The 457013-nt window shown below is 69.5% G+C and carries 419 protein-coding genes, 5 tRNA genes, 1 other RNA gene, 9 pseudogenes and 4 riboswitches (2 of these 438 only partly in view); of the genes and pseudogenes, 152 read left to right on the top strand and 282 right to left on the bottom strand.

Going from position 1 to position 457013, the window contains the following annotated elements:
• The 16 genes from F8O04_RS06650 to prmC form a co-directional block, all read right to left on the bottom strand.
• Positions 1-1492: the beginning of an FtsK/SpoIIIE domain-containing protein gene (locus F8O04_RS06650; protein WP_192497425.1), read on the bottom strand. 1541 nt of this gene lie to the left of the window's left edge; the window shows 1492 of its 3033 coding nt (coding positions 1-1492); its start codon is at positions 1490-1492; its stop codon lies off the left edge, out of view.
• On the bottom strand, positions 1492-2712 hold the full coding sequence (locus F8O04_RS06645) for a DUF4192 family protein (RefSeq protein ID WP_158028481.1): 1221 nt from the start codon (positions 2710-2712) through the stop codon (positions 1492-1494). The genes F8O04_RS06650 and F8O04_RS06645 overlap by 1 nt, the downstream gene beginning before the upstream one ends.
• A 138-nt stretch (positions 2713-2850) precedes the next feature.
• Positions 2851-3561 (bottom strand): DUF5684 domain-containing protein, encoded by a 711-nt coding sequence (locus tag F8O04_RS14790; RefSeq protein ID WP_188726229.1) that lies wholly within the window; start codon positions 3559-3561, stop codon positions 2851-2853.
• A gap of 48 nt (positions 3562-3609) precedes the next feature.
• Positions 3610-4440: a YaaA family protein gene (locus F8O04_RS06635; protein ID WP_158028480.1), complete on the bottom strand. Its 831-nt coding sequence runs from the start codon at positions 4438-4440 to the stop codon at positions 3610-3612.
• A complete protein-coding gene (locus tag F8O04_RS06630) occupies positions 4437-4715 on the bottom strand; it encodes a F0F1 ATP synthase subunit epsilon (RefSeq protein ID WP_158028479.1) in 279 nt (92 codons plus the stop codon). The genes F8O04_RS06635 and F8O04_RS06630 overlap by 4 nt, the downstream gene beginning before the upstream one ends.
• Before the next feature lie 2 nt (positions 4716-4717).
• Positions 4718-6181, bottom strand: a complete 1464-nt coding sequence (gene atpD / locus F8O04_RS06625) for a F0F1 ATP synthase subunit beta (protein ID WP_158028478.1) — start codon at positions 6179-6181, stop codon at positions 4718-4720.
• A gap of 31 nt (positions 6182-6212) precedes the next feature.
• On the bottom strand, positions 6213-7109 hold the full coding sequence (locus F8O04_RS06620; RefSeq protein ID WP_158028477.1) for a F0F1 ATP synthase subunit gamma: 897 nt from the start codon (positions 7107-7109) through the stop codon (positions 6213-6215).
• 30 nt (positions 7110-7139) lie between these two features.
• The gene (atpA, locus tag F8O04_RS06615) at positions 7140-8777 is read right to left on the bottom strand and encodes a F0F1 ATP synthase subunit alpha (RefSeq protein ID WP_158028476.1); all 1638 of its coding nucleotides are present in this window, start codon (positions 8775-8777) and stop codon (positions 7140-7142) included.
• 51 nt (positions 8778-8828) lie between these two features.
• On the bottom strand, positions 8829-9620 hold the full coding sequence (locus F8O04_RS06610) for a F0F1 ATP synthase subunit delta (protein ID WP_158028475.1): 792 nt from the start codon (positions 9618-9620) through the stop codon (positions 8829-8831).
• Complete coding sequence (locus tag F8O04_RS06605) at positions 9620-10174, bottom strand: F0F1 ATP synthase subunit B (RefSeq protein WP_158028474.1); 555 nt, start codon at positions 10172-10174, stop codon at positions 9620-9622. The genes F8O04_RS06610 and F8O04_RS06605 overlap by 1 nt, the downstream gene beginning before the upstream one ends.
• Positions 10175-10186: 12 nt before the next feature.
• Positions 10187-10417, bottom strand: a complete 231-nt coding sequence (gene atpE, locus F8O04_RS06600; protein ID WP_158028473.1) for an ATP synthase F0 subunit C — start codon at positions 10415-10417, stop codon at positions 10187-10189.
• 58 nt (positions 10418-10475) lie between these two features.
• A complete protein-coding gene (atpB, locus tag F8O04_RS06595) occupies positions 10476-11351 on the bottom strand; it encodes a F0F1 ATP synthase subunit A (protein ID WP_158028472.1) in 876 nt (291 codons plus the stop codon).
• Positions 11352-11491: 140 nt separating this feature from the next.
• Positions 11492-11971 carry a hypothetical protein gene (locus F8O04_RS14785; protein WP_188726230.1) on the bottom strand — a complete coding sequence of 160 codons (480 nt, stop codon included), beginning with the start codon at positions 11969-11971 and terminating at the stop codon, positions 11492-11494.
• Positions 11968-13242 (bottom strand): MraY family glycosyltransferase, encoded by a 1275-nt coding sequence (locus tag F8O04_RS06585; protein WP_225734904.1) that lies wholly within the window; start codon positions 13240-13242, stop codon positions 11968-11970. The genes F8O04_RS14785 and F8O04_RS06585 overlap by 4 nt, the downstream gene beginning before the upstream one ends.
• Before the next feature lies 1 nt (position 13243).
• Positions 13244-13933, bottom strand: coding sequence for an L-threonylcarbamoyladenylate synthase (locus F8O04_RS06580; RefSeq protein WP_158028470.1), 690 nt, complete (start codon positions 13931-13933; stop codon positions 13244-13246).
• A gap of 91 nt (positions 13934-14024) precedes the next feature.
• Positions 14025-14915 carry a peptide chain release factor N(5)-glutamine methyltransferase gene (gene prmC, locus F8O04_RS06575; RefSeq protein ID WP_158028469.1) on the bottom strand — a complete coding sequence of 297 codons (891 nt, stop codon included), beginning with the start codon at positions 14913-14915 and terminating at the stop codon, positions 14025-14027.
• A gap of 168 nt (positions 14916-15083) precedes the next feature.
• On the opposite strand from prmC, the gene cysK reads away from it, so the two are divergent.
• Positions 15084-16019, top strand: a complete 936-nt coding sequence (gene cysK / locus F8O04_RS06570) for a cysteine synthase A (protein WP_225734903.1) — start codon at positions 15084-15086, stop codon at positions 16017-16019.
• Positions 16020-16021: 2 nt separating this feature from the next.
• Positions 16022-16618, top strand: coding sequence for a serine O-acetyltransferase EpsC (gene epsC, locus F8O04_RS06565; protein WP_225734902.1), 597 nt, complete (start codon positions 16022-16024; stop codon positions 16616-16618).
• Between the two features lie 10 nt (positions 16619-16628).
• Here the strand turns inward: epsC and prfA are convergent, their stop codons facing one another.
• From prfA to F8O04_RS06510, 11 genes are all read right to left on the bottom strand, one after another.
• Positions 16629-17726 (bottom strand): peptide chain release factor 1, encoded by a 1098-nt coding sequence (gene prfA / locus F8O04_RS06560; protein WP_373285862.1) that lies wholly within the window; start codon positions 17724-17726, stop codon positions 16629-16631.
• On the bottom strand, positions 17723-19897 hold the full coding sequence (gene rho / locus F8O04_RS06555; RefSeq protein ID WP_158028467.1) for a transcription termination factor Rho: 2175 nt from the start codon (positions 19895-19897) through the stop codon (positions 17723-17725). Before rho ends, prfA begins: the two co-directional genes overlap by 4 nt.
• 154 nt (positions 19898-20051) lie before the next feature.
• Positions 20052-21005, bottom strand: coding sequence for a homoserine kinase (thrB, locus tag F8O04_RS06550; RefSeq protein WP_158028466.1), 954 nt, complete (start codon positions 21003-21005; stop codon positions 20052-20054).
• On the bottom strand, positions 21002-22075 hold the full coding sequence (thrC, locus tag F8O04_RS06545; protein ID WP_158028465.1) for a threonine synthase: 1074 nt from the start codon (positions 22073-22075) through the stop codon (positions 21002-21004). Before thrC ends, thrB begins: the two co-directional genes overlap by 4 nt.
• A 55-nt stretch (positions 22076-22130) precedes the next feature.
• Positions 22131-23492: a homoserine dehydrogenase gene (locus F8O04_RS06540; protein ID WP_158028464.1), complete on the bottom strand. Its 1362-nt coding sequence runs from the start codon at positions 23490-23492 to the stop codon at positions 22131-22133.
• 75 nt (positions 23493-23567) lie between these two features.
• On the bottom strand, positions 23568-25007 hold the full coding sequence (lysA, locus tag F8O04_RS06535; RefSeq protein ID WP_158028463.1) for a diaminopimelate decarboxylase: 1440 nt from the start codon (positions 25005-25007) through the stop codon (positions 23568-23570).
• 57 nt (positions 25008-25064) lie between these two features.
• The gene (locus F8O04_RS06530; RefSeq protein ID WP_158028462.1) at positions 25065-26279 is read right to left on the bottom strand and encodes an LmeA family phospholipid-binding protein; all 1215 of its coding nucleotides are present in this window, start codon (positions 26277-26279) and stop codon (positions 25065-25067) included.
• Positions 26280-26496: 217 nt separating this feature from the next.
• Positions 26497-27726 carry a hypothetical protein gene (locus F8O04_RS14780; RefSeq protein WP_188726231.1) on the bottom strand — a complete coding sequence of 410 codons (1230 nt, stop codon included), beginning with the start codon at positions 27724-27726 and terminating at the stop codon, positions 26497-26499.
• 200 nt (positions 27727-27926) lie between these two features.
• Positions 27927-28715, bottom strand: coding sequence for an LmeA family phospholipid-binding protein (locus tag F8O04_RS06520; protein ID WP_158028461.1), 789 nt, complete (start codon positions 28713-28715; stop codon positions 27927-27929).
• 39 nt (positions 28716-28754) lie between these two features.
• Positions 28755-30419 (bottom strand): arginine--tRNA ligase, encoded by a 1665-nt coding sequence (gene argS, locus F8O04_RS06515; RefSeq protein WP_158028460.1) that lies wholly within the window; start codon positions 30417-30419, stop codon positions 28755-28757.
• A 79-nt stretch (positions 30420-30498) separates the two neighbouring features.
• Positions 30499-31293, bottom strand: coding sequence for a transglutaminase-like domain-containing protein (locus tag F8O04_RS06510; protein ID WP_158028459.1), 795 nt, complete (start codon positions 31291-31293; stop codon positions 30499-30501).
• 103 nt (positions 31294-31396) lie between these two features.
• Here F8O04_RS06510 and F8O04_RS06505 point away from each other — a divergent pair, with 103 nt between their 5' ends.
• Entirely contained in the window at positions 31397-33061 is a 1665-nt protein-coding gene (locus tag F8O04_RS06505; RefSeq protein WP_158028458.1) for a catalase, read from the top strand.
• Between the two features lie 237 nt (positions 33062-33298).
• On the opposite strand, the gene F8O04_RS06500 is transcribed toward F8O04_RS06505, so the two are convergent.
• Both F8O04_RS06500 and F8O04_RS15275 read right to left on the bottom strand, forming a co-directional pair.
• A tRNA-Arg gene (locus F8O04_RS06500) sits at positions 33299-33374 on the bottom strand.
• Positions 33375-33480: 106 nt separating this feature from the next.
• A complete protein-coding gene (locus F8O04_RS15275) occupies positions 33481-33789 on the bottom strand; it encodes a DivIVA domain-containing protein (protein WP_188726453.1) in 309 nt (102 codons plus the stop codon).
• 216 nt (positions 33790-34005) lie between these two features.
• On the opposite strand from F8O04_RS15275, the gene F8O04_RS06490 reads away from it, so the two are divergent.
• The 3 genes and pseudogenes from F8O04_RS06490 to F8O04_RS06480 form a co-directional block, all read left to right on the top strand.
• Positions 34006-36108 carry a TPM domain-containing protein gene (locus F8O04_RS06490; protein ID WP_188726232.1) on the top strand — a complete coding sequence of 701 codons (2103 nt, stop codon included), beginning with the start codon at positions 34006-34008 and terminating at the stop codon, positions 36106-36108.
• Positions 36109-36198: 90 nt separating this feature from the next.
• Entirely contained in the window at positions 36199-36960 is a 762-nt protein-coding gene (locus tag F8O04_RS06485; protein WP_158028455.1) for a PspA/IM30 family protein, read from the top strand.
• Between the two features lie 56 nt (positions 36961-37016).
• A pseudogene (locus tag F8O04_RS06480) lies at positions 37017-37379 on the top strand (Fe-S oxidoreductase); the annotation flags it as partial.
• Positions 37380-37387: 8 nt separating this feature from the next.
• Here F8O04_RS06480 and F8O04_RS06475 read toward each other — a convergent pair.
• The 4 genes from F8O04_RS06475 to F8O04_RS06460 are packed head-to-tail and all read right to left on the bottom strand — an operon-like array spanning position 37388 to position 41466.
• On the bottom strand, positions 37388-39052 hold the full coding sequence (locus F8O04_RS06475; RefSeq protein WP_158028454.1) for an amidase: 1665 nt from the start codon (positions 39050-39052) through the stop codon (positions 37388-37390).
• Positions 39053-39074: 22 nt separating this feature from the next.
• Positions 39075-39797: a uracil-DNA glycosylase gene (locus tag F8O04_RS06470; protein WP_158028453.1), complete on the bottom strand. Its 723-nt coding sequence runs from the start codon at positions 39795-39797 to the stop codon at positions 39075-39077.
• The gene (locus tag F8O04_RS06465) at positions 39797-40654 is read right to left on the bottom strand and encodes a type 1 glutamine amidotransferase family protein (RefSeq protein WP_158028452.1); all 858 of its coding nucleotides are present in this window, start codon (positions 40652-40654) and stop codon (positions 39797-39799) included. The genes F8O04_RS06470 and F8O04_RS06465 overlap by 1 nt, the downstream gene beginning before the upstream one ends.
• Positions 40651-41466: an SDR family NAD(P)-dependent oxidoreductase gene (locus tag F8O04_RS06460; protein ID WP_158028451.1), complete on the bottom strand. Its 816-nt coding sequence runs from the start codon at positions 41464-41466 to the stop codon at positions 40651-40653. The genes F8O04_RS06465 and F8O04_RS06460 overlap by 4 nt, the downstream gene beginning before the upstream one ends.
• 262 nt (positions 41467-41728) lie before the next feature.
• On the opposite strand from F8O04_RS06460, the gene F8O04_RS06455 reads away from it, so the two are divergent.
• A complete protein-coding gene (locus F8O04_RS06455) occupies positions 41729-43036 on the top strand; it encodes a bifunctional o-acetylhomoserine/o-acetylserine sulfhydrylase (protein WP_229741668.1) in 1308 nt (435 codons plus the stop codon).
• A gap of 170 nt (positions 43037-43206) precedes the next feature.
• Entirely contained in the window at positions 43207-44418 is a 1212-nt protein-coding gene (gene metX, locus F8O04_RS06450) for a homoserine O-acetyltransferase MetX (RefSeq protein WP_158028450.1), read from the top strand.
• On the opposite strand, the gene F8O04_RS06445 is transcribed toward metX, so the two are convergent.
• The 5 genes from F8O04_RS06445 to guaB1 form a co-directional block, all read right to left on the bottom strand.
• Positions 44365-45690 (bottom strand): glycosyltransferase 87 family protein, encoded by a 1326-nt coding sequence (locus F8O04_RS06445; protein WP_158028449.1) that lies wholly within the window; start codon positions 45688-45690, stop codon positions 44365-44367. The genes metX and F8O04_RS06445 overlap by 54 nt on opposite strands.
• Positions 45687-46700 carry an ADP-dependent NAD(P)H-hydrate dehydratase gene (locus F8O04_RS06440; RefSeq protein WP_158028448.1) on the bottom strand — a complete coding sequence of 338 codons (1014 nt, stop codon included), beginning with the start codon at positions 46698-46700 and terminating at the stop codon, positions 45687-45689. Before F8O04_RS06440 ends, F8O04_RS06445 begins: the two co-directional genes overlap by 4 nt.
• Before the next feature lie 4 nt (positions 46701-46704).
• Positions 46705-47772: a hemolysin family protein gene (locus F8O04_RS06435; RefSeq protein ID WP_158028447.1), complete on the bottom strand. Its 1068-nt coding sequence runs from the start codon at positions 47770-47772 to the stop codon at positions 46705-46707.
• Complete coding sequence (locus F8O04_RS06430) at positions 47765-49162, bottom strand: hemolysin family protein (protein ID WP_158028446.1); 1398 nt, start codon at positions 49160-49162, stop codon at positions 47765-47767. The genes F8O04_RS06435 and F8O04_RS06430 overlap by 8 nt, the downstream gene beginning before the upstream one ends.
• 204 nt (positions 49163-49366) lie before the next feature.
• Positions 49367-50863: a GMP reductase gene (gene guaB1, locus F8O04_RS06425; protein ID WP_158028445.1), complete on the bottom strand. Its 1497-nt coding sequence runs from the start codon at positions 50861-50863 to the stop codon at positions 49367-49369.
• A gap of 203 nt (positions 50864-51066) precedes the next feature.
• Between guaB1 and F8O04_RS06420 the strand changes: the two genes are divergently transcribed.
• Entirely contained in the window at positions 51067-54843 is a 3777-nt protein-coding gene (locus F8O04_RS06420; protein WP_158028444.1) for a multifunctional oxoglutarate decarboxylase/oxoglutarate dehydrogenase thiamine pyrophosphate-binding subunit/dihydrolipoyllysine-residue succinyltransferase subunit, read from the top strand.
• A gap of 126 nt (positions 54844-54969) precedes the next feature.
• On the opposite strand, the gene F8O04_RS06415 is transcribed toward F8O04_RS06420, so the two are convergent.
• On the bottom strand, positions 54970-55233 hold the full coding sequence (locus F8O04_RS06415) for an anti-sigma factor family protein (protein WP_158028443.1): 264 nt from the start codon (positions 55231-55233) through the stop codon (positions 54970-54972).
• Positions 55230-55919, bottom strand: a complete 690-nt coding sequence (locus F8O04_RS06410) for a sigma-70 family RNA polymerase sigma factor (protein WP_158028442.1) — start codon at positions 55917-55919, stop codon at positions 55230-55232. Before F8O04_RS06410 ends, F8O04_RS06415 begins: the two co-directional genes overlap by 4 nt.
• A 227-nt stretch (positions 55920-56146) precedes the next feature.
• Here F8O04_RS06410 and aroA point away from each other — a divergent pair, with 227 nt between their 5' ends.
• The 3 genes from aroA to F8O04_RS06395 are packed head-to-tail and all read left to right on the top strand — an operon-like array spanning position 56147 to position 59617.
• On the top strand, positions 56147-57574 hold the full coding sequence (gene aroA / locus F8O04_RS06405; RefSeq protein WP_158028441.1) for a 3-phosphoshikimate 1-carboxyvinyltransferase: 1428 nt from the start codon (positions 56147-56149) through the stop codon (positions 57572-57574).
• A 27-nt stretch (positions 57575-57601) separates the two neighbouring features.
• Positions 57602-58744, top strand: coding sequence for a ribosome small subunit-dependent GTPase A (gene rsgA, locus F8O04_RS06400; RefSeq protein WP_158028440.1), 1143 nt, complete (start codon positions 57602-57604; stop codon positions 58742-58744).
• Between the two features lie 54 nt (positions 58745-58798).
• On the top strand, positions 58799-59617 hold the full coding sequence (locus F8O04_RS06395) for an inositol monophosphatase family protein (RefSeq protein WP_158028439.1): 819 nt from the start codon (positions 58799-58801) through the stop codon (positions 59615-59617).
• Here F8O04_RS06395 and F8O04_RS06390 read toward each other — a convergent pair.
• Positions 59614-61143, bottom strand: coding sequence for an MFS transporter (locus F8O04_RS06390; RefSeq protein ID WP_188726233.1), 1530 nt, complete (start codon positions 61141-61143; stop codon positions 59614-59616). The two genes, F8O04_RS06395 and F8O04_RS06390, sit on opposite strands and share 4 nt — an antisense overlap.
• 116 nt (positions 61144-61259) lie before the next feature.
• Here F8O04_RS06390 and F8O04_RS06385 point away from each other — a divergent pair, with 116 nt between their 5' ends.
• The 3 genes from F8O04_RS06385 (at position 61260) to F8O04_RS06375 (ending at position 62970) form a co-directional block, all read left to right on the top strand.
• Positions 61260-61772: a septum formation family protein gene (locus F8O04_RS06385; RefSeq protein WP_188726234.1), complete on the top strand. Its 513-nt coding sequence runs from the start codon at positions 61260-61262 to the stop codon at positions 61770-61772.
• A 19-nt stretch (positions 61773-61791) separates the two neighbouring features.
• Positions 61792-62232: a septum formation family protein gene (locus F8O04_RS06380; RefSeq protein WP_188726235.1), complete on the top strand. Its 441-nt coding sequence runs from the start codon at positions 61792-61794 to the stop codon at positions 62230-62232.
• Between the two features lie 147 nt (positions 62233-62379).
• Complete coding sequence (locus F8O04_RS06375; RefSeq protein ID WP_188726236.1) at positions 62380-62970, top strand: septum formation family protein; 591 nt, start codon at positions 62380-62382, stop codon at positions 62968-62970.
• Here F8O04_RS06375 and F8O04_RS06370 read toward each other — a convergent pair.
• From F8O04_RS06370 to F8O04_RS06360, 3 genes are read right to left on the bottom strand one after another with little or no spacing between them, the layout of a single operon-like run.
• Positions 62967-63779 (bottom strand): IclR family transcriptional regulator domain-containing protein, encoded by an 813-nt coding sequence (locus F8O04_RS06370; protein WP_158028434.1) that lies wholly within the window; start codon positions 63777-63779, stop codon positions 62967-62969. The two genes, F8O04_RS06375 and F8O04_RS06370, sit on opposite strands and share 4 nt — an antisense overlap.
• Positions 63776-64468: a 3-oxoacid CoA-transferase subunit B gene (locus F8O04_RS06365; RefSeq protein ID WP_158028433.1), complete on the bottom strand. Its 693-nt coding sequence runs from the start codon at positions 64466-64468 to the stop codon at positions 63776-63778. The genes F8O04_RS06370 and F8O04_RS06365 overlap by 4 nt, the downstream gene beginning before the upstream one ends.
• Positions 64469-64488: 20 nt before the next feature.
• Positions 64489-65223 (bottom strand): 3-oxoacid CoA-transferase subunit A, encoded by a 735-nt coding sequence (locus tag F8O04_RS06360; protein WP_158028432.1) that lies wholly within the window; start codon positions 65221-65223, stop codon positions 64489-64491.
• Between the two features lie 224 nt (positions 65224-65447).
• Between F8O04_RS06360 and F8O04_RS06355 the strand changes: the two genes are divergently transcribed.
• On the top strand, positions 65448-66665 hold the full coding sequence (locus F8O04_RS06355) for a cobalamin-independent methionine synthase II family protein (RefSeq protein WP_158028431.1): 1218 nt from the start codon (positions 65448-65450) through the stop codon (positions 66663-66665).
• A 54-nt stretch (positions 66666-66719) separates the two neighbouring features.
• Here F8O04_RS06355 and F8O04_RS06350 read toward each other — a convergent pair whose 3' ends face one another.
• Both F8O04_RS06350 and F8O04_RS06345 read right to left on the bottom strand, forming a co-directional pair.
• Positions 66720-67136 (bottom strand): YchJ family protein, encoded by a 417-nt coding sequence (locus F8O04_RS06350; protein WP_225734901.1) that lies wholly within the window; start codon positions 67134-67136, stop codon positions 66720-66722.
• 49 nt (positions 67137-67185) lie between these two features.
• Complete coding sequence (locus tag F8O04_RS06345; protein ID WP_158028429.1) at positions 67186-67782, bottom strand: mycothiol transferase; 597 nt, start codon at positions 67780-67782, stop codon at positions 67186-67188.
• Between the two features lie 614 nt (positions 67783-68396).
• On the opposite strand from F8O04_RS06345, the gene F8O04_RS06340 reads away from it, so the two are divergent.
• Together F8O04_RS06340 and F8O04_RS06335 are read left to right on the top strand one after the other, a co-directional pair.
• Positions 68397-69653 (top strand): MFS transporter, encoded by a 1257-nt coding sequence (locus F8O04_RS06340; protein ID WP_158028428.1) that lies wholly within the window; start codon positions 68397-68399, stop codon positions 69651-69653.
• Positions 69646-70401 carry a MerR family transcriptional regulator gene (locus F8O04_RS06335; protein WP_158028427.1) on the top strand — a complete coding sequence of 252 codons (756 nt, stop codon included), beginning with the start codon at positions 69646-69648 and terminating at the stop codon, positions 70399-70401. The genes F8O04_RS06340 and F8O04_RS06335 overlap by 8 nt, the downstream gene beginning before the upstream one ends.
• A 356-nt stretch (positions 70402-70757) precedes the next feature.
• Here the strand turns inward: F8O04_RS06335 and F8O04_RS06330 are convergent, their stop codons facing one another.
• Positions 70758-71030, bottom strand: a complete 273-nt coding sequence (locus F8O04_RS06330) for a hypothetical protein (RefSeq protein ID WP_158028426.1) — start codon at positions 71028-71030, stop codon at positions 70758-70760.
• Between the two features lie 164 nt (positions 71031-71194).
• A complete protein-coding gene (locus F8O04_RS06325) occupies positions 71195-71524 on the bottom strand; it encodes a hypothetical protein (protein WP_158028425.1) in 330 nt (109 codons plus the stop codon).
• 237 nt (positions 71525-71761) lie between these two features.
• Between F8O04_RS06325 and F8O04_RS06320 the strand changes: the two genes are divergently transcribed.
• On the top strand, positions 71762-72118 hold the full coding sequence (locus F8O04_RS06320) for a hypothetical protein (protein WP_158028424.1): 357 nt from the start codon (positions 71762-71764) through the stop codon (positions 72116-72118).
• Between the two features lie 70 nt (positions 72119-72188).
• Here F8O04_RS06320 and F8O04_RS06315 read toward each other — a convergent pair whose 3' ends face one another.
• From F8O04_RS06315 to F8O04_RS06255, 13 genes are all read right to left on the bottom strand, one after another.
• A complete protein-coding gene (locus F8O04_RS06315; protein ID WP_158028423.1) occupies positions 72189-72374 on the bottom strand; it encodes a hypothetical protein in 186 nt (61 codons plus the stop codon).
• A 223-nt stretch (positions 72375-72597) separates the two neighbouring features.
• Positions 72598-72810 (bottom strand): hypothetical protein, encoded by a 213-nt coding sequence (locus F8O04_RS14775; RefSeq protein ID WP_188726238.1) that lies wholly within the window; start codon positions 72808-72810, stop codon positions 72598-72600.
• Positions 72811-73072: 262 nt separating this feature from the next.
• Positions 73073-73282: a hypothetical protein gene (locus F8O04_RS06305; protein WP_158028422.1), complete on the bottom strand. Its 210-nt coding sequence runs from the start codon at positions 73280-73282 to the stop codon at positions 73073-73075.
• Entirely contained in the window at positions 73279-74280 is a 1002-nt protein-coding gene (locus F8O04_RS06300) for a hypothetical protein (protein ID WP_158028421.1), read from the bottom strand. Before F8O04_RS06300 ends, F8O04_RS06305 begins: the two co-directional genes overlap by 4 nt.
• A gap of 313 nt (positions 74281-74593) precedes the next feature.
• Entirely contained in the window at positions 74594-74803 is a 210-nt protein-coding gene (locus F8O04_RS06295) for a hypothetical protein (protein WP_158028420.1), read from the bottom strand.
• Positions 74800-74994, bottom strand: a complete 195-nt coding sequence (locus F8O04_RS06290; RefSeq protein WP_158028419.1) for a hypothetical protein — start codon at positions 74992-74994, stop codon at positions 74800-74802. Before F8O04_RS06290 ends, F8O04_RS06295 begins: the two co-directional genes overlap by 4 nt.
• Before the next feature lie 2 nt (positions 74995-74996).
• On the bottom strand, positions 74997-76283 hold the full coding sequence (locus F8O04_RS06285; RefSeq protein ID WP_158028418.1) for an AAA family ATPase: 1287 nt from the start codon (positions 76281-76283) through the stop codon (positions 74997-74999).
• Between the two features lie 42 nt (positions 76284-76325).
• On the bottom strand, positions 76326-76676 hold the full coding sequence (locus F8O04_RS06280; protein ID WP_158028417.1) for a hypothetical protein: 351 nt from the start codon (positions 76674-76676) through the stop codon (positions 76326-76328).
• Entirely contained in the window at positions 76673-76927 is a 255-nt protein-coding gene (locus F8O04_RS06275; RefSeq protein ID WP_158028416.1) for a hypothetical protein, read from the bottom strand. The genes F8O04_RS06280 and F8O04_RS06275 overlap by 4 nt, the downstream gene beginning before the upstream one ends.
• On the bottom strand, positions 76924-77331 hold the full coding sequence (locus tag F8O04_RS06270) for a hypothetical protein (RefSeq protein WP_158028415.1): 408 nt from the start codon (positions 77329-77331) through the stop codon (positions 76924-76926). Before F8O04_RS06270 ends, F8O04_RS06275 begins: the two co-directional genes overlap by 4 nt.
• Entirely contained in the window at positions 77328-78140 is an 813-nt protein-coding gene (locus tag F8O04_RS06265) for a hypothetical protein (RefSeq protein WP_158028414.1), read from the bottom strand. The genes F8O04_RS06270 and F8O04_RS06265 overlap by 4 nt, the downstream gene beginning before the upstream one ends.
• Complete coding sequence (locus F8O04_RS06260; RefSeq protein WP_158028413.1) at positions 78137-78316, bottom strand: hypothetical protein; 180 nt, start codon at positions 78314-78316, stop codon at positions 78137-78139. Before F8O04_RS06260 ends, F8O04_RS06265 begins: the two co-directional genes overlap by 4 nt.
• A 3-nt stretch (positions 78317-78319) precedes the next feature.
• Positions 78320-78520 carry a helix-turn-helix domain-containing protein gene (locus tag F8O04_RS06255; protein ID WP_158028412.1) on the bottom strand — a complete coding sequence of 67 codons (201 nt, stop codon included), beginning with the start codon at positions 78518-78520 and terminating at the stop codon, positions 78320-78322.
• Positions 78521-78819: 299 nt separating this feature from the next.
• Between F8O04_RS06255 and F8O04_RS06250 the strand changes: the two genes are divergently transcribed.
• Positions 78820-79440, top strand: coding sequence for a hypothetical protein (locus F8O04_RS06250; protein ID WP_158028411.1), 621 nt, complete (start codon positions 78820-78822; stop codon positions 79438-79440).
• On the opposite strand, the gene F8O04_RS06245 is transcribed toward F8O04_RS06250, so the two are convergent.
• On the bottom strand, positions 79437-80594 hold the full coding sequence (locus F8O04_RS06245) for a tyrosine-type recombinase/integrase (RefSeq protein WP_158028410.1): 1158 nt from the start codon (positions 80592-80594) through the stop codon (positions 79437-79439). The two genes, F8O04_RS06250 and F8O04_RS06245, sit on opposite strands and share 4 nt — an antisense overlap.
• Positions 80595-80733: 139 nt before the next feature.
• Positions 80734-81101, bottom strand: a transfer-messenger RNA (tmRNA) gene (gene ssrA / locus F8O04_RS06240).
• A 254-nt stretch (positions 81102-81355) separates the two neighbouring features.
• Between ssrA and F8O04_RS06235 the strand changes: the two genes are divergently transcribed.
• Positions 81356-82957 carry a hypothetical protein gene (locus F8O04_RS06235; RefSeq protein WP_158028409.1) on the top strand — a complete coding sequence of 534 codons (1602 nt, stop codon included), beginning with the start codon at positions 81356-81358 and terminating at the stop codon, positions 82955-82957.
• Positions 82958-83498: 541 nt separating this feature from the next.
• On the top strand, positions 83499-84800 hold the full coding sequence (locus F8O04_RS06230) for a thioredoxin domain-containing protein (RefSeq protein WP_158028408.1): 1302 nt from the start codon (positions 83499-83501) through the stop codon (positions 84798-84800).
• Positions 84801-84938: 138 nt separating this feature from the next.
• Here F8O04_RS06230 and smpB read toward each other — a convergent pair whose 3' ends face one another.
• The 4 genes from smpB to prfB form a co-directional block, all read right to left on the bottom strand.
• Positions 84939-85415, bottom strand: a complete 477-nt coding sequence (smpB, locus tag F8O04_RS06225; protein ID WP_158028407.1) for an SsrA-binding protein SmpB — start codon at positions 85413-85415, stop codon at positions 84939-84941.
• Positions 85416-85494: 79 nt separating this feature from the next.
• The gene (ftsX, locus tag F8O04_RS06220) at positions 85495-86406 is read right to left on the bottom strand and encodes a permease-like cell division protein FtsX (RefSeq protein WP_158028406.1); all 912 of its coding nucleotides are present in this window, start codon (positions 86404-86406) and stop codon (positions 85495-85497) included.
• Positions 86403-87287 (bottom strand): cell division ATP-binding protein FtsE, encoded by an 885-nt coding sequence (gene ftsE / locus F8O04_RS06215; protein WP_158028405.1) that lies wholly within the window; start codon positions 87285-87287, stop codon positions 86403-86405. Before ftsE ends, ftsX begins: the two co-directional genes overlap by 4 nt.
• 77 nt (positions 87288-87364) lie before the next feature.
• Positions 87365-88477 (bottom strand): peptide chain release factor 2, encoded by a 1113-nt coding sequence (gene prfB, locus F8O04_RS06210; protein ID WP_158028404.1) that lies wholly within the window; start codon positions 88475-88477, stop codon positions 87365-87367.
• A 73-nt stretch (positions 88478-88550) separates the two neighbouring features.
• Between prfB and F8O04_RS06205 the strand changes: the two genes are divergently transcribed.
• A tRNA-Leu gene (locus F8O04_RS06205) sits at positions 88551-88632 on the top strand.
• A gap of 3 nt (positions 88633-88635) precedes the next feature.
• On the opposite strand, the gene F8O04_RS06200 is transcribed toward F8O04_RS06205, so the two are convergent.
• Genes F8O04_RS06200 through murI form a run of 3 tightly spaced genes read right to left on the bottom strand, consistent with a single transcriptional unit; the run spans position 88636 to position 90910 of the window.
• Positions 88636-89301: a non-canonical purine NTP pyrophosphatase gene (locus tag F8O04_RS06200; RefSeq protein WP_225734900.1), complete on the bottom strand. Its 666-nt coding sequence runs from the start codon at positions 89299-89301 to the stop codon at positions 88636-88638.
• Complete coding sequence (rph, locus tag F8O04_RS06195) at positions 89298-90038, bottom strand: ribonuclease PH (protein WP_158028403.1); 741 nt, start codon at positions 90036-90038, stop codon at positions 89298-89300. Before rph ends, F8O04_RS06200 begins: the two co-directional genes overlap by 4 nt.
• Positions 90035-90910, bottom strand: a complete 876-nt coding sequence (gene murI, locus F8O04_RS06190) for a glutamate racemase (protein WP_158028402.1) — start codon at positions 90908-90910, stop codon at positions 90035-90037. The genes rph and murI overlap by 4 nt, the downstream gene beginning before the upstream one ends.
• A gap of 68 nt (positions 90911-90978) precedes the next feature.
• Between murI and F8O04_RS06185 the strand changes: the two genes are divergently transcribed.
• Positions 90979-92301: a nicotinate phosphoribosyltransferase gene (locus F8O04_RS06185; protein ID WP_158028401.1), complete on the top strand. Its 1323-nt coding sequence runs from the start codon at positions 90979-90981 to the stop codon at positions 92299-92301.
• A 36-nt stretch (positions 92302-92337) separates the two neighbouring features.
• Here F8O04_RS06185 and F8O04_RS06180 read toward each other — a convergent pair whose 3' ends face one another.
• From F8O04_RS06180 to F8O04_RS06150, 7 genes are all read right to left on the bottom strand, one after another.
• Entirely contained in the window at positions 92338-92625 is a 288-nt protein-coding gene (locus F8O04_RS06180) for a DUF3039 domain-containing protein (protein WP_158028400.1), read from the bottom strand.
• A gap of 113 nt (positions 92626-92738) precedes the next feature.
• Positions 92739-94232 (bottom strand): dihydrolipoamide acetyltransferase family protein, encoded by a 1494-nt coding sequence (locus F8O04_RS06175; protein ID WP_158028399.1) that lies wholly within the window; start codon positions 94230-94232, stop codon positions 92739-92741.
• Between the two features lie 5 nt (positions 94233-94237).
• Positions 94238-95251, bottom strand: coding sequence for an alpha-ketoacid dehydrogenase subunit beta (locus F8O04_RS06170; RefSeq protein ID WP_158028398.1), 1014 nt, complete (start codon positions 95249-95251; stop codon positions 94238-94240).
• Positions 95248-96387: a thiamine pyrophosphate-dependent enzyme gene (locus tag F8O04_RS06165; RefSeq protein WP_158028397.1), complete on the bottom strand. Its 1140-nt coding sequence runs from the start codon at positions 96385-96387 to the stop codon at positions 95248-95250. The genes F8O04_RS06170 and F8O04_RS06165 overlap by 4 nt, the downstream gene beginning before the upstream one ends.
• A 100-nt stretch (positions 96388-96487) precedes the next feature.
• Positions 96488-97009 carry an Lrp/AsnC family transcriptional regulator gene (locus F8O04_RS06160; RefSeq protein WP_158028396.1) on the bottom strand — a complete coding sequence of 174 codons (522 nt, stop codon included), beginning with the start codon at positions 97007-97009 and terminating at the stop codon, positions 96488-96490.
• Between the two features lie 16 nt (positions 97010-97025).
• Positions 97026-98597, bottom strand: a complete 1572-nt coding sequence (locus tag F8O04_RS06155) for a hypothetical protein (protein WP_158028395.1) — start codon at positions 98595-98597, stop codon at positions 97026-97028.
• Positions 98573-99973, bottom strand: coding sequence for an ATP-binding cassette domain-containing protein (locus F8O04_RS06150; RefSeq protein WP_225734899.1), 1401 nt, complete (start codon positions 99971-99973; stop codon positions 98573-98575). Before F8O04_RS06150 ends, F8O04_RS06155 begins: the two co-directional genes overlap by 25 nt.
• Before the next feature lie 129 nt (positions 99974-100102).
• Here F8O04_RS06150 and F8O04_RS06145 point away from each other — a divergent pair, with 129 nt between their 5' ends.
• Positions 100103-101008 carry a hypothetical protein gene (locus F8O04_RS06145; RefSeq protein WP_158028394.1) on the top strand — a complete coding sequence of 302 codons (906 nt, stop codon included), beginning with the start codon at positions 100103-100105 and terminating at the stop codon, positions 101006-101008.
• A 50-nt stretch (positions 101009-101058) separates the two neighbouring features.
• Here F8O04_RS06145 and F8O04_RS06140 read toward each other — a convergent pair whose 3' ends face one another.
• On the bottom strand, positions 101059-102222 hold the full coding sequence (locus F8O04_RS06140) for a S1C family serine protease (RefSeq protein WP_188726240.1): 1164 nt from the start codon (positions 102220-102222) through the stop codon (positions 101059-101061).
• Between the two features lie 537 nt (positions 102223-102759).
• Here F8O04_RS06140 and F8O04_RS06135 point away from each other — a divergent pair.
• From F8O04_RS06135 to F8O04_RS06130, 4 genes are all read left to right on the top strand, one after another.
• The gene (locus F8O04_RS06135) at positions 102760-103128 is read left to right on the top strand and encodes a hypothetical protein (RefSeq protein ID WP_158028392.1); all 369 of its coding nucleotides are present in this window, start codon (positions 102760-102762) and stop codon (positions 103126-103128) included.
• A 122-nt stretch (positions 103129-103250) separates the two neighbouring features.
• On the top strand, positions 103251-103403 hold the full coding sequence (locus F8O04_RS14770; protein ID WP_188726241.1) for a hypothetical protein: 153 nt from the start codon (positions 103251-103253) through the stop codon (positions 103401-103403).
• A 5-nt stretch (positions 103404-103408) separates the two neighbouring features.
• Positions 103409-103543: a hypothetical protein gene (locus tag F8O04_RS15160; RefSeq protein ID WP_263971332.1), complete on the top strand. Its 135-nt coding sequence runs from the start codon at positions 103409-103411 to the stop codon at positions 103541-103543.
• A gap of 289 nt (positions 103544-103832) precedes the next feature.
• Positions 103833-105053 (top strand): toxic anion resistance protein, encoded by a 1221-nt coding sequence (locus F8O04_RS06130; RefSeq protein ID WP_158028391.1) that lies wholly within the window; start codon positions 103833-103835, stop codon positions 105051-105053.
• 48 nt (positions 105054-105101) lie between these two features.
• Here the strand turns inward: F8O04_RS06130 and F8O04_RS06125 are convergent, their stop codons facing one another.
• On the bottom strand, positions 105102-105671 hold the full coding sequence (locus F8O04_RS06125; protein WP_188726242.1) for a hypothetical protein: 570 nt from the start codon (positions 105669-105671) through the stop codon (positions 105102-105104).
• Between the two features lie 119 nt (positions 105672-105790).
• Between F8O04_RS06125 and F8O04_RS06120 the strand changes: the two genes are divergently transcribed.
• The 3 genes from F8O04_RS06120 (at position 105791) to F8O04_RS06110 (ending at position 110073) form a co-directional block, all read left to right on the top strand.
• Entirely contained in the window at positions 105791-106225 is a 435-nt protein-coding gene (locus F8O04_RS06120; RefSeq protein ID WP_158028389.1) for a hypothetical protein, read from the top strand.
• Positions 106226-106268: 43 nt separating this feature from the next.
• Positions 106269-107102: a nitrilase-related carbon-nitrogen hydrolase gene (locus F8O04_RS06115; RefSeq protein ID WP_158028388.1), complete on the top strand. Its 834-nt coding sequence runs from the start codon at positions 106269-106271 to the stop codon at positions 107100-107102.
• A gap of 70 nt (positions 107103-107172) precedes the next feature.
• Entirely contained in the window at positions 107173-110073 is a 2901-nt protein-coding gene (locus F8O04_RS06110) for an FAD-binding and (Fe-S)-binding domain-containing protein (protein ID WP_158028387.1), read from the top strand.
• Positions 110074-110260: 187 nt separating this feature from the next.
• Here F8O04_RS06110 and F8O04_RS06105 read toward each other — a convergent pair whose 3' ends face one another.
• Genes F8O04_RS06105 through nirB form a run of 3 tightly spaced genes read right to left on the bottom strand, consistent with a single transcriptional unit; the run spans position 110261 to position 114802 of the window.
• Positions 110261-111406, bottom strand: coding sequence for a uroporphyrinogen-III synthase (locus F8O04_RS06105; protein WP_158028386.1), 1146 nt, complete (start codon positions 111404-111406; stop codon positions 110261-110263).
• A gap of 46 nt (positions 111407-111452) precedes the next feature.
• The gene (cobA, locus tag F8O04_RS06100; RefSeq protein WP_225734898.1) at positions 111453-112220 is read right to left on the bottom strand and encodes a uroporphyrinogen-III C-methyltransferase; all 768 of its coding nucleotides are present in this window, start codon (positions 112218-112220) and stop codon (positions 111453-111455) included.
• A gap of 8 nt (positions 112221-112228) precedes the next feature.
• Positions 112229-114802 (bottom strand): nitrite reductase large subunit NirB, encoded by a 2574-nt coding sequence (gene nirB, locus F8O04_RS06095; RefSeq protein ID WP_188726244.1) that lies wholly within the window; start codon positions 114800-114802, stop codon positions 112229-112231.
• 159 nt (positions 114803-114961) lie between these two features.
• Here nirB and nirD point away from each other — a divergent pair, with 159 nt between their 5' ends.
• Together nirD and F8O04_RS06085 are read left to right on the top strand one after the other, a co-directional pair.
• Positions 114962-116086: a nitrite reductase small subunit NirD gene (gene nirD, locus F8O04_RS06090; RefSeq protein ID WP_158028383.1), complete on the top strand. Its 1125-nt coding sequence runs from the start codon at positions 114962-114964 to the stop codon at positions 116084-116086.
• Positions 116087-116192: 106 nt separating this feature from the next.
• Positions 116193-117143 carry a formate/nitrite transporter family protein gene (locus F8O04_RS06085; protein ID WP_158028382.1) on the top strand — a complete coding sequence of 317 codons (951 nt, stop codon included), beginning with the start codon at positions 116193-116195 and terminating at the stop codon, positions 117141-117143.
• Between the two features lie 79 nt (positions 117144-117222).
• Here F8O04_RS06085 and F8O04_RS06080 read toward each other — a convergent pair whose 3' ends face one another.
• The 8 genes from F8O04_RS06080 to F8O04_RS06045 form a co-directional block, all read right to left on the bottom strand.
• Positions 117223-118014 (bottom strand): ABC transporter ATP-binding protein, encoded by a 792-nt coding sequence (locus tag F8O04_RS06080; protein ID WP_158028381.1) that lies wholly within the window; start codon positions 118012-118014, stop codon positions 117223-117225.
• The gene (locus F8O04_RS06075; RefSeq protein WP_158028380.1) at positions 118007-118996 is read right to left on the bottom strand and encodes an ABC transporter permease; all 990 of its coding nucleotides are present in this window, start codon (positions 118994-118996) and stop codon (positions 118007-118009) included. The genes F8O04_RS06080 and F8O04_RS06075 overlap by 8 nt, the downstream gene beginning before the upstream one ends.
• A gap of 60 nt (positions 118997-119056) precedes the next feature.
• A complete protein-coding gene (locus tag F8O04_RS06070; RefSeq protein ID WP_158028379.1) occupies positions 119057-120064 on the bottom strand; it encodes an ABC transporter substrate-binding protein in 1008 nt (335 codons plus the stop codon).
• Positions 120065-120295: 231 nt separating this feature from the next.
• The gene (locus F8O04_RS06065; RefSeq protein ID WP_158028378.1) at positions 120296-121849 is read right to left on the bottom strand and encodes a hypothetical protein; all 1554 of its coding nucleotides are present in this window, start codon (positions 121847-121849) and stop codon (positions 120296-120298) included.
• On the bottom strand, positions 121846-122472 hold the full coding sequence (locus tag F8O04_RS06060) for an ABC transporter ATP-binding protein (protein WP_158028377.1): 627 nt from the start codon (positions 122470-122472) through the stop codon (positions 121846-121848). Before F8O04_RS06060 ends, F8O04_RS06065 begins: the two co-directional genes overlap by 4 nt.
• Before the next feature lie 390 nt (positions 122473-122862).
• Positions 122863-122939, bottom strand: a tRNA-Met gene (locus F8O04_RS06055).
• Between the two features lie 176 nt (positions 122940-123115).
• Positions 123116-126127 (bottom strand): UPF0182 family membrane protein, encoded by a 3012-nt coding sequence (locus F8O04_RS06050; RefSeq protein ID WP_188726245.1) that lies wholly within the window; start codon positions 126125-126127, stop codon positions 123116-123118.
• 87 nt (positions 126128-126214) lie between these two features.
• Positions 126215-127468: a YlbL family protein gene (locus tag F8O04_RS06045; protein ID WP_158028376.1), complete on the bottom strand. Its 1254-nt coding sequence runs from the start codon at positions 127466-127468 to the stop codon at positions 126215-126217.
• A gap of 140 nt (positions 127469-127608) precedes the next feature.
• Between F8O04_RS06045 and F8O04_RS06040 the strand changes: the two genes are divergently transcribed.
• Positions 127609-129165 carry a zinc-dependent metalloprotease gene (locus tag F8O04_RS06040; RefSeq protein ID WP_158028375.1) on the top strand — a complete coding sequence of 519 codons (1557 nt, stop codon included), beginning with the start codon at positions 127609-127611 and terminating at the stop codon, positions 129163-129165.
• Positions 129166-129962: 797 nt separating this feature from the next.
• Here F8O04_RS06040 and F8O04_RS06035 read toward each other — a convergent pair.
• Positions 129963-131729, bottom strand: coding sequence for an ATP-dependent helicase (locus F8O04_RS06035; RefSeq protein ID WP_158028374.1), 1767 nt, complete (start codon positions 131727-131729; stop codon positions 129963-129965).
• The gene (gene nudC / locus F8O04_RS06030) at positions 131713-132663 is read right to left on the bottom strand and encodes an NAD(+) diphosphatase (protein WP_158028373.1); all 951 of its coding nucleotides are present in this window, start codon (positions 132661-132663) and stop codon (positions 131713-131715) included. Before nudC ends, F8O04_RS06035 begins: the two co-directional genes overlap by 17 nt.
• Before the next feature lie 83 nt (positions 132664-132746).
• On the opposite strand from nudC, the gene F8O04_RS06025 reads away from it, so the two are divergent.
• Entirely contained in the window at positions 132747-134030 is a 1284-nt protein-coding gene (locus F8O04_RS06025; RefSeq protein WP_158028372.1) for a protein kinase family protein, read from the top strand.
• Positions 134031-134118: 88 nt separating this feature from the next.
• Here F8O04_RS06025 and F8O04_RS06020 read toward each other — a convergent pair whose 3' ends face one another.
• Both F8O04_RS06020 and F8O04_RS06015 read right to left on the bottom strand, forming a co-directional pair.
• A complete protein-coding gene (locus tag F8O04_RS06020; protein WP_158028371.1) occupies positions 134119-137433 on the bottom strand; it encodes an ATP-dependent DNA helicase in 3315 nt (1104 codons plus the stop codon).
• On the bottom strand, positions 137430-140858 hold the full coding sequence (locus tag F8O04_RS06015) for a PD-(D/E)XK nuclease family protein (RefSeq protein ID WP_188726246.1): 3429 nt from the start codon (positions 140856-140858) through the stop codon (positions 137430-137432). Before F8O04_RS06015 ends, F8O04_RS06020 begins: the two co-directional genes overlap by 4 nt.
• Before the next feature lie 142 nt (positions 140859-141000).
• Between F8O04_RS06015 and F8O04_RS06010 the strand changes: the two genes are divergently transcribed.
• From F8O04_RS06010 to secA2, 3 genes are read left to right on the top strand one after another with little or no spacing between them, the layout of a single operon-like run.
• A complete protein-coding gene (locus F8O04_RS06010) occupies positions 141001-141225 on the top strand; it encodes a DUF3107 domain-containing protein (RefSeq protein WP_158028369.1) in 225 nt (74 codons plus the stop codon).
• A gap of 14 nt (positions 141226-141239) precedes the next feature.
• Entirely contained in the window at positions 141240-141557 is a 318-nt protein-coding gene (locus F8O04_RS06005) for a hypothetical protein (protein ID WP_225734897.1), read from the top strand.
• A gap of 28 nt (positions 141558-141585) precedes the next feature.
• Positions 141586-143910: an accessory Sec system translocase SecA2 gene (gene secA2 / locus F8O04_RS06000; protein ID WP_158028367.1), complete on the top strand. Its 2325-nt coding sequence runs from the start codon at positions 141586-141588 to the stop codon at positions 143908-143910.
• Between the two features lie 50 nt (positions 143911-143960).
• Here secA2 and F8O04_RS05995 read toward each other — a convergent pair whose 3' ends face one another.
• Complete coding sequence (locus tag F8O04_RS05995) at positions 143961-144620, bottom strand: ferritin-like fold-containing protein (protein WP_188726247.1); 660 nt, start codon at positions 144618-144620, stop codon at positions 143961-143963.
• A 208-nt stretch (positions 144621-144828) separates the two neighbouring features.
• Between F8O04_RS05995 and F8O04_RS05990 the strand changes: the two genes are divergently transcribed.
• Both F8O04_RS05990 and F8O04_RS05985 read left to right on the top strand, forming a co-directional pair.
• Positions 144829-146382: a DEAD/DEAH box helicase gene (locus tag F8O04_RS05990; RefSeq protein WP_158028365.1), complete on the top strand. Its 1554-nt coding sequence runs from the start codon at positions 144829-144831 to the stop codon at positions 146380-146382.
• Between the two features lie 51 nt (positions 146383-146433).
• Positions 146434-147183, top strand: a complete 750-nt coding sequence (locus F8O04_RS05985; protein WP_225734896.1) for a formylglycine-generating enzyme family protein — start codon at positions 146434-146436, stop codon at positions 147181-147183.
• Between the two features lie 18 nt (positions 147184-147201).
• Here the strand turns inward: F8O04_RS05985 and F8O04_RS05980 are convergent, their stop codons facing one another.
• Positions 147202-147588, bottom strand: coding sequence for a nuclear transport factor 2 family protein (locus F8O04_RS05980; RefSeq protein WP_158028364.1), 387 nt, complete (start codon positions 147586-147588; stop codon positions 147202-147204).
• 127 nt (positions 147589-147715) lie between these two features.
• On the opposite strand from F8O04_RS05980, the gene F8O04_RS05975 reads away from it, so the two are divergent.
• Positions 147716-148861 (top strand): HNH endonuclease signature motif containing protein, encoded by a 1146-nt coding sequence (locus F8O04_RS05975; RefSeq protein WP_158028363.1) that lies wholly within the window; start codon positions 147716-147718, stop codon positions 148859-148861.
• A 100-nt stretch (positions 148862-148961) separates the two neighbouring features.
• On the opposite strand, the gene F8O04_RS05970 is transcribed toward F8O04_RS05975, so the two are convergent.
• Entirely contained in the window at positions 148962-149834 is an 873-nt protein-coding gene (locus F8O04_RS05970; protein WP_158028362.1) for a PHP domain-containing protein, read from the bottom strand.
• A 97-nt stretch (positions 149835-149931) separates the two neighbouring features.
• Here F8O04_RS05970 and F8O04_RS05965 point away from each other — a divergent pair, with 97 nt between their 5' ends.
• Both F8O04_RS05965 and F8O04_RS05960 read left to right on the top strand, forming a co-directional pair.
• A complete protein-coding gene (locus tag F8O04_RS05965; protein ID WP_158028361.1) occupies positions 149932-151020 on the top strand; it encodes an endonuclease/exonuclease/phosphatase family protein in 1089 nt (362 codons plus the stop codon).
• Positions 151021-151123: 103 nt separating this feature from the next.
• Positions 151124-152788 carry an aminopeptidase P family protein gene (locus F8O04_RS05960; protein ID WP_158028360.1) on the top strand — a complete coding sequence of 555 codons (1665 nt, stop codon included), beginning with the start codon at positions 151124-151126 and terminating at the stop codon, positions 152786-152788.
• A gap of 30 nt (positions 152789-152818) precedes the next feature.
• On the opposite strand, the gene F8O04_RS05955 is transcribed toward F8O04_RS05960, so the two are convergent.
• Positions 152819-153649 (bottom strand): general stress protein, encoded by an 831-nt coding sequence (locus F8O04_RS05955; protein WP_158028359.1) that lies wholly within the window; start codon positions 153647-153649, stop codon positions 152819-152821.
• Between the two features lie 124 nt (positions 153650-153773).
• On the opposite strand from F8O04_RS05955, the gene F8O04_RS05950 reads away from it, so the two are divergent.
• The 4 genes and pseudogenes from F8O04_RS05950 to F8O04_RS05935 all read left to right on the top strand — a co-directional run bounded on the left by F8O04_RS05950 (position 153774) and on the right by F8O04_RS05935 (position 158073).
• Entirely contained in the window at positions 153774-155114 is a 1341-nt protein-coding gene (locus F8O04_RS05950; RefSeq protein ID WP_158028358.1) for a magnesium transporter MgtE N-terminal domain-containing protein, read from the top strand.
• 112 nt (positions 155115-155226) lie between these two features.
• Positions 155227-155754: pseudogene (locus F8O04_RS15220) on the top strand (DUF1003 domain-containing protein); the annotation flags it as partial.
• A 295-nt stretch (positions 155755-156049) separates the two neighbouring features.
• Entirely contained in the window at positions 156050-157276 is a 1227-nt protein-coding gene (locus F8O04_RS05940; protein ID WP_158028357.1) for an Mrp/NBP35 family ATP-binding protein, read from the top strand.
• A gap of 2 nt (positions 157277-157278) precedes the next feature.
• Positions 157279-158073: a sulfite exporter TauE/SafE family protein gene (locus F8O04_RS05935; RefSeq protein ID WP_158028356.1), complete on the top strand. Its 795-nt coding sequence runs from the start codon at positions 157279-157281 to the stop codon at positions 158071-158073.
• Positions 158074-158214: 141 nt separating this feature from the next.
• On the opposite strand, the gene F8O04_RS05930 is transcribed toward F8O04_RS05935, so the two are convergent.
• Complete coding sequence (locus tag F8O04_RS05930) at positions 158215-158811, bottom strand: superoxide dismutase (protein WP_158028355.1); 597 nt, start codon at positions 158809-158811, stop codon at positions 158215-158217.
• Positions 158812-159124: 313 nt separating this feature from the next.
• Between F8O04_RS05930 and F8O04_RS05925 the strand changes: the two genes are divergently transcribed.
• Positions 159125-159295: a DUF3117 domain-containing protein gene (locus tag F8O04_RS05925; protein ID WP_158028354.1), complete on the top strand. Its 171-nt coding sequence runs from the start codon at positions 159125-159127 to the stop codon at positions 159293-159295.
• A 113-nt stretch (positions 159296-159408) separates the two neighbouring features.
• Here F8O04_RS05925 and F8O04_RS05920 read toward each other — a convergent pair whose 3' ends face one another.
• Both F8O04_RS05920 and F8O04_RS05915 read right to left on the bottom strand, forming a co-directional pair.
• On the bottom strand, positions 159409-159924 hold the full coding sequence (locus tag F8O04_RS05920) for a hypothetical protein (protein ID WP_158028353.1): 516 nt from the start codon (positions 159922-159924) through the stop codon (positions 159409-159411).
• Positions 159925-160120: 196 nt separating this feature from the next.
• Positions 160121-160753, bottom strand: coding sequence for an O-methyltransferase (locus tag F8O04_RS05915; RefSeq protein WP_158028352.1), 633 nt, complete (start codon positions 160751-160753; stop codon positions 160121-160123).
• Positions 160754-160879: 126 nt separating this feature from the next.
• Between F8O04_RS05915 and F8O04_RS05910 the strand changes: the two are divergent.
• Positions 160880-161146 (top strand): annotated as a pseudogene (locus F8O04_RS05910) (Sec-independent protein translocase TatB); the annotation flags it as partial.
• Positions 161147-161424: 278 nt separating this feature from the next.
• Positions 161425-162237, top strand: a complete 813-nt coding sequence (locus F8O04_RS05905; RefSeq protein ID WP_158028351.1) for a thymidylate synthase — start codon at positions 161425-161427, stop codon at positions 162235-162237.
• 78 nt (positions 162238-162315) lie between these two features.
• Here the strand turns inward: F8O04_RS05905 and F8O04_RS05900 are convergent, their stop codons facing one another.
• Both F8O04_RS05900 and dapE read right to left on the bottom strand, forming a co-directional pair.
• The gene (locus F8O04_RS05900; protein ID WP_225734894.1) at positions 162316-163731 is read right to left on the bottom strand and encodes a hypothetical protein; all 1416 of its coding nucleotides are present in this window, start codon (positions 163729-163731) and stop codon (positions 162316-162318) included.
• A complete protein-coding gene (gene dapE, locus F8O04_RS05895; RefSeq protein ID WP_158028350.1) occupies positions 163728-164882 on the bottom strand; it encodes a succinyl-diaminopimelate desuccinylase in 1155 nt (384 codons plus the stop codon). The genes F8O04_RS05900 and dapE overlap by 4 nt, the downstream gene beginning before the upstream one ends.
• Before the next feature lie 119 nt (positions 164883-165001).
• Between dapE and dapD the strand changes: the two genes are divergently transcribed.
• Both dapD and F8O04_RS05885 read left to right on the top strand, forming a co-directional pair.
• Entirely contained in the window at positions 165002-165982 is a 981-nt protein-coding gene (dapD, locus tag F8O04_RS05890) for a 2,3,4,5-tetrahydropyridine-2,6-dicarboxylate N-succinyltransferase (RefSeq protein WP_158028349.1), read from the top strand.
• Between the two features lie 128 nt (positions 165983-166110).
• Positions 166111-167088, top strand: a complete 978-nt coding sequence (locus F8O04_RS05885) for an aldo/keto reductase (RefSeq protein ID WP_158028348.1) — start codon at positions 166111-166113, stop codon at positions 167086-167088.
• 221 nt (positions 167089-167309) lie between these two features.
• On the opposite strand, the gene F8O04_RS05880 is transcribed toward F8O04_RS05885, so the two are convergent.
• The 5 genes from F8O04_RS05880 to typA form a co-directional block, all read right to left on the bottom strand.
• Positions 167310-168629, bottom strand: a complete 1320-nt coding sequence (locus F8O04_RS05880) for a citrate synthase (protein ID WP_158028347.1) — start codon at positions 168627-168629, stop codon at positions 167310-167312.
• 209 nt (positions 168630-168838) lie between these two features.
• Positions 168839-169972, bottom strand: a complete 1134-nt coding sequence (dapC, locus tag F8O04_RS05875; protein WP_158028346.1) for a succinyldiaminopimelate transaminase — start codon at positions 169970-169972, stop codon at positions 168839-168841.
• Positions 169969-170316 carry a ferredoxin gene (gene fdxA, locus F8O04_RS05870; RefSeq protein ID WP_158028345.1) on the bottom strand — a complete coding sequence of 116 codons (348 nt, stop codon included), beginning with the start codon at positions 170314-170316 and terminating at the stop codon, positions 169969-169971. Before fdxA ends, dapC begins: the two co-directional genes overlap by 4 nt.
• Complete coding sequence (locus F8O04_RS05865; protein WP_158028344.1) at positions 170313-170885, bottom strand: LptF/LptG permease family protein; 573 nt, start codon at positions 170883-170885, stop codon at positions 170313-170315. The genes fdxA and F8O04_RS05865 overlap by 4 nt, the downstream gene beginning before the upstream one ends.
• A gap of 11 nt (positions 170886-170896) precedes the next feature.
• Complete coding sequence (gene typA / locus F8O04_RS05860) at positions 170897-172825, bottom strand: translational GTPase TypA (RefSeq protein ID WP_225734893.1); 1929 nt, start codon at positions 172823-172825, stop codon at positions 170897-170899.
• 271 nt (positions 172826-173096) lie between these two features.
• Between typA and F8O04_RS05855 the strand changes: the two genes are divergently transcribed.
• Positions 173097-173912, top strand: coding sequence for a CPBP family intramembrane glutamic endopeptidase (locus tag F8O04_RS05855; protein ID WP_225734892.1), 816 nt, complete (start codon positions 173097-173099; stop codon positions 173910-173912).
• Between the two features lie 87 nt (positions 173913-173999).
• Here F8O04_RS05855 and F8O04_RS05850 read toward each other — a convergent pair whose 3' ends face one another.
• The 6 genes from F8O04_RS05850 to F8O04_RS05825 all read right to left on the bottom strand — a co-directional run bounded on the left by F8O04_RS05850 (position 174000) and on the right by F8O04_RS05825 (position 180839).
• Positions 174000-174653: a hypothetical protein gene (locus tag F8O04_RS05850; RefSeq protein ID WP_158028343.1), complete on the bottom strand. Its 654-nt coding sequence runs from the start codon at positions 174651-174653 to the stop codon at positions 174000-174002.
• Between the two features lie 2 nt (positions 174654-174655).
• Positions 174656-175318 (bottom strand): hypothetical protein, encoded by a 663-nt coding sequence (locus tag F8O04_RS05845; RefSeq protein WP_158028342.1) that lies wholly within the window; start codon positions 175316-175318, stop codon positions 174656-174658.
• 5 nt (positions 175319-175323) lie between these two features.
• Positions 175324-177486 (bottom strand): 4-alpha-glucanotransferase, encoded by a 2163-nt coding sequence (gene malQ, locus F8O04_RS05840; protein WP_158028341.1) that lies wholly within the window; start codon positions 177484-177486, stop codon positions 175324-175326.
• Positions 177487-177579: 93 nt separating this feature from the next.
• Complete coding sequence (locus F8O04_RS05835; protein ID WP_158028340.1) at positions 177580-178092, bottom strand: Rieske (2Fe-2S) protein; 513 nt, start codon at positions 178090-178092, stop codon at positions 177580-177582.
• A 42-nt stretch (positions 178093-178134) separates the two neighbouring features.
• A complete protein-coding gene (locus F8O04_RS05830; RefSeq protein WP_158028339.1) occupies positions 178135-179388 on the bottom strand; it encodes an MFS transporter in 1254 nt (417 codons plus the stop codon).
• Positions 179385-180839 carry an MFS transporter gene (locus F8O04_RS05825; RefSeq protein ID WP_158028338.1) on the bottom strand — a complete coding sequence of 485 codons (1455 nt, stop codon included), beginning with the start codon at positions 180837-180839 and terminating at the stop codon, positions 179385-179387. The genes F8O04_RS05830 and F8O04_RS05825 overlap by 4 nt, the downstream gene beginning before the upstream one ends.
• A 123-nt stretch (positions 180840-180962) precedes the next feature.
• Here F8O04_RS05825 and F8O04_RS05820 point away from each other — a divergent pair, with 123 nt between their 5' ends.
• Complete coding sequence (locus tag F8O04_RS05820; protein ID WP_158028337.1) at positions 180963-181283, top strand: MGMT family protein; 321 nt, start codon at positions 180963-180965, stop codon at positions 181281-181283.
• Positions 181284-181390: 107 nt separating this feature from the next.
• Here F8O04_RS05820 and F8O04_RS05815 read toward each other — a convergent pair whose 3' ends face one another.
• The 3 genes from F8O04_RS05815 to tpx all read right to left on the bottom strand — a co-directional run bounded on the left by F8O04_RS05815 (position 181391) and on the right by tpx (position 185683).
• Complete coding sequence (locus F8O04_RS05815; RefSeq protein ID WP_158028336.1) at positions 181391-184219, bottom strand: lamin tail domain-containing protein; 2829 nt, start codon at positions 184217-184219, stop codon at positions 181391-181393.
• Between the two features lie 224 nt (positions 184220-184443).
• Complete coding sequence (locus F8O04_RS05810) at positions 184444-185031, bottom strand: hypothetical protein (RefSeq protein WP_158028335.1); 588 nt, start codon at positions 185029-185031, stop codon at positions 184444-184446.
• A 151-nt stretch (positions 185032-185182) separates the two neighbouring features.
• On the bottom strand, positions 185183-185683 hold the full coding sequence (tpx, locus tag F8O04_RS05805; RefSeq protein WP_158028334.1) for a thiol peroxidase: 501 nt from the start codon (positions 185681-185683) through the stop codon (positions 185183-185185).
• A gap of 122 nt (positions 185684-185805) precedes the next feature.
• Between tpx and F8O04_RS05800 the strand changes: the two genes are divergently transcribed.
• Together F8O04_RS05800 and F8O04_RS05795 are read left to right on the top strand one after the other, a co-directional pair.
• Complete coding sequence (locus F8O04_RS05800) at positions 185806-187023, top strand: DNA glycosylase AlkZ-like family protein (protein ID WP_188726248.1); 1218 nt, start codon at positions 185806-185808, stop codon at positions 187021-187023.
• 84 nt (positions 187024-187107) lie between these two features.
• The gene (locus F8O04_RS05795; protein WP_158028332.1) at positions 187108-187608 is read left to right on the top strand and encodes a glutathione peroxidase; all 501 of its coding nucleotides are present in this window, start codon (positions 187108-187110) and stop codon (positions 187606-187608) included.
• A gap of 25 nt (positions 187609-187633) precedes the next feature.
• Here F8O04_RS05795 and F8O04_RS05790 read toward each other — a convergent pair whose 3' ends face one another.
• Entirely contained in the window at positions 187634-188173 is a 540-nt protein-coding gene (locus F8O04_RS05790) for an SRPBCC family protein (RefSeq protein WP_158028331.1), read from the bottom strand.
• Positions 188174-188240: 67 nt separating this feature from the next.
• Here F8O04_RS05790 and F8O04_RS05785 point away from each other — a divergent pair, with 67 nt between their 5' ends.
• A complete protein-coding gene (locus F8O04_RS05785; protein ID WP_225734891.1) occupies positions 188241-189047 on the top strand; it encodes a YwaF family protein in 807 nt (268 codons plus the stop codon).
• Here the strand turns inward: F8O04_RS05785 and F8O04_RS05780 are convergent.
• A complete protein-coding gene (locus F8O04_RS05780) occupies positions 188974-189687 on the bottom strand; it encodes an NAD(P)H-binding protein (protein ID WP_158028329.1) in 714 nt (237 codons plus the stop codon). The two genes, F8O04_RS05785 and F8O04_RS05780, sit on opposite strands and share 74 nt — an antisense overlap.
• A gap of 33 nt (positions 189688-189720) precedes the next feature.
• Positions 189721-190794 (bottom strand): LLM class flavin-dependent oxidoreductase, encoded by a 1074-nt coding sequence (locus F8O04_RS05775; protein WP_158029126.1) that lies wholly within the window; start codon positions 190792-190794, stop codon positions 189721-189723.
• 178 nt (positions 190795-190972) lie between these two features.
• Between F8O04_RS05775 and F8O04_RS05770 the strand changes: the two genes are divergently transcribed.
• From F8O04_RS05770 to F8O04_RS05745, 6 genes are all read left to right on the top strand, one after another.
• Positions 190973-192325 (top strand): MFS transporter, encoded by a 1353-nt coding sequence (locus F8O04_RS05770; protein WP_158028328.1) that lies wholly within the window; start codon positions 190973-190975, stop codon positions 192323-192325.
• Between the two features lie 100 nt (positions 192326-192425).
• Positions 192426-193100, top strand: a complete 675-nt coding sequence (locus tag F8O04_RS05765) for a GntR family transcriptional regulator (protein ID WP_188726249.1) — start codon at positions 192426-192428, stop codon at positions 193098-193100.
• Positions 193101-193155: 55 nt separating this feature from the next.
• Positions 193156-193995: a nitrilase-related carbon-nitrogen hydrolase gene (locus F8O04_RS05760; RefSeq protein ID WP_158028326.1), complete on the top strand. Its 840-nt coding sequence runs from the start codon at positions 193156-193158 to the stop codon at positions 193993-193995.
• The gene (locus F8O04_RS05755; RefSeq protein ID WP_188726250.1) at positions 193992-194648 is read left to right on the top strand and encodes a DUF2848 family protein; all 657 of its coding nucleotides are present in this window, start codon (positions 193992-193994) and stop codon (positions 194646-194648) included. Before F8O04_RS05760 ends, F8O04_RS05755 begins: the two co-directional genes overlap by 4 nt.
• Before the next feature lie 2 nt (positions 194649-194650).
• Complete coding sequence (locus tag F8O04_RS05750; RefSeq protein WP_158028324.1) at positions 194651-196162, top strand: 4-hydroxyphenylacetate 3-hydroxylase family protein; 1512 nt, start codon at positions 194651-194653, stop codon at positions 196160-196162.
• A complete protein-coding gene (locus F8O04_RS05745; RefSeq protein WP_158028323.1) occupies positions 196159-196533 on the top strand; it encodes a cupin domain-containing protein in 375 nt (124 codons plus the stop codon). Before F8O04_RS05750 ends, F8O04_RS05745 begins: the two co-directional genes overlap by 4 nt.
• A gap of 76 nt (positions 196534-196609) precedes the next feature.
• On the opposite strand, the gene F8O04_RS05740 is transcribed toward F8O04_RS05745, so the two are convergent.
• Genes F8O04_RS05740 through F8O04_RS05730 form a run of 3 tightly spaced genes read right to left on the bottom strand, consistent with a single transcriptional unit; the run spans position 196610 to position 198352 of the window.
• The gene (locus F8O04_RS05740; protein ID WP_158028322.1) at positions 196610-197668 is read right to left on the bottom strand and encodes an NAD(P)-dependent alcohol dehydrogenase; all 1059 of its coding nucleotides are present in this window, start codon (positions 197666-197668) and stop codon (positions 196610-196612) included.
• A gap of 1 nt (position 197669) precedes the next feature.
• Positions 197670-197885, bottom strand: a complete 216-nt coding sequence (locus F8O04_RS05735; RefSeq protein WP_158028321.1) for a helix-turn-helix transcriptional regulator — start codon at positions 197883-197885, stop codon at positions 197670-197672.
• Positions 197885-198352 carry a hypothetical protein gene (locus tag F8O04_RS05730; RefSeq protein WP_225734890.1) on the bottom strand — a complete coding sequence of 156 codons (468 nt, stop codon included), beginning with the start codon at positions 198350-198352 and terminating at the stop codon, positions 197885-197887. The genes F8O04_RS05735 and F8O04_RS05730 overlap by 1 nt, the downstream gene beginning before the upstream one ends.
• A 203-nt stretch (positions 198353-198555) precedes the next feature.
• On the opposite strand from F8O04_RS05730, the gene F8O04_RS05725 reads away from it, so the two are divergent.
• The 3 genes from F8O04_RS05725 (at position 198556) to F8O04_RS05715 (ending at position 200679) form a co-directional block, all read left to right on the top strand.
• On the top strand, positions 198556-199425 hold the full coding sequence (locus F8O04_RS05725) for an SDR family oxidoreductase (protein WP_158028320.1): 870 nt from the start codon (positions 198556-198558) through the stop codon (positions 199423-199425).
• Between the two features lie 105 nt (positions 199426-199530).
• Complete coding sequence (locus F8O04_RS05720) at positions 199531-200079, top strand: type 1 glutamine amidotransferase domain-containing protein (protein WP_158028319.1); 549 nt, start codon at positions 199531-199533, stop codon at positions 200077-200079.
• Between the two features lie 114 nt (positions 200080-200193).
• Entirely contained in the window at positions 200194-200679 is a 486-nt protein-coding gene (locus tag F8O04_RS05715) for a DinB family protein (protein WP_225734889.1), read from the top strand.
• A 120-nt stretch (positions 200680-200799) separates the two neighbouring features.
• Here F8O04_RS05715 and F8O04_RS05710 read toward each other — a convergent pair whose 3' ends face one another.
• Genes F8O04_RS05710 through F8O04_RS05700 form a run of 3 tightly spaced genes read right to left on the bottom strand, consistent with a single transcriptional unit; the run spans position 200800 to position 202275 of the window.
• A complete protein-coding gene (locus tag F8O04_RS05710) occupies positions 200800-201462 on the bottom strand; it encodes a mismatch-specific DNA-glycosylase (protein ID WP_158028318.1) in 663 nt (220 codons plus the stop codon).
• A gap of 13 nt (positions 201463-201475) precedes the next feature.
• The gene (locus tag F8O04_RS05705; RefSeq protein ID WP_158028317.1) at positions 201476-201940 is read right to left on the bottom strand and encodes an SRPBCC domain-containing protein; all 465 of its coding nucleotides are present in this window, start codon (positions 201938-201940) and stop codon (positions 201476-201478) included.
• Positions 201937-202275 (bottom strand): ArsR/SmtB family transcription factor, encoded by a 339-nt coding sequence (locus tag F8O04_RS05700; RefSeq protein ID WP_158028316.1) that lies wholly within the window; start codon positions 202273-202275, stop codon positions 201937-201939. Before F8O04_RS05700 ends, F8O04_RS05705 begins: the two co-directional genes overlap by 4 nt.
• A gap of 325 nt (positions 202276-202600) precedes the next feature.
• Between F8O04_RS05700 and F8O04_RS05695 the strand changes: the two genes are divergently transcribed.
• Positions 202601-203182 carry a LysE family translocator gene (locus F8O04_RS05695; RefSeq protein ID WP_229741735.1) on the top strand — a complete coding sequence of 194 codons (582 nt, stop codon included), beginning with the start codon at positions 202601-202603 and terminating at the stop codon, positions 203180-203182.
• 38 nt (positions 203183-203220) lie between these two features.
• Here the strand turns inward: F8O04_RS05695 and F8O04_RS05690 are convergent, their stop codons facing one another.
• Both F8O04_RS05690 and F8O04_RS05685 read right to left on the bottom strand, forming a co-directional pair.
• Positions 203221-204087 carry an AraC family transcriptional regulator gene (locus F8O04_RS05690; RefSeq protein ID WP_158028314.1) on the bottom strand — a complete coding sequence of 289 codons (867 nt, stop codon included), beginning with the start codon at positions 204085-204087 and terminating at the stop codon, positions 203221-203223.
• A 99-nt stretch (positions 204088-204186) separates the two neighbouring features.
• On the bottom strand, positions 204187-205278 hold the full coding sequence (locus F8O04_RS05685) for a YbfB/YjiJ family MFS transporter (protein WP_225734888.1): 1092 nt from the start codon (positions 205276-205278) through the stop codon (positions 204187-204189).
• A 155-nt stretch (positions 205279-205433) separates the two neighbouring features.
• Between F8O04_RS05685 and F8O04_RS05680 the strand changes: the two genes are divergently transcribed.
• On the top strand, positions 205434-206045 hold the full coding sequence (locus F8O04_RS05680) for a TetR/AcrR family transcriptional regulator (RefSeq protein ID WP_158028312.1): 612 nt from the start codon (positions 205434-205436) through the stop codon (positions 206043-206045).
• Positions 206046-206182: 137 nt separating this feature from the next.
• On the opposite strand, the gene F8O04_RS05675 is transcribed toward F8O04_RS05680, so the two are convergent.
• Positions 206183-206578 carry an aminoglycoside adenylyltransferase domain-containing protein gene (locus F8O04_RS05675; protein ID WP_158028311.1) on the bottom strand — a complete coding sequence of 132 codons (396 nt, stop codon included), beginning with the start codon at positions 206576-206578 and terminating at the stop codon, positions 206183-206185.
• Between the two features lie 63 nt (positions 206579-206641).
• Positions 206642-207553: an alpha/beta hydrolase family protein gene (locus F8O04_RS05670; protein WP_158028310.1), complete on the bottom strand. Its 912-nt coding sequence runs from the start codon at positions 207551-207553 to the stop codon at positions 206642-206644.
• A gap of 99 nt (positions 207554-207652) precedes the next feature.
• Between F8O04_RS05670 and F8O04_RS05665 the strand changes: the two genes are divergently transcribed.
• Positions 207653-208228 (top strand): TetR/AcrR family transcriptional regulator, encoded by a 576-nt coding sequence (locus tag F8O04_RS05665; RefSeq protein ID WP_158028309.1) that lies wholly within the window; start codon positions 207653-207655, stop codon positions 208226-208228.
• Here the strand turns inward: F8O04_RS05665 and F8O04_RS05660 are convergent.
• On the bottom strand, positions 208197-208775 hold the full coding sequence (locus F8O04_RS05660) for an SRPBCC family protein (RefSeq protein ID WP_188726251.1): 579 nt from the start codon (positions 208773-208775) through the stop codon (positions 208197-208199). The genes F8O04_RS05665 and F8O04_RS05660 overlap by 32 nt on opposite strands.
• Positions 208776-208864: 89 nt before the next feature.
• A complete protein-coding gene (locus F8O04_RS05655) occupies positions 208865-209368 on the bottom strand; it encodes a hypothetical protein (protein ID WP_158028308.1) in 504 nt (167 codons plus the stop codon).
• Between the two features lie 96 nt (positions 209369-209464).
• Here F8O04_RS05655 and F8O04_RS05650 point away from each other — a divergent pair, with 96 nt between their 5' ends.
• The gene (locus F8O04_RS05650) at positions 209465-209830 is read left to right on the top strand and encodes a hypothetical protein (RefSeq protein WP_158028307.1); all 366 of its coding nucleotides are present in this window, start codon (positions 209465-209467) and stop codon (positions 209828-209830) included.
• Positions 209831-209980: 150 nt separating this feature from the next.
• Here F8O04_RS05650 and F8O04_RS05645 read toward each other — a convergent pair whose 3' ends face one another.
• The 3 genes from F8O04_RS05645 to F8O04_RS05635 form a co-directional block, all read right to left on the bottom strand.
• The gene (locus tag F8O04_RS05645) at positions 209981-210475 is read right to left on the bottom strand and encodes a hypothetical protein (protein WP_158028306.1); all 495 of its coding nucleotides are present in this window, start codon (positions 210473-210475) and stop codon (positions 209981-209983) included.
• A 139-nt stretch (positions 210476-210614) separates the two neighbouring features.
• Positions 210615-211187: a GNAT family N-acetyltransferase gene (locus F8O04_RS05640; protein WP_158028305.1), complete on the bottom strand. Its 573-nt coding sequence runs from the start codon at positions 211185-211187 to the stop codon at positions 210615-210617.
• Positions 211188-211242: 55 nt separating this feature from the next.
• Positions 211243-211704 (bottom strand): winged helix-turn-helix transcriptional regulator, encoded by a 462-nt coding sequence (locus F8O04_RS05635; protein WP_225734985.1) that lies wholly within the window; start codon positions 211702-211704, stop codon positions 211243-211245.
• A gap of 180 nt (positions 211705-211884) precedes the next feature.
• Between F8O04_RS05635 and F8O04_RS05630 the strand changes: the two genes are divergently transcribed.
• Positions 211885-212448 (top strand): dihydrofolate reductase family protein, encoded by a 564-nt coding sequence (locus F8O04_RS05630; RefSeq protein WP_158028303.1) that lies wholly within the window; start codon positions 211885-211887, stop codon positions 212446-212448.
• 196 nt (positions 212449-212644) lie between these two features.
• Here the strand turns inward: F8O04_RS05630 and F8O04_RS05625 are convergent, their stop codons facing one another.
• Positions 212645-213184 carry a M15 family metallopeptidase gene (locus F8O04_RS05625; protein ID WP_158028302.1) on the bottom strand — a complete coding sequence of 180 codons (540 nt, stop codon included), beginning with the start codon at positions 213182-213184 and terminating at the stop codon, positions 212645-212647.
• 87 nt (positions 213185-213271) lie between these two features.
• Here F8O04_RS05625 and F8O04_RS05620 point away from each other — a divergent pair, with 87 nt between their 5' ends.
• The 4 genes from F8O04_RS05620 to F8O04_RS05605 all read left to right on the top strand — a co-directional run bounded on the left by F8O04_RS05620 (position 213272) and on the right by F8O04_RS05605 (position 215960).
• Complete coding sequence (locus F8O04_RS05620; RefSeq protein WP_158028301.1) at positions 213272-213937, top strand: response regulator transcription factor; 666 nt, start codon at positions 213272-213274, stop codon at positions 213935-213937.
• 14 nt (positions 213938-213951) lie between these two features.
• Positions 213952-215025 carry a sensor histidine kinase gene (locus tag F8O04_RS05615; RefSeq protein ID WP_158028300.1) on the top strand — a complete coding sequence of 358 codons (1074 nt, stop codon included), beginning with the start codon at positions 213952-213954 and terminating at the stop codon, positions 215023-215025.
• Positions 215026-215198: 173 nt separating this feature from the next.
• A complete protein-coding gene (locus F8O04_RS05610; protein WP_158028299.1) occupies positions 215199-215528 on the top strand; it encodes a hypothetical protein in 330 nt (109 codons plus the stop codon).
• Between the two features lie 75 nt (positions 215529-215603).
• Positions 215604-215960, top strand: a complete 357-nt coding sequence (locus F8O04_RS05605; RefSeq protein ID WP_158028298.1) for an iron chaperone — start codon at positions 215604-215606, stop codon at positions 215958-215960.
• 286 nt (positions 215961-216246) lie between these two features.
• On the opposite strand, the gene F8O04_RS05600 is transcribed toward F8O04_RS05605, so the two are convergent.
• Both F8O04_RS05600 and F8O04_RS05595 read right to left on the bottom strand, forming a co-directional pair.
• A complete protein-coding gene (locus F8O04_RS05600) occupies positions 216247-216606 on the bottom strand; it encodes a VOC family protein (protein ID WP_158028297.1) in 360 nt (119 codons plus the stop codon).
• A 96-nt stretch (positions 216607-216702) separates the two neighbouring features.
• On the bottom strand, positions 216703-217494 hold the full coding sequence (locus tag F8O04_RS05595; RefSeq protein ID WP_158028296.1) for an SDR family NAD(P)-dependent oxidoreductase: 792 nt from the start codon (positions 217492-217494) through the stop codon (positions 216703-216705).
• Positions 217495-217602: 108 nt separating this feature from the next.
• On the opposite strand from F8O04_RS05595, the gene F8O04_RS05590 reads away from it, so the two are divergent.
• Entirely contained in the window at positions 217603-218109 is a 507-nt protein-coding gene (locus tag F8O04_RS05590; RefSeq protein ID WP_158028295.1) for a MarR family winged helix-turn-helix transcriptional regulator, read from the top strand.
• Positions 218110-218285: 176 nt separating this feature from the next.
• On the opposite strand, the gene F8O04_RS05585 is transcribed toward F8O04_RS05590, so the two are convergent.
• The 8 genes from F8O04_RS05585 to F8O04_RS05545 all read right to left on the bottom strand — a co-directional run bounded on the left by F8O04_RS05585 (position 218286) and on the right by F8O04_RS05545 (position 225738).
• Positions 218286-218612, bottom strand: coding sequence for a YciI family protein (locus F8O04_RS05585; protein ID WP_158028294.1), 327 nt, complete (start codon positions 218610-218612; stop codon positions 218286-218288).
• Between the two features lie 119 nt (positions 218613-218731).
• Complete coding sequence (locus tag F8O04_RS05580) at positions 218732-219718, bottom strand: sigma-70 family RNA polymerase sigma factor (protein ID WP_158028293.1); 987 nt, start codon at positions 219716-219718, stop codon at positions 218732-218734.
• Positions 219715-221172: an MFS transporter gene (locus tag F8O04_RS05575; RefSeq protein WP_158028292.1), complete on the bottom strand. Its 1458-nt coding sequence runs from the start codon at positions 221170-221172 to the stop codon at positions 219715-219717. Before F8O04_RS05575 ends, F8O04_RS05580 begins: the two co-directional genes overlap by 4 nt.
• A 253-nt stretch (positions 221173-221425) precedes the next feature.
• The gene (locus F8O04_RS05570) at positions 221426-222229 is read right to left on the bottom strand and encodes an SDR family oxidoreductase (RefSeq protein WP_158029123.1); all 804 of its coding nucleotides are present in this window, start codon (positions 222227-222229) and stop codon (positions 221426-221428) included.
• Between the two features lie 414 nt (positions 222230-222643).
• On the bottom strand, positions 222644-223342 hold the full coding sequence (locus F8O04_RS05560) for a catalase family protein (RefSeq protein WP_158028291.1): 699 nt from the start codon (positions 223340-223342) through the stop codon (positions 222644-222646).
• A gap of 53 nt (positions 223343-223395) precedes the next feature.
• Entirely contained in the window at positions 223396-224469 is a 1074-nt protein-coding gene (gene ychF, locus F8O04_RS05555) for a redox-regulated ATPase YchF (protein ID WP_158028290.1), read from the bottom strand.
• 52 nt (positions 224470-224521) lie between these two features.
• Positions 224522-225211, bottom strand: a complete 690-nt coding sequence (locus F8O04_RS05550; protein ID WP_158028289.1) for a hypothetical protein — start codon at positions 225209-225211, stop codon at positions 224522-224524.
• 62 nt (positions 225212-225273) lie between these two features.
• The gene (locus F8O04_RS05545) at positions 225274-225738 is read right to left on the bottom strand and encodes an aromatic ring-opening dioxygenase LigA (protein ID WP_158028288.1); all 465 of its coding nucleotides are present in this window, start codon (positions 225736-225738) and stop codon (positions 225274-225276) included.
• Positions 225739-225838: 100 nt separating this feature from the next.
• Here F8O04_RS05545 and F8O04_RS05540 point away from each other — a divergent pair, with 100 nt between their 5' ends.
• From F8O04_RS05540 to F8O04_RS05530, 3 genes are all read left to right on the top strand, one after another.
• Positions 225839-227362, top strand: coding sequence for a hypothetical protein (locus tag F8O04_RS05540; RefSeq protein WP_158028287.1), 1524 nt, complete (start codon positions 225839-225841; stop codon positions 227360-227362).
• Positions 227363-227435: 73 nt separating this feature from the next.
• The gene (locus tag F8O04_RS05535; protein WP_158028286.1) at positions 227436-228053 is read left to right on the top strand and encodes an exonuclease domain-containing protein; all 618 of its coding nucleotides are present in this window, start codon (positions 227436-227438) and stop codon (positions 228051-228053) included.
• A gap of 66 nt (positions 228054-228119) precedes the next feature.
• Complete coding sequence (locus F8O04_RS05530; protein ID WP_158028285.1) at positions 228120-229379, top strand: DNA recombination protein RmuC; 1260 nt, start codon at positions 228120-228122, stop codon at positions 229377-229379.
• 82 nt (positions 229380-229461) lie between these two features.
• Here F8O04_RS05530 and F8O04_RS05525 read toward each other — a convergent pair whose 3' ends face one another.
• A complete protein-coding gene (locus tag F8O04_RS05525; RefSeq protein ID WP_158028284.1) occupies positions 229462-231225 on the bottom strand; it encodes a bifunctional metallophosphatase/5'-nucleotidase in 1764 nt (587 codons plus the stop codon).
• 152 nt (positions 231226-231377) lie between these two features.
• Positions 231378-232382 carry a class II fructose-bisphosphatase gene (gene glpX, locus F8O04_RS05520; protein WP_158028283.1) on the bottom strand — a complete coding sequence of 335 codons (1005 nt, stop codon included), beginning with the start codon at positions 232380-232382 and terminating at the stop codon, positions 231378-231380.
• Positions 232383-232579: 197 nt separating this feature from the next.
• On the opposite strand from glpX, the gene fbaA reads away from it, so the two are divergent.
• Positions 232580-233605, top strand: coding sequence for a class II fructose-bisphosphate aldolase (gene fbaA / locus F8O04_RS05515; protein WP_158028282.1), 1026 nt, complete (start codon positions 232580-232582; stop codon positions 233603-233605).
• Entirely contained in the window at positions 233602-234078 is a 477-nt protein-coding gene (locus tag F8O04_RS05510; protein ID WP_158028281.1) for a DUF6264 family protein, read from the top strand. The genes fbaA and F8O04_RS05510 overlap by 4 nt, the downstream gene beginning before the upstream one ends.
• A 39-nt stretch (positions 234079-234117) precedes the next feature.
• On the opposite strand, the gene F8O04_RS05505 is transcribed toward F8O04_RS05510, so the two are convergent.
• From F8O04_RS05505 to F8O04_RS05485, 5 genes are all read right to left on the bottom strand, one after another.
• Complete coding sequence (locus F8O04_RS05505; protein ID WP_158028280.1) at positions 234118-235485, bottom strand: GNAT family N-acetyltransferase; 1368 nt, start codon at positions 235483-235485, stop codon at positions 234118-234120.
• A gap of 19 nt (positions 235486-235504) precedes the next feature.
• Entirely contained in the window at positions 235505-235918 is a 414-nt protein-coding gene (locus tag F8O04_RS05500) for a VOC family protein (RefSeq protein WP_158028279.1), read from the bottom strand.
• A 10-nt stretch (positions 235919-235928) separates the two neighbouring features.
• Positions 235929-236378: a helix-turn-helix transcriptional regulator gene (locus F8O04_RS05495; RefSeq protein WP_225734887.1), complete on the bottom strand. Its 450-nt coding sequence runs from the start codon at positions 236376-236378 to the stop codon at positions 235929-235931.
• Positions 236379-236457: 79 nt separating this feature from the next.
• Positions 236458-236868: a hypothetical protein gene (locus tag F8O04_RS05490; protein ID WP_158028277.1), complete on the bottom strand. Its 411-nt coding sequence runs from the start codon at positions 236866-236868 to the stop codon at positions 236458-236460.
• Positions 236865-237938: a 4-hydroxy-3-methylbut-2-enyl diphosphate reductase gene (locus tag F8O04_RS05485; RefSeq protein ID WP_158028276.1), complete on the bottom strand. Its 1074-nt coding sequence runs from the start codon at positions 237936-237938 to the stop codon at positions 236865-236867. Before F8O04_RS05485 ends, F8O04_RS05490 begins: the two co-directional genes overlap by 4 nt.
• Positions 237939-238109: 171 nt before the next feature.
• Between F8O04_RS05485 and xseA the strand changes: the two genes are divergently transcribed.
• Both xseA and F8O04_RS05475 read left to right on the top strand, forming a co-directional pair.
• Positions 238110-239417, top strand: coding sequence for an exodeoxyribonuclease VII large subunit (gene xseA / locus F8O04_RS05480; RefSeq protein WP_225734886.1), 1308 nt, complete (start codon positions 238110-238112; stop codon positions 239415-239417).
• A 10-nt stretch (positions 239418-239427) separates the two neighbouring features.
• Positions 239428-239706, top strand: coding sequence for an exodeoxyribonuclease VII small subunit (locus F8O04_RS05475; protein ID WP_158028275.1), 279 nt, complete (start codon positions 239428-239430; stop codon positions 239704-239706).
• Positions 239707-239727: 21 nt separating this feature from the next.
• Here F8O04_RS05475 and F8O04_RS05470 read toward each other — a convergent pair whose 3' ends face one another.
• Both F8O04_RS05470 and F8O04_RS05465 read right to left on the bottom strand, forming a co-directional pair.
• Positions 239728-239976: a helix-turn-helix domain-containing protein gene (locus F8O04_RS05470; RefSeq protein ID WP_158028274.1), complete on the bottom strand. Its 249-nt coding sequence runs from the start codon at positions 239974-239976 to the stop codon at positions 239728-239730.
• On the bottom strand, positions 239976-240587 hold the full coding sequence (locus tag F8O04_RS05465; protein WP_158028273.1) for a hypothetical protein: 612 nt from the start codon (positions 240585-240587) through the stop codon (positions 239976-239978). The genes F8O04_RS05470 and F8O04_RS05465 overlap by 1 nt, the downstream gene beginning before the upstream one ends.
• Positions 240588-240818: 231 nt before the next feature.
• On the opposite strand from F8O04_RS05465, the gene F8O04_RS05460 reads away from it, so the two are divergent.
• From F8O04_RS05460 to F8O04_RS05450, 3 genes are all read left to right on the top strand, one after another.
• Complete coding sequence (locus F8O04_RS05460) at positions 240819-241466, top strand: DUF4245 family protein (RefSeq protein ID WP_188726253.1); 648 nt, start codon at positions 240819-240821, stop codon at positions 241464-241466.
• An 86-nt stretch (positions 241467-241552) separates the two neighbouring features.
• The gene (locus F8O04_RS05455) at positions 241553-242953 is read left to right on the top strand and encodes a class II fumarate hydratase (RefSeq protein ID WP_158028271.1); all 1401 of its coding nucleotides are present in this window, start codon (positions 241553-241555) and stop codon (positions 242951-242953) included.
• Positions 242954-243057: 104 nt separating this feature from the next.
• Positions 243058-243921: a metallophosphoesterase family protein gene (locus tag F8O04_RS05450; protein ID WP_158028270.1), complete on the top strand. Its 864-nt coding sequence runs from the start codon at positions 243058-243060 to the stop codon at positions 243919-243921.
• Positions 243922-243999: 78 nt separating this feature from the next.
• On the opposite strand, the gene F8O04_RS05445 is transcribed toward F8O04_RS05450, so the two are convergent.
• Both F8O04_RS05445 and F8O04_RS05440 read right to left on the bottom strand, forming a co-directional pair.
• Entirely contained in the window at positions 244000-245337 is a 1338-nt protein-coding gene (locus tag F8O04_RS05445; protein WP_225734983.1) for a PhoH family protein, read from the bottom strand.
• A gap of 363 nt (positions 245338-245700) precedes the next feature.
• Positions 245701-246486 carry an isoprenyl transferase gene (locus F8O04_RS05440; protein ID WP_158028269.1) on the bottom strand — a complete coding sequence of 262 codons (786 nt, stop codon included), beginning with the start codon at positions 246484-246486 and terminating at the stop codon, positions 245701-245703.
• 381 nt (positions 246487-246867) lie between these two features.
• On the opposite strand from F8O04_RS05440, the gene trhA reads away from it, so the two are divergent.
• Positions 246868-247542, top strand: a complete 675-nt coding sequence (gene trhA / locus F8O04_RS05435) for a PAQR family membrane homeostasis protein TrhA (protein ID WP_225734982.1) — start codon at positions 246868-246870, stop codon at positions 247540-247542.
• A gap of 3 nt (positions 247543-247545) precedes the next feature.
• Here trhA and F8O04_RS14765 read toward each other — a convergent pair whose 3' ends face one another.
• Both F8O04_RS14765 and mca read right to left on the bottom strand, forming a co-directional pair.
• Positions 247546-247899, bottom strand: coding sequence for a hypothetical protein (locus F8O04_RS14765; RefSeq protein ID WP_188726254.1), 354 nt, complete (start codon positions 247897-247899; stop codon positions 247546-247548).
• Positions 247896-248753: a mycothiol conjugate amidase Mca gene (gene mca, locus F8O04_RS05425; RefSeq protein WP_158029119.1), complete on the bottom strand. Its 858-nt coding sequence runs from the start codon at positions 248751-248753 to the stop codon at positions 247896-247898. Before mca ends, F8O04_RS14765 begins: the two co-directional genes overlap by 4 nt.
• Positions 248754-248852: 99 nt before the next feature.
• Here mca and F8O04_RS05420 point away from each other — a divergent pair, with 99 nt between their 5' ends.
• Together F8O04_RS05420 and greA are read left to right on the top strand one after the other, a co-directional pair.
• The gene (locus F8O04_RS05420; RefSeq protein WP_188726255.1) at positions 248853-249347 is read left to right on the top strand and encodes a DUF4307 domain-containing protein; all 495 of its coding nucleotides are present in this window, start codon (positions 248853-248855) and stop codon (positions 249345-249347) included.
• Positions 249348-249490: 143 nt separating this feature from the next.
• Complete coding sequence (greA, locus tag F8O04_RS05415) at positions 249491-249979, top strand: transcription elongation factor GreA (RefSeq protein WP_158028267.1); 489 nt, start codon at positions 249491-249493, stop codon at positions 249977-249979.
• A gap of 27 nt (positions 249980-250006) precedes the next feature.
• Here greA and ilvA read toward each other — a convergent pair whose 3' ends face one another.
• The 3 genes from ilvA to F8O04_RS05400 form a co-directional block, all read right to left on the bottom strand.
• Positions 250007-251269: a threonine ammonia-lyase gene (gene ilvA / locus F8O04_RS05410; RefSeq protein ID WP_158028266.1), complete on the bottom strand. Its 1263-nt coding sequence runs from the start codon at positions 251267-251269 to the stop codon at positions 250007-250009.
• Between the two features lie 2 nt (positions 251270-251271).
• Positions 251272-252543 carry an AI-2E family transporter gene (locus F8O04_RS05405; protein WP_225734885.1) on the bottom strand — a complete coding sequence of 424 codons (1272 nt, stop codon included), beginning with the start codon at positions 252541-252543 and terminating at the stop codon, positions 251272-251274.
• Positions 252544-252612: 69 nt separating this feature from the next.
• A complete protein-coding gene (locus tag F8O04_RS05400; protein WP_158028265.1) occupies positions 252613-253188 on the bottom strand; it encodes a LemA family protein in 576 nt (191 codons plus the stop codon).
• A gap of 165 nt (positions 253189-253353) precedes the next feature.
• Between F8O04_RS05400 and F8O04_RS05395 the strand changes: the two genes are divergently transcribed.
• Positions 253354-255576: an NADP-dependent isocitrate dehydrogenase gene (locus F8O04_RS05395; RefSeq protein ID WP_158028264.1), complete on the top strand. Its 2223-nt coding sequence runs from the start codon at positions 253354-253356 to the stop codon at positions 255574-255576.
• 85 nt (positions 255577-255661) lie between these two features.
• Here the strand turns inward: F8O04_RS05395 and F8O04_RS05390 are convergent, their stop codons facing one another.
• The 10 genes from F8O04_RS05390 to F8O04_RS05345 all read right to left on the bottom strand — a co-directional run bounded on the left by F8O04_RS05390 (position 255662) and on the right by F8O04_RS05345 (position 268002).
• Positions 255662-256762 carry an ABC transporter ATP-binding protein gene (locus F8O04_RS05390; protein ID WP_158028263.1) on the bottom strand — a complete coding sequence of 367 codons (1101 nt, stop codon included), beginning with the start codon at positions 256760-256762 and terminating at the stop codon, positions 255662-255664.
• Positions 256759-257811: an ABC transporter ATP-binding protein gene (locus F8O04_RS05385; RefSeq protein ID WP_158028262.1), complete on the bottom strand. Its 1053-nt coding sequence runs from the start codon at positions 257809-257811 to the stop codon at positions 256759-256761. The genes F8O04_RS05390 and F8O04_RS05385 overlap by 4 nt, the downstream gene beginning before the upstream one ends.
• On the bottom strand, positions 257808-258707 hold the full coding sequence (locus F8O04_RS05380; RefSeq protein ID WP_158028261.1) for an ABC transporter permease: 900 nt from the start codon (positions 258705-258707) through the stop codon (positions 257808-257810). Before F8O04_RS05380 ends, F8O04_RS05385 begins: the two co-directional genes overlap by 4 nt.
• Positions 258694-259731 carry an ABC transporter permease gene (locus F8O04_RS05375; RefSeq protein WP_225734884.1) on the bottom strand — a complete coding sequence of 346 codons (1038 nt, stop codon included), beginning with the start codon at positions 259729-259731 and terminating at the stop codon, positions 258694-258696. Before F8O04_RS05375 ends, F8O04_RS05380 begins: the two co-directional genes overlap by 14 nt.
• Entirely contained in the window at positions 259728-261500 is a 1773-nt protein-coding gene (locus F8O04_RS05370) for an ABC transporter substrate-binding protein (RefSeq protein WP_225734883.1), read from the bottom strand. The genes F8O04_RS05375 and F8O04_RS05370 overlap by 4 nt, the downstream gene beginning before the upstream one ends.
• A gap of 360 nt (positions 261501-261860) precedes the next feature.
• Entirely contained in the window at positions 261861-262877 is a 1017-nt protein-coding gene (locus F8O04_RS05365) for an amidohydrolase family protein (protein ID WP_158028260.1), read from the bottom strand.
• Positions 262878-262920: 43 nt separating this feature from the next.
• Positions 262921-264030 (bottom strand): zinc-dependent alcohol dehydrogenase, encoded by a 1110-nt coding sequence (locus tag F8O04_RS05360; protein WP_158028259.1) that lies wholly within the window; start codon positions 264028-264030, stop codon positions 262921-262923.
• 167 nt (positions 264031-264197) lie between these two features.
• On the bottom strand, positions 264198-265322 hold the full coding sequence (locus tag F8O04_RS05355) for an NDMA-dependent alcohol dehydrogenase (RefSeq protein WP_158028258.1): 1125 nt from the start codon (positions 265320-265322) through the stop codon (positions 264198-264200).
• Between the two features lie 14 nt (positions 265323-265336).
• A complete protein-coding gene (locus F8O04_RS05350) occupies positions 265337-266824 on the bottom strand; it encodes an aldehyde dehydrogenase family protein (protein ID WP_158028257.1) in 1488 nt (495 codons plus the stop codon).
• Positions 266821-268002, bottom strand: a complete 1182-nt coding sequence (locus F8O04_RS05345; RefSeq protein WP_158028256.1) for an NDMA-dependent alcohol dehydrogenase — start codon at positions 268000-268002, stop codon at positions 266821-266823. Before F8O04_RS05345 ends, F8O04_RS05350 begins: the two co-directional genes overlap by 4 nt.
• Before the next feature lie 253 nt (positions 268003-268255).
• Here F8O04_RS05345 and F8O04_RS05340 point away from each other — a divergent pair, with 253 nt between their 5' ends.
• On the top strand, positions 268256-269173 hold the full coding sequence (locus F8O04_RS05340) for an SDR family oxidoreductase (protein ID WP_188726256.1): 918 nt from the start codon (positions 268256-268258) through the stop codon (positions 269171-269173).
• A 37-nt stretch (positions 269174-269210) separates the two neighbouring features.
• Here F8O04_RS05340 and mftF read toward each other — a convergent pair whose 3' ends face one another.
• From mftF to mftR, 6 genes are all read right to left on the bottom strand, one after another.
• Positions 269211-270596, bottom strand: a complete 1386-nt coding sequence (gene mftF / locus F8O04_RS05335) for a mycofactocin biosynthesis glycosyltransferase MftF (RefSeq protein WP_225734882.1) — start codon at positions 270594-270596, stop codon at positions 269211-269213.
• Positions 270597-270694: 98 nt separating this feature from the next.
• Positions 270695-271486 carry a mycofactocin biosynthesis peptidyl-dipeptidase MftE gene (mftE, locus tag F8O04_RS05330; protein WP_225734881.1) on the bottom strand — a complete coding sequence of 264 codons (792 nt, stop codon included), beginning with the start codon at positions 271484-271486 and terminating at the stop codon, positions 270695-270697.
• Between the two features lie 8 nt (positions 271487-271494).
• Entirely contained in the window at positions 271495-272760 is a 1266-nt protein-coding gene (gene mftD, locus F8O04_RS05325; protein WP_158028254.1) for a pre-mycofactocin synthase MftD, read from the bottom strand.
• Positions 272761-272864: 104 nt separating this feature from the next.
• Positions 272865-273776 carry an IclR family transcriptional regulator gene (locus tag F8O04_RS05320; RefSeq protein ID WP_225734880.1) on the bottom strand — a complete coding sequence of 304 codons (912 nt, stop codon included), beginning with the start codon at positions 273774-273776 and terminating at the stop codon, positions 272865-272867.
• Positions 273777-273953: 177 nt separating this feature from the next.
• Positions 273954-275453, bottom strand: a complete 1500-nt coding sequence (locus tag F8O04_RS05315; RefSeq protein WP_158028253.1) for a GMC family oxidoreductase — start codon at positions 275451-275453, stop codon at positions 273954-273956.
• Positions 275440-276102: a mycofactocin system transcriptional regulator gene (gene mftR, locus F8O04_RS05310; RefSeq protein WP_158029112.1), complete on the bottom strand. Its 663-nt coding sequence runs from the start codon at positions 276100-276102 to the stop codon at positions 275440-275442. Before mftR ends, F8O04_RS05315 begins: the two co-directional genes overlap by 14 nt.
• Before the next feature lie 126 nt (positions 276103-276228).
• Between mftR and mftA the strand changes: the two genes are divergently transcribed.
• The 5 genes from mftA to F8O04_RS05285 all read left to right on the top strand — a co-directional run bounded on the left by mftA (position 276229) and on the right by F8O04_RS05285 (position 281237).
• Positions 276229-276363 (top strand): mycofactocin precursor MftA, encoded by a 135-nt coding sequence (gene mftA / locus F8O04_RS05305; RefSeq protein WP_158028252.1) that lies wholly within the window; start codon positions 276229-276231, stop codon positions 276361-276363.
• An 18-nt stretch (positions 276364-276381) separates the two neighbouring features.
• Complete coding sequence (gene mftB / locus F8O04_RS05300) at positions 276382-276657, top strand: mycofactocin biosynthesis chaperone MftB (RefSeq protein ID WP_158028251.1); 276 nt, start codon at positions 276382-276384, stop codon at positions 276655-276657.
• Entirely contained in the window at positions 276654-277934 is a 1281-nt protein-coding gene (gene mftC, locus F8O04_RS05295) for a mycofactocin radical SAM maturase (protein WP_158028250.1), read from the top strand. Before mftB ends, mftC begins: the two co-directional genes overlap by 4 nt.
• A gap of 226 nt (positions 277935-278160) precedes the next feature.
• Positions 278161-279864 (top strand): dihydroxy-acid dehydratase domain-containing protein, encoded by a 1704-nt coding sequence (locus F8O04_RS05290; RefSeq protein WP_158028249.1) that lies wholly within the window; start codon positions 278161-278163, stop codon positions 279862-279864.
• Positions 279861-281237, top strand: a complete 1377-nt coding sequence (locus F8O04_RS05285; RefSeq protein WP_158028248.1) for an FAD-dependent oxidoreductase — start codon at positions 279861-279863, stop codon at positions 281235-281237. Before F8O04_RS05290 ends, F8O04_RS05285 begins: the two co-directional genes overlap by 4 nt.
• Here F8O04_RS05285 and F8O04_RS05280 read toward each other — a convergent pair.
• A complete protein-coding gene (locus F8O04_RS05280; protein ID WP_158028247.1) occupies positions 281227-282018 on the bottom strand; it encodes an IclR family transcriptional regulator domain-containing protein in 792 nt (263 codons plus the stop codon). The genes F8O04_RS05285 and F8O04_RS05280 overlap by 11 nt on opposite strands.
• 223 nt (positions 282019-282241) lie before the next feature.
• On the opposite strand from F8O04_RS05280, the gene F8O04_RS05275 reads away from it, so the two are divergent.
• Positions 282242-283051: an IclR family transcriptional regulator gene (locus F8O04_RS05275; protein ID WP_188726257.1), complete on the top strand. Its 810-nt coding sequence runs from the start codon at positions 282242-282244 to the stop codon at positions 283049-283051.
• A gap of 118 nt (positions 283052-283169) precedes the next feature.
• Here the strand turns inward: F8O04_RS05275 and F8O04_RS05270 are convergent, their stop codons facing one another.
• From F8O04_RS05270 to F8O04_RS05200, 15 genes are all read right to left on the bottom strand, one after another.
• The gene (locus tag F8O04_RS05270) at positions 283170-284756 is read right to left on the bottom strand and encodes an ABC transporter substrate-binding protein (protein ID WP_158028245.1); all 1587 of its coding nucleotides are present in this window, start codon (positions 284754-284756) and stop codon (positions 283170-283172) included.
• A gap of 73 nt (positions 284757-284829) precedes the next feature.
• Positions 284830-286425, bottom strand: a complete 1596-nt coding sequence (locus F8O04_RS05265; protein ID WP_158028244.1) for an ABC transporter substrate-binding protein — start codon at positions 286423-286425, stop codon at positions 284830-284832.
• 41 nt (positions 286426-286466) lie between these two features.
• Positions 286467-287252 (bottom strand): ABC transporter ATP-binding protein, encoded by a 786-nt coding sequence (locus F8O04_RS05260; protein ID WP_158028243.1) that lies wholly within the window; start codon positions 287250-287252, stop codon positions 286467-286469.
• Entirely contained in the window at positions 287242-288189 is a 948-nt protein-coding gene (locus tag F8O04_RS05255; RefSeq protein WP_158028242.1) for an ABC transporter ATP-binding protein, read from the bottom strand. Before F8O04_RS05255 ends, F8O04_RS05260 begins: the two co-directional genes overlap by 11 nt.
• Complete coding sequence (locus tag F8O04_RS05250; RefSeq protein WP_158028241.1) at positions 288186-289121, bottom strand: ABC transporter permease; 936 nt, start codon at positions 289119-289121, stop codon at positions 288186-288188. Before F8O04_RS05250 ends, F8O04_RS05255 begins: the two co-directional genes overlap by 4 nt.
• On the bottom strand, positions 289118-290185 hold the full coding sequence (locus F8O04_RS05245; RefSeq protein WP_188726258.1) for an ABC transporter permease: 1068 nt from the start codon (positions 290183-290185) through the stop codon (positions 289118-289120). Before F8O04_RS05245 ends, F8O04_RS05250 begins: the two co-directional genes overlap by 4 nt.
• A 270-nt stretch (positions 290186-290455) precedes the next feature.
• Entirely contained in the window at positions 290456-291835 is a 1380-nt protein-coding gene (locus F8O04_RS05240) for an acetyl-CoA carboxylase biotin carboxylase subunit (protein ID WP_158028239.1), read from the bottom strand.
• 5 nt (positions 291836-291840) lie between these two features.
• Positions 291841-292386 carry an acetyl-CoA carboxylase biotin carboxyl carrier protein gene (locus F8O04_RS05235; RefSeq protein WP_158028238.1) on the bottom strand — a complete coding sequence of 182 codons (546 nt, stop codon included), beginning with the start codon at positions 292384-292386 and terminating at the stop codon, positions 291841-291843.
• Positions 292387-292422: 36 nt separating this feature from the next.
• Positions 292423-293940, bottom strand: coding sequence for a hypothetical protein (locus F8O04_RS05230; protein ID WP_188726259.1), 1518 nt, complete (start codon positions 293938-293940; stop codon positions 292423-292425).
• 12 nt (positions 293941-293952) lie between these two features.
• A complete protein-coding gene (locus F8O04_RS05225) occupies positions 293953-294750 on the bottom strand; it encodes an ABC transporter permease (RefSeq protein ID WP_158028236.1) in 798 nt (265 codons plus the stop codon).
• Entirely contained in the window at positions 294751-295584 is an 834-nt protein-coding gene (locus F8O04_RS05220) for an ABC transporter ATP-binding protein (RefSeq protein WP_158028235.1), read from the bottom strand.
• 81 nt (positions 295585-295665) lie between these two features.
• Positions 295666-296733 (bottom strand): ABC transporter substrate-binding protein, encoded by a 1068-nt coding sequence (locus tag F8O04_RS05215; protein WP_158028234.1) that lies wholly within the window; start codon positions 296731-296733, stop codon positions 295666-295668.
• Positions 296734-296747: 14 nt separating this feature from the next.
• Positions 296748-297818 (bottom strand): ABC transporter substrate-binding protein, encoded by a 1071-nt coding sequence (locus tag F8O04_RS05210; RefSeq protein WP_158028233.1) that lies wholly within the window; start codon positions 297816-297818, stop codon positions 296748-296750.
• A 152-nt stretch (positions 297819-297970) separates the two neighbouring features.
• Positions 297971-299092, bottom strand: coding sequence for a hypothetical protein (locus F8O04_RS05205; protein WP_158028232.1), 1122 nt, complete (start codon positions 299090-299092; stop codon positions 297971-297973).
• Positions 299089-299628, bottom strand: a complete 540-nt coding sequence (locus tag F8O04_RS05200) for a UGSC family (seleno)protein (RefSeq protein WP_158028231.1) — start codon at positions 299626-299628, stop codon at positions 299089-299091. The genes F8O04_RS05205 and F8O04_RS05200 overlap by 4 nt, the downstream gene beginning before the upstream one ends.
• A 162-nt stretch (positions 299629-299790) precedes the next feature.
• Here F8O04_RS05200 and F8O04_RS05195 point away from each other — a divergent pair, with 162 nt between their 5' ends.
• From F8O04_RS05195 to F8O04_RS05185, 3 genes are read left to right on the top strand one after another with little or no spacing between them, the layout of a single operon-like run.
• Positions 299791-300261, top strand: coding sequence for a MaoC family dehydratase (locus tag F8O04_RS05195; RefSeq protein WP_158028230.1), 471 nt, complete (start codon positions 299791-299793; stop codon positions 300259-300261).
• A gap of 5 nt (positions 300262-300266) precedes the next feature.
• On the top strand, positions 300267-302003 hold the full coding sequence (locus F8O04_RS05190) for an AMP-binding protein (protein WP_188726260.1): 1737 nt from the start codon (positions 300267-300269) through the stop codon (positions 302001-302003).
• Positions 302000-303226 carry an acyl-CoA dehydrogenase family protein gene (locus F8O04_RS05185; protein ID WP_158028228.1) on the top strand — a complete coding sequence of 409 codons (1227 nt, stop codon included), beginning with the start codon at positions 302000-302002 and terminating at the stop codon, positions 303224-303226. Before F8O04_RS05190 ends, F8O04_RS05185 begins: the two co-directional genes overlap by 4 nt.
• Before the next feature lie 111 nt (positions 303227-303337).
• Here the strand turns inward: F8O04_RS05185 and F8O04_RS05180 are convergent, their stop codons facing one another.
• From F8O04_RS05180 to F8O04_RS05170, 3 genes are read right to left on the bottom strand one after another with little or no spacing between them, the layout of a single operon-like run.
• Positions 303338-304204, bottom strand: a complete 867-nt coding sequence (locus F8O04_RS05180) for an SDR family NAD(P)-dependent oxidoreductase (protein WP_188726261.1) — start codon at positions 304202-304204, stop codon at positions 303338-303340.
• A gap of 49 nt (positions 304205-304253) precedes the next feature.
• On the bottom strand, positions 304254-305339 hold the full coding sequence (locus tag F8O04_RS05175; protein ID WP_188726262.1) for a hypothetical protein: 1086 nt from the start codon (positions 305337-305339) through the stop codon (positions 304254-304256).
• Positions 305336-305908, bottom strand: coding sequence for a UGSC family (seleno)protein (locus F8O04_RS05170; RefSeq protein WP_158028226.1), 573 nt, complete (start codon positions 305906-305908; stop codon positions 305336-305338). The genes F8O04_RS05175 and F8O04_RS05170 overlap by 4 nt, the downstream gene beginning before the upstream one ends.
• A gap of 238 nt (positions 305909-306146) precedes the next feature.
• Here F8O04_RS05170 and F8O04_RS05165 point away from each other — a divergent pair, with 238 nt between their 5' ends.
• The 3 genes from F8O04_RS05165 to F8O04_RS05155 all read left to right on the top strand — a co-directional run bounded on the left by F8O04_RS05165 (position 306147) and on the right by F8O04_RS05155 (position 308794).
• Entirely contained in the window at positions 306147-307496 is a 1350-nt protein-coding gene (locus F8O04_RS05165; protein ID WP_188726263.1) for a phenylacetate--CoA ligase family protein, read from the top strand.
• A gap of 57 nt (positions 307497-307553) precedes the next feature.
• Positions 307554-307823, top strand: a complete 270-nt coding sequence (locus F8O04_RS05160; RefSeq protein WP_158028224.1) for a hypothetical protein — start codon at positions 307554-307556, stop codon at positions 307821-307823.
• A 122-nt stretch (positions 307824-307945) separates the two neighbouring features.
• A complete protein-coding gene (locus F8O04_RS05155; RefSeq protein ID WP_188726264.1) occupies positions 307946-308794 on the top strand; it encodes an IclR family transcriptional regulator in 849 nt (282 codons plus the stop codon).
• Positions 308795-308815: 21 nt separating this feature from the next.
• On the opposite strand, the gene F8O04_RS14760 is transcribed toward F8O04_RS05155, so the two are convergent.
• From F8O04_RS14760 to eno, 9 genes are all read right to left on the bottom strand, one after another.
• Complete coding sequence (locus F8O04_RS14760) at positions 308816-308989, bottom strand: hypothetical protein (protein WP_188726265.1); 174 nt, start codon at positions 308987-308989, stop codon at positions 308816-308818.
• A gap of 109 nt (positions 308990-309098) precedes the next feature.
• Entirely contained in the window at positions 309099-310787 is a 1689-nt protein-coding gene (locus F8O04_RS05150) for an ABC transporter permease (protein WP_158028222.1), read from the bottom strand.
• Positions 310784-311812: an ABC transporter ATP-binding protein gene (locus F8O04_RS05145; protein ID WP_158028221.1), complete on the bottom strand. Its 1029-nt coding sequence runs from the start codon at positions 311810-311812 to the stop codon at positions 310784-310786. Before F8O04_RS05145 ends, F8O04_RS05150 begins: the two co-directional genes overlap by 4 nt.
• Before the next feature lie 22 nt (positions 311813-311834).
• On the bottom strand, positions 311835-312515 hold the full coding sequence (locus F8O04_RS05140) for a TetR/AcrR family transcriptional regulator (RefSeq protein ID WP_158028220.1): 681 nt from the start codon (positions 312513-312515) through the stop codon (positions 311835-311837).
• 161 nt (positions 312516-312676) lie between these two features.
• Positions 312677-312753: transfer RNA gene (locus F8O04_RS05135), tRNA-Leu, on the bottom strand.
• A 74-nt stretch (positions 312754-312827) separates the two neighbouring features.
• Positions 312828-314534 carry an NAD(P)/FAD-dependent oxidoreductase gene (locus F8O04_RS05130; RefSeq protein WP_188726266.1) on the bottom strand — a complete coding sequence of 569 codons (1707 nt, stop codon included), beginning with the start codon at positions 314532-314534 and terminating at the stop codon, positions 312828-312830.
• A gap of 138 nt (positions 314535-314672) precedes the next feature.
• Positions 314673-315176 (bottom strand): DUF501 domain-containing protein, encoded by a 504-nt coding sequence (locus F8O04_RS05125; RefSeq protein ID WP_225734981.1) that lies wholly within the window; start codon positions 315174-315176, stop codon positions 314673-314675.
• Positions 315177-315277: 101 nt separating this feature from the next.
• Entirely contained in the window at positions 315278-315733 is a 456-nt protein-coding gene (locus tag F8O04_RS05120) for an FtsB family cell division protein (protein WP_158028218.1), read from the bottom strand.
• A 140-nt stretch (positions 315734-315873) separates the two neighbouring features.
• Complete coding sequence (eno, locus tag F8O04_RS05115; protein ID WP_158028217.1) at positions 315874-317157, bottom strand: phosphopyruvate hydratase; 1284 nt, start codon at positions 317155-317157, stop codon at positions 315874-315876.
• Positions 317158-317361: 204 nt separating this feature from the next.
• Between eno and F8O04_RS05110 the strand changes: the two genes are divergently transcribed.
• Together F8O04_RS05110 and F8O04_RS05105 are read left to right on the top strand one after the other, a co-directional pair.
• Entirely contained in the window at positions 317362-318423 is a 1062-nt protein-coding gene (locus tag F8O04_RS05110) for a helix-turn-helix domain-containing protein (RefSeq protein WP_158028216.1), read from the top strand.
• A gap of 109 nt (positions 318424-318532) precedes the next feature.
• Positions 318533-319732, top strand: a complete 1200-nt coding sequence (locus tag F8O04_RS05105; RefSeq protein WP_158028215.1) for an LLM class flavin-dependent oxidoreductase — start codon at positions 318533-318535, stop codon at positions 319730-319732.
• A 197-nt stretch (positions 319733-319929) separates the two neighbouring features.
• On the opposite strand, the gene F8O04_RS05100 is transcribed toward F8O04_RS05105, so the two are convergent.
• Together F8O04_RS05100 and F8O04_RS05095 are read right to left on the bottom strand one after the other, a co-directional pair.
• Entirely contained in the window at positions 319930-321042 is a 1113-nt protein-coding gene (locus F8O04_RS05100) for an aminotransferase class V-fold PLP-dependent enzyme (protein ID WP_158028214.1), read from the bottom strand.
• A complete protein-coding gene (locus F8O04_RS05095) occupies positions 321039-321446 on the bottom strand; it encodes a RidA family protein (RefSeq protein ID WP_158028213.1) in 408 nt (135 codons plus the stop codon). Before F8O04_RS05095 ends, F8O04_RS05100 begins: the two co-directional genes overlap by 4 nt.
• A 124-nt stretch (positions 321447-321570) precedes the next feature.
• Here F8O04_RS05095 and F8O04_RS05090 point away from each other — a divergent pair, with 124 nt between their 5' ends.
• A complete protein-coding gene (locus tag F8O04_RS05090) occupies positions 321571-322695 on the top strand; it encodes an aminotransferase class V-fold PLP-dependent enzyme (RefSeq protein WP_158028212.1) in 1125 nt (374 codons plus the stop codon).
• Positions 322696-322713: 18 nt separating this feature from the next.
• Here the strand turns inward: F8O04_RS05090 and F8O04_RS05085 are convergent, their stop codons facing one another.
• The 3 genes and pseudogenes from F8O04_RS05085 to F8O04_RS05075 form a co-directional block, all read right to left on the bottom strand.
• Positions 322714-323676 carry an oxidoreductase gene (locus tag F8O04_RS05085; protein WP_158028211.1) on the bottom strand — a complete coding sequence of 321 codons (963 nt, stop codon included), beginning with the start codon at positions 323674-323676 and terminating at the stop codon, positions 322714-322716.
• Positions 323649-323849 (bottom strand): annotated as a pseudogene (locus F8O04_RS15270) (hypothetical protein); the annotation flags it as partial. The pseudogene F8O04_RS15270 and the gene F8O04_RS05085, both read right to left, overlap by 28 nt.
• 251 nt (positions 323850-324100) lie before the next feature.
• Positions 324101-324376, bottom strand: coding sequence for a hypothetical protein (locus F8O04_RS05075; protein WP_158028209.1), 276 nt, complete (start codon positions 324374-324376; stop codon positions 324101-324103).
• Positions 324377-324402: 26 nt separating this feature from the next.
• Between F8O04_RS05075 and F8O04_RS05070 the strand changes: the two genes are divergently transcribed.
• The gene (locus tag F8O04_RS05070) at positions 324403-324936 is read left to right on the top strand and encodes a CGNR zinc finger domain-containing protein (protein ID WP_158028208.1); all 534 of its coding nucleotides are present in this window, start codon (positions 324403-324405) and stop codon (positions 324934-324936) included.
• Positions 324937-324948: 12 nt separating this feature from the next.
• On the opposite strand, the gene F8O04_RS05065 is transcribed toward F8O04_RS05070, so the two are convergent.
• Together F8O04_RS05065 and hisS are read right to left on the bottom strand one after the other, a co-directional pair.
• Positions 324949-325659, bottom strand: coding sequence for a sugar O-acetyltransferase (locus F8O04_RS05065; protein WP_158028207.1), 711 nt, complete (start codon positions 325657-325659; stop codon positions 324949-324951).
• Positions 325656-326978, bottom strand: coding sequence for a histidine--tRNA ligase (gene hisS, locus F8O04_RS05060; protein WP_158028206.1), 1323 nt, complete (start codon positions 326976-326978; stop codon positions 325656-325658). Before hisS ends, F8O04_RS05065 begins: the two co-directional genes overlap by 4 nt.
• A gap of 73 nt (positions 326979-327051) precedes the next feature.
• Here hisS and F8O04_RS05055 point away from each other — a divergent pair, with 73 nt between their 5' ends.
• The gene (locus tag F8O04_RS05055) at positions 327052-328362 is read left to right on the top strand and encodes a winged helix-turn-helix domain-containing protein (RefSeq protein ID WP_225734879.1); all 1311 of its coding nucleotides are present in this window, start codon (positions 327052-327054) and stop codon (positions 328360-328362) included.
• A 479-nt stretch (positions 328363-328841) separates the two neighbouring features.
• On the opposite strand, the gene F8O04_RS05050 is transcribed toward F8O04_RS05055, so the two are convergent.
• A complete protein-coding gene (locus F8O04_RS05050) occupies positions 328842-331595 on the bottom strand; it encodes a cation-translocating P-type ATPase (RefSeq protein ID WP_158028205.1) in 2754 nt (917 codons plus the stop codon).
• A 248-nt stretch (positions 331596-331843) separates the two neighbouring features.
• Here F8O04_RS05050 and F8O04_RS05045 point away from each other — a divergent pair, with 248 nt between their 5' ends.
• Positions 331844-332194 carry an ArsR/SmtB family transcription factor gene (locus tag F8O04_RS05045; RefSeq protein ID WP_225734878.1) on the top strand — a complete coding sequence of 117 codons (351 nt, stop codon included), beginning with the start codon at positions 331844-331846 and terminating at the stop codon, positions 332192-332194.
• Positions 332187-332678 carry an SRPBCC domain-containing protein gene (locus F8O04_RS05040; protein WP_158028204.1) on the top strand — a complete coding sequence of 164 codons (492 nt, stop codon included), beginning with the start codon at positions 332187-332189 and terminating at the stop codon, positions 332676-332678. The genes F8O04_RS05045 and F8O04_RS05040 overlap by 8 nt, the downstream gene beginning before the upstream one ends.
• Positions 332679-332818: 140 nt before the next feature.
• On the opposite strand, the gene F8O04_RS05035 is transcribed toward F8O04_RS05040, so the two are convergent.
• The 6 genes from F8O04_RS05035 to F8O04_RS05010 all read right to left on the bottom strand — a co-directional run bounded on the left by F8O04_RS05035 (position 332819) and on the right by F8O04_RS05010 (position 339326).
• Positions 332819-333538, bottom strand: coding sequence for a MazG family protein (locus F8O04_RS05035; protein WP_225734877.1), 720 nt, complete (start codon positions 333536-333538; stop codon positions 332819-332821).
• Between the two features lie 84 nt (positions 333539-333622).
• Entirely contained in the window at positions 333623-334921 is a 1299-nt protein-coding gene (gene pcaDC, locus F8O04_RS15215; RefSeq protein WP_158028202.1) for a bifunctional 3-oxoadipate enol-lactonase/4-carboxymuconolactone decarboxylase PcaDC, read from the bottom strand.
• A gap of 81 nt (positions 334922-335002) precedes the next feature.
• Entirely contained in the window at positions 335003-336394 is a 1392-nt protein-coding gene (locus F8O04_RS05025) for a lyase family protein (RefSeq protein ID WP_188726267.1), read from the bottom strand.
• Between the two features lie 220 nt (positions 336395-336614).
• Entirely contained in the window at positions 336615-337196 is a 582-nt protein-coding gene (gene pcaG / locus F8O04_RS05020) for a protocatechuate 3,4-dioxygenase subunit alpha (protein WP_158028200.1), read from the bottom strand.
• A complete protein-coding gene (pcaH, locus tag F8O04_RS05015) occupies positions 337196-338026 on the bottom strand; it encodes a protocatechuate 3,4-dioxygenase subunit beta (RefSeq protein WP_158028199.1) in 831 nt (276 codons plus the stop codon). Before pcaH ends, pcaG begins: the two co-directional genes overlap by 1 nt.
• A gap of 55 nt (positions 338027-338081) precedes the next feature.
• Positions 338082-339326, bottom strand: coding sequence for a 4-hydroxybenzoate 3-monooxygenase (locus F8O04_RS05010; protein ID WP_225734876.1), 1245 nt, complete (start codon positions 339324-339326; stop codon positions 338082-338084).
• Between the two features lie 201 nt (positions 339327-339527).
• On the opposite strand from F8O04_RS05010, the gene F8O04_RS05005 reads away from it, so the two are divergent.
• Positions 339528-340115: a hypothetical protein gene (locus F8O04_RS05005; RefSeq protein ID WP_158028197.1), complete on the top strand. Its 588-nt coding sequence runs from the start codon at positions 339528-339530 to the stop codon at positions 340113-340115.
• A gap of 56 nt (positions 340116-340171) precedes the next feature.
• On the opposite strand, the gene F8O04_RS05000 is transcribed toward F8O04_RS05005, so the two are convergent.
• Positions 340172-340777 (bottom strand): TIGR03086 family metal-binding protein, encoded by a 606-nt coding sequence (locus tag F8O04_RS05000; RefSeq protein WP_158028196.1) that lies wholly within the window; start codon positions 340775-340777, stop codon positions 340172-340174.
• A 70-nt stretch (positions 340778-340847) separates the two neighbouring features.
• On the opposite strand from F8O04_RS05000, the gene F8O04_RS15005 reads away from it, so the two are divergent.
• The 3 genes from F8O04_RS15005 (at position 340848) to F8O04_RS04985 (ending at position 343538) form a co-directional block, all read left to right on the top strand.
• Positions 340848-341786, top strand: coding sequence for a helix-turn-helix domain-containing protein (locus F8O04_RS15005; RefSeq protein ID WP_225734875.1), 939 nt, complete (start codon positions 340848-340850; stop codon positions 341784-341786).
• A gap of 303 nt (positions 341787-342089) precedes the next feature.
• On the top strand, positions 342090-342488 hold the full coding sequence (locus tag F8O04_RS04990) for an ArsR/SmtB family transcription factor (RefSeq protein WP_158028195.1): 399 nt from the start codon (positions 342090-342092) through the stop codon (positions 342486-342488).
• A gap of 51 nt (positions 342489-342539) precedes the next feature.
• On the top strand, positions 342540-343538 hold the full coding sequence (locus F8O04_RS04985) for an SRPBCC family protein (RefSeq protein ID WP_158028194.1): 999 nt from the start codon (positions 342540-342542) through the stop codon (positions 343536-343538).
• 16 nt (positions 343539-343554) lie between these two features.
• On the opposite strand, the gene mfd is transcribed toward F8O04_RS04985, so the two are convergent.
• Positions 343555-347298: a transcription-repair coupling factor gene (mfd, locus tag F8O04_RS04980; RefSeq protein ID WP_188726268.1), complete on the bottom strand. Its 3744-nt coding sequence runs from the start codon at positions 347296-347298 to the stop codon at positions 343555-343557.
• A gap of 229 nt (positions 347299-347527) precedes the next feature.
• Between mfd and F8O04_RS04975 the strand changes: the two genes are divergently transcribed.
• Complete coding sequence (locus tag F8O04_RS04975; RefSeq protein ID WP_308420191.1) at positions 347528-348700, top strand: phosphotransferase; 1173 nt, start codon at positions 347528-347530, stop codon at positions 348698-348700.
• Positions 348701-348726: 26 nt separating this feature from the next.
• Here F8O04_RS04975 and F8O04_RS04970 read toward each other — a convergent pair whose 3' ends face one another.
• From F8O04_RS04970 to F8O04_RS14750, 6 genes are all read right to left on the bottom strand, one after another.
• Positions 348727-349383, bottom strand: a complete 657-nt coding sequence (locus tag F8O04_RS04970) for a maleylpyruvate isomerase N-terminal domain-containing protein (protein ID WP_158028193.1) — start codon at positions 349381-349383, stop codon at positions 348727-348729.
• Positions 349384-349456: 73 nt separating this feature from the next.
• Positions 349457-349894: a D-aminoacyl-tRNA deacylase gene (gene dtd / locus F8O04_RS04965; protein WP_158028192.1), complete on the bottom strand. Its 438-nt coding sequence runs from the start codon at positions 349892-349894 to the stop codon at positions 349457-349459.
• Positions 349894-350541 carry an aminoacyl-tRNA hydrolase gene (gene pth / locus F8O04_RS04960; protein WP_158028191.1) on the bottom strand — a complete coding sequence of 216 codons (648 nt, stop codon included), beginning with the start codon at positions 350539-350541 and terminating at the stop codon, positions 349894-349896. The genes dtd and pth overlap by 1 nt, the downstream gene beginning before the upstream one ends.
• A gap of 306 nt (positions 350542-350847) precedes the next feature.
• Entirely contained in the window at positions 350848-351450 is a 603-nt protein-coding gene (locus F8O04_RS04955; protein ID WP_158028190.1) for a 50S ribosomal protein L25/general stress protein Ctc, read from the bottom strand.
• 245 nt (positions 351451-351695) lie between these two features.
• The gene (locus F8O04_RS04950; protein ID WP_158028189.1) at positions 351696-352928 is read right to left on the bottom strand and encodes a DUF418 domain-containing protein; all 1233 of its coding nucleotides are present in this window, start codon (positions 352926-352928) and stop codon (positions 351696-351698) included.
• A gap of 159 nt (positions 352929-353087) precedes the next feature.
• Positions 353088-354140 (bottom strand): hypothetical protein, encoded by a 1053-nt coding sequence (locus tag F8O04_RS14750; RefSeq protein ID WP_188726269.1) that lies wholly within the window; start codon positions 354138-354140, stop codon positions 353088-353090.
• A gap of 412 nt (positions 354141-354552) precedes the next feature.
• On the opposite strand from F8O04_RS14750, the gene gndA reads away from it, so the two are divergent.
• Positions 354553-355950 carry an NADP-dependent phosphogluconate dehydrogenase gene (gndA, locus tag F8O04_RS04940; RefSeq protein ID WP_229741741.1) on the top strand — a complete coding sequence of 466 codons (1398 nt, stop codon included), beginning with the start codon at positions 354553-354555 and terminating at the stop codon, positions 355948-355950.
• 119 nt (positions 355951-356069) lie between these two features.
• Here gndA and F8O04_RS04935 read toward each other — a convergent pair whose 3' ends face one another.
• Positions 356070-357470 carry a flavin-containing monooxygenase gene (locus F8O04_RS04935; RefSeq protein ID WP_188726270.1) on the bottom strand — a complete coding sequence of 467 codons (1401 nt, stop codon included), beginning with the start codon at positions 357468-357470 and terminating at the stop codon, positions 356070-356072.
• Here F8O04_RS04935 and F8O04_RS04930 point away from each other — a divergent pair.
• The gene (locus F8O04_RS04930; RefSeq protein ID WP_188726271.1) at positions 357469-358515 is read left to right on the top strand and encodes a helix-turn-helix transcriptional regulator; all 1047 of its coding nucleotides are present in this window, start codon (positions 357469-357471) and stop codon (positions 358513-358515) included. The genes F8O04_RS04935 and F8O04_RS04930 overlap by 2 nt on opposite strands.
• 14 nt (positions 358516-358529) lie before the next feature.
• Here F8O04_RS04930 and F8O04_RS04925 read toward each other — a convergent pair whose 3' ends face one another.
• The 5 genes from F8O04_RS04925 to F8O04_RS04905 all read right to left on the bottom strand — a co-directional run bounded on the left by F8O04_RS04925 (position 358530) and on the right by F8O04_RS04905 (position 364275).
• On the bottom strand, positions 358530-360779 hold the full coding sequence (locus F8O04_RS04925) for a thiamine pyrophosphate-binding protein (protein WP_158028186.1): 2250 nt from the start codon (positions 360777-360779) through the stop codon (positions 358530-358532).
• 9 nt (positions 360780-360788) lie between these two features.
• Positions 360789-361574, bottom strand: a complete 786-nt coding sequence (locus tag F8O04_RS04920; protein ID WP_158028185.1) for a cyclase family protein — start codon at positions 361572-361574, stop codon at positions 360789-360791.
• Between the two features lie 76 nt (positions 361575-361650).
• Positions 361651-362628, bottom strand: a complete 978-nt coding sequence (locus F8O04_RS04915; protein WP_158028184.1) for a ribose-phosphate diphosphokinase — start codon at positions 362626-362628, stop codon at positions 361651-361653.
• Complete coding sequence (gene glmU / locus F8O04_RS04910) at positions 362625-364118, bottom strand: bifunctional UDP-N-acetylglucosamine diphosphorylase/glucosamine-1-phosphate N-acetyltransferase GlmU (RefSeq protein WP_158028183.1); 1494 nt, start codon at positions 364116-364118, stop codon at positions 362625-362627. Before glmU ends, F8O04_RS04915 begins: the two co-directional genes overlap by 4 nt.
• Before the next feature lie 85 nt (positions 364119-364203).
• Positions 364204-364275: transfer RNA gene (locus F8O04_RS04905), tRNA-Gln, on the bottom strand.
• A gap of 135 nt (positions 364276-364410) precedes the next feature.
• Here F8O04_RS04905 and F8O04_RS04900 point away from each other — a divergent pair.
• From F8O04_RS04900 to ribH, 6 genes and pseudogenes are all read left to right on the top strand, one after another.
• A complete protein-coding gene (locus F8O04_RS04900; RefSeq protein WP_158028182.1) occupies positions 364411-365709 on the top strand; it encodes a glutaminase in 1299 nt (432 codons plus the stop codon).
• Between the two features lie 29 nt (positions 365710-365738).
• Entirely contained in the window at positions 365739-366281 is a 543-nt protein-coding gene (locus tag F8O04_RS04895) for a MarR family winged helix-turn-helix transcriptional regulator (RefSeq protein WP_158028181.1), read from the top strand.
• Positions 366278-366637: an RNA-binding S4 domain-containing protein gene (locus F8O04_RS04890; protein WP_158028180.1), complete on the top strand. Its 360-nt coding sequence runs from the start codon at positions 366278-366280 to the stop codon at positions 366635-366637. Before F8O04_RS04895 ends, F8O04_RS04890 begins: the two co-directional genes overlap by 4 nt.
• Before the next feature lie 112 nt (positions 366638-366749).
• Positions 366750-366878, top strand: a riboswitch (FMN riboswitch).
• An 80-nt stretch (positions 366879-366958) separates the two neighbouring features.
• Positions 366959-368236 (top strand): bifunctional diaminohydroxyphosphoribosylaminopyrimidine deaminase/5-amino-6-(5-phosphoribosylamino)uracil reductase RibD, encoded by a 1278-nt coding sequence (gene ribD, locus F8O04_RS04885; protein ID WP_225734874.1) that lies wholly within the window; start codon positions 366959-366961, stop codon positions 368234-368236.
• 101 nt (positions 368237-368337) lie between these two features.
• A pseudogene (gene ribB / locus F8O04_RS04880) lies at positions 368338-368946 on the top strand (3,4-dihydroxy-2-butanone-4-phosphate synthase); the annotation flags it as partial.
• Between the two features lie 124 nt (positions 368947-369070).
• Entirely contained in the window at positions 369071-369547 is a 477-nt protein-coding gene (ribH, locus tag F8O04_RS04875) for a 6,7-dimethyl-8-ribityllumazine synthase (protein ID WP_158028178.1), read from the top strand.
• Between the two features lie 86 nt (positions 369548-369633).
• Here ribH and F8O04_RS04870 read toward each other — a convergent pair whose 3' ends face one another.
• Positions 369634-369933: an antibiotic biosynthesis monooxygenase family protein gene (locus F8O04_RS04870; RefSeq protein WP_158028177.1), complete on the bottom strand. Its 300-nt coding sequence runs from the start codon at positions 369931-369933 to the stop codon at positions 369634-369636.
• A gap of 36 nt (positions 369934-369969) precedes the next feature.
• Here F8O04_RS04870 and F8O04_RS04865 point away from each other — a divergent pair, with 36 nt between their 5' ends.
• The gene (locus tag F8O04_RS04865) at positions 369970-371853 is read left to right on the top strand and encodes an ABC-F family ATP-binding cassette domain-containing protein (RefSeq protein WP_158028176.1); all 1884 of its coding nucleotides are present in this window, start codon (positions 369970-369972) and stop codon (positions 371851-371853) included.
• A 78-nt stretch (positions 371854-371931) separates the two neighbouring features.
• Positions 371932-373104: an acetyl-CoA C-acyltransferase gene (locus tag F8O04_RS04860; protein ID WP_158028175.1), complete on the top strand. Its 1173-nt coding sequence runs from the start codon at positions 371932-371934 to the stop codon at positions 373102-373104.
• Between the two features lie 60 nt (positions 373105-373164).
• Here the strand turns inward: F8O04_RS04860 and F8O04_RS04855 are convergent, their stop codons facing one another.
• From F8O04_RS04855 to rsmI, 8 genes are all read right to left on the bottom strand, one after another.
• Positions 373165-373923, bottom strand: a complete 759-nt coding sequence (locus F8O04_RS04855) for an SDR family NAD(P)-dependent oxidoreductase (protein WP_158028174.1) — start codon at positions 373921-373923, stop codon at positions 373165-373167.
• 122 nt (positions 373924-374045) lie between these two features.
• Positions 374046-375605, bottom strand: coding sequence for a deoxyguanosinetriphosphate triphosphohydrolase family protein (locus tag F8O04_RS04850; RefSeq protein ID WP_158028173.1), 1560 nt, complete (start codon positions 375603-375605; stop codon positions 374046-374048).
• A complete protein-coding gene (locus F8O04_RS04845) occupies positions 375602-376090 on the bottom strand; it encodes an SRPBCC family protein (protein WP_158028172.1) in 489 nt (162 codons plus the stop codon). Before F8O04_RS04845 ends, F8O04_RS04850 begins: the two co-directional genes overlap by 4 nt.
• 165 nt (positions 376091-376255) lie before the next feature.
• Positions 376256-377194 (bottom strand): 4-(cytidine 5'-diphospho)-2-C-methyl-D-erythritol kinase, encoded by a 939-nt coding sequence (locus F8O04_RS04840; protein ID WP_158028171.1) that lies wholly within the window; start codon positions 377192-377194, stop codon positions 376256-376258.
• Positions 377191-378108 carry a 16S rRNA (adenine(1518)-N(6)/adenine(1519)-N(6))-dimethyltransferase RsmA gene (gene rsmA, locus F8O04_RS04835; protein ID WP_158028170.1) on the bottom strand — a complete coding sequence of 306 codons (918 nt, stop codon included), beginning with the start codon at positions 378106-378108 and terminating at the stop codon, positions 377191-377193. The genes F8O04_RS04840 and rsmA overlap by 4 nt, the downstream gene beginning before the upstream one ends.
• A complete protein-coding gene (locus F8O04_RS04830; protein WP_158028169.1) occupies positions 378105-379049 on the bottom strand; it encodes a TatD family hydrolase in 945 nt (314 codons plus the stop codon). The genes rsmA and F8O04_RS04830 overlap by 4 nt, the downstream gene beginning before the upstream one ends.
• Positions 379046-380644, bottom strand: coding sequence for a methionine--tRNA ligase (gene metG, locus F8O04_RS04825; protein WP_158028168.1), 1599 nt, complete (start codon positions 380642-380644; stop codon positions 379046-379048). The genes F8O04_RS04830 and metG overlap by 4 nt, the downstream gene beginning before the upstream one ends.
• A 43-nt stretch (positions 380645-380687) precedes the next feature.
• On the bottom strand, positions 380688-381497 hold the full coding sequence (gene rsmI / locus F8O04_RS04820; protein ID WP_158028167.1) for a 16S rRNA (cytidine(1402)-2'-O)-methyltransferase: 810 nt from the start codon (positions 381495-381497) through the stop codon (positions 380688-380690).
• A gap of 216 nt (positions 381498-381713) precedes the next feature.
• Here rsmI and F8O04_RS04815 point away from each other — a divergent pair, with 216 nt between their 5' ends.
• Positions 381714-383528 carry a dolichyl-phosphate-mannose--protein mannosyltransferase gene (locus F8O04_RS04815; RefSeq protein ID WP_188726273.1) on the top strand — a complete coding sequence of 605 codons (1815 nt, stop codon included), beginning with the start codon at positions 381714-381716 and terminating at the stop codon, positions 383526-383528.
• Between the two features lie 84 nt (positions 383529-383612).
• Here F8O04_RS04815 and F8O04_RS04810 read toward each other — a convergent pair.
• From F8O04_RS04810 to F8O04_RS04780, 7 genes and pseudogenes are all read right to left on the bottom strand, one after another.
• A pseudogene (locus F8O04_RS04810) lies at positions 383613-383921 on the bottom strand (DMT family transporter); the annotation flags it as partial.
• Between the two features lie 15 nt (positions 383922-383936).
• Positions 383937-384004: riboswitch (guanidine-III (ykkC-III) riboswitch) on the bottom strand.
• A 104-nt stretch (positions 384005-384108) separates the two neighbouring features.
• Positions 384109-385158 (bottom strand): AraC family transcriptional regulator, encoded by a 1050-nt coding sequence (locus F8O04_RS04805; protein WP_158028164.1) that lies wholly within the window; start codon positions 385156-385158, stop codon positions 384109-384111.
• Positions 385159-385310: 152 nt separating this feature from the next.
• Positions 385311-385631 (bottom strand): EthD family reductase, encoded by a 321-nt coding sequence (locus F8O04_RS04800; protein ID WP_158028163.1) that lies wholly within the window; start codon positions 385629-385631, stop codon positions 385311-385313.
• 55 nt (positions 385632-385686) lie between these two features.
• The gene (locus tag F8O04_RS04795; protein ID WP_158028162.1) at positions 385687-386913 is read right to left on the bottom strand and encodes a styrene monooxygenase/indole monooxygenase family protein; all 1227 of its coding nucleotides are present in this window, start codon (positions 386911-386913) and stop codon (positions 385687-385689) included.
• A gap of 239 nt (positions 386914-387152) precedes the next feature.
• Positions 387153-388007 (bottom strand): aldo/keto reductase, encoded by an 855-nt coding sequence (locus tag F8O04_RS04790; protein ID WP_158028161.1) that lies wholly within the window; start codon positions 388005-388007, stop codon positions 387153-387155.
• Between the two features lie 35 nt (positions 388008-388042).
• Positions 388043-388558: a MarR family winged helix-turn-helix transcriptional regulator gene (locus tag F8O04_RS04785; protein WP_158028160.1), complete on the bottom strand. Its 516-nt coding sequence runs from the start codon at positions 388556-388558 to the stop codon at positions 388043-388045.
• Positions 388555-390312, bottom strand: a complete 1758-nt coding sequence (locus F8O04_RS04780; RefSeq protein WP_158028159.1) for an MDR family MFS transporter — start codon at positions 390310-390312, stop codon at positions 388555-388557. The genes F8O04_RS04785 and F8O04_RS04780 overlap by 4 nt, the downstream gene beginning before the upstream one ends.
• A 289-nt stretch (positions 390313-390601) precedes the next feature.
• Between F8O04_RS04780 and hrpA the strand changes: the two genes are divergently transcribed.
• The gene (hrpA, locus tag F8O04_RS04775) at positions 390602-394828 is read left to right on the top strand and encodes an ATP-dependent RNA helicase HrpA (RefSeq protein WP_158028158.1); all 4227 of its coding nucleotides are present in this window, start codon (positions 390602-390604) and stop codon (positions 394826-394828) included.
• Positions 394829-394838: 10 nt separating this feature from the next.
• Here hrpA and F8O04_RS04770 read toward each other — a convergent pair whose 3' ends face one another.
• From F8O04_RS04770 to F8O04_RS04755, 4 genes are all read right to left on the bottom strand, one after another.
• Positions 394839-396113 (bottom strand): amidase family protein, encoded by a 1275-nt coding sequence (locus F8O04_RS04770; RefSeq protein ID WP_158028157.1) that lies wholly within the window; start codon positions 396111-396113, stop codon positions 394839-394841.
• Between the two features lie 88 nt (positions 396114-396201).
• Positions 396202-397206, bottom strand: coding sequence for a 3-methyladenine DNA glycosylase (locus F8O04_RS04765; RefSeq protein ID WP_225734873.1), 1005 nt, complete (start codon positions 397204-397206; stop codon positions 396202-396204).
• Positions 397203-397772 (bottom strand): GNAT family N-acetyltransferase, encoded by a 570-nt coding sequence (locus tag F8O04_RS04760; RefSeq protein ID WP_158028156.1) that lies wholly within the window; start codon positions 397770-397772, stop codon positions 397203-397205. The genes F8O04_RS04765 and F8O04_RS04760 overlap by 4 nt, the downstream gene beginning before the upstream one ends.
• Before the next feature lie 38 nt (positions 397773-397810).
• Positions 397811-398815 carry an NAD(P)H-quinone oxidoreductase gene (locus F8O04_RS04755; RefSeq protein WP_158028155.1) on the bottom strand — a complete coding sequence of 335 codons (1005 nt, stop codon included), beginning with the start codon at positions 398813-398815 and terminating at the stop codon, positions 397811-397813.
• A 69-nt stretch (positions 398816-398884) separates the two neighbouring features.
• On the opposite strand from F8O04_RS04755, the gene F8O04_RS04750 reads away from it, so the two are divergent.
• Positions 398885-399721, top strand: a complete 837-nt coding sequence (locus F8O04_RS04750; protein WP_158028154.1) for an MOSC domain-containing protein — start codon at positions 398885-398887, stop codon at positions 399719-399721.
• 85 nt (positions 399722-399806) lie between these two features.
• On the opposite strand, the gene F8O04_RS04745 is transcribed toward F8O04_RS04750, so the two are convergent.
• Positions 399807-401561, bottom strand: a complete 1755-nt coding sequence (locus tag F8O04_RS04745) for a BCCT family transporter (RefSeq protein ID WP_158028153.1) — start codon at positions 401559-401561, stop codon at positions 399807-399809.
• A 224-nt stretch (positions 401562-401785) separates the two neighbouring features.
• Here F8O04_RS04745 and F8O04_RS04740 point away from each other — a divergent pair, with 224 nt between their 5' ends.
• The 8 genes from F8O04_RS04740 (at position 401786) to F8O04_RS15155 (ending at position 407730) form a co-directional block, all read left to right on the top strand.
• On the top strand, positions 401786-402556 hold the full coding sequence (locus F8O04_RS04740; protein ID WP_158028152.1) for a GntR family transcriptional regulator: 771 nt from the start codon (positions 401786-401788) through the stop codon (positions 402554-402556).
• Complete coding sequence (locus tag F8O04_RS04735; protein WP_158028151.1) at positions 402553-403245, top strand: amino acid synthesis family protein; 693 nt, start codon at positions 402553-402555, stop codon at positions 403243-403245. The genes F8O04_RS04740 and F8O04_RS04735 overlap by 4 nt, the downstream gene beginning before the upstream one ends.
• The gene (locus F8O04_RS04730; RefSeq protein WP_158028150.1) at positions 403242-403793 is read left to right on the top strand and encodes an amino acid synthesis family protein; all 552 of its coding nucleotides are present in this window, start codon (positions 403242-403244) and stop codon (positions 403791-403793) included. The genes F8O04_RS04735 and F8O04_RS04730 overlap by 4 nt, the downstream gene beginning before the upstream one ends.
• 3 nt (positions 403794-403796) lie before the next feature.
• Positions 403797-404597, top strand: a complete 801-nt coding sequence (locus F8O04_RS04725) for an alpha/beta fold hydrolase (RefSeq protein ID WP_225734872.1) — start codon at positions 403797-403799, stop codon at positions 404595-404597.
• Positions 404594-406075, top strand: coding sequence for an aldehyde dehydrogenase (locus F8O04_RS04720; protein ID WP_158028149.1), 1482 nt, complete (start codon positions 404594-404596; stop codon positions 406073-406075). The genes F8O04_RS04725 and F8O04_RS04720 overlap by 4 nt, the downstream gene beginning before the upstream one ends.
• Before the next feature lie 131 nt (positions 406076-406206).
• The gene (locus tag F8O04_RS04715) at positions 406207-406404 is read left to right on the top strand and encodes a tautomerase family protein (protein WP_158028148.1); all 198 of its coding nucleotides are present in this window, start codon (positions 406207-406209) and stop codon (positions 406402-406404) included.
• Between the two features lie 80 nt (positions 406405-406484).
• Complete coding sequence (locus F8O04_RS04710; RefSeq protein WP_158028147.1) at positions 406485-407555, top strand: LLM class flavin-dependent oxidoreductase; 1071 nt, start codon at positions 406485-406487, stop codon at positions 407553-407555.
• Between the two features lie 40 nt (positions 407556-407595).
• Positions 407596-407730: a hypothetical protein gene (locus F8O04_RS15155; protein WP_263971331.1), complete on the top strand. Its 135-nt coding sequence runs from the start codon at positions 407596-407598 to the stop codon at positions 407728-407730.
• A 179-nt stretch (positions 407731-407909) separates the two neighbouring features.
• Here F8O04_RS15155 and dhaM read toward each other — a convergent pair whose 3' ends face one another.
• From dhaM to dhaK, 3 genes are read right to left on the bottom strand one after another with little or no spacing between them, the layout of a single operon-like run.
• Positions 407910-408644 carry a dihydroxyacetone kinase phosphoryl donor subunit DhaM gene (gene dhaM / locus F8O04_RS04705; protein WP_158028146.1) on the bottom strand — a complete coding sequence of 245 codons (735 nt, stop codon included), beginning with the start codon at positions 408642-408644 and terminating at the stop codon, positions 407910-407912.
• A gap of 13 nt (positions 408645-408657) precedes the next feature.
• Positions 408658-409296, bottom strand: coding sequence for a dihydroxyacetone kinase subunit DhaL (gene dhaL, locus F8O04_RS04700; RefSeq protein ID WP_158028145.1), 639 nt, complete (start codon positions 409294-409296; stop codon positions 408658-408660).
• A 3-nt stretch (positions 409297-409299) separates the two neighbouring features.
• Complete coding sequence (gene dhaK, locus F8O04_RS04695; protein WP_158029103.1) at positions 409300-410295, bottom strand: dihydroxyacetone kinase subunit DhaK; 996 nt, start codon at positions 410293-410295, stop codon at positions 409300-409302.
• 306 nt (positions 410296-410601) lie between these two features.
• Here dhaK and F8O04_RS04690 point away from each other — a divergent pair, with 306 nt between their 5' ends.
• Together F8O04_RS04690 and glpK are read left to right on the top strand one after the other, a co-directional pair.
• Positions 410602-411336, top strand: a complete 735-nt coding sequence (locus F8O04_RS04690; RefSeq protein ID WP_158029102.1) for an MIP/aquaporin family protein — start codon at positions 410602-410604, stop codon at positions 411334-411336.
• Positions 411337-411417: 81 nt separating this feature from the next.
• A complete protein-coding gene (gene glpK, locus F8O04_RS04685; RefSeq protein WP_158028144.1) occupies positions 411418-412929 on the top strand; it encodes a glycerol kinase GlpK in 1512 nt (503 codons plus the stop codon).
• 118 nt (positions 412930-413047) lie between these two features.
• On the opposite strand, the pseudogene F8O04_RS15000 reads toward glpK, so the two are convergent.
• The 4 genes and pseudogenes from F8O04_RS15000 to F8O04_RS04670 form a co-directional block, all read right to left on the bottom strand.
• A pseudogene (locus F8O04_RS15000) lies at positions 413048-413470 on the bottom strand (sarcosine oxidase subunit gamma); the annotation flags it as partial.
• 246 nt (positions 413471-413716) lie between these two features.
• Positions 413717-416815 (bottom strand): annotated as a pseudogene (locus F8O04_RS04680) (2Fe-2S iron-sulfur cluster-binding protein); the annotation flags it as partial.
• The gene (locus F8O04_RS04675) at positions 416812-417108 is read right to left on the bottom strand and encodes a sarcosine oxidase subunit delta (protein ID WP_158028142.1); all 297 of its coding nucleotides are present in this window, start codon (positions 417106-417108) and stop codon (positions 416812-416814) included. The gene F8O04_RS04675 and the pseudogene F8O04_RS04680, both read right to left, overlap by 4 nt.
• Positions 417109-417223: 115 nt before the next feature.
• Complete coding sequence (locus F8O04_RS04670; RefSeq protein ID WP_158028141.1) at positions 417224-418441, bottom strand: sarcosine oxidase subunit beta family protein; 1218 nt, start codon at positions 418439-418441, stop codon at positions 417224-417226.
• Positions 418442-418604: 163 nt separating this feature from the next.
• On the opposite strand from F8O04_RS04670, the gene F8O04_RS04665 reads away from it, so the two are divergent.
• A complete protein-coding gene (locus F8O04_RS04665; protein ID WP_158028140.1) occupies positions 418605-419267 on the top strand; it encodes a GntR family transcriptional regulator in 663 nt (220 codons plus the stop codon).
• Positions 419268-419292: 25 nt separating this feature from the next.
• Here the strand turns inward: F8O04_RS04665 and F8O04_RS04660 are convergent, their stop codons facing one another.
• From F8O04_RS04660 to glyA, 4 genes are all read right to left on the bottom strand, one after another.
• A complete protein-coding gene (locus tag F8O04_RS04660; protein ID WP_158028139.1) occupies positions 419293-420123 on the bottom strand; it encodes an IclR family transcriptional regulator in 831 nt (276 codons plus the stop codon).
• Between the two features lie 95 nt (positions 420124-420218).
• Positions 420219-421514, bottom strand: a complete 1296-nt coding sequence (locus F8O04_RS04655; protein ID WP_225734871.1) for an MFS transporter — start codon at positions 421512-421514, stop codon at positions 420219-420221.
• A 316-nt stretch (positions 421515-421830) separates the two neighbouring features.
• Positions 421831-423225 carry an L-serine ammonia-lyase gene (locus F8O04_RS04650; protein WP_158028137.1) on the bottom strand — a complete coding sequence of 465 codons (1395 nt, stop codon included), beginning with the start codon at positions 423223-423225 and terminating at the stop codon, positions 421831-421833.
• Positions 423216-424637, bottom strand: a complete 1422-nt coding sequence (glyA, locus tag F8O04_RS04645; protein ID WP_158028136.1) for a serine hydroxymethyltransferase — start codon at positions 424635-424637, stop codon at positions 423216-423218. Before glyA ends, F8O04_RS04650 begins: the two co-directional genes overlap by 10 nt.
• Positions 424638-424687: 50 nt before the next feature.
• Positions 424688-424790, bottom strand: a riboswitch (glycine riboswitch).
• A 2-nt stretch (positions 424791-424792) separates the two neighbouring features.
• Positions 424793-424890: riboswitch (glycine riboswitch) on the bottom strand.
• 423 nt (positions 424891-425313) lie between these two features.
• Between glyA and F8O04_RS04640 the strand changes: the two genes are divergently transcribed.
• Complete coding sequence (locus tag F8O04_RS04640; protein ID WP_188726274.1) at positions 425314-427119, top strand: BCCT family transporter; 1806 nt, start codon at positions 425314-425316, stop codon at positions 427117-427119.
• A 192-nt stretch (positions 427120-427311) separates the two neighbouring features.
• On the top strand, positions 427312-429804 hold the full coding sequence (locus tag F8O04_RS04635; protein WP_158028134.1) for an FAD-dependent oxidoreductase: 2493 nt from the start codon (positions 427312-427314) through the stop codon (positions 429802-429804).
• 205 nt (positions 429805-430009) lie between these two features.
• On the opposite strand, the gene F8O04_RS04630 is transcribed toward F8O04_RS04635, so the two are convergent.
• From F8O04_RS04630 to F8O04_RS04620, 3 genes are all read right to left on the bottom strand, one after another.
• Entirely contained in the window at positions 430010-431314 is a 1305-nt protein-coding gene (locus tag F8O04_RS04630) for a glycine cleavage T C-terminal barrel domain-containing protein (RefSeq protein ID WP_225734870.1), read from the bottom strand.
• A gap of 291 nt (positions 431315-431605) precedes the next feature.
• The gene (locus F8O04_RS04625) at positions 431606-432370 is read right to left on the bottom strand and encodes an IclR family transcriptional regulator (protein ID WP_158028133.1); all 765 of its coding nucleotides are present in this window, start codon (positions 432368-432370) and stop codon (positions 431606-431608) included.
• 95 nt (positions 432371-432465) lie between these two features.
• A complete protein-coding gene (locus F8O04_RS04620) occupies positions 432466-433047 on the bottom strand; it encodes a TetR/AcrR family transcriptional regulator (protein ID WP_158028132.1) in 582 nt (193 codons plus the stop codon).
• A gap of 79 nt (positions 433048-433126) precedes the next feature.
• On the opposite strand from F8O04_RS04620, the gene F8O04_RS04615 reads away from it, so the two are divergent.
• Positions 433127-434995, top strand: a complete 1869-nt coding sequence (locus F8O04_RS04615; protein WP_225734869.1) for an ABC transporter ATP-binding protein — start codon at positions 433127-433129, stop codon at positions 434993-434995.
• A 113-nt stretch (positions 434996-435108) separates the two neighbouring features.
• Positions 435109-436590: a hypothetical protein gene (locus tag F8O04_RS04610; RefSeq protein ID WP_158028131.1), complete on the top strand. Its 1482-nt coding sequence runs from the start codon at positions 435109-435111 to the stop codon at positions 436588-436590.
• A 17-nt stretch (positions 436591-436607) separates the two neighbouring features.
• On the opposite strand, the gene F8O04_RS04605 is transcribed toward F8O04_RS04610, so the two are convergent.
• Together F8O04_RS04605 and F8O04_RS04600 are read right to left on the bottom strand one after the other, a co-directional pair.
• Complete coding sequence (locus tag F8O04_RS04605) at positions 436608-436886, bottom strand: hypothetical protein (protein WP_158028130.1); 279 nt, start codon at positions 436884-436886, stop codon at positions 436608-436610.
• Between the two features lie 101 nt (positions 436887-436987).
• A complete protein-coding gene (locus tag F8O04_RS04600; protein WP_158028129.1) occupies positions 436988-437599 on the bottom strand; it encodes a DUF2249 domain-containing protein in 612 nt (203 codons plus the stop codon).
• 308 nt (positions 437600-437907) lie between these two features.
• Between F8O04_RS04600 and F8O04_RS04595 the strand changes: the two genes are divergently transcribed.
• Complete coding sequence (locus F8O04_RS04595; RefSeq protein WP_158028128.1) at positions 437908-438288, top strand: cupin domain-containing protein; 381 nt, start codon at positions 437908-437910, stop codon at positions 438286-438288.
• A 111-nt stretch (positions 438289-438399) separates the two neighbouring features.
• Here F8O04_RS04595 and F8O04_RS04590 read toward each other — a convergent pair whose 3' ends face one another.
• The 4 genes and pseudogenes from F8O04_RS04590 to F8O04_RS04575 form a co-directional block, all read right to left on the bottom strand.
• A complete protein-coding gene (locus tag F8O04_RS04590) occupies positions 438400-439479 on the bottom strand; it encodes an alpha/beta hydrolase (protein ID WP_225734868.1) in 1080 nt (359 codons plus the stop codon).
• A 293-nt stretch (positions 439480-439772) separates the two neighbouring features.
• Positions 439773-441158, bottom strand: a complete 1386-nt coding sequence (locus F8O04_RS04585) for a purine-cytosine permease family protein (RefSeq protein ID WP_158028127.1) — start codon at positions 441156-441158, stop codon at positions 439773-439775.
• Between the two features lie 43 nt (positions 441159-441201).
• Positions 441202-441591 carry a YybH family protein gene (locus F8O04_RS04580; RefSeq protein ID WP_158028126.1) on the bottom strand — a complete coding sequence of 130 codons (390 nt, stop codon included), beginning with the start codon at positions 441589-441591 and terminating at the stop codon, positions 441202-441204.
• A 28-nt stretch (positions 441592-441619) separates the two neighbouring features.
• Positions 441620-442487 (bottom strand): annotated as a pseudogene (locus F8O04_RS04575) (agmatinase).
• 98 nt (positions 442488-442585) lie between these two features.
• Between F8O04_RS04575 and F8O04_RS04570 the strand changes: the two are divergent.
• Complete coding sequence (locus F8O04_RS04570) at positions 442586-443170, top strand: helix-turn-helix domain-containing protein (protein WP_158028125.1); 585 nt, start codon at positions 442586-442588, stop codon at positions 443168-443170.
• A gap of 114 nt (positions 443171-443284) precedes the next feature.
• Here the strand turns inward: F8O04_RS04570 and nrdF are convergent, their stop codons facing one another.
• The 4 genes from nrdF to nrdH form a co-directional block, all read right to left on the bottom strand.
• Positions 443285-444268 (bottom strand): class 1b ribonucleoside-diphosphate reductase subunit beta, encoded by a 984-nt coding sequence (gene nrdF / locus F8O04_RS04565; RefSeq protein WP_158028124.1) that lies wholly within the window; start codon positions 444266-444268, stop codon positions 443285-443287.
• Positions 444269-444344: 76 nt separating this feature from the next.
• Complete coding sequence (nrdE, locus tag F8O04_RS04560) at positions 444345-446444, bottom strand: class 1b ribonucleoside-diphosphate reductase subunit alpha (RefSeq protein ID WP_158028123.1); 2100 nt, start codon at positions 446442-446444, stop codon at positions 444345-444347.
• Between the two features lie 26 nt (positions 446445-446470).
• Positions 446471-446896: a class Ib ribonucleoside-diphosphate reductase assembly flavoprotein NrdI gene (nrdI, locus tag F8O04_RS04555; RefSeq protein WP_158028122.1), complete on the bottom strand. Its 426-nt coding sequence runs from the start codon at positions 446894-446896 to the stop codon at positions 446471-446473.
• Positions 446897-446972: 76 nt separating this feature from the next.
• Positions 446973-447209, bottom strand: a complete 237-nt coding sequence (gene nrdH, locus F8O04_RS04550; protein WP_158028121.1) for a glutaredoxin-like protein NrdH — start codon at positions 447207-447209, stop codon at positions 446973-446975.
• Positions 447210-447743: 534 nt separating this feature from the next.
• Here nrdH and F8O04_RS04545 point away from each other — a divergent pair.
• From F8O04_RS04545 to F8O04_RS04530, 4 genes are all read left to right on the top strand, one after another.
• Positions 447744-448856, top strand: a complete 1113-nt coding sequence (locus tag F8O04_RS04545) for a DUF4349 domain-containing protein (RefSeq protein WP_158028120.1) — start codon at positions 447744-447746, stop codon at positions 448854-448856.
• Between the two features lie 87 nt (positions 448857-448943).
• On the top strand, positions 448944-450536 hold the full coding sequence (locus tag F8O04_RS04540) for a PRC-barrel domain-containing protein (RefSeq protein WP_158028119.1): 1593 nt from the start codon (positions 448944-448946) through the stop codon (positions 450534-450536).
• An 8-nt stretch (positions 450537-450544) separates the two neighbouring features.
• Entirely contained in the window at positions 450545-452050 is a 1506-nt protein-coding gene (locus tag F8O04_RS04535) for a sensor histidine kinase (RefSeq protein ID WP_158028118.1), read from the top strand.
• On the top strand, positions 452047-452718 hold the full coding sequence (locus F8O04_RS04530; RefSeq protein ID WP_158028117.1) for a response regulator transcription factor: 672 nt from the start codon (positions 452047-452049) through the stop codon (positions 452716-452718). Before F8O04_RS04535 ends, F8O04_RS04530 begins: the two co-directional genes overlap by 4 nt.
• 28 nt (positions 452719-452746) lie before the next feature.
• Here F8O04_RS04530 and F8O04_RS04525 read toward each other — a convergent pair whose 3' ends face one another.
• Both F8O04_RS04525 and F8O04_RS04520 read right to left on the bottom strand, forming a co-directional pair.
• A complete protein-coding gene (locus F8O04_RS04525) occupies positions 452747-453166 on the bottom strand; it encodes a hypothetical protein (RefSeq protein WP_158028116.1) in 420 nt (139 codons plus the stop codon).
• Positions 453163-454590 carry an aminoglycoside phosphotransferase/kinase family protein gene (locus F8O04_RS04520; protein WP_158028115.1) on the bottom strand — a complete coding sequence of 476 codons (1428 nt, stop codon included), beginning with the start codon at positions 454588-454590 and terminating at the stop codon, positions 453163-453165. Before F8O04_RS04520 ends, F8O04_RS04525 begins: the two co-directional genes overlap by 4 nt.
• Positions 454591-454761: 171 nt before the next feature.
• Between F8O04_RS04520 and F8O04_RS04515 the strand changes: the two genes are divergently transcribed.
• Positions 454762-455154 carry a thioredoxin family protein gene (locus F8O04_RS04515; RefSeq protein WP_158028114.1) on the top strand — a complete coding sequence of 131 codons (393 nt, stop codon included), beginning with the start codon at positions 454762-454764 and terminating at the stop codon, positions 455152-455154.
• A 17-nt stretch (positions 455155-455171) separates the two neighbouring features.
• Positions 455172-456191 carry a DUF4031 domain-containing protein gene (locus tag F8O04_RS04510; protein ID WP_158028113.1) on the top strand — a complete coding sequence of 340 codons (1020 nt, stop codon included), beginning with the start codon at positions 455172-455174 and terminating at the stop codon, positions 456189-456191.
• Between the two features lie 47 nt (positions 456192-456238).
• Here the strand turns inward: F8O04_RS04510 and F8O04_RS04505 are convergent, their stop codons facing one another.
• On the bottom strand, positions 456239-457013 hold the 3' portion of the coding sequence (locus F8O04_RS04505) for a VOC family protein (protein ID WP_188726276.1). Its footprint extends 140 nt past the window's final position; the window shows 775 of its 915 coding nt (coding positions 141-915); the start codon falls outside the window, past its right edge; the stop codon is at positions 456239-456241.

The raw sequence follows: 457013 nt of genomic DNA, 5'->3' as shown, positions 1-457013 counted from the left end.
AGACGTCGCGCACGCCGAGGCGCCGCAGTTCGCGCTCCCGTCGTCGCAGTTCGGCTCGAAGCCCGGCGAGCACCCGGACAGCTTCGCCGCCATCGAGGTCGGTCACGACGCCGACGCAGTGCGGCAGCGCCGCGATCGCGTCGAACGTCGCACCTCCCTTGAAGTCGAGACAGAGGAACGCCACGTGCGTGGCCGGGTACCGCGCTGCCAGCCCGGCAATCCAACTGCGCAGCAACTCACTCTTCCCGGTGCCGGTCGTTCCGCCGATCACGGCGTGCGGGCCGTCGGCGACGAGGTCGACCCAGACCGGACCGGCCTCGTCGACGCCGATCGTCGCGGCCAAGTGGGCGCCCGGGCTGCGCGCCGCGGCCGGGGGCCGAGACCGCAGGATCCCGTCGAGCTCGATCCTGTCTGGGAGCGTCCGGGCGGGAGGGGCCGAGAACCCGCGCCGGCGCCGTGATTCGAGGTGGTGCCGCGCCCACCGCTGGAAATCTGCGGACTCGACGAGCTGCGGGGTGACGCGTGTGTCGCCCCCCGCCGAGCGAACCGTTGCCGAGGCGGGATCTGACAGGTCGAGCACGACATCGGTGCCCGCGGGCGCCGAAGTCGCGTGGTCGACCAGCGTGAGCTGGAAGCGAACCCGGCCGGCGTCGCCTGGTCGCGAAATCGGGCCCGTGGAAGGTCGAGTCTTCGGCCCAGCTGGGCGACCCTCGCGAGCAGCGGAAGCTGCCACGACGATCGCTCGCTCGCCGTGCAAGCCGGTCCGTAGGATCTCGGCCGCGACGACACGGTGCGCGATCGAACCACCGAGACGGAGTTCCACCCCGGCGGGCCGTCGCGCCGCGAGGTCGATGAGCAGTGCGAAGGCGGCGCCCACGGCACGCTCGTGGGGCCCTGCGATCGCGCACGCGCGAACGGTCTCCACGTACGGCACGCCGTCGATGACGCGCGCGGATTCAACGAGGTCGGCGAGACGCCGATCTTCGGCGACGTCGGTGGCATCGAGGCGGATACCGCTCGGCACCGACGTCGTGCCGAGCGCGACGGTGGCGCCGACATCGTCGTCGGGCGCCGTGGCTACGGGCGCGACCTCGCCGTTCACGATCGCCGCGACCGGAGGGTGGCGTGCGAGCCGCCGCGCCCGCTCCCGTGCCGCCCGTTTCGCGATGTCGGCGGTTGCCTCGCGGATCGCCCGGTCGAACTGCTCGTCCTCCCGGCGGTACGTGGCCCTTCGCTGCACCGCATGGTCGACGACGCTGCCGAGGGCGAGGAGCGGTCCGATGGCCGCGAACATGAGCGCGAACGACGACCCGGTCATCACGACGAGGCCGACGCCGAGTGCCGCCGGGGTGAGCATCATGAGCCACGGAAACGGGCTCGACGGCAGTTCCCTCGGCGCCCGCGGCAGAGAGATGGGACGTTCCTCCCGTTCGGCGGGTGTCTCGGCGAGCAGAATCGGCGCGCTATCGCCACGTGTCGAGTGATCCTCCATCACGCCGCGTCGAAGCCGTGAAGATCGTTCGAGTCGCGTTCGGCGCTCCTCCCGATCCGCCCGCGCTTGTGCGAGGAGGCCGGCCGTTCCCCACCGCTCCCGACGTCGTCGAGCGCGACGGGCTCGGGCGTGCATCGCTGAGGCGGCTTCCCGAACCATGGGGCCACGGTCCCGCCGTCGACGAGCATCCGCACCTCGTGGGCGAGTTCCAACGAGGGCGCTGCCGCGAGTGCCTGATCTGCGTAGCCCCCCGCGAGGCTGCCGTGACCGAGCGCCCAGTGCGTCCACGCGATGACCGCGAGGAGTCCGGCGCGAAGGGGAGGATCGGATCGGCGAACAATCGCGCGGAGCAGCGGTAACGCGCGTTCACATCGATCGGGATCGAATGCATCGTAGAGCAGCCCGTGCTCGTATGACTCGACGGCCGTCTCGGAGCCAGCACCGGGTCCTCCGCCGTGCGCCTGGTGTGCTTCCCAGCCACCGCCACGGAGCCCCGATGCCGCCGATCGGCGGACAGCGGCGCCCGAGGGCCGGCCGAACGCGATGCGCGCAAGCAGGTGATCCTGGGCGTGCGGCACCGCGGCCGCTTCGGCAACCGTGGAGCACAACATCTCGACATCGTCGGGGTGTATCTCGGAGGACTCGCGCGCCAGCATCCGGTCGAGCAGAGCGTCGGCGCTTTCGCCCCGTTCTACCCTGCGAGCGGATTTGGTCAAGCGCATCGTCTCGGCGTCGCCTCGATCGACGACTTCACGTGGCGGCTGCGTGAGCTGCATCCGTCCCGCGTCACCGAGCTCGTCGAGCGACCGAAGGAGTGGCTCGTCGACCGACGCGGTCGCGTTATAGCGACCCCAGGCGTTCTGCGCTCGAAAGAGTGGCACGACCAGGCGCAGCCCGGTCCGGTCGGCACCCCGCGCGAGCGCGCCGACGAGCTCCGTCCGCGGCGGGGCGGCGATCTGCTCGTCGGCGAACACGATCGCCGCGATCGCCGTGATGTCGTCGACGTGGAGCGCGAGGCCGAGGGCCAGGTTCACCCAGCTGTCGAGGTCGTCGCGCGGCAGCATGATGTCGCGGGCGGGAAGGTCGAATCGCAGTATGGCGCCGCCGACGCGGCCCGTCAGTGGAAGCAGCACCAGGCTCTCGCTCGGGCAATAGCCGAGCATGCCGGTCACGGTCGACACGAGTGACGCTTCGGTCGTGCAGCAATGCGAAGAGGTCATGGCGTCACGCTAGGCGCGCACGCCCGCCCTCGGCTCTCGACCACGGGTCGGCTGTGGAGCGGTAATCATCCGCGACATCTCCACAGGCATCTGGCGAACATTCACCGCGCAATTTCTCGCCGGCCCCGCGCCGGCGGACTACTGACCGTACGGCCGCTGCCCGTAGCCCTGCTGCCCCTGCCCGTAGTGCTGAGGCGCCTGCCCGTACTGCTGCCCCTGCCCGTACAGCTGGCCCTGCCCGTACTGCTGAGGCGGCTGCCCCTGCCCGTACTGCTGAGGCGCCTGCCCCTGCCCGTACTGCTGAGGCGCCTGCCCCTGCCCATACGCCTGCGGCTGCCCGTAAGGCTGCCCCGGCCCGTACTGCTGTCCCGGCCCGTACTGCTGAGGCGCATGCCCCTGTCCGTACGGCTGGGGAGCGCCATAGCCCGAGGGAGCGAACGGGCCTGCGCCACCCGCGACATCGATGCGCCGCGGATCATAGACGTCAGACCCCCAGCCGAGAACGCCGCACCAGACCGGGCTGAGCACGATGAACAGGACGATCCACCAGGCGTCCTTCCCGAAACCCTTCTGGATCCGAAGGGCCCCGATGATCATGAAGATCAAGGGAATGATGCTGAGGCCGATCAACGAGAAGAGTGCCCAATACCCCTTCTGCCCGCCCGCCTCGAGGAAGGTCCACGAGTTGTAAATGGGCACCCACGCCTTCCAGCCCTCAATGCCCATCTTCTTGAAGAGCGCCGCCATCGTGATCGCGTAGAGCACATAGATGCCGGCGATGAGCAGCAGATACACGAACGCGCCGATGAGGACAGAAGCCCACCCGGGCACCGGCATATCGGATTCCATTGGACTCCCTCCGAGCGATGCCGTTCAGGACGGCGCAACCCAGCGAGTCTACGCATGCACCGAGTCGTTCGCCCAGCAGCGAAGCCGCGAGGCAGACACCGGTTCCGCGTGGAAACCGACTTCACCGAGCGTCGCGCAGAGTCGATCGACGTCGACGTCGGGGGGCAGGGCCCGTCCGCGCTCGCTGACGGCCAGGGCTCGTACGAGTTCGCCCTTGGCCTGTTTGTTGAAGTGGTTGAGTGCGCGAACGCCCCCGGCCCCGTCATCCGTCACGATGTCGGCAACGATGCTCCGTGCTCCTGCCGCACCGAGCGCCCGGTACCCGTTCGACCGCAGGTCGAGCACCGTGCCGTCGTGCGCCGTCAGCGCATCGGCGACGCGCGATGCCCAGCGCTGTTTGAGCGATCGACCCGGAAGCCGCGAGTTCGCGGAGCACCGATAGGCCGCGATCGGCTCACCGGCCCCGACGAGTCCGTACAGGGCGGAGTGGATGGCCACGTGACCCGCCAGCCAACGGCATGCCTCGGCGTCGAGCGATCCCGCGTCAAGGGCGTCGTAGAGCACTCCCGTGTACCGCAGCACCGCCGGCAGCCTCGGAGCCGTCCGCAGCGCACGATTCCGCTCCGCCTCCACCGCCGCGAGCTTGTCGCTCAGCTTGAAGGCTGCGGCCATGCGCTCCGCATCGCCGGCCAGGGCGACCAGATCACCGACGAGCTCGTCACGAACGCTGCCCATCGACGGCCACGAGAGCGAGGCGCTCGGATCGCGCGCGGCCTCGGCGAGCGACGCCGCGGCAGGAGCATCCGGCCCGAACGCACTGATGCCGCCATCCCGTTTGGTCTCGGATGGCGGCAGCAGTACGAGAAAACCGGAGGTCATTCTCCCTTGTTCAGCGACGCGCGCCGAGCCACGATGGTGACGACGTCGTTGTTGACCGAGAGGAAGCCGTCGGCCGCAGTTGCCGTCACGACGCTGCCGTCGACTGACGTCACGCGAACCTGTCCGTCGCCCAGGATCGCGAGCACCGGCTCGTGACCGGGCAGCACGCCGATCTCACCCTCGGTGGTGCGGGCTACGACCTGCCTGGCATCGCCCTCCCACACCTGGGAGGTGGCCGACACGACGTTGACCGACAGTTGACTGGCTCCGGCCATGGCTAGCCCTGTTCCTTCTGCATCTGCGCGAACTTCTCTTCGACGTCCGAGATGGGCCCGACGTTGAAGAACGCCTGCTCGGGCACGTGGTCGAAGTCTCCGCGGCTGATCGCGTCGAACGACTCGACCGTCTCTTTCAGCGGAACCGTCGATCCCTCGACACCCGTGAACTTCTTCGCCATGTAGGTGTTCTGTGAGAGGAACTGCTGGATGCGGCGCGCGCGCGACACCGTGATCTTGTCTTCTTCCGGGAGCTCGTCGACACCGAGAATGGCGATGATCTCCTGCAGCTCCTTGTTCTTCTGCAGGATCTGCTTCACCGTCGTCGCGACCCGATAGTGGTCGGCGCCGAGATACCGCGGGTCGAGGATGCGGCTGGTCGAGGTCAGGGGATCGACGGCCGGGTAGAGACCGCGCGAGGCGATCTCACGTGAGAGCTCGGTCGTGGCGTCGAGGTGCGCGAACGTCGTCGCAGGGGCCGGGTCGGTGTAGTCGTCAGCGGGCACGTAAATGGCCTGCAGCGACGTGATCGAGTGGCCTCGCGTCGAGGTGATGCGCTCCTGCAGGAGACCCATCTCGTCAGCCAGGTTGGGCTGGTAGCCGACCGCCGACGGCATGCGGCCCAGCAGGGTCGACACCTCGGAGCCCGCCTGCGTGAAACGGAAGATGTTGTCGATGAACAACAGCACGTCCTGCTGCTGCACGTCGCGGAAGTACTCGGCCATCGTGAGGGCGGAGAGCGCGACGCGAAGTCGCGTCCCCGGCGGTTCGTCCATCTGGCCGAACACGAGTGCGGTCTTGTCGAAGACGCCGGCCTCCTCCATCTCGAAGATGAGGTCGTTTCCTTCACGCGTGCGCTCACCGACGCCCGCGAAGACCGAGACACCACCGTGGTCGGAGGCGACGCGCTGGATCATCTCCTGGATGAGGACCGTCTTGCCGACGCCGGCACCACCGAAGAGACCGATCTTGCCCCCGAGGACGTACGGCGTGAGCAGGTCGATGACCTTGATGCCGGTCTCGAACAGCTGCGTCTTCGACTCGAGTTGGTCGAACGCCGGCGGTTCGCGGTGGATCGGCCACCGCTCGGTGATCTCGTACGGTTCCGTGATCATCGCATCGTTGAGCACGTCGCCGGTCACGTTGAAGACCTTGCCCTTGGTGACGTCACCGACGGGCACGGAGATCGGTGCCCCCGTGTCGCGAACCTCCTGGCCGCGGACGAGGCCGTCGGTCGGCTTCAGGGCGATCGCGCGCACGAGGTCGTCGCCGAGGTGCTGCGCGACTTCGAGCGTCAGGCGCTGGGTTTCCTCCCCGAGGCGCACCTCGGTCTCGAGCGCGTTGTAGATGCCGGGGATCGCGTTGTGCGGGAACTCGATGTCGACCACTGGGCCCGTGACTCGGGCGATGCGACCGACGCCGGCCTGCGTGGCGGCCTCCCCCTGAGCGAGCAGGGTGTTCGTCATGTGCTGTCCTTTTCTTGCGTATGCGCGCGGGTTATGAGGCGGCGAGCGCGTCGGCGCCGCCGACGATCTCTGAGATCTGCTGCGTGATTTCGGCCTGACGCGCGTTGTTGGCGAGGCGGGTGTAGTCGTTCACCAGCTTGTCGGCATTGTCGGTCGCCGACTTCATGGCCCGCTGGCGGGCGGCATGCTCGCTGGCGGCTGAGTGCAGCATGGCGTTGAAGAGTCGAGCCTCGATATACACGGGCAGGAGCGCGTGCAATACCGAGTCGGCATCCGGTTCGAAGTCGTAGAGGGGAAACAGCTCGTGATCGCCGGGCTCATCGACCCCCTCGACGACCTCCAGCGGCAGCAGGCGAACCACGGTCGGCTCCTGCGTGACCATGCTGACGAATCGGTTGTAGATGATGTGGATTTCCTCCACACCGCCGTCCTCGTAGGGCGTCGAGAAGCGACCGACGAGCTCTTCGCCGATTTCCTGCGCCGTCTCGAACGTGGGCCGATCTGTCGAGCCGCTCCACTGCCGCACCGACGGCCGCTGGCGGAAGGCGAAGTAACCCTGGGCCTTCCGGCCGACGAGGTAGTACTCGACCTGCTTGCCCTGCGAACGCAGCAGCTCCGTGAGCTGCTCCGCCTCCTTCAGCGCGCTGGCCGAGAAGGCGCCGTTGAGGCCGCGGTCGCTCGTGAAGACGACGACGGCGGCACGACGGACCTGCTCGCGCTCGGTCGTGAGGATGTGATCGATGTCGCTGTGCGTCGCGACGGCCGAAACCGCCTGCGTGACCGCCCGTGCATACGGGTTCGACTCGGCCATGCGCGCACGAGCCTTGGCGATCCGCGACGTGGAGACGAGCTCCATGGCGCGGGTCACCTTCTTCATCGTCTGGGCAGAGCGGATCTTCTGCCGATAGACCCGAAGTTGTGCTCCCATGCTTCTCCCGAATTCCGGTTCCGGCGCCGGTTAGCGCTTGCCCCGGACGATCTGCTCCTGGTTGACGTCTTCCTCGGCGGTCGCCTCGAACTCCTCGTGTCCTACGGAGGTCAGCGGCTTGCCCTCCCCCGTCTGGAACGTCTTGCGGAAGGCATCGACACCGGCCTCGATCTCGGCGAGCGTCTCATCCTCGAGCTTGCCTGACTCCCGCAGGGTATCGAGCACGGTCGTGTTGCGACGGAAGTAGTCAAGCATCTCGGACTCGAAGCGCAGCACATCTTCGACGGCGACGTCGTCGAGCTTGCCGTTCGTGCCGGCCCAGACCGAGACGACCTGGTCCTCGCTGGGGTACGGCGAGTACTGGGGCTGCTTCAGCAGTTCGGTGAGGCGGGCACCGCGCTCGAGCTGCCGGCGCGTCGTCGCGTCGAGGTCAGATGCGAACATCGCGAAGGCCTGCATTGAGCGGTACTGGGCAAGCTCGAGCTTGAGCGTCCCCGAGACCTTCTTGATGTGCTTGCGCTGAGCATCGCCACCCACGCGAGAGACCGAGATGCCCACGTCGACGGCCGGGCGCTGGTTGGCGTTGAAGAGGTCGGACTGCAGGAAGATCTGGCCGTCCGTGATCGAGATGACGTTGGTCGGGATATACGCCGCGACGTCATTCGCCTTCGTCTCGATGATCGGAAGTCCCGTCATCGATCCCCCGCCGAGTTCATCGCTCAGCTTGGCGCACCGCTCGAGCAGACGCGAGTGGAGGTAGAACACGTCACCGGGGTAAGCCTCACGGCCAGGCGGGCGGCGCAGCAGCAGCGAGACCGCACGGTAGGCCTCTGCCTGCTTCGAGAGGTCGTCGAAGATGATGAGGACGTGCTTGCCGCCGTACATCCAGTGCTGGCCGATGGCCGAACCCGTGTAGGGCGCGATGTACTTGAAGCCGGCGGCGTTCGACGCGGGCGCCGCGACGATCGTCGTGTACTCCATCGCACCGGCGTCCTCGAGCGCGCCCTTGACGGACGCGATCGTCGACCCCTTCTGGCCGATGGCGACATAGATGCAGCGAACCTGCTTGGTGGGGTCGCCCGACTCCCAGTTGGCCTTCTGGTTGATGATCGCGTCGATCGCGATGGCCGTCTTGCCGGTCTGGCGGTCGCCGATGATGAGCTGGCGCTGTCCACGGCCGACGGGGATCATGGCGTCGATCGCCTTGATGCCCGTCTCGAGCGGCTCGTGAACGCTCTTGCGCTGCATGACGCCGGGGGCCTGAAGCTCGAGCGCGCGGCGGCCCTCCGCCTCGATCTCGCCGAGACCGTCAATGGGATTGCCGAGCGGGTCGACCACGCGACCGAGGTAGCCGTCGCCAACGGCGACCGAGAGAACCTCGCCGGTGCGGTGCACCTCGAGTCCCTCGACGATGCCAGCGAACTCGCCGAGGATGACGACACCGATCTCGTTCTCGTCGAGGTTGAGCGCGAGGCCGAGCGTTCCATCACCGAAGCGGAGCAGCTCGTTCGCCATCGCGCTCGGCAGGCCTTCGACGTGCGCGATGCCGTCGGCGGCATCGATGACGCGTCCGACCTCGGTGGCCGTCGTCTCCTGGGGCCGGTAGGTGGCGGCGAAGTCCTGGAGCGCGCTGCGGATCTCATCCGGGTTGATGGTGAGTTCTGACATGTTTTTCCCTAGGTCTGCGGGGCGACGCCCCTGGAGGTTCTGGAGTCGCGTCTACGCGAATTGGCGTCGGAGGTGGCCGAGTTTCGACTGCACCGTGCTGTCGATCACGTCATCGCCGAACTGCACCCGCAGCCCGCCGATGACAGCCGGGTCGACGACCTGCGCGATGGTCACCGGCCGCCCGAAGTGACGCGCGAGGGCGCCCTGCAGGCGGGCGAACTGCGCTTCGTCGATCGGCCTGGCGACGGTCACCGTCGCGACCTGCCGGCTGGCCTGGTCGGCGACGATGTCCTGCGCCCACCCGACGAGCCGGCGAGTACGGCGACCCGCGGGAAGCGACACGAGGTGTCGAAGGATCGTGAGCGTGGCCTCACCGAGGTGACTGGCGAACACCCGGTCGATGATGCGGCGTTTGCCCTCGGGGTCGCTGAGCTTCGAGCCGAGTGTGAGCTCGAGGTCGGGGTTCGAGGTCACGACATCGAGGAAGCCCTGCAGTTCCTGACTGATGCGGTCGTGCTCGCCAGAGAACTGGCTGACGGCACGGACACCGAGCTCCTGCAGACCGAGCGCGAACTCCGACTCGTTCGACCACCGCTGCGTCGAGGCAGACGCAATGAGGCTCACGGCACGAGGGTCGAACCGGGCGCCGAAAACGCGCTCGACAACGGCGCGTTTCGCGGCCGCGTCGGCACTCGCGTCGGCGAGCGCCTGTCGCAGCTGCGACTGCTGCACGATCACATCGATCGCATCGAACAGCTCAGCGCCCGTGGCGAGCGTGGCGCCCGCCGCGCGGTCGACCTCGCCCTTCAGGGTACGGAGTGCGTGCTTGGTGGCGCTGCCCATCAGTACTGCGTTCCTGCCTTCTGGTCGTTGTCGAGGTCGGCGAGGAACCGGTCGACGAGCGCATTCGCGCGCTGGTCGTCCTTCAGGCTCTCACCGACGACGCCGGACGCGAGCCCGACCGCGAGCGAACCGACCTCGGAGCGCAGCGAAACGACCGCTGCCTGTCGCTCGGCCTCGATCTGCGCCTTGGCCGTTGCCGTCTGACGGTCGAGCTCTGCCTGAAGCTCGGCCTTCTTCTCGGCACGAATCGCCTCGGCCTCCGCACGAGCCTGCTCGCGGATTCCCGCTGCCTCGGCCCGCGCCTCCTTCAGGAGCTCCTCGTGCTCGGCCTGCTTGTTCGCGGCCTCCGCCTGGGCCTGCTCGGCCTTCTTGAGACCGCCCTCGATCTTCTCTTCGCGCTCGTTGATCACCTTGGTGAACATCGGAATCACGAACTTCCAGAAGAAGAGGGCGATGACGATGAAGACAACGAGCGACCAGACGATGTCGTAGAGGGGCGGAACGAGGACGTTGAAGTCGCTCTCCTCCGCCGCTGCGACTGCGTTGCTGATCATGCGTCCGATGCCTTACTGGAAGATGAAGTACGTTGCGACGCCGATGAAGGCGAGCAGCTCGGTGAACGCGATGCCGAGGAACATCGTCACCTGGAGGCGGCCGGCCATCTCAGGCTGACGGGCCATGGCCTCGACGGTCTTGCCGGCGACGATACCGATGCCGATGCCGGGGCCGATGGCGGCGAGGCCGTAACCGACGGTCGCGATGTTGCCGGAGATCTCGGCGAGCGTGGTGGTGTCCACAGGGGTTCCTCTCGTGGGGTTGGTGAAGCGGGGTGCTTCGTCGGGAGTCAGTGCGGGTCTAGTGGGTCTTGGCTGCGGCCTGCTGGATGTACACGGCGGTCAGCAGCGTGAAGACGAACGCCTGCAGCACCGAGACGAGCAGTTCGACGAGCGTCATGATGAAGCCGCCGAGGAGCGTCGGGATCGCGAAGAACGAATCGACGCCGCCAAGCGTGAACACGAAGAAGTGCGTTGCGCCGAAGCAGAGGACGAGCAGCAGGTGGCCGACCATGAGGTTCAGGAACAGACGCAGTGCGAGTGAGACGGGCCGCACGATGAAGATGTTCACGAGCTCGATGGGCGTGAGCAGGATGTACATCGGCCACGGCACTCCGGGGGGGAACAGCGCGTTGCGGAAAAACGTGCCGACTCCCGCCTCGCGGAAGCCCGCGTAGATGAAGGCGATGTAGCTCACCACGGCGAGCACGAGCGGCATGGCGATCGTCGAGGTGCCGCCGATGTTGAGGCCCGGGATGATGCCCGTGATGTTCATGAAGAAGATACCGAAGAACATCGCGGCGAGCAGCGGCAGGTACTTCTTTCCGAGCCGCTCGCCCAGCACGTCGTCGACGATGTTCGACTTGACGAACCCGATGCCGAGTTCCCCGAGCGACTGCAGCTTGCCCGGGACGATCTTCGGACGACGGAATGCGAGCCAGAACAACACGACCATCGCGAGGATCGCGATGAGACGCACCAAAATGATGCGATTCAGGTCGTACGGCTGATCGTCCGGGATGCCAAAGAACGTGTGGAGGAACAGCGGGAGATCGAACTCGTAGTCGAGACTCGGCGGGTGAAACTCACCGTCGCCTCCGCGGGCCGCAGCAGTGAAAACTGGGAGGTTCAGGGCTGAGGCGAACAGAGTGATCTCCTGTCTCGAACACGGCAACATGTCGCGGTGCCGCGGGTGACTCGGGGCGGCGGGGCACCCGCCGGGCATAGCTCGACCCTGCGCACAGCCCCGGGAAAAATCCTATCAAGAAATTTCCAGGTTCACGCCCTTCGCCGGGCGCTCGCCCGGCCGCAGCGAGGTCAACTGGCGTCGACGTTACCGGATTTCGACGTACTGTCGAAATCGTCTCGCGTCGCAAGGCTCACGTCGCTGACGTTGCCGAGCCGCGCGGTCACGACGCAGGCGACGTCCACCGCGAGGGTCCCGACGACGGCGACGACGAGCGAGCCCCAGAGCATCCAGTCGTGGATGAAGGGCTGGTCCCTGATCGCGAACAGGGTGCCGAGAAAGAGGACGAACTTGAGGAGCCATGCCGCGAGGATGACGCCGAGGAAGTACATCGTGTCGAGGCGTGCCGCGAGGATGAGCGTCAGCACCGTGATGCCGGTGAACAGCAGCGTCATGCCCGCGCCGATGAGCGCCGAGAACACGCCGGGAGCCCCCGCCACGATGAAACCGATCACGCCGCCGACGACGGCCACGGCGGCGACGACGATCGCCGACCACTTCAGCACTCGACGGAAGACCGGTATCGAGCTCGGCTCGTTCGTCGTACTCATTCGGTGTCCTCCGGATGCGGCGGTCGTGTTCGTGCGAGGGGCGAGTGCGGACGTCGGACCGCCGGGGAACTCGCGACGCGCACGTCGTCGGCCCGTTCCTGCCCGTGGCGGTCGAGGGGGTCGTCGACGTCGGCGGTCTCGCCGGCCTCCGCGCGCCGCTGCGCGGCACGCTCGGCACGCTTGCGGGTCGAGATGGGTGCGATCGTGACGAGAGAGCAGATCACGCCGCCGATCACCACGAACGCGAGGGCGATCCACGGCGGCTGCACGCTGAAGCCCAACAGCGCACCGACGGCGATGACGGCCGTCCAAGCGTAGACCACGAGAGCGGCCCTGCGCTGCGTATGCCCCATGTCGAGCAGTCGGTGATGCAGGTGTTTGCGGTCGGCGGAGAACGGCGACTTGCCGGCGAGGAGTCGGCGGAAGACCGCGAGCGAGAAATCGAGGAGCGGAACGACGAGCACCGCGAAGGGGATGATGATCGGCAGGAACGCCGGCAGGAACTCCTCGCTGCTGATCGTGCGCGGGTCGACCTCGCCGGTGACCGACACGGCGCTCGTCGCCATGAGCATCCCGACCAGCAGCGCACCGCCGTCGCCCATGAACATGCGAGAGGGGTTCCAGTTGTGCGGCAGGAAACCGAGGCACACGCCGACCACGATCGCGCTGAGCAGGGCTCCGAGCGTGAACCTTCCGGTTTGACCGGCGACCTCGCTGAGCACGTAGCTGTACAGGAGGAACACGCCGTTTGCGATGATCGCGACCCCGGCAACGAGGCCGTCGAGGCCGTCGATGAAGTTGACGGCGTTCATGACGAGCACGACCGCGAGCACCGTCATCGCGATCGACATGGCAGGTGAGCCGACCGTGAGACTGCCGCCGATCGGCAGCGACGCGATCGCGACGCCCTGCCACGCGAGCAGGAGTGCGGCCACGAGCTGGCCCGCGAGCTTCGTCATCCAGTCGAGATCGACGAGGTCGTCGACGACGCCCACCACGATGATGATCGTCGCGGCGCCCACGATGGCCCACATGCGGCCGACGTCGAAGTACACGAGGTCGAAGAACGGGATGAACGAGGCGACGAACAACGCAGCCAGGACCACGATGTACATCGCCGCCCCTCCGAGGCGCGGCTTCGGCGTCGTGTGCACGTCTCGGTCGCGTACGGCGGGGTACCACTCGAAGCGCATCGCGAGCTTGTAGACGACCCAGCACAGCAGGTAGGTCGCGACGGCGGAGCCGATCGTGAGGGCGAGGAGAACGAGCACGCTACTCCGCGCCCGCGCTCTCGCCCGTTTCCGGAGGAGCGAGGTCGCCGCCGAGCACCTCGGCGATGGCGGCCCTGCCAAGCGCTCCGGGACGAACGATGCTCGCGGGGCGGGGCGGCTGCTCGACGAGCCCGGTCGCGTCGAGGATCGTCGAGGGCGCCCCTCCCCCTGGTCCCGCGTCGAGCACGAGCTCGACATCGTCGCCCAGGGCGTCGTTCGCCGCCTGTGCGGTCTCGGGGGCGGGTTGCCCGTGCTTGTTCGCGCTCGACACGGCGAGCGGGCCGGTCTCGCGCAGGAGCTCGCGGGCGATCGCGTTGTCGGGCACGCGGAGCGCGACCGTGCCGCCCGTCATTCCCAGATCCCACTGGATCGACTCGCGCGCGGGAAGGATGATCGTGAGGGGGCCAGGAGCGTACCGCTCGAGGAGGCGCTCGACCTGCTGCGGCACGGCGGAGGCGAGCGCCTGAAACGTCACGCTGTCGGCGACGAGCACGGGCGAAGGCGTCGAGCGGTCGCGGCCCTTCGCGGCCAGGAGCCTCGCGACGGCTTCAGGCGAGAACGCGTCGGCCGCGACGCCGTACACGGTGTCGGTCGGCATGATGATGAGCGCGCCGCGGCCGATCGCGGTACGCGCCCGCCGCATCCCGTCGAGCAACTCGTCGCGGGCGTCGCAGTCGAAGATTCTGGCCATATCGCAACCAGGATAGCCGCGCGCCGGTCGCGGCGAGGCCGACCCCGTGCCGGCACGGCTTCCCAACCGGGCCGGCTCGCTCGGGCATTCCTCAGCACGGACGGTACGCCACCGTCACCCGATCCCGTCCGGCGAGATCGCGATGGGTCTCGGCGCGCTCGTACCCGGCTGCTGCGAGCAGGCTCCGCACGACGTCGCCGTGGTGGTCGTCGTGCTCGAGCAGCACGAAACCTCCGGGGACGAGCCATCGGTGTCCGAGACCGGCGATCTCGCGGATCACGTCGAGACCATCGTCGCCCCCATACAGCGCGATGCCGGGATCGTACCGGCGCACCTCCGGGTCGGTCGGCTCGTTGGCGCGCGGCACGTACGGGGGGTTGCTCACGATCGCGTCGAACGGCCGGCCCGCGTGCCCGAGCGCGCGATCCCCCAGCCGGTCATAGATCGCCCGCACAGCGCCGCGGCCATGGGAACGCACATTCCGGACCAGCCACGGCCAGGTGTGCGGCGACGCCTCGACCGCCACGATCGTGGGCTCCACCGGAGGGTTCCGTCGAGCGAGGAGCCCGCCTGCGATGCCGAGCGCGACCGCGCCAGAGCCGCTGCCGAGGTCCGCGACGAGCGGCCTCGGCCGGCCGGCCGCGTGCAGCCGGCGAATCGCGACGTCGACGAGCACCTCGGTCTCCGGGCGGGGCACGAACACGCCTGGACCGACCGCGAGTTCCAGATCGCCGAACGCCGCGGAGCCGAGGATGTGCTGCAAGGGTTCGCGCCTGGCGCGGCGGCCGACCGCTGCCCGCACGTCCGCCGCTTCGTCGGCCGACAGGGCTCGGCCCAGCAGGGCCTCCAAGACGATGTCGCCGGGACGCCGGCCGAGCACCCCCGCCAGGAGCGCGTCGGCATCGGCCGCGGGGTTCGGCACGCGGGCCCTCCCGAGGGCCGCGCGCGCCTCCCGGCGCAGGTTGCTGAGGGGCTCGTTCACCGCTCAAGTCTGGCACCACGGAGGGGCGCGCCGTCTCGCACGCACGCTGCCGCTCCATATGACGAAATAATCACGTCGCCGACCGAAGGGATCGATAGCCTTCGTACGGCGCCGCGGCCCCCAATGCGGCCGGAGCGCGCCGAGACCGATCTCCAGGAAGGCATCAACGTGGCGGCACGCATCTTCAACGACATCACCGAGGCGATCGGCAACACGCCGCTCGTGCGTTTGAATCGCATCGACGAGAGCGGGGCGAACATCACTGCCAAGCTCGAGTTCTACGGCCCTGGATCGTCGGTCAAGGACCGGCTCGGGCTCGGGATCATCCGAGCCGCCGAGCGTTCCGGTGAGCTCGCGGAGGGCGGCACGATCGTCGAGGGGACCTCGGGCAACACGGGGATCGCCCTCGCGCTCATCGGCGCGGCCCGCGGCTACCGCGTGATCCTCGCCATGCCGGAGACAATGTCGACGGAGCGCCGCGCCCTGCTGAAGGCCTTCGGCGCCGAGCTCGTGCTCACTCCCGGACCCGACGGTATGCGGGGCGCGGTCCAGAAGGCCCAGGAGATCGCCGCGTCGACGCCGGGGGCCGTACTCGCCCGCCAGTTCGAGAACGAGGCGAACGTCGAGATTCACCGCGAGACGACCGCCGAGGAGGTCTGGAACGACACCGACGGCGCCGTCGACATCTTCGTCGCCGGCATCGGCACGGGTGGCACGATCACCGGCGTCGGCCAGGTGCTCAAGGAGCGCAAGCCCGACGTCAAGATCATCGCCGTCGAACCGGCCGACTCGCCCTTGCTCACCGAGGGCAAGGCCGGGCCGCACAAGATCCAGGGCCTCGGCGCAAACTTCCTGCCGGAGATCCTCCAGCGAGAGCTGCTCGACGAGGTCATCGACGTGTCGCTGGACGACGCGGTTCGCGTCTCCCGCGAGCTCACCGCCACCGAGGGCATCTTCGGCGGCATTTCGGCGGGCGCGAACGTGTGGGCGGCGCTCGAGGTCGCGAAACGTCCCGAGAACGCCGGCAAGAACATCGTCGTGGTCATTCCCGACACCGGCGAGCGCTACCTCTCGACGGTGCTGTTCGAGGGTCTCCTCGACTGATCGTGGCCGCGACCACGCACGAGGGGAGCGCACGAATCGAGGCCTGCTTCCGGCGCATCCGCGAAGACATCGTCGCCGTGCGCCGCGGTGACCCGGCGGCCCGGAGCAAGGTGTCGATCGTGCTCATCTACTCCGGGCTACACGCGATCTGGGCGCACCGGGTCGCGAGCGTCCTGTGGCGCGCGCCCGGCGGGAAACTCGCCGGGCGTGCCGTCTCGCAGTTCGCGCGCTGGCTGACCGGCATCGAGATCCATCCAGGAGCAAAGCTGGGCAGACGTCTCTTCATCGACCACGGCATGGGCGTCGTCATCGGCGAGACCGCGGAAGTGGGCGACGACGTCGTGATCTATCACGGCGTCACGCTGGGCGGCGTGTCGATCAAGAAGGTGAAGCGCCACCCGACGATCGGCGACGGCGTGCTGATCGGCGCGGGCGCCAAGGTGCTGGGGCCGATCACGATCGGCGATCGCACCCGCATCGGCGCCAACGCCGTGGTCACGAAGGACGCGCCGGCGGACTCGGTCTTGACGGGCGTCCCGGCCAAGCTGCGCCAGCAGACGAAGGCAGAGGCCGCTCTCGTGGGCTTCTACGAGATCTAGGACCCGCGGCCTACTCCCCCGCGTCGCCGAGCGCCCGGAGCCGCGCCTCCTCGTCGGCCGTGATCGCCGACTCGATGACCGGCCCGAGCGCGCCGTTCATCACGTGGTCGAGGTTGTAGGCCTTGTATCCGGTGCGGTGGTCGGCGATGCGGTTCTCGGGAAAGTTGTAGGTGCGGATGCGCTCGGAGCGATCCATCGTGCGGATCTGCGATTTCCGCGCGTCGGCCGCCGCCGCGTCGAGTTGCTCCTGCTGGTGCGCCAGGAGCCGCGCCAGGAGCACGCGCATCGCCGCCGCACGGTTCTGGATCTGCGACTTCTCGTTCTGCATCGACACGACGATGCCCGTGGGCAAGTGCGTGATGCGAACGGCCGAGTCGGTCGTGTTGACCGACTGACCGCCGGGTCCCGACGATCGGTAGACGTCGATCTTGAGGTCGTTCTGGCTGATCTCGAGCTCTTCCGGTTCGTCGACCTCGGGGAACACCAGCACGCCCGTGGTGGACGTGTGAATGCGGCCCTGCGACTCGGTCGCGGGAACACGCTGCACCCGGTGCACGCCGCCCTCGTATTTGAGCGACGCCCACACGCCGTCCGCGGGATCATTGGACGAACCCTTGATCGCCACCTGCACGTCCTTATAGCCGCCCAGATCGGATTCGGTGGCCCCGAGGAGCTCGACCTTCCAGCCGCGCTGCTCGGCGTAGTGGGAGTACATGCGCAGCAGATCGGCCGCGAAGAGCGCGGACTCCTCGCCGCCCTCGCCGCCCTTGATCTCCATGATGACGTCGCGCCCGTCGTCCGGGTCGCGGGGAATCAGCAGGCGGCGCAGCTTCTCGTGCGCAGTCTTCACCTGTTCCTCGAGGGCGGGTATCTCTTCGGCGAACGCTGCGTCCTCGCTCGCGAGTTCCCTGGCTGCCTCGAGGTCGCCCGCGAGCCCGTCGTAAGCGTCGGCCGCCGCGATGATCTGCGAGAGCTCGGCGTAGCGTCGGTTCACCTTGCGCGCCCGCGCAGCGTTCGAATGCAGCTCCGGATCGGCGAGCTGCGTCTGCAGGTCGTTGTGCTCGGCGCGCAGCTGATCGACCGAATCGAGCAGGTCGCCCCGACTCATTTCGATCGGCCGGATGCTGCGATCGGCTGCTTGCGCACGCTGCGGATGAACTCCTCGTTCGTCGCGGTGGCCGAGAGGCGATCGAGCACGGCCTCGAGCGCGCCCTGCGTATCTCCGTGCGAGAGCTCACGGCGGATCGCCCACGTCGCGTCGACCTCGTCCTGCGTGAGCAGCTGCTCCTCGTGCATGGTCAGCGAGTGCGGAATGTCGATCGCGGGGAAGATGCGCTTGTCGGCGATCTCTCGCGAAAGGCGGAGTTCCATGTTGCCCTTGCCGGCGAACTCCTCCAGGATCACCTCGTCGGTGCGGCTGCCCGTCTCGACCATCGCCGTCGCGAGCACCGTAAGCGATCCGCCGTTCTCCACGTTGCGCGCGGCACCGAAGAACCGCTTCGGCGGATACAGCGCCGAAGCGTCGACGCCCCCGGCGAGGATGCGTCCGGACGCCGGCGCGTTGAGGTTGTAGGCGCGAGAGAGCGCGGTGATCGAGTCGAGCAGCACAACGACATCGGTGCCGAGCTCGACCAGGCGCTTGGCCCGCTCGATCGCGAGCTCGGCGATGGTGGTGTGGTCCTCTGCGGGCAAGTCGAAGGTCGATGAGACCACCTCCCCGCGGATGGTTCGGCGCATGCTCGTGACCTCTTCGGGCCGTTCGTCGACGAGCACCAGCATGAGGTGCGTCTGCGGGCTGTTCTCGGCAATCGCATTGGCGATCTGCTGGAGCACGATCGACTTGCCCGACTTGGGGGGCGCCACGATGAGGCCGCGGGTCCCCTTGCCGACCGGAGCGAACAGGTCGATCATCCGCTGCGTGAGGCGACCGTCACCGGTCTCCAGGCGCAGGCGCTCCTGGGGGTACAGGGCGGTCAGTTCGTCGAAGACCGGCCGGGTCTGGACCTCGTCGGGCGCCTGCCCGTTGATCGTCTCGAACTTGACGATCGCGTTGAACTTCTGCCGGCCCTGCTGCTGCTCGCCCTCGCGGGGCTGGCGCACCGCGCCGACGATGGCGTCGCCCTTCCGCAGCCCGTACTTCTTGACCTGCGCGAGCGACACGTACACGTCGTTGGGGCCGGGCAGGTACCCGCTCGTGCGCACGAACGCGTAGTTGTCGAGCACGTCGAGGATGCCCGCGATGGGCAGCAGTACGTCGTCCGGCGACACTTCGGGGTCCACGTCATCGCCGCGGCCGCGCTTGCGGTCGCGGTAGCGGCCACGCCCGCGGCGGTCGTCGCCCTCGTCATCGTGCTGCTCGGCGTGCTGGCGGCCGCGACCGCGTCCGCGGCGGCCGCTCTGCTGGTCGTCGGGCGTCGACTCGTCATCGCCGTCGTCGCTCGACGGCTGCTGACGATCGCCGTCGTTGTTGCGCCCGCGGCGACCGCGACCGCGACGGCGCGAGCCCTGCCGCTCTCCCGTTTCGTCGTCGTTGTCGTCGGACTGGTCGCCATCGTCGGAGGCCGTTGCGTCGCCCTCGACGAGCGATACGCGCCGGCGGCGTCGCCCGCCTCGCTCCTCATCCTCGGACTCGTCATCGCCGCGCGCGGGCGGCAGCACGAGGTCGTCGAGGGACAGCGGGGTCTCGGCGTTCTTGGCACCCGCGCGTTTGGCCTCTGCGTTCGTGGCGTCCGTGGCGTCGTCGCGGAAGATGGCGGCCGCGATGGGGTCTTCGCCGCCCGCTTCCGGGGCGGTTTCGGCGGGGCCGGAAGCGGCGCGCGCCCGGCGCGATCCGCGGCCTCCACGCTTCGGTGCCTCCTCGGTCGCGGGTGTCTTGTCCGCCCGCTGGCCGCGCTTGGAGCCGGTTGCAGTCTCACCGGCGTTCACCGAATCAGTGGCGGTCGGCGCCTCCTCCGTCGTCGTCTCTGGCTCTGAGTTCGCAGAATCGGGCGCGGCGGTCGGCTCCCCCGCGGCCGTCCCGGCTGTCTGCTCCGTGCCGGCCTGCTCGGCGGCAACGCCCTGTGCGTCGCCCTCCTGTCCGGCAGCGGTCTGCTCGGCGGCGGCCTGCTCGTCAGCTTCGGGAGCCGCCGCGTCGCGGGCTTCCTCGATGGCGCGCACAAGCTCGCCCTTGCGCAGGCGTGCGGCGCCGCGGATGCCCATCTGTGAGGCGAGTGCTTGCAGATCGGCGACGCGCATCGCCGTCAGGTCGACCTGCGTGGATGCGCCGTTGGCGTCAGTCATGAGATTCGAAATCCTTGTCTCGCCCGCCGTGCGGGCGTGAGGCGTAGGGCGCCGCCGAAGAACACCACTCGGACCGCCGCGATCGCGCGAGAATGCGCGAAGCGAAAAGGCCCACTGGAGGGCGAGCACCTGGAATGCTGAGCGCGACTGGCGGCTACGCCGACAGGGAACCCATCTCGGCCGCGCTCACGTCAACTGTAGCACCGAGCACGTCAACGGCCGGCATGACGACCTCCCAGCTCGCCCCCGTGTCGGCGGCGGCCAGGTCGGCGGCCCGCAGTCGCTGGACGGGCGAGTCGCACAGCACGAGGATGCTGGGGCCGGCTCCGGAGACGACCGCCGCGAGCCCCTCGTCCCGCAGCCGACCGATCAGATTCGCCGTCTGCGGCATCGCGGCCGCCCGGTAGTGCTGGTGCAGGCGATCCTCGGTCGCCTCGAGCAGGAGCTCAGGGCTCTGCGCGAGCGCGGCGATGAGGAGCGCCGATCGAGAGACGTTGAAGATGGCATCGGCGTGCGGTACCGACTCCGGTTGCAGGCTGCGCGCCAGTTTGGTCGACATCGTCTCTTCGGGAATCAGGACGACCGGCGAGACCCCCCTGTCGACGAGCAGCTGCTTCGACCGGGGTACGCCGGCGAGCGTCACCCACGCGATCGTCAATCCGCCGAAAAGGCAGGGAGCCACGTTGTCCGGGTGTCCCTCGAGCTCGCTTGCCGCCGTCAACAGCTCCTCCGGCGTCAGTTCGCGCTGATCGGCCATGAGCCCGGCCGCGGCGACGACGCCCGCAACGATCGCTGCACCTGACGATCCGAGACCTCGCCCGTGCGGGATGCTGTTGCGGGCACGAAGACGAAGGCCGGGGGCACGCGCGCCGAACCGTTCGAGCGTCGCGATGATCGATGACACCACGAGGTGCCCCTCATCGAGCGGGACGACGCCCTCTCCCACCCCCTCGACCGACACGTCGAGCACGCCGTCAGGCGCCGCCTCGATGTCGATCTCGTCGTAGACGGCGAGCGCGAGGCCGAGGGTGTCGAAGCCCGGCCCGAGGTTGGCGCTCGTCGCGGGTACACGCACACCGACGCGGCGCCCCCTCGCGATCTCGATCATGCGTTGAAGCCGAGGGCGCCTGCTACCTCGTCGGCGTCGACGGGGACGATCGTCGGCTGAACGTCGCCACCGTCCGCCGTCTTCAGCGCCCACTGCGGGTCCTTCAGGCCATGGCCGGTCACCGTCAGCACGACCTTGGCGCCCTGCGGCACCTGCCCGGCCTCGGCGCGTTCGAGCAGACCGGCGAGGGAGATGGCCGACGCCGGCTCGACGAATACGCCGACATCGCGCGAGAGGATGCGATGCGCCTCAAGGATCTTCTCATCGCTGATCGCGCCGAAGGATCCGTTCGTCTCATCCCGAGCCTCGAGCGCCTGCCGCCATGATGCCGGGTTCCCGATGCGGATCGCCGAGGCGATCGTCTCTGGCTGCGCGACGACCTCCCCGCGCACGATCGGCGCCGAGCCCGAGGCCTGGAAACCGAGCATTCGCGGCAGTCTCGTCGACCGGCCGGCGGCAGCGTACTCGCGGTAGCCGCGCGTGTACGCCGTGTAATTCCCCGCGTTCCCGACGGGGATGAAGTGGAAGTCCGGCGCGTCTCCGAGAACATCGACGACCTCGAACGCCCCAGTCTTCTGGCCCTCGATGCGGTCGTTATTGACCGAGTTCACGAGGTGCACCGGGTAGCGGTCGGAGAGGTCGCGCGCAATGCGGAGGCAGTCGTCGAAATTGCCCTGCACCTGGAGGAGCTGCGCGCCCGACGCAACGGCCTGGGACAGTTTGCCCATGGCGATCTTGCCTTCCGGCACGAGCACCGCGGCGCCGATACCGGCGTGCGTCGCGTACGCGGCCGCGGAGGCCGACGTGTTGCCGGTCGAGGCGCAGACGACGACTTTCGCGCCGTGTTCGACGGCCTTCGACACGGCCATCGTCATGCCGCGGTCCTTGAACGAACCCGTCGGGTTCATCCCCTCGAACTTCACCCACACCTCGGCGCCCGTTCTCGCATTGAGCGACGGGGCGGGGATGAGCGGCGTGCCGCCCTCTCCGAGCGTCACGACCGGGGTCGCGTCGCTGACGTCGAGAAAATCCGCGTACTCGCGGATGACACCGCGCCATTGATGAGCCATAGCAAGCCTTTCGAGAATGCCGTTGAAGAATGGGTGGATCGGCGCCGGCCGCGCGCTAGGCCGCGCTTTCGACGCGCAGCACGCCCTTGACGCGCTGGACCGCGTCGAGCGACTCGAGAGCGGCAACGACGGCCTGGAGTGAACGCTCTGTCGCCTGGTGCGTTCCGATGACCAGGGTAGCGCTCGCCTGCTCGCCGGCGGGTGTGTCCTCGGTGCTCTGCTCGAGCGCCTCGACGACGGGGACGGCGCCATCGCCCTGCTGGATCTGCAGCACGCTCACCTCGTGATCGCTGAAGACCCGGGCGATGCCCGCCAGCACCCCGAGCTCGTCACTCACATCGAGCGAGATGTGGTACCGCGTGACGACGTCGCCGATGTCGGCGACGCGCATGTCGGCGTGCATCGACTCGCGCAGGCCCGGCCCGCCGGAGATGCGTCGGCGCGCAGCCGAGACGACATCGCCGAGCACGGCCGACGACGTCTCGACACCGCCGGCGCCGGCGCCGTAGAACATGAGGCTCCCCGCCGAGGCGGCCTCGACGAAGATCGCGTTGTTGCCGCCGTGTACCGAGGCGAGCGGGTGCTGTGCGTGCACGAGCGCGGGATAGACGCGGGCCGAGACCGACTCGGTCGCGCCGTCGGCCGCCGTGATGCGCTCGCAGATCGCGAGCAGTTTGACCACGTAGCCGGCGGTGCGGGCCTCATCGATGAGCTCGGCCGTCACGCCCGTGATGCCCTCCCGATACACGCGCTCGACCGGAACGTGCGTGTGGAACGCGATCGAGGCGAGGATCGCCGCCTTCTGCTGCGCGTCGTATCCCTCGACGTCGGCCGTGGGGTCCGCCTCCGCGTACCCGAGGTCGGTCGCGACGGCGAGGGCCTCGTCGAGCGTTCCGCCGAGCGTGTGCATGCGGTCGAGGATAAAGTTGGTGGTGCCGTTGACGATGCCGAGAATGCGGTCGACACGGTCGCCCGCGAGGCTGTCGCGCAACGGCCGGATGATGGGAATCGCGCCCGCGACGGCGGCCTCGTAGTTGAGCTGGGCGCCGACGCGCTCGGCGATGTCGAAGAGCTCGAGCCCGTGGGTCGCGATGAGGGCTTTGTTCGCGGTGACCACGTCGGCGCCGCTACCGAGGGCGAGCGCGATGAGCTCGCGCGCGGGATCGATGCCGCCCATCAGCTCGACGACGAGATCTGCACCGAGGATCAGCGTCTTCGCATCGGTCGTGAACAGTTCCGCCGGGAGTTCGACATCGCGTTTGGCCTCGACATTGCGCACGGCGATGCCGACCAGCTCCAGCCGGGCACCGACGCGCAGCGCGAGTTCGTCGGCGTGGTCGAGCAGCGTGCGTGCCACCTGCGAGCCGACGGAGCCGGCCCCGAGGAGCGCGACGCGCACGGTTCGGTGTTGGTTCATGGTCAGTCCTCCATTGGTGGCAGATGCCTCTGGCCGCAGCGCTTCCCGCTCGTCGGCGCTCCTGGCGACAGGATGTCAGGCTCGGATGTCGCGGGCGGCGCCGGCACCGGGATCTCGGGCGAGCAAGTCGTCGATAGTCTCGGGGCGGATCAGCCACTCGACCTCGCCCTCGCGGAGGGCGAGCACCCCGGGGCGTTCCAGCCAGTTGTAGTTGCTCGCAAGCGAGAAGCAGTAGGCACCCGTCGCCGGCACGACCGCGAGGTCGCCCGGCCGCACATCGCCGGGCAGATAGTCGGCCAACACCACGAGGTCTCCGGACTCGCAGTGCTTGCCCGCGACCCGCACGAGGGCGGGCTTGGCATCCGTCGCCCTGTTCCCGAGTCGCACCGTGTAGTCGGCGTCGTAGAGTGCAGGTCTCACGTTGTCGCTCATGCCCCCGTCGACCGACACGTAGAGGCGTTCGGCCCACTCGCCCGTGCCGGTCTGCACCGTGACCGGCTTCGTCGTGCCGACCCTGTAGATGGTGAGCCCGGCGGGTCCGATGATGGCCCGGCCGGGTTCGAACGCGATCGTGGGCTGCTCGACGCCGAGACGAGCGCACTCGTCGGCGACGAATCGCGCGAGATCGTCGGCGATGCCTTCGATCGGGCGTGGGCGGTCGGCCGCGGTGTACGCGATGCCGAACCCCCCGCCGAGGTTGAGCTCGGGCACGTCCCCACCGGCGAGCAGCCGGGCGTGGGCCTCGAGCAGGCGTCGGGCCGATTCGCGGAAGCCCGCGCCGTCGAAGATCTGCGAGCCGATGTGCGTGTGCAGGCCGAGGAAACGAAGCGAGGCGTGCCCCCGTACGTCGGCGGCGACCGCGTCGACCTCGGCGAGCGGGATCCCGAACTTTTGATCTTCGTGCGCGGTCGCGAGGTAGGCGTGCGTCGATGCGTGCACGCCGGAGTTGACGCGGATGCGCACCGCCTGCACGCGGCCGGCGTCGGCGCTGATGCGTGCGAGCCGCGCGACCTCCTGCAGACTGTCGAGCACGATCGCGCCGACACCGGCCTCGACGGCGGCGCGCAGTTCTGCGTCTGACTTGTTGTTGCCATGGACGCCGATGCGGGCGGCCGGCATGCCGCCGCGCAGGGCGACAGCCAACTCGCCGCCAGAGGCGACATCGAGGTTCAGGCCGTCCTCGCGCATCCACCGGGCAATGCCCGTCGAGAGAAACGCCTTGCCGGCGTAGTACACGCGCGCAGTGCCACCCACTGCCGCGAACGCGCCCTCGAGCGCGGTCCGGATGCGCCTCGCGCGGCCACGGGCGTCGGCCTCGTCGACGACGTAGAGCGGCGTGCCGTAGCGTTCCGCGAGCTCGGTCGCTCGGTGCCCAGCGATGGTGAGGACACCGTCGTCGGCGCGCCCCGCCCCTGACGGCCACACATGCCGTGCAAGTTCATTCGCGTCGCCCGGCACCTCGAGCCACGGCGGGGCGAGCGGATTGGCGCGAGCGGACGATTCGGGGGCGAGCACCGGATCATCGTACCGGCCACTCGCCTCACGTCGTCGCGCCCGGCCTCAGCTCCGGAACTACGCGGCCGGTTCGAGGCAGTTCGCGATGCCGTTCAGGTTGTCGAGCGAGGCATCGCTCCCCGTCGCCGTCCATGCAAGGGCGACGCCGTCGGGTGTCACGGATGCTTCCGTCGCGGCCACGTCGATGGCACCGGCATTCGCGCACAGATCGATGCGCTCAGGGTCGCTTCCGCCCCAGTCGAGAGGCTCCTCGTCGCCCTCGAACAGCCACTTGTCACTCACGAGCTCGACGACCAGATCGCTCCCGTCGAGACGGAGCTCGTACTCGTACACGACGAGGATGCCGATGCTCTCGAGACTGCGGTCGCTGAGCGTCATCTGGCCGTCCCCGAGCTCGAGCTCGAAGTCGTCCCAGTACGTCTCATCGTCTGTGTAGTCACGCTCCAGCAGCCAGGCGCGCACTGGCTCGGCCGGCAGGTGCATCGCGTACTCGATCCGTTCCGTTTGCCCCGACAGGTCCGCAGGCACGCCGTATGCATGGAATGACGATGAGAAGGCCTCGCTCCCGAGCGACTGATCCATCCCGTCGATCGCGATGTGCTCGTAGGCGCCGCCGAGGTGCTGCACCAGATGGCTCGCCCCGTCGACGGTGACCCCATAGTCACCCTCGACCGTCTCGTCACCGAACGTGATCTCGACGGCCTCGGCTTTGGCCGCCAGCTGATCGGCCACGTTGCCGCGAGTGACGAACTCGCCGAGAACCACCCCCGCGACGAGCAGCACGATGAGCGCCACGGCGCCGAGGGCGATCCAAAGCGCGCGGCTCGGGCGCTTCTTCACACGTCGCGCCGCGCCGTCTCCCGGTGCGTCAGGCGCGTATGCGCTGGCGGTGCCGCCGGGAGCCGGTTGCGCGTACGGGCTCGACTGCTCGGTCGGGCCCCGCTGCACGTACGGACTCGACTGCGGATAGGGACGCGACTCGGGGTAGGGGTTCGACACCGGGTACGGGTTCGACTCCGGGTACGGGTTCGACTGCGCCCTCGGGTTCGACTCCGAGTACGGGTTCGACTGCGCGTACGCGTTCGACTGCGCGTACGGGGTCGACTGCGCGTACGAGTCCGACTGCGCGTGCGGACTCGACTGCGGGTACGGGCTCGACTGCGGGTATGGACGCGATTGCGGATACGGACTCGACTCCCGATACGGGCTCGACCGCGGGTATGGGCTGGACTCCGGGTACGGGCTCGACTGCGGGTACGGGCTCGGATGCACGTACGGACTCGTCGGGGAGCCCTGTACCGCGGGCGGTGAGTCAGGAGCCCGCGAGTCTTCAGGCGACGACCGCGCTGGCGGAACGCCGTAGGCCGCCGCCCGAGGAGGCGGAGCGCCGTCGGGCGACCGTCCGGAGTCCTCCGGCGGCTGCTGTCCGGGACTCCCCTGGTTTCCGGGGACTGGGGGCGTCGTCACACGAGGTCCGTTCTTTGCAGGGCTACACGCAGCCGGCGATGTCGCCGAGATTGTCGAGGGTCGCGCGCTCGCCGGTCACCGACCACACAAGCGTGACGCCGTCAGGCGAGATCGTCGCCTCCTTGGCTTCGCCCTCGAGGCCGTCCTGATCTTCGCACACGGGCATGGTCTGTGGCTCTTCTTCACCACTCTCGGAGACCGAACCGAAAATGTTGATCTTCGACGACATGACCTGCGAGACGAACTCGCCGTCCTCGACACGGATCTCGTAGACGAGCTCGTAGCTGATCTCGTAGCCGCCCGAGGAGTAGCTGTAGGAGGAGATGATCTGACCGTCGCCGAGCTCGACCGTGGACTCGCCCGCGCCCGCTTCGGCATCCGCGTCATCGTCCTCGGCCAGCAGTCCCTGAATGGCATCGACGGGCCGGTGCGAGTTGAACTCGATGCGTTCGGCGGGGCCCGAGAGGTCCGACGGCACGCCGTAAGCGTCGAAGCTCGAGGAATAGGGCTGTCCGTTGAGCGTTTGGTCAACGCCCGAGAAGGCGATGTGGTCGTACGATCCGCCCACCTGTTGCGACAGGAAGCTGAACCCGTCGACGCTCACGTCATAGGTCCCCTCGACCGTCGAGTCGCCATGCGAGATCGAGATGGCCTCCGCCTTGGCCTCGAGGTCTCCCGTGACGTTGCCGCGGGTGACGAACTCCGCGATGACCACACCGGCGACGAGGAGCACCACGAGCGCGGCGGCACCGAGGCTGATCCACAGCGCCATGCGCGGCTTCTTCGTCCCCGAGGCCGGCGCGCCCCCGGTCATTGCGCCGTATCCGGGCTGACCGAGGTTGCCCGGTTGCCCCGGCGCGCCGCTCGGCGCCTGCTGCCCGAACGGCTGCGGCGGGGCGCCCGGAGCGCTTCCCTGCGCGTATCCCGGCGTCGGCGAGCCGTACGAGCCCGGCTGCCCGTAGCCCGGCTGGCCGTACTGGCCCTGGCCCGGCTGCCCGAAGCTCGGCTGCCCGTACTGGCCCTGGCCCGGCTGCCCGTACCCGGGCTGAGTGTGGCCCGGCTGCCCGTACGCGGGCTGTCCGTGACCGCTCGTTTGCGCGTACCCGCTCGACTGGCCGTACCCACCGGTCGGTTGCCCGAACGAGGATTGTCCGGCACCCGGCTGGCCAGGGGCAGGCTGGCCGGCGGTCGCGCCGAAGCCCGCTCCGGGCTGTCCGTTCGGCTGCTGGGCCCATGGTGGTGGAGTGGTCATGGCCGTCCGATCGATGTGGGGGTCAGTCGTCTCGACTCGAGGGTGCGGATCGATACCGGATCCTCGGGCGCGCGGTGCGTCATCGCCGGGCGCATGTCGACCTCGACTCTCTCATCACGTCCACGCATCCGGCGACCACACACAGGTGTATTCGGCCCACCCGGCGTCACCCCCTCGTCGTAACCCGCGCGCCTGATCGCCTACCGGCAGGTGCCCCGATCAGCAATCGTGTCCTCGTCGAGCTCGATGCGGTTGGCGGTGATCGCGACCGTCACGCCGTCCTTCGCCACATCGATCCCCGTGAGGTGCACCTGCCCCGGCAAGTACTCGGCGGTGCACACAGGAACGGTGATCGCAGCGCCGCCGAGCACCGCCGCGGCATCCACATCGACGTCACCGCCGATGATGTCGACCTTGGTCGCCTGGATGACGAGGCGGTCGCCCTGCATGCCGACGGTCGCCTCGATGTCGACATCGACCTCCAGGCCGAGGATCGACATGGTGGTGGAGTAGGCCACGACGCCGTCGCCGAGCGTGACCCCGCCGGATGCCCCCGGAACGGGAACGAGCGCGTTGAGGGCGGCCTCCGAGATGTGCAGGTGGCCCTGAAGCTGCTCGGCCTGCAGCACGGGCACCGCCCCGTCGGTGAACGAGACGCCGTATGCGTCGACCCCGACCTCGACCGTCACGCCGAGCACCGTGAGGTCGTCGGTCATCAGCTCGAGGTGTTCGAGCGACCCCGTCGCAAGCTGCCACAGAGCGGAGAACCCGTGCACGCGAGCATCCACGTCGGCCGTGACACCGGGCGGCAGCGCCTCCTCCGCGGCCACCGCGACGCGCCACTGCATCACGAGGCGCACGCCAGTGTCGATGGCGACCAGCGCGGTCACGGCGAGCAGGAGTCCGATTGCCCATCGGATTCCCGGGTGCACGCGTCGCCGCGACTCGTTCGCGGCTCCAGGACCGCGCTCGCGTTGGTTCGGCGTCATGCCCTGACTCTCCCTCTGCGGTATGGGCCGTGCGCGTCGCTACATGCGTTCGGGGGCGCTCACGCCGAGCAGACCGAGCCCGTTGCGCAAGACGTTGCTCGTGGCGTCGTTGAGCCACCGGCGGGTGTGGTGCAGCGGCGTCACCGGCTCGCCGGCCCGCGGGATCACGCGACAGTTGTCGTACCAGCGGTTGTACAGGCCCGCGAGCTCTTCGAGGTACCGGGCGACTCGGTGCGGCTCGCGGAGCTCGGCGGCCTGCTCGACGATGCGCGGAAACTCCTGCAGCCCACCGAGCAGCGCCGACTCGGTGCCGTGGACGAGCAGCGCCGGATCGAAGTCGGCGTGACTGACTCCAGCCTGGTCGGCGTTCCGCTGCACCGCCGACGTGCGGGCGTGCGCGTACTGCACCGAGTAAACGGGGTTGTCGTTGGTGCGCGAAACGAGCAGGTCGAGGTCGATCTCGAGCGTCGTGTTGACCGACGAGCGCACGAGTGCGTAGCGCGCGGCGTCGACCCCGACCGCATCGACGAGGTCGTCAAGGGTGACGATGTTGCCCGCGCGTTTCGACATGCGCACCGGCTCACCGTCTTTTACGAGATTCACCATCTGGCCGATCAGTAACTGCAGGTTCACGTTGGGCGTGTCCCCGAACGCCTCGACCATCGCCATCATGCGGCCGACGTACCCGTGGTGGTCAGCCCCCAGCATGATGATGCACTCGTCGAAACCGCGCTCGCGCTTGTCGAGGTAGTAGCCGATGTCGCCGGACATATAGGTCGGTTCGCCGTTGGAGCGCACGAGGACGCGATCCTTGTCGTCGCCGAAGGTCGTCGTGCGCAGCCACGTGGCGCCGTCAGCCTCGAAAATGTGGCCGAGGTCGCGCAGCCGCTCGATCGCGCGGTCGACCGCCCCCGAGGCGTGCACGGTGTCCTCATGGAAGAAGACGTCGAAGTCGACGCCGAACTCGTGCAGCTTCTGCTGGATCTCGCCGAACATGAGCTCGACCCCGTCGCGACGGAATCGCTCCTGCAGGGCGGGCCGGTCGAGGCCGTCGAGTTCGGCACCGGCGGCTCGCGCGACGCGCTGAGCGATCTCGCCGATGTAGGCGCCGCCATAGCCGTCCTCCGGCGTGGGCTCGCCGAGGTGAGCGGCGACGAGCGACGACGCGAAGCGGTCGATCTGCGCGCCATGGTCGTTGAAGTAGTACTCCCGCGTCACCTCGCCGCCCGCCGCCTGCAGCACGCGCGCGAGGCTGTCGCCGACCGCCGCCCAGCGCACGCCGCCGAGATGGATCGGACCGGTGGGGTTCGCCGAGACGAACTCGAGGTTGATCGCGCGCCCGGCGAGCGAGGTCCCCCGCCCGTACGCGTCACCCTCGTCGACGATGCGTTTCGCGAGCACACCGGCCGCGGCAGGCTCGAGGGTGATGTTGATGAAGCCGGGACCCGCGACATCCGCGGCACGCACGAGGGGTGAGCTCGCGAGGTCCCCCGCGATGTCGCTCGCGAGGTCGCGGGGCGCGACGCCGACGCGCTTCGCGAAGCGCATCGCGACGTTCGACGACCAGTCGCCGTGCGCGCGGTTCTTCGGCCGCTCGAGCACGAGGTCGCTCTCGGTCACCTCGACGGTGTCGGTGGCGCCGCGCGCATCGAGCGCGGCGCGTACGGATGAGGCGAGCTGGTGCGTCAAGTCGGCTGAGGTCACGACGGCCCATCTTAGAGCGTCGGTGCCACCGCGGCTGACGGCGCGAGCGTCATCGTCCCCGGCGCGGGCGGACGAGGGACTACCGGAGCCGGACCCGCGCCTCGGGATCGTCAAGGGCGAAGTCGTCCGTCCAGGCGTTCACTTGCATCCCGTTCAACCGCACGCCCGAGAGCGTGCTGGTCATGAAGGCGGTATCGGCGGCGTCGCGCCCCGTCGCGATGCGCTGCATCAGGTGGCGGGGCGCCATGCGGGTCGCGTCGACGACGTACCACTCGCCGTCGACGCAGGCCTCGACCACCGCGTGGAAATCCATGGGAGTGAGACCCGCCGCGTAGACCGACACGAGACGAGCCGGCATGTCGCGTGCCCGGAGCATGGCGATCACGAGGTGGGCGTAGTCGCGGCACACGCCCTGCCGCTTCAGGTACGTCTCGCGAGCTCCGTCGGTTGGCAGGCTCGACCCCACGCGGTAGGTGAGCCACCCGGCAACCCAGTCGACGACGGCGTCGACCAACTCGAAGCCGCGCTTGGAACCGAAGAGTGAGGATGCGCTCGGCCCGAGCGCGTCGGACTCGCAATAGCGGGACGGCCGCGTGTAGAGGATGCGGTCGAGGTCGTCAGGCCTGTTCGGCTCGGCAAAACCGTCGACCTCGGCCGCGTAACGCACGTCGAGGCGCTTTACGGCAGTCTCGACCCGGTGCAGCCGGCACTCGGCGCGGTCGACGACCTCAGTGAAGGGCACGGGCTCGCCATCGCTCGTGATCGAGATCTCCTCGCTGGCGAGACTCGCGTGCGCGTGCGCCGCCACGGAGAACACGATGGTCGCCGGCTGGGCCAGCGTGAGGGTCAATGACGACTCGAGTCTGCGAAGCACGATGCAAAGTGTGCCAGCGTCCGATGAACTTTCGAGACGACGTGGAGATGAGCCACCTAGTCTGCGAAGACCGCACCCCGACACACCCACGAAAGGGGCCTTTATGACTGATGTCGCTTCTCAGGGGCCGACTCCGAACGAGGAAGACCGCCCCGTCCTGACCAACCGTCAGGGCCATCCCGTCTACGACAACCAGAACCAGCGAACCGTGGGCGCCCGCGGCCCGGCAACGCTGGAGAACTATCAGTTCCTCGAGAAGATCAGCCATTTCGATCGCGAACGGATTCCGGAACGCGTCGTCCACGCCCGTGGAGCCGTGGCCTACGGCCACTTCGAGGCGACCGGCACCTGGGGGGACGAGCCGATCTCGAAGTACACGCGCGCCAAGCTGTTCGCCGAGCCCGGCATGAAGACGGACCTCGCGATCCGCTTCTCAACCGTCATCGGCGGGCGCGACTCGTCGGAGGCCGCGCGCGATCCGCGCGGCTTCGCGGTGAAGTTCTACACCGAGGACGGAAACTGGGATCTGGTGGGCAACAATCTCGCGGTGTTCTTCATCCGCGACGCGATCAAATTTCCCGACGTGATTCACGCACTGAAGCCGGATCCCGTGACATTCCGTCAGGAACCCGCGCGCATCTTCGACTTCATGTCGCAGACGCCTGAGTCAATGCACATGATCGTCAACCTCTTCAGTCCCCGCGGCATCCCGGCCAACTACCGCACGATGCAGGGCTTCGGTGTCAACACCTATAAGTGGGTGAACGCACAGGGCGAGACGCACCTCGTGAAGTACCACTGGATTCCACGCGCAGGCGTGAAGAGCCTGACCGAGTCGGACGCCGCGAACATCCAGGCCGCTGAGCTGGGGCATGCGTCGAAGGACCTGTACGAGTCCATCGAGCGCGGGGACTACCCGCAGTGGGACCTGTACGTTCAGCTCATGAGCGATGACGAGCATCCCGAACTCGACTTCGATCCGCTCGACGACACCAAGGTGTGGCCCGAGAACGAGTTCGAGCCCAAGCTCGTCGGCACGATGACGCTGACGAGCAACGTATCGGATCACCACAACGAGAGCGAGCAGATCGCCTTCGGTACTGGCGTCCTGGTCGACGGCCTCGACTTCTCTGACGACAAGATGCTCGTGGGCCGCACGTTCTCGTACTCGGACACGCAGCGTTACCGCGTTGGACCGAATTACCTCCAGCTCCCCGTAAACAGCCCGAAGAACGCCCGCGTTGCCACCAATCAACGCGGCGGCGAGATGTCGTACGGAGTCGACCTCGGGGACGGGCAGAACCCGCACGTCAACTACGAGCCATCCATCACCGGCGGGTTGCGCGAGGCGCAGTACCCGACGCATGACGAGGAGGGGCCCGAGATCCGCGGGCGTCTCACGCGCAAGCGAATCCCCCGAACGAACGACTACACGCAGGCGGGCCAGCGTTACCAGCTCATGGAGCAATGGGAGAAGGACGACCTCGTGGCGAACTTCGTCGGGCTCATCAGCGAGGCCGCCCGTCCGGTGCAGGAGCGGATGGTGTGGCATTTCCTGATGGTGGATGACGAGCTGGGCCTTCGGGTCGGCGAGGGCCTCGGCATCTCGGTCGATGACGTCAAGCACCTCGAGCCGTTGCAGAGCCAAACGCTCAGCGAGGAGGAGCTGCAGCGCCTCGCGAACCTCGGCAACAACGGACCGCGCGATGTGACGGGGCTCAAGATGACCCACGTCGTCCCGAACGAGCGCGTCGTCGTCGAACGCTGATGCGTCGACGGATGTCCTGACCGCGGACGCCACGCGGAACGCCCGGGAGCACCGCTTCCGGGCGTTCCTTCGTGGTCGGCGCGCAATGGCACGACCGGGCCAGGGCATGGCCGATCACGCACCCGTCGGATCCCACTGACGCCCCGACGTGTCCGGACGCCATGTCTTGGCTGCGAATGCGTACAAGACCCGAGCCTCGGCCTTTGATACTTCGGGCCAAGCCTTCGGGCCTTGGTGTGGTGCCCCCGACAGGAGTCGAACCTGCGACCTACGGTACCGGAAACCGGCGCTCTATCCACTGAGCTACGGAGGCTAACGACCGGCAAGCCTAGCAGGTGCCCGACGGTTCCCGGCGGCGCTCGTCGGCCGTGTGCCCGCGCCGTCGCTGCGGACGCCCACTGATCAGCGCGCCGGAAGGCTCAACCGCGCGCCGACGCTGCTTCGAGCGGATCGGTGACGCCCTCGCGCCGACGCAGCTCGATCACGATCCGGTCGAGGAACTCGTCGACCTCGGGCGCGTCGTACCCAACGCGGAACCGCGACGGCGTGAAGCGCACGTTGATGACCTCTTCCGAGTTCACTCCACCGGCTTCGAGATGATCACCCGTCTCAAGGCGGCGCAGGGCGGCCGTCAGCTTTTCGAGGAACGTGTCGACCTCGCGCTGGTCGTAGCCCGCGCCGAATCGTGTCGTGCTGAATCGCTGGTTGACGATGTCGTCGCTGCGCATCTGCCGTTCCTCCTCACACTCCGAATCGCCCTGTAGCACCTCCATTGTACGAACTGACAGGGACGCTGTGAACGTCGCCGCGCGCGGTTCGCCGATAGCTCACCGATCGTTCACACAAGCCGCTCACGGGCTTTCCCCGACGAGTCCTCCCTGCTCCCAGTCTTTGTTCAGTAGCGTTGACTGGCGCCCGGAATGGCGCGTGAATGGGGGCCGACGGTGCGACGACTCTTGGTGGCGGTCATCGCCGCGTTTGCGATGGTGTTCGGATCCGCCGTCCCGGCGGCGTTCGCGACCAGCCCGCTCACCGCGACCGGCATCGTCACCGACGCCACCGGCACGCTGTCGTCCGGCGACGTCGACCGCATCGAAGAGGCGGTGGACGCCCTCCGGGCCGAGGACGGCGTGACCATGCATCTGGTGGTCGTCAACGAGTTCGCGAACCCCTCCGACGGATTCGAATGGGCGACGAAGTTCGCCGAGCGGAATCAGTTCGTCTCGACCGACATCGTCATGTATGTCGGGCTCGCGTCGCTCGAGGCCGGTCTCAATGTCGCCCGCGACCTCGAGCTCACGAACGCCGACATCGACGAGATACAAAATCGCGACATGATTCCGCGCCTCAACGACGGCGACCTCGCGGGAGCGGCCGTCGCGACCGCCGACGGACTGCGCACGACGCTCGGCGACGTCGGCACCGACGCCGACGAGGCGGAAGCGCCCGCGGGGTCAACAGGCGGCGGGAGCATCTCCGGCTTCCTCGTGATCCTCGGCCTCATCGGCCTCATCGTCGTCGGCCTCATCGTCTACTTCATCGTGAAGCGCGCCCGAGACAACGCCCGCAGGAAGGCCGAGGAAGCCGAGAAGCGGCAGTCGATCGAGGCGCTCATCACGCAGGCGTCAGCCCAGCTGGTACAAACGGACGACCTGGTGAAGACCGCCGAGCAGGACGCCGCGTTCGCCGAGGCGGAGTTCGGTGCCGAGGCCGCGGCGCCGTTCCGCAACGCCATCGAGGTGGCGAAGCAGCGCACGAGGCACGCGTTCGAGCTGCAGGCGAAACTGCTCGACCACATCCCCGACTCCGACAATGATCGGAGTGCATGGAGCAGCGAGATCTTGACCCTCACTGAGCAGGCTCGCGACGAGCTCGCCGCGCAGGCGCAGCGGTTCGAGGAACTCAGGGCGATGGAGCGCGACGCGCCGAAGTTGCTCGAGCGGGTGACGGACGACGCGGAGGCCCTCAAAGCGAGGCTCGACTCGTCGGGCGCGGCCCTCGACGCGCTCCGCGACCGCTACGCACCCCAAGCACTCGCCGCCGTCGACGACTCGATCGAGCAGGCCGACGCGCTGGTGCAGCTCGCCATCGGCGAAGCACAAGAGGCCGGCGAGCTGCTTCGCGCGGGAAAGTCCGGCCTCGCGGCCGTCGACATCGGCGACGCGCAGGAGGCGCTCGCGCAGGGGGCGCAACTGCTCGATGCGATCGAGCGCACGCGACACGATCTCGAGAACGCGACCGCGAGCATCCGGGCCGAGATCGACGACCTGAAGGCGGCCGCCAACCAGTTGCAGATGATCGATGTCGGCGACGCGATGGATACGCGCAACCGCACCGAGATCGCAGCGGCCATGCAGGTCGCGGCGACGGCGCAGCGCGAGGGAGACAACCCCCGCGACCCGCTCGCCACCCTCGAGGTGCTGCGCGAGGCCGGGGCCAAGCTCGACGACGCCCTCCGAGAAACCAGCGACGAGCACGCACGTCTCGAAGGCGTGCGACGCCGTCTGGAACGCGCCATCCCGCAGGCCACCGCTCAGGTCCGTTCCCTCAGCGACTACATCCAGACCCACCGCGGCGCGCTCAGCGCCACGCCGCGCACGCGACTCTCGCAGGCGGAGAGCGAGCTCAGCCGCGCGAACCGGCTGACGGTCGACGACCCCGACGCGGCCCTCGCGGCCGTCAACCAGTCGATCAAGCTCAGCTCGAACGGCACGCAGATCGCGTCGGGCGAGGTCGGCCGCGCGCGAGAAAACGCGTTCGCCGGCTACGGCGGCGCGGGCTACGGCGATAACGGCTACGGCGGGGGCGCGTACCACGGACGCCGCTCGTATGGAAGCGGCTCGTCGATGGGAGATGCCGTCATCGGCGGCATCATCGGCGGGCTCATCTCCGGCGGGGGTCGTTCCGGCGGGTCGAGCGGCTTCGGCGGCAGCAGCTTCCGCGGCGGCGGGGGCGGCTTCCGCTCCTCCGGCGGATTCCGGGGCGGCGGCGGGGGCGGCTTCCGCTCCTCCGGCGGATTCCGGGGCGGCGGCGGGGGCCGCCGCTGACGCCGGCCGAGCCGCGCCCCGCCCATCAGCACCCACGACCAACACCGAAACCGATCGCCCCGCGGGGCGCACACCAGAAGGAACGGGAACATGTCGAACAAGCAGTCGATCTTCGGTCGCATCAGCCAGCTCGTGCGTGCCAACCTCAACGCGCTCATCGATCAGGCCGAAGACCCCGAGAAGATGATCGACCAACTCATCCGCGACTTCACCGTCAACATCCAGGAGGCCGAAGCCGCGACGGCGCAGACGATCGGCAACCTGCGGATGCTCGAGGACGACCACAGGGAAGACCTCAACGCGGCCCAGGAGTGGGGGCGCAAGGCGATCGTCGCCAGTCAGCGCGCCGACGAGTTCCGTCAGCAGGGCAACGAGTCCGAGGCGAAGCGCTTCGACGACCTCGCCAAGGTCGCGCTGTCCCGCCAGATCACGTCGGAGCAGGAGGCCGCGTCCGCCGAGCCGCAGATCCAGGCGCAGACCGAGGTCGTCGCCAAACTCAAGGACGGTGTCGGCACCATGCGGGAGCGGCTGCACCAGCTCACGCAGAAGCGCAACGAGCTCGCCGCCCGGGCGAAGACCGCCAACGCGCAGGTCAAGGTGCACGAGGCGCTCGGCTCGATCAACGTCATGGATCCGACGAGCGAGCTCGGTCGCTTCGAGGATCAGGTGCGCCGACAGGAGGCCCTCGCACGAGGCCAGCAGGAGCTCTCCGCCTCGAGTCTCGACTCGCAGTTCGCCGAGCTCGAGGACCTCGGGCAGCTGTCGGAGGTGGAGCTCCGACTTGCGGCACTCAAGTCGGGCGGCCAGTCGAATCCGTACCAACAGCTCACCGACGGTGACGCGACGGCGTAACGGCGAGGGAGCGCCCGGGGTTGCCGCCGAGTACCGCAGAGCATCGGAGCCAGCGCATGCGTGACGCCCTCGAGCGCGTCTTCCTCGACTCGCCCGTCTCACGCTTTGGCGCGTACGTCGCGACCTGCGTCGGTCTCGCGATCGGCGTGCCACTCTCGGTCGGGCGCATCGAGGTGCACGACGGCCTGATCGTGTGCCGCGGCCTTCCGACGTTCGCGTTCCGGCGCGGCGGCACGTGCGTCGGGTACGTCTACCTCACGCGCGACGTCGTGAACGCGCGCGTGCTCCGCCACGAACGGGTGCACGTGCGACAGTGGCGACGTTACGGGCTGCTGTTTCCCGTGCTGTATTGGGCATCGGGCATCAACCCGCTCACGAACCGTTTCGAGATCGAGGCCGGTCTGGAGGACGGTGGCTACGTGCGTCCTCAATCGATGGGTGGCCGTCGCGCTCCCCAGGCACGGCGAGCCTCGAGCCAGGCCGAGAGCCGCAGCAGCACGTCCTCCCGTCCGGGGCGACCGATCGCCTGAACGCCGACGGGCAACCGCGTGCCATCGGGTGCGGCCTCGCTCATTACCGGCATGGTGATCGCCGGAAGTCCCGTCGCGTTCACGTAGGACGTGAACGGGGTGTATTGCACCTGCTGGGCGAAGTTGTGCTCGCCGTCGTCCGGGTCGAACCAGCCGATCTTCCTCGGGGACATCGCGAGGGCGGGCGTGAGCACCGCATCGAAGCCGCGGTAGGCGGCGATCACGCGACGCTCGAAGTCGGCGAGGTAGGCGATCCCTCGGGAGAGCTCCGCGACGGGCAGGTCCCGGCCCGTGCGAACGAGCCACGACGTGAGCGGCTCGACCAGCTCGAGACGGGGCCCGTCGAGTGGCAGGGCGGCCGCGCCGCCGCGCCACACTGCCCGGAAGGCCGAGGCGAACCCGGTCCCGTCGACGACCCCCTCGCGCGTCGCGTCGAACGCCCGGACTCCATGAGCTGACGAGTCGGCGATGCCGCCCGGGAGACGGACCACCTCGTGCCCCGCCGCCTCGAGCTCGCCCGCCGTCGCTTCGAGCGCCCGCAACTGGGCATCCTCGACCGCGAGGTCGTAGCGTTCGGCCCACGGCGACCACGTCGAGACGCCGACGCGAAGGCGCTCGAGTCCCCCCGCGGCATCCGGCGGCCACTCGAAGGCGCGCATCGCGAGGTCCTCGGCATACGATCGCGCCGGCGCCGTTCCGCCCGTTCGCGAGACCGAGAGCGTGTGGGGCCAGTCGTCGGCCGTCACCAGCATCGCGTCGAGCAGGAGGGCCGCGTCGGCCGTCGTGCGGGCGAGCGGCCCCGCGACCGGAAGGCCCGCGAGCGCGTCGACGCCCGAGCCTCCCGGCACTCGGCCGCGCGACGGCTTGAGTCCGACGAGCCCGCACGCGGCGGCAGGAATACGCACCGACCCACCACCGTCGGAGCCCGGTGCGAGCGGCAACAGGCGTGCCGCGACCGCAACCGCGGCGCCCCCCGACGATCCACCCGGCCCCCTCTCGGGGTCCCAGGGGTTTCGCGCGGGTGCTCCGAGGCCGTTTTCGGTGTAGCAGGGGAATCCGAACTCCGGCGTATTGGTCTTGCCGAGCGATACCCCGCCCGCCGCGTCGAGGTCGAGCGCGAGTCGGGCCGAGACCTCGGGGACGAAACCCGCCATGGCTCGAGAACCATACGAGGAGGCCACACCCGCGCGATCGGTGAGGTCTTTGTCGCCGAACGGCAGGCCGAGCAGTGGCCGTCGGCGCCGCAGCGCGGCCCCGACGTCGACGCCCCGCCCGCGAGCGATCCCCGAGTCCGCACGAGCGGCCTCCGCGTCGCGCGCCAGCTCCGCATCCGCCCAGGTCGCCCGCTCGAGCGCGCGTTCCGGTGTGAGCGTCAGGAACGCGCGCGCGGCCTCGTTGCGGGCAGCGATGCGCTCCAGCAGGTGTGCGGTCAGCGCGACGCTGCTCAGCTCCCCGGCGCGCAGTTGCTGCGCGAGCTCGGTGGCAGTGCGCTCGTGCAGCGGCGTTGTCGCCTCCGCCGAGTCCGCCGCGTCGGCGTGATCGTGATCCCGGTCCTGATGCATCCCTGCAGTCCTCTCTCGGCCGTCACGGGCTCGCGGTGGCGTGCCCCGTGGGCGGGTCGACTCGCCAATCGATCGACTCGGCACCCTGCGCCTCGAGCGACCTATTGGCGTGGCTGAACGGGCGAGACCCGAAGAAGCCGCGAGCGGCGGAGAGCGGGCTCGGATGCGGCGAGCGGATCGAGGCGACCTGCCCGAGCATGGGCACGAGGCCTGCGGCGTCCCTGCCCCACAGCAGCGCGACGAGCGGCCCGCCCCTTGCCACGAGGGCACGGATCGCCGCCTCGGTGACGCGCTCCCACCCGCGCCCGCGGTGCGAGCCGGGGGCGCCGGGACGAACCGTGAGCACGCGGTTGAGCAGCAGCACGCCCTGATCGCTCCACCGCGAGAGGTCGCCGTGGGCGGCGGGCTCGATGCCAAGGTCGTCGTGGAGCTCGCGGTAGATGTTGGCGAGGCTTCGCGGGATCGGCCGCACGTCTCGGGAGGTGGCGAACGACAGACCGATGGGATGCCCGATCGTCGGGTACGGGTCCTGACCGACGATGAGCACCCGCACGTCGGCGAGGGGTCGCTGGAATGCCCGCAGCACGTGCTCGCCGGCGGGCAGATACCCGTGACCGGCCGCGACCTCAGCGCGCAGGAACTCCCCCAGCGCGGAAATGTCGTCCTGGACGGGCGAGAGCGCCTGCGCCCAGCCCGCGTCGATCACGCCCGCGTCCACGAGTTCGGAAAGGGGCCGTGCGCCCATCAGACGCGCACCGTGCCAACGTTGACGCCGCGCTCACCAGGCATGATCTGCCAGAGGCTTCCCGTGCCGATCATGCCGAGATCGCCGGGCTTGATGACCACGGCAGTGTCCTCGTCGATCGCGATCGCCGCATCGACGAGGCCCGACTCGACCGCGGCGATCGCGCGGCCGAGCGTGCCCTGCCCCGACGCCCGCACCTCGATCGTGAGGTCGACCAGCCCGAGCCCCGCCTCGATCTCGATCTCCCGAGGGCCGGTGTCGTCGGCGTCGAGCGGGCAGACGGGGACACCGCCGATCTCGGTACCGCCGACGATGGCCTTCGTGGCGGCGATGGCGGCACCGGCGCCGTGCCCGTAATACGCGACGCCCTCGGTGACGAGTCGTCGCACGTCGACTGCCCTGCCGCCGAGCGCGCAGAGGTAGTCGAACGCCACGCCGTCGCCGACGACCAGGCCGTCGATCGCGAGCAGCGGCTTCACGTCGAGCGCCTCGGTCGCCGGTTCGCGGTGCCGGCGAGGGTAGACGATCGTTCGAATCTCGAGCGCGAGCTCACCCGCGGCGCTCCCGTCGACGGGGTCGCCTTCCGGCTCGGCCGCCGCGGCACGCACGTCGCCCTCGACGGCCTCAAGCCGGACGCGCCACTCGGCGGCCTGCTGTGCGGCGCGGCGCTCGGGCCCCGCGACCACGACGGCGATGCGTGCGGCGGACTTCTCGGCGGCGACGGCGTGCGCGCGCGCGAAGCTCACGAACCTGGCGATCGATGCGGCAATGCCGTCGCCCGTGAGACCGAGCGTGTCCTCGGCATCCACGTCCGGGTCGATCCGCGCAAGTCCGCCGCCCGAAAGCACGATCGTCACGACCGCTCCCCCTCCACGCGCACCGCGAGGGGCCCCCGGTGCAGCACGTGTTGTGCCGCCTGAGCCACAGGGCGCAGCTCGACGCGGTTGAGCACAACGTGCCCGGGCAGCTCGAGCGCAACCGCGATGGTCACTGCCACGTCGCCCGCGGTCAGCGGATGGTCAACGCCCCGATACACCTCCTCCGCGGCGGCATCATCGCCGCGGTACCGCACCCGCGCGAACTCGTCGGTGTGCACGAGCCCGGGCGCGATGTCGATGACGCGGATCGGCTCGCCCACGAGCTCGAGGCGCATGACCTCGAGCAGCGCCGCCTCGCCAGCCTTGGCGGCGTTGTACCCGCCGCCACCCTGGTAGCGCACCGTTGCGGCGGTGGACGTGACCGCCGCGACGTCGGCGTGGACGAACCCCGCGGCGTCGGCGGTCGCTCCCGCCCGCAGCACCGGCAGCACCTGCTCGAGGAGCCGCTTTGTCGCCAGCACGTTGGTCTCGTACATCACCCGCCAGTCGTCGAGCAATCCCTGCTCGACGCTCTCCGCGCCGATCGCTCCGCCCGCGACGTGCACGAGGGCCTGCAGCCCGCCGTCGAGTGCAGCGACCCGCTCAACGAGCCGAGTGACGTCGTCGTCGCTCGTGAGGTCGGCCGCGACCGCCGTCATGCCGGTCTCGGCCGCCAACCGCTCGAGCCTGTCGGCCCGGCGAGCCGTGCCGACGACGTTCCACCCCCGCTTCGCGAGTTCGCGCGCCGTCGCGGCGCCGATGCCACTGGATGCGCCCGTCACGAGCGCGCGTCGGGGTGCTGAATGCGTCATGACTCCCATGCTGGCACGACGGCGCCGCACACGCCGAGGCCCCGACCGGTGGCGCGCCGTGCCGACTCGCGACCCGATGCGGGTCTCGTGCGTGACGCCGTGTTCCGCCCGCGGTTGCCACCGGATGTCGCGACCGACAGACTTGGCGGTGCGCTCGCGTCCCCGCACCCGTGCATCCGGCGCGGAGCACTCGCACGTCACCGATCACCACCGCATGAACTCGGGCACGCGCTCGAGATCCAGCGACGACGCAGGAGCCTACATGACCCAGCACTTCGAGACTCGCCAGGTGCACGCCGGCGCCCAGGACGATCCCACGACCAACGCCGTCGTGACGCCGATCTATCAGACGACGTCATACGTCTTCAACAGCTCGGAGCATGCGGCGAACCTCTTCGCCCTCCGCGAGCTCGGGAACATCTACACGCGCATCACCAACCCGACCACGGCGGTGCTCGAGCAGCGCGTCGCCTCGCTTGAGGGCGGCACGGGCGCCCTCGCCCTCGCCTCCGGGCAGGCCTCCGAGACCTTCGCCGTGTTGAACATCGCTGGGGCGGGCGACCACATCGTCTCGTCGACCTCGATCTACGGCGGCACCTACAATCTCTTCAAGTACACGCTCGCGCGCCTCGGCATCGAGACGACGTTCATCGAAGACCAGAACAACCCGGACGCGTGGCGGGCCGCCGTCCGCCCCAACACGAAACTGTTCTTCGCCGAGACGATCGGCAACCCGGCCGTCAACATCCTCGACATCTCGGCGGTCGCGGACGTGGCGCACGAGGCGGGACTGCCGCTCATCGTCGACAACACGATCGCGACGCCCTACCTGATCCGTCCCCTCGAGCACGGCGCCGACATCGTGGTGCACTCGGCGACGAAGTACCTCGGTGGGCACGGCGCCGTCATCGGCGGCGTCATCGTCGACGGCGGCTCCTTCCCGTGGTCCGAGCACGTCGACCGCTTCCCCGGCCTCACCGAGCCCGACCCCAGCTACGACGGGCTCAGCTACACGGGCGCGCTCGGCAACGAGAACGCGTTCCACCTCAAGGCGCGCGTGCAACTTCTGCGCGACATCGGTGCGTCGATCGCGCCGGCCAGCGCGTGGCAGATCCTCCAGGGCATCGAGACCCTCAGCCTCCGCGTCGAGCGGCACGTCGACAACGCGCAGCGGGTCGCGGAGTGGCTCGAGGCTCACGAGAGCGTCTCAAGCGTCAACTACGCTGGCCTGCCGTCGAGCCCGTGGTATGACCTCGGCCAGAAGTATGCGCCGAAGGGTGCTGGCGCCATCCTCTCGTTCGAGCTCAAGGGCGGCATCGACGCCGGCCGGCGACTCGTGGAGTCGGTCGAGCTGTTCAAGCACCTGGTCAACATCGGTGACGTGCGCTCCCTCATCGTGCACCCGGCCTCGACGACCCACTCGCAGCTCACCCCGGAGCAGCTGCTGCAGTCAGGCATCACGCCCGGCCTGGTGCGCCTGTCGGTCGGCATCGAGCACGTCGACGACCTCATCGCCGACCTCGAGCAGGGCCTCGAGCGGGCGATCGCCCCCTCGGGCGACGACGAATAGCCGAGCGCCCGCTCGCGCTGCCGGCGCGCATCCGGATGCCCTGGTCGCCACCGCGCGACCGACGCACCGGATGCGCGCCGCTGCGTTTGCTCGCACGGTTCGACCCGCACGACGCGGTGCCGACACGCGATTCCCGCGCACGGGCGCGCGCCGCGTAGGCTCGTGGGGTTATGCGCTGGTCAGGACACGACGATTCGCCCGGGCACCAGAGCCCGATCGGGCCCGATGAGGTACGGGCGGCATCGCTGCGCCCTCCCGCCAGCGGCGCCTGGCGCGACGGCAACCCTCCCGGGCATCGGCGCTTCGCCTGGCTCGGCGAGTTCGAGGTCGAGCTCGGCGGGAGGGTGCCGCTGCTGCGGCTCGCGTACGAGCAGTGGGGCGAACCCAACGAGGATCGCTCGAATGTGATCCTGGTGTGCCATGCCCTCACGGGCGACTCGCACGTCGAGGGATCCGCCGGTCCGGGGCATCCGACGGCGGGCTGGTGGCCCGGTCTGATCGGGCCCGGTCTGCCCCTCGACACCGACCGCTATTGCGTCGTCGCGCCGAACATGTTCGGCGGATGCCAGGGCTCAACCGGCCCGTCCAGTCTCGACGCGAGCGGAACCGAGTACGGCTCGAAGTTCCCCGCCCTCACGATCCGGGATCAGGTGCGCGCGCAGGCCGCGCTCGCCGACGAGCTCGGGGTCGAACGGTTCGCAGCGATCATCGGCGGCTCGATGGGCGGCATGCACGTGCTCGAGTGGGGAATCATGTTGCCCGAGCGCGTCGCGAGGCTGATCGTCCTGAGCGCGCCCGCGCTCCTGGACGCGCAGACCATTGCCCAAAACACGTTGCAGAGTGACGCGATCCGGCTCGACCAGTTTTTCCACGGCGGCGACTACTACGACGAGCCGGCGGGTTTCGGGCCGCACCGCGGACTCGCCCTCGCTCGGCGGCTCGCGATGCTCGCCTACCGATCGACGCACGAGCTCAACGACCGATTCGGCCGGTCGTGGCAGTCCAATCTTGCCCCGGGCAGCGAGGGCGGCCGCTACTCCGTCGAGTCCTACCTCGACTTCCACGGCAACCGATTCACGCGTCGCTTTGACGCGAACAGCTACATCGTGCTCACGAACGCCATGAACTCCCACAACGTCGGCCGCGACCGCGGCGGCGTCGAGCGGGCGCTGGGCGAGATCGCGGCGCCGACACTCGTGATCGGCATCGACAGCGACCAGCTCTTCCCCCTCGAGGGGCAGCACCGCATCGCGGCGGGAGTGCGCAACAGCTTCACGGGAGACCGTGCGCTCGAGATCCACTCGCCCTACGGGCACGATGGGTTCCTGCTAGAACTCCACCACGTCGGTGACGCGATCCGGGCCATGCTCGGCCGCACGTAGGCGGCTTCGCGCGGAACGCCACACCCGCACGAGCTCCCAGACGGTGAGCGCGAACAGCGAGACGTACAGCAGGTTGCGGCACAGGAGCAGCCCGACGCCGAACGCGCTCGGCGACATCACGAGCGGGTAGTTCCACGGATAGATGAGCTGCGTGGCGGCGGCGATCGCGAGGGTGACGACCGCGCTCACGCGCGCCCGGCGGGGATCCCACGCGAGCCACGCGACGACGACCGCGATGACCCAGACGACGAACTGCGGCGAGCCGACCTTGTTGGTCAGGATGAGCACGAGCACGAGCGCGAGCGCGAGGGGCGGCACGATCCGTGTCATGGAGGCTCCGGCGCGACGCGCGAGCAGCCCGAGGGCACCGGTGACCGCGATCGCGAGCAGCATCACCGGCGTGGTCGCGGTCGCGAGCAGGTCCATGCCCGGTCCCGTGATCTGCACCGTGAGGATCTCGGTGTCGTATCCCGCGGCGAACCGCTGGTCACCCGCGGCGGCGAACACCATCGGGATCGTCGCGGCGATCGATTCGATCTGCAGCCCCCGCCCCGTCTGCTCCGTCACGAACGAGGTCACGGCCGGCCATCCGCCGGCGAGCGACGCCGCGGTCAGGATCGCGCCCGTCACGATCGCCCCGCCGCCGATCAGGAACAGCCGGTTGCCGCGGCCCGCGAGCGCGGCGAGAAAGATCGCGCCCGGCCAGATCTTCACCCACGCGCCGATGGCGAGGACCATGCCGGCAACCGCGGGTCGGTGGCGCAACAGCGCCATACCCGCGACGGCGATAGGCAGCGTGATCGCGTCGATCCGGCCCGTCGAGATCGGTCCGAGCGCAGCCGTGAGCGCCAGGAGCCACCACGCGGCTTCGCGACGGCGCGGAGTCCACGCCAGCCACGCGAGGAGCGGTGCCGTCACGGTCGCGACAACCACGAGCCAGCCGACGCCGAACACGACGCCGTCCGCGATGGAGGGATCGAACACCGGCGCGATCGCCGATGCGATACCGGCTGCGGCGAGCATCGGCGCGATCGCGAGGACCGGATAGACCCACTCGACGTCGATCGCGGGGATACGGCCGGCGAAGACGCCAGCGACCCACTCGTGGTACACGACAGTCACATCGCCGAACGGATTCGTCGGGGAGGTGATGTTGATGACGCCGAGCACGGCGTGCACGGCGAGGAAGCACGCCCACAGCGCGGGCACCTCGAGTCGGGCGAGCGGGTGCCGCGAACGGGGGGCGCGGCGCCCCGGAGGCCGTGGCCTCACTCTGCACCGATGTCGAGCATCGCCCCGATCACGGCGGGGACCGCGGCGGCCACCGACATCGCCGTGACGGGCGCACTGGAGCGTGGATCCGCTTCCGCGCCGATCACGAGCTCGGCGGCGGCCCCGGGCCGCACCGTGCGCAGCGACGCGAGCATGGCGGCGCGGCCATGCACCCACACGGCGGCTGCGGCGAGGTGCGCGAGGGGCGGGCGCTCATGCGGCGCCCGCTTCGCCGCAACCGCGAACAGCGCACCCATCGCGCCCGCGAGCACGTCGCCCGTGCCGGCGGTCGCGAGCACGCTCGTGGGCGCGCCAACACGCAAGCAGGTCGAACCGTCGGCCGCTGCGATCACCGTCGTGGCGCCCTTGAGCACGACCGTCGCTCCGGACTCGCGGGCCACGGCGACCGCCCACCTGACCGGGTCGGCGGCGACCCGCTCGCTCAGATCGGCCTCGTCGAGGTCGCCGAGGCCGCCGCCGAGCTCGAGCACGCGCGGTGCGAGCCTGGCGAGCTCCCGAGCGTGCGGCGTGATGACCGCGCTTTCGAGCGGAGGGCGATGGCTGCCCTGGCCGCCCCGACGCCCGACGATCCCGAGCGCTCCCGCGTCGAGCACGGCCGGTGTGCCGCCCGTGAGCGCATCGAGCACGAATCGCGCGCGCCCCTTCGCCGACGCTTCGAACAGGTCGCTCGTGCCGCTGCCCGCAACGACCGCGTCGACACGGCCCTCACCGAGCACGATCTCGGGCCGGTCGCGCAGAACCATCGCGCCCACGTCCTCCGGCCCCAGGTACCGGACCATGCCGGCACCCGATCGCGCCGCGGCCTCGGCACCCAGCCGGGCGGCGCCGGGGTACTCCGACGAGCCAGTGCACAGGCCGACGACCCCGCGGCGGTACTTGTCGTCGTCTCGACGTGGGGCGAACAGGCACCGCCGCACGTCGGCCGGCGTGATGGCGACCTGCTCGGGCGTCCCGCGCTCCTCGCGTCCGGCCGATGCGCTCGAGGTCATGGCGTCAATTCCATGTCTCGCGCACTGACGCGTCGCGGATCTCGCCGACCAGCTCCTCGATGATGTCCTCCAGGAAGAGCACGCCCGCCACCCTGCCACGGGCGTCGAAGACGGGGGCGACGTGCGCGTGCAGTGACCGCATGCCGCCAAGCGCGTCTTCCAGAGCGGTGCCGACGTAGAACGAGATCTGCGGGCGGATGCGCTCTGGCGGGATCGGTTGCTCGTAGGCATCGCCCTCGAGGTCGAGCACGTCCTTCAGGTGCACGTAGCCCTGCAGCGCTCCGTCGTCGCCCTCGATGAGGTACCGCGAGAACCCGTAGGCGGCGACGGCGCGCTGCAGGTCGGCCGGTGTCGCACCGGGCGGCAGCGTCCGGAGCTCCTCGACCGGCACCGCCACCTCGCCGACCCGTTTCGCCGTGAACTCGAATGCGTTCGTCAGTGTTCCGGTCACGTCTTTCAGCAGGCCCTCGCGCTTGGACTGCTCGACGATACCGGCAACTTGGTCGAAGGTGTACGCGCTCGTCGCCTCGGCCTTCGGCTCGACGCCGAACACGCGCAGCACGCTGTTCGCGATCGCGTTCATCAGCCAGATCACGGGCGCGAACACCCGTGACACGAACACGAGCGGCGGAGCGAGGATGAGGGCGGCCCGGTCGGGCACCGAGAACGAGATGTTCTTCGGCACCATCTCGCCGAGCACGACGTGCAGGTAGGTCACCACGATGAGGGCGATCACGAACGCGATGCCCGAAATCATCTCAGCCGAGAGTCCAGTGAGACCGAGCGGGATCTCGAGCAGGTGGTGGATCGCCGGCTCCGAGACGTTCAGGATGAGCAGCGAGCAGACCGTGATGCCGAGCTGGCTCGTCGCGAGCATGAGCGTCGCGTGTTCCATGGCGAACAGCGTGGTTTTGGCCGCGCGTTCGCCGCGCTCGGCACGCGGCTCGATCTGCGATCGGCGCGCCGAGATCACGGCGAACTCGGCGCCCACGAAGAAGGCGTTGCCGAGCAGCAGCACGACGAGCCAGACGATCCCGACCCAGTACTCTTCGAATCCGCCCGTCTCAGCCACGACCGTTCACCGCCTTCCCACCGCGCCGTGCAGCAGGCTCGCGGTCGCCGCCCGACCCGCCGGCAGCGCCTGCGGGCACCGCGGCGGCACGTTCGAAGCGCACGCGATCGATACGGCGCCCGTCCATCGCCTCCACCACCAGCACACCCTGCGGCACCTCGACGCGGTCGCCGACCACCGCGATACGGCCGAGCTCGGTGACGATGAACCCGGCAACGGTCTCGTACGGCCCGTCCTCGGGAACCGTGACGCCGAGCTGGTCGCGCAGCTCGTCGGGGCGCAGGATCGCGTCGAACCGCGCGATCCCGTTGCGACGGAACTCAGATGCCGTCGTCACGCGGGCGGGACGCGCCGCGTCGTGCTCGTCGTCGAGCTCGCCGACGATCTCTTCGACCAGGTCTTCGAGGGTCGCCACGCCGGCGGTGCCGCCGTACTCGTCGAGTACGACCGCCATCTGGAAGCCACCCCGCAACTCCCCGAGCAGGGCGTCGAGCGCGATCGTCTCGGGCACGAAGAGCGCGTCCTGCTTGATCGCCCCGACCGGAACACGGGCGCGGCGTTCCGGTGGGACCGCGACCGCGGCCTTGACGTGGGCGATGCCGACGACGTCATCAATGTCGCCGTCCTCGATTACGACGAAGCGCGAATGGCCGCTCGATGCGGCAAGCTCGATGAGCGCCTGCACGGTGTCGCCGACGTCGATCGCGCGCACCTGGGGACGCGGCGTCATGACGTCGGTCGCGAAGTGCTCCGAGAACCGGAGCGTGCGGCTGAGCAGCACCGCCTTGTCGCTCTCGAGGAGGCCAACGACCGCGCTCCGCCGCACGAGCGACGAGAGCTCCTCCGCCGTGCGTGCGCCCGAGAGCTCCTCCTTCGGCTCGATGCCGAACCGGCGGATCAGCCAGTTGGCGCTCCCGTTGAGGACGAGCACGGCGGGCTTGAACACGAGCGTGAAGACGTTCTGCAGTGGAACGACCACTTTTGCGCACGCCTTGGGAATGGCGAGGGCCCAGTTCTTGGGGATCAGCTCGCCGACGATCATCGAGAGGAACGTCGCGAGCACGATCGCGATGACGGCGCCGACGGCGCGCATCATCGATTCGGGAATGCCGACGGCGATGAGCGCATCGCTGAGGAGGGACGTGATGGCCGGCTCGAGGGTGTACCCCGTGAGGAGGGTCGTGAGAGTGATGCCGAGCTGGGCGCTCGACAGGTGCGTCGAGGTCTGCTTGAGGGCGTTGATGACGGGGGTGAGGCGCTTCTCCCCGCGATCGCGGTTGCGTTCCAGCTCGTTGCGGTCGAGATTGACGAGCGAGAACTCGGCACCGACAAAGACGCCGGTGCCGAACGTCAGCAGGATGCCGACGGCGAGGCCGAGCCATTCGTTCACGCGGCGGCGCCGGGCAGTTTCACTCGTGCGGCGGTTGCGGTGAGCGCAGCGACCAGGTTCGGATCAGGAGGAATCGAGCGGCGATGATGATGTTCGTCCATGATTGGGCGGAAGTATACGAGACCGACACGACACCACGCCGAGTGCGGCATGTCGCGGCGGACGCGTGGTCGCGTCGTACGGGCGACGCCGACGCGGGCCGGCTCACCACGAGACCGGCAGCGCCTTGCCCTCCTCGTAGCCGGCGGCCGACTGCACGCCGACACGCGCCCGCGCACGGAACTCGGCCAGGTCGCTCGCGCCCGCGTAGGTGCACGACGAACGCACGCCGGTCGTGATCATGTCGAGCAGGTCTTCCACGCTCGGGCGCAGCGGATCGATGAGGATGCGCGACGATGAGATCCCCTCCGCGAACAGCTCCTTCCTCGCGAGCTGATAGGGGTCGAGGTCGGCGAAACGATCGCGCACGGCCTTCGTCGAGGCCATGCCGAATGACGATTTGAACAGGCGCCCGTCGTCGTCGACCTCGACATCGCCAGGAGCCTCCGCGGTGCCCGCGAACCACGATCCGATCATGACGGCGGATGCCCCGGCCGCGAGCGCAAGCGCAACGTCGCGCGGGTACCGCACGCCGCCGTCGGCCCACACGGCCGCGCCCAGCTCGCGCGCCGCCTCGACCGTCTCGAGCACCGCCGAGAACTGGGGGCGCCCGACCGCGGTCATCATGCGTGTCGTGCACATGGCGCCGGGCCCCACCCCGACCTTGACGATGTCCGCGCCGGCCGACACGAGGTCGCGTGCACCATCGGCCATCACGACGTTCCCGGCGACGATCGGCACGCCGAGGTCGGCCTCGCGCACCCGCTCGATGGCCCGCAGCATCGCACCCTGGTGGCCGTGCGCGGTGTCGAGCACGAGCACGTCGGCGCCCGCCTCGACGAGCCCGCGCGCTCGTTCCTCAATGGCACCGGACACGCCGACGGCGCACGCGACGCGCAAGCGCCCGGCGGCGTCGAGCGCGGGCGGGTCGATGGTGGCGCGCATGGCCCCGTTGCGGCTGATCGTGCCGACGATGGAACCGCCCTCGGTGACCTGCGCGAACTCCGCGTCGAGCTCGACGAGACGATCGAACGCCGCTCGCGCGAGCGGCACGACGCGCGAGGCCGCGGTCTCGCCGGCGGCCGCCGCGCCGATCGCCTCGAGAAGGTCGTCGCCATCCACCGTGACCGGTGGGCGGATCCCGACGACGTCGCCGATCCGAGCGTCGGCCGGTACGCGAGCGAGTCTCGCCGCCTCCACGACGCCGACCGCCGCGCCTGCGTCGTCGCGGACCACGACCCCGGCGCCGCGTACGGGGACCACGCGCCGCAGCACCTGCGACGCCTCCTCGTCGACGCGCGCCTCGAACGGCGTGTCCCACACGACGTGCTGAGACTTCACCCAGGCGACACCCGCGAACGCCGCGTCTTCGTCGAGATCCTGCGGCAGCACCGCGAGCCCGCCACGACGCGACATCGCCGCAGCGAGGCGGGGACCGGAGACCGCGTTCATGTTGGCGGCCACGATCGGCATCGTCATTCCCGTACCGTCGTCGGTCGAGAGATCGACGCCGAGGCGGGAGCCGACGTCGGAGCGGCTCGGCACGAGGAAGACGTCAGAGTAGGTGAGGTCGTGCGCCGGGCGCGGGCCGATGAACTTCATGCGTCCAGCGTAGAAGGCGCGACGGGCACTGTTCACCGTCCGCGCCGCGCCGGTGCGCTTCAAACTGGGTCGGGTGAGTTTGCGAAGCGCAAGCGGACATCGATCGGGGCTAGGCTGTTCGACTGGATCAACGTGGGCAGCCGAAGACCAGACGGCCCCCGCTTTCCACGCGCACACGGAAGAGTTAAGGCGGCGATTCGACAGTGTCGAGCAACAACGGCGACCACACCACCGACTTCGGAGCGAACGACTGGCTCGTCGCCGAGATGTACGAGAAGTTCACGCAAGATCGTCACTCCGTCGACGAGGCGTGGTGGCCGACGCTCGAGAGGGTCGCCGACGAGCGCGGCGAGGCAGGCCCGAGCTCCCAGCCGGAGGCAACGTCAGCCCCCTCCGCCCCGACCGAGTCAGCGCCGACGCCGTCAGCGGAGCACGCGGCGCCCACGGACGAGGAGCCGTCGTCGAAGCCGGCTCCAGAAACGCCGGCGGCCACCAACGACGCCGCTGCGGAGCGTCCCTCGAAGCCGGCTTCGGCGAAGCAGTCGAAGACCACGGCGGCACCCGCGCAGCCAAAGCCGATTCCCGCGGACGCGCCGGCGGCATCCACCGCACCGAAGCCGAAGCGGGAAAACGAGGTCTCTCCGCTCAAGGGGCTCGCGAAGGCGCTGGCCAAGAACATGGATCTCTCGCTGCAGATCCCCACCGCGACGAGCTACCGCGAGATTCCCGCGAAGCTCATGATCGACAACCGCATCGTGATCAACAACCACCTCCGCCGCACTCGCGGCGGCAAGGTGTCGTACACCCACCTCATCGGCTGGGCCATCGTCAAGGCCCTCATCAAGTTCCCGAGCCAGAACGTGTACTACGACGAAATCGACGGCAAGCCCTCGATCGTCGTGCCCCAGCACATCAACCTCGGTATCGCGATCGACGTGCCGAAGCCCGACGGCACGCGCGCACTCGTGGTCCCCAGTATCAAGCAGGCCGAAACCCTCAACTTCCGCGAGTACCTGGTCGCTTACGAAGATCTCATCAAGCGCGGCCGTAACAATGAGCTGACCGGTGGCGACTACGCGGGCACGACCATCTCGCTCACCAACCCGGGCGGCATCGGAACGCTCATGTCGGTGCCCCGTCTCATGAAGGGCCAGGGCGCGATCATCGGCGCCGGGGCCCTCGAATACCCGGCGGCCTACCAGGGAATGTCGCAAGAGGCGCTCAACGACCTGGCCGTCTCGAAGAAGATCACGCTCTCGTCGACCTACGACCACCGAGTCATCCAGGGTGCCGGCTCGGGCGAGTTCCTGAAGATCGTGCACGAGCACCTCACGGGCGGGCACAACTTCTATCAGGAGATCTTCGCGGCCCTCCGCATTCCGTACAAGCCGGTCATCTGGACGCAAGACGAGCACGTCGACCTCGCCGCGGCGCTCAACAAGACGGCGCGCGTGCACCAGCTCATCAACATGTATCGCGTACGCGGGCACATGATGGCCGACATCGATCCGCTCGAGTATGTGCAGCGCACACATCCCGACCTCGAGATCGAGACCCATGGGCTCACGTTCTGGGATCTCGAGCGCACGTTCGTGACGGCGGGCTTCGGCGGCAAGGATCAGCGCCAGATGAAGCTGCGCGAGATCCTGGGCATCCTCCGCGACACGTACTGCCGCACCATCGGCATCGAGTACATGCACATCCAGGACCCGGAACAGCGCGAGTGGTTCCAGGACCAGCTGGAGCACCCGTACCAGAAGCCGACGCACGAAGAGCAGGTGCGCATCCTCAACAAGCTCAACGAGGCCGAGGCGTTCGAGACCTTCCTGCAGACCAAGTACGTCGGCCAGAAGCGCTTCTCGCTCGAGGGCTCCGAGTCGGTCATCGCCCTCCTCGACACCATCATCCAGGGTGCGGCGGAAGAGGGCCTCGACGAGGTCGCGATCGGCATGGCCCACCGCGGCCGCCTCAACGTGCTCACGAACATCGCCGGCAAGACGTACGGCCAGATCTTCCGCGAGTTCGAGGGCGTCGCCCCGCGCTCCGGCCGCACCGGCTCCGGCGACGTCAAGTACCACCTCGGCATCACGGGCGAGTTCACGGCCGGCTCCGGCGCCACGATCCCCGTCTACCTGGCGGCGAACCCCTCGCACCTCGAGGCCGTCGACGGCGTGCTCGAGGGCATCGTGCGCGCCAAGCTCGACCGCACCGACGATGGTCGGGATGCCGTGCTGCCGATCCTGGTACACGGTGACGCGGCCATGGCAGGGCAGGGCGTCGTCTTCGAGACCTTCCAGATGTCCCAGCTCCGCGCCTACCGCACGGGCGGCACGATTCACGTCAACATCAACAATCAGGTCGGATTCACGACCACCCCGCGCGACGCCCGGACCTCGATGTACGCGACCGACGCCGCCAAGGCGATCCAGGCGCCGATCTTCCACGTGAACGGTGACGACCCCGAGGCGGTCGCGCACATCGCGGAACTCGCCTTCGCCTACCGACAGCGCTTCAAGCGCGACGTGGTCGTCGACCTCATCTCCTACCGCCGCCGCGGTCACAACGAGGGCGACGACCCGTCGATGACGCAGCCGCTCATGTACAACCTCATTGAGGCCAAGCGCTCGGTCCGCAAGCTCTACGCCGAGGCGCTTGTCGGCCGCGGCGACATCACGCAGGAGGAGTACGAGCGCGCGCAGCAGGACTTCCAGGAGCGCCTCGAGCGCGCGTTCGCCGAGACGCACCAGGCGCAAACCGAGTCGACGCCGATTTCGGCAAGCGAGCTGAAGGCAGTCGGATCCGGCGAGGACGAGTCGAAGCTGCAGCCGGAGACCGCCGTCTCGGCCGACGTGCTGCGGACGATCGGCGAGGCGCATGCGTCGCCGCCGGACGGATTCACCGTCCACACCAAGCTCAAGTCGGTGCTGTCGAAGCGCGCGAAGATGAGCGCCGAGGGCGACGTCGACTGGGCGTACGCCGAATTGCTCGCGATCGGTTCGCTGCTCCTCGACGGCACGCCCGTGCGCATGACGGGCCAGGACTCGCGCCGAGGCACGTTCACGCAGCGCCACGCGGTCTTCCACGATCGCGTCAACGGGCAGAACTGGATCCCGCTCCAGAACCTCGCCGACGACCAGGCCCGTCTCTCCATCTACGACTCGTTGCTCAGCGAGTTCGCGGTGCTGGGCTTCGAATACGGTTACTCGGTCGAGCGACCCGATTCGCTCGTGCTGTGGGAGGCGCAGTTCGGCGACTTCGCCAACGGCGCGCAGACGATCATCGACGAGTTCATCTCGTCGTCGGAGCAGAAGTGGAACCAGCGTTCGAGCGTCGTGCTGCTGCTTCCGCACGGCTACGAAGGGCAGGGCCCCGACCACTCGTCGGCCCGCATCGAGCGCTTCCTCACTCTCGCGGCGGAAGACAACATGATCATCTCCCAGCCATCGACACCGGCCTCGTACTTCCACCTGCTGCGCAATCAGGCCTACGCTCGCCCGCGCAAACCGCTCGTGGTGTTCACGCCCAAGTCGATGCTCCGGCTGCGGAGCGCCGTCTCGCCGCTCGACGATTTCACCTCGATCGGATTCCGCCCCGTGATCGACGACGCTCGCTCGCTCGACCATGACGCGGTGCGAAAGGTCATCATTCATTCGGGCAAGCTGCACTACGAGCTCCGTGCCGAGCTGGAGAAGCGTCAGGACACCTCGACGGCGCTCGTCCGCCTCGAGCGGTACTACCCTCTGCCGCACGAAGAACTCAACGAGGTGATCGCGACCTACCCGAACGCCGATATCGTGTGGGCGCAGGACGAGCCCGAGAACCAGGGCGCTTGGCCGTTCATCCGCATGAACTTCGCCCCTCGTCTCGAGGGCCGCACGATCTCGTGCGTCGCCCGCCCCGAGTCGTCGGCGCCTTCTGTTGGCAACATGAAGGCGCACACGCGCCAGCAGCAGGAACTCCTCGAGAAGATCCTCGGCTAGGTGCCGACCGCTGCGTGGTGACGGTCCGCGCCTTCCGGCCGGTCCGGGCCCGCGCGGGCGACCGGATGCGGGCGGGATGCGGCGGGCGCGCGGAACGCCGCGGCCGCGCGGAACGCCGCGGCCGCGTCAGGGCGCCGGCGTCGTGGGCGCGTGGCGGTCGGGCGACGCCGCGAGCGCCGCAAGCACCTGCAGGCGGAGCGTTTCTGGAGCGCGCTCCCGGCACGCTCGCTGGACTGACTCGATGAGCGCCGAGTTCACGCGCAGCTCCTCGCGGCAGCTCGGGCAATTCGCCAGGTGCTCGCGCACGGTCGCCTCGTCTTCGGCGCAGAGCTCGTGGTGAAGGTATTCGCCGAGCTCTTCGATAGCTTTCTCACAGCCACAGTCGCTCATCGCTTCCCTCCGTGTTCGTGGTCGGTCGTGGTGCCTGCGCGGGCGTCGGCGGGCGCCGAGGATGCCGAACCGGCCGCATCCGACTCATCACGCAGCATGCCCTGGCTGCGCGCGTAGTCGGTCAGCCGCTCGCGCAGCATCCGCCGCCCTCGGTGGAGCCGGCTCATGACCGTGCCGACCGGGGTGGCCATGATGTCGGCGATCTCCTTGTAGGGAAATCCCTCGACGTCTGCGAGAAACACCGCGAGACGGAAGTGCTCCGGAAGCTCCTGGAGGGCCGTCTTGACGCTCGAGTCGGGCATTCGGTCGATCGCCTCGGCCTCGGCCGATCGGTTCACGCGCGAATGCGAGGTGGTCGACTCGGCGCCCCCCAACTGCCAGTCCTCGAGCTCCTCGAGCGGGTTCTGGTAGGGCTGTCGCTGTCGCTTGCGATAGTCGTTGATGTAGAGGTTGGTGAGGATGCGGTACAACCACGCCTTGAGGTTGGTGCCTTGCTCGAAGCGCTCAAACGCCGCATAGGCACGCACGAACGTCTCTTGCACGAGATCTTCGGCGTCGGAGGGGTTGCGCGTCATGCGCATCGCGGCGGCGTAGAGCTGGTCGAGGAAGGGCAGCGCCTCGGCCTGGAACCGCTCGTGGAGGTCCGTGGCGGTGGGCGGCGTGTCGGACGCTGGATGCTCGGTCATCGCGACCGAGTCTAGGCGGACGGCGCCTGCGGAGAAGGCGGGGAACCCGCGCCGAGCGGCCGAATCCGCGAACGGATCGGTCGCGGCGGGTACCGACGCGACCGCCTTATCGGCCCTCGTCAACGTGGCAACACACATGCTCGCTCCTCTCGCGCCCCGTTCCCGTGGCGCCGCGCGCCGGATCGGCGCCGTCGGCGGCGCGGGGGCGCCCGCTACTCTGTCAACCGATGGAGATCTTTCGGTATTCCGGCCCCGACGTCGACCCGACGAGCTCCGACGACGAGTCGGAGCCCCTGCAGCATGACGACGGTCCGTGGCCCGCCCCCGTGGCCGACGGTCCCATTGACGCGCGCGTGCAGATTCCGGGCTCGAAGAGCCTCACCAATCGCGAGCTCGTGCTGTCGGCCCTCGCCTCCGCCCCATCGACCCTGCGCGGGCCGCTCGCGGCACGCGACACCGAGCTCATGACCACGGCGCTCGGGCAGCTCGGGACGGGAGTCGAGCGCCTCGAGGGGACGGGGCGTTTCGGCGACGACCTTCGCATCACGCCGAGGCGCAGGCTCGAAGGGGGCGTGTCGATCGACTGCGGGCTCGCCGGCACCGTCATGCGCTTCATGCCTCCCGTCGCGGCGCTGGCGCTGGGCCCCGTCGCGTTCGACGGCGACGACGCGGCGCGTCGTCGTCCCATGCGCACGACGATCGAGGCGCTCGTCGCGCTCGGGGTCGAGGTTCGCGATGACCACCGAGGGCGGCTGCCGTTCTCGCTGTACGGCACGGGCTCGGTGCGTGGTGGCAAGCTCACGATCGACGCGTCGGCGTCGAGCCAGTTCGTGAGCGGCCTCTTGCTCGCCGCCCCGCGGTTCCGGAGCGGGCTCACGCTCAGGCACACGGGCGAACAACTGCCGAGCGTGCCGCACATCGACATGACCATTGAGACGCTTCGCGGCCGCGGCGTCGACGTCGAGCGCGTCGACGAGCGCACCTGGCGCGTGCCCAGCTCGCCGATCGCCGGGGCCGAGGTGACGATCGAACCCGACCTGTCGAACGCCGAGCCGTTCCTCATCGGTGCAATCGTCGCCGGCGGCACGGTCCGCATCGATGACTGGCCCGACCGCACGACGCAGGTCGGCGCGCAGCTCGCCGAGATCCTGCCGCAGTTCGGGGCCCGCGTTTCGGTCGGCGACGGTGCCCTCGTGCTGCACAAGGAACGCGGCATCGCGCAGGGGAGCCGCGTCGACGGCGTCGACCTCGACCTCGGCGAGGCCGGTGAGCTGGCGCCCAACCTCGCGGCGCTCTGCGCCCTGTGCTCGACCCCGAGCCGTCTGCGCGGCATCGGCCATCTGCGAGGCCACGAGACCGATCGGCTCGCCGCGCTCGCGACCGAGCTGACGAAGATCGGTGCCGACGTCACGGAGCACGACGACGGCCTCGACATCGCGCCCGGACCGCTCCGTGGCGCCGAGTGGAGCGCCTACGGCGACCACCGCATGGCCACGAGCGGCACGATCATCGGACTCGCCATCGAGGGCGTCTCGATCGACGACATCGGCTCGACGGCCAAGACCCTGCCCGAGTTCCCGCAGCTCTGGCGAGACCTCATCGCGTCGGCCGGCGGCGACGGCGACGACGTCCGCCTGGCGGCCTTCGATGTGTAGCGGTCGCCCGACTCCCCCGGCCGCGACATGACCGCCGGCCGTGCCGACGCCTTCGAGCAATACGGCGACTGGGACGAGGACGACGTCCGTGTTCGACCCAACCCCAAGTCGAACCGCCCCAGATCGAAGCAGCGGCCGGAGCACGCCGACGCGATCCCGGGACTCGTCGTCACCGTCGACCGCGGGCGCGCGACCGTGCTCGTCGCCGACGACGGGCGTCCCGTGTCGGTCGACACCGTGCCCGGCCTCGCCGCCGATCGCGCGGGCACGCGCGACGGCGCCGGGGCGGCGTCCGAGCGCGTTCGAGCGGTCACGGCTGCCCGCGCCCGCGAGCTCGGTCGCCAGCGGATCGTGACGGGCGACGTCGTCGATCTCGTGGGCGACGTCACGGGCGCGCCCGGCACGCTCGCACGCATCGTGCGCATCCACAACCGGAAGACCCTGCTTCGTCGCAGCGCCGACGACACCGATCAGATCGAGCGCGTCATCGTCGCGAACGCCGACCGGCTCTGCATCGTCGCCGCGACCGTGGACCCGGAGCCCCGGCCTCGGCTCATCGACCGCTGCATCGTCGCCGCCCTCGACGCCGGAATCGAACCGATGCTGCTGCTGACGAAGACCGACCTGAAGGCGGCCAATGAGCTGCGGGCCCTCGTCGAGCCGCTCGGCGTGCCGATCTTCGAATCGCAGCGAGCCGCGGCCCCCGTCGACGAACTCAGAAGCGCCATCGCGGGAACCACGACGGTGCTCGTAGGCCACTCGGGCGTGGGAAAGTCGACCATCGTCAATCTGCTCGTGCCGAACGCCGAGCGCGAGGTCGGCCGCGTGAACGATGTCACTGGCCGGGGGCGGCACACCTCGTCGTCGTCGGTGGCCCTGCCCGTCGTTGACGCCCGAGGCCGCGGCGGGTGGATTATCGACACCCCCGGGGTGCGCTCGTTCGGACTCGGACACGTCTCGCACGACAGCGTGCTTCGGGGATTCTCCGACCTTGCGGCGATCGCCGACGACTGCCCCCGCGGATGCACCCACCGCGTCGACGCGCCCGACTGCGAGCTCGACGAGGCGGTGCGCGACGGAAGACTGGATGCTCGCGGGGCCGATCGCCTCGAATCGCTGCGCCGCTTGTTCGTGTCGCTCGAGACCGCCGAGGACGAGTGGCGGAGCTGACCGGCAGCCGGCGAGGCTCACCGTCCCGGAACCCGCGGCGGCTAGGCTCGCAGCGTGGCCCGCGAACTCCTGCACTCCATTTCGTCTGACCTGCGGCTGGCACGGGAGCTGGCCGACATCGCCGACGCTGTCTCGATGCGCGCGTTCCACGCTCGCGACTTCGGCGTGTATGAGAAAGAAGACCGGACGCACGTCACCGACGCCGACCGCGAGGTCGAACGCGTCCTCCGCGAACGCCTCGACGTGGCACGCGCGGGTGACGGCATCCTCGGCGAGGAGTACGGAGCGCAGGGATCGACGCGGCGCCAGTGGATCATCGACCCGATTGACGGAACCGCCAACTTCATGCGCGGCATCCCGATCTGGGCGACCCTCATCGCACTCGCCGTCGACGGTGTGCCCGAGGTCGGGGTGGTGAGCGCTCCCGCACTCAACCGTCGCTGGTGGGGAGCATCCGGCCATGGCGCATACACCGACGACGATCTCGCAGATCAGAACACCGCGACCGATCGGCGCATCCACGTCTCGAGGATCGACGACCTCGCGCAGGCGTCGATCAGTTACAACAGCTTGAAGGGTTGGGACGAGGCCGGCCGACTTGACCAGCTCGTCGACCTCAGCCGCCGCGTCACCCGCACCCGTGCCGTGGGCGAGATGTGGTCGTACATGCTCGTCGCCGAGGGCGCGCTCGAGGTCGCCGGAGAATTCGACCTCAAGCCTTATGACATGGCGGCGCTCGAGCCGATCGTGGTCGAGGCCGGTGGCCGCTTCACGAGCGTCGACGGTGAGGACGGCCCCTGGCACGGCTCGGCGATCGCGACCAACGGCCACCTGCACGACGAGGTCGTCGCGCTCCTTCGTCCATCGCGCTAGTCCTTCGGCTCGGGCTGCACCTCGATGCCGCCCGTCGGAGTCGAGTGCCCCGCGTCGCCGAGCAGGGCACGGTCGGTGATCTGCACGGCCGCCGTGTCGGTGCCGGCACGCCGCACGGCCCCGATGTTGTCGATGATGACGAACACGAGGGCGATGACCACGACCCCGAGCGCGTAGATCAGACCGGCTCCCACCGCCTCGCGCGCGGCGCCCGTGTGGTTGCCGGTCGACGCGGAGACCGAGTAGTAGATGCTGGTGGCGATCGCGACGCCGATCGCGTTGCCGATGCGCTGCCCGACCTGAGAGAACGAGCCCGCGATGCCGGCCTGCGTCACCGGAATGTGCTTCAGCATCCGCGCCTGGTTCGATCCCATGAAGGCTCCGGCGCCTGCGCCGCTCACGGCGAACACCGTGGCGAGGGCGACGGGCATGAGGTCGCGGCTCACGAACTGCGTGCAGACGAGCAGGCCGATGAGCCCGGCGAAGTAGACCGTCGTGCCGATGGTCACGAGCGTCGCGCCGAAGCGGTGCGAGTACCGTCCGAGCGCGGCCGCCGCGATCGCCGACACGATCGCGTACGGAACCGAGGTGAGGCCGGCGACGACGGCCTCGTGACCGAGGCCGTTCATGAGAAACAGGGTCTGCAGCAGGAACACGGGCGGCATGGCCGCGAAGAACAGCGTGACGATGATGACGCCGTACCGGTACGACGGCAGGCGGAACGTGTTCAGATCGACGACCGGCGTCTTGCCGGCCGCCAGGTAGCGGCGCTCCCACCACAGGAACGCCGCGACGAGCGCGGCGCCGAGCGCGAGGAACCCCCACCGCGCCGGGTGGTCGTCGTCACCGCCCGTCGTGAGGACGAACGGCAGCATGAATGACGTGACGGCGAGCGCGAGGAGTGAGGTGCCCACGAGATCGAGCTGCTGCCCCGGCCTCCGCACCTGGTCGCGCGGCGTGAGCCAGTAGGCGAAGCCGAGCAGCACGATCGCGAGGGGAACGTTCATGCCGAACGTCCACCGCCACCCAAGCTCGTCGCCGAACGCGCCGATCAGCAGACCACCGATCGTGGGGCCGAAAGCGGTGCCGACGCCGATCGCCGCGCCGAACACGCCGAACGCCCGGCCACGTTCGGGGCCGCGGAACAGTTGTTGCACGAGGCCGAGGACCTGCGGCATGAGAATGCCCGCCGCAACGCCCTGCAGGAGCCGGCCGACGATGAGCATGTGGGTCGAGACCGCGAGCGCGCACACGAGGCTCGCGGCGAGGAACGCGACGAGGCCGATGAGGAACAGGGCGCGGCGGTTCCAGACGTCACCGAGCCGGCCGGCGGGGACGAGCGCGATGCCGTAGGCGAGCACGTAGCCCGCGACGATGAGTTGAATATCCGAACTCGTTGCGCCGAGGGTGTGCTGGATCGGCCCGAGCGTGACGTTGACCTTGGCGATGTCGAGGATCGTCAGGACCGCCACGGCGGCGCAGACGCCGAAGGCGGTCCACCGGGTGTCTCTTCTCCGACCGGTCACGCCCACGACTCCTCTCCGCGCTCCACCACCGACCCAGTCTGCCCCGCCGTACGCGAATCGGCGAACCGAGCGAACTCGTCACCGATACGATGTCGGCGAACCAACGAGGAGGCCACGTGCCACGACCGCTGTCTGGGCCGCTGTTCGCGGTGCTCGGAGCCGCTGTCCTGCTGACGGGATGCTCGGGAGCGGTGGGTGACGGTGGCCCCTCCCCCGATGGGACGCCCATCACGGCAGGGCCGGATGACGGCGTGCCCACGAACTTCCTCGACCTCCGCGTCGGTGATTGCTTCGACATCCCGACGAATCTGGCGGACGGCGAGGCGCTCAGGTACTCGTCGTGCCAGGTCCTGCACATGTTCGAGGCCTACGCCGAGACTGAGCTGCCCGCCGGTGACTTCCCCGGGCAGGACCAGCTCGATGCCGATGCCGCGGCGTTCTGCGAGCCCGCCTTCGTCGAGTACGTCGGCGAATCGTGGACGACCTCCGACTTCGATTTCCAGTTCATCGTGCCGTCGGAGCGAACGTGGAACGAGCTCGATGACCGCAAGATCATGTGTATGGCGACGAGCCTCAGCGGACTTCCGTGGAGCGGTTCGTCCGCGAACGGAGGCGAGTCGGGTGCGTGACGGGGGCCGGACTCGCGCCGTGCGCACCCTCGCGACCGCCGTCTCCGTCGCCGCAGCCGGCGCGGCGCTCGCCGGCTGCGCGCAGGCCGCCGACACCAGCCCCGTGGAGAAGCCGATCACCCAACTCGAGGCGGGGGACTGCTTCGACACCGACGCGGAGTTCACGACGGCGCTCGTGTACCCGGACTGCTCCGCGGAGCACCTCTTCGAGGCGCACCACGTCGAGGAGCTCGACGGCGACACGTTCCCCGGTGACGACGTCGTCCAGCGCAGGGCGAACGAGGTCTGCGACGAACAGTTTCAGGTCTTCACCGGACAGCCGGTGTCTCAGAACGCCGACTACGCCTCGATGTTCCTGGGCCCGACCGAGGACAGCTGGATGACGGAAGACGACCGCGCAGTCGTCTGCGTCGTCATGCCGGCCGACGGAGCGGCGAGGGGCGGCTCAGCCGCCGCGTGACCCGGGCTCCTCTCCCCCGCGTGTCCCCCGAGAGGTGGAGGCGGGCACGACGCTGGTGCGATGAGCGGCGGCATACCGGCGGCTAGCATGAGCGGTACGTTTCCACCCGCGGCTCGACCGTGCCGCCGCCGTCACCGGGAGAACGCCATGCCGTTCAAGAACGCTTCCACTCGCGCCGTAGCTTCCCTCGCCGTCGCCGCGATCGGTCTCACCGGTCTGGCCGGGTGCACGCTCGTGACGACGCTCACCGACGGTGGCGCCCCCGCGCCGACCCCGACGCCGACCGAGACGGCAGAGCCCGACCCGACGACGGGTGGCGAGTTCACCGACACCCCGTCTACCGACGGACCCACCGATACGCCCGCCGAGGATGGCCAGCAGACGAACTACTTCGATCTCAAGGTGGGCGACTGCTTCGACGACGGCGAAACCGAGGGCTTCGCGACGCTCTTCTCGTCGTGCGAGGTGCCACACCTCTACGAGGCCTACTACGTGACGATCATGGAGGGCGACGAGTTCCCCGGCGACGACGCCGTGCTCGAGTTCGCCGAAGACGTCTGCAACAACGCATTTCAGAATTACGTCGGCTCCAACCCGAGCAACTCGTCATACTCCTACCAGTACATCACCCCGAGCGAGAGCACGTGGGAGAACATGAACGACCGCGAGATCATGTGCGTCGTCACGCCGCGCGACGGGGAACCGACGACGGGCTCGGCGCAGGATTCACGGCGCTAGCCAGCCTCCCCGCGCTGGGCCGAGCGCGCCGGCGGCCCGGCGATCGAATCGAGGTCGGTTTCGACCTGCGTCGCTGTGCGGCGGAGCGCGGCGAGTATGGGCCCCTCCAGGAGCCGGCGATCGGTCGTCGCGGCCGACGTCGCGACGTTCACGGCGCACGCGAGCGTGCCATCGGGGGCGAGCACGGGAACCGCGATCGAGCGCAGCCCCGGCTCGAGCTCCTGGTCGACGAGTGCGTAGCCATCGCGCCGCACCCGCTCGAGGGCCCGCTCCACGCGGGCGGCGGCAGCCACGGGGGTCGGTTGCCCGTCGGGGCCCACGGCGATGAGGCGTGAGGCCTCGTCCGGCGGCAGCGCGGCGAGCAACGTGCGGCCCATGGAGGTCCACGCGGCGGGCAGCCTCGTGCCGACCGACACGTGGATGCGCATGAGTCGGCGCGTCGAGACCCTGGCGACATAGACGACGCGGTCGGCGTCGAGGATGCCGGCGTTCACTGACTCTCCCACCTCGGCGGAGAGCGCCCTGAGGTGCGGCTCGACGACCTCGGAGAGACCGAGCGACGACAGATAGCTGAAGCCGAGCTCGAGCACGCGCGGCGTCAGCGCGTACTGGTCGTCGTACTGTGTCGCGTACCCCATGCCGACAAGGGTCTTCAACGATCGCCGAACGGTTGCCCGGCTCAGCCCAGTACGCCGCGCAACATCACTGAGCGTGCCACGGGGATGCGAGGCGTCGAACGCGCGAATCACGTCGAGCCCGCGCGCGAGGGCCTGGACGAACTCATCGCCGGGCTCGCGCGGTTCGGTCATGGGCGATCGTGACCGGCGGGCACGTCATCGACCGCGGTGTCGCCGGGCGCCCCGTCCCCAAGGCGAAGGCCCGTGAGCTCTTCGAGCTCATCGACGGTCGTGTCGCCGAACACCTCGCGCACGCGGAAGCCGTCGGGCGTCACGTCGAAGACGGCGTGGTCGGTGTACACGCGACGCACACAGCGCACACCCGTGAGCGGGTAGGTGCAGGCCTCGACGAGCTTCGACTCGCCCTTCTTCGTCAGCAGGTCCGTCATGACGTAGACCGACTTCGCGCCGATCGCGAGGTCCATGGCACCCCCGACGGCGGGAATGGCGTCGGGCGCGCCGGTTGCCCAGTTCGCGAGGTCGCCGTTCTCGGCGACCTGGAAGGCACCGAGCACGCACACATCGAGGTGTCCCCCGCGCATCATGCCGAACGAGTCGGCGTGGTGGAAGTACGCGCTGCCGGCGAGCTCGGTCACGGGCTGCTTGCCGGCGTTCATGAGGTCGGGGTCTTCGTGGCCGGCCTCGGGGGCCCTGCCCATGCCGAGCATCCCGTTCTCGGTGTGCAGGATGATCTCTTCGCCCGGTGGCAGGTGATTGGCGACGAGCGTTGGCGCGCCGATGCCGAGGTTGACGATCGAGCCTTCTGGGATGTCGCGGGCGATGCGAGCGGCCAGCTCGTCGCGGGTGATTCGCGTTGCCATGTCGTTGCTGCTCCTCGGCCTTATTCGGCGGCTGCGTTGTCAGCCGGCGCGTTGAAGTTCGGGACGAATTCGCCATCGCGCAGCCACGCGCGCTCGCCGACGGGCACGACGCGGTCGACGAAGATACCTGGCGTCACGATGGCCTCGGGGTCAAGGGCTCCGAGCTCGACGACCTCGTCGACCTGCACGATCGAGGTCGTCGCGGCCGCGACCATGATGGGGCCGAAGTTCCGGGCCGTCTTGCGGTAGACGAGGTTGCCCCACCGGTCGGCCTTGTAGGCGGAGACGATGGCGACGTCACCCCGGATCGGGTACTCGAGCACGTACTCCCGGCCGTCGATGACGCGCGATTCCTTGCCCTCGGCGAGCGGCGTGCCTACACCTGTCGGCGTGAAGAATGCGCCGACGCCCGCGCCCGCGGCGCGGATGCGCTCGGCAAGGTTGCCCTGCGGCACGAGCTCGAGCTCGATCTTGCCCGCGCGGTAGAGCTCATCGAACACCCACGAATCGCTCTGCCGCGGGAACGAGCAGATGATCTTGCGGACACGGCCCGCCTTGAGCAGGGCCGCGAGGCCCGTGTCACCATTGCCCGCATTGTTGTTCACGATCGTCAGCTCGCCGGCGCCGTGCTCGATGAGCCCATCGATCAGCTCGACGGGCTGGCCCGCGAGGCCGAACCCGCCGATGAGAATCGTCGAGCCGTCGGCGATGTCGGCCAGCGCTTCCTCGACCGTCGGTGTCGTCTTGTCGATCACAGGGCCTCCAGGTTCGTACGGCCGCGTCGGCGCGGTCAGGCGTTCGCTTCATGAACGGTTGTTCTTTACGCGAACAGGGTATCGGATGCCGTGGACCTCTCACCAGCGTTGAGGGGCGACGACCATCGGCCGAGGACGTCCATCGTCACAGGAGGCCGCACAATTCGCGCGACGGTGGGCATCCGGAATACTTGGTCCGATCGCGCACGCTCGAAGGGACCGGAATGACCTCCGCCAACACTGACCACATTCAGACGACGCACGTCGGCTCGCTGCCCCGCACGCCCGAGCTCATCGAGGCGAATCGCCGGTACGCCGACGGCGAGTCGACGTGGGAGGAGCTCACGGCGCAGCTCCCCGCCTTCGTGAGCGACATCGTCGCGCGCCAGCGGCGCATCGGCATCGACATCGTCAACGACGGCGAGTTCGGGCACATCATGCCCTCGGCCCTCGACTACGGGGCATGGTGGAACTACTCGTTCTCGCGCATCGGCGGGCTCACGCCGAGCGACGAGGACCGCTGGGCGACGAACGAGCAAATCCGCTCCGAGCCTGGGAAGATCCGGCTGACGTCCTTCTCGGACCGCCGCGACCGCACGAGGTTCCGCGACGCCTACGAGGACCCGACGAGCGGCGTGCTCGCTCACCGGCGCTCGACGGTGCAGCCCAAGATCACGGGTCCGATCAGCTATACCGGACACGAGGCGGTGCAGGAGGACGTGCGCAACCTGACGGCGGCGCTGGCGCAGTCGGACGCCCCTGAAGGATTCGTGGCCGCCATCAGCCCAGGGTCGGCGGCGCGGATCACGAACGAGTACTACGGCACCGATGAGGAGCTGCTGTTCGCCATGGCCGACGTGCTGCGCGAGGAGTACCTCGCCATCACTGACGCAGGGCTGACGGTGCAGATCGACGACCCCTCGATCGCCGAGAGCTGGGATCAGGTGAACCCCGAACCCACGGTCGAGGACTACCTGGCGTTCACGCAGCTTCGCGTCGATGCGCTCAACCACGCGCTACGCGGGATTCCGCAGGAGCAGGTGCGGTTCCACCTGTGCTGGGGGTCGTGGCACGGGCCGCACACGACCGACATCGAGTTCAAGCACATCGTCGATCAGGTGCTCACGATCAACGCCGGCGCCTACACGTTCGAGGCCGCCAACGGCCGGCACGCGCACGAGTGGAAGGTGTGGCGCGACCACCCGCTCCCCGAGGGCAAGCGCATCATGCCGGGCGTCGTCTCGCACTCCACGAACACGGTGGAGCATCCCGAGCTCGTCGCCGACCGGATCGAGCAGTTCGCGAGCGTCGTCGGCCGCGAAAACGTGATCGCCTCGACCGACTGCGGCCTTGGCGGCCGCCTGCACCCGTCGATCGCGGTCGCGAAGCTCGAGTCACTCACCGCGGGCGCGCGCCTCGCCACGGAGCGGCTTTTCGGGTAGGCGCCACCTGCGCATCGATCGCCTGCCCCCACAGAGGAGCCGACGAAGGTGGCGTCACGAGGGCTGCCCGGGCTCCCCCGGCATCTGGACGCCGTCGACATAGAACCACTCGCCACCCTCTCGCGTGAACGTGCTCACCTCGTGCAACACGTATCGACCGTCGGCATCACGCGCAATCGCGCGGAACTCGACCTCGCCCGCGTCGTCGAACGGGCCACCGGCCCACGTTCGCACGATGTCGAGCCGAAGACACCGCGTGTCCGGGTCGAGGCTGAGCGAGCCCGGGCGCGTGGATGGATGCCACGATCGCTTCAGGTAGTCGCCGTCGAGGGCAACGAACGCCGAATACCGCGATCGCATGAGCGCCTCGGCGGTTGGGGCGACCCGCTCGCCCCGGTGCACGAGCCCGCAGCACCGCCCATACGGGTCACCGCTCAGGCACGGGCACCGGTCGGTATCGTCGATCTTCACGCGACCAGTCTGCCCGAGCCGCGCGGCGGGCACCGCGAGCCCGGTTCGCTCACTCGTCCGCCGTGTACTCGGCCCAGTCGAAGCTCTCGCCCTCGGCGCGCGCATTCAGCGAGTACGCGATTTCGCCGTCGATCGCTTCACGAATGACGTCGGCATGGCCCACGTGGCGAGCGACCTCGGCGATGAGGTGGTTGCACACCCACCGGGCGTTCCACGACTCGAGATCGTCGGGGAACCACGGGGCGTCGGGCACGGGAACGCGCGCGTCAAGGTCGGCCGCCTCGATGATGGGACGGATTCGCGAGGCCGCCCGATCGTAGATCTCGAGGATCTGGTCGAGCGCGAGGTCGGGCACCTCTTGACCCGAGTACATTCCGTCGCCGAGCCCGAGCTCGTCACCCAGCACCGCGAGTTCGTTCCAGCCGACATCGGCGGGCGCCACGCGCACGCGCTCGAGCCACCCCGCGAGCACCTGCGCAACGTGCGTGAGGAGCCCGGAGATCGACAGCGAGCTCGGGAGCGGCGCCTGACGCGCCTGCCCGTCGGTCAGGTCGAGCGCCGCAAGGCGCAACTGCGCCGCTTGCTGCTCGAGGAACGACGCGAGGGCGTCGTGCTCGGTCGTGACTTCAGGTGCGAGGAACCCCATGGTGACTCCGTTCGACGTGCGACCGGTTGCCCGGGGAGCCGGATGCTCCCCGCCGTTCGCGTGTGCCTCCAGTGTCGGACCGCATGCGGACACATTCCGTCCGCATCGGCCAGCTTCGCCCAGTCAAGGAGTTGTGCTCCACGGCGAACACGACCAACGGGGTGAGGCGGCGCTACTCCCCAGTATGCGCCGCCTCAAGTTTCCTGCGAGAAGGAAACAGGACGATGGTAGGTCCTCGCGGGTGGGCATCGGCCGTAGGGACCGTCAGGGTGCACGAACGAGCCGCTCAACATTCCCGCACGACGACGCTCGCGTTCAAATCACCAGATCACTGCACGTTTCCGCGATCAGTCGTACCGGGTTTCGGCTCGGATGTTGGGGTGAAGCGGCGACATCGAAGGTTCACCCCCGGTGACGCGGATGGGGTACGTGGCATGAGATTTGGCCAGCTCTTGGCCAGACCCTGGCCACATCACGCCGCCCAGCGACGTGTCCGCCCGGCCTCGATCCGGCGCCGGATGCGCCTAGCGAGGACGCGTCGAGTTCGATGCTCTCTGAAGTTGGCACGACGGCCTGCTTGACCCCGCCCCTACGTCATCGTTCTCACTGGATGCATGAAGCTCGTTCCAGTTGCGTACCTCGCGTCCTATCTGCTGTCCCTGCTGGGGAACTCGATCGCGGGGATCGCGCTGCCGCTGATCGTGTTGCAGGTCACGGGCAGCGCGCTCGGCGCGGGGACGGTCGCGGCGGCGACCGCGATCCCGGCGGTGCTCGCCGGCCTGCTGATGGGCGTGGTGATCGACCGGATCAACCGGCGCACGTCATCGGTCGTGACCGATCTTGTGTCGGCCGCGTCGGTCGCAGCTCTGCCGCTGGTCGACCTGCTCTCCGGACTGAGCCTGGGCTGGTTCGTCCTGTTCGGCATCATCGGCTCCCTCGGCGACGTGCCTGGCATGACCGCGAGGGACGCGCTGCTGCCGGCGATCGTTCGGCACGGCGGGATCGCGTCGGAGCGGCTCATGGGCATCCGGGAGGCACTGGGCGCAGTCGCCCTCCTGCTCGGACCTGCGGCGGCGGGGACGCTCATGGTGCTGTTCGACGGGTCCACGGTGTTGTGGATCACCGCGGCCACCTCACTGGCCGCCGCCCTGCTGACACTGCTCATCCCGCACCACGTCGGTGCGATCGTCGCAGCGGACGGCGCGGCAGTGGGCAGGACCGGAAGCGGGTGGGGGCAGCTCCGCGACGGGTGGCGGGTGCTGTTCCGCAGTCGGTTCCTGGTCATGACGACCACGCTCAGCCTCGCCTCGGTCATCGTGCTCGCCTCGCTACAAGGGCTCATCCTGCCGGTCTATTTCACGCTCGTCGAGCAACCTGGAATGCTCGGCTTCGTCCTCACCGCCCTCGCCGCGGGAATGCTCATCGGCGGCACGCTCTACGCCGTCGCAGGCACGCGCGGCCGCCGGCGGGCTTGGTTCCTTGCCGGGTTGATCGGTAGCACGCTCGGCTTCGGGATCATCGCCGCCCTGCCGTCGGTGTGGCTTGTGTTCGCGGGTGCGTTCGTCGTGGGGCTCTCCAGCGGGCTGTTCGGAAGCCTTATGGGCGTGCTCATGATCGAGCGCATTCCCGAGCACATGCGCGGGCGGATCATGGGGACGCAGAACGCGATCATGACCGCCGCCCCACCGATCGGGATCGTCGCGGCCGCGGTCCTCACCGAATATGCAGGGGTGAACGCCGCCGCGGTTGCACTCGCCGCAGTGTGGCTCGTCGCCCTGGTCCTCGGTCTCGCCTCGCCCTCGCTGCGTAATCTGGAGCCGAACGCGGTGCAGGCGGAGAGCGACGTGACGGTGGTGGTCGAGGGTGCATAGCGGCCAGCTGGCTCGACTCGCCGGAGTGACGGTCCGCGCGCTCCGGCACTACCACCAGGTCGGTGTCCTTGCCGAGCCCGACCGTCGCAGCAACGGCTACCGAGAGTACGACGTGCACGACCTGATCCGCGTCCTGCGGATCAAGCGCCTGGCCTCACTCGGCATACCGCTGCATCGGATGCCGGACCTCCTCGATGACACCAAGAATGACGCCGGGGAACTGCTGGACGAGCTGGACGCGGAACTGGCGACGCGGATCGAACACCTTGCGAGGCAACGCGACATCATCGCCCGCATCCGCGATAGCGACGCGGCGCCCGACCTCCCGCCCGAGCTGGCTCCGTTTCTCGCGGGGTTCGCAGCCGGCCTCTCCCCGGAGCTGGCGAAGTTCGACCGTGACCAAGCCGTGCTTCTGGCACACCTCGCCGGCGAGGACCAGCTGCCGCACATCACCCGCTTCTACAAACGACTCAGCAATCCCGACCTCGCGTCAGCGGTGGCAGACATCTCCGAGAGGTTCGGGCGGCTCGGCCCCGACAGCACAGAGCAGGACATCGCCGAGCTGATCGACAGCGTCGCGATCAACTTCACCTCCGTCATCGAGGAGCTTGCAGCATCCGATCCACCTCTTGATATCAGCGCGACGGCAGACATCTTCGCGGAGTACGCGACCGACCTGCTCAACGAGCAACAACGACGAACGCTCGAAAAACTTGAGCGCCGGCTCAACGAGTCTCGAGCAACGTAAGGACAACGTCCATTCAGGTGCGAGACTGCGAACCATCAGAGCCCGCAGTGCCGTGGCATTCTCACACCGAGGGGCCGCGCAGCGCTCCGGAGAAACGAAAAGGCCCCGCCTCCCCTACTCGCAGTAGGGAAGGCGGGGCCTTGACCGTCACGTTGCCGCTGGTGGAGATGGGGGGAGTCTCCATCACGGGCGGACAACCCTTCAATTACGGGGCTCAGCGGCCATTGCGTGCCTTGCATGTGCCATAAGCGGAATATAGGCGACTGTGCTAGCGGTGACATTATGGGTGTCGCTTCGGTCGGGCTTGTGCCATAGCCGCACCGGCCCTCGGGGTGGCGTGCGCCGGGCGCACCGCGTCATCGCGGCATCCGGTATGTCTTGCCGTCCAGGCCGGTGACCTCGCGCATGTCCGGCACGTCAGAGTCGGGACGGTAGGCCACGAGGCGCGGGCGTCCGTCGACGCGCTGAGCGACGAGGTTGATCTTGCCCGCGGCCTCGAGCTTGTATGCGGCGCGCCGGATAGCGTTCTGCTCGGCATGGGTGTGCGAGGGGTGCGTGACCGCGACAGCCTCGTGCTCGGCGAGCGTGTCGAGAATCGCGCGTTGCCATCGTCCTGGGCCTCGTGACATGCCACTCCTAAGTGTTGTGCTGCCCCAGCGTATCCCAGCACAACACTTAGACGGCTGGAAGGCGGCAATGGGGGTCGCTAACCGCTATCCCCTACTGGCAGGCGTCCAGTGCCCACCCCAGCGGGCCAGGTGACACATATGGCTCGACGTGCGGGCAACGCGCCCTAGGTGGTGCTGCCTCGATGCGCTGCGACGCGGCAGGCAGTAGAGCAGAATCGTGCACCGCGGCGAGCATGGAAGCGCTTCCCGCAACGCTCGCACTCGGTGCCCGGCTCGCCGTTCTGTAACGCTTCTACTCGTTTCCGAAACTGGCGCAATGCTGTCTCATGCGCTCGGAGTGCGGGCACGATATCGGGCTCAGCTACGAGCGCTTCGACATACTCGGGCGGCATGATCTCGAACACATCGCCCATGCCCGCAGCCTGACCTAGATGCCCGTCCACCTGCAGCGTGCTCCACTCCGTGGGCTTCATCTTGATCTTCCGCTTGACCATGTAACGAGTATACCCGTTACATCCCCAGCGACGCCGTGCACGCGCGCGACCCCCTCCACCCACTGGCGACGGCCCGGGGAGAGAGGCGGAAGGCCAGCGGGGACCCTGCCGCTATCGCCGCGTCGATGTTGAGGGCTCCCCACCTCACGCGCGTCGGGACCGGCCGACGACCTCGCAGCAACTGGCGAAATTCGCCAGTCCCGCTCCACGCGCGTACGGACCGGCTATCGTCCCGACATGACCCCTGAACCCCAACCGCTGCCCGAAGAGATTTCAGCGGTGTTGCAGTTCCTCGGCCGAACGCGCGCCGGGTACGGATACCTACCGCGCCGCGAGATTGCCAAGATCAAGGCCAGCATGATGAATCAATGGAGCCGCTGGCACCCACTCACCCCCGAGGCGCTCGAACGCGGATGCCTCGACGCAGGCTTCCGCCCCGATGAGGCGAGCAAGATCGCCGGCTACCTCACCCGGCGCCACAACGGGCACAGATTAGTGCCGAGCGAGAGCCGCGACTTCCGGTTTTCCAAGCTCGAGCCCGCCACTCGCACTGTGCACGTGCAGAGGACACCCAAACACTCGCAAGAGTGGTGACCGTCAAACCTTCTCGTTCATTGCGAGAAGGTGCGGCGGTCGATCTCGTGCGCGACGCGGCCCACCGCGGTCACACGTCTGTTCCGTCGAAAGGCATGTCCGGAATCCGGTAACCCGCCTCCACGGGATCAATCCCGGACGCCTCCAGGACCGCCACGCCCTGCTCATACAGGACCATCCACTCATCCCAACGCGCCCGCCGAGCCTCGATCGGCAGGGACAAGTCGTCCACGAAATCGGGCAGCGCGGGCGTCACGCCCGCAGGATCACGGCGACGGCGCCTCACGACCGACCACCCCACTGGACCCCGCGAATCACATTCCCCACGGGCCCAACCCGCGACCCACCACGAGCCGCATCTGACTTCCCAGCCGACTCAATGCCGCGCCGCGCCCGCTCGGCCCAATACCCGCGCCGTTCCAACTCATCCCACAGTCGGGTCAACGGCGAAGGGCGCTCCACCCCGCTGTTCCGCCGCCTCACGATCGTCGCCCCGTGTAGACACCACGCACGCCACGCGAGGCCGGGAGATCGTCCTCAGCGAGCGCCGGCACGCCCAACGTCGCCAGCAGCCTCGCCAGCGCGAGCTGCTGCTGTCGAATCTCGGCGATGCCCGGATGCAGCCGCACCCCCTGCGACGAATCGATCATCGTCCCATCGCTGTCGACCTGCTTGCGAAGCCGAGCAATCATGTCCCGAACTCGAGCGGCTTCTTCAAGCTGCGCAAGCTCATGTTCTGCGAGCTCGAACTCGCTCGTTATCGAGTCCCACAACTTTCGACCGGGCGCCCCAAGTTTCACGGGTGCCTTCGTTCTATTCGTCACAGTCATTTCCTTTCAATTCGAAGCCCCTAAAGGGCCGTTCGTTTCGAGCTCGGAGAGAGAGCGGCCCTTGCCGCCGGGGATGGCCCCGAGGGGGCGGGGGGCGGGGGTGGTGCCCCTCCCCCCGCTGGACTCATCGGCGGCGTCGGTAGAGGTCTCGGCCGCGTTGCTGGGCATCGGTTGGTGCAGGTTCGTCGGCCTGCTGGTCCGGTGCGGTGCCGTGTCGTTTCTTGTAGAGGTCACGGCCTGCTCGGAGCGCTTCGCTCTCCTGAGCGCGTTCGCGTGGTTGCCGGTAGCGGTCTCGTCCTGCCTGCTGGTTGCCGCGCACGATGTCGTTGCTCATCGGAGTGCTGCCTTTCGAGCGACCGGCGGAAGCTCGGCGCGGATGCTGTCGGTGTCGACAGGCTGCGGGAGTCCACGGCCCGCGAAGTACTCGTCGTGTGCGTCGAGTGCGTCGTGCACGTTGTTGCTCGTCATGCGGTTGATGAGGTCAGCGAGCTGCTCGGTCTGTTCGATGGTGGGTACCCAAGCCTGGTTCTCGCGGGCGAGCCAGCGCAGGTAGGCGTGGCGGTCGCCGGTCGGCCAGGTGTCGCGTGGTGCGCGCTTCCATGCCGACGCGATCGGGCCAACCTCGAGCCAGTCGAAGTACGGTTCGACGCTGCGGTGCCGAGCGATGTTGCGAGTGGGGAGACGGCGGTACCGGGCCGTGACCTCCCCCTCATGGGCGAGGGGGTCCCGCATGTGGCCGTACAGAAAGTAGGCCCCCTCCCGTCCGGCGAAGCTGTCGGGGAGTCCGGTGGTCATGCCGATGATGTCGTGCTGTGCCTGGCGGATCTCGTCGTAGACGGCGAGGGCCTCGTCAAGGTCGAGCCATGCGGTGGCTTGCTGTCCGCCAGCGCGCAGAGCGGCGTCAGCCGATGTGACCGTGCCGAGGGTCGCGTCGAGGTCGTGCACGTGGGCGGTGAGCGCCTGCAACTGCTGGTCGAGGTAGGTCAGGCCGGGCGTGGTGTCTTCGGGTTCAAAGCTGCTGCGGCGGTCGCGAGCGCTCACCCGCTCGTTGGTGACGCGGCTACGTAGCTCCGACCAGATCGCTGCATCGGCTTGGGCCGCTTGCAGGTCTCGGGCGGCGTTGAATACCTCGTCGATGCTGGCGGCCCCGTAGAAGGCGCTGTCGAGCTTGGTGCGTGCGTCGGCGAGTGTCTGCTCGAGCTGCTGCCCGTATGGGGTGAGGTCGGCCGCGAGGCCCTTGAGGCGGTCGCGCTGCGGGCCGGGGTCGACGTAGCTTTCGATGTGCTCGAGGGCTTCCTGCCGGATCGCGCCGCGGGTGATGGTCATGGTCATGGGGTTTTCACCTTTCGTGAATGCTGATTGTTTGATGGGCCTGGAATTGGTTAGCGGTTATCTGGTTATGCGGCCTCGCCTTCTTCCCGGTACGGTTTCGCCCAGTCGCGCCCGGCCCAGTAGCCGGCGCCGGGTTTCGCCCGCCTGGCGTAGGCACCGCAGGGTGCGCGGGCGGGGCATCGGCGGCAGATTCCCGCGAGCACCGCGGGCGGGTCGTCCGCGACGAAGCGGTCGTCACCGGCACACGCTGGCCGGGTGACTGCGAGCGCTTCCTGTAGCGCCGCCCACTCTCGCTCGGCTTTCCGGGGGGCACTCATTCGGTGTCCTCGTAATTGAGATGGTCGTAGGCGTCGTGCCATTCCTCGGGGCAGTCGGGCCACTTCTCCGAATGTTTAAACGTCTCCAGGCAGGGAACGCAGACATTTGCGCCCGTGTCGAGTGTGAGGAATGCGCCCTCGGGGGCGAGTACGCGAGGGCAATTCGCGCATTGAATTGTCGGCCAGGGATAGATCGTCTCATTCATGCGGGCGGTTTCCTTTCTGCTATCTCGTGGTCGTCGGCGACGTCGTGCAGCAGATCGGCGAGGAACCGAAGATGCTCAGCACTGACGACGAGGTAGCGCTTGGCGCACCGGATCATCACGGCGGGCTCGGGTTCGTGGCCCCGTGGCGCCCACGAGCGGGGCTGCACGGTGGGCGGCTTCATATTGGTCATCGTCATGCTCCGATCGCGCGCAGTTCGGGGGTACCGGGCAGGGGTGGCGGCGTGGAGCGCAGGGCCTTGAAGCAGGCTTCGCAAAAACCGCGCTCGACGCTGATGGGCGCCATGAGTGGCCGGCTGCACGCCTGGCACCCCCGGCCGTCGTCCCCGCCCACGGGTGGTTCCCGGTTCCCGACATGGGGGTTGGGAACAACGGAACCACCAGTTCCGGGTGTACCTGCAACGTGACCGTTGGGGGTGGTTCCCGGTTCCGGACATGGGGGTTGGGAACCGGGAACCACAAGTTCCGGCGGTTCCGCGTGGTTCCGGGAACCACCACTAGCGCGGAGCCTCCACGCTTCGAGTACGTCGACCCGACGGGCAGAAATTCGCTGCGCTGCATCGTTCGCGCTTCGCGCTGGCGGGTCGAGCGCGTCAATCAGCGCGATGATGTCGTCAAGGCTCTTGCCGGTCGTTCCCTGCGGCGCTTGGGGCCGCTCGCCAGGTTCCGGCGCATAGAAATCCCACCTGAGCATGTCCGAGTTGTCTTTCCTCGGTGTGAGCACGAACTTCGCCGCTAGCGGTTCCGCGTCTTTCCCGTCCCGATGCCTACGAAGGCCACCCTCACGATCCTTCGCAATCAGCAATTCAGCACGCCCACCTTTACCGGGCGCGAACCGGTCAATAATCCGGCAACGCAAGTACGCGCCACCGATAACCCGCTTTTTCGCAGCGGTGCCTCCCGCGCCGTAGTCGCGGCTTGCCGAGTTCTTTGCCTCGTGGTCGACGGCGACAACACTCGCACCGAGTTTCACGAACGGTTTCAATGCCGCGGAATGTACTCGAGTGAAGTCGTCAGCCGAATTACTCGACGCGCCGTAGATCGGGAGTAGTTCGCCTATTGAATCGAGACCGACGAATGTCGGGTTCCAGCTATGGGCATCTTTCACGACCTGTTGCATTTCGTCGGCGTCACCCGGTGACGTCAGGCGAAAACGCGATTGGTCCGTGATGACATCGCGTTCCGCTCCGAGAGCGAGCAAGCGGGCGGCGATCGAGGCAGCGCCGTTGTGGTCGATGTCGACGAAAATGGCTCGCCCGCCACCGTGTAGATGCTCGGTGAGCGCCGCGAGGACAACCCAAGTCTTACCGGACTCTGGGTCACCGAAAACGGTGTTCAATGTCCCGGGGTAGAAGAGGCCGATGCCGTCGGAGCACAGTCCGATCGTTGGGGTGGGCGGTTCCGGTACGCCGTCGCGGAGCAGTGCCGCGAGGTCGGCGTACAGATCGTCTGGTGGGGTCATCGGGTCGAATCTCCAATCCTGCGGCGGGTGCCGCGTTACGGGTTATGCCGCGCGCTGGCGCGGCGTGGTCGCGGCCTCAAGTGCCGCCGTGAAGTCGTCGGTCTCGTTCGCGTGCTCCGGCCACCGGGCGGCGGCAGCATCGAGGCGGCGACGGACCATGTCCGGGTAGTCGCGCGCGCCGGGGCAGTACGCGAGCTCGTACCACCGGGCCGCCTCGTCCTCTGCCCGCTGTAGCCGCCCCGCGAGCGAGTAGCGGCCCGCGTTCCACCCGGCCCACCACCACGCGGCGAGTGCTGGGTGCAGGTCGGCGATCTCGAGGCTGCCGTCGAGCAGCCCCGTGAGGGCGCGGTCGAGTTCACTTCCGACCGACGCCCCCACGAGACGCCGGGTCATGCGATCCGCCTCCGTTCGCGGCCAGTCGCCTTCCGGTGCGGTGACGCCGTGGGCGACGCGGGCCGTGGCACCGGTTCCCCCGCGGCGGTGAATGCCAGCGACTCGGCAAGCTGCCGCGCGTCGTCGCGGTCAAGCTCGAGGGCGAGCCCGACCGACTCGAGGTCGAGGCGCACGCCCGTCGAGGTCGACACGATCGTCCACCCCACGGGCTTCAGCAGCTTGATGCGCTCGGGCGACTCGAAGATGCTCACGACCACACCTCGCTTTCGCGCGGCGGTGCAGGGGCATCGCTCGAGGTCGTGACCGTCGCCATGATCTGCGCGAACACGGCGTCGACATCGACGTAGTTGCCGAGCCACGGGGAAGCGAAGGAGTACCCCGGCCCGGCCTTGCGGCGGCGCCACAGGTCCGGAGACACCTGCGGTGTAGGGCCGAGACGTCGGTAACGCTCAGTGACACGCAAAGCGTCGACGCGCTCGAGGTCAGTCGATCCCTGCAAGTGCCAGACGATGATCTTCTTCGTCTGCGGCACTCGCGCGAGGGCGAAGTAGTAGCGGGCGAGCCGCCCCGCCTCGTTATCCGCGTCGACGATCACCGAGCGCGTGGCCTCGCGTTCTTCGATTTCGTACCCGCTGTAGAACGGCCTGATGATCACAGTCCACCTCCCGCGCCGTGGGTGTCGGGCTCGCATGCCGTCGTGGCCGGGCGGCGGAGCGTCACCGATTCGGGTGGGGTGAGGCGCCGCATGACTTCGGCCGGCCCGAAGTCGAACAGGTCTCCGATAACGAGCAGGTCGGTCGCGGTGAGCTTCTGCACGAGGCGCGCAAGGGCCGCGTCGTTGGCTTCGCGCGGCGGGGTCCCGTTCAGGTCGTCGGCAATGGCCGCGGCCTCGGAGAGCGCGTGCGCAACGCCGCGCGCCTCGACCGGGTTCAACGAGTCGTGCGCGATCGCCTCGACTTCCCACCGGGTCGTGCCCTCGTTGAACGCGACGGTGATGCCCCAGTAGGCCATGCCGCGCGTCGGTCGGGCCTCGTGCGGATCATGAATCGTCGCGATCGCCGGGCCGTCAAGACTCGAGGCGTGCGGGAACCACTCGCCGAATCCGGGACACCCGGTCACGTCGCATCGGCGAGCTTCGCCCGTCCACGCGTCGACGTAGAACCGGGTGCCGTCGTCGTCGAGGGTCCACTCGTCGGGCGTGATGTTGCCCGCCCGCAGGTCAGCGACGATGGCGTACGCGGCTGCGCGCGCCTCGCTGGCGGCCGCGTACGGGGCGGTCGTCACGAAGAACGTCGTGAAGGTGATGACGCCCGTGGTGGGGTCGAAGTGCGCCGTGAACTTCGGCATGCGCCACGTGCCCGATTCCTTGTCGATGCTGATGTCGATCGGCATGGGCTCGTGAAACTCGACGATGTAGTTCGGTGTGCGGTTGTCGGTCGGGGCTGGGATAATGGACTCGGTCATCTGGGTAACTCCTTTGATCTGGGGTTGGATGCGACGCCCTCGGGGGCATATGGCGCTGGCACGCCGCTCCCGGGGGCCTCGTCTGTTTCATCGGGTGGGCAGAGCAGCAGCGCGACGAGCGCGCCACCGAGCAGCAGCAACGCCAGCAGCGCGTGCGCGGCGAGGATGTCGAGCACGCGCTACGCCGTCGGCTCGGGGATCGGCCAGCCGAGCCGCTCGAGCTCTGCACGCGGGATGCGCACCGACCGGCCGACGCGGATAGTCGCCAACGTGCCGTCGTAGGTCATCGCGTAGATGCTGTTCTGGTGGACGCCGAGCGCCTGGGCGATCGCCTTGATTGGGAACGCTGCCTGGCGTACGCCCGTCGTGAGAGTGGTCATGTTGCTCTCCTTTCGTTGTGGTGATCCCTCCGCGGTTGCGGAGGGTGTTTCGTTGCCGCCGACACGGCTCAGCTCGGCAACGCCCCTAGGGCGCTTCCGGGCGGTGCTGGCCGCACTGGCGGGTCGTGTGGAGTTCTCAAGTTGCGTACGGCCCCGCGGGCTCGGTCTCCCTCACTCACGGGCCGTCCTGCCGTGTGTCGCGGTTTCAACTGCGACACCGGCGATTATACGCATCCATGTCGGAGTTACAACCGCGCCACTCTGCTCCGGCGTGTCGTGGTTGCAACTATGCTGGCCAAATGCCCGTCACTCTCCCTGCGCCCTGGCAATTCGTCGGCAGCGTGCTCGCACCCGACGAGCTGCACCGTCTCGAGTCGATCCCCGGTAGTAGTCACATTGACGATCCCCGTCAATGGGCCGTCGTCCGCAACGACGAGACCGGACGCACGTTCTTGCTTCGCGTGCAGCTGGGCACCGAGATCGCCGAAGTTGCTGGTCAGACGGTGCCCGTCCGGATCGTGACGAGCATCGTCGTGCCCGACGCTGACGGCCGCGAGGTCACTGGCAGCGACCTGCGGAGCCTCCCGGTAAAAGCAATATCAGCGGAACTGACACGCGAGAGCGTCGAGTACGGGATGCGCAAGATGTCGCGGTGGCTGCGCCGCAGGCATCACGAACGCAACGAACTGCCAGCGCTGGATAATCGCGCTGGAATGACTGACGACGAGTTTTTCGCGGCCGTCGCGGAGCATTGGCTGAACGCGCACGACGCGGGCGATCCGTCGCCCGTTGATCGGGTCGTGGAGGCTTCCGGCGCGAGCAAGCGCACGGCGCAACGATGGGCGGCAGAGGCACGGCGCCGCGGGTACATCCCAATTAGTGCGACGGGGAAGTCTGGGCGGCGTCCGAAGCGGGGTTAGCTCTCCGACCGGCGCATGATATCGGCGAGCCGCGCCGCATCCGAGTGCTGATACACACCGGCCGTCTTGTCGTCGGAGTGGCCACCGAAGCGGCGCATGTCCTCGGCCGTTGCACCTGCACGCGCGAACCGCGTCAATGCCGAGTGCCGGAAGTCGTGCAGGCGGACGCCCGCGGGCACCGGCACGCCCTTCGCACGGGCAGCCTCGACCGCGGCAGCGAAACGCCGGTCCCACACCGACCGCGAGATCGGCCGCGACGAGTCCCGCGGTGAAGGGAACAGCAGACCGCCCTCGACGGCCTCGTGCAGCTGCGGCGCGAGCCAGCCGGGCACCGGCACCACCCGCTCGCCCGCTCGCGACTTCGTTGGCGCGAGCCCGCTCGGGCCCTTCGCGGTCGCCTGCTGCGTGATGTGCAGGAACGTCGTGCCGTCGTGCTCGGAGAGAGCATCGGCGGTCAGCCCGAGCGCTTCACCTTCGCGCAGGCCGGCCCAGCCCGCGAGCAGCGGCACGAGATGCAGGGGCGCGGGCAGCTCGGCCGCGATCGCCTGCATGATGTCGTCGGGCACGACTATGCCGCGCTCCCCCGTCGAGCGCTTCGACGCGCGCTGTTTCGACGGCACGGTGCACGGTGACTCGGTGATGACGCCACGCCCGACGGCGTACCGCATGACCGCGGCCAGCGTGTCGTAGGCAAGCGCCGCGACATGACGGCTCTCGGCGTCACGGACCTTGAACCAGTCGGCAACCGCTTCGGGCGTCACATCGACCACGCGCACGGTGCCGAACGCGGGCAGCACCGACGCGGCCAGGCGTGACCTGTAGGTGACGAGCGACCCGTGCGCCAGCCCCTCAGCGCGCTTCACCTCGAGCCACTGCTCCGAGAGCTCGGCGACGGTGACGGCCTCCACGGCAGCGCGCTCGGCGGTAGCCTCGGCCTCGGCCTTGAGGTCGTCGGGGTGCCGCCACGTACCCGCGTCGATCGCGGCGTTGTGGCGGCGGAGAGCAGCCTGAGCGGGCGCCTTCGTCGCGAACGTGTGCGGTGCCGGGTAGTAGACGGGCGGCAGCGAGCCCGGCACCTTGAACCGTAGTTGGTACCGGCCGCTCGGTAGCTTCCGGATCGTGCCGTTGTGCTCGCGCCGCACCTTCCCCGCCATGCCATTAGCGTGCCATAACAACGGGCGACACGCCGTGAAACGAGGGTAAAACCTGGGAACCTGGGAGACTGCCGCCAGACAGAAAACTGCCCTACTTCCCAGTCGGGAGTAGGGCAGTCGGGGTACGTCACGTTGCCGCTGGTGGAGATGGGGGGAATCGAACCCCCGTCCACTGCCGGAAGACTGCGCATTCTCCGGGTGCAGCCTCACTGATGTTCTACTCGGCTCCGACGTGAGGGTGAGGCACCTTCGTCGACAAGCCCAGTCTCAGAAAAAGTCCCGCGCGGCCCTGAGACACAGCCGCGCAGCAAGCGCTCAAATTGACGCCGGTGATCGGAGCGAGCGCAACTCCGGACCGACGGACTTCAGGCTCGCTTAAGCAGCGAGGGCGAAGTCGGTGCGCTTAGCGTTGGCACCTATTAGTTGCGAGGGGCGTTAACGAGATAACCCCGCATCCTCGACCCGCTTCACGCAGAGTAACGAACAGTGTCGAAACCGATCATCCCCGTCTACCGCCACACGCACGGGGCGCGGGCAGTTGCGTGCAGCAACGTGACGCTGTTGAGTTGTCAATGCCGCGCTTGCGGCAGCACATCAGGATATCGTCCCGCCGCCGCCGAAGCAAGGGGTGGCAGGTTCGAGATCACCGGAACCGCGTCACCTTCGTGATGCGCGGGTGTGGCAGACTTCGCCCGCGCTGCGACTCCTCGAGCGACGCTTGCGAGTGGGGACGACGTTCGATCAACACTGGAGGGGCACCTGTGAGCGACGGCTTCGCGCCGGGCAACCGCATCCGCGACATCAACCCGGATGGTTCGAGCGCCGAGGATGCGTGGGCGGCCGAACACGGCGGTCCGGCCGAGTCCGCCCGTGGCGACGCCCAGTCGGGGTCGCCCGCCCGCCTGACCGCGGGGCGGGGAAGGCGATTCGTCAGCAGCACGACGGGCGCCCCCACGCTCGACGCCGCGACGGCCGCACAGACCGCGCCGCCTGCCCCGATTCCATTCGACTGGGACTCCGCCGAGGCGCGGGCCGAGCAATACGACGCGAAGAAGGCGCCTCGGAAGGGGAAGAGGGCCGAGCGGGCATATCGACAGCTCCTGGAAGAGCGGCGCCGCGCCGAGGCCGAGCGCTCGGCGGTCGAGGCCAACCGCGAGGCCAAAGGGGTCGCCGGCTTCCGCGATGCCAGTCGGCACGGCTCCCACGTGGCCATGTCGAACCCGGAGTACACCCCCTCGAAGATGTACGAGGCGTCGGACCCGACCCCTCCGGAGCGCGGCAAGCGCTGGTACACGCGACTCGTCATCATCATTCCCGTCGTCGTCGTGCTCGTGGCCGGCCTCGTCGCGGGCATCGGCTTGCCCGCCCTCGCGCAGGCGCGGGCGACTGCCGAGGCCAACGAGGCCGCGCGCCAGTTCACCACGGAGCTCGCCGCCTTCGAAGCGGCGTGGACCAGCGAGAACCTCCAGGCGCTTCTCGGCCCGCTCCCCCACGCCGGCATCGAGGAATCTGCCGATGCCCTGCAGCAGCCCCCTGAGGCGCAGGAGGCATTCGGTACCGAATGCGGAGCGGTGCTCGCGGATGCCACCCGGGCGGCGACGGCCATGACGGACAACCCGCCGCCAACGCTCGCCGTGCTTCCCTCGGCCAGTTTCAGCGCGGCCTACCGCGACGCGCAGCAGCGGGATGGCGAGTTCGCCGCCCTGCGGCAGACGGCACAGACACTCCTCGGCGCGCTCAGCAACACGATCGCGCCGATCGCGGCGTTCTGCACCAACTTTCAAGCCGGAGTCACGATCGAGAATCATGCATCGGCGCGCGACCTCGCCGAACTCGAGCCGTTGCGAACCGTCGCGCCGGGCGGCGTCATCACGATCGACAATGTGCAGGCCACCTGCGATGACCCGCTCGGCTGCGTCGACTACGCCAACGAGGAACAACGGCGGAAGTACGCCGCCACGTGGCGTTCGATTCAGGAGGAGCGGATGGAGTCGCTCATCGCCCACTATCGGGACGCGTGCTGGCTCGACGTTCTGAAGCCGTATTGCACGCTCATGTCCGACGCCTGGAACGAGGCGAAGAGCGGTGTGACGGCCGCGGCGAACGCGATGGAGCAGCTCCAGGTGTCGGACGAGCCTGGTCAGCCGCCGTTCCCTCGCCTCGCCGAGGCGACCGCCGAAATGAACCACGTCTTCCAGGAGGTCGCCGACAAGGCGAAGCTCGAGGCCGGCAGCGTCGATCCCGAGTCACTCCTCGACGTGGAGCCGGGCTGGGAGACGCGGATGCTGATCCGTCTCGTCACCCAATACGAGACGCACCTGGCGACCGCGGTCACTGATTACGCCGCGTCGGCTTCAGCCTGACCGGGCGGCCACCCGTCAGCATCCGTGCAGCCACGCGCAGGACCGTCCCGAACTCGGCGAAGCGCCCGGCGGGTTTCCGTTCGCGTCGCGACTAGTATTGCGCCTCATGAGCGGAAACTTCAGCGGCCCGGGTTCGCCGTGGGGTCGCCCGGGCGAGGGCGAAGCGGACGGACAGCAACACGACCCCCAGGCGTGGGGTCCGCCCGGTCGACACGCGGACGGGCAGGCTCCCGAGCACGGGGGCGTCCCTGCTCAACCGTCGGACGCTCCGAACGGCGGCTCAGCGCCGTCGTGGGGCCAGGGCTCCGCAGGCGGCGGTCAACAGCCGCCTGACGCCAACTGGAACCAAGGATCGGCAGGGGCCGGCCAACAGCCCCCCGCACCGAACTGGGGCCAGGGATCGGCAGGGACCGGCCAACAGCCACCTGACGCCAACTGGAACCAAGGGTCCGCAGGCGCCGGCCAACAGCCCCCCTCACCCACCTGGGGCCAGGGGCCGGCCGCGGGCCCGAACGGCGATTGGAACAACGCGCAGGCTCCAGTGTCGGGTGCCGAGCAGACCTCGGCCGTGCCGGGCTACGAGCAGACCACGGCGATGCCCCAGCAGACTTCCGCGTACGGCCAGGACTCGTCGACCGGCTTCCATCACGACCCGGGCGCCGCGCAAGGCGCCTCCGCCGCCGGTGCCGCAGGGTACGGCGGCGCAGGCTGGCCTCCCCACCAGGGCGACCCGGCCGGCTCGCCCGCTGAGGGGCCGCGAGACGGCCAGAAGAAGCCCTGGTACAAGCGAGCGGCCATCATGATCCCCGCGATCGGCGGCGTCGTGCTGCTCATCCTGGCGGCCATCGGCATTCCGCTCGGCATCCATCTGACCAACGTGGCCAAGGGCGATCAGCTGGCCGACGACTTCACTGCGGCCCTCGAAGCGCATAACTCCACGTGGACCCAGGACGAGATCGACAAGGTCGCCAATGTGGTCGTTTCCGAGGCACTGGCCGAGAACGCCGACTTCAACTCGCAGAACTCGTCGGTGATGAGCGACTTCGAGGCGCGCTGCGAGGGCGTCGCCACCGCAGCGACCACGCTCGAAACGCTCGCGGCCTCACCCGTCCCGTCGCTCGCCGAAGAAGACGGCGCCGACGCGTCGGCGAAGTACCAGGAGGCGCTCGAGACGAGCAATGGCCTCGCTGAGCGACGCGCCGCCGTCGAGACCCTCACCGGCACCGGCGTCGAGGCCATGACCGCGCTCAGCGAGTTCTGCACCGTGTACCCGCAGTACAACTCGCTGCTCAACACGTACGTCGTCAACCTCACCACGACGCTCCAGGACTCCCTGACGATCGCGAACGGCAGCGACATCGAGTTCGGCAACGGCCTCTTCATCACGTGCACCTCGTCGGGCGGATGCCCCAACTACGGCACGCAGGAAGGTCGCGACGCCTACGCGAACGCGATCGATGCGACCAACACCGCCTACTACAGCGACACGGCCGAGCTGGCGGGCGCGCAGTGCTTCCTGCCAGAGCTCGAGGACGTCTGCGCGACGATGGCGAGCGAGTACCAGGCGACCGCCGACGCCTACGCCGAGGCCGCACAGTCGATGCGCACGGAGCAGCCGAACCTGACCGCCGGCGAGCGGCCGTTCCCGAACACGTTCGATCTCCTCGACGCCGCCGATCAGGCGCGCGCGGCGGCCGACAGCGCGATCGATTCGGCCTGGCAGGCGGCCGACCCGAACGCGGCGGGCGATTCAGGAACGGGATGGCAGGCACGCAGCATCAAGGGCATCCTCGCGGGGCACGAGACGGTCGTGACCGACGCGGTGGCACAGCTCGGCAGCTAACTCCCGCCACCGGCTCGCGATGGCGGCTCTCCCCCACCGGGGTGGGCCGCCATCCTCGTGATGGCGGAACGCTCACCACGAACGGGTTTGGACACCACGAACGGGTTTGGACACGGCAGCAACGACCGAAGCGAGTCGCTACTCGCCCAGGTAGCGGCGCTGCGACACGGCGCGCTCGGCTTCGCGGCGATCCTGCCGTTCGCGCAGCGCGTGGCGCTTGTCGTACTCCCGCTTTCCCTTCGCGAGCGCGAGCTCGACCTTGGCGCGCCCGTCGACGAAGTACAGCTGCAGCGGGATCAATGTGTAGCCGCCCTGCTTGACCACCTGGTCCAGCTTGCGAATCTCGTCCTTGTGCAGGAGGAGCTTGCGCTTGCGGCGGGGCGCGTGGTTGTTCCAGGTGCCCTCGAGGTACTCGGGAATGTGCACGGCGTCGAGCCAGGCCTCGCCGCGATCGATGTAGCCGTACCCGTCGACGAGCGACGCGCGGCCCTCTCGGAGCGACTTCACCTCGGTGCCTGAAAGCACGAGGCCCGCCTCGTAGGTGTCTTCGATGAGGTAGTCGTGCCGAGCCTTACGGTTCGTCGCGACGACCTTGTGGCCTCGTTCCTTCGCCATGCGCGTCCCCCTTCCCGTGCGGCGCGACCTCTCAGCCTACACGCGCGGTGCGCTCGCGCGACGACGCGGCCCCGGCCTCTCAGACGCGCAGGTAGCGGCGAATGGAGATCGAGGCCGAGGTCGCAGCCAGCAAGACGCCGATGACGAGCAGGATCGGTATGACGAGGAGCACGTCGGTCATGCCGATGAATGACGTGAACGGCATGCTCTGGGCGAGGAAACCACGCACGTAGACCTGCACGATGACCGCGAGGGCTGCCGACGCGAGCACCGCGCCAATGACCGCCGCTACGACGCCCTCGAGCACAAAGGGTGCCTGGATGAACCGGTTGGAGGCGCCGACGAGGCGCATGATGCCGAGCTCGCGACGGCGGCTGAACGCGCTGAGGCGGATGGTGGTCGACACGAGCAGGGCAGCTGCCACGAGCATGACGACCGCGATCGCGATGGCCGCGATGCTTGCACCGTTGAGCGCGTCGAACACGGGCTCGAGATACTGGCGTTGATCCGTGACCGACTCCACGCCCGGCATGCTCGACAGCGTTTGCACGAGCACCTCGGCGTCATCCGGGTCGGTGAGCGTCACCCAGAAGGCCTCGTTGAGGTAGTCGGGTTCGACGAAGTCGACGATGGGGTCGCCCGCGAACTGCTGCTGGAAGTTCGCATACGCCTCCTCCTGTGTCTCGAAGGCGATCGTCTCGACGTAGGGGGCGAGCACCTCCCCGCGCAAGGCCACGTCGATCGCTTCACGCTGCTCGTCCGTGACGGCGCCGCCGGCGCAGTTGGCGGCGGACGATAGGTCGTTGCAGAGATCGACAGCCACCTGCGCGCGTTCGAACCACTCCGATTTCATCGCCGACACCTGCAGCTGCAGGAGCACCGAGGCGCCGATGAACGTGAGCGACACGAACGTCACGAGGATCAGCGAGATCACCATTGTCGAGTTGCGGCGGATGCCCTGCCACATCTCCGCCAGTACGAGCCTCGTCATCGGGTCGTCCCCGTTTCGCCCTTGGCGCCGCGCGCCGTGCTGTCGGGAGCATCCGCATCGGTACCGGCGTCACCGTCCGGCGTGCGGAGGCCGAGGTCCCTCGCGGTGATCCGATCGGCCATCGAGTCGGCGATCGTGCGCCGCCTCGACGATTCCCGGACAGCACCCTGAACCGGTGCCTGTGCCGGCTCGACCAGCTCGGGCTGGTATACGCCGCTTCGCTCGTCGCGCACGATCGCGCCCTCGGCGAGCTCGATCACGCGAAGGCGGTGCTCGTCGACGATCGACTGGTCGTGCGTGGCCATGACGACGGTCGTGCCGTTCGCGTTGATTCGGCTGAGCAGCTTCATGATGCCCCGGCTCGTGTCTGGATCGAGGTTGCCGGTCGGCTCGTCGGCCAGCAGGATCGCCGGCCTGTTGACGACCGCGCGTGCGATGGCGACTCGCTGCTGCTCACCGCCGGATAACTCGTGCGGGAATCGGTCCTGCATGCCCGCGAGGCCGACCGTCTTGAGCACGTCGGGCACCGCCTCGGCGATGAGCCCGCGGGAGCGGCCGAGCACCTGCAGTGCGTAGGCGACGTTCTCGCGGACCGTCTTCTGCGGAAGCAGCCGGAAATCTTGGAACACCATGCCGAGGTTGCGACGGTAGTGCGGCACCTTGCTGCCGGGAATGGCCCGCAGGTCTTGCCCGAGCACGTGCACGTCGCCGCTCGAAGGCACGTCTTCACGCAGCACGAGGCGCAGCACGGTTGATTTGCCCGAGCCGCTCGGGCCGACGAGGAAGACGAACTCGCCCCGCTCGACCTCGAAGGTGAGGTCGGTGACGGCAGCGCGCTGCCCGCCGGGGAACGCCTTGGATACGCTGTCGAATCTGATCATGGCGCGACAAGCGTAGGCGCGGTGCTCCCAGTTCCCGCGCGCGACGCGCGGGGCGGATTTGGATGCTCGAGGCGCGCCTACGCGGCCTCGGCCTGCAGCTTCTTGCGCCAGCGGATACCGGCCGCGATGAACCCGTCGAGATCGCCGTCGAAGACCTTGTCGGGATTCGACGACTCGTGCTCGCTGCGCAGGTCCTTCACCATCTTGTACGGCGCGAGCACGTACGAGCGCATCTGGTCGCCCCAGCTGGCCGTGATGTTGCCGGCGAGCTCCTTCTTCTTCGCCGCCTCCTCTTCGCGGCGGATGAGGAGCAGCCTCGACTGCAGCACGCGCATGGCGGCGGCGCGGTTCTGGATCTGCGACTTCTCGTTCTGGCAGCTCACGACGATGCCGGTCGGGACGTGCGTGATTCGCACGGCCGAGTCGGTCGTGTTGACCGACTGGCCGCCGGGGCCGGACGAGCGGAAGACGTCGACCCGGATGTCGTTCTCCGGAACGTCGATCTGGTCCGTCTGCTCGATCAGCGGGACGACCTCGACGGCGGCGAAGCTCGTCTCGCGGCTCCCGGCCGAGTTGAAGGGACTCATGCGCACGAGCCGGTGCGTGCCTGCCTCGATCGAGAGCGTCCCGAAGGCGTAGGGCGCGTCGACCTCGAGCGTCGCCGACTTGATGCCGTGGTCGGCGTAGCTGGTGTCGAGCAGGCTCGTCTTGTGGCCGTGCTGCTCAGCCCACCGCACGTACATGCGCAGCAGCATCTCTGCGAAGTCGCTCGCGTCGTCGCCACCTGCTCCGGCGCGGATCGTGATGACGGCGGGCCGCTCGTCGAACTCGCCGTCGAGCAGCGTCTGCACCTCGAGCACGCCGACGGCTTTCGAAATCGAGGCGAGCTCGCGGCGCACCTCTTCCGCGGTCTCCTCGTCATCACCCTCGACCGCCATCTCGGCGAGCACCTCGATGTCGTCCAGACGCCTGTCGAGCGCTTCAAGCCGCTTGAGGTCGGCCTGCGCGTGGCTGAGCCTGCTGGTGACACCCTGCGCACGCTCGGGGTCATCCCACAGGTCGGGCGCCGATGCCTCGACTTCAAGTTCGGCGACCTGGGCGCGCAGCGCCTCCGGGTCCATGACGTCGCTGATGTCGCCGAACGTCTGGCGCAGCGCCTGGAGTTCGGCCTGGATGTCCAAGTTGATCATGATCCTCCCAGGCTACCGGGCGGGATGCGGGCGCCCGTTCCATGCTCGGCGCCACCGGTAGAATCGGGACCGCGCGGGCGTGGTGGAATTGGTAGACACGCAGGATTTAGGTTCCTGTGCTCCCGAGCGTGGGGGTTCGAGTCCCCCCGCCCGCACGGTCACCCCTCGCGGAGCCCGAGCGACGCTCGGAGGCGAGGCAGGAGCGCTTCGAACGCCCGGCGTCGATGACTGCGCGCGTCCTTCTCATCGGCCGACAGCTCGGCCGCGCTGCGGTCGTCGCCGTCGTCCGGCGCGAAGATCGGGTCGTACCCGAAGCCGCCCTCTCCCCTGACCGCGCGCAGGAGGCGACCGCGCCATTCGCCGCGCACGGCATCCGCAACGTCCGCGTCGCCCGGTGCGAACGCACTGGGCACCACCATGGCCGCTGCAGCAGTGAAGGCCGCCGTGCGGTGGGCATCCGGTACGTCGGTCAACTGCCACAGCAGCAGGTCGACGTTCGCGCGGGCGTCCTTCGCTGGGCCCGACCAGCGGGCCGAGAAGATGCCGGGGGCGCCCCCGAGCACGTCCACGCAGATGCCCGAGTCGTCGGCGATGGCCGGCAGCCCCGTGTGCTCGGCGGCCGCGCGAGCCTTGATGAGCGCGTTGGCCTCGAAGGTCACGCCGACCTCTGCCGGCTCGGGCCCGTCGTAGGCGCGCAGCTCGATTCCCTCGAGGCGCGGGCCGAGGATGCGACGAAGCTCTTCAAGCTTGTGCGCATTGTGCGAGGCCAGCACGACCGGGATCGACGCGCCTGCGGCGCGGGCATCCCCAGCGCCCGTGCTCACTCCGCCCCCGTCAGGGCCTCGCGCTGCAGTTCGGTGAGCCGCGTCGTGCCGATGAGGGCGAGGTCAAGCAGGCGATCGAGCTCGGCGCGGTCGAACGGCCGCCCCTCCGCCGTGCCCTGCACCTCGATGAAGTCGCCGGAGCCGGTCACGACGACGTTCATGTCGGTGCCCGCCTTCACATCCTCGACGTACGGCAGGTCGAGGACGGCCCTGCCGTCGACGATGCCGACCGAGATCGCCGCGACCGAATCGGAGAGCACCTCGGACTTCGGCCGCACGTGGCCCGCGCCGCGAGCCCAGGCGATCGAGTCGACGAGCGCGACGTACGCGCCCGTAATGGCGGCCGTGCGCGTGCCACCGTCGGCCTGCAGCACGTCGCAGTCGAGAACGATCGTATTCTCGCCGAGCGCCTTCATATCTACGACGGCGCGCAGCGATCGCCCGATGAGGCGCGAGATCTCGTGCGTGCGGCCCCCGATCTTGCCCTTGACCGACTCGCGCGAGCCGCGCTCATTGGTGGCCCGCGGGAGCATGGCGTACTCGGCGGTCACCCAGCCCTTGCCCTGCCCGGTGAGCCATCGCGGCACCCCGGGTGTGAAGCTCGCCGTGCACAGCACGCGGGTTCGGCCGAAGGAGATGAGGGCCGAGCCCTCGGCCTGCTCGCTCCAGCCGCGCTCGATCGTGACTGGGCGGAGCTCATCGAGCTCGCGGCCGTCTGGTCGTTGGGTCGTTGTCATGGGTCCTCCGTCGTGCGGGCGGTCGGCGGTGCGGTTGCGGGCACGGATGCCGCGCCCGGCGGCAGCGTGATAGCGGCGGTCTCGAGGTGGCCGACGTGGTCGACGTCGGGCCCGAGGAAGCGGTGTGCGAGCCGCACGAACGCGTCCGTGTCGGGCCCCGTCTGGCGGTACGAATAGGTCGGCGCGGCGCCCGAACGATCGAGCAGCCCGTTCGACGCCAGTTGGCGATAGACGTCCTGGGCGGTCTCGACGTCGCTCGAGACGAGCGTGACGCCGGGCCCCATGACGTAGCCGATGACACCCTTGAGGAAGGGGTAGTGCGTGCATCCGAGCACCACCGTGTCGACGTCGGTGCCCTTGAGGGGCGCGAGGTAGCCCTCGGCGAGTCGCACGAGCTCGGGGCTCGTCGTGTCGCCCCGCTCGACGTACTCGACGAACGCGGGGCACGCGCTCGCCGTGATCTCGACGTGCGGGGCCGCCTCGAACATGTCCTGGTAGGCGTGCGAGTCGATCGTCGTGGCGGTGCCGATGACCCCGACTCTGCCGTTGCGCGTCGACGACACGGCGGCGCGGACGGCGGGGGCGATGACCTCGATGACGGGCACGTCGTAGCGCTCGCGGGCATCGCGGAGCACGGCCGCCGAGGCCGTGTTGCAGGCGATGACGAGCAGCTTGACGCCCTCGGCGACGAGCTCGTCGAGCACCTCGAGCGAATAGCGGCGCACGTCGGCGATCGGTTTCGGGCCGTAGGGGGCGTGGCGCGTGTCGCCGATGTACCGGAGCGACTCGCCGGGCAGCTGCGCCCGGATCTCCCGCGCGACCGTGAGCCCGCCGACGCCCGAGTCGAAAATGCCGATGGGTGCGTTGCTCACGAGCGACGATCCTACCGCCGGGCCCCTGTCCACCCGGCCGAGGTCGTCCCCTCACGTAGGCTTCCGGCGTGACCACCGACTTCGCCTCGACGGCACTGCTCACGGACCAGTACGAGCTCACGATGATCGACGCCGCGCTCAATGCCGGCACGGCCGATCGGGATTGCGTCTTCGAGCTCTTCGCCCGCAAGCTGCCGGCAGGCCGCCGGTACGGAGTGGTCGCCGGCGTCGGGCGGGCCCTCGAGGCGCTGCAGCGATTCCGGTTCCGCGACTCAGAGCTGGAGTTCCTGCGCGAGCGCGGCATCGTTCGCGACGAGACGCTGAGCTGGCTCGCCGACTACCGGTTCACGGGCAACATCCGCGGGTATCGCGAGGGCGAGCTCTTCTTCCCCAACTCCCCGCTGCTCGAGGTACACGCCGGATTCGCCGAGGGGGTCATCCTCGAGACCCTGCTGCTGAGCATCTACAACTACGACTCCGCGGTCGCGAGCGCGGCCTCGCGAATGGTGAGCGTGGCGCAGGGCCGCCCGCTCGCCGAGATGGGGTCGCGGCGGACGGGCGAGCACTCCGCCGTCGCCGCGTCGCGAGCCGCCTACATCGCCGGCTTCGACGCTACGAGCAATCTCGAGGCGGGCCGCACCTGGGGCGTGCCGACGATGGGAACGGCCGCGCACTCGTTCACGCTGCTGCACGACACCGAGCGCGACGCGTTCGTCGCGCAGCTCGAGACCCTCGGGGTCGGCACGACGCTCCTTGTCGACACCTACGACGTGGGCCGCGCCATCGAGCTCGCCATCGAGGTCGCTGGGCCGGGGCTCGGGGGCGTTCGGCTCGACTCGGGCGACCTGCCGACCCTCGTGGCAGAAGTGCGGGCCCACTTGGATGCCCTGGGCGCGACGTCGACGAAGATCACGGTGACGAACGACCTCGACGAGTTCGCCATCGCGGGCCTGTCGTCCGCGCCGGTCGACTCGTACGGCGTCGGCACCTCGGTCGTCACGGGCTCTGGCGCCGTGGCGTCCGGGATGGTCTACAAGCTGGTCGCCCGCCGTGACGAGGCGTCGGGCGAGTGGGTATCGGTTGCGAAGGCCTCGACGGGGAAGGTCTCGATCGGCGGCGTCAAGCATCCCGTGCGGCGTCGCGACGAGCGCGGCGTCGCGACGGCCGAACTCGTCGGCATCGGCGACGCGTCCGTCGGCGACGGCGACGACCGCGAGCTCGCCGTCGACCTCGTGACCGACGGCGTGGTCGACGAGCGCTGGCTCGGGGCCGCCGGGGTCGCCGCCGCTCGGGAGCATTGTGCAGCCGTGATCGCTGAACTCCCGCTCACGGCCCTGCGGCTGCGGGCGGGCGATCCGGCCCTCTCCACGGTCTTCGTCGACGGGGATTAAGGGTCAACGGGCAGTAAGGGCGGCGTCCCGAGACGCCTATGCGTTCATCTTCTCGAAGATGGCCTTGCACGCGGGGCACACGGGGAACCGGTCGGGGTTGGAGTTCGGCAGCCACTTCTTGCCGCAGAGCGCGCGCACCGGCTTGCCGGTCACGGCCGATTCAAGAATCTTGTCCTTCGGCACGTAGTGCGCGAACTTGTCGTGATCGCCGGGATCGCTGGTCTGTTCTTCTTCGAGCAGTTCCTCAAGCTCACGATCGAGCACCGACGTCGAGCCGCCGGTGCCAGGGCTCTCGGGGCCTGCAGGGGGAAGCGTGCTTGACATGCCGGACAGTTTACGCCCCCGCCGGGCGACCCTTTCGCTGCGCACCGTTCTCTCGGGCGACAGCCACGTCCCGGGGAGCCTCGACGGGCGCGGGCGCAACCGCTCGCTCCCTGTCACAGATCGGCGAGCGCAAGCGTGGGTCGTTCGATCGCCTTCGCAACGGTCGTGATGAACCCGCTCGCGACATCGCCGTCGCAGACGCGGTGATCAAACACGAGCGTGAGCGTCACGATCGTGCGCACCACGATCTCGCCGTCGACCACCCACGGCCGCTCGAGCATCCGCCCGATGCCGAGCATCGCCACCTCGGGATGATTGAGGATCGGCGCCGAGCCGTCGACCCCGAACCCGCCGTAGTTGTTGAGCGTGAACGTGCCGCCGCGCAACCGTTCGGAAGGGAAGATGCCATCGGCGTGGTTGCGGGCGATGTCGTCGATCGCGTCACGCAGCCCGCGCAGCGAGAGCGCCGAGGCGTCGTGGATGACGGGAACCACGAGACCGCGCGCGGTCTGCGCCGCGATACCGAGGTTCACGGCGTCATACTGCGCGACCTCACGACCGTCCGCCGAGATATTCGCGTTGAGCACGGGGTACTTCCGGAGCGCCGCGACCGCGAAGCGTCCGATGATCGCCGCCATCGAGAATCGCTCGCCCGTCTCCTCGCGCAATTGCTCTCGCAGCGCGAGCGCGCCCGTGGCATCGACCTCCAGCCAGATCGTCGCCTCGGGTACCTCGCGGCGCGATCGCGAGAGATGCTCGGAAACTGCCGCCCGCATGCCCGTGATGGGGATGCGCGTGACGCCGGCGGCGTCGTCGCGCCCGCCCAGGCCGTCGGACCACCCGCGCGCCGTCGCGGCGTCGGGGGCGGCGCCTGCCGCTTCGGCCTCCGGCGTCGCCCCGTGCGCGCCCGTGCCGCGCCCGCTCGCGCCGACGGCCGTGATCGCGGCCTGCACGTCCTCTCGGCGAACCACGCCGTCGGGAGCGGTGGGGGCGAGATGTGATGCGTCGAACCCGTTGTCGAGCGCCAGTCGGCGAACGAGCGGCGAGACGACGCGCGAACGGCGCGAGGGGTCGACGGGCGCGGGGTGTACGCCGGAACCTTCGTTCAGCGATGACACGGGCGGCGGCGCACCGGCCGCAGTGCCGCGACGCCGGAACCGCCCGCCGGCGGGGCGCGCGAGCCGCGTCGTCGCTGTCGTCGTGCCGTATCCGACGAGCACGGCACCCGAGCGACCGTGTTCGGCCGAGTCGTCGGGAGCGGGAGCGGCCGCGGGGACGAACGACGGGGCCGACGGCGATGCCTCGCCCGGCAGCGCCGAGGACGCTGCGGCGGGCTCGGCGGCCGGACCCTGCTCAGGGGCGGGGCGGTCGTCGTCGGCGACGACCGAGATCACGGGATCGCCGAGTTGGATGGTCTCGCCCACCCCGGCGTGCAGCCTCGAGACCACACCGGCGAATGGTGACGGCAGCTCGACGACCGCCTTGGCCGACTCGACCTCCACCACGGGCTGATCGATCGTGATCGTGTCGCCCTCGGCGACGAGCCAATTGACGACGCTCGCCTCGGTGAGCCCCTCACCGAGATCAGGCAGCAGAAACGACTTCATCCAGCTCACCACTCCCAGGTGTCAAGTGCCGCGAGCACGCGCTCGGCGGTCGGCAGGTAGTAGCGCTCGAGCTTCGGCGACGGGTACGGCACGTCGAAGCCGGTGATGCGCAGGATGGGCGCGGCGAGCGAGAAGAACTCGCGCTCCGTGACGCGGGCGGCCACCTCGGCCCCGTAGCCGCAGAACTGATGCGCCTCGTGAATGACGGCGGCGCGATTCGTCTTGCGCACCGACGCGCCGATCGTCTCGTCGTCGAAGGGTGACAGCGAGCGGAGATCGACGACTTCGACCGACAGACCTTCATCGGCGCCGAGATCGGCCGCCTCGATGGCGGTCGCGACCGTCGGGCCGTAGGCGAGCAGCGTCACGTCGGTCCCCTCTCGCACGACGGCGGCACGATTCGAGGGCGCCGCTTGCACGGGCAGGTCGAGATCGGCCTTCGTCCAGTACCGGCTCTTCGGCTCCAGGAACATGACCGGATCGTCGAGCGCGATCGCCTCCCGGAGCATCGAGTACGCGTCGGCGGGGTTCGAGGGGGTCATAACGGTCAGGCCGGGCGTGTGGGCCCAGTACACCTCGGAGGAGTCAGAGTGGTGCTCGACGCCGCCGATCCCACCCGCGTACGGGACCCGCACGACGATCGGCAGTCGCACCGCGCCGCGCGTACGGTTGCGCTGCTTCGCGAGGTGCGAGGTGATCTGCTCGAATGCGGGGTACGAGAACGCGTCGAACTGCATCTCGATCACGGGGCGCATCCCGTTCATCGCCATCCCGATCGCCGTGCCGACGATGCCCGCCTCGGCGAGCGGCGAATCCCACACCCGCTGATCGCCGAAGTCCCGGGCGAGACCGTCGGTGACGCGGAACACGCCGCCGAGGGGCCCGACGTCCTCGCCGAAGATCACCACGTTCGGGTCGTCTTCCAGCGAATGGCGAAGCGCCTGCCCCAGGGCCGCAGCCATCGTGACCTGGCCCGATGCCGTGCGCCCCTCGGCTGCCCGCGTTGACGGTGTGCTCATCGGGCGCCTCCGCTCCCGATCGCGGGTTCGGCACTCGCGAGCTCGGCTTCGAGGAAGGCCCGCTGCTCGAGCAACGAGGTGCGCTCGGCCGAATAGACGTGATCGAAGATCTCCAGCGGATCTAACTCCGGGGTCGCATTCATCGCATCGCGCGTGGAGGCGGCGAGATGCTCGGACTCCTCCTGCACGCGGAGGCGGTCTTCATCGCCAAAAGCCTCGCGGGCCTCCAGGAACTTTTCGAGCCGCGCGATCGGATCGCGCTCCTGCCACGACCTGCGCTCGTCGTCCTCGCGGTAGCGCGTGGGGTCGTCGGAGTTGGTGTGCGACTCGATCCGGTACGTGTAGGCCTCGACGAGCGTCGGGCCCCCGCCCGCCCGGGCATGCGCCACGGCGTCTCGCAGCACCGCGAGCATCGCCGCCGCGTCATTGCCGTCAACATAGTGCCCGGGCATGCCGTAGCCGACCGCGCGGTCGGCGAGGGTACGGGCGGCGAACTGCCGCCGCGTCGGCGTCGAGATCGCGTACTGGTTGTTCTGGATGAGGAACACGACCGGCGCATTCCACACCGAGGCGAAGTTGAACGCCTCGTGGGCGTCGCCCTCGCTCGAGGCGCCGTCGCCGAGCATCGCGAGGCACACGGTGTCTTCGCCCCGTCGCGTCGCCGCGGTCGCGAAGCCCACAGCGTGCAGCGCCTGGGTGGCGAGGGGCGTCGACTGCGGCGCCACGGCGTGCTCGTAGGGATCGAACGCCATGTGCCAGTCACCGCGGAAGAAGCTCAGGATGGACTCGGCGTTCACCCCCCGATCGAGAAGCGCGATCGTGTCGCGATAAGTCGGGAACAGCCAATCGCCCGGCAGAAGGGCGCGCGATGCGGCAATCTCGGCCGCCTCCTGGCCGAGGGCGGACGGGTAGGTGGCGAGCCGCCCCTGGCGGGTGAGTGCCGTGACCTGCGTGTCGAAGCGCCGCGCGACCGACATGCGCCGGTGCATGTCAACGAGATCGGCGATCGGGGGCAGCGCGAACCCGCCGTGAGCGTCGCCGGGCGCGAGTTCGCCGTTCGGCTCGATGAACCGGATCGGTTGCTCGGTCGGCAGCGTTGCAGTACCTGGGCGCGGGGGCACGACATCGTGGCTCATTCCCCCATTGTTCCGGGCGCCCGGGCAGCCGGAACATGCCTGCGGAACAAGTCAGTACAGGGTGATCACGTGTGCGCCCGTACGGATGACGATCGAACGTCTACCGCGTACTTTCCGTGCCGTTCGTCCGATTCCCCGACCAGTACTCGGGCCACTTCGCGCCCGGCCGCTCCCCCTCGCGCTGATCGAGCACGATGTAGGACTGCGTCGAGACGACGCCCGGGATCGTGTGGATGCCCTGCAGGATCGTGTTCCGCAGGGTCTGCTGGTCGGGCACGGCGACGTTGACGACGAAATCGACCTCGCCGGAGACCGAGAGCACGCGTTCGACGAACGGCATCTCGGCGATGCGGTCGTGAATGCGCTGCCAGTTGCTCTCTTCGATCTTGACGAACACCAGTGCCGAGAGGACGAGACCGATGGACTCGCGATCGACCGTTGCCGCGAATCCCGTGATGACGCCGTCCGCGATCAGCCGCTGCACCCGCGAGTGCGCCGCGGTGCGCGACAGATGGAGCCGCTCGGCGAGCGCCCGCACCGAGAGGCGCGCGTCGTTCGAAAGGGCGGCGATGATCGCGCGGTCGGTACGGTCGAGGGGGCGCCGGGTGCTGTTGTCGCTCATGCTCGTCGCCTCGGGATCACGCGCTCGTGGCGAATGTCATGAGGTCGCTCGACGCCGTTTCATAGCGTCGACCGCCCGCGACGATGCCCCAGGCCAGCACGCAGGCGCCGACCACGACTCCGGCTCCCAGCGCGACGAGGTGGAGCCACCACGTTTCCGTGACCAGACCGAAGATACCGGCCGTGATCGCCGGAGCGGCCGCGACGAACGCGAGGAGCCCGGTCACCGGATGCGTCCACGCCGCGGCGCCCCACGAGCTCACCGGCTGCGAGAAGGGCGAATCACCGGGGCGGGCGACCGCGTACGGGAAGATGACGCTCGTGATCGACGAGATTCCCGTGGCCGAGAGCAGCAGGCACAGGGAGACGCCGAGCACGGAAATCGCCACGAACCACTCGCCGGTGATGAGGCCCGTAACCGCAGAACCGAGTGCGACGAAGACGCTCCCGGCCCAGAGCGTTGGCAACGCCCGGCCCAATCGATCGCTGCGACCATCCATCGGTGCCGTGATGTGCAGCCAAAGGGCGGTGCTGTCGAACGCGAGGTCATTGTGCAACGCCCATCCGAAGAAGAAGCCGAGGAGCGGCACCGGCAGCAGCACGAGCACCGTTTCCGGCACGCCCGCGAGCGCGAGGGGCACAAGGGCGAGCAGCGGGACCAGCACGACGACGGTGAGCACCACGCGATACCGGGGGTCGCGCAGCCAGTACGTCACCGTCCGAGCTGCGACGGCACCAGCCGGCGTGCGGCCGAGCGCACCGATGAGGCCGAGATCGAGCTTGGCCGAGGCGGGGCGCCGACCAAGCGCGCCCTGAGCCAGCCTCGTGCCGAGCCAGAGCCACACGGCGACCGCGATCGCGAGCGTCGCGACGCCGATGCCCAGTTGCACGATCGCCGGGACCGTGCCCGCTGTCACCAACGTCGCGGGGGCCGCGAGGGCGGCGCCGAACGGCGACCAGGCGAGGCCGGCGGCGACGAGGCGAATCACGGTGCCGGCGCCCGATTCCCACGGCGCGGTCACGAGCACGAACAGGACGGGCGACGCGGCAAGCACCGCGACGAGCATGGTCGCCGACAGCACATCGCTCGCGATCCCCCGGTCGCTCGTGAGCCGACCCGTCAACGAACCGAGCCTCGCGAGCGTGACCATCAGCATCCACGTCACGACCGCCCCCGCAAGCCCGAGGCCGAGGGATGCTGGTTCGTCGCGCCACAGCGCGACGTAGCCGGCCAGCACGATCGCGAGGCAGAGCGGAGCGACGCCGATGAACGACGAGAGCAGCGACTCCCACGCCGCGACAACAGGCTTCCGGCCCGACATGATGAGCGCCCGCGGGTCGATCGCCGGCTCGGCAGCCGACGCGGAGACGAGGAACGAGCCGATGGCGACCATCGTGCCGGCCACGACGGCGACTGCTCCTCGCATGTCGGCATCGCGCTCCCACATGGCCCCGATGACCAGGAGCGCGAGCACGGCAAGCAGGCAGGTGACGGCGATCGCGATGATGGCGGTCGCCCGCTCGGGGGCGTCGTGCCGGACCGAGCCCTTGATGCTCTGCGTCTTCAGCTGAAGGAGATGCCCAGCCAATCCAGCCCCTCCGTCTGTCGCGGGCCGCGCACGATGTCGCGGAACCTCTCTTCGAGCGTGACATCGCCGCGCACCTCGGCGACCGTGCCGTCGGCGAGGATCTCACCATCGACGATGACCGCGACGTGGTCGCAGACTCGCTGCACGAGATCCATGCTGTGACTTGAGAGCATGACGGTGCCGCCCCGGTCGACGTACTCGAAGAGGATGTCGGTGAGCTGACCCGCCGACACGGGATCGATCGATTCGAACGGCTCGTCGAGCACGAGGAGATCCGGCGAGTGGATGAGCGCGGATGCCAGTGCGACCTTCTTCGTCATGCCCGCCGAGTAATCGACCACGAGCCGGCTGGCCGACCGGCTCAGCTCGAAGGTGTCGATGAGCGACGCCGCGCGCGCCCGCGCCTCGTCGGCGGGAAGTCCCCTCAGCACGCCCGTGTAGTAGAGCAGCTGCGCCCCCGTCAGCTGATCGAAGAGCCGAAGCCGGTCGGGGAGGATGCCGATGTGCGACCGCGCCTTCGCCGACGCTCGCCAGACGTCGACCCCGAGCACGGTGGCGCTGCCCGAGGTCGGCCGCAGCAGCCCCGTCACCATCGACAGGGTCGTGGTCTTCCCCGCGCCGTTCGGTCCGACGATGCCGAAGAACGAGCCCTTGCGCACCTCGAGCGACACGTCTCGAACGGCAACCGTGGTGCCGAACGCCTTTGTGAGCCCCTCGACGCGCAGCACGGCCTCGCCGAGCTCGCGGTGCGGGGCTTCCGTGACGCGGGCCACTGGGGTCATGGTCGACAGCCCGGCGGCGGTCGCGACGCCGAAGCGAAGGTCGCGCTCGGGGCGGGGCGGCGCGGGCGACGACTCGATGACGTCGACCGGCTCATCGTCGAGCCCCGACGCGTCCGACTCGCCATCGTCCTGCGCGCCACCGGGCGTCTCGGTCTCGGAGCCGGCCTCCGGCTCGGCCGCCTCGGTCACCTCAGCATCTGGCTCGGCCGGCTCGGCATCCACCTGGACTGCCTCGGCATTGGCCTCAGCCACCTCGGCATCCGACTCCGTCACCTCAGCATCCGACTCCGCCGCCACGGCATCCGCTTCAGGCGCTTCGCCCTCGGCACCTTCGTCGCCCAGCTCGGCGGCAGTCACCACGCTGTCATCGACATCGAGATCGCGCTCGTCGTCAGCTGCAGCGTCGCCGTCTTCCGGCTCGTGCCCGCTGTCGGCCTCACCGGCCTCCGCGGGGCCCTCAACCAGAATGGGGTCGACCATGGTCGGCGTCGGCCGCTGGGCAGTGCGCTGCGCCATCGATGCATGATCGACGTCGTGCTCGTGCTCCCCCGGGTCCCGATCGCCGAACGACTCTTCTGACGGTGCGAACGACATCGCACAACGGTACCAAGCTCCACCGGACGTTCATGCTCCCCGCGCGCACAGAAACCTCCTTCCAGGCTCGCCCGCCTAAGCTGACGCCGCCAGGCGTGCCGGTGAACGCCGTGAACGGAGGTGCTCGACATGCACGATCGCGAGTTCAGAGCCGCGGGCGGTCCCGCCGAAGCGCGAAGGGACGATCTGCGTGACGACCCCGCGCTTGCCCCGATGCCCCCGCGCGTCGAACGTGAGCACCCCTCCCCCGCGATCTCCACCGGGACCATGGACCGCTATCTCGCCATCCAGCGCCCAGTCGTCCTTGCACAGATCCGGCGTCTACGCCGCAAGCATCCCGACGCCACTCCGGCAGAGCTCCTGCGCCGCATTGAGTTGCAGTTCCTCAACACGGTCACGGCGACGGGCGGCGGCACGGGCGCGGCAGCCGTCGTACCCGGAATCGGAACCGCTGCCTCCCTCGCCATCTCGGGCGCCGAGACGATCGCGTTCCTCGAGATGACCGCGCTGTACGGCCAGGCCGTCGCAGAGCTGCACGGCTTGGCACTCGCCGACCCCGTACGGGCGCGCACGCTCGTGCAATCGCTCATCGTGGGCGAGGTCGCCAAGGACATCATCACGCAGCTCGCAGGCCAGGTCACGGGCAAGGGCCCCAGCAAGCAGGACTACTGGGGCGAGCTCGTCGCGCGCGGCCTTCCTCGTGTGCTGGTGAGCGATGCCGCCGTGCGCATCCGTGACGCGTTCCTGCGACGATTCGTTGCCAGCGCCACGGGGCGCACGCTCGGCCGCATCATTCCCTTCGGTGTCGGCGCGGTCGTCGGCGGTGCGGGAAACCGGATGCTCGCGAAACGCATCGTGCGCAACGCCGCGGAGGCGTTCGGTCCTGTGCCGGCGAGCTTCCCCCTCGATCTGCACCCCGACGCGCTCGTCCGCGAGGACGACTCCCAACGATCCGCGCTCGAGATGTCAAAGCGGGGGCCCTTCGCATTCTTCCGGCTGCCACGGCACGCAACGATGGCGGAGCTGGAGCCGTAGCGCTCCGGCGCCCCGTCGCGGGGGCGTCGGCGACGAGCCTGGCCGGGCGGCTACGCCGCGCTGTCGAGCACGACCTCGATGGTCGAGGTCTCGCCCTGGCGGTAGACGTCGACGTCGACCGCGGTGCCTGCCTCGAAGAGTCGTGCGTACGCGAGCAGGTCGCCGGGGCCCGTGACGGGCAGACCCGCGACCGACGTGACGATGTCGCCCCGCCGCAGGTCAGCGCGCGCGGCCGCTCCACCACTCGTGACCGCGTCGATGTATGCGCCCACGACCGTGGGGCCGCTCGGCGTGACACTGGTGGAGCTCATGACGCTCGCGCCAAAGGCCCCATGGCTCGGCGTGCGTCCGGCGATGAGGTCCTCGGCGACTCGCAGGGCGACGTTGCCCGGAATGGCGAAGCCGAGGCCGATGCTTCCCGATGCGTGAGACGTCTGCGCACTCGACGTGGTCGCGATCGCGACGGCGATGCCAATGACCTGGCCCGAGAGGTTCACGACGGGGCCACCGGAGTTTCCCGGGTTGATCGCGGCGTCGGTCTGGAACACGGCGAGGTGGATCGTGGACGACCCCGGTGGACCCGGCGTCGCCGTCGGACCGGTTTCGTTCGTCGCATCCAGGTTCGTGTCGGTCTCGGGCGGCACCGCTGACGAGACGATCTCGATGGACCGGTACTCTCGCGACACGACGCCGCTCGTCACGGTGCCGGCGAGCCCAAGCGGCGAGCCGAGCACGACGGTCGGGTCGCCGACCGTGACCTCGGTCGAGTCGCCGAAGCTCGCCGGCGTGAGGCCCTCTGCGCCGTCGAGCCGGATCACCGCCAGGTCGGCCAGGGGATCGAGTCCGACGAGCGTGGCCTCGAACACGCGGCCGTCGGCCACCGTGGCCCGCACGTCCGCATTGTCGACCGTGCCGTCGAGCGTGATGACGTGCGCGTTGGTGAGGACATAGCCGTCGTCTCGGAGCACAATCCCCGAGCCGGTCTCGCTGCGCGACTCGGTCGAGACTCGCAGAGATACCACGCTCGGCGCCGCGTACTCCGCGGCCGCATGCACACCGGTCGTCGAAGCCCCGCCATCGCCGATGACAGGAACGCTGCCGGACAGGCCGCCGATGCCCCGCGGCGCGATGAACGCCCAGACGACGAGGCCGCCGATGAGGCCGCCGACGACGGCTATGGCAAGCGCCGACAGCAGGAGAGCTCGGGGTCGCATGGCGACCTTCGACGGTTCACGACGTCCGTTCCGATTCGAGTGGATGCTGTGGAGGTGCGCTCCGGATGCGTCGGTTGCATTGCTTCGCGGACCCGGCGTCGTCGGGGCGGTCGTCGACTCGGCGCGCCGTGTCTCAATGCGATTGCGTGCCTCGGCGCGGAGCCGCCTGGTGCGCGCTTCGGCTGCGCGTCGCACCGTCTCGGCTCTCGCCACCGCGGCGGCTTCGGCGACTTTGGCGTCTCCCTCGTCGAGAGTCACCGCTTCGAACGTCGTGGCGCCGGCCCCCGGATCACGAGGTGTCGGCGTCGCGGCAGTCGAGTCGGCAGGCATTCGAGGTTCCTCGTTGCGGGGAGTAACGGCGCGTCTCGGCGCCCGTGTCTGCATGCTAGGTCACGCGGGCGCCGCGTGTCCGATGCCGCGCCGCACCTCTGACGCCACGACACGCCGACTTCCGTACAGGTTCATGCCTTGTTCCGTTCGACTGGGCGCACTAGCGTCAAGAGGCACACTCGCGGCGCGATCACGGAGGAACCCCCTATGCCCACCTTTGCCGTTCTCCTGCAGTACGAAGTCGTGTCGGGTCTCATCATCGAGGCGGACGACGAAGACCAGGCGGCCCAGCTTGCCAGCGAGTTCGAGGCGACTGCCCACGAGGCGATCTCCGACAGCGACGCCGTGCGCGTCTCGAGCCGCCTCTGGGGCGACGGCACGATCGAGGTGGAGCCGGCCGACACGGAGGAAGACGCCGAGGACCTGCTCGACGAGTGGATCGACGAGCTCGACGACGAGAGCAGCGACGCCGACGATGAGGACGACGAGGTCGACGTCGACCTGGTCGACGACACGGCGGACGACACCGCCGTCGACGACACCGTCGACCAGGACGACGAGAACGAGGGCAAGTAGGGAGCGCCGAGCGCCACTCCTGACAAGGCCGTGGGCTGAACGCGGCTATCGGCCGAACGTACAGTGCCGTCTCATCAGGGAATTGTCCGACGTCAGGACGACCGAGATTGAAGGTTGCCGCTATGCCCATGGCAGCGTTCAACGTCGTCATGACCGCTGGATCGGGGCTTTTCTTCGCGCGCGTTGCCGCGGTCGTGATCTTGCTCACCGTCACCGCCATTGTGGCGATCATCCTCGATCGCAGGACCTCGGCACTCGCAAAGGCCGCAGACTGAGTCCCGTGTGCGTCATTCTGTTCGACGAATCCGATGTCGACGAGATGACCGCCCTCGCCGAGCTCACGGGTGGACGAATTTCTGATGCGTCGAGCGATAATCTCGCCTCACTGTTCAAGGAGATCCGGGGGTACCTGTGAGTCGCTGGGCGAAGGCCCTCGTCGCGGGCGCCACGACGCTGGTCGCGGCGCCCGTTGCGCATCGGCGAGCTGCTCGGTGGCATCCGCGCGCTCGCGGGCATGCCCTCCCTCCGTGGCCGGGGACTCAGCACGAGTCCTTCCTGCATTCCCGCTTCGCGGACGCCCGCACACCAGCGATCCTTGACCTGGGTACGCCTCACGCAGTCGAGGCGCCCGCGCCCGCGGCGGTGGCGGACGTCGCCCATGAACCCCACGCAACACGCCCCCCGGGCCAGAACGGAGCCTTCGCATGAACGACAAACTCGAGCCGCCCGCCGAAGTCGAACTCATCGACGCCAAGCCGCCCGTCGAGCCGGTACAGCCGGAGTCCTCGACCGACATGCTGCCCGACGTGCCGCCGGAGCAGCTGCTCGATCTCAAGCAGCGCGCCGGCACGTGGGCGAGTCACGTCGCCTCGCTGCGCCCCAAGACCCCCGAGTTCATGGAGCAGGTGCGCGCGATCCAGAACGTGGCTCGCCAGGAGATCACCGCATCGTCGAACGCCACCAACCGCTTCCTGCAGACGAGCCTGCAGCAGGCGAAGGGCGGCGGCGGCTCCGGGCACCAGGCCGATGTCGCCGGGACCCTCGTCAACCTCCGCAACACGGTCGAGGAGCTCGCGCCCGACCGGCAGGACTTCTTCTCACGACTAACCCGGGCCCTTCCCTTCGGCAACCGGATGCAGCGGTACTTCCGCCAGTACGAGTCGAACCAGGAGCAGCTCAACACGATCCTCCTCGCGCTGGACCGCGGCCAGGACATGCTTCGGCGCGACAACGCGGCCCTCGCGATCGAACGGAAGACGCTGTGGGAGACGATGGGCGAGCTGAAAAAGCTCGATGCACTGCTCGCCGAGCTCGACGTCGCCGTGAACGACAAGATCGGCGCGCTGCGGGCCTCGGGTGACGAGCAGGCCGCGAGCACGATGGAGACCGAGGTGCTGTTCGCCGTGCGCCAGCGGCGCATGGACGTTCAGACGCAGATCGCCGTCTCAGTGCAGTCGTACCTGTCGATGGACCTGATCCAGGACAACAACCTCAAGCTCATCGACGGCGTCGAACGCGCCAAGACCACGACCATGACCGCCCTCCGCACGGCCGTCATCGTCGCCCAGGCCCTCGAGAACCAGCGGCTCGTGCTCGACCAGATCGACGCCGTGAACCGCACGACGAACACGATGATCGACCGCACGAGCCAGCTGCTGCGCGAGAACGCGGGCCGTGTGCAAGAGCAGGCCGTCACCTCGGGCGTCTCGATCGAGACGCTCCAGCGCGCCTACGACAATCTGTTCGCCACGCTTGACGAGGTCGAGACGTTCCGAAAAACGGCGAACGAGAACTTCGCAACTACGATCACGAGCCTGCAGGGGCAGGTGGCGACCGCCGAGCCCTACCTGGAACGGGCGCGGCGCGCGGAGCTCGAGAACGAGAGCGGGGACGAAGCCGGCGATACGCCCGCACTTCGGCCGTAGCCCCGCGCCGGCTCCCTGACCCGCTCGCGGGGAGGCGCGCCGGAACCGTCACGAGGGGATCGTGCCCGGCTCCGTGTCGGTCGTGGCCTCGTACTTTGCCGCGCGTTCCTGGTCGCGCGCGAGTTCGGTCGGCAGGTATCGGTTCAGGTGCGCGGTCCACCACGTCGCGAGCGGACCGAGCAGGAGCCCGGGAGCGGCGACGGCTCCCCACGAAACGCCGAACACGAGCGCAGGCGCCGGATCCAGCCCGGGGCCGGCGGCGATCGCGAGCTGCAGGATGACATTGGCGATGATCGTCTGGGCGAGCAGGGCGAGTGGGAGGCCGACGAGCACGACCGCCTGCATGGCCGAACGGGTACCCCGGTGGTGCGGCCGCAGAATGCGGACGCCGAGGAACGAAGCGATGACGATCGACACGACACCGATGACCGCGAAGGCCCACGACGAGCCCGAGCCGCCCGTGAACAGCTGCGGAATGCCGACGAAGGCGAACCCGAAGCCAGCGGCTGCGAACGGCCCCGCCACGAGGCCCGCGACGAGGGCTCGTCGGCGGGCGGCGGGGCGAAGGCGCACGCGCGCCTGACGCAGGTGATCTCGGACAGAGCGGTTCGTCGTCATGCCCACTATTCTCCCGCAGGTAGCCCCGTCGACCGCGGCGCCCGCCCGTCGACGGCGTCGACATGGCATCCCGGCGGCGAGGTCACGGTCCCCGAAGTGGAGCGACTAACCTGAAGATCATGTCGATCGAGGTGGATGCGGGAGCGGGCGCGGTCGCCACGGGTGCGCCGAGCGGGCGGCAGCGCGCGGTCGCCATCGCCGCCGAGATCTTCGGCCCCAAGCCTCGTGAGGCGGCCATCTGGGGCGCCGGAATCGGCGTCATCTTCGGCCTGCCGCTCATCTTCGGCTACTTCATGATCCACTTCTGGGCCGTGCAACTCGTCACGGCCGTGCAGTTCGGCGACGAGACCCTCGACACGTCCGACGACGTGTACGGCGTGCTGTTCATCGTCGCGGTCGTCGTGCTGGTGTTCTCGTTCGTCGGCACGGTCGGCCTCACCACACTGGTCGCCTACGTTCGACGGACGAGTCTCAGCACAATCCTGTTCGTTGCGTTCCTGGTGAGCTTCATGCCCTATGTGCTGTTCTTCCAGCTCGTCATCGTGACCGGCTGAACAGGCGGCCACGAGTCGCCGACACGCAAGAATCGAGGAGCAGATGCGCGTCGCCATCATTCAGATCGCGAGCCCCGACGACGAAACCATCGACGAGCGCCGTGTGCGCGTCGAACGCCAGCTCGTCGACGTCGCGCCCGTCGACCTCATCGCCCTGACCGAGCTCTGGGGCGTCGGATTCAACGACTTCGATCGCTACCCGGGCGCCGCCGAACCGCTCGACGGTCCGACCGTGGCGCTCGCGCGCCGGGTCGCCACCGAGCGCGGTTGCTGGGTGCACACGGGCACGTTCATCGAACGCGATGACCAGGGCTCGCTGCACAACACCGGCGTGCTCGTCGATCCGGAGGGGCTCATCCGTCACGTCGCCCGCAAGCTGCACGTCTTCGGGTACAAGTCGCGCGAGCCTGAGTTCCTCACGCCAGGAGACCATCTGCAGGTCGCCGAGACGCCCTTCGGCCGGCTCGCCGTCGTCGTCTGCTACGACCTGCGGTTCCCCGGCCTCTGGCAGGAGCTCAGCGATCGCGGTGCCGAGCTCGTGATCGTGCCGGCCGCCTGGCCGATGGCCCGCGCCGAGCCGTGGCGCGTGCTGGCGCAGGCCCGCGCGATGGAGCATCAGCTGTGGATCATCGCCGCGAACGCCGCGGGCGTGCACAACGGCGTCGAGCTCGCCGGCTCGAGCCTCGTTGCCGCGCCCAACGGCAAGCTCGTCGAAAGCGCCGGCCACGCGCCGGGCGTGACGATCGCCGAGTTCGAGCCCGAGCGAATCCACGCTATGCGGGAGCACTTCCCCGTGCTCGGGGGACGCCGCGACGACTACGCCGCGCTCGCCCCCGGGGCAACCCACGTGAGCGCCGGCACCCGCGCGCGCGAGTAGGCTCGAGGAGGGGCCTCCCCCTGGCTCCATCGACGCGGTGCGCGTCGATCGACCGCGTGAAGGGCGAGGTATGACGGTAGCGAGCGGGATGAGCGGGGCGACCGATTTCGTGCCGACCACGGTCGATGCAGATGCCGCGAACGACCTCGTCGCCGCGCTGCGGTCGCGGATCGACGGTGACGTCGACACGGCGAGCCGACGCCTGGCCGAGTACTCGACCGACGCCTCGAACTACCGCATCGTGCCGAGCGCGGTCGCCTTCCCGCGCACCGTCGACGAGCTCGCCACCATCACCGACGAAGCCCGGGAGCGCGGCGTGCCGCTGCACCTGCGGGGCGCCGGCACTTCGATCGCGGGCAACGCGATCGGGCGCGGGCTCGTCGTCGACACGTCTCGGCACCTGAATCGCATCCATTCCATCGACGCCGAGGCACGCACGGCACGCGTCGACCCGGGCGTCGTCGTCGCCCGGCTCCAAGACGCCGCCAAGCCCTACGGCTTGCGCTTCGGCCCCGACCCGTCGACGTGGACCCGCTGCACGATCGGCGGCATGGCCGGCAACAACGCCTGCGGCTCGCACTCCCTGTCGTTCGGTCGCACGGCCGAGAACATCGTCGACCTCGACATCATCGACGGACTCGGGCGCCGCTTCACGGCCGCCGACGACCTGTCGGTCGTGCCCGGTCTCAACGAGTTCGTGCGCCGCCACCTCGCCACGATCCGTCTCGAGTTCGGCAGGTTCGGCCGACAGGTCTCCGGCTACGCCCTCGAGGCGCTGCTGCCCGAGCGGCAGCATTCGCTGAAAGACCTGCTCGTCGGCTCCGAGGGCACCCTCGGCGTCATCACGGGCGCGACGGTGCGGCTCGTGCCGATGCCAAACGCCCCCGTGACGGTCGTGCTCGGCTACCCGTCGATGGTCGCCGCGGCGAACGACGTGCCCGCGCTGCTCGCCTGCAAGCCGGGCGCGGTCGAGGGGCTGGATGCCCGTCTCGTGACGGCCGTGCGCGAGGCGAAGGGCGCGGCCGCCGTCGAGTCGCTGCCGGAGGGCGCCGGCTGGCTCCTCATCGAGATGCCGGGCGAGTCGCTCGAGGACGCGCTCGAACGGTCCCACGCGCTCGTGGCGGCCTCGTCGGCGATCAGCCACATGATCCAACCTGATGCCGCGCTCGCCCGGCCGATCTGGCGCATCCGTGAAGACGGCGTCGGGCTTGCGGGGCGACCCGGTGGCACCCAGGCGTGGCCGGGGTTCGAGGACGCCGCGGTGCCGCCGGATCGGCTCGGCGAATACCTCGAGCGGTTCGAGCAGCTCACGGCGAAGCACGGCATCGACGGCATGAGCTATGGGCACTTCGGCGACGGCTGCATCCACGTGCGGCTCACGTTCCCGCTGCACGAGTCGGGCAAGGGCATGCGCGCCTTCATGCTCGATGCGGGGGACCTCGTCGCCGAGTTCGGCGGGTCGATCTCGGGCGAGCACGGTGACGGGCGTGCGCGCGGCGAGTTACTGCCGAAAATGTACTCGCCCGCCGCGATCGAGGCATTCCGCGAGCTGAAGGCGCTGTTCGACCCCAAGAATGTGCTCAACCCCGACGTGCTCGTCGACCCGGCCCCGCTCGACCTCGACCTGCGCCGTCCCCACGCGCTTCCCATCCCCCGCGTTCGCGGCGGGTTCGCGTTCGAGCACGACGGGGGCGACTTCACGAACGCCGTGCACCGCTGCGTCGGCATGGGCAAGTGCCGCGCCGACAATGGCGGGGCGGGCGGCTTCATGTGTCCGAGCTATCAGGCCACGCGCGACGAGAAGGACTCGACGCGCGCCCGCGCCCGCGTGCTGCAGGAGGTCGCGAACGGGTCGCTCGGACCCGGCGCCTGGTCGTCGCGCGAGGTCGACGAGTCCCTCGACCTCTGCCTCAGCTGCAAGGCGTGCTCGACCGACTGCCCGGCTGGGGTCGACATGGCGCAGTACAAGTCGGAGGCCCTCTACCGCGCCTACAAGGGCAGGGTGCGGCCCATGCGGCACTACGTGCTCGGGCAGCTGCCGCGCTGGACGCCGCTGATGTCGGCGCTCGCGCCGATCGTGAACGCCACGATGAGCGTCGACTGGCTGCGCCGACTCGTGTTACCAATCGCGGGGGTCGACAAGCGGCGCCGCATTCCGCGGGTCGCGCCGCGCACGTTCCGCGAGCATCGCCGGCGCGCGGTCCGTCGCGGCAGGGCCGTCGCCCCCGATTCGCCCGTCCGCGCGGAGACGAGCCGCGTCATGGTGTGGACCGATTCGTTCTCGAACGGCTTCGCGCCCGGCGTTGGCGCCGACGTGGTGCGGGTACTCGAGGCAGCCGGCCTTGAGGTCGTGACGCCGGAGCAGTCGGTGTGCTGCGGGCTCACGTGGATTTCCACCGGCCAGCTCGACGGCGCACGCGCCCGCCTGACACGCCTCATGGACGCGTTCGCCCCGGTCGTCGACGCGGGCGTTCCGATCGTCGGCGTCGAGCCGAGCTGCACGGCGGTGCTGCGCAGCGACCTGCTCGACCTGTTCCCGGACGACCCGCGCGCGAAACGCATTGCGGCGTCGACCTTCACGCTTGCCGAGGTGCTCTCGAGCGCCGCCCCCGTGAAGCCGGCCGACGATTGGTCGATGCCGAGCCTCGACGGTGTCGAGCTGATCGTGCAGCCGCACTGCCACCAGTACTCCGTGCTCGGCTTCCATGCCGACCGGGCGTTGCTGGATGCCGCGGGCGCGTCGGTGACGCAGCTTGCGGGATGCTGTGGTCTCGCGGGCAACTTCGGCCTCGAAAAGGGGCACTACGAGACGAGCGTCGCGGTTGCCGAGAACGCGCTGCTGCCGGCCCTGCGTCAAGCGCCGGATGGCGCCCGGTTCCTCGCCGACGGATTCTCGTGCCGCACGCAGGCCGAGCAGCTCGGCGACACGACGGGCGTGCACCTTGCGACCCTGATCGCGGAGCGACTGTAGCCCTCAGCCACCTTGTCGACGTCTGCCCGCACCTGCCCCAGTGGCGGTTTCACGTGCCCGGTTCACCGCCGCAGAGGGTATGTCGACGACCTCGGATCGATGATTCGACGCTCAGCGATCGAGACCACGAGCGAACTCACCTGCAAGTCCACGCGGTGATGCAGCACGCGTTGTCCCCTCGCCCGGCTCAGCGGGCCGCGACCGCCTCGGCCAAGCGCAGGCGGTAACCGCGTTTCACGATCGTCTGCACCACGTCGCTCGGCAGCGCTGCCCGCAGCCGGCTCATGGCCATGTCGATGCTGACGCCCTCGCCCGATACGCTCGCGGCTCGACCGAGATCGACGCGCGTGACGAGCGCACCCCGCGCCGCGATCAGGGCCCGGATCAGCGCGAGCGAAGTGGGGCTGAGGCTCGTCGCCTCGCCGCCGTGCACCATCGTGCGGCCGCGAAGCGTGAGCTGTCCCGCGACCGTGTCGATGCCCACGACATGCTCGTCGATGAGCTCGTCGCAAAGCGACTTGATCATGGCACCCATCCGGAACCGCTGCGGCACGATCGGGACGACCCCGCGCTCGATGATCGGCTCGGCCGTCACCGGCCCGACCGCGACCGCGGCGACACCGCCGAGGCCCGGAACCCCGCGAAACGCGCTGCGCAGGTCCGTCTCGGCCCCGACCTGCGCGGCCGCGCGGAACAGCGCCTCGGCGGCAGGCGCACTCGTGAACGTCACCGCGTCGACCCCGCCCGCAATGATCAGCTCGATCAGCCGATCGACCCGCGGGCGGTCCTCGTGCTCGTGCCACACGTACGGGCTCACGGTGAGCACCGTCGCGCCCGCCGCGCGAAGGCGCGCGAGCTGCCGCTCGTCGGTCGCGCCGTGCAGCTGCACCGCGACCGTGCGGCCGTCGACGCCGCGCTCGATCGCGTAGTCGACGAGCGCCTCCGTCGTTTCAACCTCGCCCATGCCCTCGTCGTCGAGCCCGGCCGCACGGATCGCGCCGCGCGCCTTCGGCCCGCGCACGAGGATCTCGGCGCGCCCCAGTCGCTCGACGAGCGGGCCGCCGAGCCCGGCCTCGTCGGCGACGTCGAACCAGCGACGGATGCCGTACGAGGTCGTCGCCAGCAGCACATGCGGTGCCGCGTCGACGATCGCCCCGGTCTCGGCCTCGATCTGCGCGAGGTCGTCCTCGTTCGCCATGCGAATCGTCGGCGCGTGCACGCACTCCGCGCCGCGCCGCGCGAGGGCCGCGATGAGCTCGTCCGACCGGCGGTCGCTCGTCACCCCGACGCGAAACCCGTCGAGGCGCGCGCTCACTGCCGCGGCACCGTTCATGCACTCCCCCGTCCGGCGGTGCGCCCTCGGCGCACGCGCTCCATCATCACGGCGTCGCCGCCCCGACGAGCGATTCGACCCGCGCCTGCAGCGCGGCCTCGTCGAGGGGGTCGACCTCGGCACGCCGCACGACCTCGCCGATCACGATGACGGCGGGCGATCGCGGCGAATCGCCAGCGAAGACCGCGCCGGCAGTCCCGACGGTCGCGACCCGCGTGCGCCGCGCCTCGCTGAACCCGCGCTCGACGACCGCAAGCGGCACATCCGCCCGCATCCCTCCGCGCGCGAGGCCGGTGACGACCTGCCGCATCGTGTTCACGCCCATGAGGACCACGATGGTACCGCCAATGCCGGCCAGCGCCCGGTACTGCGCGTCATCGAAGGGCACGTGCCCGCTCACGACCGTGAAGCTGCGGCTGATGCCGCGGTGCGTGACGGGGATCCCGGCCTGCCCCGGCACCGCGATGGCGCTCGTGATGCCCGGGATGATTCGCACGGGCACGCCGGCCGCGCGGCAGGCGTCGAGCTCCTCGCCGCCGCGGCCGAACACGTACGGGTCGCCGCCCTTCAGCCGCACGACGACGCTGCCGCGGCGCGCGTGCTCGACGATCAGCTCATTGATGCGTTCCTGCGGCACGGCGTGGTGCCCTGGGGTCTTGCCGACGTCGATCAGCACGGCGTCCGCGCGGCTCTCGTCGAGGAGCTCTGCGGGCGCGAGCCGGTCGTACAGCACGACATCGGCGCGCCGTAGGGCGCGCAGACCGGCGACGGTGATCAGGTCGGGATCGCCCGGGCCGGCCCCGACGATCAGCACCTCTCCTCTCACGGCCGGCCCACAGGGATGCGCGGCCCGCTCAGCAGGACGCCCTCGCGTTCGCCGCCTGTCGCGGGGCGACGCTGGCCACGGCCATCGGGCACGTGCATGACCGAGGGATCGGGAGCATCCGGCGCATTCACGAACGACTGGAACCGGCGCAGGCGCTCCGGACTGCGCAGCGTGGCCGCCCATTCGTCCTCGTAGGCGTCGACGTGCTTGGCCATGGCTGCCTCGAGCTCGTCGGCGATGCCGAGCGAGTCGTCGCACACGACGTCGCGCACGTGGTCGAGGCCACCCTCGAGCGCCTCCTGCCACCGGGCGGTGCGCTGGAGACGGTCGGCCGTACGGATGTAGTACATGAGGTAGCGGTCGATGTACCTCACGAGCGTGGCGTCGTCGAGGTCCTTCGCCAGGAGCTCGGCGTGCTTCGGCGTCATGCCGCCGTTGCCGCCCACGTAGAGGTTCCAGCCCTCCGCCGTCGCGATGACGCCGATGTCCTTACCCTGCGCCTCCGCGCACTCGCGCGCACAGCCGCTCACGCCGAACTTGATCTTGTGCGGCGAACGCAGGCCGCGGTATCGCTCCTCGAGGAACACCGCCATGCCGACCGAGTCCTGCACGCCGTAGCGACACCAGGTCGACCCGACGCAGCTCTTCACCGTGCGCAGGCTCTTGCCGTAGGCCTGGCCCGATTCCATGCCCGCGTCGACGAGGCGCTTCCAGATATGCGGCAGCTGCTCGAGCCTGGCGCCGAACAGGTCGATGCGCTGCCCGCCCGTGATCTTCGCGTACAGGCCGTACTCCTGTGCGACCTCGGCGATGACAGCGAGCTTGTCGGGCGTGATCTCGCCACCGGGAATGCGCGGCACGACCGAGTAGGTGCCGTCCTTCTGCATGTTGGCGAGCGCGCGGTCGTTCGTGTCTTGCAGCGCGGCCGCCCCGTCATCGAGGATGTAGCCGCCCGTCTGCGTCGCAATGATCGAGGCGACGACGGGTTTGCAGATGTCGCAGCCGACGCCCCCATCGATGAAGCGGCCCTGGACCTCGCCGACCGTCTGCAGCCCGAGTACGCGCACCGCTTCGAAGAGCTCGGTTCGGCTCAGCTCGGTGTGCTCGCAGAGGGCCGCAGATACGGCGACGCCGGCGGCCGTGAGTTCGCGATCGAGCATGTTCTTGACGAGCGAGACGCACGAGCCGCACTGCGTGCCGGCGCCGGAGCACGCCTTGAGCTCGCCGAGGTCGGTGCGGCCGCCGCGGATGTGGTCGCGGAGCACACCTGCCGTGACGCCCTTGCAGCTGCACACGATCGTCCCATCGACGACCTCGAGCTCGACGCCGTCCGCACCGCTGCCCGCGTCGAGGTACACGCCTGGACTGTCTGGCAGCTGGCGCCCGAGCATGGGGCGCAGCCGCACGTACGGCTCAGCGTTGCCGACGAACACGCCCCCGAGCAGGGTGCGGGCGTCGTCGCCCACGACGAGTTTCTGGTAGACGCCGGCGATCGGGTCGGCGAAAACGACCTCGATCGCGCCCTCCGGCACGGACGTGACGGCTCCGAAGTTCGCGACGTCGACGCCCGCGAGCTTGAGCGATGTTGCCTCGTCGAACGGCGTGAACGTCGCTTGCCCGCCGAGGAGGCGATCGGCGACGACCTCGGCCATCGCGTTCGCGGGGGCCACGAGGCCCACCGTCTTCCCGTCGAGGGCGGCGACCTCGCCGATGGCCCAGACCCCCGGGGCGCTGGATGCGCAGGTCTCGTCGATCGCGATGCCCCCGCGGGGTGCGAGGGCGATGTCGGCGTCGCGCGCAAGCTCGTCGCGGGGGGTGATACCGATCGCGAAGACCACGAGGTCGGCGGGGATCGAGCGCCCGTCGGTGAGCTCGAGGCCGATGGTCGCCCCGGACGGCGCACGCACGATGCCGGTGGGGCGGACGCCGAGTTCCAAATCGATGCCCCGGTCGGCGATGAGCCTCGCAAGGGTGCGACCGGCGCCCTCGTCGACCTGGGAGCTCATGAGCCATGCCCGCGAATGCACGAGGGTGGGTTTCGCGCCGAGCTCGGCGACGCCGCCCGCGGCCTCGAGGCCGAGCAGGCCACCCCCGACGACGGTGATGATCGGTGCGCGCCGCAGCCGCGAGCGCAGCACGGCGACGGTCGACACGAGGGCGTCGACGTCGTCGAGGGTGCGCATGACGTGGGCGACGTCGGCGTGGTCGATCGTCGGGCGGGTCGCCGATGAGCCGGTCGCCATCACGAGCTCGTCGTACGCCAGCACGTCGCCCGTCTCGAAGCGCAGTTCCCGCGTGTCGGGATAGATGGCGGCGACGCGCGTGCCGGTGCGGAGCGACACCCCCGGTTGCGACCAGAACCCGTCGTCGGCGAGCGCCAGCTCGGTCGGGCCTTCGAAGCGCTTCGAGAGCTGCACGCGGTCATAGGGCGCGTGCGGCTCCTCGGCCAGCACCGTCACGTTCACACTCGTGCCCAGCGCGCCCCGATCCGCCAGCGCCTCGACGAGGCGGTGAGCCGCCGGCCCGCCGCCGACGACCGCGATGGATCGCGGGTTCGTGGTGATGTTCATGCCTGAACGGTAGGCAGCCGCGGTTTCTCTGCCATCACGCAGCCGTGTCGCTGGTGTAACGCTGCCTTCACGCGACCCACAGCGAGGTGTTGGGGCGATGTCACACGCGTGAAACGCGTCGCGCGAGACCACGAAACACCCCATTCGTACCGTCGAGCCATGAACTCAACCGCCGTGCTCACCGGCCCAGCCGTCGCCCATGCGTCCGTCGCGTCCCCCGACGGCCCGTGGACGCGCGTGTGCCGCTACGACGACCTCGACCCGGTGTGGGGCGTCGCCGCGCTCGTCGCGAGCGGCACCCAGGTCGCGCTGTTCCGCCTGCAGAACGGCAACGTCTACGCCACGAGCAACGTCGACCCGAAGACGGGCGCGATGGTGCTCTCACGCGGGCTCGTCGGCGAGAAGCGCGTCGAGGGTGAGACCGTGCCGACCATCGCCTCGCCCCTCCACAAGGACGTTTTCGACCTGCGCACGGGGCGGTGCTTCACGTCGCCCGAGCTGCGCCTGCCGATCTGGCGCGCCCGCGTCGACGGCGGCGACGTCTCGGTCGCACCGCCCGCCGCGATGCTGGCGGTGTCGCACGGTACCTCCGACGAACACGGCCGGACGGCCGTGCTCGGCCTGGTTGAGGCCGTCCGCGCGGCCGTCCCCGGGGCGCCCGTGCACGGCGGGTTCGTCGACGTGCAGCAACCCGACGTGCCGGCGGCGCTCGCGACCGCCGACGCCGACGCCATCGTCGTGCCGCTCCTGCTCGCGACCGGTTACCACGTCAAGCACGACATCGCGCGAGACGTGGATGCCCACACCGCCTCTCACGCGGCGGTCACGAGGGCCCTCGGTCCCGATCCGCGGCTCGCGAGCGTGCTCGCGCTTCGGCTCGCCGAGGTCGACTGGTCGCCGGCGCGCGACGCGCTCGTGCTCATCGTCGCGGGGTCGTCTGACACCGAGGCGACTCGGGATGGCATCATCGCGGGCGAGCTGCTGGCCGAATTGCTCCGCGTGCCCGTCGCCGTCGGTGCGCTGGCCGGCGCGGGCGCCCCGATGAGCGAGGTCGTCGCCCGCATCCGGGCGGAGCATCCCGATCGCCGCCTCGTCGGCGTGAGCTACCTGCTCGCGCCGGGCTATTTCCAGTCGGTGGCCGAGTCGGCCGGGACCGACGTCACGACCCGGCCACTGCTGACGCCGGACGAGCCGGCGGCGCCCGAGCTCGTGGCGATCGTGAAGGAGCGCTATCTCGGCGCGCTCCCGCCCCGGCGACCTCACGGCTCGCCCTCCGCGGCGTGAGGACAACGTAGCGAGGCGGCAACAGCCAGGCGCCGCGGCGCGAAACATGTGACGCCAACGATGGTGGTGATCGCCTCGCGCGACGACATCGACCCAGGAGGAACCCGTGTCTTACATCAAGCCCGCCGACCTCGCGACCGCGATGGTCGACTCCGGCGCAGCCAAGATCCACATGGCGACCCGCGACATGCTGATCCGCGGGTTCATGGGCGGCAGCATGCTCGCCATCGGTGCGGTCTTCGCGGTCACGATCACGACGCAGACGGGTGAACCGCTGCTCGGCGCTCTGCTCTTTCCCGTCGGCTTCGTGCTGCTCTACCTGCTCGGCTACGACCTGCTCACCGGGGTGTTCACCCTCGCTCCCCTCGCCCGCCTCGCGAAGCGGCCCGGGGTCACCTGGGGCGGGGTGCTCCGCTGCTGGGGGCTCATCTTCGCGGGCAACCTCGCCGGGGCCGTGCTCATCGCGTTCTTCGTGTCGGTGTACGTGACGTACGGCTTCACGACCGAGCCGAGCGCGATCGGCCAGGCCATCGCCGAGATCGGCCACGGGCGCACGGTGGGCTACGCCGAGCACGGCACCGGCGGCATGGCCACGCTGTTCATCCGCGCCGTCCTGTGCAACTGGATGGTGTCGACCGGGGTGGTCGCCGCGATGATGTCAACGACCGTGCAGGGCAAAGTCGTCGGCATGTGGCTGCCGATCATGCTGTTCTTCTATCTCGGTTTCGAGCACTCGATCGTCAACCTGTTCCTCTTCCCCGCCGGGCTCATGCTCGGCGCCGATTTCACGCTCGTCGACTACCTGCTGTGGAACGAACTGCCGACCGTGCTCGGAAACCTGGTCGGCGGCATCCTGTTCGTCGGCCTCGCGATCTTCTGGACACACGGCCGCACCGCCCCGGCCCGCTTCCCGAACGCGCGAGCGATCGCGGCGGCCCGCCGGCGGGTGCACGCGCGGCGGGCGGCGGCTCCTGCCCCGACGCGCCGGCCCGTGCCCGTGCACGAGCCCGCGGTGGCGCGAGGGCCGGCTGCCGAGCCCGCGATCGCCGAGGGTTGACGACGCGAGGCGGGGCACGGGATACGGATCCGGGCCCCGCCTCGCTGGTCGCTCGCTGCGTCGAGCCGACGCGACGCCGCTACTGCAGCATCGTACGATCGTCGAGCTCGGCCCCCTTGATCTTGCCGAACTCCCCGAGCAGGTCGTCGACGGTCGCCTGCGCCTTCTCGTCGGCGCTCAGCTCGAGGATGATGCGCCCATCGTGCATCATGATGAGCCGGTTGCCGAGGTCGAGCGCCTGCTGCATGTTGTGCGTGACCATGAGCGTCGTGAGACCGGCCGACGACACGATGTCCCTCGTCAGCTGGGTCACCTGTGCCGCCCGCTGCGGATCGAGCGCGGCCGTGTGCTCGTCGAGCAGCAGCACCCGCGGGTTGGTGAAGCTCGCCATGAGGAGCGACAGCGCCTGCCGCTGGCCACCCGAGAGCAGGCCCACCTTCGCTCGCAGGCGATGCTCGAGCCCGAGCTCGAGGCGGGCGAGCTGCTCGGCGAAATGCTCGCGCCGTCCGCGTGTGAGGCCGAGTGACAGTCCCCGCGTCGCACCGCGCCGGTATGCGAGGGCGAGGTTCTGCTCGATCGTGAGGTCGGGGGCCGTGCCCGCCATCGGGTCTTGGAAGACTCTGCCCACGAAACGCGCGCGGGCGTGCTCGGCCAGTCCCCCGATGTGCGTGCCGTCGAGCAAGATTTTGCCGGAGTCGACGCGCAGCTTGCCCGAAAGCGCGTTCAACAGCGTCGACTTGCCAGCGCCGTTCGACCCGATGACCGTCACGAAGTCGCCCTCGTTCATGGTGAGGTCGACGCCGGCGAGCGCGACGCGCTCGTTGACGGTGCCGGGGAAGAACGTCTTCGAGATGCCCTGGAGCTCAAGCATTTGCGTCGCCTCCCGTCGTCGTGCCGCTGCGCGCACTCGGCGCCGCGGCCCCGGCGCCCGCAGGGACGGGCAGCTTCTCGGTGACCACCGACTTCTCTGGCGGCGGTTTTCGCCAGCTGCCGATCACCTGCAGCCTGCTGAAGCCCGGGATCATGGGCAGCAGCAGTGCGATCACCACGAGCACGGCCGAGATGAGCTTCATGTCGTTCGGGTCGAGGCCGACCGACAGCGCCGCGAAGATCACGAGGCGGTAGAGCACCGCGCCGACGATCACGCCGACCGTGGCGAGGAACACCGACGAGTTGCCGAACAGTGCCTGGCCCAGGATCACGGACGCGAGGCCGACGAGAATGAGGCCGATGCCCATCGAGATGTCGGCGAACCCCTGGTACTGCGCGATCAGGGCCCCGCACCCGGCGACGAAGCCGTTCGAGATCGCGAGGGTGAGGATGGTCGTGGCATTGGTGTTGACGCCGAGGGCGCGGATCATCTGCTGGTTGTTGCCGGTCGCCTGGATCGAGAGTCCGAGATCGGTCGACAGGAACCAATCGACGACCAGCTTCAGGACGAGGACGCCGGCGAGCATGAGCCCGACGCTCCCCCAGGTGCCCATGATGCCGGCCTCGCGAAGCGGCGTGAACGTCGTCTCCTCGCGCAGGAGCGAGAGGTTGGACGTACCCATGATGCGCAGGTTGATGCTCCAGAGCGCGATCATGGTCAGGATGCCCGCGAGCAGCCCGTCAATGCGTCCGAACGTATGCAGGAGACCCGTGATGCAGCCCGCGGCTGCCCCCGCCGCAACGGCCACGAGGGTCGCGACGGCGGGGTTCCAGCCGAGGATGGTGAGGCCGGCGCCGACGGCAGCCCCGGTCGTGAAGCTTCCATCAACCGTGAGGTCTGGGAAGTTCAGGATGCGGAAGGTGAGGTAGACCCCCAGCGCCATCACGCCGTAGATGAGGCCAAGCTCGAGGGTGCCGATCATTGCTGCACTCCGTCGTGTCGGTGTCGTGGGTCTTCCCGGATCGATCCGGACCGCGAGGCGCTACTCAATGGTCTCGTCGGCGCGGCCGAGCACGTCCTCCGGGACCGTGATGCCCATGCGCTCCGCAGCGCCCGGGTTGACGTTCAGCAGGAACTCGCTGAGGGTCTCGACGGGCATCGAGGCCGGGTCGGCGTCTTCGGTGAGGATGCGGATCGCCATCTCGCCAGTCTGGTAGCCGAGCTCGTAGTAGTCGAGACCGAGGGTGGCGATCGCGCCGCGGGCGACCTGGTCGACCTCGGAGCCGAACAGCGGCACCTGGTTGTCTTCCGCGTACTGCACGACCGTCTCGAACGCCTCCGTCACGCGGTTGTCGGTCGGAACGTAGATGGCGTCGACGTCGCCGAGGGTCTGCGCCGCCGTGGCCACCTCGCTCGCGTTCGTCACGGTCGCCTCCGAAATCGTGATGCCGAGCTCGTCGGCGGCCTCCTTCGCGAGGTCGACCTGCACCTGCGAGTTGACCTCGCCCGACGAGTAGATGATGCCCACCGACTGCGCGTCGGGCATGATCTCCTTGAGCAACGCCAGCTGGTCGGCGACCGGGTTGAGGTCGGTCGTCCCAGTCACGTTGCCGCCCGGAGCGTCGTTGCTCTCGACGAGACCGGCCTCTTGCGGATCGGTCACGGCCGTGAAGAGGACGGGGGCATCGGCGATCGCCTGGGCGGCGGCCTGCGCTGCGGGCGTCGCGATGGCGAGGATGAGGTCTTTCCCGGACGTCTGGAACGTCTGCGCGATCGTCGTCGCCGTCGCCTGCTCGCCGTTGGCGTTCTGGAGATCGAAGTCGGCGTCGATGCCGGCCTCGTCGAACGCGGCCTGGAATCCCTCGGCGGCGGCGTCGAGGGCGGGGTGCTGTGCCAACTGGGAGATGCCGATGCTGAAGCTCTCGCCTCCGGCCGAGCCGTCGCCACCGGTTTCGGCCGGGGCGTCGCCGCCGCCCGCGCACGCGGTGAGTGTGAGGGCCGTTGCGGCGGCGAGGCCGACCGTTGCGAGGACTGACCGGGAACGTCGCATGTGTGACTCCTTCGTCGAATGACTGCTGCGGCGGTGCCGCGCGCGAGGCAGGGAGACCTCGTGGTGGGTGCAGGATGCACCAGTGTCATAGAGCGTAATGATCGAGCTGTCCATACGGGTAATCGACGGACGATTGCCGTCGCATCGTGACCGATTTCGAGCCGTTCGGTCTCGGTGTCCCGCACGAGAGAGCCATCCGCCCGTGCGCCCGGCAGGTCCCGGCCATGCCGATCACTCCCTCGCGACGCGGGGCCCCCGCCGTGCAGCGACGGCCACGATAGCGATGACCGCGACGACGCTGATCGCGGGGGCCACCGGTAGCACGGCGGCGCCCACGCCCGCGAGGATAGCGAGGAGCAGGGCATCGACCGCCCACACGACGCGCCGGAGGGCGCCCAGGTCACCGGCCTCCGTGGGGATCGGCGTCAACATCGCGACCGGCATCGGCCCCTTCCTGGCGTCGGCGACGCGGACGGCGAGTGTCAGGACCCCGAGGGCGGCGGGCGCGGCGTAGGCGGCGGCCGAGCCCGCGGCCACCGCCACCCCGTGGCCGATCATGCCGGCGATGCCCGCGCCGGGGACGGCGCCGGAAAGAACGAGGGCCGCGACGATCGCGACGAGCACGAGGATCCCGACGCCGGCCACGAGGGGGAAGATCGCGTGCAGCATCATGAGAGTTCCGTCGCCGACGCCGTAGAGCGCGGTCGTCTCGGCGGCATCGGCCGCGTGACGCACGCCGTCGGTGAAGGAACCGAACGCGGCGTAGGCGAGCACCCCGGCGAGCGCACCGAGCGGCCATGCCGCGCCACCGCCGACGCCCGCGGCGACTCCCCCGGCGGCATCGGCCGCTGCGACGGCGAACCCCGCGGCCGCCAACACCGAGACGCCGGCCGCGGCGAGCCCCGCGACGCCGGCGGCGAGACGCCACGGCGAGCGCAACGTTCCGACCGCGTCACGCCGGGCGAACGCGACCGCGAGCATCCGATGACGGCCGACCGCGCGCACGCGGCGCCCGGCGCTCGGAACCGCGCGGTAGAGCGAGAGCGCGCCACCGAGCTCGAACACTTCCGCATACCCGGAGGCAGCGTCCGCCCGCACCGCCTGTCTGACGAGCAGAGCGGGCTCGAGGCGGTTCAGCAGCCATGGCACGCACCCGGTGAGCGCGACGGCGAGCACGGCGAGCCCCGCCAGCAGCGTCGGCAGCGGAAGTGCGGCCCACGCCGCGACCGTCGCGGCAGGAGCAGCGGACTGCGGGATCGAGCCGGAGGCGAGCGCAGCGACGACACCCGCCGCCGCGATCATGGCGCCTGTCCCCGCTGCGCGGCTCGATGCCCCCAGCGATTGCCCGGCGAGCCAGGCGACGGATGCGAGGACGCCGATCAGCGCCCCGGCGCCCGCGATCGGCACGGCGGCGAGGGGCGCCGCGAGGCCGTTCGAGATGAACGCCGTCGCGATGGCCGCCGCAGTGACCGTCGTCGCAGCGGTTACGACGGCGCCGCCTCGCAGGGTGGCAGGCCCGAAGTCGCGCACCCGCGAGCGGTCGCTCGAGGCGCGCACCCAGGTCGGGAACGGTCGCAACAGCGCGGGCCCCCGCATGCCCCCGGCGATGAGTGCGCCGGACCACAGGCAGGCGATCGCAATCACGACGGTCGCCGGCGTCGCCGCCGCGGCGAGGTGGAGCCCGCCGGCCCCAGCAAGCGACAGCCAGACCGCGCGGGCGAGGGGCACGACAGCGACCGCGCAGACCATTGCGACGGCGTAGACGCGGAACGCGCGTTCCCTCACGCGGCGGCTCGCCCCAGGTGAAGCACGTCGCCGCCGACGCCCGCCTCGACGGCGTCGTCGTGCGTCGCCACCACGACGGTGGCACCCGCGGCGCGGCGCGCGGCGATGGCCGCCGCAACCGACTGCACTCGGTCGTCGTCGAGCCGGTGCTCGGGCTCGTCGAACACGAGCACCTCGCTCGGTCGTGCCAGGACGAGCGCGACCGTGAAGAGCTGCTGCTGCCCCGAGGACAGTTCGTGCGGGAAGCGCGTCGCCAGGCGACCAAGATCGAGCTCGTCGAGGACCCGCCCGCCGGCCACGTGGCGACCTGGCCCCGACCAGGTTGCCGCGACCAGATCGATGTGCTCGGCGAGTGTCAGGTCGCGCGCGAGGGGCGGGGTGGCGACGAGTGCGGCGACTCGGCGGCGGAACTCCGGACTGCGCGGTCGCGGCGCATCGCCCGCCACGATGAGCGATCCGGTGGTCGGCACGCGCAGGCCGGCCACGAGCTGGAGCAGGGTCGATTTGCCCGACCCGTTCGGCCCCCGTACGACCAGGGCGCCGCCCTGCGCCACGCGGCTCGATGTCGGGGCGAGCAAGGTCACATCGCCCTCGACGACGCCGGCCCCGCGGATCTCGATCACCCACTCATTATCGCAAAGCCGCGCCCCGCGGGGAGACCGACCCCGCCCACCACCGACACGTCCAGCATCCGGCGTCCGCGGGCCTGATCCAGTCCTTCGAGACCGCGACTTCGGCGTTCACCAGTCGATCGCGGATGGCAATGGTCACTGCAGCCGCGTATCCCCCACATTGGTCATGGCACCGCGACGCGGCACGAAGGAGGGGCGATCAGCTACCGAGTCGGACATATGCGACCGAACGTTCGGTAGCAGGTGTCCGATTCGGTCGTGGATGCGCGCGGCCTTTCGACAAGCTCAAATAACCACACCCGAGGGGCCAAGGAACCACATCTGCCGGGGCCAATGACAATGGCCCCTGGCCTGGGAGATTCCCAGGCCAGGGGCCACATTTGGTTGCGGGGGCAGGATTTGAACCTACGACCTCCGGGTTATGAGCCCGGCGAGCTACCGAACTGCTCCACCCCGCGGCACAAGAGATAAACGTACACGAGTCGTTCAGTCATGTCCAGTTGAAGTTTGACGGGCGTGTACCGGGCGTGTCCCTACCCCGAATCCGAGCCATGCGGAGCATCCCAGGGGCCACAGGGCGCGCCGGGCGGGCGAGATCGCTCTCGCCCGCCCGGCGCGCCCACCTCGGTCGTCGCTACGGAGTCGCCTCCGGATCGGCGCCCGTGTCGCCCGCCTCGTCGTCGGTCGCGTCGGCGGTGTCGCCCGCGCCGGGATCCTCCACCGGGTTGCCCAGTTCTGCCTGGAGCTCGGCGTTCGCTGCGTCGGCCTCGGCGAGCGCCGCCTGAAGCCGCGAGTCGGCCTCCGCCGCCGCGACGAGATCGTTCGACGCATAGGCGTTGGTGCGGTCCTCGAGCGCCTGCGCAGCCTCGTCGAGCGCCTCGTTCAGGCGATCAGCCGCGCTGAGCGCCGGATCGGGTTCGGTGCCGCCGCCCTCACCGTCGTCCGGGGCGACCTCCTCATCGCCCGCGTCGGCACCCGAATCGCCGCCGAACAGCGTGTCGAGCGCCTGGTCGAGGGTGTCCTCGAAAGCGACGCGTTCACCGAATGCCACGAGCACGCGCCGCAGCAGCGGGTAGCTCGTCTGCCCCGTCGACTGCACGTAGACGGGTTGCACGAACAGGAACCCACCGCCGACCGGCAACGTCAGCAGGTTGCCGCGCAAGACCTCTGTCTGCCCGCCGCGCTCAAGCAGGTTCAACTGGTTCGCCACGACCGGATCGGAGTTGAAGCTGTTCTGCACCTGACCCGGGCCGGGGATGTTGTCGTTCGTGACCTGCAGCAGCGTCAGTCGTCCGTAGTCCTCGGCGACGGTGCCATCGGTCGATCCCGCGTTGGCATTCGCCGACAGGTAACCCGTGAGCACGTTTCTCGTTTGACCACCCTGGTTGACGCGCGGAATGTACGTCGAGTACAGGGCGTACGCCGAATCCTGGTCAGGCATCTGCGTCGTCAGGTAGTACGGGCTCTGGATGCGGCCATCGGTCGCACCCGCAGTCGGATCCTGGGGCAGCTCCCACGCGTTCTGCCGGTTGTAGAACGCGACCGGGTCGGTCACGTGGTACGTAGCGAGGGTCGCCCGCTGCACCTTGAACATGTCGGTCGGATACCGCACGTGACTGAGCAGGTCTCCCGACATCTCAGTCATCGGCTGGATCGTGGTGGGAAAGACCTTCGACCAGGTCTGCAGGATCGGGTCTTCCTCATCCCATGCGTAGAGCGTGACCTCGCCGCTGTAGGCGTCGACCGTCGCCTTGACCGAGTTGCGGATGTAGTTGATGGCACTCGCCTGGCCCGGGAGCGGAGCCGCTGGCGTGTCGGCGATCAGCTGCTGCATCGACTGCTGCGTCGAATACGGGTACGCGTCTGTGGTCGTGTACCCATCGATGATCCACATGAGCCGGCCGTCGACGACCGACGCATAGGGGTCGGTGTCGATGTTGAGGTACGGCGCAACCTTGGCGACGCGGAGCGCCGGATCGCGGTCGTAGAGGATCTGCGACTCCTCGGTGACGTACTCGGAAAGGAGGATCTGCTCAGACTGGAACTTGATCGAGTAGATGAGGCGGTTGAAGAAGTTGCCGATGCTCGGCCCGCCCTCCTCGTCGAACGTCGTGTAAGTCTGGCTCTGCCCGTCTTCGCCGGAGACGTGGTCGAACTCGATCGGCGAGGAGCCTTCCGGCTGACCGACGATCGAGTATTCGGGCGAGTTCTCACCGAAGTACACCTGCGGCCGGTAGTCGGGCAGCTCGCCCATGGTGGGCATGTTGCCCTCCATGAGCAGCGGCGTGCCGTCCGGCATCCGCTGGTTGCCGTAGGCGGCGACGAGGCCGTACCCGTGCGTGTACACGAGCGTCGTGTTGACCCACGACTGCGCGCCGCCATCGAGACCGGCAACGTTGATGTCGCGGATGCCGCTGACGGTGTCGTGCACCTGCCCGTCGATGTCGTAGCGGTCGACGTCGAGCGGCGAGTTGAACTGGTAGTACGTGCGTTCCTGGTGAAGCTGCGCGAACGTCGGCTGCACGAGTGCCGGGTCGACGATGCGAATGTTCGAGGTCGTCTCGGCGTCTTCGCGCAGCTGGCCCGGCGAGACCGAGGTCTGCGCGTCATATGGCACGACCTCGACGTCGTCGATGCCATACGCGCTGCGGGTCGCCTCGATGTTGTCTTCGATGTAGGGCTGCTCGAGCGCCTGCTCCGACGGCCCGACTTGGAACTGCTGCACCGCCCACGGATAGCCGACGCCGACGACAAGGCCGACGACCAGCACGAGCGCCAGCCCGGCCAGCGGCAGACGCCACCGGCCGATGACCGCGGCGATGAAGAACAGCACGGCCACGATCGCGCAGGCACCGGCGAGAACAGCGAGGCCCGGAATGCGCGCCATCGTGTCGGTGTACATGGCACCGGTCCAGCGCTCGTTGTAGCTCGTGAGCAACGCGTAGCGGTCGAACCAGATCGACACGGCCTGCAGCAGCAGGTAGAGGCCCGCGAGGATCGCCACGTGCATCCGCGCGCTCTTCGAGATGACGACGTCGCGACCAGTGACGCGAATACCGCCGTACAGGTATGTGGTCGCGGCCGTCAGCAGGAGGGACACCATCGTCACCGCGCTCGCGAACGCGATCACCCCGCGCCAGAACGGCAGGTGGAACACATAGAATGAGATGTCAAAACCGAAGCGGGGGTCGGCGACCCCGAACGGCGTGGCGTGCATCCACTGGATCACCGTCGGCCACGCTCCCGAGGCGACGAGACCGGCGACCAGGCCGATGAGGATCGGCACGCCGAACATGGCGACCCGCCGCAGCGGCTCGATGACCTGCTGGTAGCGGTCGAGCTGATCGTTGAGCTTCGCGTAGACGGGACGCGCTCGGTACGCGATCTGCAGGTTGATGATGACGGGGACCGCCATGGCGACGAGGCCGATGAGGAACATCACCGCGCCAGCGCCCCACTGCGTCAGGAGTACGGAAAGCGCGCCGAGCTGGTCATACCAGAGGATGTCGGCGTAGAAGCCCGAGAACCAGAAGAACACGGCGATGAGCGCGATCACGACCACGAGGGTCGTGACAAGGGGTCGCCGCTTTCTCGGCGTTCCTCGGTCGGTCGGTTGGCCAGGGGATGCCGAGGCAGATGCGGTCACGTCGTTCCCGTCGGTCGTCGATGAGCGTGCGAAAACAACATTCTACCTGCGGGCAGAAGGGCCCGCGGGTACGTCTGCTCCCGTCGGTCAGCCGCCGATCGCGGACTGACAGGTGGGCAGCGCGCTCGTATCGTCGCCGGATGCCAGCGTTTCGATGACGAGGAGGGCGTCGTCGAGTGTCGCGATGGCGTAGACGGGCAGGTTGCCCGGCACGCCGCCCGTGAGCGCCTCTTCGCAGTTGTCTATCGGCGCCAGAAAGGCCTCGGCGCCTTCATCGGCGGCCGCGAACAGCTTCTGCCTGATCCCTCCGATCGGCCCGACCTCGCCGTCCGCGGTGATCGTGCCCGTCCCCGCGAAGTGGTGACCGGCCGTGAGACTGCCAGGGGTCAGCAGGTCGATGATCGACAGGGCGAAGATGAGGCCGGCGCTCGGGCCGCCCACGTCGCCGAGCTGGATCGACACGTCGACGGGGAAGTCGTAGGCGCCGACGACGGTGATGCCGAGCAGGGGCCGCGGCGCCGCCTCGCCCTCCGGCGTCGAGATGCTCGGCGCGATCTGCACCTCGATCGGCTCGCCGCCGCGATCGGCCGTCACGGGCACCGGCGTGCCGGTGTTGCCGTCGAGCGCTTGCCGCACCGCGTCGAACCCGTCGATCTCGACCCCGTCGACGGAGATGATGCGGTCGCCGGGCTGGAGCGCGCCGTCGGCGGGGCCGTCCGGGTTGACCTCCGAGACCACGACGGCGATGTCGATTTCGTGCCCGAGGTGCCGGAGTGCCGCGGCGATCGCCTCACCCTGCGACTGCTGCATCATCGACTCGTTCTCGTTCGCACGGTCCTCCGCCGTCTGTCCGGGCGGGTAGTACACCTCGACCGGCATCACGACGCGATCGCCGCTGGCATAGGCCACGAACGCCTCGACCCAGCCGGGCATGCCCCTCGGGCTGCCGAGGATGTTCACGGTCATGACGTCGAGGCGGCCGTCGCCGGGATCGTACGTTTCGGCGCCCTCGATCGTGAGCACCGGGACGGGGTCGGCGCCTTCCTCGAGCACAACGTCACCGAGCGCGTTGAACACCGGGCCCGGCTGTCGCAGCACGTATGCCGTCGGCGTGAGCGCCATGACGAGCAGCAGGAGCACGGCGACGACGAGCGCGGCGACGCCCGTTCGCCCGCTGGACAGCATCGCCCGGCCGAATCGACGCGGGTCCCGCGCGCGGACGGTCATGCCGGCGGGCGCGCCCGTCGTCGCTGTCGCGGCCGGCGGACCGCTCCAGGCTTGCGTCCGGGGGTTCGCGTCGTCGGGCCCTGCCGGATCGGCCGGGTTAGGGGGGTTCGTCACTCGTCGTCTTCCAGACTCGGCGGAGGGGAACGGCTCGCTGTTCGCGGTCGGCGCACCCCGGATGGGCGGATTCGCGGCCCCCTCGCGTATTCGCGTCGAGGCCACCCGTTAGCGTAGAACGACCCGCTGGAAGGACCGACATGGCAGACCGCGACGGCGCAAACGCCGACCACGAGGACGACCGAGACCCCCAGGACGAGCTGCGCGAGATGCTCCGCGACATGCTGGAGGGTGGCAGCGGCTTCGACCCGTCGAAACTCGCGGGGATCGGCGGCCTGCCCAACGACCCCGCGGCCGTGCAGGCCCTCATGAACAACATGCAGGCGGCCCTCGCGAAACAGACGGACGGCATCGACTGGGAGACCGCGACGGAACACGCGAAGCGCGTCGCGCGGCCCGAGAACCGGGAGGTCTCGCCCGAGGAGGCCGAGCGCTTTCAGCAGGCCTTCCGTCTCGCCGGTCTCTGGCTCGGCGAGGCGACCGAGCTCGGCGAGGTCGCCGAGCTGCCGCAGACCCTCACACGCCTCGAGTGGATCGGCGGGTCGATGGGGCTGTGGTCGCAGCTCGCAGAGCCCGTTGCCACGAGCATCGCTGACGCCCTCATGGAGGTGCTGAAAGACCAGACACCACCCGATATGCAGGGCATGGTGCAGCAGTCGGGCGCCATGATGCGCAATCTCGGCGGCGCCATGTTCAGCGTGCAGCTCGGGCAGGTGATCGGTCAGCTGTCAGCCGAGGTCATGGCTGGGGGCGACATCGGCATGCCGGTGTTCGACCGACCGCGAGCCGCCCTGCTACCGCAGAACGTCGCGACCTTCGCGGAGGGTCTCGACGTCACCGCGAGCGAGGTCGAACTTTACCTCGCCGTTCGGGAGCTCGCTCACGCGCGTCTCTTCTCCCACGCCAAGTGGCTGCAGACGCATCTCGTCTCTTCCGTGACGGCGTTCGCCCGCGGCATCACGATCGACGTCGAACGCATCGAGGGGCTCGTTCGCGATCTCGACCCAACCGACTCCGACGCCATTCGCGAGGCGCTGTCCTCGGGGGCCTTCATCCCGCCGCGAACCACAGAGCAAGAGGCGACGCTGGCCCGACTCGAGACGATGCTCGCGCTCATCGAGGGCTGGGTCGACGTCGTGACGCAGGATGCCACGGCGCGGCTCCCCAAGGCCGAGGCGATCGCCGAGATGGTACGGCGCCGTCGCGCCACGGGCGGTCCGGCGGAACGCGCGTTCTCGACCCTCGTCGGCCTTGAGCTCCGCCCGCGACGGCTTCGTGACGCGTCGGCCATGTGGCGGGCGGTCGCCGACGCCCACGGCAGCGCCGCCCGCGACGCGCTCTGGGATCACTTCGACGCTCTGCCCACGAGCGCCGACCTCGACGAGCCGACGCTACTCGTGACGCGCCTCGACGTGGGCGAGACGGCCGGCGACGACTTCGACCGCGAGCTCGAATCGCTCCTCAACGACCCGAGCGCCTTCGGCGGCGCTCCGGCCGGAGGCATGGGTACGACTCACGACGAGAACGAGGATGCCGTTGGCCGCCCCGGCGGGGCAGGCGACACGGACGGCACCGACGACGGCACCGATGGCGACGGCAATACCCCCGGAGACGGCCGCACCGACGGCGAGAGCGGCACCGACGGCGACAGACCCGAGACGGGTGACGCGCCGGATGCCCCGACCGGCGACCGCTGACGCGCGGGAGTTCTCCACAGGCTGATCCTCCCCCTGGTGCCCATCCGACTGGGAGGGCCACAATCTCGGCGTGATGTTCCGCATTCGGCCCGGCCTCGAGCTCGTCTGGCGCACTACCACCACGCTGCAGGTCGGCGTGCCCGAACCCCTCGCGATCGTCGAAGGCGTCACGGGCGGTATCGACTGGCTCATCGCGCGGCTGCGGGGCGGCACGACCGAGTCCGCGGCTATCGCTGCCGCGGTCCGCTACGGCGCCACGCGCGCCGAGGCGCGTGCGGCGCTCACGGCTCTCCGTCCCGTGCTCGACGAGGTCGATCCCTCCGGCCTCCCTCTCGCCACCGCGGGCGATCGAGCGGTGGCGCTCCGAACCGCGGCGGTTCGTGGCGAGCCCTACCGGCACATCGCCCACACGCTGGCCGATCGCGGCGTCGACGTCCACGAGCTCGACAACGATGAGCTGCCTCCTTCAGGGCGCGTGCTGATCGAGATCGCGGACTTCGTCGTACCACCCCGCCGTGCGCAGCCGCTCATGGCCGCCGATATTCCGCACGCGGCCGTGCTGCTCGGCGATCACTCCATCGAGGTCACGCCGCTCATCCTCCCCGGATGCACGCCGTGCCTGCGCTGCGCGGATCTCGCGCGACGCGACGCCGACGACGCATGGCCAACGATCGCCTCGCAGTTGATCGGCCGAGTCTCGGCCATGCGCACCACCATCGAGGTCGGGATCGCCGCCGCCGTGGCCGCAGGGCTCACCGACCTGCGGTCGACGCAGCCGGCCTACCGCATCGACCTCGTCACGGGCGCGGCGTCGACGATGCCGTGGCGCTTCCACCCCGAATGCGGGTGCCGAGCGGTGCCAGGAAGCGTGAGGGCGCTCGTCGCCCCTCTCGCCCACCCCCGACCGCGTAGCTCAGGCGGAGCGATCGTCGTGCCCGGGTGACCGCAACGTAAGCGAGGCGACGCTCTTCGTCGATCGCCTCCTTCGACCGCGCGGCGACAAACGGCAGCAGGTCGTCGCTCGCCCCGATCACGTGCACGCTGTCCCACTCGAGCCCCTTCGCGGCGTGGACCGTCGAGAGCATCACGGCCCCGAGCGTCGGCTCCAGTTGCAGCCTGGCCCGCTCGGCGAGGTTGCTCGCAAACGTGACGATCGTCGTCCTGTCACCGGCGGCATCCGCAAGACGCACGATCGCGTCGAGGGCAGCCCAGGTGTCGCGCTGCGCGCCGGGGCGTGCCGGGGCCGTTGGCGCCCAGCCGAGGTCGCCGAGCACGCGCCGCACCGTCTGAAACAGTGGCTCTTCGCGGGGATTCGCGGCCTCGGCTCGAAGCGCCGTGATGGCGGTGCGCACGATGGGCTGCTCGAAGTAGCGGCGCTGCCCGTGCAGCACGTAGGGAATGCCGGCGTGCTGCAGCGCGCGCTCGATCGGCTCGGCCTGACCGCGGAGGCGGAACAGCACGGCGATCTCATCGGCGGCGACGCCCTCAAGCAGATCGGCGCTGATGGCGCGGGCCACGCCCTCGGCCTCCGCATCATCGTCGTCGTACGCAGTCAGGGAGGGCGACGGGCCACTCGCGAGGGGATCCGCCGGCGCAAGCTGCAGGGCGGCGGCGATCTCGCGAGCGATGCCGTTGGCGACATCGATGACCGCGCCAGTCGAGCGGTAGTTCATGCCCAGCTCGACCGTGCGCGCGCCGGGAAACTCGTGCGGGAAGCCAACGAGGTGGTCGCTCGTCGCGCCCGTGAACGAGAAGATGGTCTGCGCCGGGTCACCCACGACGCACAGCTCCCGTCGGCTGCCGAGCCACAGCCGGAGGAGTCGGTGCTGGAGCGGAGAGACGTCCTGATACTCGTCGACGACGAAGAACCGGTACTGCTCCCGCACGCGCTGCGTCACCCATGGCTCGAGTTCGAGCATGCCGGCCGTCGCGAGCAGCACATCCTCGAAGTCCATCGAACGCCGCTCGTCCTTGACCGCCTCGTACGCCTGCAGCAGGGCTGCCGCACGATCGGTGTCGAGGCCGGCCGGCAATGCACGTGCCTGCGCCGCAACGGCATACTCCTCGATCGTGAGGTCGCGCACTTTCCGCCACTCGATCTCGGTCGCGAGGTCGCGTACGGCGGGCTGGTCGACGCGCAGGCCGATGCGCTGCGCCGCCTCGGCCACGACCGGCCCTTTCCCTGAGAGCACCCGGGGCGGCTCGCCGCCCACCGTATGCGGCCAGAAGTAGCTGAGCTGGCTCAGGGCCGCCGCGTGAAACGTTCGCGCCTGCACGCCGGGCGCCCCGAGTGCGCGCAGGCGCTCGCGGAGTTCGCCCGCCGCTTTGGCGGTAAAGGTGAGCGTGAGCACGCGGCCCGGGTCGTAGACGCCTTCTCGGATGCCGTGGGCGATTCGGTGCGTGATCGTGCGGGTCTTGCCCGTGCCTGCACCGGCGAGGATGCGCACGGGGCCGACGAGGGTGAGCGCGGCTTCCCGCTGCGCCTCGTTCAGACCGGCGAGGAGCGAGCCCGCGCGATCGTCGCCGGCATGGTGGCCGCCGGTCGCCTCAGTCGTCGAGGGCACCGCCGTACCACTCCTCGATGATTGCGCGCGCGATGGAAATGTGCGGCGGCAACAGGTGCCGGTTGTCGCGCACCTCGTCGCGCGTGAACCATCGCACGTCGGCGATCTCGGTCTTGTCGGGACGGATCGATTCCGGGTCCTGCTCGGGGTCGAGCTCCCCCATGAATCCGACCATGATCGAGGCCGGGAAGGGCCACGGCTGTGAGCCGAGGTAACGCGGGCGCACGACACGAGCGCCGGATTCCTCCCGCACCTCGCGCACGACGGCAGCCTCGAACGATTCACCCGGCTCGACGAATCCTGCGAGCAGCGAGTACCGACGCGGCGTCCACCTCGCGTTCGCACCGAGCAGTAGCCGCTCGTTCTGGTCGATGACGGCCGCGATGACGGCGGCGTCGGTGCGCGGAAAGTGCTCTCGCCCCCCTTCGTGCTCGTCGAGCCGCACCCAGCCGGCTCGGGTGGGGCGGGTGGGCCGGCCCGAGTCGGGCGCGTGCAGCATCGACTCGTGCCAGTTCTGCATGGCTGCGGCCGCGGTGAAGAGGCCGGCATCGACGTCGTCGAGGTCGACCCCCACGACGCGCAGGTCAACCCAGGTCTCATCGACGTCGTCCAGTGCATTCCGTTCCGCGTCGGTGATCGAGTACGACACCACTCGGGTTCCCGGCGGCATTCCGCTGCGGCTCTCGATCTCGGTTCGCCCGAGATAGACGGCGCGGTGTTCCTCGAGGCGCCATGGCGCCTCGGTCATTCGGCGGAGCGCGAGAATCGGGCCCCGTTCGGTGCGCCGGGAGGGCGACTGGCCGCGGTGCAGCAGCAGGACGCGCGCCGCCGGATCAGTAAAAATTCCACGCCAGAGTGCGGCGTCGCCTCGCGATACGTCGTCGCGATCGATGGCCTGCGTGGCGAGCGGGAGCCGAGACGGGAAGTCGAGCATGTCGACGACAGCCTATGCCGCGCAAACGGCGTCCCGGGGCGTGGCGCGGCAACGGGTACCGTGCCGGCACGTACGGTAACGGCATGGCGCAGCTCTACCTCGAACTCGCGGCTCTTGCCACGGCCGCGGTACCCGGCCTCGACGTGGTCGAGGGCACCGAGTACTCGACGGGCAGCTATGGCGACTTCGACGCGGCGATCCTCAAGGCGGGCGATGGGCAGCTGCTGATCGCGCGACGGCCGCGTTCCCGGGCCGCGGCCAGGCAGCAAATCGCCGACGCGCGGGCGCTTGCGGCGATGTCGCCTGGGGTGCGCAGCCGCCTGCCGTTCGCCGTGCCGAGCGTCGTCGGCGGTCTCACCGACGGCGACACGAACCTGTCGGTGTACGAGTTCGTGCTGGGCGAGAAAGCCGATCGGGTGCCCCTCGAGCCCAGCACCATGCTCGTGGCCGAGATCGGCCGTTCCATCGCCGCGATCCACGACCTGCCGCGCGTCTTCGTCGAAGAGTCGGGACTGCCGGTGTTGACCAGCGACGAGGTTCGAGCCTCCGCCCGGTCCCTCGTGGCTCGCGCGACCAAGACTGGTCGCCTTCCTGTCGCCGTGCAGCGCCGGTGGGAGGACGCGGTGGCGGACAGCACGCTGTGGCAGTTCCAGCCGCGCGTCATTCACGGCTCGCTGAGCCTCGGCGCCCTGCTGACGAACGGACTGTCGATCGTCGGCGTGCTCGAGTGGAGCGACTTGCGCGTCGGCGACCCCGCGCGCGATCTGCACTGGCTGCAAGATCTCGATCCGCACGTCGCGCGTGGCATCCTCGACCACTACGCCGAAGCGATCGGCGGGCCCGACCGTCAGTTGCGGCGCAGGGCGGCGCTGCACGCGGAGCTCGAGATCGCCCGGTGGCTCCTGCACGGCGTCGACGCGAACGATGACGCGATCATCGCGGACGCCGAGGCGACGCTCGCCGCCCTGGTGGACCGGGTCCATCACGAGGAGGCTGAGCCGCTCGTACATGAGACGCTGCCGATTCTCGACCTCGCCGAGGTCCAGGCGCTGCTGCGCGATGCGGGTCGCGACGATCTCGTGACGGGCCAGTCGCCGGGGGCATCACATGCGGGCGGCACTGACGACCGTGACGACCGCCGCCCGCCAGCGGGGGCGACGGCGCGCGTGCAGACCGGACTCGTCCACGGTGAAACGGGCACGTCCGTGCATCCCGATGACAACGCGGCGGACGACCTCGACCACGCGCACGACGACGACCTCAGCGACGACACCCCGCCGGGTGACTTCCTGCGGGATGGCGCTCGATCGGAGACCGGTGAGATCCTGGGTCTCGACGTACGCGAGCGCGGTGCGGGCGAGGGCTGACGCCCGCCGACACAGAGATCCCGGCGCCGCATCGCCGGTGCGTGAACGCTGCGTTGTCGTGGCCGCGCGCCTGCTGTGCCGCCGCCAGCTACTCCCCCGTTGCGAGGGCGGCGATGCGCGTTTCGGCCTCCGTGAGAAGGCGTTCGAGTTCTGCCCGGTTTGACACGCTGTCGAAGCGATACTCGGTGCCGGCTGCGCCCTCGGCGACGTAGAACAGCACGGCGCGGATGCGCTCAGCCGGCACACCCCGGTGCGCGCTGTACGCGAGGGTATACAGGGCGAGTTGCAGCTGACGTTCCCACTCCGCGGCCGCGCCGCGTGGCGCAGCGCCGGTCTTCCAGTCGACGACGTCGATGGTGCCGTCGTCGTTCTCGTACACGGCATCGAGCTTGCACACGACCGTGCGCCCGCCGAGCGGCACCTCGATGGTCTGCTCCACCGCCGCGGGGCGTCGGTCCGCCCAGGGGCTGCGCTCGAACTTGGCCTGCAGATCGGCGAGCCGCTCGGCGTCGGCGGTCGTTGGCGCGTGCACGCCGAGCAGCTCGAGCTCGTCGGGTTCGAGGCCGAACGTGTCGGCGTCGATCAAGTCGCCCCCGCCCGCCGGCGCGGCGAAGCGCTCCTCGACCCAGGCGTGGAACATCGTGCCCAGACGCGTCTGCCGGAACGGTCGCTGCGGCAGTGGCCTTCGCCACTGCTCGGCCGCCTGCTCAGGTTCGAGGACGAGATCTTTGAAGTGGCTCGCGGCGATCCGCTGCGGCATCGTCACCGGGCGCGCGCGCATTCGTTCGTCGCGCTCGCGGAGCAGGAGCTCGATGTCGTGATCCCACGGCGTGGGAGGCGTGTCGTCCGCTGCGCCGAACTCGCGGACGCGGCCGGCCGTGGCCAGCAACGCGTCGGCGTCGTCGCCCCGGAACGGGCGCTGAGGCCACGTGAGCGTGTCCGCCGTCTCCAGCGATGCCGGTCGCTCGTCGTTGCGACGTTCTTCGACGGGCGGTACGAGGCCGGCCTCGATCGGCTCTGACACGTACGGGGAGAGCTCGCGAGGCTGCTTCGCGCGCCCCCAGTAACCAGCGGTGAGCAGCAAGCGCGACCGCGCTCGGGTGTACGCGACGTACGCCAGCCGGCGTTCCTCGTCGAGGAACCGAGCCTTCACCTCCTCTGCTAGACGCGTGATGGCGTCTTTGACCTCCGACTGGCGCTCGTACCCGTCGAGTGCGAAGCGCGGCAGATCGTCGCGATCGAGGCGCAGGGGGTACGGAAGCACGCCGGCCCTGAACCACCCCGATCCCTCACGCGATTGCTGCGGGAAGCCCCCGTCGACGAGATCCGGCACCGCCACGATGTCCCATTCCAGACCTTTCGCCCCATGAATCGTGAGCAGTTGGACGGCTCCAGGTTCGGGCTCGGCCGGCGCGGCCGCGAGGTCGTCGCGCGTGGCCGCGATGTTGATCCAGTCGAGGAGCGCTCCGATGTCGCCTGAGGGGTGCGCAGCCGCGTAGGCGACGACGTGGTCCATGAACGCGTCGAGGTTCCCGGTCGCCTCCGGACGATGGGGGTTCGCCGCTGCCTCGAGATCGATGTCGGCGCGGACAATCACGTACTCGACGACCTCAACGAGTGGAAGCCCGAGGTGCGAGCGCACGTCATCGAGCAGGGCCGCGACCTCGATGATCCGCACGTGCGCCTCGTGGCTCACGCCGGCGATCCCGTTGCCATCGGGCTGCTTCGAGGCCACGTAGATGAGGGCGTCCGCCAACGACATCTCGGCGTCGGGCCCGAGCTCCGCGCCGCCCGCAGCGCTCTCGGCGGAACGCGTCATGGCGCGCGCGAGCCCGTGCAGCGCCGCCACGTCGGCCGGCCCGAGCCGGCCCCTCGCTCCGACCAGGATACGGATCAGCTCGCTTCCGGCGGCGGGATCGCGCGCGGCGCGGAGGATCGAGGCGAGGTCGGTGATCTCGGGAGTCGTGAGCAGGCCGCCGAGCCCGACGACACGAACCGGTATGCCTCGGCGCGAGAGCTCTCGCGAGACTCTGGACATGTTGCGCCTGGTGCGGAACAGCACCGCGGCGCTCGGAGCGTCTTCGCGGATCGCGACGACGCGGCCCTCGGGGGTGCGGCCCTGCGGACCCGTGAAGGCGTCGGCGATCCAGTCGGCCACCGCGGCGAACTCGTCCTCGACGGTCTCATGCGCGCTCGCCTCGACGGCTCCTTCCCCCGCGCCGGGGCGTGGGCCGAGCTCGGGCAGGGGATGCGACTCGCCGCGCGAAAGCGGGGCGGCGATGAGATTGGCCACCTCGAGGATGCGCACGTCGTTCCGCCAGCTCGTGGACAGCGTGTAGGTGGCATCGGGCGCCGCACCGAAATCACTGTGGAAGCGCCGCATGTTCGCGGCGCTCGCGCCGCGCCAGCCGTAGATCGACTGCTTCGGGTCTCCGACCGCCATCAGGCTGTGGCCGTCGAACATCGTCGCGAGCAGCGCTGTCTGGCCGACCGACGTGTCCTGGTATTCGTCGAGGATGACGTGCTCGTGACGGGCTCGCAGCAGCTGCACGACTTCGGGGGCGCGCCGGCAGATCTCGAGGGCACCGGCGACCTGGTCGGTGAACTCGATGAGTCCTCGTTCGCGCTTGCGCGCCTCGTACTCGATCGCGAGACATGCGTAGGGCCGCAGTCTGTCGAGCTTCGCGGCTTGTTCCAGCAGCCCCGCAAGCGGCACGAACTCACCTTTGGACTTCTTGCCCGGCAGCAGCTTGAACGCGTCGACGGCATCGCAGACGCGCTCGACATCGTCCAGGGTCGCGCCGTTCTCGCGCATGGCGCGGGCGAGGGCAAGCGCCCGCTCCGTGACGGTGCCGATCGAATCGTCGAGCTCGCCGAGCGCCGCGTCGTCGCTGCGGAGCACGATGCTGCGCATGAGCGCAAATGCTGCGGGCTCGTCGAGGAGCACCGAATCGGGCTCGCGGCCGATGAGCAGCGCGTGCTCTTGGAAAACGCGGTGCGCGAAGGCGTTGTAGGTCGACACCTCCGGAAGATCGGCCTCGTCGCCACCGATCAGCCCGGTCGCGCGGAGCCGGCGCAGGCCGTCATCGAGGCGCTCACGCAGCTCACCCGCCGCCTTCCTCGTGAAGGTGAGGCCGAGCAGAGATGAGGGTGCCGCACCGTGCTTCGCGATGAGCCACAGCATGCGCCGCACCATGGTGTGCGTCTTGCCGCTCCCGGCACCGGCGACCACGAGGCTCGGCGCGAGCGGCGCCTCGATGACGCGACGTTGCTCATCGGTCGGCGGGAACACGGGCGCGTCGGCGTGCGGGCGCAGCCCCAGCGCGATCGCCTCGTGCGTGATGTCCGTCCGGCCTCCGGGCTGCTCTCGAGGCTGCTCTCGGGGGATCTGCGTCACGGTCATTCGGTCACCTCCGGAACGATGTGGATGCGACAGACGCTGACACCGCCGAAGCTGCTTTCGCAGTGGGATTCCGGAGCGGCGGTGAATGCCGCTGGTGCCCCGGGGTCGACGGGCACGAGCGCGCTGGCTTCCGCTGCGGGCGAGCCGACCGCGCCGCGCATGCCGTTATCGCGGTCGTTGTCGTTGTCGTTGTCGTGGTCGCTGTCGGGGACGAGCACGAGCCCCGCCATGCCGAGCGCCGCGCGAACGAGCCGTCGCTCGAAGCCGAGCTCTTGGCTGCTGGTCATGGCCGGTTGCACGCGGACATCGGTGTGCTTTCCACGACCGAGGAAGACCAGTGCCGCTCCCCCGAGCTGTTCGGGTGCGACGTCGATCGGCTCGCCGCCATCGATCCGGGGCGCCGGGTCGTCACCATCGGCGGATGCGCGTGGCTGTCCGATCGCGCGGCGTCGAGCGGCGAGCTGGTAGGCGGCCAGCTGCGCGTGCGCTTCCGCCGCGGCCTTCGTGACGACCGTCTTCGACGTCTTGAGGTCGACGATGCGCACACCCTCTTCGGGATGGCCCTCGATACGGTCGATCGTGCCCCGCATTCGCACGATCACGTCGATACCGGCGCGGCGCACGGGAACATCCACGACGAATGGACGCTCGGTCGCGAGCGTCACGACGCCCCGCGCGCGCCGTTCCTCGACGTAGCCTTCCAGCGCGTCGAGCATGAGGGCAAGCCGCCCGTGCATCGCCGCCTCGCGCCACGGCGCTTCCGCGCGCAGCTCATCGAAGCGCGAGGACACGTAGTCGAGCCGAGCTGCCCGGCTTCGGAAGTCGAACTCGGCGGCCGCGTGCACGAGCGTGCCGAGGGTCATCTCCGGGCTCGTGTCGCCGCCGCCGTGACTCGTCACGAACCACTCGACGCCGCATTCCTCGAAGCGTTCGATGGCTGACGGCGAAACGCTGATCGCGTCGGGCTCGCCCCCGGATGCGACGAGGTCGACGAGGGGTCGCGTCGTAGACGGCTCTCGCAGTCCGAGCCACGAATCGGGATGTGCACCGTGCACGCCCGCGCGCGCGAGTCGCGCAAGCGCCGCGGCCTCGAGGTCGGCGTCGTCGCCGCGCACGGCGCGATCCCGGGCGCGCCGCCGGAGATCTGCCGTCAATTCGCGCAGCGTCGACGGGAGGATGTCCTGACGAACGCCGCCGTACCGTGACCCCGGCAGGTGCGGCGCATCGAGGCGGCGAAACAGGATTGACGGGCCGCCGTCATCGCTCTCGACGGCCGTGACGAGCAACCACTCCCTCGCCCTCGACAGTGCCTGGGCGAACATTCGCGATTCGTCATCGAGCACCTCGCGACGCCGATCGACGACGGAGGCGTCGTCCGCGCGGGAGGTCACGAGGTCGATCAGGTGACCCGCGCCGAGCAGCGTGTCGCGCAGCCTGAGGTTGGGCCACGTCCCCTCGTTGACCCCCGAGACGACCACGGCCCGGAACTCCCGGCCGACGACCGAGGCCGGCGTCGCAAGCGTCACCGCCTCGCGCTCTGCGCGGCTCGCGAGCGAGTCGCTCTCGACGTCACGCTGCTCCCACGACATCACGAAGTTCTCGATCGTGGTGTCGGGTGTGCGCTCGACCACGCGCTTCGCCACATCGAACAGGGTGACAACCGCGTCGAGGCGCGCGTCGGCCCCTTCACCGTCTCCACCACCGCGCAGGGCAAGGCGCCGCCATCGGTCTGCCACGCCAGCGCCCTCCCACACGGCCCACAGCACTTCGTCGGCGGCGCCGTCACGGGCCACCTGACCGGCACGGCGCAGCAGTGCGGCAAGCCGCCGGAGCGCGACGATCGCCGGATGTCGTGCCGGCAACGACAGCCCGGTGGTGTCCGGTCCGGCATCGGTGGGCGCCTCGATGCCGACCGTTCCAGCGGGCGCCACGATCGCCTCGACGAGCAGTTCGTCCGCGCTCCGGCCGCCACCGGACTCCACTTCGCGCTTTCGCAGAGCTCGCCGCAACTGTCGAACGCGCATGGCGTCGACGCCGAACAGCGGCGATGAGAGGAACCCTTCGATCACCTCGCCGGTCAGCGACGCGGGGTCGGCTGCGGCGCCGGCCAAGCTGACGATGGCAGCGACGGCCGGATCGGCCCCGGCATCCGGCGCCCGCACCGCACTCGTGGGAACCTCAGCCCGCGCGAGCAGGCGGGCGAGGGTCGGCAGCGCGGCGCCGGAGCGAGCCAGGACGGCCATGTCGCTCCACGCGACCCCATGCTCGAGATGAAGCCGGCGCAGGGTCGCGGCGATCAGTCGCGCCTCGGCAACCGCGCTGTCGGCGATCGCCACTCGCACCTGCCAATCACCTGCGCCGGACGCCGCCAGCGCCCCGGCCCCCTTTTCGTGATCGGGCGGCGGTGACACGGTCGTCGACGCGAGCGCCGCGCGGTGCCGTCCCTCCCCGCGCGCGCCGATCCGCGCGGTCACGGCCGCAATGGCCGACCGGATCGGCTCTCGGTGCCGGTGCACGGTGGTCAACAGCAGGCGCCGGGGGGCGGGCTCTTCGCGCGGCCGCCAACCGACGGCATGCTCCGGCCCTCCGCCGCGGAAGGTGCCGGTCGCGATATCGGGGTCGCCGAAGGTGATGACCGTGACTCCGCGCGCCTCGAGGGCGACCAACAACCGGCGGGCGGCCTCGGTCAGCTCCTGCGCGTCGTCGACCACGACGAGCCGCAGGCGATCGACGGCGAGTCGCCCGATCCCCTGCTCCGCGTGCAGGATGCTCGCGGCCTCGAGCAGAAGCCCGGGCACGTCGTACGCGCCGTCGCGCTGCAGGCTCAGCACGGTTTCGAGCTCTTCGATGAGGTTCGCGGCCCCCCGCCACACTGGCCGGTGCACGCCGTACGACGCCAGCTCGTCCGGCGAGACGTCGTACTCGCTCATCGCCGATTTGAGATCACGCAACTCGGTGCGGAACCCGGCCAGGCGGAGCACGTCGCTGGTCACGGGCGACGCGAACCCATAGCGATTGACGGGGTCGACGGAGCCCTCGACGAGCTCGCGGATCAGCGCGTCGTCGTCGGCACCCGTCAACAGCACGGGCGGCTGCTTGCCCGCTGCGGCACGCTGCTCCCGGACGATCTCGAACGCGAGCGATTGCGGCGTGCGCGCACGGGTGCCGGATACGGTGCCGCCGAGGCGGGCGGCGATCCGGTCTCGGAGCCGCGCCGCCTGGGCGCGGGCCGGCGCCAAGGCAAGTATCTCGTCGGCCGAGTACGCGCCGCCGGCCACGCGGTGCGCGAGAACTTCGACGAGCGCGGTGGTTTTCCCCGTGCCGGGCGCGCCAACGACGACAAGCGGCTCGGCGGCCGGTGCTTCGAGCACGGCGCGCTGCGAAGGATCGAGTGCCGCGCGCTGCGGTCCGTCGAGTTCCGTCATGGGCATCACGGTATCGGCGCCCTCCGACATGCGCGCTCCGCTCGATTCGCCCCGTTCGCCACGGGCGTGTCATACCCGGCACGAAAGGGCTTCGGCCGCGGGTAGCCTGGTCCAGCAACCGAACGTCGACGAAAGAGGCGCAGTGGAACTTCGCATCGGCATCCAGCACGCTCCCCGTGAACTCACCTTCGAGACCGAGCAGTCGGCCGAAGCGATCGAGAAGCAGGTGCAGGAGGCGTTCGAGAACGACACGCCGCTGCTGCGCTTCGTCGATGACAAGCGGCACGTCTATCTCGTGCAGCGGGAGAGCGTGCTCTACGTCGAGGTGACGCGCGAGCAGCAGCGCCGCGTCGGCTTCATCGCCTGACGACCATGGAGCTCATGTTCGCTGGCCTCGCCGGCCTCATCATCGGCCTCGCCGGTTACTTCCTCACCCGCGAGCGCAGCCTCGTCGGGGCCGCCCTCGTACCGGCCTCCGGTGCGATAACGGCCCTCGTCGTCTGGGAGGTGCTGACATGGCTCGGCGCGGTCCTCGGACTCGGCTGGCTCGCCTACGACCAGGGCTGGATCTGGTGGATCACGCTCGGAGCCACCGTGCTCGTCGTCGGCGTCCTCGCCGTGACCGTCGGCCGCCGTCGCAAGCGCGACGACGACGAGTTCTTCGACCGCCTGCGGCACGTCGGCCGGGCGAGGGTCTAGCCATGCCGCGCGGCGCTCGGCCTCTTCGGTGACGAGGCGAGTCCCCCGGTGGCTCGCGCGCATCGCCGGCCTGCCGGGCACGACGCCGTTCCGGCGCGTAGAAGTGCTGGCCGGGCGCGCGAACGACCTCGCCGCCGAGGCGAAGAGCCTCGGCGATGGTGAGCTGCGCACCCGCGCGCGGGCCGCGGCGGTCGGGGCGACCGCCGGCGACGACGACGCGACCGTCCGGTATCTGACCATCGCACGCGAGGCCGCCAACCGGGCACTCGGACTTCGGCCTTTCGACGTGCAGCTCCAGGCGTGCGCCGCGCTGCTCGGGGGCACGGCGGTCGAAATGGACACGGGTGAGGGCAAAACCCTTGTCGGCGCCATGGCTGCGGCCGCGTACGCCCTCGCCGGCCACCCCACGCACCTCCTGTCCGTCAACGATTACCTCGCCGAGCGCGACGCCGAGTGGATGCGTCCCCTCTTCGAGCTGGTGGGGCTCGACGTCGCGTGGATCGGGCAGCGGTCTCCCCGCGACGAGCGACGCGCCGCCTACCGCGCCGATGTCCTGTACGCGCCCGTCAGTGAAGTCGGCTTCGACCTGCTGCGCGACCGGTTCGCATCCACCGCGGACGAGCTCGTCTCGGTCGAGCTCGACACCGCCATCGTCGATGAGGCCGACGCAGTCATGATCGACGAGGCGATGGTGCCGCTCGTGCTTGCTGGCACGTCGGCTCACGCCCCGGACCGTGCCGACGACGCGGCCGAACTCGTTGCGGACCTCGACGAAGGCGGTGATTTCGAGACGGATGCCGAACGCTCGAACGCCTGGCTGACGGACGACGGCATCGAGCGACTCGAGTCGCAGCTCGGCGGCATCAATCTGTTCGAGCCGGAGCACGCGCCGCTCCTCACCCGGCTCAACCTCGCACTGCACGCACGCGTGCTCGTTCAGCGCGACGTCGACTACCTCGTCACTCACGGCCGAATCGAGCTCGTGAACGCGGCTCGCGGCCGCGTCGCGCACCACCAGCGCTGGCCCGACGGCCTGCACGCCGCCGTGGAGGCGAAGGAAGGCCTCGAGCCGAGCCCCCGATCGGTCGTGCTCGACTCGATCACCGTGCAGGACCTCGTGCGGGGCTACCAGCGCCTGGGCGGCATGAGCGGCACCGTCGTCGCCGTCGCCGACGAGTTCACCGAGTTCTACGACCTCCCGTCAGGCCGCGTCGAGCGCAACGAGCCCTGCCGGCGCGTCGACGAACTCGATCGCGTCTTCCTCACGGCTGCCGAGGCGCTCGACGACCTCGTCGCCGAGGTCGTGGCGAGACACGAGACGGGTCAGCCGGTGCTCGTCGGCACCCAGACCGTCGCCGAGTCGGAACGGCTCGCGAAACGCCTGCGCCGCCGCAACATCCGGCCTCGCGTGCTCAACGCCAAGAACGATGCCGACGAGGCCGGCATCGTGGCACGCGCCGGGGAGTTCGGCTCCGTGACGGTCTCGACCCAAATGTCCGGGCGCGGCACCGACATCGTGCTCGGCGGCGCCGACGCCGGCGACCGCGACCGCGTGGTCGAGGCCGGCGGGCTCGCCGTGCTCGCGACGAGCCGTGCGCCCTCGACGCGGCTCGACGCGCAGCTTCGCGGTCGCGCCGGTCGTCAGGGCGACCCCGGCATGAGCCTCGTCATCACCAGTCTCGAGGCGAACCTCGTCACCGAGAACGCCCCCACGCACACGTTGGCCGAGATCGCGCGACGCGGCGAACGCATCCCCGAAGCGCAACGCCGAGCGATCGTACGGTCCGCGCAATCCATCGCCGAGGGCATCCGCACCGACCGGCACCGCAGCACGTGGCAATACTCACGCGCGATCGCCAGCCAGCGGCGCGCCGTGCTCGCCCACCGCGCGACGGTGAAGCGGCCCTCTGCGATCGACAAACTCGGGGCATCCCTGCCGGCACCGCTGCGGTCGCTCGGCGACGCCCGGCGCGACACGCTGTTCGACCTGTCCTACCGAGCCCGGCTGTTCTTCCTCGACGACGAATGGACCGAGCACCTCGCTCTGCTCGGAGAGGTTCGCGACGGCATCCACCTGCGGTCGCTCGCGTCGCAGAACCCGGTCGAGGAGTTCAGCATGATCGCGCACCGCGAGTTCGCGGGGTTCTTCGATCGCGTCGACGAGCGCTTTCGCGAGTTCCTCGACGCGCTCGACCCCGACGACCTCGACCGCGACGCGACCGAACTCGGCCTGCGGCGGCCGTCATCGACGTGGACGTACATGGTCACCGATGATCCGTTCGGGAGCGTCGGCGGCCGCTTCGCGCGTCGCGCCGGAGGGTTCCTGCGGTCGAAGGTGCTGAAGCTCGAGTAATCGCCCTCGGATGGGCGAACCCGTGCGATGGACCGGGCGGGGAGTCCGGTCTACGCCGCGAGCCCCAACGCGTTCATGCGGCGGGAGTGCTCGGCCATGAGCCGCGCGTTGATCTCATCGAGCACGGCGTCGGCGCCTTCGCGAACCGACTCGGCAGGCGTTCCGACGGGAATACCGAGGGCGCGGCGGCCGGCGAGCAGCGAATCACCCGTGATCCGACGGCCCCACATTGCGAGCCGATCGGCGAGCACGAAGTTGCCGCGGAGGCGGCCGGCGATGATCCCGTGCAGCTCGGCCTGTACGTCCTCGTGCACGATTGTGGGTCGCAGGGGCGCTGCCGCCTCACCATGTGCCTCGAGCACCTCGGCGTAGAAATCCCGAAGAATGCTCGCGGCCAGATGACAGGTCAGGATCCGCTCGTCCCAGTCGCGCCCCGCGACGCGCTCGGCGAACTCATTGAGCTCGTCGGCCGTGCGACGCATGTGCGTCGTCCCGGCGACGCCCGCCTCGTCGAGGGCCGCGATCGCCGCCTGGTGACGCTGCAGCGACAGCGCGGCGACGCGGCCGAGCTCCTGCTTGGCCGTGAGCTCGGGAGCGTCCGTCACGAGCGACGAGAGCTCCTGGAACTGCAGCAGCTGCAGATACGCGATACGCGCGCCGGTTCCGGGCACGTCCGGAATCAGGTCGGCAAGCTGCAGCTCCTCGGTCACGGCAGTCATCCTACGCACGACCACGCCGCCGCCTATCATCGGATTCCCGCGCTGCGGCCCGGGCGGTTCGGCGAGCGCCTCGCCGCCCACGTGGACGAGTGCCGGGCCGACGGCGACTACCATGTTCGGATGCGGTGCACGTTGGATGCACCCCTTGCGCCCTTCGAGAACCGGGCGCACCTCAGAGTTTCGATAGGGCACAACAGTAGTGAATTTCTCCGACCTCGGCGTTGACGCCGATCTCGTCCAGTCGCTTTCCGACGACGGCATCACCTCGCCGTTCCCGATCCAAGAGCAGACGATCCCGCTGGCGATGAGCGGCCAGGACATCATCGGCCAGGCCAAGACGGGCACCGGCAAGACGTTCGGGTTCGGCCTGCCCCTCATCCAGCGGCTCGGCCCCGATCCAGAGCACGGCGTCCAGGCCCTCGTGGTGGTGCCGACTCGCGAGCTGTGCGTGCAGGTCTTCCAAGACCTCGAGCTCGCGGCGCGCAACCGGCCGACGATGGTGGTGCCCATCTACGGCGGCAAGGCCTATGAAGGCCAGATCGACCAGTTGAAGCAGGGCGCGCAGATCGTGGTGGGCACCCCGGGCCGCCTGCTCGACCTCGCCCAGCAGCGCATCCTCAACCTCGGCAACGTGAGCGAGATGGTGCTCGACGAAGCCGACAAGATGCTCGATCTCGGGTTCCTCCCCGACATCGAGAAGCTGTTCGCGCGCACACCCGAGACGCGTCACACGATGCTGTTCTCGGCCACCATGCCGGGCCAAATCGTCACGCTCGCGCGTCGCTTCATGCGCAAGCCCATCCACATCCGCGCGCAGGCTCCGGACGAGAGCATCACGCAGGCCAACATCCGCCACCTCGTCTATCGGGCGCACTCGCTCGACAAGGACGAGCTCATCGCTCGCACCCTGCAGGCCAACGGCCGCGGCAAGACGGTCGTGTTCACGCGCACGAAGCGCGGGGCCGCCCGGCTCATGGAAGAGCTGCGCGACCGCGGATTCGCGGCGGCCGCGGTGCACGGCGACCTCAGTCAAGAAGCGCGCGAGAAGGCGATGTCGGCCTTCAAGGCCGGCAAGCGCGACGTGCTCATCGCCACCGACGTCGCGGCGCGCGGAATCGACGTCGACGATGTCACGCACGTCATCAATCACACGATCCCCGACGACGAGGAGTCGTATCTGCACCGCGTCGGCCGCACGGGGCGCGCCGGGAACACCGGGATCGCGGTCACGCTCGTCGACTGGGACGACCTCACGCGCTGGGGCCTCATTTCGCGCGCGCTCGAGCTCGGTCAGGACGAGCCGCCCGAGACGTACTCGTCATCGGCGCACCTCTACAGTGACCTCGACATCCCTGAGGGAACGAAGGGTCGACTCCCGCGGACCGCTCGCGTCGCGGCCGAAAGCGGCGCGCGTCCGGAAACGGGCAGCGACGGAGATCGCTCAGGGCCGGATGCTTCGCGAGGCGCTGATCGTCCGGCGCGTCGCCGCCGGCGGGGCTCGGGTGACATCGGGTCAAGCGGCAGCGGCTCGGGCGGCGGCGGCTCTCGCGGCACGGGTTCTGGCGGCAGCGGGACTGGCGCGTCGTCGCGCGCCGAGAGCGGCGACACGAGAAGCGCGTCGGTCGACGGCGCCGCGGGGGAATCGTCGAACGGCACCGGTGAGGGCGGCGACGCTGCCCCCCGCCGGCGACGCCGTCGGCGTTCGCGCAGCGGAGGGAACGGCGGTTCGGCGGCGGCCGAGTCCCAGGCCTGAGGGCTGGCCGCGCGCCCGAGCCTCCCCGTGCCGGCCAACTACCCTTGTCTGGTGCACCTCACCGCAATTCCTGGCGGCACCGTCATGCTCAGGGACTCGCGGCGCAATACTGAACGTCGCGTCGTGTTGCAGCCCTTTCGCATCGCGACGACACCGGTGCGAGCGGGAGAGTTCGTTTTCGACCTCGAGAACGCCTCCAGCCTGGAGAACGTCGAAGCCCCTGCAAGCGGGGTTCGGTGGCTGGACGCTGTGGCATGGTGCAACGCCGCCTCTGAGGCCGAGGGGATCGAGCCTGCGTACACCTTCACGGACGAAGCGGTCAGATGGAATCCGGCCGCGAACGGATTCCGCCTCCCCACGGAGGCAGAGTGGGTCTTCGCGAGCTTGGGCGGCGGACTTGGGCCACGTTACGGTCCGCTGTCGGAAATCGCCTGGTCTGCCTTGGACGACGTCGGCGCCCCGCAGACGGTCGGCCGGAAAGCTCCGAACGACTACGGGCTGTTCGACACCCTCGGCAACGTGTGGGAGTGGTGCTGGGACCGCCTCGATCCCGCTCGTTACGGGGAGTACCGGCTCCTCAAGGGCGGCGGTTGGGCCGACCCGGAATGGAGCTGCCGAGTCGGTGTGCGTCGCGGGAACGCGCCGGATGCAATCGTCGAGGACGTCGGCTTCCGTGCGGCAAGAGGTGCCGTGGCCGATTCGGCGGGGGCTGACGGCGGACAAGGCTGGTCCGAGGCGGCGGATCGGCAGCGAGCGGCGGCATCCCACCCGCTTCCACTGGGATGGACTCCGCTGCGTTGACAGCTAGCCGTTGTCCGGTCACGTACTGCGTGACGACATGTCCGCGGTCTGTTGGTAGAGCGCCAGGCGAGGCCGTCCCTCAACGCGGCGGTACACGCTCGACATGATGGCCGTGAACGGCTCGGCGAGATCGGAACGCGAGGACGTCGCGCGGTAGATCAGTGCGGCGGCGTCCTCACCAGCGTCAACGAGCCGCGCATCCGTGATCTCGAACGACTCCCAGCCAGGAGCACCATCGAGTGAGGCAGCGATTTCGTCTCTCGTCATCACTGCCCCGTTGACCAACACGAACAGGGCATCCGGTGTCATCAGTTCGCCGTAGAACGTTCCGCCCGTGGAGTCGCAAAGCGATGTCCAACCAGCGTGTTCGAGGCCGAGAAGCTCATCAAGGGTGAACGCACTCATGTTCCTGACGGTACAAGAGCGCCCTCTCGAATGACCGTGCAGCCGCCGAGGGAGTGCTCATCGGGCGCGACTCCCGCGCGAAACGCCACGTCCCTCGAATGTCGGAGGGTGCGTGTTGGCTTGTCACATGCGAGAGATCGGTGAGGTGCTGGCGGAGGTTGAGCGAATGCTCGACGACGTTGTTGCGCCCGCGCTCGCCGACTATGAGTCGCGCGGCGCTGCGGATGCCGACCTGCTTCAGGTTCTCGAGCGAGCCGGGCGCGGGGTCGTCGCAATTCGGGGGCTGCTCACGGTTGACGTCGCGGCGCAGCTGCAGCGCGTCTTCGATTCGCTGCTGAATCCGAAGCTCACGGGCCCGCAGTTCATCCCGACAGGATCGACCGACGCCGACGCCGACGCCGAGGTTCGTGTGTTCGATGATCGGTCGCGGCCGCAGCGGCAACACGACGCCCTCGCGACCGCGCTCGGCGTCGCGGCTCGCTCGGGTGAGCTCCCCGAGCTTGGCGGCGCTGCACCCACGCTGGTGGTCTCGGTCCGCGAACGTGACCTCGCAGCCGGGCGCGGTTGGGCGCACCTCGAGGGCAGCGAGGCACCGACGTCGCTGGCGGTCGCTCACCAGCACGGCTGCGCGGGCGAGATTCAGCGCGTGGTTCTCGACGAGGCCAGTCGCATCGTCTCGATCGGCGTATCCGACCGCGCGTTCAACGCTCGTCAGCGCCGTGCGATCGCGCTCCGCGACGGCGGGTGCGTGATTCCCGGCTGTACGGTTCCGGCCGCATGGTGCGAGCTCCACCATGTTCAGGAGTGGGCGATCGGAGGGCCGACACACACCGATAATGGCGTGGCACTCTGCTGGTTTCACCACCGCACGATCGGAACGCGCGATGGTTGGCACGTCCGAATGCGGAACGGTATCCCCGAAGTGCTCCCGCCCGACGTGTGGAATGCCCTCAGGCGCCGTTGGGAGCCCGCGACCAGCTCCCACCTTCGCCTCCTCGACCTCCACGAGCCGCTTCGCCCAACCGACCGGCCCTACTGTTCCCAGCGCTCCGGCCTCCCCGACAGCTCCGGGCTGCCCGACCGATCCGCCGCTCCCCCGGGTCGAAGAGCCGTGGCGCCACCCCGTAGCGGGTCCCCGCCCCGTGTGAGGTCGGCGCGTCCACGTCGATTTGCCATGCGGCGGCTCCGGCGCATCCCACGATTCCGGGGAACTCGCCGTCGACGCGGTGGCCGTCCGGCCGACGACAGGGCGTCAGGTCAGGATCACGGGTGACAGCAAATACATGCTGTCGAATGTGGGGAACGCAGTGACGCCAGGGAATGCAGAACATCAGGGAACGCGGGTACGCCTGACATCAGGGGTACGCAGGACATCAGGGGTACACCGGCGAGCTCCCACTCGCCGACTCGATGATGCGCTCGAGCATCGCGGGAGCGGTGGTGTGCTCGCCGAGCCGGTTCGGTTTGCCCGACCCGTGATAGTCGCTCGAGCCGGTCACGATGAGATCATGGCGCGCGGCGAGCTCGCGCAGCACTCGCTTGCCCTCCTCACCGTTCTCCCGATGCTCGATCTCGAGGCCGAGAAGGCCGGCCGCCAGCAGTTCGCTGAACCGGTCGTCCAGGAGCGCAGCTCCACCGCGCGTTGCGGGGTGCGCGAGCACGGGAACCCCACCCGCGGCACGGACGAGTTCGATTGCACGTTCCGGCGCGGGCGCGTGATGCGGCTGGTAGTAGCCCCCGCGCCAGTGGAGGATGCTGTCGAACGCGGCGGAGCGGTTCGGCACGACGCCATTGACGACGAGCGCATCCGCGATGTGCGGGCGGCCGACCGTCGCCCCCGTCTCGGCGACGGCGAGCACGTCGGCCCACGTGAGGGGGTAGTCGGCCCCGATGCGCGCCACCATGCGCTCCGCGCGCGTGACGCGCGACTCGCGCACGGCATCCATCTCGACCCGCAGGGCGACGTTCTGCGGGTCGACAAGGTAGCCGAGCACGTGCACCGAGGCGCGACCGATCTGCGTCGACAGTTCGACGCCGGGGACGAGCGTGACGCCGTGCCTTACGGCCGCCGCCGATGCCACCCGCCAGCCCGCTGTCGAGTCGTGGTCGGTCAGCGCGATCGTGCCAACGCCCGCAAGCGAAGCCTGCCGCACCACCTCGGCCGGCTCTTCCGTGCCATCGGATGCCGACGAATGCGTGTGCAGATCGATGGGTTTCGCGGGGTCGAATCGAGGCACGCGGGACATGCACGCAGCGTAGCCGCGGAGCACACGAGTCCTGCGGCGCGTCGCAGCGCGCGCCACCCAGGTTCACACCGCCGAGCGGGGTAATCTCGACGGCCGTATGCCGAAATCCGTCCGCCGCACCTCCCCCGGCACCGCGATCGCCGCGATCGTGCTTGCGCTCATCACGCTCGCCGCCGCCACGGTGCTCTTCGCCCCCCACCTCTTGGGCCTTCAGCGCACCATCTTCGTCGCTCAGGCCATTCCCTTTCGCGTGCCCATCGTCATCGGCGCGACCGTCCTGCTGTTCGGGCTCCTCATCGCCATCGCCTCTTCTCGAGGGGCGAGGCGCCTGCTCGGCGGCGTCGCGATCGTGCTGACCGTCTTCGTCGTCGCCTCCGTTGGCCTCGTCGCCTCGCGCGGCATCGGCGACCCCAATGTGCCTGCCGAGTACAGCGCCGAGGACATCCGCGTGCTGTCGTGGAATACGCGCGGCGACGAGCCCGGTTCGCCCGCCATCGCGACCCTCGCGATCGACTACGGCGCTGACGTCGTCGTCTTGCCCGAGACCACCGAGGAGATGGGCGTCGAGATCGCCAATCTCATGGCGGAGGCCGGCTCTCCGATGTGGGTGCACACGCGAACCTTCGATGAGGAGTACCGGGCCACTTCGACGACACTGCTCATCGCCCCCGACCTCGGTGACTACGTCGTCGTCACCGACGAGGGCGACACGGGCACCTTGCCGACCGTCATCGCGCGCCCGCTCGGGACCGGGCCGACGATCGTCGCCGCGCACCCTGTCGCGCCGACGCCACTGAACATGGACCAGTGGGAGACCGACCTCGAATGGCTCGCCGGCCTGTGCGCCGGCAACGTCATCATGGCTGGCGACTTCAATGCCACGATCGACCACCTCGTCGGACTCGGCGCCACTGACTCGAACGGAGGGTCGAACTGGGTCACCCTCGGTGAGCCCGCGGAGACGGCTTACGACTTCGGCGAGTGCGTCGACGGAGCTCGGGCCACGGGAAACGGTGCCCTCGGCACGTGGACGACAGGCCTCCCGCCCCTCCTCGGCGCTCAAATCGACCACGTCATGGCGACGAGCCAGTGGCGATTCACGGGCTTCGAAGTGGTCACGAGCGTCGATCGCGCCGGCAGCGACCACCGACCCGTCTTCGCCCAACTCAGTCCCGCCTATGCCTGACCGGCACCCGGCCTGACCGGCACCGAGCCAGGACCGACTGTCAGTTCGACCCGCCGCGGCCACGGTTCACGCGCACTCAGGCCGGTCGCGGCAGAATGGCCGGATGGACACGTCCGACGTCACCGCAGACACCGCCGCCAGCACAACGCAGGCCGAGGCGCCCGAGCCGCCGCGCGCGACCGGGCAGACCTCTGCGACCGAGCAGGCAACTTCAACCGAGCAGGTAAGTGTCCCAGCGCACTCGACGAACCGGTCGACCACGCCCCGGACGGCGGCGTTCCAGCAGCGCATCTCGCTCGGCTGGGCCGAGCGCGATGAGCCCCTTCCGCCACGGCGAGAGGCAGCCCCCTCGGCCGCGGTCAGGCGCCGGTCGATCAGCTCACGTTTCGTCGGCGAGCGCATCGTGGTCCCGGCGGGCACGCGCAAGCAGCGGTCGAACGACACGGATTACCCGTTCCGCGCCCACAGTGCCTTTTCGCACCTGACCGGTTGGGGATCGGACGCCGAGCCAGGCGCCGTTCTCGTGCTCGAGCCGAGCGGCACCGCTCACACCGCCACGCTGTATTTCCGCGAACGCGCCGGCCGCGAGAGCGATGAGTTCTATGCGAACCCTGACATCGGCGAGTTCTGGATCGGACCGCGCCCGTCGCTCGCGCAGGTCGCGGCCGACCTCGACATCCCCACAGAGCACCTCGATCGGTTGAACCTCGATCGGCTGAACCTCGACGAGGACGGACCGCTGCGGGTCGTTCGCGAGGCCGATCCGGAGTTGACGGCGCGGCTCGACGCGGCGCGCGGCGTGAACGGCGACGAATCGATGTCGTCGGCCGTCGACGAGCTCGAGATCTCCGAGCGGATGCTCGCGGACGTCGATCGCCGCGCGAAGGTCGAGGCCGCCGATGCCGAGCTCGAACAGGCGCTCAGCGAGCTGCGGCTCGTGAAGGACGAGTTCGAGATCGGCGAACTCCGCAAGGCCGTCGCCGCCACTGCATCCGGATTCGACGACATCGTCGGGTCTCTGAGGCGGGCGACGACGCTGCCGCGCGGCGAGCGCCTCATCGAGGGGGTGTTCCACACCCGTGCCCGGCTCGAGGGCAACGAGGTGGGCTACGACACGATCGCGGCGTCGGGCCACCACGCCTGCATCTTGCACTGGACCAAGAACTCGGGCGAGGTGCGCGACGGCGACCTGGTGCTCATCGATGCGGGAGTCGAAGTCGATTCGCTGTACACGGCCGACATCACGCGGACCCTGCCGGTCAACGGCACCTTCACGGAGCCGCAGCGACGCGTCTACCAGGCCGTGCTCGATGCCGCCGACGCGGCATTCGCGGTCGTCAAGCCCGGCATCACGTTCCGGGACGTCCATGAGACCGCGATGCGCGTCATCGCCCAGCGCACCGCCGAGTGGGGATTGCTCGGTGTCACGGCAGACGAAGCGCTGGCGCGCGACGGTCAGCAACACCGCCGCTACATGGTGCACGGCACGAGCCACCACTTGGGCATCGATGTACACGACTGCGCCAAGGCGCGCCGCGAGCTGTACCTCGATGGCGTCGTGGAAGCCGGCATGGTGTTCACGATCGAGCCCGGGCTGTACTTCCAACCCGACGACCTCACTGTGCCGGACGAGCTGCGCGGCATCGGCGTCCGCATCGAGGACGACGTGCTCGTGACGGCGGACGGAGCAGAAAACCTGTCGATCGCGATTCCCCGTGCGGCCGACGATGTCGAGTCCTGGCTCCGCCGGGGCAGGCGCGCCGACTAGCGGAGCTGCCGACGAGCGGAGCTGGTACGGCTAGCTCGACTGTCCCGTCGCGCTCCCGGCATCCCCGGCCTCCCTGCGGCGGCGATCGCGCGCCGCACTCTCACGCTCTCGACGCAGCGCATCCTGCGCCTCACCGTAGGTTCGGGGTCGCTGCGGCGTGGCTGGCTCGGTCGACTCGGCCGGCTCAGACGTCACAGGCCCCGTGATGGCGCCGCCTTCCTGCGGCTGCGGCTGTCCGGGTCCAAACGGTTGTTCGGGCCCGCGCGGCTGTGCAGGTCCCCACGGCTGTTCGGGTCCCTGTACCTCTTCCGACACCGGTTGCGCCGTCGTGTTCATGCCCGACGGCGGAACCGCCGATCCCGCGTACGCCGCCTGCCCGCCGGTTGCCCCGGTTCCAAGGACCTGACGTGCGCGACCCGCAAGCTCGGGCCCCACCACGACGTCGAAGTGGGCCGCCAGTATCTGCATGACCGACGTGAACTCCTTTTTGCGGGGGTTCATGACGTGCGTAAGCAGGCTCCACAGCACACTGAAACCGATAGCAACCATCATGACCGGCAACAACGTCGTGAGTCCCGCCTGCGGCGTAAGGATGAGCACGAGCAGCCCGACGAAGACGCCGAGCATGACGCCGGAGAGCAGGCCGCCGAGCGCCGCCCTACCCGCGTTCATCTTGCCGGTCACTCGCTCGACGCTCTTGAGCGTGCTGCCGACGATCGACACCTCACCGAGAGGAAAATCTGCGCGGGCAAGCTGATCGACTGCGGCCTGCGCGCGCTCGTACGTCTCGTACGATCCCACCACCTCACCGGTGGGGATCGTCGGAAAACGGGCGGTGGATCGCGAAGACGGCGAGCTCATACGCTCAGTGTTCCACCTCAACCCCGTCGTGAGCCGGGGCTCGGGCGCGGCTCGGCCAATGTTCTCGCACGGCGCACCCCCGGGGCGCGGATTGCGGCGGTCGACCGCGCACTACCATGAGCCCGTGAGCGTCTCAAAAGCCTTCGTCGCACGCCTCGCGAACCTCGCCGTCTTCGATGAGGACGGCGACCGCGTGGGGCGCGTCCGCGACGTCGTCGTGCAGACCCGCGCCGAGCATGCGCCCCGAGTGAGTGGATTCGTGGTTGAGCTGCCGGGCTTCAAGGGGCACTCGTTCGCGCCGATCCGGATGCTGCGGTCGATCGGCGCCGGTCAGCTCATCATCGAGGGGCGGATCGATGGCCGTCCATTCGAGCAGAAGGGCGGCGAGCTGCGCGTGCTCGCCGATCTCCTCGACCGCACCGTGACCCTCGTCGACGACGGCAGCCCGGGCACGCTTGAGGACGTCGCGATCGAACGCGACGACGCCGGGGATTGGCACCTGCGCCAACTGTTCGTCAGGCTTCCCCGCGTCGGCGCGTCCCTATTCGGCAAGGGACCCTCGCGCTACGTCACTTGGGACGAGATCGACTTCGAGGACGAGGACGACGACGACCGAGGGCCCGCGAGCGCCTTCATCACCGCGACCTCCGAGCTCAAGCCGTCCGACCTCGCGGCGGAGCTCCTCGGCCTTCCCGAAGACCGGATGCTCGATATCGTCAGCGAGATGCCGGACGACCGCCTCGCGGACGCGCTCGAAGAGATGCACGAAGACGACCAGGTGCGCATCATCGTGCACCTCCACGAGGAGCACGCGGCCGACATCCTCGACCACATGCAGCCCGATGACGCGGCTGACCTGGTGGCGCGGCTCGATGCCGAGACGAGTGAGGCGCTGCTCGCTCGAATGGAGCCGAATGAGGCGGACGACGTGCGCATGCTGCTCACGTACGCGCCGGACACCGCCGGCGGCCTCATGACGACCGATCCGATCATCTGCTCCGCCGACACGACCGTTGCTGAGGCACTGGTACGCATCCGCCAGAAAGAGATCTCCACCGCCCTCGCGACGACGGTGTTCGTGACGGTCTCGCCGTACGAGCCGCCCACCGGTCGCTACCTGGGGGTGGTGCACTTCCAACGCCTGCTCAGGTATCCACCGCACGAACAGCTCTCGACGATCCTCGACACCGAGACGGAGGCGGTGCACTGGACGACGAGCGACGCGGAGGTGGCGCGGGTGCTCGCGAGCTACGATCTCGTCGCCCTGCCCGTCGTCGACTCCGAGCACCGCCTCGTCGGCGTCATCACGATCGATGACGTGCTCGATCACCTCCTTCCCGAAGACTGGCGCACGCGCGACGTGGACGGCGGCGTGGTGCCCACGAGGGCGGCCTCGCGGCGTCAACGGTTGACGCAGAGCGAGGTCACGACACCGCAGCGCACGAGGAGGCGAGGACGTGGCTGACCGGATCACGGGGCGCGACGCCGACCTGTCCCTACCCCGGAGCGAGGGACGCCGGTGGTGGCGTCCCGGCCGCGGGAACGGCACCGCCAGGCGCGGAGGTGATGCCGGAGGCCGCGGGCCCCGTTCCGGCCGTGACGAACGGCGCGGCACGGCGCGCCGCCAACGACACGAGACCGTCCCCTCGGAGCAGCAGGGCGAGCGCGGGTCGAAGGACCGCCTCGGTCGGCTGATGGAGACGTTCGCCCGGGGCATGGGGACACCCGCGTTCCTCATTGCGCTCACGCTGTTCTGCGTGGCATGGCTCGTGTGGAACAGCATGCTGCCGGAGCACGTGCGATTCGATTCCGCCGCCCTTGGGTTCACGGCGCTCACGCTGATGCTGTCGCTTCAGGCCTCGTACGCCGCCCCCATGCTGCTGCTCGCGCAGAACCGACAGGACGACCGCGACCGCGTGCAGATCGAGCAGGATCGGCAGCGAGCCGAGCGCAACACGGCCGATCTCGAGTACCTTGCCCGCGAGCTCGTCGCGCTGCGGATGCTCGTGGCCGATATGGCATCGAAGGACTTCATCCGCGCAGAACTGCGCAGCCTCCTCGAGGACCTCGAAGAGCTCGAGGCACTCGACGATGCGGCCGGTGACGCGCCCGATGACGGCACCCCGCCCGAGCGGACCCAGCGCGAGCGCCTCGCGTTGCGGCGCGCCCGCGCGGCCGAGGCCGACGAGTATCGAGAGCGCGACGTGAGCGAGCAACGCCGCCGCGCCAAGGTCCGTCGCGAGGCCGAAGCCGAAGCCGAATCAGCGGCAGAGGCAGCGGCAGAGGCAGAAACCGAGGCAGAGCCCGAGGCACAGGCAAAGCCCGAGCCCGAGACACGGGCCGAGGCAGACGCGTCGACCGACGCCGAGGAACCGCCCGCGACAGCGGCGCAGGAGACGAATGACTGAACCGTCCACCCGACCGGATGGCGCCGACTCGTCAGCGCGTGCAAGCATCCTGCGCGCCCTCGATGAAGTCATTGATCCCGAGATCCGCCGCCCCGTCACCGAGCTCGGCATGATCGAGCGCGTCGACGCCAGCGATTCCCCCGACGAGCCCGCGGTCGTCGAGCTCCGCCTCACGATCGTCGGCTGCCCGGCCGCATCGCGCATCGAGGCCGACGTGAGGCGCGCCATCGAGCACGCGATCGGCGAGCGGCCGTACCGGCTCGACCTCGGCGTCATGACGCCCGCGCAGCGGGCCGCGATGCGTGATTCGCTCCGTGGAAGCGGTCCGCGCGAGATCCCGTTCGGGCCCGATTCCCTGACGCGCGTCGTCGCGGTATCGAGCGGGAAGGGCGGGGTCGGCAAGTCGACCGTGACCGCCAATCTCGCCGCGTCCATGTCGGCCGACGGCCTCGCGGTCGGGATCGTCGACGCCGACGTGCACGGCTACTCGATCCCGGCGCTCATGGGCCTCACTGGCCCGGATGCTGTTGGCGACGCAGGCACGACCGTGCCGACCCGGCTCGACGACATGATCCTGCCGCCCATCGCGCACGGCGTGAAGGTCATCTCCATCGGCATGTTCCTGGGCGAGGGCGACGGCGTCGTGGCGTGGCGCGGCCCCATGCTGCACCGCACGATCGAGCAATTCTTGCGCGACGTGTACTTCGGCGATCTCGATGTGCTGCTCGTCGATCTGCCGCCCGGGACTGGTGACATCGCGATCTCACTCGGGCAGCTGCTTCCCGGCGCCGAGGTCGTCGTCGTCACCACGCCGCAGCCGTCTGCCGCCGACGTCGCCGTGCGCTCCGGCCTCGTCGCCCGCAAGATAGGGCAGCGCGTCATCGGCGTCATCGAGACCATGTCGCCCGCCGAGGGCCCCGATGGTGCCCGCCTGGCGGTGTTCGGCGAGGGCGGCGGTCGCCACGTCGCGGCGCGGCTGAGTGGGGAAGACGAATCCGCACCCGCGTCGGCATCCACATCGGTGTCCGACCTCGAGGTGCCGCTCCTCGCGGAGGTGCCGCTCAGCATTCCCCTTCGCGAGGCCGGTGACGCTGGCCGGCCGATCGTGCTGAACGATCCCGCCGACCCCGCTGCCGTGGCGCTTCGCGCGGCCGCGCGGGCGATCGCGTCGCGCCCGCGTGGCCTCTCGGGACGCTCCGTCGGCTTCCGGGTGCGCTAGCCGTGCCCGACCTCGTCGGGCTCCACGGTTGGCCTGCGCTCGTCGCCCTCGCGGCAGCTGCCGTCGTCATCGGCTTCAGCAAGACCTCGTTCGGCGGCGTCGCCGCGATCAGCGTCGCCGTGTTCGCTTTCGTGATGCCCGCGAAGGAATCGACCGCAACGGTTCTGCTACTGCTCATCGTCGGCGACCTCGTCGCGGTCGCCCGCTACCGGCGAGTGCGGTGGCGCCTGCTGCCGCGCCTGCTGCCCGCTGTAGTCCCGGGGCTCCTGCTCGGCGCGCTGTTCATGAACCTCGTCGACGACACCGTCATGAAACTCACGATCGGCGGGCTGCTGCTGGTCATGGTGCTGATCCAGCTCCGGCCGCGCCTCCGCGGGCGGTCACAGCGGCGCGTCTCGTCGGACGAGCCGCCCCACGGCCCCACATCGGCGGCGGCGGGCCCCGGCTGGCCCGTGCAGATCGGCGCGGGCGTCGCGGCGGGCTTCACGACGATGACCGCGAACGCCGCCGGCCCGTTCATGGCGCTCTATTTTCTCGCGGCGCGCATCGACAAGATGCAGTTCATCGGCACGAACGCGTGGTTCTTCTGCATCGTCAACATCTCGAAGGTGCCGCTCGCCGCGTCGCTGGGGCTCTACACGGGTGAGGGCCTGTGGCTCGTGCTCCTGCTCATTCCGTTGGTACTCGCCGGCACGGTCGTCGGCGTCTCCGTGATCAAGCGCGTTTCGCAGCGGCAGTTCGAGATCGTCACGCTCGTCGCCTCGGCGATCGCCGCCGTCTCGCTGCTCGTGCTGTAGCCCTCGTCGCCTCACCCTCGTCGTCTCGGATTGGCCGCCTCGGGCCGGCCTTCCGACATGCGCGGTACCGAAACGAGAACGCGCCCCGAGCATCCGGTCATGGATGCCCGCGGCGCGATCGTCGAGGCGCGCTCGGCGGCGTTACGCCTGGGCGGCGTCGAGCCGCTCCGCGACGTTCTTCCAGTTCACGATGTTCCAGAACGCCTTGATGTAGTCGGCGCGGACGTTCTCGTAGTCGAGGTAGTACGCGTGCTCCCATACATCGAGCTGCAGGATCGGCGTGACGCCGAAGGGGATGTTGCCCTGCTGGTCGAACAGCTGGAAGGTCGTGAGGTTCCCACCGGTCTGGTCGTAGCCGAGCACGGCCCAGCCCGAGCCCTGAACACCCAGGGCGACGGCCGTGAACTGCTCCTTGAACTTCTCGAGGCCGCCGAACTGCTCGTCCAGCGCCGTCTTGATGGAGCCCTCGGGCTCACCGCCCTCGGGCGAGAGGTTCGTCCAGAACACCGAGTGGTTCACGTGACCACCGAGGTTGAACGCGAGGTCCTTCTCGAGCTTGTTGATGTTCGCGAGGTTGCCCGATTCGCGGGCCTCGGCGATCTGCTCGAGTGCCGTGTTGGCGCCCTTGACGTAGGTCGCGTGGTGCTTCGAGTGATGGAGCTCCATGATGCGACCCGAGATGTGGGGCTCGAGCGCGGCGTAGTCGTAAGGGAGATCGGGAAGCGTGAACTCTGCCATGGGCGTCCTTTCGAAATGTGCTGTCCGGCGTTGGCCGGTTGGCTGCTGCCCGGCGCGAAGACGGTGCGCCGGATCGACGCTCCGTGGTCGCACTGCAAGCAACCCGCTCATCCTATGCAGGAGTATGGAATTCCAGATGTGAACGCCTGCAGGTGGCCGCCTCAGCCGTCATCCTGAGTCATGTTCATCCGCCCCGCTCGCCGATATTCGCGGAGCCCGCGGTCACGTCCCGTCGCGATGATCCGGATGATCGAGGCCCCGCGGCGCAGGACCGGTAAACTGTTCGAGTTCGCATCAAGATGGAGGCACACACATGGCCGCGATGAAGCCCCGTACCGGCGACGGTCCTATGGAAGCAGTCCGCGAAGGTCGGTTGATCATCGTTCGCGTTCCCCTCGAGGGTGGAGGGCGTCTCGTCGTGTCGGTGAACGATGCAGAGGCGAAGGAACTGCGCAACGCCCTGTCGGGCGCCGTCGGCGAGTAGCCGCTGTGGCGCGACGGCGCCGGACGGGATGATCCCGTCCGGCGCCGCTCCTGTACCCACCGCTTCGCTCGCCACGACGCGGCGTGAGCATCGTTACGCGCGCGAGTTTCGGCCTATTGCAGCCAGGGCGTTCCCCTCGTGAGCCGCCGCCACGGCCCCGCGAAGCTGAGGCGCTGGGCCGGAAGGCCGAACGCGAAGACCGCCATCAGCACCCCTTCGACGAGGTGATAGTCGACGAAGGGGTTTGGGGCGATGGGGAACGACGCCAGCCACATCATCAGCATCATGAGCGCGCCGCCGATCGAGGCCAGGCGCACGGCGATGCCCGCCATCAGCCCCACACCGACGCCGAGTAGTCCTGCCATGAACAGCACGTCGACGACGACGTGCCCGGCGATGGGCTCGAACACGCCCTGCAGGGCGCGCTCGGCGCTCAAATATCCGTGTGTCGGCGAACCCCCGTTGATCCAGGCGTTCTCGGGGCTGGTCGCGAACGTGAGCCCGAAGGTCTTGTCGATGAAGGCCCAGAGAAACTCGAATCCCACGAGGATGCGGACGATCGCTAGCGCGAGCCAGGCCCGAGGGTGTGCTCGAGGAGAAGCGATGTCGCCGTTCTTCGTGGTTGCCATGGATCCCCATTCCGTCGGTGGTGAGCGGTATCGATCCGCGGGTCAATCGTGGGTCAACGCCCGATCAAACACAACGTGCCGTGTGTCGCGCGGCGCGCCGGACCGGCCGTGTATCTCGATTGGGGCGCGTCGCCGTGCTGTCGAGGCCGGGCCACCTCCGGACCCGGTCGTCGCGCGCCGAGGCTGCGGCACTCGGTTACGAGGCGCGCTTGGCGAGCTGCAGGATGCCGCCGTCCACGGGGAGGATTGAGACCGTCAGGTCTGGCTGCCGATCGAACTCGCGGATGAGAGCCCGCAGGCCGCTCGTGACTGGGTCGCGGCGCGCCGGGTCGGCGACGCGCCCACCGTTGAGGGCGCGAAGCGCGACGATCGTCCCGCCCGGCCGGACGAGCCGCAGCGCGTGCTGCAGGTAGGCCGCGATGTGCTCGAGTTCGCCGCCGATGACGACGAGGTCGTAGCCCGATTCCGTCATGCGCGGAAGCAGGTCGAGGGGGTGGCCAGCGATGAGGCGGAGCGTCGAGGAGCGCGCCCCCTCCGCCAGCAGCGCACGACGCGCCTGAGCGAGATGCTCGGGCCCGTCGTCGATCGCCGTGAGCGTCGCGTTCGGAGCGCCCCGATGCAGCCACAGGCTTGCGACGCCGACACCGGAGCCGATCTCGATGATGCTCCGCGCTCCCGTCGACGTGGCGATGAACGCGAGGTGCGCCCCCGTGGTCGGCGAGATCGGCCGCATGCCCTCTTCGAGCGCGTGCGTGCGTACCTCGAGCTGCGCCGGATGTTCGGCGATGCGCTCATCGGTGTAGCGCGCGTTGCGCTCGAGCTCGGACATGTGCGCAAGCGTAGCGGCGCGCTCGGCCCGGGGCCGGGAGGCGAGTGCGGAGCAAATCGCGGCGTCGCGGACCCCGGCATGGCGGGCCCGCGGAGGCGTCGCCCGCCGGCGGCGTATCCTTGAGGGGTGTTTGGCCTGACGTTCGAGAAGCTCCTGCTGATCGGCGTCATCGCCGCGTTCATCATCGGGCCCGAGCGACTCCCCCAGGCAGCGGAACAGCTGCGACGCTTCGTGCGGTGGGCGAAGTCGACGGCGACGGGCGCGAAAGAACGCGTGCGCGAAGAGATGGGCGACGAGTTCGACGAGGTCGACTGGCGAAAGCTCGACCCTCGCCAATACGACCCGCGACGCATCATCCGCGAGGCTCTCCTCGAAGACGGCGAGCATGAGGCGACGAACGTCGGCCCGCGTCCGGGAGTCGGCCCGGGTTCGGGGGTCGCCTCGCGTTCGGGGGTCGCCTCGGGCGCCGAGGTTGCGGGGCCGGCCACTCGCGCGGCGTTCGACGCCCCCGCAACGTCTGCCGGAGCCCCCGGCGCCTCCGGAGCCCCGGGAGCCCGCGTCGCGACTGCCGACGCGCCGACCGCCGTGCGGGAGGCGGCGGGCGGCGCTGTGACACTTGGAGCGGGTGGCGGCGTCGCCGCCGGCGCAGCCCCTTTCGACCCGGAGGCGACATGACCACTGCCACGAGCATCCAGACCCCGTACGAGGATCTGCTGCGGTCCGTGCTGGAGCACGGCGCCAAGAAATCCGACCGCACCGGCACCGGCACGCGCAGCGTCTTCGGGGCGCAGCTGCGATTCGACCTCGGCGCCGGGTTTCCGCTCATCACCACCAAGAAGCTGCACCTGCCCTCGATCGTGCAGGAGCTGCTGTGGTTCATCCGCGGCGAGTCGAACGCGCGGTGGCTCCAGGAGCGCGGCGTGACGATCTGGGACGAGTGGGCCGACGAGCACGGCGAGCTCGGGCCCGTGTACGGCGTGCAGTGGCGCTCGTGGCCGACGCCGGACGGGGGCACGATCGACCAGCTCACGAACGTGATCGAACAGATCCGCACGAACCCCGACTCGCGTCGCCTGCTCGTCTCGGCCTGGAACGTGAGTGAGCTGCACAAGATGGCGCTGCCGCCCTGCCACCTGATGTTCCAGTTCTATGTGGCCGATGGCAGACTCAGCTGTCAGCTGTACCAGCGCAGCGCCGACATGTTCCTCGGGGTGCCGTTCAACATCGCGAGCTACTCGCTGCTCACGCACATGGTCGCGGCGCAGACGGGGCTCGGGGTCGGCGACTTCGTATGGACGGGCGGCGACTGCCACATCTACGACAACCACGTCGAGCAGGTCGAGCTGCAGCTCGCCCGCGCCCCGTTCGCGCCCCCTCGGCTCGAGCTCGCCCAGCGCGACTCGATCTTCGACTACGAGTACGACGACGTGCGGATCGTCGGCTACGAGCACCATCCGACGATCAAGGCCCCCGTCGCGGTCTAGCTCAAGCCGGGGCCTGCCGGCACGTCCTTTCCGCACGGGGCGCTTCCGCGGGGGCGGGGGCCTCCGGGTGTGAGAGGCCTACGGCGGGGTCCAATCGTGGCCGATGACGTACCAGCACCAGTGGATCCAGGCGATCTGGCCCAGGATGCTCGCCACCACGACGGCGACACGATAGACGGGCGACCGCGGCAGGGCGACGACCCCGAGCCACGGGAACATCGGCAGCAGCAGACGGAACGTCGACGACTGCGGGAAGAACACCGCGACGAGGTACGTGAAGTAGCTGATGAGCCACAGTCGCACCTCGATGCCGAGCCGCTTCATCACGGGCAGCGCGAGCAGCACCGCGATCGTCGCGATGATCGCGCCGACGATCACGATCGACCCGACGGTCCGCGCGACCGACCCCTCCGGGAACACTCCCGGCCACGCCCAGCCGATCCAGAAGTACCCGCCGTGGAACCACGCCGTGAACGGCACGAGCTCGCCCGGCCCCGTGTAGTGCGACCGCCACGCGAGCTCGGTGTCGAGGTAGGCGCTGAACTCGCCCGTCGCGACCCACGCCGTCAGGAGCCACGCGAAGCCCGATAGCACCGACAGGGCGGTCACGCCGGCCACGGCGAGCTGCTCGCGCAGCGGGAACGTGTCCTTGCCCTTGTGCGCCTGCCACCACCGATAGAGCAGGTACAGTCCCAGCGTCATCGCCCACGCAAGGCCGGTCGGCCGCGTGAACGACGCGAGCACGATGACCGGCGCCATCACGAGCCATTGCCGCTCGACGAGGAGGAGCAGCAGCGACGCGACGAACAGCAGCTGCAAGCTCTCGGCGTAGGCGAGCTGCAACATCGGGCTCACCGGCGCGATGCAGAAGAGCGCGACCGCGAACATGGCCGTACCGCCATCGACGAGGTGGCGCAGCAGCCGGTGGAAGATGAGCGCAGCCCCGAGCCCGCACGCGAGCGACACGAGCACCGCAACCACCGCGAACGGCAGTCCGGTGAGGAGCATGAGGCCGCGCACGACCATCGGGTACACCGGCATGAACGCCCACGCGCTCTCGGTCACGCGCCCCTCGTCGTTGCGCGGCAGCTCGCTCGGGTAGCCGCCGGCGGCGATGCGCTCGTACCATTCGCCGTCCCAGATCCCGGAGAACGTGAAGAGGTCGGGCCGCTCCGGCGTCTGCCAGGTCTCGGACTGGTGATCGGCGTAAATCAGCAGGATCACGGTCGTGATGACGCGTGAAACGGCCCACACGATGACGACCTGCAGCCACACGGGCACGTGGCTCCAGTAATACGAGAAGTAGGTGGGGCGCCGGTCCTGTGCCACGGTGAAGTCGTCACGCCGGAGCCCCGGTTGGCGCTGCCCGACCGCCTGCGGCGCGTCAGCCCCCGCCACGGCCTCGAAGGGCACGTCCGTCGCCCGTTCAGAGCCGTCGGCGACGTCGGGCGCAGCCGCGACGTCGGGCGCGTCGGGGCGCTCGGCACCCGTCACGCCTCGTCCTCCAGGTAGGCACGCAGCCCGCGCTCGACGGACCGGATCTCGTCGAGCGCGACGCGCTCGTCGTCGGCGTGCGCCTTCTGCGGGTCGCCCGGCCCGTAGTTGACGGCCGGCACGCCGAGCGCAGAGAAGCGAGCCACGTCCGTCCACCCGAACTTTGCTCGCACCTCTCCCCCGACCGCGTCCGCGAACGCGCGCGCGATGCCGGCGTCGAGCCCGGGCCGCGCTCCCGGCGACCGGTCGACGATCTCGACGTCGAAGCCGTCAAAGAACGACTCGAGGAAGGCGCAGGCCTCGTCGAGCGACATGCTCGGGGCGAAGCGGTAGTTCACGTGCACCGTGCACAGATCGGGAATGACATTGCCCGCGACGCCGCCAGAGATGCGCGTGGCGTTGAGGCCCTCGCGGTAGTCGAGCCCGTCGACGCGCTTCGTGGCGGGCTCGTAGTCGGCCAGCCGTTCCAGGATCGGCGCGGCCAGGTGAATGGCGTTGACGCCAGCCCAAGCACGCGCGCTGTGGGCACGCCGACCGTGCGTGCGGACATCGGCGCGCAGGGTGCCGTTGCAGCCGCCCTCGACGCCGCCGTTGGTCGGCTCGCCGAGGATGGCGAAGTCGGCGTGCAGCAGGTCCGGGCGCACCTGCGAGAGCAGGCCGAGGCCGTTGCGCGACGCCTCGACCTCCTCATTGTCGTACCAGATCCAGGTCACGTCGTGCCTCGGCGCCGCAAGCGATGCCGCGACCCGCAGTTGCGTCGCGACGCCCGCCTTCATGTCAACGGTGCCGCGACCCCACAGATACTCCCCCGGACGCGTGCCGGGCACGTCGGCGGCGGCGTCCTCTTCCGTCACCGTCACGAACCTGGTCGGCAGATTGTCGTTGATCGGCACGGTGTCGAGGTGGCCGGCGATCGCGACGCGCGTCGCCCGACCGAGCTCCGTGCGTGCGACGACGGTGTTGCCGAAGCGCAGCACGCGCAGGTGCCCGAGCGCGTCGACCGCCGCTTCGACGGCGTCGGCGATGCGCGATTCCGCGCCCGACTCGGACGGGATGTCGCATAGCTGCCGGGTGAGCTCGACGACGTCAGCGCTGAGGTCGAGGCCATCCCGCCCATCGACGGCGGAAACCGGGCTCGGCAGTTCGGGCATGCGCCCCAGTCTACGAGCGCCACCGCGCCGTGGCCGACCACGCTCTACGGCGGCGGCGCCGCGAATCCGCCCCGGTCGAGGCGGCAACGCCCGCCCCCGAGCGTCAGTACCCTGGTCGCATGACGACGAACGCCGACTCGCCCGCCCCCACGCACGCGTGGGGAGACGGACTCGCCACCGAAACCCTCGACGGTCAGCTGCTCGACGCGTGGTTCCCCGAGCCGCAGCTCGGCGAGATCCCGCAGGGCCGCGACCCCCACCTGGTTCCGAGCTTGCTTGCCGATCTCGCGACCGAGGACGAACATCGCGAGGTGCGCATCCGCCCGATCGTCGCAACATCGCGCCTGAACGAGGCCGTCTCGTCGGTGACCGACGCCTACCTTCGCCTGCACCTGCTCAGCCACCTCCTCGTGCAGCCCAACACGATCAACCTCGACGGCATCTTCGCCCACCTGCCGAACAACGCCTGGACCAATGTCGGCCCCCTTACCCCTGAGGCAGCGGCGCGGCTCCGACCACGCCTGCGCCGTGCGGGCATCCAGGTGTACGCGATCGACAAGTTCCCGCGCCTCCTCGACTACGTGACCCCTGACCGCGTCCGCATCGCCGACGGTGGCCGAGTGCGCCTCGGAGCCCACCTCGCACCCGGAACGGTCGTGATGCATGAGGGCTTCGTCAATTTCAACGCCGGCACGCTCGGCGCCTCGATGGTCGAGGGCCGGATCTCGCAGGGCGTCGTCGTCGGCGACGGCTCGGACATCGGCGGCGGCGCCTCGATCATGGGAACCCTCTCCGGGGGCGGCACGCAACGCATCACGATCGGTGAGCGCGCACTGCTCGGCGCGAACTCCGGGCTCGGCATCTCGCTCGGCGACGACTCGATCGTCGAGGCCGGCCTCTACGTCACCGCCGGCACGAAGGTCGCGGTCGTCGGCGCGACCAATCCGAGGGGCGAGCTCGGCGAGCCCCGCGTGGTGAAGGCGATCGAGCTCTCCGGCGCCGCCGGTCTGCTCTTCCGCCGGAACTCGGTGACCGGCGCGGTTGAGGCCGTCGCACGGTCGGGCGCGGGCATCGTGCTCAACGCCGATCTTCACGCGTAGTCGTCGGCAGCGCACGCTCCCGGGGCACCGCCCGGGAGCGCCGCCCCGGGGGCCGTTGCTCTTCCGCCAGGCGAACACGGCAACCGCGTGGCCCGGTGGCGGGTGACAATGGTGCCGGAGGTGGGCGCATGAAGCTGGAGCGTGTTGGCTCGTCTGGCCTGAAGGTGTCGGAGCTCGTGCTCGGATGCATGAGTTTCGGGACTCCGGGCACGGGCAACTATCCCTGGAGCCTGCCCGAGAGCGAGGCCAGGGCGTTCTTCGAGCTGGCGCTCGAGTCGGGCATCACGACGTTCGACACGGCGGACGCCTACTCGTTCGGCGCCAGCGAGGAGATCACCGGTCGCTTGCTCGGCGAACTCGTGAACCGGGACGACGTCGTCATCTGCACGAAGACGTTCTTCCCAACGCGCGAAAGCGCGTATGCGCGCGGCCTCTCGCGCAAGCGCATCATCGAGGCCGTCGATGCCTCGTTGCGTCGCCTCGGCACCGACTACATCGACCTCTATCAGATCCATCGCTTCGATCCGGAGACGCCCGTCGAAGAGACGTTGACCGCCCTTCATGACGTCGTGAAAGCGGGCAAGGTGCGCTACCTCGGGGCTTCGAGCATGGCCGCGTGGCAGTTCGCCACGTTGCAGTTCACGGCGAAGCTTGCGGGGTTGACACCGTTCATCGCCATGCAGGATCAGTACAACCTGCTGCAACGCGAGGAAGAGCGCGAAATGCACCCGTTCTGCGCCGACCAGGGCATCGGCGTGCTCGCGTGGTCGCCGCTCGCCCGCGGGCGACTGACGCGCGACTGGGATGCGACGAGCGAACGCCGCGAGACCGATCGGCAGGGATCGCGGCTGTACCGGCAAGCTGAGCAGACTGATCGGGAGATCGCGCAGGCCGTCGCGGAGATCGCCGCCGATCGGGGCGTCTCACGCGCGCAGGTGGCGCTCGCGTGGGTGCGCGGCCGCAAGGCCGTCACGGCGCCGATCGTCGGTGCCACGAAGCGGCAGCACCTCGCCGAGGCGATCGAGGCGATGGCGCTCGAGCTCACAACCGACGAGATCGCACGGCTCGAGGCGTCTTACGCGCCGCGGAAGCCCGAGGGCTACTGACCGGCGGCGCCTGACCGACGGCTCCCGACCATCGGTTGCTCACCGGCCTGGCCTGTGCATCGCAGGCGACAGAACAACACCCCCGCTGGCCGACGATTCGTCCGGCTCGAGCGGGGGTGTTGATGTCCTCTCACCGTAGTTGGCGGTTCCGCGCCGCAGGCTGAACCGTGGCTGCGGAAACGGTCACAGAACGGCAACGCCGGCGTCGCCACGCTCCGGCATCAGTGCTCGAAGCTGCGACCTTCCGGATAGTGGCGCTCCCGCTCGCCGATGTACAGCTGCTGCGGGCGCCCGATCTTCGTCTTGGGGTCGTCGTTCGCCTCGCGCCAGTGTGCGAGCCAGCCGGGCAGGCGGCCGATCGCGAACAACACGGTGAACATGCGTGTGGGAAACCCCATGGCCTTGTAGATGAGACCGGTGTAGAAGTCGACGTTCGGGTAGAGACGCCGCTCCTTGAAGTAGTCGTCGTTGAGGGCGACGTGCTCGAGTTCGAGGGCGATCTCGAGCAGTGGGTCTTTGACGCCGAGGTTCTCGAGCACCTGGTCGGCCGACTGCTTGACGAGGCGGGCGCGCGGGTCGTAGCTCTTGTACACGCGGTGCCCGAATCCCATCAGACGGACGCCGTCTTCCTTGTTCTTGACTCGCTGCACGAAGCGGTCGACGCCCTCGCCGGACTCCTGGATGTTGCCGAGCATGTTGAGCACTGCCTCGTTCGCGCCGCCGTGGAGGGGGCCGTAGAGCGCCGAGATGCCGGCCGAGATCGAGGCGTAGATGTTGGCCTCGGTCGAGCCGACGAGGCGCACGGTCGACGTCGAAGCGTTCTGCTCGTGGTCGGCGTGCAGAATGAGCAGCCGGTCGAGCGCCTCCGCGAGGACGGGGTTGACCTCGTACGGCTCGGCCATGACGCCGAAGTTGAGCTTGAGGAAGTTCTCGACGAAGTCGAGCGAGTTGTCCGGGTAGAGGAACGCCTGGCCGATCGATTTCTTGTGCGCATAGGCCGCGATGATCGGGATCTTCGCGAGCAGGCGAATCGTGTTGAGCTCGACCTGCTCGGGGTCGTTGACGTCGAGAGTGTCCTCGTAATAGGTCGAAAGCGCGTTGACGGCGCTCGACAGCACCGACATCGGATGCGCGTGCGACGGCAGCGCGTCGAAGAAGCGCTTCAGGTCTTCGTGCAGAAGGGTGTGGCGACGGATGTTGTCGGCGAACGCCTCGTACTGCGTGTCGGTCGGCAGCTCGCCGTAGATGAGAAGGTAGGCGACCTCGAGGAACGTCGAACGGGCCGCGAGCTGCTCGATCGGATACCCGCGATAGCGAAGAATGCCCTGTTCGCCGTCGATGAAGGTGATGGCCGACTTGGTCGACGCCGTGTTGACGAACCCGTTGTCGAGCGCAGTGAGCCCGGTCTGCTTGGTGAACGTCGAGACGTCGACGGCGTCGGGACCCTCGACTGCCCGGAGGATCGGGAACTCGGCGGTTCCGCCGGGGTGATTGGCGGTGATGACCTCTTGCTGCGATGCGTTCTGCTGCTCGTCGCTCACTGATCCTCCTTGGTCACACGTGGGTCTCGTTCGTGGACTCGTGTGTCCACTCGCAGTGACGGCCCCGTGTCAGGGCCGGGCTTCCCCCAGCCTAGAGGGTTGCGGTTCCTGGCTTCACGCTGCGCGGCGAAGCGCGTGATCACGCGACGAGCCTACTGGGTTCGGCAAACCGGCAGACCGACCCGAGTGCCTTCACGCCCCGTCTGCGTTCACGTCTCGTCTGCGTTCACGCCCCGGCGGGCGGAGCCTTCCAGCCGCTCGGCGGCGGCCGCGATGTCCGCGTCGCGCGCCGTGAGACTCAGCCGCACGTGGCGAGCACCCCCGGCACCGTAGAAGGGGCCGGGACCGGCGAGGATGCCGACATCGGCCAGCGCCGACATCGTCGCCCAGGCGTCTTCATCGCGGGTGCCCCACAGGTAAAGGCCAGCCTCGCTGCCCTCGACGCGGAGTCCGAACGCCTCGACGGCCGGTTTCAAGACCCCGCGACGGGCCCCGTACGTGGCGCGCTGCGCATCCGCGTGCTCGTCGTCGCCGAGCGCGACGGCCATGGCGTGCTGCACGGGGCCCGGCACGATGAGCCCCGCGTGCTTTCGGGCCCGCACCAGTGTCGCGATCAGCGCCGCGTCACCGGCCGCGTAGGCGGCGCGGTACCCGGCCAGGTTGGAGCGTTTCGACAGCGACGAGCAGGCGAGCACGCCGGCCCGGCTCTCGCCCACGACCGCGGGGTCGAGGATCGACGGGATCGACCGCGCGCGCCAGTCGTCCCAGCCGAGCTCGGCGTAGCACTCGTCGTTGATGACGACGGCGCCGAGCTCGCGGGCCCGCTCGACCGAGGCCCGCAGCCGGCCGGTGTCGAGCACCAGCCCATCAGGATTGCCCGGTGAGTTGCGCCACACGAGTTTGGTGTCGTCCGGCCAGTCGGCTGGGTCATCGGAGGCGACGATTCGCGCGCCCGCGAATGCGGCGCCCATCGCATAGGTCGGGTAGGCCACCTCGGGCTGCACGATGGCATCACCCTCCCCGATGCCGAGGAAGAAGGCAGTGAGCGCGACGAACTCCTTCGACCCGACCGTCAGCATGATCTCGTCCGATCGCAGGCCCGGGACCCCTCGACGACGCTCGAACCACGCCGCGATCGCCGCCCGCGAGGCCTCGGTACCCTGCGTCGTCGGGTAGGCGGGCGCGTCGGCCGCCTCATCGAGGGCGCGCCGGATCAGCTCGGGGGTGGGGTCGACGGGCGAGCCGATCGACAGGTCGAGGAGGCCGCCAGGGTGCGCGCTCGCGCGGTCGCGATACGGCGTGATCGCGTCCCAGGGATACTCGGGCAGCGGCCCGAGTGTCACTCTGCAGCCTCGTGCTGCTGCTCGGCGGTTCCCTGAGGCGGCAACGCCTTGATGACGCCGTGGTCGTGGTGGATCACGCCGACCTTGGCCGCTCCGCCGGGCGATCCGATCTCCTCGAAGAAGTCGACATTCGCGGTGTAGTACTCGGCCCATTCGTCGGGCAAGTCATCCTCGTAGTAGATCGCCTCGACGGGGCACACCGGTTCGCAGGCCCCGCAGTCGACGCACTCATCCGGGTGGATGTAGAGCATGCGGTCGCCCTCGTAGATGCAGTCGACGGGGCATTCGTCGACGCACGCACGATCTTTGAGGTCGACGCACGGCAGCGCGATCACGTAGGTCATTGCTTGGGCTCCTGGAACGTGTGCTCGTGGGGCGGTGACGCGGGGGGCTGCGAACCAGGGTACTCGCGGGGGCCATTCGTCGCCGCCGGCGCCGGCGGTTGTGACGCAGTGTTGACACCGACGGCGGCGCGTCGAGCATCTGCGCGGGTGCGCTCGAGGTTCGGCCAGAACGCGGCGCCGAACGCGATGATCGGCGGGGCCGCCAACCAGATCATGCCAGGCAGGTCGCCGAGGATGACGATGCTGTTGCCGAAGCCGAACGCGATGAACAGAATGCCGACGACGATCCCGCCCGCGAAGGCGCCGCTGACCGATCGCCTCGGCGAGTTCAGCCGCAGCCCGACCGCGAACGCCGCGACGCAGGCGATCGCGACGACGAGGCCGTACCAGATCGTGACCTCGCCGAGGTCGAAGCGCGAGCGGTGCGTGAACGAGCCGATGACACCGACGATGACGCCGAGCAGCGCGTAGAGCGCCACGACCGGCAGGCGCTGCGCGAGCGTCTCCCGCTCGCGCGGGGTCGTCGATTCGATTGGCACGGCGTCAACGGGCACGCGGTCGTCGGACATGGCGAACGAGATTACGCCTTCTTCGCCCGTGACGTAGCGCGGGCGCGGGCCGTCGCGTCGAGCTGGACCTTGCGGATGCGCACCTTCTCCGGCGTCACCTCGACGCACTCGTCCTCGCGCGCGAACTCGAGGCACTCCTCGAGCGTCAGTTGGCGGGGCGGCGTGAGCTTCTCGAACTCATCGGCCGTCGACGAGCGCATGTTCGTGAGCTTCTTCTCCTTCGTGATGTTCACGTCCATGTCCTCGGCGCGCGAGTTCTCGCCGACGACCATGCCCTCGTAGACCTCGTCGGTCGGGTTGACGAAGAACGTCATGCGCTCCTGCAGCGTCATCATGGCGAACGGCGTCGCGACACCGGCGCGGTCGGCGACGATCGATCCGGAGATCCGCGTCGTGATCGGGCCGGCCCACGGCTCGTAGCCGTGGGAGATGGCGTTGGCGATACCCGTGCCGCGCGTGATCGTCATGAATTCTCCGCGGAACCCGATGAGGCCGCGCGACGGAATGATGAACTCCATGCGCACCCAGCCGGAGCCGTGGTTCGACATCGAGTCGAGGCGCCCCTTGCGAGCCGCGAGGAGCTGGGTGATCGCCCCGAGGTGTTCCTCGGGCGCGTCGATGGTGAGGTGTTCGAAGGGCTCGTGGCGCTGCCCGTCGATGACGCGCGTGACCACCTGTGGCTTGCCCGCCGTGAGCTCGAAGCCCTCACGACGCATGTTCTCGATGAGCACCGAGAGCGCGAGTTCGCCACGGCCCTGCACCTCCCACGCGTCTGGCCGGCCGATGTCGACGACGCGGATCGAGACGTTGCCGATGAGCTCGCGGTCAAGCCGGTCCTTCACCATGCGCGCCGTGAGCTTGTGGCCCTTGACCTTGCCCATGAGCGGCGACGTGTTCGTACCGATCGTCATCGAGATGGCGGGCTCGTCGACCGTGATCGCCGGAAGCGGGCGCACGTCATCGGGGTCGGCGATCGTATCGCCGATCGTGATCTCCGGAATGCCCGCGACGGCGACGATGTCACCGGGACCGGCCTGCTCGGTCGGCACGCGGTCGAGCGCCTTCGTCTCGAGCAGCTCGGTGATCCGCACGTTGTGCACCTCGCCGTCCGCCCGCACCCACGCCACGTTCTGCCCCTTACGCAGGGTGCCGTTGTAGACGCGCAGCAGCGCGAGGCGGCCGAGGAACGGCGACGCGTCGAGATTCGTCACGTGCGCCTGCAGGGGTGTATCGGGATCGAACGATGGTGCGGGAATGTGCGTGAGGATGGCCTCGAAGAGCGGTTCGAGGTCGTCGTTATCAGGGAGCGAGCCGTTCTCGGGCTGATTCGTGCTCGCGGCGCCCGCGCGGCCGGACGCGTAGAGCACGGGCAGGTCGAGGATCGAGTCGACATCGAGGTCAGGCACTTCGTCGGCGAGATCGCCCGCGAGGCCGAGCAGCAGATCGTGCGACTCGGCCACGACGTCATCGATGCGCGCATCGGGGCGGTCGACCTTGTTGACGAGGAGAATCACGGGCAGCTTCGCGGCGAGGGCCTTCCGGAGCACGAAGCGCGTCTGCGGCAACGGCCCCTCCGATGCGTCGACGAGGAGCACGACCCCGTCCACCATCGACAGGCCGCGCTCGACCTCACCGCCGAAATCGGCGTGGCCCGGCGTGTCGATCACGTTGATCGTGATGCCGCCGTCGATCGCGTGCGCGCCCTCGTACCGGATCGCCGTGTTCTTGGCGAGAATCGTGATGCCCTTCTCGCGTTCGAGATCGTTCGAGTCCATGACGCGCTCGTCCGTTGCGAAGTGGGAGTGGGCGCCGAACGAGTTCGTTTGACGCAGCATGGCGTCGACCAACGTGGTCTTGCCGTGGTCGACGTGGGCGACGATTGCGACGTTGCGCAGGTCGGCGCGTGAGGTCATGGATGCGGCGGGCGGCGAAGCGGTCATACGTGGAGGCCTTCAGGTGCGGGTGGCGAAGGGGGCTGTGCCCTCACCGAATAGGTCGGCAAGTGGCGTGAGCGTCGATAGGCGATGCTCTGTCGGGGGCAGCGTCGGGACGGCGCGCGGCGGTGGCCGGGCGGCGAACTCCGCTTCTGCGGTTCCCGCGGCCCCATCGCGGGGCACTCCATCGTATGCCACGCGCCTTGCGTACCCGCGCCGCCGCCCACCCACCGGCCCGTGAGGCACCGCGTGGGCGCGGTCGCCCTAGACTCTCGGCGTGTCGAACATCATGCACGCCGGCGAGAACGTAGCTCCGGAGCAGGCGGGCGCGATGCGTCCGCGCCGGCGCATGATCGCGGAGATCTGGATCGTGCTCGCGCTGGCGATTCTGCCGTCGGCCGCATACGCCGTCGTGCAGTTCGCCGACCGGGTCACCCGCGAGACGGCGATCGGTGAGCAGACGGCGACGCTGAACGCGTCGAGACATGACCGAGCGGTGTTCGACGCGGCGTATCAGCTGATCAGCGTCGCCGCCGATCTCGTTCCCGTGGCGCTCGCGATCTGGTTGCTGTGGACCCCTGCGATTTCAGGGTTTCGCGCGCTCGGTCTCGATCTGACCCGACCGCGGCACGATCTCGGATCAGGGCTCCTCCTCGCGACGGTGATCGGCATCCCCGGCCTCGGTCTCTACCTCGCCACGAGGGCGATGGGGCTCACCCCCGCGATCGAGGCGAACTCGCAGGCGCTGTCATGGTGGACCGTCGCGCTGCTCGTACTGAGCGCCGTGCGCGCGGGTCTGCTCGAGGAGGTCGTCGTGGTCGGCTACCTGCAGACGCGCCTTCGCGACCTGGGGTGGGGGCTGTGGCCAACCATCATCGCGTCAGCGCTGCTGCGTGGCTCGTACCATCTGTATCAGGGAGTCGGCATGGCCATCGGCAACGTCGTCATGGGGCTCGTGTTCGGCTGGTGGTACCAGCGCACGAGACGCACCGCTCCCCTCGTGGTCGCGCACGTCCTGCTCGACATCGTCTCGTTCGCGGGCTACTCGGCGGCCGTTGCGTCGTTCGGCGGCCCGTTCGTCGCCGCGACCTGACGCGCGCCCGGCGGCGTCCGGGACCGGCGCCTGGGAGCAGATGCTCCGGGATCGGGCGCCTCGGAACCGGATGCTCCGTGACGGCCGCTATGGGAACGGAACGACGAAGTTCTGGTGGCCGTACCGCCACTCGATCAGGCCCTCGTCGACCGGTGTCTGGACCGACATCCACACCGAACCCGTCGCGCTCTCGCCCGGCCCGACATCGTCGATCCACTCGCTGCTCGGCACGCACTCGTGACCGAGCCAATCGCCGAGGTATTCGCCGTTCGGCCCCTTCACGTACAGCAGGAAGAGCGCGAAGGAGGTCGCGTAGTCGAGGCTGCCCTCCTCCGCGGCCAGGTCGTCCTCGGCCGTGATCGTGAGGTCGACCTGGACATACGACAGTCCCTCTTCCGGCTCCACGCAGTCATCGAAGCCCGTGGTCACGCCGTCGACCTGGAACGTGCCGACGGGATTGCCGCCACGGCCCTCGATCTCGCCCGCCTCGCCAAGCGCGAGCGGAACATCGCTGGGGATCGCAGGGGGACCGTCCCCCGCACCGTCGTCACCCGAACCGTCGACGTCAGACCCGCCATCGTCGGGCGGCGAAGGGTCCGTCGTCGAATCGCCACTCCCCGTGATCTCGGGGGTCGGCGTGTCTGTCGGCGTGTCACCGGCTGCCAACGTGGAGACGAGCGTGCATCCCGAAAGCGCGACGACCATCGCGATCGACAGTGCGGCGGTCAGCGTGCGTCGCAAGATCAAAGGCCTCCCCAGACCGAGGGTGGAACGTAGAAGTACTGGTGGCCGTAGAACCAGCCGATGGCGAACAGTTCGTCCGCGACATCGTAGGCCAGCGCACCGGACTCCGTATTGCCCGGCTGCACGGTCGAGAGCCGGTCGGCTGGCGGCAGGCAGTCGTAGTCGAGCCCGCCCGACAGCGAGATACCCGTGAAGGGATCGATCACGTCGATCGTCGAGAGATCAAAATTCCGCCCGTACCACGAGTCGCTCTGGTCGACGAGTGACTCCTCCGCCGTGAGCTCGAAGCTCGCGATGACGAACTTGCCGTACTTCGATTCGTCGGCGTGGGTGCTGGGGCACGTCGTGTCGTCGTCGACGTTCGTGACCGTGATCGTGCCGACGACCTCGCCCTCCTTGCCGATGATGTCGTGCGGAACGCCGAGTTCGAGCTGCACATTGATGCGGTCGGGCGCATCGTCGGGGACGTCCGGCGGGACGATCGGCTCTTCCGTCTCCCCCGCCTCTGTCGGGTCCGGCGTGTGGCCGGTCGGGTCTTCGGGCTGCGCCGCGGTAGTCTCGGGCGGCTCCTCAGCCTGCGGCTCCCCGAGGTGCGTCACGAGCGTGCACCCCGAAAGCAGCCCCGCGACGGCGACGGCGACGACGATCCGGACGGCGTTCATGCGCTTCATCCTGGCACGTCACCCGCGCCGGTCTCGTCCACCGCGGGGGTGACGGCGCCTCGCACTCGCGTCGATGCCGCCGCGAGCGCCGCCGCGAATGGCGATGAAACGAGTTCCTCGAGCGACATCGGCGCGCCGTCGGAGCCTGCCAGCGGGATCGACCAGTTCGGGTATTCGTCGGAGGTGCCCGGCTGATTCACGCTGCGGCGGTCGCGGGCGAGGTCGGCCACGGCTACGCCGAAGGCGTTCGCTGCCGACATCGCCACGAAGCGATGCAGGGCGACGACCCGATCATCGACGCTCGCCCCCGGGTCGAGCATCCCGAGCTCCTCCAGCCTGGCGAGCACGCGGTCGATCGACTCGCGCTCGGCCTCGCGCTCCTCGTCAGCGCTGCGGGTGAGCAGGCCGAGGCGCTCACGGAGCTCGACGTGCGCGAGCTCGAGATAGCCGGCGGTCGGCGGCAGGTCGTGCGTGGTCACGGCGGCCAGGCACGCTTCGCGGTACTCGCCGGGGTCCATCGGCCGATCGTCGGCATCCCGCTCCCACCAGACGATCGACGTGCCCGACACGCCTCGGTCGGCCAGCGTTCGCCGCGTGCCGGCTTCGACGACGCCGAGGTCTTCGCCGATCACGCGGGCTCCGGCGCGCTCGGCTTCGAGCAGGAGCACGCCGAGCATGGCCTCGGCGTCGTAACGCACGTACGCGCCCTGGCCTGCACTGTTGCCGTTCGGAATCCACCACAACCGGAAGAGCCCCAGGATGTGATCGATGCGGACGCCACCGGCGTGCCGGAACACGGCCCGCAACATGTCGCGGAACGGGGAGTAGCCGGCCTCGGCCAGTCGATCGGGTCGCCACGGCGGCTGCGACCAGTCCTGGCCGAGCTGATTGAACGCATCGGGCGGTGCGCCCACGCTCACGTCGCCGGCGAGGACGTCCTGCAGCGACCACGCGTCGGAGCCGTGCCGGTGCACGCCGACCGCGAGGTCGTGCACGATGCCGATGCGCATGCCCGAGGCGCGTGCGTCCGCCTGCACGCGCGCGAGCTGCTCGTCGACGATCCACTGCAGCCATCGGTAGAAGTCGACGCGCCCATCGTTGGCGTCGCGGAACGCGGCGACCGCGGGCGTGACGGGCTCGCGCAGCCCGTCGGGCCACGCGTGCCAGTCCCTGCCGTACTGTTCCGCCAGCACGCAGTACGTCGCGAAGTCGACGAGCCCTTCGCCCTCCCGCTCGCAGAATTCTCCGAAGGCCCGCTGCCGGTCGCGGTCATCGAGGTCGGTCTCGAAGATCGCGCCGAGCGCGTCTCGCTTCGCGCGCCACATGGCGTCCCGGTCGATGCCGTCGAGGGCGTTGCCCGCCTTGGCGGCCGCCCCGAGCGAGGCGAGGCGCGCGGCCACGTGCTCTGGCATCCTGCCGGCATCGATCACCTCGTCGATGCGCACGATGCTCGGATCGACGAATCGCCGCGTGACCGGCAGGTACGGCGACGGCTCGACCGGCACCACGGGTGCCGGCGCGTGGAGCGGGTTGAGCAGCAGGAAGTCGGCGCCGTGCCCCGCACCCCATTCGGCGAGGGTGCTGGCGTCACGCAGGTCGCCGACGCCCCACGAGCCGGCCGAGCGCACCTGGTACAGCTGCGCCATGAGACCCCAGATCGGCCCGCGGTCAACGCCGCCTCGCTGGGGAACGACGGCGACCGTCGCCGTGGCGGTCGGTACGGCCGCACCGCGCACATACGCTCGCAGCTCATGCCAGCCGCGCGGCAGGTCGCCGGGCAACTGGAACGTCGCGCGGCCGACGAACGTTCCGTCGACCTCGCGAGGATCGACCCAGTTCTGGAGTTGCTCGGCGGCCCTGACCGAGCCGTCCTCGAGCACGATGTCCACCCGGACGGCGTCGCCGTGCGGCACGTGCACGGGGAAGCTGGGCGACTGCCCCTCGCGCGTCACGAGCGACGGCGGGAGCATGCGCCGCCACGGTCGCTCGTCGGCGTCGGCGAGCGCGAGCTCGATCGACTCGGGCGTCGACCCGTCGACGTCGAGGGCGCGAAGCACGGCGACCAGGGTGGGCTCATCGACTCGAGTCGCGGCACCTGTCCAGTCTTGGTACTCGGTCACGACGCCGTGACGCGCCGCCAGTTCGGCAAGCCGGGGGTTGTCGTGCACCCGGCAAGTGTAGACGCCACGGGCGGCGACCGCCTGCCACGACGCCCCCACGACGACTCCGCCCACGAAGGCGCAGCTCCGATGCGCGCGCCGCTACCCCGCCAACGTCACCGTCACGCTGTCGCCCGACACGTCTGCGCTGAGGGCGCGCAGGGGTTCGGTGGCGGGGCCGCCGATGGGTGAACCGTCGGCGAGGTCGAAGAGGCTCGAATGACAGGGACACATGACGCCCCGGCTGCTGACGCTCGCGACGGCGCAACCTTGGTGCGTGCAGACGCCGCTGAACGCGCGCACATCGCCCTCGGTCGGCTGCGTCACGACGAGCGGTACCTCACTGACGATGAGCCCGCCCCTGACCGGCACCTCGGCCAGCGACACCGTCGCCAGCACCTCGCCGCCCGCCGCACCGCCCGCCGTCGCGTCCTCACCGGGGCCGCCGGTTGCCGCATCCACTCCCCCATCGTCCCCGGGAGCGTTGCCGGCACACGCCGCGAGCACGCTCGCGACCGCGACCGAGCCACCGGCGATGGCGACCGAGCGGCGCGAAACGGGGCGGGCCGCTCCCCGCGGCAGCGCGTCGTGGATGCTGGGGAGGCGTTCGATCATGCCGGCAAGCGTAGTGGCGGCCCGCCGAGCCGGGCGTCGCGCCTAGTTCGCGCCACCCAATCGGTAGCCGTACCGCTTCACGCCGAGGAACTGGGCAAGCAGCAGGGCCATCGCCGCCAGTGCAACCGTGAACCACCATGACGACGACCAGTTGCCTGTCGCCGTCGTCAGGGCCGCGAGCACCGGCGGGCCGAAGAAGAGTCCGGCGTTGGTGCACTGCATGAGGATGCCGACGGCAGTCGTCGACGACCCGCCCGTCGGCATGACGCCGAGCACGAGCGGGAACAGCGTGCCGGGGATGAGCCCCGCGACCGCGGAGAACACCAGGACGGCCGCGAACTGTCCGCCGGTCGGCAGCTCGAGCGCGAAGATGCAGAAGCTCGAGACGGCCATCACCGCGGCCCCGATCGACAGCAGCAGCCTCGCGCTCGCGCCGCGCTGCAACAACACGGCCGCCGATACGTTTCCGAGCACGTTCGCGCCGCTCGCGATGCCGCTGAGCAGGTTCGCGAGGCCGGGGTCGGCACCGGCGTCGCCGAGGATCGTGGGCAGAAAGCCGAGCACGGCCATCCACGTGGCGGCGTAGAACATGAACACGAGGCCGCACACCCATACGCCTCTCGCACGCACCGTGCGCGACAGCGAGTCGCGGATGCTCACGTCGCTCCGCGTCGAGCGTGGTCGATCAGCGGGCACCCAGAGCAGCACGGCGACGGCGACCACCGCCGTCAGCGCGCCCGCGACGATCCAGGTTCCCTCTTTCGTGGCGAGACCGGCGAGGAGGGCCGTGACGGTCAGCGTGCCGAATGCCGCGAGCCCCATGTAGCTACCCCACGCCCCTGACGCGAGGCTCCGCTGAGCGGGCGGGGCGATGGAGCGGATAACGCCAGGGCCGGCGACGATGGCGAGCAGGAAGCCGACCGATTCGACGCCGCGCAGGACGAGGAGCATCCAGAACTCCGCCGCGAACGCGCCGCCGATCGACGCGACGGAGAGCACCGCGAGACCCGCGAGCATGCAACGGCGAAACCCGAGGTACTCCGCGAAGAAGCCGACCGCGAGGCCGCCGACGACGCCCGCGAGCTGCAGCACGCCCATCAGGAATCCCGCGTCGACGAGCGACGTGCCGAAGCGCTCGCTGATCTCGGCGACGAACGGCGGCACCTTCCAGATGTGCACACCGGCGGCGACGCCGGCCAGGATGACGAGCGGCCATCGGCGGCTCGCCACGATCGCCCCGCCCGGCATCGACCCTGACGTGACAGGACCGGACGCGGGCCCACGTGATCCGGTCATCCGAGCTCCTCCTCAAGGGGCTGGCCCATTCGCTCGGGCAACGCGATGGCCGCGAGGGCGGCGATGACGAACGCGGCGGCGAACACGCCGAACACCAGGAGCTCCCCGCCGGCACCGCTCCCGCCACCGAGCGCGAGCAGCGGGGGCACCAGGAGGGGGGCGATGATCGACGCGATGCGGCCGAACCCGGCGGCGGCACCGGTTCCGGTTCCGCGCACGTTCGTGGGGTAGAGCTCGGGGCCGATTGCGTAGAGCGCACCCCACGCACCCAGGTTGAAGAACGACAGGGTCATGCCCGCCGCGATGATCATCGGCTCGCTCGCCGCGAGCCCGTACCAGGCGGCACCCACCGCCGAGCCGACCAGGAACGACACCAGCGTGATGCGCCGGCCGAGGCGCTCGATCAGCCAGGCCGCGACGAAGTAGCCGGGGAGCTGGGCGAGGGTGATGATGAGCGTGAACTCGAAGGCGCGCACGAGGTCGAAGCCACGGCCGGTCAGCAGGGTCGGGATCCAGATGAAGGCGCCGTAGTAGCTGAGGTTGATGCAGAACCACACGAGCCACAGCGCGATCGTGCGGCGCCGCATCCGCTTCGACCAGATCGATACGCGAACGTCGCCCGGCGTCGCGCCCGGCGCTCGATCCGCGCGCTCCGACGCGGCGGCGATCAGTGCGGGCGTCGGTGGCAGGATGTTCGCCGACGATTCAAACTGCCGCACGGCGGCTTCCGCCTCGTCGACTCGCCCCTTCGCCTCGAGATGGCGCACCGATTCGGGCAGGGCAAAGCGCACCACGAGGGCGTAGGCGGCGGGAACCAGGCCGATCGCGAGCGCCCACCGCCAGCCGTCGTCGCTGAGGGGAATGACGAAGTAGCCGATGAGCGCGGCGAGAATCCACCCGACAGCCCAGAACGCTTCGAGGAGCACGACCATCCGGCCGCGGATGCGCTTGGGCGCGTATTCGCTGACGAGGGTGGAGGCGACGGGCAATTCGGCGCCGAGACCGAGGCCCACGACGAACCGCAACGCCATGAGCGCGGCGACCGAGGTCGCGAGGGCGGCCGCGCCCGTCGCGATCCCGTAGACGAGCATGGTGAGGGCGAAGACCTGGCGGCGGCCAAGTCGATCGGCGAGGAGACCGCCGAGCGTGGCGCCGAGCGCCATGCCGACGAAACCGATCGAGCCGATCCACGACAGTTCGGTCGTGCTCAGACTCCACTGCACCTGCAGGGCGGCCATGACGAAGCTGATGAGACCAACGTCCATAGCGTCGAGCGCCCAGCCAATGCCGGAACCGGTCAGCAGTTTGCCGTGGCGCTTCGTGAACGGCAGGCGGTCGAGGCGCTCGTTGCGGGTGAGCGGCGTCCCCGCGGAAGGGTCACCACCGGGCGCCCCGCCGCTGGGAGAGATGCCGGGGGCGTGTCCGCCCGACGCGTCATCGCGAGACGTCATGCGTCGCATCCTTCCCCCGTCGGCGCGCTGCGACCGCAGCAGAACGCGCACAGCCTACTGCGGGGGCCGGCGGGGCGCGGTAGCCGTCGAATCGAATGAGGCAGCGCGTGACACGATAGACGGATGGCTTCGGGATGGGACCGGTACCTCGACGCGGTGAGACTCGTGCCGCCCGGCCGGGTCGCGACGTACGGCACGATCGCCGTCCTCGCCGGGTCGCCGCGCGCGGCCCGCCAGGTGGGGTACGCGCTCGCCTCGGTCAGCGAGGATGCCGGGGTTCCGTGGCACAGGGTCGTCGGCCGCCGAGGCCGGGACGGGATCGGGATCTCGCTCGCGGGACCGGGTGGCGAGCTGCAGCGGACGCTGCTCGGAGACGAGGGGGTTGACGTCGACGACGCCGGCCGCATCGCCGGGGGCCGCGAGTGGTTCGGGGAGGGCGGCTAGGTCATCGTTCGAGCCCTCGTCGCGCCGCTTTCGTCGGCCTCCTCGAGGAGCGAGCGTCCGCTCCCCGAGGAGGGGTCGCCAGCCCCGAGGAGGGGCCGCCAGGGCCGCTACACGCTGCGGCGGCGAGCCAGCAGCACCGCGGCACCCGTCAGCAGCAGCGCGGCGACAACCCCGAACGGCAGCAGGCCGCCGTCGGTGACGGCGAGGCCGTCGCGACCGGCCTCACCCGAGCCGTCGTCGCCCGAGCCCTCGGAGCCCGAGCCGTCGTCGCCCGAGCCGTCGTCACCCGAGCCGTCGTCACCAGCGGCGTCAGCACCGGCCCCGGCATCCACCCCGCCCATCGCGTCGTCGCCGGGATCCGTCGACGGCGGCGTCGTGATCGGCGGCGTCGTGACCGGCGGCGTGCTCGCCTCGCAGGCGAGGGCGCCGACCCGGATCGAATGGCCGTCGGTGTTGTTGTCGTCGGCGTACCAGACGGGGCGCAGACCATCGACGCAGAACGACTGCGGTGATGTCGCGAACCCCTCGTTCGCCACGTTGTCCATGTCGCCGGGACGGGCGACGTAGGTGATCGCGGCATCCGGCATTCCAAGCGCGAGCTGCGCGGCGAGACCGTCGCAGGCCTCATCGCACACCACCCAGAGCACGTCGAGCACGGAATCGTAGTCGAGGGCCATAACACCGCCCATGCCCGGATCGATCGTCGCGATCACGTCGGCCGTGCCGTCGGGCGAGAGCGCGAGCGCGGTCACCTGGCCGGTCGCCTCGACGCCGACGAAGAACACGCCGGGCAGCGCGCCCGGAGAGTTCGCCGCGTCGTAGGCGGCACCGGACTCGTCGACGAGTCCGGCCGCTGCGTCTGCCGGCACCCACTCGACGGCTTCGACGCCCGAGTTCGCGCCGGTTGCCGGGAGCACCGAGTTCAGGTTCCACTCGTTCGTCGCGATGAGCTCGTTGCCCGACGCGTCGGGATCCACCTGCAGCACGGTGTTGCGGCTCACACCGCTCGCATCGCCGTCGCGCTCGACGCCGATGTAGAGCTGCCCGTCGGGGCCGACCGAGACACCCTCCGCGTCCGGAACCCCGGCGCCGTCGGCGAAGCGCACCTGCTTGCCCGACTCCCAGCCCGCGGCTGGCGTCCACACCGTGTCGTCCTGTTCAAGCGCCCACAGCGCACCGGTGCCGTTGACGACGGCCCAGAGGATGCCGCGCGACTCGTCGTAGTCGAGCCCCGAAAGATCCCCGTCGAAGGTTCCGGCGGCATCCCCGAACTCGACCGTGTCCGGGCCGGGCCACGGGCCGATCTCAAGGTCGCCCTCGCAGGAGTTCGGCCCGCCCTTCGTGGGCGCGAGGCTCTCCGCGAACGGGCCGGTGCCGTCGGGGCAGCGGGCGAGCGTCGTGCTCGCGTGGGACGACCAGCTGACCTCGTCGAGCAGCGCGCCCGCGGCGTCCCAGAGCCGCACCTGGTCGTTGCCGCCGAGCCCGAATCCGAGATCGACATCGTCGATCACGAGGTAGCCGCCCGGGGCGATCGTCGTGTCGCCGGGGATCTCGTACGTGTGGTCGTCGTCATCGTCGCGCACGACGAACCCGGAGACGTCGACCGGGTCGGTGCCCACATTCGCGAGCTCGACCCAGTCGCCCGGGTCGCCGCCTGACGATTCAACCTCGTTGATGCGCACCGGCGCGCCGCAGTCGTTCTCGGCACCCTTCGTCACGCTCGTCTGAACGACGCCCTCCCCCGTGCCGTTCGGGCAGCGGCCGAAGCTCGTCGCGGCGTGCCCGCTCCAAGCCAATTCGCTCACGAGCGTGTCGTCGGGCGTGAAGAGACGAGCCATGTCGTTCGCGCCGAGTCCGAACCCGAGCGCCGACTCTTCGACGATGAAGTATCCGCCGGCCTCGATGACGGTGCCGTCGGGGATGACGCTCTCGCGCGTGTCGTTGTCGTCGCGCACCACCCACCCGGACAGATCGACATCGCTGTCGCCCGTGTTGAAGAGCTCGACCCAGTCACCGGGAATGCCTCCGGACGATTCTGCTTCGTTGACGACGACGGCGGTGGCGCCCGGCGCGAGCACGCAGTCGTTCGGCGCGCCCTTCGTGGCCGCCGCCGTGTCTCCAAACGTCCCTTCGCCGTCGGGGCAGCGACCGAGCGTCGGATTCCCGTGCGCGTTCCACGTGACCTCGTCGACCGTCTCGCCCTCCGGCGTGTGCAGGCGGGCCATGTCGGCGCTGCCCAGACCGAAGCCGAACTCGGCCTCGTCGAGCACGAAGAACCCGCCGGGCTCGATCACGCTGCCCGCCGGCAGCGCGTAGCGGTGGTCGTCGCGATCGTCGAGGAAGACGAAGCCGCCCAGGTCGATGGTCATGTCACCGACGTTGATGAACTCGACCCAGTCGCCAGGCTCGCCGCCCGACGAGGCGACCTCGTTGATGCGCACCTGCACCCGGCAGTCGTTCGGCGCACCCTTCGTGGCCGACTCGGTCGGCTGGAACTCGCCCGTGCCATCGGGGCACCGGCCGTAAGTCTCGGCGGCGTGGCCATCCCACGCGTACGCGTCGACCATGGCACCGCCGGCATCGAAGAGGCGCACCTCATCGGCCGAGCCGAGCCCGAAGTCGAAACCGCCGACGCCACCGTCGACCTGATCGATGACCACGAACTCGCCGGGCTCCGCGACGGTGCCGGCCGGGATGACGTAGGCATCGCGGTCCTTGTCGTCGCGCACCTCGTAGCCGCCGAGGTCGATCGCGACGTCACCCGTGTTCATGAGCTCGACCCAGTCGCCCGGGTCACCATCCGACGACTCGACCTCGTTGATCGCAATTGGACCGACGGCGGGCGCTGCGGACGCCGTTATGGGCACGGACGTCAGCATCGCGCCGACGGCGACGACGGCGGTGATCCCTGCGATGGTGCGGCGGCGACGGCGCATTCGAGCTCCTAGCGGGAAGGGCGAAGGGCGGGAGGACGCCGCAGTCGACCACGGCCTGACCACGCGGGGGTAACGCCGCGGTGAACACCCGACGTTCCCGGGTCGGTTCGCGCCGGCCACGATCGGGCCGTGCCGGCACCGCACCGGTGCACCGAGTACCGCGCCGAGCGCCGTGTGGACGCGGGAGGCCCGTCGCCGGGCTGACTGCCCTCGTGCCGCCCTGGTCAGGCGTGCTCGGGCGGGCGGGCCAGCAGCTGCGCGCGTTCAGCGAGATACGTGTCGAGCGGCAATGCCGCGTGCAGCGGGGCGGCGGGCGCCCAGCGGACGACGATGCCGTCGCGGCGGAGGGCGAGCGGCTCGTACCCGCCGCCCGAAGCGGCCAGGTCCTCGAGATCGACCGCGGTGCCGTCGACGTGCACCGTCACGCCCTCGGGAACCCGAGCCCGATACGCCGCGTGGCGCAGCACATCCCGCTCCCGCGCCGACTCCGCGGCGTAGCCGACACGCTCGGGCCGCCGCGCGCGCGTCGTCCTCGCCCCGATCAGCACATCGCCGGTCGTTGACAGCACGAGCACGCCGAGGCGCCAGCCATCGCCCTCGCGACGCAGGCGGGCCTCGCGCGGGAACACGCCGAGGATGCGGCGCTCGGGTACATAGGCTGCCAGCGGATCGGGCTCGATGCCGGCGTCGTTGAGCAATGCGCACGCATCAGCCACTGCGGCGCGGGCCTCACCCACACGGGCATCCGCGTCACCCGGCGCGCCACGTTCCTGCGGCCCCTCGCCGCCCGGCCGTTCCTCTTCCGCTCGCACCCCGTCACGCTAACGGAAGACCCGTGCGCCCGGAGGAGCATCACGCTCTGGCTGGCACGCCCTCCACGAGTCGCTCCGAACGATCGCGCCGACGACGCAGGAGGGCCGCCCGGCAATATGCGGGGCGGCCCTCGGCGAAATGTCGGCGACGCTACGCCTGCAGCGCTTGGATCGCCTCGTCGTACGCCGGTTCCTCGCCGATCTCGGGCGAGACCCGCGTGTAGGCGATGGTGCCGTCGGCGTCGATCACGACGACCGCTCGCGCGAGCAACCCGGCAAGCGGCCCGTCGGCCTGGCCGACGCCGTAGTCGTCACCGAAGCTTGAGCGGAACGCCGAGGCGACGACCACGTTCTCGATGCCCTCTGCACCGCAGAACCGCGCCTGCGCGAAGGGCAGGTCCTTCGATGCGTTGACGACGACCGTGTTGTCGAGGCCTGCGGCGAGCTCGTTGAAGCGACGCACGGAGGCTGCGCACACGCCCGTATCGAGCGACGGGAAGATGTTGAGGACGACGCGCTTGCCGGCGAAGTCGCCGAGCGTCACGGGTGCGAGGTCGTTGCCGACGAGCTCGAAGTCGGGGGCCTGCGACCCGACCTGGGGAAGCTCGCCGGTCGTCGAAACTGGAGTACCGCGGAATGCTGTCTGTGCCATGCGCCCATCCTGGCATCGCCCGGCGGCGCCGTCGACAGCTCCCGCACATCCGGCGCACACGGCAGATCGATGTGTCGCGATCCTTCAATCGGCCCGCGCCACCCGAACCTAGGCTCTCCCTCATGTCAGCAACGTCGATGACCGTGACCCGCGAACAGGCGCTCCGCTATCGCTGGCGCGCCACCGGACTCGATGCCGAGCCGGGAGACGCGGTTCTGCCAGAGCTCGCCGCGCTCGACCTCGGCGTGCAGGAGGGAGCCAATGCCGCTGGCGTGATCGGTCTCGTGAACCGCGGCGTGACGCCGGCCGAGGCGATCCGCTGCACGAGCGGCTTCACCGAGGAACTCGCCCTCGCGTGGACGGTGCGCGGCGCGCCCCAGTACATCCGGCGCCGAGACCTGGCCGACGTGGAGGTCGCAGTCTCGCCGTTCAGCGACCGCGACGCGAGCAAGCGCGTCCTCCTTGCCGACAGGGATTTCGCCGCGGCCGCCGTCGAGGCCCGGGACGGGATGCGCGTGGTCGCCACGGCCATGCGCGAAGCGCTGGCCGACGCCGCGGTGGACGCCGGCGCGACCGGCGAGTCGGCCCGCATGTCGAAGGGCGAGCTCTCCGGACGACTGACCGCAACGCTCCCGCGTCCCTACCTCGTCGACTGTCGCCCGTGCCGTGCCACGCATCCGCAGGAGCAGCTCTTCCGCATCTGCGCGTTGCACGCGGGCGTCGAGCTGGAGCCCGGCACGAATCCGCCGCGCCTCCGCATCGCCCCCGAATGGCCGGAACGCCCGGTCGGCCCGGAGGACGACCCGTCGAGCGCCCCAGCGGCACTGCAGGTCATCCGCGCCTACCTGCACCTGCTCGGGCCGGCCTCTCCCCGCGACGTCGCGGCGTTTCTCGAGACCAACGTCGGCGAGGTCAAGCCCCGGTGGCCGGACGATGTTCGAGAGGTCGAGATCGACGGTCACCGGGCTTCCATGCTCGCCGCCGATCTCGACGCGCTCGCGGCCGCGGCCGACGCGCCGGCACCGCGCGACGCCGCTGTCCGGCTGCTGAGCGGGTTCGATCTCCTGCTCGCCGCGAAAGACCGAGAGCGGTTGGTGTCCGATCCGATCCGGCGCAAGCAGCTGTGGCCCGTGCTGGGGAGACCGGGCGTCGTCGCGGTCGACGGCGATCCCGTCGGCGTGTGGCGACCGAGGTCGAAAGGAAAGGCGCTCACCGTGCGGGTCGAGCTCTGGGGCGGGTCCGGTTCCGGCCGAGCGCGACACATCGACGCGATCGACACGCAGGCGGAGCGCATCGCGCAGGCCCGCGATCAGCGACTCTCGCGAGTCGAAATCGCATGATACGGCCGGAGGCGCCGACCGCCATCGCCGGTTCGCGAACCGCGGTCGTGGCATGTGAGCGCAAGCAATGGCAGAATTCCGGGCGTGTCAACTATCCATGACTTCCAAGCCGCGTCGCTCGACGGCACCCCCGTCGACCTCGGCGACTACCGCGGCAAGGTGCTCCTCATCGTCAACACCGCCAGCAAATGCGGTTTCGCGCCGCAGTTCGCTGGGCTCGATGAGCTCCATCGCAAGTACTGCGACCGGGGCTTCGCCGTCCTGGGCTTCCCGAGCAATCAGTTCCGCCAGGAGCCCGGCACGAGCGAGCAGATCGGCGAACTGTGCTCGACCCGGTTCAACGTGAGCTTCCCGATGTTCGCGAAGGTCGATGTCAACGGCGCCGACTCGCATCCCGTGTGGGCGTGGCTCAAGCACGAGCGCAAGGGCGTGCTCTCGAGCGCGATCAAGTGGAACTTCACCAAGTTCCTCGTCGGCCGCGACGGGCACGTGATCCACCGTTATCCCCCCAACGCCGAGCCCGAGACCCTGCGGCACGACATCGAGAAGGCCCTCAAGGCACCCTCCGAGTCTGCCGCAGCCTGACGGGTCGGCGCCGCAGCCTGACGGGTCAGGGCCCCGCGGTCGAGTCGGCCGCCTCGGCGAGCTCGGCGAGGCGTTCGAGCGACGCCTCGAGGTGCTCGGCCGTCGTCGCGCGCGCCCGTACCTCGCGCGCTGGATCATTGAGCCGTGACCAGTCGTACGTGTGCGTCACGCGCGTGCCGTCGCGGTGCGGCTCGAGCTCCCAGCGCCAGAGGTGGCCCGGTCGCGCCGCACCCGGCTCCGACGGTTGCCACGCGATGCGGCGCCCCTCTTCGAACTCGACGACGTGGTTCTCGCGGATCATGCCCTCCCTCGTGAGGCGCATGACGAAGACTTCGCCGACCTCGCGCACGCGCTGACCCGAGTCGGCCCAATCGAGGTTGTCGTTGCCGTCCCACCGCGGCTGCTGCGCGGGGTCGGCGATGAGGGCGAAGATCACATGCGGCGGCGCGACGATGTCGCGGGTGGCGGCGACGACGCGCGCAGCCTCGTCGGCGGAACCCGGCGTCGCGCGAGCCGAATCGGGTGTCGAGTCAGCGGAAGCGGGCGAGCTGCTGGATGTGGTCATGTGCTCAGTCGACCACCGCTGCGCTCCGAGCGCCAGGGATTTTTCCCCTGCCGATACACTCGCGCGCGTGATCGCCGGAGCATCCGTGGGCCGAATGCCACAGTACGGCGTCGAGCACGCGGCCGCGCTCGCCGTGATCCTCGTCGCGGTCGTCGTCTGCACGACGGTCGCGAAACGGGCCAGCGATGAGGCGCGGGTGGAGCGTGTGCTCACGCTCGCGGGCTGGGCGATGCTCGCGGCCTCGACGATCTGGATGCTTTGGCAGTTCCTGCCGGCGAACTGGACGATCGAGCAGTCGTTGCCGTTCCACTTCTCCGACGCCATGCGCTTCGTCACGGCGATCGCCCTCATCACGCGCTCGGGGTGGTCCGTCGCGGTGCTGTACTTCTGGGGGCTCACACTCAACATGCAGTCGGTGCTCACCCCGGACCTGAACTACCAGCAGTCGGCGGCGCTTGAGTTCGCGATGTACTGGCTGCTGCACGCCGTGCCGCTCATCGCCGCCGTCACCTTGACGTGGGGGCTCGCGTACCGGCCGACGTGGCGCGGCTACGGCGTCGCATTCGCGTTCACGGCGCTCTGGGCCGGCATGGCGTTCGTCGTGAATCTCATGACCGGGGCGAACTACGGCTATATGAGCGGTGCGCCGGCAGGCAGATCGCTGCTCGACCTGCTTGGCCCGTGGCCGCTCTACATCGCGTGGGAGGCGGTGCTCGTCGCGGGCGCGTGGGCGCTCATGACGTGGCCTTGGACATCACGGCCCCGGATCGTGGGCTCGGCGCCGGCCGACCGGTACGGCCTCATACGCCGTCGCTGCCGGCCGGCACTGTCGCAAGTGCCTGCGCGATTGGCGTCTGCCCGTCGTAGAAGTTGACCGTCGACCGGATCGCCGCGCCCTCCGCGAGCACGTGCGCAATGACCTCGGCGACGTTCTCGCGAGACGTGCTGGCGTTGTCGCCGCCGGGCTCATTGCCGTCGATCCGCCCTTCCTCGTCGGCGATCGTGATGGCGCCGGTGGCGGGCTCGAGCGTGAGGCGGCCGGGACCGAGGATCGTGTATTCGAGGTCGGTGCCCCGCAGGTGCCGGTCGGCATCATGCTTGGCCTTGGCGTAGGGGAAGAATGAGTCGCTCGGGTCGATCACGTTGACGTCGACCCCCGCGCGAGCGTACGAGACGAGCACGAAGCGCGACACCTCGGCGCGTCGCGCGGCCGTCATCGACTGCACGGCGGCCTCGAAGTCGATGGCACGCGTGCGCTCGGGGTCGCCGCCCCCCGCGCCGGCGGCGAAGACGATGGCCGCGGCACCCCTGAACGCCGTCGCGAGCTCGTCGACGCTCGCCGACTCGATGTCGAGCTCGACGGGCGCGGCCTGTGCAGCCTCCAGATCGCCACGCTGCCCGGGGTCACGAATGATCCCCTCGACCGAGAAACCCCTCGACGCGAGTTTCGGCGCGGTGAGCAACGCGACCTTCCCGTGCCCTCCGACGATGACGATGCGTGGTGATGTGGACATGTAGTTCTCCTCGCGATGCGGTGCGGTCGGGGATCACGCCGGCGACGTCACCGCTGCGGCGCTCACGCCGCGCACGGGCCCCTCGGTGTTCGGCTTCCATCCAAGCGCGGGTGCGACGTGCGTTGCAAAGTTCCCGAGGATACTCAGGTTCGCGTCGACCCCCAGCTGTGAGGGGATCGTGAGCTTGAGCGTGTCGGCCGACATGACCGCCGCGTCGTTTCTCAGGGCGCCGATGAGCGCATCCGGTTCGCCGACGTAGGTGCGGCCGAAGGTCGACTCGTACCCGTCGATGATGCCGATCTGGTCGCGTGCGCCGCCCGCCCGCAGCTGGTAGAACACCTGGTCGTCGGCAGTGACGACGGGAAACACGCTGCGGCTCACGGAGACACGGGGCGTGCCGGTGTGGCCCGCGGCGGCGTACGCGGCCCGGTATCGCTCGATCTGCTCGGCCTGCAGGTCGCCGAATGCGTCGCCCGTCGCTTCGGTGAGCAGGGTCGAGCTCATGAGGTTCACCCCCTGCTCGCCGACCCACTCAGCGGTGGCGCGGGAGCCGGCACCCCACCAGATGCGATCGGCGAGGCCGGGCGAATGCGGCTCGATCGGCAGGCGCGCCCCCGCCCCGAACTGGCCGGGTGCCGCATCGACGACCCCGCCCCCGCGGATTGCGGCCATGAAGCGGTCGAAGTGCTCGCGTGCGAGGTCGGCCCCTCGAGGATCCTGCGCGCCCTCGTACCCGAAGGCCTCCCACCCGCGATCGGCCGGCTCGGGCGAGCCGCGGCTCACGCCGAGCGCGACCCGGCCGTCGGCGATGAGGTCGAGCGCCGCCGCCTCCTCGGCGAGGTAGAGGGGATTCTCGTAGCGCATGTCGATCACGCCGGTGCCGACCTCGATGCGCTTCGTCGTCGCCGCGATTGCCGACAGCAGAGGCATCGGCGAGGAATGCTGACGCGCGAAGTGATGCACGCGGAAGTAGGCGCCGTTCACCCCGAGCTCGTCAGCGCCGCGCGCGATGTCGATCGCGTCGTGCAGCGCCTGTCGGGCATCGGGGCCGGGAACCCGCCCGCCCGGGCCGTAGTGACCGAAACTGAGGAAGCCGAATGCGTGCATGTGCATAGAAACAACGCCGGGGCGGAAACATTCCCCGCGCCCGTGTTACGTGCGGATCACGCGCGTGTGAAACATGCTTTACGCTGTAGACAGGTTGTATACCGCCGTAATACCTTCAGTGCACCGCCCAACGGGGCGCGGTGTCTGATCCCGACAGGAAGGCAACGGTCACAACAACATGTCCATCGCACCAGCAGCATCTGCGCCACCGAAGGCCAAATCGCGCATGCGCCTTGTCGCCGGGTCGAGCCTCATCGGCACCGCCATCGAGTGGTACGACTTCTTCCTCTACGGCACGGCCGCAACCCTCGTGTTCAATCAGCTCTTCTACCCGGCAGGAGACCCGTTCGTCGCGACCCTGCTCTCGCTCGGCACTTTCGCGGTCGGGTTCGTGGCCCGCCCTCTCGGCGCGGTCGTGCTCGGACACCTCGGCGACCGGAAGGGCCGCAAAACCACGCTCGTGTGGAGCCTCATCCTCATGGGGATCGCCACCTTCCTCATCGCCCTCGTCCCGAGCTACGCCGCCATCGGTGTCGCGGCTCCCGTGCTCCTGCTCGTCCTGCGGATCGTGCAGGGCTTTGCGCTCGGCGGCGAGTGGGCCGGCTCGATCCTTCTCGTCAGCGAACACGCCGACGACGGCAACAGGCGCGGTTTCTGGTCGTCATTGCCGAACCTCGGCCCGTCGGTCGGCAGCCTCCTCTCCGCGGGCGTCATGAGCCTGCTGTCCGCGTCGATGAGCAACGAGGCATTCCTCGACTACGGCTGGCGCATCGCCTTCGGCCTGTCGGCCATACTCGTCATCGTCGGTCTCGTCATGCGCCTGGTCGTCGAAGAGACGCCGGTGTTCGAGCAGCGCATGGCCGCCGAGAAGCTCGCGCCGAAGACGGCTGCCAAGCTGCCCCTCGTGACGGCGCTGAAGTCGAACTGGAAAGAGATCCTGCTCGCGGCCGGAACGCGCATGGGCGAGAACGCCGGGTACTACCTGTACACCGTGTTCATCCTCACCTACGTCACCGACATGGTCGGCTCCGACCGCCAGTTCGCGCTGAACGCCGTCATGATCGGCCAGGTGGTCGCGATCGTGCTCATCCCCCTCCTGGCGATGCTCTCCGACCGCGTCGGGCGCAAACCGCTCCTCCTCGTCTCATCGATCCTGACGATCCCGTGGGGCTTCGCGTTCTTCGCGCTGCTCGACCGCGGCGACCCGTTTTCTATCACCGTTGCCGCCGTCGGCGGGCTCATCATCTTCGCCGGCTTCAGCTCCGCCATCGGCGCCTTCTATTCCGAGCTGTTCCCGACCGAAGTCAGATACACCGGCACGTCCGTCGCCTACAACACCGCTTCGATCCTCGCGGGCGCCATCTCGCCGATCATCGCACTTTCGCTCTACCAGGCCACGGGCACCGGCACCTCGATCGGGTTCTATCTGGCCGGCATGGGCGTCATCTCCCTGGTGAGCGTCCTGCTGGTCCGAGAGACCCGGAAGGTCAAGCTCAGCGGACGCGACGACGAGCTCGTGACGAGGCACTAGCGAGCGACGGTCTGCATACCGCATGCACATCGTGGGCATACATTCGGTCGCGGGGGCGCCGACCCTCGCCCCCGCGACCGATCTCGAAAGGAGCGCCGACATGAGCGCCGAGACCGCCGGCACGACCGCCGCCGACACCGCCTACGACTGGGTGCTGCGCTACGTCGCGGCCCTCCCCTGGGACGAGGACGCCTTCCTCAACGAGAAGCAGCTCGCGGAACAGGCCCAAGTATCACGAACACCTATCCGCGAGGCGCTCCTGCGGCTGGAGGTCGACGGCCTCATCCGGCGGGTCCCCTACCGCGGCACCTATGTGCCCGCGATGTCACAACGCGACATCGACTCGATCTTCGAGGCGCGCGGACTCATCGAGGACTGGGCCGTCGAGCGGGCGACCGAGCTCCGCAGCGACTGCGGGCCGCTGTTCGAGCTGATCGACGAACAGCGCGCCCTCACCGACGACCCCGTGGCGTTCAACTCCCTCGATTTGAAGTTCCACGGCCACATCGTCGGCGCGGGCCGCAACCCGATCCTGGCCGACCTGTACCGGTCGCTCCGCAACCGCCAGCTCCGACTCGGCGTCTGGGCGGTCATGATCCGCGAGAACCGCACGGCGAGCGTCATCGACGAGCACCTCGCGATCGCCACGGCGATCGACGCGGGCGATGTGGATGCCGCTGTCACGGCGGTGCGCACGCACCTCGGCTCGACGATCGCGGCGATCCGGTCGGGAGCGACGGGCCCGCATCCCGGCCTCGCGACCAGAACCGACTGACGCCCGGACCCACCGACCCAGCCAACCACCGCCATTCCGACGAAAGCGAGTCACCGTGAAGATCGGCCTCTTGCAGGTCAGCAGTCCAGACGACGAGTCGCCCGCAGACCGCCGCCGACGCGTCCGAGATCGCCTGCTCGCGCACCCTGACGCGCTCGACCTCATCGTGCTTCCCGAGCTGTGGTCGGCCGGGTACTTCCACTTCGACCGCTACGCCGAACTCGCCGAGTCGCCCGCAGACTCCCCCACTCTCGCCGTTGCGGCCCAGGTCGCTCGTGAGCGCGGATGCTGGGTGCATGCCGGCAGCTTCGTCGAGCGCCGCCCGTCGGGCGCCCTGCGCAACACCGCCGCCCTCGTCGCCCCAGACGGGGCGGTGGCGCAGCAGTACAGCAAAGTGCACGTTTTCGGCTATCGATCACTCGAGGCGGAACTGCTCGAGCCAGGCGACGCCGTCTCCGTCGCCCAAACGCCGTTCGGCCCCACGACCGGCGTCACCTGCTACGACCTTCGGTTCCCGCCGCTCTGGGACGAACTGGTCGGCATCGGCGCCGAGCTCGTCGTCGTCCCCGCGGCCTGGCCCCTCGCCCGCTCGGAGCACTGGCGCCTGCTGACGGGCGCGAGAGCGGTCGACAATCAGGTGATCGTCGTCGCGTGCAACGCGACGGGCACGCACGGCGGCGTCGAGGCGGGCGGGCACAGCCGCGTCGTCGATCCGTGGGGACGCGTGCTTGGCGAGGCGGGTACTGCAGAGGAATGGCTCGTCGTCGACGTCGACCCCACCGTCGTCACCGAGACCCGCAACGAATTCCCGGTACTGCGCGACCGAATCCGCGACTACGCCGCGCTGTCGAGCGCCGACCGCAACCAACCAGCGAGAGAGGCCAACGCCCCGTGACCACCGCATCCGCCCTGACCACCATCGACGATCTCGTCGATCCGGCGACGACGACCTGCCTCGTGATCGGCTACGCCGCGCGCAACGCGGTCGCCGTGCAGGAGCACATCGACGAGCTCGAAGCGATCGGTGTCGCCCCGCCGCCCGAGGTGCCGATGGTGTACCGCATGTCGCCAGGGCTCCTGACGGCATCGCCACGCGTGTCGTCGTCGGCCACGTCGTCGGGCGAGGTCGAGCCCGTGCTCGTCCGATCCGGCGGCAGGCACTTCCTCGGCGTCGGCTCGGACCACACCGACCGCGTACTCGAAGCCGAGGACGTACTGCGGTCGAAACTCGCGTGCCCGAAGCCCGTCGGTGCTCAGTTCGTCGAGATCGATCTCGACACGTTCGATTGGGATGCCTGCAGCATCGGCTGCCAGGTCGACGGCCGCGAGTATCAGGCCGGCCGGCTCGACAGCCTGCGCACGCCCACGAACCTGTTCGGCATCCTCGCCGAGCGCGGCGCGGTCGCCCCCGGGGAGGACGCGGTCGTGTTCGGCGGCACCGTTCCCCTCCTCGACGGCGGGTTCGTATACGGCACCAGCTGGACGGTCTCGCTCACGCTGCCCGACGGCCGCGCCATCACCCACACCTACGAGATCACGGAGGACTGATCATGCGCACCGGAGCCGAGTACCGTGCGAGCCTCGACGACGGCCGCCGCGTCGTGTTCGACGGCGAGGTCGTCAGCGATGTCGCTCACCACCCTGCGTTCGCGGGCGTCGTCGAGACGATCGCCACCATGTATGACGTCGCGGCCGACCCAGCCTCTGGCATGCAGACGGCCGACCCCGAGACGGGCAGACCCGCCAACCGGATCTGGCTCGCCCCCCGGACGCCGGACGACCTACGCCTGCGACGCGCGGCACACGAGACGTGGGCGCGCGTGAGTCACGGTTGGACCGGGCGGAGCCCCGACCACGTGGGCTCATTCCTTGCCGCGTTCTCCGCGCACCCCGAAACGTTCGCCGCCGGCGTCCGCGACTGCTCCGACGCAGTTCGCGCGTATACGCGTCGGCTCATCGACGAGGACCTCTACCTCGCCTACGCGATCATTCCGCCGAAGGTGCAGACGGTGCCGGGCAGCGATCCCGAAGACAAGGTCTTCGTACAGGTCGGCGTCGTCGACGAGCGCGAGGACGGCATTGTCGTGCGCGGTTCGCAGTTCCTCGCGACGGGCGCCGCAATCGCCGACGAGATCTTCGTTTCGTGCATCCAGCCGCTCAAGGAGGGCGCCGAGGACTTCGCGCTGAGCTTCGCGCTGCCCGCCGCCGCAGCCGGTCTGACGATGTACCACCGCCGGCCCCTCGCGCCGCAGGCGGCGAGCGGATTCGATCAGCCCCTCACCAGTCGCTTCGACGAGCCCGACGCGGTGCTCGTGTTCGACGACGTGTTCATCCCATGGGAGCGCGTGTTCGCCTACCGGGACCTCGAGACTGTGCGCGCGCAGTTCTTCGCGACGGGGGCGCACCGCCTCGGCAACTGGCAGGCGCAGATCCGCTTCCTCACGAAGCTGCGGTTCATCGCCTCAGTCGCGCGTCGCATCACCAAGGTCTCCGGAGCCGACAAGGACCCGGGTGTGCGCGGCAAGCTCGGTGAGCTCGCCTCGCTCGTATCGATCGTCGATTCGGCCGTCACGGCCGCAGAAGCGACGGCAGAGCCGGATGCTGCCGGCATGCTGGTGCCCGGCAAGCGGGCGCTGTACGGCGTCATGGGCCTGCAGTCCGAGCTGTACCCGCGCGTCATGTCGATCCTGCGCGAGCTCGCAGGCTCGAACGTGACGCAGCCTCCGGCGACGATCGCCGATCTCGAGCATCCACAGTCGGGCCCCGACCTGCTGCGCTACATCGTCTCGCCCGGCGCCGACACCGTCGAACGCGTGCGACTGTACAAGCTCGCGTGGGACATGATCGGAACCGAGTTCGCGGGCCGCCACCAGCAGTACGAGACCTTCTACGCGGGCGCGCCGGCCATGGTGCGGAGCGTGTACACGCTCGGCAACTTCGGCTACGACGACCTCGACCCCGACCTGGACGCCTTCCTCGCGACCATTCCCCTGCCGAGCACGCCGACCGAAACCTCCCCTGCCGTCCCAGCCACCGCAATCACCGAGGAGACACCCGCATGAAGCCCGAGATCGAGTTCACGTCGCTCATCGACCCGACCTACGAGCCGATCCCCGGCGTCCCGGGGCTCAGTCAGGCGATCCTCGCGCACGACCCCCAGCACGACGTCGTCACGCGCATCCTCAGGTTCGAGCCCGGCACGGACTCGTCGGCGATGGGCGTTCAGCGTCACGAGTGCTGGGAAGAGGTGTTCATCTTCGAGGGCTCGTTCACCGACCTGACCCTCGGCGAGACGTTTACGGCCCCCTGTCACGCCGTTCGCCCGCCCGGGATGCCGCACGGCCCCTGGCGCTCGGACACCGGCGCCCGCATGTTCGAGGTGCGGTATTACCGTGCCGAGGGACCCGTCCGCAGCGAGGGCGCCGGCTCCTAGGCGCCAGGCGGAATCGTCGGCGTGCGGCGTGCCGCCGCGTGCGACTCGCCGCGTTCAGGCCGCTGGCCGCGCTCGGTCAGGCGCCCGGCGCTGGCTCGCCGCGCACCACGACCTTGCCCACCGTGTGCCCCGCCTCGACATGCTCGAGCGCGGCGACCGTCTCGTCGAAGTCATAGACGGCCTCGATCACCGGCGCGATGCGGCGGTCCGCAACGAGACCGACGAGCTCGGCGAGCACGTCTCGCTTCGGCGCGGCGGCGAAGAACGGGATGCGCCGCGAGCTGCCGATCGAATGCACAAGGGCCGAGAGCATCCGGGGAATCGGGCCGAACACCGGGCCACCGTTTCCCGTCACCTGCACGAGCGCACCGCCCACGACGAGCAGGCGCTGCAATGCGCCGATGCGATCGCCTCCCGCGATGTCGATGACCGCGTCGAAGTGATCGCGCGGCAACTCATCGACGCGTGTCGCGCGATAGTCGAACGTTCGCGCCGCTCCGAGCTCCCCGACGAGCTGCCGATTGGGCTCGCCGCAGCTCGCCCACACCTCGGCGCCCCGCAGCACGGCGAGCTGCACCGCGAACGTGCCGACGCCACCCGAGGCTCCGAGCACCAGCACTCGCTTCCCGGCCAACTCGGGGGCGCCGAGACCACCGGCGCTGAGCGCCTGGTGCGCCGTACCGGCCGCGATCGGCAGCGTCGTCGCGACGACGGGGTCCAGCGTCGAGGGCCGGGCGACGAGCCGATCCACCGGTGCGACGGCGTACGTTGCGAGGCCGCCCCCGCCGGGCAGCTCGCCGACGACCTCGTCGCCGACACGGGCGTCGATGACCCCGGGCCCGACGGCAACGACGGTTCCGGCGACGTCCATGCCGCGTACGGGCTGCTTCGGACGACGCAGGCCGAACGCGGCGCGCACGAGCAGCGGATCGCCCAGCAGAATCCGCACATCGCCGGCGTTGATCGCGGTCGCGCGGATGCGCAGCAGCACCTCGTTCTTTCTTGGGGTCGGCACGGGGATATCGGTGGCAGTCGTGCCGTCGGCCGGGCCGTAGTCGCGGCGCGACCAAGCGCGCATCGTCGCCGGGATGGCGGGCGCTTCGGGGAGCGAGGTCGCGGGTTCTGGGGTGGACATGTCATTCCTCCGGATAGTCGAAGAGGTCGTCGAGCCCCACGCCGAACGCGCGGGCGATGAGGAACGCGAGCTCGAGTGAAGGCGAGTACTTGCCCTGCTCGATCGCGATAAGCGTCTGGCGTGTCACGCCGACGCGTCGGGCGAGCTCGGCCTGGGTGACCCCTGCCTGCTCACGCTGGGCGCGGATGGTGTTGGTGACGCGGGTGGGTTTGGCCATCAGACGAGGCCGAAGCGGTAGGCGAGCACGCGAGCGATGCCGCCCAGGAATGCAGAGATCGCGAACCCAGCGAACATCGCATTCGCGATCCAGAAGAGCTCAGCGCCGAGCGCGCAGAGCACGATGACGCCGAGGCCGGCGATGACGAGGACCACGTGCTCGACGCGCCCGCCCATGACGCCGATGTCCCGGTCGCGAACATCGGTCTCGGTGGATGCCTCGGGATCGCGGGCTTTCGCGACGATCCCCCAGGCGACCGAGACGAGGATGCTCAGCGCGATGCCGCCGCCAATCGTCCAGAGCATGGGCGGCAACCAATCGATCGCCGTCAGGTCGCCGCCGTCTGCCTGGACGAGCACGAGCGTCACATAGACCGCGAAGACGATGATGCTCGAGACGAGGCCCGACCACGCGACTCGTTCCTGATAGACCACGACGCCCCCTCTGATGTCAACTTTTCTTGACATTGGGATGCTACGCAGGCCACGTGACGGCTGTCAAGAATTCTTTACACCGCGGGCCGAACCGCCACCGCGCGATCGGGTACCGAAGCCTCCGTCGACGGGCATCAAGCATCCAGGTCCGCTTCGTAGCATCGAGCGGGAACAGGACCTGCGGTACGCGAACCTCGCTCCGCGTGCCGCGCACGAGACGTCGAAGGGAACGACGCATGAACGCTCAGCCCGACACGCCTTCCGAACTGCCAGCACAGCAGCAGCCCACACAACCCGGGCTCACCGAGCCGATGACCCCGACGCCGGATCACGGCGAAGACTCGTGGGTCGGCCATGACCGCCTCGCCGGCCGCCGAGCCCTCATCACGGGCGGCGACTCCGGCATCGGCCGCGCGGTCGCCCTCGCGTTCGCGCGCGAAGGCGCGGACGTCGCGATCGTGCACTTGCCCGAGGAGCAAGAGGACGCCGACGAGACCAAGCGCCTCGTCGAGGAGACCGGCCGCAGAATCGTCACGATGGCCCTCGACCTCACCACCGAACAGGGCTGCATCGACGCCGTCGCGAAGACCGTCGAGTCTCTCGGCGGCCTTGACGTCCTCATCCCCAACGCGGCGCATCAGAAACAGCGTGACGGCGTCGAAGACCTGAAGGTTGAGAACATCGAGCGGGTGTTCCGCACGAACCTGATCTCGACTATGGTGCTCGCCCGCGAGGCGGTCCCACACATGTCGGCAGGATCGTCGATCATCAGCACGACGTCGATCCAGGCGTCGGATCCGTCGCCCGGCCTCCTCGACTACGCGATGACGAAGGCGGCCCTCGTCGCCTTCACGCAGGCGCTCGCCGCGGAGCTGGGGCCAAAGAACATCCGCGTCAACGCGGTCGCTCCTGGTCCGATCTGGACTCCGCTGATTCCCGCAACCGGATTCCCCGACGACAAAGTCGAGAACTTCGGTCAGGAAACGCCCCTCGGCCGGGCCGGGCAGCCCGCCGAGCTCGCGGGCGCCTACGTCTACCTTGCGAGCGATGAGGCCACGTACGTCTCGGGGGCGATCATCCCCGTCACGGGTGGCCGACCGTTTTAGTATCCGCAACCGAAGACGGCCGCAGCCGCCCCGACGTGGCTCGCGGGCGATGACCATGGGCGCAGCGGAGCGCGGCGCCCGAACACACCCAACGAAGGAGGAAACATGGCAGAACTCGACGGCAAGCGCGTGGCATTCCTACTCACCGACAACTTCGAGGACAGCGAGCTCACCAGCCCGTGGCAGGCCGTGACCGACGCGGGCGCCCAGGCGACGCTCGTCTCGCCCGCCAAGGGCTCGATCACGGGCAAGAACGGGCACTCGCAGCAGGTCGACCTCGCGTCGTCTGAGGCGAGCTGCGACGACTTCGACGCGCTCGTGCTGCCCGGCGGGGTCGGCAACGCCGACACGCTCCGCATGGACGCCGACTCGGTCGCGTTCGCGCGCGCATTCTTCGAGCATCACAAGCCCGTCTCGGTCATCTGCCACGGCGCCTGGATACTCGCGGACGCCGATGTGCTGCAGGGCCGGACGATCACGAGCTTCCCCAGCCTCAAGACCGATCTCGTCAACGCCGGCGCGACCTGGGTCGATGAGGAGGTCGTCGTCGACGAGGGGCTCGTCTCCAGCCGGACCCCCGACGACCTGCCGGCCTTCAACGCCAAGACGGTGGAGGAGATCGGGGAGGGCAAGCACGCAGGCCAGACCGCCTAGCACTCCCCACACCCTCCACGCGACGCGCGGCGCTCGCCCTCCCCGGGGCGGGCGCCGCGACGCGTCGTGGGTGGTACGCACTTCGCCCGACTCACGCGTCGCTACTCTGGCCGCATGTCGCTCTTCATGGCCGCGTCGGAGCGGGACCTTCTCGAACGGATGCTCGACCACCAGCGCGAGCAGATCGCGGCGGTCCTCGACGACGTCACCGAGGACGAGGCCAGGGCACGTCTCGTGACGTCGCTGACCACGCTGCTCGGCATCGTCAAGCACGCCACGTGGGTCGACCGGATCTGGTTCGAGCACCGCGTCGCCGGCACCGGCCGCGATGAGCTCGGGCTCGCACCAACGATCGACGCGAGTTTCGCCCTCGAGCCAGCCGACAGCATCCACACGATTCGTCAGGGGTTCGTAAACGCTTGCGAGCGCTCGCGGGAAATCGCCGCGACGCACCACCTCGACGAGGAGTACGAGTGGCGCGGCAAGCCCGTCACGCTCCGCTTCATCTACGCGCAACTCATCCAGGAGTACGCACGGCATGCCGGCCACGCCGACATCGTGCGCGAGCAGCTCGCGGCGCGGCGCGACCCGCAGGGCTAAGCGACACATCGGGGGCGGAAGCGACGATCGGACTCGCGTCCGACAAACGCTCGCCCTGTGCGTCGCAGCGTGCCGGGCGAGATCGCTGGCGGTATGGCGCAATGACGCCGTCGGGCCACATCAGTCGGATGAGCTCGCCGCCACCCACACCTCACGCCACCGCTCGGCGAGCGAATCGATGGTCTCGTGCGCGTTGAGCCCGCTCGGCTGGGGCACGACCCAGAGCGCGGTATCGGCGGGCCACCCCGGGATCAGGGACGTGTCTTGTCGTCCGAGGCGCGCCTTCGGCCACCCGAATGCCGTGCGGAACGCCGTGATTCCCGCGATCGCCGCCACGCGAGGGCGCAGCTCGGCGAGCCGTTCGACGAGCTCGCGGCCGCCTTCGCGAAGCTCCTCGCGCGAGAGCTCGTCAGCGCGAACCGTCGCACGCCCGACGAGGTTGGTGATGCCGATGCCGCGGGCGAGCAGCTGCGCCTCGTCATCCGCGGACAGGCCCGCGGCCGCGTCGACGACACGGTCGGTCAGGCCCGCCCGGTGCAGTGACGGCCAGAATCGGTTGCCTGGCCGGGCGAATGGCGCGTTGACCGCCGCCGTCCACAGCCCCGGGTTGATCCCGACGATGAGCAGGCGCAGCGGCGTCCCGGATGCTGGGAGGACGTCGTCGATCGCGTCGGGGTCTGCGGTTGCGAATGCGGCGAGCTCGTCGCGGGTCGGCCGGCGCCCCCCGAGCGGCGGCGGGCGCCTCGGTCGGCCCGTGACGTCCGCTGGGTCGTCTCGCTGCATCCCGCCACGATAGTCAAGCCTCGATGAGTGCGGCTAACTGGCCGGTGACGGCGCTCCACCCCTCGACGAGTCCCAGTTCCTCGTGCCGTGCCCGCGCTTCCGGATCCGCGTGGCGCGCGAGGATTCGATAGAGGGTGCCGTCGGCGTGGTCGACGAGCGTCACCTCCCCCGTGACGGCGACCGGCTGCGGCGACGCGGGGCGCAGCGTGCTGTCGACGGCGTTCGTGAAGACGAGGCGTACGGCTTCGTCGACGACGAGAAACGCGGCGTCCATGTGCGGGACGAAGCTCACCCCGTCTTCGCTCATCGACGTGACGAAACCGCCGCCCGCCGTGGGGTCGAACGATTCGATGCGGCAGGCGTAGGGCTCCGGAATCCACCACTCGGCGAAGAGCTCCGGCGTGGTCCAGGCGCGCCAGATGGTGCGGCGCGGGGCGCGAATGACGCGCTCGATGACGAGGTCGAGTTCGGGGTTCATGAGGGCTCCTTCTCCATACGAGTCACGAGTGCTTCCAGACGGTCCGTCCGTTCACCCCAGATGCGCTGCTGCTCGTCGAGCCAGTCACCGGCCGCCGTCAACCGATCGCGGCGCAGCGAACACATGCGCACGCGACCCACCTTGGTCGTGCGAATGATGCCGCTGCGCTCGAGTGCGCGCACGTGCTTGAGGAACGACGGCAGCGTCATCGACGCGCCGGCCGCAAGAGCGCTGACGCTCGCATCGGCTGCGCCGAGTGCGCTGACGACGCGGCGACGCGTGGGGTCGGCCAGCGCGGCGAAGACGTCATCGAGCTCGCCCGCATACTTTGCCATGTGGCTAAGTATTCTCCACGGCCGCACGGACCGCAATCCCCCGCGCGACGATTCGCGAGTCCTGCCGATGAGGTCGATGCTCCGCATGGTCGGGCGGCGCCGTCGAGCCCGCCCGATGAGATGCGGCTCACCTGCCAACCGCGTTCAATCCGCACCCACAGCTCGAACGTCGCCGTACCGGGGTCCACGGCGCGTTCGCGCACCACGGCGACCGATGGACCGGCGCCAGTACGCTGGTCGCCGTGCGCCACCCGTCGTCCGCCGACCTCTTCGAGAGGCACCCGTCGTGATCTCGTGGGGTGCATTCCTGCTCGCCGCAGTGCTCATGGCGATGATCCCTGGCGCGAACCAGATACTGGGGTTGCGTAACGCTGCGCTGGTGGGAGTCCGATACGCCCTCGTCGGGGTGGCCGGTCGTTTCGCAGCCTTTGCGATCCTCGTCGTCTTCGCCGTCGCGGGCCTCGGTGCCCTGTTAACCACCTCCGCGGTCGCGTTTGAGGTCGTCCGCTGGGCGGGCGTCGCCTACCTGGTGTGGTTGGGCGTGACGACCTTCCGGAACGCCGGACGAGGGCGCGATGGTGCCTCACCAGCCCCAGCCGACCGGTTGAGTGTCGCCGCCCGGCGCGAGTTCATCACCGCCTTGACGAACCCCAAGGCGCTCCTGCTCTTCGCATCCTTCCTGCCCCAATTCATGCCGCGCGACGCGCCGGTCGCCACCTTGGCCCTGCTCGCCGTGGTCTACATCGGCGTGGAGGCCCTGGTGGCCCTGGGCTACATCGGTGCCGGTCGCGCCCTGCGCTTCGGAGGAGAGCGGCTGCGGACGGTCCGACACCGGCACATGGATCGCATCGCGGGCGTGAGCTTCATCGGCTTCGCCGGCTACTTGGCCATCGCCCGGCGCCCGTGACTCGCTGGGCCGTCGCCCGCACGCCGCCCGCTTCGTGCTCAGGCGCGTTCGATCGGCATCCACAGATCGCATGTCGCCGTGCTGAAGTCGTCCGCTCGTTCGAGCACCGAGATGATCGATGGGCCGGGGCGCAGACGCCAGGGGTTCGACGGAAACCACTCGGTCGCGGAGGCCGCGTACGCTCGCTGCAGTGCGGACGGATGCGGGCCGGAGGTGCGAAACACGACCCACTCCCCCGCAGCGACGTCGATCACGTCGAGATCGCTGGGACCCTCCGTGTGTGCGCCGACCGCGACACCGTGCAGGTAGGTCAGCTCGCTGCCTTCGGCAGCATCAGGGTCGACATCAGCACTCACCTGCAACAGGCCCGACGGCTCCGTTTCGCTGAGCTTCTTGAGTCGCTCGTGCTCGGCGGCGGGCAGCGCCGCGACGTGGTCTCGGATGCGCGGATTCACGCCCTCGTAAATCAACGGCACGCGAGCAGCGTGACCGATCAGGCGGAAGTCGGGCCGTTCAATGATTCGGGCGTCCATGGGGGCGCTCCCTTCGACTGTCAGGTGGAACCTGAGGACTGGTTGGGTTCGAAGGGGGCCGCCTTCACGCCGGACGTCACCATGGCTCGCACCGTGCACCGCGTGGAATGCTCGACCGAATGCCTCGGTCGATCCGTACCCGTAGCGCACCGCGATGGCGAGCAGGTCTTCGTCGCCGACCACGTCGGCCGCGGCGACCGTCATCCGCCGCCGTCGGATGTACTCAGACACCGGCATGCCCGCCAGCGACGAGAACATTCGACGAGCGTGATACCCCGTCGTTCCCAGCGAGGCCGCGAGCGCTTCGACGTTTATCTCGTCGCCGAGCCGCCGCTCGATCTCGTCGACGAGGCGGTTGAGGATCTCGATCATGGCCGCTCCCTTCACGCAACACTCTCGTCGGCGCAAGAGGTTCCCACCCGACTTTTCTGGTTCGATGCTGTCGCATTCGCTCGCCGTACACGCGTGTTCTCACTGCACACGGAGCCTCGGATGGACCTGGACCCACATCGTCATGCCGAGCCCTGCCGCAACGACGAACGCGGTGCTCAGACCGGTCTGGTCGGCGAAGAGGCCAGTCGCGATGGATCCCAGCGTCTGCCCGACGCCCAGGGCGAGGAACGAGAGGGTGACACCGCGCGCAGGCGAAGCCGGGTAGAGCTTCGCCGCCCAGAGGATGCAGAGTCCGGTCAGCCCCATGAACGCTGCACCGAACGCACCTGCCGAAATCAACGCAAACTGCAGGCTCAGGCCGGGCACCGCGAGAAGCGCGATCGCTGCCGACCACAGCATCCACGTCGCCACGTTCACGGTCGTCAAGGTCAAGCGCTTTGCAAGCGCCCCCACGACTCCGCCTATCGGGCCCGCCACCCCGATGACGAGCCAGAACCATCCTGAGACACCAGGGTCGACCCCCGCACGTTGAACCTGATCCACTGAGAAGTTCCAATACGGAGCGCTGGTGAACCCGAGCAGCACGGAGTTGACCAGCAGCAGCGTCAGACCCGGCCTCCGCCATCCCTCACCGGAACGACCGATCCCGTCACCCTCGGCAGCCCGAGGCAGCGTTCGCCACGCAAGCGCGGTGACGAGCGCGGCGGCCGCGCCGAAGCCCAGCCAGGTCACCTGCCACCCGAACACCAGCGCCGGAGCGAACGACGAAACCGCCAAGCCCAAACTCGTTCCCGTGTTCGCCCAGGTCTGCGCGCGCGATCGTGGCCCGGTGGCGACGGAGCGAGCGATGAGCTGGGCGACGCCTGGAGAGACCAGTCCCGCCCCGACGCCCGCGGTCAGCAGCCCGATGACGAAGACGGGGAGCCAGTCACCGGAGACGCCAGCGAGGGACAGGCCCGTGGACGCGATCCCACTCGCCAGGACCACAGCGGCCCGGGCACTGAGCATCGCCGTCAGCCGAGGAGCGAGCAGCAGCCCGACGGTATAGCCGAGGGTCGATGCCCCGCCGACCACCCCGATCGCCGTCGCGCTCATCGCGAAATGGTCGGCGATGTCGGGGGCGAAAAGGCCGTAGGCGTATCGGCCGAAGCCGTAGCAGGAGGCGATCACGCTGGCCGTGACAGCAGCGATCGGCCACCATCGCCGACCATCTTCCGCTCCGTGAGGCACTGCGGACGACTCGGATTGAGACCACTGTTGCGTCATCGACACCCTCACTTCACAGATCGGTAAACCTGATCGAGAGCCTAGGTATACTGACCTGTATGGTCAAGGACGAAGAAGGGCACGTGCTGGAGGACCCGTCGCAGGACCTCGCCGTACCGGAATTGACACCGAGCGCCCGGCGCATCGTGGATGCGGCGACGCAGCTCTTCTATCGCCACGGCATCCACGCGGTCGGGGTCGACACGATCGCGCGCGAGTCCGGCGTGACGAAACGCACCCTCTACGACCGCTTCGGCTCGAAGGACAATCTCGTGGCGGTCTATCTTCGGGCGCGCCATCACACGTGGTGGAGCCGGTTCCAGCGCCGTCTCGACGCGGCCCCTCCCCCGCGTGTCCTCGCGCTCTTCGACTCGTACGCCGAGGACGCGGCACCGTCCGGGCGCGGCTGCGGGTTCCTCAACGCGGCCGGTGAACTTCCCCACGACCATCCCGCTTACGCGGTGATCACCGCACACAAGCGCGCGGTGGAACACTGCGTCTACGACCTGATCCACACCGACTACCCGCACCTCGAGGATCCGCGAGCTCTCGCCGACGAAGTGTTTCTCCTCCTCGAGGGAGCGATCGCCCATCAGGGAATCGATACTGATCGCCATCGCCTGCACAACGCTCGGCAGATCGCCGAACAGCATCTCGGAGCTGCCGCATGATCCGGTGACACGGATGCTCGCTGCCATCGAGCCGGAGCTCATCAGTCGTCCGTATCGGCACCCTCGGCGAGCTCAAGAACGGCCGAGACGAGGTCGCTGAAACCGGGCTCTCGACGACGGCGGTGGGGAACGGCGTCTCACCGCTGCGTGGATGCGTGGTGAATGAGGTCGAACATCGACTTCGCTGCGGTCGACACCCGATCGGCCTCGCGACCCCAGTCCACCTGGAACTCGCCCCGATGCTCCGCGGCAGCCAGGCGAAGCAGTTCCGCGGCGTCCGCACCCATTCGCCGCGCAGCACTGTCGGCCGCATGCTGCTTCGACACGATGTCCCCGGTCTCGACGGTGTGCAGCGCGCGCGCCAGGGTGAGGAGAACATTGCGTTCGTCGCCCGGGAGACCGTTGACGAGTGCGAGCGATACCGTCAGCTGAGCTCGCCTCAGGAGCTCGAGCGGCACCCCTGGGACGACGTCACCGAGGGGCGGTCCGTGCAGGACGCGGTGCGAGGCCAACGCGGTCGCCAGAAGGAGCACGACGCTTCCACGACGGCCAAGCTATCTGCGCGGGTCCGTCAATCTGTGCGCGACACGGGGGCGCTACTTGCTGCCGATACGAATGGAGTCGTTGCTGGCAGCCGCCCGCTCGCCAAGCCTCGCCCAGGGCGCTTGGTCGAGGCCGAAGACGTCGAGAAGGTAGGCGGACACCGCGTCCGCGACGAGTGCGACGCGGTCGGTGTCCTCGTCGGTGGTCTCGGCCACCTTCTCTCCAGCGATCCCGCCGAGCGTGTGCTCGCCCTCGGCGATCGTGAGCAGGCTTTTCGGCGCTGGGCTGAGGTGGTACGCGTCGGTGAACCAGTCCGGCCCGCGGGTGGACATCGCGGACTGATCCTTGCCGCCGGCGATGACGAGCGCCGGAGTGGCCATGGTGGAGTAGTCCGGCCGCATGAACGACAGGTGCTCGAGCGCGAACGGCGTGAGCGAGTCGCCGATCCCGGTGGCTGCGATCAGCACGCCGGTCTTCGCCGCGGAGTGGGAGAAGTCCTGGCCCGGGTTGTCGTCGGCGTCGAAGACGCGTGCTCCGAGAAGCGAGCCGACCGTCTGAGCGCCCCAGGAGTGCCCGACCACCGCCACACGGTCAAGGTTGGCCCTAGCGTCCAGTCCCCCGGCTTGCCGGAGGATGCCGCCGAGGTTGTCCAGGATCGCGTGCAGGTCGGTGATTCGGACACGCCAGATGGTGCCGAATCGCGGATCGTCGAAATCGATGCCGTGGCGTCGGGAGTCGAGGTGCGTGGGCTGCACGACGATGAATCCGGCGGCGGCCAACCGGTCGACGAGGGGTTCGTAGCCGTCCATCGACCAAGCGTTTCCGTGCGAGAACACGATCAGCGGAAGGACCTCGCCCGAGGACGGGGCCGTGACCTTGACCTGGAGATCGATGCCTCGACCGGAGGTCGGGACGGTGATGGGCTTGACGGCGATGACGTGCTGATCGGTCTGGGAGGTGGGCATGGCTTGCTGCTTTCTCGTCGATGGCTTGTGCCATACTTGCCGGAACGTTGTTCCACGACATTAGCGGAACATGGTTCCACCAGCAAGGGGAGGTCTGACGTGACGGAGTCGATTGGCGCGCGACAAGCCCAAGTAGAACGCAATCGTGAAGCACTGCTGGCCGCTGCGGCCGCCGTGTTCGTCGAGCAAGGCGTACAGGCCCCGGTGCGCGTCATCGCCGATCGCGCCGGCGTCGGCATCGGCACCGTTTACCGACACTTCCCCAGCCGTGCGGAGCTGGTCACCGCCGTGTATCGCCACCAATTGGACGAGTGCGCATCTTTGGCACGGAGGCTCTTGGAAGAGGACGTCTCACCCGCCGTCGCTCTGACCCGATGGGTCGACGCGTTCGTGGAGTTCCTCGTCACCAAGCACGGGCTCGGGGTCGCTCTGCAGTCTGAAGATCCCAGCCTGCTCAGCCTGCGCACCCTCATGCTCGATAAGCTCGTCCCCGCGTGCGCATCGCTGATCGACGCGGGAGTCGCGGCGGGTCAACTCGACCCGCGACTGACGGCCTATGCGCTGATGCGGGCCATCGGAAACCTGTGCATCCTCGGCGCCCACTACGGCCGATCCGACGCCAAAGACATGGTGGATCGGCTCCTCATCGGATGCCGCGCCCCGCAGCACGGGTAACGCCAAGCCGTGCCTGCGCAAGACAATCTGGGCGCCCGCGCATAGTCGCCACTTCCGGATCACCCCGACCGCAGCTCCACGGTGCACGGAGCAGCCGCACCCACCACGATCGCCGCGCAGCGGAGAAAGCCGTGCCAGTTGACGCCGAAGCGCGGTCGAGGCTCTCTTCCAGGAGCGCATCGTGCAGCGGTCGGTAGAACAGTGGCCAGGTGACCCTGGCCGCGCCATGCACCGTCATCTCGAGCTCGTGGCGCAGCACGCACGAGTCTTTGGCGGTCGAGGCGACCGAGAACGAGTGACGGCCACGGAAGCCCACGGGGCGGGTGAACCTGAAGATCACCGAGCGGCCCGGATCGTGACCCTCGACGAAGTAGCGCACCGGACCGTGTCCACCTGCCGCGCCCGCTCCGATCGGCCGGTCCAACCGCAGCCGCGGCCACTGATCGCCGGGCCACAGCCGGTCACCCGTGCTCCCCAGTGAATCGATGAGCGCGCCGACCGACTCGGCACTCACGGCAAGCGCGCGCTCGTGCACATTGCGGATCACACGGCCACCCTAGCCGGGCGCCTCTCAGGCGGGAACGCGCGCTCAGTCGGCCAGCTCATCGGCGAGCCGGAACTCGAGCCGTTCTGCCGTCAACGCTCGGCACCGCCGCCCCGACGCCCGGCGACCGTCCCGGGGGCGTCAATGAGTGTCTGCGCCTCGCTGTCCTTGAGCACCGTGGGTTCCGACGACTCGAAGCCCGCGTCAAGATACAGCCGATCGAAGCCCGCGCGAGAACCTCCTGTGATCGCTCTGGCGATCGGCCACATCAAGAGCAACATGACCGCCAACACAACCGTCAATGCGACCAACACCCCAGTGCCGACTCCGAACTGTGGCAGGAACAACCACATGAGCGCGATTGCGATCACGACGACCACAGCCAGTGCTATGAGGACGTAGGAGCGCCGATTGAAGGAGGAATGGAAGCCGTTGAGGCGCTCGTCCAGCGCGTAGAGGTCCGACAACTGCAGCCGCCGATTCGTGGTGTAGCGCACGTACTTCAATCGGTCGTTATCAGGACCGGGTGGCCACGACTGGAACACCGTGCCGTCCGCCGCGATGAACCATTGGGGGTGTTGGGTTTCCTCACTCATGGGAACTCCTCACCTCGCCGGCCAGCAAGCGTGCGAGTCACGAGCCTACCTCTCGCACGGCAGATGCAACCCGCTACGGGAACGTAGAATTCTCGCATGCGCACCTCGAAGGCCGCCGTCACCACGGCGGCAGATGCCGTCGGAGCAGTGTCGACGGTCCTCGGGAGTCTCTTGGTTCTTACGCCGAATACCGCCGCGCGACAACTTCGCCTCCCCGGCTCACGTGAGAATCGGCATCGCGCCCTCGGAGCCGCAGATCTCGGCCTCGGCATCGCGATCCTCGTCGGCCGCTCGGCGCAGTGGCGCTGGATCGCCGTTGCCGCTCGGAGCCTGCTGCACCTCGTGTTCGCCCGCGAGTACTTCCGCGGCGGGAACCGCGTCGGCGCGGGCGCGATGGGGATGCTGTTCGTCATTGATGCCGGAATCGCCAACGGCCTCCGCGAGACGAATCGCACCGTCTGAGAGGCGTTGGCCTGGTCCGGTCAGCAACGTCTACGCCGCCAGCAACCGAGATGTTCCGGCGCTCCACGAATAGCGTCGGGGGCCTGCTTCGCGAGAGCGTCCAGCGGGTCCTCGCACCCTGCTGAGCGCCTTGGAGCCCGCGCGCAGGTCTTAGAGCGGGGCGAAGACCTCACCGTCCCACCCCGGTGGCTTCAGCGGCAGCCGACCCGCTGCGACCTCCTGATCGATTCGGGCGGAGAGGTCGCTGAGAACCCAATTTCGCTCCTGGAGTTGGTCAGTCTTTCGGTTGGATGACCATTTGCTCCACCCCAGCAGCACAGTGGCCGCGCCGAGGATCGTCAGGGTGAGGATGACCTCGAGCGCACTGGCGCTCGATGATGGTCCCGCGATGAGCATCCACAGACCTCCAACCGTCAGGAAACCGGTGGCCATAGCGCCAATCCCCCGGAAACCGATGCGCGGGTGGTACATCCCGTTCGCGACCGGGCGCGTGTGCCAGGCCTTCCACGCCTCTCGCCGATACTCCGCGGCGGATGTCACCGGGAGGTGGGCCAGCTCCTCGGGGAGGCGTGCCCGCAGATCGGCCACGACGTCGGCGTCCGGTTCCACGGGCGCGGCGTCTTGCGCGGTCGGATCGTCACCCATCCGTCAATGATGGCAGCCCATGACATGGGCGAGTGGCGTGCCTTGCCGCACGTGGCGATGAGAGGCGAGCACGGAACGCCATGTGCGCAACCGGACGCACTCGTCAAAGCCTCGAACGGAATTCGTGGGACGTGACCGTTCACGGTTTCTCGGTGCCCTCGCACACCATCGAGTACACCACCGGACCGCGGTCGATGGTGGTCACAGCCGTGACCGCGAAGCCCACTCGCTCGTAGAGACGCACGTTTCGTTCGTCCGAGGTCTCCAGCGCCACGCCATGCAGAGTGGATTTGGAAGCGATGTCGAGTCCCGCGCGAACGAGCGCTCCCCCGAGGCCAGCTCCTTGACGATCCGGGCGAACACCAAGCGTTTCCAGGGTCCAGTACCCCTCGGGCGACGGAGGGAGGCGTACTTCGCCGACCACCGTCAGTCGATCACCGTGGAGTTGGGCAACGCGCTCCTGAAACTCCTCCGAGGGTGGCGCTGCCGTTGGCGGCAGAAGTGCGATCACGCCGCCCAGTTGCTCATCCACGAGGACGACGCCCTCGTCGAGGGCATAGCTGAGATAGAGACTCTGCAGTTCGAGCAAACGCCGCGAGTAACCGTCCGCGGGGATCGCCCACCGCGTCCAGGGATAGCACTCGAATGCCTCGGCCAGCACCCGCGCCGCAGCGGGCAACTCGCCCTCGGTCGCCGATCTGATCGACGTCAACCCCGCACGCCTCACTTCTTACTGCTCCCGCATGTCATTGAGGTGGGTCAGGCCGTCAGCTCGGAAGCCCGGAGCGACGCGCTTCGTACGCAGAAGTCAGCTCGGCGAGTACGCCATCGTCCGGGAAGACGCCACCACGCAAATGCACTTCACGCAGCTCATCCATGAACCGCGACCACAGCTCAGGACCACCGTCTGCCAACAATTCGGCGCGGACCGCGAGCTCCGCGGAGGTCGGCAGCCAGCGAGACCCCCAAGCCCCGAGCTGCGCCATCACCGGCACGAGCTGAATCGCCGGCTCGGTCAGGCGGTAGTCGATCTTCTGTCGATGGCTCGGATCGCCGTGGCGGGTGAGCAGACCGACGTCCGACATGCGCTTGAGCCTGTCCGCGAGCACGTTGGAAGCGATGCCCTCCACGGAATGACGCAGCAGCTCCCGGAAGCGCCGATGCCGCCCGAAGATGATGTCGCGCAGCACGACAAGGCTCCATCGGTCCCCGAGCAACTCGACCGTCATATTGATCGGGCATCCCGACCTGCCGTCTGCAACGCGCAGCTCATTCACCTCGACCGATTGTGTCATGCAACCAGTCTACGCTAGGCTTGCAACCGATCCTGATACGCAAGTGGTTTGGTGGCAGGGTACCCAATGCGATGGTCGCGCTCGCGTGGTCACCGATATCGCCGGAGGAGAATCATGGGCAGCTTGATCTATTCAATGATCGTTTCACTCGATGGTTACGTCGCAGATGATGAGGGCGAGTTCGCATCGTGGGCGCAGCCCGATGAACAGGTCCTCGCAGCGATCAACGACGAGATGACATCGGCAACCACGTACCTGCTGGGAAGGCGGATGTACGAGATGATGGCGGTCTGGGAAACTGATCCCGAAGTCATCGAGCAGTCACCGCAATCCACGCAGTTCGCTCAGATCTGGCAGCGAGCCGACAAGGTGGTTTACTCCCGCACCCTCGAGTCGGTGCACACCTCCCGGACGCAACTCCGATCGCATTTCGACCCCGAGGAAGTCGCGCAGATCAAGGCCGACGCAACGGGGGACGTGACGATTGATGGCCCCACACTGGCGGCCGAGGCAATCCGACATGGGCTTGTCGACCGCATCGACATGCTCCTATGCCCGGTCGCCGTCGGCGGTGGACTGCGGTTCCTGCCAGACCACCGGCTCGACCTGGCACTGCGACACGAGCAGAAGTTCGATAACGGCATGATCGAGCTGCGATACGACGTGCTCTCCGCGTAGGCGCTTCCCCAACCGCGAGCGGAGCTCAACCGCATTCGAGCACGAAGACACACGTCCCGCGCGCTACTCCTGGAAGGTGCCGTCAGCCTCCGCGGCATCGACGGCAGCGCCCGACTGCAGGCCACGGCCCGATCGACGTGCGAGGAGATGGTGCCGAGGCGGCCAAGACTGCTCCGCTCACCTAGGCACGTGTCGATCAGCCGGCGTTGCGGGGATCATCCGTCGCGTCGTAGTACTTGGGAGGACAGCCGTCGATCGACGCGCCGGGCCGCAGCTCGAAGTGCCACGCCTCGTTGTCGAAGGTCTGGCAGAGGTCGTAGCGCGCGCCATTCGTCTGCAGCCACGCCGCGGCGACCCAGTCGCCGATGTCGACGGCATCCCCGGAGACATGGGAAGAGCCCCTCGGCGTCGCGACCCACCGTGACGCCTCGGAGACCGAACCGTACTCGTCCACCGCCTCCTCGAAGAGCTGCGCCTGCAGCGACTCGGAGCGCCACCCGCTGTTGACGATGAACTCGACGCCCTCCTCCGCGGCGTCGTCGGCGGCGTTGCGCACCGCGTCGAGCAGGTGCGGGTCGAGCCGCGTAATGCCCGGGTACTCGTCGTACACCGTCGCGTTGTCGGGCAGCGTGCCGTCGGCAAACGGCTCGTCGCGCGGCTCCGAGGGTGTCGAGCACGACGTGAGCAGGGCGGCGAGCACGATGAGCGGTACGAGTCGAAGCTGTGACGTGAGCATGCGCCCAGCCAACGCGGGCGCGTGTTGCCAGGGCGTATGCGCTTCTCGATACGCGGACGATAGGTGCCGCTCCGTACGATGACCTTCGTGCGCGTGCTGATCGTGGAAGACGAGCCGTTCCTGGCCGAGGCGATCCGCGACGGGCTGCGCCTCGAGGCGATCAGCGCCGATATCGCGGGCGACGGCTACGCCGCACTCGAAGCGCTCGCCGTGACCGCCTACGACGTGGCCGTGCTCGACCGGGACATCCCGGGACCATCGGGCGATGAAGTGGCGCGACGCATCGTCGCCGCTGGCGATGGACCGTCGATCCTCATGCTCACGGCGGCCGACCGGCTCAACGACAAGGCGTCCGGCTTCGAGCTCGGTGCCGATGACTACCTGACAAAGCCGTTCGCCATGCGGGAGCTCGTGCTGCGCCTGCGCGCGCTCGCCCGTCGCGCGGCACGGCCGCGCCCTCCGGTGCGCGAGGCCGGCGGGATCCGCGTCGACCCGTTCCGCCGCGAAGTCTTCCGCGACGGCAAGTACGTCGCCCTGACTCGCAAGCAGTTCGCGGTGCTCGAGGTGCTCGTCGACGCCAACGGCGGGGTGATCAGCGCCGAGGAACTGCTCGAGCGCGCCTGGGACGAGAATGCGGACCCGTTCACGAACGCGGTGCGCATCACGGTATCCGCGCTGCGCAAGCGGCTCGGCGAGCCCCAGGTCATCGAGACCATTCCCGGCGTCGGCTACCGAATCGCGGACGCGCTTTGACTCGCCGACGGCGCATGGGCATCCGAACAAAACTCGCCCTCAGCTACGCCGCCATCGTGATCGTCGCGGGCACAATTTTGCTCGCCGTCGTCTGGTTGTTCCTGTTGCGCTACGTCCCCGACACGCAGATCCCCTTGCGCGGGCCGTTCGTTCCCGGTCGATCCGATCTCGAGCGTGCCTTCTGGCCGCGGGCGGGATGGGCGTTCGCCTTCCTCGTGGCGTTCGGCCTCGCGGGTGGCTGGTTTCTCGCCGGACGCATGCTCGCGCCCCTCAACGAGATCACTCGCGCGACGCGCGCCGCTACCGAGGGATCGCTCTCCCACCGCATCCGCATGACGGGCCGCGGTGACGAGTTCGGCGAACTCGCCGATGCCTTCGACGGGATGCTCGAGCGTATCGAAGCGCACGTCGACGAGCAACGACGGTTCGCGGCGAACGCGTCACACGAGCTGCGAACGCCGTTGGCGATCACGCGTTCGATGCTCGATGTAGCACGCACGGATCCTGGCGCCGATGTCGCGGCGACGCTCGCGCGGCTCTCGGCTACGAACGATCGCGCGATCGCGCTGACCGAGGCGCTCCTCGCGCTCGCCGCGACCGACCGTGCCGACGCCCCTCAGATGCGAGTCGACCTCTCGCTCGCCGCCGAGCACGCCGTCGAGACGCTCGTCGGGCTCGCTGAGGACGGCGGCATCGCCGTCGACGTCGCGGGTGAGGCCGCCTACACGTCGGGCAGCGAGGCCCTACTCTGGCAGCTCGCGGTCAACCTGCTGCACAACGGCATCGTGCACAACTCTCCCGGCGGCTGGGTGCGCGTCGAGACGTCGACGCAGAGCGACCAAGCCGTGCTCACGATCGAGAACACGGGTGAATGGATTCCCGACGAGGTCATTCCGACACTCGTCGAGCCATTTCAACGGCAAGCCGGGCGCACGCGCGTGGACGGTCGCGAGGGCTCCGGCCTCGGCCTCGCCGTTGCGCAGCGGATCGTCGAGGCGCACGGTGGCACCCTCGTCCTCGCCGCCCGCGCCGCTGGGGGCCTGCGCGCCGAGGTGCGCCTGCTCGCCGCGCCGCCTGACGCGGGGTGAGGAATCGCACTCCACGTATGGCCCGCATCCACCGAAACGCTTGTCGCGCTCGCCACAAAGGGCATCTGCAAATCGGACTTGTGGCGCTATCGGGGTGTGGATTCCGTGAGCGGCAGCGCAAAGTGGGCCCGTTCTCGACTGAAAGCCGACGCGGGCCCGTATGCTCCTGCGGTGTGAGCGATGGCCCTCCCGCCCGACGAGTCATCCGACTGTTCCCCGACTACTGTCGGGACTGGCCCCTCTGGGAGAACTCCACCCCCACCTGGGATGTCGGGTACACGACCACTCCTGAGATGTATGGCCTGTCCGAGCAGTTGACTCGCAACATCGCGGCGTGGAATCGCGACTGGGAATCGCATTTCGACCCGTTCGAGGGGTGGGATGACAACGAAAGCCGCGAGCGTTGGCGCCTGACCGGCGAGGACATTGCGGCTCGTCTGCGGGCTGAGGTCGCCCCGTTCGCCGACGTGAGTTATGAGCCCTGGCCCCTCGGCAAGGAGTAGGAGGACCCATGTTCCGGCACCGGCACTCGAGCCCGCTCATGGCGTCTCATCAGCCCGCTACCGTCGCATAGAAACATGACGACTATTACTGACCACGATTCCTACATCGCCGCTGCACCTGAGGCGTTCCGCCCGGTACTTAACCGCCTCCGCGACCTCCTGCGCGAGGCTCTCCCGGATGCGGAAGAGATCGTCGCGTACAACATGCCGGGATTCAAGGTCGATGGCACGGTCGTCGCGAGTTTCGCGGCGTTCAGCAAGCAAGTCGGCCTGTACGTGCTCGCACCCGCGATCGCAGACCACGCCGAAGAGATCGCAGAAGCAGGCCTCAAAGCGAGTAAGACCGGCGTCACCTTTCCACCGCGTAAGCCGGTCCCGGACGATCTCATGACGCGGCTCGCACGAGCATCACGCGTGCACCTGGACGACTGACGACCCCTGCGGCCGATTCGCATGGCCGGCGCGGCAAATGTCACTACACGTTGAAGCGGAACTCCGCCGTGTCCGGCACCGACCAACTCACATCGGCCGGAGTACACGCCGCGGGTCGGCATCGAGCCCAGGGGCTTTAAGAATCACGAGTAGCTGACGCTCCTCGTACCGGCAGTGCCTCTCCATGATCGCCGAGAGGCCCTCGAGGTGACGTGAAAGCTCCAACTACGACGTGCCCACGCCTAGGGGTCATAGTGATAGCAGGCCTCTCACGCGGAGCGCGGCGTCACTGCTCGGCGTAGACGCCCAACCGGTTCCCGCTCGGATCGGTGAACTCGAACCGACGCCCTCCGGGGAACTCGTACGGCTCCGCCACGATGGCTCCACCGGCATCTCGAACAGCTTCGACGGTTGCATCCAGATCGGTCGAGAAGAGCAGCACCAGGGGGCCGTCGCCGCCTGGAGCCGATCCGGCGTTCAGCCCGCCGATTTCACCCTCGCCATCGTGCCCGCGGATGCCGCTATACGTGGGACCGTAGTCGTTGAACTTCCAACCGAACGCTCGCTCATAGAACGTCCGCGTTGCCGCGAGGTCGGCCACACCGAACTCGATGTAACTGATGGCGTGATGCACTTCATGTGACACGGTTTACCTCCGTCGGTAGTGACGTGTTGCTCAACGGTAACGCGGCCGCCCGATCGTCCGGGAAATTCGTTGCCCCGACCCACCAGTCGCTGCGGGTTAGAGCGTCGTGGTGAGAACGCCGCCGTCGACCCGGATGGCCGCACCGTTCGTTGCGGACGCCCGAGGGCTCGCGAGGAACGCGACGAGGTGTGCGATCTCGGAGGGGTCGAGGAAGCGTTCGAGCAGCGTCGTGGCGTTTTGCCCGATGATCGCTGCTTTGACCGCCTCGACGGGTACGGATTTCGCGCCCGCGATCGATTCCACGGTCGCCGCGACACCGTCGGAGTACGTTGGCCCGCCGAGCACGGTGTTGACGGTGACGGCAGTACCGCGCGTGAGCTTGGCGAGACCGTTCCCGAGAGCGATCATCGCCGACTTCGTGACGCCGTAGTGCACCATGTCGGCCGGGACGTTCACCCCGGACTCACTGCCTATGAACAGCACGCGACCCCACCCTCGCTCAAGCATCCCAGGGAGGACGTGCCGCGACAGGCGCACGCCGCTCATGAGGTTCACCTCGAAGTAGCGCGCCCACTCCTCGTCAGGGATCGACCCGAACTCCGCCACGTCGAACAGGCCGACGTTGTTGACGAGGACGTCAACCTTCTCCAACTCGTCGAGCAACCGCTCGACATCGTCACGCTGCGCGAAATCAGCCCTGAGACCGGAGTGATCCGCCTCGGGATGGGCGGCGCGGAGCTTCGCGACGGCTCCCTCGACACGCTCCGCGGTGCGCCCATTCAGGATCACCCGTACCCCCTCGCCCGCGAGCACCTCGGCGATCGCGAACCCGATCCCCTGCGTCGACCCGCTCACGAATGCCGTCTTGCCCTGCAATTGCAGATCCATCTCGCTCACTCCCTCGTGCGGCACACACCGCGCCGCGTTTACTTGCCCAGGCAAGTAACCCTAGAGAGATTTACTTGCTTGAGCAAGTAACAGCGATAGGCTGAGATCATGACGCGAGCTACTCCCCCATCCGGCCTTGACTCTGCGCAGCTCGAGGTGTGGGCGGCCGTCGCGACGCTCCTCGAGCGGTTGCCTGCCGCACTTGACGCGCAACTGCAGCGCGACAGCGACTTGACGCGCTTCGAGCACGGACTCCTGTTTGCTCTCGGCACGGCTCCCGATCGCGCCCTGCGGATGAGCACGCTCGCCGGCTACGCGAATTGCACCCTTTCGCGCGTGTCCCGTGCAGTAACGCGCCTGGAGAAGAAGGGCCTGGTGCGGCGCGAGGTCGACCCGGCAGATGGTCGCGTCTCCCTCGCAGTGCTCACCGACGACGGTGGCGACATGCTGCTGCAGTCGACGCCCGCACACCATGCGCTCGTCGAGAGGCTCGTTTTCGAACCGCTCAACGAGGCACAGGTGCGCCAGCTCGGTGCCATCAGTCGCGCGATCAATGAGGCGATCGACCCCGCGGAGACATGGACGGTGCCGTCGAGCGGGGCTGACGGGTCTTGATGACGCGTGGCCGGCGAGGAGCGTGCGCACCGACCTCGCTGAGAACGCCGCAGGCTTCCTGCGGCCCTGTCCATCGCTTTCCGGCAATCAAGAACCTCTTGCGTGAGTGACAACGCCTTCCGCAATCGCGCACCATTTACCTGCCCGTTCATACATCGACCGCGCAGTCTCGTGCACTACCCGTTCATCGGCCAAACCTCGACGACACCATGTGCGACAGCGCATGGCGTATCGGCTACCAGTGCAATCGCTTCGTCGAGATCATCCGCTTCGAGGATGGTGAAACCTGCGACCGGGAGTTGGGAGGTCATGTACGCGCCGACCTCATGACTGACCCCTTCCCCCTCCGGGTTCCGAACCTGGACAGGTGTCCCGGACGTCCACATGCGCGCGCCGTTCCTGCGCAGATCCGCGTCATGGGCGTGCGCACGATCACGAACCGCGGGATCCGTCTTCTCGTATCCGGCGCCATCTCCGTATCCGATGGCAATGAACGTCGTCATAGCTCTCCTCGCGTCAAAAATCTTGGGCTACCACGTGCGTCAAGCGCTTCTCCTCCGAAGTCGGACCCGAAGGCATGTCCCCTCTGCCGCTTCCACGCTTTTGGTATGCCAGGCCCGAGTCATGTCGGCGTCGCAGTCTCGGGCAGGCCGAACCGGGCGAACAGTCGCAGGTCGAAGAAGGCGACGACGTGGGAGACCCCCGTCGGGGTGACGGTGAGAACCTGCAGGTTGAATGCCCTGAAGACACCGTATTCGTCGGGCATGTAGAGCCCGAAGGCCGGCTGGCCATTCGCCGCGGTGGGCACAAGGAGATGGTCGCCGGGCCCCTCTGCAGGGCTCTGGGCGCTGACCATTCGACCGATCATCTCGGCACCGCGGAACCACGACGGGAATGGTGGCATCTCGTAGGCAGCATCCTCAGTCAGAACTGCCACGAGTCCCGGGATGTCATGGGCGTGCATGGCCGCCACGAAACGGTCCAGGAGGTCACGCTCCCTTCCGGGGCTGAGTTCCTGGATATCGGCTTCATCGGGCTGGGCAGCACCAATCTGCGAGCGCGCGCGTTGCAACAAGCTGTTGACGGCGGTCGGTGTCGTGTCGAGCATCGCGGCGACTTCTGCGGCGGTAAAGGACAGGACATCGCGCAGCACGAGCACGGCACGCTGTCGCGGAGCAAGGTGCTGCAGCGCTGCGATGTACGCCAATTTCACGCTGTGGCGGCGGGCCACCGTGGTGAGCGGGTCGGTGGAATCGCCGCTCGGATCACCGAGCAGAGCATCCGGAATCGGCTCCAGCCAGGGAAGTTCAGGCCACTCAGGCAGGTCGGCGGCTGGGTCCCCGCAGGGGCCACCCAACCCGGTGGGGAGCGCCCGCCGGCCGCGGTTCTCCAGTGCGCGCAGGCAAGCGTTGGTCGCGATGCGGTAGAGCCAGGTCCGGATCGATGAGCGGTCTTCGAAACTGTCGTAGCCGCGCCAGGCTCGGAGAAACGTCTCTTGGACGGCGTCCTCGGCATCGTGGATCGATGCCAGCATTCTGTAGCAATGAGCCAGCAGCTCTGACCTGTACGGTCTCGTCCGGCCGTTGAAATCGTCGATCCGAAGGGTCATGACGCCGCGCTCCTCGATATCGCGCTTTTCGAACTCGCGCTCCGCACTTTCGCCACAGGGGGTGTGCGAAGCAAGACGGCGGCGCACAACGCCCCGATTGCCGCGAGCGCGGCCAAGACGTACAGCGCAACCGCGAGCCCTCCAGTCAGCTCCGACGCGGTTGGCGCGCCCGCGGTCGCGCGTGTCGCGACGCCGATCACGATGGCCGAGGCGAGGCCTGCGCCCAGAGTGGTTCCCACAGCGAAACCCGTTTCCGCGATACCCGCTGCCAAGCCCGAATCGTGCTCGGCAACGCCCGTCAGTGCTGCGATCTGGCCCGCGACGAACGCGGCCCCCATCCCCGAACCGAACACGATCAGTCCGAGCAACAGATCCTTGGCGAGCGTGCCGTCGACGGACAATTGGCTGAGCAGCAGACAGGAGCTCGTCAACAGGATCATGCCCCACGTGGCGACGAGTCGGAAGCCTGCCCGCGTGACCACATGCTGTCCGGCCACCACCCCGAGAACTGAGGTGACCGTCATGATCGCCATTGTCAAACCGAACTGCAGCGCTGAGAAACCCAGCACCTGCTGGGCATACAACGTCACGACAATCAGCAGCCCGTCGACCGCGATGCCGGCGATCACGATCACCAGGTTGCCCCCGACGAGCGTGCGTGAGGCGAAGATTCGCATCGGCACCAGCGGCGCCGGGCTGCGCAGTTCAACGACGACGAACAGTGCCGAGGTGATCAATGCCCCGGCACAGGACATCACCGCGAGAGGACTGACCCCGTGTGCGGCGATGTGGAACACGGCCAGGAGTGTCAGGACCAGCGCGCCGGTGGCCAAGAGCGCACCCGGAAGGTCGAGCCGCTGCGTGTTCCGCGCGCTGGGGGGAAACAGGATCGGACACAGCACCATGACTACCAGGCATACGGGTACGTTGCTGAAGAAGATCCAAGCCCATCCGAACCAGTCGGTGAGGACGCCTCCCAGCAGCAGCCCGACGGTTGCTCCCGTCCCGCCGAGGCCGCCCCAGATACCCAAAGCCTTGTTGCGGTCCGGGCCGTCGGGGAAGACCTGCATCAGAACGGACATCCCTGCCGGGGTCATCACAGCTGCACCCACGCCCTGGACTACTCGCGCGGCAATCAGTGCTTCGGACGATGGAGAGAATCCGCATGCCAAGGACGCTGCCGCGAAAACTCCAACGGCTGTCATGAACGTGCGTCCTCGGCCCATGTGGTCGGCAAGCCGCCCGCCCAGCAGCAGCAACCCGCCGATCGCCACCCCGTAGGCAGTGATCACCCATTGGACCTCCCCCAGCGCAAAGCCCAGGTCGAGCGCAATGACCGGCAAGGCCGCATACACACTCGTCGAGTCCAGCACGCCCATGAACATCGCCATGCAGACCACGACCAGGATCCACCATCGGTGCGCCGTCGCTGCAGGTTGATAATCGTGCTTCATCACTGTCCCTCTCCGGCCGCTTCCGCGCCGGTCCGCTCTCGTTGTCAGGTCCCCTCATAGAGGTAGATACCTGGCATCGCGCGAACTCATCGCTCGGCAGGTGTATCGACCGGTGACACGTCGTTCTCGGCGTCAGCGACCTGGATGCGCTGATCCGCGTGATCATCAGCCCGCCTGCCTCGCGCCACTGGGACTCCAGCGCGTTCACCCGGTTCCAGCACGGAACAGCTTCTGAGCGTTCGAACCGGCGCCGCTAGCGCCGAAAGCCGCCCTCGCTGTCGATCACCTGCCCGACAACCCACTCCGCATCGTCGCTGACGAGCCACCCGATGAGGCGCGCGGGGTCCTCGGGAACACCGAACCGACCCGATGGGAACCGGCGTTTCAGCGACGCCAGCGTCGCATCATCGATCCCCTGCCCTGGATCGAGAAAGCCCGTGTTCACAGGGCCCGGATTCACGGTGTTCAGGACGATGCCCTGCTCGACGAGCTCGTCCGCAACCGTACGCGTCACACCCGCCAGGGCGGCTTTGGCCGCCGCATAGGCGACCTCGCCAGGCATAGGCCCCTGCTGCTGCCCGGACGTCATCCACACGACACGTCCACCGGCACGGTCAGGTTCGTGCGCCTGCGCGAACGCCTGTGTCGCCAACAGGACCGAGCGGGCATCGGCGGCCCAGTGGCCATCCAGCTCCTCCGCGGTGATCTCAGCCAGAGATCCATCGCCGCCGGACCGCGCGTGAACGCACACCAGGATGTCCAGCGGCCCCGCGACATCAAGGGCGTACTCGATCAAGCTCCGTGGCGCATCCTGTTCCGTCAGATCCGCCGCGATGTCGTGCAAGTGTGCGCCCGGAACGAGGTGGCCGTGCAGATCCGCCAGCACGTCGTCGAGATCGTCTGCTCCCCACGGCTGAGCCACGTCATGGGCGCGATGATGGTGGACGACAAGATTCGCACCCATGTCGGCAAGACGACGTGCGACGGCCGCGCCGATCCCCCGTCGCCTGCTCACGCCGGTCACGACGGCGGTGCGGCCGATCAACGGCTGTCGCATCAAGCCACTCCCAGTGGTAGTCAACGATCTCGACCTCCTCCGCGCCAGCGTCGGTCCACGTGAAGCAGATACACCACTGGTCGTTGATTCTGATGCCGCGCAAACCAATCAGCTCGATCCCCTCTCAGAGCTTCAAGCCGGTTCCCGAGTGGGATACGGAGCTCTTGCAGAGCCGCGCCGCTCCCACGGGGCGGAGCTTGCGCAGCGCGACCCGACAAATCCGAGGATCGATCGAGCGCACGCGTTCACGACGCCACAGTCGTTCGGCGACCTAGTTACCCAACGACTTGATCACGGAACCTGAGCATAACGACGTGCGTCAATATCACTAGACGCTAAACCGGAACTCCACCGAGTTCCGCAGCCGAACAACGTCACGCAGTCTGCGATGTAAGGGGCACGCCGCCCCCTGGCCTACCCGGAGGTCCCGCGCTGCGCGACGCGGTAGCTCGGCTCGCGCAGCCTGCGCACCCAGGGGTAGGTGGTGGACCCGAGGAGAGGATGCCCTACCGGATCGAACCGGAGCTCGGCCGAGTCCGCCTCGGCGGCAGGCGTGAGCACGACGTCCGCGAAGGGGTGCCACTTGTCGATCGGCGCCGCGTGATAGAGGCGGACCCGCCACGGCTGCTCGTCGAGCGACCGCCGCAGGCCCCGCAGGTCAGCCGGGAGCACCCGAAAGGGGACGCTCCGGGCGCAGATCAGCACCGGTCCGCGCGGCGAGCGGTACGGCAGGAGACTCCCGAACGTCGCGCCCGTCGCCGAGCGCCGGGGCACGAGTGCGAACCGGAAGGGGAAACCGATGCCGGTCGACGCGAGCAGCACATCCGCGTGCCGACCGTCGTCGGCGTGGAATCGCAAGGCGAGGCCGAGCACGTCCGGCAGTTTGTCGGGCAGCCCGACTCCTCGGGACAGCCGCGCGGTCACCTCGAGCGGCTTTCCCCGGAGGTCGTCGATCCAGCCGATGCCTGACGGCGCCGCATCACGAATCCAGGTGGCCTGCCCCGTCAGCACCAGCCCGCGCGAATGGATAGGGCGCGGATGACGGATGCGCCGGAGCAGAGAGAAGAAGCCGCGCAGCGCGGTTCCGGCCACCTCTGCAGGTCGAGCGAGCATGCGGCCATTATCCCGACCGAGCGGTGCCGAGATAAGCCCCACTCACGGCGGCCTCACACGTTGAAGCGGAACTCCACCACGTCCCCGTCCTTCATGACGTAGTCCTTGCCCTCCATGCGAGCCTTGCCACGCGAACGCGCCTCGGCGGTCGAGCCCGCGTCGACGAGGTCGTCGAACGAGATCACCTCGGCCTTGATGAAGCCCTTCTCGAAGTCGGTGTGGATGACCCCGGCCGCCTGAGGCGCCTTCGCCCCCTTGGGAATCGTCCACGCGCGAGCCTCCTTCGGCCCCGCCGTCAGGTACGTCTGCAGACCGAGCGTGTCGAAGCCGATGCGCGCGAGCTGGTGGAGGCCCGACTCCTCCTGACCGAGCGACGCGAGCAGCTCGGCGGCCTCATCGGGCTCAAGGTCGATGAGCTCCGACTCGGTCTTCGCATCGAGGAAGATCGCCTTCGACGGCGCAACGAGCGCCGCGAGCTCGTCGAGACGCGCCTGGTCACCGAGCACGCCCTCGTCGACGTTGAACACGAAGATCACCGGCTTCGCGGTGAGCAGCCCGAGCTCTTTGATGGGCTCGAGGTCGATCGACGTCCCCGACAGCAGCGTTCCCTCGTTCAGCGCAGCCTGCGCCTCCCGCGCCGTCTCGAGCACCGAAGGATCGAGCTTGCGACCCTTGACCTCCTTCTCGAAGCGAGTGATCGCCTTCTCGAGGGTCTGCAGATCGGCGAGGATCAGCTCGGTGTTGATCGTCTCCATGTCGCTCGCCGGCTCGACCTTGCCGTCGACGTGCACGACGTCGCCGTCGGTGAAGCCGCGCACGACCTGTGCGATCGCGTCGGCCTCGCGGATGTTGGCGAGGAACTGGTTGCCAAGCCCCTCGCCCTCGCTGGCGCCCTTGACGATGCCCGCGATGTCGACGAACGAGACCGTCGCGGGGAGGATCCGCTCGGAGCCGAAGATCTCGGCGAGCTTCCCGAGCCGCGCATCCGGAAGCTCGACGACCCCCACGTTGGGCTCGATCGTGGCGAACGGGTAGTTCGCCGCGAGAACCGAGTTCTTCGTGAGTGCGTTGAAGAGCGTTGACTTGCCGACGTTGGGCAGGCCGACGATGCCGATAGTGAGAGCCACGGGCAGTTAGCCTACCGCCGGTCGGGATGCCAGGCGCCCGGCCCCTCGGACGTCACGCCGCGTGGATGCCCTTGTACCGCTCCCCCGCGTAGTGCGTCAGCAGCGCATCCCACACCAACGTCGCCTCGCCGGCTCGAGACGGAGGAATCTCAGGGAGCTCCTCACCGTGCGTGCCGAGGTCGCCGATGATGTCGAGTTCGATACGCATGACGCGCTCGATGTCGAACTCCTCGAGCGTCGGAGGCGTGTCCCCCGCCTCGTCGGACGGCGGGGCGCCATTTCCGCGGGTCGCGTCACGGGTCGCGTCGCGAGCCGTGACCGCGCCGTTGGTCTTCGAAAGCTGGGCGGGCGTGCCACCGGCCCGCGTGATGCGGTCGGCGACCAGCTGCTCGAGTCGATCGCTCGTGAGGTAACGGATGCGTGCGGTGCCGTCATGCACGATGTCGAGCGCAGCGATGTTCCGCCACCGGATCACGACGGTACGGTCGACGTTCGACCGCTCAAGGCCACGATCGGAGACGATCACGCTGGGCGTCGTCGCGCTGTCGCGGACGGCGAGGAACACGCAGAACACCAGGGGAAGCGCCACGAAGGCACTCGCCATAACCGCACCGGAGACGGCGCCGCTGATCATCCCGATGGTCGTACCGAGGAAGCCGACCACCACGCACGCGAGAATCGCGAGCAGATACAGGCGCACGTGCGACGCGGCCTTGAACTCTCGCTCGAGGGGGGCTTCCACACCTCCAGGATAGTCGCCGAGGCCGGACTCAGGACCACCGTCCCGCTCCTGCGCCTCTCGACCTAGTCGTCGCGGGCGCCGCGCAGCTGCGCGCCCGAGACGACGAACAGGGCGCCGAGCCCGGTGACCAGCGCGCTGACGCCGTAGGCGAGCACTGAGGTCATGAGCGACGTGCGGAACGACGCGGCCGTCGAGAGCCCCTGACCCTTCTTCCGCAGCTCGGCCGCCTCGGGTGACGAGCCGTCGAGCGTGCTCAACTCGGCGTTGATCTCGGCGAACGTTCGCCCGCCGGCCGCCTTCTCGGCATTGCGCTTGATCGCGAGCGCCTCGGCGTACGCGGTCACCGGGTCTTGCACGCGCTTGCCCGGTAGGAGTGCCGCGTTGCCGGGCACGGTGATGTGCTCGTCACGCAGTTGCTTCGTGACGGCGAACCAGGCGCCGGCCCCGGCACTCAGCAGCAGCGTGCCGGCGGCGATGGCAACGCCGCCCACGCGGCGAAGGGTGGCGGTGGTCGACGAAGTGCTCATCCGTAGTCCTTTCACGATGCCCGGCGCGCTCGCGTGCGGCGAGGGGGTGGTGCTTTCCGGCTAGCCTTGCAGGAATATGAACGATGCGCGAGGAGAACCGATGCCCGCCGAACTCGACCCGTTCATCTCGCGGCTGATCAGCAGACCGGAGTGGCTGCCGACGTGGTCGAACCAGCCGTGGGCCGCGATCGCCGACGCCGGCGACCCGGCGCACCGGCGCGCGCTCGAACGCTGGGGCGCCGTGCGAGACCACGTCGACCCTGCCGCATACGCCGGCATCGCGATCCTGCTGATCGAGGCCTTTGACGACGACCGCGCGTTGCTCGCGTTCGCTGAGGCGACGGATCGAGAGGCCTTCTTCGAGGCGATCCTCCCCTACGCGCCGATCATGGCCCCGGGCGGCCGTGGCTCCCGCTCAGTGGGCAAGCTCTTCCTCACCCGCTTGCTGCACTCCCTCGGCGACGGCGTGCTGCGTACCGACATCATCGACGCGATCCGTCACCTCCGCATCGACGACCGCGGGGAGGTGTACCTCGTGACGAGGCGCGCACTCGCGAGCGAGCTCAACGGCACGCCCGCCCAGGACGCCGCCGAGCGATACGCCGACCTCGTGCTCATCGCAGCCGCCGAGGCGACACCGGATCGACCAGAGGTCATGCGCACCGTGATGTCGTACTGGGGCGCCGATGAACCGCTCGACGACGTGCCGACCGCCGAAACACAGGGCATCGAAGCGCCGGCATCGTGGCTCGCGACCTGCGCGCTCATTCGGCGATCGCGCCGGGCGGCCGACGCCGAGCGTCTCATTGAGCTCGCGCACGACACCGACTTCTGGCGGTCGACCGCGAAGGAAGGGCCCGGCGCCCTCGACGCCAGCGCCTATGTCGACGGGCTCGAGCACTCGGTCGCCGACAGCGCGGAAGACCGGCTGCTCGAAATCGCTAAGGCCGATCTGCCGGTCTCGAGCCGCGCGGTGGCGGCGATCGCTCGCCGACGGGCGCGGATGGCAGGCGCCCCGCCCATCGCCCAGCCCAGGGTCGATGCCGTCACCGCCGCCTTGCTGGAGGCCGGCCTGCTCGAGCAGGAGCCGGGGCCCCGCGGGGCCGAGATCATTCGCGAACATGCCACCGCAACGGACTCTCCGCTCGACCTCGCCGCGCTGGTGCTCGGCGTTTCGGGCCGCGCGATCACGTTCGACCTCGCAGCGGGTGCCGGTCCACTCGCACCCCTCGTCACGCGGTCGCTGGCCGCGATCGCACTCGCGACCGGGAGCCGGCGCATCCCGTTCGACATCGATGATCACGAAGAGCTCGGCGCAGGCGTCGAAGCTCGCAACGTCGACACGGGCGTGCGCGTCGTGTTTCAGGGCAGCCGGATGGGCGCTGCCGAGTTCGACGCGCTCGTGCCCGACGACGTCGACAGCGACGGACGCGGACTGCAGCGCATCCGCATCGACGCCGACCACGTCACGTACGCCTACGTCGACCCGTCGGCGTGGGGACAGTTCATCGATTGGGCCGCCACGACGCCGCTCCCCGATCCGGCTCCGGTCCCGCCCCGGCGATCCGCGCAGCCGGGCGGCGAGATCGGCGGCCTGCTTGGGCGCCTCTTCGGCCGCGGATAGCGATCTCGCCGTTTCGGCTCCGGATGCGCGCGCCCGGCCGATCGTGTCGGCGCCGCGTGGCAGCATTGGGCAGATGCCCGTCTCGTTCACCGCCATCGACTTCGAGACCGCCAACGGCTCGCCCGCGTCGGCGTGCGCCGTCGGGCTCGTGAAGGTCACAGACGGACAGATCGTCGACCGCCGAAGCTGGCTCATCAGGCCGCCGGCCGGTCACGACGAGTTCATGCCGTTCAACGTGCAGCTCCACGGTGTCTCGCGCGAGCGCGTCTCGCGCGCCGACACGTGGGAGGCACAGCTGCCCCGTTTGCTCGAGTACATCGGCGAGGACTCCATCGTCGCCCACAACGCCCCCTTCGATGTCGGTGTGCTCGCGGCGGCGTCGCTGGCAACGGGATGCTCCCTGCCGGATCTGGGATACGTCTGCACCCTTCGTGTCGCGAGAAGGATCTACGACCTGCCGTCGTATCGTCTGCCCCTCGCGGCCCGGGCCGCCGGTTACCTCGATCTGACCCATCACGACCCCGTCTCCGACGCCGAGGCCTGCGCCGCGATCGCCGTCGATGCCGCGACACGGCTCGGCGCTTCGGACCTCGCCGGTCTCGCGTTGGCGACGGGCGTGGGGCTCGGTCGTTTCGTGCTCGCGGAACGGGCGGAGGCGAAGCGCCTGATCGCCTCCGCGACGTTCGGCTAGCGGCGACTCGCCGCGGCCGCGGCGCGTGACGACGAGAGTGTCGGAGGGGGGTGCCACGCTTCGCACATGGACGCACTCGCACTCATCATCGGCCTCGCGGTCGGCCTCGTCATCGGCGGGCTCATCGGCGCGGCGTTCGCCCTGTGGCGTTCGGCGCGCCACCGCGCCAACGCCGAGTCACGGCTCGCCGCCGCCGAGGCTCGGGCGGAGGGCCTTGCCGGGCAGCTGGAGCGGGCCGACGCTGCACTCGAAAAGGAGCGCACGCAGGCGCGCGACGACGTCGAGCACCAGCGGCAGCGCGAAGGCGGCGAGGCGCGGGTGTTGACGGCGCTCGCGCCGGTCCAACGCCAGCTCGAGTCGATGCAGCGGGCCGTCGCCGCGATCGAAGAGCAGCGCAGCCAACAATACGGCGAGCTGAGCGAGCAGCTGCGATTGCAGCGTGAGCTCGACGAGAGCCTTCGCCTCACCACTGAGGGGCTGGCATCGGCCCTGCGCTCGAACTCCGCGCGCGGAGCATGGGGTGAAGCGCAGCTGCGCAACATCGTCGAGGCGGCCGGCATGCTCGAGCGGGTCGACTTCGAGACGCAGGTGCAGGTCGCGACCGAGCACGGCCCGCGCCGTCCCGACATGATCGTGCACCTCCCCGGCGACGCGACGATCGCGATCGACGCGAAGGCGCCGATGACGAAGTATCTCGAGGCGAGCGAGCTGAGCGGGTCGGCCTCCCAAATCGATCGCCGCGAGGGCCTGCTCGCGCAGCATGCGAAGCACCTTCGGGGGCACGTTCAGGCGCTCGCCGACCGCGAGTACGCGTCCGCATTCACCCACTCACCCCAGCTCGTCATCGCGTTCGTACCGAGCGAGTCGGCGCTCTCTGCGGCGCTGGCAGCCGACCCGAGCCTGCTCGACGACGCGTTCGCCAAGGGCATCGCCGTTACGAGCCCCGTCAGCCTCTGGGCGGTCCTCAAAGCGGTCGCGGCGAGTTGGCAGCACGAGCGCCTGGCAGAGTCGGCCGACGAGGTCATCGCGCTCGGAAAGCAGCTCGCCACGCGCCTTGGCACCGCCGCCGGGCACCTCGACAAACTCGGGCGGTCACTCACCGCGACCGTTGGTGCGTACAACGGGTTCGTGGGCTCCCTCGAGACCCGCGTGCTCCCCACGGCTCGCCGGCTCGCCGAGCACGCGGCGACCGACGCGCCGTCGGCACCGAGTCGCCTCGACGATCATCCACGGGCCCTGACGGCGCCCGAGCTCACTGAGCCGCCGTCGGACCGTGTGCCGCAGCACGTCACCGCCAGCGCGATAGCGACGTCGCAACCACGTTGAGGCTCGGAGGGCCCGGCGCACATGGCGCGCCGGGCTCTCCGGTGGTCACTCGCCTCCGCGGCTCAGGGGTGGAGTCCGCCAGCTAACGGCCGACCGGTCGGATTCGACGTCGTGCCACCGACCAAGCCGTCGCGCCCAGCGCGATCAGCACGCCACCGATCACCACGAACACGAGCGACCCATCGCCGCCAGTCGACGCGAGCGATTCATCGTTTTCCGCACCGGCCGCCGCCTGCGGCGAGCCGTCATCATTGCCGTCGACTGTCGGAGCCGGCGTCGCCGGCGGAGCCGACGTCGCAGTCGGAGCCGGCGTCGCGGTCGGGGCCGGCGTCGCGGGCGCGGCACCCACGGTGATGCGTCCTTCGAGTTCGAGGTCGATGACGCCGAGCTCGGCCGCGTACTCGGCGATCACCTCGGCATCCGCAGGGGCCTCGCTCGCCGGCACGATCACAGTGGCGTCCGCGAAGCCGGTGACCGAGTCGCCTCCGTTCGCCACGTAGTTCGTCACGGCGACGCTGTACACCGAGTCATCATCGAGCGGCTCGCCGGCAACCATGACGCTGTGGATGCGCTCGCCCACCGGGGCATCCGGGTCAACCCCGAAGGACATACCAGCCACCTGCGGGAACCCGCCACCAAGATCCGACATGCGCATGACGGCATCCTCGAGCGCCTGCCGCAGGCCGCTCCCCGGCACCTCGACGTGCATGACCTTGTTGTCGAACGGCGCGATCGAGTACGCATCGCCGAGCGTGAACTCAGGGCCGGGCGCCTCGGCGCGGATGCCGCCCCCGTTCATCCAGCCAATCTGCGTGCCGTGATAGTCACGGAATGCATCGGCCACGAAGTTGCCGATGAGCGTCTCCCCGCGACGGGACTGGTGGTCAGGATTGAGCAGCGGCGTCTCGACGGTTGCCAATGTGTGCGACAGGTTCTCTTCGATCTCGGCGTCGTACCGGAGCTCGAGCTCCCGAAGCTCCGGCGTCGGCGTGACCGTGTGGTCGACCTCGATCACCGACGGCTCGAGCGAGACCTCACCGGTGGGGTTGACCGCGACGTCGAGGCGAATGAGCGACCCCATGTTGCCCTCGGGCGACGCCAAGACCGCCCCCTTGTACTCGGTGACGACCGATTCGTACTCCGCCTGCTCCTCGAGCAGCACGGCGTCGAGCTGCGGCAACGCGTCGACGAGACGCTCCCCGACCGCGGGAGGCACCTGGGCGACAGCGATGATGACATCGGGGCTCGCCGCCGCCTCGAGGGCGGCGACGGCCTCGACGGCCGCGTCAACGTGGTCGAGCTCGGTGACCGCGTCACCGACCGACGTCGTGTCCATGCCGTCGACGAGGCCGATGTAGCCGACCGTGATCCCGTTCGTCTCGTGCACGGCCCACGTCGAGTCGGGCAAGAAGGGTTGGCCGGCATCGTCCAGCAGGTTCGAGGTGATCCAGGGGAACTCCGACGCCGCGATGAGCTCGCGCGCGTTCTCGACGCCGAAGTCGAAGTCGTGCTGACCCAGGTTGGCCAGGTCGATTCCGATGGTGTTGAACGCCTCGACGAGCGGGAAGCCCTTGTAGAGGCCGCCGAACAACGTGCCGCCGGCGAGATCGCCGCCAAACACGACTCGGGCGTCGGGCTGCTCGGCACGAACGTTGGCGATCGCCGCGTCGAGGCGGGCGACGCCACCGCGGTCCTCACCACCCGTCAGGACGGGGCGTACGTCGTGGGCGTCGTTGAAGTACAGAATCGTTCCCTCCCGCGCATCATCGGCCACCGGTGGTGGCTGAACGGCGACGAGCGAGGAGAGGGCGATCGCAGAGGCTGCGAGCAGGGCTGGGAATTGCAACGTTGGCACCTTCGGTCGAGAACCTTCGAACGGCGCGAACCATAGCCGGGCGGAACAGCGGTGCGATGACGCGCACGTGTCCGGCGGCTGTCATCGCCCGCCTCACGCGAATCGCCGAGGCACTCCCCGGAGCAGTCCCCTGGGTCTCTCCGTTACAGCCACTTGGCGACGAGGTGCTCGGCCTCGACGCGGCGCACGGTGCCCGAACGCGAGCGCAGCACGAGCGAGTCGGTGAAGATGCGGTCGCCAAAGCGCCGGACGCCCGCGCACAGGCCACCGTCCGTGACGCCCGTCGCGACGAAGTACGTGTTGTCGGTCTTCACGAGGTCGTCCTGCGTGAGCACGGCGTCGAGGTCGTGTCCGGCCGCGAGCGCCCGCTCACGCTCTTCGTCATTGCGGGGGTACATCCGTCCGTGCAGGACGCCGCCCAGCGCCTTCAGCGCGCACGCCGTGATGATCCCCTCTGGGGTACCGCCGATGCCGACGCACATGTCGATGCGGCTGTCCGGGCGCGCCGCGTTGATTCCTCCGGCAACGTCGCCGTCGAGCAGCAGCTCGGTGCCCGCCCCGGCCTCGCGCACGTCATGGATGAGCTGCTCGTGTCGGGGCCGGTCGAGAATGGCGACGACCATGTCCTCGACGGGCTTGCCCTTCGCCTTCGCGAGTGCCTTCACGTTCTCGCCGATCGGGCGCGCGAGATCGACCACGCCGACCCCCTCCGGCCCCGTTGCGAGCTTCTCCATGTAGTAGAGGTCTTTCGGGTCGTACATGGTGCCGCGGTCGGCGACCGCGATCACGCTGAGCGCGTTGTGCCGGCCCGCGGCGGTCAGGCTGGTGCCGTCGATGGGGTCAACCGCGATATCGCACTCCGGCCCCTCCCCGTTGCCGACGATCTCGCCGTTGTACAGCATCGGCGCCTCGTCCTTCTCGCCCTCGCCGATGACGACGCGGCCCTGGAACTCGACAGTCGACAGGAATTTGCGCATCGCGTCCACGGCGGCCTTGTCCGCACCGTTCTTGTTCCCGCGACCGATCCAGGGCACTGCTCGGATTGCCGCCGCCTCAGTCGCCCGAACCAGCTCCATCGCCAGGTTGCGATCGGCCTGCATCGGGTCAGGCGTGCGCGAGTCGCGGCCTGCGGCCTGGGAGTCAGTCATGGAAAGCACCTTTCGCGGGCGTCGGCAAGAGCGGGGCGGGCGCGGCGGTTGACCGCGTCGACCGCTCCAAGGGTAGTGCGCCGGCCGGGGATCTCCGTTGACGAGCAATCACCTCGGCAGCGTCGATAGACTTCGCCCGGATGCACGGGTGCCGACGGACCGCGACCGGCGCCTCCCCCATCGACGAAGGAGCCCTAATGCCCATCGCCACGCCAGATCAATACGCCGACATGCTGAACCGTGCGAAAGCCGAGGGCTTCGCCTACCCCGCCATCAACGTGTCGTCGTCGTCGACGGTCAATGCGGTGCTGCAGGGGCTCACTGAGGCTGGCTCGGACGGCATCATCCAGGTCACGACGGGCGGCGCGGACTACTTCGCCGGTCAGTCGGTGAAGGCGCGCGCTTCCGGCGCGCTCGCCATGGCTGCATTCGTGACCGAGTCGGCCAAGAACTACCCCGTCACGGTCGCCCTTCACACGGATCACTGCCCGAAGGACGCGCTCGACGGGTTCGTGTACCCGCTCATCGAGGCATCGGCAGAGCGCGTCAGGCAGGGCGGAGAACCGATCTTCCAATCCCACATGTGGGACGGCTCCGCAGTACCGCTCGACGAGAACCTCGAGATCGCCAAGCGCATCCTCGCGCTCACCAAGGCCAACAACCAGATTCTCGAGGTCGAGATCGGTGTCGTCGGCGGCGAAGAAGACGGCGTCGCCAACGAGATCAACGAACAGCTCTACACGACGCTCGACGACGTCGTGCAGACCGTCGAGGCGCTCGGCCTCGGTGAGCAGGGCCGTTACATGGCGGCGCTCACCTTCGGAAACGTCCACGGCGTCTATAAGCCGGGCAACGTCAAACTGCGCCCGGAACTCCTGCGCGAGATTCAAGACGGCATCCAGCAGCAGTACGGCACCGACGACAAGCCCCTCGACCTCGTGTTCCACGGCGGCTCGGGCTCGACCGACGACGAGATCGCAACCGCGGTGACCAACGGCGTCATCAAGATGAACATCGACACCGACACGCAGTACGCGTTCTCGCGGTCGGTCGCCGACTCGGTGCTGAAGAACTACGACGGCTTCCTCAAGGTCGACGGTGAAGTCGGAAACAAGAAGGTGTACGACCCGCGTTCATGGGGCAAGAAAGCCGAGGCGGCCATGGCCGCGCGCGTGGTCGAGGCGACGAAGCAGCTCGGCTCCTTCGGGCACTCCCCCTCGTGACGTCCGGTCCGGCGGGGGGCGGGGATCCGGGACGGCCTCCCGAGTCCCCGCCGAACTCCGACGAACAGCAAAAGCAGCTACGAGAGGCGCGTCGCCGCGTCGACAAGATCTACGGCATCGGCCTGCTGGTATTCGGGATGCTCGCGACCATCGTGAACATGACGTTCTTCACCGAGAACGCGCTTGCGCAGCAGTTCGCGGCACTGTTCGACGAGTACGGCATCGCGACCTACGCGCGCCCGGCCGGGCTCACGACCCTCTCGCTCGTCGGCATCATCGGGCATCCGGTCATCTATGCCATCACGCTCTACATCACGCTCATCGTTTGGCGTCGAGACCGGATCGCCGCGTGGATCCCGGTCGTCGGTGCCGTCGTGGCCATGCTCTTCACGGTCGCGCTCATGCTGATCGGGGTCGCGCTGCATCCAGAGCTGCTGCAGGCAGCCATGACGGCGCCGTCCCCAACCCCATAGTCCCCCGTCGGGACGAGCGAGGGGTGCCGCGGTTCGCCGCTAGTACCAGGTACTGAGCCAGGGCGCACGGGCCGTTCGGAACATCCGGTCGACGGTCTCGACCGCGCCTCGTGAACGCGGGCCGAGTCGCCCGGCCCGCGCGAGCACGTCGGCCGAGACACCGCCCAGGTAGAGCGAGGCCAGCGCCTGCGCATCGAGTTCCATGTGCTCCCCCGGCGAGGCATCCGCCCCGGCGTCGCGTTCGGGTGCGTCGGCGAGGCGCGCCACAACGGCGCGGCCCGCGTCGTCCACGATCATCGAGAAGCGCCCGGCGGCAAACCCGAGCGCGTCGCGCACGACGAGCTCGAGGCGTCCCGGCACCGCGTACGTGCGCGACTCCAATGCGCGCGGCACATCGAGGATCCGCAACCAGTGATGGTCGACGACGGTCACCGCGGCGGCGCGGAAGTCGCCGATGAGCCACCTCACCGGGTCGTCGACCGGCCGAAGCGGTGCCTTCACCGTCTGCACCAGGGGAACCGACAGCAGATAGCGCCAGAGTGCTCCGGCGGCGGCATCGCTCGCTGCGGTCAGGCATCCGACTTCGAGTGTGTGCTTGGAGAACACGTCAGGGTGCTTGGTCAGGTGATACATGGCGGCCCCCGTGGGCTCACCATCGGGCTCGCGGTACACGACGAAGCGGCGCGCCCGTGTCGACTCGGCGTCGGGCTCGTCGGCCCCGGTCAGCGATGCCCAGAAGTCCCCCCGGGTCGAGACGTCTCCAGGGGACAGGAGCCGCGCTCGTTCGTGCACCGCGCCGAACAGGGCGGGGGCCTCATTGATGTCCACGAACACGACGGTGCCGGGGCCTTCAGGGCCGGTCCAGCGCGCGCGCCCCGTCTCGATCGTGATCTCGGCGGCCATCGCGGCGGGGCCGAAGCCGTACCTGCCGTACAGGGTCGATTCCGAGACGGTGAGGCCCGCGATCGCGAATCCCGCCGATGACGCGGCGCGGAGCTCGCCCTCGACCATGGCCCGCGCGATGCCGCGCCCGCTGTGGGTCGGCGCGACCGTGACCGAGCTGATCGCGTACATGGGGAGCGCGCCCCCGGGCACGGTCAGCTCATTGGGCCACGACACGGTCGTCGCGATTGGCACGTCGGGGCGCGCACCCGCCGGCGCCGCGTCGTCCCAGACCCCGATGAGTCGGAGCCCGCGAATCGCATCGCGCCGCCGCGGCATGCTGTCGGCGGGCGGCGCCGGTGCGTGGAATCCCCGGCGATCTGCCTGGAGCCAGGCGTCGAGGACGGCATCAGACGCGGTGTCCACGAGCGCGTACCGCAGCCCCCGCTCGGCGAGGCGCGCCGCAGAAGTCCCATCCGGCACCGACCTCGATACGGCGTTGTTGTCGTCGCGGTCGTCATGCATCCCGGCAGCTTAGCGACGGCTATGCGGCGGCCTCCTGAAGACGGATGAGGTTGCCCGCCGGGTCACGCAGCGCGGCGTCGCGAATGCCGTACGGCTGGTCGGTCGGCTCCTGCACGATCTCGACGTTCGCGGACTGGATGCGCTCGAACGCCCCGGTGAGATCGGGCGTCGCGAGGTTGATCGAGGCGTAGGTTCCCTTCGCCATCATGGCCTCGATGACGGCCTTCTCCTCGTCGAGGATGCCGGGGTCGGCGAACGGCGGGTACAGCACGATCGACGTGTCCGGCTGGTTCGGGGGGCCGACGGTCAACCAGTGAAGGCCGCCGTACTCGACGTGGTTTCGCACCTCGAACTGGAGCGCATCGCGATAGAAGGCGAGCGAAGCGTCGTTGTCGGTGTGGGGAAGCATGGACTGGTGAATCGTGAGTTTCATGCCGCTCACGCTATTGGCGGGCGCTGCCCGTCGCTTCTCGATTCCTGATCGGTCTCGTGACGCGCTTGGCGAGACAGGGCGCCATGCCCTCGGTCGCGCCTACCGCCTCGAGGCGGTAGGCGCTCGGCGGCATCCCGACGACCTCGGCGAACCGAGTGCTGAACGTGCCAAGCGACGAGAAGCCAACGTTGAAGCACACCTCGGTCACGCTGAGGTCGCTGTGCCGCAACAGCGCCATTGCGCGCTCGATGCGACGCGTCAAGAGGTACTGGTAGGGCGACTCGCCGTAGGCGAGCTTGAACTGTCGGCTCAGGTGCCCGGCCGACACGTGCGCGTCGCGCGCCAGCGCCTCGACGTCGAGGGGCCGAGAGAACTCGCGATCGATGCGGTCGCGGACGCGCCGCAGCACTGCCAGGTCGCGGAGCCGCGCGGCATCGCCGCGCGATCGATCCTCACTCACGTCGTGAGGGGGCAACCGGGTCGCCGCTTCGGTGCCCGGTGCGCGACGGGGAACATCCCGGGACCATCCGGGGTGCACCCTACGAGGCATCGCGCCGCGGCGCGGTCTGGCGCGCGGTCACGCCGCGCCGCTCAAGCGCCGCCCGCACGATGGGTGCCGCCCGCTGTCCTGCCTCCCACACGATCGCCTCGCCCGCCATGGCCCATGCCTGCGCGATCGCGACGCCGCGACCGTAGACGTCCGGGACCATCGCGGCATGCGCCAATGCGACCGAGAGGTCACCGTGCCGTTGCGCGTCGTCGAGGGCGAGTTCGATGGCGATCTCGAGCACGGTCGGCAGCGAGGCCTCCGCCTCGATGATGTCGGCAGGGTCTTCACCCTGGCGCGAGAGCAGTTCGCGCTGCATGTCGCGGAGCTCACCGGCGTGCCGGTGGAACGTCGCGAACGACGGCGACTCGCCGCCCGTACCCGACCACTGCCGCGAGGTCATGCGGGCGCCGGACCTTGCCGATCGCGCACGCCGCAGCCCCGGCCGCCACGCTCGCCGGCGTCGTCGCGCAGCTCTTTCGGCAGCGAGAACATGAGGTCTTCGTGGGCCGTCGTCACCTCGTGGAGGTCCCGGTAGCCAGCGGACGCGAGCGACTCGAGCACCTCGTGCACGAGCACGTCGGGCACGGAAGCCCCCGAGGTCACGCCGATCGTCCGCACCCCGTCGAGCCAGTCCTGCTGCAGTTCGGTGGCATCATCGACGCGATGGGCCGTCGAGGCACCGTGCTCGAGCGCGACCTCGACGAGGCGGACCGAGTTCGACGAGTTCGCCGAGCCGACCACGACGACGAGATCGGCGTCGGCCGCGACCTGTTTGATGGCGACTTGCCGGTTCTGCGTCGCGTAGCAGATGTCGTCGCTCGGGGGACTCTGCAGGGCCGGGAACCGCTCACGGAGCCTGTCGACCGTCTGCATGGTCTCGTCGACCGACAGGGTGGTCTGCGAGAGCCACACGACGTTGTCCGGGTCGGCGACCTCGACGGTCTCGGCCTCGGCCGGGTTGTTGACGATCGTGACGCGCCCGACCGCGTGACCGGCCGTGCCCTCGACCTCTTCGTGACCGTCGTGGCCGATGAGCAGGATCTGCTTCTCGGCCTTGGCGAAGCGCGCCGCCTCGCGGTGCACCTTCGTGACGAGCGGGCACGTCGCGTCGATGGCGTGCAATCCGCGGTCGGCCGCCTCCTGGACGACGGCCGGCGAGACGCCGTGCGCGCTGAAGACGATGTTGGCGCCTTCGGGCACCTGCGCCACCTCGTCGACGAAGACCGCGCCACGGGCCTCGAGCTGCTCGACGACGTGCGTGTTGTGGACGATCTGCTTGCGCACGTAGACGGGCGCCCCGTACCGCTCGAGTGCTCGCTCGACCATGACCACGGCGCGATCGACACCCGCGCAGTACCCCCGCGGACTCGCCAGCAGCACCCGTTTCGGGCCGTCGACGGGGCGGTTCTCGAGCGTCGGCGCAGCGCGCCTGGCGCGTGGCGTCGGCAACGAGATCTGGGTGGCGGTCACGCGGACAAGTCTACGCGGGACCTCTGCGCCGGTAACGGCGGGGGCCGGATCGGCAGGCCGCCGTGCCGCGGTCCCGGTCACCGACGGCCGGCAGCGCCGGTGTCGGCGGCGCGAGGTAGGTTCGGAGTCCGAATCACTGGAACGAGCACCGCACGAGGAAGAGGGAGCAGCATGGTCTCGATGTCGCCGCCGCCGTCGTCGGCCGAGGCGCCGTGGACCGTCGCCACGGTCTCGAGCATGCTCCGCGACTGGATCAGCCGGCTCGGCGCCGTGTGGATCGAGGGCGAGCTCACGAGCTGGAACGTCCGTGGCGGTCATGTCTACGCCAAGCTGCGCGACCTCGAGGGCGACGCGACCCTGTCGGTCAACGTCTGGCGCAGCGTCGCAGAGAAACTCGATGGCGAGTTCTCTCAGGGTGACCGTGTGATCGTGCACGCCAAGCCCGACTTCTGGGTGAAGGGCGGCACGCTCTCGCTCCAGGCCTACGACGTGCGTCACGTTGGGCTCGGCGAGTTGCTCGAGCGCCTCGAGCGGCTGCGTCGACAGCTGTCGTCAGAGGGGCTCTTCGACCCGGCGCGCAAGCGCGCGTTGCCGTTCCTCCCCGGCACCATTGGCCTCGTCACCGGCCGCGACTCCGACGCCGAGAAAGACGTGCGCCGCAACGCCGAGCTGCGGTGGCCAGCTGTGCGGTTCAGGACCATCCATACGCTCGTGCAGGGCGACCGGGCGGCCGCCGACGTGGCGTCGGCCCTCCTCGAGCTCGATGGCGATTCCGAGGTCGACGTCATCATCGTCGCCCGCGGCGGCGGCGACTTCCTCCACCTGCTTCCGTTTTCCGATGAATCGCTCGTGCGCGTCGTCGCGAGCCTCGCCACGCCGGTCGTGAGCGCGATCGGCCACGAGGCCGACCGCCCGTTGCTCGACGAGGTCGCCGACCTTCGCGCCTCGACTCCGACCGACGCGGCGAAGCGCGTCGTCCCCGACGTCGCCGAGCAGCTGGCCATCGTGCAGCAGGGGCGCTCGCGCGCGTTCAGCGCCATCGCCAACCGCATCGCGAGCGAGACGCGCGGACTCGAGCAGCTGCGCTCGCGCCCCGCCATCGCGCATCCGTCGTGGATCGTCGACCAGCGAGGCGACGAGCTCATGCGCTACGCCGCCCGTGCCGACGAGCTCATCGTGAGCCGCGTCGATCGCGAGGGCGAGCGGGTGCGCTCGCTCGCGACGCACCTCCGCGCGCTGTCCCCGCAGCGCACCCTCGACCGCGGCTACGCGATCGTCGAGCGCATCGACGGTGACGGCGATGGGGATGCCCCGGGTCGCATCGAGCACCGCGACGTGGTGCGTTCGTGGTCCGATGCGCCCACGGGCGCCGCCCTGCGCATCCGCCTCGCCGACGGCCGCGTCGAGGCGACCGCAACGGGCGGCGAACCGATTGAGACGCCCGCCGCCGGGCGCGACGGTGTCGGCGGGCGCTCCTAGACTGACCGGCATGGCGACCACAGCATCCGGCCCCACCGCAGACCCGAACGCCGACGTCGAGCAGCTCAGCTACGAAGAAGCGCGCGATGAACTCGTGCGCGTCGTCGGTGAACTCGAACAGGGCTCACAGCCGCTCGAGGCCTCGCTCGCGCTGTGGGAGCGCGGCGAGGCGCTCGCCAACCGGTGCGAGGCGTGGCTGACCGGCGCCCGTGAGCGCCTCGAGTCCGCGCGCCGCGCACGGGAGACCTCGCACGACGACGACGCTGAAGGGAAGACCGCGACCGGGTAGCGCTCAGGGCCCCACACCGAATCAGGGCTCCACGCTGAAGAGATCTCCGGGCTGACACCCGAGCTCACGGCAGAGCCGTGTCATGGTCTCGAATCGCACCGCCTTGGCGCGGCCGTTCTTGAGGATGGAGAGGTTGACGACGCTCATGTCGACCCGTCGCGCGAGCTCCGCGAGCGAGAGCTGTCGCTCGTCGAGCAAGCGATCGAGGTGACAGACGACTCGCGGGCCGAATGACGGCGCGGCGCCGTGGGCGCCGGCGACACGGTCCATCACACCGTTCCCGCGTGCTCTTCGGCGAGGCTGCGGCCCGATCGGTGGATGACGATCACGAGCGTGAGCGTCGTCACGAGAATGATCGGGATCCAGATGTTGGTGAACGCAGACGGTTCGGCACCCGACCACCCGCGCTGCGCCAGCACCCCGTTGGTGCCCATGTGGCGAAGCGCGCCGGGGGCGAGGGCTGCGACCGCGGCCACCGCGACCAGCCAGCCGAGCAGCACGTCGAAGGCGCGCGAGAAGAGGCGCCCGCGCAGTGCCATCATCGACGCGGTCGCCGTGAGCGCAAGGACGGCCGTCCACAGCAGCGGCACCAGCACGTCGGCCAGGATGAGCAGTGTCGCGACGAACGCCGGCAGGTCGGCGAGCGCGACGGCCACATCGGCTCGCTCGACGCCGCTGACGAGCGGCCCCGGGTCCTCACCATTCGCATCCGAGACGATGGAGACGACCGACGTTCCCTGCGACAGATGAGTGATGGTCGCCGCCAGCACCGGTGCGAGGAAGACGATGAACGCCAAGCCCGAGCCGAGGATGGTCCACTGCAGGTCCCCGCGTGAACTCTTGGACGGCCGCACCGATGGTGCCGGCAGGTTGTCTGTCATGACGATTGTCCCTTCACTTTTCTGGGCTGGAGCTCGACCGCGATGACCATGCGGACGTCGCCGCCTAGGCGTAACGTGGTTCGCTACGTATCGATTTTCGATACATATCGAAACACATTATGCCGAGCAAGACAAGCGCGACCGCCGCCGGCACCCACGACACCGCGTAGAATTGCGGGAACGCGGTTCGATGCCCGCACTCCCCTTCGGCCCCTGGAGGTCTCTCGCCGCATGGCCAAGCAATCGCAGCCGCCCGTCGTCGCCGAGCTCGGCCGCCCCGAGACGCCCGAGGAGGCTGCGGCGCGGAAGGCCGAGGCGTCACGCCTGCACCGGGCCCGGCAGACGTTCCGGAATCTGCTCGCATCGCTGGCCGTGTGCGCGCTCATCGTGCTGGTCATGGTCCTGATCGTTCCGCGTGACGATTCACCGGTGGTCCGCGACATCGATTACGCGGCCGCGGCGGCCGAGGCAGCGAGCGACGTGTCGGCGCCACTGGCCGCCCCCGAGCTTCCCAGCCAGTGGACGAGCAACGAAGCCGAACTCCGCACGGGTGCCGACGGCGTCACCGAGTGGTACATCGGCTTCATCCTCTCGGACGGTGACGGCAACGCCGCCGAGTTCGTCGGCATGAGCCAGGGGCTCGACGCCAATCCGACCTGGCTCGCCGACCGGGTCGCCAAGCGCGCGCCGACCAGCACGACCGTCGTCGGCGGCCTCACGTGGGACGAGTACGACTACACCGACCTGCCGCCCGGCGAGTCCGGAAACAATGCCTACACACTCGTCCTCGAACGGGCGGAATCGACCTACGTCGTATACGGGAGCCACTCCGCCGACGCCGTGCAGACCGTCGCGCAGGCCATCGCAGACGCGATGTAGCGGCGCTGCGGCCGCAGGCCGGCGGGTACGCTGTGTGCGGCGCCGGACGGCGCCCCTCCGGGCTCACGTCGAAAGGTCACACAGCGGTGGACACCAGCAACGACTTCCGCATCGAACACGACACGATGGGCGAGGTTCGCGTGCCTCGCAGCGCGCTGTACGCCGCGCAGACGCAGCGCGCGGTCGAGAACTTCCCGATCTCGGGCTCGCGACTCGAGGACGGGCAGATCGTCGCGCTCGCCCGAATCAAGCGTGCCGCCGCAATCGTGAACGCCAAGCTCGGCATCATCGACGAGGAGCGAGCGAAGGCGATCGTCGCGGCGGCCGAGACGATCATCGGTGGTGAGCACCTCGACCAGTTCCCGGTCGACGTCTACCAGACCGGCTCGGGCACCTCCACGAACATGAACATGAACGAGGTGCTCGCTAACCTCGCCTCGGCCTCGCTCGGCGAGCAGGTCCACCCCAACGACCACGTCAACGCCTCGCAGTCGTCGAACGACGTGTTCCCCACGTCGGTGCACGTTGCCGTGACCGGCGCGCTGCTCGGCGACCTCGTGCCGGCGCTCGATCACCTCGCATCGTCGCTCGAGGCGAAGGCCGAGCTGTGGAAGGAGACGGTCAAGGCGGGCCGCACGCACCTCATGGACGCGACGCCCGTCACCCTCGGCCAGGAGTTCTCGGGCTACGCCCGCCAGATGCGCCTCGGCATCGAGCGCGTGAACGCAACGATCGAACGCGTCGCTGAGGTGCCCCTCGGCGGCACGGCGACCGGCACCGGGATCAACACGCCAGCCGGGTTCTCGGAGCAGGTGATCGCCGAGCTCGCGAGCGACGCCGGCCTGCCCCTGACCGAGGCGAAAGATCACTTCGAGGCACAGGGTGCACGCGACGGTCTCGTCGAGGCGTCCGGAGCGCTGCGCACCATCGCCGTGAGCCTCGTCAAGATCAACAACGACCTGCGCTGGATGGGCTCTGGCCCCAACGCCGGCCTCGGCGAGCTCCACCTGCCAGACCTGCAGCCGGGCTCGTCGATCATGCCCGGTAAGGTCAACCCAGTCATTCCCGAGGCCGTGCTCATGGTGGCGTCTCGCGTGATCGGCAATGACGCGGCGATCGCGTTCGCCGGCGCGTCGGGCTCGTTCGAGCTCAACGTGCAGATCCCGCTCATGGGTACCGCCCTGCTCGAGTCGATCCGCCTGCTCGCCAACGCGTCGCACGTGCTGGCGGACAAGACGATCGGCGGCCTGCAGGCCAACGAGGAGCGTGCCCGCGCACTCGCCGAGTCGTCGCCCTCGATCGTCACGCCGCTCAACCGAATCATCGGCTATGAGGCGGCCGCCAAGATCGCCAAGCACTCCGTCGCCGAGAAGATCACCGTGCGTCAGGCCGTCATCGACCTCGGTTACGTCGAGCGCGGTGAGATCACGGAAGAGGAGCTCGACGCCCGCCTCGACGTGCTCAAGATGACGTCGCCAAACCTGTAGGGCGACGCGCCCGAACGTCGGCGCCCGAGCATCCGGAGCATGACGACGGATGCTCGGGCGCCGTCCTGAGGGCGCCATCGTCCCGGCCCGCTACCGTGTCATGCATGAACGAGCGCCTCGAGACGCCGCCGCCCGCGCTCCGCTTGCCGGACGGTACCGAGCCCACCACGGTCGCCCTCGCGGGCGACTGGCACGCCAATACGCCGTACGCGGTCGCATCAATCGCCCACGCGCTGAGTGGCGGCGCCGAAGCGATCGTGCATCTTGGTGACTTCGGGTTCAGGTTCGAGTCCGACTTCCTCGCGGCCGTCGATCGAGCGCTCGGCGACGTCCCGCTCTTCTTCATCGACGGCAACCACGAGTCGTTCCCGTGGCTCGCGTCGCATCCGATCGACGACCGTGGGGTGCGACCGATCAGCCGAAGCGTGACGCACCTCCCTCGCGGCGTGCGCTGGTCGTGGCGCGGACGCACGTGGCTCGCGCTCGGAGGCGCGCACAGTGTCGACCGACGCGCACGCGAGCGCGGCGAGGCCTGGTGGCCCGAGGAGGCGATCACGGTCGACGACGTCGAGCGCGCGGTCGCCGCGGGCCCCGTCGACGTTCTGGTCTGCCATGACGTGCCCGCCGGAGTCCCGGTGCCGCACGTGTATCCCGAGGGGACGTTCCCGGCGGACGACGAGGCCGCCGGTGAGGCCCACCGCGATCTCGTCCGCGCCGTGGTCGACGGCACGTGGCCCCGGTTCATCGCACACGGGCACTTTCACCGGCATTATCGCTCAACACTCGGTGCGGCGCGGGTCCTCGGACTCGCCCACGACCGGCACGAGCCGAACGAGAACGTGGCCTTCCTCGACACGGCCACGCTTGCCCTCGTGCCGCCCTCGGCCGACCCCCCGCCCATCGAGAATCGACTCGCGCTGCCCCACGCGTCCGCCGCAAAGGTGCGGAGTATCGCGAACACCGACTGACGGGCTCGACCAGCATCCCGCACGAGACCGGGCGGACTGCGCCGGGCCGCGCTGATCGCACGGCCCGGCCGGTCCTCACTAGTTGATGGTGTAGTCCTCGAGCAGCTCCGTCACGAGCGCCGCGATCTCACTGCGCTCCGAACGCGTGAGCGTGATGTGGCCGAACAGCCGGTGGCCCTTGAGCGTCTCGATGACCGAGGCGATGCCGTCGTGCCGGCCAACGCGCAGGTTGTCGCGCTGCGCCACGTCGTGCGTGAGGACGACGCGCGAGTTCTGCCCGATGCGCGAGAGCATCGTGAGCAGGACGTTTCGCTCGAGCGACTGTGCCTCGTCGACGATCACGAACGCGTCGTGCAGCGACCGGCCGCGGATGTGGGTGAGCGGGAGGATCTCGAGCAGGTCGCGGGCGAGCACCTCTTCGATGACGTTGTCCGAGACGATCGCCGAGAGCGTGTCGTAGACCGCCTGCCCCCACGGCCCCATCTTCTCGTCCTGGTCGCCGGGGAGGTAGCCGAGCTCCTGGCCCCCGACGGCGTAGAGGGGCCGGAACACCATGATCTTGCGGTGCAGTCCCCGCTCGAGCACCGACTCGAGCCCTGCAGCCAACGCCAACGCGCTCTTGCCCGTACCGGCCCGACCGCCGAGCGAGACGATGCCGACCTGCGGGTCGAGCAGCAGGTCGATCGCGAGCCGCTGCTCGGCCGAGCGCCCGTGCAGGCCGAACACGTCACGGTCGCCGCGAACGAGCCGCACCGAGTTCTCGCCGTCGACGCGGCCGAGGGCCGAGCCGCGCTCCGAATGGATGATGACGCTCGTGTTGACCGGCTGGCCGGTTACCTCTGTCGTGTCGAGGCGCTCGCGCTCGTACAGCTGCCCGACGGCGTCGGCGCCGAGGTCGACGTCGATGAGGCCCGTGTAGCCCGTGTCGCGCGCGAGCTCGGCGCGGTACTCGTCGGCGGCGAGTCCGATCGACGAGGCCTTCACGCGCATCGGCATGTCCTTCGAGACGACGACGACATCGAGCCCGTCGTTGGCCAGGTTGCTCGCGACCGCAAGGATGCGCGAGTCGTTGTCGCCGAGCCGCATACCGCTCGGCAGCACGTCCTGGTTCGAGTGGTTCAACTCGACGCGCAACGTGCCCCCCTGCTCGCCGATGGGGATCGGGAAGTCGAGGCGCTCGTGCTCGACACGCAACTTGTCGAGGTAGCGCAGCGCCTGCCGGGCGAAGAAGCCGATCTCCGGGTCGTGCCGCTTCTTCTCGAGCTCGGTGATCACGACGATCGGAATGACGACGGCGTGCTCGGCGAACCGGAAGATGGCGCGAGGATCGCTCAGCAGCACCGACGTGTCGAGCACATACGTGACGACTCCGGTCGATGCCGCGCCAGCGTGATCCACCCCCTCGCCGGTCTCGATCGATTCGTAGTCGCGAGGTGACGTGATCACTGGTGCGCTCCTTCGCCGAGCTGCTTCGCTCGTCGGGTGTCGGGCATCCACCGCATGATCGCACGGGGTGAGTCGAGCGGTGGACGCTCGATCAGGCAGGTACCTGATGGCGTTCACGCTACGCGCGGACCTCTGGAAATCCGGGCAGCGAAAGGCGCGTTTTCGACGGTGAGCGACAAACGTTTACGTGCTCGTCACGTCCAGCGTGGCGCAGGGATGCTCGCGTCTATTCCTGTGACCAACGTGACGCACGCGATTGGTCGCGCCGCCATCCGAGCTCGCCGGAATCCGCGCAGCACGGCGTGTCGCGTGCGATACCTCGGCGTGTCGTCGTCAATGGCCGAATCGGCGCTGACGCCCGGCGTAGTCGCGGAGCGCGCGCCAGAAGTCGACCTCGCGCAGGTCGGGCCCGAGTGCCTCGACGAAGTAGAACTCCGAGTGCGCGGACTGCCACAACAGGAAGTCGCTGAGGCGCTGTTCGCCGGACGTGCGGATCACGAGGTCCGGGTCGGGCTGCCCTCCCGTGTAGAGATACTTCGCGATCTCGTCGACCGTCACCGACTCTGCGAGCTCCGCGATCGAGCGGCCGCGTTCGGCGCCAGCGCGCAGCATCGAACGCACCGCCTCGACGATCTCATTGCGGCCGCCGTAACCGACGGCCAGGTTGACGTGCATGCCGGTGCGGTCGGCTGTCTGCTGCTCGACGGCATCGAGCGTCGCGAGCAGCTCGTCGTCGAGGCCGTCATCGGAGCCGACGTGCTGAACCCGCCACTGCTCATTGCGTCCGATCGTGCGCGCGAGCGACGCGATGATGGGCACGAGCTCTCGGAGCTCGTCGTTGCTGCGGTGGCGCAGATTGTCTTGCGAGAGCAGGTAGATCGTGACGACCTCGATGCCCGCGCGATCGCACCAGGTCAGGAACTCGGCCATCTTGGCGGCCCCGGCTCGGTGGCCGTGCGCGGCGTCGGCATGGCCGAGCAGTTTCGCCCATCTTCGGTTGCCATCGATGATCATCGCGACGTGCCGCGGTACCGTCATTCCCTCGAGCTCGCGCCGCACGCGCTGCAGATAGAGACGATAGAGGAGATCAAGCCCTTTTCGCCGACGTTTGCGAGTCACCAGCACAACGTACCCCGACTCGGCCACGCAGAGTGGGCGTCGAATCCGCTCGGCGGTGGCACGAAGGTTGCTCCGAATCAGCGCCCCCGCGGCGCGCGCACCTACCCTGGTGAGGTGACTCCTTCAGCATTCATGACGCCCGACGACGAGACGCGTGACGCTGTCGACCACGACCCGGTCTCGCACGATTCGGCCAGCCGGGTCGGTGATCACCGGGCCAAGAATCACCGGGCAGGGGATGACACGGGCGACGACACACCAGCGGGCGAGACGGAAACCCCGAGCGAGCTCGACCCGGGAGAAGAACCCGCTCTGCACTTGCCGGTGCTCGACGCGTCGATCGAGAAACGACGGGCGCTGAGCGAGCGCAGGCGACGCGCGATCAGGTCGCACTCGAAGTTGGCGCGCGCCGCCCTGGCCGCCCGTCCGACCTGGCGGGGCTGGATCCACGCTGGCACATTTCCGGTGGCTGTCGTGGCCGGTGTCGTGCTCATCCTGGTGGCCGACGGCTGGCTCGCAACGGTCGCCTCGGCGGTCTACGCCGTGAGCTCGTGGCTGCTGTTCGGCGTCTCCGCCCTGTACCACCGGTTCAACTGGTCGCTCCGCGCGAAGGTCGCGCTCAAGCGCTTCGACCACGCCAACATCTTCGTACTGATCGCGGGCACCTACACGCCCGTCTCGCTGCTCGCGCTCCCGCCCGAAAAGGGCTGGCTTCTGTTCGGCGTCGTCTGGGGCGTGGCCCTGCTCGGCATCGGGTTTCGCCTCTTCTGGATAGGGGCGCCGCGCTGGCTGTCCACGGCGCTCTACATCGCGCTCGGCTGGGGCGCGGTCATGTACATCTTCGACCTCGTGCAGGCGAACGTCGTGATGATGGTGCTCATCGTCGTGGGCGGCCTGTTCTACACGGTCGGTGCCGTCGTGTACGCGACGAAGTGGCCGGATCCGTCACCGCAGCACTTCGGATTCCACGAGATCTTCCACGCATTCACCACGCTCGCGTTCCTGTGCCAGTGGGCCGGCGTGCTCCTCGTCGCGATCAATCCGCCATACGCGTAGCGATCAATCCGCCCCGCGCGCAGGGGGCGGCGCCGAGTCACCGTCGGCGCCGGGATCCGCGCCAGGGGCGGCAGTGGCACCGTCGGCGCCGTCGCGCGCGGCGATCTCCGCGTCGAGCCGTTCGCGGACCTCTGCCCGGTACTTGACGCGACGCACCCGTCGCAGCAGGTCCCACCCGACAAGTGCCACGAGCACGAAGATCGTAAACGTGAACAGGAACCCGATGACTCCGGGCGTGACGTCGTCGGGGTTGTACGGCAGTTCGGTCGGCGTTGGCGTCGGTGACGCACCCGCGAGCATGGCTGGCGCCGTGGTCAGCCACGCGGCCAACCACGCCGCGCCCGCGAACGCGGTCACGCTCCCGCCTCGTCGATGCCGGCGAAGAGATCGGTCTCGGGCGTCGGCGCATCAACGCGCGAATCGACGAGCTCATAGTCCTCGAACGGGTAGGCGCCGCGCTCGAGCCCCTCGGGAAGGCCGAGGAAGAAGCCGTCCGGAGCGACCTGGCTCGCGTGGGCGCGGAGCGCGCTGTCGCGACGGTCGAAGAAGTCGGAGACGTCGACCTGCGTGGTCGTCGCCGTCACGACCGGTCGCTTGCGCATCCAACCCAGCATCTCCTCCATGCGCTCCACGAGGTGGGAGCCGGGAGACGTTCGCTTGAGCGACTCGAAGACCGACTCGAAGCGCTCGGGATTCATGGTGCGGTCGTAGTACAGCTTCGAGATGCGCCACGGGTCACCGAGCTCCGGCGACGACTCAGTGCCCGACTCGCGCCATGCGCGCAATGAGACCTCATGGCACCGGATGTGGTCGGGATGCGGATATCCGCCCTGCTCGTCGTAGGTGATCATGACGTGCGGCCTGAACTCGCGCACAAGGCGGATGAGCGGGCGCGCCGTGATCTCGAGCGGGATCGCCGCGAAGGTGCCCGGCGCGAGCGAGCCGTCTTCTCTCGCCATGCCCGAATCGAGGTAGCCGAGCCAGCGGTGCTGCACGCCGAGGATCTCTTGCGCGTGCGCCATCTCGACGCGCCGAAGACCCGAGAGGTCGCGTTTCGCGTGCTCGATCGACTCGAGACCGCCGTTGAGGATGTCGCCGGCCTCGCCGCCGGTACAGCTGACGACCATGACCTCGACGCCTCGGGAGGCGTACGCCGAGTACGTGCCGGCCCCCTTGCTCGATTCGTCATCGGGATGGGCGTGGACCGCCATGAGTCGAAGTGTCACTATGCTCCTTCGGATCGCCAGACCCGTTAACCTTGTTCAGGAGCCTAACGCTCGAACGCCATCCCCCGGTCCGGAAGGAGCCCCGTGACGTCCGCTGTCGACGAACGCCCCGACCGGTTCGGACGAGACGGCGACGAAGGCGAGCCGGACGACGCGGTCACCCCCGAGCGGGCGTTGCTGGTCGCCAGGTATGGCCGGGGCCCGCGGAGGGCGCCGGATCGTGCGCGCCGGCAATGGCCGATCGTGAGTGTCGCCGTCGTTGCCGTTCTTACGGCGGCCACGGTCGCGTTCTGGGGGCTGGGCCAGGCGCAGCAGGGCGCTGACAGCACCATCGAGACACGGGTCACCGCGTTCCGGGTGCCCGCCGACAACCTCGCAGAAGCCGATCTCAGTATCTCGGTACAGACGGGATACGACCTCGCCTGCGCGATCGAGGTGCAGAACCCGCAGCACCTCATCGTCGGGTGGCGGATCATCGAGCTCGACGCCAGCGAACAGCGGACGCGGCCCGTGACCGTTCAGGTCCGCACGACGCAGCCGGCCGATACCGTCCTTGTCAACCGCTGCTGGATTCCGTAAGGTACTCAGCTACAGCTCCGACCTGGTCGGGGCTGCTCTGTTCTGTCGGGGCGCGACCGCGCCCGACGTTCATCGGCGCACGGCGCGCCGACGGGGGTGACCGAGCTTCCGGCACCTCCCGCCCATCTTCGAGGAGCATCATCATGACCGATACCGCAGGCGCAACTTGGCTCACCCAGGAAACCTTCGACCGCCTTCAGGCTGAGCTGGAAGAGCTCTCGACGAAGGGGCGCGAAGAGATCGCCAGGCGCATCGAAGAGGCCAGAGAAGACGGCGACCTCAAGGAGAACACCGGGTATCACGCCGCGAAAGACGAACAGGGCAAGATCGAAGCGCGCATCCGCGAGCTCGAGCAGATGCTGAAGGTCGCAAATGTGGCGGAGGCACCTCAGGCGAGCGGCATCGTCGAGAACGGCACCGTCGTGCTCGCGACCGTCGGCGGACGCGAGCAGAAGTTCCTGCTCGCCTCGCGCGAGGTCGCCTCGCAGACCGACCTGCGCGTGTACTCGGTCGAGTCGCCCCTCGGCGCCGCGATCGCGGGCCTCAAGGTCGGTGAGCGCACGACCTACGAAGCGCCGAGCGGCAAGCAGGTTGAGGTCGCCATCCTCGACGTCGAGACGTTCACCCCGTAGGCGGGTTCCGGCACCCGCGCGCGGCCGTCAGGGCGTGAACACCTCGTCGCGCCGCACGCGGGGCCGGTATCCAGCGCGCCGAAGCGCCTCGAGCACCCGCTGCACGTGCTCGCTGCCGCGCGTTTCGACCGACATCTCGAGCTCAACGTGCGTGATCTGCAGCCCCTTGTTGTGCCGCGTGTGCAGCACCTCGATGACGTTGGCGTTCACCTCGGCGAGGATGCCGGAGATGCGCGCCAGCTCGCCGGGCACGTCGGTGAGGCTGATCACCATCTTGAGATAGCGATCAGAGGCCGTGAGGCCGTATGCGATGACCTTCTCGAGCATGAGGGGGTCGATGTTGCCGCCCGTGAGCACGGGCACCGTCGTGCCGATCGTCGGGATCTTGCCCGCGAGGATCGCCGCGACCGGGGTCGCTCCGGCGGGCTCGACCACGAGCTTGGCGCGCTCGATCAGCAACAGGATGGCCCGCGCGATGTCGTCTTCCGTGACGGTCACGACGTCGTCGACGAGTTCGCGCACGTACTCGAAGGTCAGCTCACCCGGGGTCGCCACGGCGATACCGTCCGCGATCGTCGGGCGCGCGTTGACGGGGATGCGTCGCCCAGCGCTCAGAGACGGGGGGAACGGCGCAGAGTGCTCGGCCTGCACCCCGATGACGCGCACGTCGCGTCCACCGCCCTCCTCCCGGCGGGCCCGCACGGCGGCCGCAACGCCCGAGATGAGGCCGCCGCCACCGATGGGCACGACGATGAGGTCGGCATCCGGCACCTGATCGAGCACGTCGAGGCCGAGCGTCGCCTGACCCGTGATGATGTCGGGGTGGTCGTAGGGGTGGATCAGCTCCGCACCCATCTCGGCGGCGTACGCGGTCGCCGCCTCGAGCGCGTCCGCGACGTTGTCGCCGATGAGTTCGATCTCGGCGCCGTAGTTCTGAGTTGCTTCGAGCTTCGGCAGCGGCACCGTCACGGGCATGAAGATGCGGGCGGCGATGCCGAGCTCCCGCGCGGCGTACGCGACGCCCTGGGCGTGGTTGCCCGCCGAGGCCGCCACCACCCCGTTCGCCCGCTGCGCCTCCGTCAGCTGCGACAGCCGGTACGTGGCGCCGCGGATCTTGTACGACCCCGTGCGCTGCATGTTCTCGCACTTCAGCATGACGGGCGCCCCCAACCGCGCCTCGAGGAAGCGGGCCGAGTCGACGGGCGTCGGAGTAATGACCTTTCGGACGATCTCGCGGGCGGCTTCGAGCGTTGCGAGGGTCGGCAGGGCGGCGGTCGGTGGTTCGGTCAACGTCACTCGTCGTTCGCTTTCTCGATGGTTGGATGGCGTACGAATCGTCCGCGCCGTTGTTGCGGCCGCCGAGGAGCCCGCGTCGGATCGGGGAGCCCGCGCCAGTCGCCCGACGCGATGTACTCGACCATGACCTTGGCGCTCGCGACGAGCGGCACGGCGAACACCGCCCCGGCGATCCCGCCGAAGAGGGTGCCCGCACTCACGGAGAGCACGACGCCGAGCGGGTGCACCTTGACTGCCTGGCCCATGATGAGGGGCTGGAGCACGTGCGACTCGATCTGCTGCACGCCGATGACGATGGCGAGCATGATGACGGCGGGCCAGAAGCCGAGGTAGACGAGCGCGACCAGCACGGCGAGCGCCCCGGAAGCGATCGCACCCACGAACGGCACGAACGAGGCGAGGAACACGATGATGGCGAGCGGCACCGCGAACGGCACGCCGAGGATGGCGGCACCGACGCCGATGCCCAGAGCGTCGATGAACGCCACGAAGATCTGCACGCGGACGTAGTGGCCGATCGTGACCCAGCCGCGGCGCCCCGCACCGTCGATGGCCGCCCTGGCCTCGCGGGGAAACAGCGAGACGATGAAGCGCCAGATGGCCCCGCCGTCGAGCAGGTAGAAGATCAGGGCGAACAGCGTCACGAGCGTGCCGGTGAGGAACGCGAACGCCGTCGACCCCACCGAGACGGCCTGGCTGAGCAGGTTCGAGACGTTCGACTCGACCCACTCGATCATCTGGCCGATCGCGGCCGAGATCTGCTCGTCGGTCACGTGCAGGGGCGACTCGCGGAGGTAGACGACGAAATTGGCCCACTGGTCTTCGAGGCGCGACCAGTCGATGTCGAAGCCGTCGGCGAAGGCGTTCACGACGAGCCAGACGAGGAACGCGATGGCGGCGAACAGCACGAGCAGGGAGACGATCAGCGCCGCCCACTTCGGGAATCGGGCGCGGATCATGAGCACGTTCATGACCGGCATGAGCAGGGACGCGAGCAGCGCCGCCACGAGCACGGGAACGACGATGAGCGTCGCCTGCGAGATGAGCCAGCCGAGCGGGATCAGCGCGAGCACGATCGCGACGATGCGCCACGACCAGGCGCCCGCGATGCGCATGCCCTTCGGCACCAGTTCCGCCTCGGGCACGAGCCGGCTCGCCTGCTCCTGCCGTGCCACCCTGGTCGAACCGCGACGCCCGGCGTCCTGCGACCCGGGTTCCTGCGGCTCGGCCGGTGAGGCCGGCGGAGATTCCTGCGATTCCTCGCTCATGACGGTGATCCTACGGCCGCTGAGGCCCGACATCCGGCCACGTGGCCGCGAGCCGTGCCGCGCAGGTGTTCAGAACTGCACCTTCGGCGGAGCGGAGATCGCCGCGCGGTCCGCCACCTCGAAGTAGGGACGAGGGGATGCGCCGAGACTGCGGGCGACGAGGGCGCCGGGAAACGTGCGGATCTTCGTGTTGTACTCGCGAACCGTGCCGTTGTACTGGCGGCGTGCGGTCTGGATCTCGCCGCCCTCGCGAGCGAGCTCGCCCTGCAGGCGGAGGAAGTCCTTGTCGCGCTGCAGGTCGGGGTATCCCTCGGCGACGTGAAGCAGCTCCCGGATGCCCCCCTGAACCCGGTCTTCCGCCCGCGATGCGTCCTGCGCGTCATCGGCGGTCTCGAGGTCGGCGACGGCCGCGTTGAGGTCCGTGAGCCTCGAGCGCTCATGACCCGCGACCGTCTCGACGCGACTTCGCAGCTCCGCGAGCGTCTCGCTTCGCGCCGAGATCTGGCCCGTGATCGCGGTCCAGGCGGCGTCGAGCCTCTCCTGCTGGCGCCGAACGGTCTTGCGCGCCGAGACCACGACGGCGACGAGCGCAACGGCGATGACGACGACAAGGGCCAACACGAGAAACAGCCACACGGGATCCATGGCTCGAAATGGTAGTCACCGACCTTCGTGGCTTGCTCAGAACCGACGCTTCCGCGCATCTATCCGACGGGTCAGGCCCTGCCACGACTCGTCGGTAGGCTGGTGGGCGCGTCCGGCGCGCCGACGCGCGCCCGCTGCCACCGACCCGAGGGAGAGCTTCGCCACATGGGCAAGATCATCTACACGCACACCGACGAGGCGCCGCTGCTCGCCACCTACTCGTTTCTGCCCATCGTGCAGGCCTTCGCCTCGACCGCGGGGGTCGATCTCGAGACGCGCGACATCTCCCTCGCCGGCCGGATCATCGCCATGTTCCCCGAGGCGCTCACCGATGAGCAGCGAATCGGTGACGATCTCTCCGAGCTCGGCGAGCTCGCGAAGTCGCCCGAGGCCAACATCATCAAGCTGCCGAACATCTCGGCGTCGATCCCGCAGGTGAAGGCGGCGATCGCCGAGCTTCAGGCGCTCGGTTACGACCTGCCCGACTACCCCGACGAGGCCACCACGGAGGCCGAGCTCGAGACGAGGGCGCGATACGACCGCGTCAAAGGCTCGGCGGTCAATCCGGTGCTGCGCGAAGGGAACTCTGATCGCCGTGCGCCGGCTGCGGTCAAGAACTTCGCCCGGTCGCACCCCCACTCGATGGGCGCCTGGTCGCCCGAGTCGAAGACCAACGTGGCGACGATGCAGGACGGCGACTTCCGGTCGAACGAGCAGTCGGTCGTGCTCCCGGCCGACGACGTGCTGCGTATCGAGCACGTCGCGGCTGACGGCTCGGTCACCGCCCTCAAGGCATCGCTGCCCGTGCTCGAGGGCGAGGTCGTCGACGCGACGGTCATGCGCGCGGCCGCACTCGACGCCTTCCTCGACGAACAGATCGCCAGGGCCAAGGCCGACGACGTGCTGTTCTCGGCGCACCTCAAGGCCACGATGATGAAGGTCAGCGATCCGATCATCTTCGGACACGTCGTGCGCGCATTCCTGCCGACCGTATTCGCCGAGCACGGCGACGCGCTGGCGGCGGCGGGCCTGACGCCGGACAACGGGCTCGCGTCGATCCTCTCCGGACTCGAGGAGCTCGATGCCGCCACCCGCGACGCCGTGAAGGCCGCGATCGACGCCGACCTCGCCGCCGGACCGCGCCTCGCGATGGTCAACTCCGACAAGGGCATCACGAACCTCCACGTGCCGAGCGACGTCATCGTCGACGCCTCGATGCCCGCCATGATCCGCACGTCGGGGCATATGTGGGGCCCGGACGGCGAAGAGGCCGACACGCTCGCCGTGCTGCCCGACTCGAGCTACGCCGGCATCTACCAGGTCGTCCTCGACGACTGCCGCCGGAACGGCGCCTTCGACCCGCGCACGATGGGCTCGGTGCCCAACGTCGGGCTCATGGCGCAGAAGGCCGAGGAGTACGGCAGTCACGACAAGACCTTCGAGATCTCGACCGCCGGCACGGTGCGCGTCGTCAACGCGGCGGACGAGGTCCTGATGTCGCACGACGTCGAGCCCGGCGACATCTGGCGCGCCTGCCAGACCAAAGATGCTCCCATCCGCGACTGGGTGAAGCTCGCGGTGACGCGGGCCCGTGCCTCCGAGAGCCCCGCCGTGTTCTGGCTCGATCCGGAGCGCGCGCACGACAGGAACCTCGTCGCCAAGATCGAGCGGTACCTGCAGGACCACGACACGGAGGGGCTCGACATCCGCATCATGTCACCCGTGGAGGCGACGCAGTTCTCGGTCGACCGCATCCGCCAGGGTCTCGACACGATCTCGGTGACCGGCAACGTGCTTCGCGACTATCTCACCGATCTCTTCCCGATCCTCGAGGTCGGCACGAGCGCCAAGATGCTCTCGGTCGTTCCCCTCATGAACGGCGGGGGGCTGTTCGAGACCGGCGCCGGCGGCTCGGCGCCGAAGCACGTGCAGCAGCTCATGGAGGAGAACCACCTGCGGTGGGACTCGCTCGGCGAGTTCCTGGCGCTCGCCGAGAGCCTGCGCCACCTGGCCGCGTCGACGGGCAACGCCCGCGCCGGCGTGCTCGCAGCCGCCCTCGACGCCGCGACGGAGGCGCTGCTGAGCGCCGACAAGTCGCCCAAGCGCAAGGTTGGCGAGCTCGACAACCGCGGAAGTCATGCCTTCCTCGCGACCGAGTGGGCGACGTCCGTCGCCGCGCAGGGCGACGACGAGCAGCTCGCGGAGGCGTTCGCCCCTATCGCCGCCGCGCTCACCGAGCACGCCGAGACCATCGAGCGCGAGCTGCTCGACGCCCAGGGAACGCCCGTGGACCTCGGCGGCTACTATCGGCCGGATGCCGCGAAGGCGTCAGCGGTCATGCGGCCGTCGGCGACGTTCAACCGCATCATCGACGGCCTGGGAGCATAGGCGAGCGCCCCTCGTGACGGACCCGTCGGCTCCCGGCTCCCGGGAGGCGACGAAGGAGGCGTCACGAGGGGCGCGAGCTCGAGACCTACTGCCCCGTCGCGACGGTCTGGCGCGGCGGCACTGACGCTCGCAGCGCATCGGCCGACACCGACGGCGCCTCGAGCGGGAAGTGGCAGGCCACGAGATGGTCGGCCGAGGGATCGGCCGGCCTCGGCTCCACCTCGGCACAGAGGTCCTGCGCCTTCGGGCACCTGGTGCGGAAGCGGCATCCGCTCGGCGGGTGGAGCGGCGACGGCGGCTCACCGGTCATCGGCACCGGACGCCTGGTCTCTCCGGTCGCCGGATTGAGCACCGGGATCGACTCGAGGAGCGCCTTCGTGTACGGGTGCTGGGGCGCGGCGTAGATCTCATCTGCCGGACCGACCTCGGCGAGCTGGCCGAGGTGCATAACCGCGACGCGGTCGGACACCTGCTTGACCGTCGCCAGGTCGTGCGCGATGAAGACGTACGAGAGCCCGAGCTCTTCCCGCAGCTCTTCGAACAGGTTGAGCACCTGCGCCTGGATCAGCACGTCGAGCGACGAGATCGCCTCGTCGCAGATGATGACCGCCGGGTTCAGCGCGATCGCCCTCGCGATCGCCACGCGCTGCGCCTGGCCACCCGAGAGCTCGATCGGCCGGCGCTTGCGATAGGCGTCCGGCTTGAGCCCGACGAGTTCGAGCAGCTCGCCGACCTTGCGGTGCCGCTCGGCCTTTCCCATGCGCGTGTGCCCCCGCAGCGGCTCCGCCACGACCTCGTCGATGGTCCACCTCGGGTTGAGCGAGCCGAACGGATCCTGGTACACCATCTGCATGCGCGAGTGCACCCGCTTGAGGGCACGCCCCCGCAGCGTCGTGAGCTCCTGTCCCTCGAACTCGACCGAGCCCGACTTCGCTCGTTCGACCTGGATGATCGCGCGAGCGAGGGTCGACTTCCCCGAGCCGGTCTCGCCGACGATGCCGAGGGTCTCGCCGACGGCGAGGTCGAACGACACGTCGCTGAGGGCGTGGACCACACCGACCTTGACGCCACCTGCCCCGCTCGAGCGGTACTCCTGCACGAGGTTCCGCACGCGAAGAAGCGGCTCCCCCGCGGCCGCCTTCCTCGGGGTATCGGCCGTGTCCGCCGAGGGCGTCGAGACCGTCATTGCAGCTCCTCCTTCGAGTCGACGGGATGCCAGCAGGCAAAACGATGGCCGGGCTCGTGCTCGTCGAGGGGCGGACGCTCGACGCACTGCTCGGTGGCGCGCGGACACCGATCGCGGAACGAGCAGCCCTCCGGGAGCGCGCCAAGGTCGGGCGGATGGCCGCCGATGACGTTGAGCCTCGAGTGCGGCGCCGCGCCCACCTGTGGGATCGCGCCGAGCAGGGCCTTCGTATACGGCATGCGCACGTTGCTGAACAGCTGGGCCGTGCGGGCGTGCTCGACGGCGCGGCCCGCATACATCACGAGCACGTCGTCGGCGTAGCACGCCGCCAGGCCGAGATCGTGACTGATCATGATCACGGCCGTGCCGAGCCGGTGCTGCAGGTCGAGCACGAGTTCCATGATCTGCGCCTGGGTCGTGACGTCGAGCGCCGTCGTCGCCTCGTCGGCGATGAGCACCCTCGGATCGGCGGCGAGCGCGATCGCGATCACGACTCGCTGCCGCATGCCGCCGGACAGCTGGTGCGGGTACTCGTGATAGCGCCGTTCCGCCGCCGGCAGTCGAACGAGCCTGAGCTTCTCGATCGCGAGCTTCTGCGCCTCCTTCTTCGACACCTCCGAGTGCATCCGGATGGCCTCGCTGACCTGCGCCCCGACCGTCATGGTCGGGTTGAGCGATCGAGCGGGGTCCTGGAAGACCATGGCGATCTCGCTGCCGCGCAACGCCCGCATCGATCGTTCATCGAGGCCGATGAGCTCGTTGTCGCCGAGGACGGCGCTGCCGGAGACGCTCGCCGACGGCGGCAGCAGGCCCATGAGAGCGCGAACGCTCACCGACTTCCCCGACCCCGACTCGCCGATGATCGCGAGCATCCGCCCGGCCTGCAGGCGGTACGAAAGCCCGTTGACGGCGTGGATCTTCCTGCCGGCGCGCGAGAACGTCACGTGCAGTTCGTCAACCTTGAGCACCGTCTCGGGCTCGCCCCCGCCCGAGGGCGCTGCCGCGCGCGCGACGGTCGGCGTTCCTGCGGCGGTCTCTGTCGCGCTCATCGGCGGCTCATCTCGTCGCGGGTGTTCTCGCCGAGGATGTTGAACGCGAGCACGGTGAAGAGCAGCGCGAGGCTCGGCCACAGCACGAGCATCGGCGTCGCCGAAAGGGTCTGTTGGGCGTCGTAGATCATGTTCCCCCAGCTCGGGTCGGGCGCCGGAATCCCGAGGCCGAGGAAGCTCAGGGCGCCCTCGGTCACGATGATGATGCCCATGCCGAGCAATGCGAAGTTGAGCAATTGCGGCACGATGCCCGGCGCCACGTGCCGGAACAGGATGCGCCACGACGGGCTGCCGCTGAGTTCGGCGGCGCGCACGTACGGCATGCTGACCACCTTCAAGGTGGCCGACCGAGCGATACGGGCGATCGACGGGATGCTGAAGGCACACATGGCGAGGATCGTGTTGGGCACGCTCGGCCCGAGCGCCTGCGCGATGGCGATCACCAGCACGAGCGACGGGAACGCGATCGGCACGTCGAGGATGCGCATGATGATCGAGTCGGCGATACCGCCGAGATAGGCCGACAGCGAGCCGATGATGCCCCCGAGCACGATGCCGATGACGTTCACGCTCACCGCGATGATGAGCGAGGTGCGGCCACCGTAGATGATGCGGGAAAGCACGTCGTTGCCATTGATGTCGGTGCCGAGCGGGTGCCCCGGCGAGCCGGCCGGCAGTCGGCTCGAGAGCACGTCGCCGCCCACCGGGCTCGGGATCGGCAGCACGTACGGGCCGAGGAAGCACAGGGCGAACAACAGGATGACGAAGCCGGCCGGCACCCAGACGAGCGCCTTGCGGCGCATCTCCGCCATGCGCGCCGAGCGCCGCGACTCGGCGGGCGTCGGGGTGGCGGCCGGGCGCAGGAGCGCGGCGGTCGACGTATCAGTGGTTGCCATAGCGGATCCTCGGGTCGAGCACGGCGTACAGCACGTCGACCACCAGGTTGGCGATGACGGCGGTGGCCGCGAAGATGAACACGCACATCTGGACGACGGCGAGGTCGAGCGACATGGCTCCCTGCAGCATCATCATGCCGAGCCCCGGCATCTGGAAGATCTGCTCGATGATGACCGTGCCGCCGATGAGCGTGCCGACGTTGAGCCCGACGAGCGTCAGGAGCCCGAACGACGAATTCCGGAAAGCGTGCATCCACAGGGCCCGCCACGGGCCGACCCCCTTGGCGCGCGCCGTGTCGATGTAGTCGGTCCGCGTTACCTGCTCGACGAGATCGCCGCGCAGGAACCTCGCGTAGAAGCACGCGAGCGGCAAGCCGAGCGCGAGCACGGGGAGCGTCACCGAGGCGAGGTTGCCGATGGGGTTCGTCATGAATGGCACGTACCCGATGGCGGGCAGCATCCGCAGCCCGACCGAGAAGACAAGCACCAGCAGCAGCGCCATGACGTAATTCGGCACGGCGAGCAGCGTCATCGCCAGGAACGAGATGACGCGGTCGAAGACGCCGCCGGGCTTGCGGGCGGCGAGCAGCGCCGCGGGGATCGCGATGCCGATCGAGACGACGAACGCCAGGAAGACGATCTCGAGCGTCACGGGCAGTCGCGTGACGAGCATCGAGGAGACGGTCTGCCCGCTGACGATCGACGTGCCGAGGTCACCCGTGAAGAAGCCGAACAGCCACGAGAAGTACCGCTCGGGCGCCGGGCGGTCGAGTCCCATCTGCGCGCGAAGCGCCTCGACCTGCTCGGGCGACGCATCCATGCCGGCGGCGTTCTGCGCCGGGTCGCCGGGCATCGCCTCGAGCAGCATGAACACGAGCACGCTGACGACGAACAGCAGCGGGATCGCAATCAGTAGCCGCTTGACGATGATGCGCAGCACCGGGGCGGTGGTGAGACGCTGGAGCAGTGTCGCGTGCTCCGCGCCGTCCACCGCCGCCGGTGCGTTGGTGACTGATGAGGTCACTGCGCCCTCCACACGCGGTCGTACAGCACGCCCTGGTTCACCGACAGGGCCGGAATCGGCTCATCGAGACCTGGACCGTGCACGCCGTCACGGACGATCTGCGAGGGCGTGAAGGCGGTCCCGAAGGGGGCGTACGCCTCGTCTGAGATGTACGTGGCGATCGCCTCGTACGCCGCCGCGCGCTCCTCGGGGTCGATTGTGGCGACCGAGGCGGCGAGCAGGTCGTCGAGCTCGCTCGTGAGGCCGAGCTGCACGGCCTCCTCACCCGAGGAAGCGCCCTCCGGCAGTGGTGCCCCGCTGAACGGCGAGCTCGAGCCGAAGCGGACCTGCACGCCGATGCCGGCCGACGGGTCCCACGCCCCGGCGGTCTGGAGCATGGACTCCCAGTCGCCGGTCGTGAACTTCGTGATCACGTCGCCGAGCGGCTTCGCGTCGATCGTGACATCGATGCCGGCTTCCTGCCACTGGGTCTGCAGCGCCGTCGTGACCGATCGCGCCGTCGTGATGTCGGTCGTCCCGAGCTCGACGGTCAAGCCGCCGAGCTCTTCGACGAGCGCCTTCGCCTTCTCGAGGTCGTAGGTGCGATACCCCTCGATCTCCGGCATGTGGAACAGACCGCCCGATGCCGTGAACGACTGGCTCATCTCGGCCTGGCCCCCGAAGAGGCCTTCGTTGATGGCCTCGAAGTTCGTGGCGTAGTAGATCGCCTCGCGTGCTCGCTTGTCGTCGAACGGCGCCTGGCGCGTATTGAGCTGGATCACGTAGGGCGAGGTCGCCGGCCCGGGCACGGCCTGGAAGCCAGGCGTGTTGCCGGCCTGCTCGATGAGGGTCGTGTCGCTCAAGCCCTCGAAGACGTCGCCCTGGCCTGCTTGCAGCGCCTGGAATCCGACCTGGCCGCCAGCGACCGCCTGGAACGACAGGTTGTCCAGATAGGGCAGCCCCTCCTTGAAGTAGGCATCGTTCCTGGTGAGATCGAGCCGGTCGCTCAGCGTGTTGTTGACGACCGTGAACGGCCCTGCGCCGACCGGCGTGAGTTTGAACTGCTCGTGCCCCTGCTCGGCGTAGGCCGCCGGCGACGCGATGTTGTTGAGCGGCGACGTCGGGAACGTGTTTACGAACGCGCCGTTCACGACGGTCAGGGCGATGTCGACCGTGTATTCGTCAACCGCCTGGATCGAGCTGAGCCGCGAGTTCACCTCTTCTTCGGTGATGTCGTCCGGGAGCGCGTTCGTGAGGCTCTCCATGAACTCGGGCGAGTACTCGGGCGCCGGCCGCGTGTCGTCAAGCCTGATCGTCGGCGCGCTCGTCGATCCCCACGAGAAGATGCGTACCCAGTTCCACACGACCGCCTCGGCGTTGAGCGGGGTGCCGTCGCTGAACTCGATGCCCTCGCGCAGCTTGATCGTCAACACGAGGCCGTCGTCGGAGAACTCGTAGCTCTCGGCCTGGTTGGGCACGATCTCGCCCTCGCCGGCGTCGTTCGTCTCGAGGGTGAACAGGCCACCGAAGATCGCCGCGTTCTGTCCGAGGTTGGCGCCGACCCCGTTGCTCGTCGCGGGGTCGAAACCGGTGGGCCAGTCGCCCGAGAACCCGGCGTCGAGCAGCACGGTGAGGTCGCCGCCGGCGACGGGATCGCCGGCTTCTCCCGGGCCCTCGCCCGCTGCCCCGCCTCCCGCGCAGGCGGTGACCGCGAGGAGCAGGCCTGCGGCCATCGCTGCGGCGCGCATCACCCGCCCCGTCGTCGTCGTGTGTTTCGCGGTTCTGCTCATAGTTCGCTCCTCGTTGAGCTGAATGACCGTGTGAGTGACGTCGTCGAACGGCGCCGTCGAAGATCGGGCGCAGATCGTTCTGCGACCCGATTCGACACGAGTCTCATCGCGGGGCGCATCGGCTCACCAGGCCGTTTCCGCGGTGCGGGAGCAATCCGCGTAGCCCGCACAGCGGTGCGGATCGCGGGCCCCGAATCGGGTTTCCGGGGAAGGCGAACGAAACGCGCGGAGGGCCGGATGCTCGTCGTCGTCGAGCATCCGGCCCTCTCCCGGGCTTCGGTCGCCGGCCCGGCTCACTCGTGCGGATCCCGCGCGGCGCGCGCCACGAACCCGGCCGCGAGCCCCCGCGACTCGTGCGCCCTACACGGCAGCGACCTCCGCGGGAACGCGACCGAGCCAGCGCATCGCGTTGCGGTGGCTGAGGTCCTCCCACTGCTCAGGTTCGAGCTCGAGCGACCTCGCCGTGCGCGCGATCGGTTCCTCCCGGAGCATGGCCGGGAAGTCGCTGCCGACAAGCAGGCGGTCGGCCCCGAGGAGGTCGACGAGGTAGCGGATGGCGCGCGCGTCGAAGACCATCGAGTCGTAGTAGAAGCGCCGCGCGAGCTCGAGCGGCGACGGCCCGTCGTCGGGCATGACGGCGCGCTCCAGGTTGACGGGCTCCTCGTTCCACGAGCCGCCCCAGAAGTAGTTCGCGCGCGGCAGCATCATGGCCAGCCCGCCCGCGGCGTGGCTGAACGAAATGCGCAGGTCGGGGCACGCGGCCGCGGTGCCCCCGAGCATGAGGGACGCGGCCGAATACATGCCCTCGATGCCGACGACGTAGGTTCCCATCGCCGAGTTCGGCAGCCGGTCGATCGGCGCCGGCATGGCGTGCACGAAGATCGACAACCCCAGCCGTTCGGCCTCCTGGAAGAACGGCAGGAACTTCGGGTCGCCGATCGACGACCCCAGGATGTTCGAGGCGATCTCGACGCCGGCGAGTCCCCGCTGCTTGACTGCTGCGAGCTCGGTCGCCGCGGCATCCGGGTCTTGCATCGGGACCATGCCGAGCCCGATGAGCCGCTCGGGGTCGTGCGCGCTCAGCTCGGCCGCGACGTCGTTGACGTGCTGCGCGAGGGCGAGCCCGTCGGCCGCGGGAAGGTCGTACTTCAGCAGCGGCGGCATGGGGCTGATGACCTCGCTGTCGACGCCGGACGCGTCCTGCGCCTCGATGCGTCGTTCGGCTTCGAAGAAGACCTCTTTGGCGGGGAACTTCGTCGCGCCGAACACGAGGAGACGGTTTGTACTGCCGTCGATCGGCTCCATCGATGGGAAGCACTCGGGGCTGCCCTCTGGGTAACCGCCGGGGAGGAAGTGGGCGTGGGCGTCGATGATCATCGGATGCTCTCCTTGCATGAGGCGGAATCGGTGCGGTGGGCGGTCACGCCGCGTTGGGGTTGACGGAGACGCCGATCGCTCGGCCGTCGCCCGCGTCGCCACTAAGGGTGTCGATGGCGAGCGCGACCTCGTCGAGCCCGAACGTGTGCGTGTGCATCTTCTCGAGGGGGAAGCGCCCCGACTCGATGAGCGAGATCGCCTTCTGCTGCCCGGCCGAGTCGACACCGAACGCCCCGCGCACCGTGAGGCTGCGCTGAATGATGCGATCGGTCACGAGCGGCACCTCGGCGCCGCCCTTGAGCCCCGCGAGCACGACGCGCCCGCCGAAGCGCACGGCGTTCAGGGCATCAGTGATGGGCTGCTTCGCCATTGGCGTCACCTCGAGGGCCACGTCGGCGAGCGCGCCGTCGGTGAACTCGGTGACGGCTTCGACGACATCGCGTCCCTCGTCGCCATCGACGACGATCGTGTGGTCGGCGCCGAGTTCTTCGGCGAGCGCGAGCTTGTGCCGGTCGCGCGCGAGGCCCGTGATGATGACCCTGCGCGCGCCGGCGGCCTTCGCCGCGACGACGGCGGCGATGCCGCGCTGGCCGGCGCCGAGCACGAGCAGCGTGTCGCCGAGGCCGACCTCGCCGAGGTCGACGGCCCAACGCACGCCCGCACCCATGGCGTTGTACAGCGATGCGACCTCGATCGGCAGCGACTTGTCGATCTTGTGCACGACGGAGGTCGGCGAAAGGTACATGTGCTCGGCGAACCCGCCCCAGAGCGACGGCTCAGCGTCGATGCCCGTGACCCCGTGCCCGTATTTGCGGAACGTGCATGCCTGGTATCGGCCGGTGAGACAGTCGTTGCAGGCGCGACAGGGCACGATCACCTCGAGCGCGACCCGGTCGCCGACCTCGACGCCCCACCGCTCGGCCGCCGTGTCACCGATCTCCTCGATGATGCCGACGGGCTCGTGTCCGGGGATGAACGCGGGTCGCCTCCCCTCGGCCATGGCGCCTCGGAAGATCTCGACGTCGCTGCCGCAGATGCCGTTGGCCTCGACGCGCAGGAGGCCGTCCTCTGCTCCCGTCGTGGGACGGGGGAACTCGCGCATCTCGATCATGCGCGGCGCCGTCTGCACCGCCGCTCGCACCATTGTGGTCATTGGGGTTCTCCTCAGTGATTCAGTGGCCCCGGCCGAAGGGCCGTCCCGCGAGTGGGCGTGGAGCGCGGGGTTGCGGGCGCGCGCCGCGGTGACGCGTCCCGCCCGCACACGCACGGAAACGCTGCGGGGGGCTCGGTGCCCCTCGCAGCGTTTCTGCGCGCGGTCCGTCAGCTGTCATGCACGATGACGCCGCGGATGTTCTTTCCGTCGACGAGGTCCTGGTAGGCGTCGTTGACCTGGTCGAGCGAGTAGGTGCGGGTGATCAACTCGTTGAGCTTCAGGTCGCCCGAGCGGTACAGCCCCATGAGCTTGGGGATGTCGTACATGGGGTTGCAGTCGCCGAACAGCGCCCCTCGCACCTGGCGCTGGAAGCTGATGAGGAACCCGCCCGGCAGAGTGACCGCCTTCTCGTTCGCATGTCCGACCGAGGTGATGGTGGTCTTGCCGCCCTTGCCCGTCATCAGCACCGCGGCCTGCACGATCTCCTGCGTCACGACGTGCGGGGTGAGGATGCAGTGGTCGGCCAGTTGACCCCAGGTCGCGTCGACGACGAAATCGCGCGCCTCCTCGGCCGTCGCGAACGCGTGCGTGGCCCCGAAGACGTTGACGGCGGTGTCGCGCTTGAACTCGACCGGGTCGACGACGACGACGTACCTGGCACCGGCGAAGCGCGCGCCCTGCACCGCGTTGCTGCCGACGCCGCCCGCGCCGAAGACCACGACCGTGTCACCGGCGCGCACGCCGGCCGCATACACGGCAGAGCCCCACCCCGTCGGCACGCCGCAGCCGATGAGGGAGGCGATGTCGAACGGGATGTCGTCGTGCAGTGGAACGACCGCCCACTCCGACACGACGGCGTACTCCGAGAACGTGCCGAGCGAGCAGAACCCGCCGATGTCCTCACCGTCCTTGTGGAAGCGGAACGAGCCGTCGAGGAACATCCCGCTGCCGGCGTTGAGGCCTTTCTCGCACATGTTCTGGTGCCCGGTCGAGCACGGGCGGCACGCGCCGCACGCGGGGATGTACGAGCACACGACGCGATCGCCCGCCTTCACGCGCGTGACGTTCGGCCCGACCGATTCCACGACGCCGGCGCCCTCATGGCCGCCGACCATCGGGAAGCGCACCATCGCGTCGCCCGCGGTGATGTGGTTGTCCGAGTGGCAGAGGCCGGAGGCCGCGAACTTCACCCGCACCTCGTGCTCCCGCGGGTCTTCGAGCTCGAGATCGGTGATCTGCCACCCGAGGTGGGGTTCGCGCGCGATCGCGGCGCGCGTGGTGATGGTTGCCATGCTTCGTTCCCTCCTCAGGCCCGCGCCGCGCTCTGCAGCGAGACCGTCTTGACCTGGGTCCACTCGAGCACCGCATCGGCGCCCATCGTGCGGCCGAAGCCGCTGTTCTTGTAGCCGCCGAAGGGCCCGCCGATGACCGTGCCGGCACCGATTGGCGTGTTGAGGCCAACCTGTCCGGCCTCGATCGAGCGGGTCATGCGCACGGCGGTGCCGAGGTCGTTCGTCCACACCGAGGCGACGAGGCCGTAGTCGACGCCGTTCGCGATCTCGATGGCCTGCGCCTCGTCGTCGAACGTGAGCACCGACAGGACGGGGCCGAAGATCTCCTCCTGCGCGATCCGCATGTCGGGCGTGACGCCGTCGAACAGCGTCGGCTCGACGAAGAACCCGTTGCCGAAGTCTTCGCCCGTCGGCACGCCGCCGCCGGTGATGAGCTCGGCCCCCTGCTCGCGACCGAGCTCGATGTAGCCGAGCACGCGATCGTGCTGCTTCTCATTGATGAGCGGCCCCATGACGACCTGCTGATGACCGGGACCGATCGTGACCTCCTGCATGGCGGCCGCGAGCTTGTCGACGACCTCGTCGTGCACGCTGCGGTGCACGACTACTCGCGTGCCTGCGGCGCACACCTGCCCCGTGTTCAGGGTTATGCCGCGCGCCATGCCCGCGACCGCCGCGTCGAGATCGGCGTCGGGGAACACGATCTGCGGCGACTTCCCGCCGAGCTCGAGGTGGAGCGGGGTGAGGTTCCTGGCGCAGGCCTCCATGATGAGACGCCCCGTCGCGGGCGAGCCCGTGAACCCCATGCGCCGGATGCGCGGATCGGCGGGGATCGCGGCGCCGGCCTCGTGCCCATAGCCGGTGACGACGTTGATGACGCCTGGCGGGATGCCCGCCTCGAGCGCGAGCCGGGCGAGCGCGAGCGGCGTCAGCGGCGCATCCTCTGCCGGCTTCATGACCATGGTGTTGCCGGCGGCGATCGCGGCACCCACCTCGGTCACGAACATCGGCCCAGGCGCGTTCCACGGGATCACGCCGCCGACGACCCCGTACGGCTCGCGCAGCGTGAGGCCGAGCGATGTGGAGGCGCGCGTCGGAAGCGAAGTGCCGTGCACCTTGTCGGCCTGCCCCGCGATGAACCGCAGCTGCGACGCCATGGGCGGCGGGCCCCAGCTTGGTCGGCCGACCTCGGTCGACTCGAGGCGGTCGAGCTGCGCGCCTCGCTCGTCGATGAGGTCCGCCCACTTGAAGATGAGCCGGGCGCGCGAGGTCGCGTCAAGATCACGCCAGGCCGGGAACGCCTGCTGGGCGGCGCGGATGGCGGCGTCGACATCGCGCTCATCGCTGCGCGGGACGGTGGCGATGCGCTCGCGGTTGGCCGGGTTGATGACGTCGATGGTCCGGCCCGTGACCGACGGGCCCCAGTCGCCGCCGATGAGCTGCTGGTTGTCGGCGACGAGGTCGCTCGCGGTGCTTGTCTCCGAGTCGTGGGTGAGGGTCATGCGTTCTTCCCCTGGTCGTCGTGGTCGATGAGCACGACGCCGCGGATGTTGCGGCCGTCGAGCATGTCTTGGTACCCCTCGTTGATCTGATCGAGGGTGTAGGTGCGGGTCACGAGCTCGTCGAGCTTGATGTGGCCGGTCTTGTAGAGGCTCAGGAGCCGGGGGATGTCGAACAGCGGGTTGCATGCGCCGAAGATGGCGCCCTGCACGCGCCGCTGGAAGCCGATGAGCATGCCGGGGTTCTCCTGGATCATGCCCTTGCCGACGGCGGTGATGGTGACCTGCCCGGTCTTGCCGACCACGTTGATCGCGTCGTGGATGACCTCGTCGTGCAGGATGCCGACGGTGATGATGGCGTGATCGGCCAGTCGTCCCCAGGTCGCGTCGACGACGAACTCGTGCGCTTCTTCGGCCGTCGCGAAGGCGTGGGTCGCGCCGAAGTGCTCGAGGGCCATCTGCCGCTTGAACTCGACGGGATCGACTACGACGACGCGCTGCGCCCCCGCATAGGCCGCGCCCTGGACGGCGTTGCTGCCGACGCCGCCCGCACCGTAGATGACGACGGTCTGACCGGCGCGAACGCCGGCCGCGTGCACGGCGGAGCCCCAGCCGGTCGGCACGCCGCAGCCCACGAGGGCCGCCACCTCGAACGGAATGTCGTCGGGAATCGGCACGACCGAGTACTCCGAGACGACCGAGTACTGCGAGAAGGTGCCGAGCACGCACAGCCCGCCGAAGTCGGTGTCGCCCTCGTGGAACCGGAAGGTGCCATCGGCGAAGATGCCGGTACCCGCGTTCTTGCCCTCGTCGCAGAGGTTTTGCCGCCCCGTCGAGCAGTAGCGGCACTTGCCGCACGCGGGGATGAACGAGCAGACCACGTGGTCGCCGACCTTGACCCTCGTGACGCCGGGGCCGATGGCGTCGATGATGCCGGCCCCCTCGTGGCCGCCGACGACCGGCATCCGCATGGGCGCGTCGCCCTTCTGGATGTGGTCGTCGGAGTGGCACATGCCCGCGGCAATGAACTTGATGCGGACCTCATTGGCCTTCGGCGGGTCGAGTTCGAGGTGGGCGACTTCCCAGGGGGTCCCGGGCGCGCGGCACACCACGGACTTCGTGGTGATGCGTCGCGCCTCGGAGGTCACTGTTCCGGTCGCGGCTTCCGCGGTGATACTCATGAGTCCTCGTTTCCGCGATTCCATCGGAGCGTCCCTGGCCGCGGTGGGCCCGGACGAGGCGGGCGTCCTCGCCCGCGGCAGCTCCGTCGCTACCCGTCAAGAGTCGCGACCGGGCGGGTGGCTGGCCACGCGGCTTCTATGCCGTGGAAGAGATTCGCGGTCGGCTCCGGACCGGCCCCGTCCGGCGGCATCCGCCTGCCGCTCGGCGGAAACGACCTCCCTCGTCGCGTGCCGGAACAGTCACGATGTGCGCATGCAGGATGTCTCAGGCAAGGTCGCCGTCATCACCGGCGGCTCAAGCGGTATCGGCAGGGGAATCGCGCTCGCGTTCGCGCGTGCGGGCATGACGGTCGTCGTCACGGGTCGCAGCGAGTCCCACCTCGAAGAGACCGCGGCGGTGTTCGCGGATGAGGGGCTCACGGTCGATCCCATGCAGGTCGACGTCACCGACCTCGGCGCCATGCGCGCAGCCGCCGACGAGATCGCGGCGCGCCACGGCGGCGTTGATGTGCTCGTCAACAATGCCGGCATCGGCCTGACGGGGCCCGTCGCCGACGCGACGCCCGACGACTGGAAATGGGTGGTCGACGTCAACATCGGCGGCGTCGGCAACGGCATCCAGGCGTTCCTGCCGATCATTCGCAGGTCTGGCCGCGGTGGGCACATCGTGAACACCGCATCGATGGCGGCCATCATGCCGATCGTCGCGGGCCTGTACTCGATGACGAAGGCCGCCGTCGTCGCGCTTTCGGAGGCGCTGCACATCGAGCTGCGCGGCGAAGGCATCGCCGTCTCGGCATACCTGCCCGGGCCCGTCCACAGCAACATCGCGACCGGCACCGCGAGGCGCCCCGAGCGGTACGGCGAGTCGGGGTACACGCCGGCTCCCGCCGCGTTCGTCGAGAAGGCGCGCCAACAGCCCTACATGAGCGCCGAGGAGGCCGGCGAGCGCGTGCTCCACGGCGTGCGGCGCGGCGACATGTTCATCCTCACGCACAACGAGTTCGCGGAGGGGGTGCGCGACCGGCACCGCGCCATCGAGCGCGCGTTCCCCGACGAGCCCATCGACGACGAGCGCAAGGCGGCGATCCCGTTCCTGCTCTCGTCGGACGTCTACGCACCGGATGCGCAGCTGCCGTCACCGAGGTACGGCGCGGTTCCCGCGTCGTAGGCCCGAGTCGGGACGCCCCTCGTGAGGCCACCGGTCTTCATCGATTGCGGCGGCGGATGAGCGGGAGCAGTGGCGCCGTGGTGCGACCGCGCACGGCGCTCACCCACACGCCCGCCCCGTAAGCGAGGTCGTCGAGGCGCCTGGCGATCGCGAAGCGCAGCAAACCGCCCGTCGGGCGCAGCCGGCGGTACTCCCACGCGGCATCCGCGACGGCCGCGACGACGAGCGCCAGCCTGGCGCGCCGGGACACGCCCGCGGCCGCGACGGCGATCGGCCACCAGTGCCGCAGCAGTAGCGCGGCACCTTGCGTGAGCGCCCAGCCGAACCCCGTGAGCGTGAGCCTCGTCGCCTCGGCCCGCGGCCGGTCGATTCCTGGCAGGCTGCGCGAGACCCGCGCCGCCGTCACGGCCACCAGTACCCCGACGACCGGCAGCGACCACCACCGCTGCGCCGCGAGGACGACGAGGCCGCCGACCGCCCAGGGCGCGAGCACGGCCGGCGCGACGAGCCCCGGGTGTCGCGTCGCGAGCGCGTCCGCCCCGGTGCCGTAGACGAACTTGCGCTCGAGCCACTCGCGGACATCGCGGCGATGCTCGTGCTGCACGACGGCTCGCGGCTCGTACCGCACACGCCAGCCGGCCGCGTGCAGTCGCCACACGAGGTCGACGTCCTCGCCCACCCGCATCCCGGCCTCGAAGCCGCTTGCGACTGCCGCGCGCCGCACCAGGAGGCACGTGCTCGAGACCCACGACAGCGGGGAGAGAGGTCGCACGAGCCCTCCGGTCTCGCCGTGGTCGAGCGACGACCGGGCCGATTCGTATCGAAGCACCCAGTTCTCGTCCCGCCGCGGCAGCGCGGCGATCCGGGGAGCGGCGGCGCCCAACTTCGGGTCGACGAAGTGCCGGAGCAGCAGCTGCGCTGCGCCCGGGCCGAGCACCGCGTCGGTATCGATGAACAGCACGAACTCGGTCGACGCACGCGCGAGCCCGAGGTTGCGGGCGGCCGCCGGGCCCGCGTTGCGTTCTGCCCGCACGAGCTCGGCGCCGTGGTCCGCGGCCGCCCGGGCAAGCGGCTCGGCCTCGTCTGCGGGCGTCGCGTCGTCGACCACGATGATGCGCACGTCGCGGAGATCGTTCCGGATGCTCGCCAGCAGCCGTTCGAGCGGTTGCGACCGCCGATAGGCCGGGATCACGACGGTGAGCGAGCCCGTTTCGACGACCGGCAGCGATGCGGGTTCCGGGTCGGCCATGCCGGCATCGATGAGGTAGCCCGCGAGCGCGGCCGAAGCACGATCGGCCACGGCGAGTTCGCGGTCGCGGATGCGTCCGGTCGCCGCCTCGCGGAGCCTCGTGACGCGCGACGGCGTGCCTCCGGCGAGGACCGCGCCGCCATCGAGCACGCGCGTCGCATTCGCGAGTCGCACGCGAGCCCCGACGGGGAGCTCCCCCGCGCCCGGAGCGGCGGGGAGGGGGACGACGGGCGGGACGGCCGGTCGCGCGAATGCGCGCCGCACGGCCGGCATCACGCGGGTAGCTCCGTCGCCACAGGAATGTCGGCCCGGGCACGCTCGTGCACCTCGTCGACCATCGCCTCGAACAGCATCCGGCCCTCGTCGGCGCTCGCCCCACGGGGGTCGCCGATCACGCCGTTGGGCGAGACCATCGCGACGCCGCCCCGCAGCATGGCGGGCAGCAGCTCGCCGAGGGGTGCCGTGACGCCGGCCTCGGCTGCGTCAAGACGCACGCGTGCCGGCGCGAGGTGCAGCATGAGCGAGGTCTCGGTGCGGCCGGCGTGCAGATCGCTCGCGACCCGCCCGGCCCGCTCCCCCACCACGGCGGGCGCGCTCGCGGGCGGCGGTTCGCACGCGACCCATGTGACTCGTCGCGACTCGTCCTCGAGCGTCGGCATGATCCGCCGCAGCGTCGGTACGTTGCCGCCGTGCGCGTTGACGATGATGATCCGGCCGGCCCACGCCGAGGCCGAACGGGCGAGCTCGATGAGCACGACGGCGAGCGCCTCGGCCCCGATCGACACGGTGCCGGCGAAGGCGGCGTGCTCGCCGCTCGCGGCGAACGCGATGGCCGGCGCGAGGACGGCATCGTCGCCCGAAGCGCGAAACCGCTCGACGAGACGCTCGGCGACGGCCGTGGCGATCACGGTGTCGGTATCGAGGGGAAGGTGCGGGCCGTGTTGCTCGGTCGATCCGAGCGGGACCACGAGGATCGCGCCGTGCGCCTCGCGGGACACCCGGTCAGCGAGCGCCGCGGGTCGCCGCGAGGCGGCGGGACCGGTCTCGCCTGCGTCGTTCGGCACCGCGACCCTTATCCCGGCGTCGGCGCCACGTCGTGGCGGCGGGCGAGGGCTTCCGCCTCCACGAAGATCGGCGAATCGACCTCCGGCATGGCGTCGTCGTCGGCACCCAGGCGCAGCTGGAAGTCCCGCGGAACCACGAGGTCTTCCGGGCACAGCTCGTGGATCGACCGCTTGCCGAGCCCGAGCACGGCCGAGTCGAGGCCGGCGCGGAGGATGTCGAGCACGTTCTCGACGCCGCCTTGGCCGTTCGCCGCGAGTCCCCACAGGTAGGCGCGACCGATCATGACCGCCTTCGCGCCGAATGCGAGCGCCTTCGCGACGTCGCCGCCCCGGCGCACGCCGCCGTCGAGGAGTACTTCGATGTCCGCGCCGACGGCATCGGCGATCCCGCCGAGCACACGAATGGTCGCGGGAGTCGTATCGAGGTTGTTGCCGCCGTGGTTTGACACGCTGATCGCGGTGACCCCGGCGTCGACGGCGCGCTTCGCATCGTCAATTCGCGTGACGCCCTTCAGCATGAACGGCGCATCCGGCCAGAGTCCACGGAGCCACGCGACATCGCTCCAGGTCGGCGGCGGGGTCGACATCCACTCGCCGTACGCGCCGAAGAACGGCGGGGCCTCGCCGCCCGGCGGCTGCAGATTGGGAGCCGTGAGGTCGGGGACGCGGCCCGAGCGGACGTACGAGGCGAGCCAGCGCGGGCGGCGCAACGCCTGCGGGGCGAACTTCGCCGCGGCCTTCAAGGTGAGGCGCTCGGGGATCCACGGGCTGCCCCAGTCGCGGCCGTGGGAGAACGACCAGTCGAGCGTCGCGATGAGCCCCTTCGCCCCGGCCGCCTTGGCGCGCTCGATGCGCTGCGCCATCACGTCTCGATCGCCCGACCAGTAAACCTGGAACATCGTGTTGGGATTGGCCGCGACGACCTCTTCGACCGGCTTCGAGGCGAACGAGCTCAGCCCCATGATGGTGCCGCGGTTGGCGGCGGCCCGGGCGACGGCGACCTCGCCGTCGGGATGCACGGCCTGCACGCCGGTCGGCGAGATGAGCACGGGAAGAGCGACGGGGATGCCGAACACCGTCGTCGACAGATCGCGTTCGGCGTGGTGACCGGCGACGTGGGGAGCCAACCCCAAATCGGCGAACGCCGCGCCGTTGTCTCGGATGGTGCGGCCGCGTTCGCTGCCGGCCACGAGCGCCCCGTAGACCGAGGGCGGAAGGCGGCGCTTGGCTCGGCGCTGTGCCTCAGCGACCGTCTCGAACCAGGGGTTTGTCATGCGTTTCGGTTCCTTTCGGGCGTCGTTGCCGCTCTGGCAATGCTATTGACGCCGGTGGTCTTCCGCCGCGGCACTACCGCGTGGAAGAAGGGTGCGGGCATTGACTACGCCGAGCGTTGCTGGCGACGGCCGCCCGTGAGCGCACGCGAGATCTCGTTGGCGGCGGCGAGCAACGTCGGCAGCAGCACGTGCGGCAACACCGAACCCGAGGGGACGGTGACGCCGACGGCGGCGATCGGGCGATCCTGGGTGCCGCGCACCGGGACGGCTATGGCGAGCGCGCCGTGCGTGATGGTGTTCTCGACGATGGCTGCGCCGGCCTGGCGCACTCGAGCGAGGGCGCGCCGCAGTTCGTCCGGATCGGTGATCGTCGTGCTCGTGAACCGCTTGAGCTGGCCCGCGAGCACGCGCTCTCGGAACGCGGGTGCCGCCCACGCGAGGAGCACATGGCCGGTGGCGGTCGCGTGCATCGGCCAGCGACCGCCGAGTCGGGTGAGAACGGGGGCTCCCCCGCGCGCCCGGATGGAGTCGATGTACACGACGTCGGTGCCGTCGCGCACCGAGAGGTTCACGTCGGCGCCCGTCGCGGCGTGCAGGTCGCCGAGATACGGCTTCGCCGCCTCGCGCAGCCGGAGACCCTGCGGCTCGAGCGCGCCGAGCTCGAGCACGCGCATCCCGACGGCGTATCGGCCGTCGGAGCCGCGCTCGAGCGCTCCCCACCGGTGCAGTTCGCCGACGAGTCGGTGCGTCGTCGAAAGGCTCAGCCCGGCCCTGCGACTGATCTCGCTGAGGGTGAGGGTGATGTGGTCCTCGTCGAAGACCTCGAGCACGGCGAGCACACGGCCGCAGGCCGTCATGCGCTCGGTCGCCGAGTCGGCGAGGTCGTCGATCGGGGCGGCGCCCAGGGCGGGGTTGGGGGCGGATGCGCCGGTGCCGCGAACGGCCGGGCGTATGGTGGCGGGCGCGTTGGCCGCGCGGGCGTCGGTGGTGGGGGCGAAGGTATCTGTCGAGGTCATCGTTGGCTCCGAGTGATGTGTCGTGTGGCTGCTTCGCGTGGGGACGCGCCTCGTGGCGCGTCTGCTCGTGTTGGGTGATTCCGTTCCGTGTTGTGTGCTGTGGTTCATGTCGGGGTGGTGGCTGACTGCGGGATTCGTTGCGGATGCGCGCGGTGGGGCGATGTCGCGTCCGGTGCGCTAGTACCCGGCCTGCAATCGGTCGGCGAGGAGCTCGCCGATGAAGATCGCCGTGGCGGCGGTGCCGCGGGTCGGGGCGGTCGGCAGTATTGACGTGTCGGCGACGCGAAGCCGGTCGATGCCGCGCACCCGGCCGCTGGCGTCGACGACTGCGTCGGGGTCGTGGTCACGGCCCATGCGCGCCGTGCCGCTGAGGTGGAGTGCGGTGCTGAGGTGGCGTCGCACCCACGCATCCAGCGCCGTGTCGTCCTCGAGCGTCGGTGCGTCGAGGTCGACGAAGCCGCCGAAGACGTCGGACATCGCGTCCGTCGCCGCGAGCGCGGCGGCCGCGCGCACGACCTCGCGCATCCGATGCCGGTCACGATCGGTCGCGAGATAGCGGTACGCGAGCAGCGGGCGCGCGCCGGGGCCGTCGATGGTCACGCGGCCGCGGGCATCGGTCACACCCGCGCTGGCCACGAACAGGCGCTCGCCGGGCAGTCCGGTGCCCCCGAAGAGCGCGGCGAGCGGGCGGAGGCTGAGCAGGAGCTCGAGCTCGTCGCCGCGCGAGGCTTCCAGGTGCAGCGCGGACGTGAAGCTCTCGCCGCGGGCGTCATCGCCGCGCCCCGTCTGGCCGAGCATGAGCCAGCCGAGCATGAGGTTGGGGTGGTCGCTCGACCCCTGCCCGACGCCGGGCAGGTCGACGAGCGGCGTGATGCCCGCTGAGGCGAGCGTGTCGGCCGCGCCGATGCCGGACGCCTGAAGCAGGCGCGGCGTCTCTACGGCGCCGCCGCACAGCACGACTTGGCCGGCCGCAAGGTGCTCACCGCCGACTTCGACGCCGGTCGCGGCCCCGCCCCGCGTGGTGATGGCGTCGACGACCGTGCCGGTGCGGATCTCGAGATTGCGCCGGCTGCGCGCGGGGTCGAGATACTGGTGCGCCGTACTTCGCCGCTCGCCGGCGATGATGTTGCGCGGTAGGGGGCCGACGCCCGCCCGGCTCCCGGCGTTTTTGTCGGGTTCGTCGACGTGACCGAGCTCGCGGGCCGCCGCGGCAAAGGCACGGGAGGCCGCGTGCGCCTGGCCGGCGCGCGCAACGGGCATCGGACCATCGGCGCCGTGGAGCTCGCTCGCGCCGAAATCGAGGTCCGTCTCGAGTTCTCGCAGAATTGGCAGCGCTGTCTCGTACGACCAGCCGTCGTCGCCGCACGCGGCAGCCCACGCGTCGAAATCGGCAGGTCGCGCGCGCAGGAACAGGCCGCCGTTGACGGCGCTCGAGCCGCCGAGCACGCGCCCTCGCGCGACCTCGTAGCGGCGCCCGTCACCGAGGTCTGCACGGTAGGTCCACGCGAGGGGGCTGCCGGGCAACGCGCCGGAGAGGTCGTTCGGCAGTGTCTTTGACGACGAATCGGGCCCGGCCTCGAGCAGCAGCACCGAGCAGTCACGCTCTTCACTCAGGCGAGCGGCGAGCGGCGAGCCCGACGACCCCGCGCCGACGACGATCACGTCATGCGTCTTCATGGGCCCGCGTCACCTCCTCGTCGTGCGCGGCGAAGATCGCGCCGAGACCTTTGAAGCCCGCCGCGATGAGGGTTGGGAGGTCGGCCTTCTCGTCGTGGAGCCACTGCTCGTATGACGCGAGCGAGATCGCGAGGCACACCCGGCCGATCACGTTCGGCAACACGTGGTCGGGATGAAGGGCCAGTCGACTCGCCGAAAAATCGGAGACCACGCGCCGCCAGTCGGCGTATCGCAGCGCCGAGTGCGCAACGAGCGTCTGGCTCTCGAGCAGCACGCGCATGCGGCGCCGGTGGTGCGCCATGTCGCTGGCGGGGAACGCGTTGAAGTCGATGATCGCCTGTCGGAGGGCGGCCGCGAGCGGAACGTCCTCGGGGATAGCGTCGAGGTTCTCGCGCATGCCGCGCAGCAAGCCATCGAAGTCGCCCCACGGCAGGTCGTTCTTGGAGGCGTAGTACCGGAAGAAGGTGCGGCGGCCGATCCCGGCGGCCGAAGCGATGTCGTCGACGGTGACGGCGTCGAAGCCCCTCGCGACGAACAGGTCGAGGCCTATGCGCTCGAGCTCAGCCGCGGTCGTGGCCTTCGCCCGTCCCGTACGTGGGCGCGCTGCACCCCCGCCGGTCGCCCGGTCAGAGTCGGCGGTGGTCTTCATCGACACCCCCTTCCATTCGGCACTGAGTGCCATTAGTATGATCGCACCGAACGGAAATCGCCAGAGTCGGCGACCAAGAAATTCCTCTTCGTCAGTGCAGACGTTGGGGTTCTGAGGAGTGCAATCATGAATTCCCCAATCGCGACCGAAACCGCCTCGTCCTCCGCCGAGAATGCCTCAGCATCCGCCGCAGAATCACCGGTGGAGACCGAAAGTCTCGTCGAAGAGGTTTCCATCGACGGCATGTGCGGCGTCTACTGATCGAGAGCGGCGACCCTCATGTCTGAGTTCGATGCAGATCGACCGTGGCAAGTGCATCCGCGCGTCGCAATACGCCCTGAACGATTCGGCGCACTGCTGTATCACTTCGAAACGAGAAAGCTCTCGTTCTTGAAGGAGCGCGCGCTTCTCAGCATCGTCGACTCGCTCGACAGCCATGCGAGCATGCGCGAAGCCGTCGTCGCGGCGGGCATCGCCCCGCCCGAGCAGGGTAAGTACCTGGCCGCACTGAGCGGCCTCGCCGCGTCCAACATGATCCGGGAGCGAGCCGCATGACGCTTATCGACACACCACCGCCCGCTGTGACAGGCACGAAGCCGGCTCGTCTCGTCGATCACTTCGAGCGCGGGCTCGACGCCCCGATCTGCCTCACGTGGGAGCTCACCTACGCGTGCAATCTCTCGTGCGTGCACTGCCTCTCGAGCTCGGGCCGCCGCGACCCGAACGAGCTCTCGACCGACGAGTGCAAGGCGATCATCGACGAGCTCGAGCGCATGCAGGTGTTCTACGTGAATATCGGTGGCGGCGAGCCAACTGTGCGGAGTGACTTCTGGGAACTGCTCGACTATGCGACGGCGCACCAGGTCGGCGTGAAGTTTTCGACGAACGGCGTCAAGATCACGCCGGAAGTCGCGAAACAGCTGGCCGCGAACGACTATGTCGATGTACAGATCTCGCTTGACGGGGCGACGGCCGATGTCAACGACTACATTCGCGGCCCCCGCTCGTACGCACTCGCAATGACGGCACTCGAGAATCTGCGCGACGCCGGGATGAAGAACTTCAAGATCTCGGTCGTGTGCACGCGTCAGAATATCGGCCAGCTCGACGAGTTCAAAGCCATTGCGGACCGCTACGGAGCACAGCTGAGGCTGACGCGACTCCGCCCCTCGGGGCGCGCGGCCGACGTGTGGGACGAGCTGCATCCGACGCAGTCACAGCAGCGCGAGCTGTATGACTGGCTCGTCGCGCATGGCGAGAACGTGCTCACGGGTGACTCGTTCTTCCACCTCTCGGCGTTCGGCGAGGCGCTTCCAGGGCTCAATCTGTGCGGCGCAGGGCGCGTCGTCTGCCTCATCGACCCGGTCGGCGATGTGTACGCGTGCCCGTTCGCGATTCACGACGAGTTCCTGGCCGGCTCGGTCCGCACCCCTGGCGGTTTCGAGGGCGTCTGGCGCGAGTCGGAGCTGTTCGCCCGCCTTCGCGCTCCGCAGTCCGGCGGTGCGTGCACCTCGTGCCAGTTCTACGACACGTGCAAGGGCGGCTGCATGGCGGCGAAGTTCTTCACCGGGCTGCCGCTCGATGGGCCAGACCCCGAGTGCGTGCAGGGGTTCGGCGAGCAGGCACTCGAGGCACGGAAGGCGATCGACGGGGCCGTGCCGAAGCCGAGCGGCGATCACTCGCACCTCACGTCTCCCCCGCGGCCCCGATCGGGCCTCGGCCCGGTACGGGTCACGATCAAGCGCGGCAAACCCGGCGGGGCCGGGCCCGGCCCCGCGGCCGCGGCGTGCGATGAGAGCCCGCTCGCCAGCTTCGGCGTCACGCGCGGCTGAGGCATCGCGCCCGCGACAGCTCGGTCGCCAGGCGTCACGAGGGCGACAGCCCGCACCCTCGTGACGCCTGGCTTCTCATTTCCAGCGGTCCAGCGCCGCTCGGCACCCTCGCCTTCCACGCTCTGGAAACCCCGTCGGTGACGCATTGCGTGCATCCGCACACAATGCGTACGATTGGTGCGCGCGGCGACGACGCCGCGCGCCCGCATGGAAGGACGACGGTCGGATGCCTGAGCTGCGCAGCCAACTCCCACCCACCTCGGCGCTCGCCCTCGCGCGACGCGCGCACTACACCGCCCTTGGCATCCCTCGACAGGACTGGGACAAGCCGAAGGTCGCCATCGTCAACACCTCCTCAGAGCTCGCCGCCTGCTACTCGCACCTCGACGAGATCTCGGCGAGGCTCAAAAAGCACCTCCGCGAAGTCGGCCTCTTGCCGTTCGAGATCCGCACCACGGCGCCGTCGGACTTCGTGACGAGCGCGGGCAGGGCCGGACGGTACATCCTCCCGAGCCGCGACCTCATCGTGAACGACATCGAGGCGGCGGTCGAGGGCGCGAAGCTCGACGCGATGATCTGCCTGAGCTCGTGCGACAAAACGACACCGGCACACCTCATGGCGGCGGGGCGGCTCAACATCCCGACGATCATCGTGCCGTGTGGCTACCAGCACTCCGGGCTCGCGGAGGGCCGTGAGGCCGACATCGAAGAGATCTTCATGCTCGCGTCGAAGGCGGCGGTCTCGGGCGAGCCGACCGACCACCTCTTGCCGCTGGCGGAAGACGCGATCCTCGGGCCCGGCGTCTGCGCCGGCCTCGCGACCGCGAACTCGATGCACATGCTCGCCGAGGCGATCGGCATGACCGTGCCGGGCGCGGCTCCCGTGCGCGCCCTCAGCGACAAGATGTGGGAGGACGTGCGCGCCGCAGCGACGGCCCTCGCCGACCTCATCGAGCGCGACGTACGCCCGCGCGACATCATCACGGCGGGCGCTGTGCGCAATGGCGTGCGAACCATGCTCGCGGTCGGCGGCTCGATGAACACGATCAAGCACCTGCAGGCCATCGCCATCGAGTCGGAGCTCGACATCGACGTGTGGGGCCTCTTCCACGCACTCGGCCGATCGACGCCCCTGCTGTGCTCGGTACGCCCCAACGGCCCGCGGCTCACGGAGGAGTTCGAGGATGCGGGCGGCGCCGCGACGGTCCTGCGAGAGCTGCTCCCGTTGCTCGATGGCGACGCCATCACCGCCAGCGGGCGCACGGTCGCCGAGAACGCGGCAGACGCGCCGGCGGCGGACGGCGACGTCATCCGACCCGTCGACGACCCGTTCGGCATGGGGCCTGCCGTCACAGTGCTGAAGGGCAGTCTCTCTCCCGGCGGCGCCGTGGCGAAGCGGCCGGTACCCGACCCGGGACCCTACGTCTTCCGCGGGCCCGCGTGCGTCTTCGGCACCCGCGACGAGGCCATCGAGGGCATCGCAAGCGGCAGGCTGCGCGAGGGCGACGTGGCGGTGATCCGCGGCATCGGCGTCACGGGCGCGCCCGGGCTCGGGCTCACCTCGGCGTTCATCTTCGCCCTGCACGCGCGAGGACTCGCCGACTCGGTCGCCCTCGTCACCGACGGCCAGTTCAGCGGGCTCGTCAATCAAGGGTTCACGGTCGGCGAAGTGTCGCCGGAGGCGGCCGAGCCGGGCTCCCCCCTCGGCCGCGTCCTTGACGGCGACCCCATCGAAATCGACATCGAGCGCGGCACCGTCGACCTCCTCGTCGATCCTGCGGAGCTCGACCTCCGCCCCGACTACCAACCGCCGGCCGACCGCGACAGCGCCGGCTACCTGACCCAGTACGAGCAGCTCGTGCAGCCGCTGAGTTGCGGCGCCGTGCTCTGCGCGCGCCCGTGCGCCGCCGCATCGAAGGAGACCGCGTGACCACCGCATCCATTCATGAACCCGCCCGCGACACCCCGGTCATCGGCGAGTACGACGTCGTCGTCATCGGCGGCGGTCCGGCCGGCATCATGGCCGCGACGGCGGCCGCACGCGAGGGACGCTCGACACTCCTGATCGAGAAGTACGGCTTCCTCGGCGGGGCCGGCACGATGGGGGGTCTCGCGACGTTCTGCGGCATGCACGCACGAGTCTGGGGCGTCGACGTGCAGTCGGTGCACGGCTACGCCGACGAGCTGCTCGAGCGCATGGTCGAGATGGAGGGGCTCAACGAGCCGCACCTGTCCGTTGACAACCGCATCCAGGCACTCTCGTACGACATCTCCGCCCTCAAGATCGCCGCCGACGAGCTCGTGCTCGGCGCAGGCGCCGAGGTGCTCTTCCACACGTCGGTGGTCGCCGTCACGATGCTCGACGACGCGACGATCGACGCCGTCGTCGTCGAGTCGAAGTCGGGTCGCGGCGCTGTGCGCGGCCGGTTCTTCATCGACGGCTCCGGTGACGGCGACGTGGCGGCATGGTCCGGCGCGCCGTACGAGCGCAGCGAACGGCTCATGTACCCATCGCTCATGTTCCGCATCAACGGCGTGCACCCGGACGAAGCGGGGCCCGCATGGAAGACCGTCCGGCAGCTCATGGAAGCGGCCGAAGCAGCGGGAACGCACTCCTTCCCCCGGAAGAAGCCGATCGTGCGGCCGCAGCGCAATCCGCTCGAGTGGCGTTCCAACCTCACTCAGCTGTCGAACGAAGACGGCTCCCCCGTCGACGGCACCGACGCCGCCCAGCTCACGCGCGGGGAGCTGCAGGGCCGGCAGCAGGTGAAGGACGTCTTCGCGTTCATCAAGGAGCGCACACCGGGATTCCAGGATTCGTACATCGTCGACATCGCACCGTCGGTCGGCATCCGCGAGACGCGTCGCATCGTCGGCGAGTACCAGCTCTCGGAAGACGACGTGCTCGGGTGCGCCGACTTCGACGACACGATCGGGGTCAACGGCTGGCCGGTCGAGGCGCACGTCGAGGGCGATGTCGTGTTCCGCTTCGCGCCAGTCGAGTCGCGCGGGTACAACCAGCTTCCCTACCGGATGCTCGTGCCCAAGCGGGTGCGCAACCTGCTTGTGGCGGGGCGGTGCGCCTCGATGACGCAGGGCGGTCAGTCCTCTGGCCGTGTGACGGGTCCGTGCTGGGCCATGGGCCAGGCCGCCGGAACGGCGGCGGCAATCGCACTCGAGGGCGACGGCACGGGCCGCGGCGTCGACGTGCCCGAGCTGCAGCGCCGCCTGGAAGCGGCGGGCGCGTACCTCGGCCGCACCCTGCCGGCGGGCATCGAGGCGCCCGTCGCCACTAGCGTCTGAACAGGTGCGGGTTGGCGTTGCGGTAGGCGCTCGCGATGCCGGCGGCACTCTCGAGCATCCGTGGGACCGCCTCCTCGGTGAGCGAACGCTCTGTCTGCCGCACGGTCGTCGACGACAGCGTCAGGGCGCCGACGACTTCGTCGCCTACCGCGATGGGCACGGCCGCAGCGACCTGCCCGGGCAGGTACTCCTCGTTCGAGACGTCGAACCCGCGTGACCGCACCTCGTCGACGCGCGCCCTGAGCGCGTCACCGTCGACGATCGTCTGCGGCGTGAACGCCTCCAGGTCGCCGGCCTCTCGGATCAGCGCGTCGACCGCCTCCGGCGTCTGCCCGGCGAGCAGCACGTGCCCCGTCGCCGTCGCGTGCGAGGGCAGGTGCTGGCCGATGCGCACGGCATCGGGCAGCGGCCGCTGCGCCTCGATGCGGGCGACGTGGATGACCTCGAAACCGTCGAGCACGCCGACGCTGCAGGTCGCTCCGGTCGCGTCGGCCAGCGACGACATGTAGCCGTACGAGATCTCGGGCAAGGACGATGCCGAGAAGTACCCCGAACCGATCTCGAGCACCTTCGGCGTGAGCCGCCAGGCCCCGTTGGCGACGATCGCGTACCCGAGGTGCTCGAACGTGATGAGGATACGCCGCACGACCGGACGTGCGAGACCGACCCGCGAGGCGATGTCGGCGACCGTCAGCGAAATCTCGTGTCCCGAGAAGGCGCGGAGTACGGCGACACCGCGCTCGATGCTCTGAATGCGGTCTCGCCCGTTGGTCTCGGCCATGTGTCATCCGTCCGTCGTGGACGCAGAGCGTCCAGGTTCTGTCATCGTATCGGTCTAGTGCCCGCCGATCAGGGGGTGGGGCGGGGAATGGAACCGTCTTATGTACGCACCGCATATCGTGCACTTGTACGCAGAGTGGTGCAATTTGGCACGTGGAGGCGTATCCTTGAGGGGAGACGCGCCGTCCGTCGGCGCTCACCAGCAGTGTTTCGAAGGAGAAACCATGCCTGTGCCTTTGAGGGAAGAAGCTGTGGGGCACGCGACCCACGATCTCGGGCCGCGATCGGTCGTCGACCGCGCCTTGAGCATCCTGGCCGCCTTCCACGGCACCGATCGGCCGCTCTCGCTCAGCGACATCAGTCGCCGCTGCAGTCTGCCCATCGCAACGTGCTATCGCATCGTGCTCCGCCTCGTGAACTGGGGCGCGCTCGAGCGCGACGAGGACAATCACTATCGCATCGGCCTGCGCCTGTGGGAGATCGCCTCGCTCGCGCCACGGTCGGTCGGGTTGCAGCGCATCGCGCGCCCGCATCTGCTCGCGCTCTATGAGGCGACGGGATGCGCGGCCCACCTCGCCGTGCGCGAGGGCGCGGAGTGCGTTTCGATCGACCGGATCCAGAACCCGCGGCGCCCAACGGCCCGGCCGCGCACGGGCAACAGGTACCCGATGCATCCGACCGCCATCGGCCTCGTCCTCCTCGCCCACGCGCCGGACGACATCCGCGGCTTCGTCATGGCGGGCAATCTCGACGAGTTGACGCCGCGCACAACGACCGCCCCCGATGAGCTGCTCCGAGAGCTCGACCGCATCCGCACGGCCGGCTATGCGATCACCGACCGTCAGGTCGACCACAAGCACGTGAGCGTGGCCGCGCCCGTACGCTCGCGCGCCGGCGAGGTCGTGGCCGCCGTGTCGCTCTCGTACGAATTCGACGGCAAGACGGCCGCGGAGAGCCTTGTGCCGATCGTCTGCCACGCCGCGAGCCAGATCTCGAGGGCCATCGCCCGTCGGGGCGCGGCCGAGGCCGCGTAGGCGGCGGAGGCTGCACCATTCCCGGGGCGTCACGCTCCCGCGAGGACGTGCACGCAGTCGTGCCCGGCGTGACGCATCACACCGGGCACGACTGCGGACTGTTCGCCGCGCTGGACGACTAGCCGACCCACTCGATCTGCGTGAAGTCGACCACGCTGCCCTTCGGTCGATCTTCGAGACCCGACCAGCGCTCGGTGTTGACCGTCGGGAAGCCCGCGTGCGTCCACGCGAGCGGCGCGAAGAACATGAGTTCCTTCGCCCGCACCTGCATGGTCTGCAGGTGCTGGCCTCGCTCGGCCTCGTCGATCGTCGAAAGCGCACCCGCTGCGGCCGCGTCGATCTCGGGGTCGCAGATACCGGACGGGTTGCGCGCCGCCATCTTGTCGGGGTTGCACGTGTACCACCGTGCGACGCCGAGGCTCGGGTCGGCCGACACCGTCGTGCGCAGCAGCGCGATATCGAAATCGCTCTGCGTGTAGACCTGGTCGGTGAACACGGGGGACGTGACCGACTGCAGGCTCACGCCGATGCCAACCTCACCGAGCATCGAGACGAGCTGCTCCGCCGCGAGCGCCGTGTCGGCGAGCTCGGTGATGTACGTGAGGTTCAGCGTGAAACGCGTGCCGTCGGGGCCGACCGGGTAGCCGGCCTCGTCGAGCGCGGTGTTGATCGCGTCGATGTCACGCGGGAAATCCTCCGAGAAGTTCACCTCTGGGCTGACGGCCCACGACAGCGAATCCGGCAGGAATCCTTCTGTGGGCTCGCCGAGCCCACCGATCGCTACATCGGAGATCTGCTGGCGGTCGATTGCTGCGAAGAGGGCGCTTCGCACCTCGGGCGTCGAGAGGTACTCGTTCTGCGCGTTCATCTCGAGCACCATCGACTGTGGCACGAATCCGTCTTCCAGGTGCACGAGATTCGGATTCTGTTCGATCTGGTCCATCTGCGACGCGTCGACCTCGGCCGAGTCGATCTCGCCGGAGATGAGCGCGAGGGTGCGCGTGTTCGGGTCGGGCATGATCGGGAAGATGGCGCGGTCGACCTGGACCTCGCCGCCCCAGTAGTTCTCGTTCTTGACGTACACGAGCTCACGGCCCGACTGGAACGACTCGAACACGAGGGGGCCGGTGCCGATGGGCTCGGTGTTGGCCGGGTTCGTGATGTAGTCGGTGCCCTCGTAGACGTGTTCCGGCAGCAGCACCATGAGCGACAGCGTCTGCATCATCGGCCCGTACTGTTCGCTCATATGCACGACGACCGTGTGCTCGTCGACGACCTCGGTCTCGGTGATCTTGTCGGTCATCGCCGGGCCATAGGTGTTGAGCGGCATGATCTCGTCGAAGTTGAACTTCACATCCTCGGCCGTGAACGGCTCACCGTCGTGCCACGTCACCCCCTCGTGGAGGTGAAGCGTGAGATCGAGCCCGTCATCGCTGAACTCCCACGAGTCGGCGAGCAGCGGCACGATCTCGAAGTCGCCCGTCTGACCGACGAGCGGCTCGAGTATCGGGGCCGCCAGCGCAGTCACTGCCGCGCCGTTCGTGAGCTGCGGGTTGAGGCTCTCCGGGTCGGCGGAGATGGCCTGCACGTAGACGCGCTCGCCGCCCGCCGCGTTGCCGGCTCCTCCCGCGCAGGCGGTGAGCGCCATGACCGCGGCTGCCCCTGCGGCGATGGCGGAGAATATCGAGTGCTTTCGTTTCAACATAGGTGTTGTGCCTTTCCGTGTCGACGAGCGGCGTTGCTCGTGACGTGCGTTGGGTGTGCGGGCCTGGTGAGTGCTAGCCCTTCCATTCCAGGCCCATCCAGTCGAGGGTTGTCGATCGGGTCGTGTCGCTGAACGTGTCGAGCCCGTCCCAGCGCTCGGTGCTCACCGTGGGGAATCCCGCGTGCGTCCACGCGAGCGGCGCGAAGAAGATCAGTTCCTTCGCGCGCACCTGCATGGCCTGCAGGTGCTCACTGCGCTCGGCCTCGTCGATCGTCGACAGCGCACCCGCTGCGGCCGCGTCGATCTCGGGGTCGCAAATGCCGGACGGGTTGCGCGCCGCCATCTTGTCGGGGTTGCACGTGTACCAGCGCGAGACGCCGAGGCTCGGGTCGGCCGACACCGTCGTGCGCAGCAGCGCGATGTCGAAGCTGCTCTGCGTATACACCTGGTCGGTGAACACTGCAGACTCGACCGATTCGAGGTTCACGCCAATGCTGACGTCCCCCAGCATGGAGACGAGCTGCTCGGCAGCGAGCGCCGTGTCGGCAAGCGACACGATGTACTTGAGGTTCAGCGTGAAACGCGTGCCGTCGGGGCCGACCGGGTAGCCGGCCTCATCGAGCGCGGTGTTGATCGCGTCGATGTCACGCGGGAAGTCGCGCTCGAAGTCGACGTCCGGGCTCAGGGCCCATTCAAGTGACGGCGGCAGAAAGCCTGTTGCCGGCTCGCCAAGCCCGCCGATCGCGACATCCGTGATCTCCTGACGGTCGATTGCGGCATAGACGGCGGCGCGCACTTCGGGTGTCGAGAGGTACTCGTTCTGCGCGTTCATCTCGAGCACGACCGACTGCGGCACGTTGCCCGTCTCGAGGTGCACGAGATTGGGATTCTCGGCGATCTGGTGCATCTGTGACGCGTCGACCTCGGCCGAGTCGATCTCGCCGGCGACGAGCGCGAGCGTGCGCGTGTTCGGGTCGGGCATCATCGGGTAGATGGCTCGATCGACCGGCACGTCGCCGCCCCAGTAGTTCTCGTTCTTCACATACACGAGCTCGCGGCCGGACGAGTACGACTCGAAGACCATCGGCCCCGTGCCGATCGGCGCCATGTTGGCCGGGTTGGTGATGTAGTCGGTTCCCTCGTAGATGTGCTTCGGCAGCAGCACCATGAGCGACAGCGTCTGCAGCAGCGGGCCGTACTGTTCGCTGAAGTGCAGCGTGACGGTGCTCTCATCGACGATCTCGGTCTCGGTGATCTTGTCGGTCATCGCCGGACCATAGGTATTGAGCGGCATGATCTCGTCGAAGTTGAACTTCACATCCTCGGCCGTGAACGGCTCACCGTCGTGCCACGTCACCCCCTGCCGCACGTCCATCGTGAACTCGAGTCCATCGTCGCTGAACTCCCACGACTCGGCGAGCATCGGGAATCGCTCGAACTCGCCGGTCTGGCCGATGAGCGGTTCAAGGATGGGCGCGCCGAGCATTGAAACCGACGCGCCGTTCGTGAGCTGCGGGTTGAGGCTCTCGGGATCGGTCGCGATGGCCTGCACGTACACGCGCTCGGCCCCCGCGGCATCCGGACCGCCTCCGGCGCAGGCCGTCAACGCCATGAGCGTGGCCGCGCCGGCGGCCACGACGGCGACTCTGGTCTTTCTTAGGGGAATCACGGGGGGGGTACCTTTCGGGGTCGTCGGGCGGGCCGCGTCGATCAGGCGATGGCGTCGAGCGTGAGCTCCGATTCGAGCAGGCTCTTGGTGTAGGGATGCGCGGGGGCGTTGAAGATCTGCTCCGTCGTGCCCGATTCGACGATCTCGCCGTGGCGCATGACGTGCACCTCGTCGGCGACCTTCTTCACGACGGGCAAGTCGTGGGTGATGAAGACGTATCCGACGCCGATGCGCTCGGTGAGTCCGCGAAGCAGGCGCAATACGCCCGCCTTCACGGACGCGTCGAGCGCCGACACGCACTCGTCGGCCACGATGATGCGCGGGTCGAGCGCGATCGCACGGGCGATCAGCACGCGTTGCCGCTGCCCTCCCGAGAGCTCGCTCGGGTAGCGGTCGAGGTATGCACTTGCCGGCGTCAGCCGCACGAGTTCCAGAACTTCTTCGATCTTCTCGCGCACCTCCGCCCTGGTCGAGGCCATGCGGTGCAGTTGGATGATCTCGCCGATGGCCCGCCCAACGGTCTTTCGCGGATTGAGCGAGCCGGCGGGGTCCTGCAGCACCGCCTGCACGCTGGTGCGAAAGTGCTGGCGCTGGGAACGGTTCATCGTGGCGATCGGCACGCCGTCGAGCTCGATGTGTCCCTCAGTCACCGGAATGAGACCGAGCAGCATGCGGGCGAGCGTGCTCTTGCCGGAGCCGCTCTCGCCGACGATGGCGATGAAGCGCCCCGGTTCGGCGACGATCGAGGCCGCGTTGACGGCATTGACAGGCGCCGCGCCGCGCCGCCCGCGGAACGTCTTGGTGGCTGAGATCGCTTCAAGCCTCATATTCGTCCTCCTTCGCCTCGAGGGCGACGTGCTCGTCGATCTCGCGCCGCAGCGACGGCGGAATCGACCAGAGTTCAGTGTCCGGGTCGGTGAGGCTGCGTACGCTGCGCAGCAACGCCTGCGTATAGGGATGCTTCGGTGCCGTCAGCACCTCGTTCGTGGTCCCGGATTCGACGATGCGCCCCGAGTACATGACGGAGATGCGGTCGGTCATCGATCCGACGACCGCGAGGTCGTGCGAGATCAGCACGAGCGAGGTGCCAAGTCGCGAGACCGCATCGTCGAGCGTCGCCAGCACGCGCCGCTGCACGGTCGCGTCGAGCGCCGTCGTCGGCTCGTCGGCGATGAGCAGGTCGGGCCGTTTCGCGATCGCGATGGCGATCAGCACGCGTTGGCGCATGCCACCGCTGAGTTCGTGCGGGTATCGGTCGACGAGGGTCTCGACGTCGGTGAGCCCGACCGTCTCGAGGACGCGAAGGACTTCATCGCGAACCGGGAGATCGACGCGCCTCGGATCGATCGACTCCGCGACCTGTCTCCCGATCCTCATGACCGGGTTGAGGAATGTAAGCGGGTCCTGGAAGATCATGCCGACGCGGCGAGAACGAACGTCGTTCCAGTCCTTGGCAGAGGCGCCGACCATCTCCTCGCCGTCCCGGAAGCGGATCGACCCTTCCACACGCACGCGCGGGTTGGTCGGCAGGAGCCCCGAAAGCGCCCTGCCCGTGACCGATTTCCCCGATCCGGACTCGCCAACGATGCCGACCCGCTCTCCCGCCGCGACGCGCAGCGAGACGTTGCGCACCGCCTGAATTCCATCGCGCCGCCCGGTCGGAAGCCAGACGCGCAGGTTCTGCGCCTCCACGAGGGGCGCATCTCCCGCGCCCCCGGCACCTGCACCGGTCGGTGAGTTCTCGAGCGTAGCGTTCGTGTTCACTTGACCCTCCCGAGCATTGGGTTGAGCGCGTCATTGAGGGCGTCACCGAGCAGGTTGATGGCAAGCACGACGATGAAGATGCACAGGCCGGGCAGCAGCGCGAGCCACCAGCCCGTCTGCATGTGAGCCTGCGCCTGGTTCAGCAGCGCGCCCCAACTGGGGTTGTTGGCGTCGCCGATGCCGAGGAACGACAGGGCTGACTCGGCCAGAATCGCCCGCGCCACGGTCATGGTGGTCGCAACGAGGATCGGCGGCATCGCGTTCGGCAGCACGTCCGACCAGATGATGCGAACGGCGCTGAAGCCGGCCGCGCGCTGCGATTCGACGTAACCGAGCTGGCGGATGCGCATGGCCTCTGAGCGGACGATCCTCGCGACGGACGGCCACATGGTGATCGACAGGATGATGACGATCAGCCACATGTTCGCACCGAGGATCGCCGCCGCGACGAGGGCAAGCACGATGCCGGGGATGACCTGGAAGAACTCGGAGATCTTGACGAGCATCATGTCGACCCATCCGCCGAAGTACCCCGCAAGACCTCCGACGATGAGCGCAACCGTCAAGCAGAGGAGCGCGACGCCGACGCCGACGAGCAGGGAGACGCTCCCGCCCTGGAGTACACGGGCGAGGTAGTCCCTGCCCAGGTTGTCGCTTCCGAACAGGAGGCCATCGCTGCCGGGGGGCAGCAGGGTCGGGTAGGCGGTCGCCTCGGGATCGCCCGGATAGAGCAGCGGGCCGATGAACGTCACCGCGATCATCAGCAGCAGCAGCGGGATGAAGATCCGTGCGGTGGGCATGCCGAGGAAGACGCGAGTCGTGGTGTCTCGGCGTCCTTTGGGGCGCACGACCGGCAGAGGCACCGTGCCGGTCGCGTCGGCCTGTGAGGCCCGCTTCTTGTCGCGTTTCGTCTGACGTTCCTGCACCGTCATGCTGATGTTCCGATCTTCGTTGTCGAGAGGAGGTTGCTCTCGGCGGACCCGTCCGGCGTGTCGCCGCCCATGCCGCCGCGCTTCGTCGGGGCGCCGCCGCCCATGCGGAATCGGGCTCGGAGGCGCGGGTCGACAATGCCGTAGAAGATGTCGGTGACGATGTTCACGGCCAGGATCGTGACGGTAAGCACGATCACGACGCCGAGCACGACGAAGTTGTCCTGGCGGTGCACCGCGTTGAGGAACAGCAAACCCATGCCCGGCCAGCCAAACACCTGCTCGACGAGCACCGATCCGGCGAGAATGTAGCCAAGGCTGTAGCCGATGACGGTGACCATGGGCAGGAGGGCGTTCGGGAACGCGTGGTTCCAGATGACTCGGCGCATGGACAGTCCCTTCGATCGCGCCGTGTCGATGTAGTCCTGCCCCAGCGACTCGATCATCGACGACCGCATGATGCGGGTCTTGTACGCGAGTTCGCTGGTGGCCATCGTGATGAGCGGCAGCACGAGGTACGCCGGGTAGATGCCCTCCTGGCCGTACGGGCCCATGCCCTGCACCGGCAGCCACCCGAGCGTCATCGCGAACAGCACGATGAGCATGAGGCCGAGCCAGAAGTTCGGGATGGAGAAGAACGCGACCGAGCCGCCGGACACCAGCTTGTCGAGCCACGGCCGGCGCGTGCGAGCCGCGACGACGCCGAGGAAGATCGAGCCGATCGTCGAGAGGATGATCGAGGGCACGGCGAGCGCGACGGTGTTCCAGATGCGGTCGCCGATGAGGTCGCTCACCGGCGTGGCGTGCGTTCCGAAGGAGACGCCGAGGTTGCCGGTGAACACATTGCCCACGTACACGAAATAGCGTTCCCAGATCGGACGGTCCAGGCCGAACGAGGCGGTGATCTGCTCACGGAACGCTGGCGAGACGGGGGTATCACCTACGAGCGTCTGCACCGGATCGCCAGGGGCGATTTCCAGCAGCAGAAACAGAATCGTGATCACCACGAGTAACAGCACAATGGATGAGAGCAGCAAATTTCCCACGTAGAAGAGAAAAGCCTTCACGGGTTTCCTTCCTTCGGCCGACTTGGATGGACCGATCGACACGCGGCTCTGCGTGCGGGCATCAGTATTCTGACGCCCCGGGGGCGCATCAACGAGGACTTCCGTCCGATGGAATGCCCTGTCGGACAACGCCAGGCCATACCGTGCGCGCCCCGTAAACGTGGAGAGGCGCGGGGCGGCAGACCTCGTCTGCCGCCCCGCGCCTGCGCCACTGCCCGCGCGCATCGCATCGCGCCGGACGGCGCGTTCGTGCCGCGCGCCGTCCAGGAATTATGACGCGAGCGTCGCCCGCTCCGGTGCGATGAAATTCGGCAGTAATTCCTCGACAAGGCCGGTGTTCACGGCACCCACCCCGAATTGATCACTGCCCATGACGTAATGGAGGAATGGGATGCTTGTTTCGATTCCTTGCACCTGAAAGCGTTGAAGGGCGCTCACCATGCGCGTAATTGCTCGAGCACGGTCCGGCGCATACACGATCAGCTTCGCCAGGAGCGAGTCGTAGTAGATGGGGACCACGTACCCCTCGAAGCAGTGGGTGTCGACGCGGATGTTCGGTCCGGCAGGCGGCCTCCAGACGTCGATTTCGCCGGCGTTCGGCCGGAAGTCCTGCTCGGGGATTTCGGCGGTCACGCGGCACTCGATCGCGTGGCCCCGGAAGACCACCTCGTTCTGCGCGAAGCTCAGCTCCAGGCCGTCGGCGACGCGGAATTGCTCCTGGATGAGATCGATCCCGGTGATCATCTCACTGATCGGATGCTCAACTTGGATCCGCGTGTTCATCTCGAGGAAGAAGTACTGTTTCGCGTCCTCGTCGTAGATGAACTCGACGGTGCCGGCGCCGACGTAGCCGATGTTGCCGGCGAGGAGCACTGCCGAGTCGCGCATGCTCGCGCGGACCTCCTCCGGGACCCGGAACGCGGGGGCCTCCTCGATCACCTTCTGGTGCCGGCGTTGCACAGAGCAGTCACGGTCGCCGAGGTGCACGACATTGCCGTGGCTGTCGCCGACGACTTGCACCTCGATATGCCGAGCGTTCGAGATGTAGCGCTCGACGTAGAGGGTGGAGTCACCGAAGGCCGACCGAGCTTCCGCCGACGCGGCCGTGAAAGCGTCGGCCAGGTGGTCGCGTTCCCGGACGATCTTCATGCCGCGACCGCCGCCACCGGCCGACGCCTTCATCATGACGGGGAGCCCGACCCGATCAGCGATCTCGGCCGCCTCGCTCGCCGTGGCGATCTTCTCGGAGCCGGCGAGCACGGGCACCCCGGCATCGCGGGCGAGCCGCCTTGCCGTGAGCTTGTCGCCCATCAGCCGCATGTGCTCCGCCGTCGGCCCGACCAGCGTGACGCCAGCCTCCCGACAAGCGTCCGCGAGCTCGGGGTTCTCGGCGAGAAAGCCGTACCCGGGGTGGATCGCATCGGCGCCCGTGGCGACGGCGGCCGTGACGATCGTCGGCACCCGGAGATAGCTTTCGGACGGTGGCGCCGGGCCGATCGCGATCGTTCGATCGGCGAGGGTGGCCGCCAGGCTCTCGCGGTCGGCCTCCGACACCACGGCGACGGTCTCGATGCCCAGCTCCTGGCATGCCCGGATCACGCGGACCGCGATCTCACCACGATTCGCGATGAGCACTCGCGAGATCGCCATGCGGGTCACTCACCTCCGTCGAGGCGCACGACGAAGAGCCGCTGGCCGAACTCGACGAGCTCCGAGTCCTGCACGCACACCTCGACGATTGTGCCCTCAACGCCCGCCGGGACAGGGGCGAACGTCTTCATGACCTCCACGAGGCCGACGGTCGTGTCGCTCGTGACACGCGACCCGACGGTGACGAAGGCGGGCGCTCCGGGCTCCGCCTGGGCATAGAACACGCCCATGAGCGGCGCGACGATCTCCACTCCGGCCGGGCTCTCGGCGGCAGCCGGTGTTGGTGCCTCCTGCCGGGGCGCGCTCGCTGCCCTGGACGCGACGGCAGGCGCCGCGTCGGCGGGTGCCGCCTGGGCGACAACCGGCTGCGCAGCGGGTCCCGTGATCGCGGGCTGCGGCGCCGAGGGCGGCTCGCCCTTCCCGAGCGTCACCTGGAGCCCATCGACCTTGAGCTCGAAGAAGTCGACGCCGGAACGCTCCAGACTGTCGATCAGCGTCGTCAGGTACTTCATGTCGTCGTCGCTGAGGAACGACGCCAGTTTGCCGGTCATCCGGTCACTTCCTTCTTCTCATGGCGGTCGTTCCGCTCAGCGGTCGATCGCGTTGGCGCCGCTTGCTGACCTTTGCAGCACAAGGGTGTCGTCGCCCGAGCGGACCTGGATGTAGCGGACGCTCGACGACGATTCGAGTCGCCGGATGAGGTCGGCGAGCGGCGATGATGAGGTCGCGTAACGCTTCGGCGGGCCGGCCGCGTGCATCTGCTCGACGTCGTGCTCGTTCTGCAAGATCGCGCGCAGGAGCAGCTCCTCGTCGCTGAGGTGGAGTCCGCCGTACGCCACGCGAGCCTCCTTGAGCGTCATCTCCGACGTCGACCGTTCGTGCAGTTCAGCGAGTTCGGCGGCCCGTGGGAGCGAGAGAATCCGATCTTTCAGGTTCGGGTCCATCCAGGTATAGCCCGAGTCCTCGCCGAACGCCCCCTGCGCAATCCGGATGATCGGGTCGATCACCGTCTCATACCTGGCGCCCGTCGCGACGTGGACGGCGGCCTGGGTCGCGACGTACTGCGAGTACGGCGTGATCATGATCGGGTACCCCAGCTCGCGACGAATCTCGATGCACTCCTGCAGCACCTCGTCGAGCCGGTCCTGCAGCCCGAGTCCCTCGAGCTGAAACCGGAGGTTGGAGATGACGCCGCCGGGGATCTGGTGGTTGTACTGATCGGCGTCGTATGCCGACGGTCGGCCGATCGGCATGCCCTCAATGTCGGCGAAGGTGTAGAGCCGCTCGGAGACGGCGCGTAGCCGCTCGTCGTCGACTGACACGTTATGGCCCTCGAGCCGAGCGTTCTTGACGATCTCGAGCACCGACGGCTGCGCGGAGCCGTTCGCGAGGGGCGGGATGCCGCAGTGGAGCGTCGAGACGCCGAGCTTCAGCGCCTCCAGGTAGACGATCGGGGCGAGCCCCGTCGTGCAGTGCGAGTGGATCTCGACCGGAACGTCGCCGGCTTCCCGCACGATGATGGGCAGGAGCGTCCGCAGGCGATCGGGCGTCAGCAGCCCTCCCTGGTCCTTCAGGTACAACCGCTCCGGTTTGAACGCCGCTGCGAGGCGGGTCTTCTCGGCGTAGTACTCGTCGGTGTGGCGGGGGGAGATGGTGTACGAAATCGCGATCGCGACGTCGTAGCCCATCTCATGCAGCCTCGGAACGTCGCCAGGCAGTTCGCGGTCGATCTGATCGAGCGTGTTGCACATGACCTGGGCCCGGTTGAGCACGCCGATCTCGGCCATGCGGCGAGTGAACAATTCACCGAGGACCGGTGGGGTCGGCACGCCGAACGTATTGAGGTTTCTCACGATCCCGCCCATACAGGCGGTGGGCGTCCGAGTGAACTTGCTGGCCAGCATGCGCATGGTGTCCCAGGGGTTCTCCTTCAGGTCCCTGACCATTTTCTTGAAGAAGATCGGGTTCGCCGGCACCTCGATGTACTCGAAACCGACCTGATCGAGGTCGTCGGCGACCTCCTGCATCATGCCGTACCGTATTCCGCTCGCCCAGAGACTCTGCGAGCCGTCACGAAGTGAGGTGTCGAGTATTCGTACGTCCACGTTCACCTCCTCTTAGACGCCCACGTTGTTCAGCCCGTAGACCGACTCGTGCCAGGGAATGAAGAACCGCTTGAGCTCATTGACGATGAGATACAGCACCAGACCGATGAGCGAGAGCCAGAGGATCAGCGCGAACGTCATTCCGGCATCGAGCGCGTTCATCGAGGCCACGACAAGGTTCCCGAGCCCGTCGTTCCCTCCGAGGTATTCGCCGACGATCGCGCCGATGGTCGCGAGCACGATGCCCACCTCCATTCCCGCGAAGAGGTGAGGCTGCAGCGAACGCATGTCGAGCTGCGTGAACCGCTGCCACCTCGACGCGTTGAGGCTTTGCAACACTTCACGGTGCCCCTGCTCGACCGACCGCACGCCGAGCAGCACGTTAAGCATGATGGGGAAGAACGCCAGCAGTACCGCGAGGACGATCTTCGAGGTCATCCCGAACCCGAACCAGATCACGAACAGCGGGATGAACGCGACCTTGGGGGCGACCTGCGAGATGATGATGAGGGGCCGCAGACTGACTTCGAGCCATCGAACCTTGCCGAGGATGACGCCGACGGTCAATCCGATGACGACCGCGATCAGGAAGCCGACGACGATCTCGGTGACCGTGACCCACGTCGCATTCCACGTCCTCGGGTCGGCGAACAGACCGATGAACGTTGATCCCACCTCGCCGGGCGGCGGGAAGATGAACGGATTCACGTTGAAGACCGTGACAATGATCTGCCACGCGATGATGATCAGGATCACGAGCAGCGGTGTCGCAATCCACGGCAGGAGCTTCAGCATTCGTGAACGGCTCATTTAGTCATCCTTGTCAATGTCGCTGCGGAGATTGCGGACGATCTCGTTGAATTCGAGCGTCGTCTGCACGTCGACCGATCGCGGCTTCGGGAACTCCGCCGGCACGATCTGGTGGATGCGGCCCGGACGTGGCGTCATGTGGACGACGCGGTCGGCCAGGAAGACGGCCTCCGGGATGTCGTGCGTCACGAACACCACCGTCGACGTCGTCTCCAGCACGATGCGCTGCAGCTCGAGGTTCATCCGCTCCCGCGTGAGTGCATCGAGTGCCCCGAACGGTTCGTCCATCAGGAGCAGCTCGGGTTCCGTCGAAAGGGCGCGCGCGATTGCCGCGCGCTGGCGCATGCCGCCAGACAACTCCCTGGGGTACGACTTCTCGAATCCGGTGAGCCCGACGAGCTCGGCGAGCTCGGTGGCGCGGGCCCGTCGCTGGCGCTTCCCAACACCGCGCAGCTTCATCGGCAGCGCGATGTTGTCGAGCACGCTGAACCATGGGAACAGGTTGCTCTCCTGGAACACGAAGCCGAGCTTGGTGATCGCTGAGGAGTCCACCTGCGTCCCGTTCCACAGCCGCTTCCCGTCGACCTCTATCTCGCCGCTGGTCGGCGGCAGCAAGCCGCCGACCATGCGCAAGAGCGTCGTCTTTCCACAGCCCGACCGGCCGATCACCGCGACGAACTCGCCCTTCTGGATGCTCAGGTCGACGCCCGAAACGGCGTGCGTGACACCGTTCCGAGTGCGGAAGTCCCTCCCGACGTCGCGGATCAGGAGCCGTGGAACGTCGCCTTCCGCAGCATCCTTTCCGGCCGATTGCTCGACGCTCGTCGCTGCCATAGTCATACTCTCCCTACTCGCCGGCCATTCCTGACCGCGCGATGTCGTCTTTTCAGCCGCACCCTTGCTCGGGTCGTCTGCTCAGTCGGTGGGAACGAACTCATCGGTCACCCACGACTGCGGGTCGTGCCCGCCTTCGAGGAGGCCACCTTCGACATAGGTGTCGTAGGCGATCTGCCATGCTTCGGCGTCGTTCTCGATGAGTCCGTGGTCGCCGTCCGGATCGATCCACACGTTTTCCGCGTACCACGACAGCGACTCGATCGCGACCTCCTCGACGCTCAGCGCTGGAATCTCGAATTCGCTCTGCTCGAGGATCGAGATCACCTCTGCGAAATCGTTTGGAGCGTCGTCGAGGACGAACTGCATCGCTTCGCGAATCGCCGCGAGGAAGGCTCGAACCTCCTCGGCACGCTCTGCATCCTCGAGAAGCGCAGAACTCGCTATCCAGGTGTGAAGGTCGGGCGTCTCCTCGAGGCCGGCCTGTGACAGGACCGCGTCGTCGTTTTGGTTGCCGATGTAGAACGCGGTGTCGATGCTGACCATGTAGGTGGCCAACTGTCCCTGACGAACGAGTTCGAACGTCGCGCTCGTAACGGGCACGGCCTGACGCGTCACGTCGTCTCGTGCAACGCCGTTCGCGTCGAGCGTGAGGTTCAGCAGGTTCTCGCTGGTACCTCCGATCGACCCGAGGCCGACGACCTGCCCGGCCATGTCCTGGGCCGACTCGATCGGATTCGCGTCATGTGAAAGGAACCAAATCGGAGAGCCGTACGCCATCGTGCCGATCGAGCTGATCGGCTGGCCCTGTTCGAACGCGGGGAACGAGTCGAGCGAGCTCACTCGCGTGATGTCCGCTGCTCCCGAGATGACCGCCTGCATCGCCGCGGCGCTGCCTTGGACCGGCTCGAGATTGACGTTCAGCCCGTGTTTCTCGAAGTAGCCGCCCGCGTACGCGAACATCTCCGGTGTGAAGGTGATCGAGTCGAGCGGCAGGAACGTGACGACGTTCATGTCATGCAGTTCCTGGCCGTCGTCGGTGGCGCATCCCGTGAGAATGAGCGCCGCCGCGCCGACCAGGGCCGTCGCGATGCGCCCCTTCGGGGTCCGCGCAGATTTCGATGTCCCGGTACGTGCGGTGATCGTCATATCCGGAGTTCCACTCACTCGGTGGGGAGCAGGTCGTCGGTCATCCACGCACTCGGATCGTGGCTGCCCTCGACGAGGCCGGTGCCCGCGTAGCTCTCGTAGGCGGCAGCCCACTTCTCCTGATCGTTGACCAGGATGTCGCCGCCCGTCTCGGGGTTGACCCACGTCTCCGTCGTGTAGAAGTCGAGCGCCTCCTTGGCGATCGCGTCGTCGTCGAGCGCGGCGAACTGGAACTCGCCGCTCTCGCGCAGCATCTCGAGCACGTTCACGTAGTCGTTCGGCGCGTCGTCGATCACGAACTGCACGGCGTCTCGAATCGCGGCCATGAACGCCGTCACGCGCGGGCCCTTCTCGGGGTCCGCCGCCGTTTCCTCGGAGACGAGCCAGGTCTGGAAGTCGGGGACCTCATCGAGCCCGGCCGCGTCGATGACTGCATCCTCATTTTGCTGCGCGATCGCGATCGAGGTGTCGAGGCTCACGATGTAGCCGGCGAGCTGCCCCTGCTTGACGAGCTCGAATGTCGCCCCCGTCACGGGCACGCTCTGGCGCGTGACCGAATCGGGGTCGACGCCCTCGGCGTGCAGCATGAGGTCCAGCGCCTTCTCGCTCGTGCCGCCGATCGAGCCCATGCCGATCGTCTGTCCGGCCATCGACGCGCCGTCCTCGATCGGGTGCGACGCGGCCGAGGCGACGCGAATGTTCGACTTGTGCGCCATCGTGCCCACCGCCAGGAGCGGCTGGCCCTGCTCGAACGGCGGCATCGAGTCGATCGTGCTCGCGCGCGTAACGTCAGTGGCGCCGCTGATGACGGCCTGGATCGCGGCGGCCGATCCCTGCACGGCCTGCAAATCCACGTCGAGGCCGTGGTCCTCGAAGAAGCCGCCCGCGTAGGCGACCATCTCGGGCGTGAAGGTGAACGACTCGAGCGGCAGGAAGGTCACGGCGCTCAGGGGCTGCAGCTCCCCCTCACCCCCGCCCGCTCCGTCGGCCGCGCAGCCCGTGAGGGCGAGCGCCGCAGTGGCGATCACGGCCGCGGTGGTCTGTCGCAGTCTGCGCGCCGCGCCGTTGCGTGTGCGAAGTGACATGAAAGCTCCTCAGCTATCGGGCCGCTCGTCATCGGGCGGCACTGTCGCATCATCGCCCCTCAGTGGGCCCGGGCGCGGGAGGTTTTCGTTCTCCGAAACGCACCGAGCCCGGGCCGGGGGCCGGTTGGTTGTCGTGGGTGGTTCGCCTCGCGCTACGCGCGAATGGCGGTCGCCGAGTACGGTTCCTCGCGCGGCGGGTTGAGGGTGAACACCTCGACCACGGCGGACACGCCGGCGTTGTTGGCGCCCGCGACCACGATCTGCACCGAGCTCGGGAATCGCAGCACCGGCACGCGGTCGGGTTCGTCGCTCGAGGCCGCGGAGTCGGCGGTCGCGTCGGGGTGCGCGCGGGGCAGGCGCCACCGCGACTTCGTTGCGAGCGCGTCCTTGCCGACCCGCTCGAGGTCGGCGCGGTCGAGCACCGCATTCGTCGTGATGTAGTCGCGCAGTTGAGCCTTGCTCCAGCCGGCGTCGGCGAAGAGTGCGGCGTGCTCGGGCGTCAACACCAGCAGCGTGCTCGTGTACTCGTGGATCAGCGCACCCGTGCGCGCGATCGTGTCGATGAGATCCTCTGCGAGCTGTTCTGGCGTCATCGCGTGGCGCGCCTCGATGTGCACGACGGAACGGATCACGAACGCCGTCACGACGCTCTCGTCGGCGCCGAACCCGTGCTCGACGTGGAACGGCTCCCAGGGGCTCAGCTCCTCGTATTCGCCGATGACCGCCGCGTAGCGCGCGGGCGTGCCCTGCGTCGCCTGGTCGAGGAGATGCGGGCGCAGTCCGAAGACGTTATTGAGTGCAAGGCGAATCGCGCGGCCGATCGTCGCGTTGGCGCGGAAGCCCGAGCCGAACACATTGCCGGCGCAGTTGACGCCGAGCTCGGTGCGGACGGGGCCGTTGACGAGCAGGAACGGGGCCGTTCCCGTTGTCGACTGCCAAATGCCACGAACCGGATGCGGTTCCTTCGCGATCGACTCCCACGCCGCGATCACGGCGGGCACGTATTCGGGCTTGCAGCCCGCGAGCGCCGCATTGAGCGCGGCGAGCTCGACCGTGAGCTCGCGGTTGAGGTGCGGGATCCGAAAGAGCACCTCCGCCGGATCGCGATCGGTCGCCGCGAGGAACTCCTCGAGGATCGACGCGGTGACCGGGACCACGGGCATGCCATCGGTCCACTCGTTCTCAAACGCGGCCTCGATCGCCGCCCGCACGGCCCTGCCGTCGATCTCCGTCACTGTGCCGCCGGCGTCCGTCGCCATCATCTCGCTCGTCATGCCTCAACCCCCAGGATGCTCAGCACCTGCGGCAGCGCCGCCTCGGCGCGCTCGCGGATCTCGTCGTTGTTCAGGCTGGCGACCGGGTGCGGCACCGCCATGAACTGGAAGTCGGGGAAGCCCTGCACGCTCGCCATGGCGCGGCCCGACGCGAAGAAGGAGTCCGAGGTGATCGACACGGTCGGTACGCCGACACGTTCGAACAGCAGCCCGTCGGCCACCGTGGCAGCGCTGCAGGAACCGCAGTCGCCCACGGCGGTGACGACCACATCACAGTCGCGCACGATCTCATCGAGCAGCTCCTGCTTGACCGGCGTGCCGAAGTAGTCCTTCGTGTAGAGCTTCGTTGCTCCGACGCCATACCGCGTCGTGAGCAGGTCGCCGAGCGCGTTCAGCAGCAGCGTCGCGTTGGGTTTGGTGTTGTCGAGGAGTCCCACGGTGAGTCCCTCGAGGCTCACGGGGCGCGGCGAGAGCGTCGTCGCCGACGTATCGTCGGCCACCCCGGTCGGGTCGAGCATCGGCTCTAACGTAGCCATCAGCATCCCTTCATCGGTCGGCGGGCCACCTTCGGCCCGCATGCAGCGGAACTGTCGCACGGTGGGCGTAGCCCGGCGCGCGCCGTTTCGCAGGATGGAAAGCGGCACGAAGGCCTCGCGCGCGGGGGACAAAGTGGTGAGCATCCGATGCGAAGGAGCACGATGACCGACACCGAAACGACGACGTTCGTCGCGACCATCGACGACCTCGACGGGGCAGAGGGCACCGCCTTTGGCCCCTCGAGCTGGCGCGAGATCACGCAGGACGACATCGACACGTACGCCGACCTCACGGGCGACGACAACCCCATCCACGTCGACGCCGACGCCGCGGCCGCCTCGCCATTCGGCACGCGCATCGCGCACGGGATGCTCACGCTCGGCATGGTGGTGCGCCACCTCCGCGAGATCTACCGCATCACCGACACGGGAACCGGCATCGTCTACGGGTTCAACCGCATCCGGTTCCCCGCGCCGGTGCCGTCGGGCGGTCGCATCCGGGTGCGCGGCACTATCGCGAACGTCACCGCGATCGACGGCGGCGTGCAGGTCGCGCTCGAGCTCGTCTACGAGCTCGAAGGCGGCGGCAAGCCAGTCACCGTGGCGGAGCTTGTCCTGCGGCACCTGCGATGAGCGGCGTGAACACCGGGTCCCGGTCGGCGGCCGACGCGGCCGCGGACGTTTCGGCGGATAACACGGTGGCGTGGGCGCCCCACTACAGCGACCTGTGGCAGGGCATCGCGGCACGGACGCCCGAACGACGGGCCGTCGTCACGCCGCTCGGCGAGGTCACGTGGGGGCAGCTGGCGCGCGAGGCCGGCGCAGTCGCCGCGCACCTCACGCGCGCCGGCCTCGTGCAGGGCGACGCGGCGGCCACGTTGCTCTACAACCGAGCCGAGTTCCTAACGTTCCTGTGGGCGTGCCTGTCGATCGGCGTCGCGCCCGTCGCGATCAACTACCGGTACCGGGCCACCGAGGTGCGCGAGCTACTCGTCGACTCGAACTGCCGGTCATTTCTGTTCCAGGCGACCGAGCGCGACCTCGCGCTCGAGGCCGCCGACGGCCTTGACATCGATCTCATCGAGGTCGATGACGAAGCGCAGGGGTCGCCGGACGCTCGACAGGCGCCGAAAGGGGCCGGCGAGCAGCCGGTCCCACGGGCTGCCGCAGGGCACGCGCCTTCAGGAACACCGGTGCCGTACGCCGACGTCATCGCGGCGGGCGGCTCCATGCCCGCCACCGCTCCCAGCGGCGCCTGCATGCGCCTCTACACGGGCGGTACCACGGGGTCGCCGAAAGCGGTCGTGTGGGATCTCGACACGCTCCTCGTCGTGCGCCGCAACTCCACCTGGGGGCTCATCGGCGCCGAACCGCCGACGACGTTCGAGGAGGCGGTCGACATCGCGTGCGACCCCACGCGTCAGCAGCTCGTCACCCTCCCCATGAGCCCGCTGCTCCACGGCACCGCGCAATCGGCGACCATGGCGACGCTCGCGATCGGCGGCTGCGTCGTGCTGCAGGGTGCTCCCCGAATGGACGTGCAGCGTGTCTACGAACTCATCAGGGAGCACCGCGTCAATCGCGTCATCGTCGCCGGCGACGTGCTCGCACTCCCGCTTGTCGAGGCCGCGGAGGCCGGTGACGGCCTGCCCGACGTCACGTCGATCATCAGCTCCGGCATGCGACTCTCGGCCGACACGAAGCGCCGGCTCCACGCGCAGGGGGATATGACCATCGTCGATATGTTCGCCTCGAGTGAGGGCGGCCCTTACGCGCTCGGCGTCTCGAGGTCGGCCGACGAGGTCACGACGCGCATGGAGCTCACCCCCGACGCCGTGATCCTCGATGCCGAGCACCGGGCGCTCGATCCCGTGCCGGGCACCGTCGGTCTCATCGCCTTCCGCGGCATTCTGCCGACCGGGTACTTCGGCGATCCGGTCAAGACGGCCTCGTCGTTTCCCGTGATCCGCGGGCGCCGGCATCTGGTGCCCGGCGACTGGGTGCGCGTCGAGGACGACGGCCGGATCGAGCTCCTCGGCCGCGGCCGTGCCGTCGTCAACACTGGCGGAGAGAAGGTCTTCCCGGCCGAGGTCGAGCAGGCGCTGCTCGAGCACGACGCCGTCAGCGATGCCGTCGTGTTCGGCATGCCGCACCCCCGTTACGGCGAGGTGGTGTGCGCCGCCGTCGCCGTCGAGGACGGCGCCGACGTCACGGGCGGGCAACTGTCGGCGTTCGTGGGCCAGCGGCTCGCCGGTTACAAGAAGCCGAAACACGTGTTTCTGCGGACGAGCCTCGACCGCTCGGTGACGGGCAAGATCCCCCTCGAACGCCTTCGCGACGAGGCGGCGGCCGAGCTCGGACCCGCCAGGGCATGACACCGCTGCCGACCGATCTCCTGGGGTACCGAGACGAGCTGCTGTCCGGCGCGGAGCACGCGAAGCTCGACGAGTTGCGCGCCTTCCTCGAGGCCGAGGCGCGTCCCCACCTCGCCAGCTGGTGGGAGCGCGCCCACTCCCCCGTCGAGCTGCGACCCGGCTTGGCGGCGCTGCGGCTCGAGGATGACCCGTCGCTGCTCGGGAGCCCGCACTCGCGCGCTCCCGAGCCGGCGCTGTCCCCGTACTACGTCGGCTTCAAGCACTTCGAGTTCCAGCGCTTCGACGCGTCGATCGCCACGCTCTACGGCGGCAACGTCGGCATGTTCCGCACCGTGCTGCGCGGGGGTGCGTCGCCGGAACAGCTCGCGAGCCTCGAGCCCGGCATCCTGTCGTTCGAGACGACCGGATGCTTCGCGCTCACGGAGCCCGATCACGGCTCCGACGTCGCGCGCGGCATGGAGACGACCGCGGAGCGCCATGGGCACGGCGAAGGCGCCACATGGACGATCCGGGGGCGCAAGCGCTGGATCGGCAACGCGAGCGTCTCCGACCTGATTCTCGTCATCGCCCGCGACGCCGGCGATGGCGAGGCGCGCGCATTCCTCGTTCCGCGCACGGCTCCCGGCGTCGAGATCACGGATATCCCTGGGAAGATCGCGTTGAGGATGGTGCGCAACGGCGACATCGTGCTCCGCGACGTGCGTGTGCCCGAATCGAGCCGGCTGCCGGGCATCACGCACTTCGCCGACATCGCGCGCATCCTCGGCGACCTGCGGTTCGTCGTCGCGTGGAATGCCGCCGGCATGCAGGCGGGCGCATACGAGGCGGCGGTTCGGCACGCGACCGAGCGGGAGCAGTTCGGCCGGCCGATCGGCGGGTTCCAGCTCGTGCAGGAGCAGCTGGCGCGAATGCTCGGGAACGTCACGGCGACGCTCGCGCTGGCCGCCCGCATCACCGAGCTGCGCCTCCGCGACGAGTTCACGGGAGAGATCGCATCGCTCGCGAAGGCCTTCGCCGCGGCGCGCCTGCGCGAGACCGTCGCGCTCGGTCGCGGCATCGGCGGCGGCGACGGCCTGCTCGTCAAGAACGACCTGGGCCGGTACTTCGCCGACGCGGAGGCCGTCTACACCTACGAGGGAACCCACGAGATGAACTCGCTCATTGTGGGAAGGGCCGCGACGGGTCTCAGCGCCTTCACGCCCCGGTCGTCGCCGGCCGGATAGAGCGGCGGCGTGGTGCCCGCGCCACGGTTCGGCGGCGTGGTGCCCGCGCGACGGTTCACCGGCGTCGCGCGGCACCGCGCCGTGCGGCCCCGCTCCTGAGCCGCTGCGGCCCTACTCCCCCTTGCCGGGATCAGGGGACCCCGCACTGCCGACATTGCCGCGCGCAGCCGCGCTCATGCCGCCGCCGTCGACCGAGAACACCTGGCCGGACACCCACCTCGCCTGCTCGGTGAGCAGGAAGAACCCGGCAGAGGCGATGTCCCACGAGTTGCCCTCGATCTGCATCGCCACACTCTTGCGGCGCAGCTCGCGGCGGTCCTCGGTCATGCCCTTGGCCGCGAACGCGCCCCAGATCATGCCGACGCGCACGCAGTTCACGCGAATGCGCCGAGACGCGAGCGTCTGCGAAGCGCCGATCGTGAGCTTCTCGAGCGCGTGCTTGGCGAAGGTGTAGGCCATTCCGGGGCCACGACCCTCGGTCGCACCCGACGACACGGTGACGATCGCCCCGCCGTCTTCCATGGCGGGCGCGACGTGCTTGATCAGCATCCACGCCGACTTGAAGTTCAGCGTCATGGTCGCGTCGAACTCCTCTTCGCTGACCGTGAGGATGCTCTCGACGCTTCCCCCGCCGATCGAGTCGGCGACGACGTCGATTCGGCCGAACCGTTCCTTCGCCGCGGCAACCGCCGTTTGGCACGAGGCGTCGTCCATGATGTCGAGCTCGATCCACTCGGCATCGACGCCGAGCTCCCGGATCAGCTCGACGGCGCGTTCGCCCGCCTCCCGATCACGGTCGAGCACCGCCACGTTGGCGCCGCTTCGCGCGCACAGCCAGGCGATCCCGAATCCGACCCCGCCCTCGGGGCCGCTCAGGCCGCCACCGGCGATGGCCGCCACCTTCCCGGTCAGCCACGGGCCCTCCGCCGTAGCCAGGGGGTCGGAGATGGCCTGCCGCCACTTCTCGTCAATCGTCACGAATGTTCCTCTCAGTTGTGCGGCACGCGCCGTTGCGAGCGGGTCGCCGTCAGTGAATCCGGAACGCCTTGCCCGGCCAGCGCGAGAACACGCGCACCACCATCGAGATGGCCGCGTTGGGCGACCCTCCGACCACGATGGGCAGGTGCTCCGGCGTGGGCTCGGCGAAGACGGGGTGGAAGTGGTCGTCATCGAACCGCTGATCGCCGCGGCTGAGCGCCTTCCCGACCGCGGCGAGCTGCGCCTCGGTCTTTCCGGCGTGCTCGACGAGCCACTCGCGTACGTCCTGCTTCGACCAGCCGGCCTCGGCGAGCACGCGCGCGTGGTCGGGGTTGAGCACGAGCAGGCACGCCGAGGTGGGGAAGATCCACGGACCGGTCCGCTGCATCGAGTCGGCGAAGTCGCGCAGCACCTCGATCGGGTCGTTGAAGTGCCGGTTATCGACGAACTCGCTCGTGCGCGCCAGGATGACGCTCACGGCATCGGCCCCCTCGTCGAGCCCGAGCTCGGTGGCGAACGACTCCCAGGGGCTGCGTTCCTCGGCCTCGCCGAAGCACTGCGCCCACCGGCCCGGCACGCCCTGCGTCGCCTGCTCGAGCTCGTGAGGCACGACGCCGAGGCTGTTTCGCACGGTGAGGCCGATGGCCCTCGGGATCGTCGCGTTCGGCCGGAAACCGGGGCCGAAGATGCCGCCTGCGCTGTTGAGTTCGAGCCGCTGACGGATGGGCCCGTTGACGATGACGACGGGCGAGGGTCCGCTCGTCGACTGCCATGCTCCGCCAATCGCCGTGCGGTCGGCCGAAAGCGCCTCCCAGGCCGTCAGCACGACGGGCAGGTACTCGGGCCGGCATCCGGCCATGATCGCGTGCACGGTGATGTCGCGCACGGTCGCCTGCTTGTCGAGTTGCGGCAGCCGGGCCAGGATCTCGTCCGGGTCGCGGTCGGTGTGCGCCAGGAAGCGCTCGACCTCATCCTCCGTTGCCGGGAGCGTCGGCAACCCGTCGGTCCAGCCGCGGTCGAAGAGGTGCTCTGCGACGGCACGCGCGGCGGCCGGGTCGAGCTCGGAGCTCCCCGACTGCGCATCGTCCGCGACCTCGATCGCGGCGGGGCCTCCCGTAGGTGCGGGCGCCGTCATCGAGCCGCGCCCGCCGCTGCCGATGCCACGATGCGACCGACCACGTCATCGACGAGCGCCCGGCCGCGCTCGCGCACGCCCTGGTCGTCGAGGTTCGCGACGGGGTGGCTCGTAACGATGAAATCGAAGTCGGGGGCGCCCTTGAGCTTCGCCATCGCGCGGCTGTTGCCCTCGAAGGCGTCGGTGCAGATGACGGCCGCCGGGATGCCGTTCGCCTCGAGGGCGATGCCGTCAGCCACCGCGGCGGCGCTGCAGGACCCGCAGTCGCCGACGCCGATCACGAGCACGTCGACCTCGTCGCGGAGGTCCTGCAACTGCTCGTCGCTGAAGGGCATGGCGAACTGTCGCTTGGTCCGGCGCACGACCTGCCCGAGGTCGAACCGTTCACCGAGCCCATCTGCAAGGGCGTCGAGGATCTCGGCCGCATTGCGCTTGGTGTTCTCGAGGACTCCGACGCGCAGCCCGTCGAGGCTCTCGACGCGGAGTGGTCCTCCTGCGACGCTCGCCGGCTTCGTTGCCTGCGTCGAAAGTGAGGAAATCGTGGGATCGAGGATCTGTTGCGTTGACATGTGTGCTCTCCGTTCACGTCCGCCACAATGCTGACGCTGCGCAACACCGCAATGCACCGCCGCTTCCGCGGCACGGAACCCCGTCCGCTTCCCGCCCGGCCCGCGTTCGGACGCGCAACGAGGCCCATTCCATCGAGTGGAAGAATCGTTGGTGGAGCGGGCATCCAGCGACCAGCATTGGCGCAGGTCGAAGCGGGGCGCTGCCCGGCGACGACGCGCAACGATGAATGGAGCCCGCATGTCGCAGACCGGTCTCGAGACCTCCCCGCCGTCGACGGTGTCGTGGGAACAGCTGCAGGAGCATCAGGTCGCGATGTTCCGCGACCTGCAGAACCGCCTCACGCAACACGAGGTGTGGCGGTCGCGCATCGGCCACCTGCAGCCGGTGGACGCGTACGCAGCCCTCCGGGATGTGCCGTTCACCACGAAGCACGACCTCCGCGACGCCCAGGTGGAACCCGACCCGACGAAGCCTCTCGGCGCCTTCCAACTCGCCAGCACCGATCAGCTCGTGCAGATCACGAGCTCGTCGGGCACGACCGGCGCGCCGACCTACTTCGGCGTCACGGCCAACGACCTCGACCGCTGGCGCGCCGGCATCGGCAACGCGTACCGCACGGCCGGCGTCGAGCCCGGCACCATCGTCGCCCTCACGACCGGCATGGCGATCGTCGCGGGCGGCATGCCGTACGCCGACGGGATCCGATCGGCGGGCGGAGCGCTCGCCTGGATCGGCGGTCAGACGACCGCGCGGATGGCGACGGCCATGCAGCGCCTTCGCGTGAGCGTGCTGGTGGCCACCGCCTCCTTCGCCACGCACTTCGCGAACCGGTGCGAAGAGCTGCTCGGCGTGCCGGCGCCCGAGCTGGCCGTGAGAACGGTCATTGCCGGCGGGGAGCCCGGGGCCGGCGTGCCCCACATCCGCCAGAGCATCCTCGACGCGTGGGGGGCGACCCGCGTAAGCGAATTCATGGGCCTCGGCGACGTGCTCCCCGCGCTGTGGGCCGAGTGCGAGGCCGGTGGAGGCATGCACTTCACCGCTGCCCCAGACGTGCTGGTCGAGCTCATCGACCCCGAGACGCACGAGCACGTGCCGTGGGAGCCGGGCGCGACCGGCGAGGCGATCTACACGACCCTCACGCGCGAGGCGTGCCCGGTCGTCCGCTTCCGGTCCGGCGATCAGCTGCTCGTCACGGGTGTCGAATGCGCCTGTGGCCGCACGGCACCGACCGTGCGCTGCGTCGGCCGCACCGATGACATGCTCATCTACAAGGCCATGAACGTCTACCCGTCGTCGATCCGCGAGGTCGTACTCGACACGGCCTCCGACGTGCTCAGCGGCACCATGCGAATCCGCAAGGAGACGAAGGACCAGGTGCGCTTCGATACGCCGCTGCCGCTCGAGGTCGAGCTACGCGAGGGGCTCGACGCCGCCACTGCCGAAGGGCCCCTCCGGGCGGCCGCCGACGCCGTTTCCGAGCGGTTGCGCGTGCGCGTCGCGATCGAGCCGCGGACCCACGGCGAGATCCCCATCAGCGATTACAAGAACGCCCTCACCTACGTCGAGGGCACGAACCCCTACGCCTGAAACGGCGAGGCGGCGGCGCTCGCGCATGACCGCCACGATGAAGACAAGGAGCATCCCATGGCCCCCAGCATCGACGAACTGCGCACCATGCTCGAGACCGACGGCTTCGGGCTCGAGATCAACGAGCAGCCCGACCGGACGCACGTCGAGGTCGTCATGACCTCGCCCGACGCGTGCGCCGACTGCATCGTGCCCGAGTCGATCATGCGCATGTACCTCGAGCCGGCGCTCGGCGTGCAGGGTGACGCACTGACGATCTCGTACCCGCCCGAGTCGGCCTCCCCGACTTCGACGTCCTCGACGGCAGGTGCAGACACGACACCATGACGCGCGCGCCTCGCCGTCTCACCGCTGTCCCCACTGGTGACGAGGTAACGTTGAACGAGCGGCCGCCGCAGCAGAATGCGGCGCAGAAGGTCAACGTTGAATGCCGCGGACGGGGGGCATCGGTGGTTTCGGCAGTCGCATCAGAGGCGGCAGGGAACGAGCAGGAGGCTCCGAAGCGCACCGCCGCGCAGCGCGTGCTGTCGGTGCTCGGCGCCTTCGCGCACGGCGACGGCTCGCTGCGGCTGTCGGAGATCAGCCGGCACGCTGACCTGCCCCTGCCGACCGCGCACCGCCTCGTACGCGAACTGCTCGAGTGGGGCGGCCTTGACGTCGACGAGCAGGGGCGGTACCGGCTGAGCCGCCGGTTCCTCGACCTTGCCTCGGCCTCGACGAGCGGCATGCGCATGCGCGAGCTCGCGGTGCCACACCTCGTCGACCTGCACCGCCGTACGGGGTTGTCGGTGCAGCTCGCTGTGCGCGACGACCATGAGGTCGTGTACCTCGATGCGCTCCGCGCTCACCCCAACTGGAGCGGCGCGAACCGGATCGGCGGTCGCCTGCCGCTGCACGTGACGGCGACGGGCCTCGTGCTGCTCGCGGATGCTGCGCCCGACGACATCGAAGACTTCGCGTCGAAGCACCTCAGCCGCTTCACCGAGTTCAACCCCGCGACGCCGAGCGAGCTGAAGGCCGTCCTCGCGCGCGTGCGACGCGACGGGTACTGCATCTCGGAGAAGTTCGTCGCGCACGGCGCCGGTGCGATCGCGGCGCCGATTCACGACAGCTCGGGAAAGGTCGTCGCAGCGATCGGGGCGGTGTTCCGTACCGGCACCCAGTCGCCGGCCCCGCTCGTCGACCCCGTCCGCCTCTACGCCACGCGTATCTCGGCCGCTCTCTCGGCGAACTCGACCCCGCTCGACCAGCGCACGATCGACTTCAATCGCCGTCGGGCTGGCATCGTCAGCTCGTAGCCGCACCGGTGCCGGGCGGCGTCAGCCGCCGAGCAGGTTCAGCAGGCCGACGAGCGCGGGCGCCGCGAGCGCGACGATGACGATCGTGGCCAGGAGCTTGACTCGCGGCGACCTCGATCGCTGCTGGATATCGTCGTCGTCCGGTTCGGGGCGCTCGGCGCGCGGCTCGCCGGGCAGGTCGCCAAGGGTCGGCATTCGTCTCCGTTCCTACGGTCGGGATGCGCGGGGCGCGAGCTGGGGTCGGGCGACCGCGGTCGTTCCCGCCAGCGTACCGGCCGCCGACCGCCGCGCCGCCTGACCACCGCTAGTCGGCGCTGAGGTCTCGCCGCCGGAACCCGGCCGCCGCGACCGCGATCAGTCCGGCAGCTGCCAACGTCAGGATCACCATCGCAACCGTGTTGACGTCGTCGGCCGGATACTCCCCGATGTGCCCGAACGGCGACAGGTCTTCCGCCCACGCGGGAGCATCCATGATCGGCCCGAAGAATCCCACGAGGAACGCGTAGGCGAACACTGCCCAGGCCAGCCCGATCAGCCGGGGGGCGAACGCGTAGAGGCCGACGGCGAGGGCGAGCACGAACCACACGGCGGGCACGTGGACGAGGTGGCCGAGCAGCACCGGTCCGAAGAGCTCGCCGTCGCCGACGCTGACGGCTGCCCCGATCGCATCGCCGAGTCCCGCGAAGGTCTGCAGCACGACGACACCGAGCGCCGTGACGGCGCTCCATGCGAGAAGCCAGGCGGGCCGCCCGACGGCCGTGGCGAGCACCCCCTCAGTGCGTCCGCGCGACTCCTCCGCGCGCAACGACTGCGCCGAGAGGATCACGAAGATCGTGGACAGCATCGCGAACAGCAGGCCCATCATGCCGAGAAAGCCGAGCAGCAGGTCGTCGTCGCCGCCGAACAGCGCGAGCACGTCCGGCGAGAGGTCGGCGAAACCCTGCAGCATCGCGTCGGTGAACCCGCCATATGCGAGACCCGTCGCGAAGAACGCGGCCGACCAGCCGACGATCGCCCCTCGCTGCAGCCGGAACGCCAGTGCGAGCGGGCTGGAGAGCCAGGCCGCGGCGCGCGCGCGGCCTATCCGTGCCGCGACGATGCCGGCGCCGAGGTCGCGTCGGGTCGTCAGCGCGTAGCCGATTGCGGCGAAGCAGGCGAAACACGCGACCGATACGAGGAGCGGGCGGAGGTCGTCTGACCGGTACGGTGCGACAAACTGCGACCAGCCGATCGGCGAGAGCCATGACAGCCATGCGAGATCACCGCCCTGTCCCGCCGACATGTCGCCGAGGCCCCGCACGAGGAAGGACGCGCCGAGCACGGCCCCCGCGGCGCCCGACGCCGTTGCCGAGAAGGCCGAAAGCTGCACGCACGCGGCCGTGATGCCCGCGAAGGCGAGGCCTGCCGCGCCGACGCTGGCGGCGAGCACGAAGCTGCCGGCCGGATCGAACCCGAGTGCCGCGATCGTGCCCCCCATGAGTGCGGCCGTGACAAGGTCGAGGATCAGCGCGATCGCCAGGGCGACCGTGAGGGGGGTGTAGCGGCCGACGACACCGGCGCGCACGAGCTCGGCCCGGCCCGTTTGTTCCTCGACGCGGGTGTGCCGCGCGACGAACAGGATGTTGCCGATGCACGCGCCAATGATGAGATACAGGCCGTAAGCGCCGGCGAAGAAGCGCTCGATCGAGACGGTGTCGTCGAAGCTGCGCCCCATGAGGAGGGCCGCCGCCGGGTTCTGCCCGAACGCGGCGAACGCCGCGAGGTCGTCCGGCGTCGGGAACAGCATCTCGAGCGCCGTGGCGAAGTACGCCGCCAGCACGGCGAGGCCGATGATCCACGCGGGAAGCCGGATGCGGTCGCGACGCAGAGCGAAGCGCAGGAGGGGCCAGAATCCCGCGAGCTCGCCGGCGCTCCCACGGTGGGCGGACCTCGCCCCCCGCGGGGCGGCGCCTGGTTGCGGAGCCGACGTCCGGGCCGACGTTGCCGCCGTCATCGGCGCGACCCTGCGATGTGGCGTCCATGACCCGCGGCACCGTCGGCATCCGTTGTCGCCCCGCCCGCGCCAGACGCCGATGCGTCGCCGCCGGACTCCCTCGCGGGGCCGTCGCCGTAGTGGCGCAGCAGCAGCTGCTCGAGCGTCGGCGGTGTCGCCGTGATACCGGTCACGCCGGCCGCGGCGAGCGTGCGCATGACGGCGCCGAGGTGTTCGTTGTCGACGTCGAGGTGCGCCTGACCGCCCTCGTGGCGCACATCGTGCACGCCAGCTGACTCGGCCAGGCCGGTGATGGGCCTCTCGGTCGCGACGGTCACGGACGTGCGCGTGAGGTGGCGCAGCTCGCGCAGTGATCCGGTCTCGACGACGATGCCCTGGCGGATGATCGAGACCCGGTCGGCGAGCGCTTCGACCTGGGCGAGGATGTGGCTCGAGAGCAGCACGGTGCGGCCCGCTTCGACGGCTTCGCGGATGCACCGCTGAAACACCGCCTCCATCAGGGGGTCGAGGCCGGAGGTCGGTTCGTCGAGGATGAGCAGCTCGACATCGCTCGCGAGTGCCGCGACGAGCGCGACCTTCTGCCGGTTGCCCTTCGAGTATGTACGGCCCTTCTTGCGCGGGTCGAGGTCGAAGCGTTCGCACAGCTCGTCGCGCCGGCGTCGATCGAGGCCCCCGCGGAGCCGTCCGAGCAGGTCGATGGCCTCGCCACCCGTGAGTCCCGGCCAGAGCTCGACGTCGCCGGGCACGTAGGCGAGCCGTCGGTGCAGCGGCACGGCCTTGCGCCACGGGTCGGCCCCGAGCACGCGAGCCTCGCCGCTGTCGCGGCGAAGCATCCCGAGAAGGATACGGATGGTCGTCGACTTGCCGGCGCCGTTCGGGCCGAGAAAGCCGTGCACCTCGCCACTCGCGACTGAGAGGTCGAGCCCGTCGAGGGCGGTCATGCGGCCGAAGCGCTTGCGCAGTCCGCGCGTTTCTATCGCCAGCGGCGCGGCGTGGCGCGGTGCGGCGGCGTCTGTCGTGGTCATGGGTCGTTCCTCTCGTCGGAGGTTAAGAAGGTGCTGCGGTGTCGTGAGGCGGCGTCGGAGTCTCGCCCGGCGGGTCGGAGACGTATTCGAGGTAGGCCTCGAGCAGCGTGTTGTCCGTGAAGAAGCCCTCGGTGAAGATCTCGAGCGCGGGCAGCGCGATCTTCGCCATGAGCTGCTCCCACCACGCGTCGGTCTCGGCCTCGCCCTCCCGAGTGCGGGAGAACTCAAGCAGAGCGGCGCCGAGGCTCATGCTCACGAGGAACCGCGCCCGCGCGGCCTCGTCGCGACTGGGACGGGCGACGCCCCGCTCGACTGCTTCGGCCACGTACTCGCGCGCATCGGCGATCATGTGGTCGAGGAACGTCCCGGATGCCTCACCACCGGCCAGGATCGCGCGGAACGCGTAGAGGACGACTGGTCGGTACTCGGCGATGTGCCCGAGTTGAGCCAGCATGCCGCCCGGCGACTGCTGCATCGCCTCGGTCTTCGAAGCCCGAATCACCGCGAAGACATGCTGATCACACGATTCCCGCAGCGCCTCCTTCGAGCCATAGTGCTTGATGACGCTCGCCGCGCTGACTCCGGCGTCGGCGGCGATGGCGCGGACGCTCGCGTCGAACCCACTGCGGCCGAAGCGGTCGATCGCGGCATCGCGGATGCGCGCGCGCATCGTGAGGTCGGCCGAATCAATGAGTGAACTCATGTTCACAATCGTAAACACGTGTTCACGCGCGGTCAAGCCTCAGCCACCGGCGCGGCATCCGGAGACGCGAAACGCCCGCTGGAACTCCGCCGGGCTACCAGGCGTGGCGTTCACGACCCGATGTCGGGTAGCGGATGTCCGACTCGGTAGCCCGCGCTCCGTGGTGCCCCACCCGGGATTCGAACCCGGACCTTGAGCGATTTTAAGTCGCCTGCCTCTGCCGTTGGGCCAGTGGGGCTCGCGGTCCGCCGCAAACGCGAGCGGGGCCACCGCATCCGACGATACGGCGACCCCCCTCGGGAACGAATCCGGCTAGCTGTTGGCGGCAGACGAGCTGGCGGCGGAATCGTTCGTGCCGGCGACTGCGTCCGTCTTCGCTGCGTCGGCCTTCGGGGCGTCAGCCTTCGGGGCGTCAGCCTTCGCCGCGTCGGCCTTCGGGGCGTCGGCCTTCGGGGCGTCAGCCTTCGCGGCGTCAGCCTTCGCGGCGTCGGCCTTGGGGGCAGTCGACGCCCCCGGCTTGGCGGTCGTTCGTCTCGACGCCGTCGAGCGCGAGGAGGCGGGCTTGGCCCCGGCCGGCTTCGCCGCTGCGGGCTTGGCGGGCTCAGTGTTCTGTTCGGTCTTCTGCTCAGACTTCTGCTCGGTCTTCTGCTCGCCCGGAGCATCGCTCGCGCCCGAACCTGTGCCCTGGTCATCCGCCTGAGGCTTCGGACGCGCCGCGAACCGCTCGAAGAAGCCGCGGGGGTTGCCGATCTCGGGAATCGAGACGAAGTCACGGCCGAGCAGGAACTCGTTGAGCCAGTCGCTCACGACGCGGACCTTGCGCTCGAACGTCGGCATGGCGAGGCCGTGGTAGCCGCGGTGCGCCAGCCACGGCAGCGCGCCGTCGAGCTGGATGTCGTTCATCCGGAACGAGCCGAGCCATGGGCCGAGGCCAGCCACTGCGCCGAGGTTCTCGTGGTAGTAGTCGCGCGGTGCCTCGCCCCGCAGCGTCGACACGAGGTTGCCCGCGAGATGCTTGGCCTGACGAACGGCGTGCTGCGCGTTCGGCACGCAGAACCCGCCGACGCCGCCCCCGGACAGGTCGGGCACGGCGGCGACATCACCCGCCGCCCAGGCGTCGCGCACGACGCCGTCATCGCCCTCGACGCGGAGGTCGGCGCGCGCACGCAGGCGGCCGCGCTCGTCGACGGGCAGGTCGCTGAACGACTTCACCAAGGGCGCCGCCTGCACACCGGCCGTCCACACGATCACGTCGGTCGGGTACTCGTCGCCCGTCGACGTCTTGACGACGCCGTCGACGGCGCTCTCGACCATCGTGTTGAGGTGGATGTTCGCGCCCCGCTCGGCGAGCGCGCGGATCACGTTCTCGGCGCCCTCCTCCGTGACCTCCGGCATGATGCGGCCGGCGGCCTCGATGAGGTGGAAGTGCACGTCGTCGAACTGCAGCGACGGGTAGTCCTCGAGCAGCGCCGTCGCGAGCGAGCGCATCTCGGCGAACGTCTCGATCCCGGCGAAGCCGCCGCCGACCACGACGAATGTGAGCAGACGGTCTCGGGCATCACCCGGGGGCAACGTCGAGGCGAGGTTGAAGTTGTCGATGATCTTGTCGCGCACCCACACGGCCTCTTCGATGGCCTTCATGCCGATCGCGTTGTCCGCGATCCCGGGCGTCGGGAACGTGCGCGAGACGGAGCCCGCCGTCACCACGACGATGTCGTAGTCGAACTCGAAGGAGTCGTCGTCGCCCCGCACGATGGTCGCCACCTTGTTCGCGTGGTCGATCTGCGTGACGCTCGCCGTCAGCACACGCGTCCGCTTGAGGTGGCGGCGGTGGGAGACGACCGCGTGCCGAGCTTCGATGTGGCCGCCGACGACCTCCGGCAGGAACGGCTGGTACGTCATGTAGGGCAGCGGATCGGCGAGGGTCACCTGCGCTTCACCCGGACGGAGCTTCTTTTCTAGCTGCCAGGCGATGTAGAAGCCGGCATAGCCGCCGCCCACGATGAGAATCTTCGTCACGATGAGTTGACCTCTCTAGCTGAATCGTTCTTCGCGAACCCCGCTCCATGCTAGTCATGCGAAGTCATCGAGCCTGCACGCGTCTCGCACGTTGGAATTGAGTTGCGGCCCCAAGCTGCTCCGCCGACTCATGGTCGGTCAGGCTTCGGCTGCCGGGGCGTTCGCGCCGACCGGCCCGGGGTCTGCGCACTCGCAGACGGACGGCCCCCAGCTCGACGCAGCGAGCGCGAGGTCGCCAACGGGGTTGACGCCGGGCCCGGCGGCGAGCGCGTGCGCAGCGAGCGCGTGCAAGCACTTGACCCGCGTCGGCATGCCGCCGGCGCTCACGCCCGCGATCTCGTCGACACGTTCGATCGCGTCGCGCTGCGCGACGTATGCGTTGTGCGCTCGGCGGTAGGCGGCGGCCAACGCCTCGTCCTCAGCCAGCCGCGACTGCCAATCGGCCATGAGCCCCTCCGCCTCGAGCCGCGACATCGCGATCGTCGCGGCCGGATGCGTGAGGTAGAACAACGTGGGGAAAGGGGTGCCGTCGTCCAAGCGCGGGGCCGTCACCACAACGGTCGGGTTGCCGCAGGCGCAGCGTGCGGCGATGCCGAGCACGCCGCGCGCGGGGCGACCGAGCTGCAGCGACACGACCGCGATATCGCGCTCGCTCGCCGCTTCGTAGGTGACGGATGTGCCCGCCTCGGAACCCCGCGAGGCGCCGGCACCGGTGGACTCGTGGTCCGGATGCTCCCGTGCGGTCACGGCGTTCCCTCCGGCGTCTCGGCACCGGCGGGTCCGGGGGCGTTCGCGAAGCCGCTCGTCACGAACGACTGCCCGAGGGCCTCGAGCCAGTCGGTGTCGGTCTCGTACATGTCGGCTTGCGCCGGCGTCGGCTCCTGGACCGGCGGCGGCGCGTCGCTATCGGTCACGAGGTACGACGTCTCCCCCGGCATCACGAACAGCAGCCGTCCACGCGCCTGCGCCTGGACGTAGGCGGGGTCGCTCCACCTCGCCTGCTCCGTCTGCAGCTCGATGATCTCGGTCTCGACGGTGGCGAGGTGGTGCTGCAGGTCCGCGATGCGCTGGCGCTGAGAGATGAATTGCTGCAGCGTCGGCGCGAGCACGGTCACGCCGAGCAGCACCGTCACGAGCATGATGACGGTGCCGCCGCTCGGCCGCACGATGCGGCGCGTTCGCGACTCGGGCTTGACCACGGTGTTCCTCTCGAGCTGGCGTCGGTCGTGCGCGGATGTCAGCGCGCACGATGGGCGTGCACACGCATTGTGGCGCACAAGCGGCGAACGGGCCGGGAAGGTTCCCGGCCCGTTCGCCGATGAATGCCGGGAGTTCGGTTCTACTCCGAGGGCGTGAAACGCGGGAACGCGGAGCGGCCGGCGTAGACGGCAGCGCTGTCGAGCTCTTCCTCGATGCGGAGCAACTCGTTGTACTTGGCGACGCGGTCGCTGCGGGCGGGGGCGCCGGTCTTGATCTGGCCACAGTTCGTGGCGACCGCGAGGTGGGCGATCGTCGTGTCCTCCGTCTCGCCCGAGCGGTGCGAGAGCACCGCCGTGTAGCCGGAGCGCTGGGCGAGGGCGACGGCGTCGAGCGTCTCAGTGAGGGTGCCGATCTGATTGACCTTGACGAGGATCGAGTTGGCGGCACCCGCCGTGATGCCACGCTGCAGCCGCTCGGGGTTCGTGACGAAGAGGTCGTCGCCGACAAGCTGCACCCGGTCGCCGATCGCCGCGGTGAGGGCCGCGTAGCCGTCCCAGTCCTCCTCGGCGAGCGGGTCTTCGATCGAGACGATCGGATAGTCGGCGATGAGCTGCTCGTAGAAGGCCGTCATCTCCGCCGAGGTGAGCTCGCCGCCCTCGAAGTGGTAGGCGCCGTCCTTGAAGAACTCGGTCGAGGCGACGTCGAGACCGAGCACGATGTCGCTGCCGAGGCGGTAGTCGGTCGTGCCGATCGCCTCGACGATGAGATCGAGCGCCGCTCGTGTGCCCGGCACCTCGGGAGCGAAGCCGCCCTCGTCGCCAAGGCCGGTCGAGAGGCCCTTCGACGCGATGGTCTTCTTGAGCGCGTGGTAGACCTCGGCACCCCAGCGCAGGGCCTCCGAGAAGGTCTCGGCGCCGATCGGCAGGATCATGAACTCCTGCACGTCGACTCCGGTGTCGGCGTGGGCGCCGCCGTTGATGATGTTCATCATCGGCACCGGCAGCACGTGCGCGTTCGGGCCGCCGACGTATCGGAACAGCGAGAGCCCGGCCGAGTCGGCCGCGGCCTTCGCGACCGCGAGGCTGACCCCCAGGATGGCGTTGGCGCCGAGGCGCGACTTGTTGTCGGTGCCGTCGAGGTCGATGAGTTCCTGGTCGACGATGCGCTGGTCGTCGGCATCGAGCCCCTCGATCGCCGGCTCGATCTCGTCGGTGACGGCGTCGACGGCCTTCAGCACGCCCTTGCCGCCGTAGCGCTCGTCGCCGTCGCGCAGTTCGTACGCTTCGAAGGCGCCGGTCGACGCCCCCGACGGAACGGCCGCGCGAGCGGCGGAGGTGTCGTCGAGCAGCACCTCGACTTCGACGGTCGGGTTGCCTCGTGAATCGAGGATTTCGCGTGCGTGGATCGCGTCGATGGTTGCCACGTTGAGGCTCCTCACAGATCGAAACTCGCGCAGGTTGTGCGCAGGGTCGGCCGCGCCGCCGCGGCCTCGGACAGCCTATCGGCCGGGGCCGGGCGAGCGCGGACGGCCGTCACCGCGCGACCCGGCGCATCGTGTCCGGAACTCGGACAGCTGAACGACAGGGCCCTCGGGCAGACTTGCACGTACGTTCACGAGGAGGTGGCCGTGTCAGCAGTGTCAGTCGCAGTCGTCGAGCAGTGGGAAGCGTTCCAGCAGGGCGGGGCACCGCGCGACGTGCCTCGCCAGATCCTCGACTCGTGGAAGCGTTCGAAGTGGAACCGCATCCGCCCGGACACGTTGCCGGTCCCCTGGCGCGAGGTGCCGGATGACGTGCCGCTGCTGCGAACGGCTGAGCCGATCCTCGCCCACGCGACCGACTCCCTTCCCACCTCGCAGACGGCACTCTCGCTCGCCGACGAGCACGGGCACATCGTGTGGCGCTGGGCGTCGGACACCGATTTCGCCCGCACCCTCGACCGCGGCGATATGCAGTACGGCTCCGTCTTCGACGAGGCGGCTATCGGCACCAACGGCATCGGCACCGCCCTGCACACTGGGCGAACGGCGGTCGTCATCGGCGCCCAGCACTACGTCCGCGAGTACCACCGCTGGGCGTGCGCGGCGGCACCCGTGCGGCATCCGCGCACGGGCCGGATCGTTGGGGCGGTCAACGTGTCGACCCGCGCGGAGTATGCGAACGGCTTCCTCCGCATCGCCGTCGACGCGACCGCCCGGCAGCTCGAGCAGGCACTTGAGCTCGACTTGACCTCGAGCGAGCGCACCCTCCACGACGCGTTCCGCCTGCGCGCCGCCCGGTCGAGCTCGCCGCTCGTCGCCGTCAACGCCAAGACCCTCATCACAGACGCGAGCTCGGCGCGCCTTTCGCTCAATCACCGGATGCTGTGGCGGCGAGTGCGCGATGCCGCGGGCGGTGCACGCGTCGAGATCGGCGACGACCTCTCCGCCCGCGTGGTGTTCGTCGACGACCACGAGACGGCCGCCGGCGCGATTCTCGAGCTCGTTGCCCGCCGCACGCCCGCGGAGCGCGCGACCGACGACGCCGAGCCGCCGGCAGCAAGACGGCTCACGCCGCTCGAGCATGCCGAATTCACCACGATTCGCGAGGCACTCGACCGCTCCGGTGGTCGAAAGACCGAGGCGGCCCGCTACCTCGGCATCTCGCGCAGCACGCTGTACGAGAAGCTGCGCCACTACCAGCTGGGGTAGCCGTAGCCGCCCGCGCATCGCACGCGCATCGCGGCGGCACGTCGACGACGCCGACGCGCGCTCGAACGCCTGACGAACCCGCACGATCCGCCAACGAAAAGGAGCAACGATGACCGTTCCCAAGCCCATCGTCAACACGCCCGTCAACAAGCTGCGCTTCGGCATGTTCATGCCGCCGATGAACTCGCCGGCAACCCAGAACCCGACGACGTCGCTGCTCCGCGACATCCAGACGATCCAGCTCATGGACACGCTCGGCTTCGACGAGGTCTGGGTCGGCGAGCATCACAGCGCCGGCACCGAGATCATCGCCGACCCGCTGACGTTCATCGCACACGTCGCGCCGCAGACCCGCAACATCAAGCTCGGCACGGGCGTCGTCTCCATCCCGTACCACAACCCCCTCATGATCGCCGACCGGGCGATCCTCGTCGATCACCTGACTCGTGGCCGACTCATGCTCGGCGTCGGGCCCGGCTCGTTGCCGACCGACGCGGCAATGCTCGGGCTCGAGCCGAGTGAGCTGCGCCCCGCGCTGCAGGAGGACCTCGAGGTGCTGCTGCGCCTCATCTACGGCGAGCGCGTCACCCACAAGAACGACCGCTACACGCTCGTCGACGCCGCGACGCAACTCGCGCCCTACTCCGACCCGGTGTTCGACATCGCGGTCGCCGCGAACTCGTCGCCAGCCGGGCCCATGCTCGCGGGCAAGTACGGGCTGTCGATGCTCTCGGTCGGCGCGACCACCGAGCTCGGCTTCGACGTGCTCGCGCACCACTGGGACCGGCTTGAGGAAGAGGCGGAGATCCACGGCCAAACGGCCGACCGCTCGCGCTGGCGCATGTTCGGCCCGATGCACATCGCCGAGACGAAGGAGCAGGCCATCGAAGACGTCAAGTACGGCTTCATGGAGTACTGCGACTACACGCAGAAGACGCTCGCGCTGCCGACCGTGCGCGCCGACGGGGAGTCGTTCGAGGAGCGCGTCAAGTGGGTCAACGAGACCGGCCTCGGCGTGATCGGCACGCCGGACATGGCGATCGCGCAGATCGAGCGGCTCATGAAGCAGTCGAACGGCGGGTTCGGCTGCTACATGCTGCAGCAGCACGACTGGGCGAACTGGCAGGCGACGCAGCGGCACCTCGAGCTGTTCGCCCGCCACGTGATCCCGGCGTTCCAGCCGTCGCAGCGGCGCCTGCTCGCCTCGGAGAAGTGGGCGCAAGACCGGCACACCGAGCTCGACGAGAAGAACGGCGCCGCGATCCAGTCGTGGGCCGACCAGCACCCGAGCGCCAAGGGGAACGTGTAGGGAGGACCCGGTCGGGCAGCTCCGCCCGACCGGGCGTGGTCAGTTGTGCCCGGAATGGGCGACCGTTCCGGGCACAATCGACCACCGAGGAAGTCGGACGCGAATGCCTCGGCGTGTCATGGTCCGGATGCTCAGGCGCGAGACCGAGCGCGTCGACGAAAGCAGCAGGACCCGAGGCGGGGGGGCGTTTCGCCCCCCTAGCGCCCATCGCTCGGCGTGAGCGAACCGAAGGCCTCGACGAAGCGCTCGATGTCGGCCTCGTCGTTGTAGAAGTGCGGCGAGATCAGCACGCGGCCCTCCTTGTCCGAGACAGAGACGCCGCGGCGCCCCAGCTCGGCCGCGGCCGCGGCGGAATCCGCGACATCGATGGCGACGATGCCCGCCCGCCGATCGATCGGGGTCACGGGGGTGACGCCGATCGCGTCGAGCGCAGCGAAAGCATGCGCCGTGAGCTGCTCGATGCGGCCGTGGATGCGCTCCCACCCGAGCCCCTCGAGATGCTCGAGGGTCGCGTCGAGCACGTACAGGCCCGGATAGTTCGGCGCGGCGTACGAGAACGCGGTCGAGGGCGCCGGATTGCCGTAGCTGCGGAACACGGGCACGAGCCGGTCGCGCGCCCGCTCGCGGAAAACGCCGATCGCGGTGCCGAAGCCCGAGAGCATCCACTTGAAGACGCCGGCACCGAACACGTCGACGAAGCGGAGATCGACGGGCACCGCGCCGAGCGACTGGATGCCGTCGACGATGAACAGGGCGTCGGCGTCGCGACAGGCACGTCCGACGCGCTCGAGGTCGAGCCGAGTGCCCGTCCAGGGGTGCACGTGGGAGACCGAGACGACCCTGGTACGGGGCGTGATGGCCTCCAGCAGCTGATCCTCGCGACGATGCGCTTCGGTCGGGTTGAGGCGCACGAGTCGTGCACCAGCGCCCTCCGCGTGCATCCAGGGCAGCACGTTGCACGGATATTCGTCGGCGAACACGACGATCTCGTCGTCCGGCGACCAATCAATGCTGTTCGCCGCGAGGTTCACGATCTCGCTCGTGTTGCGGAAGAAGTCGACCTCATTGGGCGCGACACCGAGCAGCGGCGCGAGCCGGGCGCGCACGTCGCGCGCGCGGGCCTGCCAGTGCGGTCCCGCCTCGCAGCCGTGCAGCGCGACCTCGCGGTAGTAGTCGCCCGCGGCCTCGGCCGCCCGGGGCACCGGCAGGCCGGTGCCCGCCGACTGCAGGTACACGCGGTCGTCGCGGTGCATGAAGTCGCGGCGCACCCCTCTCGCCCACGCGTCGTGGTCGAGCGTGAGGCCGGTCACTTGACGGCGGTCGCCTCGAACTCACACAGCATGTCCGGATGCGCGAGACCCTCGACGACGAGCAGCACTCCCGCGGCCTTGCAGCCGTTCTCGGCGAGGAACGCGGCAACCGCGTCGTTGCCGACGCGCCAGAACTCGTCGGTGTGGCTCGCCTTGATGTACCAGTTGAGCCGCACGACGTGCGACCACTCGTATCCGGCCTCGCGCAGCGCCGTGCCGGTCTTCTCGAGTGCGAAGACGGCCTGCGCGGCGATGTCGCCCACGTGCTGGGCCTCGCGGTTCCGGGTCGCGGTCGTACCAGAGAGCCAGAGGGTGCTGCCGCCCGTCGTCTCGATCCCACCCTGCAAGTACGCGATCTTGTCGTCGCCGTCCCACGGCGCAATGACTCGGCGGGTGCTGCTCATCGAATCGTCCTCCTTGACGCTCTTTGTGGCTTCATGATGCGGGCCACGGCCCCGGCTGGCAACATCGCTTCCGCCTGGCGGACCCCGGCGACCCGCCCGGTCGGCGCCTCACTAGCGTGAGCCCATGAACATGGAGCTCGACAGGTCCTCGGCTGGCCGGGCGGGCGCGCGGGAAGCGGACATCGAGGCCAGGCTGCGCGAAGACTTCCCGTACCGCGACGGGCGCGTCTACCTGAACTCCGCGGGCGCCGGCCTCCCCTGGCGCGGGGTCGCCGGCGTCGCCGCCGAGCACTACGCGCAGATCGCCCGGCTCGGGGCCGACGCGCAGCCGCAGTGGCACGAGCTTGCGGCGCGCACCCGCGGCCGCGTCGCCGCGATGCTGCGCGTGGGCGTCGACGAGATCGCCTTCCTGCGAAGCACGACCGAAGTCATGAACCTCGCCGCGGCGAGCCTCGACTGGTCCGCCGGCGATGAGGTCGTGTACCCGGCCGACGACTTCCCCTCCGTCGTGCTGCCCTGGTCATCTGCATTGGCCGCCGGCGCGCATCCGATCGCCGTCGCGGTGCCCGACGAGTCGTCTCGCACCGACGCGCTCGTCGACGCCATCACCCAGCGCACCCGCATGGTCGCCGTCACGCACGTGAACGCGACCACCGGCACGCGCGTTGACCTCGACCGCCTCGGTGACGCGTGCCGGGCCGTGGACGCGTTGCTCGTGGTCGATGGAATCGAGGCACTGGGGGCGATCCCCGTCGATCTCGCACGCGTCGACGTGTACGGGTCTGGCGTCTTCAAGTGGCTGCTGTCGGGCTTCGGCACGGCGATCGGCGTGTTCCGCGAGCGCACGGCGGCACACCTCACGCCCGCGTATCGGGGCTACGCGAATCCCGCGCCGAGCCCGCGGTTCGAGTACTCGGAGCCGAACTTCCCGGGGCTCGCAGTCCTCGACGCCACCCTCGCCTACCTCGACGATCTCGGGTGGGCGACGGTCCACGAGCGCGTCCGGATGCTCACCGACCGCGTGAGCGACATCGTCGATTCCCTCGGCCTCGACGTCGTCACCCCGGCCTCGCGCGCCGGTATCTTCTCGTTCCGAGTTCCGGATGCGGCCGGTCTCGTCGCGCGACTGAGCGATCGTGGCATCGACGTGGTGGCGAAGCAGGGCCTCGTGCGCGTGTCGCCGCACGTCTATACGAGCCACCGCGACATCGACCGCTTCGAGCGTGCACTCGCCGACGCGATCGCCTGAGGCCGCGGCGCCCGCGCGTTACGGCATCGTCGGCAGCGCGATGCTCCCGCCGGCGTGCTGCGCCACGCCGAGGTCGGCGCGCCGGTAGACGCGCACGCCCGCGAAATCGCCGCGTTCGATCTTCCGCACCCACTCGGGGTCGGCGATCAGGCTGCGGCCGACCGCGACGAGCTCGAAGTCCCCGGCGTCGAAGCGCCGGGCGAGCTCGCGCAGACTGGGTTCGATGACGCGGGCCTCTTCGACCGCCACCGACGCATCCGTGCCCACGCCGGCGAAGCCGACGCCACCGCCCGGACCGGCGCCGCTCCCCTCTTCGGCGGCCCGCTCCATGATCGCCGCTCGCAACCCGACGCTGCCGACCGTGATCACCGGGAGCCGGCCGAGCTTCGTCGCCCAGCCCGCCAGTCCCAGCTCAGAGCCCTCCCACTCCGGCTGCCAGAACCGGCGCGTCGACGCGTGCACGACGTCGGCAGCCGTGGCGATCACGTCGAGGAACTCCCCGAGCTCCTGCGGCGACGCCGCGATCCGCGCGCCAAAGTCGGCCTCTTTCCACTGCGAGACCCGCACCGAGACGATGAAGTCGCGGCCGCACGCGTCGCGGATCCCGCGGACGATCTCCGTGAGCAGGCGCGCGCGATCGCGGAGACGGGGCCCGCCGTACTCGTCATCGCGTCGATTCGTCACGTGCCAGAGGAACTGGTCGAGCAGGTACCCGTGCGCGCTATGCACCTCGACGCCGTCGGCTCCAGCGGCTCGCGCAAGCACGGCGCTGCGAACGAACGCGTCCCGAATCTCGCGGATCTCGCCGATCGTCGCGGCCCGGCCGTTCGTCCGGCCGGCGTACGCGAGACCGGACGGACTGAGCGTCGGATGCGCCGACCACGCGTCGCGCCGCGACTCCTCGCGGATCGCCCCTCGTGCCAGAGCTGCAGCAGCATGTGCCCTCCGGCGTCCTTGACCGCGCCAACGCAGGACTTCCATGCCGGAAGCGTCGATGGGGTCAAGCGCGCGAAGAACTCGGATCGCGTCGCCGACGGATGATCGACCGCGACCGACTCGGAAATGATCAGGCCGACGCCACCCTCAGCCCTCGCCCGGTAGTAGGTCGCGAGTCGCGCATCCGGCGCCCCGTTCTCGCACCACCCGCGCTGCATGCCAGGCATGATGAAGCGATTCGGCAGCGTCACGCCGGCGAGTCGCCTCGGGGTGAAGAGCGCGCCGAGGTCGGGCGCCTCCGCGCGGACCGCGCTTCGATCTGCCACCGCACCCTCGCAGCACTCTTGGACGTCGCCGATGCGCTCGCATCGACCGTGTTCCGCCATCCTGCCCGGAGCGGCGGCCCGGGTGAACTGGAATTTCTCCACGGAGAAAAATTCCGGGGAGGCCAGTGCCACGCCGCTCGCCGCTATCGGAGCGACCGGCTGAGTGCCTCCGGCGGCAACCACGGCAGCGGCTGCACATCCACGCGGTGCGTGCCGCAGGTCGCGCACCGCACGTAGACGATGGCGCCCTCACTGGTCGCGTGGCGCGATTCGAGCATCCAGCCGTGTTCGCAGTCGCTCCGGCGGTCGCGCGGTGACGTCGAGCGCTCCGGGAACGGCGCATCCGAGGTACCGGATGCGGTGGGCGCGGCGGGCGGGCGCGTCGCGCTGGCCGCCAGGTCGAGTGATTCCGTGTCCATGACGCCGAGCATGATGTAATGCCACTATGCACCTCAACCCTTACGGTGAGTACGCCGTACTCATGGCGGCGTCGCTCGCGAACGATTGGCCGGGCGACCGCGACGCGCTCGAGGCGCGGACGCGCGACTACGGCATGATCGTCGACTTCCCGATCCTGTCGGACGACCTGGCCAACACCCGTCACGTCATCGACGACTGGCTGGAGCTCGTCGACGCCGACTCCTCCGAGCGCCGCGCCGAGCTGCTGAACCTCCACATGGCCACCGTCACCGCGTATCCACGCATGACGAATCATGCCGGCGACGGTTGGCACATCCACTACCGCGACGACCGGCAGTTCCTACCCGTCGTGCTGCGCGCTGTCATCAGCGTCGGCACGGCGCTCCACCTCACGACCCGCGGCATGGACCGGCTGCGGCGATGCGCCGCGGGCGAGTTCCCGGGCGACGCGTGCGTGAACGTCGTGGTCGACGTCACGCGTAATGGTCGTCAGAAATACTGCTCGGTACGGTGCGCGAACCGGGCAGCCGTCCGCCGTCACCGCGCCCGAACCCGCTAGGCGCGGGCGCCGCTACACCCCGAAGCGGGGCGTGAGATCGGGCTGATCGCGCCCCGCGAGGCCGAGGGCGTCGGCCGTGGCCGCCCACCTCGCTGCCTCGCGGTCGGACTGCTCATCGACCGAGCGGATCACCCGTGCCGGGTTGCCGACGGCGACCGAGCGGGGCGGGATGCTCCTCGTCACGACCGCGCCCGCGCCCACGACGCTCCCCGCGCCGATGGTCACGCCCGGCGTGACAATGACGCCGCCCCCGAGCCAGACGCCGTCTTCGATCGTGATCGGCTCGCCCGCTTCGACACCGGCCGCTCGTAGCTCCGGGTTGATCGGATGCGTCGGCGCGAGCAGTTGCACGTTCGGGCCGAGCTGCGAGTCGGCGCCGATGTGGATCGGCACGACGTCGAGCGCCGTGAGCCCCGCGTTGATGAAGACGCGATCGCCGATGTGGAGGTTGGCGCCGTCGTCCACGAAGAGCGGCGGCACGATGTGCGCACCCTCGCCGTACGTACCGAGCAGCGTCGCGAGCACACCGCGCGCTTCGTCGTGGTCGCGCAGCATCGCCTCGCGGTACTGCTGTGTCAGGGCGAGGGCGCGGGCACCGCGATCGGCGACCTCGGCATCGCCCACGTACGGCAGGCCCGCCGTGCGGCGCTCGAGCTGTGTGCGCGGCGCCGCAGAGTCCGGCCCGGCGGCACGGCCGCTCGCTCCCCCGGAGCCGTCACTCATTCCGGCGCTCCGAGCGGCTCGAATCGCAGTGACGCGGGGTCGGCGACGTGCTCGTCGCGCACGTGGGCGACATGGGAGAATCCCTGCGTCTCGAGCGAGGCGAGCAGGCCGCGCAGGTTCTTCGGCTTGCGTTCGACGCGCACGCGGTCATGCCCGCCCGTGGCGAGCACGGCAGCCTTGACGCGCACGAGGTCGGCCGCCGGCAGCCGCTTGTCGGCCAGCAGTGCCACGTCGCGCGCGCCGGCCGCGTCGTCCAGCCGCGCGAGGTCGACGATGCGCTCGAAGCCGATCGAGAAGCCGCAGGCCGGCACGTCTTGCCCGAGGAATCGCCCGATCATGCCGTCATAACGACCACCGCCGCCCACCGACGAGCCCGACTGCGGGTGCGCGACCTCGAAGATCGTGCCCGTGTAATACCCCATGCCCCGCACGAGGGTCGGGTCGTAGACGATGCCGATCGTGCCGCCACCCGCGCGCACCGCCGCGGCGATCACGTCGATCGATGCAACGGCATCCGGAACACCCTCGGCGTCGCGCACCGACTCGGGAAGCGCCGCGAGCATCGCCTCGCGCTCGGCGACGATGCCGCCCTCGAGCTGCGGCGCCCAGGCCGCGAGCACCTCGGCAAGGTGCCCGGCCGGCCCCGGTGCGGTCTCGGCGAGCTCGGCGACGACGCCGGCGGGGCCGATCTTGTCGAGCTTGTCGATCGAGATGAGCGCTTGCGCCTGATCGCCTGGCGCGAAGCCGCATGCCGCGAGCACCGCCGTCAACAGACGGCGGTCATTGATCCGGATGACGCAGTCGTGCAGACCGAGCGCCGCGAGCGCGGCCGAGCCGGCGGTGAGCAGCTCGATCTCGGCGAGCTCGCCCGGCTCGCCCAGGATGTCGACGTCGCACTGCACGAACTGCCGGTACCGGCCTTTCTGGGGTCGCTCCGCCCGCCATACGGGGGCGATCTGCACCGCCCGGAAAACGGTCGGCAGCTCGGCGCGGTGGCTCGCGTAGAAGCGGGCGAGCGGCACCGTCAGATCGAACCGCAGGCCGAGGTCACAGAGCAGCTGCGGATCCGCTGCGGCGGCGGCTTCGGCCAGGTCGTCGGCGCCGATCCCTCGGCGCAGCACCCCGAACGACAGCTTCTCGTTGTCGCCCCCGAGCCCCGAATGCAGCCGCGCCGCGTCTTCGACGACGGGGGTTTCGATCTCGTCGAAGCCGTGCGCGCGGTAGATCGCCCGGATCGTGCCGAGGACGCGCTCGCGCCGGCGCTTGTCAGCGGGAAGGAAGTCACGCATCCCGCGCGGAGGAGAAATCTGCTGAGCCATCGCGCCCATTCTGGCAGGATGCTCGCGTCGGTGCCGGACTCGGAGCGACGGTGACACCGGCTACCGTGCAGGCATGGCACGATCCGCGACGTCGATGCAGACCCTCACCGCCTCGCAGGCCCGCCGCATCGCGCTCCGAGCGAAGGGATTCGCCGGGCCCGCTCGGTCGACCGAGCCCTCGCGACGCACGCTGGCCGCCGAGGTCGAGCGACTGCGCGTGCTGCAGATCGACTCGGTGAACGTGTGGGAGCGCAGCCACTACATGCCGCTGTTCTCGAGGCTCGGGCCGTACGACCGTTCGCGGCTCGACGCGCTGACCGGCGCGAGGAGCACCAGCGCCGGCACCGGCGCACGCGGCACGGTGCGCAAGGGGCCTGCGCTCACGGAGGCTCCGCTCACGGAGTATTGGGCGCACGAGGCCACGTTCCTGCCGGTCGACGATCTTCCGCTCTTCGCGTTCCGCAAGCGCGAGATGCTCACCAGGCTCGATACCCGGCACGCCGAGTTCTTCCGCGATACCGAGCGCCTGCGCACCTGGCTGCTCGCGGAGCTCGCCGAGCGCGGCCCGCTCCGGGCGAGCGAGATCGAGCACGACGAGAACCGCCGCTCGGGCCCGTGGTGGGGCTGGTCGGCGGTCAAGCGCACGCTCGAGTACCTGTTCTTGACGGGGCAGGTCGTCGCTGCCCCGCGGATCGGCTTTGAGCGGCGCTACGCCCTCGCCGAACAGGTGCTCCCGGCGCGCGTGCTCGGCATCGAGGTCGACGACGATGACGCGCGGCGCGAGCTCGTGCGCCGAGCGGCGATCGCCCTCGGCGTCGCGACCGCATCCGACCTGGCCGACTATTTCCGTCTGCCGGTCACCGCGACGAAACGCGCGATCGACGAGCTCGAAGCATCCGGCGAGCTCGAGCCCGTCATCGTCGACGGGTGGATGCGCGGCTCGGGATCGCTGCCCGCGTGGCGTCACCGCGACGCGACGCTCCCCCGTCGCATCGACCGCACAGCGTTGCTCACGCCGTTCGACCCCGTCGTGTGGTTCCGCGAGCGAGCGCTGCGCATGCACGACTTCCACTACCGCATCGAGATCTATACGCCCGCGCCGAAGCGGCGCTTCGGCTACTACTCGCTGCCGGTCCTCATCGGCGACCGCGTGAGCGCCCGAGTCGACCTGAAGAACGACCGCAGGCGCGGCGTCTTGCGGGTGCAGTCGGCGTGGCTCGAGCGGCACGCGCCGTCCGACGCGCCGCCCCGCGTCGCCGAGGCCCTTCGCGAAGCGGCGGAGTGGCAGGGGCTCGGCGTCCTCGAGGTGCAGTCATGGGGTGACCTCGCGCCCGCCCTCGCGGCCGAGCTCGGTGTGCGCCTCGAGCCGCGACCGGACGCCTGAACGTCAGGCTCTCCGAGCGAAACCCGGCCATCGATTCGTGAATGATGGCGTTATCTTCCTCAGTCGCCGACCAGGTGGTCTGCACACCACCGCAGACCGGACACCAAGCCGTTTACCCACGAGACGCGTCTCGCGTCCTAAAGTCGAACGCCCCATCGTCGGTGCCAAAGGAAGACGCCATCCTGCCCCAGTCCCTGGCAGCCCGGGCGCGGTCAGCAGCCATGCAGAGAGGTTGACCGACCACGGTGCTCGACGAGGTGAGCACGCCGAGCCGGGCACGACGGATCCCGCGGGGCCTCGCGCTTCGCGATGGTCGGCCACTCGCGCCACTCGCGGTGGTCGCGCCACTCACGACGGTCGCCATGGTCGTCAGGGACGCCGTGGTCCCCGTGGTCGCGCCACTCGTGCTGGTTGCGCCATTCGTGGTGGCCGCCACGGTCGCGCCTGCCGTCGTGGCCGCGAGCGACGGTGCGCGCGGGCTATCGGTCGCGCGCGGGCCGGATGCCCCCGGCCCCGTTCCGTGATCGGAGACGGGGCACGTGCATCGTGCGTCGCCGCCAGATGACGCGCACGGCCTTCTCGCCCTCGACGATGAGGAGCACCGTGATACCGAGCGCCGCGGACACGAGCCAGTCGATCGCTGTGAGCGGCGCGAATCCGAGCACCGCGGCGCTCATGTCCCACGACATCGCACCCCAGTGCAGCGCGAGCGCCCCGAACGCGCTCGCCAGGAGCAGCGGGTTCGAGAACGGGCTCACCGTGAAGGCGGAGCGATGGATCGCCCTGGCCGAGAACACCTGGAAGAAGTTGAACATGACGAGCGTCGTGACGGCGAGCGTTCGCGCGCGCTCGAGGTCGAGGCCCGCGCGCAGTGCGACGAGGTAGACCGTCAGGGTCCACAGGCCCATCCAGACGCCAGTGACACCCGTTCGGAGCCAGAGCGTGCGATCGAGCACGCCCTCACTGCGTGCGCGCGGCGGCTGCTCGAGCTCGCCGCCCTCGCCGCGCTCGAAGGCGAGCGCGACGTCCTGCACGCCGTTCGTGACGATGTTGGTCCACAGCAGCATGATCGGCAGGAAGATGATGGGCTCGTCGGTGAACACGCTCACGGCCACCGCCAGGAGGGAGGCGACGGCGCTCGAGAGGAGGAAGAACGTGGCCTTGCGCACGGCGTCGAACGTGATGCGGCCCTGACGGACGGCCGACACGATGGTCGAGAAGTTGTCGTCGAGGAGCACGACGTCGGCGGCCTCGCGCGCCACCTCCGTGCCGGACGCGCCCATCGCGACCCCGATGGCCGCCGCCCGCAGCGCGGGCGCATCGTTGACACCGTCGCCCGTGACGGCGACGGTCTCGCCGCGCCGTTCGAGCGCTCCGACGATGCGCAGCTTGTCGTGCGGCGTCATGCGCGCCGCGACGACGACGTCCTCGATGACCGCGTCGAGCTCCCGGTCGTCGAGCCCCGCGACCTCGCCGCCCGTGATCGTGCGGCCGTCGCCGAGCCCGAGTCGATCGGCGATCGCGCGCGCCGTGATCGCGTGATCGCCCGTCACCATGACAACGCGCACGCCGGCGCGCTGGCACTCACCGACGGCTTCGACCACACCCTCGCGTGGCGGATCGGTCATGCCCTCGAGGCCAAGGAACACGAGCTCGTGCGGCGGGGGCAGCGGGCCGTCCGCGTGCGCCTCCTCGTCGTCGACGGGGCGCTCGGCGGTCGCGAGGACCCGAAGGCCCTCCGAGCCGAGGCGCTCGTTCGCCTCGATGACGAGCCCCCGATCGATCGGGACGTTCTCGCCACCGTCACGCATGCGCGACGAGGCCAAAAGCACGCGATCCGGCGCCCCCTTGACGACGAGGACGGGACCGCCTGGCCGGTCGACCACCGCCTGCGAGAAGCCGAACTCGGGCTCGTAGTGCATGACCCGCAGCGGCACGGCCTCGACGTCGACGCGCGACACGACGCCTGCGGAGAGGGCGACCGCCGCCATCGCGACGTCGACGGCGTCGCCGACGAGGGCCTCGGCAGCCAAGTCGCCGTCGGCAGCACCGTCTGCGCCGGCATCGGCATCGGCCGACGCAGGCTCCGCGAAGCGGGCCTCATTCGTGAGGGCGCCGGCGCGCATCGCCTCCCGCTCGTCATCGCGCCAGTCGATCTCGGCGGGCCGCTCGCCCGTCGACAGGTCCCGCAGGCCGGCTCCCGGCGTCCAGAGGCGCTCGACCGTGAGGCGGTTCCTGGTGAGAGTGCCGGTCTTGTCGGACGCGATCACGGTGGTCGATCCGAGGGTCTCGACGCTCGCGAGCCGGCGCACGACCGCGCGCCGAGACGCCATGCGCGTCGTCCCGACCGCGAGCGCGATCGTGAGCACGAGCGGCAGCGCCTCCGGCATCGCCGAGACGATGAGCGCGACCGCGACGAGTAGCATCTCGGCGAACGGCATGCCGAGCACGAGCCCGACCACGAAGATCGCGACCGCCACGCCCGCGACCGCCACGCCGATCTGGACCTCGAGCCGTCGGATGATGCGCTGCAGCGGCGTGCGCTCCGAGGCTCCCTGCACAAGCTCGTTGATGCCGCCGAGCTCGGTGCCCTCTCCCGTCGCCGTGACGACGCCGATGCCGCGTCCCGCGACGACGAGCGAGCCGCTGAATGCCGAGTTCGTGCGGTCGGCCATGGTCGCGTCGGCGTCGACGGGTGAGGTGCGCTTGTCAACCGCGACCGATTCGCCGGTGAGCATCGACTCGTCGACGCGCAGGGCCGCGGACTCGATGAGCCGCACGTCGGCCGGGACGCGGTCGCCCGGCTCGAGCGCGACGACGTCGCCCGGCACGATCTCCGCCGCCGCGACCGTCACAGCACGCCCCCCTCGCACGGCGGTCGCGGTCGGCGTCGAGAGCGACTGCAGGGCGCGCACCTCGCGAGCGGCCTTCTGCTCCTGCCAGAATCCGACGACCGCGTTGAGCAGCAGCACGACGATGATCGCGATCGTGTCGTTCCAGTCCTGCAGCGAGATCGTGACGACGGCACAGACGAGCAGGAACAGGACGAGCGGCGAGCGGAACTGCCGCGCGAGCACGAACCAGACGGGCGACGGGGGCGTGACCGGCAGCTCGTTGGGCCCGTGCTCGGCGGCGCGTCGCCGCGCCTCATCGGCCGTCAGGCCGTCGCGGCTCGCGCCGAGGTCATCGAGGACGGCCTCCGAGGGGATGGCATGCCAGTCGGGGGGTGTCATGGCGGGCCTCTACCTTCATCGCGCGGCGGCGGCTGTTCCGTTCCACCCTATCGAGACGCGGCGGCCGCCACTTCGCTCTGGCCTGCCACGGGACGCCGCGAAGACCGGAGGCGCCGCTCCCACGGAGCACGCGACGCAGCTCCCGGTCCGCGTGAGACGCCGCGCGCGACGTCCGCAGCGTCCTCGCTCAGCGCGCCACAAAGTACACACCGTTGACACGTGACCATTTGGTCACCTATTGTCGAAGTGTGGATGACGACCTCGTGTTCAAGGCACTCGCGGACAAGACGCGCCGCGAGCTCCTCGACGCACTCTTCGAGCGCGGCGGCCGCACGCTCGGCGAGCTCGTCGAGGTCGTCAACCAACGCACCGAGATGTCGAGGTACGGAGTGTCGAAGCACCTGCGACTTCTCGCCGACGCGGACCTCGTGACCGTCCGCGCCTCCGGGCGCGAACGGGTGCACTACGTCAACGCGGTACCCATCCGACAGATCTACGAACGCTGGATCGACAAGTACACCGAGCCACATCTCCGTGCGCTCACCACTCTCAAATCGCGCGCGGAACGCGCCCACCGCAAGGAGCCAGACCATGACTGACGCACAACCGAACATCCAGGTCCACTCGATCTACATCGACGCCCCAGCAGAGAAGGTGTGGCAGGCACTCACCGACTCCGAGTACTCGAACAAGTGGGGCTACGGCGGCGACGTCACCTTCGAGGCGAAGCCCGGGGGCAGCTACATCAATCACACGACCGATGAGATGAAGCGGATGGGCATGGGCGACGTCGCGATGACGGCCACGATCGTCGAGCTCGACCCGCCGCACCGGCTCGTGCTCGACTCTCAGGCCGTGTGGCACGACGAGCCGCCGCAGCGCCTGACCTACGAGATCGCACAGCTCGCGGGTGGGCTCAGCCGCGTGACGTTGACCCACGACGTGACGAATGCGCCGAAAACGGCGAGCGACGTCGCCGGCAACGACAACGTCGAGCAGGGCGGCGGCGGGTGGCCCTGGACCCTCGCCAGCCTCAAGACGCTGCTCGAGACCGGCCGCCCGATGACGACCGCCGGGGCGTAGCCCCTCGGCCGTCCGTTCGCAGTGGCCATTGCACCGCCACGCCACACTTGTCCCAAGCGGTGCACGAGCCAATCGGATCGGTCAGACCGCCGCCCACTCAACCGGTACGGCGGCCGGTCGAACGGCGAGGCCGCCGCGCGCTACCCTCGCGCGGCGGCCTCGTGCGCGCGGACACGGGCCTCGAGCTGACGGATCGCGATACGCAGGGCCCGTTCGGCGTCGAGACCGGCAGCGCGGGCCTCGCGCACGATGCCGAGCAGCCGCTCGCCGAGGGCCGCCTCGGCGGTCGTCAGCTCGGCGTCGTCGTGGGTCGCCTCCTCGACCGCCCGAGCCGCCCCCGAGTCGCCTGCCTCGTCGGCCGCGCGACCGCCCGCCCGCTCGAGCCCGACCTGCCTCGCCTTGCCGAGCAGCTTGTCGGCGCGCGCGAGGGCGGGCAGTCCCGCCGGCACGCCATCGACGATGCTCTCGCGGTCGCGCTTTTCGACGGCCTTGGCGTCGCTCCAGAGGCGGATGATCTCGTCCATGTCGCGGGTCGGGCGCTCGCCGAACACGTGCGGATTCCGCCGCTCGAGCTTGTCGGCCTGGTCACGCGCGACGTCCTCCAGGCCGAATGCGCGTCCGTCTCCGCGCAACTCACCGATCGAGGCGTGGAACAGCACCTGGAAGAGCACGTCGCCGAGCTCCTCACGGATGTCGCCGGCGTCGCCCGACTCGATCGCCTCGACGAGCTCGTGCGTCTCCTCGATGAGGTACTTCACGAGCGACGCGTGGGTCTGCGCCTCGTACCACGCGCATCCGCGTTCGCCCCGAAACCGGGCAACGAGGTCGACGAGACGGTCGAGTTCGGGATGCGCGCTCATGGCTCCCATTGTGCCGTGGGCACGGCTGACCGCTGACGGCGCTGCGCGTGGCGTCCGGGCCCGTCGGCGCCGACCTTCGACCGGTTACGCCGTCGGGTCGGACTCGGCGAGCACGCGCTTCGCGATGCTCAGCGCGTGGTTCGCGGCCGGCACGGCGCAGTAGATGGCCGACTGCAGCGCCACCTCGACGATCTCCTCGTGGGTGAGGCCGATTCGCAGGGCCGCTCGCACGTGCATCTCGTACTCCTCCCAGAAGCCGCCGGCGATGAGGGCCGTCATGGTGATGGCGCTGCGGGTCTCACGGGGAAGCCCCGGGCGAGTCCAGATCGTTCCCCACGCGTATCGGGTGATCATGGCCTGGAAGTCGCGGGTGACGTCATCGATGGCAGCGGTCGAGCGGTCGACGTGCGACGCGCCGAGCACCTCGCGGCGCACCACCATGCCGGCGTCGTACGGGTCATCCTGCGGCACGCCCGCGCGGGCACGGGCGTCGGCCGCGACGTCGCTCGGGGTACCGCCGGTGGCCGCGCTCCCGGCCGCAGCGCTGCTCCCGGCCGCGCCGTCGCTCGCCGAGCCGGGGACAGCATCCCCGCCCCCGAACGCCTCGATGATGGCGCGCGCCGTCGCCTCCGGCGCCTCGGCGGGCGCCTGGTGCGCGACCCCAGGGAGCAGAACGTACGAGCCCGACGGCACGCCCTCGCCGATCCGGCGCTGCTCGCGCGGCGAGCACACGGGGTCCTCCGCACCCCCGATGGCGAGCACCGGCACCGCGATATCGCCGAGCACGCCCGTGAGGTCGTAGTCGGCGAGCGCGAGACAGGCGGCGGCGTAGTCGAAGCGGTCGGTGTGCTGCAGGTCATGCAGGAGCGAGGTGGTGACGGCCGGCTCGCGCTCGATGAACCCATCGGCAAACCAGCGCTGCGCCGACCCCTCGACCATGGTCGGGGTTCCAGCGGTGCGCACGAGCTCGGCACGCTCCCGCCACATCTCGGGCGTGCCGACCTTGGCGGCCGAGCACACCGACACGGCGCCGTCGAGCACGTCGGGGTAGTCGTGCGCGACCTGTAACGAGGTGGCGCCCCCGATCGAGTCGCCCGCGACGATGACGCGGGTGCCCTTGGCGATGACGCCGGACTCGCGCGACGATCGCACCAGCTCGGCCACGGCCTCGCCGAGCTCCGCGAGCGAGAACGCCTCCCCCGACGGCGCACTCGCGCCATGGCCCGGCAGGTCCCAGCCGATCACCTGGAACCGCTCGGCCAGGAACGGCACGGCGGGGCCCCATACCGAGGCCACGGAGGTGCCGAGCGACGGCCCGACGATCAGCGTCGGCGCGCCGGGCCGCTCGGCCAGCAGGGTCGCGGTGAGTTCGGGAGTCGTCATGGCGTCGGGCCTTTCGATGCGAGGGTGAAAGCGGGTGGATGCTCTGGGCTCGCGGAGCGCGCGGTCACGTGCGGGATGCGGTCACCCGGCGGCCGCGTCGCGCGCCTCCGCCCACGCCGCGACGGCGCGGTCGGTGAGCTGTTGCGCCTGACCAAGGTACCCCCGCGGGTCGAACGCCTCGTCGAGCGCATCGGCCGCCGGGCGCCCGTCGAGTTGGTCGGGGAGCACGGCGAGGGCGGCGGCGCGCACGTCGCCGTGGGCTCGCGCGGCCGACGCGATCGCGTCGCGCAGGCCCGTGCGACCACCCTGGGCGGCGTCGGCGAAGCGCCCGACGACGCGCTCCGCCAGCACGGCGTCGCCCGCGGCCGCGAGGTTGGCGCGCAGGCGCTCGGGGTCGGCAGTGAGGCCGTCGAGGAGGGCACACAGGTGCTCGGCGGCGCCGGTCGCGAGCCGCAGGAGCCCACGCAGGGCCGGCCACTCGGCGTGCCAGGCGCCGTCGGGACGCTCGTCGACGGCGTTCCCGGCCGCCGCGGCGAGCGTCGAGAGCAGCGCCGGCGCCTGGAGGGCGGCGCCGCGCAGCATGACCGAGCGCACGGGGTTGCGCTTGTGCGGCATGGCCGACGAGCCGCCGGCGCCCTCGGCGAGGCCCTCGGCGAGCTCGCCGAGCTCCGGGCGCGAGCCGGTCGCGACGTCGGCGGCGATGGTTCCCGCCGCCGCGACGACGCCCGCGAGCGCGGCGCCGAGCTGCAGCACGATCGCCCGGTTCGTGTGCCAGGGGCGCCCGGGATCGCTGAGCCTCAGCCGCGCTGCGAGCGCGGCGCGCAGGCCGTCGACGTCCGCGCCGGAGGCGACGAGCGACGCCGAGGTGCCGACCGCTCCCCCGAGCTGCACGGCAAGCGCAGCGCGGGCCTCGCGAACGCGCCCCAGGGCATCCTGCACCCCAACCAGCCAGGTCGCCGCACGGTAGCCGAACGTCGTCGGCAGCGCCGGCTGGCCGAGCGTGCGCGCGATGGCGAGCGTGTCGCGGTGCTCGGCTGCGAGGCGCGCCGCGGCGTCGCCGGCACCGATGAGGTCGGGGGCGAGGTGCTCGTCGATCGCGTCGGCGGCGATGAGCTGCAGGGCGCTGTCGAGCACGTCCTGGCTCGTGAGCCCCTTGTGCACGGCAGAGGCCGCTGCGGGCGCGTCCTCGAGCCGCGCCCGCAGCTGCGAGACGAGCGGGATGAGCGGGTTGCCGCCGAGCGGCGTCTGCTCGACGATGCGCCGCAGCTCATCGTCGCTCGGCACCGCGGCCGCGGCGCGGGCGATCGCGGCGGCGACGTCTCGCGGCACGATGCCGGCGTCGCCACACACCGTGCCCCACTCGCGCTCGACTCGGAGCATCGTGTGCGCAACCGCCCGGTCGTCAAGGTCGAGCGAGGAACGCGAGCCCGCCCACACGGGGTCGAGGAGTCCGTCATCGGCAGCCAGGTGCATGCTCAAACCTTGCCTCTCGCATCTGTGTGGCGAACAGGGTGTGGCTCCTGCCATCTCCCGCAGAATAGGCGGCGCGGCGCGCATCTGATGCACTCAGACGGTCGCGGCGCCGGGTGGACGCTCGCCGCGCGCACGCGCCGGATTGCCGGGCGCCACCCGCACGCGCCCGCCCGCTGGCTTTCGACCCCCACCGCGTCCCGCGCCGCCCTTCGGCCTTGCCCTACTTCGGCGTGTTCGGATAGGTCAGGAAGACCGTCTCATTCGCACCCTGCAGGCGCACGTCAAAGCGAAGGTCGCCGCTCTCCTCGCGCGTCGCGATGAGCGTGCGGCGCCGTTCCTCCGGCAGCGACTGCAGCAGCGGGTCGGCAGCGAGCAGCGCCTCGTCGTCCGGCAGGTAGATGCGCGTGTGCAGCTTGTTCAGCAGGCCGCGCGCGAACACGACGAGCGAGATGAACGGTGCCTTCCCGTCGATCGAGCAAGGGTTGACCGTCGTGAAGTTGAAGGCGCCGACGCCGTCTACCGCCTGTCGGCCCCAGCCGGTGAAGGTGTAGCCGTCTCGGAACAGCGAGCCCGGCTCCGATGAGATATTGCCCTGCTCGTCGGCCTGCCAGATCTCGAGCATCGAGTCGGGAATCGGGACGCCCTCGCCGTCGTATACGGTCCCGTGCAGGCGGATCGCGCCCGGGTGCGTGCGGTCGACGAGCTTCTCGCCGCCCTCGTAGGGCAGCGCGAACCCGTAGAACGGGCCGATGGTCTGCCCGGGCGTCGCCACGAGCTTCTGCGTGCTAGTTGTCTCAGTCATCAGTGCTCGTCGCCTTCCTCGGGCTCCATCCAGGTGCGGTGGCTTCCGGTGAGCACGATGTCCCACTCGTAGCCGGTGTTCCACTCGTGCGATGTGACGTCGTGGTTGTACGTCGCCACAAGTCGGTCGCGAGCATCTTGATCAACGATCGACTGGTAGATCGGGTCGAGCGGGAACAGCGGGTCGCCCGGGAAGTACATCTGCGTGATCATGCGCTGCGTGAACTCGGTGCCGAACAGCGAGAAGTGGATGTGCGCAGGGCGCCACGCGTTGTGATGGTTCTTCCACGGGTACGGCGCGGGCTTGATTGTGGTGAACCGGTAGCGGCCCTCGCCGTCCGTGAGGCAGCGTCCGACTCCCGTGAAGTTGGGGTCGATCGGGGCCGGATGCTGGTCGCGCTTGTGCACGTAGCGTCCCGCCGCGTTCGCCTGCCACACCTCGACGAGCTGACCGCGCACGGGCCTGCCGTCGCCGTCGAGCACGCGCCCGGTCACGATGATGCGCTCGCCGATCGGCTCGCCATCGGCCTGGATCGTGAGGTCGGACTCGAGGATGTTCACGTCGCGGTGCCCGAAGGCCGGCGAGAACAGCTCGATCGTCTCGGGGTCGGTGTGGTGCAGATCCTTGGTCGGGTGACGAAGGATCGAGCTGCGGTACGGCGCGAAGTCGATGCGCGACTGCGTCTCGACCGTGTCGCCGGCCTCGACCCCCTCACGGTACCGGCGGTGGGCATCCTGAATCTCCTGGGAGATCTGAGCTTGCGGGTCTCCGCTCGCCAGGGGGTCGAGCTCCTGCTCGACCTGCTCGGTCTGGTCGTCAGCGCCTGACATGTGTATGGCTCCTCGGTTGGTGGGGTGTGGTCGGGGGATGCGCCGGGCTCGGTGGTCAGGCCAGGTGCGGCCACCCGGTGTAGGCCTCGGCGAGCGCGGCTTGGCCGTGCCGCGAGTCGACGATGTCGCGCAGCTCGGCGAGCGTGCGGCGCCGCTCGAAGGGCGTGGCATCAGCGGTCGTATGCAGCATGGTCGTCATCTGGTACGAGAACCGCTGGGCGCGCCAGACACGTTGCAGCGCGGCGTCCGAGTAGACGTCGAGCTCGGCGTCGTCGCCCGAGGCGACCCAGCGCTCGATCGCGGGGGCGAGCACGCGCACGTCATTGAGAGCGAGGTTGAGCCCTTTTGCGCCGGTCGGCGGCACGGTGTGGCCGGCGTCGCCCGCGAGTACCAGTCGGCCGTGTCGCATCGGCTCGCACACGAACGAGCGGAAGGGCAGCACGTTCTTCGTGTGGATGGGTCCCTTCTTGAGCGTGAAGCCGTCGCGACCCTCGAGGCGGCGGTCCATCTCGGCCCAGATGCGCTCGTCATCCCACTCGTCGGGGTTCTCGCCCGGGTCGCACTGGAAGTACATGCGCTGCATGGTCTCGGTGCGCTGACTGATGAGCACGAAGCCGTGCTCGGAGGTCGAGTAGATGAGCTCGTCCGCGCTCGGCGGCGCGTCGACGAGAAACCCGAACCAGGCGAACGGGTACTCGATGAAGTGGTCGCTGCGCTCCTCGTGGGGGATCGACCTGCGTGTGACGCTGCGTGAGCCGTCGGCGCCGACGAGGAGGTCCGGGCGGATCTCGCGACGCACGCCGTCGGCATCCGTGTACCGGATGACCGGGTGCTCGCCGCGCCAACCGTCGACCTCGGTGTCGCTCACGCCGTAGCGCACATCGGCGCCGTCTCGATCGGCCGTCTCGGCGAGGTCGACAAACACTTCGTTCTGCGGGTAGAGCCAGACCGAGGCGTTGACGAGTCCAGTGAAGTCGATGTGATGGTTCTCGCCGTCGAAGCGCAGGTAGATGCCGCCGTGCTCGTATCCGTTGTCGCGGATGCGACTGATCGCGCCTGTCTCCGTGAGCAGTTCGACACTCCCCTGCTCGAGGATGCCGGCGCGCTGAGTCTCGGCGATTTCCTGCCGCGTGCGGTTGTCGATGGTGATCGTCGCGATGCCGGCGCGGTGCAGCAGGTGGCGCAGGAGGAGACCTGCGGGCCCGGCGCCGACGATGCCGACGGTCGTCGTCTCGACCTGCCGGGCGCCGGTGCCGCGGGAAGCTGCGGTCGCGGGCCGCCCTGCCGCCTCGTTGGTCACCGTCGACTCCTTCGCCGTCACGCGCCTGCATGCTCTCGCGCTCGCGTCGGCGCGGTGAGACCAAGTCTCGACGGTCGTCGGTGCGGCCGACAAACCGATTCTCATGTTGCGAGAATCGGGCGCACACCGCTCGCGTGCCGCCGGTGCGGCGGGGCGTCGCACCGCTCCCCGCCGACCTCCCCGGCCCCTACACTCGGGCGCATGACCGACGCCGCGCCGGCAACCGAACAGGACCTCGCTTCGACCGCCGGAGCCGCTCCGAGCCACGAGCCCGCTCGGTCGCTGTGGCGGAGCATCCCGAGGGGCCTTTGGATCGGCACCGGCGTCGCCGCGCTCGTCATGGCGGCCAGCATGTGGTGGGGCGTGACGTTCGAGGCGACCGAGACCGCGCGCATCCGTGACGAAGGCGACGCAACGATGCAGGGCCCCATCGTTATGGCCCTGCTCGGCGTGCTCGTGCCCATCGTCGTCGCCGTGTTTCTCGGCGCGGGTGTCGGCGGCCGCTTCGGCATCCTCGCGGCCGAGCGGCGGCCTCGTGCGGGGTTCGGGGCGCGCTTCGCCACCGGTGTTCTTCCCGCGCTCGCCCTGACGGCCGGCGCTGTCACCGCGGGAACGCTCGTCGCGGTGCTCGCGTGTCTCGTGGCCGGACTCACGGGCCTGGCGGCGCAGTGGCAGGCGCCGCTCGCGTTCGGCGCCCTGACGTTCGGCGTCGGAGTGGCCACCGCGATCCTCGGCCTCGTGCTCTCCGGTGCCGTCGCCAGCGTCATGCTGCGGCCGGCACGGGACTAAACCGGCGGGGAGCTCCTCACGTCCTCGGGTCGCCGCTCACTCCGGTGCCACGCGCGTCAGTTCGCGCTCCAGGCGGGGTCGCGCCCGGTCAGACCGACCAGCCGATCGAGCGCCGGCGCGTCGGCCGGCACCGGCACGGCCTCGCCGAACGACCGGCCCTCGCCGCGCATCTCGGGCGTCAGCATCTGCTCGAAGAGCGCGATTGACATCTCGAGGCCCTCGTCGTCCGCATCCCAGGTCCGCCCCGTCGCGCGCGCCAGGTCCCACCCGTGGACCTGGTACTCGCCGAGCATCATGCCCAGCGCCACCTCGCCTGGAAGGCCTGCCCCACCGATGACGACGGGCCGCTCAAGCGCTCCCCCGGCGACCGCGGCGCGGATGCGCACGGCGCGCTCTCGCACCTGTGCGGCCCCGTTTCCGTCGACGACGACCGCATCGGCGTCGGAGCAGGTGCCGTCGGCCGAGTCGAAGCCGTCGGCGAAACTCGTGAGCCAACCGACGACGTGCTGTCGAAGGTCGCGCACGCGATACTCGTGGCAGGGCGTCGGCGCGTCGTCGTGTTCGGTGCCGATCGCGTCGAGCAGCGCGGCGAGCTCGTCGAGCACGGGAGTGAGGCGGTCGAGCAGTCGCTGGGGCTGGGATGCTGGTGTTGTCGTGGTCATACAGCGAGGCTATGAACGGACGCGTGCCGGCGCTTGAAGGTTCGCGACAGCCGGCGGATGACGCAGCCGAGTGACGAGACCGGAGACCGAGACCATGCGCATCGACGACACGAGGGGCATCCTGCATCCCGCCCGGATGCTCCGTGACGTCACCTTGGAGCGGTACCCGGCACCGCAGCCGCTCGCGGGGCTCGTCGACTGGCTGTGGTCGGTGCGGTGGCGCCTCCCGCCCGGCGTGGAGTTCGCCCAGGACGTCGCGTCGCAGCCGGGCGTCAACCTCAGTGTGGGGCCTGCTCCCCCGCCGGGCGATTCACCGCCCGCGGGACCGTTTCCGTCCCGGTGGGTGCTCAACGGCGTGAGCACGGGGGTGACGCGGCGCGTGCTGCGCGGCTTCGGCTGGAACGTCGCCGCGAAGACGACGACGGGCGGGTTCGGCGCGTGGGTCGACGACGTGTCGCGGCTCACGAATCAGGTGTTCGACGGGGCGGCGGCGATCGCGGGGGCGGGCGTGCTTGCGGGGCTCGACCGGGGCATCCCATCCGCCCTCGCGGATGGCTGGGCGGCGCCCGAGACGGGCGTGCCCCCGAACGACGCCGAGACGGCAGTGATGCTCGCCAACGGTGCCGACGCCATTGCGGACGAGCTCATACGCCTGCTCGACGCCCGCGATCCGGCCCGGGTGGCGGAGGCTCGCGAGGTCGCGGAGGTCGCCCACATCGCCGAGCGCGACCGTGCCGTGCGGCGCGTCGACGAGCTCGCGGCGGCGGCCGGGGTCAGCGTGCGAACGCTGCAGCGTCGGTTCGCCTCGTGCGCGGGTGTGTCTCCACTGTGGGTGATCCGCCGGTTTCGGCTGCTTGATGCGGCAGAGCTCGCGCGCGATGGCGGCGGCGTCGACTGGGCCGGCATCGCCGCCGAACTTGGCTACGCCGATCAGGCGCACCTGACGCGCGATTTCCGGGCGGCGCTCGGCGACACGCCTGCCGCCTACGCGCGGGCGCAGCGCCCCTGAGCGCTGCGCCCTCGCCCCGTTCAGCCCCATTCAGCCCCGCCCTGTTCAGCGGCGCCCCGATAGAGGGGCGATACTGCCAACCCCGACCCACGACGCGCAGGGTGGGCAACATACCCCCTCCATCCGGACCGCGACGGCCGCGAGAACTCCGGCAGGCCGCCGCGCCGAGGGACCAGGCCGCACACGACCGCCCTCAGGACACGCGCCTGACCATTTGGTCCCTCGAGCCGGGCGCCGCACCCGCCGCCCCGGATCGCACCGACCCATTGACGTCCCCGTCGACGCGGCGTAACGTACAACCTGATGGTTGTACATAGAGACGAGACGACGAGGCTCGACGACGACGAGGTCGACGGGATCTTTCGGGCGCTCGCCGACGCGACGCGGCGCGACATCGTGCGGCGCACGCTCACCGGCGAGGCCTCCGTCTCCGATCTCGCCGCCCTGTACGACATGTCGTTCGCGGCGGTGCAGAAGCATGTCGCCGTCCTGGAGGGAGCCGGGCTCGTGACGAAGCACCCGCGCGGCCGCGAGCGACTGGTGCGCGGCAACCCCGCGGCGATCGGCAAAGCACAGCACCTCCTCGCGCAGTACGAACAGCTGTGGCGAGGGCGCATCGAGCGGCTCGACGCCCTCCTCGCCGACGACCCCACCGACCCGACGACCGAAGCTCCACCCGCCAGCGGGTCCGCACCCGACTAGCACCGTCACGATCGCCCCACAGCGAACCACCGCCGACAGGAAGGCACGCTCATGCCCATCACCACGGTCGAGAAGGACCTCGACGCGCTCACCATGACCATCGTCGCCGAGTTCCCCGTTCCGGTGCGCCGCCTCTGGGACGCCTACGCCGACCCCCGCCAGCTCGAGAAGATCTGGGGCCCGGTCGAGTGGCCGGCCACCTTCATGCGCCACGACATGTTCGAGGGCGGCGAGTCGCACTACTACATGACGGGACCGGACGGCGACCGCGCGGCCGGCTACTGGCGATTCACGGCCGTCGACCCCGGCAGCTCGTTCGAGGTGCTCGACGGCTTCGCCAAGGACGATGGCACGCCGAACGACGACATGCCGGCGATGCGCATGCGCTTCCAGTTCGAGGCGACCGCCGAGGGTTCGCGCCTGACAACGACCACGACGTTCGGCTCGCTCGAACAGCTCGAGCAACTCATCGGAATGGGCATGGAAGAGGGAACGCGCTCGGCGATGAGCAAGATCGACGACGTCGTGGCCGATCTGCGCTCGTTCGCGGCGGGTCGGGGCGTCGATTCGCGAATGCTGTCCGACACCCAGGTCCGCATCTCACGCGTCATCCGCGGCTCGGTCGACGATGTCTGGCGCGCGCACCACGAACCAGAGCTGCTGCGCCGCTGGCAGCTGGGGCCCGACGGCTGGACGATGCCGGTCTGCGAGGTGGCGAGCAAGGTCGGCGACACCTACCGGACCGAGTGGGAGCCCGAGCCGGGCGGCCCCGCCGACACCGGTGAACACGGTCGCTTCGGGTTCACGGGCGACCTGCTCGAGCTCAACGCTCCGCACCGCGAGGTGACAACCGAGCGCATGATCGGCATGGAAGGCAGCGAGACGCGCAACGAACTGACGCTGACGGAGGTCGATGGCGGCACCCTGCTCGCGCTCGTCATCACCTACCCCGACCGCGAGACGCGCGACACCGTGCTCGCGACGGGCATGACCGATGGCATGGAGGCGAGCTACGCCCGCCTCGAACAGGACGTGCTCGTCGGCGTGTAGCCGGGTCGTCCGTCGCCTACGCGTCGGTCGGGGTGTCCGCGGGCGCTCCGGCCGGCGCAGTGGCTTCGGTCCCGGCGTCGTCCTCCGCCGGCTCTTCGTCCGTGACGTCGAAGATGGCCTCGAGGATGCCGCGCACCCACGCGATCAGCTCGGTGTCGCTCGCCGGCAGCCCAGCGCGGCCCTCGAGCATCGGGATCGCGAGCGACTTCGATGCCTCGATGAGCTTCGAGCCCGAGTACATGCGCTGCAGCCGCAATTGCCGCGAGTCCGTCAGCTCGACCGGCGAGAACTTCAGCGTCTTGCCGAAGACGACGAGCTCCCCGAGCCCGGCCTTGACGGCCAGGCGCCGCAGCCGCGACACCTCGATGAGCATCCGCACTGGCTCCGGCGGCTCGCCATACCGGTCGACGAGCTCCTCGAGCACGAGATCGATCGCCCCGGGACGGGCGTTCGGCGACGCCGCGCTCGACAGCTTCTGGTAGGCCTCGAGCCGCAGGCGCTCGCTCGAGACGTAGTCTTCCGGAACCCTGGCATCCACCGGCAGCTCGAGCCGCAGCTCGGTCTGCCCCTCGGCGACATCGCCCCGAAAGTGCCCGACGGCCTCGCCGATCATGCGCAGGTACAGGTCGAACCCGACGCCCGCGATGTGCCCGGACTGCTCGCCGCCGAGCATGTTGCCGGCGCCGCGGATCTCAAGGTCCTTCATCGCGACCTGCATGCCAGAGCCGAGCTCGTTGTTGGCGGCGATCGTCTCGAGGCGATCCTGCGCCGTCTCGGTCAACGGCTTCGAGTCGTCGTAGAGGAAGTACGCATAGGCGCGCTCGCGACCGCGGCCCACCCGGCCCCGGAGCTGGTGCAGCTGCGAGAGCCCGTATCGCTGCGCGTCGTCGATGATGAGCGTGTTCGCGTTGGCGATGTCGAGCCCCGTCTCGACGATCGTCGTCGTGACGAGCACGTCGAACTTGCGCTCCCAGAAGTCGACGATGACCTGCTCGAGCCGTGACTCCGACAGCTTGCCGTGCGCAACGGCGACTCGCGCCTCCGGCACGAGCTCGGCGAGCTCGGCAGCGACGCGGTTGATCGACGACACCCGGTTGTGCACGAAGAACACTTGGCCCTCGCGCAGCAGCTCGCGGCGCACGGCCGCCGCGATCTGCCTCTCGGAACGAGGGCCGACGAAGGTGAGGATGGGGTGTCGTTCCTCCGGTGGCGTCGCGAGCGTCGACATCTCACGGATGCCCGTGACCGCCATCTCGAGCGTGCGCGGAATCGGCGTGGCGCTCATGGCCAACACGTCGACGTTCGTCTTGAGCTTCTTCAGCGCGTCCTTGTGCTCGACCCCGAAGCGCTGCTCTTCGTCGATCACGATGAGGCCCACGTCCTTGTACCGGATGTTCTCGGCGAGGATCCGGTGCGTACCGATCACGATGTCGACGGACCCGTCGGCGAGACCGCGGATCGTCTCGTCGGCCTCCTTCTTCGTCTGGAATCGGCTGAGCGGCCGGATCGACACGGGGAATCCCGCCATGCGCGACTGGAACGTGTCGAGGTGCTGCCGCACGAGCAGGGTCGTGGGAACGAGCACGACCACCTGCTTGCTGTCCTGCACCGCCTTGAACGCGGCGCGCACGGCGATCTCCGTCTTCCCGAATCCGACGTCGCCCGAGACGAGACGGTCCATCGGAATCGGCCGCTCCATGTCGCGCTTGACCTCTTCGATGGTCTGCAGCTGATCGGGCGTCTCCATGTAGGGGAACGCGTCCTCGAGCTCGTGCTGCCAGGGCGTGTCGGGGCCGAACGCGTACCCCTTCGCCGCGATACGAGCGCTGTAGAGCTTCACGAGCTCGATCGCGATGTCGCGCACCGCCTTGCGCGCCTTCCCCTTGGCGGCCGCCCAATCGCTTCCGCCCATCTTCGACAGGGCAGGGCTCTCACCGCCCACGTAGCGGCTGAGCTGGTCGAGCTGGTCGGTCGGAACGAAGAGCTTGTCGTTCGCGCCGCCCCGTTTCGAGGGCGCGTACTCGATGACGAGGTACTCGCGCCGGGTCGCCGGCCGGGAGCGGTGCGACGACTTCACCTCGCGGGAACGCAGCTCGAGGAACCGGCCGATGCCGTGCGTCTCGTGCACCACGTAATCGCCCGCTTTGAGCTGGAGGGGATCGACGACCGAGCCAGTTCGGCGTCGCGCGAGCTTCGTCGGCGTGCGCGCGTCGACGGCAGCCGCCCGCCCATAGAAGTCGGTCTCGGTGATGAGCGCGAGCTTCGCATCGGGATGCTCGACGCCGCTCGACAGCACCGATTGCGTGAGGTAGACGACGCCGGGCTCGAGCTCGACGGGCAGCTCGTCGACGGGCCGCGCCGCGATCTCGAGCTCGCCGAGCACCTGTGCCGCCCGTTCGAGCATTCCCTTGCCCGCGCTCGTTACGACCACGCGCCATCCCTCGCGCGCGAGCGTGGCGACGTGCCTGGATGCTCCTTCCGAGTTGCCGGCGAAGCTCGGCACGGCCTTGCCGGCGACTCGGAGCGACCCTCGCCCGGCTTCCGCGCCCCGAGGCCCGGCCTCCTCACGAGGCGCGTCATCGGCCCCGCCCCCGGGAGCATCCGGGTCATCGAGCTCCAGCGTCTGGAACGGCGACAGGGTCCACCACGGCCGGTCGCCCTTCGTTGCTCGCAGCTCGTCGATCGTGAGATAGTTGCCCGCCCCGAGATCGATCGGCGCCTGGGCACCCGCGACGGCCGCGGTCCAGGCCGCCTCGAGGAACTCGTGGTTCGTCTCGGCGAGGTTGGCTGCGCGCGTGTTGACGCGCTCGGGCGCGACCACCGCGATTGCTGCATCGTCCGGCAGATAGTCGGTGATGGGCACGAGGCGCTCGACGAGTGCGGGCGCCAGCGACTCCATGCCCTCGGCGGGAATGCCCTCGGCGACCTTCGCGAGCAGCTGCTGCAGGTTCGGGAACTCGTGCAGCATCTCCTGCGCGCGCTGCCGAACGGCGGGCGTCAGCAGCAACTCGCGGCTGGGCGTCAGCACGAGCCGCTCGAGCTCGCTGTCGGTTGAGCGCTGGTCGGCCACCTGGAACTCGCGCAGCTCGTCGACCTCGTCGCCGAAGAAGTCGACGCGCACGGCGTGATGCGCGTCGGGAGGGAACACGTCGAGGATGCCGCCGCGCACGGCGAACTCGCCGCGGCGGGTGACCATGTCGACGCGGTGGTAGGCGAGGTCGACGAGTCGCTCCGCGAGCTTCGTGAGCTCGTGACCTCGGCTGCCGCGCACGAGCTCGATGGAATCGGGCTGATCGAGCCCTGGCATGAGGGGCTGCAGCGCGGAGCGGACCGACGCGATCAGGATGAATGGAGCATTCGCCCCCGCGGCCGTCTCGGCGTCGGTGTCGAGCGCCCGCCGGCGCGAGTTCCACTCCCCCAGCGCGCGGAACGCGGCGAGCCGGCGACCGGTCGTTTCGGCCGACGGGCTCAGGCGCTCGTGCGGAAGCGTCTCCCACGCCGGGAACTCCACGATCGTGGCAGCGGGCAGAAAGGCGGAAAGGTCGCCCTGCAGTTGCTCCGCCTCGCGACTCGACGCGGTGATCAGGAGCAGCACGGGAGGGCGCCCGGTCGCTGCGGCACGGTCGCGAAGCAACCCCGCGAGCACCGGGGCGCGCATGCCGTCGCCGAGCGAGAAGTCGGCGTCGAACGAGGACCGGTCGGTGGCGCGCTCGTACGATTCGACGCTGGAAAGGGCACCGAGAAAGCCGTGCAGAGTCACCCGGGAAGCTTACGCGGTGACGGGACGGTGCGCGTGCGCCCCTGGCGGACACGACGGCCGCCGAGGCCGTTGTTCCGCGAGACGACTCCCCGTCCGCGTTGAGAACCGCGCCAACCGACCCGCCGGCCCGCCCTACTGCGGCCGCTGCGGCGGTCCTCCAGGGTGCAGAATCGGGGCACCGGCGCCACCATCGGGGGGCGCACCCCACATCCTCACCCTGGAGGGTTGCATGCCCAGCCGACTGCACGTCGTCGCCGCCGTGATCTGGCTCGAGGGGCGCGTCCTCGCCTGCCGGCGCGCGCCCGGTCGGTCGGCAGCGGGGATGTGGGAGTTCCCGGGCGGCAAGGTCGAGCCGGGCGAAGCGCCACGGGCGGCGCTGCGGCGCGAGATCTCGGAGGAGCTCGGCTGCGCGATCACGATCGGCGCCCTCCTCGACCGTTCGGTGACGCCCGTCGGCGATGTCGTCATCGATCTCGCCTGCTACGAAGCGACGCTCACCGGCCCTCCCCCAGTGAAGAGCACCGACCACGACCGGCTCGACTGGCGCCGGCCGCGCGATCTCGCCGGTCTCGACTGGGCGGCACCGGACCTTCCCGCGGTGCGGATGCTCGCGGCCTCGTGCTCGCGTGTGCGCGCGCCTGCCCTCGCCGGACCGCCTGCGGCGTCGACACCAATTCCTGAGGGCGTCCGGAAGTCTCTTGCCGATGCCGGGTTGGCCGGGGCGCGGCCACGACCCGTGTGGCGCAACACCGCGGGCGGCCTGACGTTCTCGATCGCATCCGGCGGCGGCGCGGGCCCCGTTGACTACTACGTCAAGTGGAATCCGCAAGGATCCGGGGAGTCACTGGCTGATGAAGTCGATCGGTTGAACTGGCTCGAAGGTCGTCATGCGGTTCCCGTGGTCGCCTTCTTCACGGCGGATAGAGCGCAGGAGGTCTTGGTGACCCGTGCGCTCCCCGGGGAGTCAGCGGTGAGCCGGCGATGGAGACGTGAACCCGCCGACGCGATGCGGGCTCTCGGCGTGGGTCTGCGGAGACTGCACGAGCTGCCACCCGACGAGTGCCCGTTCGACTGGGGCGTGCAGCATCGCCTGCGATCCGTCGGCGCACCGAGGGAATCGCTCGGTGAGGCCCCTCCCGTCGATCGCCTCGTCGTCTGCCACGGCGACCCCTGTGCCCCGAACACCCTGCTCGGCGACGACGGACGCTTTCTGGCGCACGTCGATCTCGCTCGCCTCGGGACCGCGGACAGGTGGGCGGACCTCGCCGTGATGAGCATGTCGCTCGGCTGGAACTACGCCGATCACGACGAGGCGGTGTTCTGGCAGGCGTACGGCATCGACCCCGATCCGGTCCGCATCGCCTATTACCGGCGGCTCTGGAACGCGGCCGACGAGGCGTAGTGCGCGCGTCGACCGCAGGGCGGACACTACGACACGATCGCGAAGCCGGCGGGCAACGGGTCACGCCCCGTCGCGGCGGCGAGCAGGACGCCGCGCTGCGCCGAGGTCGCGATCTCGCCGAGCAGGCCGAGCGCGGCGGGGAACGCCTCCGCGAGCGGCATCGGCACCTCTGAACCGGTCGCGCGGACGACGTCGAGGCCATGCACGGTGAGCTCGAACGCGCGTGTTTCGAGGTAGTCCAGGAACCGCATCGTTCCGAACGGCGTCGTGACGACGAGCCCATCAGCCGTCGCGTCGACGATCGGTCCCAGCCGCGCGGCGATCGCCTGCGTCACCGCGGCCGGCGCGTCGCCGAGCGCGGCGCCCGCATCGCGACCGCGCTGCGCGACCGACGCGGACGTTGCACTGGGCGCCGCCACGACGAGCCGGTAGTACTCGGCTGCGGATTGCACCGTCACGTCATCCCCGTGCGCATCGGTTGCCGCATCCACGTAGGCCTCGATCATCAGATACGCGCGCGACGTGTGGCCGAGCAGATCGCGAAGCGTCCACTCGCCGAGCACGATCGAATCGAGCTGTTCGCGGCGAATCGCTGAGATGGCGGCGAGGTACCCCTGCGACGCCGCCGCGAACCACGCCCGCGGTCCACCCTCGACGTTCGTCCGGTCGTCAGATTCCGCCACTGTCGCTCCCTCCTGGCCGTCTCGACGGTGCGGAGTCTCACACGTCCGGCTGTCGGCGACGGTGCGGGAGACGCTACGCGAGGTCGGCCGAATCCACGAGCACCGTGAACGGGCCCTCGTTGACGGATGCGACGCGCATCATCGCACCGAACTCGCCCGTCTCGACGCGCGCGCCGAGCGACCGCAAGCGCGCGACGAACTCGTCGATGAGCGGCTCGGAGTGCTCGCGGCCCGACGCCTTCGACCACGACGGACGACGCCCCTTCCGAGCATCCCCGTACAGCGTGAACTGGCTCACGACCAGGATCGGCGCACCAGTCTCGGCGCACGAGGTCTCGCCGTCGAGAATGCGCAGGCCGTGCACCTTGCGCGCCAGCTTCGCGGAGTCGACCTCGGTGTCGTCATGGGTGACGCCCGCGAGGACGAGCAGGCCGGGCTCGTCGATTCGCCCGACGACGCGGCCGTCAACCTCGACCGACGCGCTCGCGACACGCGTGATCACGAGCCGCATCAGTCCCGGCCCTTGGTACCGGCGCGCGGCGCAGGAGTCGCCGCTCCCCCGGCGGCGGCGCTGTCGGACGGCGCGTGCACCTTCTGCTGCGCCACCAGCACGCCGTCAGCAGCGATGAGCTCGACCGCGTCAGCCGCCTCTTGCACGAGGATCGCGAGGTGCTCGCGTTCCGGCGGCGCGAACTCCCTGAGCACGTAGTCGGCCGCGTCCTGCCGACCCGGCGGCCGGCCGATGCCCACGCGCACCCGCACGAAGTCGCCGCCGCCGAGTGCTGAGACGATGTCGCGCAGGCCGTTGTGGCCGCCGTGGCCGCCACCCTGCTTGATCTTCAGGGTGTCGAACGGCAGATCGAGTTCGTCGTGCACGACGATGACGCGCTCGTTGTCGACCCCGTAGTAGTCGGCGAGTTGCGCGACCGGTCCGCCGGAGGTGTTCATGTAGCCGTTCGACTTCGCGACCACGAGCTTGGGGCCGCCCGGTACGGACCGCCCCTCGGCGACGCGCGCCTGCGCACGCGGGTGCCGGCCGAACGTCGCGCGCAACCGCGCCGCCAGTTCGTCGGCAACCATCTGGCCCACGTTGTGCCGCGTCTTGGCGTATCGGTCGCCCGGATTGCCGAGTCCGACCACGAGCCACGTGTCGGCCATGCTCATTCCTCTATTCGGTCCTGTGTTCCGCACGGCACGGGGCCGCGCGCCGGCCGCTCGCGCCGCGGCTGCCACGCGACCACGGTACCGGGATCGCGGGGACAAGGATGCGCCGCGGACCGGTCGTCGGTTGTCGCGAGACCGACCGCGGGGCGCGAGGGCGGCCCGGGGCGTCCCCGCACAGGACGGCGGGGCTCGTACGTCCGTAGAACCCGATCTGCCGCGGAGACGCCGATCGGGCGGGCCCGCTGCTGCGGTGCCCACCCGATCGGAGGCGGATGCTTCGCTCGCGTGAGCGGCTCGCGGCTACTCGCCGCCCTCGGTCGCCTCGCCGGCCTCGGCCTCGGCGTCGTCGTCCACCTCGCCGCGGGGCACCGTGATGGAGACGATGATGATGTTGCTCTCATCGTCGATGAGCTTGACGCCGCTCGGCAGCGTGAGATCGGTCGCGTGGATGACCGCGCCCTCTTCGAGCCCCTCGACGGAGACATCGAGCGACTCGGGGATGTGCGTCGCCTCGGCCGAGACGAGCACCGACGTGGTCTCCTGCAGGGCCACGGTGCCGGGGAACGGCTCGCCCGTGACGTGGACGGGAACGTCGACCTCGACTTGCTCGCCCTGGCGCACGGCGATGAAGTCGACGTGCTCGATGAGGCGTCGGATCGGGTCGCGCTGCACGTCCTTCACCAGCGCGAGGTGCGACTCGCCCTCGAACGCCAGCTCGACGACCGCGTTCGACTGACGGATCAGCAGCATCGTCTCGTGGCCGGGAAGCGTCAGGTGCCGCGGCTCGCCCCCGTGGCCGTACAGGACGCCGGGGATCTTGTCGGCCCTGCGCACGCGCCGGGCCGCTCCCTTGCCGAATTCGGTCCGCACCTCGACCGCGAGGGTGTTCTGGCTCTCAGCCATGAGTTCTCCTTCGTTCGCGGGTCATGCCCGCTGCCATCTCTACTCGAACGCCGGGAGCGTGAGGAGACGTGCGCGTGGGCACGTACACCGCGTCGATTACGGGCTGCTCGTCGGCGCGTGGTGCACCGGTCCGGCCCCTCGCCGAAGTTCAACGGCTCACTCTACGTGATGCCGCCCGCTCACGCGAACGACGTGCTCGGCGCGACGCGGCGGTGTGGGCGGCCGGCCGGCCGAGGATCGAGTGGTCAGCTCGCAGCGGCACTCACGGGCGTCGCATTCGCGCGCTGCCCGCGATAGACGAGCAGACGCAGCAGCCACTCCGCCGGCCCTCGTCTGCCGGCGCGGTCGAGCAGGACGGCGACGAGCACCGTGACGAGCCAGACGCCGATCGCAACGAGCACGGCCTGCCACTCGGAGAGCACGCCGCCGAGCCCGAGGCCCCACGCCGACAGCAATGGGGCGAAGATCAGCGACTGCAGCAGATAGCAGGTGAGCGACCGCTTGCCGACCGCCGTGAGCCCGCGGGTGATCCCCCCGGTCCGCCCGCGCGCGGCGAGCCACGCCGCGAGCAGCGCGAAGAGTGACACGTACCCGAGCGCGCCGAAGATGCCCGTGAACGTGTGCAGCATCGACGCGGTCCATGAGGGAACGTCCCACGCCCCGAGGTGCACGAGCAGCGCGGGAACGCCCCCGAGCCATCCGATCGGGATGCCGATGGCCGCCGTGCGAAGGAGAAGTCGTCGGTGCTGTGCCGGGTCTTCGAGAATCCGGCGACGTGCGCACACGATCGCGAGCAGCACGGCGATCGGGACGGCGAGCGAGAAGATGGCCTGGCCAAAGACCCCCATGACCCAGAAGCTCAGACGCGGAAGGATCGACGCGAGATACGGCGTGATCCCGGAGAGGTCGGGGATCTCGTACCCGCCCTCGGCGACGTCGCGGTACTCGGCGGGGATGAGCAGCCCGCCCACGAATGCGAACACGGCCGCGAGCGCAAGCAATGACGCGAGCGCGATCACCCAGACGATCAGGGCGCGGTCGGTGCGCCGAATGAACAGCCAGGCGACGATGAGCCCGGCCAGCCCGTAGGCGCCGAGGATGTCCCCGTACCACAACAGCGTGGCGTGTACCGCGCCGAAGACGAGCAGCCAGGCGTTGCGCAGCAGCACGAGGCGCCGCGCCGCCGGCTCGTCACGGCCGAGCTGCTGCTGTCGCGTGTAGAGCTGCCACATGCCGTAGCCGAAGAGGAACGCGAAGAGGGGGTAACTGCGCGCATCGATCGCGACGATCGCGATCGCCTGCCACACCGTATCCGCGCCAGAGGCGTCGATGCGATGCGCGCTCGTGAGCGCGGTGGGTTCGCCATAGAGGAACCACGGCACGTTCGCGAGGGCGATCAGCAACAGCATGAGCCCGCGAGCGAGATCGGGCGCGAGGGCCCGCGTGGTCGACATCGAGGGATCGCTCGGTGTCTGCATGTCCTCCAGCCTAGGCAACGCGCCGCCGGTCACGAACCTGTCGGCGTGTCATTCGGCCGGCATCGTCCACCGGCGATCCGGGGGCTTCTGCCACTGCCCCGCGCGCGCTGCGAGCGCGAGCATCCATCGAACGCCGGTCTCGCGCCGACCGACGAACTATTACAACCCGCGACCCCGATCCCACCCGGCGCCGCGCGCGCCGTGCACGGCTCCCGCGGTCGCGCCGAACACCGCGCCGACGGTGAGCGCGAGCGCCCCGAGGACCGTCGTCGCGAAGGTGGCGACGCCCGTGACGACACCAGAGAGCACCTGGTCCTCGACGTCCCCCTGGTCGTTTGCGCCCATGTCGGGGAACCAGGGCTGGCTCACGATCCAGTCGCCGATGGCGGCAGGCCAGACCAGCGCGAGGAGCCCGCCGATGACCAGCAGCACGCCGACGATGCCGACGCCCGTTCCCGACAGGCGGGCCGTGAGTGCGGCAAGCAACAGGAAGACGACGCCGCCGACGATGAGCAGCAGCTGCATGCCCGCGCCCGGCATCATCGAGACGTCGGCGCCCATCGCCTCGCCGGCGATCGACACGATCGCGACGGTGACGCCGTACGCGACGAGCGCGAGCCCCGGGAGCGCGAGGACGAGCGCGAACACGATCGCGCCGAAGCGAGCGAATCCGTTCGGCCCCACGGGACGTGGCGGCCGGGCGGGGGCGGGATGCTGCGGGGCACGAGACGGGGCGGGACGCGGCTGGTGAGGCTGTGCCGCCGGCGCCGGCGCCGGCGCGGGGGCGGGGGCGGGGGCCGTTTCGGCGAGTGTCTCGAAGCGGCGCGTCTCCGGCTGTGGCTCGGTCGTCTCGCGGTCGCTCGGCACATCGAATCGGGCCGTCTCGTCGAGCGATGCAGGCTCCGACCTCGAGATCGGCGTCGTCGCCGCGTGGTGCGGCATCTCGAGCTCGTCGGTCGGCGTGGTCGCGCTCCCCGCCCCTCCGGAGCCGTCGCCACTGGCGGATGCTCGGGGGCCATCGGATGCGTGGTGCCCGTCGGATGCCTGGTGCCCGTCGGCTGTGGTTCGTCCGTCAGATGCGTGCCGTCCGCCGGATCCGCCCTCCGCGTCGTCTCGGTCGGGCACCGGCATGCGCTGCGTGCGGTCGTCGCCGGGGGCGCCGTCGTCCATCTCGTACCAGGGGCGGTTGATGCGCCGGGTGTCGTCGTCCACGCTGGCTCTCCTCTTGGCGACTCGTCGGTGAGGCGCGCGGTCTCGTCTGGGGCGCCGCGCTCCGCAACGCTAACGCGTCCACCCGTGAACGCGGCCGCGCCGGGCCGTGGTCAGCGCGCGCCACCCCGCCGCCGGTGCGGGCCGCGGTCTCACCGCGGCCATCGCGCGGCGAGGGCTCCCGCGATCGTTCCGCATCACCTGCTGTGTAGCGTTAACCCGGGTCGCGCCCGCTGAGGGCCGGCTCACCGTCGTTCGTCGAAAGGGATGCCGCATGACCGAGACCACTCCCGCCGCCGAGTCGCCGATTCCCGCCCAGGAACCGCCCGTCCCCTCGCCGCATGACGCGCCGCTGCCAAGTGCGAGCGAGACGCCGAAGGCGGCGGCGAACATCGGCGTCGTGGGTCTCGCCGTCATGGGATCGAACCTCGCCCGCAACCTCGCAAGCCGAGAGGGCAATACGGTCGCGGTCTTCAACCGCTCGCCCGAGCGCACGCGCGCACTGCTGAGCGAGCATCCCGAGGCCGAATTCGTCGGCACCGAGACGGTGCAGGCATTCGCCGACGCGCTGCAGCGGCCGCGCACGGCGATCATCATGGTGCAGGCGGGCGCAGCGACCGATGCGGTCATCGACCAGCTCACCGAGGTCTTCGAGCCGGGCGACATCATCGTCGATGGCGGAAACGCGCTGTTCACCGACACCATCCGCCGCGAGGCCGCGGTGCGCGAGACCGGCATCCACTTCGTGGGGGCCGGCATCTCGGGCGGCGAGGAGGGCGCGCTCAACGGCCCGAGCATCATGCCCGGCGGTTCGGCAGAGTCGTACGAGACGCTGGGGCCGATCCTTGCGTCGATCGCGGCGCGCGCCGATGACGGCGAGCCGTGCGTCACCCACATCGGCACGGACGGCGCGGGTCACTTCGTGAAGATGGTGCACAACGGCATCGAGTACGCGGACATGCAGCTCATCGCCGAGTCGTACGACCTGCTGCGCCACGTCGGCGGCTACGAGCCGGCCCAGATCGCCGACATCTTCACCGAGTGGGACTCGGGCGAGCTCGAGTCGTACCTCATCCAGATCACGGCCGAGGTGCTGCGGCAGGTCGACGCCGAGACAGGAAAGCCGCTCGTCGACGTGATCCTCGATGCGGCCGGCATGAAGGGCACTGGCACCTGGACCGTGCAGCAGGCGCTCGCCCTGGGCGTCCCTGCGACGGGCATTGCCGAGGCCGTGTTCGCTCGGGGTGTCTCCGGCCGCGCGGATCAGCGGGCGGCAGTGCGCGCGACGATCGACGCCAGGCCTCAGCCCGCCGACGTCGGCGACACGTTCGTCGACGATGTGCGCCGCGCCCTGTATTCGTCGAAGGTCATCGCCTACGCACAGGGATTCGACACAATCCTCGCCGGGGGGGCCGAGTACGGCTGGGCGCTCGATCCTGGGGCGATCGCCAAGATCTGGCGCGAAGGGTGCATCATTCGCGCCCGTTTCCTCAACACCATCGCCGAGGCGTACAGCCGCAACCGGAGGCTCGAGTCGCTGATCGCTGATGAGTTCTTCGCATCGGCCGTCGCCGACGGTGCTCCGGCCTGGCGCCGCGTCGTCTCGGTCGCCGCCCTCTCTGGCGTGCCCGCTCCCGCATTCTCATCGTCGCTGTCGTACTACGACTCGATCGGTGCCGAACGTCTGCCCGCCGCGCTCGTGCAGGGGCAGCGCGACTTCTTCGGGGCGCACACGTACCGCCGTAACGACCGCGATGGCATCTTCCACACGTTGTGGTCCGGCGACCGGAGCGAAGTCCGCACCGACGCGTAGGGGTCGAACTGCCCCGCACGTCCGCGCGACTGCGGCCCCGCGCCCACGCAAACTCGGCCGGGCGCATCCGATCAAAACCGGCTGTGCACCTTCACGAGTGCGCGCTGAGTGCGTCTGGGCTACGTCGCGCTCGGCGCCCGGAGCCGGTCGAAGCGGCCGCGGTCGGTGCGGCGCAGCGCGGGCACCCCGTAGCGCTCCTCCATCTCATCGAAGGCGGCGTCGAGGGCGGGAAGCAGCACCTGGTTGGCATTGCGGCGTGACTCGAGAAGTGGCACGCCTCCGGTGAGGTCGGGTCGGTACTCAGCCCGAAGGCGCGCGAGATTTTCGGCGTTCTCGCCCGTCACGAGCGCGCGCGCATCGTGGGCGGCGAGCTGCGCGCACTGCTCGAAGGTGGGAAACGTGTTGCCGGGGAAATGCAGCGCCCCGGCCATGTAGAGGCCTTCGTATCCGTCGATGAGCGCGCCGACGATCGTCTCGGGGTGCCCGTCGCGGTAGGTCAGGATGCCCTCGTCGAGGTAGGGCGTCGTCACGTCGTAGCCGGTCGCGAACACGATGACGTCGGGCGTCTCGGTGGAGCCGTCCATGAAGGTGACCGTGTCGCCGTCGATGCTCGCGAGATCCGGCTTCCAGCGCAGCATGTTGTGCGCGAAGCAGTGAAGGGCCTCGTTGTTGGCGATGGGGTGTGTCAGCCCGAAGTCGTGATCTGGCCGGGGCAGGCCGTAATTGGCAAGTTCTCCCACTGACTCGAAGATCACCTCGCACGCGCGTTCGAAGCTCGCGTTGTGCAGCGGGTGTCCCTCGGGGAACTCGTACTCGCCGTTCAGGATGTCCGGCACCGACCGCCCGAAGAGCACCTTGGGCAGGAACCAGTAAGCCCGGCGGGTCGAGAGCATGGCGTCGGCACCGAAATGCGCCGCGTCGGCCGCGATGTCGACCCCCGAGTTCCCTGCGCCGACCACGAGGACTCGCTCGTGGCGCAGTTCGTCGGGGTCGGCATACTCCGACGAGTGGATGAGGCGGCCGGTGAACGAGTCGGCGCCCGGCACGCTGGGGAGGATGGGCTGCCACTGCGCGCCCGACGCGATGACGACGCCCCGGTAGTCGGTGGTGGTTCCGTCGTCGAACGAGACTCGCCAGTAGGTGCCGCCCGGCGTCTCGATCGGCTCGGCGTTCGTCACCGTCGTCGAAAAGCGGGTGCGTTCGCGCAGGCTGAAGGCGTCCGCGAACGAGTGGATGTAATCGCGGATCTGATGCCACTTCGGGTACAGCGGATACTCGCTCGGCATCGGGAAGTCGATGAAACCGCCGTAGTCACGGCTGGAGATGAAGTTGCACGACGCATACATCGGCGACCCGGGGTTGTCGATGTTCCAGATTCCACCGGGTTGTGAGTGCCGCTCGATGAGTTCGACCTCGAGCCCGAGGCTCAGGAACGAGCGGGCGGCACCGAGCCCAGCCGGGCCCGCTCCAATGATCGCGAACGTCGTCGGGAGCTGCGCCTGCACTGTCGCCTCTGACATGGTGTCCTCCAACATCCCGGCACGTCGTCGTGCCGTGGACAACAACGTATTCGGCCGGCGGTCACGGCGTTCGACGCCTGCGGACACGCATGCGACGATATGGGACACCTTGAGCCACCGAAGGAGCGCAATGCGGCGCACCCGTTTCAGCACACTCGACGTGCCACCACCTCGAGCGCTCAGCCACTGGGAGCGCAGCATTTCCCGCGAACTCTTTGACGCCAACATGCGCCCGTTCTCGTCGGATGCCATGGTCGCCACGTGCGTTGTCCAGCGTGTGGGCGACGTGGGCGCCATGTCGTTCGACAGCGATGCGATGACGCTCGACCGCACGCACGAGCTGGTGCGCGACGACCCCAAGGCGTCCATATACGTGTCCGCGGTCACCTCGGGCACGGCGACCTACTTTGACGGTGACGCGACGCACGTGGCACCGGCAGGCAGCGTGCTCGTCTATTCTCCGCAGCGGCCGTATCACATCGCGTTCTCAAACGGCTTTCGCCAGCTTTTTCTCGATGTCCCGGCAGAGCTCCTGGCATTGCCTGACGATTGCGCCGCGGTCTTTTCCTCGAAACAGCTGCGAGCGCCCGCGGCGGCCGAGCTGTCGGCGGCGATTGAGCGCGATGGGTCGGATGCGGCAGTCGCCGCGCCGACGCAGCGGTTTGTCCGCGCCCTGAGCAACACGCTCGACGACGCCGGCGGCCGGGATTATGCGACGCTCGCCCGCCGGGCAGTTGACCGCCTCTACGGCGACCCGGACGTCGGCGCCCGCGATATCGCCGCCGAGGTCGCGGTATCAGCAAGGCACCTCAGCCGCGTACTGGCCAATGAAGGCACAAGCCTCGGTCGCCTGCTGACCGACCGGCGTGTCCGCGAAGCGCTCCGGCTCATCGAATCGACCAATCGGACGATCGGCGACATTGCCGTCACGAGCGGATTTCAAGGGCCGACGCAACTCGCGCGCGCAGTCCGCGCCGCGACGGCCGAGACGCCGACCGGACGGCGCCGGTCCGTTCGCAGGGCCGGACACCACCACGGCCGGTAGATGTCGGCGCGCGATCAGTGCGCGAGGAACGCCTCGGCGAGCCACCACGAACCGCCATCTGACGCGATCTTCGCGTCGATCACGAGCGGCGTGCCCTGACCGGCTCCGTGTTGCGCCGTCTCGCGCACCGCGACAGCCATGGCTGCCAGGTCGTCGTTCGATCGCACCGTGATGCCCTGTGCCCCGAAGCCGCGCGCGATCGCCGCGATGTCGGTGTCGGGGAACACGACGCTCTCGAAATCGGCCGCACCGCCGGGCGTCGGCGCAGCGCTGAAGTGGTGCACCTCGGCGGCATAGCTCGCGTCGTTGTAGACGAGGACGACGAGCGGGATGCCGAGCCGCACCGCCGTCTCGAGCTCGGCCACCGCCATGTGGAAGCCCCCGTCGCCGATACCGAGCACCGGCAGTCGGTCGGGCCGCGCCGCGGCGGCGCCGATGATCGTCGCGAGACCGAGACCGACGGCCTGGAACGCCTGCGTGAAGCAGAAGCCGGCGAGGTCGGGCACGTCGAGGAACTGACTCGGATAGCCCATGAAGTTGCCGCTGTCGACGGCGACGATGCGCTCGGCCGGAAGCGCTTCGTCGAGCGCGATCGTGACCGCGCGCGGGTCGATGGTCGTGCTCGAACCGAGGTCGTCGTACGGCATCGCCTGCCACCGGCCCTCATCGCGGATGCGAGCCAGCACGTCGGGTGTGCGGTACCCCTCGCGCGCCGGACCTTCACCTGCCCCGGCCGTCGCCGAAGCGAGCACGTCGCTGGCGACGGATGCCGAATCGCCGACGACACCGAGGTCGATCGGCCTGTGCGCCCCGAGGGCCATGGCGTCGATGTCGACCTGCGCGATCGTCACCGACTCGACCAGCCGCCCTCGCCTGGTGGTCCAGTCGTTGAGTGCGCATCCCCATGCGACGACGAGATCGGCCCCCGCGATGAGCTCGGCCGCGACGGGTGTCGAAAATCCGCCCGAGATGCCGAGATCGGCGCCTCCGCTGTCGAGCGCTCGCCCATCGACACCTGCGCGGAACAGCCCCTTCGCGACGGCACTGGTCGCGAGCAGGGCGCCCCAATGCTCGGCGACGGCGGCGATCTCGGGCCCCGCCTCGCGAGCGCCGCGGCCGGCGATGAACACGGGGCGCTCGGACGCCTCAAGGAGTTGAACGAGCTGCTGAATCTCGAATGCCGGGGCCCGGCCGCCACGGCGCTCAACGCGGTGCAACCCGTCGCCGCGTCGATCGGTGCCCGGCTCGGGCGCCCCGGCTCCGGCCTCCGCCCCCGTCCGCCTCGCCGATGCCGGGCCGTCGCCCGGCACGCGCAACCGCCCGGTCGTGTCGGGCGCCAAATCGGGCAGCAGGTCGATCGGCACGCTCAGCACGACCGTGCGGCGATCGACCACGGCGGTGCGCCACGCCAGCTCGACATCGTCGACCGCCGTGGCGGCCGAATGCACGCGCAACGCGACCGCGCCGACCGACTTCGCCGTGGCATCCTGGTCCATCTGGAAGTTGTTGTGCGGGTGCGCGACGGGCGCCGCCGCCGTGACGACGAGCAGCGGCGTGCGCGACTTCGCGGCCTCGGCGATGCCGGTGAGCGCGTTCGTGTACCCACAGCCCTGGTGCGTGGTAACGACGGCCAGCGTGCGCGAGACCCGCGAGAATGCGTCGGCCATGGTCGCGGCGCCGCCCTCATGCCGCGCGGCCGTGAAGGGCACGTCGCGGGCACGCAGGGCGCCGACCAGCTCAAAGTTGCCGGAACCGACGACACCGAACACGTGCCCGACACCGAGCCGCACGAGCGTTGCCGCGATGAGCTCGGGCGCCGGCAGCTCGGAAACCGGTAGCTCGGAAACCGGCAGCTCGGAAACCGGTAGCTCGGCGCTCGGCACCGACGCATGACCGGATGCCGCCGACAGCCGCTCGGCGTGCTGCGGTGCCGACCGTGCCGCCGCCGCGCCGGGCGCCCCTGCCTGCGAGCGCACCGGGGTCACGTCGGTGTCGGTGAACGACACGTCGATTCCGACGAACTGCGCCGTGCCCGCGGTCTCGTCGACGCCGGCGAACGGGTCATCCGCCGTTGCCGCTGCGGCGCGCTCGGGGGTGTCGTGCTCGGCCTGCCACTGCTGCGCGTAGGAGTCGGGCTCGGGGGCGCCCGCTCTGCGACCGCGACGCCGCGGCCGCTCCGGCTCGCCCGATGCCGCTGAGGCGCCGGGAACGCCGGCGCCATCGGCTCGCGCGATGGGCTCGTCGCCGTCAGCCGTGTACCGCATGCCGAGTCCCTAGTCGCGCTCGACGAAGGCCAGCACCCGCGCCGGCGCCCCCGTGCCGCCCACGATCGGCAGCGGCGCGACCACGACGGTAGCGCCGGCTACGGGGAGACGGTCGAGGCCGCGCAGCGACGTGACGCCGTACTTGTCGGCGCCGAGGAGGTGGTGGTGCACGGGGAAGACCGGGTCGAAACCCCCGGCCTGACCCGCGTCGATGCCGACCTGCTCGACGCCGAAGCCCGAGAGGTTCGGATGCGCGGCAAGCCATTCGGCGCCGGCGACGGAGACGCCGGGCGAGTGCGGCCCCGTGTCGTCGGCGTTGATGAACGACGCGGCGTCATCGCCGCGGGCGGCCCAGCCCGTGCGGAACAACAGCCACGCGCCCGGCGGCAGCTGCCCGTGCTCGGCCTCGAAGGCCTCGAAGTCGGCCGGCTCGAGGAGGTAGTCGGCGTCGGCGGCCGCCTCGTTCGTGCGGTCGATCACGAAGGCGGGACCGACGAGTCGAGAGAGCTGGATCTCGGCGACGCTGCGCCCGGCGCGGCCGGTCGCCCAGTGCGTCGGCGCGTCGAGGTGGGTCCCTACGTGCTCGCCGAGGTGCAGGTCGTTCCACGCCCACCCGGGGCCGGCGTCGTCGAAGTTCGACACCGGGGTGGTCGACAGCCCCTGCGTGTTCGCGAACGGCGCCGGAAGGGTGAGGATCGGGGTCGACGGCGACAGGGGCGTGGTGAGGTCGACGACCTCGACGGTGCCATCGGCGATCGACGTCGCGAACGCGGAGAGGGTGCTGACAGCGGTCATCGATGAGCCTTCCGGAGGGGTGAGCGGTCTGCGAGGAATCCTCCCACGACCCACCGACAGCCGCGCAGGGATGACGTCAGGCCGCGCCGTCGAACATGCTGGTGACCGACGCGTCCTGGAACACGTTGTGGATCGCCCTGGCAATGAGCGGAGCGATCGGCAGCACCGTGAGCTTTTCGAAACGCTTGTCGTCGCCGAGCGGGAGCGTGTCCGTCACGACCACTTCGTCGACCGCGTCGCTCGAAAGCCGCTCGACGGCAGGCGGCGAGAACACCGCGTGGGTTGCCGCTACGACGACGCGCAGCGCCCCGTTCGCCTTGAGCGCCTCCGCGGCCTTGACGATCGTGCCCCCCGTGTCGATGAGGTCGTCCACCAGCAGGCACACCCGGCCCTCGACGTCGCCCACGATCTCGTGCACCGTGACCTCGTTCGCGACCATCGGGTCTCGGCGCTTGTGGATGATCGCGAGCGGCGCCTCGAGTTGATCGCTCCAGATGTCGGCGACGCGCACGCGGCCCATGTCCGGCGAGACCACGGTGAGGTTCGCGCTGTCGAGCTTCAAGCGGAAGTGCTCGAGGAGCACCGGCATCGCGAAGAGATGATCGACCGGGCCGTCGAAAAACCCCTGGATCTGGGCGGCGTGCAGGTCGACCGACATGATGCGGTCAGCTCCGGCGGCCTTGTAGAGATCGGCGACGAGCCTGGCCGAGATCGGCTCTCGCCCGCGGCCCTTCTTGTCTTGCCGCGCGTACGGGTAGAACGGCGCGACGACCGTGATGCGCTTCGCGCTCGCACGCTTCGCGGCGTCGACCATGATGAGCTGCTCCATGAGCCACTCGTTGATGGGCGGGCAGTGCGACTGGATGATGAACACGTCTGCGCCGCGGATGCTCTCGCCGAATCGGGCGTAGATCTCACCGTTGGCGAAGGTGCGCGACTCGACATCGACGAGCTCGGTCCCGAGCTCCGTCGCGATGTCCTCGGCGAGGTCGGTGTGCGCCCGCCCCGTCACGACGACCAGTCGCTTTTCGCCCTGGGTGGTAATGCCGGTCACATGGACTCCGATTCTCGCGTGGTGCTCTCTGGGCCCCGCTCGCTCGCGCGCGCAGCTGCCTCGGCGGCGGCGGTGCCCTCGCGGTTCGCGACGACCCACCCCTCGATGTTGCGTTGCGGGGCGACACTGATGGCGAGTGATCCGGCAGGCACGTCTTTGCGCACCACGGTGCCGGCTCCCGTGTACACCCCGTCTTGAATCGTAACGGGCGCGACGAAGACGTTGTGCGAGCCGGAGCGCACGTGGTCGCCGACGGTCGTGCGGTGCTTCTCGACGCCGTCGTAATTGGCCGTGATCGTGCCGGCACCCACGTTGGACTGCTCGCCGACCGTCGTGTCGCCCAGGTAGCTGAGGTGGGGCACCTTCGATCCGGTACCGATCGTCGTGTTCTTCGTCTCGACGAAGGTGCCGATCTTGCCGTCGTCACCGACGATCGAGTTCGGTCGCAGGTACGCCCATGGGCCCACGGATGCTCGTGCCCCGATCACCGAGAGCGTCGCGTCGGTGCGCTTCACGACGGCGTCGGCGCCGACCTCGCAGTCGACGAGCGTCGTGTCGGGCCCGATGAGCGCCCCCTCGGCGACGCTCGTCGCGCCGCGCAGCTGCGTGCCGGGGAAGAGCTCGACGTCGGGCGCGAGCGTCACATCGCGCTCGATGATCGTGGTCGCCGGATCGTGCACCGTCACGCCCTCGCGCTGCCACTCGGCGATGATGCGACGGTTGTACTCGGCGGCCGTCGCGCCGAGCTGGAGCCGGTCGTTGACGCCCTGCACGAGCCAATTGTCGGTGACCTGCACCGCCTCGATGCGGCCGCCCTCGCGCGACAGGACGGAAGCGGCATCCGTGAGGTATTTCTCGCCCTGCGCGTTGGCCTGCCCGATCGAGCGGAGGACACGGCGAATGGTCGCGGTCTCGAACGCGTACACGCCGGCGTTGATCTCACGGATGCGCAACTGCGCCTCGGTCGCGTCCTTGTGCTCGACGATGGCCTCGAATTCCCCGTGCTCGTTGCGAACGACGCGGCCGAAGCCGCTCGGGTCGTCGTAGGCGGCCGTGAGCATCGTGAGGTGGTTGCGGCGCTCGACGTGCGCCTGCACGAGTCGCGCGACGGTGCCGGAGTCGAGCAGCGGCACGTCGCCCGACAACACGACGACCGTGCCGCCGAATTCGTCTGGGAGGGCTTCGAGCCCGACCTCGACGGCTCGGCCGGTACCGGGAATCTCGTCCTGGTCGGCGATCGTGGCCTCGGGCGCGAGCTCCAGCACGGCCTCGACGACACGGTCGCGGTCATGCCGCACGACCACGACCGTGTGCCCGGCGCCGAGCTCGGCCGCCGTGTGCAGCACGTGGCCGATGAGAGGAACCCCGCCGAGTCGGTGGAGCACCTTCGGCGTGCGCGACTTCATGCGGGTGCCGGCGCCCGCGGCAAGCACGATCACGGCGAGGTTGGTCTCGGTCACGGCGTTCCTCCAAAGCGCTCCGGCGTCCATCGTGACGGCTGCTGCGGCGCGCCCGTGCCGGTGGAGCCGGGCAGGGCCGCATGAGTGAGACAGGGTCGACTGAGTGACACACCCGCTCCTCCCCCAGGATTCGAACCTGGACCCCACAGCTCCAAAGGCTGTTGTGCTGCCGTTACACCAAGGAGGACCGCGCAGCGCGCGCCGCACCCACCAAGTCTGCCAGACGTCCGCGAGCGCGTGCAGGCGGGCCCCACTCCCGGCGATACCGCCGGCACCGCCGCCGTTTCAGCCACCGATCATGGCATGCGGGCACACTACGGCCATGCAAACCCCGTTGCCGGACTACCTTTCCGAGGTACTGACCGCCTGTTCCCCCGACCAGGAAGGCGAGCTCCCCGACGACATCCCGGAGCTCGCGTCGGCCGACCCCGGGCGGCTCGCGCTCGCCCTCGCGACGATCGACGGCGAGGTGTACAGCGTCGGCGACGACGAGGTGCCGTTCACGATCCAGTCGATCGCGAAGCCGTTCGTCTACGCGCTGGCGATCCAGGACTCCGGTCTCGACACGGTCCTCCAGCACATCAGCGTCGAGCCGAGCGGCGACGCCTTCAACGAGCTCTCGCTCGAGGCCAGCACGGGCCGGCCGTTCAATCCCATGATCAATGCGGGCGCCATCGCCGCGCACAGCCTCGTCATAGGCCCGGGCGCCGACGAAGGGGCACGGACGGAACGGATCATCGACGCCTTCTCGGCGCTCGCCGGGCGCCAGCTGAGCATCGACGAAAGCGTCCTCGAGTCGGAGCTCGAGAACAACCACCGCAACCTCGGCATCGCCCACATGCTCCGCGCATCGGGCCTCCTCCCCGACGACCCGGCAGAGGTCGTGCGCGGATACGCGAAACAGTCGTCGATCGCGGTGACGGTTCGCGACCTCGCCGTCATGTCGGCCGCCCTCGCGAACGGCGGGCGACTCGTGCACTCGGGTGAGCGCGTCATGCACTCGCACGTCGCTCGTCAGGTGCTCAGCGTCATGATGAGCTGCGGCATGTACGACGCCACGGGCGACTGGGTCACGCAGGTCGGCATCCCCGCCAAGAGCGGCGTGGCCGGGGGCATCGTGGGCGCCCTGCCCGGCCAGCTCGGCATCGCCGCCTTCTCGCCGCCCCTCGACCCCCAGGGCAACAGCGTGCGCGGCGTCGACCTGTTCCAGCGGCTCAGTCGTGACATGGGGCTGCACCTCATGGACGCCGAGCAGCCGAGCCACAGCGTGATCCGCGTGATCGACGAGGTCGCCGACGATGCCGGCGAGGCGTGGCTCGTGGCGGAGGTGTTCGGCGCCGTCCGGTTCTCGGGCGGCGAACGCGTGGCACGCCGCATCAGCGGCGTGCCCGGCATCGATGAAGGTGGGCCCACCCGTGTCCTTCTCGATCTGACGGCCGTCCACTCGCTGAGCGAGGTCGCCAGGCGCATGTTCGTCGAGACGGCGAGGCGCCTCGCGCACGAAGGACACCGCGTGCTCGTGCTCGACCCGCAGGGTTTCACGGCCGACGCCGACGAGCCCACGATCGGCGACGCCCGCGTCGTGGGCTCGCTGCCGTGGCGTCGCGACGCCGGGGCGTAGCGTCCCGGCGCCCCCGGCATAATGGCGGGATGCAGCAGCATTCCGGTCACGAGGGCGCGGTCGACGCGGTCGACGCGATCGTGCGCGACTGGGAGCGCGAGCGCCCCGACCTCGACGTCGACCCGCTGCGGATTTTCTCGCGTGTCAAGCGCATCGCGAAGCAGCTCGACACGGTGCGAAAGTCGGCATTCGCCGCGACCGGCCTCGAGCTCTGGGAGTTCGACGTGCTCGCGGCGCTTCGTCGCGCGGGCGCGCCTCACCGCCTGAGCCCGAAGCAGCTGCTCGCCATCACGCTCGTGTCGAGCGGCACCATGACGAACCGGCTCGACCGCCTTGCCGCACGTGGCCTCGTGCGCCGCGAGGCCGACCCCCACGACGGTCGCGGGGTGCTCGTGACGATGACCGATGCCGGTCGGGTGCGCGTCGATGAGGCGCTGACCCGGCTCGTGGCCGCGGAGCGGCAGCTGCTCGAAGACCTCGACCCCGAGTCACGTGACGGCCTCGCCGACAGCCTGCGGCGTCTCACGGTCGCAATGGAGATCGACGAGCACGACGAACGGGTGCGCCCATGAGCGTGCGGGTCGACGTGTGGCTGTGGGCGGTGCGCATCTTCAAGACGCGCTCCCGCTCGACGGCCGCCTGTAAGGCCGGGCACGTGCGCGTCGGCGACGACCGGGCCAAGCCGGCCACGCCCGTTCGCATCGGCGATCGGGTGCGGGTGCGCATCGAGGGCTTCGACCGCGACCTCGAGGTGACCGGGCTGATCGAGAAGCGCGGGAGCGCCGAGGTGGCCCGCGCCAACCTGATCGATCACTCGCCGCCGCGCCCGAAGGCGATCGACGTCGGCTATGTGCCGATGCGCGAGCCCGGGGCGGGGCGCCCGACGAAGCGTGAGCGACGCGATCTCACCCGGCTGCGCGGCCACTGAGCGGACCGCGTCGCCGTGCGCCTCCCCACGGGGTCGCGCGGGGCATGCCGCATAGGCCGTGGCGCCGCACGCGGCAAGCGCGACCGCGGATGCGGTACGTTTCGAGTCACGCAACATGCTTCGGGGTCGGTGAAAATCCGAGCCGACGGTGATAGCCCGTGAGTCCTGTTCCCTTGGTACCGGACCGATCTGGTGGAATTCCAGGGCCGACGGTCAAAGTCCGGATGGGAGGACGCATGTGCGGCGGCAGGAGTGCCGTCGCGCGCGACGACACCCTCGTCGGTGCCGGCGCCGACCCCCGGGGCGAACCCGGAGGACCCAATGACCAGCCGCAGCGACGCCGTCGCAGACCTCGATGCCGCCATGGCGCACGCGGTCGAGCTCGCGGCGCTCGGGCCCGTCTACGGCCCGAATCCGCGTGTCGGATGCGTGCTGCTCGCTCCGGAACCCGACGAGGGCGCGTGGTCCAACCACGTCGGTGCCCCGCGCGGTGGCCCGGCGCCCGACGATGTCGGAGATGCACGCCCGCGCCGCGTGATCGGCGAGGGCTACCACCGCGGTGCGGGCACGCCGCACGCGGAGATCGACGCGCTGCACGACGCCCGCAGGCGAGGGATCGATCCCCGGGGCGCGACAGCCGTCGTCACGCTCGAACCCTGCTCGCACACCGGCCGCACCCCCCCATGCGCAGAGGGGCTCGCGGCCGCGGGCATCGGCCACGTCGTGTACGCCGTGACCGACCCGAACCGCCTCGCCGCCGGCGGCGCCGAGGTCCTCCGTACGCGAGGCATCCGCGTCACCCACGCACCGCACGAGCGCGCGAGCGCCCTCAACGACGTGTGGGCGACCGCGGTGCGGCGCGGCGCGCCCTTCGTCACGCTCAAAGTCGCCACGACCCTCGACGGCAGGGTCGCGGCCGCCGACGGCACGAGCCGGTGGATCACCGGCGACCTCGCCCGCGCACACGCCCACGAGGTGCGGCGGCGGGTCGACGCGATCATCGTCGGTACCGGCACCGTGGCCGCCGACGACCCTGCGCTCACCGCCCGCAACGCCGACGGTGCGCTCGCGGGGCATCAGCCACTTCGCGTCGTGGTCGGCACGCGCGAGGTGCCGGCCGGCGCCAGGCTGCGCGGGCCCGGCGGCGAGCTCGTGCACCTCGCGACGCATGACGTGCACGTCGTGCTCGCCGAACTCGGCGGCCGCGAGATCAGGCACGTGCTCATCGAGGGAGGGCCGACGCTCGCGACGGCGTTCCTGCGCGCCGACGTGGTCGATGAACTGCACGCCTACACTGCGCCACTCGTCCTGGGCGCGGGAGCCCCCGTCGTCGGCGACCTCGGCGTCGACACGCTCGCCGCTGCGGCGCAGTGGCGCACCGTGCACGTCGAGCGACTCGGCGACGACGTGCTGATGATCGCGCGGCGCCACCGTCCACGCACGGCCCGCGACGCAGCCGACGCCGATTCCGACGCCGACGCCGACGCGACCGCCCGTGCCGATGCCGGCATGGGAACGGCCACGGCGCTGACCGACTCCGTCGGTAACGGCCCACCAACCGCGAGCGAGACCGTTCGCGCCCGAAAGGAACCTGCATGACCCGCGAAGCCGCATCCGGTGCCGACGCCGCGCCCACGGGGCACGACTCCGCGCAAGGACCGCGCGACAGCAGCGACGACCGCGGCGACGCCGGCGACACGATCGTCTTCGCGACCATCGACGCGGCGATCGACGAGATCCGAGCCGGGCGGCCCGTGCTCGTCGCAGACGACGAGGATCGTGAGAACGAGGTCGACGTCATCTTCGCGGCACGCACGGCTACGCGCGAGTGGCTTGCGTGGACGATCCGTCATTCCTCCGGCTACCTCTGCGCTCCCATGCCCGCCGCGCTCGCCGACGAACTTGAGCTCCCGCTCATGGTCGACCGCTCACAAGACCCGCGCCAGACGGCCTACACCGTCTCGGTGGACGCGGCCGAGGGCGTGACGACCGGCATCTCAGCCGCCGACCGTGCGACGACGCTCCGCGCACTCGGCGCCCCCGGTGCCACGGCAGCAGACCTCATCCGGCCCGGCCACGTGCTGCCGCTTCGCGCAGTCGACGAGGGCGTGTTCGCGCGAGCCGGGCACACCGAGGCCGCCGTCGATCTCGTGCGACTCGCGGGTGTGGGCACCGTCGGCGCCATCGCCGAGCTTGTCCTCGACGACGGCGACATGATGCGGGTGCCCGACGCGGCCGCCCTGGCTGCCGACCTGGGGCTCGCCCTCGTCACGATCACCGCCCTCGCCGACTGGCGGCGCGACCACGACCGGTGACGCCTCCCGGCGCCCGGCCCGCGCGGCAGAGCATCCCCTCGCACCGGCGCCGCGACACCCATGCGCAGGGCAACCGCAGAACGACCCCGAGAACACCCCGAACGCCAAGGAGCAGCACATGGCCGGACACGGCGCCCCCAACCTCACCATCGACGGCAGCGGACTCCGCGTCGCCATCATCGCCGCGAGCTGGCACGAGCAAGTGATGAACGGACTCCTCGACGGAGCCAGGCGCGCGCTGCGTCAGGCGGGCGTCGACGACGTCGTCGAACTGCGCGTGCCGGGCACGTTCGAGCTGCCGGTCGTGGCTTCCAACGTCGCCGAGACGGAGGTCGACGCAATCGTCGCGCTCGGCGTCGTGATCCGCGGCGGCACACCCCACTTCGAGTATGTGTGCCAGGCCGCGACGATGGGGCTCACCGACGTGACGACGCACACCGGCGTGCCCGTCGGGTTCGGTGTGCTCACGTGCGACACCGAGCAGCAGGCGCTCGACCGCGCCGGCCTCGACGGCTCGACCGAGGACAAGGGCGCGGAGGCGGCCCTCGCCGCGGTCTCGACGGCCGTGCTCCTGCGCGACGCCATCGACGACTGACGCGGGCCTGCGGCGCCGCAGTGCCTCCTCGCCGAGGTCGACGACCTCACAGCGCCTACGGTTCGAGCTCGACGACCTCGCAGCGCCTACGGTTCGAGGTCGACGACCTCGAACTCGAGCAGTTCGGCCCCGGATGCGACCGGCTTGCGGTCCGAGCCCGCGTGCGCCGCTTTCGCCGCGCCGTCACGCCACGCCGCGAAGTCCTCCTCGCTCGCCCACGTCGTCACGACGAAGTAGCGGGTCTCACCCGCCGTTGGACGCAGCAGCTGGAACCCCTCGAAGCCGGGCGCCGAATCGACCGCGTGCTTGCGCGCGGCGAAGCGCTTCTCGAGCTCCGGTCCCGCGCCTTCCGGCACGGAGATGGCGTTGATCTTCACAACAGACATGCGGCGAGCCTAGCCCCGACCACTAAACTCGCCTGAATGGCCCACCTGCTTGGCGCCGAGGCGCTCCACCTCGAATACCCGACTCGCGTGATCTTCGATGGCGTCACGGTCGGCATCAACGAGGGCGACCGCATCGGCATCGTCGGGCGCAACGGCGACGGCAAATCGACGCTGCTCTCGCTTCTGTCTGGGCGCATCCCACCCGACTCGGGGCGCGTGACGGTGCGCGGCGGGGTGCGCATCGGGATGCTCGACCAGGGCGACACGACCGACCCCGACCTGACGGTGGGGCGCGCGATCGTCGGCGACCGCGACGAGCACGAGTGGGCAGGCGACGCGAAGGTGCGCGACGTGATTCGCGGGCTCGCGGGCGACCTCGACTGGAACGCGCGCGTCGGCGACCTCTCGGGCGGCCAGCAGCGGCGCGTTTCGCTCGCGCACCTACTCACCGACGACCACGACGTCGTCTTCCTCGACGAGCCCACGAACCACCTCGATGTCGAGGGCATCGCCTGGCTCGCCGAGCACCTGAACCGCCGCTGGCCGCGCGGCGCGGGCGGGCTCGTGGTCGTCACGCACGACCGCTGGTTCCTCGACGCCGTCTGCACGGGCATGTGGGAGGTGCATGACCGCATCATCGAGCCGTTCGAGGGCGGGTACGCCGCCTATGTGCTGCAGCGGGTGGAGCGCGACCGCCAGGCCTCTGTTGTCGAACAGAAGCGGCAGAACCTCATGCGCAAGGAGCTCGCCTGGCTGCGCCGCGGGGCACCCGCGCGCACGTCGAAGCCGAAGTTCCGCATCGAGGTGGCGAATCAGCTGATCGAGGACGTGCCGCCCGTCCGCAACCCCGTCGAACTGCAGCGGATGGCGACCGCCCGCCTCGGCAAGGACGTCGTCGACCTCATCGACGCCGGCGTGGCCTATTCACCCGAGCAGCAGGTGCTGCGCGACATCACCTGGCGCATCGCGCCCGGCGAGCGCACCGGCATTCTCGGGGTCAACGGCGCCGGCAAGTCGACGCTCCTGAAGCTCGTCTCGGGCGAGCTCGAGCCCACGTCGGGCCGCGTCAAGCGGGGCAAGACCGTGAAGGTCGCGACGCTCTCCCAGCGGCTGACCGAACTCGACGAGCACGCGAACGAGCGCGTGCGCGAGGTCATCGCCCGACTGCGCACGAGCTACGACGCGGGCGGCACCGAGATGACGCCGGCGCAGATGCTCGAGCGGCTCGGCTTCACCAGCGCCCAACTGCAAACGCCCGTTGGCGATCTCTCGGGCGGCCAGCGGCGGCGCCTCCAGTTCCTCATCGTCCTGCTCGGCGAACCCAACCTCCTGATCCTCGATGAGCCGACGAACGACCTCGACACCGACATGCTGGCCGCGATGGAGGACCTGCTCGATTCCTGGCCCGGCACGCTCATCGTTGTTTCGCACGACCGGTTCCTCATCGAGCGCGTCACCGACCAGCAGTACGCGGTCTGGCACGGCGGCCTGCGGCATCTCCCCGGCGGGATCGACGAGTACCTCGACCTGCGCGCGCGGGAGCGGGATGCCCGGGGCCGGGCGGGCATGGCCGGCACGGCCGACGCGACCTCGCCGCTCGGCGCCGGCGGAGCATCCCCCGGAGACGTCCGGACCAGCAGCCGCGACGGCTCGGCCTCTCCCGCGCCGACCGGTTCCGCGGCGACTCCCGCGCTGACGGGTGCGGAGCGACGCGCCCTCGAGAAGGAGTCGTCGTCGATTCAGCGCCGCCTCGATCGGCTCGCGGCCGCGATCGCCGAGGTGGACGACGAGCTCGCCGAGGGCGACCAGACCGACTTCGAGGGGCTCACCGCCCTCGGCGACAAGCGCCGCGAGCTCGCGGACGAGATCGAGGTGCTCGAACTCCGCTGGCTCGAGCTCGCCGAGCGGCTCGAGGCGTAGCCGCCGGCCGGCCAGGCGGCGCCAGCATCCGACTGCGAAGATGTGACCGACCACGCGACGCCCGCCCCGGGAGGCACCATGTCCATCGTCATCGCGGGCGGAGCCCGCACGCCCATCGGCAAGCTCCTCGGCGCACTGCGACCGCTCACAGCGGCTGAGCTCGGTCGGCACGCGATCGAGGCGGCGCTCGCGCGGAGCGGAGTCACGGCGGCCGACGTCGACCTCGTATACCTCGGCAACGTCATTCAGGCTGGTGTCGGGCCGAGCGTGGCCCGGCTGTCTTCGATTGCCGCGGGTGTGCCCATGACGGCGGTCGCGACCACGATCAACAAGCAGTGCCTCTCGGGCCTCGCAGCAATCCGCCTCGCGGCGCTCGAGCTCGGCGCCGGCGACGCCGAGGTGGCGATCGCGGGCGGCACGGAATCGATGACGAACGCGCCGCACCTCGCCCATGTGCGCGGCGGCATCGCGTACGGTTCAGCCGAGTTCGCCGACGCGCTCGAGCGCGACGGTCTCGTGTGCGGCATCGAGCGCGAGGTCATGGGCGCCGCAACCGAACGGCACCAGCGGGGCCTCGGGCTGAGCAGGGCAGAGCAGGATGAGGTCGCCCTGCGCTCGCATGCGCGCGCAGCCCGGGCGCACGACGGCGGCCGCTTCGCCGACGAAATCGTGCCCATCGACGTGCCCGGCCGTCGCGGCGCGGTCGTGGTCGACCGCGACGAGGGCGTTCGGCCCGATACGACGTCAGAGTCGCTCGCGCGGCTTCGGCCGGCCTTCGCCGCCGACGGTGACATCACGGCGGGCAACGCCTCGCAGCTGTCGGACGGTGCCGCGGCGGTCGTCGTGACGACGGCCGAGCAGGCCGCGAGGCGCGGCGTCACGCCCCTCGCCGAGGTGGTCGCGACGGGTACGGTCGCCGGGCCCGACGCCTCCCTGCTGCACCAACCCGCGCGGGCCATCGCGCGGGCCTGCGAGCGCGCCGGCATCGCGCCGGCCGAGCTCGATCTCGTTGAGATCAACGAGGCCTTCGCCTCCGTCGCCATCGCGTCGACCCGCGAACTCGCGATCGATCCGGAGCGCGTGAACGTCAACGGCGGCGCGATCGCCCTCGGTCATCCCGTCGGCATGTCGGGCACGCGCGTCGCGCTCACGCTCGCGCACGAGCTGCGCCGGCGCGGCGGGGGCATCGGCGCGGCCGCGCTCTGCGGGGGCGGTGGCCAGGGCGAGGCGATCATCCTCCGCGTCGGCTGAGCCGCGTCGCGCATCGGGTCGGCCGCACCACCCGGTTCCGGCCGGCCCGTCAGGATTCGCCTACTGCGGGGGCATGCGCAGTGCGCCGTCCATGCGAATGGTCTCGCCGTTGAGATAGTCATGCTCGGCGATCATCGCGACGAGCTTCGCGTACTCGGCGGGCTCGGCGAGTCGTTGCGGATGCGGGATCGACGCTTCGAGCGCCTCGCGCACCTCGTCGCCGAGAGCCGCGAGCATGGGGGTGTCGACGATGCCGGGCGCGATCGTGCAGACGCGGATGCGGTTGCGCGCGAGATCCCGCGCCGCGGTAATGGTCATGCCGACGACGCCCGCCTTCGAGGCGCTGTAGGCGACCTGCCCCACCTGGCCCTCGAACGCGGCGATCGACGCGGTGTTGACGATGACGCCCCTGTCGCCGCACGCGTCCGGCGCCTGGCCGGCCATCGTCTCGGCCGCGAGCCGAAGCACGTTGAACGTGCCGACGAGGTTCACGTCGAGCGTGCGCCGGAAGAGCTCGAGGTCGTGCGTGCCCTTCGACGACAGGATGCGCTCGGCCGGCCCGATGCCGGCGCAGTTCACCGCGAGCCGCAGCGGCCGCGCACCGTCGACGCGCCCGAGCGCGGTGCGAATCGCTGCCTCATCGGTCACGTCGGCCGCGATGAGCCCGATGCCGTCGGCTTGCTCGCCGGCGCGTTCTATTGCCGCGGCGAGGTCGATGCCGATCACGGTCGCGCCGCGCTCGGCGAGGAGCGTCGCCGTCGCAGCGCCTAGCCCGGACGCGGCGCCCGTCACGAGCGCGGTCGTTCCCTGCAGGTTCATACCGAGACCTTAATCGCCGAGACCCTGACTACCGATGCCTGAGTCGCCGAGACCCTGACCACCGACGCCGTGACAGGACCGCCGTGCCATGGTGCGGCGCAGTCCGAGCCGCGACCGCTCGCCTACAGCCGCTGCCCCACGTCCCAGAGCCGATCGGGCCGGCCGTCGATCGCATCCGAGACGGCCATCGCCTGGCTGTCGGACAGCGACGCGACGTAGTCGAGCACGCCGCGCCCGAGGCCGAGCTTTCTGGTTTCGCCCGCGCCGATGGGCGGCACGCCCTCCGGCCGTTCGCGCGCGAGCTCCAGATACCCGTCGGTGGCCATCTCGACGAGCTCGCGCAGCCGCAGCGGCACGTGGGCCTGGTCGAGGTCGTCGTCGAGCCAGGCCAGCAGCCCCTTGACGGCGCGCACGAGCACGCGGCGCAGACCCCGCTGGTACATCGTGATGTCCGGGCGGCCGAGCACGAAGTGCCGATGCACGAACTTGAGCACCTCGACCTCGTGCCACGCGAGCGGTTCGAGCGTCACGAGCCCCGTGCGGGGATTCTCGCGGGGCGCGAGCACCACCGACTCGCGGAGGTGGCGGATCCAGCGGCTCGTGAACGACGCGAGCGCGCGCTCGGAGGAGATCGAGCCGTCGAACTCGTCGGCGAGGAGGCCATCGACGAGGTCGTCGGCGACCGCGCGCACCGCCTCGGCGAACACGTCGTCGTCGGCGATCCAGGGATCGTCGATGCGCAGCTTCCGGCGCAGAAGCTCGAGCGCGCTCCCCGCCGGGGCGCCCCGTCCCGCCAACTCGTCGGCCGATTCGCGGCGCAGCGCGCTCGCGCCGTCGATCCAGCCGCGCAGCTCGCGGGCGACCGCTCCCTGCCCGAGTACGCCGGCCCGGTGGAAGTCGTCGATGTCGTGCACCGAGTACGCGATGTCGTCGGCGATGTCCATGACCGAGCCCTCGAGCGATTGCTGGAAGGGAATGAGCCCGTGCGACGCCTCGCGCGCCTCGGCGAGATCGGCGGCCTCGAGAAAGTAGGCCGAGAACTTGCGCACGTCGAGCTCACGGCCCCCGCCCGCGGCGCCGCGCTGATCTCCGCGGACGCGCAGGCCGGGCGGCAGCGCGTCACCGGGGAGCTCGTGGGACGAGACAGCGGGCGTCCAGGGGTACTTCGCGATCGCCGAACGCGTCGCCGCCGTCAGGTTGAGTCCCTGCGCGGGTCCGTTGCACACGTCGAGCCGCGCGACGATGCGGTACGTCTGCGCGTTGCCCTCGAACCCGTCGGCGAGGCCGAGCTGGTCGCGGGCGATCCAGTCGAGCACGCTCTCGCCGAGATGCCCGAACGGCGGATGCCCGAGGTCGTGGGCGCTCGCCGCCGCCTGCACGACGACGGGATCGCACACGTACTCGGGCGGCAGGTCCGGCGCCGCGTCGAGGTCGTCGCGCACTTCGACGGCGATGGTGCGCGCGACGGCGGCGACTTTGAGCGAGTGCGTCAGGCGATTGTGGACGAGCGGCCCGGCGCCCGACTGCCCGATCACTTGCGTCACGGCCGAGAGCCGGGCGAAGTAGGGCGAGAAGCGGATGCGCTCGAGGTCGCGGCGGAACGGCGTCTCGTGGTCGGCGACGAGCGAGCGGTCGGTCTCGGTCTCCGCCTCGCGACGGCGTGTGCGGGGCGACGGCGTCATCGGCCGAGTGCCTCCGCCGCCTTTGCGATGTCGTCGAGGTCGCGGAGCATGGCCCGCTTGGTGGCGGCCCGACCGACCGACCCGACGATGTCGAGCACGAAGGCGGATGCGCGCCGCCTCGGCCCGCGGTCGTCGCCCGAGAATTCGAACGTGAGCGTGGTGCCGTCGAAGGGCGCTGGGGCGAGGTGGAACGCGGTGACGTAGTGGATGCTGCCCGCGGAGGCCTCGATCGTGGTGGAGCGGCCCGGGTCGACGCTCGTGACGACCAGGTCCTCGCTCGCCGTCCGCCCGAACATGCGCCGCGTCTCGCGCCACGCCGTGCCCACGCGGTAACCCTCGACGATCGCACCGTCCGGTCCGGGAAGGCGTTCGACGCTCTCGACACCGCGCAGGCGCCCGGGGCGCTCGTCGATCTCGCTGATGACCCGCCAGACGGCTGCGGGCGGCGCGGCGATGTCTCGGTTCAGCACAAGCACCTGTCGCATGACGACATGGTCGCACGGTACGACGGGCCGCGCCCCCGCTTGGCTACAGGTCGAGGATCCGCGCACCCGCTCGACCCAGCGGCAATTCGAGTGCACCTCGCGCCACGGCGCGGAGATCTCACGGCGAGTCGCGCTTCCTGTGCACTCAGAATGCCGCTGGTCGGTTCACGCCTCGAGGATCCGCGCACCGGGGACGGGGCCCGTCACGCGGAGGGCGCGGTGGCCCGCTGCCGAAAGCGTCACCTGCAGATCGATCGCCGACTCGACGTCGGAGACGAGGAACGCGATCGTCGGTCCCGACCCCGACACGATGCCCGCGAGCGCTCCGTTGGCCTCGCCGAGTTCGAGGGTGTCGCCGAGCTCGGGGCGCAGCTGCAGCGCGGCGGCCTGCAGGTCATTGGTGAGGGCCTCGCCGAGGGCGACGGCGTCGCCGCTGCGAAGCGCGTGCATCACGTCGTCGGGAACCGTCGGCGCGGGGCTCGCGGGCGAGATGTCGGCGCTGTGCCGCTCGCGGTGCGCGTCGAGGGCGCGATACGTGCTGGGGGTCGACATGCCCGTGTCCGACACGGCCAGCACCCAGTGGAACTGGCCGGTCGAGAGGGCGGGGCTGAGTTGATCGCCGCGTCCCGTGCCGATGGCGGTGCCGCCGAGCAGCGCGAACGGCACGTCGGCGCCGAGGCGCGCGCCGAGCGCGAGCAGATCGTCTCGGCCGCAGTCTGTCCCCCAGAGGGCGTCGCATGCCACGAGCGTGGCCGCCGCGTCGGCCGATCCCCCGCCCATGCCGCCGGCGACCGGCACGCGCTTTGTGATGTGCAGGTGCGCGCCGCCGTCGTGGCCCGTCTCGCGGGCCAGCAGCCTGGCGGCGCGGACCGCCAGGTTGTCGTTGCCCGTCGGCAGATCCTCCGTCGCGATGGGGCCCGCGAAGGACACGGAAACGTCGTCGGCGGGCGTCGCCCGCACGTCTTCGAAGAGCGAAACCGCCTGGTACGCCGTCGCGACGTCGTGGTACCCGTCATCCATGAGCCGGCCGACGAGCAGCGCCACGTTGATCTTTCCGGGGGCGCGGACCGTCACCGACCCGTGCGCTGCGCCCTCGAACGTCATGCCTCCACGCTATCGGAGCCGGACGATTCCGTCTTCGCGCGAGCGATTCGGACGTACGCGTCGAGGTCGAGCGACTCGCCGCGCGCCGTCGGGTCGACGCCTGCGGCCAGAAGTCGCTCGGACGCCGCTGCCGACGAGCCCCCGAACACGCCGGCGAGCGCTTGGCGCAGCATCTTCCGGCGCTGTCCGAAGGCCGCGTCGACGATCGCGAACGTGCGCCGACGCAGTGCTTCGTCGCCGGGCAGCGAGGGCGAGCCGTCGCCGTCGATGCGCGCGCGGAACGACACGAGGATCGAGTCGACGTTCGGCACGGGCCAGAAGACGCTGCGGCCGACGTGCCCTGCGAGCGACCAGTCGCCGTACCACGCCGCCTTGACGCTCGGCGAGCCGTACACCTTGGAACCGGGGCCGGCGGCGAGTCGCTCCCCCACCTCGGCCTGCACCATCACGACGCCACGACGCAGGCTCGGCAGCCGTTCGAGCAGGTGCAGCAGCACCGGCACCGACACGTTGTACGGCAGGTTGGCCACAACCGCGACGGGGCCGCCGTGCGCACCGGAATCTCCCGGCGCATCCGGTACCGACCGGAGCGCGAGCGCATCGGCCTGCACGACCGCGAGGGATGCCCCCGGCGCGTTCTCCTCGACGGTTCGCGGGAGGCGCGCGGCCAGACGGGGATCGATCTCGACCGCGGTGACGTGCGCGCCCGTTTCGAGCAGTCCGAGCGTGAGCGATCCGAGCCCGGGACCGATCTCCAGGATGTGCTCGCCCGCCTGGACCCGTGCCGTCGCCACGATGCGTCGCACCGTGCCGGGATCGTGCACGAAATTCTGCCCGAGCTTCTTGGTCGGCGTCACGTCGAGTTCGCTCGCGAGCCGCCGGATCTCGGCCGCGCCGAGTAGGCGGACGCTCACGCCGTCCCCGGTACGGCGACGCCGACGCCCTCGGCGCTCCAGGCGCCGTAGGCGCGCACCGTGTTCTCGGTGAGCTGGGCGGCGAGTTCGTCGGCGTCGAGGCCGAGCTGACCCGCCATGAACCGCACGGTGTGCGGGACGAGGTAGGGCGCGTTGGGCCGGCCCCGCAGAGGCACCGGCGTGAGGAACGGCGCGTCGGTCTCAACGAGGATTCGATCGCGCCGCGCGACCGCGAGTGCGTCGCGCAGATTTTGCGCGTTCTTGAAGGTCACGTTGCCGGCGAACGAGAGGTACCACCCCTCGTCGGCCGCGATGCGGGCCATGTCGGCGTCGCCCGAGAAGCAGTGGAACACCGTCACGGGGGGCGCGCCCTCGCGGCGCAGCGTCGCGATGACGTCGTCGTGCGCGTCGCGATCGTGGATCTGCATGGGCAGGCTGAGGCGCTTTGCGAGGTCGATGTGACGCTCGAACGCGCGGTGCTGCCATGCGATCGCCTCGTCGCCCTCGGTGCGGAAGGCGTCGAGGCCCGTTTCGCCGATCGCCTTGACGCGTGGATGCCGCGCGAGCGCCTCGATCTCCGCGATCGCGGCATCGAGCGCGGCGGCGCCCCCGGCTGCGGCGATGCGCGGCGCCTCGTTCGGGTGGATCGCGACGGCCGCGTACAACCGCGCGTCAGTCGCGGCCGCCTCGACCGACCAGCGGCTCGAGGGCACGTCGCCGCCGACCGTGATAGCTCCCGCGATACCGGCATCGGCGGCGCGCGCGAGGTGCTCGGCGACCGAGAGGCCGACCTCGCCGTCCTCGATCTCGAGGTGCGTGTGATTGTCGTAGGTCGCGACCCCCAACGGCTCGGGCAGGGGCGGGTAGTTCAGGTCGCGCGCGTGGCCGTGCTCGCTCGTCGGGGTGCGCTTCCGGGGGTGCGATGCGGCCGCGCCCGTCACTTGACTTCGGCCTCATGCTCGACCCGCGGGAACAGCGCGGCGAGCTTCGCGACCCGCCCGCTCGTGCGCCACGACGAGGCCTCGCGAACGGGCACCGCGCCGAGGTCTCCCTCGCCGCCGAGCGCGACCCACAGCTTCTCGGTGGCGATCGGCAGGATCGGGTGCAGCAGCACGGCGAGCGCGCCGAGGGCGCGCACGTTGGTCGCGAGCACCGTCGCCAGCCGGCCGCGCGTGGCGTCGTCCTTCGCGAGGACCCACGGCTCCTGCTCGGTGATGTAGCCGTTGAGGGCGTCGACGAGCTTCCACACCTCCGCGATCGCGTCGTGGATGGCGACCCGCTCGATCGCGTCGTCGGCGGCCGCCGCCGCCGTGTCGGCGAGCTCGAGGATGCGCCGATCCGCGTCGCTCACCTCGCCCAGCTCGGGGACCTCCCCGTCGAAGTACTTCGCGACCATCGCGACGACGCGCGACGCGAGGTTGCCGAACCCGTTGGCGAGCTCGGCCTGGTACCTCGCCGAAAGGTCCTCCCACGAGAACGACCCGTCCTGACCGAACTGGATCGCCCGCATGAAGTAGTAGCGGAACGCATCCGAGCCGAACACGTCGGTGATCTCGTTGGGCGCGATGCCCGTGAGCTTCGACTTCGACATCTTCTCGCCGCCCACGAGCAGCCAGCCGTGGCCGTACACGCCGCGCGGCACGTCAAGCCCCGCGGCCATGAGCATCGCCGGCCAGATGACGGCGTGGAAGCGGAGGATGTCCTTGCCGACGATGTGCAGGGCCGGCCACCGGCGCTCGAACGCCTCCCGGGCATCCGGGCCATGCTCGTCGCCGTCAGAGGCGTCGCCGTAGCCGATCGCCGAGATGTAGTTGAGCAGGGCGTCGACCCACACGTACACGACATGGTCGTCGTCCCATGGCACCTTCACGCCCCAGTCGAACGTGGTGCGCGAGATCGACAGGTCTTTCAGGCCCGAGCGCACGAACGACACGACCTCGTTGCGTGCCGATGCGGGGCGGATGAAGTCGGGGGTCTCCTCGTAGAGCGCAAGCAGGCGGTCTTCGAACTCCGAGAGCTTGAAGAAGTAGTTCTGCTCCTGCAGCAGCTCAAGCGGCTTCGAGTGGATCGCGCACACCTTGACGCCCTCGTACGGCCCCTCGCCGTCGACGATCTCGCTGTCGGGCTTGAACTCCTCGCAGCCGACGCAGTAGAGCGCCTCGAAGTCCGACTTGTAGAGGTAGCCGGCGTCGTTGAGGCGCTCGAGGAACAGCCTGACCCGGCGCTCGTGCCGGTCGTCGGTGGTGCGGATGAAGTCGTCGTTCGACAGGTTCAGCGTCTCGAGCAGCGGCTTCCACGCCTCGCCGACGAGCTTGTCGGCCCACTGCTGCGGCGTCACGTTGTTCGCGAGCGCCGAGCGCATGATCTTCTGCCCGTGCTCGTCGGTTCCGGTCAGGAACCAGGTGTCGTCGCCGCGCTGCCGGTGCCAGCGGGCGAGCACGTCGCACGCGACCTCCGTGTAGGCGTGACCGATGTGAGGCACGTCATTCACGTAGAAGATCGGTGAGGTGACGTAGAACGATTCGCCGGATGCCATGGGGGCCAGTCTATTGGCGTCGCGACATGCCGACGGCACGGTCTCAGTGCAGGCTCGCGTCATACAGCTCGCGGCGGGCCAGGCCCGTCTCGGCGGCGACCTGGGCGGCCGCGTCCTTTCTCCGCTCGCCCAGCGCGACCAGCTCGCGCACCCGCGCGACCGCGGCTTCCGGATCCGCCACCTCGGGCGCGGCCCCCTCGACCACGATGACGATTTCGCCACGCACGCCGCCGTCGGCCCACGCCGCGAGCTCGGCCGCCGTGCCCCGGCGCACCTCTTCGTGCAGCTTCGTGAGCTCACGGCAGACCGCGATGCGGCGACCGGCTGGCCAGGCCGCCGACATGGCGCGGAGCGTCTCCGCGAGGCGGTGCGGCGACTCGAAGAGCACCGTCGTGCGTTCTTCGCGAACGAGCCTCGCGAGGAACCGCTCGCGGTCGCCCCCCTTGCGCGGCACGAAGCCATCGAAGCAGAAGCGGTCGGTCGGCAGGCCCGAGATGGCGAGCGCCGTGATGACCGCCGTCGGGCCGGGCACGCTCGTCACCGTGACGCCGGTCTCGGCCGCTCGCGCGACGATCGGATAACCGGGGTCGGAGATGCCCGGCATGCCCGCATCCGAGACCACGACGACGTCACCCTCGCGGGCGCGCTCGACGAGCTCCGCCGCGAGCTCGTCCTCGTTGTGCTCGTGCAGGGCGATAAGGCGGGGGCGTTCCTCGACCCCGAGCAGCTGCAGCAGCTTCGCCGTCGTGCGCGTGTCCTCGCAGGCGACGACGTCGGCCCCGCGGAGCGTTTCGACGAGGCGCGCCGACGCGTCGCCGAGGTTGCCGATGGGGGTGCCCGCGAGAATGATCACGGGCTCGATCCTCCCAGGTGGGGCCGCGGCCGCGGCGACCGCCGCGACACGCCTGGTCGTTCGAGTCACCGCGCTCGCGTGGTCACTCGCGCCCGGTGTGGCGCGCCATCTCGGGCACGACTGACCACACGAGCAGCGCATCCGCGGCGCCCGGGCGTGTCTGCCCGGCGCTCCCGCCGGAATCGCCAAACCCGTGCGACGCCTACCATGGCTCGCGTGACAGATGCGACGAACGTGTCCTCGGCGGCCGGGAGGGACGATGACTCGGCCGGCGACGAGGCACCCGCCACCGCCACCGCCACGGCCGTCGACGAACGAAGCGACGGCGCGGCCCGAGCCGGCGACGAGTCGCTCGTCGCGACCCCCGCTCCGCGGACGGGCTCGTGGTTCGACGACACCTGGCGGCGCATGACCGCGACGCCCCGACTGCTGCGCCGCACCGAATGGATCATGCTCGGCGCCGTCACCCTCCTCGCCGCGCTCCTGCGCCTCGTCGGCCTCTCGCATCCGGGGTCGCTCGTCTTCGACGAGACGTTCTACGTGAAGGACGCGTGGACCCTCGTCAACCTCGGCTACGAGGGCACCTGGCCCGAGAACGCCAACGACTCGTGGGCCGCGGGAGATCCGAACACCTACTCGTCGGACGCGTCGTACGTCGTGCATCCGCCGTTCGGCAAGCTCGTCATCGGCCTCGGCCTGCTCCTCTTCGGCGCCGAGAACCCGTTCGCCTGGCGCGCGAGCGTCGCGATCATCGGCGTCGCGGCCGTCGTGCTGCTGTGGTTTGTCGCGCGCAAGCTGCTCGGCTCGCCGGTGCTCGCGACGATCGGTGCCGGGATGCTCGCGATCGACGGCCATGCCATCGTCATGAGCCGCGTGGCGATTCTCGACGGCATCCTCATGTTCTTCGTGCTGCTCGGCGCGTACTTCGTGCTCCTCGACCGCGACGATCAGCGGGGGCAGCTGCAGGGGCGCATTCTGGCGTGGCGGCGCACCGACGGCCCGCCGGAGGGTCGCGGCCCCGACGGCTTGCCCCTCGCGCCCGTGCCGACCCCCTTCTGGTCGACGGCCAGGGCCCCGACGTGGCCGACCCTCGGTCCCGATTGGGGGCCCGTGCTGTGGGCTCGCCCCTGGCTGCTCGCGGCCGCCGTCACCTTCGCGCTCGCCTCGAGCGTCAAGTGGTCGGGCCTGTACTTCCTCGCGGCCTTCTGCCTGTACACGATCGCCGTCGATGCCCTCGAGCGGCGCCGCCAGGGCGTCACCTTCTGGCTCAGTGCGGCGGTGCTCAAGCAGGGGCCCGCGTCATTCGTCATCACGATCCCCGCGGCGCTCGCGGTGTATATCGCATCGTGGAGCGGTTGGCTCGCCACGACCGGCGGTTTCTACCGCACCTGGGCGGAAGAGGCGGGCCACGCCTGGACCGGGCTGCTCTCCTGGGTGCCGCTCCCATTGCAGAGTCTCTGGCACTACTCGGTCGAGGCGTACCGGTTCCACACCGGCCTCGGCGCCGACCACCCGTATCAGTCGTCGCCGCTCGAATGGCCGTTCCTGATCCGCCCGACGGCGTTCAGCTATACGTACAGCGATCCGAGCCCGTCGTGCTCGGGCGTCGAGACGTGCGTCGAGGCGATCACTTCGATCTCGAACCCGCTCATCTGGTGGTCGGGCACCGTCGCGATCCTCTTTATCGCGATCATGTCGTTCCTGCAGCCGCGATGGCAGTACGGCTTCGTGCTCGTCGGCTTCGCGGCCGGCTACCTGCCGTGGATGGCGTACCTGCAGCGGCAGGCCGTCTTTCACTTCTACGCGATCGTGTACCTGCCGTTCATGATCCTGGCGGTGCTGTTCGTGTTCCAGACGATCGCCGGCACGCCCGACTCCCCGCGCCGTCTCCGCACGGCGGGGGTCGCGGCTATCGGCGGCGTCGTCGTGCTCTTCGCGCTCGTATCGGCGCTCTTCCTGCCCGTGTGGACCGGGATGCTGATCCCCGACTGGTACTGGTCCCTCACCCACTGGCTTCCCGGGTGGAAGTAGCCGCCGCGCCTACCCGCGACCGGGCTGCGGATCGCCTTCGGGGGCGTCCGGAATCGGAGCATCCGGCACGGGAACATCCGGTGTCACGAGCTTGAGGCCGACGACGCACGCCACGATGCCGAGAATGAGCAGGATGCGCGCGATCGACACGGGTTCGTCGCCCGTGGCCATGGCGTAGCCGGCCGTGAGGCTCGCGCCCACCGCGACCCACACGGCGTAGGCCGTGCCAGTGGGCAGATCGCGCATCGCGACGGCGAGCCCTGCCATGCTGACGATCAGGGCGACGGCGAAGACGACGGTGGGCCACAGCTTCGTGAACCCGTCGCTCTTGCCGAGCGCGGTGGCCCAGACCGCCTCGAACACGCCTGACAACACCAGAATGACCCACGCCAAAGGGGCCACCTCCCTCGCGGCCAGTCTTGTCGCGTTCCGGGTACTGGTCACCTCGTCCGGGAGCGGCGGAGAAGCCGCTGCTCGGCGTCAACGGTAGCAATCGCCGCGGCGCTGGTCACCGCGCCTCTCGTCGGGCTCTTCCGTGCCCCCGTCATCGGATGCGTTAAGACAGGCCGCCCTCGGGCCCTCAGCCTCGGCGCAGCGTGTCGCCGGGGCGCTCGCCGTAGGCGCGCGCGTACTGCTCCGCGAACCGACCCAGGTGCGCGAAGCCGTGCCGCATCGCGATCTCGGCGACGCGGCCCGTGCGCGGGTCGGCGGCGAGCAGGTCGGCGCGCACGCGCTCGAGCCGCACCCGGGTCTGGTACGCCATTGGGCTCTCGCCGTGCACGCGCCGGAACGCCTGCTGCAGGGCCCGACCGCCGACGCCCGCGAGCACGGCGAGCATTTCCAGGCTGAGCGGTGCGCCCCTGGCAGCCTCGATCGCGTGCGTCGCCGTTTCGAGGGCGCTCGCGCCCAGCACCGCATCGCGGCTCGTCGACGCCGTGCCCGCCGTCGAAGCCGAGGGCGTGATACCGCCGTGCTCCCGCCGAGCGCTGAGCACGACGAAATCGGTGATGAGCCGGTCGGCGAGGTGCTCGGCGAGCACGGGATTGAGACCCTCGGGGCGGCGAGCGGCCGCCATGACGCGCCGCGCGAGCCGCAGCCACGCCCGGCCGGGCCCCTCGACGAGGTCGACCGCGGCCTCGAACGCGGGAATCGGCTGGCCCTCCGGGCACAACAGTCGCGCCGCCGCGCGCTCGACCGCTGCCCGCTCGAGCTTCACGCCGAGCATGACCGATGGGCGCTCGAAACCGGCGAACGCGGTGTCGACGTCGTGCCCGTAGACGGCGGCCCGAGTCGGCGTCGTCTCGACGTTGCGGTCGCCCACCGCCGTACGCAGCGTGCCGCGCAGCGGTACGTTCAGCTGGTACCAGTTCACGTACGGCGCGGTCTCGATCCGTATGGGCGCCGAGTAGTGCAGCGTTCCAAGGCGCATGCCGCCGAGGTCGAGCGAGGTCGCGGCGAAGGTGAATTCGCTCACGTTGCGCCGAGGAGCCAGGCGGTGCTCGTACCAGATTCCTTCGCCGATCGCGTGGGCCTCCTCGATCGTCGTCGCCCGAAAGCCCACCTCGCGAACCGGCTCGGCCCGCCGGTGCTCCTCGGAGCCGACCACCGGGGATGCCCCTGCGTCGTTCACGCGATCACCCCCTCATCTCCGCTGACTCGGTGACTGGCATTCTCGCGCGCTCTCACCGAGGTGTTCCCGCGAAACGGCCGATGACATCCCGAAAACGCCTGCGGTGCGGGGCGCGACGCGCGCTGCCCCGCACCGCAGGCGGCCACGATTCGCTAGGCGTCGCTGCCGCCCGAGACCTCGTAGTCGAAGACCGTCGCGCCGTTCGTGGCGTAGTTGGGCACATCGGCACCGACCGCCTGCCCTTCGGGCGAGGCCATTGCCGACCGGTAGGTCTCGGCGTCGGGGAAGTCCGCCTCGAACACTGCGAAAAACGGGGCGGGCGAGCCGTCAGGCACAGGCGAGACGTTGACGGTGTAGCGCCACGCGAGCATGCCGGGCAGCTTCTCCGCGAGGGGGAGGTGGGTCGACTCGTAGTACGAGACGAACGCCTCGCGATCGGCGGGCTCGGGGTACAGGACGACGACTTTGTGCATGAAGAGTGCTCCTTGGCGGTGTTATCTCGTGTGTGCGGTGGACGTGCCGGGGCGCCTACGCTCCGGCGGTCTCGGCGATCGCGGCTTCGACGCGCGCGATGGAACCGATGAGGTCATACTGCCGGACCGGGTCGCTGAAATTCTCGGTGAACCGGTCGGTGAGGGCCTGGTTGTGCACCATCTCGCTGAACAGCAGGCCCATCTGCTCGGCCCCGCCCGGACGGATGACCGTGTTGACCCAGTCAGTCGCCGATTCGAGCCGCTCACGACGCCGCATCGCGACCTTCTCGAAAAAACGGCGGTCGAACACGCGGTCGGTCCTGATCGTGTCGGCGATGACTTTCGCCGAGTACACACCCGAGTTCGCGCCCTGCGCTTGCACGGGGTCGACCGTCATGTGTGCGTCGCCCATCGCCAGCAGGAACTTCCCTCCCGGGAGTTCGACGAAGTCCTCCCGCATGACCGGTGTGACGGCGCCCTGGAGGATTGCCCTGTCGTCTTGCAACGCGAAGGCGTCGCGGTCGAGTCGCTCCACCATGGTCGGGTAGAACTCGTCGAGGATGCGAATGGTCGCCTCGCGGTACGCGGCCGGATCGTCCTCGTACTTCTGGTCGGCGAGCACGGCCTGCGGACCGTCGGGAAGGCTCTCGAACAGCAGGGCGTGCACGCGGCCCGAGAACGAGTAGATCGGGATCGCGAGCAGCTCGCCGACGCCGGGGACGATGTTGACCTCGACCCCGTTGGGCTCGCGGTGGCGCACGCCCTTCCAGAGGCCGACGGCGAGGCGGCGCTGCGGCGCGTCGTAGGGCGAGTGCTCGGGCCGCTTCGGGAAGATGCCGGCGAGGTCGCCCTTGCCGACCGCGACGACGACGAGGTCGTGATGCTCCGTGAGGCCCTCGATGAATTCGCGCGAGAACTCGCGGTATTCGATCGATCCGCCGCGGTCGGTGAAGTCGCGCATGAGCCGCGGCAGGTAGATGCGGTAGTCGACGACGCCCGCGGGCTCCGCGAAGTCGCCGTAGAACGTGCGGTCGTCACCCCAGCCGTTGTAGTGCCAGTGGCGGATGTACTCGATGTCCTCGGCCCTCCAGTGGTCGATGCCGAGTTCCTTCTCGATCGCGCGCGTCGGGTGCATGTGGGCGATGCTGCCCGGGATGCGTCCCTCGGCGATCTGCTCCGGCGTCTTGTTCGCGTAGATGGTCACTGGCAGGTCCTGCGCCCGCAGGTGCAGGCCAAGGTGGAGGCCGGAGACCCCCGATCCGACGATTCCGATACTGGTCATGGTGTGCTCCTCGGTGGTCCGACGGACGACCATCGTCCGCGTCGCTGTCACGTGCGCCGCGACCGCCGGGGCCGTGGGCGGTGCGCCGGCGAATCGCTGCACGAGACGCTACGCCGGGATGCGCATGCGACGACGCCCGCTTCGCAAAACGGATATTCACCGTCACGAAGCGGGCGCCGACCGGGTGTTGTCGCATCACCCTTTCGTGGTGATCACTACCGAGCTGAGGCGACGATCGATCAGTTGAAATCGTTGGGGTTGGTGGCCACCCGGCCCTCTTCACCCTTGTCGAGCAGCGAAATCGCCGCGAACTCATCGTCGGTCAGCTCGAAGTCGAGCACCGAGAAGTTCTCGTCCATTCGCGCACGCGACACGGTCTTCGGGAAGACGATGTTGCCCTTCTGCAGGTGCCACCGGATGATCGCCTGCGCGGGCGATTTGTTGTGGGCCCGGGCAGCGTCGATGACGGCCGGCTCGTCGAAGAGACCGGTCTTCGCCTGCGCTAACGGCCCCCAGGCTTCGATCCTGATGTCGTGCTCGGTCAGTACGGCATCGAGCTCGGGCTGCTGGAGGTAGGGGTGCTGCTCGATCTGGTTGACGACGGGCGCGGTGCCGGTCGCGGAGATGATGTCGCGCAGGTGCGGCTCGAGGAAGTTGCAGACGCCGACGCTCGTGGTCAGTCCCGTGGCGGGGAGCTCGAGCATGGCCTCCCACGTCTCCACGTAGAGCCCCCGTTCGGGCGTCGGCCAGTGGATCAGGTAGAGGTCGACGTGGTCGAGGGCGAGGCGCTCGAGACTCGCCTCGAGCGCTGGGCGCACGTTCTCGCGGCCCTGGTCGTCGTTCCACAACTTGGTCGTGATGTAGAGCTCATCGCGCGGAATGCCCGACTTCGCGATCGCGCGGCCGACCCCCTCTTCGTTGCCGTAGATCTTGGCGGTGTCGATGTGCCGGTACCCGGCTTCGAGAGCATCGGTGACGATTCGCTCGGTCTCCCCCGGCTCGACGAGGAACACGCCGAAGCCGAGTTGCGGGATGCTCGTTCCGTCGTTGAGCGTGATTGTGGGGACCTGCGTGGGTTTCGCTGTATTCGTCATGCCCCCGGTTTAGCATTCCCCGGCGGGCTGCGCTCTCAGACGCCATGGACTGCCTCTGTCGGCGGTGTGCCGTCGGCGAGGGCGTCGAGCAGCGTTCGCAGCTGTTCGATGTCGGGCGTCGGCCAGGAGTGGATGCGTGCGCTGAGTGGATTCTCGGCGCCCTCGCGTGCTGCGCTCAGGCGTGCCGAACCGAGCGGTGTCGCGGAGACGATGCGGATGCGCCGATCGTCGGTGGCGGAGGACCGTTCGACGAATCCGAGCTCTTCGAGTTCGGACACGGTGCGGCTCACGAGACCTTTGTCGAGCGCGAGGTGCTCTGCGAGCGCCGAGATGGGCATCGGCCCGTGCTGTTCGATCGCGATGAACGCCTTGAGGGTGCCGGGAACCATGCCCGGGCTCGTCGCTTCGGCGAGCGCGGCCATCTGCGCGCGGAATGCCCGGACAAGCCGCACGAACGATGACTCGAGGGAGATGATCGCCGCCTCACGCGATGGGTCTTCCGGTGCGTCGCCGGTCGGCTCGCCGCCGGGGTGCCCGGGGTGGCTCGTCATGGGCGAACCTTATCGTTGGCCTCGCCGTCGGCGCCTGGCGCTGACAGCTCGCCGGCGATGGCCGCCTCGCCGGCGGCGCTCACCGCGGTACCGGAGGCGCCAGAGCCGGAGGTGCCGGCTGCGGAAGCGCCCTCGGTCGGTTGCTCGGCCGACGCGACCGCGGCATCCGCCGTGACGCGTTCGGCCGTGGTCATGTGCGTGAGCGGCTTGTTGGGCAGGAACACGATGGCGAAGAGGCTGAGCACCGCGAAGGGAACCACGATGAGGAACGACTGCGAGATGCCCCGCGCGTAGGCGTCCTCGAAGATGATGCGGAGTGGCTCGGGCATCGTGGCCACAGCCGGCAGGCTGTCCGATCGCACTTGCTCGGCCCAGAACGGCGCCTGGTCACCGAGGCTCATGACGGCGGCCGCGATGGCATCGGCCTTCGCACGGAGCAGATCGGCGACGGTCGTCGCGAGGGTCGCGCCCATGACCGCCACTCCGATCGAGCCGCCGAGCGTGCGGAAGAACGTGACGCCCGAGCTCGCGACCCCCATGTTTCGCGGATCCGCGCTGTTCTGCACGACCAGCACCAGGTTCTGCATGGTCGCACCGACGCCCGCGCCGAGCAGGAACATATAGATCGACACGAGCGTGAAGTCGGTGTCGAAGTGGATGGTCGAGAGGAGCGTTGAGCCCGCGATGAGCAGCACGGCACCGGTGATGAGGTACGGCTTCCACGCGCCGAAGCGGCTGATGAGCTGGCCGACGACGACCGACGAGACGAGGAGGCCCGCGATCATGGGGATCGTCATGAGGCCGGCCTGCGTCGGTGTCGCACCCCGGGCGAGCTGCATGTACTGGCTGAGGAACACCGAGGCGCCGAACATGGCGATACCCGTTGCGATCGAGGCGAGCGTCGCGAGGGTGAAGGTGCGGTCGCGGAACAGCGTGAGCGGGATGAGTGGCTCGCGCGCCTTCAGCTCCACGAGGACGAACGCCACCGCGGCGAGGACGGCACCGCCGACCATCCACACCGTGGTCCAGCTGATCCAGTCGTAGTCGGTTCCGGCGTTGGTGACCCAGATGAGCAGGAGCGAGACGGCGGCCGAGAGGAGCACGATGCCGACGTAGTCGATCGAGACCCTGCGTTTGGCGTATTTCGGAAGATGCAGCTGGAACTGCACGATGACGAGCGCGACGACGGCGACCGGCAGTGCGACGAAGAAGTTCCATCGCCAACCCCACGCGTCGGTGATGACTCCCCCCAGCAGCGGGCCGCCGATGGTCGCGACCGCCATCACGGCACCCATGAGCCCCATGTACCGTCCGCGTTCGCGCGGGCTGATGATGTCGGCCATGATCACCTGCGCGAGGGCCGCGAGGCCGCCGGCCCCAAGCCCTTGCGCCGCCCGACTCGTGATGATCATCGACGGATCCTGCGCGAATCCGGCGGTCGCGGAGGCCAGCACGAAGATCGTGATCGCCAGCTGGAAGAGCAGCTTGCGGCTGAACAGGTCGGCGAGCTTGCCCCAGATCGGTGTCGAGATCGCCGTCGTGAGCAGCGTGGCCGTGATCACCCAGGTGTACGTCGCCTGGGTGCCGCCGAGGTCGTGCACGATGACGGGGAGCGAGGTGGACACGACGGTCGTGGCGAGCATTGACACGAACATGCCGAGCAAGAGGCCGATGAGGGGCCCGAGCACCTTGCGGGGACGCGACGGGTCGGACGCTGCCGCCGAACCGGCGGCCTTCGGGGTGGCTGCAGTCATTGGTACCGCTTTCGTTCGAGGAGACGAGTCGAGCGGCGGGCGGGCGGATGCTCGGGGCGCCGGAGACCGGGGTAGCTGACCGGGTCATGATTCAGGTCAATAGTTGACTCAGGTCAGCGTGTGTCGGATTCGAAGGTAGGCCCATCGTTGATGTCTGTCAACTATTGCCGACGCGCGGCCTCCCCGTGATCGAGGTGGTTTCGTTGAGCGTGGCGGGTTCGCTGTCGACCCGAAGACGGTGAGCGCGGATGCGACGCCGGGCCGGTCGCGGCCTAGACTGGGGCCCCTGATGCCAGCTGTGCCGACGATCACGTACCCGCCCGACTTGCCGGTCTCGCAGCGGCGCGGCGACATCGCCGAAGCGATCCGCGACAACCAGGTCGTCATCGTCGCCGGCGAAACCGGGTCGGGCAAGACGACCCAGCTGCCGAAGATCTGTCTCGAGCTGGGGCGCACGTCGATCGCACACACACAACCGCGGAGGATCGCGGCGCGCACGATCGCCGAGCGCGTCGCCGAGGAGCTCGGCTCCGAGCTCGGCGGCCTCGTCGGGTATCAGGTGCGCTTCACTGACCAGGTGAGCGACGAGACCCGCATCAAGCTCATGACCGACGGCATCCTGCTGAACGAGATCCACCGGGATCGCGAGGTCGCCCGCTACGACACCATCATCATCGACGAGGCGCACGAGCGCAGCCTCAACATCGACTTCCTGCTCGGGTATCTGCGCCGCCTTCTGCCTCGCCGCCCTGACCTGCGCGTCATCATCACCTCGGCAACGATCGACCCCGAGTCGTTCGCTGAGCACTTCGCGGCATCCGACGGCACCCCGGCGCCCATCATCGAAGTCTCCGGTCGCACGTTCCCCGTCGAGATTCGGTACCGGCCCCTCGTCGCCGACCGAGCATCCACCGCCGACGCGGGCGCGCACGGCGACGACCTCGAGCTCGACGACGCCCCCGGCGCGACCCCCGGCAGGGCCCCCTCCGACCGGTCCCCCTCGACACCGCGCTACGACGGCCCCGACCGCGACATGTTCGAGGGCATCGTCGACGCGCTCGACGAGCTCGCGGCCGAAGCTGCGGGCGATGTGCTCGTGTTTCTCCCGGGCGAGCGGGAGATCCGCGACGCGCAGGAGGCCATCGAAGCGCACCTCTCGCGCCGGCGCCGCGCAGGTGGCGCAGCGGGCGACACCGAGGTGCTGCCCCTGTACGGGCGGCTCTCGGCAGCCGACCAGCACCGGGTGTTCGAACGCACCCGCAGCCCCGGCGTGCGACGGAGAGTCGTCCTCGCGACCAACGTGGCCGAGACCTCGCTCACCGTGCCTGGCATCGCCTACGTCATCGACACCGGCACGGCACGCATCTCGAGGTACTCCACCCGCGCGAAGGTGCAGCGCCTGCCGATCGAGCCGGTCTCGCAGGCCTCGGCCAACCAGCGCTCCGGCCGATCCGGCCGCACCCGCCCGGGCATCGCCATCCGCCTCTACTCGCAACGCGATTTCGAGGCGCGGCCCGAGTTCACCGATCCCGAGATCCTCCGCACGAATCTGGCAAGCGTCTTACTGCAGATGCTCTCGCTCGGGCTCGGCGATGTTGCGCAGTTCCCGTTCCTGCAAGCACCTGACCCGCGCGGCGTGACCGACGGCGTCAACCTTCTGCTCGAGCTCGGCGCCATCGTGCGGAACGAGGGCGGGCGGGATGCTCGCGGCAGCGACCAGCGGCGCGGCGCGAGCCGCCGACGCGGTGGCGGCCGACGCGGCGCGGACGCGCCCTACCGGCTGACGCCTGTCGGCCGGTCGTTGGCCCGCCTGCCGATCGACCCTCGCTACGGACGCATGGTGGTCGAATCCACGCAGCACGATGTGAGCCGTGAGGTGCTCATCATCGTCTCCGGCCTATCGGTGCAGGACATCCGCGAACGGCCGCTCGAGAAGCGGCAGCGCGCCGATGAGCTGCACGCGCGGTTCCGCGACCCGACGAGCGACTTCCTCTCCCTCCTGAACCTGTGGGACTACCTCGAAGCGCGCAGCGACGAGCTCGGCTCGAGCGCCTTCCGGCGCCTGTGCCGCGACGAGTTCATCAACATGGTGCGCTTCCGCGAATGGCAGGACGTCTTCCGCCAACTGCGACAGCTCGCCTCGCCCCTCGGCCTGCGCGTGCAAAAGCCGGATCGCCGTTCGAGCGCCGCCAGTCTCGACGCAACGGTGCCACCCTCGGGCCACCCCAAGGGCGACGCCATTCACCGTGCGCTGCTCGCCGGACTGCTCAGTCACCTCGGCATCTACAACCGCATTACGCGCGACTACCGAGGCGCCCGCGGCACGACCTTCGCGATCTTCCCCGGTTCCGGTCTCGCGAAGTCGCCACCCGACGTCGTCATGGTCGCGGAGCTCGTCGAGACCAGCCGGCTCTTCGCGCGAACGGTCGCGAAGATCGACCCGTCATGGGCAGAGCAGCTCGCCGACCAGATCGTCAAGCGCCAGTACGGTGAGCCGCACTGGGAGAAGAAGCAGGGCCAGGCGGTCGCGAACGAAACGGTCACCCTCTACGGGGTGCCGATCATTCAGGGACGCCGTACGGGCTACGCGGCCGTCGACCCGGAGCTCGCGCGCGAACTGTTCATCCGGCACGCCCTTGTCGAGGGCGATTGGGACGGCACGCATCATGCCTTTGAGCGCCGCAACCAGCAGCTGCGCCGCGAGGTCGCCCAGCTCGAGGAACGGGCCCGCCGGCGCGACCTCGTCGCCGACGACGACGTCGTCTTCGACTTCTACGATCAGCGCGTGCCCGGTTCGGTGGTCTCGACGCCGACGTTCGAGAAGTGGTGGCGCGAGGCGCGCGAGCAGGCGCCCGACCTGCTGAACCTCTCGCGCGCCGACCTCCTCGATGAGCAGTCGGCCGAGTTGGAGCGCGACCGCAGCGACTACCCCGCGACGTGGCAGCAGGGGGACCAGCGGCTCAAGGTTCGCTATCGGTTCGAACCCGGTGCCGACGACGATGGCGTCACGGTCATCGTGCCGCTCCCCCTGCTCGCGCGGCTCGACCCCATCGGCTTCGACTGGCAGGTGCCCGGGTTCCGCACCGACCTCATCACGGCGCTGCTGCGCGCGCTGCCCAAATCGATCCGCCGCAACTTCGTTCCTGCGGCCGATTGGGCGGCGAAGCTCGTGGAGAAGCTTGGCGACGTACGTCCACATGAGGGCACGCCGCCGCCGGGCCCGCTCGACGCCACCCTGCGGACGATCATGGAACGCGAGGCGGGCATCCGCTTCGACACCGGGGAGTTCGACTGGTCGCGCGTGCCGGGCCACCTGCGGGTGCGCTTCCGGGTGCTCGACGACCGCGGCCGCGAGCTGGGCGCGGGCGACGACCTGCACGCGCTCCAGGAGAAGCTCAAGCGCGCGAGCGAGGCGTCGCTCGTCCGCGCCACCTCGGAGCTCGTCAACGCCGCCCCCGGCAGTGCGCCCGACACCCCCGGCTCCCCGACCCTCGGGACGTCACCCGACCGCCCCTATGCCCAGAGCACCCGCGGGGGACGAGACGAGGCCCGGCCGACTGGCTCAACGGAGTCTCGAACGTCGAACGTGGAGCAGCAGGACCTCCAAGAGTGGCCGCTCGACGAGATCCCGGCCCACGTGGACATTGGCCGAAAGCATGGCGTCATCCGGGCCTACCCGACGCTCAGGCTCGGCCCCAAGGGCCGCATCGACCTGGCGGTCGTCACAACGGCCGCCGATCAGGCCCTCGAGCATCCTCGGGCTGTACGAGCGCTGCTGGCGAGAAGCATCCCCTCACCGGCGTCGTACGTGCAGGAGCACCTCACGGCCAAGGAGAAGCTCGCCCTCGCGTCGAGCCCGTACGAGAACGTGTCGCGCCTGCTCGCCGACATCACGCTCGCGCTCGCCGCCGACGCGCTCGACCGCCGCGGGGTGAGCGCGGCGTCGACCGCCTCGGCGCCCAGATCACGGCCGAGTCCGGCCCCTGACCCCTCGACGCTGGTGCGCACGCGCGCCGAATTCGTGGCGCTCCGCGACGAGTTGAACGCGCGCATGGTCGACGACATGTTCACGCAGGCGAAGCTCGTGGCCGAGATCCTGTCGCGCTGGCGCGACGCCGCCGGAGCCCTGAAGCGCGCGAACCACCTCTCGGTGCTGCCGAGCGTCACGGACGCGCGCGCGCAGCTTGACGCGCTCGTCTTCGACGGGTTCGTGAGCCGCACGGGCCTGGCACGGCTGCCCCACCTATCGCGCTATCTGCGTGGCGTGACGCATCGAGTGGAACGCATGCAGGATGCGGTCGCCGTCGAACGCGCGGGCCTCCGCGAGATCGCGACGGCCATAGAGGCCTACGAGCAGGCGGGCGGCACGCTGCCGCTCGCGCCGGATGCCCCGCCGGCGCTCGTGCGCGCCCGCTGGCTGCTCGAGGAGTTCCGCATTTCGCTCTTCGCGCAGCAGCTCGGAGCGGCCGAAACGGTCTCGCTCAAGCGCATCCGGGCGGCGCTCGCCGCGTCCTGAGCACCGGTCGTCAGGCGCCGGCGAGCCACGCTTCCACGCGGTGGCCGAGGCCGAGCAGTGCGGTGTCGTCGAAGCGGCGCCCCTGCATGGTGAGCCCCATCGGCAGCTCGCCCGCGTCGAGCGGCATCGGCACCGTGAGCATTGGCACGCCGAGCATCGTGCCCGGCGACGTGTTGCGAGTGAAGAGGCCGAAGGTCGAGACCTCGCGCCCGAGGTGATCGACGGTGGGGCCTACGTCGGTGCGGGGTGCAGGGGCCGGTGCTGACGGGAACACGAGGGCGTCGATCGCGTTTGCGGCGACGATATCGGCCGCGAGCATCCTGGCGGCGATCGTGTCCCGCTGGGCGGCCGCGTACTGATCCGGGGTGATCGGAGCGCTGAGCTGCGTCGAGAGCACCGCGGCCACGTCCGGGCTCACGACCGACGCGGTCAGCCGCTCGTAGGCGTCGGCGGGCGTGCAGTCGAAGACCGAGGCTGCGACGTCGCCAAGCAGGCGCCGGCTCTCCCACAGCACGATCGGCATCTCGGCGCGCTGGGTCAGCTCGAGGACCCCGGCGAGGTCGACGTCGACCAGCTCGGCGTGGTCGGCGACGACGCCCATGGCTCGTTCGAAGGCGGCGGCGGTCCGGGGATCGAGCGCGTCGACGAGCGGATGCGGCACGCCGAGCCGAGGCCGCACCCGGCCGCTGTCGTCGCTCGGCATGGTCTCCCCCGCCACCCACTGATCGGCCCGCGCCGCCTCGGCCACGGTCCGCGCGAACACTCCGGGGGTGTCACGGGTCCACGAGAGCCCGACGAGGCCGGCGGTCGGCCAGCGCCCCGTTGACGGCCGGAACCCGACGACCCCGCAGAAGCTCGCCGGGACCGAGACCGAGCCACCGGTGTCGCTGCCGAGCGCGAGCGGCACGATGCCGCGTGCGACTGCGGCCGCCGAGCCGCCCGACGACCCGCCTGCGACGCGCTCCTCGTGGCCGGGCAGGCGCACGTTGCCGTACGACGCGTTCTGCGACGTGATGCCGAACGCGAGCTCGTGCATGTTCGTCATGCCGACCACGACGGCGCCGTGCGCCCGGAAGGCCGCCACGACGGGCGCGTCGGCGGCCTCCGGCGCCACGTCGAGGGCGCGGCAGCCGGCGGATCGCGCGAAACCGCGCACGCCGATGTTGGCCTTGACGGCGAGTGGGAACGTGCCTTCGCCGGCCCCCTGGGCGGCGATCGCCGCGTCATCGGCGACGGCGGTCCACTCCCCGGCCGCGGGGTCGAGCACACGGATCGAGTCGGTCACGACGAGATCTCCTCAAGGGTGCGGTTGCGGATGTTCCGCGCGAACAGGTTGGCGACAGCGCCCGCCGCGAGGAAGGCAACGAGACCCATCATCGTGGCGCAGACGCTGGCGTGACCACAACGCCCCGGCGGGGCGGAATCGCCCGCGTGCCGGGCGACGCGTCGCCGGCAAACGCTCGAGCCCGTTCGATGGCAGCCAGCAACCGGACGCGCAGCTCGTCACCGCGCGTCGCGAACGTGCGCTGCGCGGCCGCGTACTCGCGCTTGCCCTCGCGAGTCTCGATCGCGACCGGCTCGAGACCGTACTCGCTCACGTCGTAGGGCGACGCCCGCATGTCGAGCTCGCGAACGTCGCGGGCCAGCTCGAACGCGTCGAGCAGCAGCTCTCCCGGGACGATCGGGCCGAAGCGCATGGCCCACCTGTAGAGATCCATGTTGGCGTGCAGGCAACCCGACTGCTCGAGCTCGGGCTGCTCCGCGCGCGTTGGGCGGAACCGGTTGCGCGGCTCGGCGGCCGGGGTGAAGAAGCGGTAGGCGTCGAAGTGGGTGCACGCGATGTCGTTCGCCTCGACGACCGCATCAGTGCCGTCGTGCCCGAGTCTCAACGGCAACTCGTGACGCACCTCGTCGGGCCGCTGCCGGTACACCATGGCCCACTCGTGTAGGCCGAAGCAGCCGAACCGCGCCTCGCGGTCGCGGGTGCGCCGGATCAGGCCTTCGATCCAGCCGGCCTGGACATGCTCGCGACCGAGCACCGCCGTCGCGTCGACGGTGACGGCACGATCGCCCACCGCGCGGCCCCGAGCATCCTGCATCCCCACCGCCCGGTAGTCGCGCCAGGCCGCGCGCTCGTCTGCGCCCGCGAGCGCGACGCCCGCTCCGGGATGCCACCGGCGCAGCTTGCCCGGCTTGGTCGGGTAGTAGGTGAAGAGGAAGTCGTCGATCGCGTGCGGGAGCTGTTTCGGCCGTCGAGAGCGCCAGCCCGCCGAGAACGCGTCAGCTCGCCGCGCGTGCGCCTCGGCCCGCGCTCGCCACTCGCCGGAGGCGAGCACGCGCAGTTCCGTCGGCTCGCTCGCGGCCGCTGGGCCAGTCATGGAGCGGTCGCACTCGCCGGGCCGACCCCGCCGACGAGTTTCTCGAAACACATCGCGCGCGGCACCGACGTGTATGGCGGGAACGGAGGGATGCGCGCGAAGCCTCGCGACTCGTATAGCGCGACGGCATCGGGCTGCCTCGGCCCGGTGTCGAGAACGACCCGCGGGGCGCCGCGGGCGGCCGCCCGTGACTCGAGCTCGCTCATGATGCGGTGCCCGAGGCCACGGCCTCGGTACGCGGGGTCGACGACGACCTTGCGGATCTCGACCGCACCGAGATCGGGGCGGTCGAAGAGGGCGCCGTGGGCGGCGGCCGTCCCGTCGATGCGCACGAGCACGGAGGTGAGGAACGTCTCGAGCCGAATGGCGAACGCGTCGGCGATACGATCGCGTGCCGAGGCAACCTGCACGACCGCCTCCGGAGGCGCGTCGCGCGACGGCCCGTCGCCGTAGCGCTCGGCCATCTCGGCATCGAACGCGGCACGCAGGCGACGGCCTTCGGCGTCGTCCCACGAGACCTCGACGACGTCGATGGTCACGTCGGGAAGGCTGGGTGGTGCGGTCATCGCCCTCAATGATGCCACCGGCGCGGCGCATCGCCCCGTCAACCGTTGACGCGGAACACGACCTTGCCCGCCGGGAGCGAACCGGCGTCGGACCGGGCGTGATACTCGGCGGCCTCGGTGATCGGCGCGACCGTCGCGACGGCCGGTCGGATGCTGCCCTCGGCGATGAGGGGCCAGACGCGGGCGCGCACCGCCGAGATGATCTCCTGCTTCGACTGCGGCCCGGTGACGGGCCGGTCGCGGAGCTTGGTCACGCGGATCGTGGCGCGGCGCTGCAACATGGCCGCGAGGTCCAGTTCGCCACGGCTGCCCGACTGGAAGCCGATGACGCACACGCGCCCGTCGACGGCGAGGGCGCGCACGTTCCGGGTGAGGTAGTCGGCGCCGACGATGTCGAGGACGACGTCGGCCCCGCGTCCGTCCGTCGCCGCGCGCACCGCCTCGACGAAATCCGCGTCGCGGTAGTTGATGAGATGGTCGGCGCCGAGCTCGCGGCAGGTCTCGAGCCGTTCGTCGCTGCCAGCCGTCACCGCGACACCGCAGCCCATCGCGCGGGCGAGCTGGATCGCGAAGGTGCCGATGCCGCTGGCGCCTCCGTGGATCAACACCGTCTGCCCCGGCTCCAGCGGGGCCGGCATGCACAACGTCGACCACACGGTGCAGGCGGCCTCCGGCAGCGAGGCCGCCTCGATCAGGCTGAACCCCGTCGGCACCGGCAGGAGCTGCTCCGCGGGGACGACGACGCGCTCGGCGTAGCCGCCGCCGGCGAGCAGCGCGCACACCTCGTCGCCGACGTTCCAGTCGCCGCGCTCCGCGACCTCGTCGCTCACCTCGACGATGCGTCCGGAACACTCGAGGCCGAGGAGCTCGCTCGCGCCGGGCGGGGGCGGGTACGCGCCGGCGCGCTGCACCGCGTCGGCCCGGTTCAGCGCCGTCGCGGCCACCTCGATGAGCACGTCTCCCGGCCCGAGGGCGGGCTCGGGCGCCTCGCCCCACGACAGCACCTCAGGGCCACCGAATCCGTTCATCACGATCGCGCGCATGGCCCGACCCTAGGCGACGCGGCCCAGAGCGGGCTCGGCGCTCTGAGGAGCTCCGGTACCGTGTGCGGCATGTCGCCACGGCTCGTCGCCATCCGCCGCTTCCCCGTCAAGTCGATGGGCGGCGAAGCCCTTGATCGGGCCGACGTCTCCCCGCGCGGCATCGCGGGCGATCGGGGCTTCGCCGTGATCACGGGCGACGGGCGGTTCGCCTCGGGCAAGAATTCGAAGCGGTTCCAGCGCCGCGAGGCGGTCTTCGGCTACCGCGCCCGGACCCTCACCTCGGACGATGCCTCCGCTGCCCTCGCCGCGAGGTCGGCCCCGGATGCCGTGACCACGTCGGAGCGCGGGGGCACGGTGCTCGTGTGGCGCGAGCGGAGCATCTGGCCCGTCGCAGCCGAGGAGGACCGGGAACGGAACCCACGCATCGACTTCGTCGCTGACCCCGGCGGGCCGTGGCGCACCGATGACCCGGCCCTCCTCGACGACCTTCGCACCCGGATCGGCGACGATGTTGACCTGCACCGCACGGACGGCACCGACTTCTTCGACGCCAGCCCGCTGTCGCTCGTCGGCACCGCGACCGTGACGTGGGCGCGTCGCGAATTCGGGGCGGACTCCGCCGTGCGCCGGCTGCGGGCCAACCTGCTCGTCGAAACGACTGAGCCGTTCGCAGAAGAAGCGTGGGTGGGGCGCACCGTGCGGATCGGCGGCACCGTCACGTGCACCGTCGATCGCGTCATCTCGCGGTGCCGCATGATCGATCTGGACCAAGACGGAGTTGCCGACCGCACGAGCTTCCTTCACGGCCTCACCGCGACGCGAGGACCCAACCTGGCGGTCTATCTGGGTCCCCGCACGCCCGGGGTCATCGCGGTCGGCGACACCCTTTCCTTCGGCGACGCGTAACGCCGCCCATGAACCGGAACGTGCGCTGCCCACCCGCGGGAGCGCGGCCTCCGACGGAGCGAACGGAGCTCCCGCGCCGAACGAATCAGGCCCGAGGCGCGACTCCCGGAGCCGCGGGCGCATCCGCCTCCGGCTCGCCGGCGTTCGCAGCGTCGCCTTCGGGGTCGTTCGGCTGCGGCTCCGCGGGAACGACGGGCTCGCCTGCGGACTTGCGGCGCAGCGCCTCGAGGTCGGCGATGCGCGCGTGGCGGAGCCGCTCGTATTCGGCGTCGCGGTGCAGTTCCTTCACGAGTGAGACGCCGAGCAGGGCCACGATGACCGTGAAGGGGAGCCCCGAGAGCATCGCGGCCTTCTGCAAGGCGCTGAGGCCGCCGACGATGAGCAGCACGATCGCGCACACGCCCGTCAGCACGCCCCACGTTGCGAGGACGGGACGAGAGGGGGCGAGGGTGCCGCGCGACGACATCATGCTCAACACGAACGTGTTCGAGTCGGCTCCCGTGACGAAGAACACCACGACGAGGATCATGATGATGATCGAGGTGATACCGGTCAGGGGCAGGTGCGTCAGCGTCTCGAAGAACGCGGACTGGACGTTCTCGCCGGCCTCGATACCGATCGTGCCGCCCTGGAACATGTCGATGTTGATGGCCGTGCCGCCCATGATCGTGAACCAGAGGAAGAACACGAGGCTCGGCACACCGAGCACGGCGGCGATGAACTCGCGCACGGTGCGGCCCTTCGAGATCTTGGCGAGGAAGACGCCGACGAAGGCACCCCAGCTGAGCCACCAGGCCATCATGAAGTACGTCCACCACTGCATCCACTGCACGTCATCGGGCGTTGCCGGCGTCAAGAGGCTCACCTGGAAGAAGTCGGTGAAGAACTGGCCGGTGGCCCGCACGAAGAGGTTCGTGATGAAGTTCGTGGGCCCGACGATGAGCACGTAGACGCCGAAGAGTGCCGAGACGATCATCGTGAACTGACTGAGGTACTTGATGCCACGGTTCACGCCCGACAGCGCCGAGAGCGTGAAGATGACGGTGATGGCGGCGATGATCACGATCTGCGGCACCAGCCCTGACGGGATGCCGAACACGCGCTCCAGGCCCTCGCTGATCTGGGACGCGCCGAGACCAAGCGAAGTGGTCGTGCCGAAGAGCGTCGCGAGGATGGCGAAGACATCGATGGCCTTGCCGACCCAGCCGTCGACGATCTTGCCGAGCACGGGACGGAGCATCGGCGACACGAGGCCCGGATTCCCTCGGCGGTGCGTCGAGTACGCGATCGCCAGCCCGAAAACGCCGAAGATGGCCCAGGCGTGCGGTCCCCAGTCGAAGTACGAGAACTGCATGGCGCGCACGGCCGCCTCCATCGTGCCGGGTTCGGCGAGGCCATGAGGCGGCGTCAGGAAGTGCGAGATCGGCTCGGCGACGCCGTACGAGATGAGGCCGATGCCCATCACCGTCGCGAGGATCATCGCGAGCCAAGCGAACGTGTTGAAATCCGGCCGCGACTCATCGGTGCCGAGGCGGATGCCCCCGAACCGGCTGAATGCCAGGTAGACGAGGAGGATGATGCAGCCGAGCGGCACGATGAGGTACATCCAGCCGATGCTGCTCGCGATCCAGTCCATGGTCGACGTCATGGTCGTATCGAGCGACTGGGGCGACAACGACGCCCACAGCACGAACGCGGCGACGAACCCGATCGACGCCCAGAACACGACCCCGGGGCGGTTGCGCAGGCGGTCGGCGTACGCGATGGCCGACTCCCTTTCGTCCGGGCCAGAGGAGTCCGTCGGCACCATTCGAAAGGCCTTCGTCGTTGGGAAGGTCATGTCTGCTCCACTTCCTTGTGGCGATTGCGGCGTCGGTCACCGCGAGAGCGGCGCAAGCACTGCCCCGCCTTGCATGCATGTGAGGATAGGCACTCCGTGCGACATTGGTCAACCCGGTCGCGGATTCGCCCCGTTTTCGGGCGTGCACCTCATCTCCGGCGCGACTGCCTGACCTCTCCAGGGATGTCTTGACACCGCTGATGTATGCATCATACGCTCGCGGCATGCACCAGGTGCCGCCCCTCGGGGCAACCCACGACGACGAGTCCAGCCTGCTCGTCCGCCTTCGTCGGCTCGTGCTGAGCGGCGACTACCCGCCGGGCACCCAGCTCGCCGAAGTCGCGCTGGCGCAGGAGTTCGACGTGAGCCGCACTCCGGTGCGGGAGGCGCTCAAGCAGCTCGAAAACGAAGGCCTCGTCGAGATCCGCCCGAAGGTGGGCACCTTCGTCCGCACGCCGACCCAGCGCGAGATCGTCGAGCTCTTCGAGCTCAAGGAGGGGCTCGAGGGTCTCGCGGCCGGGTTGCTCGCTCGGCGCGGCACGACGCCTGAGCTGGATGCGCTCGAGCGGAACCTCGACTCCTCCGACGCCGCGGCCGAGACCGACGACACGGAGGCGTACGCGAGGCTCGTGCACGAGTTCCACTGGACGATCGTGCTCGGCGCCGACAACACCAAGCTCACCGAACACTACGAGCGGTTGATGAACCAGCTCGCGTACCACCGCATCGTGCTGCGTACCGTGCAGCATCCTGGGCGGATCATCGCCTCCACCGGCGAGCACCGCGCGATCGTCGAGGCGATCCGCTCGAAGGATGCCCTCGGTGCCGAGTTCGCCATGCGCGACCACGTTGCGATGTCGAGTCGCGAAGCCCTGCTGCCGGCGGGGGCCGGGAGAAACACGGTCATCCGCAGTGAACCTGCGGCAGGTGGCACCGACGACGACCACGAACACGGCCGCACCCGCGGCCACACCCACGAGAGGACGCCAGCATGACGAGCGAGACCCTGCCAGCGGCCGACACCGCACCCGCTGCGCACCCCGTGTCTACGGATGCCGGGTTGTCCGCCGGACACGAGCTCGCGCGTGCCGTCGGCATCCGGCGCCTCGTCACCGCCACGGAGGAGCTCGTCACCGAGGGCGGCACGCCGGCCGAGCGCCGCATCTTGCGCGCCAGCGCCGTCGCCGTGCTCGCGAACCCCTGGTGCGGCACCGGCACGAGCGAAGACCTGCAGCCGGAGACCGAGCGCATCGCGCCGGTGCTCGCGAAACTCATCGCCGATCGGCTGCTCGACGCGCTCGGCGGTGCCGACGCGGTCGAGGCCTTCGGCAAGGCCGCGGTCGTCGGACTTCGCGGCGAGATCGAGCACGCCGGCGCGCTCGTGCACACGCCCTTCTTCGGCAACCTCGTGCGCGAGTTCCTCGAGGGCACCTCCATCATCTGCTTCTCGGACGATCGTGCCGAGGCCGGCACGTCGATCCGCGTGCCCCTGTGGCACAAGACGGCCGCCGCCACGCGAAGCCATTACCAGACGCTCGACGTGCATCTGGCCGACGCGCCACACCCCGACGAGCTCGCCGTTATCGCCGTCGCCTCGACGGGTCCCCGCCCCCACGCTCGCATCGGTGACCGCACCACCGACCGTGCCGTGACCTCCGAAGTTCTGAAGGGAACCAGCAAGTGAACCTGCGAAAGATCGTCACCATCGTCGAAGAGATCGTCAGCGAGGGAGGCCGCCCCGTCGATCCCGCGGCTCGCGTCGCGATCGTGGCGGCCGTCATCGACAACCCGTGGGCCGGCGAGGGCTTCGTCGACGACCTCGCCCCGGGCATCGAGGCGACCGCTTCCGATCTCGGTGCGCTGCTCGCGCCCCGCGTCATCGAGGCGCTCGGCGCGCCCATCGAGGCGTACGGCAAAGCCGGCATCGTCGGGCTGAACGGCGAGATCGAGCACGGCTCCGCGCTGATCCACACCCTCAAGTTCGGCGATCACTTCCGCAGGGCGGCGAACGCGACGACGCTCCTGCCCGCGGTCGAGAAGCGCGCCACCGCAGGCACCCTCTTCGACATCCCCCTCAAGCACATCACCGACCAGACGATCCGCTCGCACCACCAGTCGGTCGAGGTACGGATCCCGGATGCTCCGCACCCGAACGAGATCGTCATCGCCCTTGCCGGCGCTGCACAGGGCCGCCCCCAGCAGCGCCTCGCTCCCCTCGCGAGCGAGCAGTAAGCCGTGGCCGGCGCGATGTCGACGAACGCCGCCCTCGGCGCGGACGCCGTGCCCGCGTCGGAGACCGGGATCGTCCTGCTGCACGGGGTCGGGCTCGACCACACGATGTGGCGGGCGGTGCAAGACCTGCTGCCCCGGGCATCCGTCGCCATCGACCTTCCCGGCCATGGCGCGCAGCCGCCGCTGCGGACCCCGCAGACGCTCGCATCGCTCGCCGACGACGTGCTTCGCCGCCTGCCCGACGGGCCGGTCGACCTCGTCGGCTTCTCGCTCGGCGCGCTCATCGCCCAGCACCTCGCGCGCTTCCGCCCTGATCGCGTTCGCAGCCTCGCCTGTGTCAGCTCGGTCTGCCGGCGCACTGAGCCGGAGCGGGCCGCGGTCGAGGCCCGTCTGCGCACGGCGCACGAGGCCTTCGTCGAGAGCGCTGAAGCGTCGATCGAACGCTGGTATCCGGCGGGCACTCCCGTGCCGGCCGGCGACATCGAGGCGACTCGGCGCACCCTCCTCGCAAACGACGTCGAGTCGTACCTGCACGCGTATGCCGTGTTCGCTCGCGGCGACGCCGAGATCGCCGGAGAGCTCAGCGGAATCACGGCCCCGACGCTCGCCGTCACGGGAGAGCTCGACCCGGGATCGACCCCTGACATGTCGCGGCGCCTCGCCGACGCGATCCCCGGCGCCCGCGCCGAGATCGTGCCCGGCGCGCGACACATGCTGCCGCTCGAGGCCCCGAGGGCGCTCGTCGCCGCGCTCATCACCCACCTCGACCACCACTACGACACCCGCGAAGGAGCATTCGCATGACCGAGCGAGTCGACCACTTCATCGGCGGCGCCCCGAGCGGCCCCGCGAACGGCGAGTACTTCGTCAGCACCAATCCCGCCACGCTCGAGACGCTGTACGAGGTCGCGAGGGGCGGGGAAGAGGATGTCCGCCGCGCGGTCGCCGCGGCGAAGCGCGCCTTCGAGTCGCCCGCCTGGGCCGGGCTCACGCCGACGAAGCGCGGCCACCTGCTGCGCCGGCTCGCGGATCTCGTCGGTGAGCACGCCGACGAGCTCGCGCGCCTCGAGAGCCTCGACAATGGCAAGCTCCTGCGCGAGATGCGCGGCCAGCTCGCGACACTGCCCGAGTACCTCTACTACTACGGCGGGCTCGCCGACAAGGTGCAGGGGGCGCAGGTCCCGACCATGAACCCGGCCATCCTCAACTACACCCAGCGCGAGCCGCTCGGCGTGGTCGGCGCGATCACCCCCTGGAACTCGCCGCTCACCCTCACGACGTCGAAGCTCGCACCGGCCCTCGCAGCGGGCAACACCGTCGTGATCAAGCCGAGCGAGCACACGTCGCGCACCGTTCTGCGGTTTGCGGAGCTCGTGGCCGAGGCCGGGTTCCCAGACGGCGTCGTGAACGTTGTCACCGGCTACGGCGGCGAGGCCGGCGCCGCGCTCGTCGCGCACCCCGATCTCGCGAAGATCTCATTCACCGGGTCGACGGCGACGGGCTCGCGCATCGCGCAACAGGCCGCGGCGCGATTCATCGGCTGCACGCTCGAGCTCGGCGGCAAGAGCCCCAACATCGTGTTCGCTGACGCGAACGTGCAGAACGCCGCGATGGGCGTCATCGCGGGCATCTTCGCAGCCGCGGGACAGACGTGCATCGCGGGAAGCCGAGTCTTCGCCCACCGCAGCGTTTACGACGAGCTCGTCGAGCTCGTCTCCCGCCGGGCCGAGTCGATCGTCATCGGCGACCCGATGCACGACTCGACCGAGCTCGGCCCGCTCGCGTTCGGCGATCAGCTCGAGAAGGTCGAGTCGTACGTGCACCTGGGCGTTGACGAGGGTGCGAGGGTGCGCTCGGGCGGCGCACGCCCCGACGTGGGCTTGCCCGGCTACTACTTCTCGCCGACCGTGCTCACCGACGTGAACAACGACATGCGCGTCGTGCGCGAGGAGATCTTCGGCCCCGTCGCCGCGATCATGCCGTTCGACACCGAGGACGAGGTCGTGGCCCTCGCCAACGACACCGACTACGGTCTGGCGGCCGGCGTGTGGACGCAGAACCTCGCCCGCGCACACCGAATGGCGCGCCGCCTCGAAGCCGGCACCGTGTGGATCAACACGTACCGCGCGATGTCACCGATGTCGCCGAGGCAGGGCTTCAAGTCGTCGGGCGTCGGCATCGAGCACGGCCTCGAGTCGATGCACGAGTACACGCGTCTCAAGAGCGTGTGGGTCAACACTGACGAAGGCGCCGTCGACGACCCGTTCGTCATGCGCTCCTAGCTCGGGCGGAGCGAACGCCCTCGCACGCAGGGGCTCCGCAGCATCCGCCCGGCCGACTCGAGCCGAACCGAAACCCGAAGACCGGAAGACCCGAAGACCCGAAGACCCGAAGACCATCCGAAGGAGCCGCCATGCCGTTCATCGACGTTTCAATCGCCGAGGGCCGCACCCCGGAAGAGCTGCGCGCCTTTGTGCAGGCCCTGCACGAAGCGGCGGAGGCGACCGTCGGCGCGACGCCGGACAACACCGTCGTCGTGCTGCGCGAGGTCCCGCCGACGCACTGGTCGCGCGGCAACGTCACGATCGCCGAACGGCGAGCCGGGGCCTAGCCAGCCAGTCGCCACCGGACTCGCGCCGCGACCCACCGCGCCGCGGTCTCTCGACCGAACCACACCGCAAAGGAGCAACGATGCGTTTTTCGCTTTTCGTCCACATGGAACGCTGGGACGAATCGACCACCCACGAGCAGACCTTCCAGAACCTGACGGAGCTCGCCCTCATGGCCGAGGCCGGAGGCTTCGGCACCGTGTGGATCGGCGAGCACCACGCCATGGAGTACACGATCTCGCCGAACCCGATGCCGCAGCTCGCCTACCTGGCCGCACGCACGACGAAGATCCGCCTCGGCGCGGGCACGATCATCGCCCCGTTCTGGAACCCCATCCGCGCCGCCGGAGAAGCCGCCCTGCTCGACGTGATCTCGGGCGGTCGCGCCGAAATCGGCATCGCGCGCGGCGCCTATCAGATCGAGTTCGACCGCATGGTGCCGGGCCTGTCGGCCCGCGACGGCGGCCAGCATCTCCGCGAGCTCGTCCCCGCGGTTCGCAAGCTCTGGCACGGCGACTACGCGCACGATGGCGAGATCTGGCAGTTCCCGACCGCCACGAGCGTGCCGAAGCCCGTGCAGCAGCCCGCGCCGCCGATCTGGATCGCGGCGCGTGACCAGGGGTCGCACGACTTCGCCGTCGCCAACGGCTGCAACGTCATGGTGACGCCCCTGATGAAGGACGATGGCGAGGTCGACGACCTCATGCGCAAGTTCAACGAGGCCAACGAGAAGTTCCCGCAGCCCGAGCGCCCCGAGCTCATGGTCCTGCGGCACACGCATGTGCACTCCCCCGACGACCCCGAGGGATGGCGTCCCGCTGCCGAGGGCATCAACCGGTTCTACCGCACGTTCGATGCGTGGTTCGGCAACCAGACCGCTCCCCGCAACGGGTTCCTCGAGCCGAGCCCCGAGTCGAAGTTCGAGGGTCGCGACGAGTTCAGTCCCGAGTCGCTGCACCGGACGGCCATGATCGGGACGCCCACGGAGGTCATCGAGCGCATCCGGCACTACGAGTCGCTCGGCGTCGACGAGTACAGCTTCTGGATCGACAACTCGCTCACGCACGAGCAGAAGCGGGCGTCGCTCGAGCTGTTCATCAACGAGGTCGTTCCGGCGTTCACGCCGGTGAACGCCGAGGCCGCGCCCGCCTAGCCGCCGCCTCGCCGTCGCTCGACCCGGCATTGTCACGCACGTGCGCGGACTCGACGACCTGCGGCTGCACGTCGCGATGGTCGCGACGCGAGAGCTGGGCGAGGTGCTCTCGTCGGGCTCGTCCACCTTGAGCGAGCTGCCGGGCGCTCCCCCGCCCGCCGCGGCACAACGTTGAGTTGTGCCGCGGCGGACGAAGCGCCGTGTAGCTCGCGAACCGCCCCCGGGGCACCCGCGGCATGTGACTGCTGAAGCGGACGGCGGCGGCGCACGCCCAATATTAGGTTTACCTAAGCTGCGTTGCAAGAGTGGCTGACGACGGTGCCGCAGCCCCGGATGCGCCCGGTCCTGCGCGCATCATCGGTCTTCCCCGAAGCCGTCTTCGACGAGTTCTCGGATCGCATCGAGCGCGCGCCGCGCGTCCGGCCCGGACGCCGTGACCGTCAGTTCAGTGCCGCGGGCGGCTCCCAGCGTCATGAGGCCCATGACGCTCTTTGCGTCGACGGGACCGCGCCCGTTCGCGGCGACCTCGACGGTCGCATCCACGTCGTTCGCGGCCTTGACGAGCATGCCGGCGGGGCGGGCGTGCAACCCGACCTCATTCACCAGCGTCACGACCATCGTGAGCCGCTGATCCGCCGAATCCGCGTCGGATGCTCCCGATGACTCAGCGGGTTCAGATATGCCGCCGTCACCACCGAGCTGCTCGGCCTTCGCGGACGCCGCCGACCGGGCCTCCCGGTCGACCTCATCGAGGCTCGCCCCACCAGCGGCCCTGACGACGGCCGCGACGAGCCCTTCGACGAGTGGCGCGGGCGAGAGCCGCACCTCGCCGGCCGCCTCGGCGAACTCGAGCGCCATCTCGGCGCTGAGCACGGCCGAGCCGAGGTCCATGAGCACGAGAACGCCGTCCGGTCCGTCGACCGACAAGATCGCCTCCGACACACGCATCGCGTCGGTGCCCGTGCCCCCGTCGCCGGTTCCGGCCGCAAGCGCGATCGGCGGAGGCGCATCCTGCACCATCTCGAGCGCCAGGTCGAGGGCGGCCGAGGCGAGCGGTTCGCTGTGCGAGACGACGACGATGCCGATCATGAGTGCTGCCCGGTCATGCGGCGAGCGCCGTCGCGAGCGAGCGGAACAGCATCGCCGTCGAGGTCGCGCCGGGATCGAGGTGGCCGACGCTGCGGTCGCCGAGGTAGCTCGCCCGTCCCTTGCGGGCGACGATCGGCTCGGTCGCATCGCGCCCCTCCTCGGACGCGGACGCGGCCGCGTCCGCCGCCGTCGCAGCCCCGCTGCCGTCGGCGGCCGACCGCTCAAACGCCTCGACGGCGGGAACCATCGCGTCGAGCATGGTCTTGTCGCCGACCTCGGCCTTGCCGCGCGCGATGACGCCCTCGAGTCCGGCCCGCAACGCCTGCCCGAAGGATGACGCGTCGACCTCCGAGACATGCCCGGCCTTCGTGCCGAGTCGCAGGAAAAAAGTGCCGTAGAGGGGGCCGCTCGCGCCGCCGACGCTCGACACGAGCGCCATGCCGACCGCCTTGAAGAGGTCGTCGGCGAACTCGGGCGCGCCCGCGTCGAGCTTCTCGACGACGGCTCGCATGCCGCGCGTCATGTTGACCCCGTGGTCGGCGTCGCCGATGGCCGAGTCGAGCTCGGTCAGGTACTCGTGCCGCTCGTCGACCGTCGCCGCGAAGTGCCGAAGCCACGCGGAGAGGTGTTCGACCGTGATCGGATCCGCCACCGGTCAGACCCCCCAGCGCATTCCGGCCGTGTTGACGGGGGCATCCCAGAGCCCGAGCACGTCGTCGTCGGCGCGGAGCACCGTCAGCGAGCACCCGGCCATGTCGAGCGAGGTGATGTAGTTGCCCACGAGGTTGCGAGCGATCGTGACGCCGGCCTTCTCGAGCAACGCGGCAACCTCGCCGTACATCAGGTACAGCTCGATGAGCGGCGTCGCACCCATCCCGTTGAGCATCACGATCGTCGGCGCGCCCGTCATGTCGAGGTCGTCGAGCACGGGGTCGACGAGCATCTCGGCGATCTCGGAGGCGGGCGCGAGCGGCGCGCGGCGGCGTCCGGGCTCGCCGTGGATGCCGATGCCGATCTCCATCTCGCCGTCGGGCAGGTCGAAGGTCGGCTTGCCCGCGGCCGGGACCGTGCAACTCGTGAGGGCCATGCCCATCGACCGGCCGTTGCCGTTGACGCGCTTCGCGAGCTCGACGACGGCGGCGAGGTCGCGGCCCTCCTCGGCGGCGGCCCCGACGATCTTCTCGAGCAGCACGGTCGTGCCGACGCCTCGACGACCGGCCGTGTACAGCGAGTCCTGCACCGCGACGTCGTCGTCGATCACGATCGACTCGGTCTTCACGCCGGACGCGTCAGCGAGCTCGGCCGCCATCTCGAAGTTCATGACGTCGCCCGTGTAGTTCTTCACGATGTGCAACACGCCCGCGCCGCGGTCAACCTCGTTCGTGGCCGCCTCCATCTGGTCGGGCGTCGGGGAGGTGAACATCTCTCCGGCGCAGGCCGCGTCGAGCATCCCGGCGCCCACGAAGCCGCCGTGCATGGGCTCATGGCCCGACCCGCCGCCCGAAACGAGCGCGACTTTGCCCTCGTCCTTCGGCGTCGCCCGGTAGATCACTCGATGCTGATGGTCGACGCGCACGCGGTCGTCGCTGAGCTCGATGCCGACCAGCGCATCCCGAACCACGTTCGCCGGCTCACCGATGAGCTTCTTCATCATGCGTCTCCGCCGATTTGACGACTGTTGTTCATGGTTGCTCCCTTGCAATGCACGATGAGAATCGTTGTGGATCACGAACACACTCCGGGTGACGTGGCGAGCACGTTCCGGTACGTTGCCATCAGCAACAACGACGAATATTCCCCGCGCAGCGACGCGCGTCAAGGGGCCCGCGCACAGGTGCGCGTGCCACCTGCTCAATTGAATCCCCAAGCGCCCCGATCCCGGGGGGCAGCGCCCGAACGGTGTCGCTCACACAACAGAAGAAAGGTCAACGTGGACAGCAATCTGCTCATCGTGTTCATGTCGGAAATCGTCGGAACCGCAATGCTCGTGCTCCTCGGTTGTGGTGTCGTCGCCAACGTCGCCCTCACCAAGACCAAGGGGTTCAACGGCGGCTTCCTCATGGTCAACTTCGGCTGGGGTCTCGCGGTGTTCGTGGGCGTCCTCGCCTCGTACGCCTCGGGCGCGCACATCAACCCGGCCGTCACGCTCGGTCTCGTCGCCAACGGTGTGGACGAATTCGGCATGGGCGTCGCAGTCTCGCCATTGAGCATCATCGTGTACATCGTCGGCCAGTTCATCGGGGCCTTCATCGGCGCGACGCTCGTGTGGTTGGGCTACAAAAAGCACTTCGATGAGACCGACGACGGCGCGACGAAACTCGGCGTCTTCTCGACGGCACCCGGCATCCGCTCGACGGCGTGGAACCTCGTCACCGAGGTCATCGGCACATTCGTGCTCGTCTTCACGGTGATCGCGTTCGGCCGCGCGGGCGAGGCCGCGGGCCTCGCCGCACTCGGCGCTCTGCCCGTCGCCCTGCTCGTCGTCGGTATCGGCGCCTCCCTCGGTGGCCCGACGGGGTACGCGATCAACCCGGCTCGCGACCTCGGGCCGCGCATCATGCACGCGGTCCTGCCCATCAGGGGGAAGGCGTCGAGCGACTGGTCGTACTCGTGGATTCCCGTCGTCGGCCCGATCATCGGCGGCCTGCTCGCCGGATGGCTCGCCATACCGCTTCTGCCCGTCATCAGCTAGCTCGACGTGGTGCCGGCGCACCCCGCCGCCGTCACGCTCCCATCACTCCGACGCCGACAGCATCCAGAAGGAGCAACCCACATGACCGACTACGTCCTCGCAATCGATCAGGGCACGACAAGCACGCGCGCGATCGTGTTCGACAAGACCGGGTCCATCGTCTCGACCGGGCAGATGGAACACGAGCAGATCTTCCCCAAAGCCGGCTGGGTTGAACACAACGCGGCAGAGATCTGGAAGAACACTCGTGAGGTCATCGGCCTCGCGCTCAGCCGCGCCGACATCACCCGCCACAGCATCGCAGCGGTCGGCATCACCAACCAGCGCGAGACCGCGGTGGTGTGGGACAAGAACACCGGCGAGCCCGTGTACAACGCCATCGTGTGGCAGGACACGCGCACGCAGTCGATCGTCGACCGGCTCGCCGACGGCGACGGCGAGCGCTACAAGGCGATCGTCGGCCTGCCGCTCGCGACCTACTTCTCCGGCACGAAGATCACGTGGATCCTCGAGAACGTCGAGGGCGCCCGCGAGCGTGCCGAGGCGGGCGACCTGATCTTCGGGACGACCGATACGTGGGTGCTGTGGAACCTCACGGGCGGCCCGGAGGGCGGCGTGCACGCGACCGACGTCACGAACGCCAGCCGCACGATGTTCATGGATCTTGAAACACTCGAGTGGCGCGACGACATCCTCGCCGACTTCGGGGTGCCCCGCTCGATGCTGCCCGAGATTCGCTCGTCCTCCGAGGTCTACGGCACCGTCGAGTCATCGAGCCTCCTCCGCGAGGTGCCGGTCGCGGGCATCCTCGGCGACCAGCAGGCGGCGACGTTCGGGCAGGCCGCGTTCGAGGCCGGCGAGTCGAAGAACACGTACGGCACGGGCAACTTCCTCATCTTCAACACGGGCGAGGAGATCGTGCACTCCCGCAACGGCCTGCTCACGACGCTCGGCTACAAGCTCGGCGACGCGAAACCGCACTACGCCCTCGAGGGATCGATCGCGGTCACCGGCTCACTCGTGCAGTGGCTGCGCGACAACCTGGGCATCATCCGGACGTCGGATGAGATCGAGACGCTCGCCGCGACCGTCGATGACAACGGCGGGGCCTACTTCGTGCCGGCGTTCTCGGGCCTGTTCGCGCCGTACTGGCGAGCAGACGCGCGCGGTGCGCTGGTCGGGCTGACCCGGTTCGTCAACAAGGGCCACATCGCGAGGGCCGCCCTCGAGGCGACGGCGTTCCAGACACGTGAGGTGCTGGACGCCGTCAACGCCGACTCCGGCGTCGACCTGACGGAACTCAAGGTCGACGGCGGCATGACTGTGAACGACAAGCTCATGCAGTTTCAGGCCGACATCCTCGGCGTTCCGGTCGTGCGCCCGGTCGTCGCCGAGACGACGGCGCTCGGCGCGGCCTACGCCGCCGGCCTCGCAACCGGGTTCTGGAAGAACCTCGGCGAGCTCAGCGCGAACTGGCAGGAGGACGCGCGCTGGGAGCCGAACCTCGACGACGCCTCCCGCGAGCGGCAGCTACGCAACTGGAAGAAGGCGGTCACGAAGACCTTCGACTGGGTCGACGACGACGTGGAGTAGTTCGAACCGCTCAACGACACGACGGTGGGCCGCCCGGCCACGAGCTCTGGGCGGCGCACCGTTGCGTGTGCGGTCCTGGCCGCCGCTCCGCGCCGCGACGCCCGCGCGAGGTCGCCCGTCAGGCGAACTCGCGCGAGGCGTCGATGAGCCAGCGCACGAGGTGCTCGGCGAACGACGCCCGCGGCAGCAGCACGTACCGCTCCGGCTCGACGCGCCACAACACGACCGGGATGCGCCCGACCTCCGTGACGTACGCCGAGCCCGCCGGCATCGCACGATCGTGCAGATCGAGCGCGCAGCCCTTCGCGAGCACGGCGCGCGCGCCGGGTCCGCGCAGCTCGATCGTCGTGCGGTTCGCCGAGACGTCGACCACGTCAGTCGCCGGATGCTCCCCCGCCGCGGCCGCGAGGACCGCCGGATCGGTTCGCGGTTCGGGCTCGTAGTGCACGAATTCGTCGGGCCCAAGCCACAGGATGGCCCCGGTCGTCGACCGCGTGACGGCGCCGACGCGAGTAGGCAGCGGAGCCCCCAGCGCACCCTCCAGCGCGGCCGCGCCGCGCGTGCCCGGCACGGCCCGAAGCGCCGTCATGCCGGCGAACGGCAGTTCACGGATCGTGACCCCGAGGGCACCCTCGATGTCTGCGGCCCGCATCGCGTCGTCGAGGTGCGCGGCCGGCGCAAGCCGGCCGCGCAGCTCGACGGGCGTGATCCAATCGGCTGACGCCGCGGCCGGGGACGGGACGCCCGCAGCCGCGCTGCCCGCGGCACGGGCGCCCTCGCCGGGATCGCCGTCGCGGCGCGAGTTCTCCGGGTCGACGAGCACGGGCGAGACAAGCGCAACCTCGCAGACGCGCCCCTCCGAGAACACACGCACCCGTTCGCCGATACGGTCGCGGCCCCCGCGTACGAGCGCGAGCCCGAAGCGGTGCCCGAGCGCGGCACTGGCATAGGCGGAGGTGACATGCCCCTCGAGCGAAATCGGAGCATCCGCCGCAATCGATGCCGCATCGAGGGCGACGCCCGCGTTCACGAGTTGCGCGCCTTCGGCGAGCGCCACCTCGGCGCCGTCGCCCCGCTCGAGGGGAACGACGCCGACGAGCTGCTGGCGATCGTTCCGCCGCGCGTCGGCGCGCGCGTACGAGCGCTTGCCGATGAAGTCGCCGTTGTCGCCGTGCACCATCCAGCCGAGCCCGGCGTCGTACGGCGTGACCGTACCGTCGGTGTCCTGCCCGACGATGATGAAGCCCTTCTCGGCCCGCAGCACGTGCATGGTCTCGGTTCCGTACGGCGTGAGCCCGACGCCATCGGCGCGGAGCGCGTCAGCGCCCGCGGCATCGACGAGTTCCCACACGTGCCGCCCGAACCAGGCGGGAACGCTCAGCTCGAACGACAGCTCTCCTGAGAACGACACGCGGGCGAGCCGCGCCTCGACGCCCGTCGCCGTCACCGCCGGACGGAACGACATGAACGGGAACGCGGCCGCCGACACGTCGACCGCAGGGAACACCCGCGCAACGATCTCGCGCGACCTCGGACCGGCGACGACGACCGTCGCCCACTGCTCGGTCACCGACGTGCACGTCACGTCGAGCGTCGGCCACTCGGTCTGCAGCCACTCCTCGAACCAGTCGAGCACGTTGGCGGCGCCACCGGTCGTCGTCGTCACGAGGAACCGGTCGTCCGCGAGCCGGAAGGTCACGCCGTCGTCGAAGATCATGCCGTCCGCGTGGCACATGAGGTGGTAGCGCGCGCGGCCGACGCGCAGCGTGGAGAGCGTGTTCGTGACCACACGATCGAGGAACTCGGCGGCGTCCGCCCCGCGCACCTCGATCTTGCCGAGCGTCGACGCGTCCATGAACCCGGCTGACGACCGCACCGCCGCGCACTCCCGCAGCACTGCCTCAGCCATCGACTCGCCCGCCTGCGGGTAGTACCAGGGCCGCTTCCACTGCCCGACGTCTTCGAAGACCGCGCCGCGCTCGACGTGCCAGTCGTGCATGGCCGTCCGCCTGGCCGGGTCGAACAGCTCCCCGCGCTCGCGCCCGGCGAGCGCCGCGAACGACACGGGCACGACAGGGGCGCGAAAAGTCGTCAGGCCGACGCCCGGCACGCCATCGGCCTCGAGCATCCGCGCCATGACCCCCGCGAGCGCGAGCCCGCTCGTGCGCCCCTGGTCGTGCGCGGTGCCGATCGACGTGTATCGCTTGAGGTGCTCGACGCTGCGCATGCCAGCACCGATGCCCCGTGCGACGTGCGCCGCAGTGCGGTCGCGCTGCAGGTCGACGAAGTGCTCGCGCCAGGTCGCCGCGTCGGCCGGGTCGACGGCTTCGCCGGGCTCGATTGCCCAGCCGGCATTGCCAGGTCCGCCCGACTCGTCGGATGCTCCCCCCGGCGTTCCCGCCGCCGCACGTGACAGCGGCGGCACGAGCCACTGCGGCGCGTTCGGCGCGACGCGCTCGGGGTCTGCCCTCGGCGCGGCGACGCCGCCGTTCGATGCGAAGCCGGCGGCGTGCGCGGCGGCGTCGCCGGCCGCCGCGCCCTCGCTGAGCGCGCCGGCCAGGTCGAGCGTGCCGTTCACGGCGCCCGCCGTTCGCATTCGCTCGACGGGCTCGCCGGGCACGAACGCCGCGAGGTCGTCGCTCCACGCGAGCTTCGGCTGCCGCTGCGAAGAGAGGTGCACGGCCGGGGCCCAGCCGCCCGAGACGGCGAGGGCATCGGCCTCGATCATCACGGGATCGACGAGACCGCCGGCCCCGCCGTCTTCATCGATCGACGCCACGACGACGCCGGCGACCCCGCCGTCATCGCCCGCGAGCGTGTCGGCGACGACCGCCCCGAAGTGGACGCGCGCCCCCGTCCTCGAAGCGACGTCCGAGGCCCTCGGGCTCGGCTCCGGGCGCGCATCGATGACGACCGGCACCGGCAGACCCGCCGAGTGCAGATCGTCGACGAGCTCGTAGGCAGCGTCGTTCGTCGTCGCGACGACGATGCGCTGGCCGACCGCGACGGCGTAGCGGTTCAAGTAGGTGCGAGCGGCCTGCGCGAGGACGATGCCGGGCCGGTCGTTGTTGCGGAACACGATCGGCCGCTCGGTCGCGCCGGTCGCGAGCACGATCTGCTTCGCGCGGAGGTGCCAGACGCGCTCGCGCGACCGGCCGGAGGACTGCGCGGCCGACGCGCGCCGCCCGCCCGAGCCCGCGAGCCCGGAGCCGACCGGCGCCGCTTCCCGCCGCTCGACGGCGACGACATACCCGGCGTCGTACGCGCCCGTCGCCGTCGTGCGCGTCAGCACGGTGAAGTCGGGCTCGGCGTCGAGCGCGACGAGGGTGCGATCGATCCACTCGCGAGCGGGAATACCGTCGACGCGCGCTCGGCGCGACGCGAGCAGCGAACCGCCGGGCTCGGCGCCCTCGTCGAGCAACATCGTGCGGGCGCCGGTGCGGGCGGCGGCGAGCGCCGCCGCGAGTCCCGCGGGCCCCGCACCGATGATCAGCACGTCGGGATGCTCGTGGCATCGATCGAAGACCGCGTCGTCCGGCGTCGGATCGAGCCGCCCGAGTCCGTCGAGCATACGGGCCTCTGCCCCGTCGATCGCGGGCGTTGTCGTGGCGAGCAGCATCGACTCGCGCACCCCATCGCCCGGCAGCCGCACGTCGATGAGCGCATTCGGCTCGTCCGAGCCCGCCGCGACGATGCCGCGCGGGCGCCCGAGGTAGATCGAATCGCCCGTGCGGCGCACGCCGTTCGCGAGGAGCAGCGAGGCGAGGGTGTCGCCCTCGAAGCCCTCGCGCTCGACACCGTCGATCGTGACCAGGACCGGTGAGGTGCGGTCGATGCGTGCGCCCGGCGCCGCATCCGGCCCCACTCGCCACGGACCGCGGCTCATCGCTCGCCTCCCCCGTCGCCGAGTTCGCCGTCCGCCCGCCCCGCGGCGCGCGTCGACTCGAACGCGTAGGTGCGCGTATCGCGCACCGCCTCGAACCACTTGCGGCACCCGCCCGCGTGCATCCAGCGCTCGGTGAACGCGCCCGCCGGGTTGTCGCGGTAGAACAGGTAGGCCGCCCACTCGCGATCGCTGAGCGCCGACGGATCGTCGGGGTACGGCACTCCCGCCTGCCCGCCGTAGTGGTACTCGGTCTCGTCGCGCGGCCCGCAGTGCGGGCACTCGATCAGCAGCATGCCGTCTCCTCGCCTCGTGGTTCCGACTCCGCCCGCACGGCCGGGCCGCCGCGCGTGGCGCGTCCGCGGCATCCGGCCACCGCGAACGCCGTTCCTCCGGCCGCCGCCCCGGGCATCAGTGCGCCACCGCCGCGGCACCGTGCTCATCGATGAGGGCGCCCGTCTCGAAGCGTTCCAGCGAGAAGGGTGCGGCGAGGGGATGCGGCTCGTCGTGCGCGATCGTGTGCGCGAACACGTCGCCCGCCGCTGGCGTGCCCTTGAACCCGCCGGTGCCCCACCCGCAGTTCACGAAGACCCCGTCGACCGGGGTGCGCGAGATGATGGGGGATGCGTCGAGGGTGACGTCGACGATGCCGCCCCAGGTGCGCAGCACGTGCGCGCGGGCGAAGATCGGGAACAGCTCGACGGCCGCCGCGAGCTGCCGCTCGATGACGTGGAACCCGCCCCGCTGGCCGAATCCGACGTAGCTGTCGACGCCGGCGCCCATGACGAGTTCGCCCTTGTGGGCCTGCGACACGTAGACGTGCACGTGATTCGACATGACGACGGTCGGGTGCACGGGCTCGAACAGCTCGCTCGCGAGCGCCTGCAGGGGGTGTGACTGGATCGGGAGCCGAATGCCCGCGAGCTCGGCGACCTGCGTGCTGCGGCCGGCCGCGCAGAGCCCGAGCTTGCCGGTGTGGATCGTGCCCCGCGTCGTCTCGACCGCGGTGACCCGTCCACCGGCGGTCCGCACGCCCGTGACCTCGCAGCCCTGGATCAGGTCGACGCCGAGCCTGTCGGCGCCGCGGGCGAACGCCCACGCGACATGATCGTGCTTTGCGATGCCGGCGCGCGGCTGGAAGGTCGCGCCCATGACGGGGTACCGGATGTTGTCGCTGACGTTGACGATGGGGCAGACCTCGGCCACCTCGCTCGGCGTGAGCCACTCGGCGTCAACACCGTTGAGCGCGTTGGCGTTCACCCGGCGCATCGCCTCGCGCACGTCGCCCGGCGTGTGGGCAAGATTCAACACGCCGCGCTGGCTGAACAGCAGGTCGTAGTCGAGCTCGACCGGCAGCCGCTCCCACAGCTTCAGCGAGTGCTCGTAGATCGCGGCGCTCTCATCCCACAGGTAGTTCGAGCGGATGATCGCGGTGTTGCGCGCCATGTTGCCACCGGCGAGCCAGCCGCGCTCGAGCACGGCGACGTTGCGGATGCCGTAGTGCGCCGCGAGGAAGTACGCGGTCGCGAGCCCGTGTCCGCCGCCGCCGATGATGACGACGTCATACGACGAGCGGGGCTCCGGATTTCGCCAGAGGTGCTCGGGATGCTCCGGAAGGTCCTGCGTCACGTCGCTGTGCTCCCCAATGCCGATGCCGCACGCCGTGGGTGCGGACGACTGATATATTACTGGTCGACATCTTAGGATGGGTCACGTCCGCGCGTCAATGGCGGCTCGTCCGTCCTCCGGGCAGTGTCCGGAACCCGATCCCGTCGCGAGAGAAGGAGAGCCCATGCATCAGGCGACGCGGTCGAGCGCGGTGCACGTGTCGCTCGCCGAGCGCGCGTACCGGACGCTGCGAGACCGGCTCGTGCTCCTCGACATCGAGCCGGGCGCACCCATCAACGAGGCGCAGCTCGCCAAAGAGCTCGACATGGGGCGCACGCCGGTGCGGGAGGCGCTCAAGCGGCTCGAGGTCGACCACCTCGTCGTGAGCTATCTCCGCCAGGGCACCTTCGCCGCGAGCATCGATATCCGCGATCTGGCCGCCATCTCCGAGCTGCGCTCCGTCCTCGAACCCGTCGCCGCTCGCCGGGCCGCCGAGCTGGCGACGCCGGAGCAGCGGGAATCGCTTCGCGCGACGGCCTCCGAAATCGAGGCGATGATCCGCGAGACGCCCACCAGGCGCACGCTCATCGAGCACGATCTCATTGCGCATCGGCGAATCTACGGCGTGCTCGACAACACGCACCTGCACGAGACGCTCGAGCGGCTCGACAATCTCGCCACGCGCCTCTGGTGGACCGTGCTCGATCGCATGCCCGACGTCGGCGAGCACGTCGCCGAGCACGTCGCCCTGCTCCACGCGATCGCCGAGGGCGACGCCGACCGTGCCGCCACGCTCGCGCTCGAGCACGTCGCAAACTTCGAGGCGTCGGTGCGACGGGCAGTGTGACCCGCCCCATCGGCCCCATAGGGGGTCACGACCGGGGTGGCACGAGAAACCCGAGTCGTCGCGACAGCTCGTCAGCGAAGGGCCGCAGCGCGGCGGCGATATCGGGCAACTCCTCCTCCGGCATGCGGAAGGCGGGGGCGGTGAGGCTGAGCGCCGCGATCACGCTGCGGTCGGTCGCGAAGACGGGCACCGCGACCGCGTTCGTATGCTCTTGCCATTCGGCGAGCGCACTCCCCCAGCCCTGCGCGCGCACGATCGCCATCTCGTCGGCCAGACGATCGATGTCGAGGATCGTCGCGTCGGTATGACGGCGCATGCTGCGCGCCGCCTCCTCGAACACCGCGTCATCGGCGTGCGCGAGCAAGCACTTGCCCGACGAGGTCGCATGCAGCGGCGTCCGCTGCCCCACGTACTGGTCGCGCACGGCGACGCTGCTCGCGCCGGTCGCCTGCGCGATGTTCACGGCCGCTCCGTCCTCGAGGATCGCGACGTTCGACGTCTCGCTCAGCCGCGCCGTCACGTCGTCGCAGATGAGCTGTGACTCGCGCGCGAAGTCCGTGCGAATCGCGACCGCCCCCGCGATGCGAAGGGCTCCCGTGCTCAGGGCATAGGTGCCGCGGTGGGTTTCTTGCGTGACGAAACGGCGCGACTCGAGCGTGCCGAGCAGGCGGAATGCCGTCGAACGATGCACACCGAGCTGCGTCGCCAGCGCCGTCACGCCCATCGGCCCGTTGTCGGCGAGGAGCTCGAGGATCTGCAGGGCGCGGTCGACCGCCTGGATCGGAGACGCCGAGCCGGAATCACCCGAGCGCGCCGACCCCATCCTTGCCGTTCCGGGCGCACGATCCCTGTTCATATCCCGCCACCTTAGCCGTCGGCGTCGCCCCGCACCGCGAAGCCGCGTCGAGCGTCGGTGCCCGCGGCGCTCGTCCGCGGGCACCGACGCGACGCTCAGGCGTCGAGCACGCGGTACTTCGTCTCCGGCGCCCACTTCACCGAGGCGACGAGGCCGATGAGCGGAAAGACGGCGGCGATGAGCAGCGTCGCCGCCGACCCCCACGCCTCGAGCGACAGCGGCAGCAGATAGGTCGCGCCGGCGGCGCCCACTCGACTGAATGCCGCGGCGAAGCCGACGCCCGTGCTGCGGAACCGTGTGTCGAACATCTCGGGCGGGTAGACGTACTGGATGTTGTTCGAGCCGGTGATGACGAAGGCGAAGACGCCGAAGATGACGACGGCGAGCCACGGCGGCATGTCAGTCCACAGGCCGAGAACGACCAGCAGCACGAACATGGCCGCGAAGGTCGAGATGACGAATGTGCGCCGCGAGAGCAGCCAGAGCAGCCACAGGCCGAACACGGCACCAGCGAGCTGCAGCCCATTCATCAGCAGATCGGTCGCAAAACCTCCCTCGAGGCCGAGCCCGGCGAGGACCGGCACGAGGAAGGTGAAGATCGCGAAAAGTGGTCCGACCTGGCAGAACCAGAACAGGCCTGAGTAAAGGATGCGCCGCCAGTCGTTCTCTCGGAAGAATTGCAGCAGCGTCGAGTTCGCCACCGCGGTCACGGCCGGCGGCACGACGTACTCGGGGCCGTAGCGCCGCTCCACGATCGCCTGCGCCTCCTCGCGGCGCCCCTGGCTTGCGAGCCAACGTGGCGACTCCGGCACGCCGAACCGGATGAGCAGCGTGATGACGGCGGGCACCGCGCTCGACGCGAGGAGCCAACGCCAGTGCTCCTCCGGCCAGAAGTGCGCGACGAAGAACGCGCCGACGAATCCGACGAACCAGAACAGCGCGATCGCGCCGAGCAGCGTGGTGCGGTGCTTGCGCGGCGCGAACTCCGCGAGCAACGAGGTGCCGACCGCGTATTCGACCCCGATGAGCAGGCCGAGCAGCAGGCGAAGCGCGACGAGATCCCAGGTGCCGGCCACGAACAGCTGCAGCAGCGAGACGACGGTGAAACCGACCAGGTTCCAGAAGAACACCCGTTTCCGCCCGAACCGGTCGGCGATGCGGCCGAAGAGAAGGCCGCTGATGAAGATGCCGATGAGCGCGCTCGAGGCGATGAGCCCCTGCCCGAGCGGGCTTAGGCCGAGCTCCGCGGTGGCGGGGCCGATGGCTCCGCCGATGACGCCGAGGATGTACCCGTCGACGATGATCCCTCCGAACGCGCTGATCGAGACGAGCGCGACGAGGGCGTTGATCGGCGCGTCATCGGTCGACCGACGCCCCACGGGAATCTCCACGCCGGACCCTTCCCGGGTCGACTCCGGCGCGACGCTCATCGGATCAGTCCGGAGCGGTGCGGAACGTGCTTCATTGCTGTCTCCTTGTTCTGGGTAGCGGTCGGGGCCGCATCGCCCCGACCGGCGATGGTTCGGCCGGGCGCCATCGCCCGACGACGGCATGAGTCGTCGGGCGGCACCCGGCCATGACGTTCGGACGCCGTGGCGTCCGGATCAGCGGCGGAGGGCTCCGCCGCCGACGATCTCGGGGTCCACCGGGCACGCGCGACACACGCACGCGAGCCCGGCTCCTCCCCTGGCACGGCGAGGCGGCGACTCAGCAGTCGACGACGTTGACCGGGAGGCGCACATGCACGGCCAGCCCGCCGGTCGAGGTCTCCTTGTACTTGGACTGCATGTCGCGGCCGGTGACGCGCATCGTCGTGATCGCGTCATCGAGTGAGACGACGTGCGTGCCGTCGCCGCGCATCGCCGTCCTGGCGGCCGCGACGGCCTTGACGGAAGCGATGCCGTTGCGCTCGATGCACGGGATCTGGACGAGCCCGCCGATCGGATCGCACGTGAGTCCGAGATGGTGCTCGAGCCCGATTTCCGCAGCGCACTCAACCTGACGCGGCGTGCCGCCGAGGAAGGCGGCGTAGGCGCCGGCAGCCATCGAGCAGGCCGAGCCGACTTCACCCTGGCAGCCGACCTCGGCACCCGAGATCGAGGCCGTCTCCTTGAAGATCGAGCCGATCGCCCCCGCTGTGAGCAGGAAGTCGACGATCGCATCGTCGTCGGCGTTCGGGGCGAAACGGACGGCGTAGTTGAGCACCGAGGGGATGATGCCGGCCGCCCCATTCGTGGGCGCCGTCACGACGCGGCTCCCCGCCGCGTTCTCCTCGTTCACGGCCATCGCATACGCCGTCAACCAGTCGGCGCCGTGGAACGGATCGCCGAGCTCGCCCTCGTTTTCGAGCTGACGCGCGATGCCCGGCGCGCGCCGGGGCACGCCGAGGCCTCCCGGCAAGACGCCGTCGACACGCAGCCCGCGATCGATGCACTCGCGCATGACCTCCCAGATGTGCAGCAGTTCCTCGCGGATGACCTCGGCCGGCCGCTGGGCGAGCTCGTTCTCGAACTGCAGCTGTGCGATCGACAGGCCCGTCGCCTCGCACTGGGCAAGCAGGTCACCGGACGTGCGGAACGGATGCGGGATGGCGCCCCCATCCTCATCGGGAGCCGCCTCGGACTCGGCATCGCGCTCGTTGACGATGAAGCCGCCGCCGACGGAGTAGTACGTCTCCTCACCGAGCACGTCGCCCGTGGGATTCCACGCCGTCAGGGTCATGGCGTTCGGATGGAACGGCTTCGTGCGCCGGCCGTCCAAGATGAGGTCGCTCTCGGCGTCGAACTCGATGTCGCGTTGACCGAGGAGCCGCAGCCGGCCCCGCGTGCGTGCGGCTTCGATGAGGCGTGGTGCCTGCTCGGGGTCGGCGAGCTCCGGGCGCTCCCCGAGCAGTCCGAGGATGACGGCGCCGTCGGTGCCGTGGCCGCGCCCGGTCGAACCGATCGAGCCGAGCAGTTCGGCACGAACGCGGTCGACCTGTCCGAGCGTGCCCGAATCGCGGAGCTGCTCCACGAACGAGAGGGCGGCCCGCATCGGACCGACCGTGTGCGAGCTCGACGGGCCGAGACCGATCGAGAAGAGTTCGAAGACGCTTACGACCACGATGTCACCCCGCCACCGCTCGTCGAACCTGACACGACGCCGGACTCGGCGTAGAGAGGGAAGCGTGCCGCGAGGGCGATGACGCGGGCGCGCAGCGCGTCGAGCTCGGCGTCGTCGTGTTCGGTGCGGCGCAGCACGCTCGCGATGAGCTCTGCGACCTCCGCGAAGGCGTCATCGTCGAAGCCGCGCGTCGCAAGGGCGGGCGTTCCGATGCGCAGCCCCGAGGTCACGAGCGGCGGGCGGGGGTCGTTCGGCACCGAGTTGCGGTTGACCGTGATACCGATGCGGTGCAGCAGGTCCTCCGCTCGCCTCCCGTCGAGCTCGGCATCGATGAGCGAGACGAGAAGCAGGTGCACGTCGGTCCCTCCGCTGAGCACGCGCACGCCGGCGTCGGCGACGTCCGCGCGGCCGAGGCGCTCGGCGACGATGCGCGCGCCCGAGAGCGTGCGGAGCTGACGTTCCGCGAACTCGGGCAACGCTGCGAGCCTGAAGGCGACCGCCTTGGCGGCGATGACATGCTCGAGCGGACCGCCCTGCAGTCCTGGGAAGACCGCCGAGTCAATGCGCTTCGCGATCGCTGCGTCGTTCGTCAGGATGATGCCGCCCCGCGGCCCGCCGAGGGTCTTGTGCGTCGTCGACGTGACGACGTGCGCGTGCGGCACGGGGCTCGGGTGGAGGCCGGCCGCGACGAGCCCGGCGAAATGAGCCATGTCGACCATCAGGTAGGCGCCGACCCGATCCGCGATCTCGCGAAAGGCCTCGAAGTCGAGCTGCCGGGGATAGGCGGACCAGCCCGCGATGATCATGCGGGGGCGGTGCTCGTCTGCGAGCCGGCCGACCTCGTCGAGGTCGACGAGCCCGTCGTCGTCAACGTGATAGGGCACGACGTTGAAGTCCCGGCCGCTGAAGTTCTTGCGCATCCCGTGCGTCAGGTGGCCGCCGTGGGCCAGGTCGAGGCCGAGCACGGTGTCGCCGTGCTCGAGGAGCGCGAAGTACGCGGCCATGTTGGCCTGCGCACCGGAGTGCGGCTGCACGTTCGCGTAGGCCGCACCGAACAGTTCGCGCAGCCGGTCGATGGCCAGCTGCTCGATCGTGTCGATGTTCTCGCACCCGCCGTAGTAGCGGCGCGCCGGATATCCTTCCGCGTACTTGTTCGTCGCGACCGAGCCCTGGGCCGCCATGACGGCCACGGGCGCGAAGTTCTCCGAGGCGATCATCTCGAGCGTGCCCTCCTGCCGGTCCAGTTCGGCGCGCAGTGCCGACGCGATCTCTGGGTCGATTCGCTCGAGGGGGTCGTTGAGCACGGCGGGGGCCGTGCGGATCGGGGTCGCCGCGGGACGATCGGCGGCGCCGTGGTCGGCGGTAGGGCGATCGGTGGCAGGGTCGACAGACGTGGTTTGGTCGATGGACATGCGAGAGACTCCTCGGACAGGGCCGCAGCGCGGCCACTCGGTCGTGGTGGTCTCCCCGCTCTGTCCGTTGACCTGAGAGCTTCGTCGCGCGGCGCCTCACGCGCCGGCACGACTTGCACCGTGGGTGCGGGTCGTCCCGCTTTCCAGAGTCGGCCTCGCCCATCGCGGTCTTGTGCCTGAGAGATTCTCGGGGAGAGTCTTGCTCCTTCGGCGCCGCGCCGCAGTGCGGCGCGGTCTCTCCCGCGTGGGCTCGAGCGGCCTATTCGGTTGTGCTCGTGCTCGCCGGTCTCCGAAGCACGACCGTGGTGCATGTCGCGCTTCGTCGCCCGGCTCACCGCCACCGGCACTCGAGCGAGCGCCGGACCGGATCGTTCGCAATGAACCTTGACAAGCTCTGCATCCGACCCAATAGTGTTTCACTGTACGCAAGTAGTGCGCACTGCACAACAGATTCCGCTGGGAGCTGGCAGGGCCTCAAGGCTGGGCGGCGCGCGTGCACCGACGCACGCGTATGACGCAGCCGCATTCCAGCCCTGCCTTCCGATCGAGGTGGATCGGGGCGAGTGCTCCGGCCGGGCGATGTGCGATGTCCAGGAACGCCGTTCCGAACCGAACTCAAGGCTGGGAGGTGAACCGGCACGCAATCGGCGATCCAGCCGACCGGCACCGGGGAGCGATGACCAATAGGGCAGCGGACACGACGAAGCGACTCATCACCACACTTCGAGGATCGACCGAGCATCGGGATCGGCAGCCGAGGCGCGTCGGCGTCGACTGGCTCACGTTCGGCATCGCCGCCGCGCTGGCGGTCGCCTTCGTGGCCTGGGGAGCGGTCGACCCCTCCGGCCTCGGGTCGCTCGCCGAGACCGCCCTCACGGGAGCCATCGACAACCTCGGCTGGCTGTTCGTCATCGCGGCGGCGGTGTTCACCGTCTTCATCCTGATCGTCGCGCTCGGCCCGTTCGGACGGATCCCCCTCGGCAGGGAGGGTGACGCACCCACGTTCCGCACCACCTCATGGATTGCGATGATGTTCGCGACGGGCATGGGCATCGGACTCGTCTTCTACGGCGTCGCCGAGCCCCTCTACTTCTACATGGCACCGCCGCCGGGCACGGTCGAAGGACAGACCCCTGAGGCGTTGAACGTCGCCATGGGGACCACGCTGTTCCACTGGACCCTGTTCCCATGGGCCATGTACGCGATCGTGGGCCTTGGCGTCGCGTACGGCACCTACAGGCTCGGTCGCTCGCAGCTGTTCTCCTCGATGTTCACCTCGATTTTCGGCCCCCGCGTCGTCAACGGCGTCGGCGGGCGCATCATCAACACGCTCGCGATTCTCGCGACCCTCTTCGGCTCCGCGTGCTCGCTTGGCCTCGGCGCCCTGCAGATCGGCGGCGGCCTCGGGGCGTCAGGCATCGTCGGCGAGGTCAGCGCGCTCGTCCTCGTCATCGTGATCGCCGTGCTGACGGCCGCGTTCGTCGCCTCGGCGATCTCCGGCATCGAGCGTGGAATCCAGTGGCTGTCGAACATCAACATGGTGCTGGCCGTCCTGCTCGCACTGATCGTCTTCATCGGCGGCCCGACCCTCTTCATCCTGAACGTCATCCCGGGCGCCGTCGGCGGCTTCATCGACGACTTGCCCGAAATGGCTTCGCGCACCGCTGCGGCGGGCGGCGAGGCACTGGGAACGTGGATGTCGAGCTGGACCATCTTCTACTGGGCGTGGTGGATCTCGTGGACGCCGTTCGTCGGACTGTTCATCGCGCGCATCTCTCGCGGTCGCACGATCCGTCAGTTCGTCGTGGGCGTGCTGTTCGTGCCCTCGATCGTGTCGACGGTGTGGTTCTCGATCTTCGGCGGCGGCGCGATCGGCCTGCAGGAGCGGGCAGAGCGTTCCGGCGACACGAACGCCATGATCAGCCAGATCGTCGACGGCGCACCGGACATCAACTTCGACACGGTCCTCTTCACCGTTCTCGAATCACTGGCATTCCCGGATTGGGTGACGTTCGCCCTCTTCGGTCTCACGGTCGTGCTCATCGCGATCTTCTTCGTGACCGGCGCCGATTCCGCGTCGATCGTGATGGGGATGCTGAGCGAAAACGGCGCTGAGCACCCGTCGCGCAAGATGATCCTGTTCTGGGGCACAGCGACGGGCGCGGTCGCGGCGATCATGCTGCTCGCGGGCGGCGACGAACCGGCTTCGGCGCTGAACGGCCTGAAGAACATCACGATCGTCTCGTCGGTGCCCTTCGTCTTCGTCATGCTGCTGCTGTGCGTCGCCCTCTGGAGGGATCTCGCGAGGGACGAGCTGATCATCAAGCGCGACCTCGCCCAGCATCTGCTCACCGAGAGCGTGACGCTCGGCGTCGAAGAGCATGATGGCGAGCCGTTCCACCTCAGCACGGCGGCGATCCCCGTCGTTTCCGGCGAGGGAGGCGGCGCCGATGCCGGAGAGCCCCGTCAGGACAGGGCCTAGACCGCGCATCGGGCGTGAGACACGCACATCGGGTGCGGACGGATGCTCCGCGGCCTCCGCCGCTTGCCGATGCACGACGCACGCACTAGGCTGTTGCGTACGTCACATCGTAGTGCACGATATGCAACAACGTCACGGGGTGCCCCGTGAACCGCCAAGCCGGGCGACGTGGCCCGGAGAATAGGAACGACGATGCCCGCTTCGGCTCCGAAGATCGTCATCATCGGCCTCGGCGTCGTCGGCGCCGCGCTCGCCGACGAACTCACCCTCCGCGGCTGCACGAACGTGACCGTGTTCGAACAGGGACCGCTGTACGTGACGGGCGGATCGTCCTCGCACGCTCCCGGCTTCGTCTTCCAGACGACGCCGAACCGCACGATGAGTCTGCTCGCACGACGCACCCTCGACAAACTCGACGGTGTCGTGCTCGGCGAGCAGTGGCTGCTCAAGCGCGTCGGCGGCCTGGAGATCGCGACGACACCGGAACGGCTCCACGATCTTCGCCGGCGACGGGGCCTCGCACACGCGTGGGGCATTCCTGCCGACCTCATCGGTCCCGAAGAGGCCGGACGCCTCTGGCCCGGCCTCGACATCTCTCTCGTTCTCGGCGCTCTGCGCACGCCCAGCGACGGCGTCGTCAAATCGGTGCCGGCCGTGCAGTGGCAGGCTGAGCGCGCGATCGACCGCGGAGCGCAGCTCGTGCCGAACACGCGCGTGACCGGCATCCGCCGCGAAGGTGGCCGCGTGCTCGGCGTCGAGGTGGTTGCCGTGCCATCGGCCGCGGACGCAACCCCCGAGTTCGTCGCGGCCGACATCGTCGTCTCCTGCGCGGGGCTGTGGGGGCCGGGACTCGCCCGCGACCTGCTCGGCTTCGAGCTGCCGATGGTCCCCATGGAGCACGGATTCGGCATGAGCGCGCCGGTGCCCTCGCTCCTCGGCGCGCACACGCCGATCGAGGAGCTGAGCCGTCCGATGCTCCGTCATCAGGACTTCTCGCTCTATCTCCGCGAGTACGTCGACCGTATCGGTATCGGCGCCTACAACCACCGCCCGATCGCGCTCGAACCTGAAGCGATCGCCTCGGCGGACGAGTTCCACGCGACCGGCGTCCATCCCGCCAAGCACCCGTTCTCGTTGGAGGACTTCGAGCCGACCTGGGAGGAGACGAGGCGCCTGCTTCCGGAACTGCGCTCGGTCGAGCTCGACGAGGGCTTCAACGGCATCTTCTCCTTCACCCCCGACGGCGGCCCCATGCTCGGGCCGGTGACCGGTGTCGACGGGCTCTGGCTCGCACAGGCCGTGTGGGTCACCCAGTCGGCCGGCGTCGCCCAGGTGGTGGCCGACTGGATCGTGAACGACGACCCGGGAATCGCGACGCAGGGCCTCGAATACACGCGCTTCGACCCGGCCGTCGTCTCGCACGAGTTCTCGGTGGAGCAGGCCGAGGAGTCGTACGACGAGGTCTACGACATCATTCATCCGCAGCAGACCACACTGCGCCAGCGCAGGCTGCGCACCACCCCCTTCTACGATCGCCAAGTCGCGCTTGGCGCCGTCTTCGAATCGTCGAACGGCTGGGAGCGCCCCCTCTGGTACGAGGCCAACGCACCGCTCGTCGAGCGGCTCGAGACCGTGCCGACGCGGGATCCGTGGGCCGCAGCCGTCTGGTCGCCCATCGCGGCGGCCGAGGCCAACGCGACCAGGAACGCGGCCGCGCTGTACGATCTCTCGCCGCTCCCGCGTCTCGAGGTGGCGGGAGCCGGGGCCACCGCGCTGCTGCAGCGCGCCGTCACGGGAAAAATCGACCGCGCCGTGGGCACGGTGACGTACACGCTGCTGCTCGATCGATCCGGCGGCATCCTCGGTGACGTGACGGTCGTGAGGCTCGGCGACGAGTCGTACCTGATCGGCTCGAACGGCAACCTGGAGCGACTCTGGCTCGAGTCGCTGCGAGAGGGCGACGACGGGATCACGATCCGGGAGGTATCCGGCGGCGAAGGCGGCCTCGGCCTTTGGGGGCCCCGCGCCCGACAGGTCCTCGAGCGCGTCACGAGCGACGACGTCTCGAACGAGGCCCTCCCCTACTTCCGCGCCAAGCGCATCCGCATCGCGGGCGCCCCCGTCCTCGCGCTGCGCGTCAGCTACGTTGGCGAGCTCGGCTGGGAGCTGTACGTGTCGGCCGATCACGGACGCTACGTGTGGGACACGCTCTTCGAGGCAGGCGCCGAGCTTGGGCTCATCGCAGCTGGTCGCCGCGCGTTCAACGCGTTGCGACTCGAAAAGGGCTATCGATCATTCGGCACCGACATGACGCGTGAGCACTCGCCCGTGGAGGCCGGTCTCGGCTTCGCCGTGCGCCGCACCGAAAAGCGGTTCATCGGCAAGGAGGCGCTCGAGCAGCGCACCGCGCCGAGTCGTCTCGTGACGCTCGTGCTCGACGACCCGAGTGCGGTCGTGCTCGGCAACGAGCCCGTGTACGAGCCGGGCGCCGCCGAGCCGATCGGCTACGTCACGAGTGCCGATCAGGGGTACACGATCGGTGCGAGCATCGCGTATGCGTGGCTTCCCGCCGAGCGGGCGGCTGTCGGGTCGAAGCTCGAGATCGAGTACTTCGCGACGCGCTACGGCGCCGAGATCCGCCGCGACCCGCTCGTCGACCCCGAGGGCGCGCGCCTCCGCCGCTGATCACCTCCGCCGCTGACCGCCCCGCCGTTGAGGGACGGACGAACCGGCCGCCGTGAGCCGAGAAACAGCGCTCGCCGGCCACGGAGTGGTGCGATCGCTGGGCAGGTCCGACTCTGCTCGGCACGTCGAAGGGCCCGTGTGCTGGTCTGCACACGGGCCCTCCGGACTCAGGCCGACGCGACGACGTGAACCGTCTCGCGCGGCGTCACACCGCGGCGTCGAGCCCCTTCTGCTTCAGGAGCTCGCGCTGGTTGGGGTTCACCGAGGGACGGAACGGCACCTCGACGATCTCGGCGCGAACGGGCCTGCCGGGCTCATCCGAGTAGACGTCGGGCAGGTGGATCCAGTACTCGGTGCCGAGGCTCGTGCGCCCGACCGGCACGTGTGCAAGGGCGATGTTGCTCTCCAGCTCGGGCGAGTACCAGGGTGAGGTGACGTAGCCGGTGGGCTCGGACGTCTCGCTCTCGCTGACGAGCCAGAAGTCGGGCGCGTAGTCATCGATCGGCCTGCCCCCGAACTTGAATCCGACGAGCTGGGTCTCATAGGGCGGGGCGCCCGCCTCGAGCCGGGCTCGGGCCTCCTCGAGGCGCTGCTTGCCGATGTAGTCGGCCTCCTTGTGCCGCGGCACCTGGTAGGCCAGATTCACCTGGAAGGGCAGTGTCTCGTGATCGAGGTCCTGACCCCACGAGAGGATGCCGGCGGCGATGCGGCGATGGTGCGCGGGAGCGACCACTCGCAGGTTGTGCGCCTCGCCGACGCGCAGGATCTCGTTCCAGAGGTCCTCTGCGTACTTCGTGGCGTCATAGAGGTAGATCTCGTAGCCCTTCTCGCCGGTGAAGCCGGTCTGCGAGATGACGACGTCTCGTCCGGCGATCTTCGTGATGTGCAAGCCGTAGCTCGGGATCTCGTGCGCAACGGGACCGATGAGGTCGGCGAGCAGGGCGGCCGACTTGGGACCCTGAATCTGCACGGGAGCGACGTCGATCTCGTCGATCTCGACGTCGAACCGCTTGCCGACGTTCACTCCCTGCAGCCACAGCAGCAGGTCGCTGTCCGAGATGCTGAACCAGAACTCGTCATCGGCCACGCGCAGAAGGACCGGGTCGTTGAGGATGCCGCCCTTCTCGTTGGTGAGGATGACGTACCGCGCGCGGAGCGTGGGAATCCTGGTCGCGTCGCGCGTGATCACATAGTTCGTGAATGCCTCGGCGTCGGGCCCCTTGACCCTGATCTGCCGCTCGACGGCGACGTTCCACAGCGTGACGTCGTTGACGAGCGACTGGTACTCGACGGACATGCCGCCTTCTTCGCGCGGAACGTAGCCGCGGGGGTGATACATGCGGTTGTAGATCGACGCCCGCCAGGCCCCGGCCTGCACCGAGAGCTCCCAGTACGGCGACTTGCGCACGCGCGTGTCGATGAGCATCTCCACCGGCGTTGGACCGGACTGACGCAGGTTGACGGGGACGATTCGGTCACGCTGCGTGACCGAGGGGTTGTTGTAACTCACGAATGCCTCCTTGAATTCTGAGTTTCAGATTATGGAACTCGATTCCCATGATGTGGGTGTTTATAGCATAGGTACGAACGGGTGGGATGCCAAGAGCCATTTCTCGGAAACCTGAGCGTCCTTCGGCGCTGCTCGGCGCGACGGCAACAGTGACGGCGACAGCGTCCTGGGCGGGATTCGAGGTGGATCAGCGAAACGGGCAGCGCGCGCGCCGAACCACCGACTCCTGACACGCAGCTCAGCCGCGAGCGTCGCGCCATCGACTGGATGGCATGCCGCTACCGATCAGGACTAGGACTGGAGCGATGCGGGCCGAGCGGCGGCCTGGGCCGTGATGATCCGGGACAGGAGCTCGGCCTCACGCACCAGGAGCCGTCCGAGCTCCGCATGGTTCGTGATCCGCGTCGACGGGCCGGAGACGCCGATCGATCCGATCACGTCGCCCTGGGCACCTCGCACCGGCGCAGCGATCGCCTCGAGGCCCTCCTCGAGCTCGCCACAAGTGACCGCGTAGCCGTCAACGCGTACCCGTTCCAAGGCTTCCAAGAGCTTTGCGTGTGAGGTGATCGTCCGCCGCGTGCGGGACTCGAGGGGCTCGTCCGTGAGGGGGATGGCCTTGAATGCCAGGAGCACCTTGCCGAGCGCCGAGCAGTGGGGCGGCACGTCGACCTCGACCCAGTTCGTCGCGCCGAGCACGTAGCTCGAGTCGACCTGTGCGGCCTGCACCACCTTGCCACCGCTCGGGAGCGCGAGGTTCACCGTCTCACCCGTCACCTCACCGATCCGCTCCAGCACCGGCTGTGCGATCGTGACCAGCGACTCGATGCGACCGAACCGAGCCGCGTAGGTCGCGAAGAGCGCACCCGCGCGGTATCTGCCGTCGGCGTCGCGTGCCACGAGGCTGTTCTGCTCCAGGGCGCCGAGCAGTCTCGACACCGTCGAGCGTGCGAGATCGGTCGCGCCGACGACGTCGGAGTAGGAGATCGGGTCCTCGGCATGCACGACGAGCGACAGGATCGTCGCAGCGCGATCGATGACCTGGGCACCCTGCGCCATCAACTCACCTCACTTGAAACCCCAAGAGTAACGCAGGGGTGCGCTGGGACGGCGCGCACTCCGGGAGGCGATCGTTCCTTGGTCGGGCGGTCCCGTCAGATACCGACAGGATCAGCGGCAGCGGCCTTCAGCAGGGTGCGAAGGGCCTGCTGGCGGACCTCGAAACCACTCAGTCGGCCGTGCGTCTCCGCCGGGATGAAGTAGACGGCGTAGAGCACCGCCCACACCGAGTTGCTGATCCACTCGACGCTGAGTTGGGCGTCGATGCTCCCGTCCTCGTGTCCGCGCCGCAGCATCGCGGCGATCTTCCGGTCCGTCTCGTCCTCGTCCTCGGGGCGCGAAGGGGCATCCTCTGAACCATCGTTGCTCATCCACCAGACCAGTGCCGGCAGACGGTCCAGCAGTTCCGTGCACAACCGACGGTATGCCTCCAGGCCGGTGCCCTCGGCGAGCCTGGCGCGTTCAACCGCGGTGTGCCACGCCTCGGCGGCGAGGTCCGCGGCGGCCTTCTTCAGCGCTGCCTTGTCGCTGAAGTACCGGTGAAAGGTGCTCCGTGAGACGGCGGCCTTCGCCGCGATCTCCCCGATGGAGGCGCCGGGATTCGCTGCCAGGACGGCGATCCCCGCCTCCACGATGGCGCGGCGGGTCCGTTCGGCGGCCGGCGTGTGGTCGGACATGCCGCGAGCATATCCGACCACGAACCCATACTAAAACAGAACTTGACAATTTTGGGACACATATGTCTCACTAGTGACCATGGACGACGCACGCGTGACCCCGATCGCCGAACCCGAGGGCGCTTCCGCCCCGCGCTCCCGGCGCATGGCCATTCTGTGGTCCTTCGCCCGCCCCCATCTGCCAGCCCTGCTGATAGCCCTCGTGCTGGGCCTCGCGACCTCGGCGATGGCCCTGATCAGCCCGCTGGTCACCGAATGGGTTCTGCAGACCCTTGCCGTCGCCGGATCACTGCGCGACCCGGTGCTGGTGCTGCTCGGCCTGCTCATCGTCGGAGCCGCGGTCGGGTGGTTCCAGTGGGTGATGCTCGGTCGGCTGGCCGAGGACATCGTCTATGACGCGCGGCGGCGCATGGTCCTGCGCTACCTGGGGAGCCGGGTCTTCGCGCTGCTCGAGCGCAGCCCGGGCGAACTGGTCACCCGGGTCACCAGCGACACCGTGCTGTTGAACCAAGCCGCGTCGACGTCGATCATCGGACTGATCAACGGGGCCATCACGCTGGTCGGATCCATCGCCTTGATGGCCTGGCTGGACTTCCCGCTCCTTGCCGCAACGCTGGGAGCGGTGCTCGTTGTCCTGCTCTGCTTCACGGTGCTGGTGCCGCGGATCGCGACGATTGAGGAAAAGGCGCAGGCTGCCTTGGCCGATCTCGGAACCGAGGTCGAGGGAACGGTCCGGTCGATCAAGACGGTGAAGTCCTCGTCTGCCGAGCATGCTCGCTATGCATCGGTCATGAGCCACGCGGCGGAGTCCCGCCGCCAGAGCCTGCGCTCGGTGCGCATCCAGGCCGCAGCGTGGACCATCACGGGGGCGGCGATGGAGCTGGCCATCATCGTGGTGCTCGGGTTCGGCGCGTACCGGGTCAGCACCGGCGACCTCGGCATCCCCACACTGGTGGCGTTCCTGTTGTACGTGTGGGGATTGATGGGCCCGATGATGGAGCTCACGCAGAACCTCACAACGCTCCAGAGCGGACTCGCCGCGGCCGGTCGGATTGCCCAGATCGAGCAGCTGCCCGTTGAGTCGGCCGAGCTCGGTGTGCGGATCACCGAGGCCGCCGACGAGGGGAGCCTGCTCCGAGCCGAGCGGCAGCTCAGCGCCACGGCCGTTGAGCGACGCCCCGAGCCGCAGGCCCCCGAGCCGCCGAACGCCGCGATTCCCGTCCTGAAGCTGTCCGGCGTCACGGCGCGGTACGAGCCACACACTCCGCCCATTGTTGAGGACCTGCACCTCACCGTGCCCCGGGCCGGACATGTGGCCCTGGTCGGCTCATCGGGCGCGGGCAAGACCACCGTGCTGAATCTCCTGCTGCGATTCCTGGAGCCCGATGCCGGAGTGATCCGGCTCGGCGGCATTCCCTACCAGCAGCTCAGCCACGCCGAGGTCCGCCGTGCCTTCGCTTACGTGGAGCAGGAGACGCCCGTGGTGCCCGGCACCATCCGGCAGAATCTGCAATTCTCCAACCCGGACGCCAGCCAGTCAGAGGTTGAAGCGGTCTTGGAGCGCCTTCACCTCGCCGAGAAGATCGCAGAGCTGCCCGACGGGCTGGACACCCGGCTCACCGAAACCAACATCTCCGGCGGGCAACGGCAGCGCATCGCCCTGGCCCGAGCCCTGCTGGCCCGGCCGCGGGTGATGCTGCTCGACGAGGCCACAGCACAGGTCGACGGCGTCACCGAGGCGGCCATCCAACAGACCATCGCCGAGGTCGCGAGGACGTCCGCGGTCGTGACCGTCGCACACCGGCTCTCCACCGTGCTCGACGCCGACCAAATCCTGGTGATGGACGCCGGCCGCGTGATCGGCCGCGGAACCCATCAGGAACTCATGGAGACCACCGCCCTCTATCGAGACCTCGTCGCCGCCCTGCGAATCGAGGCGCGTCGGTGAACGGCGAAACGGCGCCAGGCTCGCCTCTCCAATAGGATCAGCCGCGAACCGTGGGCGGGCGGCAGCATGTTCCCGACAGCCACGTGCATGCTGCCGCTACCGAAAGGCCCACATTGAGCCGATTCACCCCCGTGCTCCGCAACGACGGCTCGCTCGACAGGCATCGCTCGGCCTGGAAGACGATGGTCTGCATCCTGTTCGCCGCCATGTCGGTCGCTGTGTTCGTCTCCGTCTTCGACAACTTCGAGTCGCTGCAGCAGTCCGCGAACGTTGACGCCGAACGCGTTACGCTCGCGCGCAATCAGGTTTCTCAGCGACTGGCTCCGCTCTCTGGACTGATCCTCGCCGCCGCCGCCGCGCTCTGGTTCGCCTACGCCGCCGTCTTCCGCTGCCGCGAATGGACGCGGCGCGAGAGCGGCAATCGCCTCAGGCGCAAAGCCGAGTTCGGTCTCGTGGGTGGGCTTCCCCTCATGCACGATCTGCACGCGCGGCTCTCGACGGGCGACCCTGCTGTCTACACGCCGTTCCCCCCTCCCACGAGCAAGGGCGATGTGGGGTTCGAGGCATGGCTCGTTCCCGAAGACTCGGTGGCGCACGCCGCTCTGCGTACCGGGCGGGGTGCGGGCACCCGGATGACCGAGCTGCTCACCTTCACGGGAGTGCACTACGAGGCATTTGCCGCGGCCATCAAGAACCGGCTCGAGGTTCCGCTGCCGAATGAGCGGAACCCGCTGTGGCATGGCGCGGACGCCGGGTCCGTGCTGGCACCGACGATGGCGGCGGTCGGTTCAGCACCCAACCCCGCCGCCGACACGGCAGCAGCGCTGGCGGGCGACGCCACCGATCCCAAGCTGCAGCAGTGGGCCGCCTATGTGCGGGGCGGCGGTCGCCAGGAGGAACACGCGGATGCCGCGGGGCTGAAGAAGGCCCGCGCCTGGAACTCCGGCATCCTCGTTGTCAGCGCCGTGGTCCTGGCAGGCGGCGCGGCAGCGTTGCTCGCCCTCTCGAGCTTCGAGCACGCGAGGGCGAGCCTGCTCATCACGTTGGCGGTCTTCCTCGGGTTGCTCGCCGTGGCCTTCATCCCGCGCATCGCCCTCCTCCGCCGCAACCTCGGTGACACGGCAGGTCCCGAAGCGGTGGTCGCAGCAGAAGGCATCGAGATCCGCGGGCTGCCCGTGATCGCGTGGAACGAGATCCTGGGCATCGTCTACCTCGATGACCGGCAGCGCACCGAGCGCGCCCTCTCCGTGCCAGTGACGGGCTGGGGTCTTCGACTTGCATTCAAGGCGGGTGAGGGATCCATCGGCCTCACGATCGCGGTACGCGACGGCGTCGGCCTGCGCTCGCGCGTGACGTCCCGGGACACGCGGTCGGCCGTGAAGCTGTGGCCACGTGGCGAGCATGGCCTGCGCGGTGGCACCGTCACGACGCGACTGGACGTGCGGCTCACCCCGGAGGCACGGGAGCGCTTCATTGCGGCGGCGCGTGGCGGCGCGGTCACGGCAGGAGTGCCATTCCATCTCGTGCGCGGTGTGCTCGACAACGCGAAGTTCCTCGGCCGGATGCTCGACCCCAAGTGGGGCGACACACCGTAGCCGGCACGTACCGCTTCCTACGCAACGGGCGAGGAGCGCTCGCGTCGCGCTTCCGTGAACTGCTCAGGGGGTGTGCGCCGGCCCGAGCGGAAGGCCGCGAGCAGCTGCGCGAACGTCAGGCTCGAGTTGCCCCAGAGGGCGGAGCCGTCAGCGGCGACGATGACGGCGGAGCCCCCGCGAACCGGGTTGACCGCGTAGACAGCGTCATCCTCGACGAGAACGCGGTGGTGCTCGACGACAACCTGATCGTCGACGTTCAGGTACTCGGCAAGCGTGCGTATCTGGTCGCGGCTCACATCACTCATTGTGCAGTCCCCTTCACACACCAGCAGGTTCGGCTCATGTGCCATCCTTCAGCGCTCCACACCCGTACCGCTACCCCGTCGCTATTGGATGGTCAGCGCTCGGTGCGAGGCGGCAACGGAGAGATGGTCAGCGTGGGCTTGCGGTGGTGGACGGAGAAGTACCGGAGCCCGTCGTCGCCGGCCTCGATGCGGCGCTGGGAACCGGCCGGGAGCCAGAGCAGTGCGCCGGGCGTCAGTGGGATCTCGCCGTTCTCCGTTCCGACCGTGCCAGTCCCGGTGAGCACCAAGATCAGCACGTCGAGGTCGGGGCCGTCGTGAGTGGCGATCGTGTCGCCTGGCGGCAGAGCGATGATGTTCGCATCGAGGTCACGACTGGCGGGGTTCAGCTGCCACACGGAGCCGCCCCGGTCGATGTCGAGCGCTCCCAGGAGCGCCGATGTATCAGCGACGAGCCGCGGTAGAGGCCTGCGTGTCCTGCGAACGATCCGCGCCTGCCAAGCACCGGCGCTGGTCTCACCCAGGGAATTCCAGGTGAACGAGCCTGGCAACTCCCGGTCGAACTCCTCCCACAGTTGCCGGGGCTCGTGATCATCGGTCAGCAGGATCGCCTGCCCGATGTCGAGGCGGTCGAAGGCAGCAAGAACCAGCGCGTGCCGTTGCGCCTCGGGAATCGCGCGCACGTCCACCTCACGGTCATCCAGCATGTTTCGTCCTCCTTCGCTTCCCTCTCAAGCGAACCGGATCATTCGCGGCAATGCGGAAGATCGACCGGTCGCGAGTCGCCGGTGTTGCGGTTGCCGCAGGTCTCGGAGACGCTGGTGTATGGCATGGCCTTGGCTGAACGGCTCGACGCACACCCAACGCTATCCGCTCTTTCGTGAGCGGCCCGGCGCGTGCCGGGTGCGGAGCGCGACGACAGGAGCAGCAGCATGAACGATGAGATGGTGGCGACTGCGGCCGCGAACATTGCAGAGGAGTCTGCTCTTGGCAACCAGGTGAAAGCGAGCGGACGATGACACACGACAGCAACGACCTTCTGCCCACGAACCTCATCACGCGACACGACAAGCTGCTCGCCGCAGCGCGCACCGCCAACGCGCACCGCGCGGCGGAAACCGTCTACGGATCGCGTGACACGCTCCTCAGGCAGACGGTGCTCGCGCTTCTGGCCGGCAGCCACCTGGCTGAACACGAAAGTCCGCCCGAAGCGACGTTGCACGTGTTGACCGGGCGGGTGCGCCTGAACGGGCAAGCGAGGTCATGGGAGCTCAACAGGGGAGACCTCATCGCCATCCCACCCGAACGGCATTCGGTGACGGCCATCGAGGACAGCGTGTTCCTTCTCACCGTCGTCCGCGCGGCGTCCGACGCATCCGCAAGCACCCTGAAATGACGGAGGACGCCGAGACGCTGCCCTCGGCGGCCGATCACTGGTTTCACGACTCGCGTCGATCCGTCCCTGCTGGGCCCGGCCTCGGTGGGCAGCTGGCGTTGCTCGCGAGACTCAGCTCCCGTCGTTCGACGCGGTGATCCCCGCCAGGAATGCGATGGTCTCTCGGAGGGCGGTCTGGGCCTCGTCGAGGTCGAGGTGGAACTGGTACTCGTGCTGCAGCGACGGTTGGTGCGGCTCGGGCCAGAAGAGCCGGGTGACCTCCACGCCCTCGGACTGCAATCGCTCGGCCATCGGCACCGACTGCAGCCAGGTGAGTCCGTCGCCGTTACCTCCGCTGATGTAGGTGGACGGGAAGTCCTCCGTCACGAAGTCGATCGTCGACATGGTCGCCCCGGCATAGGTCGCCGACCAGTCCTTGGTCCCCGTGTATGCCCACAGCGCCGTCTTGAACCCCCACGCCGCGATGCCGGTGAGGTCCGCCATCCGACGCATGTCGTACACGCCGCAGTTCAGGATGGTTCCGATGAGCTGGGATGACGCGAGGGCAGGCTCGATGCCGATGAGCTGGGCGTACTCCGGGTTGGTCGTCAGTACCGTCAACTGACTGGCCAGCTGGGCGCCAGCCGAGTCGCCGGCGAGGACGATCCGCTCGGGATCGACACGCAATTCCTCGGCGTGCGCGTCAATGTAGGCGAGCGCCTCATTGAGCTGGTTTACCGCGGTGGGATAGACCGCGTCGGGACCCACCGTGTAGTTGAGCGCGATCGTGGTGTAGCCCTCGGCCGCGAGGATCTGCAGGTAAGGCTCGACATCCTCACGGTGTCCCGAGATCCAGGCGCCCCCGTGGATCCACACCACGGCGGGAAGAGGTCCCTCACCGTCGGCCGAGAAGGCGCGGAGCGTCGTGTCGGACGAGTCGTCGTCACCGTACTGGTGCACGCCGAGGTCTTCGACGCCCGTGGCCGGCACGTACGGCTCCATTTCGGCGACCGTCTCCGCGCCACCCTTCTCGAATACCGAGCGGATGAGCAGGGCCGACGGCCACGGCGTCGCCTGCAACGTCACAACGACCAGCAGCACGAGGATCCCGGCGACGACCGCCCCGCGCAGCCAGCGGCGCCGGCTCCGGCCATGGTGCAGGAGGTGCTTCCTGCCGCGACCGCCACGATGCTCCGCCATTGTCTGACTCACGAATCGGACTCCCTCTTCGTCCCCGCGCCGGTCATCCTTCCGGCGTCACATCCGTATCCGACGCGGACTGTCGCGCCTTGCACGACTCTAGAGGTAGGACCGGGTACCGTTCGGACATGCTGGGGCGACGGGCCCAGCGGGGGCGGCACATCGTCGCTATCGAGGACAGCCGCAGCTCTGATCCTCGGTGGCCGCGGGGGACCTGCGGGGGCTCGACGTGCACCGCCGGATCACCGCGGTCGACCGTCATGCCGGCGCGGATCGGATGGCTCGGCTCACGCAGCATCCGAACGTCATTTCTTCACAGCGGGTTCCTCGACGGCGAGGTTACCGGCCGGCACCGACGATCCTGTCGTGCGTGATCGCAGCGACAGCGCCAGGTAGAGCACGAAGGTGACCACGAATGCAGGGGCCGTGGAGCCGAACGGCAATGGCCACACGTATGCCCAGACGTACGCGAGAACCGCGCCGACCACCCACGCCCCGATCGCGAGCCAGTTGATGCCGCCCACGTACCAGTAGCGTCCGCCAGTGGCCCGCAAGATATCGCGGTCGTACGATGCACGCCTGATCAGGTAGTAGTCGACGATCATGATCGCGAAGATCGGGGCGAACAGGGCGCCGATCGTGACGAGGAACGTCGTGAACTGATCCAGCAGACCGAAGAACGTCGCACCGACGATCGAGATGAGTCCGAGTACGAGAGCCGTTGGCAAGAACCTGACTCGCGTGCCCGGCAGAGCGTTGACGACCGTGGTCACCATGCCGTACACGACCATCGTGTTGGTCGCCATCACCGAGAGGAAGATCGCGACGCCGAAAATCCAGCCGACCGGCTGGATGATCGTCACCGGATCGAACGGGATCGCCTCGCCGCCGCGGAGGAGCACGAAGCCCATGGCGGTGGCTCCGAGCGACATCGAGATCACTGTCGAGAGGGTGTAGCCCACGCCGGAGCCGACGACGCTCGCGCGGGTGCTGCCGGCAAAACGGTTGATGTCGGCCGCCAGCACCGTCCACGATATGGCCGTGGCGAGAACGACGTCGAACACCAGCCCCGGCGAGTAGAACGGCTCGTCCGGCTCCGGGATCGCGCTGACGAACTCAGTCGGGCCGAACGAGGTGAAGGCGACGATGAAGATGTAGGCCGCGATCGAGAGGATGATCACGGCGAACCAGGGCTCGATGCGCGCGACACCGGCGTGGCCGAAGATCGCGAGGATCACGACAATGGTCTGGCAGAGCGCCGCGAAGATCACCGGATTGGAGAACCCGGTGAACGTGGCGACGACGTAGTCGAGCGCGATGCCCGCGAGCATCGCCTGCACCCAGCTCCACCCCATCAGGATGACGACGTTCGCGGCGACCGGCAGCAGACTCCCCCGGGTGCCGAACGGCCCTCGGGTCAGCGCCATGGTCGGAAGGCCGGTGCGCCGACCGATCGTCCCAACCGCGACGAGGACGGCGGCACCCGCGACGGTGCCGCCGACGATCAGGAGCAGCACAAGTCCGTACGGCACGTCCGGCACGAACAGCGTGCCGGTGAGCAGAGTCGTCACGACGAGGTTCGCGGCGAGCCAGATCATCAGCAGGCGACCGGCCGAGTACGTGCCGCGAACGGGTCCGGCGTCATCGGACTGCGACTGCAGGCGCTGCTCAAGGCGAGAGTAGAGCGACATCTTCGGGCTCCTTCGATTCGGGTTCGGGAGAAGTGGTCGACCCTCAGGTGAACGGTGACAGGTGTTCGTGGACGGCGAGAAGGCGGTCGCCTTCGGCAATGAAGACGATGCTCTCGCGCTCGCGATACGACTCGGGGCCATCGGCCGTCTGGACCGAAGTGGCGACGGTGTGCGAGAACACCGCGCCGCCGTCGAAGACCTGGGTGCGCCGGTCGGTCGAGGTGCACGACGTCACCCTCCAACCGCTCTCCAGCCATCCCCGCCACAGCTTCTCGTATCCCGCACGGTCTTCCAGGCGGTGCGGTTCGGGATGGAAGATGAACGTCGCGTCAGGCGCGAACCCCGCGAAGTAGCGCTCGGTGTCGGTGGCGGCGAACGCCTCGACGATGGCGGATGCCGCGGCCTCGACTACTGCCGGATCGGGGGTCGTCATGATCTTCTCCTTCGAAGTCGGATGCCGCTCAGCGCGGCGTCATCGCGCTGAGCAGCTCGTACACCACGTGGCTCGCAGCCACGGCGGTGAGCTGCGCGTGGTCGTACGCGGGCGCCACCTCGACGACGTCGGCGCCGACGATCCGCGAGCCGTCGAGGGCGCGCAGCATCCGGAGCAGTTCACGGCTCGTGAGCCCGCCCGCCTCGGGAGTTCCTGTGCCAGGCGCGTGGGCGGGGTCGAGCACGTCGATGTCGATCGAGATGTAGAGCGGCTTGTCACCCACGCGGCCACGGACGCGGTCGACGGCGGCCGGCACACCGTGCTCCTCGATGTACTCGCTCGACACGATCGCGAAGCCGAGGCGCTCGTCGTCTTCGAGGTCGCTCTTGTCATAGAGGGGGCCGCGGATGCCGACGTGCATGCTCGCGGTGAGATCGATGAGTCCCTCTTCCGACGCGCGCCGGAACGGCGTGCCGTGCGTGGTTGGCGCGGCTGCATTTCGATGCGCATCTCGACACGTGGGACACGTACACGACGAGCCGGTCGGCGCGGGTGCGCAGCTCGCGGGCGCCCGCCTCGATCTCGGCGACGGCCGCGGGGATGTCGAACGGGTTGGCGACGATGTCTCCGGCATCCACCACCTGCTGCGCGCCGAACGGGAAGACGTCCTGCGCCGGGTTGTACGGCCGGAGCAGGCGCGACGCCTCGCGCACGTGGGCAGGTCCGAACCTCGCGCCCGGCCGGTAGCTGACCCCACTGTCGAAAGGAACGCCGGCCACGGCGACATCCGCCCGTTCGACCTCATCGAGACGCGGGAGGCGGGCGAACGTGGCGATACCGGCGAACCGCGGAACGATGCTCGCGTCGATCGGGCCGCGATTCGGAGAGGGTTGCATATTTGACAACTTTCGATACGCTACAAGCAACTTTCTGGTTCAAGCTAGACCTGCGGCCGCACGGCGTCAAGAACGAATCATCGACCTGAGGTACTGCAATGCGCGCGATCCACCCCCAGGCCAACAGCAACGCGACACCGATCGGTGCGAAGCTGCGGTCGGTCCGGACCGGCCAGGGCCTCTCGCTCGGTCAGCTCGCCGAGTCCACCGGTCTCTCGAAGGGATTTCTCAGCAGGGTCGAACGCGACGAGACCTCGCCGAGCGTCTCGACGCTCGTGCAGCTGTGCCAGGTGCTGTCACTGCCGGTCGGAGCCCTGTTCGCCGAACCGGAGATCCAGCGCGTGACGTTCGCTGACGCACCGCGCATCAATCTCGGCGGTGTGCACGCCGACGAGCGCCTGATGTCGCCGCGCGGCGAGCAACGCGTGCAGCTGCTGCGCTCGGAGCTCGAACCCGACGCCCACGGCGGCTCGGACCTGTACACGATCAACTGCGATGTCGAAGTGCTGCACGTCTTGAACGGGAGCGTGACTGTGCGCTTCGCCGATAGGACCGTCGCGCTCAGCGCCGGCGACGCACTGACGCTTCCTGGTCGCGAGCCTCACACCTGGCACGTCGAGGGAGGCGAGCCCGCATCGATCATCTGGGTGATCATCCCGGCGCCCTGGAGTGGATCCGCGTGAACGCCACATGGCGATCCAGAGCGTTGAGGCTGGGGGCACGAAAGCGGCCCGAACCTGCGACATTTCGCAGATCCGGGCCCCTGACCAGCTAATGAGCTGGGACGAGAGAAGCGCTTAGAAGTCCCAGTCGTCGTCAATCGTGACTTCGGCCTTACCGATCACGTACGACGAACCCGATCCCGAGAAGAAGTCGTGGTTCTCGTCGGCATTGGGCGAGAGCGCCGAAAGGATCGCAGGGTTCACGTCGGTCACCTGCGAGGGGAACATGGCCTCGTAGCCGAGGTTCATGAGGGCCTTGTTGGCGTTGTAGTGCAGGAACTTCTTGACATCCTCCGAGAGTCCCACGGGGTCGTACAGGTCGTGCGTGTACTGCACCTCGTTCTCGTACAGCTCGAACATCACCTCGTATGTGTAGTCCTTGAGCTCCGCGCGGCGCTCCTCGGTGGCCGTCTCGAGGACCCGCTGGTACTTGTAGCCGATGTAATAGCCGTGCACGGCCTCGTCACGGATGATGAGGCGGATCAAGTCGGCCGTGTTCGTGAGCTTCGCGTGGCTCGACCAGTACATCGGCAGATAGAACCCGGAGTAGAAGAGGAACGACTCGAGCAGGGTCGAGGCCACCTTCTTCTTCTGCGGGTCGTCACCGTGGTAGTAGTCCATGACGATCTGGGCCTTGCGCTGCAGGTGCTCGTTCTCGCGCGACCACCGGAACGCGTCGTCGATCTGCGGCGTGTTCGAGAGCGTCGAGAAGATCGACGAGTAGCTCTTGGCGTGCACCGATTCCATGAACGCGATGTTCGTGTACACGGCTTCTTCGTGCGAGGTCACGGCATCGGGGATGAGCGAGACCGCACCCACGGTGCCCTGAATCGTGTCGAGCAGGGTGAGTCCCGTGAACACGCGCATCGTGAGCTGCTGCTCGTCGGGCGTCAGGGTCGACCACGACTGGATGTCGTTCGACAGCGGCACCTTCTCGGGCAGCCAGAAGTTGTTCGTGAGGCGGTTCCACACCTCCACGTCTTTGTCGTCTTGGATGCGGTTCCAGTTGATGGCCTCAACGTGGTCGATGAGGTGGCCGGTGGCGTGCGGGGCATTCATGCGTGCTGTCCTCGGGTCGAAATCGCGCGTTGGTGGTCAATGTCAATGACGTGGTGGCCGCCGTGCGAGCGACCCGCTACAGCATGCATGACACGCAACCGTCGATCTCCGTGCCCTCGAGCGCGAGCTGGCGCAGGCGGATGTAGTAGATCGTCTTGATGCCCTTCCGCCAGGCGTAGATCTGCGCGCGGTTGATGTCGCGCGTCGTTGCCGTGTCTTTGAAGAACAGCGTGAGCGACAGACCCTGATCGACGTGCTGCGTTGCGGCGGCGTACGTGTCGATGATCTTCTCGTAGCCGATCTCGTAGGCGTCCTGGAAGTACTCGAGGTTGTCGTTCGTGAGGAACGGCGCCGGATAGTAGACGCGGCCGATCTTGCCCTCTTTGCGGATCTCGATCTTCGAGGCGATGGGGTGGATCGACGAGGTCGAGTGGTTGATGTACGAGATCGACCCCGTCGGCGGCACGGCCTGCAGGTTGCGGTTGTACATGCCGTGCTCCTGCACGAGCGCGCGCAGCTCCCGCCAGTCGTCTTGCGTGGGGATGTGGATGTCCGCGAAGAGGTCGCGCACGCGCTCGGTCGCTGGCGCCCACTCGCGATCGATGTACTTGTCGAAGAACTCGCCGGATGCATAGGTCGAGCTCTCGAAGCCGTCGAACGAGGTGCCCCGCTCGCGCGCGAGGAGGTTCGATGCACGGATGGCGTGGAACAGCACCGTGTAGAAGTAGATGTTCGTGAAGTCGATGCCCTCCTCCGAACCGTAGTGAATGCACTCGCGACCGAGGTACCCGTGCAGGTTCATCTGCCCGAGACCGATGGCGTGCGAAGCCCGGTTGCCCTTCGCGATCGACGGCACCGAGCGGATGTCGCTCATCTCGCTCACTGCCGTGAGGCCGCGGATCGCCGTCTCGATCGACCGGCCGAAGTCGTCGCCATCCATGGTGAGCGCGATGTTCATCGAGCCGAGGTTGCACGAGATGTCGTTGCCGATCTCTTCGTACGAGAGGTCGTCGCCGTAGGTCGTCGGGGTGTTGACCTGCAGGATCTCCGAGCAGAGGTTCGACATGTTGATGCGGCCCTCGATCGGGTTTGCCCGGTTCACCGTGTCTTCGAACATGATGTACGGGTAGCCCGATTCGAACTGGATCTCGGCGAGCGTCTGGAAGAACTGCCTCGCGCCGATCTTCGTCTTCGAGATGCGCGCGTCATCGACCATCTCGTAGTACTTCTCGGTCACGGAGATGTCACCGAAGGGCACGCCGTAGACGCGCTCGACGTCGTACGGCGAGAAGAGGTACATGTCCTCGTCGCGCTTGGCGAGATCGAAGGTGATGTCGGGAACGACGACGCCGAGCGAGAGCGTCTTGATGCGGATCTTCTCGTCGGCGTTCTCGCGCTTCGTGTCGAGGAACCGCATGATGTCGGGGTGGTGCGCCTGCAGGTAGACGGCGCCCGCACCCTGGCGCGCGCCGAGCTGGTTGGCGTAGCTGAAGCTATCTTCGAGCAGCTTCATGATGGGGATGATGCCCGACGACTGGTTCTGGATCTGCTTGATCGGGGCGCCGTGCTCGCGGATGTTCGAGAGGCTGAACGCGACGCCGCCGCCGCGCTTCGACAGCTGCAGGGCCGAGTTGACCGAGCGGCCGATGGATTCCATGTTGTCTTCGATGCGCAGCAGGAAGCAGCTCACGAGTTCGCCGCGCTGCCGCTTGCCCGCGTTGAGGAACGTCGGCGTGGCGGGCTGGAACCGGCCGGAGATCATCTCTTCCACGAGCGCCGTCGCCAACTGCTCGTCGCCGCGCGCGAGATGCAGCGCCACCATGAGCACGCGATCTTCGAAGCGCTCGAGGAACCGCTTGCCGTCGAACGTCTTCAGCGCATACGACGTGTAGAACTTGAACGCGCCGAGGAACGTCGGGAAGCGGAACTTTTTCTTGTAGGCAAGGTCGCGTAGCTGGGCGATGAACTCAAGCGAGTACTGCTCGAGCGTCGCCGCCTCGTAATACTCGTGCTCCACGAGGTAGTCGAGGCGCTCCTCGAGGTCGTGGAAGAAGACGGTGTTCTGATTGACGTGCTGCAGGAAGTACTCACGGGCCGCTTCGCGGTCCTTGTCGAACTGGATCCTGCCGTCGGCATCGTAGAGATTCAGCATCGCGTTGAGGGCGTGGTAATCCATGCCGCTCGATCCGACGCTCTTGGTCGCTACCGGGACGTCGAGCTCAGGGTTTGCTGTTGCTGCCAAAACGAATCCAATCCAGAGGTGACCGCTTCGACGTCGTCCTCCGTGCCGAAGAGTTCGAAGCGGTAGAGGGCGGGGACGTGGCACTTCGCTGCGATGATGTCGGCCGCGATGCCGAAGCCCCGACCGAAGTTGGTGTTGCCCCCGGCGATGACGCCGCGAAGCAGCTCGCGGTTGCCGGGGACGTTGAGAAATTTGATGACCTGCTTGGGGACCGCCCCGCGGCCATCGCCCCCGCCATAGGTGGGAACGATGAGCACGTACGGTTCGGTTGCCACGATGGGCTCCGCGTCGCGGTTCACCGGGATGCGAACGGCCTCACGCCCCAATTTCTCGACGAATCGATGCGTGTTGTTCGACACGCTCGAGAAGTAGATGAGTTGCGACATGGCGCGAGGCCTCCGCTGGTGGCGTGGGTGGTGGGGTGCGTCGTTCGCCGGGCGACGTGGTGTGGCAGCGGACTCGCTACGCGACGCGCGTCGCGAGCTCCGAGATCTTGTCGGGGCGGAAGCCCGACCAGTGCTCGTCACCGGCGACGACGACAGGAGCCTGCATGTAGCCGAGTTCCTTGACCGTGGCGAGCGCCTTGTCGTCGACCGACAGGTCGAAGATCTCGTACTCGATGCCCTGCTTGTCGAGTGCACGCTTGGTGGCGGTGCACTGCACGCACGCGGGCTTGCTGTAGACGGTGATGCTGCTCATGGCGACTCCTGAAGAACTGGCTGCCGAGGGGCGTTGATGCGGTGGTGTCGAAAGGACTGGATGCTGCTGGCGTCCCGGTGGGGACGGACCGCCCCAGCCACAACATCTTGTGTCTGACGACGATAACACCACTAGATCTCGGGTTACAACCGTGTAATTACTCACAGGTGCGTCCACAGCTTCGGCATGGAATTCCACCGAATCGGCGTGTCATACACACCCGGACGCGGTTGCACACAGGGCTCTCCACATGGCCTGTGGACAACACCCCTGCGCCCTCTCGAGCGAAGCTGCGAACCCACAGGAGAAAACGCCTGACGGACCCGATTCATGCCCGAAGCGTCGCACGACCCTCCGACACTGTGTGACAAGCGCCGCACGGCCACCTCGCCCGCTCCGTCCCCGTCCCCGCGACCGCCGCGAGGATGACCCGCGAGTCACCCGCGCATCATTCCCTCGCTCCGCCGGGCCGATATTGCGAGATCGATACCTCGCATCCACCCACAGTTCAGGCTCACCGCATTGCATGGCGGAATGCCCTCCCGAACCAGCATCACCACCGCCGCCGGTGCGGCCCTTCTCACGCTCGCCCTGCTCACCGGATGCGGCAGCGCCGCGTCCGAGAGCGCCCCGGCGGCTGAATCGGGCCAGGACGCCGGCCAGCCCGAAGCGCCGTCGGCCGTGACCGGCGACCGCGCCATCGTCACGACCGGCGAGATCGGTCTCCGCACCACCGACGTACGCGGTACCGCGGCCGCGGTCGAAGATCTCGTCGCGATGCTGGACGGCCGTATCGACTCGCGCTCGGAACGGAACACGGGCGGGGGAAACGAATCGCATACCGCGGACCTGACCGTCCGCGTGCCGGCCGAGGACTACGACTCCCTTGTCGAGCGGCTTCGCGAGGTGGCCGACGTCGAGTACCTCTCGACGCGAGTGACCGACGTGACGATGGAGACGGTCGACCTCCAAGCGCGCATCCAGTCACTGGAAGCCTCGGTCGAGAGTCTGCGCGGCATGCTCGCCGAGGCGACGAGCGTCGATGACATGCTCGCCGTGGAAGAGACGCTGAGCGCGCGGGAGGCGGAGTTGCAGTCCCTTCGCGCCCAGGAGGCGGCGCTGGCCGACCAGGTCGCGATGTCGACGCTGTCGGTCACGATCTCGAACGACGAGCTCGCGAACCCCACGCCGGACAACCCGGGGTTCTTCGAGGGATTGCAGGCCGGGTGGAACACGCTCGTCGCGATCTTCGGCGGTCTACTGACGGCCTTCGGATTCATGCTTCCGGGGCTGATCGTGCTCGCGATCATCGCGCTGATCGTGTTCTTCGGCGTCCGCGCCATCGTGCGGTCGCGACGATCCGGCGACCGCGGGCCCGCTGCCGCCTTCGTCGGTGCGACGGGCGCGCCGGGTGGCCCGATGAACGACCTGGATGCGGCCGGCGCGCAGTCGGCCGAGGCCGAGCGCCTCGCTCAGCCGACCGGACAGCAGCCGACCGGACAGCAGGGCCCTGATCGGCAAGCGCCCGCGACCCAGCAGGCACCCGCTCCAGAGCCGCCATCGGCGCAGTGGCCCGCCCCCGACCAGCCCTCGGCGCGTGGGCCGCAGGCCCGGGATGGGGCTCGCGAGGATCCGGACCGCGCGTGAGCAATACGCCGTCTCACCAGGGGCGATCGTTAGGCTGAACGCAGTTCTCGAGATCTTCTCGACCACCGACCCCCTCGGAGGAGCACCATGGTTGCCGATCAACAGCGCGATCCCGACGACACGGCGGCCGACGACGGTCCCCCCGAGACGTTCGGGAACTCCGACGACTGGCGAGGCGACGCGGTCGAGGGCTCACCGTTCGCTTCGACGTCGGAAACGCAGGGCGAGCCGGCCGTCTCGCCCGCTGACGGCGATGAGCTCGCGGCAGCGGGAACGGCGGGCGATCTCGGCGACGACGACCTCGCCGGAGATGCGGATGACCCGGCCTCGACCGACGCATCGCAAGCCCAACGCGACGCCGAGGCCGAGCACGAAGCACACCTCACGCGGTTGTTCACGGCCACGGTCATGGGACCCAATGACGAGCGCATCGGCAAGGTCGGTCAGGTGTACCTCGACGACCAGACGCAGGAACCCAACTGGATCACAGCGCGGACGGGGCTCTTCGGCACGAAGGAGTTCTTCGTCCCCCTCGACGAGGCGACGCTCGATGGCAAGCGGATCAACGTGCCGTACGACAAGGCGCTCGTCACCTCATCGCCCTCCACCTCGATCGATCAGAACCTGTCTCCCGACGAGGAGGACGCCCTCTACAACCACTACCGGGTGCCCGGCCGTATGACCCCGGAGGTCGCCGCCCAGGTCGAAGGCGAGCAGCTGGCCGCCGCGGCACCGGCGGGCTCCTCCGCCGAGGACCAGGTGTCCGATCCAGCGGACGAGGCCTTCGCGCCGCTCGCCGCCGAACCGACCACGGAGCCCGCCGGCGCCGATTCCTCGTACCCGGACGCGAGGCCGACGATCGACGCTGAGATCGGTGGCGCGGCGGGAGCAGAGACCGACGACCGCGACGGGCTCTTCGCTCCCCCGGCACCGACGACAGCCGACGCCGGCCGTGCGGACGAGGGCGGCGGCGGTGCGACCTCCGATCGCGACGCGTGGCAACGTGAACACGCGGATGCCGACGGCGTGCCGGAGACGACCGGGGCGCGCGACTCGGCGACCGGGTCGGCAGCACCCCTCGCTGGCCACGACCCCTGGCGCCGGATGACCGCAGAGGAACGGCATGGGGCGAATGACGCCCGGCCCGACGACGAGACGACCGCGTTCGCGGTACCGGACGGCGCCCCGGAAACCGCCTTCCCCACGCCCGAGCCGCACCCGGAGCCGGCGCCGCCCTTCCCTCCAGGCGGTCCGACCTCTCCCGGCGAACCCGCCCATCCCGACGAACCGGCGCCGCCCGCCGGTCCGGCTGCTTTCCGGTCCCCCGCGTCACAAGCCGAGGGGGCCTGGCCGTTCGACCGGGCCTCACCCCCGCCTTTCGCCCCGCCGGCCGGGGCGGATGGGCCGGCTTCGGCCGCCGTGCCGCCGTGGACCGATGCGCTCGACGGAGCACCGGGAGGCGCGGGCACTCCCCCGGCACCCGACGCCGGCGAGGCGGTCGACCCCGCTCACGACCCGGTGGGCTCGTGGCGACGCAGCGAATCAGCACCGACGCAGGAGCCCGAGTCCACGACCGGTGACGCGCCCTTCGGGCTCGAGGACCTCTTCAAGGACGATGGCCCCTCCCGGGGCGACGCTTCGCCGGGCACCGACACGCCGTTCGGCCGTCCCGGGGCCTAGTGGCACCGATGCGGCGCGCGGGCGCCTCGGTCCGAGTCCGCCTGGTCACCGCCGTCGTCGTCTTGCTCGCGCTGGCCCTCGGCGTGCTCACTTTCCTCGATATCAGCCTGCAGCGTCAGCAGGTCATCAGCCGCATCGACACTGAGCTCGATCGTCGCTGGAACGAGCTGATTCAGCTCACGGCGACCGGCGTCGATCCAGAAACGGGCCGTGCGTTCGAAACCGCCGATCAGCTCGTGCGCGTGGCACTGCAGCGTACGGTCCCCGCCCCCAACGAGGGCGAGCTCGGCATCGTCGACGGAGCCGTCGCATGGACGGCCCAGGCCGAGGTGCCGACGCGGCTCGAGGACGACCCCGAGTTCCTCGCGCACATCGCCGTCCTCACGAGCGGCTCGTCGGTCGTGCGGGGCTCGGTGACGACGAATCACACGACCTATGACTACCTCATCGTGCCGGTCGCGGTCTCGAACGAACCCACGACGACCGTCGGCGCCGTCGTCTACGCCTTCGACCGCAACGCCGAGCTCGAGGTCGTCGCAACGGCCATGTGGTGGCGGTTGCTGCTCGCGACCGGCGTGTTCGTCATCGGCGCGACCGTCATTTGGTTCCTGGTCGGCCGGCTCATGCGGCCCATCGGCCTCGTCCGCCAGACCGCCGAGGAGATCACCGACACCGACCTGTCGCGACGCATCCCCGTGCACGGCAACGACGACCTGGCGCAGCTCACGGTGACCGTGAACTCGATGCTCGATCGCCTCGAGACGGCGATGTCGTCACAGCGCAATCTGCTCGACGATGTCGGTCACGAATTGCGCACGCCCCTCACCGTCGTACGGGGTCACCTCGAATTGATGGATGCCGGCGATCCGTCGGACGCGCGCGCAACGCGCGATCTCGTGGTCGATGAGATCGACCGCATGAACCGTCTCGTCAACGACCTCACGCTGCTCGCGGCCGCGAGCCGACCCGACTTCGCGACGTTGCAGCCCGTGCACGTCGGGCTGCTCGTCGACGACGCGCTCGAGAAGGCGAGATCGCTCGGCGATCGGAACTGGCGGCTCGGAGGGTTCGTGGATACCGAAGCGATGCTCGACGCTCAGCGCATCACGCAGGCGCTGCTGCAGCTCGCGGCCAACGCCGTGCGGTACTCCGAGTCGGGCACATCGGTGACGTTCGCCGCGATTGAGGACGGCGAGCACATCCGGCTGTCGGTGCGAGACGAGGGTCGTGGCATCCCGTCCGGCGAACTGGAGGGGATCTTCGACCGGTTCGCGCGCGTCCGGCAGGCGGGCGACCGCATCGATGGATCGGGCCTCGGACTCGCCATCGTGCGCAGCATCTGCGATGCGCACGGCGGTACGGTCGAGGTCGTCTCGGCGATCGGCATGGGCTCGACCTTTACGCTGGTCCTTCCTCGCCGGGCTGCGACGGGCGCCGAGGTGACGCAGCGCGACATCGCCGACGAACTCGGTACCCCGATGGGTGGCGCCGCGCTTGGAGGAAGAAACGCATGAGTCACGTCCTCATCGTGGAAGACGAGGAGCGCATCCGCTCGTTCATCGCCAAGGGGCTCAAGGCCGCCGGGTTCGCGACCAGCGCCGTCGCCACCGGGCTCGAGGGCCTCGACCTCGGTGCATCGGGTGACATCGACCTCATCGTGCTCGACGTGGGGTTGCCGGACATCGACGGGTTCGAGGTCCTGCGCGAGCTTCGCGGCATGGGCGTCTCGGTGCCCGTCATCATGCTCACCGCCCGAACGTCGCTCGAAGACACGGTCGCGGGCCTCACGGGCGGCGCCGACGACTACGTGCCGAAACCGTTCCGGTTCGAGGAGCTGCTCGCGCGCATCCGGCTGCGGCTTCGCACCGACGATGCGCCGGCGAGCGCGCCGATGCGACTCACCGTCGGCTCCCTCACCCTCGACCTCGGCACTCGGCGGGCGACGGTCGACGGCTCGCAGGTCGACCTGTCGGCGCGCGAGTTCGCCCTCGCGGTCGAGTTCATGCGCCACCCGGGGCAGGTGCTGAGCCGGGAGCAGCTGCTCGCGAGCGTCTGGGGGTTCGATTTCGATCCCGGCTCCAACGTCGTTGACGTGTACGTGCGCTATCTGCGCCGCAAGCTCGGGACGGAGCGCTTCGAGACGGTGCGCGGCATGGGCTACCGGCTCGCCGATCGCGCGTGAGCCGCGAGGCAGCGACGACGCGCGGGCCTCAGTCGCCCGAGTCGGCGGATGGCGCCGATGGCGCCGACGGCGCGGAGTCGGCCGATGACGCCGAGGCTGCCGAGTCGGCGCCTCCGCCGGGGTCGTAGGGCGCGGGCGGTGGCGGCGGCACCTGCTGGACGGGCTGGTCGGCCCCGCCGCTGATCGGCCCCGGGCCCGATGGCGCGTCGTCAGCGGACGGTGACGAGGTCGGGGCGGGAACCGTGGTCGCTGACGTGCTGTCGGGGGCCGTCGGCACGGGATCGGTGCCCGCATCGCCGGCCGGCGCGGACGTGGTTTCGATCACGACGGGCGGCCCCTGCTGCGATTGCTGGTCCGGTGGCGAGGCGAGGCTCGCGGCGGCGATGCCGACGATCGACGCGGCACCAAGCGCGCCGGTTGCGATCCAGGCCGTCGAGCGCGAGATCATGCTGGTCTCCTCACGGTCTGGGGGGCCGGTCGCGGCCCGTTTGCGGATTCTGCCGGCGCCGGATGGGGATGCTGGAGCGGTCGGTGCGCGAGCAGCGTGATCGCCTCGTGTCGCCTCACGGTGCGCGGGCTCGACGATGGACGGGGCACGTCGTCGTCGGCGGCGGCGGCGAGCCGGCACCACGCCTCGGCGAGTCCGACGCGCGCCTCGGCCTGGCCCTGCGGCGAACCAGCGACGAGCGACACGAGCACGGCGGCGACGCGGGCGCGGAGGGCGACGGGGTCGATTTCGCGCTGCGCCTCGAAAGCTCGGTGCCACGCCTCGACGGTCGCGTCCGCCTGCGGGTACGTCTCCGGCGCGAGCGGCCGCAGCACGGCGAGGTGCGCGAGCACGGTCGCGAGGTCGTCCACCCGGTACCCCGGGCCGAGGCTGTCGAGATCGATGAAGCCGGCGGGTGCGCCCGCCTCCACGAACACGTTCGTCACCGAGGGATCGCCGTGCACCGGAACGACCGGCCCGGTCGGGGCCGAGGCGAGCAGCGTCTCCACACGGTCGCGGATCCGGTCGAGGCGCCCGGCGAGATCGGGATGCGCGTCGGATGCCGCCCGCGCGTGGAAGTCGAGCCGTTCCGACCACGGGGCGCGTCGCGGCAGCGACAGCGCCGTCCGGGGCAGGCGTTCGAGCAGCGCGATGAACCCCTCAGGTGCCGGGAAGGGATCACCGTCACGCGCGGCGGCGAGCGTGCTCGCCAGGTTCTCTCCCCCTGCGCGTCGCAGGACGACGGTGCCGGGCATCGGCTCGGCGACGATCTGGGGGCCGATGCCGGCCTCGGCGGCCACGCGGTGCCGCCGAACGAGCGCATCGGCCTCGCGTCGGCGTACCGTCTTCACGAAATGCTCCTCACCGCGGGCGCACACGCGCACGGTCGCGCGGCGCAGCGGCCGGTGCGTGACGACAGCCGCCGCAAACGCGGCCGGGTCGCGCGCCGCGTCTGGGCCGTCGGCGTCCGCCTCCCGAGCAGTGACGACGGGCGCCCCGAGCCAGCGCCCGACGGTGCTCGGGTCGAGGGCCGCGGCGAGCGCCGGCAGCGCGGGGTCGCCGGGAAAGCGCCAGGCGTACAGCACGTCATCGCCCCGCCGCAGCTCGACGACGCCCTCGCCGCCGCGTGCTGCCCGGCCGGTCGAGAGCAGAAACGAGTCTGTCACCACGACGGAGGTGTCCCGGTCGTGGGCGATCGCGCGGTATCGCACGTCGTACCGCACACTCGTGTCGGCGCCGGGACGGTGGTGCACGGCGACGATGTCGGCGGTGAAGTCGGGGAGCCGCGCATCGGCCCGCCCAGTGATGGCGAGCTGCACGAGTCCGGGAGCGTCCGGGCCCGTGAGCAACGCGAGGGCATCGCGAGTGGAATCTGCGGGGTTCACGCGTTCGAGTGAACGCCGCCCCGGTGATGCGCCGGTGAGATGAACATGAGAGGGCCCTCATCTGGGGCCGCCGATGGCATGAAACCCTGGCTTCCGCGGGAATGCGGGTCACCCCCGCCCGGTTGGGGGAAAGACCGCACGACACGACGCAGACGACGAAACGAGGTACCCATGGCCACGGTCGAACTCACCCCCGAGACCTTCGAGAGCACGGTCGCGAACGACGGCATCACGCTCATCGATTTCTGGGCATCGTGGTGCGGGCCGTGCCGCATGTTCGGCCCGATCTACGAGGCGGCGTCGGAGTCGCACGCTGAGGTGGCGTTCACGAAGTTCGACACCGAGGAGTACAACGCGTTCTCGGGTGCGCTCGGCATTCAGTCGATTCCGACGATCTGGGCGTTCCGCGATGGCGTGCTGCTGTTCCAGCAGGCGGGTGTGCTGCCGGCCGAGGCCCTCGACCAGCTCGTCGACGCGCTGAAGGCCGTCGACATGGACGAGGTGCATGCGAAGCTCGCCGAGCAACGCGCCGCCAAGGAAGCGCCCGAAGCGCCCGAACAGTAGGGCGTCGGCCGCCACGCATGTCGATCCTCATCGATCCGCCGGCGTGGCCGGCTCACGGCACTCGATGGAGCCACCTCGTCTCGGACACCAGCTACGAGGAGCTCCACACGTTCGCCCACCGGCTCGGCGTCTCGCGGCGCGCGTTCGACCTCGACCACTACGACGTCGTGGCCGACCTCCACGAGGCGGCAATCGCGGCGGGAGCGATTCCCGTGGCGAGCCGCGAACTCGTCTCGCGGCTCGCGGCCTCCGGACTGCGCGTCGCGCCCGTTGACCGTCCCCGCGCGTACGCGACGCGACGCACCTCGTGGCTTCGTGCCGACTGGGCGTCGATTGCGCCGCGCGTCGGGGTCACGGGTGCCGCCGCGGCGGCCGGCGCCGCCGATGAGGCGGATGCCGTCGACCCGCCCGCGGGCAGCGATGAGCTCGATCTTCCGCGCGCCTGGGCATCGCTCGGCGAGCTGCTGCTCGCCCGCTGGGCCGAGCCGCACCGCCACTACCACGACGACGTGCACTTGCACGACGTACTGCTGGCGCTCGACCAGCTCGCCGACGCCGGCGCGACCGTCTCGCCCGAGGTACGGCTGGCGGCGTGGTTCCACGACGCCGTCTACGACGGACGGCCGGGCGACGACGAGCGCACCTCAGCCGCGCTCGCGCGGACGGCGCTCGCCGACGCAGGGCTCGAGCCGGGCACCGTCGACGAGGTCGAGCGACTTGTGCTCGCGACGCTACCCGGCGCGGCCGCGCCGAGCGAGGCCGACGCGAACGCGGCGACGCTGCTCGATGCCGACCTTTCGATCTTCGCGGCCGGGCACAAGCGCTACCGGGACTATGCCGTCGCGGTGCGCGCCGAGTACGCCCACGTGCCAGAGGCCGACTTCCGCGCCGGGCGGGTGAGCATCCTGCGGTCGTACCGTGACCGACCGCGCATCTACACGACCAGCATCGCGCGGCACCAGTGGGAGGCACGTGCCCGGCGGAACCTCGAGGCCGAGATCGCCGGCCTCGAGGGCCGGCACGGCGCCGCCGGCTGAGCCCGCGCGGTCGGGTTCCCTCCGGGCGGATCCGCCCGTCGGAGCGCTCAGGACTCGCGGTCGGCCTGTCCGCCTTCAGAACCGGCATCATCCGCGGGGTCCGCATCGGTCGATGCCGTCGGGTCGTCGCCGGTGCGCTCCGAGGCGTCGATCGCCACCGGCGCCGCGGCGCCCGGCGCCGGCTCGGGCAGGGGCGGTTCGATGAGGTTGAACGCCGCGCCTTGCGGGTCGATGAACGTGGCCATGCGCCCGTACACGGAGTCTTCCGGGCCGAACGTCAGGCGCGCGCCGAGCGACACCGCGCGCTCGACGTCGCGGTCGGCGTCGGCGGTCAGGAAGTACACGGTCCAGGTGCTCGCCATCGAGGCGGGTCGACTCGTCGACACGTCGAAGATGCCGAAGGCGGGGGCCGACCCGTCAGCGAGCCTCGCGGTCGAATAGCGGAAGCCATCGTCTTCGGCGAGCGGCTCGATCGTGAGCCCGAACGCCTCGCGATAGAAGCGGCACGCCGCGTCGTAGCCCTTCGTGTGGATCTCGAACCACCCGGGACTGCCGGCGAACGAGTGGATCTGGGTGCCGTGGTGCGCAGCGCCCTGCCACAGCCCCAGCACGGCGCCGCCGGGGTCGGCAACGAGCGCATAGCGTCCCTGACCGTCGAGCGCGTAGGGCGGCACGAGCGGATGCGCGCCGGCACGTTCGGCGCGCTCGTACGCGTCGTCGATGTCGTCGACCGAGAGGTACACGCTCCAGGCCTCGAGCGGATGCGCGGAGCTCGCCTGCAGGAGGCCGGCGACCGGCTGGGTCGCGACGGTCGCCATGCGA

It is taken from the genome of Pseudoclavibacter endophyticus, assembly GCF_008831085.1.
GTDB lineage: Bacteria > Actinomycetota > Actinomycetes > Actinomycetales > Microbacteriaceae > Pseudoclavibacter > Pseudoclavibacter endophyticus.
This window is presented reverse-complemented; position numbering and strand designations above follow the sequence as displayed.

What these genes read in the sequence shown, in the direction of transcription:
- F8O04_RS05195 (WP_158028230.1), top strand. Translation starts at nt 299,791, where the DNA reads ATGACCGACACCGAAACGACGACGTTCGTCGCGACCATCGACGACCTC.
- F8O04_RS06580 (WP_158028470.1), bottom strand. Translation starts at nt 13,933, where the DNA reads ATGGCCAGAATCTTCGACTGCGACGCCCGCGACGAGTTGCTCGACGGG.
- F8O04_RS05170 (WP_158028226.1), bottom strand. Translation starts at nt 305,908, where the DNA reads ATGTCAACGCAACAGATCCTCGATCCCACGATTTCCTCACTTTCGACG.
- F8O04_RS05975 (WP_158028363.1), top strand. Translation starts at nt 147,716, where the DNA reads ATGCGAGAGATCGGTGAGGTGCTGGCGGAGGTTGAGCGAATGCTCGAC.
- F8O04_RS06255 (WP_158028412.1), bottom strand. Translation starts at nt 78,520, where the DNA reads ATGACCACTCTCACGACGGGCGTACGCCAGGCAGCGTTCCCAATCAAG.
- F8O04_RS06140 (WP_188726240.1), bottom strand. Translation starts at nt 102,222, where the DNA reads ATGCGACCCCGAGCTCTCCTGCTGTCGGCGCTTGCCATAGCCGTCGTC.
- F8O04_RS04800 (WP_158028163.1), bottom strand. Translation starts at nt 385,631, where the DNA reads ATGCACAAAGTCGTCGTCCTGTACCCCGAGCCCGCCGATCGCGAGGCG.
- F8O04_RS06370 (WP_158028434.1), bottom strand. Translation starts at nt 63,779, where the DNA reads ATGACCGAACCGCGCGAGCCCGGCGATGAGTTCGTCCAGGCCCTCGCG.
- F8O04_RS14790 (WP_188726229.1), bottom strand. Translation starts at nt 3,561, where the DNA reads ATGGAATCCGATATGCCGGTGCCCGGGTGGGCTTCTGTCCTCATCGGC.
- glpX (WP_158028283.1), bottom strand. Translation starts at nt 232,382, where the DNA reads ATGACTGACTCCCAGGCCGCAGGCCGCGACTCGCGCACGCCTGACCCG.
- F8O04_RS05655 (WP_158028308.1), bottom strand. Translation starts at nt 209,368, where the DNA reads ATGAGTGAGGAAACCCAACACCCCCAATGGTTCATCGCGGCGGACGGC.
- F8O04_RS04620 (WP_158028132.1), bottom strand. Translation starts at nt 433,047, where the DNA reads ATGTCCGACCACACGCCGGCCGCCGAACGGACCCGCCGCGCCATCGTG.
- F8O04_RS05000 (WP_158028196.1), bottom strand. Translation starts at nt 340,777, where the DNA reads ATGACCACGACAACACCAGCATCCCAGCCCCAGCGACTGCTCGACCGC.
- F8O04_RS04515 (WP_158028114.1), top strand. Translation starts at nt 454,762, where the DNA reads ATGGCCACGGTCGAACTCACCCCCGAGACCTTCGAGAGCACGGTCGCG.
- F8O04_RS05065 (WP_158028207.1), bottom strand. Translation starts at nt 325,659, where the DNA reads ATGAGTGACGGCTCCGGGGGAGCGAGCGGCCGTGCCGCCGGGCCGGAC.
- thrB (WP_158028466.1), bottom strand. Translation starts at nt 21,005, where the DNA reads ATGATCGAGATCGCGAGGGGGCGCCGCGTCGGTGTGCGTGTACCCGCG.
- F8O04_RS05220 (WP_158028235.1), bottom strand. Translation starts at nt 295,584, where the DNA reads ATGGCAGCGACGAGCGTCGAGCAATCGGCCGGAAAGGATGCTGCGGAA.
- F8O04_RS06415 (WP_158028443.1), bottom strand. Translation starts at nt 55,233, where the DNA reads ATGAGCGACTGTGGCTGTGAGAAAGCTATCGAAGAGCTCGGCGAATAC.
- F8O04_RS05085 (WP_158028211.1), bottom strand. Translation starts at nt 323,676, where the DNA reads ATGGAAGTCCTGCGTTGGCGCGGTCAAGGACGCCGGAGGGCACATGCT.
- nrdI (WP_158028122.1), bottom strand. Translation starts at nt 446,896, where the DNA reads ATGTCGCAACTCATCTACTTCTCGAGCGTGTCGAACAACACGCATCGA.
- F8O04_RS05930 (WP_158028355.1), bottom strand. Translation starts at nt 158,811, where the DNA reads ATGGCAGAGTTCACGCTTCCCGATCTCCCTTACGACTACGCCGCGCTC.
- F8O04_RS06365 (WP_158028433.1), bottom strand. Translation starts at nt 64,468, where the DNA reads ATGGCAACGCGAATCACCCGCGACGAGCTGGCCGCTCGCATCGCCCGC.
- dapD (WP_158028349.1), top strand. Translation starts at nt 165,002, where the DNA reads ATGACGACGAACGCCGACTCGCCCGCCCCCACGCACGCGTGGGGAGAC.
- F8O04_RS04635 (WP_158028134.1), top strand. Translation starts at nt 427,312, where the DNA reads ATGCCCGCTTCGGCTCCGAAGATCGTCATCATCGGCCTCGGCGTCGTC.
- F8O04_RS05225 (WP_158028236.1), bottom strand. Translation starts at nt 294,750, where the DNA reads ATGAGCCGTTCACGAATGCTGAAGCTCCTGCCGTGGATTGCGACACCG.
- F8O04_RS05350 (WP_158028257.1), bottom strand. Translation starts at nt 266,824, where the DNA reads ATGACCCTCACCCACGACTCGGAGACAAGCACCGCGAGCGACCTCGTC.
- F8O04_RS04890 (WP_158028180.1), top strand. Translation starts at nt 366,278, where the DNA reads ATGAGCGTGCGGGTCGACGTGTGGCTGTGGGCGGTGCGCATCTTCAAG.
- F8O04_RS05160 (WP_158028224.1), top strand. Translation starts at nt 307,554, where the DNA reads ATGGCCCCCAGCATCGACGAACTGCGCACCATGCTCGAGACCGACGGC.
- F8O04_RS05845 (WP_158028342.1), bottom strand. Translation starts at nt 175,318, where the DNA reads ATGAACGCCGTCCGGATCGTCGTCGCCGTCGCCGTCGCGGGGCTGCTT.
- F8O04_RS06110 (WP_158028387.1), top strand. Translation starts at nt 107,173, where the DNA reads ATGACGGTAGCGAGCGGGATGAGCGGGGCGACCGATTTCGTGCCGACC.
- F8O04_RS04510 (WP_158028113.1), top strand. Translation starts at nt 455,172, where the DNA reads ATGTCGATCCTCATCGATCCGCCGGCGTGGCCGGCTCACGGCACTCGA.
- nirB (WP_188726244.1), bottom strand. Translation starts at nt 114,802, where the DNA reads ATGAACATCACCACGAACCCGCGATCCATCGCGGTCGTCGGCGGCGGG.
- F8O04_RS06115 (WP_158028388.1), top strand. Translation starts at nt 106,269, where the DNA reads ATGCGCGTCGCCATCATTCAGATCGCGAGCCCCGACGACGAAACCATC.
- F8O04_RS05365 (WP_158028260.1), bottom strand. Translation starts at nt 262,877, where the DNA reads ATGATCATCGACGCCCACGCCCACTTCCTCCCCGGCGGTTACCCAGAG.
- F8O04_RS04580 (WP_158028126.1), bottom strand. Translation starts at nt 441,591, where the DNA reads ATGACGACCCCCGATCCGGCAGTAGTCGAGGCCGCGGCATCCGCCATC.
- F8O04_RS06485 (WP_158028455.1), top strand. Translation starts at nt 36,199, where the DNA reads ATGTCGAACAAGCAGTCGATCTTCGGTCGCATCAGCCAGCTCGTGCGT.
- F8O04_RS05735 (WP_158028321.1), bottom strand. Translation starts at nt 197,885, where the DNA reads ATGGCCAAACCCACCCGCGTCACCAACACCATCCGCGCCCAGCGTGAG.
- ftsX (WP_158028406.1), bottom strand. Translation starts at nt 86,406, where the DNA reads ATGACGAGGCTCGTACTGGCGGAGATGTGGCAGGGCATCCGCCGCAAC.
- F8O04_RS06470 (WP_158028453.1), bottom strand. Translation starts at nt 39,797, where the DNA reads ATGGGCGCACGGCCCCTTTCCGAACTCGTGGACGCGGGCGTGATCGAC.
- F8O04_RS05960 (WP_158028360.1), top strand. Translation starts at nt 151,124, where the DNA reads ATGGACACGTCCGACGTCACCGCAGACACCGCCGCCAGCACAACGCAG.
- F8O04_RS05355 (WP_158028258.1), bottom strand. Translation starts at nt 265,322, where the DNA reads ATGGCAACCATCACCACGCGCGCCGCGATCGCGCGCGAACCCCACCTC.
- F8O04_RS06460 (WP_158028451.1), bottom strand. Translation starts at nt 41,466, where the DNA reads ATGACGCATTCAGCACCCCGACGCGCGCTCGTGACGGGCGCATCCAGT.
- F8O04_RS06170 (WP_158028398.1), bottom strand. Translation starts at nt 95,251, where the DNA reads ATGAGCACACCGTCAACGCGGGCAGCCGAGGGGCGCACGGCATCGGGC.
- F8O04_RS06250 (WP_158028411.1), top strand. Translation starts at nt 78,820, where the DNA reads ATGCCCGTCACTCTCCCTGCGCCCTGGCAATTCGTCGGCAGCGTGCTC.
- F8O04_RS05690 (WP_158028314.1), bottom strand. Translation starts at nt 204,087, where the DNA reads ATGATCGAGATCCTCAACCGCCTCGTCGACGAGATCGAGCGGCGGCTC.
- F8O04_RS05315 (WP_158028253.1), bottom strand. Translation starts at nt 275,453, where the DNA reads ATGAAGACGCATGACGTGATCGTCGTCGGCGCGGGGTCGTCGGGCTCG.
- metG (WP_158028168.1), bottom strand. Translation starts at nt 380,644, where the DNA reads ATGGCATCCGGCGAATCGTTCTACGTCACCTCACCGATCTTCTACGTG.
- F8O04_RS05145 (WP_158028221.1), bottom strand. Translation starts at nt 311,812, where the DNA reads ATGACCACGACAGACGCCGCCGCACCGCGCCACGCCGCGCCGCTGGCG.
- F8O04_RS05580 (WP_158028293.1), bottom strand. Translation starts at nt 219,718, where the DNA reads ATGACCCTTCGGATCGACGATTTCAACGGCCGGACGAGACCGTACAGG.
- F8O04_RS04615 (WP_225734869.1), top strand. Translation starts at nt 433,127, where the DNA reads ATGGACGACGCACGCGTGACCCCGATCGCCGAACCCGAGGGCGCTTCC.
- F8O04_RS05965 (WP_158028361.1), top strand. Translation starts at nt 149,932, where the DNA reads ATGCCGAAATCCGTCCGCCGCACCTCCCCCGGCACCGCGATCGCCGCG.
- F8O04_RS14785 (WP_188726230.1), bottom strand. Translation starts at nt 11,971, where the DNA reads ATGAGTACGACGAACGAGCCGAGCTCGATACCGGTCTTCCGTCGAGTG.
- F8O04_RS05385 (WP_158028262.1), bottom strand. Translation starts at nt 257,811, where the DNA reads ATGAGCGCGACAGAGACCGCCGCAGGAACGCCGACCGTCGCGCGCGCG.
- aroA (WP_158028441.1), top strand. Translation starts at nt 56,147, where the DNA reads ATGGAGATCTTTCGGTATTCCGGCCCCGACGTCGACCCGACGAGCTCC.
- F8O04_RS05595 (WP_158028296.1), bottom strand. Translation starts at nt 217,494, where the DNA reads ATGGATCTGCAATTGCAGGGCAAGACGGCATTCGTGAGCGGGTCGACG.
- F8O04_RS05905 (WP_158028351.1), top strand. Translation starts at nt 161,425, where the DNA reads ATGACCACTGCCACGAGCATCCAGACCCCGTACGAGGATCTGCTGCGG.
- F8O04_RS05475 (WP_158028275.1), top strand. Translation starts at nt 239,428, where the DNA reads ATGGCGACCACAGCATCCGGCCCCACCGCAGACCCGAACGCCGACGTC.
- F8O04_RS05280 (WP_158028247.1), bottom strand. Translation starts at nt 282,018, where the DNA reads ATGGCCGAGACCAACGGGCGAGACCGCATTCAGAGCATCGAGCGCGGT.
- F8O04_RS05040 (WP_158028204.1), top strand. Translation starts at nt 332,187, where the DNA reads ATGACTGACGCACAACCGAACATCCAGGTCCACTCGATCTACATCGAC.
- F8O04_RS04690 (WP_158029102.1), top strand. Translation starts at nt 410,602, where the DNA reads ATGTCGGAAATCGTCGGAACCGCAATGCTCGTGCTCCTCGGTTGTGGT.
- fdxA (WP_158028345.1), bottom strand. Translation starts at nt 170,316, where the DNA reads ATGACCTACGTGATCGCGCTGCCGTGCGTCGACCTCAAAGATCGTGCG.
- F8O04_RS06290 (WP_158028419.1), bottom strand. Translation starts at nt 74,994, where the DNA reads ATGACCAATATGAAGCCGCCCACCGTGCAGCCCCGCTCGTGGGCGCCA.
- F8O04_RS04920 (WP_158028185.1), bottom strand. Translation starts at nt 361,574, where the DNA reads ATGACCGCTGTCAGCACCCTCTCCGCGTTCGCGACGTCGATCGCCGAT.
- ftsE (WP_158028405.1), bottom strand. Translation starts at nt 87,287, where the DNA reads ATGATCAGATTCGACAGCGTATCCAAGGCGTTCCCCGGCGGGCAGCGC.
- F8O04_RS05105 (WP_158028215.1), top strand. Translation starts at nt 318,533, where the DNA reads ATGACCGTTCCCAAGCCCATCGTCAACACGCCCGTCAACAAGCTGCGC.
- F8O04_RS05670 (WP_158028310.1), bottom strand. Translation starts at nt 207,553, where the DNA reads ATGCCCACCTCCCAGACCGATCAGCACGTCATCGCCGTCAAGCCCATC.
- F8O04_RS04710 (WP_158028147.1), top strand. Translation starts at nt 406,485, where the DNA reads ATGCGTTTTTCGCTTTTCGTCCACATGGAACGCTGGGACGAATCGACC.
- ribH (WP_158028178.1), top strand. Translation starts at nt 369,071, where the DNA reads ATGGCCGGACACGGCGCCCCCAACCTCACCATCGACGGCAGCGGACTC.
- F8O04_RS06020 (WP_158028371.1), bottom strand. Translation starts at nt 137,433, where the DNA reads ATGACCGTGACGCAGATCCCCCGAGAGCAGCCTCGAGAGCAGCCCGGA.
- F8O04_RS06440 (WP_158028448.1), bottom strand. Translation starts at nt 46,700, where the DNA reads ATGACCTCGAGCGCATCGGCCGGACGCGAGGAGCGCGGGACGCCCGAG.
- F8O04_RS04865 (WP_158028176.1), top strand. Translation starts at nt 369,970, where the DNA reads ATGGCCCACCTGCTTGGCGCCGAGGCGCTCCACCTCGAATACCCGACT.
- F8O04_RS04925 (WP_158028186.1), bottom strand. Translation starts at nt 360,779, where the DNA reads ATGCGGTACACGGCTGACGGCGACGAGCCCATCGCGCGAGCCGATGGC.
- F8O04_RS04640 (WP_188726274.1), top strand. Translation starts at nt 425,314, where the DNA reads ATGACCAATAGGGCAGCGGACACGACGAAGCGACTCATCACCACACTT.
- nirD (WP_158028383.1), top strand. Translation starts at nt 114,962, where the DNA reads ATGAACTCAACCGCCGTGCTCACCGGCCCAGCCGTCGCCCATGCGTCC.
- prfB (WP_158028404.1), bottom strand. Translation starts at nt 88,477, where the DNA reads ATGATCAACTTGGACATCCAGGCCGAACTCCAGGCGCTGCGCCAGACG.
- F8O04_RS04665 (WP_158028140.1), top strand. Translation starts at nt 418,605, where the DNA reads ATGCATCAGGCGACGCGGTCGAGCGCGGTGCACGTGTCGCTCGCCGAG.
- F8O04_RS06630 (WP_158028479.1), bottom strand. Translation starts at nt 4,715, where the DNA reads ATGGCCGGAGCCAGTCAACTGTCGGTCAACGTCGTGTCGGCCACCTCC.
- F8O04_RS06040 (WP_158028375.1), top strand. Translation starts at nt 127,609, where the DNA reads ATGGCAGACCGCGACGGCGCAAACGCCGACCACGAGGACGACCGAGAC.
- F8O04_RS04985 (WP_158028194.1), top strand. Translation starts at nt 342,540, where the DNA reads ATGCCCATCACCACGGTCGAGAAGGACCTCGACGCGCTCACCATGACC.
- F8O04_RS05770 (WP_158028328.1), top strand. Translation starts at nt 190,973, where the DNA reads ATGTCCATCGCACCAGCAGCATCTGCGCCACCGAAGGCCAAATCGCGC.
- F8O04_RS04745 (WP_158028153.1), bottom strand. Translation starts at nt 401,561, where the DNA reads ATGACCTTCCCAACGACGAAGGCCTTTCGAATGGTGCCGACGGACTCC.
- pcaDC (WP_158028202.1), bottom strand. Translation starts at nt 334,921, where the DNA reads ATGACGACTCCCGAACTCACCGCGACCCTGCTGGCCGAGCGGCCCGGC.
- F8O04_RS15275 (WP_188726453.1), bottom strand. Translation starts at nt 33,789, where the DNA reads ATGCGCAGCGACGACATCGTCAACCAGCGATTCAGCACGACACGATTC.
- F8O04_RS04545 (WP_158028120.1), top strand. Translation starts at nt 447,744, where the DNA reads ATGCCCTCCCGAACCAGCATCACCACCGCCGCCGGTGCGGCCCTTCTC.
- F8O04_RS05630 (WP_158028303.1), top strand. Translation starts at nt 211,885, where the DNA reads ATGGGCAGCTTGATCTATTCAATGATCGTTTCACTCGATGGTTACGTC.
- rph (WP_158028403.1), bottom strand. Translation starts at nt 90,038, where the DNA reads ATGACAACGACCCAACGACCAGACGGCCGCGAGCTCGATGAGCTCCGC.
- F8O04_RS05730 (WP_225734890.1), bottom strand. Translation starts at nt 198,352, where the DNA reads ATGTCAAGAAAAGTTGACATCAGAGGGGGCGTCGTGGTCTATCAGGAA.
- F8O04_RS05215 (WP_158028234.1), bottom strand. Translation starts at nt 296,733, where the DNA reads ATGACGATCACCGCACGTACCGGGACATCGAAATCTGCGCGGACCCCG.
- F8O04_RS04740 (WP_158028152.1), top strand. Translation starts at nt 401,786, where the DNA reads ATGCACCAGGTGCCGCCCCTCGGGGCAACCCACGACGACGAGTCCAGC.
- pth (WP_158028191.1), bottom strand. Translation starts at nt 350,541, where the DNA reads ATGGCCGACACGTGGCTCGTGGTCGGACTCGGCAATCCGGGCGACCGA.
- F8O04_RS06005 (WP_225734897.1), top strand. Translation starts at nt 141,240, where the DNA reads ATGTTCGCTGGCCTCGCCGGCCTCATCATCGGCCTCGCCGGTTACTTC.
- F8O04_RS06295 (WP_158028420.1), bottom strand. Translation starts at nt 74,803, where the DNA reads ATGAATGAGACGATCTATCCCTGGCCGACAATTCAATGCGCGAATTGC.
- dapE (WP_158028350.1), bottom strand. Translation starts at nt 164,882, where the DNA reads ATGCCCGAACTGCCGAGCCCGGTTTCCGCCGTCGATGGGCGGGATGGC.
- F8O04_RS05700 (WP_158028316.1), bottom strand. Translation starts at nt 202,275, where the DNA reads ATGGCAAAGTATGCGGGCGAGCTCGATGACGTCTTCGCCGCGCTGGCC.
- F8O04_RS05320 (WP_225734880.1), bottom strand. Translation starts at nt 273,776, where the DNA reads ATGACCTCGACAGATACCTTCGCCCCCACCACCGACGCCCGCGCGGCC.
- F8O04_RS04795 (WP_158028162.1), bottom strand. Translation starts at nt 386,913, where the DNA reads ATGACCAGTATCGGAATCGTCGGATCGGGGGTCTCCGGCCTCCACCTT.
- F8O04_RS05500 (WP_158028279.1), bottom strand. Translation starts at nt 235,918, where the DNA reads ATGAAACTCACGATTCACCAGTCCATGCTTCCCCACACCGACAACGAC.
- F8O04_RS06015 (WP_188726246.1), bottom strand. Translation starts at nt 140,858, where the DNA reads ATGACGGAACTCGACGGACCGCAGCGCGCGGCACTCGATCCTTCGCAG.
- glmU (WP_158028183.1), bottom strand. Translation starts at nt 364,118, where the DNA reads ATGGACGCCGGAGCGCTTTGGAGGAACGCCGTGACCGAGACCAACCTC.
- F8O04_RS04955 (WP_158028190.1), bottom strand. Translation starts at nt 351,450, where the DNA reads ATGGCTGAGAGCCAGAACACCCTCGCGGTCGAGGTGCGGACCGAATTC.
- nrdE (WP_158028123.1), bottom strand. Translation starts at nt 446,444, where the DNA reads ATGGATTACCACGCCCTCAACGCGATGCTGAATCTCTACGATGCCGAC.
- hrpA (WP_158028158.1), top strand. Translation starts at nt 390,602, where the DNA reads ATGCCAGCTGTGCCGACGATCACGTACCCGCCCGACTTGCCGGTCTCG.
- F8O04_RS04530 (WP_158028117.1), top strand. Translation starts at nt 452,047, where the DNA reads ATGAGTCACGTCCTCATCGTGGAAGACGAGGAGCGCATCCGCTCGTTC.
- rsgA (WP_158028440.1), top strand. Translation starts at nt 57,602, where the DNA reads ATGACCGCCGGCCGTGCCGACGCCTTCGAGCAATACGGCGACTGGGAC.
- atpB (WP_158028472.1), bottom strand. Translation starts at nt 11,351, where the DNA reads ATGTTGCCGTGTTCGAGACAGGAGATCACTCTGTTCGCCTCAGCCCTG.
- F8O04_RS05530 (WP_158028285.1), top strand. Translation starts at nt 228,120, where the DNA reads ATGGACGCACTCGCACTCATCATCGGCCTCGCGGTCGGCCTCGTCATC.
- F8O04_RS05815 (WP_158028336.1), bottom strand. Translation starts at nt 184,219, where the DNA reads ATGCGCCGTCGCCGCCGCACCATCGCAGGGATCACCGCCGTCGTCGCC.
- F8O04_RS05750 (WP_158028324.1), top strand. Translation starts at nt 194,651, where the DNA reads ATGCGCACCGGAGCCGAGTACCGTGCGAGCCTCGACGACGGCCGCCGC.
- F8O04_RS06520 (WP_158028461.1), bottom strand. Translation starts at nt 28,715, where the DNA reads ATGACGCCGAACCAACGCGAGCGCGGTCCTGGAGCCGCGAACGAGTCG.
- F8O04_RS06175 (WP_158028399.1), bottom strand. Translation starts at nt 94,232, where the DNA reads ATGAAGTCGTTTCTGCTGCCTGATCTCGGTGAGGGGCTCACCGAGGCG.
- F8O04_RS04895 (WP_158028181.1), top strand. Translation starts at nt 365,739, where the DNA reads ATGCAGCAGCATTCCGGTCACGAGGGCGCGGTCGACGCGGTCGACGCG.
- dtd (WP_158028192.1), bottom strand. Translation starts at nt 349,894, where the DNA reads ATGCGGCTCGTGATCACGCGTGTCGCGAGCGCGTCGGTCGAGGTTGAC.
- F8O04_RS05175 (WP_188726262.1), bottom strand. Translation starts at nt 305,339, where the DNA reads ATGACGGCGCCCGCACCTACGGGAGGCCCCGCCGCGATCGAGGTCGCG.
- F8O04_RS05740 (WP_158028322.1), bottom strand. Translation starts at nt 197,668, where the DNA reads ATGTCCACCCCAGAACCCGCGACCTCGCTCCCCGAAGCGCCCGCCATC.
- F8O04_RS05545 (WP_158028288.1), bottom strand. Translation starts at nt 225,738, where the DNA reads ATGAGCACTTCGTCGACCACCGCCACCCTTCGCCGCGTGGGCGGCGTT.
- F8O04_RS05725 (WP_158028320.1), top strand. Translation starts at nt 198,556, where the DNA reads ATGAACGCTCAGCCCGACACGCCTTCCGAACTGCCAGCACAGCAGCAG.
- F8O04_RS05370 (WP_225734883.1), bottom strand. Translation starts at nt 261,500, where the DNA reads ATGAGCAGAACCGCGAAACACACGACGACGACGGGGCGGGTGATGCGC.
- F8O04_RS04790 (WP_158028161.1), bottom strand. Translation starts at nt 388,007, where the DNA reads ATGACGAATACAGCGAAACCCACGCAGGTCCCCACAATCACGCTCAAC.
- F8O04_RS06130 (WP_158028391.1), top strand. Translation starts at nt 103,833, where the DNA reads ATGAACGACAAACTCGAGCCGCCCGCCGAAGTCGAACTCATCGACGCC.
- F8O04_RS04755 (WP_158028155.1), bottom strand. Translation starts at nt 398,815, where the DNA reads ATGCGCGCGATCGTGATGAACGGATTCGGTGGCCCTGAGGTGCTGTCG.
- nrdF (WP_158028124.1), bottom strand. Translation starts at nt 444,268, where the DNA reads ATGAATGCCCCGCACGCCACCGGCCACCTCATCGACCACGTTGAGGCC.
- F8O04_RS05390 (WP_158028263.1), bottom strand. Translation starts at nt 256,762, where the DNA reads ATGACGGTCTCGACGCCCTCGGCGGACACGGCCGATACCCCGAGGAAG.
- F8O04_RS05680 (WP_158028312.1), top strand. Translation starts at nt 205,434, where the DNA reads ATGGTCAAGGACGAAGAAGGGCACGTGCTGGAGGACCCGTCGCAGGAC.
- mftD (WP_158028254.1), bottom strand. Translation starts at nt 272,760, where the DNA reads ATGACAAACCCCTGGTTCGAGACGGTCGCTGAGGCACAGCGCCGAGCC.
- F8O04_RS06165 (WP_158028397.1), bottom strand. Translation starts at nt 96,387, where the DNA reads ATGAGCCACGATGTCGTGCCCCCGCGCCCAGGTACTGCAACGCTGCCG.
- pcaG (WP_158028200.1), bottom strand. Translation starts at nt 337,196, where the DNA reads ATGACTGAGACAACTAGCACGCAGAAGCTCGTGGCGACGCCCGGGCAG.
- F8O04_RS05055 (WP_225734879.1), top strand. Translation starts at nt 327,052, where the DNA reads ATGGCACGATCCGCGACGTCGATGCAGACCCTCACCGCCTCGCAGGCC.
- F8O04_RS04535 (WP_158028118.1), top strand. Translation starts at nt 450,545, where the DNA reads ATGCGGCGCGCGGGCGCCTCGGTCCGAGTCCGCCTGGTCACCGCCGTC.
- F8O04_RS04720 (WP_158028149.1), top strand. Translation starts at nt 404,594, where the DNA reads ATGACCGAGCGAGTCGACCACTTCATCGGCGGCGCCCCGAGCGGCCCC.
- F8O04_RS06280 (WP_158028417.1), bottom strand. Translation starts at nt 76,676, where the DNA reads ATGACCCGGCGTCTCGTGGGGGCGTCGGTCGGAAGTGAACTCGACCGC.
- F8O04_RS06635 (WP_158028480.1), bottom strand. Translation starts at nt 4,440, where the DNA reads ATGACCTCCGGTTTTCTCGTACTGCTGCCGCCATCCGAGACCAAACGG.
- F8O04_RS05570 (WP_158029123.1), bottom strand. Translation starts at nt 222,229, where the DNA reads ATGCGACAGCCGTTGATCGGCCGCACCGCCGTCGTGACCGGCGTGAGC.
- F8O04_RS05490 (WP_158028277.1), bottom strand. Translation starts at nt 236,868, where the DNA reads ATGACCTCGCGGCAGTGGTCGGGTACGGGCGGCGAGTCGCCGTCGTTC.
- F8O04_RS05970 (WP_158028362.1), bottom strand. Translation starts at nt 149,834, where the DNA reads ATGTCCCGCGTGCCTCGATTCGACCCCGCGAAACCCATCGATCTGCAC.
- typA (WP_225734893.1), bottom strand. Translation starts at nt 172,825, where the DNA reads ATGACCGCTTCGCCGCCCGCCGCATCCATGACCTCACGCGCCGACCTG.
- F8O04_RS04570 (WP_158028125.1), top strand. Translation starts at nt 442,586, where the DNA reads ATGCGCGCGATCCACCCCCAGGCCAACAGCAACGCGACACCGATCGGT.
- F8O04_RS05940 (WP_158028357.1), top strand. Translation starts at nt 156,050, where the DNA reads ATGACTGAACCGTCCACCCGACCGGATGGCGCCGACTCGTCAGCGCGT.
- F8O04_RS06355 (WP_158028431.1), top strand. Translation starts at nt 65,448, where the DNA reads ATGACCTCCGCCAACACTGACCACATTCAGACGACGCACGTCGGCTCG.
- F8O04_RS05380 (WP_158028261.1), bottom strand. Translation starts at nt 258,707, where the DNA reads ATGGCAACCACTGATACGTCGACCGCCGCGCTCCTGCGCCCGGCCGCC.
- F8O04_RS06340 (WP_158028428.1), top strand. Translation starts at nt 68,397, where the DNA reads ATGAAGCTCGTTCCAGTTGCGTACCTCGCGTCCTATCTGCTGTCCCTG.
- F8O04_RS05775 (WP_158029126.1), bottom strand. Translation starts at nt 190,794, where the DNA reads ATGCACGCATTCGGCTTCCTCAGTTTCGGTCACTACGGCCCGGGCGGG.
- F8O04_RS04660 (WP_158028139.1), bottom strand. Translation starts at nt 420,123, where the DNA reads ATGAACAGGGATCGTGCGCCCGGAACGGCAAGGATGGGGTCGGCGCGC.
- F8O04_RS04900 (WP_158028182.1), top strand. Translation starts at nt 364,411, where the DNA reads ATGCAAACCCCGTTGCCGGACTACCTTTCCGAGGTACTGACCGCCTGT.
- F8O04_RS05790 (WP_158028331.1), bottom strand. Translation starts at nt 188,173, where the DNA reads ATGACCACATCCAGCAGCTCGCCCGCTTCCGCTGACTCGACACCCGAT.
- F8O04_RS04785 (WP_158028160.1), bottom strand. Translation starts at nt 388,558, where the DNA reads ATGACGAGCCACCCCGGGCACCCCGGCGGCGAGCCGACCGGCGACGCA.
- F8O04_RS05915 (WP_158028352.1), bottom strand. Translation starts at nt 160,753, where the DNA reads ATGTCCGAGCTCGAGCGCAACGCGCGCTACACCGATGAGCGCATCGCC.
- F8O04_RS05185 (WP_158028228.1), top strand. Translation starts at nt 302,000, where the DNA reads ATGACACCGCTGCCGACCGATCTCCTGGGGTACCGAGACGAGCTGCTG.
- F8O04_RS05715 (WP_225734889.1), top strand. Translation starts at nt 200,194, where the DNA reads ATGTCGCTCTTCATGGCCGCGTCGGAGCGGGACCTTCTCGAACGGATG.
- F8O04_RS14770 (WP_188726241.1), top strand. Translation starts at nt 103,251, where the DNA reads ATGCCCATGGCAGCGTTCAACGTCGTCATGACCGCTGGATCGGGGCTT.
- F8O04_RS04845 (WP_158028172.1), bottom strand. Translation starts at nt 376,090, where the DNA reads ATGCGACAGGTGCTTGTGCTGAACCGAGACATCGCCGCGCCGCCCGCA.
- F8O04_RS05340 (WP_188726256.1), top strand. Translation starts at nt 268,256, where the DNA reads ATGCAGGATGTCTCAGGCAAGGTCGCCGTCATCACCGGCGGCTCAAGC.
- F8O04_RS05835 (WP_158028340.1), bottom strand. Translation starts at nt 178,092, where the DNA reads ATGATCGAACGCCTCCCCAGCATCCACGACGCGCTGCCGCGGGGAGCG.
- F8O04_RS06325 (WP_158028425.1), bottom strand. Translation starts at nt 71,524, where the DNA reads ATGGTCAAGCGGAAGATCAAGATGAAGCCCACGGAGTGGAGCACGCTG.
- F8O04_RS06375 (WP_188726236.1), top strand. Translation starts at nt 62,380, where the DNA reads ATGCCGTTCAAGAACGCTTCCACTCGCGCCGTAGCTTCCCTCGCCGTC.
- F8O04_RS06025 (WP_158028372.1), top strand. Translation starts at nt 132,747, where the DNA reads ATGGCGCAGCTCTACCTCGAACTCGCGGCTCTTGCCACGGCCGCGGTA.
- F8O04_RS06135 (WP_158028392.1), top strand. Translation starts at nt 102,760, where the DNA reads ATGCCCACCTTTGCCGTTCTCCTGCAGTACGAAGTCGTGTCGGGTCTC.
- F8O04_RS04950 (WP_158028189.1), bottom strand. Translation starts at nt 352,928, where the DNA reads ATGCAGACACCGAGCGATCCCTCGATGTCGACCACGCGGGCCCTCGCG.
- F8O04_RS05360 (WP_158028259.1), bottom strand. Translation starts at nt 264,030, where the DNA reads ATGACCACAATGGTGCGAGCGGCGGTGCAGACGGCGCCGCGCATGATC.
- F8O04_RS06330 (WP_158028426.1), bottom strand. Translation starts at nt 71,030, where the DNA reads ATGTCACGAGGCCCAGGACGATGGCAACGCGCGATTCTCGACACGCTC.
- F8O04_RS06300 (WP_158028421.1), bottom strand. Translation starts at nt 74,280, where the DNA reads ATGACCATGACCATCACCCGCGGCGCGATCCGGCAGGAAGCCCTCGAG.
- F8O04_RS05090 (WP_158028212.1), top strand. Translation starts at nt 321,571, where the DNA reads ATGAACATGGAGCTCGACAGGTCCTCGGCTGGCCGGGCGGGCGCGCGG.
- F8O04_RS05205 (WP_158028232.1), bottom strand. Translation starts at nt 299,092, where the DNA reads ATGACGAGCGAGATGATGGCGACGGACGCCGGCGGCACAGTGACGGAG.
- F8O04_RS06475 (WP_158028454.1), bottom strand. Translation starts at nt 39,052, where the DNA reads ATGCATCAGGACCGGGATCACGATCACGCCGACGCGGCGGACTCGGCG.
- F8O04_RS06610 (WP_158028475.1), bottom strand. Translation starts at nt 9,620, where the DNA reads ATGGGCAGCGCCACCAAGCACGCACTCCGTACCCTGAAGGGCGAGGTC.
- ribD (WP_225734874.1), top strand. Translation starts at nt 366,959, where the DNA reads ATGACCAGCCGCAGCGACGCCGTCGCAGACCTCGATGCCGCCATGGCG.
- F8O04_RS05050 (WP_158028205.1), bottom strand. Translation starts at nt 331,595, where the DNA reads ATGACACCCCCCGACTGGCATGCCATCCCCTCGGAGGCCGTCCTCGAT.
- F8O04_RS06645 (WP_158028481.1), bottom strand. Translation starts at nt 2,712, where the DNA reads ATGACCTCTTCGCATTGCTGCACGACCGAAGCGTCACTCGTGTCGACC.
- metX (WP_158028450.1), top strand. Translation starts at nt 43,207, where the DNA reads ATGCGCTGGTCAGGACACGACGATTCGCCCGGGCACCAGAGCCCGATC.
- F8O04_RS04750 (WP_158028154.1), top strand. Translation starts at nt 398,885, where the DNA reads ATGTCGCCACGGCTCGTCGCCATCCGCCGCTTCCCCGTCAAGTCGATG.
- F8O04_RS05505 (WP_158028280.1), bottom strand. Translation starts at nt 235,485, where the DNA reads ATGCATGACGACCGCGACGACAACAACGCCGTATCGAGGTCGGTGCCG.
- F8O04_RS05800 (WP_188726248.1), top strand. Translation starts at nt 185,806, where the DNA reads ATGTCAGCAACGTCGATGACCGTGACCCGCGAACAGGCGCTCCGCTAT.
- F8O04_RS05140 (WP_158028220.1), bottom strand. Translation starts at nt 312,515, where the DNA reads ATGAGTTCACTCATTGATTCGGCCGACCTCACGATGCGCGCGCGCATC.
- atpA (WP_158028476.1), bottom strand. Translation starts at nt 8,777, where the DNA reads ATGTCAGAACTCACCATCAACCCGGATGAGATCCGCAGCGCGCTCCAG.
- F8O04_RS05460 (WP_188726253.1), top strand. Translation starts at nt 240,819, where the DNA reads ATGGCCAAGCAATCGCAGCCGCCCGTCGTCGCCGAGCTCGGCCGCCCC.
- F8O04_RS05885 (WP_158028348.1), top strand. Translation starts at nt 166,111, where the DNA reads ATGAAGCTGGAGCGTGTTGGCTCGTCTGGCCTGAAGGTGTCGGAGCTC.
- prfA (WP_373285862.1), bottom strand. Translation starts at nt 17,726, where the DNA reads ATGAGTCGGGGCGACCTGCTCGATTCGGTCGATCAGCTGCGCGCCGAG.
- rho (WP_158028467.1), bottom strand. Translation starts at nt 19,897, where the DNA reads ATGACTGACGCCAACGGCGCATCCACGCAGGTCGACCTGACGGCGATG.
- F8O04_RS06120 (WP_158028389.1), top strand. Translation starts at nt 105,791, where the DNA reads ATGTCGATCGAGGTGGATGCGGGAGCGGGCGCGGTCGCCACGGGTGCG.
- thrC (WP_158028465.1), bottom strand. Translation starts at nt 22,075, where the DNA reads ATGGCTCATCAATGGCGCGGTGTCATCCGCGAGTACGCGGATTTTCTC.
- F8O04_RS06145 (WP_158028394.1), top strand. Translation starts at nt 100,103, where the DNA reads ATGCACGATCGCGAGTTCAGAGCCGCGGGCGGTCCCGCCGAAGCGCGA.
- xseA (WP_225734886.1), top strand. Translation starts at nt 238,110, where the DNA reads ATGGTCTCGATGTCGCCGCCGCCGTCGTCGGCCGAGGCGCCGTGGACC.
- F8O04_RS06070 (WP_158028379.1), bottom strand. Translation starts at nt 120,064, where the DNA reads ATGCGACGTTCCCGGTCAGTCCTCGCAACGGTCGGCCTCGCCGCCGCA.
- F8O04_RS06125 (WP_188726242.1), bottom strand. Translation starts at nt 105,671, where the DNA reads ATGACGACGAACCGCTCTGTCCGAGATCACCTGCGTCAGGCGCGCGTG.
- F8O04_RS05005 (WP_158028197.1), top strand. Translation starts at nt 339,528, where the DNA reads ATGACCGACGCCGCGCCGGCAACCGAACAGGACCTCGCTTCGACCGCC.
- F8O04_RS04855 (WP_158028174.1), bottom strand. Translation starts at nt 373,923, where the DNA reads ATGAACCTGCAGGGAACGACCGCGCTCGTGACGGGCGCCGCGTCCGGG.
- F8O04_RS04625 (WP_158028133.1), bottom strand. Translation starts at nt 432,370, where the DNA reads ATGGCGCAGGGTGCCCAGGTCATCGATCGCGCTGCGACGATCCTGTCG.
- F8O04_RS05210 (WP_158028233.1), bottom strand. Translation starts at nt 297,818, where the DNA reads ATGTCACTTCGCACACGCAACGGCGCGGCGCGCAGACTGCGACAGACC.
- F8O04_RS05075 (WP_158028209.1), bottom strand. Translation starts at nt 324,376, where the DNA reads ATGGACACGGAATCACTCGACCTGGCGGCCAGCGCGACGCGCCCGCCC.
- F8O04_RS06080 (WP_158028381.1), bottom strand. Translation starts at nt 118,014, where the DNA reads ATGCTTGAGCTCCAGGGCATCTCGAAGACGTTCTTCCCCGGCACCGTC.
- F8O04_RS05540 (WP_158028287.1), top strand. Translation starts at nt 225,839, where the DNA reads ATGCCCGCCGAACTCGACCCGTTCATCTCGCGGCTGATCAGCAGACCG.
- F8O04_RS05200 (WP_158028231.1), bottom strand. Translation starts at nt 299,628, where the DNA reads ATGGCTACGTTAGAGCCGATGCTCGACCCGACCGGGGTGGCCGACGAT.
- F8O04_RS05635 (WP_225734985.1), bottom strand. Translation starts at nt 211,704, where the DNA reads ATGACGGTCGAGTTGCTCGGGGACCGATGGAGCCTTGTCGTGCTGCGC.
- F8O04_RS06160 (WP_158028396.1), bottom strand. Translation starts at nt 97,009, where the DNA reads ATGAGCGACAACAGCACCCGGCGCCCCCTCGACCGTACCGACCGCGCG.
- F8O04_RS06075 (WP_158028380.1), bottom strand. Translation starts at nt 118,996, where the DNA reads ATGATCGGCACCCTCGAGCTTGGCCTCATCTACGGCGTGATGGCGCTG.
- F8O04_RS05745 (WP_158028323.1), top strand. Translation starts at nt 196,159, where the DNA reads ATGAAGCCCGAGATCGAGTTCACGTCGCTCATCGACCCGACCTACGAG.
- F8O04_RS05290 (WP_158028249.1), top strand. Translation starts at nt 278,161, where the DNA reads ATGCCTGAGCTGCGCAGCCAACTCCCACCCACCTCGGCGCTCGCCCTC.
- F8O04_RS06265 (WP_158028414.1), bottom strand. Translation starts at nt 78,140, where the DNA reads ATGACCGAGTCCATTATCCCAGCCCCGACCGACAACCGCACACCGAAC.
- F8O04_RS05260 (WP_158028243.1), bottom strand. Translation starts at nt 287,252, where the DNA reads ATGAGGCTTGAAGCGATCTCAGCCACCAAGACGTTCCGCGGGCGGCGC.
- F8O04_RS05165 (WP_188726263.1), top strand. Translation starts at nt 306,147, where the DNA reads ATGTCGCAGACCGGTCTCGAGACCTCCCCGCCGTCGACGGTGTCGTGG.
- mca (WP_158029119.1), bottom strand. Translation starts at nt 248,753, where the DNA reads ATGGCGGTCCACGCCCATCCCGATGACGAATCGAGCAAGGGGGCCGGC.
- F8O04_RS06245 (WP_158028410.1), bottom strand. Translation starts at nt 80,594, where the DNA reads ATGGCGGGGAAGGTGCGGCGCGAGCACAACGGCACGATCCGGAAGCTA.
- F8O04_RS05650 (WP_158028307.1), top strand. Translation starts at nt 209,465, where the DNA reads ATGCGCACCTCGAAGGCCGCCGTCACCACGGCGGCAGATGCCGTCGGA.
- F8O04_RS06505 (WP_158028458.1), top strand. Translation starts at nt 31,397, where the DNA reads ATGACTGATGTCGCTTCTCAGGGGCCGACTCCGAACGAGGAAGACCGC.
- F8O04_RS04860 (WP_158028175.1), top strand. Translation starts at nt 371,932, where the DNA reads ATGTCCATCGTCATCGCGGGCGGAGCCCGCACGCCCATCGGCAAGCTC.
- F8O04_RS04525 (WP_158028116.1), bottom strand. Translation starts at nt 453,166, where the DNA reads ATGATCTCGCGCTCGACGGCCTGGATCGCAACCGGCGCGCTTGGTGCC.
- F8O04_RS05035 (WP_225734877.1), bottom strand. Translation starts at nt 333,538, where the DNA reads ATGAGCGCGCATCCCGAACTCGACCGTCTCGTCGACCTCGTTGCCCGG.
- F8O04_RS04975 (WP_308420191.1), top strand. Translation starts at nt 347,528, where the DNA reads ATGCCCAGCCGACTGCACGTCGTCGCCGCCGTGATCTGGCTCGAGGGG.
- mftC (WP_158028250.1), top strand. Translation starts at nt 276,654, where the DNA reads ATGACGCTTATCGACACACCACCGCCCGCTGTGACAGGCACGAAGCCG.
- F8O04_RS05605 (WP_158028298.1), top strand. Translation starts at nt 215,604, where the DNA reads ATGACGACTATTACTGACCACGATTCCTACATCGCCGCTGCACCTGAG.
- F8O04_RS05625 (WP_158028302.1), bottom strand. Translation starts at nt 213,184, where the DNA reads ATGCTCACGTCACAGCTTCGACTCGTACCGCTCATCGTGCTCGCCGCC.
- F8O04_RS04990 (WP_158028195.1), top strand. Translation starts at nt 342,090, where the DNA reads ATGGTTGTACATAGAGACGAGACGACGAGGCTCGACGACGACGAGGTC.
- F8O04_RS05575 (WP_158028292.1), bottom strand. Translation starts at nt 221,172, where the DNA reads ATGAAGCACGATTATCAACCTGCAGCGACGGCGCACCGATGGTGGATC.
- F8O04_RS06455 (WP_229741668.1), top strand. Translation starts at nt 41,729, where the DNA reads ATGACCCAGCACTTCGAGACTCGCCAGGTGCACGCCGGCGCCCAGGAC.
- F8O04_RS04600 (WP_158028129.1), bottom strand. Translation starts at nt 437,599, where the DNA reads ATGCTGGATGACCGTGAGGTGGACGTGCGCGCGATTCCCGAGGCGCAA.
- F8O04_RS04735 (WP_158028151.1), top strand. Translation starts at nt 402,553, where the DNA reads ATGACGAGCGAGACCCTGCCAGCGGCCGACACCGCACCCGCTGCGCAC.
- F8O04_RS04760 (WP_158028156.1), bottom strand. Translation starts at nt 397,772, where the DNA reads ATGACCGCACCACCCAGCCTTCCCGACGTGACCATCGACGTCGTCGAG.
- F8O04_RS04780 (WP_158028159.1), bottom strand. Translation starts at nt 390,312, where the DNA reads ATGACTGCAGCCACCCCGAAGGCCGCCGGTTCGGCGGCAGCGTCCGAC.
- F8O04_RS05720 (WP_158028319.1), top strand. Translation starts at nt 199,531, where the DNA reads ATGGCAGAACTCGACGGCAAGCGCGTGGCATTCCTACTCACCGACAAC.
- F8O04_RS05235 (WP_158028238.1), bottom strand. Translation starts at nt 292,386, where the DNA reads ATGACCGGCAAACTGGCGTCGTTCCTCAGCGACGACGACATGAAGTAC.
- F8O04_RS05585 (WP_158028294.1), bottom strand. Translation starts at nt 218,612, where the DNA reads ATGACGACGTTCATTGCCATCGGATACGGAGATGGCGCCGGATACGAG.
- dhaM (WP_158028146.1), bottom strand. Translation starts at nt 408,644, where the DNA reads ATGATCGGCATCGTCGTCGTCTCGCACAGCGAACCGCTCGCCTCGGCC.
- F8O04_RS05405 (WP_225734885.1), bottom strand. Translation starts at nt 252,543, where the DNA reads ATGAGCGAGGAATCGCAGGAATCTCCGCCGGCCTCACCGGCCGAGCCG.
- F8O04_RS05470 (WP_158028274.1), bottom strand. Translation starts at nt 239,976, where the DNA reads ATGGACCGTGTCGCCGGCGCCCACGGCGCCGCGCCGTCATTCGGCCCG.
- F8O04_RS05865 (WP_158028344.1), bottom strand. Translation starts at nt 170,885, where the DNA reads ATGTCCGACGACCGCGTGCCCGTTGACGCCGTGCCAATCGAATCGACG.
- F8O04_RS05830 (WP_158028339.1), bottom strand. Translation starts at nt 179,388, where the DNA reads ATGACCGGATCACGTGGGCCCGCGTCCGGTCCTGTCACGTCAGGGTCG.
- F8O04_RS05925 (WP_158028354.1), top strand. Translation starts at nt 159,125, where the DNA reads ATGGCCGCGATGAAGCCCCGTACCGGCGACGGTCCTATGGAAGCAGTC.
- F8O04_RS06620 (WP_158028477.1), bottom strand. Translation starts at nt 7,109, where the DNA reads ATGGGAGCACAACTTCGGGTCTATCGGCAGAAGATCCGCTCTGCCCAG.
- F8O04_RS04840 (WP_158028171.1), bottom strand. Translation starts at nt 377,194, where the DNA reads ATGACGTTCGAGGGCGCAGCGCACGGGTCGGTGACGGTCCGCGCCCCC.
- glpK (WP_158028144.1), top strand. Translation starts at nt 411,418, where the DNA reads ATGACCGACTACGTCCTCGCAATCGATCAGGGCACGACAAGCACGCGC.
- F8O04_RS05025 (WP_188726267.1), bottom strand. Translation starts at nt 336,394, where the DNA reads ATGCACCTGGCTGCCGATGACGGACTCCTCGACCCCGTGTGGGCGGGC.
- F8O04_RS05710 (WP_158028318.1), bottom strand. Translation starts at nt 201,462, where the DNA reads ATGCAGCGAGACGACCCAGCGGACGTCACGGGCCGACCGAGGCGCCCG.
- F8O04_RS14780 (WP_188726231.1), bottom strand. Translation starts at nt 27,726, where the DNA reads ATGACCACTCCACCACCATGGGCCCAGCAGCCGAACGGACAGCCCGGA.
- pcaH (WP_158028199.1), bottom strand. Translation starts at nt 338,026, where the DNA reads ATGTCAGGCGCTGACGACCAGACCGAGCAGGTCGAGCAGGAGCTCGAC.
- atpD (WP_158028478.1), bottom strand. Translation starts at nt 6,181, where the DNA reads ATGACGAACACCCTGCTCGCTCAGGGGGAGGCCGCCACGCAGGCCGGC.
- F8O04_RS05560 (WP_158028291.1), bottom strand. Translation starts at nt 223,342, where the DNA reads ATGCTCGCTCGACCTGCAGAGGTGGCCGGAACCGCGCTGCGCGGCTTC.
- gndA (WP_229741741.1), top strand. Translation starts at nt 354,553, where the DNA reads ATGGGATCGAACCTCGCCCGCAACCTCGCAAGCCGAGAGGGCAATACG.
- F8O04_RS05955 (WP_158028359.1), bottom strand. Translation starts at nt 153,649, where the DNA reads ATGAGCTCGCCGTCTTCGCGATCCACCGCCCGTTTTCCGACGATCCCC.
- F8O04_RS05395 (WP_158028264.1), top strand. Translation starts at nt 253,354, where the DNA reads ATGGGCAAGATCATCTACACGCACACCGACGAGGCGCCGCTGCTCGCC.
- mftR (WP_158029112.1), bottom strand. Translation starts at nt 276,102, where the DNA reads ATGAAGACCACCGCCGACTCTGACCGGGCGACCGGCGGGGGTGCAGCG.
- F8O04_RS06180 (WP_158028400.1), bottom strand. Translation starts at nt 92,625, where the DNA reads ATGTCAAGCACGCTTCCCCCTGCAGGCCCCGAGAGCCCTGGCACCGGC.
- F8O04_RS05345 (WP_158028256.1), bottom strand. Translation starts at nt 268,002, where the DNA reads ATGAGTATCACCGCGGAAGCCGCGACCGGAACAGTGACCTCCGAGGCG.
- F8O04_RS06150 (WP_225734899.1), bottom strand. Translation starts at nt 99,973, where the DNA reads ATGTCGTTCGCACCGTCAGAAGAGTCGTTCGGCGATCGGGACCCGGGG.
- F8O04_RS06540 (WP_158028464.1), bottom strand. Translation starts at nt 23,492, where the DNA reads ATGAACCAACACCGAACCGTGCGCGTCGCGCTCCTCGGGGCCGGCTCC.
- F8O04_RS05825 (WP_158028338.1), bottom strand. Translation starts at nt 180,839, where the DNA reads ATGACGTCTCGCGATGACGCGTCGGGCGGACACGCCCCCGGCATCTCT.
- F8O04_RS05920 (WP_158028353.1), bottom strand. Translation starts at nt 159,924, where the DNA reads ATGGCAACCACGAAGAACGGCGACATCGCTTCTCCTCGAGCACACCCT.
- F8O04_RS05095 (WP_158028213.1), bottom strand. Translation starts at nt 321,446, where the DNA reads ATGAGCAGCACCCGCCGAGTCATTGCGCCGTGGGACGGCGACGACAAG.
- smpB (WP_158028407.1), bottom strand. Translation starts at nt 85,415, where the DNA reads ATGGCGAAGGAACGAGGCCACAAGGTCGTCGCGACGAACCGTAAGGCT.
- F8O04_RS05465 (WP_158028273.1), bottom strand. Translation starts at nt 240,587, where the DNA reads ATGACAGACAACCTGCCGGCACCATCGGTGCGGCCGTCCAAGAGTTCA.
- F8O04_RS04935 (WP_188726270.1), bottom strand. Translation starts at nt 357,470, where the DNA reads ATGTCAGAGGCGACAGTGCAGGCGCAGCTCCCGACGACGTTCGCGATC.
- F8O04_RS05450 (WP_158028270.1), top strand. Translation starts at nt 243,058, where the DNA reads ATGAACGAGCGCCTCGAGACGCCGCCGCCCGCGCTCCGCTTGCCGGAC.
- F8O04_RS14760 (WP_188726265.1), bottom strand. Translation starts at nt 308,989, where the DNA reads ATGCCGACCCTTGGCGACCTGCCCGGCGAGCCGCGCGCCGAGCGCCCC.
- F8O04_RS05275 (WP_188726257.1), top strand. Translation starts at nt 282,242, where the DNA reads ATGCCTGTGCCTTTGAGGGAAGAAGCTGTGGGGCACGCGACCCACGAT.
- F8O04_RS05270 (WP_158028245.1), bottom strand. Translation starts at nt 284,756, where the DNA reads ATGTTGAAACGAAAGCACTCGATATTCTCCGCCATCGCCGCAGGGGCA.
- F8O04_RS05150 (WP_158028222.1), bottom strand. Translation starts at nt 310,787, where the DNA reads ATGACGGCGGCAACGTCGGCCCGGACGTCGGCTCCGCAACCAGGCGCC.
- dhaK (WP_158029103.1), bottom strand. Translation starts at nt 410,295, where the DNA reads ATGAAGAAGCTCATCGGTGAGCCGGCGAACGTGGTTCGGGATGCGCTG.
- F8O04_RS05590 (WP_158028295.1), top strand. Translation starts at nt 217,603, where the DNA reads ATGACGCGAGCTACTCCCCCATCCGGCCTTGACTCTGCGCAGCTCGAG.
- F8O04_RS06605 (WP_158028474.1), bottom strand. Translation starts at nt 10,174, where the DNA reads ATGATCAGCAACGCAGTCGCAGCGGCGGAGGAGAGCGACTTCAACGTC.
- F8O04_RS04540 (WP_158028119.1), top strand. Translation starts at nt 448,944, where the DNA reads ATGGTTGCCGATCAACAGCGCGATCCCGACGACACGGCGGCCGACGAC.
- F8O04_RS05980 (WP_158028364.1), bottom strand. Translation starts at nt 147,588, where the DNA reads ATGAGTGCGTTCACCCTTGATGAGCTTCTCGGCCTCGAACACGCTGGT.
- F8O04_RS05070 (WP_158028208.1), top strand. Translation starts at nt 324,403, where the DNA reads ATGCACCTCAACCCTTACGGTGAGTACGCCGTACTCATGGCGGCGTCG.
- mftA (WP_158028252.1), top strand. Translation starts at nt 276,229, where the DNA reads ATGAATTCCCCAATCGCGACCGAAACCGCCTCGTCCTCCGCCGAGAAT.
- F8O04_RS14775 (WP_188726238.1), bottom strand. Translation starts at nt 72,810, where the DNA reads ATGATTGCTCGGCTTCGCAAGCAGGTCGACAGCGATGGGACGATGATC.
- F8O04_RS04765 (WP_225734873.1), bottom strand. Translation starts at nt 397,206, where the DNA reads ATGACTGGCCCAGCGGCCGCGAGCGAGCCGACGGAACTGCGCGTGCTC.
- F8O04_RS04850 (WP_158028173.1), bottom strand. Translation starts at nt 375,605, where the DNA reads ATGACGCCGTCGCCCCGCACACGCCGTCGCGAGGCGGAGACCGAGACC.
- mftB (WP_158028251.1), top strand. Translation starts at nt 276,382, where the DNA reads ATGTCTGAGTTCGATGCAGATCGACCGTGGCAAGTGCATCCGCGCGTC.
- greA (WP_158028267.1), top strand. Translation starts at nt 249,491, where the DNA reads ATGACCGATACCGCAGGCGCAACTTGGCTCACCCAGGAAACCTTCGAC.
- F8O04_RS04595 (WP_158028128.1), top strand. Translation starts at nt 437,908, where the DNA reads ATGACACACGACAGCAACGACCTTCTGCCCACGAACCTCATCACGCGA.
- F8O04_RS05250 (WP_158028241.1), bottom strand. Translation starts at nt 289,121, where the DNA reads ATGACGGTGCAGGAACGTCAGACGAAACGCGACAAGAAGCGGGCCTCA.
- F8O04_RS04715 (WP_158028148.1), top strand. Translation starts at nt 406,207, where the DNA reads ATGCCGTTCATCGACGTTTCAATCGCCGAGGGCCGCACCCCGGAAGAG.
- F8O04_RS06410 (WP_158028442.1), bottom strand. Translation starts at nt 55,919, where the DNA reads ATGACCGAGCATCCAGCGTCCGACACGCCGCCCACCGCCACGGACCTC.
- F8O04_RS05615 (WP_158028300.1), top strand. Translation starts at nt 213,952, where the DNA reads ATGGGCATCCGAACAAAACTCGCCCTCAGCTACGCCGCCATCGTGATC.
- F8O04_RS05695 (WP_229741735.1), top strand. Translation starts at nt 202,601, where the DNA reads ATGGCGATGATCCCTGGCGCGAACCAGATACTGGGGTTGCGTAACGCT.
- F8O04_RS04930 (WP_188726271.1), top strand. Translation starts at nt 357,469, where the DNA reads ATGGTGTCCTCCAACATCCCGGCACGTCGTCGTGCCGTGGACAACAAC.
- F8O04_RS06320 (WP_158028424.1), top strand. Translation starts at nt 71,762, where the DNA reads ATGACCCCTGAACCCCAACCGCTGCCCGAAGAGATTTCAGCGGTGTTG.
- F8O04_RS06345 (WP_158028429.1), bottom strand. Translation starts at nt 67,782, where the DNA reads ATGGGGTTCCTCGCACCTGAAGTCACGACCGAGCACGACGCCCTCGCG.
- F8O04_RS06305 (WP_158028422.1), bottom strand. Translation starts at nt 73,282, where the DNA reads ATGAGCAACGACATCGTGCGCGGCAACCAGCAGGCAGGACGAGACCGC.
- F8O04_RS05240 (WP_158028239.1), bottom strand. Translation starts at nt 291,835, where the DNA reads ATGGCGATCTCGCGAGTGCTCATCGCGAATCGTGGTGAGATCGCGGTC.
- hisS (WP_158028206.1), bottom strand. Translation starts at nt 326,978, where the DNA reads ATGGCTCAGCAGATTTCTCCTCCGCGCGGGATGCGTGACTTCCTTCCC.
- tpx (WP_158028334.1), bottom strand. Translation starts at nt 185,683, where the DNA reads ATGGCACAGACAGCATTCCGCGGTACTCCAGTTTCGACGACCGGCGAG.
- F8O04_RS05705 (WP_158028317.1), bottom strand. Translation starts at nt 201,940, where the DNA reads ATGAACCCCGAACTCGACCTCGTCATCGAGCGCGTCATTCGCGCCCCG.
- F8O04_RS05765 (WP_188726249.1), top strand. Translation starts at nt 192,426, where the DNA reads ATGAGCGCCGAGACCGCCGGCACGACCGCCGCCGACACCGCCTACGAC.
- F8O04_RS05400 (WP_158028265.1), bottom strand. Translation starts at nt 253,188, where the DNA reads ATGGATCCCGTGTGGCTGTTTCTCGTGTTGGCCCTTGTCGTCGTCATC.
- F8O04_RS06285 (WP_158028418.1), bottom strand. Translation starts at nt 76,283, where the DNA reads ATGACCCCACCAGACGATCTGTACGCCGACCTCGCGGCACTGCTCCGC.
- nudC (WP_158028373.1), bottom strand. Translation starts at nt 132,663, where the DNA reads ATGCTCGACTTCCCGTCTCGGCTCCCGCTCGCCACGCAGGCCATCGAT.
- F8O04_RS05535 (WP_158028286.1), top strand. Translation starts at nt 227,436, where the DNA reads ATGCCCGTCTCGTTCACCGCCATCGACTTCGAGACCGCCAACGGCTCG.
- F8O04_RS04870 (WP_158028177.1), bottom strand. Translation starts at nt 369,933, where the DNA reads ATGTCTGTTGTGAAGATCAACGCCATCTCCGTGCCGGAAGGCGCGGGA.
- glyA (WP_158028136.1), bottom strand. Translation starts at nt 424,637, where the DNA reads ATGTCCATCGACCAAACCACGTCTGTCGACCCTGCCACCGATCGCCCT.
- F8O04_RS06105 (WP_158028386.1), bottom strand. Translation starts at nt 111,406, where the DNA reads ATGAACGGTGCCGCGGCAGTGAGCGCGCGCCTCGACGGGTTTCGCGTC.
- F8O04_RS05780 (WP_158028329.1), bottom strand. Translation starts at nt 189,687, where the DNA reads ATGTCCACATCACCACGCATCGTCATCGTCGGAGGGCACGGGAAGGTC.
- F8O04_RS05645 (WP_158028306.1), bottom strand. Translation starts at nt 210,475, where the DNA reads ATGGGTGACGATCCGACCGCGCAAGACGCCGCGCCCGTGGAACCGGAC.
- F8O04_RS05820 (WP_158028337.1), top strand. Translation starts at nt 180,963, where the DNA reads ATGGCTTCGGGATGGGACCGGTACCTCGACGCGGTGAGACTCGTGCCG.
- guaB1 (WP_158028445.1), bottom strand. Translation starts at nt 50,863, where the DNA reads ATGAAGTTCATCGGCCCGCGCCCGGCGCACGACCTCACCTACTCTGAC.
- F8O04_RS04585 (WP_158028127.1), bottom strand. Translation starts at nt 441,158, where the DNA reads ATGTCGCTCTACTCTCGCCTTGAGCAGCGCCTGCAGTCGCAGTCCGAT.
- nrdH (WP_158028121.1), bottom strand. Translation starts at nt 447,209, where the DNA reads ATGAGCAGCATCACCGTCTACAGCAAGCCCGCGTGCGTGCAGTGCACC.
- fbaA (WP_158028282.1), top strand. Translation starts at nt 232,580, where the DNA reads ATGCCCATCGCCACGCCAGATCAATACGCCGACATGCTGAACCGTGCG.
- F8O04_RS04675 (WP_158028142.1), bottom strand. Translation starts at nt 417,108, where the DNA reads ATGCTGCTGATCGAGTGCCCGCACTGCGGGCCGCGCGACGAGACCGAG.